Here is a 459,711-nt window from a genome sequence, read left to right as displayed (position 1 = left end):
CCGATCTCGCGAATCTCGCGCAGCGTGTCGTCCAGATCGTCGATCAGGCGCGACACGCTCGCGATCAGGTTCACCCCGACGTCGGTCAACTGCACGTCGCGGGTCGTCCGGTCGATCAGCTTCAGCCCGAGCTCGGCCTCGAGTTCGCGCACGCAACGACTGACCGCAGACTGCGTGAGTCCGATCTCGTCACCCGCGCGACTGAAGCTCCGCAGCCGCGCAACCTCGATGAATACGCGAAGCTGGCGCAGCGTAACGTTCATCTCCTCACCTCATCAATCGTCGATACCGATGCACAATTTTAATGCGCGAAATCGGCTCCGATGTGCGAATCCGGCACCGGCCACACATGTTTCGCTGCGGTGCAATATCCACGGAAACGCACGTGGCACGGGCGAGTTGCACAAGATTGGTGATTGTCCTGATTTGCTGGCGGGTTATTTTGGCGTCTTATACGCCCCTAGCTGACTTAGCCGTTAGCCCGCTGCCAAGCGGCTCTCGAGGGAATCGCCTCCGACATGGCACACATCGTGCTTTACCTGACGCACAGGGCGCAGGTTTAGTCGGACGGAAGGCAGAAACGCCGCTGCCGGTCAACCGGACGCCCCCACCCGGCACTCGACGCTCGAGTGCTTGAAGAGTGCGCGGCGCAGGGCAGCGCACCGGAGTTAGCTTCGCTGAGGTGAGGACATGATGCTGTTCGACGATTTGAGAGATAACGAGTGGGCGCTGGTCGAAGGTCTGTTTTGCTCGGAACCCGCACGCAGTGAACGGCGCGGCCGCCCCCGCGTGGAGGCCCGTTCGGTGGTAAACGCCGTGCTGTGGGTACTGTCGACGGGTGAAGGCTGGTCGAAGCTGCCGGGTCGCTATCCGTCGCCGCCGACCTGCCGCCGTCGCTTCGACGAATGGCAGGCAGACGGTACGCTCGCCGAAATCGTCAAGCGCCTCGGCACGAGCGGCCGTCAGATCTCGCTGCGCGGGCGCATCGGGGCAAGCGCGGCGAAGCCGCCTGCACCGCCGAGCCGCGACCGATTGCGCGGCGCCTTCTGGACCAATCCGGAATCCTGGCGCGCCCCCGTGAAGATGGCGTAACGCATGCTCGATCGGGCGGCTTCGGCCGCCCGACTTCTTTCGGCGCCACGCGCTTTTCGCGGCGCCCGCGTCGTCGATTACCGCTGTCGTGCCGCGATACATCTATTTACTATTATTTACAGCTAGCCTGCACTCCCTCGCTTACCTTAGCGACATATCAACAAGCCGCGCCGATGGCTTGAAGGGAGCCCCGCCATGAAACCAATGTCACTGCTCGTCGCATGCGGCATTGTCATTTCGCTGGCGTCGACCGCCCCCGCTCACGCCGACGATCGCGCGAAGCCACCTCACCGCCAGCAGGATCACCGAAACACCCTTCGCCAGCAACCGCCCGCCACGCCGCTCAATCGACCGACCGTGCCGCGCGGCGATTTGCGCGGCGACATCGCCAGCAACGCACGTGCGCGCATCGGCTCGCAACCGACGGACATGCCGCGTCATCCGTAGTCCACAGGATTTCGTCAAAGAAAATTCCCGAATTCGGGAACTGCTCGACATACGACAAGTCACATCCGTTGCCATGAGCACAGCGTGGCAACAGCAAAAGTATCCGGTACGCCCGTATCCTCGCGATACGGGCTTTTTTTTGAGTGTCGCCGGCGACGGCGCGAGGGTCAGGAGTGCGCCGCTACAGGCGGCTTTCGAGAATCGCCACGGCGCTCGCTTCGCTTAACGCGTAGTCGTCCATACGGCGATCGGTCCAGGAAAGTAATTTTTCGTCGCGCTCGAGTCGCGCGCATTCGGCCCGACCACTATCGGTCAGCACCGCGATGTCGACCGGTGCATGGAAACCCGGCGCGGGGGCAACCGTCTTCTGCCTGACCGTGTCCATCAGCCCCAGTGACCGGAGATACTCGAACACGCCCGGGCGGCGCGCCCACGGTACCTGGCGGTACTGCACTCGTCTCAATGCGTCGAGCACCGCTTCGTTGGAATACGTGGCCATCTCGATTCTTTCTTAAAGTGCAGCGACAATGCGAAGCGGCGCGCCGGGCGGGAGCTCCACCCGCCGATACCGCCACCGATTCTGGGGGCCGACGTTCGGCATCGCGTCAGGGCCGGATCGTCAGCCGTCCATAAAAAGACACCATACCCCAATCAAATTGATTCTGTTCGATTCATTTGTACTTCTCTTCATCGGTTTCATGCTCTTCCGCAAGCGGCGAAGACTCATCGCGATCGCGAGCGTCGCGCTGATCTGGCTGCTCGCGACAGGCTGGCTCACCGCGCCGCTCATCGCATGGACCGAGGCGGGCGTGACGCCGGTCGAGCACCCCGACATGCACGGCCGAACCACACTGATCATCATCGGCATCGGCACACGGCGCAGCGACACCGGCTTGCGGCCGCCGCCCGATGGGGAAGCACGCATCCGCACGACCGCGGCGCTCTACCGCACGTGCCGCGAGCAGGCCACCCGTTGCACCGTGGTGATGTCGGGCGGCGACCCGCAACATCACGGCGAAACCGAGGCGGCCGTCTACGGACGCCGGCTGATCGCGGAAGGCGTCGCTCGCAACGACCTCGTACTCGAGCCGAACAGCCGCACCACCTATGAAAATGCGAAATTCACCGCTTCTATACTACGCTCACAACATGACGACTCGCGCATTCTCGTCGCGTCGTCCTACCAGATGCGCCGCGCATTGCTCGATTTCCGCCGCTTCGGCATCGATCCGCAGCCCATTTATTCCACCCACCGGCGCGCGCAAACGGGCTGGCTGCCCCGCTGGCACAACCTGGAAGACGCGAATCTGGCATTGCACGAGTTGATCGGCATCGCGCAGTTCCACGTCTACCGGTGGCTCGGCTGGTTTTGATGGCGACGCGTGCAAAACGACGGCGTCGCCCCCCCGGATGGCATGCGCATGACGGAGTGCACGAAGTGTTGCGCGACTTCAACGGGGCCTTGCGCTGCACGGCGATCCGGTGCACATTGATCCGTCACTTTTGTTACACTCGACACGCACTCGATTGCAGTCGCCAGACAAAACGGCAACATTCGGGTTCATCACCACTTAGCGGAGGTAAAGCAATGAAGAAGACGTCCCTGGCTATTCTGGTCGCGATGTCGGCGCTGACTGGCGCAGCGTATGCGCAAGAGAGCACGCAAATCCAGACCATCACCGACCCGGCCAAGATCGCCGAGATCGAGCAGCGCGCACAGGCACTGCAACAGCAGCAAGCAGCCGAGGCTGCACAGCCGGCGGCTCAGGAAGAGCACCACGGCAAGAAGGCCGCTCACCACAAGGCAGCGAAGAAGGCTGGCAAGAAGGCCGCCAAGGCCGCTCCGGCAGACGCTGCCAGCCAGTAAGTTCGGCGGCACCGCACAAGCGAAAGGCCGAATCCGGGCAACCGGGTTCGGCTTTTTTGGTTGCGGCGCCTGCGCGCTGTGCTAAAGTCGCGCACCGAAATTTTCCACCCGTGCGCACCCCGGTGCGGAGGACAGCATGAGCAACATTCAACTCGACATCGAGTGGACCGAAGCAGCCACTCGCAAGATCAAGCAACTGATGCCGCGCGGCTCGGAAGACGCCTTCCTCGCGCTGCCGCCGATCGAGTGCCTGCCAATGGAGGGCGACGTGCTGTTCCTCGGCCCGCAAGGCAAGCAGCAACCGTTCATCGTCGCCGAACGCCAGTATCACCACGACGGCGACGCCGACTGGACGATCATCCTGATTCTCGACGTACCCGACACGTCGCACTGACGCGTCGCGGCGGCCGGCAACGTGTCCGGCCGCACCACCCTGCTCACGCGAGCTTCGACAGCACACGGATCCCGGGCCGGTCAATCCAGTCCCAGGCTGCTTCGCGACAAGCCGGAATGTGCGCGGAACGCGCATGCACGGCCAAAGCGACCTGGCCGTCGCGGCGCTCGACGAACACGCGCCAACGCCCCCCACAATTCAGAAAAGATTGCGAATCAGCGAATCCAGCACCCGCCGGATCGCCATGCCTCGCATTTCGGCCGCACCAAAAAAATTGCCCGCGCTTCAGAAGAAGCGCGGGCGAAACCGTCGCCCTACGAGGATAGGCGACGGGGCCATCGAGACCCGCGCGCGGCGCGGGTCGTCATCGGTTACGCCAGCGCTCGCAGCGCTGGCATCTGAAGACGTCGAAACCGTTGTCCGGGCGCTCGCGACACCCGCCCGGTCTCTGACGCCATCCTCCCTGTTCTAACGATTCCCACTTATAAAGCAGTTTGCGTGCCAGGTGCACTTTCGAAAGCATGCCATTGATCCATAAGGATATTTTTCTCGGTCACGACGATGTAACACCCGTTCTGCCGCCGTAACGCGCGAATGTTACGTAACGTCACGATAGAGGGACACGAACGTCCCGCACATGCCAGAATCGGCAGGCGCGCGCGACCATAAAAAAAGCCCGCCGGAAGGCGGGCTTTTTCGAAGAGCGGGAGCGTACCGCGATCAGCGCAGCTGATTCACGAGCAGCCCCATGATCTGCCGGGCCGGACCCGACGTATCGATCGCGCCCGAGTCATCGACGACTGCCACACGCGTCTGGTCGGGCGTCAGCGCCTTCACGTTGACGCGATACTGCTTCGCCTGCTTTTCCTTCTTGCCGTGGAACAGCTGGCTCCAGAAGCCCTGCTCGGCCGAGCTGAGATCCTTCGGATCGACATAACGCACGAAAAACAGACCCTTCGTGCGATCGCGATCGTCAACCGTGAAGTTCGCGCGATCGAGTGCGAGGCCGACATGCAGCCACGACCGGTCGTACGGCTCGCCGAGCGTGACTTCGGACGGCACCGCGGCCGAATCGACGTCGTTCGCTTGCGACGACGTACGCGCGACGTTCTGCGCAGCGATCGCAGCGGCGGCGGCCTTCGATGCGTCGGTATCCGCCTTCTTGTCCTTCGGCACCGTGTTGTCGTTGATGTTCGCGATCGGCGGCTCACCATTCTTCGCGCGCTGATCGTTCTGTGCGAGCACCGCCATCAGCCGCTTCAGGTATTCGGTCTCGAGCGCCGGATCGTTCGGTTTCGCTTCCCACTTGCTCGAATCGTTGTTCGCGCCGGTGATCGCCTCACGCATGCCCTTCTGGCTGATGAACACGTAGGTACCGCCGTTCGGCGCCGAATCGAGGCGCGTGCGGTACTTGTTGCGCTCGGCGGTCACGTACGAATTGCCCATCGCCTTGGAGATCACGCTGCGGATCAGGCCGTCGTTGATCTGCGGATGGGTTTCGTTCCAGTCGGTTTCCATCACGCCCTTGTCGCGCTGGTCGACGACGAGCAGGAAGCCCTGCTCCTGCCAGAAACGGCGAACTTGCGGCCAGATGTCGGCGGGCTTCTTGCTGTCGATCACGAGCCAGCTCTCGGTGCCATCGCGCTGAATATGCATGCCGGTCACGGCGGGCGCGACGGTGTCCGTCGCGGGCGCCGCGTGCTGCACCTGCTGAAGCGCGGACAGGGAAGTCGCGCCGCCCTGTGGCGGCAGCGAACGCTGATCGGCCGTCTCGTCGAGCATGTTGGGCGGCACTGCGAGCGACGCTTCCTTCGATTTCGAATCGCTCTTGTAGTCCACTTTCGTGGGCGACGACGTACCGCAACCGGCAACGAGCGCGCCGGTGGCGAGCACTGCAGCAAACCGCATGGTAAGACGAAGATCAGTCATGTTCGGGGAATCCTCTTCCGCTAAATCACGGCGCTTTCCGTGGATCAACCTTGCATTTTACCGTGGCCGCGCCGGGATGTGCAAAAAAGCGACCGGCAAGAAAAAACCCGCGTCAGCCTGAACTGACGCGGGTTCTTCGTCTGGTCGGGGCGAGAGGATTTGAACCTCTTCGAACCCACCGTGGAATAAGGCTTTCCGGGCAATGTGTCGGCGCGTTTCGCCGTGTAAATTGACACAGTGGCGCTCAGTCTAGCACGGCCCCACCCGGACCTCCCTTGCCTTCTTCTGGCACCTACATCCTGGAATCTGTCTGATGGTGTCCAACATGAAGGAATACGAGTAGCCCATTCATAGCAGCCGCCCCTTGCTTCAGGCCCAGGAGCAGCGCCCCAACGCTGTAGTTTTAGCCATGCTCCCGGTTCCGAAAGTGGAATCCGCGATGCATGGGCGCTCGGATTGCCCTCCGTTCGCTTCGGGCCCATCAGCGGCGGTTAATGCGCCTTACGTAACAGAGCCACTGAAAGTCCCAGATTGCTACGCGGGCGCTCTCGTGCGAACCAGTCAGGGGGACTTCCACTGAGCGATCCAGAAACCGCAACAGGTGCTCGCGGTCCGTATGCGGGACACATGCTCTGCCACGCGAGGCCTTCACCGCCTGTCCAATTTACGGGGCAGCATCAATCATGCCATACTAGCCGAAAAGCAGTTTGCGCAAAACGGTACGATGCATTGATACGTTTACGTGTAACGCTACCAACAAATCTGTCGTGAAACACGGGGAATTCACAAAATATGGCCGCCAACTGGAAAAATCTCGAGGATCATGTACGCGGTATAGCAAGGCTTCGCTGGAACGCCTCATGCAATCCGGAACATCTGAATGGGGTCGATTTCGACGGCGTGGTACGCGTATCCGCCGACGAAATAATTCTTATTGAAATAACAAAAGAACGGACTTTAGAAAAAGTCAGAAATGATCTGAATAAAATAATCCCCACAAAAATAAATTTGGCTACCCAGGGGGTAATTTGTCGCGGATATGTTGTCTTAGACGAGGAGCCGACTTTGAGCATGACTGAGGCTGGTAAAACTGCCCACATAACAGTCTGCTCGTCACAGGAATTTGAGCAGTCGTTCTTTGACTTTCCGGCATATCATGCACTCCGAGTTAACTTCCCATTTGGGAGCGCCGTTGATTCAAAGACAGGCGCAAACGATACCCGAAACTTCGTTCCCATCAGATACGAAGATGCCAATGGCGACGGCTCTCATGCCATTTCCGATTTAGTCACAAAACTTTTGCGCGGCACAAAGATTGCCCTCACTGGAGATTTCGGTACGGGCAAGAGTCGTTGTGTCCGAGAAGTATACAACCAGCTAAGCTCAAAAATTCGTGATGCTGGAGCTTTTCCTATTGCCATAAATCTGCGCGATCATTGGAGTAGCTCCAACGCACTGGAGGTACTCGCAGGCCATCTTGGCAATATTGGCCTCTCCAGTTCGATAGACAATTTCGTCAGACTCCTAAACTCCGGCGCACTTATTCTTCTTCTTGACGGTTTTGACGAAATTGGCGCTCAGAGCCACGACATTCGAGTCGATGATCGCATTGCGCTGCGTCGTCATGCCGTGAGAGGCGTCAGGGACCTTATTCAAAGATCAAAGGCCGGCGTTCTTGTGACAGGTAGATCGCATTTCTTCGATAGTGATGATGAAATGCTGCGATCATTGGGCCTACTCGGAGCAAGGGACGATACCAGCGTCATCAAGGTTCCCGATACATTCACGCACTCCGAGGGCGAGAAATATTTCAAGGATCTGGGAATCGACGCACCGCTTCCAACATGGCTACCTCGAAAGCCATTGGTCTTCCAAGTGCTTGTAGAGCTTGATAAGGATGATGTCACCCGAATCCTTAAAAAAGAACATGGACAATTTGAGTTTTGGGGAGCATTTCTTAACGCAGTTTGCGTACGCGAGTCTAAAGGTGTGGGTGAGTCGATTGGCCCCCAAACCATTCGGTTCATTCTATATGAATTGGCATCAAAGGCTCGTTATTCAGACACATTCCTTGGGCGACTTTCCCCGCGAAATATTGATGAGGCATACGAGCGCGCGGTAGGAACTGCTCCGGACCAAACCGGACGGCAGCTATTGGCGCGCATGTGTACACTTGGACGCATCGAGCCGGAATCTCCAGACCGGCAATTTGTCGATTACGATGTAATTGACATTTTGCGTGCAGAACGACTCATTACCGACGTAATCTCAATGACGCCGGAAAATACCGGAAATCAATGGAAGCAGTCACTAAGATCGCTTGGGATAATTTATGCGGCATCAACATTCAGGAATTTTGACCTTGATACGCTATGCTTCGCTTATCTCAGAAAGTATGGAAACACCGCAAATACCAAGCGACTTGGCGAAATTATTTCAGCGCTCTCACTGTTCGGCGACGAGCGACTCGATTTCAAGTCTTTGCAGCTTTCTGGCTCCGAAATTCCGATTCTCAACCTTAGCTCAAGAAAAATTGCCAACTTATCAATCAAGCAATCGGTGATTGGCCTTATTATGATTCAAGATACGCCGATAGACGAATCAGATGGATTTTATATTGATGACTCTCTTTTTGCCGTTGTCAGAGGCGTGACTACGCAAGCCGGGTTGCCAGCATGGATCAAGAATACAGATGTCATTGAATTCGAACGGCTGTCGAATTCCGCCAGAATAAAGGAAAGCTCTCTGAGCGCTTCGCAGAAACTATTTCTGTCGATAATTCATAAAATCTTCTTTCAATCGGGCGCCGGTCGCGAGGAAGCGAGTCTGCTCAAGGGCGGATACGGGCAAAAATACAGCCCTAAATTGGTTGAGGCGATTCTGAAACTGCTTTTGCGGGAGCAAACCATCGAACGAAATAAGGGAGATGACGGCTGGGTCTATAAGCCCGTTCGCCGTCACACCGAGCGCATGAGTCGAATCAAGGCTGAACTCACCCTTTCTGAAGACCCGCTCTGGGAGTCGGTAAGTTCATTGTCTTTGTAGGATCCTCATTAAGAGCACGGGAGATCGTGGCGCCCCATAGCGAAATGATTCGCAAGGGCTCACACAGATCCCCCGTGCTCCGCGCAATAAGCATAGATTCCGTAACACGGCTTACGTGCGGTATACAGTGCACGGGGGCTCATGTTCGGGGCTGAGATGCCAGGAGTCTCTTGGTTTAGATTGGGGAAGCAGCAGCAGCGACAAACAAAAGAGAAGCCATGCAGCCTAGGCGGCCTAAGCCTATCTCTTAAAGTCTTACAGAGGCGTAGGTGGCCCAGAGACTCAACCTGTGCGGAGTTATTCCGCGCCCTAGGACTTCCCGAAAATAACGGGTGAGACCTCGGCCTCCTGTATACGGTAGACGCGATTACGGCCCCGCCATGCCGCTACTGCTCCGTCCGCGTGGGTTGGTCTAGGCGAGTTCGTGGTAAACCGGTGACAGCCCTGGATTCGTGCGGGAGGTATACGGCGGACAGCGCCCGCCCGCTTGCTTGATCCGGGCAGCATGCGAAGCGAAGGCGAAGCCCGCACGCTCCCAGGCGAAACAAAAAAAAACAGATGCACGCACGTACAAATGCGAGCGCGGTTTGGGCTCTCTACCGTGTGCTGAGTTGATTGGACGGCGGTACAAACGAAAAGAGTCCGTCTGACGGCGAGCCCTGGGGTTGTCTTGTCGGATTTCCTTACGCGGTGTGCAGCCCCACCATCAGGTCAACCCGGACGTCATGGAGCCGATCCAGGGCCTCGGGTGTCACCGGGTGACGCCCGCCCGACATATTGCCGCCGGTTCGTTCAGTACAGCGGCCCCATGAGCCCGCATGACGCCGCGACGGGCCGGGATTCCTTCACGACGCAGGGAGATCGCAGCGGTGTTCGCTGCGCGGCTCAGGCACGACGTTTGCGGGAATGGTCTGGTTCAGCACGATTGGTTTTCTGTGGTTAGGTTGGATCGTTACTGCTGTTCTGCTTTCAGGGCGCGGGAGATCGTGGCGACCCCTACGCCAAAGTGTTCCGCCAGGGCTCGCACGGAGCCCCCTTGTTCCGCGTGATACGCCCGCACCTCGGCATAATCCACAGCCTGCTTGCGGCCCTTGTACTTCCCTTCTGCCTTCGCGACGGCAATCCCGCGTGCCTGCATCTCGCGCCGGTTTAGGTAGTCCGCCTCGCCCTGGGCGGCCATGAATGCCAAGATGGCGTCACGGGTTGCCTTGGCGATAGCGTCGGTTGCCTGCCCGTCGAATACCATCCCGTTGAGTGTGCATTCGACCCGCACGCCCTTAAGCGTCACGACCGGAGCGGGCTTGTCCTTAGCCCTGAGGGCCTCAAATCCCCGTTGCCATTCCGCGATGATCTCGTGCGCCCTCGTGCTGGCCTCGGCTCGATCGCTTGTCCTGAGACTCGCCCGGAACGCATCGGCCTTTGGCTTGCCGGTCTTGGAATTGCGGAAGTGTTGTTGCAGGTCTTTGGGCACGCCGATCCGGAGGCGGAACACGGACGAGCCACGGCGCAAATAGACGCCAGTGGGAAGGGTTGCCAAGTCAGCCATCTCCGCATTGTTGCACGGCGGAATTGACACACCAAACTGACACACCCGGAAAAAGGAAAGGCCTGGAAAGCTACGCCAGATAAGGAAACCCTTTACTGACAAGCCTTCCAGGCCTTGATTCCTGGTCGGGGCGAGAGGATTTGAACCTCCGACCACCTGCACCCCATGCAGGTACGCTACCAGGCTGCGCTACGCCCCGAAAGAAAAAAATTATAACAGACAGTTGGCCAGTTTAGAACGGGTCGCATGCATTTTGTGCATGTTCCCGTGAAATTTTTTGCGACATGATCAAACGGGACAAGACGGCTTCGATACGGGCGGCAACGTGCATCCCGCTCGTCACGCTCCGGCCATGCGATCCGCCGCATGCTTACCGTCGACGCGCGACACAGATGACCGTGAGGCCCGCCACCCGGTTGAACCGGAACATCGGTAGCTCGGCTCGGCAGATCAGCTTGAGCAAACCGTTGACGACCGGATGGTGCCGGCGCAACTGCGACGCCGGTTCGCGCGGTTGTCGACGCGCCCGCTCGCTCAGTCGCAATGCCGCCGCGAGCGGGAACGTGAGGCCGAAATAATACGCGCCGCGCTCGACCTCCAGCCCCGCACGACGCGCGACGTCTTCGAGACCGGCGAGCGTATACCTGCGCTTGTGCTCGAGAAAATCGTCATGCGCGCTCCACAGGAACTGAAACGCGGGAACCGTGATCAGGAACCGGCTGCCCTTCGGCGCCCCCGCCACGTAGCGGGCAAGCAACCCGACATCGTCGTCGACGTGCTCAAGGACATCCATCAGCAACACCAGATCGGCATCGAATCGATCGACGGCACGGCGAAAATGGACGGGCTTGCCGGCCGCCTCCCCGTCGGTATCGTCGGCATAGCTCGTATCGACACACCATGCTTCCGTCGCCTGCGTGCGCTCGAGCAAATGCTTCGAAAAGAAGCCCGAGCCGGCACCGACGTCGAGTATGCGGTTCGCGTCCGACGTGCCCAGAAACCGACGAATCGCGCTCGCCTTCGACGCGTAGTACCAGTGATCGCCTACATCCGCTCCCAGTACGTCGAGCTCCTTCAGATCCATGACGCCTCCCCCGTGTCGGCCACCATGCTTTGTGATCCATCCAGCCACTGATGCCGATCTTACCGCGCCGCCGCCGTCGCACGTGCGGCAAGTTGCGCGATTCGCACGGGCAACCTGTGTCGCGCCTTAATCGAAAAGGACGATGGCCGATTCGTCGCGGATCGCTACCGTGCGCTTGCCCGGCGCGAGATCAACGCGCACGGCACATCGTCCGACTGCATGCCGATCGATATGGCACATCTCCGCTTTGCCGCGCTGCGCGGCACGCCGGCGGCGGTTTCGATCGCAACGGCGGTCGCGACGCCCCGTCACCGTCTCAGACAAAGGCCAGTGAATGACTCAGAAAAACGACATTTCCCGTCGACACTTTCTCCGGCTGGGTGCCGGCACGATCGGCATCATGCTGGGAGACGCGTATCTTCTGTCCGCGTGCGGCGGCGACTCGATCGCGGTCGCCCCCGTCACGACGCCCAGGCTCGCTTCGGCAGCGAACTTTCGCGACACCGGGGGACCGGACGGAACGGGCTATGCCACCGCGAGTGGGTCAGCGATGAAGAAAGGCGTGATCTACCGATCGTCCGCGCTTACGCTGTCCGCGGCCGACCTCGCAACGGTCGATACGCTCGGCATCAGGCACGTGTGCGACCTGCGCACGACCGCGGAGATCCACGCGCAGCCGGATGTGCCATTGGCCGGCGCCACCTGGCAGAACCTCAACGTGCTCGGCGCCGCCAGTATTGGTCCGCTTCCGACCGATGGCGCGACTGCCACGGCCTTCATGCAAAGCATGTATCGGGCGTTCGTGACGTCGGAAACGGCACGGACGAGTTTCCACACGCTATTCGCCGGCTTTGCCGCGTCCGGCGGCAACCTGGTCTTCCACTGCACGGCCGGCAAGGATCGCACCGGCTGGGCGACGGCCATTCTGCACACGATTCTCGGTGTCCCACGGCAGACGATCCTCGCCGACTATCTGCTGACCAACATCTACAGCGCGTCGGAAATCGCCGCCTATGTCGCACAGGCGCGCAAGAGCGGCGGGCAGGATGCGGCCGACATGATGGCCGCGCTGCAGGGCGCGCAAGCCGCCTATATGCAGGCGGCATTCGATCAGGTCGTCGCGTCATACGGCTCGATGGCGTCGTACATCGATAACGGTCTGCAGCTGGACCAGACGACGCAGAATGCAATCCGGCAGAGCATGCTGGTCTGATCGGTCCGCAGGCGGCGATAGCGCTGGTGCGTCCGTCGCCCCCGCCCGCCGTCTGCACCCCGGATCGGACACCGCCTTCATCCGGCATGTAACCCCACGTCAGCCAACGCAGACGCCGGGTTTGCCGATCTGGCGCAACGCACGCCGCCCGCTTCGACCGCAAAACCAAACGACCGTTTTATTTTTCCGCCCCGCCGCCGCGAATCCATTGTCCCGTCGCGCGCCGGCCGGTCCTGCCCGGACGCCCGCTGTTTGGTTACGCCGCTCTAGCACGCTATGCCACACTGCACGGCATCGACGTCCGCGCCGCGCATCGGCCGCGCGCCCTCGCCGAGCACGACAAGACATGGAGACAGACGATGCGGAATGCGGTCCGGCGCGGCCATCGCACGCCTTTGGCATTTTTCGACTGGATGAGCGGCCCGCGACGCGCGGCCGCGTCGGTTTCACTTGGTACCTCTCGTGCGCTCGGCTGCGGCGCGCTTGCGCTCGCGCTGCTCTGCGCCGGCTGCGCGGAACCGGGCGCGCAGCGCGACGGGACCGCGTCGGTCTCGGCGACGAAGATCGAGCGCACCAAGGCCGAACGCCTCGCCCGCGAACAGCAGATCGCCCGCACGGTGCCGTCGCTCGCGTCGCTCAGCCTCACGCAGCCGCGCCCGTTCACGCTGCGCGACTCGGGCCAGAACGGCGCGATGACATTCCTGCGCGATGTCGATTTCCGTATCGTCAACAACCTTGGCTTCTTCATCCATCAACTGTCCGCGACACTCGTGCCGACGCAGGCCGGCGCACCGATCGTGTTTGACGATCCGACGAGTTTCGAGATCGAAGTGCACGAAGGCACGGTCACGCTCGACAACGCGAAGCTAACCGCCCTCTTCAACACGTACATCTTCGGTTACCGCAACGCGCCGCTGCGCAACCTCGCCGTATCGGCAGGCGATGGCGTGATCCATCTGCAGGGCGAGATGCAGCGCGACGGCTGGGTGCCGTTCTCGCTGACCGGCACGCTCACGATTCGCGACGGCAGCCAGCTCGTATTCCACCCGACCGGCGTGCGCGTGTCGGGCATCAACGCGCAGCCGGTGATGCGTGCGGCCAACGTGAAGATGGCTGATCTGTTGAAGATCGAGACCCCGATCGCACGGCTCGCCGGCGACGACCTCGTGATGTCGGTCGACAAGTTGATGCCGCCGCCGCGGCTGAAGATCAGGATCACCGCGCTGCGCGTGACGCCGGCCGGCCTCGACCTGAAGCTCGACGACGGCTCGCACGCCGGCTTCGCGCTGCCCGCGAACGCGCCGCAACAGGCGATGTACATCCGCGGCGGCGACGTGAAGTTCATGCGCTCGATGCCGATGAACGCGGACATCCTGATCAGCCCTGTCGATCCGACGAAGCGTGACCAGAATTTCGTGTTCGACCTGTATCACTATCGCGATCAGGTATCGGCCGGCTATTTCAATTTCGACGAAAGCGGCGCGATGGCGATCCGGATGCCGTCGTACGCGGGCCCCGCGAGCGGCGCTGCGCTCGGCAGCACGGCCGCCCGCCTGAACGACAGCTTCCTCGCCGCGCAGCAGACTGCGCTGCACGACTCGCGCCAGCACTGGGAAGCGTTTGCACTCGCGGCCGGCACGACGCAGCCCGGCATGCAGAAAGTTGCGATGCGGCGCTCGTCGGCCATCCCGTTCAACGAACGGCACGTGTCGAACCGCAATCCGACGATCCATCTGCACAATGTCGACTTCAACCTGTCCGGCGACATCGGCTTCCACGTCGAGGATCTCGACGTCCAGCTCATCGCGAAACGGCCGGGCGAACCGGTCGACCTCGACGATCCGAACCAGTACGACATCCGCATTCTCGGCGGGACGGTCGTCGAATCGTGGAAGGCGATGTCGGCGCTCTTCAACAACTACCTGCTCGACTACTCGCCGCGCTCGCTGAACGACCTGCAGTTGAGCGCGGATGGCCAGGACCTGCGCGTCCAGGGCGGCATCAAGCTCTGGAATCACGTGCCCGGCGTGTGGCTTCCGACCGACATGAAGGGCTCGCTTTCGGTGCTCGACGACCGGCACCTCGCGTTCCGGCCGTCGCAGGTGTCGGTGCTCGGCATCCCGCAGGCGAAGCTGCTGCGCTCGCTCGGCATCGAGCTCGCGTCGCTGACGCCGCTGCAGCGCCGCGGCGCGGAACTGCGCGGCGACACGCTCGTGCTCGACCAGTACACCGTCTTTCCGCCTCCCGTGCTGAACGGCAAGCTCGGCCAGGCCACCGTCGAACGCGACGGATTGCGCCTGACGTTCCGGCGGGTTGCCGACACGCCCGCGCCGAAGCGGCCGCAGATCGACGCACCGAGCTACATGTGGATGGAAGGCGGAGACATGAAGATGTTCAACGTGCTGGAACTGAACGTGCGCGCGCTGATCCGGAACTCGGCCGAGGCAGGCCCGATGCGCTTCGACCTGTACGGCTACCGCAGCCAGGTCGCGCAAGGCTCGGTGCGGATGCTGCCGGACGGCACGCTGGTCGTCGACATGGGCAAGCCAAATCCGCTCGCGTCGCGCTGATCCGGGCGGGCCCGCGTGCATGAAAAAAGCCCGGTGGCGCTTCGCACACCGGGCTTCATTTTGATCCGAGCGTTGTGCTCAGTCGTGCTTCAGTCCGTCGATCACGTCGAGGAGCGCCTGCCGCAGCGCGATCACGTCGACCGTCGCCCCCGGCTTGCCCGATGCACGCGCATCGGCGGCCAGCACGTCGGGCTCGACCGGTGCGCCGGCAGCAGCGCGCTCGCCGCTCGGTGAATCGAGCCGGTTGCGTGCCCCGTTGATCGTGAACCCCTGTTCGTACAGCAACTCACGAATCCGCCGGATCAGCAGCACTTCATGATGCTGGTAATACCGACGATTGCCACGCCGCTTCACCGGCCGAAGCTGAGTGAATTCCTGTTCCCAGTAACGCAGCACATGCGGCTTGACCCCGCACAATTCGCTGACTTCACCGATCGTGAAGTAGCGCTTCGCGGGAATCGGAGGCAAGACGACTTTCTCAACCGTAGTGGTCATCGTCGGTTAACCGTCGGTAAAGGGTGCGCGGCGGCCGCGCGGAGACGTCAGCGCGCGGGTGTTACTCCGCGCCGTTTTCGACCAGCGCCTTCAGCTTCTGGCTCGCGTGGAAGGTTACCACCCGGCGGGCCGCGATCGGAATCGCCTCGCCCGTCTTCGGATTGCGGCCCGGACGCTGCGGCTTGTCGCGCAGCTGGAAGTTGCCGAACCCCGACAGCTTGACGCTTTCGCCGTTTTCGAGCGCGTCGCGGATCACTTCGAAAAACGCCTCGACCATGTCCTTCGCTTCACGCTTGTTCAGGCCGACGCTGTCGAACAGCAGCTCTGCCAGTTCCGCTTTCGTCAGCGTCGGCGTCTCGGTGGACGCCGGCGCCGAAGCGTCGCGGTTCATGGCACTGCGTTGCGCCGTCAGGAGGGCTTCGAATTCACTCGAGGTCATGTCGTTCATATCTGCCATACAGCGCGTTAAACCAAAACTTACGATGGGGAAGAGCCGCCCGCGAGGGGGCGGCCCGTCTCCCTAGCCGCGCAGGCGGGCACCAGCACGAGCCATCCGCTCGACCAGCGTCTGGATCGCCTGATCGACGACCTCGTCCTGTAGCGTGCCAGCCGCGTCCTGCAGCGTCACGCGGAAGGCAAGGCTCTTCTCGTGCGCGGCGAGGCCACCGGAAGTATTTGATTTTGCACGAAATTCGTCGAAGAGTACAACCTTCTGAACGAATCGGCAGGCGTCTTCGGCCAACGCCTTCTTCATTTCGTCGAAAAGCGCCTGAACCTCGACCGCCTGATCGACCACGACCGCGATATCGCGCCGCACCGGCGGGAATTTCGACACGTCGGTCGGTGCCGGCAGCGCACGTGCGATCAGCGCATCCGCATCGATTTCGAACATCACCGGCGCGTGCGGCAGCTCGTACTTCTGCATCAGGCGCGGATGGAGCTCGCCGATCCAGCCGACCGCGCGGCCATCGACCTCGATGCGCGCGCTGCGGCCCGGATGGAGGGCCGGATGCTCGGCCTTCACGAAGCGCGCGGTGGCCGGCGCGAGCAGCGCCTCGAGATCGCCCTTCACGTCGAAGAAATCGACTGCGCGGGTCGCGACACCCCACTGTTCGTCGACCGCCGGGCCGTACGCGAGCGCGCCGACACGCTTCGGCTGCGTGTAGCCTTCGACGGTCAGTTCGCCGGCCTTCACCGACGGATCGGCGAGAAACACGCGGCCCGTCTCGAACACGCGAACGCGATCCGCGCGACGGTTCAGGTTGTGGCGCAGCACCGAAATCAGGCTGCCGAACAGCGTCGTACGCATCACCGACAGCTGGCTCGCGATCGGGTTCAGCAGGCGGATCGGAGTGTCGTTGCCGGCGAAGTCGTGCTCCCACTCCGCATCGACGAAGCTGAAGTTGACCGTTTCGGCATAGTCGCGCGCCGCGAGCGCGTGACGGATATCGTGGATCGAACGTCGCGTCTCGTTGGTCGCGCGCATCTCGCTCGTCGCGACCGGCGGACGGGCCGGGATCTTCTCGAAGCCGTAGATGCGCGCCACTTCCTCGATCAGGTCTTCCTCGATCTCGATGTCGAAGCGGTGCGACGGCGGCGTGACCAGGAATGCGTCGTCGTCACGCTCGAACGGCAGGCGCAGGCGCGTGAAGATGTTCGCGATCTCGTCGGCGTCGATCTTCACGCCGATGATGCGGTTCGCGCGCGACACACGCATCTTCACCGGCGCGCGCTGCGGCAGGTTCACTGCCTGGTCGTCGACCGGGCCGGCCTTGCCGCCGCAGATCTCGAGAATCAGCTGCGTGATGCGCTCGACGTGCTCGACGGTCGTCGCGTAGTCGACGCCGCGCTCGAAGCGATGGGCCGCATCGGTCGAGAAGTTGTACTTGCGCGCGCGGCCACGGATGCTGTCCGGCCACCAGAACGCGGCCTCCAGGTAGATGTTGGTCGTGTCGAGCGTGACGGCCGTGCTGTCGCCGCCCATGATGCCCGCGAGGCTTTCGACCTGACGGTCGTCCGCAATCACACCGACCGTTTCGTCGAGTTCGACCGTGTTGCCGTTCAGCAGCTTCAGCGACTCGCCGCGCTTGCCCCAGCGAACCTCGATGCCACCGTGGATCTTGTCCAGGTCGAACACGTGCGACGGACGGCCGAGCTCGAACATCACATAGTTCGAGATGTCGACAAGCGCCGACACGCTGCGCTGGCCCGAACGCTCGAGGCGCTCGACCATCCATTGCGGCGTCTTCGCATGCGCGTTCACGCCGCGGATCACGCGACCCGAGAATCGGCCGCACAGATCGGGGGCGGTGATGCGCACGGGCAGCGTCTCATCGAGCTCGACGCGCACCGGACGGATGTCGACCGGCGTCAGCGGCGCGCCGGTGATCGCGGCCGTCTCGCGCGCGATGCCGAACACTGACAGGCAGTCGGCCTTGTTCGGCGTCAGCTTGATTTCGAAGATCGTGTCGTCGAGATTGAGCGTGTCGCGGATGTCCTGACCGACCGGCGTGTCTTCCGGCAGGATCAGCAGGCCGCTGTGGTCCTCGGACAACTTCAGCTCACGCGCCGAGCACAGCATCCCCTGGCTCTCCACGCCGCGCAGCTTCGACAGCTTGATCGCGAACGGTTTGCCGCCCTCTTCCGCCGGCGGCAGTTCCGCGCCGACCAGCGCGACCGGCACCTTGATGCCGGGCGCCACGTTCGGTGCGCCGCACACGATATTCAGCGTCGCGCCGGTGCCGGCGTCGACCTGGCAGACATTGAGCTTGTCCGCATCCGGATGCTTGACGACTTCGAGCACGCGGCCGACGACGATCTTCGACGTCGGCGGCGCAGCCTTGCTCAGCGATTCGACTTCGAGCCCCGCCATCGTCAGCGCGTGCGACAGTTCGTCGGTCGTCAGCTGCGGGTCGACAAAGGTTCTCAACCAGGATTCAGGGAATTGCATGGATGTCTACGTTCGAAACAGGTTAGATCGGTGCCCGGCCCCCGTCGGAAACGTCCGGCGGGGCATGCGCGGGCACATGTCGGCGCGGCGCGTGCGTTATGCGAACTGGCGCAGGAAACGCAGGTCGTTCTCGAAGAACAGCCGGAGATCCTGCACGCCGTAGCGCAGCATCGTCAGGCGCTCGAGGCCGCTGCCGAACGCAAAGCCGATGTAGCGCTCGGGATCGAGGCCCATGTTGCGGATCACGGTCGGATGCACCTGCCCCGAGCCCGAGATCTCGAGCCATTTGCCGGCGTTCTTGCCGTGCTCGAACATCATGTCGATCTCGGCCGACGGTTCCGTGAACGGGAAATACGACGGACGGAAGCGCACGAGGATGTCGTCGCGCTCGAAGAATTTCTTCAGGAAGTCGGTATAGACGCCCTTGAGGTCGGCGAAGCTGATGTTTTCGTCGATCCACAGCCCCTCGACCTGATTGAACATAGGCGAGTGGGTCGCATCGCTATCGACGCGATACGTGCGGCCCGGTGCGATCACCTTGATCGGCGGGCGGTTCATGCGCGCATAACGCACCTGCATCGGGCTCGTGTGCGTGCGCAGCAGCAGCTGGCGGCCGTCGGCGTCCTTGCCTTCGACGTAGAAGGTGTCCTGCATCGAACGCGCCGGATGGTTCTCCGGGCTGTTCAACGACGTGAAGTTGTACCAGTCGGTCTCGATTTCGGGACCGTCGGCCACGTCGAAGCCGATCGAGCGGAAAATCTGTTCGACGCGCTCCCACGTGCGCATCACGGGGTGCAGACTACCTGCACCGGCGCCGCGGCCCGGCAGCGTGACGTCGATCGCCTCGGCGGCGAGGCGCTGGTTCAGCAGCGCATCGGCGAGCGCCTGACGACGTGCGGTCAGCGCGGCTTCCACCTGCTGCTTCGCGACGTTGATGCGTGCGCCTTCGGTCTTGCGTGATTCGGGATCGAGCTTGCCGAGGCCCTTGAGCAACTCGGTCAGCGCACCCGACTTGCCGAGAAATCGTGCTTTCTCGTTTTCGAGCGTGGTGATGTCGGCAGCCTGTTCGAAGGACTGCTGCGCGTCGGCGACAATCTGGTCCAGATCCATAGATCCCATCATTTCCAACGTCATTCGGTCTTGGCGAGCGAAATCGCCCATCCAAACAAAAAAGGGGCTCGGAAGAGCCCCGTTTTCGCTGCAGCGGCCGAGACTACCGGAACATCGCTGCAACTAACCACGCAGTGCTAATTTCGCAATTAGGCTGCAACGGCGGCTTTCACCTGCTTGACGATCGCAGCAAAAGCAGCCTTGTCGAACACCGCCATGTCGGCCAGGACCTTACGGTCGAGTTCGATCGACGCCTTCTTCAGGCCGTTGATGAACACGCTGTAGGTCATGTCGTGCTGGCGAACTGCCGCGTTGATACGCGTGATCCACAGTGCGCGGAACACACGCTTCTTGTTGCGGCGATCGCGGTACGCGTACTGACCAGCGCGCATCACCGCCTGCTTGGCGATGCGGTAGACGTTATTGCGACGGCCGCGATAACCCTTGGCCAGGTTGATGATCTTCTTGTGGCGGGCCCGTGCGGTTACCCCACGTTTGACTCGAGGCATGTTTCTCTCCTTGGAGTATCAGTTGAGGGGTTACGCGAACGGCAGCATTGCACGGACGGAGTTCAGATCGGAATCATGAACTGCCGTTGCGCCGCGCAGGTGACGCTTGTTCTTCGTGGTTTTCTTGGTCAGGATGTGACGCTTGAAGGCTTGACCGCGCTTGACGGTACCGCCCGGACGCACCACGAAGCGCTTTGCAGCACTCTTCTTGGTCTTCATCTTAGGCATGACGAACAACTCCAGTTTATTTGATGGCGATGGGTGTGCGGTTGGCTTGCGCCCTTGACCCGCCCTTCGAAACCCAGTCCACTTGTGTACGGCAAACCGCTTGCGCAGTTGCCGTCATTGTTGGCGCGCCGCCCTGACCGGGCGACGCACCGAACCACTCTCGAACCTGCGCGGCATGCGCGCGGGCCCGTTACTTCTTTTTCTTCGGCGAAAGCACCATGATCATCTGGCGCCCTTCCATCTTCGGCATCTGCTCGACCTGGCCGACTTCCTCGAGATCCGTGCGCAGACGCTCAAGCATCCGCATACCGATTTCCTGGTGAGCCATTTCGCGGCCGCGGAAACGCAACGTGATCTTCGTCTTGTCGCCTTCTTCGAGGAAGCGCACGAGATTGCGGAGCTTGACGTTGTAATCCCCGTCATCGGTACCCGGGCGGAACTTGACTTCCTTGACCTGGATGACCTTCTGCTTCAGCTTCGCTTCGTGCTGCTTCTTCGATTCCTGGTACTTGAACTTGCCGTAATCCATCAGACGGCAAACCGGGGGAACCGCTTGCGGCGCGATTTCCACCAGGTCAACATCCAGTTCTTCCGATTTACGGAAAGCATCAGCGAGTTTTACGATACCGAGCGGTTCGTTCTCGATCCCGACCAGACGCACTTCCGGCGCAGTGATTTCACCGTTGATGCGATGCGACGACTTATCAGTAGCGATGTTACGTTTCCTCTAAAAATTAAAAAAACGAGCCGCGCTGCCAGGGCGGTTACTTGAACGAGCGCAGGTCTTCCTGCAGACGCTCAACGAAGGCTTCGACCGGCATTACGCCAAGATCGACGCCGCCACGGGCACGCACGGCTACCGTTTGCGCATCACGCTCCTTATCCCCCACGACGAGGAGATAAGGCACCTTTTCCAGCGTGTGCTCGCGTATTTTATAGCTAATCTTCTCATTGCGCAAATCGGCCGTCACTCTAACCCCTTGTTTTTGCAACGATTGGGCCAGAGACTGCGCATATTCTGCCTGACTTTCGGCAATATTGAGCACAACTGCCTGGAACGGCGCGAGCCAGGCCGGCATCGCACCAGCGTGGTGCTCGATCAAAATGCCGAGGAAACGCTCCATCGAACCGACGATCGCACGGTGCAGCATCACCGGACGGCGGCGGCTGCTGTCATCCGCGACATACTCGGCGCCGAGGCGCTCCGGCAGCACCATGTCGAGCTGCAGCGTGCCGCACTGCCACGAGCGGCCGAGCGCATCCTTGATGTGGTACTCGATCTTCGGGCCGTAGAAAGCGCCTTCACCCGGCAGTTCTTCCCACGTGAGGCCGCAGGCCGTCAGCGCGTCGCGCAGGCCCTGCTCGGCACGATCCCACGTCTCGTCCGTGCCCGCACGCTGGTCCGGGCGCAGCGACAGCTTGATGTCGATGTGATCGAAACCGAAGTCCTTGTACACGCTCATTGCCAGCGTGTTGAACGCGATCGATTCCGAGATGAACTGGTCTTCCGTACAGAAGATGTGCGCATCGTCCTGCACGAAGCCGCGCACGCGCATCAGGCCATGCAGCGCGCCCGATGCCTCGTTGCGATGGCACGAACCGAATTCCGCGTAACGCAGCGGCAGATCGCGGTACGAGCGCAGACCGTGCTTGAACACCTGGACGTGACCCGGGCAGTTCATCGGCTTGATCGCGTAGTCGCGCTTCTCCGACTCCGTCGTGAACATGTTCTCGCGGTAGTTCTGCCAGTGGCCCGACGCTTCCCACAGCGAGCGGTCCATGATCATCGGCGTCTTGATCTCGAGGTAGCCGGCTTCGTTCACGCGGCGGCGCATGTACTGCTCGACCTGCTGCCACAGCGCCCAGCCCTTCGGATGCCAGAACACCATGCCCGGCGACTCTTCCTGCATGTGGAACAGGTCGAGCTGCTTGCCGAGCTTGCGGTGGTCGCGCTTTTCCGCTTCCTCGAGCATGTGCAGGTATTGATCCTGGTCTTCCTTCTTCGTCCAGGCCGTGCCGTAGATGCGCTGCAGCTGCTCGTTCTTCGAGTCGCCGCGCCAGTACGCGCCCGCGACCTTCATCAGCTTGAAGACCTTCAGCTTGCCGGTCGACGGCACGTGCGGACCACGGCAGAGGTCCGTGAAGCCGCCGTGCGAGTACAGCTTGATTTCGTCGCTTTGCGGAATCGATTCGATGATCTCGGCCTTGTACTTCTCGCCGAGGCTGCGGAAATAACCGGCCGCCTCGTCGCGCGACACGACGCGGCGCGTCACCGGCTCATCCTTCTTCGCGAGCTCCTGCATGCGCTTTTCGATCTTTTCCAGATCTTCGGGCGTAAACGGGCGGTTATACGAGAAGTCGTAGTAGAAGCCGTTGTCGATCACCGGGCCGATCGTCACCTGCGCATCCGGATACAGGTCCTTCACCGCGTAGGCAAGCAAATGCGCGGTCGAGTGACGGATGATGTCGAGACCGTCGGCATCCTTGTCCGTGACGATTGCGAGCGATGCATCGCGATCGATGACCGTGGACGTATCGACCAGCTCGCCGTCGAGCTTGCCACCAAGCGCAGCCTTCGCAAGGCCGGGACCGATCGAGGCCGCAACCTCGGCAACTGTCACCGGATGCTCGTATTGTCGAACTGAGCCGTCAGGCAAGCGTATCGAAACCATAGCAATCTCCGTGATGCCGACAGTGGGCGGCAAACCAAGCACGCGATATCAAAGTCACGCGCGAAAATTTCGCGACAAAAAAAATGCGGCCCCGCTTTCGAGGGGCCGCATTCGATACTTCACTCAAACTGAAAGGGCGAAAACGTTCCTCGACTAGCGTCGCTCCGAAAAGGTTTCGGTCAACGTTCGCGGTGTCATAACCGTATTCGCCTTGTTCGCGTTGAGTTATTTACTGCATCGAACACCCGAAAACCGGGCATTCTCAATTCGTTGGTAGGCTCGATTGGACTCGAACCAACGACCCCCACCATGTCAAGGTGGTGCTCTAACCAGCTGAGCTACGAGCCTAAAGAAGCTAAGATTATATGGGGCTATCGTTCACTTGGCAAGTGCTTTTATGCGGTCGCAGCAAAATGATCGCGCTTCAACCCCATTTACGAGGGCATCACGTCTTGCGCCCCGCCCGCACCACGCCCGGCACTTCGCCGAGCAGCGTGCACGCACGCTGCACCTGCGCGGAATTCGACACCTCGACCGTGAACTGCATGAATGCCGCATTCCGGCGGCTCTGCGTCTTCACGCCCACCACGTTCATCTTCTCGCGCGCGAATACTTCGGAGATATCGCGCAGCAAGCCTTGCCGGTCGCTCGCCTCGATCATCAGGTCGACCGGATAGACGGACACGCCACGGCCGCCCAGCACGTCGGCCGACCAAGTTGTCTGCAGCACGCGCTCCGGCGCCCGTTCGGCCATCCGCCGGAACGTCGGGCAGTCACTGCGGTGAATCGACATCCCCTTGCCGCGCGTCACGAAACCGCTGATCGGGTCGGGCGGCGCCGGACGGCAGCAGCGCGCAAGCTGGGTCAGCAGCGCATCGACGCCAACCACCAGCACGCCGGTCGACGCGCCGTGCGCGACACTCGCCCCGCTGCTGCGCTTCTCGAAATCGGCGGGCGCCTCGGGTGCATGCTCGGGCGGCGGCGCATCGGACAGCGCATGCTCGACGTTGCGCAGGCTGAATTCTTCCTTGCCGACGACCGAGAACAGTTCCTCGGGCGACTTGAAGCCGAGCTTCGCGGCGAGGTTGTCGAGATTGACCGACGTCTTGCCCTCGCGCTGCAGCGTCTTTTCGACGAGCGCGCGACCATGCGCGATGTTCTCTTCCTGCTCGATCGAGTTGAACCACGCGCGCACCTTCTGCCGCGCACGCGGACTCTTCAGGTAGCCGAGCTGCAGGTTCAGCCAGTCGCGTGACGGCCCGCCCTCCTTCACCGCGACGATCTCGACCGTCTGCCCGTTCGCGAGCGACGTATTCAGCGGGACCATCACGCCGTCGACGCGCGCGCCGCGGCAACGGTGGCCGAGTTCGCTGTGCAGGTGGTACGCGAAGTCGACCGGCGTCGCGCCCTGCGGCAGCGCGATCACGCGCGCCTGCGGCGTCAGCACGTAGATGTGGTCGTCGTCGAGCGACGTCTCGCGCAACTGCGCCCACGCCTGGTCGCCCGACACTTCGGTACCATCCTCGACGTCGTCCTTCCACGCGAGCAGCTGGCGCAGCCACGCGATCTTCTCGTCGTACTTGTCGCTCGCCGAAAACTGGCCGCCGTAGCCGCGCGCTCCCGCTTCCTTGTAGCGCCAGTGCGCGGCGACGCCGTACTCGGCGAAACGGTGCATTTCCTGCGTGCGGATCTGCACTTCGAACGCGCGGCCGTCGTCGCCGATCACGACCGTATGCAGCGACTTGTAGCCGTTCGGCTTCGGACGCGAGATGTAATCGTCGAATTCCTTCGGCACCGGCTGCCACAGGTGATGCACGATGCCGAGCACCGCGTAGCAATCCTTGATGTCCGGCACGATCACGCGGAACGCGCGCACGTCGTACAGCTCGGAGAAGTCGAGCTCCTTGCCGCGCATCTTGCGCCAGATGCTGTAGATGTGCTTCGGCCGCCCGCTCACATCGGCCGGGATGTGCGCTTCCGCCAGTTCGTGCTGCAGCCGCTCGATCGCCTGCGCGACGTACGCCTCGCGTTCGATGCGCTTTTCGTCGAGCAGCTTGGCGATGCGCTTGTAGGTGACCGGATCCTCGAAGCGGAACGCGAGGTCCTCGAGCTCCCACTTCAGTTGCCAGATACCGAGACGGTTCGCGAGCGGCGCATAGATCTCGAGCGTCTCGCGCGCGACGTCGGGAGGCGGATCGATCTTCGCCGCCGCGTAGTAACGCAGCGACTGCAACCGCGACGCCAGCCGGATCAGCACCACGCGGATGTCCTGCGCAAACGCGAGCAGCATCTTGCGCAACGCCTCGATCTGCGTGCGCCGCTCTTGCGCGGCGTCGCGCCCGGCATCGGGCATCATGCTCTGCGCGGCGCGCAGGCTGACGGTGCCGAGCCGCAGCAGCTTGCGCACGTCGGATACGAGCCGGGCGACCTCTTCGCCGAACCGTTCGGTCAGCTCCCGCTCGGGATCATTCAGGTGCGGTGTGAGCACGAACAGCGCGGCCGCCTGCATTGCGTGCGGGTCGACGTTCAGCGTGCGCATGATCGACGCCGTGCCCGCCGAGTGATCGGCGAGCAGTTCGCCCGAAGACAGGCGCGCGTCACCGGCACGCTCGCGCACGAACGCGAGCACGTCGTCGAACGACGGCGCTGTGACGGAAGAAGCGGAAACGGACTCGGTCATCGCACGGCCTGGCGTATCGCGGTCATCGGAATACTTTGCTTCGCTCAGCTCCGTTGCGCGGCGACGACGACGATCTCGACGAGCAGCGCCGGATCCGCGAGCTTCGCCTCGACGGTCGCGCGCGGCGGCGTATTGCCCTGCGCGACCCACGCGTCCCACTCGGCGTTCATGCCTTCGAAGTTCGCCAGATCCGAAATGTAGATCTGCACCGACAGCAGATGAGCCTTGTCGCTGTTCGCTTCGGCGAGCAGCCGGTCGATGTGGCCGAGCACTTCGCGCGTCTGGCCCTTGATGTCCTGGGTGGTGTCTTCGGCGATCTGGCCGGCCAGATACACGGTACCGTTGTGGATCGCGGTTTCGGAGAGACGCGCTCCGACGTGGTGACGAATGACTGCCATGGAATGTTCCGGTCGTGTGAGTGGGTGAGAATCGGCGACGACGCGGCCCGCGTGCCGCCGAACCGCATATTATGACGCGTTTATGCGCCACCTTCGACGAAAAACCGGCGGGCGAGCGCAATCTGGTCGACGCCGATGAACGCCGGTGCATGGCCCGCGCCCCGGATCTCGGCCTGCGTCACGTGCCGGCCGCGACGCACCATCTCCGCCACCGTGTCGCGCGACAGCAGGTCGGAACGCTCGCCGCGCACGACGAGCAGCGACGCATCGGTGGTCTCGATCGCGCGCCACAGCGCGGCCTCGCCGAGCGCGGCCAGCTCGGGCGTCGTCGCCTTGAACGGTTCGGCGATGCGCGGATCGTAGCGCATCGTCCAGCCCCCGTCGGGCAGCTCGCGCAGCAACGGCCCATTGATCTCGCGCCATTCGTCGTCGGTCAACGCACCGAACGGCAGCGACAGCGACGTCAGATAGTCGATGCCCTCCTGTTCGGTCGCGAAGCACGGCTGCACGCCGAGGTATTCGCCGATGCGCGTCAGCGAATCGGGCTCGATGCGCGGGCCGACGTCGTTGACGATCATCCGGCGCAGCGGCGAACCGGGCAGCCCCGCGAGCGCCATGCCGATCAGCCCGCCCATCGACGTGCCGAACCAGTCGACCGACTCGACGTCGAGCCGCGCGATCAGCGTGACCATGTCGGCCACATATTGCGGGATCGCGTAAAGCCGCGGATCGGCAAGCCAGTCGGAACGCCCGCGCCCGACCACGTCGGGGCAGACGACGCGATACGTATCGGACAACGCGGCGGCAAGCCGGTCGAAGTCGCGCCCCGAGCGGGTCAGCCCGTGCACGCAGACCAGCGCACGCGGATTGGCGGGGTCGCCCCATTCGGTATAGGCGACGTGGTGAAGGCCGGCGGCGCTCGCACACTGCACACGTCGCTGACGGGGAACCGGGGGATTCGCAGAAGTTGATGGCATCGTTGGCATCCTGTCGAACGGGGGCGGTGCGGCGGGCAACACTCGCGCCGCCCGATGCGAACGATTGTAAACCGCTTCGCAACGACGGGCCGTCACGCGGCCGCAGTCATCCGACGCATCGTTCGCAACCGCTCACGCACTGCGGCGCCACGTCTCGCGCAACTGGTCGCGCAGGAAATCGACGAAGGTCCGCACGCGCAGCGGCACGTGACGGCCGCCGGGGTATACGGCATGGAGCGGTGCGGCAGGCGCCGCGAACGTCGGCAGCACACGGACGAGCCGACCGGCCTCCAGATCGGCACCGACGTCCCAGATCGACTTCAGCGCAATTCCGGCGCCCTCCAATGCCAACGTGCGAGCCGCACCCCCGTCGTTCGTCAGCAGTGCGGCCGTCACTTCGACCGCCACTGCGCCGTTTGCACCGTCGAACCGCCACTCCGTACGAGGCTGGTCGCCCATCACGATGCATCGATGTGCACGAAGTTCGGCCGGATGAGCCGGCATCCCGTGCACGGCGAGATAGCTCGACGACGCGCATAGCACGCGATGATTCGGCGCCAGTTCGCGCGCGATCATCGTCGAATCGGCAAGGCTGCCGATCCGCACGGCAACGTCGATGTCCTGCGCGAGCAGATCGACGATCGTGTCGGTCAGCATCAGTTGCACGGTCAACTCCGGATGTTGCCGTTGAAACGCCGCGACGAGCGGCGCAATCCGCAGCCGGCCGAGTTCGCCGGGCGCCGTCAGGCGCAGCACGCCGCTGACCGTGCCGCGACGATCGCTCATCAGCGTTTCGGCGCGATCGACCTCGGCCAGGATGCGCAGCACCTGCGCATGGAACTGCGCACCGTCGTCGGTCAGCGTCTGCTGCCGCGTCGTCCGGTGCAGCAGACGCACGCCGAGCTGCGACTCGAGATGCGCGAGCCGCTTGCTGACGACGGACAGCGACAAGTCAAGCTCGCGCGCCGCCGCGGACAGGCTGCCGGCCGACACGATTCTCGCGAAGGTATCGAGCGCCGGGAGATCGTCGATCAGCATCGCGGCACCTGTCCAGCCTCGGCATTTCCTTTTTTCGAATAATCCATTCGCCATTTCCCCGTATTTAAGCTCGAAATGGAAACCTACCATACCTGTAGCGCGTCGCCCCACGACGCCATCCACAGGACACCCGAAACCATGTCGATTCACTTTCCTCCGATCGCACGCCCGATTACCCGCGTCATCGCTGCAGCGGCCTGTGTCGTTGCACTGTTGCCTGCAGCGTCCCGCGCCGCCGACCTTCTCGATCCGCACAGCCTGACCGTCGCGACCGACGTGCCGGCTACGCAGGCACGTGCGCAAATCCTCGCCGCGCGTCGCTACGGCACGTTCTGGAATACCGGTGATGCGACCCTCGCCCGCACGGCGCTCGCGGCCGATTTCGTCGACCGGACATTGCCGGCCGGCCGTGAGCAAGGTGTAGCGGGACCGCTCGCGGCGTCCAGCACGATGCGCGCAGCCATCCCGGACCTGCATTGCGACATCGAACAGATGATCGTGGCGGGCGACCGTGTCGTCGTGCACCTGCACTTTCGCGGACATTTCACCGGCACGTTCAATGGCATGACCGGAAGCGGACAGTCGATCGACTTCATCGCGACCGACATCTACCGGATCGACCATGGCCGGATAGCGGAAAACTGGCACATCGAGGACAACCTGACGCTGATGCGTCAGCTCGGGCTCGTCGGCTGACGGAGGAAACGATGACTGACAGCAATCACGGTTCGACGACGCATCCGGCTCGCCGCACGTTTCTTGCACAAGCGGGTGCCGGGCTGGCAGCCGGCATCGCGATGGCCGCGGGCGCCTCCGGGTCGGCAACGGCCGCCCCGACACCGGGCCCCGCATCGACAGGTACCGGCAGGTTCTGGCAGGGCGACACGCGCCTCGTCATCTCGATCTCGATGCAGTTCGAGGCCGGCGGACAACCGCCCAAGGGCGCGGACAGCCCGTTCCCGTCCGTCGAATTTCCGTCGTCGGTGCCGGTCGATCTGGCCTCGGCCACGTGGTTCGCATATGGCTACCGTGAAGGAATTCCGCGCCTTCTCGACCTGTGGGACCGGCATGGCGTGAAAGTCACGTCGCACATGATCGGAGAGGCCGCACGCCGGCATCCCGAACTGGCACGCGAGATCGTGACGCGCGGCCACGAAGCGGCCGCGCACGGCCCGACCTGGCGATCGCAATTCGCGATGAGCCGCGACGACGAGCGCCGCTTCCTCACCGAAGCTCGCGACATGGTTGAAGCAGTGACGGGACAGCGACCGATCGGCTACAACTGTAACTGGCTGCGGCGCGGACCGAACACGCTGCCGCTGCTGCAGGAACTCGGCTACCTGTATCACATCGACGACGTCAGCCGCGACGAGCCGTTCATCGAAACCGTCGACGGCCGCGATTTCGCGGTCGTTCCGTACACGTTGCGCAACAACGACATCCTGCTGATCGAAGGCCGCAACTATTCCCCGACGATGTTCCTCGAGCAGATCAAACTCGATTTCGACCAGTTGTATGCGGAAGCCGGACAGCGGCGGCGATTGATGTCGATCAGCGCGCACGACCGGATTAGCGGCACGCCGCAGATGGTCCGCGCATGGGACGCATTCCTGCACTACGCTCGATCGCATCCGGGCGTAGCCTTCATGCGCAAGGATGACATTGCCCGCTTTGCCCTGCACAGCCCGTCGACGGTGCGCGAAGCCGAAACGATCTGACCGGATTGCGCCCACCTCTTCACCTCGGAAGGACCACCATGAACGATTCACTCCACGGAAAGAAGGTACTCGTCGTCGGCGGCAGCTCCGGCATCGGTGCCGCCGCCGCGAAAGCATTCGCACAACTTGGCGCTGTCGTCACGATTGCATCGCGCGACCCGACCAGGGTCAATGCAGATGCCACGCTGGGCGCGCCCGTGCGCACCGAAGCACTCGACATCACCGATACGACGGCCGTCGATGCGTTCTGCGCGCGCATCGGGCAGTTCGACCACGTCGTGATTTCGGCCGCGAAGACGGCGACGGGCCCGGTCCGCGCGCTGCCGCTTGCCGACGCGCAAGCCGCGATGGACAGCAAATTCTGGGGCGCATACCGCGTCGCACGCTCGATCGATATCGCGCCCGGCGGTTCATTGACGTTCGTGTCGGGTTACCTGAGCGTACGGCCGAACGCATCGTCGGTACTGCAGGGCGCGATCAACGCGGCGCTCGAGGCGCTCGCCCGCGGCCTTGCACTCGAGCTGGCACCCGTGAGAGTGAATGCCGTGTCACCCGGCCTGATCGCGACGCCGCTGTGGGACAAGCTCGCACCCGATGCGCGCGACGCGATGTACGCGGGCGCCGCGCAGCGCCTTCCGGCACGCCGCGTGGGCCAGCCGGAGGACGTCGCGAATGCGATCGTATATCTGGCGGCAACGCCTTATGCGACCGGCTCGACGGTGCTGATCGACGGCGGCGGTGCCATCGCGTAGCGTATGCGGCCATGACAAAACGCCCCGCGTTCCATAGGGGAACGCGGGGCGTCGAGCGTCGTGCCGGAAAGCCGGCGCTTACACGACCGCGCTCACATCGAGCGGCGCGCCCGTCTTCGCCTGGATCTCGTCGGCGCTCACGCCGTCGGCGAGTTCGAGCACTTTCAGGCCATTCGGCGTTACTTCGATCACGCCGAGATCGGTGATGATCAGGTCGACCACGCCAACACCCGTCAGCGGCAGGTTGCATTCGTCGAGGATCTTGTGCTGATCGCCCTTCGCGACGTGCTCCATCAGCACGACGACGCGCTTCACACCCGCGACGAGGTCCATCGCGCCGCCCATCCCCTTGATCATCTTGCCCGGGATCATCCAGTTCGCGAGGTCGCCCGTCTTGCTGACCTGCATCGCGCCGAGGATCGCGAGGTTGATGTGGCCGCCGCGGATCATCGCGAACGAATCGGCCGACGAGAAGATGGACGAACCCGGCAGCGTCGTGACGGTCTGCTTGCCGGCGTTGATCAGGTCGGCGTCGACTTCGTCCTCGGTCGGCGACGGGCCGATGCCGAGCAGGCCGTTTTCCGACTGCAGCCACACCTCGACGCCCGGCGGCACGTGGTTCGCGACGAGCGTCGGCAGCCCGATGCCGAGGTTCACATAGAAGCCGTCCTGCAGTTCCTTCGCCGCGCGCGCGGCCATCTGGTCACGATTCCAGGCCATGTCAGTCTCCTTTCGCGCGTACGACGCGTTGTTCGATGCGTTTTTCGGGCGTCGCGTTCAGCACGATGCGCTGCACGAAGATCCCCGGCGTATGGACCTGGTCCGGATCCAGCGTGCCGTTCTCGACGATCTCCTCGACTTCCGCCACGGTGATCTTGCCCGCCATCGCGCACATCGGGTTGAAGTTGCGCGCGGTGCGGCGATAGATCAGGTTGCCGGACTTGTCGGCCTTCCACGCCTTCACAAGCGCGACGTCGGCCGTCAGCGACGGCTCGAGCACGTAGTGGCGATCGCCGAACTGGCGTGTTTCCTTGCCTTCCGCGATCACGGTGCCGTAGCCGGTGTTCGTGAAAAACGCCGGGATGCCGGCACCGCCCGCGCGCAGCTTCTCGGCGAGCGTGCCCTGCGGCGTGAATTCGAGCTCGAGTTCGCCGGCCAGGTACTGCCGCTCGAACTCCTTGTTCTCGCCGACGTACGACGAGATCATCTTCTTGATCTGGCGCGTTTCCAGCAGCAGGCCGAGACCGAAGCCGTCGACACCCGCGTTGTTGCTGATGCAGGTGATGCCCTTGACGGCGGAATCGCGCAGCGCCGCGATCAACGCCTCCGGAATCCCGCACAGGCCGAAGCCGCCCACCGCGAAGGTCTGTCCGTCGCGGACGATCCCTTCCAGCGCGGCCGCCGCGCTTGGATAGACTTTGTTCATCTGTATGTCCCTTCCTCTATGGAAACCAGCAAAACCGGTTCACGCGCCCACTGGGCCGCAAGCCCGCCGCATCATTCTATGCATGCACGGCGATACCTGCGTCGAAGCGCGCTGTTTTTATATCGCGACAAGGCGCCGCGAGATGCCTGAAAGGGTACGATGCGGCGCGGATGCGGCACAATACGCAAAAATACATAAGCGTTTGCCTCCGCTTGCCTGCGCCATGCCCGCTCTCGATTACCAGACTGCCTTTCACCTCGCGCCGCTCGGCCTCGTGATGTCGCGCGACCGCGTGATCGAGGACTGCAACGACGCGCTCGCGTCGATCTTCCGCTGTGCGCGGGCCGATCTGATCGGGAAGTCGTACGAGGTGCTCTATCCGTCGCCGGACGAATTCCAGCGCATCGGCGAGCGCATCTCGCGCGTGATGATCGCGAACGGCACCTACGCCGATGACAGAATCATGAAACGAGCCGACGGCGAGCTGTTCTGGTGCCACGTGACGGGGCGCGCACTCGACCGCACCGCACCGCTCGCGGCCGGCGTCTGGACGTTCGAGGACCTGAGCGCGACGCGCCGCGTCGCTGTCGAGCTGACACCGCGCGAGCGCGAGATCGCCGCGCAGCTCGCGACCGGCAAGACCAGCAAGCAGATCGGGCGCGTGCTCGACATCAGTTCGCGCACGGTCGACATCTATCGGGCGCGGTTGATGCGCAAGTACGGCACGAACAATACGCCGGAACTGCTGCAGCGCTTGCTCGGCCAGTAAAACGCACCCGGGAATGGCAATCGGCCGCGTGAAGCGGCCGATTCGGGAAATCAACGGGAAATGGCGACACACCGGCGCCCGAGCGCCGGCTTCGGTGCCGCCGGGTTCAGCCGACCTTCGCCGCGAGCGCTCGCTCGATCGTATCGCGCAACAGTTGCGGCAGCGGCACCGACTTGCCGAGCGCGTAGTCGACCCACACGCATCGCGCGTTGCCGCGCGCATAGACATGCTCCGGATCGTCCGCGCGCGTCAGCTCGAAACCGGTGTCGAAGCTGCTGCGGCCGGGCTTCGCGGCCGACATCCTCGCGATCACGTCACCCGGATAGTGCAGTTGCTTCAGGAACTCCATCGACGCCGTGACGATCACGGGCCCCTGCCCCTCGCCGTTGCCGCCCGCGATGCCGAGTTCCTCGAACCACGAGATCCGGGCCTGCTCCATGTAGCGGAAATAGACCGTGTTGTTCACATGGCCGAATGCATCCATGTCGCCCCAGCGGATCGGCATCGACATTTCAAATACGGGGGAATATTCGCTCATTGCAGTCTTCTTTGTTGCTGAATGTCATCCACTCAGGCGAGGCCGAAGCCATCATCGGCGGAGATAATCGAGCCGTTGATGAACTGCGACTCGTCGGCCGCGAGCAGCAACAACAGCCCGTCGAGATCCTGCGGCTTGCCGACGCGCCGGCGCGGCAGCATCGACTGCAGCTTCTGGCCCTGCTCGGTTTCCCACAGGTAATGATTGATTTCGGTATCGATGTAACCCGGACAGATCGCGTTGACGTTGATTCCGTGGCGACCCCATTCGAGCGCCATCGCACGCGTCATCTGCACGACCGCCGCCTTGCTCATCGCATACAGCCCGATCTGCGGAAACACGCGCAGCCCGGCCACCGAAGCGATGTTGATGATCCGGTAAGGCGGCTTGCCGTTGCCGTTCGCGCGCATGATCATCCGCTTCGCGACTTCCTGCGCGACGAAAAACGCGCCGCGCGTGTTGGTGTCGAACACGAACTCGAAATCGGCGGGCGTCACGTCGACGAGCTTCTGCATCGTCGAGACGCCCGAATTGTTCACGAGGATGTCGATCGTGCCGGCTTCCGTTTCCGCGTGCGCGATGGCCGCCTTGATGCTCTGCACGTCGGTGACGTCAAGCGACACGACGTGCGCGGCACCGCCCGCCGCCTCGATTTCCGCGCGCAGCTCCTTCAGGCGCTCGACGCGGCGGCTCGCGAGCACGACCTTCGCGCCGGCCTGCGACAGCACCTGTGCAAAGCGTTGCCCGAGGCCGCTCGATGCGCCCGTGACCAGTGCGACCTTGCCTTCCAGATTGATCGATCGACCCATTGCACATCCCCTTTCGATGTCGTTTCGCCGCCGCGGGCGCCCTGTCCCACGCAGCATAACCCTAGCACAAAAAATAGAACGATCGTGCTAATCTACGCGCATGCTGTTGCGGCAAGCGTTTCGTTTCGCAGACAATACGCTCCCGAATAAAAGCATTCTAACGGTTAGAGGAACGCCAATGACCCCCGCAAGCCTCATCGAGCAATACGGCCCGCGCGAATCGATGGAATACGACGTCGTGATCGTCGGCGGCGGCCCCGCCGGGCTGTCGGCGGCGATCCGGCTCAAGCAGCTGGCCGCCGAGAAAGGCACCGAGATCGGCGTGTGCGTGCTCGAGAAGGGTTCCGAGATCGGCGCGCACATCCTGTCGGGCGCGGTGATGGACCCGCGCGCGATCACCGAACTGTTCCCCGACTGGAAGGAACAGGGCGCACCGCTCACCGTCGAGGTGACGGAGGACCGCTTCCTGTTCCTGTCCGAAAAGAGCGCGATCACGACGCCGAACTGGGCGCTGCCGGCCAACTTCCAGAACCACGGCAACTACGTGATCTCGCTGGGCAACGTCACGCGCTGGCTCGGCCAACAGGCGGAAGCCCTGGGCGTCGAGATCTTCCCGGGCTTCCCGGCTGCCGAGATTCTCTATCACGACGACGGCTCGGTGAAGGGCGTCGCCACCGGCAACATGGGCGTGGGCAAGGACGGCGAGCCGACCGAGAACTTCCAGCTCGGCATGGAGCTGCACGCGAAGTACACGCTGTTTGCCGAAGGCTGCCGCGGCCACCTCGGCCGCCAGCTGATCTCGAAGTTCAAGCTCGACGCAAACGCCGATCCGCAAGCGTACGGGATCGGCATCAAGGAACTGTGGGAAATCGATCCCGCGAAGCACAAGCCGGGCCTCGTGATCCACACGGCCGGCTGGCCGCTGAAATCGGACACATACGGCGGCTCGTTCCTGTATCACATGGACAACAACCAGGTCGTGGTCGGCTTCGTGGTGGGCCTGGGCTACACGAACCCGTATCTGTCGCCGTTCGAGGAATTCCAGCGCTACAAGACGCACCCGTCGATCCGCGCGTTCCTGGAAGGCGGCAAGCGCGTGTCGTACGGTGCGCGGGCGATCACGGCCGGCGGCCTGCTGTCGCTGCCGAAGACGGTGTTCCCGGGCGGCGCGCTGATTGGCGACGACGCGGGCTTCCTGAACGCATCGCGGATCAAGGGCAGCCACGCGGCGATCAAGACGGGCATGCTGGCGGCGGACGCCGCGTTCGACGCGCTGCAGGCCGGCCGCCAGAGTGACGAGCTCAACGCGTATCCGGACGCCTTCAAGCAGTCGTGGCTGCATACGGAGCTGTACCGCGCGCGCAACTTCAAGCAGTGGATGGCGAAGGGCCTGTACCTGGGCACGCTGATGGTCGGGCTCGAGCAGAAGGTGATGGGCGGCAACGTGCCGTGGACGCTGCACCACAAGCATGCGGATCACGAGATGCTGAAGCCGGCCTCGCAATGCACGCCGATCGAGTATCCGAAGCCGGATGGCAAGCTGACGTTCGACCGGCTGTCGTCGGTGTTCATCTCGAACACGAACCACGAGGAAAACCAGCCGGCGCACCTGACGCTGAAGGATGCGAACGTGCCGGTGAACGTGAACCTGCGGACCTACGCGGGGCCGGAGGGGCGCTTCTGCCCGGCGGCGGTGTACGAGTTCGTGAAGAACGACGACGGCAGCGACCGGCTGGTGATCAACGCGCAGAACTGCGTGCACTGCAAGACGTGCGACATCAAGGACCCGACGCAGAACATCGTGTGGGTCACGCCGGAAGGCGGCGGCGGGCCGAATTATCCGAACATGTAACCTGCCGGAAAACGCCGCCTTGCGCGGCGTTTTTTTTCGTCCGATCGGCATTCGACGCTGCCCTGCCCGCCATCGGTCGCGCGATTCATCCACCGCGCCCCGCACCGGCTGCGCTAGCGCGCCGCTATCCGTCGACGGAAATGCTCAGTACCGGACACGATCTTGTCGAGCACCGCATCGAGCGCCCAGAACCGCTCCCGCACGTCGTAGTCGATCGAGCGGCAGCGAATCGATCCGAACGTGCCGATCCGTTGATGATAGATCTTCGCGAGCGCCGGGTAGCCAAGCGCTTCCGACACCGCCGAGAGCACCAGGAAGGCCGACAATTCTTCGGCAAGCGCCGGATCCGAGTCACCCTGCGTCCGCAGCCACCGATACAGATCGGGATGGAAGTTGGTGAACACGCCGTTGAAACCGGCGGAGCCCGCCTTCATCGCATCCCATGCGATCGCGGCGTTCGCATTCAGGATCTTCATCGGCGAGCCCGCGGCCAGCGCAACGCGTCGCTTCACCGTCTCCAGGTCGCAGCTCACGTCCTTCAACATCACGAAGCGGCCCGTGTCGATGCACGCGCGCAGTTCGTCATCGGACAGCAATCGCCGATAAGGCGCCGGACATTCATACAAGCCAAGCGGCAGATCCGCCGGCAATCGGGCGAGCAGCTTGTGAAGATGATCGAGAAACGCGGCGCTGCCCTTGCGCTGTGGATCGAGGCGGTTGGTCACGAGCACGACGCCCTGCGCACCCGATTCCGCCGCGGCACACAGCTCGGCGACCTGCGCGTCCAGATCTTCGCTGACGTGCCCGGACGCGACGACAGGCACGCGCCCGGCCACCCGCTCGACCACGAAACGCGCAAGCTCCGCCCGTTCTGCAAGACTCAGGAATTGCATCTCGCTCGATTGCGCGACCGCGAACAGCGCATCCGAGCCGTGCGCCAGATACCATTCGATGAGTCGCTCGAGACCCGCGTAGTCGATCGAGCCGGTATCGTCGAACGGCGTCAGCATCACCGGCACGATCCCTTCGATGGTCGTGCTCGCCTGCTGATGTGATTGCATCTGTTTCTCCTTCCTTCAATGAATACAGGGGGTAGCCGGCGGCCTCAGGCCGGAAGCGCGCCAGGCGCCGCACTCGCGGACTGCTCGGGAATCGGCTTGCGCACCAGCAGCAGGTAAGCCATTGCGCCGGCGAATGCGATTGCCGCCGCCGTCAGCAGCGCCGGCACGAACGACCACTTCTGCGCGATCACACCCGTCAGGATCGGCGCGAGCGCACCGCCGATGAAACCACCGAAATTCTGGATCGCGCCGAGCGATGCGACACGGCTCGGCGGTGCGGCCGCCGTCGCGAGCGCCCACGAACATGCCGATGCCGCATTGGCGAGAAAGATCACGACCGAAATGCATGCGAGCGCCACCGTGTTGCTCTGCACGAGCGCGGCCGGAATCGTGAACGCGACCATCCCGAGCATCGCGACGACCACCGCATTGCGCCGGCTCACGACTGGCGAGCGGCTACGGCGCGTCACCAGATCCGACAGCCAGCCGGCAACGAGCGAACCGACGAACCCGCACAGGAACGGCACGGATGCCGCAAACCCGGTGCGAATGAGGCTCATGTGACGCTCCATCGTCAGATATCCCGGCAGCCAGGTCAGGTAGACCCAGTTCAGATACACCGAACCGAAGAATCCGATCAGCATGCCCCAGGTCGTGCCGTGCGAAAACAGACTGCGCCAGTCGGCGAAGGTCAGCTTGGGTGCCGCGACGGCCGTCTGCGCATCGGCATCGAGATACGCTCGTTCCGCCGCGGTCAATTGCGCACGCGCCGGATCGCGATACGACGCAAACCAGACGACGGCGACAACGAGACCGAGTGCCCCCGTGACGACGAATGCCCAGCGCCAGTCGAACGAAGCGACGAGCACCGACAGCAGCAACGGCGCGAGCGCGGTACCGAGCGGCGACGCCGCGTTGAAGATCCCGGTCGGCGTACCGCGTGCACGCAACGGAAACCAGTTGCTCACCACTCGCGCCGCCGACGGGAACTGCGGCGCCTCGCCGATGCCGAGCACGATGCGCGCGACGATGAACCAGCCGAAGGTGGATACGAGGCCGCCCGCTGCCTGCGCGAACGACCAGACGATCAGCCCGATGCCGAGCAGCCGTCGCGGCCCGATGCGATCGACGAGCCCGCCGACCGGAAACTGGCACAGCGCATAGCTCCACGAGAATGCCGACAGCAGCAACCCCATCTGCGAGAGCGACAGCCCGAGATCGCTCCGGATTGCCGAACTCGCGACGGCCAGCGTGCCGCGATCGAGATAGTTGACGATTCCGCTCGCCATCAGCAGCGCAAGCGCGATACGTTGTCCGCGCCGGATACGTGGCGGCGCAGTCGGAACAGCCTGGTCTTCGTTCATTTCGATTGTCTCCATGTCATAGGCGGGTGCCTGCCCGCGCTTTCCGTCGTCGCGGAATCTATACCGCCATGCTCTCCACTTCCTCGCGTGTCGGAATCGACGTCTGCGCCCCGTGGCGCGTGACGCTGATTGCAGCCGCGCGCTGGCCGAACGCGATCGCGTCGTCCATCGACGCACCACTCGTCCGGGCGGCCGCGAATCCGCCGACGAAGGTGTCGCCGGCCGCCGTGGTATCGACGGCGACCACCGCCATTGCCCGATGGCGGCCGTTCCCAGCGCTGCCGCGCCAGCAGACGCCGCGCGCACCCAGCGTGACCAGCACGTTGCCGACGCCTTTCGCGCGCAGCGCCTCGGCGGCGCGCACCGCCGAGGCGTCGTCGCCGACGGCGATGCCGGTCAGCGACTCCGCTTCCGTTTCGTTGACGACGAGGTAGTCGATCTGGGCCAGCAATGCGTCGAACAGCGGCCGTGCAGGCGCCGGATTGAGCAGCACCGGCGTGCGATATGCGATCGCACTGCCGATCGCGCGCGCGACGCTCTCGATCGGCACCTCGAGCTGGCACACCATCAGCGCCGCGCCGGCGATCGCGTCGCGCGCACCGTCGATCAATTCGGCATCGAGGCGCGCGTTTGCACCGGGCACGACCACGATGCTGTTCGCCCCGTGCGCATCGACTGTGATCGTCGCGACGCCGGTTGCCTCCCCGTCGATCCGGTGCAGGTGCGTCACGTCGATACGTTCGGCCGCCAGCGCGTCGTGCACGCGCGCCCCGAACGCGTCGTCGCCAACGCAGCCGATCATCGCGACCGATGCACCCAGACGGGCCGCCGCCACCGCCTGGTTCGCACCCTTGCCGCCGTGAACGGTCTGGAACGTCGTGCCGAGCAGCGTTTCGCCCGGCACGGGCAGCCGTGGCGCATGCGTGACGAGGTCGACGTTGATACTGCCGACGACCGCGATTCGAGGGGGCTTTGCGTGGAGTTTCATTCAATGTAACCGCTTACATTTGCGGCAAACAAAATAGCCGGACCGGCCGTCGTCGACGAAAATTTCACAATGCGGCTGCAATCTGTGTCTGACATAATACGGAGTAGCGTCAAGATAGCGCTTACATTCGCACAGGCACGACCGGGAATGCAAGCGGGACCACGATGAATCGAGGGTAAACGATGGCGTTTTTGACCACGCGCGGCGCCTGCGGGGCAGCCGCGCCCGGGGATGACCAATGAGTACACCCCCATCCAGCGGCGGCGCGGCTCGCGCACGCCGCGGCAGCGGCCGATCGGTGCTCGGGGATGTCGCGAAACTCGCCGGCGTGTCGACCGCGACCGTTTCGCGTGTCTACAACGACCCCGGCAAGGTCTCGGCCGACGTGCAGCAGCGCGTGCGCGACGCGGCACGCGCACTGAACTGGATTCCCAACGCGGCCGGCCGAGCACTCGCATCCACGCGAACCCACATCACGGGTGCGATCATCCCGACGCTCGACGACCAGGTGTTTGCGTCGCAGGTAGCGGGCATGCAGGCGGTCATGGCCGAGCACGGCATCACCCTGTTCCTCGGCTGCTCGAATTACGACCCGGCACAGGCGCTCGCGCAGGTGCGCGCGATGCTGTCGCGTGGCGTCGAAGCCGTGTCGCTGGTCGGCGAAGCCTATCCGGCGGAGGTATTCGAACTGCTCGACCTGCATCGGGTGCCGTATGTCGTCACCTATGCCTACCGCGACGACAGCCCGCACTGCTGCATCGGATTCGACAACCGCGCGGCATTCGCGCGACTGACCACGCACCTGCTCGACCTCGGGCATCGCGATTTTGCGATCATCATGCAGCCTTCGGCGGACAACGATCGTGTGCAGGCCCGCCTGCGCGGCATCCACGACACGCTCGCCGCGCGTGGGCTCGCGGTCCGGCCGATCCACCAGCATGAAGGCCCGGCCACGATCGCGTTCGGGCGTGCGAGCCTGCGCGCGATCGCCGACAGCGGGGCGACGCGCCCGACGGCCGTGATCTGCGGCAACGACGCGCTCGCGCTCGGCGCCCTACTGGAAGCGCAGGCAATCGGCCTCGAGGTGCCGTCGCAATTGTCGATCACCGGCTTCGACGATGTCGCGCTGGCTCGCGAAATCCGGCCTGCGCTGACGACGATGTGGGTCGACACCGATGCGATCGGCCGCAAGGCCGCCCGCGCGTTGCTCGACGCACTCGAGCACGGAGAAGCCGGGCCCGGTTGCGCGATACTGCCGGAGTTGCGGGTGCGCGAATCGGCCGCGCCGCCGAATTCGGCGGCCCAATGAAAACGGGGCGCCCCAGGCGCCCCGTTTCGCATCGAATCGGTCGAGCCGGCGCGTGCCGGCCCCGCTGCTTCAGGTCGCGCTGCCCGCGATCTTCGGCGTCGGCGTCTCGACGTCGCCGCACTGCGCACGATGGCGCAGCGCATGGTCGATCAGCACCAGCGCGAGCATCGACTCGGCGATCGGGGTCGCGCGAATGCCGACGCACGGATCGTGGCGGCCGAAGGTTTCGACCGTCGCCTCTTCGCCGGTCTTCGTGATCGAACGGCGCGGCGTGCGGATGCTGGACGTCGGCTTGATCGCGATCGACACGGTGATGTCCTGCCCCGTCGAGATCCCGCCGAGCACGCCGCCCGCATGGTTCCCGACGAAGCCGGCCGGCGTCAGTTCGTCACCGTGCACCGAGCCGCGCTGCGCGACGCTGTCGAAGCCCGCGCCGATCTCGACGCCCTTCACCGCGTTGATGCTCATCATCGCCTTCGCGATGTCCGCGTCGAGCCGGTCGAATACCGGCTCGCCCCAGCCAACCGGCACGCCCGACGCAACGACGTCGATGCGCGCGCCGATCGAGTCGCCGTCCTTGCGCAACGCGTCCATGTAGGCTTCCAGCTCCGGAACGACCGCCGCGTTCGGCGAGAAGAACGGATTCTCGCGAACGTGCGACCAGTCGACGAACGGCACGTCGATCTCGCCGAGACCGCTCATGTAGCCGCGCACCTCGACGCCGAAACGCTCGCGCAACCACTTCTTCGCAACCGCGCCCGCGCCGACGATCGGCGCGGTCAGGCGCGCGGACGAGCGGCCACCGCCGCGGTAGTCGCGGATGCCATATTTCTGCCAGTAGGTGTAGTCGGCATGGCCGGGGCGGAACGTCTCGACGATGTTGCCGTAGTCCTTGCTGCGCTGGTCGGTGTTGCGGATCAGCAGCGCGATCGGCGTGCCGGTCGTCACGCCTTCGAACACGCCGGACAGGATCTCGACCTCGTCCGCCTCCTGGCGCTGCGTCACGTGCCGCGACGTGCCGGGCTTGCGGCGATCGAGTTCGACCTGGATGTCGGCTTCGGTCAGCCCCATTCCCGGCGGGCAGCCGTCGATCACGCAGCCGATCGCGGGGCCGTGCGATTCGCCGAAGGTCGTGACAGTGAAAAGCGTGCCGAGGGTATTGCCGGACATGATGGAACCGCCCAAAGAGAATTGGACAAACCGATGCGCTGCCGGGACCGCTGGCAGGCCGATCGTTTGCCGGTCGAGAAAAAGAAGTAAACCGCTATTATGCCAGCCGTCCCGTACCCGCGGGCCGCGTGAACCGTTCAGACCACACGGACCTGCCACGCAGTGCGCTGGGCGCAAGGGCCGTCGACCCGCGCCGTTCCGGTCGAACGGGCCGGTTCGCCGCCGTCGGCACGGCCCGGCGGCATCGCGCCGGGCCCGCCCCTGCTCACTTTCGCGCGCCGCGCAACTCGGTCACCGCGGCCTGCAGCGCCTCGGGCGTCGCGACCGGGGCCGGGATCGGCTCGCCGACCGCGAGCGTCAGCCGGCTCATCACGGCGCGCTTGATGGGTCGCGGCATGCGCGCATCGGCATGACGGGAGAAATAGCTGCCCCACAGCCCGCGCAACGCCATCGGAATCACGGGCGCCGGCGTACGGCCCAGGATTTCGGTGATGCCGTGGTGGAACATGTTGATGTCCCCCGTCTTGGTCAGCTTGCCTTCCGGGAAGATGCACACGAGTTCACCATCCTTCAGCGCGGCCTCGCACGCGTCGTACGCGCGTGCGAGCATGTCGGGATCCTCATGGCGCGGCGCGATCGGAATCGCCTTCGCATGCCGGAACACCCAGCTCGCGAAGCGTGTCTTGAATATCCGGTGATCCATCACGAACCGGATCGGCCGCGGGCTCGCCGCCGCCAGCACGAGCGCGTCGACGTAGCTCACGTGGTTGCATACGAGCACGGCCGCGCCCTCTTCCGGGATCCGCTCCGCATGCACGAGGCGAATCCGGTAGAACGTGTGCACCAGCACCCACGCGACGAAGCGCAGCAGGAACTCCGGAACGAGCAGGTAGATGTACGTCGCGACCACGACGTTCAGCAGCGCGGTGACGAGGAACAGGCCCGGGATGTCGACGCCGGCCTTGGTCAGTCCCATCGCCATCAGAGCCGACAGGATCATGAACAGCGCGTTCAGGATGTTGTTCGCGGCGATGATCCGCGCACGATGGGTCGGCGCGCTGCGACTCTGGATCAACGCATACAGCGGCACGCTGTAGAAGCCGCCGAACATCGCGAGCAGGAACAGGTCGGCCAGGATGCGCCAGTGGCGCGCACCGGCCAGGAATTCCCCGACCGACAGCAAATGCCCGGGCGACGGCAGCGAGTGGCTGGCGAAATACAGCTCGATCGCGAACACGCTGATGCCGATCGAGCCGAGCGGCACGAGGCCGATCTCGACGCGCCGCTGCGACAGCCGCTCGCACAGCAGCGAGCCGAGGCCGATCCCGACGGAGAACGTCGCGAGCAGGACCGTGACGACATCGGGGCTCGCGGACAGCACGTCTTTCGCGAAATTGAAGAATGACGTCAGGAACGTCGCGCCGACGAACCACAGCCACGAGATGCCGAGCAGACTCAGAAACACGGTGCGATTCTGTCGCGCGAGCCCGAGGTTGCGCCACGTCTCGCTGAACGGGTTCCAGTTGATCACGAGATCGGGCTGCGGCGCCGGCGTCGGCGGCACGCGCTGCGCGACGAGCCGCCCCGCGATCGCGATGACGACGACGCTGACGGCGAGCACGCGCTCACCGCTGCCTTCGATGCCCGCGGCCGCACCGCCGATGATCGTCCCGATCAGGATCGCGATGAACGTGCCCATCTCGACGAGGCCATTGCCGCCGACCAGTTCGTGGTCGCCGAGATGCTGCGGCAGGTACGAATACTTGACGGGGCCGAACAGCGTCGAGTGCATCCCCATCATGAACGTGCACAGATACAGCAGCGTCGCGCTGTGCGTGACGAAGCCGGCCGCGCCGACCAACATCAGCACGATCTCGAAGGTCTTCACGAAGCGCGTGAGCGTCGCCTTGTCGTATTTGTCGGCGATCTGGCCGGAGGTGGCCGAAAACAGCACGAACGGCAGAATGAAGATCGCGGAAATCAGGAATGCGGCCGTCTTCGCGTCGACGCCCGAGAACCGCGCGGTGTGATAGGTGACGAGCGATGTGAATCCGATCTTGAATACGTTGTCGTTCAGCGCCCCGAGGAACTGGGTCGTGAAGAACGGCGCGAAACGGCGCTGGCGCAACAGGTCGAACTGCGACGCGTGGGCGCGCCGTTCGCCGCGCGACGCGGAAGAGACTTGCGTGTGATCGCTCATGCGGAATACGCGCGCATCGTCTAGGCGAAGCTGCGCGGGCCTTGTATGGTTGTCGAAAAAACGGCGGCGCAGGCTGAACCTGCGCCGCCGTGCGCCGAGTGGCAGCGCCCGCGCGTCATGGCACAGGGCGCGACGTGCTTCACGGCTTCTGCGCTTCGGCTTCCGATTCCGGCCAGTCGCGGATGTACGCCTTCAGCATCCGGTTCTCGAAGCTTTGCGCCTCGACGACCGTCTTCGCGACGTCGTAGAACGAGATGACGCCCATCAGCACCTTCTTGTCGAGCACCGGCATGTAGCGTGCGTGGCGCTCGAGCATCATCCGGCGCACTTCGTTGACATCGGTTTCCGGCGTGCACGTGAGCGGCTCGTCCATCACCTTGCGCACCTGCACGTCGCCGATCGCGCCGCCGTTCACGTGGAGGCGCAGGATGATCTCGCGGAACGTCAGCATCCCGACGAGATCGCCGTACTCCATTACGACGAGCGAACCGATATCGTGTTCGGCCATCGTATCGACCGCTTCGCGCAGCGGCTTATCGGGCGTCACCGTAAACAGCGTGTTGCCCTTCACTTTCAGAATATCGCTGACGCGCATCGTAGTCCCCTCATGCTTGAATGCAAATCCGCTTTCGATCCTATCGGAAAGCCTGTCAAAAGGAAAGCGCGGGCCCGCGCGGCGCGGCCGCCCCCGCTTGCGGACGCGGGCCACCCGCCGCACAATGACTCCATCGACAGCGGCCCGAGGAGACGGCCATGGCGCATACGCATACGGAGCAATTCGCCAGCTTCGCTGATTTCTACCCGTACTATCTGAACGAGCACCAGAACCTCACGTCGCGGCGGCTGCACTTCATCGGCTCGCTCGGCGTGATCGGCTGCGTCGCGATGGCGATCGCGACGGGCCACTGGCCGTGGCTGCCGGCGGCGGTCGTGTGCGGCTACGGATTCGCGTGGGTCGGACACTTCTTCTTCGAGAAGAACCGCCCCGCCACGTTCCGGCACCCGATCTACAGCCTGATGGGCGACTGGGTGATGTTCAAGGACATCTGCACCGGGAAGATCCCGCTGTAACGCCCGCCCGGCGGCGCGTCACGCCGTTTTCGGCGGCCGCGCGTGCGGGTCGGGCGCCGCGCCGGGCACGGACCCCGGCACGGTCTCCGCCGGCTGCACGCCGGCGAGCCGGTGCTCGGCGATAAGCGACGCAAGCGATACGTCGAACCGGTCGTTCGACAGCACCTCCAGCAATGCCGCACCTTCGACGTGGCTGCGGCGTCGCTGCAGCTGGTAGGTCAGTTCCGTGCGGTCGATCACCAGCACGTCGAACAGCTGCGCCAGCGTCAGTTGCTCCGGATTCGCCAGCAGGATGTAGCGCGGCGCGAGTTCGCCGCTGTCCAGCCGCGCGATCCATTCCCGCTCCTCCATCGTCAGCAGCAGCCGCTGCGCGGTTTCCATGTCGCAGCGCAACATGGTCGCGAGCCGCATCGCGGTATAGCCCGCCTTGCCGACCGCGCGCGCCTCGGCCAGTCGCGCGAGCAATTCGAGCGCGTCGAGCAGATCGCTGCCCGGATAGTGGATGCGATGGAACTGGCCGACGCGAATCGCCGGCAGCGCGGACGCCACCATCGCGCCGAGCAGCGCGATGAACCAGCTCAGGTACACCCACAGCAGGAACACCGGCAGCGCCGCGAACGCACCGTAGACGGCCGTATAGGTCGGAATGCGCCGCACGTAATAGCCGAAGCCGCGCTTCGCGAGCTCGAACGCGATGGCCGCGAACAGCCCGCCGATCACCGCGTCGCGCCATGCGACCGTGCAGTTCGGCAGGTACACGTACAGCAACGTGAACGCGAGCACGGTCAGCGGCAGCGACACGAACGCGAGCAGCCATTCGACGATCGACGTCGACGGCCCGGCGCCGGTGAACGCCAGCGACTGCGTGAATAGGTACGACGAGATCGACAGGCTCACGCCGAACAGCAAGGGGCCAAGCGTGATCAGCGCCCAGTACGCGAGCACGCGCTGCGCGAACGGCCGCGGCTTGCGCACCCGCCAGATCAGGTTGAACGCGGACTCGATCGTCATCATCGTCATCACCGACGTGACGACGAGCACGATCAGGCCGGCCGTCGTCAGCCCCTTGGCCTTCGACGCGAACTGGTTCAGGTACTTGAAGATCTGGACGTTGAACTGCGCGGGCATCAGGTGATCCGCGAGGAACCCCTGCAGCGAGATCTGAAACGATGCGAACATCGGGAACGCGGTGAACAGCGCGAACGCGACCGTCACGAGCGGCACGAGTGCCAGCATCGTCGTGAACGTGAGGCTGCCCGCCACTTGCGGGATGCGATCCTCGGCGCTACGCCGGGCCGCGAACTGCGCGAGGCGCTTGAGGGTGTCGAGATCGACGCTCAACTTCGGCAAACGGCTTCTCCTTCTCGATGGCGCGTGCGCGACGGCGCGCCGCCGCCGCGCTGCGCGACGACTTCAGCCCCTATAATAGCCGCTCGATCCAGCAGGGGCCGACTGCACCGGGCATGCGCGCGGCCGCACGCGGCCCCGTCGCCCATGAAAGACATTCTCGTCCTCTATTACAGCCGCCACGGCGCCACGCGCGATCTCGCGCTAGCTATCGCGAACGGCATCGACAGCGTGCCCGGCATGCAGGCCCGCATCCGCACCGTGCCGCCCGTCTCGACTGTCTGCGAAGCCACCGCCCCCGACATCCCCGACGACGGCCCGCCCTATGCGGAACTCCGCGACCTCGAGGAATGCGCGGGCCTCGCGCTCGGCTCGCCGACCCGCTTCGGCAACATGGCCGCCTCGCTCAAGTATTTCCTCGACGGCACGACCCCGCAATGGCTGTCAGGCGCGCTGACCGGCAAGCCGGCCTGCGTGTTCACGTCGACCGGCAGCCTGCACGGCGGCCAGGAATCGACGCTGCTGTCGATGATGCTGCCGCTGCTGCATCACGGGATGATGATCGTCGGGATCCCGTACACGGAAGCCGCGCTCAGCACGACACGCACCGGCGGCACGCCGTACGGCGCATCGCACGTGTCGCAGCACGATCGCAGCGCGCCCGAAGGGCTGTCGGCCGACGAAAAAGCACTCGCGGCCGCGCTCGGCGCGCGGCTCGCCCGCGCGGCGTCGGCCCTGTCCGCCGCCCAGGCGGCCGAAGCCGCATGAATGCGCCCGCCCGCCCCGCCGTCGCCGCCCGGCCGCGCTACGCGCTGGCCGCGGCCGCGTGCCTCGTCGCACTGATCGCGCTGTCGCTCGCGTGGGAACTGTGGCTCGCGCCGCTGCGGCCGGGCGGCTCGGCGCTGATGCTCAAGGCCGTGCCGCTCGCGCTCGCGCTGCCCGGCGTCTGGCGGCGTAACATCTATACGATGCAGTGGGCGAGCATGCTGATCCTCGTCTATTTCGCCGAAGGCATCGTGCGCGGCATGTCCGACCGCGGGTTGTCCGCGACGCTCGGCTGGTGCGAGACCGCGCTCGCCGTCGGCTTCTTCGTGGCAGCGCTTGCATACGTCGCGCCGTTCAAGCGCGCGGCGAAGCGGCAGCGCGCCGCGTCCTGACCCTTACGCGACCGAACGTGATGAATTCTTCCGAAGCCTTCGTTTCCGCCTGCCGCGACGCGATCGGCGCCACCTACGTTCTGACCGATCCGCACGACACCGAGCCGTTCCTGATCGACTGGCGCCGCCGCTACAAAGGCCGCGCGTGCGCGGTGCTGAAACCGGCCGATACGGCCGAAGTCGCCGCGCTCGTCCGGCTCGCGAACACGCATGGCGTCGCGCTCGTGCCGCAGGGCGGCAACACGGGCCTCGCCGGCGGCGCAACGCCTGACGCGAGCGGCGGCCAGGCCGTGCTGAGCCTCGCGCGCCTGAACCGCGTGCGCGCGCTCGATCCGCACAACAACACGATCACGGTCGAAGCCGGCGTGATCCTCGCCGACGTGCAGGCGCGCGCCCGCGAAGGCGGCCGCCTGTTCGCGCTGAGCCTCGCCGCCGAAGGCAGCTGCACGATCGGCGGCAACCTGTCGACCAACGCGGGCGGCACCGCGGTGCTGCGCTATGGCAACGCGCGCGAGCTGTGCCTCGGGCTCGAGATCGTGACGCCGCAGGGTGAGACCTGGGACGGCCTGCGCGGCTTGCGCAAGGACAACACGGGCTACGACCTGCGCGATTTGTTCATCGGTGCGGAGGGCACGCTCGGGATCATCACGGCCGCCGTGATGAAGCTGCATCCGCTGCCGGCCGCGCAGGTCACCGCGCTGGCCGCGCTCGAGTCGCCGCACGCGGCGCTCGACTTCCTCGCGCTCGCGCAGCGCGCGGCCGGCCCGCTGTTGACCGGCTTCGAGCTGATGTCCGACTTCTGCATGCAGCTCGTCGGCAAGCATTATCCGCAACTGCGCTATCCGTTCGACCGCACGCATGCGCAGACGGTGCTGCTCGAACTGTCGGACAACGAAAGCGAAACGCACGCCCGCGCGCTGTTCGAAAAGCTGATGGAAGAGGCGTTCGAGGCCGGGCTCGTGGTTGACGCGGTGGTCGCGGAAAATCTCGCGCAGTCGCGCGCGTTCTGGGATCTGCGCGAACACATCCCGCTCGCGCAGGCCGACGAGGGACTGAACATCAAGCACGACATCGCGGTGCCGATCTCGTCGATCGCGCGCTTCATCGACGAAACTGACGCGGCAATCCAGCAGGCCGCGCCCGGCGCACGGATGGTCACGTTCGGCCACCTCGGCGACGGCAACCTGCACTACAACGTGCAGACGCCCGAAGGCGGCGACCCGAAGGCGTTCCTCGCGGAATTCCAGAAGCCGATCAATCGCATCGTCTACGACAACGTGCACCACCACCACGGCACGATCAGCGCGGAGCACGGGATCGGCCAGTTGAAGATCGACGACGCGCAGCGCTACAAGTCGCCGGTCGAAACGGCACTCATGCGCACGCTGAAGAACGCGCTCGACCCACGCGGGCTGATGAATCCCGGCAAGGTTCTGCGCTGAAGCCCCCAACCCGGAGCGATGTCCATGAGAGTTCGCGTCCTTTCCGACCTGCATCTCGAAAGCAACCAGCCCGACACGATCGCGCATGCCGATGCGGATCTCGTCGTGCTGGCCGGCGATATCCACAATCACGCGGAAGGCCTGCGCTGGGCCGCCGAAACGTTCGACACGGACGTGCCGGTGATCTACGTGCCGGGCAACCACGAGTACTACGACGGGGAATTCGGCGCGCTCGAAACGGCGATGCGCGACGCCGCGCAGGCGATCGACAACGTGCATTACCTGAACAACGGCGTGTACGTCGATCCGGCGCAGCGCTTCCGCGTGCTGGGCACGACGCTGTGGTCCGATTTCTCGCTGTTCGGGGCCGACGAGACGAGCATCGCACGCGCGATCGATGCCGGCATGCGTGTGATGCTCGATTTCAAGGGCTTGATCCAGGTGACGTGGCCGCACGATGCGGCACTGCATGCGACGGTGGCGCCGGAGCGGGATTTCACGCCGGCCGACGCGATCGCGCTGCACCGGCAAGGCCGTGCGTGGCTGGAAGCACGGCTCGCGACGCCGTTCGACGGCCGCACGATCGTCGTCACCCATCATGCGCCGCACCTGCGCTCGCTGGCCGAGCGTTACGCGGAAGACCTCGCATCTGCGGGATTCGTCACGGACATGGCTGAACTCGTGCGGCCGCCCGTGGACCTGTGGATCCACGGCCACACGCATACATCATTCGATTACGTGACCGACAGCGGCACGCGCGTGGTGTGCAACCCGCGCGGCTATATCCACCGGCGCACCGGCGAACTGGAAAATCCCGCGTTTGCGTGGGACAGAGTGGTCGAACTCGGCTGAGCGCCATCGGGCCGCGTGATGCGGCCCTTCCCGATCCGAAAGGCCGCCCGATCAGCGATCGGCGCGGCGCGATCCGTTCGACGACGGGCGCACCCGCACCGGCACCGGCTTCATCCGTGCCTTCATCGCGCGCAGCAGATCGCGCGTCGCCGCGGCGGCAGCAGCCGCACCAAGCAGAACTCCAAGGCCGATCATCAGTTGCGTATCCATTGCGACTCCGGGTATGGGCAGATCCAAATCTCTCTGATTTGAACAGTATCAAACTGTCCGCCGTCCGAGGGTAAAAAAATGTTGCGCGAAGGACAAATCTCGTCAGATCGGGCTCGACCGCGCGCTCATGTCGCAGCCGTGAACTGCGCGAGCGCGGCTTCGTCGGCTTCGAGCGTGGCCGGCAACTCGTCGCGCAAAAAATCGACCCAGGTGCGGATTTTCGCGTCGAGGTACTGGCGCGACGGATACAGCGCGTAAATGTTCATCACGTGCGACCGGTATTCGGGCATCACGCGCACGATGTGTCCGCTGCGCAGCCCGCCGATCGCCGAATAGAGCGGCAACCCGCCGATCCCCATCCCTTCCCGCACGGCCACCGCGAGCGCCTCTGCGACGTTCACGCGGAACGGCGGCGCCGTGATCGGAATCACCTCGTCGCCGCGCGGCCCCGACAGCGACCACTCGTCGAAGTGAAATCCCGGCGCGACCATCCCGAGACAGACGTGATGCTCGAGATCCGCGGGAGTCCGCGGCACGCCGTGCGCGTCGACATAGCCGGGCGACGCGCACACGACGCTGTAGCTCTCGCCGAGCCGCTGCGACACGAGCCCCGAATCGGGCAGGTCGCGGCCGACGACGATCGCGACGTCGTACCCCTCGTCGAGCAGGTCGGGCATCCGCTGCGCGAGCGTCAGTTCGACGTGCACGTCCGGATAGCGCTGCCGATAGCGCGCGATGGCCGGCACCAGGTAGTGCTGCCCGAGGCTCGTGAAGCAATGGACCTTCAGCTTGCCCGACGGGCGCGCGTGCGCGTCGCCCGCTTCGGCCTCGGCCTGGTCGACGTACGCGAGGATCTGCTCGCAGCGCTGCAGGTAGCGCTCGCCTGCCTCGGTCAGCGCGATCCGGCGTGTCGTCCGGTTCAGGAGGCGCGTGCGCAGATGCGCCTCGAGATCCGACACGGCGCGCGACGCGTAGGCAGTAGTCGAATTCATCTGCTGGGCGGCCGCGGTAAAGCTTCCCGCGTCGACCACGCGGACGAATACCCGCATGTTTTGTAGCGTATCCATCCCATTACCCGTTTGAATCCGGATGGATTGTTGCACAGGGTCGAACAAATATTATCTCAGGATTCGTAAAAATGACTTGCATCCTTGTCCATTTATTCAGGAATCACTGAAAAATATAATCGCATCCGACTTATCTATATCCGAAAGGGAGAAAATCGTGCGGTCTCCGGCAACAAAAGGGACGCTGGCACTGGCGGTTCTTGCAGTCTCATTAATAATGGCCGGGTGCGCGAGCATGGGCGACAACAAGCCGCAGTCCGCCCGCATCGAAGCGAACACGCTCGATGCCGGTGCCGCCATCCGCGCGGCGAACCGCGACGCGGGCTGGCCCGCGTCCGACTGGTGGCGCGCGTACCGCGACCCGCAGCTCGACGCGTGGATCGCCGCCGCGCAGGCCGGCAACCCGACCCTCGCGGCCGCCGAGGCCCGCGTTCGCGAAGCGCAGGCGATGGCACGCGTGGCCCGTTCGGCGGAATTGCCGCAGATCAACGGCAACCTGTCGCTGATGCGCCAGCACTGGCCCGATAACGTCTACTACGGCCCGGGGCCGCTCGCCAACACCGACACGTGGAACAACACCGGCACGCTCGGCCTGTCGTACCACCTCGACCTGTGGGGCAAGGACAAGAACGCGACCGAGCGCGCGCTCGACACCGCGCATGCGACCGCAGCCGACGCACGGGCGGCGAAGCTCGAGCTCGAGGTCAACGTCGTACGCGCGTATGTCGGCATGTCGATGAACTACGCGCTGCTCGACCTCGCGCACGAAACGTTCGAACGCCAGCGCTCATTGGCCGATCTCGCGCGCAAGCGCCTGCAGGCGGGCCTCGGCACGCAGCTCGAAGTCAGCCAGGCCGAATCGACGCTGCCCGACTACGAGCGCCAGATCGACAGCTATGAAGAAGCGATCCAGCTCGCGCGCCACCAGCTCGCCGCGCTCGCTGGCAAGGGCCCGGGCGCCGGCGATGCGATCAAGCGGCCGAGCCTGACGCTCGACGCGCCGGCCGGCTTGCCGTCCGCCATGCCGGCCGACCTGCTCGGCCGCCGCCCGGACGTCGTCGCGGCCCGCTGGATGGTCGACGCGCAGGCACGGGGCATCGATGTCGCGAAAGCCGCGTTCTACCCGAACATCGACCTGCTCGCGACGGTCGGCGGCTTCGGCGTGACCGCGCCGTTCGCCGACTTCCTGCGGGCGATGAACGGCGGCTGGACCGCCGGCCCCGCGCTGTCGCTGCCGATCTTCGAAGGCGGCCGCCTGCGCGCGCAACTCGGTGCGGCCGACGCCGGCTACGACCAGGCGGTCGAGCGCTACAACCAGACGGTCGTCGGCGCGCTCAAGGACATCGCCGACCAGGTCGTGCGGATCCGCTCGCTCGATACGCAGAAGAAGGACGCCGCGCGCTCGGTCGCCGCCAACGACCGCAGCTACCAGCTGTCGCGCGAAGGCTTTCGCCGCGGGCTAACCGATTACGTGAACGTGCTGGTCGCGCAACAGCAGCTGCTGCGCGCGCAGGAGACGGCGGCCCGCATTGACGCGGAGCGCCTCGCCGCGCACGCGCAGCTGATGGCCGCGCTCGGCGGCGGCGTCGAGACGGAAACAGACGTTCAGGGCGGCCATCCGCCGCATGACGAATCCGCCGCGAGTGCCGCGTCGGCCGCACGGTAACGCGGAGCAACCGTCATGTCCGCCTCCTCCCCCGCTTCCACGCACGCCGCCGGCCCGCTCACGGCCTGGTCCACCGCGTTCGGCGACTGGGCCCGCAGCGACGGCGCCGCGTGGCTCTATCTGTTCAAGGCACTGCTCGCCGCGTTCATCGCGACCGGCGTGTCGATGCGGCTCGACCTGCCGGCGCCGAAGACGGCGATGACCACGGTGTTCATCGTGATGCAGCCGCAAAGCGGCGCGGTGCTCGCGAAGAGCTTCTACCGGGTCGCCGGCACGATCTTCGGGCTGATCGCGACGCTCACGTTCGTCGGGTTGTTCCCGCAGCAGCCGCAGCTGTTCCTGCTGGCCGTCGCGCTGTGGGTCGCCCTGTGCACGGCCGGCGCCGCGCGCAACCGCAACTTCCGCAGCTACGGCTTCCTGCTCGCCGGTTACACGACCGCGCTGATCGGGCTGCCGGCATCGCAACATCCGGACGGCGCGTTCATGAGCGCGATGACGCGGGTCGCCGAGATCATGGTCGGGATCGTGTCCGCAGGCGTCGTCAGCGCGCTGGTGTTTCCGCAGTACACCGGCGAGCAGATGCGCACGACCGTGCGCAAGCGCTTCAGCAGCTTCGTCGACTACGTCGCGGCGGCGCTGTCGGGCCAGCTCGACCGCGCGCACATCGAAACCATCCATGCGCGCTTCGTCGCGGATGTGGTCGGCTTCGAAGCGGCGCGCAGCATGGCCGTGTTCGAGGATCCGGACACGCGGATGCGCAGCGGCCGCCTCGCGCGGCTGAACAGCGAGTTCATGAGCGTATCGAGCCGCTTCCATGCACTGCACCAGTTGATGAACCGGTTGCGCGCGGCCGGCGCGCAGGCCGCGATCGATGCGATCGAGCCGTACTTCCGCGAAATCGCGCCCCTTCTGACGCGCAATGGCGAACCGGTACGCTCGTCGGCCGACGCCGCGCTCGCGGCTGAACAGCTGCTCGCGTGGCGCGACGCGCTGCCGCGCCGCATCCGCGTGACGCGCGCCGCGCTCGAGACGCAACCGGATTTTCCACTGCTCGACTTCGACACGGCCACCGAGCTGCTGTACCGCTTCATCACGGACCTGCACGAATACGCGGCGACCTATGCGTCGCTGTCGACCCCGACGCACGAGCGCGAACGCTGGATCGAGCGCTATGAACCGCGCACCAACGTGACGGCGATGGTGATCGCGGCGATTCGGACCGCGACCGTGATCCTGGTGCTCGGCTGGTTCTGGATCGAAACCGCGTGGCCGAGCGGCGTGACGATGACGCTGACGGCCGCGGCCACTTGCGCGCTCGCGTCGTCGACGCCGCGCCCGACCGCGATGTCCGCCCAGATGGGCATGGGTACCGCGCTGGCCGTATGCACGGGCTTCCTGCTGACATTCGGCATCTACCCGCACATCGACGGCTTCCCGCTGCTGTGCGCGGCCCTCGCGCCGCTGCTCGCGATCGGCATCTTCATGACGTTGAAGCCGAAGCTCGCGGGCTACGGGATGGGCTACCTGATCTTCTTCAGCTTCCTCGCCGGCCCCGACAACATCACGCACTACGACCCGATGAGCTTCATGAACGACGCGCTCGCGCTGGTGCTGTCGATGCTGGTCTCGGCGATCGCGTTCGCGGTGCTGTTTCCGCCGACCGCGCCGTGGCTCAAGAAGCGGCTGTTCGCCGACCTGCGCCACCAGGTGGTCGCCGCATGCCACGCACGTCTGGCCGGACTGCGCACGCGCTTCGAGAGCGGCGCGCGCGACCTGATGTTCCAGGCGCACACGCTATCGGCCGACCAGCCCGACGTGCAGCGCGACGCGCTGCGCTGGATGTTCGCGGTGCTGGAGACGGGCAATGCGGCGCTCGACCTGCGCACCGAACTGGCGATGCTGCCGTCCGACCCGCGCTATGCGCCGACGACGCCGTGGCGACGCGCGATCGAGACGATGCGCACCGCGCTGTCCGCGCTGTTCCGCAAGCCGAGCGCAGCGCGCTTCGACGCGACGCTCGACGCGGTCAACGCCGCGATCGACGCGACCCGGCAGACGCTCGATGCGTTCACGCCGTCGCGCGAGGAGCGTCATCGGCTGCAGCGCATCCTGAGTCATCTGCATTTCGTACGCACGGCGCTGCTCGATCCGGAATCGCCCCTCGAGCCGCTCAACCGCAATCGCCCCGTGCGTCCCCAACAAGGAGCCTCGTCATGATGCCGCGTGAAATCGCCATTCTCGATGCCTACATGCCCACGGTGGTCCTGATGTTCGTCCTGGGCGCGCTGGCGACCTGGGCCGTCGACCGCCTGCTTGCCTACACGGGCCTCTACCGTCTCGTGTGGCACCCGTCGCTGTTCCGCGCGTGCCTTCTCGTCTGCATTTGCGGCGGACTGAGTCTTGCCGTTTACCGTTGATTCCGAACCATCATGATTCTCAGAAAACTCTTCGGCTTCGTCGCGACCGCCGTCATCCTTCTCGTCGCGATCCTGATCGGGCGCTCGCTGTGGGTGCACTACATGGACGATCCCTGGACGCGCGACGGGCGCGTCCGTGCCGAGATCGTCAACGTCGCGCCGGACGTGTCGGGCGCGATCGTCGAGCTGCCGGTGCATGACAACCAGCTCGTGAAAAAGGGCGACCTGATCATGCAGATCGACCCGTCGCACTATCAGATCGCGGTCGAGCAGGCGCAGGCGGCCGTCGCCGCCCGCCGCGCGGAACTGCAGATGCGCCGCGACGACGCGGCCCGTCGTGCCGACCTCGACGCGCTCGTCGTGTCGAAGGAAAACCGCGAGAACGCGGCGCACAGCGCATCGAGCGCCGACGCGCAGTACCAGCAGGCAATCGCCGCGCTCGATGCCGCGAAGCTCAATCTCGAACGCACGCGCGTGGTCGCGCCGGTCGACGGCTACATCACGAACCTGCAGACGTTCAAGGGCAACTACGCGGTGGCCGGCCAGGCGAAGCTCGCGATCGTCGACAGCCATTCGTTCTGGGTCTACGGCTACTTCGAGGAGACCAAGCTGCCGCGCGTGAAGGTCGGCGCACCGGCCGAGATGCGGCTGATGAGCGGCGGCGTGATGAAGGGCCATGTCGAGAGCATCTCGCGCGGCATCTACGATCGCGACAACCCGCAAAGCCGCGACCTCGTCGCGGACGTGAACCCGACCTTCAACTGGGTGCGCCTCGCGCAGCGCGTGCCGGTGCGCATCCGCATCGACGAAGTGCCGGCCGACGTGGTGTTGTCGGCGGGCACGACCTGCACGGTCATCATCGATCCGGACAAGCAGAAGAAGTCGTGACGGCACTCCGGCCGGGCGCCACCGCACCCGGCCGCGTCATTCCCAGAAGAACCGGTAAGGCAGGAACGGCGACGGGCCGAGCCCGTATTCGCCGAGCATGTTGCGCATTCGCATCGCGAAGCCGACGGCGCCGATCAGGGCCAGCGCAACGATGACGTGCCGGCGCCGGATCCCCGGCACGTGCTGTATCGGCACGAACTGACAGCCCATCGCGAACAGCACGAGCCACTGGAAACGCAGCCCCGCATAGCTGACCCGCGCGAGCGCGAAGCTCGCGATCTCGCAAACGAACAGGAACACGAGCGTGCGCGGCATGCGCGCCAGCAGCACCCAGCCGGCAGCGAGCGTCAGCATCGCAAGGCCGAGCGGTGCGCCGCCCGATGTCTGCGCGGGCGGCGTGAACGCCGCATACAGGCCGACCTTCGCGAGCAGCGCGTCGTGATGCATCGCGAACAGCACGCCGCCGATCGCGACCGCCAGCCCCGCATAGCGCAGCAGGCGCAACCGTCGGATCTGCAGCAGCACGACAAGCAGCGCCGCCGACACGTGCATGCTGGTCGCCGCGGCAGCGAACGCGAGCGACGCGCCGTGCCGCCTGCGCGCCCACGCGTCCGAAGCAAGCTTCGCGACACAGAACGCGACGCCGTAGCGCAAGCCGCTCATCGCCATGTCGTAGAAGAACAGCGGAAAGATCAGCGTGGCGAACACACATGCGTCCTCGGCGCTCCGGCCGAACGCGGCCACGCAGGCGACGACGACCAGCAGCGACAGGATCACCATCGCGATGTGCGGATCGTGCCCGAGCCACTCGAGCGCGCGCACGAGCCAGACGAAGCCCGGTTCGAGCGTGCGCGGCACGACCTTCAGGTTACCGCTCCAGATGCCGGTAATGATGTCGTGGTAGATCGCCGTGTCGGTGCCCGTCCGGCCCCGCAGCACGGCGAACGCGGCGGCCGGCGCGATGCCCGCCGCGAGCCATCGCCACGCGGCCGTGCGCGTGCGCATTCCGATCGCGGCGGACGCGAGCATCCACACGTATCCCGTCAGGTAAATCGTCATCGTCGTTGTTACGACCCGCTCGGCGTGCTGTCGCCCCGGAGTCGGTGCGACCGCGCCGCGCGGATCTGGCCCCCAGCTATGTGGAGGCGCATTGTAAGGGATTGCGTGCGGGCCGACTGCACGGACTGTCACCGATCGACAGCAGCCCGCCAGCCTGCGCGTCGCCCACGGACGGCTCGCGACGGTGTGGGACGAAGCGACGCTCAGGCCGCGATGCGAAAGCGTCCGACCAGCGACTTGAGGGCCTGCGCCTGCTCGTCGAGCGCATTCGCTGCTGCGGCCGCCTGTTCGACGAGCGCCGCGTTCTGCTGCGTGCCCGCATCCATCTGCGTGACGGCGCGGCCGATCTCGTCGATTCCCGCGCTCTGCTCGTCCGACGCCGCGGAGATCTCGCCGATGATGTCGGTCACGCGCTTGACCGCCCGCACCACGTCGTTCATCGTGCGTCCCGCATCGTGCGCGAGCGCCGCGCCGTTCGCGACGCGCTCGACCGACGCGCCGATCAGCGCACGGATCTCCTTCGCCGCGGTCGCCGCGCGCTGCGCGAGCAGCCGCACCTCGCCCGCGACCACCGAAAAACCGCGTCCCTGCTCACCCGCGCGCGCCGCCTCGACCGCGGCGTTCAACGCGAGAATGTTGGTCTGGAACGCGATCCCCTCGATCGTGCCGATGATGTCGCGAATGTTCTTCGCGCTGTCGTCGATCTCGCTCATCGTCGCGACCACGCGCCCGACGACTTCGCCGCCCGCCTCCGCGACGGCCGACGCATTGGCCGCGAGCGTGCTCGCTTGCCGCGCGTTCTCGGCATTCTGCCGCACCGTCGACGTGAGTTCCTCCATGCTGGCCGCAGTGCGCTCCAGCGCGACGGCCTGCTGCTCGGTGCGCCGCGACAGGTCGAGGTTACCGGTCGAGATCTCGCCGGACGCGGCCGCGATCGCCTCGGCGCTGACGGCGATCTCGCCGACGGTCGCCGCGAGCCCGGTCTGCATGTCGGACAGCGCACGCACCATGCTGTCGCGGTCGTGCCGGCCGAGCGGTATATGCCGTGTGAGGTCGCCGCGCGCGATGTCGGCGGCGATCGCCTTCGCCTCCGCGGGCTCGCCGCCGAGCTGCGACGCGAGGCGGCGCACGACCCCTTCGGCAATCGCGATCGCCAGCACGATCAGCGCGGCCGTCATCGCCGCGATCATCGCGAACGACGACGAGAAGATCGTTGCGGACGCATCGAGCGTCGCCTTCGACTTCGCGCCGCGCGTCTTCACCAGCATCGCGACGAGCTTCTCGAGCTTGCCGGTCTCGACCAGCAGCGACACGTCCTGCGTGCCGACTTGCCAGTTCATCTGCGACAGGTCGAGCGGCTGCGCCTGCACGAGCGCGACGAAATCGCGCAGATGGCCGCTCCACGTGCCGACCGCCATCGAGAACGCGCGCAGTCGCGCGGAATCGTCCGCATCGGACGGATCCGCGTATCGCTGCAGCGTCGCGAGCGCCTGGCCGATCGACGCGAGCCCCGCGCCAACCTCGGCGCCCAGGTCGTCGCGCTCCTTCGCGGTGGTCGCGGTCAGCAGCATCTTCTGCGCGCGGCTCGCGCGCAGCACCTCGGCGCGCACCTCCTCCGCCGCCCGGCTCGCGACGTGCCCCTGCTCATAGACCGACGCAATCGACGCGTTCAGCCGGCTGATCTGCCACAACGAAAACACGCCGATCGCGAGCGTGCCGGCCAGCAGGATCGCGAAGGCCGCGCGCAACGTCGCCTTGACCGTCCACGACCGGCGTTCGCGCCGGGCTGAGCGCGCGCGCCATGCGGCGGGCCTGGCGGCTGCGTCGGATGCGGCGGCGGCCGCAACCGGCCGCGGATGCAATGAAGCTGCTTTCATCGATATTTCCCCGTATTGATCATGCCGCCGGAAAGGTCGGTTCCGGCGGCCGGCATTGCCGCGATGGCCCGCCATGCCGCGCGCCCTGTGCTCGCCCGGCTCGTGGCCGGTGCCGCACGTGGCGCACTTGTGATGTCGCTGCGTCGTTCTACGGCCGCCATCGGCGCGCCTTGAGTCCGGGCAAACACCGATCCGGTCCCGCGCGGCCCGATGAAAGGCGGACCCGCCGCAGCGTCGCAGCGTTATACCTGGCCAAAAAACGCGTCATGGCCGAATCGTCACAGCAATGTCCGAATCGCGACAAAACTTGTCCTGACATTCTCGATGCGCCACATTAGACTTCTTTGACGCAACAACGATTCGAACGCGCCGATCCCCATCAGAGCGCGTCCCGCCACCTCAACTCGCTCAGCTCACATGGAAACCAGCCTCGATACGGGCGCCGGCGCAACAGCCGCAGCCCAGCCGTCTGCCCCACCCGCTCCGCGTACCGTTTTCCCCGTGCTCGGCGCGATCAGCTTCTCGCACATGCTCAACGACATGATCCAGTCGTTGATCCTCGCGATCTATCCGATGCTCAAGAGCCAGTTCGCGCTGTCGTTCGCGCAGATCGGCCTGATCACGCTGACCTACCAGATCACCGCGTCGCTGCTGCAGCCGCTTGTCGGCCTGTACACGGACAAGCGGCCGAAACCGTATTCGCTGCCGGTCGGGATGGGCTTCACCCTCGCGGGGCTGCTGCTGATGTCGGCCGCGCAGAACTTCCCGACGCTGCTGGCGGCGGCGGCGCTGGTCGGCTGCGGCTCGTCGGTGTTCCATCCGGAATCGTCGCGCGTCGCGCGGATGGCATCGGGCGGCCAGCACGGGCTCGCGCAGTCGCTGTTCCAGGTCGGCGGCAACGCAGGTTCGGCACTCGGGCCGCTGCTCGCCGCGCTGGTGATCATTCCGCACGGCCAGCACAGCATTGCTTGGTTCTCGGCGGCCGCGCTCGTCGCGATGGTCGTCCTCACGCAGATCGGCCACTGGTACAAGAAGCATCCGTCGATGAAGAAGAAGGCCGCGGCGGCCGGCCATCCGACACTGTCGCAGGGCCGCGTGCTCGCCGCGATCGGCGTGCTGGTGCTGCTGGTCTTCTCGAAGTACTTCTACCTCGCAAGCATCAACAGCTATTTCACGTTCTACCTGATCGACAAGTTCCACCTGTCGGTGCAGGCCGCGCAGATCCACCTGTTCGTGTTCCTCGCGGCAGTCGCGGCCGGCACGCTGATCGGCGGCCCGGTTGGCGACCGGATCGGCCGCAAGTACGTGATCTGGGTGTCGATCCTCGGTGTCGCGCCGTTCACGCTGCTGCTGCCGTACGCGAACCTGTTCTGGACAAGCGTGCTGAGCGTGATCATCGGCGTCGTGCTGGCGTCGGCGTTCGCCGCGATCCTCGTCTATGCGACGGAGCTGATGCCCGGCAAGGTCGGGATGGTCGCGGGCCTGTTCTTTGGCTTCGCGTTCGGCCTGGGCGGCGTGGGTGCCGCCGTGCTCGGCCAGCTCGCGGATGCGACGAGCATCACGTTCGTCTACAAGGTGTGCTCGTTCCTGCCGCTGATCGGCGTGCTGACGGTGTTCCTGCCGAACCTCGAAAGCAGCCGGCGCAAGAAGACGTGACGAACCGGCCGCGGCATGTGTGCCGCGGCCGGCCGAGCGATTCGAAGGGAAAATACGACGGCGGCTTCAGGCCGCCGTCGTCGCATGCAGCGAAAGGAAACGCTTGAGGATGCCGGACGAATAGCTGCTCGCGATCGCCGACAGGAAATGCGAGAACGACTGCGTCGCGTGATCGTCGGCCGTATCGGAGATCGTGCGCACGATGGCGAACGGCACGTCGTGCTCGGCGCACACCTGCGCGATCGCCGCACCTTCCATCTCGACCGCGAGCGCGTCCGGCAGCGCGTCGCGCAGCGCGACGACTTCCCGCTCGCTCGACACGAAGCGGTCGCCGCTGATGATCAGCCCGCCGTGCAACGTCGCACCCGCCAGCCCGAAACGCTCGGCGAACCGCGCGCCCTCCTCGGCGACGAACAGCGTGCACGCGGCCTTCAGACGAGCCGTCAGCGCCGCATCGGTCGCGAACCGCGTGATGCCGAGCAGCGGCACCTCGTAGCGCGGAAACAGCGGCGACGCGTCGAGATCGTGCTGCAGCAGCAGATCGGCGACGACGACGTCGCCGACGCGTACCGTGCGCGACACCCCGCCGGCGACGCCGGTGAATACGATGCCGGACACGGCGAACACATGAATCAGTGCGCTGACCGTCGCGGCGGCCGCAACCTTGCCGACCCGCGCGAGCGTGACGACGCAGGCCGCGCCGTGCACGGTGCCGACGTGATAATCGCGGCGACCGAGCGTGATCGTCTTCATCACGCCTTCGGCACGCATCGCGGCGATCAGGTCGCCGAGTTCCTCGGGCAGCGCTGCCAGAATGCCGAGCGGGCGCGTCGAAACCGTTTCAGTCATGGCGATGCTCATCATTCCACCGCCTGCAGTTTCGCGACCGCCAGCGCGAGCCACTTCTCGCCGTGCCGTTTGAACTTCACCTGCGCCTTCGCATCGGCGCCGTTGCCTTCGAGCGCGGTGACCGTACCCTCGCCGAACTTGGTATGGAATACCTGCTGGCCGATGCGGAAGCCGGTGTCGGCCGCGCGCTGCTTGTTCGCGAACGCCGGCAGCGGCGCGGAGACCGCCGCGTCGACGACTTGCTCGCGACTGCCGCCGCCCGGCCGCGCGAACCAGTCGCGCCCCCAGCCGGCGTTGTCCGAGCGGCCGCCCCAGCGCGAACCCGCCTCGACCTTCGGCGTGAGCCACTTCAGCACGTGCTCCGGCAATTCGTCGAAAAAGCGCGAGCGCACGTTGTATCGCGTCTGGCCGTGCAGCATCCGGCTCTGCGCGAACGACAGGTAGAGCCGCTCCTTCGCGCGCGTGATCGCAACATACATCAGCCGCCGCTCTTCCTCGAGACCATCCGATTCGAGCACGCTGTTCTCGTGCGGGAACAGCCCTTCCTCGAGGCCGGTGATGAACACAGCCGAGAATTCGAGACCCTTCGCCGCGTGCACCGTCATCAGCTGCACCGCGTCCTGGCCGGCCTGCGCCTGGTTGTCGCCGGCCTCCAGCGACGCGTGCGACAGGAAGCCCGCGAGCGGCGTCATCGTGTCGGGGTTCTGCGCGGGGTCGCCGAGCGGCGCCGGATCGAGCACCTCGACTGTCGGATCGTCCACGTCCACGCCAAGCTCCGGCGCCGCGATCGCGCCCGCGCGCAGCGGAATCGAGCGGGCCGGCGCATCGAGCCCGTAGCCTTCCTCGCTCACGAACGCGGTGGCCGCGTTCACGAGTTCCTGCAAGTTCTCGAGGCGGTCCTGGCCTTCACGCTCGCCCTGGTAGAAATCGGCGAGGCCACTCGCGCGCACGACGTATTCGACCGTTTCCGGCAGGCTCATCTGCTGCGTCTCGGCGCGCATCTTCGCGACGAGGTTCGCGAACGCGCCGAGGCTCGTGCCGGCCTTGCCGGTGACGTACGGGATCGCCGCGGCCATCGAGCAGTCGTACAGGCGCGCGGCGTCCGCGAGCTGCTCGATCGAGCGCGCGCCGATCCCGCGCGTCGGGAAATTCACGACGCGCACGAACGCGGTGTCGTCGTTCGGGTTGTCGATCAGGCGCAGGTACGCGAGCGCGTGCTTCACTTCCTGGCGCTCGAAGAAGCGCAGGCCGCCGTACACGCGATACGGGATGCCCGACGTCATCAGCGTGTGCTCGATCGCACGCGATTGCGCATTGCTGCGATACAGGACGGCCACCTCGCTGCGCGACATCCCGGTGTTGATCAGCGAGCGGATCTCCTCGACGATCCAGCCGGCTTCCTGCGCATCGGTGCTCGCCTCGTACACGCGCACGGGCTCGCCATGGCCGGCGTCGGTGCGCAGGTTCTTGCCGAGGCGATGCGAGTTGTTCGAGATCAGCTGGTTCGCCGCGTCGAGGATGTTGCCGTGCGACCGGTAGTTCTGCTCGAGCTTGATCAGGTTGCGCACGCGGAATTCGTCTTCGAAGTCGCGCATGTTGCCGACGTTCGCACCGCGGAACGCGTAGATCGACTGGTCGTCGTCGCCGACCGCGAAGATCGCGTTCTCGCCGCCCGCGAGCATCTTGAGCCACGCGTACTGCAGCTTGTTGGTGTCCTGGAACTCGTCGACGAGAATATGCTTGAAGCGCGCCTGGTAGTGCGCGCGCAGCGGCGCGTTGTACGCGAGCAGCTCGTAGCAGCGCAGCAGCAGCTCGGGGAAGTCGACGACACCCTCGCGCTGGCACTGCTGGTCGTACGCCTGGTAGAGCTCGACGAACTTGCGGTTGAAGTTGTCGGACGCGTCGACCTTGTCGGGACGCAGCCCCTGCTCCTTCGCGTTGTTGATGAAGTACTGGACGTTCTTCGGCGGATATTTTTCGTCGTCGACATTTGCCGCCTTCATCAGCCGCTTGATCGCGGACAACTGGTCGGCCGTGTCGAGGATCTGGAAGGTCTGCGGCAGGCCGGCGTCGCGCCAGTGCGTGCGCAGCATCCGGTTGCACAGCCCGTGGAACGTGCCGATCCACATGCCGCGCGTGTCGATCGGCATCATCGCCGACAGCCGCGCCATCATTTCGCGCGCGGCCTTGTTCGTGAAGGTGACGGCAAGCACGGTGGCCGGCGACGCGTAGCCCTGCTGAATCAGCCACGCGATGCGCGTGATCAGCACGCGGGTCTTGCCGCTGCCCGCCCCCGCGAGGATCAGCGCCGGTTCGTTCGGCAGCGTGACGGCGGCGTATTGTTCAGGGTTCAGATTGGCGAGCAGATCGGGCATGGAGCGGCAGCGGACGTGCGAGAAAAGTGCGGACCCGCCATTATAAGTCGGCCGCGCGATGCCGTTTTCGATCCGTTCCGCCGCATGCCGTTACCCGCGTTGCGGCGCCCCTGCGACCTGCCCGCGCGGGCAAGCAATGGCTGGCCGATGTGCATCCATTTATAATTGTCAGATTCGGCATCCAATTCACGCAATTTTCGGCAGATTTCCACCATGAGCGACAACACGCTTGCGAAGAGTTTCGAGCCCCGCACCATCGAGTCCCAATGGGGGCCGGAGTGGGAAAAGCGCGGCTATGCGGCCCCGGCCTTCGATCCGGCCCGCCCCGATTTCTCGATCCAGTTGCCGCCGCCGAACGTGACGGGCACGCTGCACATGGGCCACGCGTTCAACCAGACGATCATGGACGGCCTCACCCGCTACCACCGGATGCTCGGCGAGAACACACTGTGGCTGCCCGGCACCGACCACGCGGGGATCGCGACCCAGATCGTCGTCGAGCGCCAGCTCGACGCACAGGGCGTGTCGCGACACGACCTCGGCCGTGAGAAGTTCGTCGAGCGCGTGTGGGAATGGAAGGAAAAATCCGGTTCGACGATCACCGGCCAGGTGCGCCGCCTCGGCGCGTCGCCCGACTGGTCGCGCGAATACTTCACGATGGACGACAAGATGTCGGCCGCCGTGCGCGACGTATTCGTCACGCTCTACGAACAGGGCCTGATCTACCGCGGCAAGCGCCTCGTCAACTGGGATCCGGTGCTGCTCACCGCGGTGTCGGATCTCGAGGTCGCGAGCGAAGAGGAAAACGGCCACCTGTGGCACATCCGCTACCCGCTCGTCGACGGTTCGGGCTCGCTGACCGTCGCGACGACGCGTCCCGAGACGATGCTCGGCGACGTCGCGCTGATGGTCCATCCGGAGGACGAGCGCTACGCGCACCTGATCGGCAAGCTCGTCACGCTGCCGCTGACGGGCCGCGAGATCCCGGTGATCGCCGACGACTACGTCGACCGCGAGTTCGGCACGGGTGTCGTGAAGGTCACGCCCGCGCACGACTTCAACGACTACCAGGTCGGCCTGCGCCACAACCTCACGCCGATCGAGATCCTGACGCTCGACGCCAAGATCAACGACAACGGCCCCGAGCAGTATCGCGGCCTCGACCGCTTCGACGCGCGCAAGGCGATCGTCGCCGACCTCGATGCGGAAGGCTTCCTCGACTCCGTGAAGCCGCACAAGCTGATGGTGCCGCGCGGCGACCGCACGGGCGTCGTGATCGAGCCGATGCTGACCGACCAGTGGTTCGTCGCGATGACGAAGCCGGCGCCGGAAGGCACGTTCAACCCGGGCAAGTCGATCACCGAAACGTCGCTCGACGTCGTGCGCAACGGCCAGATCAAGTTCGTGCCGGAAAACTGGACGACCACCTACTACCAGTGGCTCGAGAACATCCAGGACTGGTGCATCTCGCGCCAGCTGTGGTGGGGCCACCAGATTCCCGCATGGTACGGCGAGAACGGCGAGGTGTTCGTCGCACGCAACGAGGAAGACGCGCGCGCGAAGGCCGCCGCGCAGGGCTACACGGGCGCGCTGAAGCGCGACGAAGACGTGCTCGACACGTGGTTCTCGTCGGCGCTCGTGCCGTTCTCGTCGCTCGGCTGGCCGAACGAAACGCCTGAACTGAAGCACTTCCTGCCGTCGTCGGTACTCGTCACGGGCTTCGACATCATCTTCTTCTGGGTCGCCCGGATGGTGATGATGACGACGCACTTCACCGGCAAGGTGCCGTTCCACACGGTCTACGTGCACGGCCTCGTGCGCGACGCGGAAGGCCAGAAGATGTCGAAGAGCAAGGGCAACACGCTCGACCCGATCGACATCGTCGACGGCATCGACCTCGAGACGCTGGTCGCGAAGCGCACGACGGGCCTGATGAACCCGAAACAGGCCGCCACCATCGAGAAGAAGACGCGCAAGGAATTCCCGGACGGCATCGCCGCGTTCGGCACCGACGCGCTGCGCTTCACGATGGCGTCGATGGCGACGCTCGGCCGCAACGTGAATTTCGACCTCGCGCGCTGCGAAGGCTATCGCAACTTCTGCAACAAGCTGTGGAACGCCACGCGCTTCGTGCTGATGAACTGCGAAGGCCACGACTGCGGCGCCGACAAGCCGGAAGTGTGCGGCGCGGGCGACTGCGGCCCCGGCGGCTACCTCGACTTCTCGGCGGCCGACCGCTGGATCGTGTCGCTCCTGCAGCGCACCGAGGCCGACATCGCGAAGGGCTTCGCCGACTACCGCTTCGACAACATCGCCACCAGCATCTACAAGTTCGTGTGGGACGAGTACTGCGACTGGTACCTCGAACTCGCGAAGGTGCAGATCCAGAACGGCACGCCGGAACAGCAGCGCGCGACGCGCCGCACACTGCTGCGCGTGCTGGAAACGGTGCTGCGCCTCGCGCACCCGATCATTCCGTTCATCACCGAAGCGCTCTGGCAGAAGGTCGCGCCGCTCGCCGGCCGTTATCCGCAAGGCAAGGCCGAGGGCGAAGCGTCGCTGATGACGCAGGCGTATCCGATTGCGAACCTGCAGAAGATCGACGAGGCATCGGAGCAATGGGCGGCCGACCTGAAGGCGATCGTCGACGCGTGCCGCAACCTGCGCGGCGAGATGAACCTGTCGCCGGCGACCAAGGTGCCGCTGCTCGCGGCCGGCGATGCCGAGCGCCTGCGCTCGTTCGCGCCGTACGTCCAGGCCCTCGCCCGCCTGTCGGAAGTGCAGATCCTGGCCGACGAAGCGACGCTCGACCAGGCGGCGCACGGCGCGCCGATCGCGATCGTGGGCCCGAACAAGCTGGTGCTGAAGGTGGAAATCGACGTCGCGGCCGAACGCGAGCGCCTGTCGAAGGAAATCGCGCGTCTGACGGGCGAAATCGCGAAGTGCAACGCGAAGCTCGGCAACGAGGCGTTCGTCGCGAAAGCGCCGCCGGCCGTGGTCGAACAGGAGCAGAAGCGCGTCGCAGAATTCCAGAGCACGCTGGAAAAACTGCGCGCTCAGCTCGATCGGTTGCCTGCGTAACAAACAGTAAGGTCGTTTGCGTTCACTATAATCGGAACGTGAACATAGACTGTCTGACAAGTCGATTACAGGAATAAAGGTTCGATCATGTTGAAAGTCACCAAGGCGGTATTCCCCGTTGCCGGTCTCGGCACGCGGTTCCTCCCGGCAACGAAGGCGAGCCCGAAGGAAATGCTGCCCGTCGTCGACAAGCCGCTGATCCAGTACGCCGTCGAGGAAGCGATCGCCGCAGGCATCACCGAGATGATCTTCGTGACCGGGCGCAGCAAGCGCGCGATCGAGGATCACTTCGACAAGTCGTACGAAGTCGAGGCCGAACTCGAGGCGCGCGGCAAGGAGAAACTGCTCGAACTCGTGCGCAGCATCAAGCCGAGCCACGTCGACTGCTTCTACGTGCGCCAGCCGGAAGCGCTCGGCCTCGGCCATGCGGTGCTGTGCGCGGAGAAGCTCGTCGCCGACAACCCGTTCGCGGTGATCCTCGCCGACGACCTGCTCGACGGCAACCCGCCCGTGATGAAGCAGATGGTCGATGTGTTCGACCACTATCACAGCTCGGTGATCGGCGTGGAAGAGATCCCGCCGTCGGAGACGAAGTCGTACGGCATCGTCGACGGCAAGGAATGGGAAGAGTCGATCGTCAAGATGTCGGCGATCGTCGAGAAGCCGGCGCCGGAAGTCGCGCCGTCGAACCTCGGCGTGGTCGGCCGCTACATCCTGAAGCCGCGGATCTTCCAACACCTGCGCGCGCTGAAGCCGGGTGCGGGCGGCGAGTTGCAGCTCACCGACGCGATCCAGGCGCTGCTCGCCGATGAACAGGTGCTGGCGTACAAGTACCAGGGCACGCGCTACGACTGCGGCAGCAAGCTCGGCTACCTGAAGGCGACGGTCGAATTCGCGCTGCGCCACCCGGAAGTCGGCGCAGAGTTCGACGCGTACCTGCGCGCGCGCGGCAACGGGCACCCGGCTGCCTGAACGCGGCACGGGCCGGCCTCGCCTGCGCGGCGGGCCCGCCCTCACCTCACGGCCGGCGCGTCAGCGGATGGCGGCCGACTTCACAGAGACGACGCTTGGCATTGCGCCCGCGTCGTCTTTTTTCGTCTTCACGAGCCAGCCGTCGCCCTGCTCGAACGGCAGCTTCGCGAGCGCGCTCTTCACGAGCGTCGGCGCGGCCCGCTGCGTGCCCGCATCGCGATCGCGCATCGACGCCGACACGCGATAGACGTCGGCGCCCGACTTCGCGTCGACGAAACGCAGCGTCAGCACGTGGCGGTACACCTTGCCGGCGAACGGCAGCGCCAACGGTGCCGGCCCGTCGACGGTCACGCACGCGCTGCTTGCCGCACCGCACTGGTCGGCCGTCGCCGCGACCGACGCCGGCTGCGTCGCGTACGCGATCGACAGCCGGTAGCGCGCGGCCAGGCCGGGCTGCGCGTCGAAGCCGCGGTGCGCGAGTTCGTCGCGCACGAGCGTCTCGATCTGCCGGTATTCGGCGTCGTCCGCCTGCGCGGCCGTGCGAACGAAATCGTAGTCGTGCGCCCCGGATTCGAACGCGGTCGGCTGCCCGAGCGCGCTCACGCCGGTCGTGACGCCGGCGCAACCCGTCAACAGCGCCACCGCCACCGCGGTCGCTGCCCATTCCTTTCTCATGACTTCCCCCAAATGCCTGCCGTCGTGCCCGGCCCTGTCAGGCGGACGGCTCGTCGATCGCGGGCAGCGACACCGTCACCGCGGTGCCGACACCCACTTCGCTGTCGACCGTCACGCTGCCGCCGTGGCGCGTGACGACCGTCTTCACGAATGCCATGCCGAGCCCCGAGCCCGAGATTTCAGGCCGCTCGCCCGCATGGAATCGCTTGAAACGCTCGAACAGATGCCGCTGATCTTCCGGCGCAATGCCGTACCCCTGATCGCGAATCGTACAGAACATCCGCTTCGACGCATGCTCGACCGTCAGCGTACACGTGATCACCGTGTCGGACGGACTGTATTTGACCGCATTGTTCAGCAAGTTGACGAACGCGCGCGTGATCAGCGAGCGGTCGGCACGCGCCCAGCACATGTCGGTGCCGACGTCGGTCTCGATGCGGATGCGCTTCGCCTGCGCCTGCGGCCAGACTTCGTCGCTCGCGTCGATCAGCACGTCGACGAGGCTGGTCGGTTCGAGCTGATATGCCTGCGACTCCGCGCGCGCCAGCTGCACGAACTCGTCGGCGAGTGACAGCGCGCGGTGCGCATACCGCTCGATCCGCGCGAGCAGCCCGCGGATCGCGTCGGTTTCGACGCGATCGCGCTCGATCTCGACGAGCGCGAGGATCGACGACTGCGGCGAGCGCATGTCGTGCGACAGCAGGTGCAGCGCCTCCTCGCGCTGCCGCTCGGCCGCGTGCAGTTCGGTCACGTCGACGAGGCCGGCGATCCAGCCCGTCACGTGGCCCTGCGCATTCGTACACGGGGCGTAGCGTAACAGATGGTCGAGCCCGTCGCGATCGCGCACCTCGATGCCGCGCGCCATCGCTTCGTCTTCGGCCCCGAGCGTCGGGTCGAGCGCGGCCGGCCAGTGTTCGCGGATCGTGACGTCGTGTTCGGCGTTGCCGTCGACGGTCTTCATGAAGGTCAGCTCGCCGAGCGCGGCGCGCAGCGGCCGCCCTTCCGGCAGCGGCAGCGCGAGGCGTTCCCCGTAGCGCTTCGCCGCATGGTTCGCGATCAGCACGGTCCCGGCCAGGTCGGTGACGAAGATCGGCTCCGGCATGCTGTCGAGGCTGTCCCACACGAAGCGCTTCATGTCCTGGACGCGCTGCGCGGCCTGCGCCATCAACGCCATCTGCCGTTCGAGCACGTCGCCGCCGACGCTGCGCGTGCGCGGCGCCTCGGGCAGCAGGTGCGGCTCGTCGGCCAGCCGCTGCAGCTCGCGGCGCAGGTACGACATCGTCATTTCCAGGCGCCGCCAGTTCCAGATCGGGTAGACGGCGATCAGCCCGAAGATCGCCGGCGCGGGCGACAGCCACACGCGCGCCTCGAACAGCAGCGCCAGGCTCGCGACGACGGACAGCGCGGCCAGGCTCAGCGTCAGCAGCAGCGCGCGCCACGGCGACAGCATCAGGAATCCGCCCAGCAGCACGGCGAGCGGCAGCAGCGATGCGGCGAAGAGCCAGATACGAGACGCGGGCAGGATCGCGCTGCCGGTGGCCAGCATGTCGAGCACGTTCGCATGAATGTACACGCCGGCGAGCGGGCCGAAGTCACCCGACACCGGGGTCGCGAAGCGGTCGTAGAGGCCCGATGCGGTCACGCCGACGACGACGATCTTGCCGCGCAGCGCGTCGGGTTTCACGCGCCCTTCGAGCACGTCGTCGAACGACAGCGTCGGATAGGCGGGCGTGTTGCGGCTGAACGGGATCAGGTAGCGGCCCTCGCCGGTCGCGTCGCGGGACAGGTCGTGCGCATTCGCGCCGGGCACACCGCCGACCGGATGCAGCCGGCCGGCCTGGATCGCACGATAGACGGGCACCATCAGTTGCGGCCAGCGCACGCGTCCGTCGCTTTCGAACAGCGCGACGCTGCGCACGATACCGTCGGGGTCGACTTCGAGATTGATGTGGCCAAGCCCCGTCGTGCGTGCCGACAGCTCGGCCACCGGCGGATCGATGGTGCGCGTGCCGTCCGCCTGCTCGGGACTCAGCAAGACAGGCAGGAAGGTCGGCACACGGGTCATTGCGTCCGCGAACGCACGATCTTCCGGCGACGGCTCGGTAAACAGCACGTCGTAGACGACGGCAGCCGGCTGCGCACGCGCCAGCGTGTCGAGCAGCCGCGCGTGCACGCTGCGCGGCCACGGCCAGCGACCGAGTGCGGACACGCTCTGGTTGTCGATGTCGACGACGACGACATCGGGCGACAACGGCAGGCTGCGCAGCATCAGCAGCCGGTCGTAGATGAGCCCGTCGACGCTGGACGAGAATCGGCCGAACGCGCACGCGAGGATCACCGCGATCCCGAGGCAGCCGATCGCGATCCACTCGATCAGGAAGCGGCGGCCGAGGCGCCGCCGCGGGGAAACGGAGTCGGTTTTCATGCGCCGCGGGTCAGCGCGACAACGTGAACGCGCTGACCGGACTCGTCTTCTGATAGAACTTGCCGCCGTCGAACTCCTCGACCGTCACCGCCCAGTAGTAGTCGCCGGGCGGCAGGTGCGAAACCGTGATCCTGCGCGCCTGCAGGCCCATCTGGTCGACGACCGGCGCGCTCAGGTCCTTCGAGCGCGACAGCACGAACCGATAACGCGCATCCTTGCTCGCGCCGTTCGGCGACCAGCGGAACTCATAGCCGTTCGGGCCGGGCGACGCGGTCGCGTCGAGCCCCATCAGGCGCCGCTCGAACGCGTAAATGTGCGGCATGCCTTCGAGGCCGTTGTCGTCAATCGCGGCAATCCGGACGAAGTACGTACCGTTCGGCACCTGGCGGAACACCGCGCGCGACGAGACCGTGCGCGTTTCGCTGAACAGCTCGAGCATGCCCGCGTCGCGCGCGAGCTGCAGGTGATAGGCATGCGCACGCTCGAGCGGCACGATGTCGAAGGTGAGGTCGGACTCGTCCTGCACCTTGTCGGGATGCATGAGCGCGGGCGCCGGCAGCAGTGGCACGGGTGCGCCGACCGCGCCGGACGACGTCGAGACGCTGCCGAAGTTCGCATGCACGAGCGTCGGATCGGCCGACTGCTGCTTGCCCGCGACGCCGACGGTGCCGTCGAGCACCTCGACGCGCGTCGCCGCGTTGCCGGCGGCGTCGTAGTTCACGCGGAACCGCGTGCCGCGCACACCGGCCACGACCGACGGCGAGCGGATCTGGAAGCGGTCGTCGCGCTTCTTCAGATGCGTGACCTCGCTGTCGACCGAGCCGCGCGTGAGTTCGAATTCGCGATCGAGCGTGCCGGTCAGCACGGTGCGGCGCAAGGTCTTCAGGTCGAGCTGACTGTCGGGCGGCAGGCTCATGTGCGTGCCGTCGGCCAGTTCAAGCGTCAGGAAGCCGTTCGCGCCCGTGCGCACGCGGTCGCCCTCGGTGAGCGTCGCATCGCTCACGAGCGGCGCGTAAGCGGCGCCGGACGCGCGCTCGGCCGTGCCCTGCACTGCGACGACGCGCGCGGTCAGCTTTTCCTTGCGCAAGCGCGCGACGGGCAGCTTCAGCACAACGCCCGGCTGCAGGCGCTTCGGCGCGGGCACGCCGTTGATCTGCTGCAGGAGTTGCCAGTCGTCCGGGCCCTGCAGGTAGCGCGCGGCGACGTCGTACAGCGTGTCGCCGGCATGCGTGCGGTAGACGACCGTCTTGCCCACGTCAGCGGGCGGCTGCGCAACGGCCTGCTGTGCCGCGAACGCGAACGCGACCGCGCACGCCGCGTGCAGTGCCGCCGTGCGCTGCGTGATTCGCTGGGTCACTCCGGTTCTCCCTGGCCGACCCGCTCGAGCCGGTAGCCGTAGCCGTAGATCGGCGCGAGGCGATAGCCGTTTTCCGGCCGCAGGCCGAGCTTCGTGCGCAGCATCGAGATGTGCGTGTCCATCGTGCGCGACGGAATGTCGGTCGCCTGCTTCCACACGAGATCGAGAATGTGCGCGCGCGACAGCGGTCGGTCGAGGTGCTGGAACAGCAGCAGCGCGAGCTCGAATTCCTTCTGCGTGAGGCTCACGGCCTTGTCGCCGACGTACGCCTGCTTCAGGTTCACGTCGAAGCGGAACTGGTCGAACTCGCGAACGGTCGCCTCCGCGTTGACCGGATACGCGCGCCGCAGCAGCGAGCCGATGCGCGCGCGCAGGATCGGGCCCGACACGGGCTTGACCACGTAATCGTCGGCGCCGGCGTTGAGGATCTGCGTGATCCCCGCCTCGTCGTCGCGGCTCGTCATGAAGATGATCGGCAGGCTGTGCTCGGCCTGGTTCGCACGCACCCACTTGAGCACTTCCTCGCCGGACATGTCCGGCACATTCCAGTCGAGCACGAGCAGATCGAACGTCTCGCGCTGCAGACGCTTCTTCAGGGCCTTGCCTTCCTTGAACGCATAGCATGTGTGGCCGGCGGCCGTCAGCGTTTGACTGACGAAATCCGTCTGGGCCGGATCGTCATCCAGTACAGCAATTCTCATAGCACCCCGCAAATCGAAATCGATTCGTCCAGTTCAGCTCCCCGCGCTCACCCCGCGCAGCACACGCGCAGCCGCCGACGCCGGCCGGCGAGCCGTCGTTTGCCGAGCGCGCACCCTGCGCGACACGGCACCCCGGCAAAATATCTCGAAAACGGGGCACGGACGAACCGGCGATTTCACCATAGTAGTATGAAATTCGCCAAGAAATTGCGCGAACTACGGTCCTTTATTCGAATAATCCTTCCCGTCGCGCGATCGCGCGCCTAGTCGGGGCCCGCCTTGCCGGCCACCGGCTCGACCAGATCGTCGGTCGACAGGCGCCGCAGCCGCGCGGCTGGGAGATCTTCCGGCTGCCGCAGCAGCCGCTCCAGCTGGCCGCGCACGCGCTCCCACGCCGGCGCCGCGTAGTCGGGCTGGCTCGCCGCCCACGTCTGCGCGATATCGAACACGCGCTCGACCGTTGCGCCGCAATATGTGAAGCCTGCGCCGTCGTCCTGCGCGGCGCCGTGCAGCCTTTCATCGAGCGATTCGGCCAGCCACGGCATCTCAGCCGCCGCCGAATCGGCATACGCTTCCAGCGCGGCACGCGCGTGGCGATCCCGTTCCGGGTCGAGCTCGATCCGGCTCAACCCCGCCGCGCGTGCGGGCGCGATGCATTCCGCTGCGGACGGACTTCGAATGGTCCCTGGTCTGAAGGACATGTCCTCTCCCCGTTTGTACGACGGTAGCGTCAGGCATGGCCCCCGTGCGAGCCTCATGTGACGTACCGTGGCCGGCGCATCCATCCGAGACGGACGACCGGCCGGGTCAGTATACGCAGCCGGCCGTGTGACGAGGTTTAAGAATTGTCAGAGGTGCCAGAGGCGCGGCCAGACCGCAACGAGCGCTGCCCGTGCGGGTGCCGCAAGCGGCGCGTGATGCGGACCGTCAGCGGCGGCGCATCAGGAATACGAACGTCTTGTCCTGGGTCGTCACTTCGACGATCTCGTTGCCCGTCTGCTTCGCGAACGCGGCGAAATCGCGCTGCGAGCCCGGATCGGTCGCGAGCACCTTGAGGATCTGCCCACTCTCCATATCGGCGAGCGCTTTCTTGGCGCGCAGGATCGGCAACGGGCAATTGAGCCCGCGCGCATCCACTTCCTTGTGAATCTGCATCGGTTGTCGACCTTCGAATGACGCGCCACACGGGCGCGGGAGGAAACGGCAATTTTACCGCAGCGCCCCCCTGCCCGCGCGGCCGGGGCCCGGCCATGCGATGCGGCGCGCCCGCCCTCGCGAGCCCTCGCCCGTCAGGCGCCCGTGAAACCGCCCGCGAGCCGCTCGCGCAGGTGCCGCACGAGCGCGCGCACGGCACTCGGCACGACCGGGCTGTACGGCCGGATCGCGAAGATGTGGTCGCCGAACGCGCCCGACGGTCGCCAGCCGTCGAGCAGCGCGACGAGCCGGCCGGCGTCGAGATCGCGCCGCGCGCTGAAATCCGGCAGCAGCGCGATGCCGAGCCCGCCGAGCGCGGCCTCGCGCATCGCCTCGCTGTTGTTCGCCGCAAAGCTGCCGCGCACGGGCACGCTCACGCGCTGGCGCCGGCGGCCGTCCGGCTCGAAGCTCCAGGCCGCCGGTTCGTTGTCGCGCAGGTAGCACAGGCAGCTGTGGTCGACGAGTTCGCTCGGGTGGCGCGGCGTGCCGCGCGCGTCGAGGTAGTCTCGGCTCGCGACGAGCAACGAACGCGTGTCGCACAGCTTCCACGCGACGTGGGTTTGCGGCGCGATCGTCGTATGGCGGATCGCGAGGTCGAAACCCTCCTGCGTCAGCGAATGCAGCCGGTCGGATAGGTCGAGTTCGATATGCACGCCCGGATGCTGCCGCAGAAAATCGGGCAAGTGCGGCACGACCTGCTGGCGCCCCAGCGCGACGGGCACCGTCACGCGCAGCAGCCCGCGCGGTTCGCCGGCCAGGTCCTTCACGCGCGCGAAGTGCTGGCCGATCGATTCGAACGCGTCGCGCGTGCTGTCGACCAGCGTCTGCCCCGCGTCGGTGAGCCGAACGCTGCGCGTCGTGCGCCGCACCAGCGGCACGCCGGCCGCCTTCTCGAGATCGGCGATGCGCTGGCTCATCGCGGCCTTGCTGATGCCGAGCCGCTGCGCGGCGGCCGTGAAACTGCCTGCCGCCGCCAGCACGGTCAGCGAATGGATATGCGGCCAGAGCGCCTGGACATTTTGCTGATTCATTCGCCGATTATTCAGAATTCTGAACAGTGAATCAAGCTGCGCGGCCTTCTCCCGCCCCGCCGCTTTGCCTAGACTAGGTTCCGTCCACCCCCATCCTCTGGAGACACGATGAACCCGGTTCCCGCCTACACGTCCGACGCCGACGTCGGCCACTATGTCGACGGCGCGCCCGTTGCCGGCCGCAGCGGCCGCTTCCAGGACGTCCTCAATCCGGCGCTCGGCCGCGCGGTGCGCCGCGTCGCGCTCGCCGGCGACAACGAGGTGCAGAAAGCCGTCGCGTCCGCTCACGCCGCGTTCCCGGCCTGGGCCGAGACGCCGCCGATCCGCCGCGCACGCGTGCTGCACCGCTTCCTGCAGTTGATGAATGAACACCGCGACGCGCTCGCCGCGATCATCACGGCCGAGCACGGCAAGGTGTTCTCCGACGCGCAGGGCGAAGTCGCGCGCGGCATCGACATCATCGAATTCGCATGCGGCGTGCCGCAGCTTCTGAAGGGCGACTTCACCGATCAGGTCAGCACCGGCATCGATAACTGGACGATGCGCCAGCCGCTCGGCGTTGTCGCCGGGATCACGCCGTTCAACTTCCCCTGCATGGTGCCGTGCTGGATGTTCCCGGTCGCGCTCGCGACGGGCAACACGTTCGTGCTGAAGCCGAGCGAACGCGACCCGTCGGCGGCGCTGTTCATGGCCGACCTGCTGACGCAGGCCGGCCTGCCCGCCGGCGTGTTCAACGTCGTGCAGGGCGACAAGGGCGCGGTCGACGCGCTGCTCGACCATCCGGATGTGCAAGCCGTCAGCTTCGTCGGCTCGACGCCGATCGCGGCCTACGTGCAGCAGCGTGCGGTGCAGTCGGGCAAGCGCGTGCAGGCGCTCGGCGGCGCGAAGAACCACCTCGTCGTGATGCCCGACGCGAACATCGAGCAGGCGGTCGACGCGCTGATCGGCGCCGCGTACGGCTCGGCGGGCGAACGCTGCATGGCGATCAGCGTCGCGGTGCTGGTCGGCGACGTGGCCGACAAGATCGTGCCGGCGGTCGCCGAGCGCGCGCGCAAGCTGGTGATCGGCGACGGGATGTCGCCGGAAGTCGAGATGGGCCCGATCGTCACCGGCGAAGCGCTGAAGCGCATCGAAGGCTATATCGAGCAAGGCGTGAGCGAAGGCGCGCAACTGGTGGTCGACGGGCGCGGGCTGCGCGTGCCGGGCCGCGAGGCAGGCTTCTTCACCGGCGGCACGCTGTTCGATCATGTGACGCCCGACATGCGCATCTACAAGGAAGAAATCTTCGGGCCCGTGCTCGGCTGCGTGCGCGTGAAGGACTTCGGCGAAGCGGTCGACCTGATCAACGCGCACGAGTTCGGCAATGGCGTGTCGTGCTTCACGAGCGACGGCGGCATCGCGCGCGAATTCGCGCGGCGCATCCAGGTCGGCATGGTCGGCATCAACGTGCCGATCCCGGTGCCGATGGCATGGCACGGCTTCGGCGGCTGGAAGAAGAGCCTGTTCGGCGACATGCATGCATACGGCGAGGAAGGTGTGCGCTTCTACACGCGCCAGAAGTCGGTGATGCAGCGCTGGTCATCGAGCATCGGCAAGGGTGCCGAGTTCGCGATGCCGACCGCGAAGTAAGCGCGATGGGTATGCCGCCCGCCGGATGTGCCCGCGGGCGGCAGGCATGCGGAAGGCCGGTGTCAGCCGGCCTTCGTGCCGTGCGCTCCGTCGGCGGTCGGCAGGTACGACAGCTCGAGCCGGTATGCGAGCGCCACGAACAGGCTCTGCGCGAGGCCCATCGTCGCGGTCAGCGCACGGAACCCGAACGTCGCGCTGTCCTGCACCATCAGCGTCACCTCGGCATCCCGCGCCAGCGGGCTCATCCGGCTGTCGGTGATCGCGATCAGGCGCGCGCCGCGCTGCACGGCCTGCTGCGCGACCTGCACCGTCTCTTCCGCGTACGGCATGAACGAGATCACGATCATCACGTCGCCTTCGCGCACCGACCGGATCTGCCCGAGATGCATGCTGCCGAGCGCGCTGAACAGGCCGATGCGCTTGTCGGTGTGCTGCAGCGCGTAGTCGAGATAGACGGCGATCGGAAACGCGCGGCGCGAGCCGGCGATCCAGATTGCCTGCGTGTCGGCGAGCAGGTCGACGGCCTGCGCGAGCGCCTGCGGGTCGAGCGTCTGCCGCAGCTGCTGCATCCCGGCAATGCTGCCCTTGATGAATTCGTCGGCGATCTGCTCGGGCTGCAGGCTCGACGAGCCCGATTCGATGACGTCGCGCAATCGCAGGTTGTACGCGCGGCCCGGCGCGATCTGCTGGGCCAGGCCCTCGCGGAACAATCGCTGCATCTCGGAGAAGCCGGAAAAGCCGAAATGCTTCGCGAACCGCACGACGGCCGAAGGCTGGACCCCGCACGCCTCCGCGAGCGACTGGATGCCTTCCAGGCCAAGCTGATCCCGATTCGTTTCCACGTGACGCGCGATCACCTTCAGGCGATTGCTGAGGCCGTCGTACTCCTGCGTCAGATGCTGCAGGAACTGCTCGACGGTGGCGGGAGGTTTCTCGGATGAACTCATCGGATAGCGCGAAATTGACGGCCCCGATGCGCGCGCGATACCGACGCACGCCGCCCGGGACTCACCTGTACACATGCATGAAGGGCGAATTTAATCACGTTTGCGGCACGGACCGCGCCGCACGCTCGCTCCCACGCGCTCGATCATCACCTGCACACGCTCCACGGCTTGGCTGGAAACGATTTTCCAACGTGCTTGCCCCGGCGTAAAGACTAGGGCGTTCACCGACGCCGACGCCGGCATCGCCCCTCCATCGCTCAACGATAGTCGACCCACACGCCGCCCGCATCGGCGGAGCGCACGCAGTTCTCGACCCATCGCACGCCCTCGACACCCGCGCGGACGTCCGGAAAATGGATGGCCTCCAACGCCTGCCCGTCGCCGCGATCGGCGGCGTCCATCGCGAGCGCGAAGCGCGCGTACAGGTTCGACCACGCTTCGAACAGCCCTTCGGGATGCCCGGCGCCGATGCGATCCTCGCGCAATGCCTGCGGATGCAGATACCCCATCCCGCGATCGAGCACCTGCGCGGGCTGCCCCTGGATTTCGTAGCGCAACTGGTTCGGATGCTCGTCCCACCATTCGACGCTCGCCTTCGACCCGATCACGCGCACCTTCTGTCCGTGCATCGACCCCGCGTTCACCGCGCTCGACCAGACGTAGCCGATCGCGCCGGTGTCGTATTCCATGATCGTGAACGCGTTGTCCTCGAGCGGCGCGCGGCTCTTCACGAAGCTCTGCCTCGAACACATCAGCCGCTTGATCTTCAGTTCCGGCGCCATCACTTCCGAGATGTACAGCGGATGCGTGCCGATGTCGCCGAGCACGTAGCTCGGGCCCGCGAACTTCGGGTCGACGCGCCAGCGTGCAGCCGCGCTCGCGGCCTCGACGCCCTCGCTGTGGAAGCCGTGCGCGAACTGCATCTGCACGATGCGGATCTCGCCGAGATCGCCGCGCGCGATCATCTCGCGCGCCTGCTCGATCATCTGGTGTCCGGAATAACCGTACGCGACGCCGACGATGCGATTCTTCTCGACCGACAGCCGCTGCAGCGCCTCGGCCTCCTCGGTCGTGAAGCACAGCGGCTTCTCGCAGACAACGTGCAGCCCGGCGCTCAGCGCCGCGCGGCAGATCTCGAAGTGCGTGTTGTTCGGCGTCGCGATCGACACCGCGCGGATGCCGTCGGCGCGCTTCGCCTCGGCTTCGAACATCGTCCGGTAGTCGGAATAGCAGCGTTGCGCGTCGACACCGAGCTTCACGCCGAATTGCCGGCCGCGCTCGGCATCGATGTCGAACGCGCCGGCGACCAGCTGGAAACTGCCGTCGCGCAACGCGGCCGATCGGTGGCTGTAGCCGATCTGGCTGCCGAGGCCGCCGCCGACCGTGCCCCAGCGAATCGAATGCCCGAGCAGAATCTGTCCGTCAATCATGATGGTGGTGTTCCTGGTTCGTGTTCATAAGATCATGCAAAACCGGCCGACGCGAGAAACGCGCGGCTCGCGGCGACGTCGCGCAGGCTCGTGCCGGCGTTGCGCGGGTCGCGCTCCTGCTCGATCGTGATGTAACCGGCGTAGCCGATCTCGTCGAGCGCCTGGCGGATCGCGCGGTAGTCGAGCACGCCGGTGCCGATCGGGCACATCACGCCGCGCGCGCACGCGGCGAAGAACGCGATGTGCTCGCCCATCACCGCGTCGTACACCGCCGCGTCGATATCCTTGAAATGCACGTAGTCGACGCGCGCCGCGTGACGGCGCAGCCAGGCTTCCGGCTCCATGCCCGAGTAGTACAGGTGGCCCGTGTCGAGACAGAGGCCGGCCGTGTCGGCCGGAATGTCCGCGACGATCCGGTCGATCTCGTCCGCGAACTCGATGTAGCCGCCCGCGTGCGGATGAATCACCGCGCGCACGCCGAACTCGTCGCGCGCGATCGTCGCGATCTGCCGGATATGGTCGACCATCGTCGACCAGCGCTCGTCCGACAGCCGCGGCGCACGATCGCCGTGGCCAGCCGCGTAGTCGCGTTCCTCGTGGCCCCAGTCCATCACGACCAGGTACGGCGCCGCATGGCGCTGGCCGTCCTGCGTCGGCAGCCTGGGCAGCCGCGTGATCAGCGCGCAGATGTCGCGGGTCTGGCGCAGCAGGTTCGGCAGGTTCTCCGGCGACACGAGATCGTCGAAGATCGTGCCGGCGGTGATGCTCAGGCGTTGCTGCTCGAGCTCGGCGCTCACCACGTCCAGTTCGAGCGGAATGTAGCCGTAGGGCCCCAGCTCGATGCCCGAGTAACCGGCCTGCGCGGCCTCGGCGAGCACCTGCCGCCACGGCGGCAGGTGCGGGTTCTTCACGTCGTCGACACCCCAGCAGCACGGTGCGCAGCCAATCTTCATCGTCATGTCGGTCGGTCCGTTAGACAAGCGGCGGGTGGCCGCGGATCAGCCGCGATAGAACGCGGGACGGTCGGCCATCGCGATCGGTTCGACCGCGCCGCTCTTCTGTGCGCGCACGCACGCATCGGCCGCGACCGCCGCTGCGTAGCCGTCCCACGCGGACGGCCCGGTCAGCGCGCCCTGCCGCACGCCGTCGATGAACGCCTGCAGCTCGACGTCGTACGACGCGATGAAGCGCTCCTTCCAGTCGGTCATGATCTCGACCGACTGCCGTGCCGCATGCTTGAGCCCGACGGCCGGCGGATCGGGCAGCTTTGCGATGCCCTGCTCGCCGACCACCTCGCACTGGATGTCGTAGCCGTACTGGCAGTTCACGAAGATCTCGACGTCGATGCGCACGCCGCTCGCGGTTTCGAGCAGCACGATCTGCGGATCGGCGAGATGCGCTGACGCATGGCGCGTCTTCTTCGGATAGACGACCTGCGCGCTCGTGTAATCCTCGCCGAGCAGCCAGCGCAACACGTCGAGTTCGTGGATCAGCGTGTCGGTGATCGCCATGTCGGTCGTGTAGCGCTCGCCGACCGACTGGTTGCGGTGCGCGCAATGCAGCATCAACGGTGCGCCGATTTCGCCGCTGTCGATCACGCGCTTCAGCGCGCGGTAGCCTTCGTCGTACGGCCGCATGAAGCCGACCTGCACGAGCCGCTTGCCGTGCGCGACTTCGGCTTCGACGATCCGCATGCAGCCGTCGGCCGTGACGGCCAGCGGCTTCTCGCAGAACACCGGCTTGCCGTGCGCGATCGCGTCGAGCACGAACGCTTCGTGCGTCGGCCCCCACGACGTGACGAGCACGGCCTGCACGTCGGCGGCCGCGACGACCTCGTGGCCGTCGCCGTAGATCTCCGCATCGAGCCCGTACTTCGTCACCGCGTCGCGCGCCTGCTGCGGATCGATGTCATTGACGGCCACGACGCGCGCGCCGGACAGCGTGCGGGTCAGTCTGCGGATATGGTCCTGGCCGATCGCGCCGCAGCCGATCACGCCGATTTGCAAGGTCATCTACGAGTCTCCAGTCGTTCATCAGCGGCGCGGCCCGTGCCGCGCCGGTCAACAATCGGTCAGCGCGGTGCGGTCGAAATGGCGATCGACGTAGCGCTGGATGGTGTCGCGCATGTAGCGCGACGATGCTTCCGCGCGGTCCTCCCACGCGAACACGCACGACGACATCACGCCGTCGAAGCCGGCGGTGCCGAGCGCACGGAAAAACACGTCCCAGTCGATCTCGCCCTGCCCGATGTCGAGATGCTGGTGCACACGGATCTGGTTCGAACCGGGCGGGTTCACGATGTAGCGCAGCTGGCTGCTCTTGCGGTGGTCGAACGTATCGGCCACGCGCGCGTGCGCGAGGATCGGCGCGGCCTGCGCGATCATCGCGGCCATGTCGTCGCCGTAGTAGAACGTGTGCGGCGCGATGTACGACAGCTTCAGCGACGGCGAGCCGAGGTTCGTGACGATGTCGATCGCCGGCTGCAGCTGCTCGATCCAGTCCTCCGGATGCGGCTCGACAGACAGCACGATGCGTTCGCGCTCCAGAATCGGCAGCAGTTCGTCCATCGACCGGAACCATGCGGCCTCGCACAGCTCCTTCGGGTTCGCCCCCGGCCGCTCGCCGACCGAGCGCTCGGGCGACGCGCCGCGCCCGAACTCCGACACCATCAGCGCGCACTCCATCTCGACCGCGACCTCGATCGCCTTCTTCCAGCACCGCACGGCCCATTGCCGCTCGTCGTCGAACGGGCTCGCCCAACGGTACATCGGCTGCAGCGACGCGAGGCCGACGCCGCTTGCGCGCATCGCCTGGCGGAACGCGGCCATGCGCTCGCGGGTCGCACGCGGCATCACCCACCAGTCGAGAAAGTCGCTGCGCGGCGACAACTCGATCTGGTCGTAGCCGAGCTCGGCCACCGCGTGCGGCAGCCGGTCGAGCGGCAGGTGGCGAATCATGTAGGGATCCAGCGCAATCTTCATCGGGCTTCCTTCGCGAATGGGGGTGGCTGACGCGAGCGCAGGCGTGCGCTCAGCGGCGCGACTTCTTGTTGCGATACTGGTCGGCGATCACGGCCGCGACGATGATCGCGCCCTTGACCATCTCCTGGTAATACGCGTCGATCCGGATGAACGTGAAGCCCGACGTCATCACGCCGAGGATCAGCACGCCGATCACGGTGCCCGTCACGCGCCCGAGACCGCCCGACAGCGACGTGCCGCCGATCACGACGGCCGCGATTGCGTCGAGCTCGTACATCACGCCCATGCCCGACTGGCCGGAGATCGCACGCGCGGCCGTCACGGTGCCGGCGATCCCGCTCAAGAGGCCCGCGATCGCATAGACGAACACCAGGTGACGCGTGACGTTGATGCCCGACACGACGGCCGCGTGACGGTTCGCGCCGATCGCGTACGTGTACTTGCCGAAGCGCGTGTAGCGCAGCACGACGTGAAAGATCGCGGCCACCACGACGAAGATGATGACCGGGTTCGCCCCCGCGCCGATCGCCGCGAACTGGTCGGTCAGCATCGACACCGGCATCCCGTTGGTGAACCACTTCGCGAAGCCGCGCGCGGCAACCATCGTGCCGAGCGTCGCGATGAACGGCGGGATTCCCGTCAGCGCGATCAGCGAGCCGTTCAGGAGGCCGACCAGCAGGCCGACGCACACGCCGGCCAGCACCGGCCAGATGATCGGCAGGTCGGTCAGGTGCGGGAACACCGCGCGCGGAAAATCGGAGACCTGTGCGAGACTGGCCGACACGACGGCCGCCGCGGCGACGACCGACCCCGACGACAGGTCGATCCCGCTGGTGATGATCACGAGGTTCACGCCGACCGCGATGATGCCGATCACGGCCATCTGCAACACGATGATCTCGAGCCGCTCCGCGTTGAACAGGAAGCTCTGGCCGACGACGAGCCAGCCGATCACCTCGAAGAACAGGCTGATGCCCACCAGCACCAGGAAGATGCTCAGCTCGGGCGGCCACTTCGCGTGCCGCGTCTTGATCGTCATGGACTGCGCGTCCGCGACCGGATTCAGGTTGCCCATTTCAGTTGTCTCCATGCTTGTTGCGGCTCAGCGCGAGGCCAGGTCCATGATGCGGACCTGGTCGGCGTCCTTGCGCTCGACGATGCCGGTCATCCGGCCTTCGTGCATCACCATCACGCGGTCACTCATGCCGAGCACTTCCGGCATTTCCGACGAGATCATCAGAACCGCGACGCCCTTGCCGGCGAGCGCGCTGACGAGCCGGTGGATCTCGGCCTTCGCGCCGACGTCGATCCCGCGCGTCGGCTCGTCGAGGATCAGGATGCGCGGTTGCGTCAGCAACCACCGGCCGATCAGCACCTTCTGCTGGTTGCCGCCCGACAGGTTCTGGATTTCCTCGTGCAGCCCCGGCGTCTTCACGCGCAACATCCGGCTCATTTCCTCGCAGTCGCGCTTCAACTGCGCCTGCCGCACGAAATTGAACTTCACGTAGCGATGGCTGAGCACCGCCGCTTCCATGTTCGCGAGCAGGTCGAGATTCAGGAAGCAGCCGGTGTCCTTGCGGTCCTCGGTGAGGAACGCCATCCCGTGCTTCATCGCCTGCGCGGGCGTGGAAATTCGCACCGGCTTGCCGTCGATCCGGATCTCGCCCGAGGTCGCCGGCACGACGCCGAACAGCGCCTCCGCGACGTTCGAGCGCCCCGAGCCGACGAGGCCCGCCACACCGAGGATCTCGCCCGCGCGCAGCTCGAAGCTGACGTCGCGGAACACGCCGTCGACGCCGAGGTTCTTCACGGCCAGCACGACGTCGCCGATCGGCACCTCCTCCTTCGGGAACATCTGCGTGATCTCGCGGCCGACCATCATCCGGATGATGTCGTCGCGCGTGACGTCGGTCGACGCATGCGTGCCGATGTACTTGCCGTCGCGGAACACCGAGAATTCGTCGGCGATCTCGAACAGCTCGTTCATCTTGTGCGTGATGTAGACGATGCCCTTGCCCTGCTCGCGCAGCTGGCGAATGATCCGGAACAGGTGTGTGACCTCCTTGTCGGTCAGCGCGGAAGTCGGCTCGTCCATGATCAGCACGTCCGAGTCGAACGACACGGCCTTCGCGATCTCGACCATCTGGCGGCTCGCGACCGTCAGCGTGCGCACGTCGGCTTCAGGGTCGATGTCGATCGACAGCCGCTCGAACAGCGCGGCGGTGCGGCGGCGCAGCTCGGCGTGATCGATCAGGCCGAAGCGGTTCTTCGGTTCGCGGCGGATCCAGATGTTCTCCGCGACCGTCATGTACGGCATCAGGTTGAGTTCCTGGTGGATCATCGCGATCCCGCGATCGAGCGCGTCGAGCGGACCGCTCAGCACGACCGGCTCGCCGTTGATCAGGATCTCGCCCTGGTCGGGCGTGTAGACGCCGGCGATGATCTTCATCAGCGTCGACTTGCCGGCGCCGTTCTCGCCCATCAGCGCATGCACGGTGCCGCGGCGCACGCGGAACTGCACGCCGTCGAGCGCGACGACGCCGGGAAACGACTTGCCGACGCCGCGCACCTCCAGCAGGCAATCGTCGACGGGCGCAGCGGACGAACCCGATGCGGCGAACGAGGCGGCCGGCGCGCTTTCGCTGGCCATCGAGCGCGCCATCCTGGCTGTAAACATGGACGTTCCTCGAAATTCACACGCGAACCCGGACGCGCCGGGCCCGCGCAGTTCAGCGGAAAAACCGGTCAGTGCTTCGCGTACTGGTTCATGTTCTCGGGCGTGACGAGCTCGAACGGCACGTTCACGTAGCGGTCGACCGGCTGCTTCTTCGCGAGCTTCAGCGCGGTCGCGACGGCCTGCGCACCCTGCCCGGCCGCGTTCTGGTACACGGACACCTTCAGGTCGCCGCTCTTCATCGCCGCGAGCCCGTCCGGCGTCGCGTCGATGCCCGCGACGACCGTCTTCGGCGTCAGCTTGCGCGCGGCCTTCAGCGCGTTGATCGCGCCGATCGCCATTTCGTCGTTGTTCGACACGATCGCGTCGAACTTCGTCCCGGAGCTCAGCCAGTTCATCGTGATGTCCTGGCCCTGCGTGCGGCTCCACTTGCCTTCGCGCTTGTCGACGATCTTCATGCCGGAACAGTCCTTGCTCGCGATCACGTCCTCGATGTCCTTGGTGCGGGCGCGGGCCGACTCGTTGGACAGCTCGCCCATCAGCACGAGGATGTCGCCCTTGCCGCCGAGCAGCTTGCACACCTGGCGCGCCTGCAGCGTGCCGGACTGTTTCTCGTCGGACGCGACCACCGCGACACCGGCCGGCAACTTCTCGAAATCGACCGGCTTGCGGTTCACGTAGACGAGCGGAATCTTCGCGGCGGTCACCATCTTCGTGATCTTCGGCGTCGCGTCGGTATCGACCGCATTCACGATGATCGCGTCGACCTTCTGCGCGATCATGTTCTGGACCTGGCTCAACTGCTTGCCGACGTCGTTGCCGCCGTCCTCGATCTGTACGGTCGCGCCGTCCTTCTTCGCCGAATCGGCGATGCTGTTGCGCAGGATCGTCAGGAACGTGTCGTCGAACGATGCCATCGTCACGCCGATCTTCTCGGCATGCGCGAGCGGCATGGCCAGGATCGCGGCGGCCGCGGCGGCCATCAGCTTGGTCTTCATGATCACTCTGTCTCCTCATCTCCGGGGGGCGGAAAACGGCGCGTTGCGCGCCGCCGGGCCGAGTCCGATAACGGACTGAAGCATCCGGATGAAACTGTAGATCACTTCCTCGAACATTTGGAAATTTATTTCTACGTGATTTCACCTAGGGAACTGGATTTCCAAAAAGTCTAGACTCCGTTCCGTAGCCCGAGTCGTTGCGGCAGGCGCATTCGCGTCGCGTCGTGACATGCGACGAAGATCCGTCGCTGGATCGGTCCCCAATCCGCCGGCATGGTCGAACGCCGGCCGCGAGCGTGATACGTGATATGAGCCCGTTGAACTTTCCGACTGACCGCCCCGTCGATCTCGCCTGCCTCGGCCGCGTCGCCGTGGACCTTTACGCGCAACAATACGGCAGCCGCCTGGAAGACGCGCGCAGCTTCCAGATGTATCTCGGCGGCTCGTCGGGCAACGTCGCGTTCGGCGTCGCCCGGCTCGGGCTGAAGACCGCGATGATCTCGCGCGTCGGCGACGAGCAGATGGGCCGCTTCGTGCGCGAGACGCTCGAGCGCGAAGGCTGCGACACGAGCCAGCTGCAGACGGATCCGGAACGGCTGACCGCGCTGGTGCTGCTCGGTCTGAAGGATCGCGACACGTTCCCGCTGCTGTTCGTGCGCGAGAACTGCGCGGACATGGCCGTGCGCGCCGACGAGATCCGCGAGGACTTCATCGCCGGTTGCCGCGCGCTCGCGATCACGGGCACCCATCTGTCGACGCCGGGAACCCGCGAGGCATCGCTGACCGCGCTCGGCTACGCGCGCCGCCACGGCGTCGTGCGGATCCTCGACATCGATTACCGGCCGGTGCTGTGGGGGCTGACCGCGCGCGGCGCGGGCGAAAACCGTTACGTGCCGGACGCGCAGGTCACACGGCAGTTGCAGCAGGTGCTCGGCGAATTCGATCTGCTGGTCGGCACCGAGGAAGAATTCCTGATCGCGGGCGGCGTGCCGCACGACCTGATCGCGTCGCTGCAGGCCGTGCGTCGCGCGAGCGGTGCGGCGCTGGTGGTCAAGCGCGGTGCGCTCGGCTGCTGCGTGATCGAGGGCGACATCCCTGCACGCATCGAGGATGCGCCGACCTTCCATGGCGAACGCGTCGAAGTGCTGAACGTCCTCGGCGCGGGCGACGCGTTCCTGTCGGGCCTGCTGTCCGGGCTGCTGCGCGGGCGCGACTGGGCCGAATCGACGCGCATCGCGAATGCGTGCGGCGCGATCGTCGTGTCGCGCCACGCGTGTTCGGCCGCGATGCCGACGCCCGCCGAGCTCGCGCACTGGTTCGGCGGCAGCCGCAATCCGCGGGTGGACGCCGATCGCACGCTCGCGCACCTGCATCGCGTGACGGTGCCGCGCCGCGAATGGGACGACCTGTGCGTGATGGCGTTCGACCATCGCAGCCAGTTCTACGAACTCGCGGTGCAGGCCGGCGCGGACGAGGCGCGGATCAAGACGCTGAAGCGCCTGCTCGTGCGCGCGGCCGAACAGGTCGAGCGCGATCGCCATATCGAAGGTCATGTCGGCGTGCTGATCGATGGCGGCGCGTACGGCAGCGACGCGCTCGCGTCGGCCACCGGCCGCGGCTGGTGGGTCGGCCGCCCGGTCGAACTGCCCGGCTCGCGGCCGCTGTGTTTCGACGACACGCGCTCGGTCGGCTCGTCGCTCACGCACTGGCCGACCGAGCAGGTCGTGAAGTGCCTCGTCCACTACCACCCCGACGACGACGTCGACCTGCGCGTCGCGCAGGAGCAGCGCGTGCTGGAGCTGTGGGAAGCCACGCGCGCGAGCGGCAACGAGTTGCTGCTGGAAATCATTCCGCCGCGCGCGGTCACGCCGGCCGGCACCGAGGACGACGCGGTGCTGCGCACGGTCGCGCGCTTCTACAACCTCGGCGTGATGCCCGAGTGGTGGAAGCTCGCGCCGATGAGCGCCGACGGCTGGGCGCGGCTCGAGACGCTGGTTGCCGAGCGCGACCCGTACTGCCGCGGCGCGGTGATCCTCGGGCTGAACCAGCCGCTGCAGTATCTCGTCGACAGCTTCCGCTCGGCGACCAACCCGATCGTCAAGGGCTTCATGGTCGGCCGTACGCTGTGGGCCGACGCGTCGCTGCACTGGCTCGCCGGCCGGATCGACGACCAGGCGCTGATCGACGAAGTGGCCGGCAATTTCGCGCAGCTGGTCGACGCCTGGCTCGGCCGCCGTGCCGCCGCGCGCACCGCGGCAGCAGCCTGATGCAGATGTCCGTGACGACCACCCGACTCCTCTTGATCGACAGACGATGACCACCACCGTGAGACTGACCGTCAGCCAGGCGCTCGTGCGCTACCTGGCCGCCCTGCGCGCCGAAGTCGTCCAGCCGGACGGCCGCACCGAGATCCTGCCGTACTGCGGCGGCGTCTTCGCGATCTTCGGGCACGGCAACGTGGCCGGGCTCGGCGAAGCGCTGCACGCCGAAAAGGACCGGCTGCCGACGTTCCGCGCGCACAACGAGCAAGGCATGGCGAATGCAGCCGTCGCGTTCGCGAAAGCGAATTTCCGCCAGCGGATGATGGCGGCGACGTCGAGCATCGGCCCCGGCGCGACCAACATGCTGACCTCCGCCGCGCTCGCGCACGTCGGCCGGCTGCCGCTGTTGCTGCTGCCCGGCGACGTGTTCGTGTCGCGCTTGCCCGACCCGGTGCTGCAGCAGATCGAGGATTTCGAACAGGGCGACGTCAGCGCGAACGACTGCTTCCGGCCGGTGACGCGCTACTTCGACCGGATCACGTCGCCGGAACAGTTGCTCGTGGCGCTGCCGCGCGCGATCCAGGTGATGACCGATCCCGCACAGTGCGGACCCGTGTGTCTCGCGCTGCCGCAGGACGTGCAGACCTTCGCGTACGACTGGCCGGAGGATTTCTTCGCGCCACCGGTGATCCGGATGCGCCGGCCGCCCGCGGACTCGCTCGAACTCGCGGATGCGCTGGACGTGCTGAAGGCCGCGAAGAAGCCGCTGATCGTCGCCGGCGGCGGCGTGCTGTACAGCCAGGCATGGGACGCGCTGCGCACGTTCGCCGACACGCATGGCGTGCCGGTCGCCGAATCGCAGGCCGGCAAGGGCAGCCTCGCGTGGGACCACCCACTGAACCTCGGCTCGATCGGCGTGACGGGCTCGCCTGCCGCGAACCGCGCGGCCGCACAGGCCGACGTGGTGTTCGCGGTCGGCACGCGCCTGCAGGACTTCACGACCGGCTCGCACGCGCTGTTCGGCAACGCGACGCTGCTGAGCCTGAACGTGCAGCCGTTCGACGCGGGCAAGAAACGCGGCCGGCAATTGATCGCCGACGCGCGCACCGGCCTCGGCCAGCTGTCGGCCGCGCTCGCGGGCTGGCAGGCGGATGCGGCGTGGACCGCCGCGAACCGCGACCAGGCCGCCGCGTGGAACGCGCGCGTGACCGAGCTGACCACGCGCGTGCCGAAGGACACGCTGCCGTACGACGCGGAAGTGATCGGCGCGGTGCGCGACTCCGCGGCCGACGCGGGGCACGACAGCGCGCGCGACGATCTCGTCGTGTGCGCGGCCGGCACGCTGCCAGCCGAGCTGCACAAGCTGTGGCGCAGCGGCGTGCCGGGCAACTATCACATGGACTACGCGTATTCGTGCATGGGCTACGAGGTCGCGGGCGGCCTCGGCGCGAAGCTCGCGCGGCCCGAGCGCGAAGTGATCGTGATCGTCGGCGACGGCTCGTACATGATGCTCAACGCGGAGCTCGCGACGTCCGTGATGCTCGGCCGCAAGATCATCGTCGTGATCCTCGACAACCGCGGCTACGGCTGCATCGAGCGGCTGCAACTGAACTGCGGCGGCGCGAGCTTCAACAACATGCTCGACGACTGCGTGCCCGAGGGCGGCGAACGCTCGACGATCGACTTCGCGATGCATGCGCGCGCGATGGGCGCCGAAGCCGTGCACGTGCGCGACGTCGGCGAGCTGCGCGGCGAAATGAAGCGTGCGCGCGCGGCGAAGACGAGCCAGGTCATCGTGATCGACACGACGCACGAGCGCACGACCGCGGACGGCGGCGCGTGGTGGGAAGTCGCGGTGCCGCAAGTGTCCGCGCGCGCCGGCGTCGACGATGCGCATCGCGCGTATCTCGACGCGAAGACCCGGCAGCGGCGCTGACACGCTTTCCGTTTCAATCCGCCGCTCCGCGACAACAACATTCGAACCAAGGAAGCAAGTCATGAGCTGGAACGTTCGCATCGGTATCAATCCCCTGTCGTGGATGAACGACGACCTGCCGTCGCTCGGCGGCGAGACGCCGCTCGAGACGGCGCTGAAGGAAGGCGCCGAAATCGGCTATGCGGGCTTCGAGCTCGGCAACAAGTTTCCGAAGACGGGCCCCGAGCTGAAGGCGAAGCTCGCCGAATTCGGGCTCGTATGCGTGTCGGGCTGGTATTCGGGCTTCCTTGCGGAAGTCGAACCGGGCATGAGCGACGCCGATGCGCTCGCCGCCGAAATCGAGCGCTGCCGCGCGCACATGACGAAGCTGCAGTTCAACGACGTGAAGGTCGCGGTGTACGGCGAATGCGCGGGCACGATCCAGGGCCGCATCGACACGCCGGTCGCGAAGCGTCCGCGTTTCGTCGACGATGAAGCCTGGCGACGCTATGCGGCACGCCTCGACGCATTCGGCGCGCACCTGCTCGAGACCTACGGGATCAAGCTCGCCTACCATCACCACATGGGCGCTTACGTCGAATCGCCCGCCGACGTCGACCGGCTGATGGCGCTGACCGATCCGGCGAAGGTGTTCCTGCTGTTCGACACCGGTCACGCGTATTTCGGCGGCGCGGCCGATCCCGTTGCACTACTGAAGAAACACGTGTCGCGCGTCGTGCACGTGCACTGCAAGGACGTGCGGCCGCAGGTCGTCACGCAGGCGCGCAACGGCGGCTGGAGCTTCCTGAACGGCGTGATCAACGGCACCTTCACGGTGCCGGGCGACGGCGCGCTCGATTACGAAGCGACGCTTCGCACGCTGAAGGACGCCGGCTACGAAGGCTGGCTCGTGGTCGAAGCCGAGCAGGACCCGGCCGTCGCGCCGAGCTATCAGTACGCGAAGAAGGGCTACGAATCGCTGCGCGCGATCGTCGACCAGTTGAGCGCGTAAGCCCTGTCACCCCGCTGTCACCCCATTGCGGAGCCCCGTTCCATGACGATTTCTCCCCTGCTGGTCAAAGCATCCGCCGACCGCGAAATCTGCAACGTGACGCCCGAGTCGGCCGGCTGGAAACATGTCGGCTTTCGCGCGCTGCGCCTGAAGGCCGGCGACACCGAAACGCTCGATACCGGCGCGCGCGAACTGTGCGTCGTCGTGCTCACCGGTACGCTGCGCGCGCAAGTCGACGGCGAGACGTACGATGCGCTCGGCAAGCGCGACAGCGTGTTCGAGGAAGTGTCGCCGGACGCGCTGTACGTGCCGGGCGGCAAGACCGTCACGCTGGTCGCGACGCGCGATGCGGAAGTCGCGCTGTGCACCGCGCCTTACGCGAGCGGCGACAAGCGCGTGCAGCGCCTCGACGGCGAACGGATGCGGCGCGCGGTGCGCGGGCACGGCACCAACACGCGCTACGTGTGCGACATCCTGATGGGCGACAATCCGGCCGCCGACCGGCTGCTCGTCGTCGAAGTGATCACGCCCGCGAGCCACTCGAGCAGCTATCCGCCGCACAAGCACGATCGCGACGCGGCGCCGGACGAGACGTCGCTCGAGGAAACCTATTACCACCGGATCGATCCGCCGCAGGGTTTCGCGTTTCAGCGCGTGTACACGGACGACCGCAGCCTCGACGAGGCGTGCGCTGTCGAGAACCACGACGTGGTGCTGGTGCCGCGCGGCTATCACCCGGTGGTCGCGCCGCATGGCTACAACCTGTACTACCTGAACGTGATGGCCGGGCCGAGCCGCGCGTGGGCATTCAAGAACGACCCCGCGCACGAATGGATGCTCGACGCGGCACCCGGGCGCTGACGCATCGATGCGCTGAACGATCGACGGCCGGCGCGCGAGACGCAGGATGAAAACGCGTGCGTGAGCCGCATTTGCGACGACACGGAGTTGCCATGGCGACCACCTTCCCCCGCTTCGCACCCGCGCCCTTCTGCGACACGGCGTCGACGCCGATGCTGTCGCACTTCGATGCCGACGTCGCGCGCCGGCTCGGCGACATCGCCGTCAATCTCGCGGCGCGCCGCGGGCTGCCGATCGCGGTCGGCATCGTCGGTGAAGCCGCGCCGCTGTTCTATTGCGCGCTGGACGGCAGCCGCGCCAACGACAGCGACGCGATCCGCCGACGACAGAACACGGTGTTCCGTTTCGGCGTCAGTTCCTTCGAGGTCGGTGCGCGCTTTCGCCGCGCCGGCTGGTCGTTGCAGTCGCAGGGATTGTCGGACGCCGACTATGCGCTCGATGGCGGCGGCGTGCCGTTGCGGCTTGCCGGCGGCGGCATCGTCGGCGCGATGACCATCGCAGGGCTCGACGACGCACGCGATCACGCACTCGTCATCGAGAGCCTGCGCTGGCATGTCGGCGCGAACGCGCTCGCGATGATCGCGTAGCCGCGCGCGCCGACTCGCGCGATCAGTGCAGCCCGCCGCTCGCGACGAGGCGCTCGCCGGTCAGCCAGCGGGAGTCGTCCGATGCGAGGAACACGGCGACCGACGCGATGTCGTCCGGCTCGCCGAGGCGGCCGAGCGGCGTCTGGCTGCGCACCTGCTTGTCGAGATCCGAGCCGATGATGCCCGCGCTGTGCGTGCCTTCGGTCACGATCATGCCCGGGTTGATCGCGTTCACGCGGATCTTGCGCGGGCCGAGCTCGAGCGCGAGCACGCCGGTGATGGCGTCGACGGCGCCCTTGGTGCCGCTGTACACGGCGCTCGCGGGCGGCGTGATGCTCGTCACGACCGAGCTGATGTTAATGATGCTCGCGCCTTCGCCGAGATGCTTGACGGCGGCCTGCGTCGTCAGCAGCACGCCGAACACGTTCGTGTCGAACTGCCGGCGGTAGTGCTCTTCGGTGATCGCCTCGATCGGCGCGAACTCGTAGACGCCGGAGTTGTTGACCAGCACGTCGAGACGGCCATAGTTTTCGATAGCGGCATCGACGATGCGCTGCGCGTCCGTTGCCTTCGACACGTCGCCGCCCACCGCGACCGCACGGCCGCCCGTTTCGACGATCGCGCTCACGACGGCGTCGGCACCGGCCTTACTGCTCGCGTAGTTCACGACGACCGACGCGCCTTCGGCGGCCAGCGCCTTCGCGATCGCGGCGCCGATTCCCTTGGACCCGCCCGTGACGATCGCTACCTTGCCTGTCAGCTTGCTCATGATTTCATTCCTCAGTCGGAAGACATTCGATGGATGAGGGCCGGTTGCCGCGTGCGCGGCGCGCCGGCCTTGCTGGCAATATTCGCGGTTCGCGCGACGGCGATAAAGCGGCTCGACACGAATTGACTGGCGGGGTTTGCCGAACAATCGGCGCGCTTGCGCTCAACCGGCACTCAGCCACGCACTGACGACGTCGGCGCCGAGCCCGTCGAGCGCGCCGTCGTAGACGATCCGTCCCCGCCCCATCACCGCGACGCGCCGCGCGAGCCGCGGCGCGAGTTGCAGCCGCTGCTCGATCAGCAGGATCGCGACGCCGTCGGCCTGCAGCGCGGCGAGACAGGCGCCCACCTCGTCGACCGCGAGCGGCGCGAGCCCTTCGGCCGGTTCGTCGACGATCAGCACGCTCGGGCGGCCCGCGAGCGCGCGCACCAGCGCGAGCACCTGCTGTTCGCCGCCCGACAGCCGTCCGGCCTTCACGTCCGCCCGCGCGGCCAGCAGCGGAAAGCGCGCAAGCAACCGGTCGAGCGCCGCGCGTTCGGCCGTGCCGTGCACGCCGCGCAGCCCGAGCCGCAGGTTGTCGCGCACGCTCAGTAGCGGAAACACGTCGCAGCTTTCGGCGACGTAAGCGACACCGCGCCGCGCGATCTCGAAGGTGCGCGCGCCCGCGCATTCGGCGCCGGCGACGCGCACCGAACCCGCGGTGCGCACGAGTCCCATCACGGCCTTCGCGAGCGTCGAGCGGCCCGAGCCGTTGCGGCCGAGCAGCGCGAGCGTCTCGCCAGGCGCGAGCGCGAGATCGACACCGTCGAGCACGGGTTGCATCCCGTACCACGCGCGCAGGCCGCGAATGTCGAGCAGCACGCTCATGCGCCCTCGCCAAGATAGGCGGCGCGCACGGCCCGGTCCGCGCGGATCGCGTCGGGCGCGCCGGTTGCGACCACCGCGCCGCGCACGAGCACCGTAATGCGCTCGGCGAAGCCGAACACCGCATCCATGTCGTGCTCGATCATCAACACCGTGCGGCCATGCGTCGTCGCACGGATCAGCGCGATCATCCGCGCCGCCTGGTCGCGGTTCATGCCGGCCGTCGGTTCGTCGAGCAGCAGCGTGCGCGCGCCGCTCGCGAGCGCGATGCCGAGATCGAGCGCGCGCTGTTCCGCATAGCCGAGTTCGCCGGCCGGCGTGTCGCGCCGCGCATCGAGACCGATGTCGCTCAGCACGCGCGCGGCCACGCGATCGACCGACGCGGATTCGCGCAGCCGGTTCCACCAGCGCCGCCGCTCGGCCGGCGCATGCAGCGCCGCGCAGCGCAGGTTGTCGAACACGCTCAATCGTGCGAACACGCTCGTCTGCTGAAAACTGCGGCCGATGCCGAGCCGGCTCGCCACGATCGGCCCGCGCCCGCGCAGCTCGACGCCGTGCAGCAGGACGCGCCCGCGCGTCGGCCGCGTCGCGCCGGCGATCACGCCGAACAGCGTCGACTTGCCTGCGCCGTTCGGCCCGATCAGCGCGTGACGCTCGCCGGCCGGGACGTTCAGCTCGACGCCGTCGAGCACGGTCTGCACACCGAAGCGCTGCACGATCCCGTGCAACTCGATCGCGCTGCCGCTCATCGCCCGTCCCCCCGCTTGCCTTGCCCGTGGTTCTGGAACCGTGCGCGCCAGCCCCACAGCAACGTGCCGATGCCGGCCGCCGAGCATGCGACGGCCCAGCCCGCCGGCGCATCGGCGTCGATGCCCCACGCGCCGAACGCGATGCCCGTGCCGTCGTCCTGCGCGAAGCGCCATGCATAGCCGAGCTCGGCCGCGCAGACGATCGCGACGGCCCAGAACGCACATGCGCTGACGCCACACAGCACGCGCCAGCGCTCGGCGGGAGGTGCGTCGCCGCGCAACGCATGCGCCAGCGTCTGCGCGATGCCCGCGATCCCGCGCGGCGCCGCGACGACGACCGCGACGAACAGGAAGCCGAGATACAGCGCCCATGCGCGCGACACGCCCGCGACGACGACGCTCAGCGCGGTCAGCACCACCGCGCCGGCCGCCGGCCCGAAGAATGTGCCCGTGCCGCCGATCACTGCTGCAATCAGCACGGTCGCCGAACGCGCCATCGACACGCTGTCGGGTGTCGCGATCTCGACGTCGATCAGCGTCAACGTGCCGGCAATGCCCGCGAAGAACGACGCGCAGGTCACCATCGCAAGCCGCACGCGACGCGGCTCGGTGCCGAGCGCGGCAACGCGCGCGGGGTTGTCGCGCACCGCGTTCGCGAGCCGCGCGAGCGGCGTGCGCGTCAGCGCGTGCATCGCCACCGCGGAGACGATGCACCATGCGGCAATCACGGCGTAGGCCTGCATTTGCGCGCCGAAATGCCAGCCGCCCAAAGGCGTGCCGCTCGCGCGGTCGATCGGTACGCCGCCGAGGCCGCCGAACCACGCCGGCACGCTCCACGCCGCAGCCGCGACGCACTCGCCGAGGCCGAGCGTAATCATCGCGAACACGGTGCCCGCGCGGCGTGTCGCGAGCAGTCCGGCGATGAACCCGAAGCCCGCGCCGGCCACGCCGCCGACGAGCGGCAACAGCGGCAGCGGGCCGCCGACATGATTGAACCAATGCGCGGCGGCGAATGCGCCAAGGCCCGCGAAGGCTGCATGACCGAACGACAGCAGCCCGGTCGTACCGAGCTGCAGGTTGTACGACAGCGCGAGCACGACGAGCGCGGCCGTCTGTGCGAGATAGCCAAGCACCGCGCCGTGCGGCCACAGCCACGCGGGCAGCGCGACGCACGCGGCGAACAGCACCCAGCGCAGTGCGCCGGCCCGTGCGCGGCTAGCCATCGACACGCTCGCCGAACAGTCCGCGCGGGCGGGCGACCAGCACCGCGACGAGCAGCAGGTACGGGACCAGCGGTGCGAGCTGCGCGATCGACACGGCAGCGACGCTGTCGGGCAGCGCGACACCCGACCCTTGCGCGAGGTCGCGCAGCGACGTGTCGCTGGCCGCCGCGAAGGTCTGCGCGAAGCCGACCGCAAGCGACGCGACGAACGCGCCGCCGAGCGAGCCGAGCCCGCCGATCACGACGACCGCGAACACCACCGACCCGACGGTCTCGGCCAGCGCCGGTTCGATCACCGCAAGCGGCGCGCCGATCACGCCGGCCAGCGCCGCGAGCGCGGTGCCGGCGCCGAACAGGCCCGTCATCACGCCCGGCACGTCGTAGCCGAGCGCCTCGACGGCCGCGCGGTGCGTGAGCGCGGCGCGCACGACGAGCCCGATGCGCGACGCGCGCAGCAGCGCGCCGAGCGCGACCAGCATCGCCGTGGCAATCGCCATCATGAAGAGCCGGTAGCGCGGCAGCGCGAGGCCGAACACGGCCACGGGCGCACCGTCGAACAGCGGCGGCACCGGCGCCGGCAGCGGCGCGAGGCCCCACAGGAGTTTCGCGCCCTCGCCGATCAGGTACGCGAGCCCGACGGTCAGCAGCAGTTCGCTCGTGTATCCATGCGGCTGTACGCGACGCAGCAGCCAGCGCTCGCAGCCGGCGCCGAGCAACCCGACCGCGAGCGGCGCGAGCGCGAGCGCGGCCCAGAAACCCGCGCGGGCCGCGATGCTGTATCCAATGTATGCGCCGAGCATGTAGAAGCTCGCGTGCGCGAAGTTGAGCACGCCCTGCACGCTGAAGATCAGCGTGAGGCCAGCCGACAGCATGAACAGCAGCAACCCGTAGCTGAGGCCATTGAACGCCTGGAGCGCGAACGCGTGCACGCCGCGCGCCCGTCAGCCGGCGAGCGGTTCGAGCGCCGCGCGCAGCGCGTCGGGCAGCGGCACCGGGCGGCGTGTGCCGCGATCGACGTACACGTGCACGAAATGCCCTTGCGCGGCCGGCGCGGCTTCCCCAGCCGCGAACAATCCGATCTCGTAGCGCACACTCGACGTGCCGAGCTTCGCGACGCGCAGCCCCGCATCGACCGACTGCGGAAACACGAGCGGCGCGAAGTAGTTGCACTGCGTCTCGACCACGAGCCCGATCGTCTGCCCGTGCTCGACGTCGAGCACACCCGCGCGGATCAGGTATTCGTTCACGACGGTGTCGAAGTAGCTGTAGTAGACGACGTTGTTCACGTGCCCGTAGACGTCGTTGTCCATCCAGCGGGTCGTGATCGGCAGGAAGTGGCGATAGGTGTCGCGGGAACGCGGCTGCGGCTTGTCGGACATGGCGATGGCGGTCAGGATGAAGAAGGCGCAGCGGACGGCGCGCGGTGGCCGTTCGCGACGGCGCGCCGGCCAACGGCGGGATGCCGCGTCGCGATCGCGCGCGGCGCGGCGGATGACATTCCGGGAGCGGCGCGGCCCGTCACTGCCCCGCTCGATCGACGAATTCGAAATCGAGGCCGCGCGCGCGCATCCAGTCGGCCAGCGCGTAGCCGGTGCCGGCGCGCCACGGGCGCAGCAACGGCGGCTCGACGAGCCGGTATTCGAGCAGCTCCGGCGACAGCGCGACGGTGCCCGACGCGCGCACGTGGTACGCGATGATCAGCTCGTTCTTGCGCATGAATTCATAGACGCCGACCAGCGTGACCTGCTCGGCCTTCAGCGCGGTTTCCTCGAACACCTCGCGCGCGATGCCGTCCTCGGGCGTCTCGCCGTTCTCGAGGAAACCGGTGATCAGCGCGAACATCCCCTCCGGCCAGGCCGCATTGCGCGCGAGCAGGATCTTGCCGTCGAGCTCGACGATCGCGGCCACCACCGGCAGCGGGTTGTTCCAGTGCACGTAGCCACACTCGTCATCCGGGCAGGCCTGGCGGACGCGCCCGCCCTCGTGTTCGGGATCGGCGCGCTCGGTCAGCGGACGCGCGCAGCGCGGGCAAAAACGGTAGTCGGCGATGGTCATCGATGGGGATCTGGCAGGCACCGACGGCGGCCGGCAAGCCGCCTCGCACGCCCGCTCGGCGCAGGAAAGGCTTCATTCTAGCGAGTTTGCCCGCGTCGCTGACGATCCGGCCCCGATGACGTCAGGGTTGCATGCCCGGTTGCGCACGCCCGCGTGCGGCCGTCGCCGCGAAGCCGGCGGCACCGACGAGCAAGGCACCCGCCGCGACCCACAGCGCCGGCGAGAACGACCCGAAACGCGCGGTCAGCGGCGCCGCGACGAGCGGGCCGAGAATCTGCCCGACCCCGTAGGACGCGGTCGCATAGCCCATCAGCCCGGCCGCGCGTTCGCCGTGCAGCCGCCGCGCCTCGCGCATCGCGAACAGCGTGATGGCGGTGAACGGCAGGCCGAGCAGCGCGCTCCCGATGGAGAAGCCCACCGCGTTCGGCCACACGATCCCCGCCGTGATCCCGAGCGCCTGCGTCGCGCAGCCGGCGGCGAGCAGCAGCCGGTTGTCCCAATGGCCGGGCAGCCGCGCGGCCGCGATCGCGCCGACGATCAGCGCCGCGCCGAACATCGGCCAGAACAGGTCCGGCCACGGCGAGCCGGCCGGCAGCGCGGCGCGCGCGATCACTGGCAGGAACGTCGCGGTGATGATGTAGCCGAAACCCGGCATCCCGTACAGGACGACGAGCCATGCGGCGTCGGCCCGATGGCGCCGCGCGTCGTGCGGTGCCGCGTCCGTCGCCGCATGCAGGACGGGCGCGGCCGACGTGGCGCCTGCCGCCGCCGGCACCGGCGCGCTGCCGAACGTGCGCCAGATCGCGATCGACAACACCGCCGACAACGCCGCGAAGCCGAGCCAGCCGGGCGCCGCGCGATGGCCGGCCAGTGCGCTGCCGATCAGGCCCGTCAGCACGATGCCGACGCCGGGCCCCGCGTAGATCACCCCGCTCCATTCGGGCGCGTGCAGTTCCGCGAGCCGCCGCAGCCCCCATTGCGACACGAACACGAACGTCCATGCGCTGACGACGCCCGCGACGAAGCGCACCACGAGCCACACCGGCAGCACATGGCCGATGCCCATCGCGGCGGTCAGCAGCACGGTGGCGGCAAGCCCGAAGCGCACCATTCGCGCGGGCGCGACGCGCATCGCCGCGCAACTGACCGCGCCGACGAAATAGCCCGCGTAGTTCGCCGACGCGAGCCAGCTGCCGGCTTTCAGGCCGATCGAACCGTCGGCGAGCATCAGCGGCAGCAGCGGCGTGAACGCGAAGCGGCCGATGCCGAGCGCGACGGCAAGCCCGATCATGCAGGCAAGCGCGACCGCGCGGGCGCGACGGTCGGCGTCATCGGAAAGGGGTACGCCGGCGGCGCTCGGAGCATCGGAACGGGACATGGCGGCATGGGCCGCGCGGGTTGCGCAACGGCCGGAACGAGAATCGGATTGCTTGTATCGTAGCTTGACCGAACGTTCTCTAAAAACGAATAATTGAGAATCCAGCAATCTCACGGAGAGAATCATGGACCTGGCGGCGCTGGCGATTTTCCGGGCCGTCGTGCGCGAGAACGGCATCACGCGCGCGGCGGCGAAGCTCAATCGCGTGCAGTCGAACGTGACGACGCGCATCAAGCAGCTCGAGGAGGAACTCGGCGCGGCGCTGTTCGTGCGCGACGGCCGCCGGCTCGTGCTGACGCCGGCCGGGCATACGCTGCTGCCGTACGCGGAGCGGCTGCTCGAGCTTGCCGACGAGGCGCGCGACGCCGTGCGCGAGGACACGCCGCGCGGGCGGCTGCGGCTCGGCACGATGGAAAGCACGGCCGCGAGCCGGCTGCCGACCGTGCTCGCGCGCTATCACCATGCGTGGCCCGACGTGTCGCTGGAGCTCGTGACCGGCACGACCGGCTGGCTGATCGACAAGGTGCGCGACTTCGAGGTCGACGCGGCGCTGTTCGCGCGGCCGCCCGAGCCGGACACGCTGCCCGACACGTTCGAGACGGTGCCCATCTTCCGCGAGGACCTGGTGCTGCTGACGCCGCGCGGCCATCCGCCGGTGCGCACGCCGCGCGACGTGATCCTGCCGACGCTGATCGCGTTCGAGCGCGGCTGCACGTACCGGAAGTATGTCGAGCGATGGTATGCGGCGCACGGGATGAAACCCGCGCGCGTGCTCGAACTGGGTTCGTATCACGCGATCGTCGCGTGCGTCGCGGCCGGTGCGGGCGTCGCGGTCGCGCCGCGCTCGGTGCTCGAGCTTCAGCCCGAGACCGGCAACGTCGCCGCCCACAGGATCGCGGAACTCGAAGCAATCGACACGCTGCTCGCGTGGCGGCACGGTTACGCGTCGGCGGCACTCGCCGCGTTGCGCGATGCGCTCGGCGATGCCGCGCGGCAGTCGGGAGATTCGCCCTCGTTGCCGGCAACGGCATTACCGGCCTGATTCCGCCGCGCCGACGCGCCGGCATGCGCTCATCCTGCGCACCGGCAAAAATAAAACGACCCGACCGGCCACTGCCGATCGGGTCGTTTTCTCGTGCGCTGCGACGAGGTCAGCAAGACCGCATCGCATCAGCCATGCCGATCAAAGACGCTCTTCAACCCAGCCCTTGACGCCTGCCAGCGCGCCCGGCAGGTTCGCCGGTTCCGTGCCGCCTGCCTGCGCCATGTCCGGACGGCCACCGCCCTTGCCGCCCACCTGCTGCGCGACGAAGTTCACGAGCTCGCCGGCCTTGACCTTCTTGCTCGCGTCCGGCGTGACGCCCGCGATCAGGCTGACCTTGCCGCCTTCGACGGCCGCGAGCACGATCGCCGCGCTCTTCAGCTTGTCCTTCAGCTTGTCGACCGTTTCGCGCAGCGTCTTCGCGTCGGCACCGTCGAGCGTCGCCGCGAGCACGTACACACCGCCAATTTCGACGGCCTGCTGCGCGAGTTCATCACCCTGGCTCGATGCGAGCTTCGACTTCAGCGCGCCCAGTTCCTTCTCGAGCGACTTCACCTGGTCCTGCACCTGCGCGATGCGCTGCGTGAGCTCCGACGGCTGTGCCTTCAGCGCCGCCGCCGCCTGGTTCACGCGGGCGTCGAGTTCCTGCACATAGCGCACCGCGTTGTCACCGGTGATCGCCTCGACGCGGCGGATGCCGGCCGCGACGCCGCCTTCGACGACGATCTTGAAGAAGCCGATATCGCCGGTACGGTGCACGTGCGTGCCGCCGCACAGTTCGCGCGAGAAGCCGAGGTCGAGCACGCGCACTTCGTCGCCGTACTTCTCGCCGAACAGCGCCATCGCGCCGCCCTTCACCGCTTCGTCGTACGGCATCACGCGCACGATGCCCGGCGCGTTCGCGAGGATTTCGTTGTTGACGATCTGCTCGACGCGACGGATTTCGTCGTCGGTCATCGGCGCGTTGTGCGCGAAGTCGAAGCGGGTTTTCTCCGCGTCGACGAGCGAACCCTTCTGCTGCACGTGCGCGCCGAGCACTTCACGCAGCGCCTTGTGCATCAGGTGGGTGGCCGAGTGGTTGCGCTGGGTGCGCGCGCGGCGGTGCGCGTCGATTTCCGCGCGCAGCACGTCGCCGATCTTCAGCGTGCCCTGTTCGAGCGTGCCGTGGTGGCCGATCACGTCGGCCTGCACCTTCAGCGTGTCGGCCACCGCGAAGCGCGTCGACGCATTCGCGAGCACGCCCTGGTCGCCGACCTGGCCGCCCGATTCCGCGTAGAACGGCGTGTGGTCGAGCACGACGACCGCATCCTGGCCGTGCTTCACTTCGTTGACGGCAGAACCGTCGACGTACAGCGCGACGACCTTCGCGTCGTCGAACGCGATTTCCTCATAGCCGTGGAAGGTGGTCTTCGCGCCCGAGTATTCGAGGCCCTGCGTGGCCTTGAACTTGCCGGCCGCGCGCGCCTGCTCGCGCTGGCGCGCCATCGCGTCGTCGAACGCCGGCTCGTCGACCGTCATCCCGCGCTCGCGGCACACGTCGGCCGTGAGGTCGAGCGGGAAGCCGTAGGTGTCGTGCAGCTTGAACGCGAGTTCGCCGTCGAGCACCTTGCCGCCCTTCGCCTCGACATCCGCCAGCGCGGCCTCGAGGATCGACATCCCGTGTTCGATCGTCTCGAAGAAGCGCTCTTCTTCCTGACGCAGCACGTCCGTCACGCGCTGTTCGGCTTCCTTCAGTTCCGGATACGCGGCGCCCATCTCGGCGACGAGGTCGGCCACCAGCTTGTGGAAGAACGAGCCCTTGCGGCCGAGCTTGTAGCCGTGGCGGATCGCGCGGCGCACGATGCGGCGCAGCACGTAGCCGCGGCCTTCGTTGCCGGGGATCACGCCGTCGACGATCAGGAACGAGCACGCGCGGATGTGATCGGCGATCACCTTCAGCGAGTTGTTGTTCAGGTCGCTGATCTCGGTCACGCGCGCGGCGGCCTTGATCAGGTTCTGGAACAGGTCGATCTCGTAGTTGCTATGCACGTGCTGCAACACCGCGGCGAGACGCTCGAGGCCCATGCCGGTGTCGACCGACTGCTTCGGCAGGCGCGTCATGTTGCCCTGCGCGTCGCGGTTGAACTGCATGAACACGAGGTTCCAGATCTCGATGTAGCGGTCGCCGTCTTCTTCGGGCGATCCCGGCGGACCACCCCAGACGTCCGGGCCGTGGTCGTAGAAGATTTCCGTGCACGGGCCGCACGGGCCCGTGTCGCCCATCGTCCAGAAGTTGTCCGACGCGTAGCGCGCGCCCTTGTTGTCGCCGATGCGGATGATCCGCTCGGTCGGCACGCCGACTTCCTTCGCCCAGATGTCGTAGGCTTCGTCGTCTTCCTGGTAGACGGTGACCCACAGCTTTTCCTTCGGCAGCTGGTAGACCGTGGTCAGCAGTTCCCACGCGAACTTGATCGCGTCATGCTTGAAGTAGTCGCCGAACGAGAAATTGCCGAGCATCTCGAAGAACGTGTGGTGGCGCGCCGTGTAGCCGACGTTCTCGAGGTCGTTGTGCTTGCCGCCCGCGCGCACGCTGCGCTGCGCCGTGGTGGCGCGCGAGTACGGACGCGGGTCCGTGCCGAGGAACACGTCCTTGAACTGGACCATGCCCGAGTTCGTGAACATCAGCGTGGGGTCGTTACCGGGCACGAGGCTCGACGAGCGGACGATCGTGTGGCCCTTCGATTCGAAGAATTTGAGGAATTTCTCGCGGATTTCGGCAGCTTTCATGGCGTGCGGGGAATGTCTGGCTGAGACGGCTTCAAACGCCGGCCGTCCTCGCGGACGCACGGCGGGCAAATATCGTAATCGAACGATTATACGATACAGACCGGCGCCCCAGACGGCAGCGGCCCGGCGCGGCGGACGACCGGCCTGGGCCACCCGTGCGGCCGATTCGCCTTAAGATGCTCGGCATGCCAATCCGCCTTGCCCCGGCCAGGCGAGCCATGAAAGGAGACGATTCGACGATGGGTGCCTTGAGCCATATCCGCGTGCTTGACCTGACCCGCGTGCTCGCGGGCCCGTGGTGCGCGCAGACGCTCGCCGACTTCGGCGCGGACGTAATCAAGGTCGAGCGCCCCGGCGCCGGCGACGACACGCGCCACTGGGGGCCGCCGTACCTGAAGGACGCGAACGGCGACGATACGGCGGAGGCCGCGTACTATCTGGCGGCGAACCGCAACAAGCGCTCGGTGACGGTCGACATCGCGACGCCGGAAGGCCAGCAGATCGTGCGCGAGCTCGCCGCGCAGAGCGACGTCGTGCTCGAGAACTACAAGGTCGGGCAGTTGAAGAAGTACGGGCTCGATTACGAATCGCTGCGCGCGGTGAAACCCGATCTCGTCTACTGCTCGGTCACGGGCTTTGGCCAGACGGGCCCGTACGCGCACCGCGCGGGCTACGACTTCATCGTCCAGGGAATCGGCGGATTCATGAGCATCACCGGCGAGCGCGACAGCGAGCCGGGCGGCGGCCCGCAGAAGGCCGGCGTCGCGATCGCCGATCTCGCGACGGGCCTCTACTCGACGATCGCGGTACTCGCCGCGCTTGCGCACCGCGACCGGACGGGCGAAGGCCAGTACATCGACATGGCGCTGCTCGACGTGCAGGTCGCGCTGCTCGCGAACATGAACACCAACTTCCTCGCGAGCGGCAAGCCGCCGGTGCGCTGGGGCAACGCGCACCCGAACATCGTGCCGTACCAGACGTTCCAGACGAGCGACGGCTGGATCATCGTCGCGGTCGGCAACGACGGGCAGTTCCGCAAGTTCGTCGAGGCCGGCGGCCGGCCCGAGCTGGCCGACGACGAACGGTTCGCGACCAACCCGTCGCGCGTGCGCCATCGCGATACGCTGGTGCCGATCCTCGCCGAGATGGTGAAGACGCGCGGCAAGGCCGACTGGATCGGCGCGCTCGAAGCGGCCGGCGTGCCGTGCGGGCCGATCAACGAGCTCGACGAGGTGTTCGACAACGAGCAGGTGGTCGCGCGCGGGATGCAGGTGTCGCTGCCGCACCCGTGCGGCGCGGACGTGAAGCTCGTGCGCAATCCGATCCGGATGAGCGCGACGCCGCCCGATGCGCGCACCGCCCCGCCGCTGCTCGGCGCGCAGACGGAAGACGTACTGCGCGACATGCTCGGCTACGACGCGGCGCGCATTGCGGCGCTGAAGGCGAAGCAGGCGATCTGAACCGACCCGGACGGGTGCGCCGCGGCGTCTTCCGAGGCATGCGGCGGCGTGCCCGGGCGCCAGCAGACGCTGACGGATCGATGGACCGGCGGTTAACGGTTAGCAGCTAACCACTAGCGCGCGAGCGCATCGAGCCAGCCTCGCGCGTCGGGCCAGTCGCCGAGTCCGCTGTCCGCGTTGATGTGGCCGCGCGGGCCGAGGTCATGGAAGGCGCTGCCCCACGCATCCGCGCAGCCGCGCGCGAACGCGATCGAGCCGTACGGATCGTCGCTGCTTGCAACCACGCGGGTCGGAAACGGCAGCCGCTCATGCGGCACCGGCCCGAAGCCGTGCGCGTCGGCCGGAAACGCCGGCCCGGCCGGATCGGGCAACGCGACGAGCAACGCACCGCGCACCTTCGCGAGCGCGGCCGGCCGCGCGTAGCGCGTCGCCCACCACGCGGTGGTCAACGTGCCGAGGCTGTGCGCGGCGATCGTCACGGGGCCCGGTGCGGTTTCGACCGCGCGGTCGAGCGCGAGACACCAGGCGTTGCGGAACGCACTGTTCCAGTCGGGCATCGCGACGCGCACGAAACGCGCGTCGGCGCGCTCCCAACGGCTTTGCCAGTGGAGCGGACCGGAGTTGCCGTAGCCCGGCAGCACGAAAACGAGAGAATCGCTCATGGATGGTTCGTCGACGAATGAAGTCGTTATGTAACGTCGACGAAGTGTCGCACACCCGCTCCTCCCTGATGCTGCCTGTCGAATCGCGGAATGGATGTGCGAAGCAGAAACGGGCCGTGACGCTGCGGCAACACCGTCACGACCAGCCGGCGCTCATGCGCGCCGGCTTCGATCAGCGCACGCCGGCGCCGACCAGGCCACCCGCCGCGGCGCCGGCAACCGTGCCGACCGGGCCGCCCGTGATCAGGTAGCCCAGCGCGCCGCCCGCGGCCGCGCCGATACCGGCATTACGCTGCGTATGCGTCATCGCGCATGCGCCGAGCTGCGACAGGGCCGCGACGATTACCGCGGTACGAACGAGAAAAGTGGTCTTCTTCATCATGATTGTTGGTGTCCTCCCGCCAGCAAAAAATACGAATGGCGGCATTGAATCGGTAAAAGCCATCATAGGAAAAGCCGAATGCGCCGGGCAATCCGATTTACGTCGTGTTACAGCCGACACACAATCGAGATATTGCGGTTCCGCGCCGCGAACCGCCCGCCCGGTGGCGCAACCCGCGCGGGACGGACCCCGGTCAGGTAGAATTGCGGGATTACCCCGGCGCGACGCGCCGACACAACCTGACGCCAACCGCATGAGCACCGAACGCAACGACGCCCCCGCGGCTTCCAATTTCATCCGCAACATCATCGACGACGACAACCGCACCGGCAAATGGGGCGGCCGCGTCGAGACGCGCTTTCCGCCCGAGCCGAACGGCTATCTGCACATCGGCCATGCCAAGAGCATCTGCCTGAACTTCAGCGTCGCGCGCGACTACGGCGGCGTGTGCCACCTGCGCTTCGACGACACGAACCCCGAAAAGGAAAGCGTCGAGTACGTCGACTCGATCGTCGACGCGGTCCGCTGGCTCGGCTTCGACTGGCGCAAGGATGCGGTCGATCACCAGTATTTCGCGAGCGACTACTACGACAAGCTGTACGAATTCGCCGAGTTGCTGATCCAGCGCGGCAAGGCATACGTCGACAGCCAGAGCGCCGAGGAAATGCGCGCGAACCGCGGCTCGCTGACCGAAGGAGGCAAGCCGTCGCCGTTCCGCGACCGTTCGCCCGAGGAAAACCTCGACCTGTTCCGCCGCATGAAGGCCGGCGAGTTCAAGGAAGGCGAGCACGTGCTGCGCGCGAAGATCGACATGGCTTCGCCGAACATGAACATGCGCGATCCGGTGATCTACCGGATCCGCTATGCGCACCACTACCGCACCGGCGACGCGTGGTGCGTGTATCCGATGTACGACTACACGCACTGCATCTCGGATGCGCTCGAAGGCATCACGCATTCGCTGTGCACGCTCGAGTTCGAGGATCACCGCCCGCTGTACGACTGGGTGCTGAACGAACTCGCGGAAGCCGGCGTGTTCACGCGCCCGCTGCCGCAGCAAATCGAATTCTCGCGGCTGAACCTCACGTACGCGATCACCAGCAAGCGCAAGCTGCTGCAGCTCGTCACCGAAGGCCACGTCGACGGCTGGGACGACCCGCGGATGCCGACGATCGTCGGCGTGCGACGCCGCGGCTTCACGCCGGAGAGCATCCACTTGTTCTGCGAGCGGATCGGCGTGACGAAGATCGATTCGTGGATCGACATGAGCATCTTCGAAGGCGCGCTGCGCGACGACCTCGACGACAAGGCGGCGCGTACGGTCGCGGTGCTCGATCCGCTGAAGCTCGTGATCGACAACTATCCGGAAGGCCAGGAAGAAGCGTGCACGGCGCCCGTGCATCCGCATCACCCGGAGCGCGGCGTGCGCACGTTCCCGATCTCGCGCGAGCTCTGGATCGAACGCGAGGACTTCGTCGAGAACCCGCCGAAGGGTTATTTCCGCCTGTTCCCGGGTAACAAGGTGCGCCTGCGCTACGGCTACGTGATCGAGTGCACGGGCTTCGACAAGGACGCCGACGGCAACGTGACGGCCGTGCACTGCAACTATTTCCCGGACAGCAAGTCGGGCACCGAAGGCGCGAACACCTACAAGGTCAAGGGCAACATCCACTGGGTCAGCGTGAAGCATGCGCAGGCGGCCGAAGTCCGGATCTACGACCGGCTGTTCAAGGAGCCGCATCCGGACGCGGGCGGTGCGAACTTCCTCGAGGCGCTGAATCCGGATTCGAAGAAGGTCACGCAGGCCTACGTCGAACCGGGCGCCGGCGACGTTGCGCCGGAAACGCGCCTCCAGTTCGAGCGTCACGGCTATTTCGTCGCCGACCGCGTCGATTCGAAACCGGGCAAGCCCGTGTTCAACCGGATCGTCGGGCTGCGCGACAGCTGGGGCAAGCCGGCCTGACGGCCTGCTCCATGCACGGCGCGCGGCTCCGGGCCGGCGCCGCGGAACGATAAAAAAAACCGGCCTTCGGGCCGGTTTTTTATTGCGCGCGCGGGATCGTCGGAATCGACGCGGCAGCGCTCACGCGCCCGCCAGTCGCCGGTGCAGATCCGCGAGCGACAGCGTCGTGCGAAACAACCGCGCGAGGCTGCGGCTCGCATATGCGTCGACGTCGCCGGGCGCGGTCCAGCGATACGCGTCCATCTCGGGAATCGGCGAGCCGTCGCGACGGCTCGGGAACATCGACGTGCACGTGCAGTGCGCGGGATCGATCTCGTCGTCCGCGACCTGCACCGCGAACAGGTGCAGGTCCTTGTCGTGACGATATGCGAAGCGGCCGAGATCGAGCAGCCGCGCCGCCGCGAGTTCGATGCCGGTTTCCTCGCGCAACTCCCGCAGCGCCGCGTCGGCCGGTGACTCGCCGGGCTCGCCCTGCCCCTTCGGGATGTCCCAGTGCGTGGTATCCGTCGCGTGCGCGAGGAACACGCGGCCGGCCCCGTCGAGAATCACGACGCCGCACGATACCGTGCGCCGCGCACCGCTGCGCTTCATTGCTCGCGCGCTCAGCGCTTCTGCAGCTGCCACTTGCCCGCGGCGGTCTTGCAGTAGACGGGCTTGAGCGTCATCGTCTGGCCCTTCGCGGTAATGTCGGTGGCGATTTCGCGGCAGGTCTTGCCGTCGTTCTCGGACGTCGACGGCGTGAGCTTCGCGTCGATCTGCGTGCCGCGGCCGCTGCTCTGCCACGTCGTGGTCTCGCCGTCCTTGCCTTCGTCGCGCACCTGCACGACGGCCTTGGCCAGCGACGCGCGGTCGGTCTTGCTGAAGTAGGTCAGCGGCGTGTCGTTCAGGAAGCCCAGGTTGCTTTGCGCGTGGGCGGGCAGCATCGCGGCTGCGCACGCGGCGCCGGCCAGCACGCGCGTGACGACGGAAAGGGATGCACGCATCGACATGTGTTGTTCTCCTTGGATGTTCGATCGAACGGCGTGGCGCACGGCCGGCGACCCGGCACGCGCCACGCCCGTCAGCCAGCGAGCATAGCATGCGTGCCGCACGGCCCGTGTTCTAGCGCGCGGCCGACGTGGCCGCCGGTTGATATCCGTCGGTCAGCGTGTTCAGGAACGCGATCACGTCCTTGATCTCGGCCGCATTCAGCGCGGGGGCGTCGCCGCGCTTGCGGTCGAACGGCGGCTCGCGGTTGATGTTCGGCCAGTAGCGCTTCGGCAGGTCGTCATACACCTGCACCTTGCCGTGCACGACCGGATAGAACTTCTCGGGATGGATGTCGCGCTCGACATAGAAGCGCATCACGTCCTCGAGCGAGTGGTACACGCCGTTGTGGAAGAACGTCTTGCGCAACGCGACGTTGCGCAGCGACGGTGTGCGGAACAGCCCGCAGAATTCGTCGCGGCCCTTCAGGTCGGTGCGCTCGGGGCCGCACGCGCCGAGATCGTGGAAGCGCGGATCGCGATTGACCGGCAGCGCGCGGTTGCGCGGCACCGCGATCGCGATCAGGCCGAAATCGCTGAACTGCGGCGGCCCCCCTTCGAGCGTGCGCTGGCTCACGTGACAGCTCGCGCAGTTGCCCTTCTTCTCGTCGTTGAACAGCTGCAGCCCGTGCAACTCGGCGGGCGTGAGTTGCGCGTGGCCGGCCAGATACGCGTCGTACTTGCTCGTGTACGGATCGAACAATGCCGGCTGCTGCTGGAATGCGTCGAGCGCACGCAGCACCGCGCCGAACGTCGCCTGGTCGTCGCCGAGGACCCGATCGCCGAATGCCTTGCGGAACGCGTCGGCATAGGGCGCGGCACGCACCGCCTTCGCGACCCGCGCCGGCGAGCTGCTCATCTCGAATGGCGACGTGAGGGGAATACGCGCCTGCGCATCGCGCGTGTCGACGCGACCGTCCCAGGTCAATCCACCGGTCGGGCCTGCATCGATGCTTTCGTCGCCTTCGTCGGGCGAATCGTGGAAGTGCTCGGTGAATGGCGGAATGCCGCGCACGTACTTCAGCGACGGCACCGCGCGAAAGCCCATGCGATGCATGTCGTCGCCGCCGAGCTGCACCGACAGCGCGTTCGGCGGGCCGAACGCATGCTCGGCGCTATGACACGACGCGCATGCGAGCTTGCCGGAGCCGGACAGCGACGGATCGAAGAACAACTGCTTGCCGAGCGCCGTCATCTGCTTCACGCCCTCGAATACCTGCGCGCGTGTCTGCGGCTGGCTGGCCGGCGCGACCGCCGGGGCGGCTTGTGCCGCCGACACGACGGAGACCGCCTGCGCGTTCGCACCGGGCCGCGCATCGCAGCCGGCGAGCGGCGCGAGCCCGCCCATCAGCGCGAGCGTCGCCGCGGCGGGGATCAACGATCGCGCGAACGCGAAGGATTTCAGAAGGCTGTGCATCGTCGTTCTTCTTGTAGCGGTGGGCAATCGGCCGGAGCTTATGTCAGTTCCGTGACCGGTGCATGACGTTCGACCGACAGTCAATTGAAAGCGCCCCTACACCCGGCTGTCAAACGGGTTCCAGATAATGCGCGCAGCCGGTTGGTGCCCCGTGGTTCCTGCGCCGGCCCGACGCCAACCCGGTTCCCACACGCGACAAACGACGAAAGAGAGAGAACATCGCATGAAGAAGCACGCCTGGATTCGCTACACGCCGATCGCCCTCGCGGCCGCGCTCAGCCTGACCGCCTGCGGCGGCGACGATGTCACGCAGCAAGGCCTGTCGGCCGTCAAGAACGTCGTCGTGATCTACGCGGAAAACCGCAGCTTCGACAACCTCTACGGCAACTTCCCGGGCGCGAACGGTCTGCAGAACGCAACGACTGCGAACTCGGTGCAGAAGGACCGCGACGGCTCGACGATGGCGACCCTGCCGAAGATCTGGGGTGGCCTGACCGCAACCGGCATCACGCCTGCGGTCACCGAAGCGATGACGGCGAACCTGCCGAACGCACCGTTCGCGATCGACGATCCCAACGGCTTCAACCAGTCGATGAGCATCGCGACGCGCGACATCGTGCACCGCTTCTACCAGGACCAGATGCAGATCGACGGCGGCAAGAACGACATGTATGCCGCATGGACCGATGCGGGCGGCCTGACGATGGGCCACTACACGCCGGATCCGTCGAAGCTGCCGCTGTGGAAGATCGCGCAGCAATACGTGCTGGCCGACAACTTCTTCATGGGCGCGTTCGGCGGCTCGTTCCTGAACCACCAGTACCTGATCTGCGCATGCGCGCCGTTCTACGCGAACGCCGACAAGAGTCCGGCGGCCGGCAAGATCGCAGTCCTGAACGCCGACGGCAAGTCGCTCGCAGTCGCCTCGAACTCGCCGGCCTCGGCGCTGAGCGGCCCGCCGAAGTTCGTCAACGACGGCGCACTGACGCCGGACTTCTACGTTGTCAACACGATGCAGCCGGCGTACCAGCCGAGCGGTAACAAAGCCGCCACGGGCGGCGACCCGCTGCTCGCCGACCCGGCCAATCCTTCGACGATGCCGCCGCAGACGGCGACCAACATCGGCGACCTGATGACCAACGCAAACGTGTCGTGGGCATGGTATAGCGGCGCATGGGGCCAGGCGCTGCAGGCGAGCCAGAACGGCACGTCGAACGTGATCTACGGCGCCGACCTCTCCACGCCGAACTTCCAGCCGCACCATCAGCCGTTCAACTACTACGCGAACCAGGCACCGGGCACCGCGAGCCGCGCGCAGCACCTGCTCGACGGCGGCGCGAACGGCGCGGACTTCATCAAGGCGATCGACGCGGGCACGCTGCCGCAAGTTACGTTCTACAAGCCGCAGGGCAACCTGAACGAGCACCCGGGGTACACGGACGTCACCTCCGGCGATCAGCACATCGCGGACGTGATCGCGCACCTGCAGGCCAGCCCGCAGTGGAAGAACATGGTCGTGGTCGTCACGTACGACGAAAACGGTGGCTTCTGGGATCACGCCGCGCCGCCGAGCGGCGATCGCTGGGGCCCCGGCACCCGCATTCCGGCGCTGATCGTGTCGCCGTTCGCGAAGAAGGGTTTCGTGGACCATACGCAGTACGACACGGGTTCGATCCTGCGCTTCATCACGCGTCGCTTCTCGCTGCCGCGCCTCGCGGGCCTGCAGCAGCGCGACGACGCGCTGAAGGCGAACGGCGCGCAGCCGATGGGCGACCTGACGAACGCGCTCGCGCTGTCGCCGAACCTGTAACGCCATCGCGGCGAACGGGCCGGCCGCGGTGCCGGCCCGGACGCACGAAGGGCGGCCCCGCGGGGCCGCCCTTTTTTCATGCGCGCGCGTTGCCGCGCGGCCGCGTCACCAGCCGTACTTCAGCTCGATGCCGGCGTAGTCCGCGTTGTGCCCGCCCGCCTGCCGGATCGCGTCGCCGACCTGGAAGTGCACGGCCTCGACCGCGCCGATCAGGTTCGCGGCGATCGTCCAGTCCGCACGCAGCTGCACGTACATCCCCGTCCACAGGCCGCCCTTGCCTGCCGTGCCGGGCACCGCGACGTTCGGCTGCTGATAGACGGCGTCGCCGGTGGTCTCGCGCCACTGGAAGCCGAGCGCACCGAGCAGCGACAGGTTCGGCGACGGCTTCAGCGTCACCGACGGCTTCACGTGGATCAGGTTCGAGTAGCCCGTGTAGCCGGCCAGCGTGAAGTAATAACCGTTCGGAAAGAGCGGGTTGAAGGTGCCGACGCGGCCATCGTGCGGATGCCGGTCACCCGATGCCGCATCGACCTGCAGCGCGATGCGCGGCGACCACGGCGCATCGAGCTTGTAGCCGGCGATCGAGCCGACGGCCCACGCACCGATCGTGTTGTTACCGACCGTCCCCGTCTGCAGCATCGTCTCGAGATCCCAGTCGAAGCGGCCCTGCGTGCCGGTGTAGCGCAAGTCCCATACGTCCCGATGCTCGGGGCCGCTCGCATCGAGGAAACGCGCGTTGCTGCGGTTGTAGCGCGACCAGTAGCCGGACAGATCCCCCGGCCCGACCGACTGCCGCTCGAAGCGCACGCCGCTGAACGTGAGGTCGCGGTTCGACACGTCATCGAACGCGGACATCGTGCGGTTCTGCACGGGCTGCGTCGCATACCCGATGAAGCGCCACTTCTGATATTCGTAGTCGGCCCAGACTGCATCGAACGCCTGCCTCACGTTCGGGCCGTCGCGCGTGGCAATGAAGCGCTGCAAGTCGAACGCCATTTCCTGCCGGCCGACGCGGAACTTGAACGTGCCACCGCCGAGCGCGCCCGTGTAGGTCGCGAACGCCTGTTCGAGATCGAGCGGGTTCCTGTCGACCGGCGAGATCGTGTTCTTGCCGAATGCGCGGTCGTCCTGCAACTGCACGAAGAACTGCCAGTGCTGGCCCAGATGCGCATCGGCATGCACTTCGACGCGCTGGATCAGGTACGTATCCGATTGCGCGGAGCCGATCCCGAACAGCGGCGCGTCGTTGGTCTCCAGCCGCTCGCGCAGGTTCACGCCGAGCGACAGATAGGAGGCCGGATCATTGCCGAGCGGAATGTATTTGAGCCCGTCGAGCGGCGCGCGCGGCACGCACGGATTCGCCAGCACCGACCAGTCTTCCTGCCAGCGGTTGAACAGCACCGTCGGCCGTTTCGCCGTGCATGTCGAAGCGGTTGCGTCACCGGGTGTCGATGTCGACGTGGAGGTCGACGTGGAAGTCGACGTGGATGTCGCCGCCGTTTCCGCGAACGCCGCGTCGGCGCCCGCGAACAGCAGGCCCGCGACGATGGACAAGCGCGCGGCCTGCTCGAAGCGGCGGCCGTGGCGCCTCCCTTGACTCCCCCGCTCCCGCGCGATCATGCGCGCTCCTGCGTGGCCGGTCCGGCCGCTTGCGCCGCACACAGTGCGAGCATCGCAAGCACGCCGACGGGTACGAGCAGCGCCAGGAATCCGACATGGCGGAACCCGAGCGCACCGCCCGCCGCGCCGAGCGCGAACGCGACGATCGCCGGCAGCATCTTGCCGAAGCGCGCCCGCGCCGCCGCGCGCGCGGTGTCTGCGGTGCCGGCCGACAGCAGGTCGACGACATCGAGGATCGCCTGCGTCACGTTGCCCGTCATCACCGTATTCGGCACGCCGCCCGCACGCGGAATCACGCGCGGATGCGCGTTCTGCACCCCCATCGCGAACGTACCGACAATGCCGGCCACGAGTGCCGGCAACGCGTCGGGCTGCGTGACGGGCGTCGCCCACACGCCGGCCGCGCAGAAGCCGAGCAGCAGCACGGCCTGCACCGCGTGCAGCGCGCGCGCACCCTGCCAGGCGGGCCGCCCGGACATCGACCGCGCGATCAGGCTGCTCGCGATCACGCCGCACACGAACGCGGGAAACACGCTGAGCTTCAGCACGACACCCTGGCCGAAGCCCGCGATGCCCGCGCCGATCAGCACGAAGTTGCCGGTCACGTGTGCGGTGAACAGCCCGAATAGCGCGACGAAGCTCAGCGTATCGACGAAGCCGGCCACCGCGGCAAGGAGCGTGTCTTCGTGCTTCATCGCGCGGCGCTCGCATGGATCTCGGCGACATAGCCGCCCGGGAACTGCACGAGTGCAGCGTCGCGCCCATCCGCCGTGAACGGCGGCACGAGCACGGTCGCACCCGCGGCTTCGGCCTTCTTCAGCGTCGCGGCGAGATCGGGCACGTCGTAGCCGGTCATCTCGCGCCCGAACGGGTAAGGCAGATGGCCGTCGGTCACGAGCACGGTCATCTTGCCGAAGCCCGACTCGATGCGGATGCGGCGGTACGTGTCGTTCGGCCGGCCGATCTCGATGCCCGGCGCCTTCAGGTTGTCCGACACCACCTTGCCCTTCGAGAACTTGACGAAGTCGTGCACGAACTTGCGTACGCTTTGCGGCGACACGTAGACGCGGTTCTCGGGGATCGTCTGCAACGCGTCGTAGTTCGGCGCCTGCGTATGCCAGTAGAGCTGCATCTTCACGCCGCCCGCCCACGCAATGACCGCATCGCGGCCGATGGGATCCGGGAACGTGTCGACGATCACGTCGGCGCCATGCTCACGCGCCGACTTCACGGCGACATCCATGTCCGTGACGAGATAGCCGGTGCGCTCCGCGCAGAACGGATACGGGATCGGCGTCTTGAAGCCGAACACCGAGATCGTGCCGACGGGCGTCAACACGAGCTGCGACATCGTCTGGCTCGGTGTCGGCGTGACCTGGAACACGCCCTGCTTCGACTTCTTGCCGCCGAACGTAGCGACCAAGCTGTCGGTGAAGCGGTCGAAATCTTCCGGTGCCACGCACACGTGCGTCGTATCGTACTGCGGACCGACGGCAACCGTGGGCGCGACGGCGGGCGGCACGGGCGGTTTCGCGAACGCGGCAGGCGCGGCGACGAGGCCGCTGGCAACCGCAAGCGCCAGCAACGCGGAACGAAGGATTTTCATGACGGATGTCCTTGTTGTTTCATCAAATGGTGCAGCGGCTCGGGCGATCCCGGTCACCCGAGGCCGTCGCCGGCCGGTTGCCGAGCATCGGCGAGCACGGTCTCGATCACGAGTGCCGCGATCAGCCCAAGATGCTCGAAAAAGCTGTTGAGCGCCGTGAAATGTTCGGCGCCCGAGCGGTTCCAGAAATCGTTCGCCACGACCATCGCGACGAAGCGGCCCGCGGTGATCGCCACTGCGGTCGCAGACGGGTTTGCGCGGTCGAGCGTCGTGAACCTTCCGTCGTGAAGGATCAGATCCCGTTGGGACTCGGTTGCGCTCATCAATATGTCCTCGATGCAATCAGAAACCGAGCCAGTGACGGACCGGTGCGACGACCGCCACGCCGATCAGCATGCCGGCCAGCCCGACCAGCGCGATCAACGGCGGTGCGGGCGAGCGCACCTTGATCACGCTGTATATGACGCCGACCAGCACGCCCGCGCCCAATGAAGCCAGATACGATTCCATACGCCCTTCCCGACTGAATTAGAATGTGCCGCATTGCCGCCCGGGCGCGGTGCGCCGGCTGCACGAACCGTTGCCGCCCCGTCCGCTTCACTTCGCCGCCACGCTCTCCAGCCATGCAACATCTTCCCGATCTCGAAGCCTGGGCCATCTTCGCGCGCGTCGCCGAGACCGGTTCGTTCGCCAAGGCCGCCGACCTGCTCGGCATCTCGCAACCGACCGTGTCGAAAGCGATCGCACGCCTCGAAAAGCGCCTCGGCGCGATGCTGCTGTACCGCACGTCGCGCAAGCTGTCGCTCACACCGACCGGCGAACTGCTGCGCGATCGCGCGATCCGGTTGCTCGCCGACGCCGAGCTGATCGAGGGCGAGGCATCCGCGCACGCGCTCGAACCGCACGGCCTCGTGCGCGTGAACGCGCCGATGTCGTTCGGGCTGCACCACCTGGCGCCGGTGCTGCCCGCGTTTCTCGAACGCTACCCGCGCGTCGACATCGACCTCGTGCTGACCGACCACTTCGTCGACATCGTGTCGGGCGGTTTCGACGTCGCGATCCGGATCGCCGAGCTGAACGATTCCTCGCTGCGGGCGCGTCGTCTCTGCGCGGTGCGCCGGCCGCTCGTCGCATCGCCTGCGTATCTCGACCGGCATGGCCGGCCGACCCATCCGAGCGAACTCGACCAGCACGTGTGCCTGACCTACACGAACATCCCGACGCCCGACTACTGGCGCTTTCGCCACGCCGCGTCGAACGACGAAATCGGCATACCCGTGCGCGGCCGCATCCGCACCAACAACGCCGACGTCATTGGCCCCGCGCTGCTTGCAGGCCACGGTCTCGCGCTGCAGCCGACATTCCTGGTGTGGGATGCGCTGCAAAGCGGCGAGCTCGAGGAAGTCATGCACGACTGGAAAATCGCCGACATCAACGTCAATCTCGTCACGCCACCCGGCATGCTGCGTGCCGCGCGCGTAACGGCACTGCTCGACTTCCTCGTCGAACATCTGTCGCACGCGCCGTGGGCACTGCCGCCCGTCTGAACGGGCGGCCCGCACCCGTTACTTCGCCGGCACGGCCGGGATCGACTCGTGCGGCGTCGCGGTGCGCTGCGCGGCCTTGTGGACCATCGTGTACGCGTAGTCGACGCCCATGCCGTACGCACCCGAATGTTCCTTCGCGATCGCCATCACGGCGTCATACGTCTCGCGGCGTGCCCAGTCGCGCTGCCACTCGAGCGCGACCTGCTGCCAGGTGACGGGCACGACGCCGGCTTGGATCATCCGCTGCATCGCGAAGTCGTGCGCGTCCTTCGACGTGCCGCCCGACGCGTCGGCCACCATATAGATCTCGTAGTCGCCTTCGAGCATCGCGCAGAGCGCGAACGTCGTATTGCAGACTTCCGTCCACAGGCCCGAGACGACCACCTTCTTGCGACCATTCGCGGCCAGCGCATCGCGCACCTTCTGGTCGTCCCACGAGTTCATCGACGTGCGTTCGAGCGTCTTCTGGTTCGGGAACACGTCGAGCAGTTCGGGATAGGTGTAACCCGAGAAGCTGTCGCTTTCGACGGTCGTGATCGTGGTCGGGATGTTGAATGCCTTCGCGGCCTTGGCGAGCCCGACGACGTTGTTCTTCAACGTCTGGCGATCGATCGACTGCACGCCGAATGCCATCTGTGGCTGCTGGTCGATGAAGATCAACTGGCTGTTCTGGGGGGTGAGGACTTCAAGCTTCGGGTTGCGCATGGCGCGAATCATCCTTTGAACAGGAATCGTGGGAGGCTTGCCTCGATCGGAAACCGAGAGGAGCCGGCTGTGCGTTACCCCGGATCTGCGTCTTCCGGTTGCAGGCATTTAATCGGAAAAGCCGCGGCTCGAACATCCAAGAAATGGAATCGATCGAATTCCGAAAGAAGGGGCTCTTCAAGGGCTATCCGCCCTTTTGTTCCACACGTAAACCCGATACGCTTCCAGCACGTTGAAGACGCGCCCTTCGCCCCCCGATCAGCCTATCACGAACGATTTTCATCATGAAACCGTATTTTCTGTCGCTGTTCGCAGGCATCCTCGCCGGCGTCATCTACGGCGCGCTCGGCGTGAATTCGCCGGCGCCGCCGATCATCGCGCTCCTCGGCCTGCTCGGCATGCTGGCCGGCGAGCAGATCCTGCCGCTCGCGCGCCGGATGCTGTCCGGCTACCGGCTGAATACCGCGTGGCGCGATGCGCAATGCAGCCAGCACATGTTCGGCACGCTGCCGGGCGGCGCCGCGAACGACCGCAAACCGTCGTGATGCAAGGCTCATGACCAACGTCGAACTGTTTCATTACCTGCTGCTGTTGATCTGCGGCGCGGGCGCGCTCACGTGGCTCGCGGAGCGGATCTCGATTCCACCGGCCGTCGTGCTGCTGCTCGGCGGCTGCGTGGTGGCCGTCGCCGGCAAGCGCGTGCCCGACATGGACCCGGCGCTGCTGCTTGCGGCCGTGTTGCCGCCGCTGCTGATGTCGAGCGGCTTCTATACGGCATGGAAGGAATTCCGGCACGAGCTCGGATCGATCGCGTCGCTCGCGCTCGGTGCGGTAGCGTTCACGACGGTTGCGGTCGCGCTCGCCGTGCATGCGGTCAATCCGGCGCTGCCGTGGGCCGCGTGTTTCACGCTCGGCGCGATCGTGTCGCCGCCCGACGCCGTCGCCGCGAAGGCGATCCTGCAGCGCCATCCGCTGCCCGCCCGGCTCGTCGCGGTGCTCGAAGGCGAAAGCCTCGTCAACGATGCGTCGGGCCTGCTGCTGTATCAGATGGCCGTGTCGGCCGCGCTCGCCGTCACCATCACGACCGCGAGCGCCACCGGCCTGTTCTTCTCGCTCACGCTGATCGGCATCGCGGTCGGTCTCGCATGCGGTCATGCGATGTGCTGGGTGTTGCAGCGCCTGCGCGAGCCGATGCTCGGCATCGTCGTGACCTTCGCGATGGCGTGGGGCAGCTACGGGATCGCGGAAGCCGTGCACGGCTCGGGGGTGCTGTCGGTCGTGACCTGCGGCCTCGTGCTCGGCGTGCGCCAGCATCGCGTGTTCGACGCCGACATGCGGATCAAGGCGAAGGCGACCTGGGAAGCGATCGTCTTCGTGCTCGACGCGCTCGTGTTCATCCTGATCGGCCTCGCGCTGCACGCGATCCTCGCGCGCGTGAACCACGAAGGCGCGGTGCTGATGGCCGGCCTGCGCGTCGCGCTGCCGGCGACGGCCGCCGCGATCGCCGCGCGCGTCGTGTGGGTGTTCGTCGCGATGTGGCTGCCGGGCCGCCTGCGCACGCCGCGCGCGGGCCACGCGCCGTGGTCGTGGCGCGAAGCCGTCGTGCTCGGCTGGTCCGGCATGCGCGGCGTCGTGAGCCTCGCGGCCGCGATCGCGCTGCCGAACGACTTCCCCGGGCGCGACCTGATCCTGTTCAGCACGTTCCTGCTGATCATCGCGACGCTGGTGGTGCAAGGCGGCACGCTCGCGCCGCTGATCCGCGTGCTGAAGCTGCGCCCGGCCGCGCGGCACACGATGTCCGAGCATGCGGCGCGCGCGTATACGTTCGGGGCGGCGCTCGCCGAACTCGATGCTCGCGAACAGCGCGGCCCGGGCCTCGAACGTGCATCGCTCGACCGGCTGCTGACCGAATACCGCAGCCGCGTCGCGTTCAACGAGCACGCGCACCGCGACGGCGCGCAACCGGCGGACGTACGCGCGCGGATGCTGCGCGTCGAGCTCGAGCTGGTCGGCGTGTCGCGCGACGCGCTGCTCGACCTGCATCGCGACGGCCGGGTCGACGACGCGGTGCTGCACCGCATAGAATCCGAGCTGGATTTCGAGGAACTGCGACTGCAGCGCCTGCTCGAACCGTGACGCCCGGCCATGCCTGGCCGGCCCGTCTCCCCTTTCCCCACATGGAATTGCAATGAGCGAACTGTCCGTCGAAGCGAGCATCGGCTCCGTCGATTACCTGGTCCATTTCACCGACGGCGTGCATCAGTGGCGCGCCGACGAACCCGTGTCGCTCGGCGGCGGCGACACCGCACCGACACCCGTCGCGCTGCTGCTGTCGAGCCTCGGCGCCTGCACCGCGATCACCCTGAAGATGTACGCGCAACGCAAGGGCTGGCCGCTCGCCGAAGTCCACGTGAAACTCGCGCACGAAGCGGGCAGCGCGGGCAGCACGATCATGCGCCGCATCACGCTCGACGGCGACCTGACCGACGAGCAGCGCGAGCGCCTGCTGCAGATCGCGAACGCGTGCCCGGTGCACAAGATCCTCACGCACCCGATCACGATCGATACGGCCATCGCCTGACTCACCGAAACCGGGAGACCCACCATGTCCGCATCGATCAAGACCCTGCTCACGCCGCGCGAGAGCGACATCGGCAACCTCGTCGTGCGGCGCGTGCTGCCCGCGCGCGCCGCGCGCCTCGTCGGTCCGTTCATCTTCTTCGACGAAATGGGGCCGGCCGTGCTGCCGGCCGGCAGCGGGATCGACGTGTTGCCGCATCCGCACATCGGCCTCGCGACCGTCACCTACCTGTTCGACGGCACGCTGATGCATCACGACAGCCTCGGCTTCCGGCAAAAGATCGTGCCCGGCGACGTGAACTGGATGACGGCCGGGCGCGGCATCGTCCACTCGGAGCGCTCGCCCGACGAGGACCGCCCGCATGAACAGCCCGTGCACGGGATCCAGACTTGGGTCGCGCTGCCGGTCGAGCACGAGGACACGGCGCCCGCGTTCGTGCATCACGCGGCCGACACGCTGCCGTCGTTCACGCGCGACGGCGCGAGCGTGCGCGTGATCGCGGGCACTGCATTCGGGCTCACGTCGCCCGTCGCCGTGTTCTCGCCGACGCTGTATGCGTATGCGGAATTCGCCGCGGGCGGGCAACTCGCGCTCGATGCGGAACACGACGAGCGCGGCGTGTATCTCGTCGACGGCGACCTCACGATCGACGGCACGCCGCTCGCAGCCGCGACGATGGCCGTGCTCGAACCCGGCGCGAACGTCGCGCTCGCCAGCGGGAACGGCGCGCGCGTCATGCTGCTCGGCGGTGCGCACCTGCCGGGCGAGCGGTTCATCGAATGGAATTTCGTGTCGAGCGAGCGCGCGAAAATCGAGGCGGCCCGCAACGCGTGGGCCGAGCAGACCTTCGGCAAGGTGCCCGGTGAGGAAAACGAGTGGACGCGCCAGCCGGCGCGCCGCGCGCAGTAGGCCGGCAGCGGTCGGCTCATCGATGCGACGCGGCCGGCTTTCACGCCGGCCGCGTCGCGTTTACCGCTTCAATCCCATCAGCTTCGCCAGCACCGGCCAGCGGTCGAGCGATTCGACGAACGCGCGCCGCGCCTGCTCGTCGACGTAGCGTGCCGGGTCCAGCGCGGGCAAGTGCCGCGCGAGGCCGAGCACGTCGTTCGGTTGCGACAGGCGATCGTCGTCGCCTTCGCCGATATTTACTGTTCGTCGATCCATACGCCGTCCGGGGTCTTGACCGCATAGCCGGCGCTCGTCTGTATCGTCACCGTGCCTTCGTTCTCGCCGACCATCCGCGTGCGCGGCAGGTCGGCAGCATATTGCGCGAGCGTCGCGCCCGGCTTGAACGGGCTGTTCGACACGAGGTTCGACAGCAGCTGCGCGAGCGCGAGAAAGCTCGTCGGCTGATCGATCACGGTCGTCGTGCCGTGATTGCCGGCGAAACCGACGAGCCGCACGCCGACCGGCCCGTGAACGATGCGCGGCGTCGGAATCTCGCGCAGGCCCGCAACCTGGTTCTTGTCGCCGCGCAGCGCGGCGCCGTGCTCGGGCACGAACACGATCACCGCGCGCCGGCCCGATTGCGCGATCAGGTCGGCGAGCCGGTCGAAGTCGTTCATCAGCTTGGTCGCGCGCTGCGGATACGAATCGATGCTGGTCAGCGCGCTACCCGCCACGCGGTTGCCGTCGTGCAGGCTGATCGTGTTGTAGTACAGCGCGACCGGGCCCGGCACCGACGCGCGCTGCGCGTACCAGTTCGCGAGCGTGCCGTAATCGTCCTTGATCGGCGAACCGTCGAACGCATGCATCGCGACCGGGGCGGCGGCGTTCGAGATCATCGGCGCGTCGGGCACGCCGATATTGTCGTGAATGACCTGCAGGAAGTTGTCGAAATGGCCGTCGTGGTTCAGCAGCGACTGCACCGTGTAGCCGGCGGACGCGAGCTGCGAGAACAGATAGCACTGCTGGGGGGCGGCCTTGTAGAGGTCCGCATGCGCTTCCTGCCCGCAGCTTGCGCGCAGCACGCGGATCGCGGCCGGGCCGCTGTAGCTCGCGGCCGTGCTGAAGTTGTTGAACAGGTAGTCGAAGTGACTCAGCATCGGGTGGTTGCGCACCTTCGCGGCGTCGAGGTCGTCCCACGACAGCGAGCAGACATGCAGCACGATCACGTCGAACTGCGCGGCCGAGTCGTTGCCGAGATGACCGAACGCGACCTGGCGCTGAGATTCCTGTGCGCGGAACGTCGCGAGCGCCGCGTTGTGATCCTCGGGCTGGCCGGCGCGCGCGCCCGTCGCATCGGCCTGCTGCGGAAGCGGCGCGACGACGCGCGCCATCAGCCCGTTGCCGGCCTGCCAGAGCGGCATCACGATCAGCGCGGCCAGCACGAAGGTCGCGACACGCACCCAGCGGTTGACGACGAAATAGACGATCAGCACGCCCGCGACCGTCAGCACCAGCACCGGCGGCAACAGGCGCGGCAGCAGCTCCATCCAGTAGTCGAGGCGGAACGTGGCGACCTCGCGCGCGGCTTCGGCGAGGCGTGCGAGCGGCGGCGCATGCATTTCGCGCGCGAGAAGCGGCACCGCGATCGCGATCGCGACGAGCTGTCGCACGATGCGCCACGCGCGCCGCCGGATCGGCGCGCTCGCCGCGAGCGCCAGCGCGAACGCGAGGTTCGCGAGCCACAGCGGCTGCAGGTGGCCGGTCGCGAACAGCGCGAACTTCAGGATGAAATACAGATTCCAGAACGTCATCTAAACCACTCCGTGATGGGCGCCGCGTCAGTCGCGCGCCCGATCGAGCTTCGGCGCCAGCATCGACTGCACGCCGCGCGCCGCGCCCTTCCACATTCGTACGTAACCGTCCAGGCCCACGCGCAGCACTTCCTTCAGCCCGCGCAGCGGCGTGTCCGTGCGCGCGCCCGCGTGCCAGTCGAGCCACGCGTCCGCGCGGCCGAACGTGCACTGCACGAGCTGGCGCTCCTGCTCGAGCGTCAGCGCCTCGAAGCTCACGCCGACATGCGTCGGCGTCACGCGGCTCACGCGCACCGGGAACGGGAACGGCCGGTCGCCACGCGTCACGCACACCGTCAGCGTGTCGCCGACCGCGAGCGGCAGCCCCGGCACCGCTTCGAGGCCGAGGCCGCCGGTCGAGTAGTCGCTGGTGAAACAAGCCCCCGTCGACCCGTCGGCGAGCAGCAGCGTCGCCGGCACACGCATCGCGATCCGGTGCGTGACGCGCACCTGCTTGGTCTCGCGCGCGACGGCCAGCGCGGCGCCGAGCATCGCGAGGTTGTAGACGGTCCAGCCGAGCGTGATCAGGATCGTCGACGCCTCGTCACCCTGGTCGGCCACGAGCCGCCACACGCCGGCCACGATCGCGAGCACGTTCAGCGCGAACAGCACGAGGTACGGCTTCGACGTCGACCAGTCGACGTAGCCTTCGTCGATCTTGCCGCCCTTGTCGGTCACGTTGAACTTGCCGTGCTTCGGGCTGAAGAACGCGACGGTGGTCGGCAGCGCGATGTACCACGCGAGCACGGATTCGTAGACTTCGGCCCAGAACGAGTGGCGATAGCGCCCCTGCATCCGCGAGTTGGCGACGTTCGCGAGCACCAGGTACGGGATCACGTAGCTCGCGAGCGCGATCGACGACGCATTGATGAAGTACAGGTGGAAGAACAGGTATGCGAGCGGGATCGTCAGGAACACGAGCCGCGGGATCCCGTAGAAGAAATGCAGCATCGCATTGCCGTAGCAGATCCGCTGGATGAGGCCGAGCCCGCGCCCGAGGAACGGATTGTCGATGCGGAAGATCTGCGCCATCCCGCGCGCCCAGCGCGTACGCTGCTTCACGTGGCCCGCGAGGCTCTCGGTCGCGAGGCCGGCCGCCTGCACGGTCGGCAAGTATGCCGACGTGTAGCCGCGGCGATGCAGCTTGAGCGCGGTGTGCGCGTCCTCCGTCACGGTCTCGACGGCGACGCCGCCCACCTCCTCCAGCGCGCTGCGCTTGAGCACCGCGCACGATCCGCAGAAGAACGTCGCGTTCCACAGGTCGTTGCCCGACTGCACGAGCCCGTAGAACAGGTTGCCCTCGTTCGGAATCTCGCGGAACGTGCCGAGGTTGCGCTCGAACGGATCGGGCGAGAAGAAATGGTGCGGCGTCTGCACCAGCGCGCACTTCGGATCGCGCAGGAACACGCCCATCGTGGTCTGCAGGAACGAGCGCGTCGGCACGTGATCGCAGTCGAAGATCGCGATGTATTCGCCGTGCGTCTTCGGCAGCGCGCGGTTGATGTTGCCGGCCTTCGCGTGGCGATTGTCGTCGCGCGTCAGGTAGCCGATTCCCGCTTCCCGCGCGAACGCCTCGAACTCGGGGCGGCGGCCGTCGTCGAGCAGGTACACGCGCAGCTTGGCCGTCGGCCAGTCGATGCTCTGCGACGCGAACACGGTCGGCTTCACGACCGACAGCGGCTCATTGTAGGTCGGGATATAGATGTCGACGCTCGGCCAGCTGTCGGGATCGTCGGGCAACGGCACGATCGGCCGATCGAGCGGCCATGCGGTCTGTATGAAGCCGAGCAGCAGGATCATCCACGTGTAGGCTTCGGCACCGTACAACAGATAGCCGGCGAACGCCTCGATTGGGCTGCGGAAATCGAGCGTCTGGGTCGTGCGCCACCATATATAGCGGAGCGTGGCGAGCAGCGCGAGCGACGCGAGCGCGAGGGTCGGCAGATGGCCCGGCAGGCGGCGCAGCGCCAGCGCCAGCACCGCGACGATCGCGAAAAACGCGAACTGCGCGCCGGGCATCAGCGGCGACATCCCGGCCGCGGCCCACATCAGCGCACCGGCAATCAGCAGCAGCGGCGCAAGCCAGCGGTGCCGGCCGACGCCGTGCGCGCGCGCGTCGAGCCAGCCGCCCCAGCGCGCCCACGGCAGGCGCCCGAGGAGCGCGTCGAGGCGGGCGCCGAGCGCGCGCGCCGCGACGTAGACCGGCACGACGAACGTGTCGAACCATGCGAGCGGATCGCGCGCGGGCCGCTCGTCGGCCGCGCGCGGCGCGCGCACGATCGCGCGCCACAGCCATTCGCGCGGGCTCAGCGGCTGCAGCACGCCCCACTCCTGCGCGAGCCGCAGGAAGACAACGCGCGCCCGGCGGCCCACGGGATCGGCCCGGCCGGGCGGCGGCGCATGGAAGAACAGCCGCACGAGCCAGTCGAGCAGTGTGCGCTGGGCCGGCAGCCCGATCCCGCGCGCGCACCAGTCGGTCGCACGCCGGGTCGCGGCGCGCCAGCGCGACACGAACGCGGCCTTCATCGCCGCGCTCCCGTGCGGCCGGCCGCGGCTGCCACGAGCCACGTGTCGACCCAGTTCGCGACGCCGTTCAGGTCGTGCGACGCCTGCGAATACGGCGCGTCGTCGAAGATCCAGGTGCCGCGCGCAAGCGTCTCGGGCACGGCCGCATCGACGTGAATCCGCTGTTCGAGCATCGACGCGGACCCCGCGACCGCGCGCAGCATCGCGAGCGCATCGCGCTGCATGTCGCGCGCCGGGTTCAGCCGGTTCACGACGATCTGCAGGTCGCCGCCGCCGGCCCGCAACGCATCGAGGCGCGCGGCGACCGTCGCGCACGCGGCCGGTTCGGGCGGCACGACGACGAGCGTCAGGTCGGCACGGCGAATCGCCTGCTCGGCCTGCGGCGACGGATAGCGCGCGGTGTCGACCAGCACGACACCGTCGGCCGGCAGCGCGATCTCGTCGAGCGCGCGCGACAGCCAGGCCGGATCGGCCGCGAGCCGCGCATCGCAGGCGGCGGCGCCCGCCGCGTCGACCTGCCCGTACGGCACGAACAGCACGCCATCGGCATTGCGCCACGTATGCGCGTGCCACGGCGCGGCGTCGCCCGCGTCACCGAGCAGGCTGTGCGCGAGCCCGTGCTCGGCCAGCGTATCGAGACCGAGCGTCGCGCCCATCAGGTTCTGCGCGTCGAACTCGACCGCGACGACGGGCCGGCCGCGGCGCGCGAGCAGCACCGCGAGCGCGCCCGCGAGCGTCGTGCGGCCCGCGCCGCCGGTCGTCGACGTGACGGCGATCGTCTTCATGGCGCGGCCTCGTCGGTACGGCCGGCTTCGGGCAACAGACGCCCGCGCAGCGCGACCGGCACGAGTTCGCACGGCACCGCGTCGCGCCGGTGCAGCCCGCGCGGCGCATGAAAGCCGCGGCCGAGGCCCAGGTGCTGCGCGATGATCCACACCGGCACCGCGATCGCGATGCCGACAACGAATCCGATGACGAGTTCGGCGATCATGCGCCCTCCGGCTTGCGCAGCGGCATCGCACTGCGGGTGGCGCCGCGCGTGCGCGCGACGGGAAATTCGGCGGACGGTGCCCGCGCATCGGCGGCCGGTGTTGCGTCGTCGGCGTGCGGCGGCGCATCGGCATGCTCGTCGACCGTCCCGGCCGCTGCGACTTCGGCGTCCGGTTCGGCGGGCGTCGCGACATCCCCGGCGCGTTCGATCGGCGCGCGCGCCGCACCGGCCGGCTTCACCGTCGCGAACAGGTCGCTGTAGTCGGCGATCGGCGCGCGCCGGTTCTCGGTCTTCAGCGCATCGAGCTCGGTGTCGATGCTGCCCTGCCCGAGACACACGACGCGATCGGACAGCGTATCGACCGGCACGTCGAAGATCCGTGCAAGCGCGTCATCGGCATCGGCCGGCTCGCACGCGAACAGGAACACGTACAGGTGTCCGGCATCGGCGGTCACGACATCGCCCGCGCGGCGCGGCCGACAGTGCCGCAGCGCATCGACGTGCGACACGCCGGGCAGCAGCGCGATCTTCGCGAGCGTATGCGGCAACGCGAGCACGGCGCCGCGATCGAGCACCGCGCGAATCCGCAGGCAAAAGGCGCCGACCGGCAGGTAGCCCAGCACCGAATCGCCGAGCGCGGCCGCGAGCGCCGCACGATAGTCGGCCGCGACGGGCCGCGCATAGAGCTGCCCGCGCAGCGCGTTCACGGCCGCGTGCATCCGCGACACCGGCAGGTCGCGCGCGACCACGCGGTTCGCGCCGACGCTCAGCACGAGCATCTCGAACTGCTGGCGCAACACCTCGCCGCGTTCGACGACGGCGATCTTCAATGCGCCGCCGGATTGCCGGCGCAGCGTGTGAACGGCCGCGCACAGCGCCTCGAGCTGCGCGTGCGTGCGGAACGCCAGAACCGCGGTCGCGGCCTGCGCATGCGCACAGGCGGCGACGACCGCCGCGTTGTCGTCGACGATTTCCCAGCCGGCGGGTACGCGACTCGCTTCGTCGAGCGCCGCGCGGCTGACGACGACGCGATCCTCGTCGATCGCGAGCTTCATCCGGCGCGACGGCTCGGCGGCGCCGCCGTCGACGATCGCCGCGAGCCGACCGCTCGGCGCGAAACGCAGCGGCCGCACTTCACCGGCCGCGAGCGTGTCGCCGGCACGCCAGAAATCGACGACCCACAGCAGCTCGCCATGCGTGCGCTGCAGCTGCGAGACGCCCGAGCACACCGCGTGAAAGCCGCTGCGCGGCGCGCGATTCGCATCGCGCACGAGCGGCGGATCGTCGGTATCCGGGTCCGCGCCGGTGCGCACGATCTCGGGATCGACCAGCAGCACCAGCGCGATCCGGTGCGTGCGGCACCAGTCGGCGAGCGCGTGTGCCTCTTCCGCGAGCGCCGCCGGATCGTCCCAGCTGAACCAGCGCTGCGCGCCTTCGATGAAATACAGCGAGCGCGCACGAAAGCCGTAGCGCTTCATCGCGCGCAAGCCGCCGGTGAGCCGTGCGAACGGAGCGGGCGCCGCACGGCGCGGCGCACCCGGTTCGCGCGCGGCATCGCCGCCGGCCGGCTCATGCGCGGGCGGCATCGCCAGCACGTTCAGGTTACGCGGCCAGCCGGCCGGCTGCGCGCCGCCCGCGAAACCGCGCGACGCCATCTGCGCGGCAACGCGCGCCGCGTCGCGCGACAGCACGACCGTCACGTCGCGCGTGCGCGACTGCCGCGCGCTTTCCCACACCAGCGCGTCGCACGCCGGCGTGCCGGCAGCGGCATAGATCGTGTACAGGCCGCCCGCTTCCAGCTGCGTCCACGCATCGGGCAGCCCGTCGATCGCGAGCCGGCTCAGCGGGCCGGTGCGGCCGCCGGGCCGCCCGGTGCGCAGCAGCGCGCGCAGGCGGCCCAGCAGGCCGGCGGCGCCGAGCGCGGGACGGGTTGCATCGATTTCCGTATTCACGCGCTTCCCCTAGTAATCCGAATAAAGCCGCACCGGCGTCGGCGTGACGAGCCAGCTGCGCTCCGCGCGTGCGTCGAATGCATAGCGCAGGTACACGAGCGCCGAACTTGGCGCATAGTCGTGCGACCGATCGACGTGCAGTTGCGCGCCGACGCTCAGGTGCGGATTCACGCGATATTCGACGATGCCGTTCACGCCGTACGAGAACGACACGCCACGTGTCGAACTGCTCGCGTAGACGAGCCCCGCCGCCTCCTGCGCGGCGCGCTGGTTCGCGAGGGTCGGGTAGAACAGCGAATCCTTTTCGTAGCTGTTCGAGATCCCGGCCGTGACGGTCAGGTCCCACGACAGCGCGTCGCGCCGCCCTGCCCACTCGATCGGCACGCCGAGCGACAGGTAGCGCTGCGGGCTGTAGTAACCGCCCTGCCCATACGTGTAGTAACGCAGGTTCTGCGCGTAGTGCCACGCATTGCCGACGAGCCCCGTGCTCACCTTCATCGTCGCGCGTTCGTACACGGGCACCGTGAAGCCCGAGCGCAGCGTCACTTCCGCGTTGCGCTCGACGTTGCGGCCGGACAGCACGCCCGCGCCGAGTTCGGCGAACAGGTTCACGCGCCCGACGTCGACCGACCCGCGCAGGTTCACGCCATCGCGACGCACGCCGCCCCATACCGCCCCGGTCCACGGATCGCGCATCCCCGCATACGACAGCACGCTGCTCGTCTCCGGCCGGCGCGACGCGTTCACGGTGAAGCTCGCCGGCCCCGCGTCGAAGCGATAGCGTACGCCACCGACCAGGTAATGCACCGGGAAGCCGAGCGGCGACGTGCCGAGATCGACGCGCCACGCGTCCGTGAGATAGCCGGCGCCGAGCGCGACGCCCGTCATCGGTTGATGCAGGTCGCCCGGCGGATGCGCGATCAACGCGGCGGCCGACGGATTCGCGGCGAACGGCGCGGGCAGCCCGATCGGCGTGTTGAGCGCCGCGTAGGTCCCGAACGTCTTCAGCGAATACGCGTTCGGGTCGCTCGTATCGAGCGTGCCGGCGTCCAGATGCACGGTGTCGAGTTGCAGGAACGCATGCCCGTCGTAGCGCACCGGCAGCTGCATGTAGATCGGCACCTGCTGCGCGCGGTACGCGGAAATCCCCTCGTCGCCCGACTTGTACGCGGGCAGCCAGCCGATCTCGATCTCGGGATCGCGCCGCTGTGCGAGATCCGTGAACGCGGCCTGCGCGGGCGTGCGGCCGTCGCGGCCCGGGCTCACGCCGCTCGTGCGCTCCTGCGACAGCGACAGCCGGTACAGCGATGCGGCATCGTCGTAGCGACCCTGCGCCTCGGCCACGCGCCCCGCCGCGACCGTCACGTCGGCACGCGCAGGGTACGCGGCCTGCAGCGGGTCGATCACCTGCGCGGCTTCGTCCGCGCGGCGCAGCGCGTTCAGGCGGCGCACGACCGACAGCCGCGTGTCGACGTCGTCGTCCGGCGTGCGCGCAAGCACGGCCTGCACGCGTGCGAGCGCGGCCGCGCGATGGCCGCTGTCCTCGTCGATGCGCGCGAGCGCGAGCTGCGTATCGGCATCGTCCGGCGTGCGCGCGACGACCGGCGCAAGCGCGTCGCGTGCCGCGTCGTAATGGCCCTGCGCGCGTTCGAGGTCGGCCAGTTCAAGTGCGTAGCGCTTGTCCGCGCGTCCCGCCGGACTCGCCTGATCGAGCAGCGTGCGGGCGCGCGCGTAGTCGCGTTGCGCGATCGCGTTGTCCGTCCGCCGCAGAACGAGCCGCAGCGACTGGTCCTCGATCCGCGCGGTCTGTGCCGGCGTCAGCGCCGGCTCGCGGCGCAGCGCGTCGAGCCACGCGGCGAGCGCGTCGTCGCGCCCCGCGCTGCCGAGCAGGTCGCCGTAGCGTAGCCGCACGTCGGGATCGGCCTCGTGCGGATGCGCGGCGATCCAGTCGCGCAGCGGCGCGAGGCCGCGCTCGGGTTCGCCCGCGTCGATCCACTGCGCGCCGATCGCGGCCAGCATGTCGGGATCGTCCGGCGCGCTCGCCTGCGCATGTGCGAGCGACGCGGCGAAGGCCGCACGATCGCCACGACCGAGCGCGCCGCGCGCGCCGGCCAGCGAACTTTCCGCGTCGAGCTTGCGCGCGAGCGCACGCATGCCGTCCGAGCGTTGCGCGTCGTCGACGCCCGCAAGCGCGGCCTGGGCGCCCGCGATGTCGTCGAGCGAGTTGCGATACAGCGCGGTCGCATAGCGCATCTCGGGCGTGTCGCTTTGCGCGAGCCCGTCGTCCATCACCGTGCGGCCGAGCTGCGGCAGCCCCATGTCGCGATACAACCGGGCGAGCGCGAAACGCGTCCACGGCGCATCGGGCGCCGCGCGCACCGCCGCTTCGTAGCGTTGCGCGGCTGGCCCGCGTTCGCCCTTGTCCGCAAGCGCGCGGGCCTCGCTCGCGAGCAGGTCGGCGCGCAAGCCGTCGAGCGCGCGGCGGTCGTCGCGGCCCGTCACGCGGCTCTGCAGCGCGTCGAGCAGCGGGCCGATTCGATCCGCGCGGCCGGTGTTCTCGTACAGCGTCGCCGTGCCGCGCACCGCCGACAGATTCGGCGAACGTGCGGCGAGCAACTCGCGCAGCAACGGCTCCGCGCGCACCCAGTCGCGCTGCGCGAGCAGCGCATCGGCAAGCTGCAGCTTCGCGTCCGGGCTGTCGGGCTGCATCGCGAGCGCGGCGCGCGCCGCGCGCTCGGCATCCTGCGGCCGTCCGGCCGACGCCGCCGCGCGCCCCTGCGCGATCAGCCCCCAGAACTGCGCGGTGCGTGCGAGGCTCTGCCACTTGACGCGCTGGTCGGTCGACAGCGCCGCGGCACGCGTAAACAGCGCGCGCGCTTCGTCGTGCCGGCCTTCGCGCAGACGCAGCAGGCCGAGCCCGCCGACCGCATCGGCGTCGCCCGCACGCGCCTGCGCGGCGCGCGCGAGCAGCGGATCGGCGCCGGCCAGGTCGCCGCGCGCGAGCGCCTGCAAGCCACGCTGTTGCGCGATGTAGCCCGGATCGCGCTCAAGCAGCCGCTGCGCGTCGCGCTGCCGGTCGAGTGCGGCGACGCGATCGCGGAATTCGGTGTCGTCCGGCACGAGCGCGAGATATGCATGCAATGCGTCGAGATAGGCGGGATCGGTGCCGGCGGACTGCAGCACGCGCCGCCACACGGCCATCGCTTCCGTATGATCGGCGTCGCCCCGCTTCGCGAGCGACCACGCGATGCGGTTGGCCTCCGCACGCGTGTCGTCGCGCTGGTTCAGGAGCCGCGCGAGCGCCAGCGCCGCGCTCGAATCCTGTGGGTCCGCCGCGACCGCGCGGCGCAGCGCGGCGATCGCCGGTTCGCGGCCGCCAGGCGCGTTTGCGACGATCTGGTAGTACTCGGCGCCGAGCGCACCGGACGGCGCACCGTTCGGAAACAGCGCGACGATCCGCCGGGCCGCCTCGTCGGCGCGGCCGCTGCGCGCGAGCAGGCGGATCTGCGCCATCTCGCCGCGGCCGCTCGTCGCGACGCGGTATTCGTCGGCCGCGCGGCGCGTGTCGGGCGCCGCGGGCGCGCGCGCCTGCAGGCGTGCCAGCGTGGCCTGCGCACCTTGCGCGTCGCCGAGCCGCAACAGCACGCGCACCTGTTCCGCGAGCAGTTCGGGATCGTCCGGCGCGATCAGGAGCCCCTTGCGCAGTGCGTCCCGCGCGAGGTCGTCGCGATGCTTGGCGCCCCACATGCGGGCGGTCGCGAGCTGAAGCCGCGCATCGGACGAAGCGGACGCAGCGGCCGAAGCCGGCGCCGACGCGGCTTTCGGCGCGACGGGTTTCGTCGCCGCGACGGCAACGGCGGCCGGCACCCCCGCAGAGACCGACGACGCGAGCCACGCAAGCCCCGCGACACGCCGCGCGGTGTACTTCATCGGCCTGCGCATGACGGGCCCTCCCAGCGCGCATCGAGCGACCCGTCCGCGCCGAACCGGTAGCGGCCATCGCGCCATCCGAGGCCGAACAGCGTCAGCACGCTCGTGTAGTAGCCGGGCGCCGACTGGCGCGCGAGCGCGTCGACACGGGCCACCTGGGCATCGGCGAGCGCATGCTGGCCGCGCGCGTCGAGGAACGGCACGGCCGCCGCCGAGAAGCCGCCATTGCCGTCGTTCGGCCCCGCGACGCCGGTTGTCGTGTCGACCTTCTCCGGCGGCGCGCCATGCGCGGCGATGTGATCGGCGAACGGCGCGAAGCGCGCGAGCAGCGGTGCCGCGAGCGGATCGGCGCGATCGAGCATGCCGGCCCACAAATACACGCGAATCGCGTTGTAGGCGCTTTCCGCATGGGTCTGCGGATCGGGCCCGAAGCCGGCACCGGCGCGATACAACGCCCAGTCCGGCGCAAAGCCCTTCGGCGCGGTGTCGAGCAGCACGCGGCCGGTGCTGGCCGCGAGCGCGGACCAGCGGCGATCGTCCGGCAGGCGCGCGGCGAGCCCGCGGATCACCTGCGGCGGCGAATAGCTCGGGTTCACGCGCCATCGCCCGTCGGCCAGCCTGAAGCCGGTCGGCCCGGGCAGCAGCGTGAGGCCGAGGCCCGGCACGCTGGCCGTCTCGTCGTCGAGCACGCGCTTCGCGAGCAGCGCGCCGCGCGCGGTATAGCTGCGCTCGTACCACAGCCGTCCGGCTTCGACGAGCGTGTACGCGATCCACAGGTCGGCATCCGACGCCGCGTTCGCGTCGAGCACGCGCCACGCGCCGTCCGGCGCGCGGCCCCACAGCCACGCCGGCAGACGGGCGCTCAGGTCGCCCTGTGCAAGGTTGTTCTCGGTCCATGCGAGGATCGTGTCGAACGTGTGCCGGTCGTTCGCGACGAGCGCGAAGAACAGTCCATACGCCTGCCCCTCCGATACCGTGCGCGAATCCGCCGAGCCGACGTCGATCACCCGGCCGTCGGCCGACACGAAATCGCGCTTGAACGCGTCCCAGCGCGGCCACGCCGCGCCGCACCGCACGTCGGCCGCGCCGCTTTGCGCGGCCTGCGCGCGCCCGGCGGCGCCGGTCGCCGCGCACGCTGCCGCGACGGCCATCACGAGCGTCGTGCCGACCCGCCGCGCCGGCTGCGTTGCCCGTCGCCTTGCGAATGCCCACGCCATCCGTTACATCCCCCGTCGGCGCGCGGCGATTCTCTGCAGCACGCTGAACACGCCGAGCGCGAGCAGCAGCCCCGCGACGACGCCGACCACGCCGAGCACCACCGGGTGCTGCGCCGCGTGCGTCCAGACGCGCGCGTACCACGGCACGAAGCCGACCACGTAAGGCTCGCCGACGCGCAGGCTGTCGACCTGCCCCGGCCGCACCAGCGCGAGGTCGCCCTGCAGCTGCGACACGAGGCCCGGCTTCTCGAACACGTCGAGCAGGTCGGCAAGACGCGTCTGGTCGGTGGCCGTCAGCGCCACGACGCTGCGGCCATGGCTGCCCGGCAGCTCGAACCCGGCCAGCGCCGCGAGCGAGCCCGTCTGTTCGATATGCGCGCCGCCGTCGGCCATGCCGATGCCGTTGCGCCAGCGCTCCTTCACCGAAAACGCGACACGCGTCGCGCCCGTGCCGGCCTGCTGGTCGATCGACAGCGGCAACGCCGCGCGCCAGTGCGACAGCAGCGGCGACGCGGGCGAGCCGTCGATCACGAGCAGGTCCTTGCGGCCCGCGAGCGCGGCGACGTCGCCGGGCCGCGCGACCTGCACGCGCAGCGCCGGGAAGCCGGTCCACTGCCCCATGTGGCCGAGCATCGTCAGGTAGGCTTCCAGTTCCTGCGGCGACGGCCGGTCCGGCATCACGACCGCCGTCTGCGACAGGTCGGCGAAGCGCGTGAACGGGAAACCGCTGTTCGCGAAGAACGCCAGGTTCGGCAATTGCGCGTAATGGACGAAGTGCGAGAAGTCGATCGTCGAATCCGGATCGATCGCCGCGCGCTGCGGCTCGGTCGCGGTGCTCGAGCAGAGCCCCGTCTTCTGCGAATCGAGCGTGAAGCGGAACTGCAGCTGGTTGCCGCTGCCGACGCGGAACGCCGGGATGTCGACATCGCTCGTCACGCGCCCTTCCGGCACCGACAGCAGCGGCAGTTGCATGCGCCCGCGCGCGTCTTCCGCGTGGGCCGGCCCGAGCCGGTACGACTTCACGAGCTGTTCGTTGATCTCGACGGCGAGCGTCGAGTTGTCCTGCACGGTCGGCGCCGTGTAGCGGTAGCGCAGCGTGATCGGCACGCCCGAGCCGTTCCACGAATGCAGATCGGCCGGCACGCGCAGGTTCAGCCGGATCGCGTCGGGCGACGTGCCGCGCACTTCGAGTTCGCGCGGATCCGACACCAATTCGCGGAACGCGATCGGCCGGTTCACCGGCAGCCAGCGCGGTGCGTCGTACGGCTTGCGCGGCGCGCCGAGATCCACGTGCGCGACCGTCGCCGCCGGGCCGGACAGCGCCGCGCGGCCGAGCACGAGCGCCGCCACCGCGTCGTCGACCTCGGCGGCCGTGCGGCCCGTCACGACCAGCAGCTTGCGGCCCGGCGCGGCCGGGTTGTCGGCGACGGCGAGCAACGGCCCGTTGACCGACGGCAGCGCGAGGCCGGCCGGCAACGTCGCGGCCGTGCCGACCACCACCGCCTGGTCGTCGGCCGGAAGCGTCGCTGCAACCGGGAAGCGCGCCTGCCGGTAGTCGGCCTGCGCGCCGAACCACGACGCGAGCACGCCGGCGCTGCGCAGCGTTGCCGAGTCGGGCGACGCAGGCAGCACGAACGGCAGCCGCAGGAGCCCGTTGTCACGCCGGTCGAAGAACGGCGCGGGCAAGAGCGCGAGATCGTTCGGCAAGCGCACTGGCGACTCGTCGAGGATCAGTTCGCTCGTTGGGCTCACGTCGGCCCACAGCGCCGAGCTCGACGGATCCTCGCAGTGGTCGAGTGTGTAATGCGCGATCAGGCGCAGGCCGATCTGGTTGAAATCGGAGAAGTAGCGCGGATCGATCGGGATGTCCTGCGTGACGGTGCGGCCCGCGCGCGTCGCGTCGAACGGGACGGTCGCGACCACCTCGCCGTTCATCGACACCTTCAGGTGCGACATTGGGAAGACCAGCGACGGCGAATACGCGTAGGTCAGGCGCAGCCGCGCGCCGGTGACCACGCGGTCGAGCCGCACGCCCGCATTGATCGTGCGCGCGTCGTCGGCGCCGCGCAGGTGGACCGGATCGAACGCGCCGAGCGACGCGAACGGCAGGTGCACGGTCGTCGCGGGCAGGCCGGCGGACGCCGCGCTGGCGGCGCTCGGCATGGCCGCGAGAGGCGGCACGGCCGCGCCGCTGGCGAGCACCGGCACGGCCTGACTGCCGGCTGACGCCGAAGCGGCCGCAGCCGGCATGGGCGCGGCCGCCAGCGCGGCCGCATGGAACGCGCCGAACGTGGCGACCGACAGGACGAACAGCGACGCGGCCGGCTTCATGCGCGGCCCCGCATCGTCACGATCGTCCGGTTATCAAGCGCGCCGCAACCGACGCGCGCAAAGCAGCTATGCCCGTGAGTGCACATCCCCACTGCTTCCCCTCAAAGTCTGGCCTGAATGCATTTATCGAAACAACACGGCGAATCATTTCGCTGCCGACTCGTCGGACAGCGCGCACCTGGCACCGGCGCTCGCACATTCATCACACTATCTCAAAATCAAGACAAAACTCGCCCTGATTCGTGCTGACGAAGCGAAAAACAACTCAATCCGGTCGGAAATGCTGCGCGTCGCGATGGAATGGCAAGAGTTACACCGTTGCTGCCGGCCGGACCGACCGGCATACTGCCGGCGCTGCCGAACCGACGGCCCGGCGCCCCGGGAAACCGGCCGGATGCCGGCGGCGGCCCGTTGCGGGCCGCCCGGAACGCGCTGCCGCGTGAGCGGCGCGTATGCTACCGCAAGCTCGGGCCGCGCGCTGTGCTTTCTTCCTGGAAAACTGACTTGGATCAAATCGTCGACACCGCCACTCCGTCCCCCGACACGCTGCTGCGCATCATCGCCGCGCAAACCGAGATCGCGAAACTCGGCCTCGATCTCGGCAGCGTGATGGCTTACGTGACCGAGCAGGTGCCGCAGCTCACCGGCGCGAGCGGCGCGGCGGTCGAATTCGCCGAAGGCGACGACATGGTGTACCGCGCCGCGTCAGGCTCCGCCGCCGGGATGCTCGGGCTGCGGCTGCGCCGCTCGGGCAGCCTGTCCGGCCTGTGCGTGACGCGCGGCGAACTGCTGCACTGCAAGGATTCGGAATCCGACCCCCGCGTCGACCGCGATGCGTGCCGCCGCGTGGGACTGCGCTCGATGCTGGTGATGCCGCTCACCCATGCGGACACGACGGTCGGCGTGCTGAAGGTGATGTCGCCGGACCTCGACGGTTTTTCGGCCGCCGATGCCGGGACGCTGCGGCTCACGGCCGACCTGATCGCCGCCGCGATGTTCCATGCGGCGCGCAACGAGGCCAACGAGTTGTACCTGCGCGCGACGCACGACGCGCTCACCGGCCTGCCGAACCGCGCGCTGTTCTACGACCGCCTGCGCCAGTCGATGCATACGGCGCTGCGCGCGAACGGCCGGCTCGGCATCCTCAACATCGACATGGACGGGCTCAAGCCGATCAACGACGGCTACGGCCACCGCGCGGGCGACGCCGCGCTGCGTGCGATCGCCACGCGGATGCAGCGCGCCGTGCGGCGCTCGGACACGGTCGCGCGCGTGGGCGGCGACGAGTTCGCGGTGATCCTGCCGGACATCGGCAGCCGCGACGACGTCGATGCGCAACGCGCACGGCTCGCCCGGCAGGTCGGCGAGCCGTTCGAATTCGAGGGGCATCCGCTGCGGCTCGGCGTCAGTGTCGGCGTCGCGATACTGCCTGACGACGGCACCGACATGAACGCGCTGATCGAGCACGCGGACCAGGCGATGTACGCGGTGAAGCGCACGCGGACGCAGCGGGCGGCGCACGCATGACCCGCTTGGCCACCGCGAGCCGCGGCCGTCCGGGCCGGTCACGGATGGCTGACCGACCCGCGCCGGGCGAGCGGCCGTGGCCGCGCGCATCTCATGCGAAGAACGCGAAGTCCGGTAGGTCGAGCTCGTCGATGCGGTGCGCGACGCGCGCAGAATGTTCGTGGCCGTGATGCAGCAGCACGATCGCACCACGGCAGCGCGGACCCGTCGCGGGCCCGTGACGATAGAACGGCGCTTCGCCGTCGCGTGTGATGAAGTCTGCCTCGCGGGCCGCGCTTGCGTTCATGCGGTCTCGCTCGTTTCGTTATTCGAATCATGCGGCGGCGCCCTCCGGCGCCGGTCCCACTACCGCCGTCAGCCGCCTGCTTCGGCGATCCCGGCCCGCACCCGCCGCACCACCGTCACGATCGACAGCACGATCAGCACGCGCCACAGCCACGCGGCGAGGCTGCCGACCGGCAGACCGAAGCCGATCCACAGCGCGAACGCGCCGAGCGCGAGCGCGCGGTCGCTCTTGCCGAACGGGCCGTCGTAGCGGCGCGTCGCGCCGGCGAGCGGGCCGATCAGCCCCGCGCATTCGACGATGACCGCCGTCAGCGCGAACAGCCAGACGTCCGCCGCAGCGAACGCGGGAATCGCGAGAAACGGCAGCACGAGCGCGACGTCGGACACGACGTCGCCGAGCTCGTTCAGGTAAGCGCCGAGCGTGCTCTTCTGCCCGTGCTCGCGGGCGAGCATGCCGTCGATCGCGTTGAGCGCCATCCGCACGAACAGCCAGATCGGGATCAGCAGGAACAGCACGCGGGCGAACACGCCAAGCCCCGCGAGCGCGCCGACGACGATCGAGCCGCCGGCCGCGAACAGCGTGACCTGGTTGGCCGTGACGCCGCGTTCGGCAAGCGAATCCGCGAACGGACGCAGACGATTCTGGAATTTCGGTTTGAGTGCGTAGAGGCTCATCGTTTTATTGGTTCTTTGCGTTCGGACACGTTTGCGGCCCGGCCCCGGGCAGCGCACCCGTCGGCGGCGGCTTTCGACAGGTGGGCGTAATCGTCGCCGAGCGGTCCCCACGCGTCAAGCCGCACCCCGCTCCGTGCCATGCCGGGCAATCTGGCGTTTTCGACGGAAACTCGCGATAATCCGCTGGCCCGCGAGCGCAGCAATTCATTCGAACTGTGGCCGGGCGCGCGTGCAACAGCCGATTATCACGCCGTCGAACGGCGAATTCGCCGCGACGCAACACCCGCCGGTGCATCGTCCGATTATCGCGGCCCTGCAACAGGCAGCCACGAATTTGAAAAAACTTAAACAAGGGCCGACCGGCGCGCATCCTGCCGCACCGGCATTCCGGGATTCCGCCCGCCGCGCATGCGCGGCCGCGCGGGCATGCATGCAGGAGGCGCGGCGCCGATGAACATCCTGAACGTCTGGCAGCGCGATTTCCTGCTGTCGATCGTGCGGCTCGTCGCCGGCGCGTATCCGGTCTGGCATCAGGCGCCGCCTTCCCCGACGCAGAAGATCTACTTCTCGAACCATACGAGCCACATCGACACGCTCGCGATCCTCGCCGCGCTGCCGCGCGACGTGCGCGCGGTCGTGCGGCCCGTCGCCGCGCGCGACTACTGGGACAGCAGCAACGTGAAGCGTCACATCGCGCAGAAGCTGCTGAATGTCGTGCTGATCGACCGTCACCGCGAAAGCGGCGGCGACCCGTTGGACCCGGTGCGCGATGCACTACGGCAAGGCCACTCGATCATCATCTTTCCGGAAGGCACGCGCGGCGCCGAAGTCTTGCCGCAGCCGTTCAAGAGCGGCCTGTTCCATCTCGCGACCGAGTTTGCGGAGGTCGCGCTCGCGCCGGTCTATCTCGAGAACCTGCAGCGCATCATGCCGAAGGGCGCGATCTGGCCCGTGCCGCTGATCTGCAAGGTGCACTTCGGTGCGAACGAGGCGCTCGGCGCCGGCGAAGACAAGCCGACCTTCCTCGCCCGCATGCGCGACGCGATCGTCGCGCTCGCGCCGCCGCAGCGGCCGGCCGGCTGAACGCGGCGCCCCTCTCTCCCTTTTCCGGACCTCTCCATGCGAACTCTCTTCTGGGAACTGGTCGCAGGCGTCACCGGCGTGCTGGTGCTCGCGACCGTGATAGGCGCGATCCTCGGCGCGCGCAGCGGCGGCACCAGCGCGACCATCGTCAACCTGAACCAGCGCATCCGCGCGTGGTGGGCGATGATCGCGATCATGGTCATCGCGATCAGCCTCGGCAACAACGTCACGTATCTGGTGTTCGCGCTGCTGTCGTACCTGACGCTGCGCGAATTCATCACGCTCACGCCGACGACCGCAAGCGACCACACGACGCTCTTCATCGCGTTCTTCATCGCGATTCCGGTGCAGTACCTGCTGCTCGGGATCAACTGGTACGGGATGTATTCGATCTTCGTGCCGGTGCACCTGTTCTTCGCGATGTCGCTGGTGTCGGCACTCACGCAGGACACGCGGGAATTCCTGAGCCGCAACGCGAAGATCAACTGGGCGCTGATGGTGTGCGTGTACGGGTTGAGCCATGCGCCGGCCGTGCTGATCCTCGACATCCCTCGCTACGCCGGGCAGAACGCGCTGCTGCTGTTCTTCTTCCTGTTCGTCGTGCAGATCAGCGACGTGCTGCAATACGTCGTCGGCAAGTTGTTCGGACGCCGCAAGATCGCGCCGCAGCTGTCGCCGTCGAAGACGATCGAGGGCTTCATCGGCGGCGGGCTGCTGGCCACGCTATGCGGCGCGTCGCTGTATCGCGTGACGCCGTTCAGCTTCGGCGCGGCGTTCGGGATCTCCCTCGCGATCGTGATCGCGGGCTTCGTCGGCGGGCTGGTGCTGTCGGCCGTGAAACGCTCGCTCGGCACCAAGGACTGGGGCTCGATGATCGCGGGCCATGGCGGGATGCTCGATCGCGTCGATTCGATCTGCTTCGCCGCGCCGGTGTTCTTCCACCTCGTGCGCTACGCGTACGTGTGATGCGCGGGCGGCGCCACGCCGCCCGGTTCCGATTGCTGCACGCTCGATCTCGCGCACGACGTCGTCGACGCCGCGCTGGACGCGGCCGGCTGCCCGCCCGACGCCTACTCTGCGGCCGGATCGACGTGCAGCGATTCCCCGATCGCATAGAAGTTGCCGCCCGCGATGTAGTGCAGGCTGCGCAGCGCCGGATCGGCCGATTCGAAATACCAGTGGCCGTCGCGAAACACCCGCGTGTCGGACCACGCCGCGACCACTTCCCCGATGAACAGGTCGTAGGTCTGCTGGTTGTGCGGCTCGGGAACCAGCCTGCACGCGAGCCAGCCCGAGCAGCCGGCGACGAACGGCAGGTCGTGGCCTTCGACGTCGAACAGCGTGACGCCCGCCTCGCGCAGCTTGTCCGGCCGCTCCGCGAGACTGTGGCTGCCGACCGCATGCGTAAGCTGCAGTTGCCCGGCCGTCGGCACCTGGATGACGAACGTCCCGCTGCGCTCGACGAGCTCGCGCGTCTTCGCCGACTTGTCGAGCACGACCGTCAGCTTCGGCGGCAGGAAGTCGAGCGCGCAGGCCCATGCGGCGGCCATCACGTTGTCGACGCCGTCATGACGGGCCGACACGAGCACGGTCGGGCCATGGTTGAGAAGACGGTAGGCTTTCTTCAGCTCCACCGGAGCGATGTGAATGTCCATGCGGGTTCCCTGGTGAGCGGCACGACGCGTGCCGGCCGAAGGCCGCATTCTCGCACCCGATGCCAATTGCCGCTGACGGTGAGCGCGCCGCATCACGCTCGCGCGATGCGCGCTATAACACACCCCGGCCCGCATCACGCGATTCAATTCATTAAATAATCAATTGATGAATCGACGACGAATGCGTCGCCATCGAAATTCGACCGAAAATCGTGCGGAATTATCACGAATCCGGCAATGCACCAATCGCCCCATCCTGAAATTCAGATCGATTGATGCACAGTTCTCAATAATGTGAATCTCTCAATGGACCTTGCCGCAGCATGTGCATGTCTGCTTTACGTCACATCGAAGAATTTCATTTTTGCCGTTCGTCGGCGGCTCGGTAGTCTCCTGCCCATCCGGTTCAAGCAAGCCAATCGCAAGGAGATGAAATGAAACGCACGACCCTCTCGCTGATTTCGCTCGCATCGTTCGCGGCGATGCCCGCCGCGCATGCGCAGTCGAGCGTCACGCTGTACGGCGTGATCGACACGTCGATCACGTACGTGAATCACGCGCAGGGTAAGGACAATGCATGGATGCTCGGCAACAGCAGCGCGGGCAATCTTGCCGGCAGCCGCTGGGGCGTGAAGGGCACCGAGGATCTCGGCGGCGGGCTGAAGGCGCTATTCCAGCTCGAGAGCGGCTTCGACCCGAGCAGCGGCCGGCAGGGCCAGGGCGGCCGCCTGTTCGGCCGGCAGGCGTTCGTCGGGCTGTCGAGCGACCGCTACGGCACGCTCACGTTCGGCCGCCAGTACGATCCGCTCGTCGACCTCGTGCAGGGCATCACCGCCGACAACTATCTCGGCAGCGTGTTCGCGACGCCGGGCGACGTCGACAACTACGACAACAGCTTCCGCGTCGACAACGCGGTGAAGTACACGTCGGCCGTGTATTCGGGCCTGCAGTTCTCGGCGATGTACTCGTTCGGAGGCATCGCCGGCAGCACCGGCGCCGCGCAGTCGTATTCGGCTGCCGTGTCGTACAACAATGGCCCGTTCAGCGTCGCGGGCGGCTACTTCCACGCGACCAACAGCCCCGCGTCGAACGGGCTGCGCAACGGCTGGACCAGCTCGTCGGACGGCACCTTCGACGGCCCGATCAACACCGGCTATGCGAGCGCGCACTCGATCGGCATCGCCCGCATCGCGGGCCAGTACGTCGCCGGCCCGTTCACGTTCGGCCTCGGCTACAGCAACGCGCAGTACCGCCGCGACGCGAGCTCGGTGTTCAACTCGAACGAGCACTACAACACCGGCCAGGGCTTCGTGAACTACCAGGCGACCAATGCGCTGCTCGTCGGCGTCGGCTACAGCTATACGCGCTCGGGCGGCGATACGTCGGCGACCTATCACCAGGTGTCGGCCGGCGCGGACTACAACCTGTCGAAGCGCACGGACGTGTACCTGACCGCCGCGTACCAGCACGCGAGCGGCCAGACGGGCGACGGCAACGGCGGGGCGATGGCCGCGCAGGCGTCGATCGGTTCGTACGGCTATGCGGGCACCAGCTCGCAGACGATGGTCAACCTGGGCCTGCGTCACCGCTTCTGATCGACGATGGCCGGTTGCGCGGCATCGCGTGGCCGGTCGATCGGTACCGAATCGGGGATCGAGAAATCACCGACACGGCGGCTGCGGCCGCCGTCGTCGCTTCTACGGCCCGCGCAGCGCCGGATGCGCCTCTCGTCTCCGCTTCGCTGCGCCATTCACTGCCGCCTCCGCGGCGCATCTGACGCGTGGCGTCAGTATTGCGACTGCGCGCGCCTGCCGGCATGCGCACGATTGCAGTCTTTTTTACCGATTCCGTCCTGCCGCGCGTCGATACCGGCGCCAACGAAAATGCGCGACACATGCGCCGGCAAATGCAAAGGAAAGTTTGACGCGAGCCATTTGACTGCGCGCTATGGCACACTTCGCGTCTGCGTAATTTCCTTGCACCGGGCGGCCGGATTCCGCCCCATCCTGCCATGCCGCGTCAGACTGCCCGTTCGATCAGCCACGCCACGCCGAAGATCGCCGCGACGATCGCGCTGTCGTGCGCGCTGCACGGATTCGCGCGTGCCGACTGCCTCGACGACGCGGCCACGTTCCAGAAGGTGAGCGTGAGCCTGCTGCGCGGCATCGCGCAGGTCGAATCGGGAATGAACCCGAATGCCGTCAACACCAACACGAACGGCACCGTCGACATCGGGCTGATGCAGATCAACAGCACGTGGCTGCCGACGCTCGCGCGCGAAGGCATCTCGCGGGAAAGCCTGTTCGATGCGTGCACCAACGCGTACGTCGGCGCGTGGATCCTGTCGCAGAACATCCGACAGCTCGGCGCCAACTGGAACGCGATCGGCGCGTACAACTCCGCGTCGCCCGACAAGCGCCTCGCGTATGCCCGCAAGGTCTATGATGCAATCCGGACCATGCCGGATTCGCCGGATACTCCCATGCCCATCCTGCCACCCTCTTTCACGCCGCCGCAGCAGGTGCAGGCGTACAACCCGTTCGCGAGCCTGAGCGTGTCGGCACCGCCGGTCGCGCGTGCCCGCACGCTCGCGCCGGCCGCCCCGCCGCCGCAGCCGCAAGGCGGGCCCGCCGGCCCGGCCGGCACGTACAACTTCGGCTGGACGGTCACGGGTGCCGACCAGGCCAAGCCGACCCAGGTGTTCGACGACGGCGCGCGAATCTACGTGCAGTTCAGCGACATGAAGCACGTGCCGGCGATCTTCACCGAGACGTCGTCGGGCCGCGTGCTGATGTCGTGGGAGCTGCAGTTCCCGTATGCCGTTCTGACGCGTCCCGCGCAAACGTTAATCTTCCAGCTCGGGCCGTTCGAGGCGCGCGCGCAGCGCGGTGCGGCAGGGGCGACTGCGCAGGCAGGGGCTGGGGCGGGAGCGGCAGCGGGAACGCCGCGTTCAGGCGCGACGGCGGCAACGGCTGCCGCGGCACCGACCGTGAAGCACACTGCCAATGCGCTCTGGTATATCGATACGGCGTCGACGTCAGGATCGGCGGCGACCTCGAGTACGGCAAATACCTCGACGGCATCGACCACGTCGCAGACGCCCGCGACGTGGCCCACCGCCGTGACGTCGAACACGCCGCCCCCCGTCGCGACACCTCAGGCGCCGGCCGCGACGAAGCCGGCTGCACGCGTCAGCACCGACGCGCTCTGGTATATCTCGAAGTAACGCACGCACCGCCCAGCCGCATCACCCGCGCCGCACCCAGATCACCTTGCCGTCGCGAATGCCAAGGTCGCGGCGCTCCGGGCGATAGTCCATCGTGCCTGGCAACGACTGGCCGTCGCGCTCGAGCACGCGCCACAGGCAGCCGTCGAGCAGTGCGGCCGCCTCGCCCTCCGTCTTGCCGATCAGCGCATCGTCCGGCGCGGCGTCCGCCTTGCATGCGTTCACGGCGCCCGACGGAGCCGGGTTCGTCACTGCGCCGCCGGCGGTGGCGTTGCGGTGTTTCGTGTTCATGTCCGCACATCCTGCGAAGGTTGCGCTCGCAACGAGTGCCACGAGCATCGCGATCGTTCTCTTCATCGGTATCTCCCTGTCGCGGCCCGGCGATTCACGTGCGGCATGCGTGCAAGGCCGGGTATCGCTTGCGTGATCGGCGCCGCGCGCCGCCGGCCCTATCCTGACGGATGGCGGCCGGCGAATGGCGGCGATGGACGACGCGGTCGAGCCGTTCAGGCGCACCGGCGTCGCAGGCCCGGCGCGACGCCTGACCCGCCCGCATGTTACCGCACGCGGTTCGCGGCGTCGGCCGTTCAGGCGCACCGGCGCGTCATGTCCGGCACGCGCGCGCCGGCCACCCGTTCAAAACCTGTAGGTCGCGCCGGCCATCCCGTAGTAGTTGCTGCGCGACTGGACGATCGGGCTGTCGCCATAGCGCCCGAGCAGGCGCGTCACGCCGCCCGTCGCGAGGACCGACCAGTGCCGCGACAGGCTCCAGTGCCACGCGACCGACATCGTCGCGCTGTCGATCCCGCCGCTCGTCGAATATGGCCGGAAGCGGCTCGCCATCGACTGCGCGTCGGTCACGCCGTAGAACGTCTGTGTGTAGCGTCCGGTCCCGGCATGCACGCTGCCCGTCACGACGATCTCGTGCCGCGCGGTCTTGAACACCGGCACCGCGAGGTCGACATGCCCCGACACGCCGCGCGACGTATGCGTCACCGGGGTGTCGACCGACACGCTCAGCTCCGCCGCATCGAACAGCGTCAGCCCTGCCCGCACACCGACGAGCACCGAGCCGGGAATCCGGCCCATCCCCTTCAGGTAGTCCGAACCGGGCAGGTCGAAGCGGTTCTCGTCCGCGCGGCCCGCGTCATAGCTCACCGCCGCCGACACGAACGCGCCGTGCGGGAGGTCCAGCCGATAGCCGGCGCCCGCGGTGCTGTCGATGAAGAAGCCGTTGCCGAACTTCGCGGAAAACCCCGGCGCGACGACGCCGCGATACTGGTTGCTCCCCTGGTAGCGCGGCGCGAACCCGCCACCGAGCGAAAGCGAATACTGGTTTTCCGCATGGGCGGCGGCGGCAAGGGTCAGGCCGGCAGTCAGGCCGGCAAGCGGCACGCAATAACGGGAGCGGCGAAGGGTTGGGCGCACAATATTGAAATAAGAGTGACGGAGCCCGAAGTCTAGGTGCCGCCGTGCGCCGGGACTGTCCGGAATCTGCGGGGAATCTGTGCTCAATTGTGTTCGATTGTTCGCGATTGTCGCCTTGCTGCCCAGGCCGCCGGAACGCCGGATAGAATTCGCGTGCCGCGCCGCGCGCCCGCCTGCCGGGATGCGGGACGACGCGCGCGCATCGAGGAGACCATGTACGACAATCCGCTCAAATACCGTGTACTGCTGATCGAGGACGACGACCGCCTCGCGCAGCTCGTGCGCGAATACCTCGACAACTACGAATTCGCGGTGACGGTCGTGCGACGCGGCGACCTGGCGGTCGCGGCGGTGCGCGAACACCAGCCCGCGCTCGTGATCCTCGACCTGATGCTGCCGAACCTCGACGGGATGGAAGTGTGCCGGCGCATTCGCGCGTTCACCAACGTCCCGGTGCTGATTCTCACCGCGCGCGCGGACGTCTACGATCAGGTCGCGGGCCTCGAAACCGGCGCCGACGACTACGTGACGAAGCCGATCGAGCCGCGGGTGCTGGTGGCGCGCGCCCGCGCGCTGCTGCGCCGCGCGCAGCCGGCCGCGACGGATAGGCCCGCCGCCGCGCCCGAAGCGCTGGTATTCGGAGAACTGACGATCTCGCCGCCGAACCGCACCGTCACATGGCGCGGCGATCCTGTCGACCTGAAGACGGCCGAGTTCAACCTGCTGCTGATCCTCGCGCGCGCGGCCGGCACCGTGCTGAGCCGCGACGACATCCTGAAGCAGTTGCGTGGGATCGAGTTCGACGGGCTCGACCGCTCGGTCGATTCCGGCATCTCGAAGCTGCGCCGGCGCTTCGAGGATGCGTCGTCGGAGCCGCACAAGATCAAGACGATCTGGGGCCGCGGCTACCTGTTCAGCCCTTCCGCGTGGGACGAATAAATGCTGCGCCCGTTGATCAGGCTGTACTTCATCGTGATCCTGTGCGTCGCCGGATCGATCGCTTTCATCCAGTTCTCGTTCGACCGGATCTTCTATGATCGCGTCGCGCAGGCGCAGCGCGATTCGCTGACGACCTACGCGTTCGTGCTGAACGATTATCTGGAGCGTCATCCGGGCGCGCAGCGCATGCTCGCGCTGCGCGAACTCGCGAAGCACGGCAACGAAGGATTCGGCTTCATGACGATGGCCGACGCCCGCGCGCAGTTGAGCGGCACACCGCTGCGCGATCTCGACGCGGGCCGGATCGCGATCAGCTACGACGCCAAGGATTACTACATGCCGCTCGCGGACGGGTCCGTGCTGCATGCGCGCCCGACCGAGGCGGCCGATCTCGACATCAAGATCTACGCGTACCTGCTGCTCGCGCTCGCCGCGCTGTTGGCCGTGGTGCTGTGGATCTCGTATCACTGGCGCGACCTGCGCAAGCTGCAGGCCGCCGCGCACGCGTTCGGTGCGGGCAAGCTGTCGACGCGCGTGAAGCTGTCCGGGCGATCGAACATCTACGAGCTGTCGCAGCAGTTCAACGACATGGCCGAGCGGATCGAGGCGTCGATCAAGCAGCAGCGCGAAATGATGCATGGCATCTCGCATGAGCTGAAGACGCCGCTCGCGCGCCTCGAATTCGGGCTCGCGCTGCTCGCCGAATCCGACGAGAGCGGGCGGATGCGCGAACGCCGCGACGAACTTCGACGCGACGTGCGCGAACTCGACGGTCTCGTGACCGAGCTGCTGACGATCGGGCGGCTCGAACAAGGCGCAAGCGAGCTCGCGCCGATGGACGTCGTCGTCGATGCGCTGATCGACAGCGTGGCCGGCAACGTCGCGAACGACGTCGCCGACCGCGGCCTCACGCTCGGCGTGTCGACGAGCGGCGCCCCTGCCTCGCACGTGTGCGATCCGAAGCTCGTCGCACGCGCGCTGCTGAACCTGATCCGCAACGGCGCGCGTTATGCGTCGCGCACCGTCCTGCTGTCCGCGACGCACGATGCGTCCGGCGCGCTGGTGCTGAGCGTCGACGACGATGGTCCCGGCATTCCGGTCGCCGAACGCGCGCGCGTGTTCGAACCGTTCCAGCGGCTCGACTCGAGCCGCGACCGGCAGACCGGCGGATTCGGGCTCGGGCTCGCGATCGTGCGACGCGTCGCGCTCGTGCACGGCGGCGACGTGCGGCTCGAGGATTCGCCGCTCGGCGGCGCACGCTTCGTGATTACTCTGCCGCCGCGGGCGTTGCCGGACTTCCTCGGCGACGCACCGGAGAATACGGCACGTGGCCGGGCCGGCCACGCATCGTCCATATCACTGCGTAAATGAATGCAAGCGGGGCGTCGCCGCCCCCTCACCCGCCGCTCCTGAACGCCGGCAGCTGCTGCCCGAGCCGTGCGCCCATCTCCGCGCCGAGCGCCTGCAGCGCGTTGAACGGACGGATCATCACCTCGAATTCGACGATCCGTCCGTCGGCGTCGAAGCGGATCATGTCGATCCCCTTCAGCCGCTTGTCGCCGACCGTCGCACTGAATTCCAGCACGACGCTCGTGCCGTCGTCGTCGGCGAACGCGCGGTGATATTCGAAGTTCTCGAGGATCGTGAGCACCGTGCGCAGCGCGAGCAACAGTGCGGGCGCCGGCCCGTACGGCTTGAACGCCATCGGCGAACGGAACACGGCATCCGGATGGACGATCGTGTCGAGCGCGCTGAAATCCTTGCGCGCGAGCATCGCGTGCCACGCAGCAAGCGAGGCCGCGACGGCAGGCTGCAGATTCGACAGGGATTGCATGGTCAGCGACTCCGGTAGAGTTACACGAAAGAACCTCGATCGAAGGCGACGCCCGGGCGGGCCGCCGCCGCGTGAACCGGCACCGGCGTGATCACGCGTCCGGCAGGATCACGACCTTGCCCTTGACCTGCCGGTTCGCCATGCGCGCAATGGCGTCGGCCGCACCCGCGAGCGGCACGCGCTCGGTGATCGCGGGCCGCACCTTGCCGGCCGCGAACCATTGCGCGAGCTGGCGCATGTTCGCCGCATGCTGCGCCGGGTCGCGCCGCACCGCATCGCCCCAGAACACGCCCAGAATGTCGCGCTCCTTGAGCAGTGCAAGGTTCAGCGCGATCTTCGGAATTTCGCCGGCTGCGAAACCGACCACGAGGAACCGGCCGCGCCACGCGGTCGCGCGCAGCGCGGCCTCGCTGTACGCGCCGCCGACCGGATCGTAGACGACGTCCGCGCCGCGTCCGCCGGTCAGTTCGTCGACGCGGCGCCGCAGGTCCTCGGTCGCATAGTCGATCGTGTCGTCGGCGCCGGCTTCGCGGCATAGCGCCAGTTTGTCCGCGCTCGACGCGGCCGCGATCACGCGCGCGCCCAGCGCCTTCGCGATCTCGATCGCGGCGAGCCCGACACCGCCGCCCGCGCCCAGCACCAGCAGCGTCTCGCCCTGCTGCAGGCGCGCGCGCTGCTGCAGCGCATGCAGCGACGTGCCATACGCCAGCACGAGCGCCGCGCCCTGCTCGAACGTCATCCCCGGCGGCAGCGCCGCGATCTGGTGCACGTCGGCCACGCACTGCGCGGCGAAGCCGCCGTGGCCGGTGAACGCGACCACCTCGTCGCCCGGCCGCCAGGCGCTCACGCCGTCGCCGACCGCGTCGATCACGCCGGCGAATTCGGCGCCGGGCGAGAACGGCAATGCCGGCTTCACCTGATACAGCCCCTGGACGATCAGCGCATCGGGGAAATTGAGCGACGCCGCCTTCACGCGAATCCGCACCTGACCAGCGGCCGGTTCAGGAATCGCGACGTCCTCGATACGCAAGCGGTCGATCGGGCCGAATGCGGTACACAACAGCGCTTTCATGCTCTCCATTCTCCTTGCGCGACATCGCCGCGCATCGATACGGCAGCGGGACGCGCCCGCGCGACCGGCGCGCGGCGCAGGCCAGACGGCCCGCACCGCGGCACCTTCATCCGTGCGGCGCGACGCTCAGAACCACGCGTCGCGCATGTCGAGCGTCGTCGTATCGACGCTCGCCAGCAGGTCGAGCTGCGCATCCACCTTCGGCAGTTCCCAGCGAAAGAAGTATCGCGCGGCGGCTCGCTTGCCGTCGTGAAAATCGTCATCGCGTCCGCGCGCGGCGAGCGTCACGTCGAGCCACAGCCACGCGACAACCAGATGACCGAACGCCTCCAGATAGACGCTCGCATTCGCGAGCCGCACCTGCGGATCGCCGAGCGCGGCCAATGCGCGCGTGACGTCGACGAGCCGTGCCCAGCGCGGCGCCAGCGCATCGGCATGCACGCGCGTATCGCCATCCGCCGCCCGCGCGCGTTCGAGCGTCGTTTCGATACGTGCATCGAGCGTACGCAGCAGCGCGCCGTCGTCCTGACCGACCTTGCGGCCCAGCAGGTCGAGCGCCTGGATGCCGTGCGTGCCTTCATGGATCGGGTTCAGGCGGTTGTCGCGATAGAACCGCTCGACCGGATAGTCGCGCGTATAGCCATATCCGCCGTGCACCTGGATCGCGAGATCGTTGGCCGCGAGACACCACTGCGACGGCCAGCTTTTCGCGATCGGCGTCAGGATGTCGAGCAGGCGCGCGGCCTCGGCGCGCACCGCCGCATCGCCGTGCGCGCGCGCTTCGTCGACGAGCCGCGCGCAGTACAGGATCAGCGCGAGCCCGCCTTCGACGTACGCCTTCTGCGCGAGCAGCATGCGCCGCACGTCCGGGTGCGCGACGATCGGCGTCTGCGGCGCCGCCGCGTCCTTGCCGGCCGGTCCCAGCGGACGCCCCTGCGGCCGGTTGCGCGCATAGTCGAGCGCATGCAGGTAACCGGTGTAGCCGAGCGCCACCGCACCCGCGCCGACACCGATGCGCGCCTCGTTCATCATGTGGAACATGTAAGCGAGGCCGTGATTGGGCTCGCCGACCAGATAGCCGATCGCACCGGCGCGCCCCTGCGGACGATGGCGCGTGCCTTCGCCGAAGTTCAGCAGGCAGTTGGTCGTACCGCGATAGCCCATCTTGTGATTCAGGCCCGCAAGCACCACGTCGTTGTGCTCGCCTTGAGCGGCGCCGTCCTCGGCCGGCAGATACCTGGGGACGATGAACAGCGAGATGCCGCGCGTGCCGGGCAGCAGCCGCCCTTGTTCGTCGGGAATCTTCGCGAGCACGAGGTGAACGATGTTCTCCGCCAGTTCGTGCTCGCCACCCGAAATCCACATCTTGTTGCCGGTGATCCGGTAGCGCGGGCCGAGCGGCGACGCACGCTCGAAGTCGGCACGCGTGACGATGTCCGACAGCGACGAACCGGCCTGCGGCTCGGACAGGCACATCGTGCCGAAGAAGCGCCCTTCCAGCTCGGGACGCGCGAACGCGTCGATCTGCGCGGGGCTGCCGTGCGCGAGCAGCAGGTTCGCGTTCGCGACGGTGAGGAACGGATACGCGGCGGTCGCGATGTTCGCGGCCTGGAAGAACAGGAACGATGCGGCTTCGATGAGTTTCGGCAGCCGCATCCCGCCGAATGCTTCGTCCTGGCCCGCGGCGATCAGGCCGGCGGCGGCGAAGGCCCGCACCGCCGGCTCGACCTCGGGAATCAGCGTCACGCGCTCGCCGTCGAACCGCGGCTCCTCGCGGTCGCCGCGCGCCGCATGCGGCGCGAACAGGTCCACCGCGATCCGCTCGCTGGTGTCGAGCACCGCATCGAACGTCTCGCGGCTGTGCTCCGCATAGCGCGGCAGCGCGGCGAGCGCATTCGCATCGAGCCAGTCGTACAGCAGAAACGCGAGATCGCGTCGCGACATCAGCAGGCTCATCGCGACGCCCTCCATGCGGCCCGCTTGCCCGGCTCGGTCCGCGGGTGCTCGATCGATGCATGCTCCATCACGTCTGTCTCCTGTCGGGCGACGCGCAGGCGCGCCCGTTGGCGCCGGTTGCCGGAACCGGATGATTAGGTCGGTGACTGCAAATGCTGGCGGGAATTTAGCACGGTCGTTCTAAAACGACAATGGCGAGTCACCCCGACGGCGAACCGAGCGATGGCGGCGTGCGAAGGTCGGTCGATGCGGGGCTGTCTCGGCAATTGATCCTTCGAAGCGCAACGCTTTTGCAGCCTTCCAATTGCTTGCCGAATCCGGATTCGGCCTCGGGAAAGACAGGAAAGTGCCCGCTGGTATGCAGTCGTCGCTTGCCGTTCAGCGTTTCGGACGGTGTCCACATAATTCACCTCGATACGATCTTTTCAGCCCGGACGGCGATGAAGGGGCAATCGTTCGAAGATGTCGCCCAAACTGCGATCCAGTTCGGGAACGATACCGACACGACAGCAGTGGTCGCGTGTGGTTTGGCTGGTATCAAATTCGGCATCGAACGAATCCCGCCCCGATGGCTGGCGCAGTTGCGTGGATTCGAGATCGTAGAACCGCTGATTGTTAGGCTTTTGTGAGGCATTGCAATGCACGATCAATCTTTTCTATGCCGACTATCTATTCTCTTGTAACTGTTCCTGTCACAATGACGAAACGTCGCCGGGTGGCGGCAATAAATTGCGAACTATTCAAGAAAGTTGCGGGGTATGAATGGCTGACGAAGTGATGACATTTCCGGGTGGTTCTCGAAAGCGAGTTAATCGGGCGGGAAACAACGTGCGAGACGGTGTGGCTACGTCGGAGGATTTGGATGTCATTGAGGAGTGGCGCGCTGCCCATCGTGGGGTACTGAATACATTTCAGGCTATTTTGAGAACCCGTACCAAGGGTACGAATGTAACCGTAGCGCAGCGGCACAAAAGGAAGAATACTATTTTTGGGAAGTTGGCACGTTTGCCTGATATGCAATTGGGTAGGATGGACGACGTCGCAGGGTGTAGGCTGATATTCAAAAATGCAAATGATCTTCGTAAATTTAGAGTCAAGTTTCATGATGCTAGGTTTAATCATAGGCTAAGGAATGATCCTGAAAAATATAATTACATTTCTCGCCCAAAATCTACTGGTTATAGAGGGATTCATGATATATATGAATATAATGTGAATTCTGAAAGTGGTAGGCATTTGACTGGTCTCTACATCGAGATTCAGTATCGCACTCTTGTGCAGCACGCATGGGCTACTGCTGTGGAGGTCATTGGATTCGTTACAGAGAGTCAGCCAAAATTTCAGCAGGGGGATAAGAGGTATGAGCATGCAATGTGCCTTGCTAGTGAAATTTTGGCGAGGGCGCATGAGGGGATGACGGGGGTGTTTCCCGATAAAACGGATCGCGAAGTGCTCGAAGAGTTTTTGTCGGCGGAGAACGAAATCGGCCTGTTGCAGACGTTGAGGGGATTGAATCAGGCGAGAAGTGAAATTTCGGGGAAGAAGAATGCGATTCTTATTTTCTCTGGTGAGGGAGATTTGGAGGTTCTGAGTTATCGTGATGCCCCAGATGCGCTTCGCGCATTATTTGAATTGGAAAAAAAGATGCCAAATGCGGATATTGTCCTTGTGAGGGCTGATTCGGGTAAGGAGGTTCGCTTGGCCTTTAGGAATTATTTTACTGATGCTAGAGAGTTCATTAAATTGATCGACGCTGCATGTGCGAAGCTGAGTGGGCATACGGTACCAAAACGCCCGCGCAGAGCAATGAAGGCGGCAGTGTAGTCCGACTGGGTGATCACTTTTGCAGGCAACAGGCCCTCACGTTACTGTCTAGCGGATCGGGGGGGACGTGACTTGATGAGCGGGATCTCCAGCCGAATGGGTCGAGGACAACGTGTTGCATTCGACCAGAGTGACCATCTCGTTATGGAGCGCGGCGACGCAGCCAAAATCATGTACGTTCCCGGAGAACCGGGGCACATGCCTTGTCTTTGCTGCTAGTCTAGCTTTTTCGCAAGGTCTTCGGCTCGTAGGTGGGTGTACCGCCGTAGCATCGAGAGCGTCTTGTGTCCGGTGATACTGGCAACTTCCATGATGTTCAGTCCGTGTTCAAAAAAACGGCTTGTCGCTTCGTGCCGGAGATCGTGTAGCCTGACACCGACAAGCCAACGCGGGTCCTCTGGTTGATCGAGTTCGCGACAATCTGCTTCGTACCGGGTGCGTGCCCGCTGTATAGATCGATTGAAAGCCCGCGTGAACGCGTTGGCCGTTATTGAGAAAAGCTGCACATGCCCCGCATCCTTGCGGGCTTGCAGTATGGCTATCGCGACCGTGGACAAGGGAACAGTACGGGGTGAATCTGTCTTTGTTACTGGCAGGTACGCCGTTCGCCGTTCAAGGTCGATGTTTTCCCATCGCAAAGATACAATTTCGCTTCGACGCATACCAGTGGCGACAGCCAGTCGGATGAAGTCCCGGAGATTGTTGGATTCGGTGGCATCAATGATGGCCTGAATTTCATCGGGGTGTATGCGTCACAGTAGCTTGTGGATCGATTTGCGACTGAATCGCAGCAACCACCTTCTCGAAGGCGATGCCCGGTTGTTCAGGTTTTGGGCGGCGTGACTTCTTCATCGTGGTAATCGAATTGCGGTGGCATCGTAGACATTATGCCTTTCGGCCAATCCGCCGACACCTGACGAAATCACGAAGCATGCCCCAACAACGCCGCCAGAATCTCTTCCAACGGCCCTGCGACATCGCGAGCATCGAGACTCACGTAGTGCAGGTGCGGCACGTCCCGAATCCCCAACGCGTCGGCGCATGTCCCTGAATCCGGCGCAGGATCGCAAAAGAGATGCCCTGTCGTACCGCCACGCTGGCTAGCAGTTTCTTCAGATCGTGCAATGTGAAGTCTGGCGCTCCCGCCCGTCTTGCCAGTTCCGTGACGTATCGGCAGATGGCCGTCAGACATGAAGCATCGTTCGCGGCGCAACAGTCGCGCGGAACGGTTTGCAGAAGGTAGAATCCGGTCACACTCTGGTCACACTGAATTGTGACTGGCTCTGCAACCGACCGGGAAACAGACCGAGTGCAACCCGTTGATCTTTTGGGGAATTTCTGGCCCGCCCTACACGATTCGAACGTGTGACCTACGGCTTAGAAGGCCGTTGCTCTATCCAACTGAGCTAAGGGCGGGTCGAGGGGAAAAGACACGGCCACACAAACCGGGCCGCATTTGACGCGAAAGGCTTCGAGCACAACACGGCACAAACCGGACTCAAAGCCCCGAAACGAAACGGGCCCGGCATGAAGCCGAGCCCGAAATTATACCTGATCATCGCGTCATATCATGCGCGACGCGCAACCGGCACCGCAACCGTCAAACCGGCTGCGGATGCAGCATGAACCACCCAAGGCAAAACACTCCGGCAATCACGCAATACACGCCGAACGAAGCCAGCCGCCCGCGCCCTTCGAAATAGCGCATCAAAAACCGCACGCTCAGATAAGCGGCAATCGCCGTCAGCACGCCACCGAGCAACGCGTCCGCGAGCTGGTCGCGTGCATGGAACAGCTTCGGCAGTTCCAGCACGCCCGCCGCAAAAATGATCGGCGTGCCGAGCAGGAACGAAAACTCCGCCGCCTTTTCCGCCGTCAGCCCCGCCGCGTTACCGGCAATCATCGTCAGCCCGCTGCGCGAAAAACCCGGGATCAGCGCGCCGATCTGCGCGAGGCCCACGAAGAACGCCTGCTTGAACGTCATCTTCTCGGGCGGCTGGTGTGCACGGCTGCGCTGGATCCGATCGCCGACCCACAGCAGCACGCCGTTGATGATCAGCGCGATCGCGACGATCCGCAGGTCGTGGAACACGCGCTCGATGCGCTTCTCGAGCAGCAGGCCGACGATCCCGGTCGGGATCGTGCCGATGATCAGCGCCCACATCAGGTGCCCGTCGTCGTTCTTGCGGCCGCCGAGCTGCGCGAAGAAGCCGCTGATCAGCGCGATCCAGCGTGCGCGGAAGTACCACAGCAGTGCGAGCGCGGTGCCGAGGTGCAGCGCGACGAGGAACGGCAGCAACTGCGGTGCGTGCTTGTCGATGTGCATGCCGAACAGCGCGGGCACGAGCAGCGTGTGGCCGAGACTGCTGACGGGGAAGAGTTCGGTGACGCCCTGCAGGACGCTCAGGAATATCAGAAACCAGAGACTCACGCGTCGGTCCTTTTAGTGATGATCAATCGGGTAGAAAAGCGGACGACGCATCGCGCGTCCGAAAAAACGCGCCCCGATTATGCCCAGCCAGGATTACTGCGCCAAGGCATTTGGCCGGTTATTGCGGCAATGCACACAAACGCTTGCAACTTGTAAGCGCTCAGAAAGCAAAAAGCCCGCCATTTGCATGGCGGGCCTTTCGATTCCGGCAGAAATTGCCGTCAGCGGCCGAGCTGATAGAAAAACAATACCGTGCTGCCGGTAAACATGCCGAACAGTGCGATACCCATTGCCATTGCCAGATCCATGGCCCCCTCCACGAAGTGTCATGACCCGGCAACATCACCGGTTTAACCGCATTATCCAGACCGTCGGCAGTCTGAAAAACTCGCGATTTCCCCGAGAAGGGTTTTCCCCGACCGCCTCGCGGCCCGATAATGGAGCGCACCACCGCGCACCCGTCCACCCGTTCATACCGATTCGCCATGCCGATCTTCCAGCAGCACGACATTCATGAACTTCACGCCGGCCCGTCGCTCGTCCGGGTCGCCCCGCAATTCGGCGGCCGCCTGCTGTCGTGGCACGTCGACAACGAGCCGGTCATCTTCTGGCCGGAAGCCGCCGACTGGAGCAACCTCGCGCGCGTGCGCGGCGGCAATCCCCTGCTGTTCCCGTTCCTCGGCCGCCATCGCGTCGACGGCGAACTGGGCCGCTGGCGCGATGCCGCCGGCGTGGTCCGCGACCTGCCGATGCATGGTTTCGCGCGCGACCTCCCGTTCGCGGCACAACCGTCGGCCGACGGCGCCGCGCTATCGATGACGCTCGATGCGAACGACGCGCTGCACGACAGCTACCCGTTCGATTTCCGGTTCGAGACGACCTACCGGCTCGCCGATGCCCACACGCTCGACGTCGCACTCACCACGACCAATCGCGGCGACACGCCACTGCCCTACTACGCGGGCCACCATTTCTACTTCGCACTGCCGCACGGCGAGCGCGCGCAAACCACGCTCGAGCTGCCGCCGACGCGCCGCTGCATGCAGCGCGCCGACGGCTCGATCAGCCCGCTCGAGCCCGGCGAAGCATCGTACAGCCTCGGCGATCCAGACATTCTCGACCGCTTCCACTGCCTCGACGGCGCGCCGTCCGAGCCGGTGCGCATCGTGATGCCGGGCCGCCACCACACGATAGAGATCGCGCTCGACGTCCCGGGCTCGATTCCGTGGTACGCGGTCACGACCTGGACGGAAAAGCCGGAATCGGACTTCTACTGCGTCGAGCCGTGGCTCGGCCTGCCGGACGCGATCCACAACGGCCTCGGGCTGCGCACGCTCGCACCCGGCGCGACCGAAACGGCGGCGCTGCGGATTCGCGTGCTGCCGCTCGCCGGCTGACGTCGGCCGCACCGGCGAATCGGTGCGCGCCGGCGGCGCCCGCGGCCCGAAACTGCGGTGCTCGGGTCGAACCCGTTAAAATCGGACGTTTTGTATCGCCTGCCGCATCGCGCGCGGCGGGGTTTTGCGAGGTTCAATGTTCGGAACAACAACGAAGCGGCTCTTCGCGGCCGCCTGCGCCGCACTGCTCGTCGCGTGCGGCTCCGCACCCGTCGGCCCGGGTTACTACCGCGTCGAGCGCGGCGACACGCTCTACAAGATCGCGCGCGAGAATCGCACGTCGATGGCGAACATCGTGCGCTGGAACCAGATCACGAATCCCGACGCGATCGAGGTCGGCCAGGTGCTGCGCGTCGCGCCGCCGCCCGGCACGACGACCGCATCGACCACCGGCACCGGCAGTGCGGGCCGCAGCCGCCCCGCGCCTTCGGCGCCGGTCGAATCGGCCGTCAAGCCGGCCACCAGCATCGCGCTGATCTGGCCGGCCGCCGGCAACGTGGTGCGCAGCTTCGACGGCTCGAAATCCAAGGGCATCGATATCGCCAACGCCACGGGCACGCCGGTGCTGGCCGCCGCACCGGGCACCGTCGTCTACGCGGGCAACGGATTGCGCGGCTACGGCAACTTGATCATCCTCAAGCACAATGCCGACTACCTGACGGCCTACGCGCACAACCGTGCGCTGCTCGTGAAGGAAGGCCAGTCGGTCACGCAGGGGCAAACGATCGCGGAGATGGGCAACAGCGACAGCGATCGCGTCGCGCTGCACTTCGAGCTGCGCTACGGCGGCCGCTCGATCGATCCGGCACGCTACCTGCCGGCGCGCTGAGCACGCCACCGCCGAAGGAGGACGACACGCGATGCCGGCATGCATCGCATGTCGTCGCGAGGGAGATCGGTAAGGTTGTGTCAGCGCTTGCGCAGACGGCCGGTGAACCGGCCCGACAACGGATCGACGCGGCTGGCAAACGCCACCAGCGCACCGATTCCGAACAGGCTGAACCCCGCAGCTATCAGAAGCAAATCCATGGTCTCATCACTGTTTTGTCATGATCTTATGCGTCATGGCGGAATCGTGCACTGAGCCGCCCCCGTTGGACGAGTCCGCACATTCCCTATCCATCAGGCGCCATTGTGATTTCGGTCGCGTGAAATGCCGATGTAATCTATCGACCAATGCCGACGATCGACGCCAAGGAGACACACGATGCTACCCGCCGCCGACCGCTACGACGACCTGCTCTCCCGCTTCGCGTGGGACGTTCCGGCCCGTTACAACATTGGTGTGGACGTCTGCGACAAGTGGGCCGACGGCAGCGGACGGCTCGCGCTGATTCACGAAACGACGCAAGGCGACGTGTCCCACCTCACGTTCGACGACCTGAGGAATGCTTCTAACCGGCTCGCGAACAGCTTTGCGCGTGCGGGATTGCAACGCGGCGACCGGATCGCCATCTTCCTCGCGCAGGGCCCCGAAACCGCGATCGCCCATCTCGCCGCGTACAAACTCGGCGCGATCGCGGTGCCGCTGTTCACGCTGTTCGGCGCCGACGCGCTCGAATACCGGCTCTCGAACAGCGAAGCCGCCGCGCTCGTCACCGACGCGGCCGGTTACGCGAAGATCGCGCCGCTGCGCGCGCAACTGCCGGCGCTGCGCACGTGCTACTGCATCGGCGACGATGCGCCCGATGCGCCCGGCGTGCTGCGCTTCGACGCCGCACTCGCCGCCGAATCGCCGGATTTCGTGCCGGCGGACACCGCCGCCGACGACCCGGCGGTCATCATCTACACGTCCGGGACGACCGGGAAGCCGAAAGGCGCACTCCATGCGCATCGCGTGCTGCTGGGCCACCTGCCGGGCGTCGAGATGTCGCAGCAATGCTTTCCGCGCGATGCGCGCCTGTTCTGGACACCCGCCGACTGGGCGTGGATCGGCGGGCTCCTCGACGTGCTGCTGCCGTCATGGCACCACGGCGTGCCCGTGCTCGCGCGCCGCTTCGAGAAGTTCGACGGCGAAGCCGCGTTCGCGCTGATGGCGCGGCACGGCGTGACCCATGCGTTCCTGCCGCCGACCGCGTTGAAGCTGATGCGCGCGGTGCTCGCGCCGCGCGAGCGCCATGCGCTGGCGCTGAAATCGGTCGCGAGCGGCGGAGAATCTCTCGGCACCGAACTGACCGCCTGGGGACGCGACGCGCTCGGCGTGACGATCAACGAGTTCTACGGACAGACCGAATGCAACATGGTGCTGTCGTCATGCGCGGCGCTGTTCGACGCGCAGCCCGGTGCGATCGGCAAGGCCGTGCCCGGCCATGCGGTCGCGATCGTCGACGAGCACGGCACGCCGCTCCCGCCCGGCGTCGAGGGGCGCATCGCGGTGCGTTGCCCCGACCCGGTGATGTTCCTCGAATACTGGCGCAATCCCGCCGCGACGCGCGACAAGTTCGCGGGCGACTACCTCCTCACCGGCGACACCGGCACCATCGATGACAACGGCTTCGTGCGATTCGTCGGCCGCGACGACGACGTGATCACGAGCGCCGGCTACCGGATCGGGCCGGGGCCGATTGAAGACTGCCTGCTCACGCACCCGGCGGTGCGGATGGCGGCCGTCGTCGGCGTGCCCGATCCGACGCGCACCGAGATCGTCAAGGCGTTCGTGGTGCTGAACCCCGGCCACGTCGGCAACGACGCGCTCTTGCAGGCACTGCAGGCCCACGTGCGAACGCGCCTGGCCGCGCACGAGTACCCGCGCGCGATCGCGTTCGTCGACAGCCTGCCGATGACGGCAACCGGCAAGATCGTGCGCCGCGCGCTGCGCGACGCATGAACCGGGCGCGTGCCGCCGCGCCGCGTGGCTGGCCGCGCGCCCGGATGGTTTATAGTGGCGCCCACGCAGTCTTTTCAGTACACGACCGATGTCCTCCGACCAACACGAATCCGCCGCGGGCGCGTCGCACAGCCCGCTCTACGCCAAACTCCTCGGCGAAACCGCCAAGATCGACTGGTGCGACCTCGAGCGCTTCTTCGCGCAGGGCAAGCTGCTGTCGGTCGCACGCGATCTCGATCTCGTCAGCGTCGCGGAAGCGATCGCCGGCGACGACGCCGAACAGGTTACGCGCTGGCTGTCGTCCAGTCTCGTCGCGCGCATGCCCGCGGAAACCGCCGCCGACTTCGCGGCGCGCAATCCGGAGCTGTGGGCGGTAGTGGTGTCGCCGTGGGTCTGCGTGCAGGAACGCGCCTGACGCGTTCGCCATGTCCGAATCCGCATTACCGCACGGAGCCGGCACCGGGTCGGCCGCGGTCTCGCACCGGCGCGTCCTCGCGCTCGCCTTCCCGATCGTCCTTGCGAACCTGACCCAGCCGATCCTCGGCGCGGTCGACACGGCCGTCGCCGGCCACCTCGACGGCGCGCAGTATCTCGGCGGCGTCGCGCTCGGCGGGCTGTTCTTCAACTTCGTGTTCTGGGGCTTCGGCTTCCTGCGCATGGGCACGACCGGCCTCGTCGCGCAGGCGCACGGCGCCGGCGACGCCGCCAGCATCCGGCTCAACGTGCTGCGCGCGCTGATCGTCGCGTTCGCGCTCGGCGCCGCCGTGCTCGCGCTGCAGGTGCCGCTGCTGTCATTCGCGCTGACCGCGCTGGGCGGCAGCGACGCCGTCCGCGCGACGGCGCTGGCCTATGGCCACGCACGAATCTGGAGCGCGCCGTTCGCGCTCGCGAACTACGTCGTGCTCGGCTATCTGTTCGGCGTGCAGCGCGTGCGGCTCGCGCTCGTCGCGCAGGTCTTCATCAACGCGGTGAACATCGGCGCCGTGCTGCTGTACGTGTACGGCTTCGGCTGGGGTATCGCCGGGATCGGTGCGGCGACCGCGACCGCGGACGCGTGCGGCTTCGCGCTCGGCGCATGGATGCTATGGCAACTGCGCCCGCGCGGCCTTGCGCCGCTGGCCGCGGGTGCATTGGCGGATCGCGCGGCGCTCAAGCGGCTGATCGCGCTCAATCGCGACATCTTCCTTCGCACGCTGTGCCTGCTCGGCGCGTTCGGCTGGTTCGCGCACCTGGGCGCCAAACAGGGTGACGCGACGCTCGCGGCCAACGCATTGCTGCTGAATTTCCAGACCTTCATGGCGTACGGGCTCGACGGCTTCGCGCATGCGGCAGAGGCGCTCGTCGGCGCCGCAGCCGGCGCGCGCGACCGCGCCGCATTCCGGTGGGCCGTGCGGGTCACGCTGCTGTGGTCCGCGCTCGGCGCGCTGCTGTTCGCGCTCGTCTACTGGGCGGCCGGCGGCTGGATCGTCGCACGGCTGACCGACCAGGCCGGGATCCGCGCGGTCGCGCTGCAATACCTGCCGTGGGCAGCGATCTCGCCGATCGTGTCCGTATGGGGGTTCCTGCTCGACGGCGTGTTCATCGGCGCGACGCAGACGCAATCGCTGATGCGCGCGATGGTCGTGTCGTTCGCGATCTTCATTGCCGCGACGCTGGCGGCTGTCGGCCCGTTCGGCAATCACGGGCTGTGGTTCGCGCTGCTGCTGTTCATGGTGGCGCGCGGCGCGACGCTCGCGCGCTACCTGCCGGCGCTGACGCGGCGAATCGGCGCCGACGCACCCGCAGCCGGCACCTGACGGCCACGCAGGCCGGCCGGTTTCGTTATTGCGCGGGTGCGGGTGCTGACGGCCCAGGCGCACCGAGCATCGACGGTGGCGTCATGTCGGTCGGCACGCCGTGGTAATCGGCCGGATCTTGCGGCGGGTGGCCGCGGCGGGCCTGGCGGGGATCGCCGGAACAGCCGGCGAGAACGGACGCGGCCAGCACGGCCAGCATGAAACGGGTCATCGGTGAGGCTCCGGAAAACGGCGCGCCCATCGCGCGCCAGGACCGCGCCGAGTCTAGCGGAATTCCGGGTTAGGGGTTGTCCCGCGCATGTTCTACCATGTACCCATGGCGCTGTGCCGTTGAAAGGAGGCTGCCATGTCGTCTGAAGAAATCGCCGGCCTGATCGGTCTGTTCATCGGTCTGATGGTGCTCGTCGCCCTGTCCTATTTCGAGTCGCGCGAATACAAGCGCAGCCACGGCGGCGAAGGAATGATCCATCACTGGATGGCCGAACACCACCTGCTCGACTGGCGGCGCAAGCACTAGGCAAGCCCGCCCTGTCGTCCGGGCCGCCGCTTGCGCGGCCTGCTCCGAACGTGCTCCTGCGTGCACGGTGGGCAGTGCGTACCGCCCAAATTAACAGGGCCGGATAGAACAACTTCCTCGGAACGAACAAACGCCGTCGCGCGGCAATCTGCCGTGCGACGGCGTTCGCTTGCGTGCGCGCCTGAGCAGCGCGCCGCGATCAGAATGGCTCAGCCCAGAAAGTGCCGGGCGTAGCGGGCGTTGATGTCCGACAACCGGAACAGCGTCAGGAAGTCCGCGCAGTTGAAGTCGGGATCCCACGCCGGAGCACCGCAAATCTTCGCACCGAGACGCAGGTAGCCCTTGATCAGCGGCGGCGGTGCGACGACGGTGCCCGTCTGCAGTTCGTCGACCGGCAGCGCCGTATGAGGGAACGCGCGGTATTCCGGCGCCGTCAGCGAGTTGGCCGGCAGCGACTGATACAGGTTCGCCGCATAGTGCCCGCCGTCGGCCATCGACACGCTCGCGCAGCCGAGCATCGTCTCGTAGCCGTTCTGCATCATGTACGCGCCGAGACCGCCCCAGAGCGCCATGATGACGGCGCCGCTGCGGTAGTCGCTGTGCACGCACGAGCGGCCGACCTCGACCATCTTGCCGCGCAGGTGCGTAAGGCGCGACAGGTCGAATTCGCCTTCGGCGTAGAGACGGCCGACACGCGCGGCCTGGTGCGGCGGCAGCACACGGTACGTGCCGACCACCTTCAGCGTATCGAGATCGCGCACCAGCAGATGATCGCAATAGGCGTCGAACGGATCGACGTCGAGACCGGATGGACCGCTGACCTGTGCGCCCATCTCTTCGGCGAACACGGTGTAACGCAGGCGCTGGGCCTCGCGCAGTTCGTCTTCCGTGCGTGCCCAGGCGGCCCGCAGACGGAACTCGGATGTGACGGTTTCAGCAGCGCGCGGCAGGTGACGCCGCGACGTGTCGAGGGGAAGCGAGGCAAAGGGGAGCGTAGGCGTCGGCAGTTCTCGCATTAGGCTTTCCTGATCGTAAGGAATAGGACGACATGCCAGCCAATGTAGTAACCGGTCGTTACCGTTCTGTGGCACGACCGTGTCCTTTCAATGACGTGTCGCCGAATTGACTTTAGCAGAAAGCCTGCGAAACCGTATGATCAATGCCTTCGAACCCCGTCAGACAAGGTCTGGCGTCAATACCGCGCGCAGCACGGCCTGACGGCTGCCGTCGCGCGTGCGGCTCGCGAGCCACACGATACCGCCCTTCTTGACGCTCCAACTGTCGCCGTTGCCGGCGATCAGCTGCGCCGCGACGCTGCCGAGCGTCGGCTGGTGCCCGACGATCACGACCGTCGGCGCGATGCCGTCGGGCCACCCGGCGGCCGCCAGCACGTCGTCGACGCTGCAGCCCGGCGCGAGCGCATCGACGGTCCGGTACTGGTCGGTCAGCGCCTCGACGGTCTGCACGGTGCGCGCCGCCGGGCTGGCGAGGATCACGCTGCTCGACTCGAGCCGGCCGCGCAGCCATTTGGCCATGGCCTGCGCTTCCTTGCGCCCGCGGGCCGTCAACTGGCGTGCGAGGTCGCTTGCCGCGTAGTCCTCGGCTTCGGCGTGGCGCCACAGGATCAGGTTCATCATGATGTCTCTCCAGGCTTCGACGAATGATCCGGCCGCACACTCGCAGGCCGGACGATCACGCTTCGAATTGTCGCCAATCGTGAGCGTTTCGTGATGACGTGCGCCTTATGCAAAACGTGATTGACCCAGTTACCCATTAGACGATAGAATCTTTGGCTCGTCGGAGCGTAGCGCAGCCTGGTAGCGCATCTGATTTGGGATCAGAGGGTCGTAGGTTCGAATCCTATCGCTCCGACCAAAGGAATCAAGGGGTTACATGCCAAAAGCGTGTAACCCCTTTTTCTTTATTCGGTTCATATAACCCGATTCAGCCTAGGTCAATCCACATCGATCCATCTCGGCTTCCACCAGTTTCGCATCCCCACTTCCATTCAGCGACGATCCAGCTAAGTTTTCGATGTGATGTCAGTGCTTATGGGGCCGGATACAATAGTCGCCAGCAGAGCGAGAGCGCGTTCCGGGCCCGTGACACCAAGACGGCTGACCGCGCCCTGGAACCAGACAACCCAACACTATCTCAGCCCACACCCCAATGATGCAGCAGTACCTGCGCCTTACCTGCTAATGCTCGGCGGACAAACCTACGCCAAAACCTACGCTCGCCGTTTTGGGGAACCGCCACCGATTGCGGATTCAACCCGTCACACTGGTACACCCAATTCGCTATTAGAAAAATCGGGGGCAAAGCGATGAAAGTGATATACGTGTCCAGGAATGGTCACAACTTTACAAGTGTCAAGAACCGAGCTGGATTCCTAGCAGAAATGGGGTTTGAGCCGATCGTACGGAAGGGTTCCTGCGGGTGCAGCAGGCTCGATTGCCTGTGCCTGATTGATCCGTTTGCGACGGCCGAGCAGCACGATGTCAAACTCGATATAGGCGACAAGCATGACACTTGGCACTATTTGTTCCTCGGCAACGAGAGGTATTCGAGGCGCCCGGCTTATGTCATCCAGTGTGAAACTCGCGACTGGGATCCCGATACGCGGCCCAATGACGACCGGAGCAACAGTCTGAACCCGAACAACCCAGCCTCCAAGGCAGCGACAGATAATCGGACGGATCAATTGAATCCCAATAACCCTGAATACAAAGGGCGTTGACTGGTCGGCATCAACTTTGCGCCTAAGACGCATCCAGCATGCGTCCGCCAGCAAGGGTGTCACCCACCTCATTCGAGGGCCGACCGGGATGCTCGGATGCACGCCTCGCCCGATTCGCACAAATCCACGGTGACTTCGCGATAACCGTAGACGCCGCCGCTGGCCAGCCAGTGATGCTTGATCAGCCCCAACAGTCGATCATCCTCGCGCTTACGGGCGCTGACCAACTGGCGCTGCCAGACGTAATAGCCGCTGCGATGCACGCCAAGCACTCTGCACATTGTGCGCAGACAATGCTCGTTGATATGGGCTCGCATGAACGCGTACCTTGCCGTTATCCCTTTGCAAAGTACGCGGCGGCTTTTTTTAGAATGTCGCGTTCCTCGGTCACGCGTTTAAGCTCGGCCTTCAGGCGCCGTACCTCGGCATTCTGGTCTAGCTCCGCTTTTCGCACGACATCCGGCTTATCGAACTTCGCTTTCTAGGCATACAGACTATGAGTCGTGATGCCCAGTCGCTGCGCCACATCAGCTACCGAATGACCTCACTCGGTGACTTGCTTGACTGCCTCAATCTTGAACTCATCCGTGTACCGCTTGCCGCTCATATCGACCTCCTCGGTTGCCATAAATTATGGCTCGAAGATGTCTACGAAAGGCTGGCCGGTCCAGAGGTCAACGTGAAGCACTTAACGGTAATCAAAAATACGGTAGCATGCCTCGCGCCATGTCATTCAAGGCTTGAAATTAAACGACAACCACATGTTCCAAGATGGCCTTGCCGTGCAATCGGAACACCGTGATCCTTGATATTTGGATCACCCTCTTCGATCACATTCGGATTAACATCTGGGTGAATTGGACACTTTATTTTATCCCCTTTTCTCGCGACCCCTCGCCCATTTATCTTCATAATCCGTGACGCCTCAACAACCTCACCACCGTGATCAGTCGAATCACCCATTCGAATAGCGTTCAGCATACCATCACACCTCGACCTAAAAAACATCACAATTGAGGCAATCAAAAAATATTCACCACACAGCCTCATCTCAATGCAATTATCCAGGACGGCCAGTCAATCCAGAACAATTCTTGGTCGGCGAAATCTTCCCAACGTGCCCCTCATATACTATACACAGTGGCTTCTTTGCACCGGCCTTTAATCTCCTGCCGCCACACGCAGAATCAGCACCTACGATCCCACCCTTATCAACACACACGCTCCCAGATTGCATAAGCTGAATTTCTCTATACAAAATTATTTTCCCACCAACCACCTCATAAACCCTTCTCCACGATCCGTCGGCCTGATCGAAATCATAGAAGTACGCTGCCTTCCCAACATAATCTGCTCCGACGGGCAAATATCCGGCAAATGTCGCCTTACCGCCCTGCAGCGCGTAAACATTCATCTGGACATTGGCTCCCGACCTTCCAGGATTTATCATAACCAGCGTGACATCAGATTCAGCCAGCTGATTTACGATCCATTCTGCCCCGACACAATTGTCTGAGTCGTCCAACTTCTGATCAATCAATACACCTGCCTCCCCGTCGATCTTATCACCCGCAAACACCTTAATTTCAGGCTGACCGACTTCGCAAACAAATGTGAAAGACTCACCACCCGACTTAGCCAAAATAGTAACATCAGATGGACTTGCAGCCCAAACCCCACGCAATCCCGCAAAAAAAAGAATAGCGAAAATCCAAAATTTCGATCTCAAGATAAAATCCCCTTAATTCTTCCCGCCTCCGACAATCTCTGAGGGAAATGAGCATCGGCGGGAAAATCCGCCGCCGAAGAAGCATGATCCCCTCTGATCTTATTTGTCAAATTTATTGCATCGTCTCTATCAGCAATACCAAGCAGCAAATTCTTCGCCCAGAAAAATCCTGCCGTATCAATAGACACATAGGCATCATCTGACACAATATCAGGATTCGAAATAATTGGCGGTCTCAAGGTCGAAATGAGCTGAGCAACAGTTGTTGAATTTTGAATCGGCGTCAAATCCTTATGCTGCGCCGAATGATAGGGAGGAGTAAAACCCCACCAGCGCGCATCGTTCCACCACACCTCCGCGAAGGAAGATTTTTGAAACCACCCTCGATAGACAAAATATTTGGAGTAATTTGCCCTTCCAGTTAGCTGCTTGAAACCTCTACCCCGGAATTTTCCGCCGTCATTCCACTCCACGTTCCCCAGCCATCCGGCATAATTCTTCGCCTTCTCGTACTTTCTAAAATATTCGTATGGATCACCATTGTAGAGCTCGGCCATCCAGCGAAGTTGACCCGACTCGACGGAGGCTTGACCAAAAAAGTGCGACAGTCTGAGCGTTGTGGTCAAGCAATATTTATTCACCGTCTTGTTGATACTTGTTCGATATTTCTGGACTGAACTCGCAGAAGCAGATGGATAAATTTGCTTAAACTCATCCTCACTAAACCACTTACACTTCATGAAGTGTCGAATAAATGCTGTAGGCGGCCAATGCCAGCAATCATCAGCCGCTGGCTTCTCGCCTTGAATTTTCTCCCAAAATGCCAAAGCCTGCACATGCCCTTCAAACAACTTGAAATCATCATCGGAGAGCGGTGCGCTTAACGCCTCATGTTCAGTCTTTAACCAACCATAGAGCTCGTCTAAATTGCTAGCAGACCATTCCGTAGAAAATCGGCACACCACCTGTGCAAGACGTTTTCTGAGAGCTGCGTTCTGCAGTGCGCCTACCATTCCGGCATGATCAATTTGTGTCTCACCAGAAGCATCCAGCAGCCATTTCTTTAACGTTGGCGAGTCACAGAGATTGCTTTTCGTCGAATCGTCTTGAATAAAATTCCAGCCCGCCCATTCTGGAAAATCGGCGTCACTATATGCCTGAACGCCCTGACCAGACAGGTTGATCCATCCCTGACCGACAGGAGTATTCACCTTTCGCCAATGGTTAAAATTCGCATTAGCTTGTTCATTGATACATCGCCCGAAACGTAAAACTTCGAAGATTACGCTGGTTGACGGAGGTGTTCCTTGAGAGTATTTCCCATTCAACTGCTGCGATCGATTATAAAGATCATATTCAGCATCCTGTTCTGGCGGCATATCAGCGCAAACTTCCCAACTGCCATCGGCGGTGCATTGATATGTCGTCAGGGTACATCCCCTGTCATAATGCATCCGCACGGCAAGCGGACTCGTCGTCTGCGAAATTGCGACCTGGGGTGGTGCTCCGTCTACTGAAACGCTACCATCGCTCTTAGCAGGGTGCGGCTCGTTCGAATATAAATTCGCTCCGACTGGAACAAAAAACCAAATATCTCCATAGATCGCGTCGATACGGCCTGCACTCCCCATTGGCCCCGGAGCACGTCCGAGTAACTTCGTCATGTTTTGACTGTCGCAAACAATTTCGAAGTGGATGCGCCCCGGCCGACTATACACAATCCCCGGCAAACCTAGCTTGTCCTTGCGGTGGACTTTTTTTCCTGCCGTCAGTGGTTCCACACTTTGCAGATGCATATACACAGAAAAGAAGGTGACCTTTGATTGCTCGCCGTCCCCGATCTCCGTGTCATGCCGAATGACTACACAACCGTCGTCAGTTCGTACGCCGGCATAGTTCAATTCAGGTTTGTTCTTCGTATCCGTGGCACGAACGAACACAATCGTACCGTCTGCAATCGCTCTAACCGGAAGTAGATGCCCCTGATTGTCGACCGGAGCTTCCAGATGCGCTCCGCCGTGCCATCCGAGATTAAAACTGACGGGAAATGCCCCGTTTCCAGGACCACACTCCAGCATAGGGAACGAATCCCGCGCAGGATCGACGTTCGGATCGTTATCAGGCTGAGCCGAATTCACAAAAGGCGGACTAATAATCATGGCGACTCTGTCAGATAAAATTACAGGGAATGGAGATATGTGTTTGCAACTTCGCCCGAAGAAAACGACGGCATAGGTACCTGTTTTGAATCAGCGGCTTCAACGTCCCAGGATGAGCAGCGCTCCCTGATCTGTCCTACCGTACCGTTCTCGATACCCGACGAAGTGATGCGAATATACGAGCCACCCACATAGAGTCCAATTTCCTGTGCCGCAGCAATTACAACCTTACCTCCCACACTCTTGATTGAGAGGTCCTTCTGCGACGCCATGTCCAATTCGGCCCCCTGTGCCTGAATTTCCACCCTCCCTTTGGCTGCAAACAGTTTCATCCCAGCGTTCTGCACAAACAGACTTATCTTCTCCGCGACACTCGCCACCAGCGACTTTCGACTGGCGATAAATGTACTCTGCCCGCTGACGAAATTGGTTTGCTGATCGCTCGCGATATGCACCGATTGCGGCGTCGATAACGCAATCCCCAATGGACTTGCGAACAACATGACGGGGGTCTTGAACGCGTTCGCGCTGCCCATGCCACCGTCTCCGGTCCTGCCACCTGATTGCGAGCCCTGTACGGTGCCCTGAGTCGCGTTGGTAAATGTCTTCAACGCCTCGCGGCCAGCACCGAGACTTTCCGCTTGGTGTTGCTGGCTCACCTGCGACATAGCCTCAATGGCGCCCTCAGCCCCAGTGAGCTGTTGCTGCGCCTCACTCACATCGAGTTGCTGGCTATTTACCTGTTTCTGATACGTAGTGACGTACAGCCCCTGCGCGGCACGTACGGCACCAGACAAGTCCGTCTTCAAGTCGAAGCCTGAACCAAGAATTGCACCGCGTGTGTTGCCGTTTTGCTCGATCAGATATCCGAGGTGAAGCAAGCTGTTCCCTGTACTGCTGAACAATCTGGCTCGATTCTGTCCTGTCGCATCGTCAAGGACCATCTCGTTATAACCGCTCCCCAAATACTCCTTCGAACGGTAGCCGGACAAGATGCCGTTGCTATGCCATTGCGGCTGAACGCTACCGTTGTAGACACGATGCAGGACTATAGGCCTATCACAATCTCCGCCTATGTAGCCCACTAGGACTTCCTCACCGACTCTCGGAACGTGCACGCTTCCGTAGCCGCCGCCCGTGTCTGACTGCGCGACTCTCACCCAGCACGAGGCATTTGCGTTACCTGAGTTCTGTCGGTCCCAAACGAACATGACCTTTACGCGATTCAGTGCATCCGTGTACACCTCTTCGCCCTGCGGCCCAACGACGATTGCCGTCTCTAACTCCATCGTTGGCTTCTTGTGCTCGAACGGGCTCCTATACGGAACCGTCACGCGCTGCGCCTCGACTTCGACTAGATAAAAACCTGCCGAGCCGTCTTCGTGAGTGACGACCTCTCCCGTTTGTTCGAACTTCGCCTGTGCTAGTTCACTCTGCAAGCTATACGGAAAGTTCGCTTCGTGATTCGATAACGGCAGGTTGTTCTCAATGTACCGACGCACTTTGATCGCAGCGAATTCTCGCTGCCCGGCTTGATCATGATCGTGCTCAGGATGGCCCGTCAGTATGAATCGACGGCCGGCATCGATAGTCCGAACACCTCCGATACCAAGGAATCGCTTTGCCCTCGACTCCCATTCTTCTAGGTGAATCCTCGAAAGATGCTCACCGCGATCCTGGTTCAAATACGTGTAGGCACCGGTATATTCGTAGACTTCAGCCTGCTCAGGTAAATTTCCTTGACCGGCCATCGTCGGCAACGTCGTACCTTTGGGATTGGCCAGCGAGGACGGCGCCTTATAGTCAAACGTGCGCGTCGTGTACACGGTACTCTGCAACGTCCGCGACCCTGCCCATTGCGTAAATGCGCCCGTTTCGTTACTTGTGCCCGACCTCGAGAATCCGACCTGTTTGGGCGAGACCTCATCAAGCGAGTAAATGTCGTCGGTCACGACGAACCTATGCGACTTCCCCTCGTTGTCCTGACGCCAAAAGCCGAACAAGCCTTCTTCTTCCATCAATCGATGGACAAAATTCCAGTCCGTCTCACTCTGACGGCAGTACGAGCGCGAGGGTACCGACAACGCGCGGTACGCATCGGCGTTCGACGGTGCGATGAGCACATAGTCGTCAACGTACCGGAACCACCGGATTTCGCTGACGGTCATCCGCTGATCGAACGGATTCAGGAATAGTTCAGCCAGTGCGCGCGACGCTTGGCCGCCGACAGGAAGCCCGAACGAGCGGCCCGCCGAAAATTTCCCTAGTAGCGCGGTGATCTGGTTGCCAACCCGGCCGTCAGGAAAAAGGTCGTTGATTGAGTTTTGAACTTAATGATGCGAAACATGCTCATAGAAGCTGGAAACGTCGGTCTGAACAACTATCGCATCGTCAGGCAGGCTGCGAGCCTCAGCAACGGTAGCCTCTCGGAACGATCGCCACGAGAAGCTTCTGTCAAACAACTCCTCGGTGCCGTCGCGCCGGAAGCGGTATGAACGCGCGTGAGGGTCACGTTGGTCTTCAAGCGCATTCGCTATTGCAACACCCAGGCCGTTGAAGTAGACGGACCAGAAAGGATCATCCCTTACCACGGGTACCACGCCCTCCTGGAGTCCGACATCGTCAATTTTCTGTCCCAGAAAGCGAAAATTCAGATAATCCATACGGCGCACCGTATTCGACAATCGATTCCAAAATGTTCGAGCCAGCCTCGGAAATTATCTCCGACATATATTTCGATTTTCCCGAGTTTACGTATGCAAGATGTGCGACATGACCAATTACCATGGTCATAAATACAAGTGCATTCAGACCAGCAGGGTTGCCTCTAAATAGGGACTCCTGCATCCACGGATTCTCAGTTTCATCTGCATCAAGGTAGAACGCCAAGCTTTCCGGGGTGATAGGCTTGCCATCCAACCAATCTTTACAAGCAACCAAGGCGCGCTCGCACAATTTAAAACTCTCCGGATGCGATGCCTTGATCGTCTCGTTTGCGCGGTTTGCCATCGCAAGCAGTGAAATAATTCGTTTCTCCCACGGCATAGCCATCAGCTTATTTACGATATCAGTTAGCAATCTTTCCTCCGCGAACCACAATGGTTGTACGTCCGGGCATTGCATTTCCGCCAACTGCAGAAATCCTTACCGTCAAATTTGGATACCGATTACTAAATTGTTGAACCACACCACTCAAATCCGAAGACCCTGTCAATCCGGTAGTGCATTTATTGCAAACGCCGCTCATATTTGAAATCTGCACATCAAGGGTCTTTCCGGCCAAATCAGCACTCTTCAATCCACTCGAATCAATTTGCTGCGCCACTCTATTAAAGAGGTCTTCCTCAGCATAACGCGTAAACAGAGGGTTTTCGTCAAGGGCATCGGCCTAGTGTCGAGTACGGAGAACTACATGACGCTGCTCAATATTCCGGTCGAAGCGCACCCCGTAACACTCACTGCCAGCACCAGCAGTACAACCCGACCTGCGATCGTTCGGGGCATGTCGTTCTCCTTCTCCGTCGGTCAAACCTCCGTATACGATGCCGACTGTGACGCCACCAGTTTCGGCGGAATCGGACATGCGCACGGACAGAGGTCGTCACTCAGCGCCGACTGTCGGCAATCCGGTCCGGTGCTCGAATGACGTGGGCCGTCGCCCTCGATCACGCCGAGTGTCTTGCACACCGGGCACCATACCGGATCGTGTTCATACGCTTGTTCGCGGTCGTGCAGCATGTCTTGTCCGTCACCACCCTGCACGATGCCTCCGACTGTCGTCGCGTCACCCTTCACTATGTCGTAGCGTCGCATGTCGCCTCCGCTCAGACTGCGCCAGGCCGCAGTCGCAGGCTGTTCAGCAGTGTGTCCCACGTTTGCAGCGCACCAGCCTCGTCCACCGGCGAACTTGCCTGGTCGGGCGACAGGTCGGGACTGGGTGCGCCTAAGAGCAATTGAATCGCCGTATGTGGCTTCGCCAACGTACTCGGATCACCTGGCGCGAGCAGATAGAAACGGTACGACGTAATCTCGCCTTCCTTCAACGCGAACAGCACTTCCTCGGCAACCATCCCGGCCACCGTGCGCTTGCCCTGCCGCAGAATGCGATAGCTCCCGCTCGATATCTGATCCATCTTCGCGCGCAGATCAGGCAACGTCTTGGTCAGTGGCGATTTCTGGTCGCCGGTTACCGATTCGCGCATCTGGATCACGAGCAGCGCTGGCCGCCCCGGCATCAACGCGAACGACTGGCTGACCTCCTCGGAGAAGGTCGACGAACCCGTGGCTATGCCGCCGTCAAAGCAGAACCCCGACTCGGTCGGCACCGACCAATTGTCACGTGCCTTGATGCGCCGATAGAGGTCCGTGTAAACAGGTTCAAACTTGTCCAAACCGGTCGAACCAAATGACCCGGTTGTATGGAATAACGTGTTGTTTTCGTAGATATAACCCTCCGTATCGAAAGGTAATTTTACACCTTCCGTATACGCATCCACGTAAGCAAATACCTTTGCATTTGCTCTTGGAGAGATTTCTCTTTCCAGCCATACGTGATTCAATTTGTTATTATTTCCGGGGTCGATTCTTTTTTCCGTCTTTAATTTTTTCTCCAAACCTCCGACTTTTGTCTGATATGTAGCAATAGCAACATTGTGTTGTGTCTCCAGCTTATCCCCCCAAAACCCATATCGTTGATTCGTGAGTTCGCTCGTCGCAGGTCGATTGAACACGAAGCGTCCGACACACCACGGGCGCGGTTTGGACAGCAGAGGATTCGTCATCGTCGGTTCCACAGAAAAACTGATCGAACAGGCGCAGATGCCCACTACAAAAAACAGCAATCGTCCAATACGTGTCAGCATTGCGGCTCCTTTGCATCTTGTGCGATTTGCACGATACTGTAGAGCAACGCCCAGCGAGTCCACGGCTGGTTGTAGCTTTCCTGATGCACGTAGCCCCCTTGGTCAAATACCACTTGTACACCGTGGGCCGCTCCACCATTTACACCGTAAGCAGGAGCTTCGGCCGACCAGACCGGCACGGTACCCTCACCTGGGATGATCCCGTTCTTCTTAGGATCGGGGACTTTGCTGTCAGGCGGTAGCTTAGGCTGTTTCTGAACCTCGAATTCGATGGTGACGTTGCGCGAATCCAAGTGCACGCGTAGCGTGCCGCTGTGCGTATCGTGCAAGATCCGCGCGGCGCTCAGTTCCTCCGCCGTTACCCTGCGGGCACGTTTCCCTTCCAGATCACCGTGCCCCATGCCAACAAATCGGTCAGCTTCTTGCCTTTCTCGATTGTGGGTTTGCCGTGATTGTCGCCCGATTCGGTTGCTCCCTTGGGTTTCAACTCCCCATCCCCGTAAGCCACATACGTATTATCGTAGTAGGCGCACTTTATATTGGTTTGATTCTCAACCACCTTTTTCATTACCTTGCTGAAATTCTCAGATACGGTGGACTTTATTGGGTTAGCGTACGAGTCGTACCTGGATGATTCCTGCCGGGTCGAGCAACGATGTCGACTGCTCCGGCACCAAGCCGTACCATTTCGAATTGGTATAAATCTGCGCATATGCGCTCCCATCTTTCGGAAACTCCATCACCGGTGTGCCATCGAGCCGTGCAAAAATCCACCATGCCTCACCGTTGTGATAATCCGGCATCGGCAGCAACTCGAGCGCCTCCGGTGCATTCGCGGCCGCCGCCACAAATTCGTTCGCATTACGCCCGAGCAGGGCACCATTGATGAAACCGTCTATCGAACCCTCGCTTCCACCGCCGGTACGGAACCGCTTCGCCGCGATCGGCGCCCCGGTCGCCGGCAGCACGTTGTGGAATACTCCCTGCCCCGTGCATGGCAATCGCAATCCGAGCCACCAACCCGCCCATCGAGTGCGTCAGGATAATCGCCTTGCCGCCATGCTTGCCACGAGCCCATCGTGCGGCGCAGGTCATGCAACCGGAGATTGGCGATGCCAGCCATATCGAGGATGATCCTCCATGCCTTCTTCGGTGACACGAGATGTCCCGCCTCGCCAGAACCTGGAAACACGAACGGCGAGTCCCCTCGCTCTTTATCCCGCGCCCGCAGAATAGCCACCACATCAGGAACCAGCGGAACGCTTTGCGGCGTTCCATTTTTTGTATCCGGGATACGCCACTCCGCTCGGTCGGGATCACCTGTTCCCAACGCATCGCAAGAACATTCCTCTGCGCGCGCCAGTCTGCAGGCTGACCAAGATGTAGTCCAGCACCGTGGCATTCGGATATGCCAGCACCTGCTCGAAGAACTTCGGCAGTTCGTCCGGCTGCAGGAAGCGATCCCGGCTGACTTCGCTATGTTTGCGGATACCGTGGCATGGATTGATCTGGTTCCAGATTCCCCATTCGATCGCCTTGCCAAAGATACTGCTGACAAGCGCAAGCACCCGGCTCGCCATCACCTTGTGATCCTTGCTGATCTTGATGAACAGTTGAGCAACTGTCGCCGTCGTGATTTCCGATAGCTGCCGCGACGCGAGGTTGATACCGTCCCCATTACTCGAAAGGTATTCCTCGAATTTCTGCTTGTCTTCCGCTGCCGTCTTTTTGTGCGGAACGCTGCGATTCTCGTAGTACTGGTCAAACAGCTCGCCAAAAGTCATCTCCGCGCGACGGGCACGCTTCAGCTCGGCTGGATTCGTCCCACCGGCGATGTCTGCGATCAGGGTCAGAGCGTGCGTCCTCGCCTTATCAACCGTCAGATCGGGATAGCGCCCAATCTTGATTCGGTCTGACTTACGATTGACTTTCCGATAGAGAATGAACGTCTTGACGCCGCTCGGGCCGATGCCGATCGCGAGACCACTCACCTTCGTGTCGTTGTAATACTTCCAGCCCTTCTCTGGCATCGGCAACGCTTCGATCCAGCGTTGTGGGTCGGAACAGCAAATCGCAATGAGCTTAAGTTCCACATCAAATCAATGATTTATAACTTCCATCGATCGCCAGCGACGTTGAAAAATAGTAGGGACACCCGATTTGGAATCAGAGGGTCGTAGGTTCGAATCCTATCGCTCCGACCACGAGATACACGATAAGGGTTGCAAGCCATCGCGCTTGCAGCCCTTTTTCGTTTGGTCCGCCGCCCGCTTGCGCCACCGGTGCCGTACCGCCCGCAGCCCGCGCACGAAAATTGCGGGAACACGCGATAATGTCCGCGACCAACCCGCAATCGCGCATGAAAAACCACGTTTTCAAGACTGCCCTGCTCGGCGTGCTGCTCGCAATCGGCACCCTCGGCGCGTCCGGCGTCGCATCGGCCAAGTCGCTCGATGATGCGCTCGACTGCCATTCGAACGGCCACAAGTTCGTCGCGCCGCTGCTCGCGGCAGGTGACATCCAGTCGGAGCCGATGCACGTCGAATCGAATTCGGTGAACGCATTCCGCACGAATCATCCGCTGACCGCCTACGGCTTCGGCGTCTATGTCGTGCTCGGCTACCAGGCGAACGATCCGATTTTCCAGCCCGGCGATGGCACGCCGATCGGCAACTGGGCATACGGCGTCGTGGTGCGCGGCACGAAGAACGCGGTCGAGCAGGCCGTGCGCAAGGCCGGCAGCGACGCGACCGTCAAGCAGGCATTCCCGTTCCTGACCGCGATCGTGTGCTCGGACTGAGCGCATCGCAAGGGCAGCCTGGCGGCGCGAGCGCGCCGCCGTCGTGCCGGCGCGTCACGCGCCCGTATAAACCACGCGGTACGGAATACCGACCTTCTCCCACTCGGCCGCTTCCTGGCTGAGGCTGTAGTCGGTCAGCGGGTTCTGCTCGACCCATGCGCCCGGCAGGCGCACTTCATACCCGCCCTTCTTCATCTGCGACACGGAAATGTCCGGCAGCCCGGCATCGGTCCGGCGCCGGCACAGCAGCGCCGCGAGCCGCAGGCAGAACAGCAGCGGCCATTCGACGTCGCGCGCCTGCGACAGCTTGCCGAGCTTGCCCGCATGCCCGAGCACGAGCGCGGCAAGGCGCGCCTGGTCGGTGCGCGAGAAACCCGGCATGTCGGCGTTGCTCGCGATATAGGCGGAATGCTTGTGATACGAGCTGTGCGAGATCGACAGGCCGATCTCGTGCAACGCGGCGGCCCAACCGAGGAACATCCTGCCTTCCTCGCGTTCTTCGTCGTCGGATTCGTCGAGCTCGTCGTAGAACCGCACCGCGAGCGCACCGATGCGCCCGGCCTGCGCGCGATCGACGCCGTAGCGGCGCGTGAAGCCCTCGACGGTCACCGCGCGCATGTCCTCGTGCTGGGTCCGGCCGAGCAGGTCATACAGCACGCCGAGACGCAGCGCGCCGTCGGTGGTATCGACGTAGTCGACCCCCAGCTCCTCGAATACCGCAAGCATGATCGCGAGGCCGCCGGCGAGCACCGGCACGCGATCGGGCTTCAGCGCGATCAGCTTCAGCCGGTTCACGTTCTCGGACTTGATCAGCGCGCGCTTCAGGCGTTCGAGCCCGCCGCGTGAAATGCCGTGCGTGATGCCCGCGTCGTTGAAGCCGTTCGCCTCGACGAGCTCGGCGAGCGCACGCGCCGTGCCGGACGAACCGATCGCCTGGTCCCATCCGGCCTTCTTGTACTCGCTGGAAATGATCTGGATCTCGCGCTTGGCCGCGAGTTCGGCCTGCCGCATCGTGTATTCGTCGACGTTGCCGGCCGGGAAGAACGCGCGGCTATGGCTCACGCAGCCGATGTAGAGGCTCTCCATCACGATCGGCGTGTAATGCGAGCCGATGATGAATTCGGTCGAGCCACCGCCGATGTCGACGACGAGCCGCTTGCCGGCGCTCGCCGGCACCGAATGTGCGGCGCCCGCATAGATCAGACGCGCCTCTTCGCGGCCCGCGATCACTTCGATCGGAAAACCAAGCGCCGCTTCGGCCTCGCCGAGAAATTCGCCCGCATTCTTCGCGACGCGCAGCGTGTTGGTCGCCACCGCGCGCACATGATCGGGATGGAAATCGCGCAGGCGCTCGCCGAACCGCTTGAGCGCCTCCCAGCCACGCTCCTGCGACGCGCGATCGAGCATCTTGTCGCTCGACAGGCCCGCGGCCAGTCGAACGGGCTCGCGCAGCGCATCGACGGGATAGATCTGGCTGCCCGCCGGCGTTTCCTCGACGCGCCCGACGATCAGCCGAAAGCTGTTCGAGCCGAGATCGACGGCAGCCAGCAAGTGGGGGGATGTAACCATCAGAAGGGGGCTCCGTGCGCGTTCGCCCGCGGCAGCCGGCCGGCCACGCTGGGCGATCAATCAAAGGCGACATTTTAAGCGTGGAACGCTTGCCGTTGCCACGCTTCACGGGCATGTACACGGGTAGATTGTATATGGCCGAAACATTTATGAGACAAAATGGTTCAGGCGTAGAATTTCCCGATATAAATACATTATCGTCATCAGCACGTCATCGTACCGTGAGAGTTTCCGAGCGTCCTTTCGAATCATCGCCTGAATCACCCCCTACTCTGCCGATGTCCGTCCGCTATCCGCTTCTCAATCGTGAACTCGGCATCCTCGGTTTCAACGAGCGCGTGCTGGCCCAGGCGGCTGACCCGCAGATTCCGTTGCTCGAGCGACTCCGCTTCATCTGCATCACGAGCAGCAACCTCGACGAATTTTTCGAAGTCCGGATGGCCGGCCTTCAGGAACAGATCCGCGACAACCCGGGCGCACTGACCCCCGACGGCATGTCGCTGCAGCACGCTTACGACCTCGTCGTCGAGCGCGCGCAACGGCTCGTGCACCGCCAGTACACGATGCTGCACGATACCGTGCTGCCCGCGCTCGAACAGGAAGGCATCTACTTCCACGCGAGCGACACGTGGAACGAAGAGCAGCTCGAATGGGCGCGCCGCTACTTCCTCGATGAACTGCTGCCGGTGCTGACGCCGATCGGCCTCGATCCCGCGCACCCGTTCCCGCGCGTGCTGAACAAGAGCCTGAACTTCGTCGTCGAGCTCGAGGGCCGAGACGCGTTCGGCCGCCAGGCGGTGATGGGCATCGTGCAGGCGCCGCGCGCGCTGCCGCGCGTCGTGCGCATGCCGCAGGCGCTGTCGGGCTTCGAGCACGGCTTCGTGCTGCTCAGCTCGTTCATGCAGCGCTTCGTCGGCGAACTGTTCCCGCAACTGGTCGTGAAGAGCTGCAACCAGTTTCGCATCACGCGCAACAGCGAGCTCTTCGTCGACGAGGACGAAATCACCAACCTGCGCGTCGCGCTGCAGGGCGAGCTGCCCGCGCGCCACCTCGGCAACGCGGTACGGCTCGAGGTGTCGGCCGATACGCCGGCGCATATCGTTCGGCGCCTGCTCGAGGAAAGCCTGCTCAGCGAGAAGGACTGCTATCGCGTGGCCGGCTCCGTGAACCTCGTGCGGCTGATGCAGATCCCCGATCTCGTCGATCGCCCCGACCTGAAGTTCGCGCCGTTCGCCGCGTCGATCCCGCCCGCGATCGTCAACGCGCCGACGATGTTCGACGCGATCGACGACGGCGACATCCTGCTGCACCATCCGTACGAAAGTTTCCAGCCGGTGCTCGAACTGCTGCAGCAGGCCGCGAAGGACCCGAGCGTCGTCGCGATCAAGCAGACGATCTACCGCACCGGCACCGATTCGCCGTTGATGGACGCGCTGATGGAAGCCGCGCGCAACGGCAAGGAAGTGACCGTCGTCGTCGAGCTGCTCGCGCGCTTCGACGAGGAAACCAACATCAACTGGGCGTCGCAGCTCGAAGCCGTCGGCGCGCACGTCGTGTACGGCGTGGTCGGCCACAAGTGCCACGCGAAGATGATGCTGATCGTGCGGCGCGTCGTGCAGAACGGCAAGGCGTCGCTGCGCCGCTACGTGCACCTCGGCACCGGCAACTATCACCCGCGCACCGCCCGCCTCTACACCGACTTCGGCCTGATGACGGCCGACCAGAAAATCTGCGAGGACGTCCACCACGTCTTCCAGCAACTGACCGGGATCGGCGGCGAGCTCACGCTGCACGAGCTGTGGCAGTCGCCGTTCTCGCTGCATCCGCGCATCATCGAATCGATCCGCGCGGAGATCGACAATGCGCGCGCCGGCAAGCGCGCGCGCGTGGTCGCGAAGATGAACGCGCTGCTGGAGCCGTCGGTGATCGCCGCGCTGTACGAAGCGTCCCAGGCCGGCGTCAAGGTCGACCTGATCGTGCGCGGCGTGTGCGCGCTGAAGCCCGGCGTGCCGGGGCTGTCGGAAAACATCACGGTGCGCTCGATCGTCGGGCGCTTCCTCGAACACCACCGCATCTACTATTTCCACGCGGGCGGCGCCGAGGAGGTCTATCTGTCGAGCGCCGACTGGATGGACCGCAACCTGTTCCGCCGCGTCGAAGTCGCGTTCCCGATCCGCGAGCGCAAGCTGAAGCGCCGCGTGATCGCCGAAGGGCTGTCGGTCTGCCTCGGCGACAACCAGTCGGCCTGGCAGATGCTCAGCGACGGCCACTACCGCCGGCGCCGTGCGGGCAAGACGCTCCGCAACGCGCAGCTCGGGCTGCTCGCGAAGTTCTGTTCGTAGACACGGGACGGCGCGCGGTTTCGCGTGCCGCGCCACCAAACAAAAAAGCACAGCCCGTGGGCTGTGCTTTTTTGTTTGCGGCGTATTTGCGTTGGGATGCCGACGTCAGGCACCCGACTCGCGTCACGCGCTCATGCTTCGAACGCGGCCGGCCGGATCGCGATGATTCGCGAGGCCGGGAAGCGCGCGGTGAACGTGCTGCCGCGCCCCTCCTCGCTCTGCACGTACAGGTGTGAGTCGTGCCGCTGCAGCACGTGCTTGACGATCGCGAGGCCGAGCCCCGTGCCGCCCGTATCGCGCGAGCGGCTGCGGTCGACGCGGTAGAAGCGCTCGGTCAGCCGCGGCAGGTCGGCGGCCGGGATGCCGAAGCCGCTGTCGGTGACCGAGAACACGCCTTGCGCGCCCTCGCGCCGCCACGACACGAAGATCTTGCCACCGTCCGGCGTATAGCGGATCGCATTGGTCACGAGATTCGCGAACGCACTGAACACTTCGGTCTGCGCGCCCGTGACGCCGAGCGTCTCGTCGATCGTGAACGTAATCTCGTGATGCCCGTTCGACAGCGTCTGCGCATCCTCCTTCAGATGGTCGAACACGGCACGCATGTCGATCGCGTGATCCATCGGCGGCTTGCTTTCGCCCTCGAGCTTCGCGAGCACCAGCAGATCGGTGACGATGTGCCGCATCCGCGACGCCTGCTGCTCCATCATCTCGAGATAGCGCGCGCGATCTTCCTCGTTCAGCGGCAGTTCGCGCATCGTCTCGAGGAAGCCCGACAGCACGGTGAGCGGCGTCTTCAGTTCGTGCGACACGTTCGCGACGAAGTCGCGCCGCATCGCGTCGGTGCGCTCGAGCTCCGTGATGTCCTGCGTGAGCAGCAGCTTGCGGTTCTCGCCGTACGGAAACACCTGCACTTCCAGCACGTTCTGCCGCGAGTCGCCCATCCCGCGCATCACGAGCGTCTCGTCGTAATGCTGCGCGTTCAGGTAGCGCACGAATTCCGGATGACGAACCAGGTTCGTGATGTGCTGGCGCAGGTCGCGCTTCGCATCGAGGCCGAAATGCACCTCGGCGATCGCGTTGCACCACTCGATCTGGTCATGGTCGTCGAGCATCGCGACGCCGTTCGGCGACGCCTGGATCGCCTGGATGAAGCGCGAATGCTGCTGCTCGACCTGCCGCACCTGCGCATGCCACTGCTTCGCGAGCTTGTGCAGCCGGTAGTAGATTTCACCCCAGATGCCCGGCGCGCTCGGCACCTCGCCGTAGACGGGCGCATCGAGCAGACGCCACAGGCGTTGCGTATGGAAGGTACTGAAGAAGCCCTGCGCGACCAGCATCACGACCGCGAACCCGAGGCCCGCGATCGGGCCGGCGAACACGCCGACCAATACGCTGATCAGCACGAGCAGCACGAGCGACACGAGAAAGCGCGCCCAGATGATGTTCATGTTTCAGCGCCCGAAAGAATGAACGGCATGCCGTGGCACACGGCATGTCCGGATACGTTACGCGTGCTTGGCGAGCCGGTAGCCGCTGCCGCGCACGGTCTCGATCATCGCATCGCAACCGGCCGGTTTCAAGGCCGCGCGCAATCGTTTGATATGGACGTCGACGGTACGTTCTTCGACGAACACGTGATCGCCCCAGACCTGATCGAGCAGTTGCGTGCGGCTGTGCACGCGCTCCGGATGCGTCATGAAGAAATGCAGCAGGCGGAATTCGGTCGGGCCGAGATCGAGCTTGATCTCGCTGCCGTCGCCGTGCGCGGCGACCCGATGCGTGGCCGGATCGAGGCGCAGCCCGTTGATCGACACGACGTCCTCGGTCAGCTGCGGCGCGCGACGGCGCAGCACGGCCTTGATCCGCGCCATCAGTTCCTTCGGCGAGAACGGCTTCGTCACGTAGTCGTCCGCGCCGATCTCGAGGCCGAGCACCTTGTCCTGCTCGTCGCCACGCGCGGTCAGCATGATGATCGGGATGTGCTTGGTCCGTTCGTTGTTGCGCAGGTCGCGCGCAAACGCAATGCCGGACTTGCCCGGCAGCATCCAGTCGAGCAGCACGAGGTCGGGCAGCACGTCGCTGATCAGGTTCTGCGCCTGCTCGGCGTTGTACGCGCGAATCGGGCAGTGACCGGCATGCTGGAGATTCACCGAGATCAGTTCGGAAATCGCGGGCTCATCTTCGACGACGAGAATGTTGCTGGGCATCGGCACCTCTGTTCTTCCTTACGGAGTCGATTAACTGTTGGCTTCGCGATCGAGCGTGTCGCGCGGCTGGTGCCGCACGTCGGTGCCCTTCACGATGTAGATGATGAATTCGGCGATGTTCTTCGCGTGGTCGCCGATCCGTTCGATCGCCTTCGCGATGAACAGGTACTCGAGGCCGACCGAGATCGTGCGCGGGTCTTCCTGCATGTACGACACGAGCTTGCGCAAGAACGCGCGGAATTCGAGGTCGATTTCCTTGTCGTCCTTGACGATCTGCGCGGCCGCTACCGTATCGAGGCGCGCGAATGCGTCGAGTGCGCGGCGCAGGATCGTCACGGCCATCTCGCCCGACACCTTGATCTCGGCGATGTTCACCGCACGCGCGGCCGGCTCGTCGATCAGGCGGCGCACGCGTTTCGCGATCTTCTCGGCCTCGTCGCCGGCGCGCTCGAGGTTCGTAATCGTTTTCGAAATCGACATCAGAAGACGCAGATCGCGCGCGGCTGGCTGCCTCCGCGCGATGATGTTGCCGCACTCCTGGTCGATGTCGACTTCCATCGCGTTCAGCGTTTCCTCGGCCGCGATCACCTTCTCGGCCGTCTCGCGGTCGAATTCGTTCAGCGCATGCATCGCACCGACGATCTGCGACTCGACGAGTCCGCCCATTTCCAGCACTTTCGACGACACGGCATTCAGGTCCGCGTCGAACTGGCTCGACAGATGTTTATCCGACATGGTTGTGATTCTCCGTCATCAGCCGAAACGGCCGGTGATGTAGTCTTCCGTTTCCTTGCGCACCGGCTTGATGAAGATCTTTTCGGTTTCGCCGAATTCGATCAGTTCGCCCAGGTACATGTAGGCCGTGTAGTCCGAGCAGCGCGCAGCCTGCTGCATGTTGTGCGTGACGATCACGACCGTGTAGTCGCTCTTCAGCTCCGCGATCAGCTCCTCGATGCGGCCCGTCGAGATCGGGTCGAGCGCCGAGCACGGCTCGTCGAGCAGCAGCACTTCCGGACGGATCGCGATACCGCGCGCGATGCACAGACGCTGCTGCTGGCCGCCGGACAGCCCGTAGCCGCTCTGGTTCAGCTTGTCCTTCACTTCGTTCCACAGCGCGGCCTTCGTCAGCGCCCACTCGACGCGATCGTCCATCTCCGAGCGCGTGAGCTTCTCGAACATCTTCACGCCGAACGCGATGTTGTCGTAGATCGACATCGGGAACGGGGTCGGCTTCTGGAACACCATGCCGATCCGCGCGCGCAGCAGCGAAATGTCGCGCTTGGTGGTCAGCAGGTTCTCGCCGTCCATCAGGATTTCGCCTTCGGCGCGCTGCTCCGGATAGAGCGCGTACATCTTGTTGAACGTGCGCAGGAGCGTCGACTTGCCGCAACCCGACGGACCGATGAACGCCGTCACCTTCCCTTCGGGAATGCGCAGGTTGATGTTCTTCAGCGCGTGGAACTTGTTGTAGAAGAAGTTGAGGTTGTTGACCTCGATCTTCGCGTTCAGCGGCGCCAGCGGACGGCCATGTGCCGCATCTTGCGTGCCGGCGGGCGCAGCGGTGCGCTCGACGGGATTCAGGTGGCTTTCTGCCATATTCATCGGATTGCTCCGCCGTTACTTTTTCGAGAAGATCGAGCGCGCCAGGATGTTGAGTCCGAGCACCCCGAGCGTGATCAGGAACACGCCCGCCCATGCGAGCGACTGCCATTCGGCGAACGGGCTCATCGCGAACTTGTAGATCGTCACGGGCAGGTTCGCCATCGGCTGGCTCATGTCCCACGAGAAGAACTGGTTCGACAGCGCGGTGAACAGCAGCGGCGCCGTTTCGCCGGCGATCCGCGCGATGGCGAGCAGCACGCCCGTGATGATGCCGCCCACCGATGCGCGCAGCGTGATCTTCAGCACCATTCGCCACTTCGGCGTGCCGAGCGCGAAGGCTGCTTCGCGCAGCGCGTTCGGCACGAGCTTCAGCATGTTCTCGGTCGTGCGGATCACGATCGGGATCTGCAGCAGCGCAAGTGCGATCACGCCGGCCCAGCCCGAGAAGCGCCCCGACTTCGCGACGACGATCGCGTACACGAACAGGCCGATGACGATCGACGGCGCCGACAGCAGGATGTCGTTGATGAAGCGGATCGTGCCCGCCAGCAGGTTCTTCTGGCCGTATTCGGCGAGATAGACGCCCGCGAGGATGCCGATCGGCGTGCCGACCAGCGTGCCGAAACCGCACAGCAGCAGGCTGCCGACGATCGCGTTCGCCAGACCGCCGCCTTCCGTGTTCGGTGCCGGCGTCGATTCGGTGAACAGCTGCAGCGACAGGCCGCCGATGCCGAGATGCACCGTGGTGTAGAGAATCCATACAAGCCACAGCAGGCCGAACGCCATTGCAGCGAGCGACGCGGTCAGCGCGATCGCGTTGGTCACCTTGCGCTTGCGCTGCAGGCGGTTGCGCATCGCGTCGAGCGCGGCGCCGTTCGGCCCCGGGAAATTCATGACGGGCTCGCTCATTTCTTGCCCTCTCCTTTCTCGAGACGAAGCAGCAGCAGTTTGGAGATGGACAGCACGATGAACGTGATCACGAACAGGATCAGGCCCAGCTCCATCAGCGCGGACGTATGCAGGCCCGGTTGCGCTTCCGCGAATTCGTTCGCGAGCGCCGACGTGATGCTGTTGCCCGGCGCGAACAGCGACACGCTGTCGAGCAGGTTGGTGTTGCCGATCACGAAGGTCACGGCCATCGTTTCGCCGAGCGCGCGGCCGAGGCCGAGCATCACCCCGCCGATTACGCCGGTCTTCGTGTAGGGCAGCACGACCTTCCACATCACTTCCCACGTCGTGCAGCCGATCCCGTAGGCCGATTCCTTCAGCAGCACGGGCGTGACTTCGAACACGTCGCGCATCACCGATGCGATGTACGGGATGATCATGATCGCGAGGATCACGCCGGCGGCGAGAATGCCGATGCCGATCGGCGGGCCCGCCGTCAGCGGACCGAGCACCCACACGTCCTTGAACAGACGGCCGATCGGCTTCTGGAAGTATTCAGCGAAGATCGGCGCGAACACGAGCAGGCCCCACATGCCGTACACGATCGACGGAATCGCGGCGAGCAGCTCGATCGCGATGCCGAGCGGGCGACGCAGCCACACGGGCGACAATTCGGTAAGGAACAATGCGATGCCGAAGCTGACCGGCACCGCGATGACGAGTGCGATGATCGACGTCACGATCGTGCCGTAGATCGGCACCACTGCACCGTAGATATCCGAGTTCGGATCCCACTCGGTTTGCAACAAGAAGCCGAGGCCGAACTTCTGGATGGTCGGCATCGACGCAATGATCAGGGAAACGATGATCCCACCCAGCAGCAGCAGGGTCACGATCGCGGCGAGCCGTGCGAGGCCGCCGAACAGAACGTCTCCGAGACGACTCGGCGCGCGTTGCTGCGGGACATCGGACCGGGAAGACGTGTAGGAAATATCAGACATGGGCGCCTGTTCTGGATCGCCGGGCGCCGTGACGCCCAGCCTTACCGCACACACTGCCCGGCCGGCACGGCCGGGCAGCGAACCGCTGGATTGCTTACTCTGCGGCGACCGGCTTGCCCGATGCGTCCGTCACCTTCGTCTTCCACTGCTTGCGGATTTCCGTCTCGACCGACGACGGCAGCGAGATGTAGTCGAGGCTGTCGGCTGCCTTCTCGCCGTTCTTGAACGCCCAGCTGAAGAACTTCAGCGTTTCGGCGCCCTGCTCCGGCTTGTCCTGCTTCGCGTGCAGCAGCACGAACGTCGCGCCGACGACCGGCCATGCTTCCTTGCCCGGCTGGTTCGTCAGGATCTGGTAGAACGACTTCGACCAGTTCGCGCCAGCAGCAGCAGCCTTGAACGTTTCGGTCTTCGGCTCGACCACCGTGCCCGTCGAGTTCTTCAGGGCCGTGTAGGTCATGTTGTTCTTCTTCGCGTACGCCCACTCGACGTAGCCGATCGCGCCCGGCAGGCGCTGCACGAAAGCCGCGACGCCGTCGTTGCCCTTGCCGCCCGTGCCCGTCGGCCAGTTGACCGTCGTGCCTTCGCCGATCTTCGACTTCCACTCGTCGTTGACCTTCGACAGGTAGTTCGTCCAGATGAAGCTCGTGCCCGAGCCGTCAGCGCGGCGAACGACCGCGATGTCCGTATCCGGCAGCTTGACCTTCGGGTTCAGCGCGGCGATCGCCGGGTCGTTCCACTTCTTGATCTTGCCGAGGTAGATGTCGCCGAGCACCGGGCCCGACAGCGTCAGTTCGCCGGCCTTCACGCCCGGCACGTTGACGACCGGCACCACGCCGCCGACCACCGTCGGGAACTGGAACAGGCCTTCCTTCGCGAGCTCTTCATCCTTCAGCGGCGCGTCCGAACCGGCAAAATCGACCGTCTTCGCGTTGATCTGCTTGAGGCCGCCCGACGAACCGATACCCTGGTAGTTCACCTTCGCGCCGCCGGACTGCTGGTAGTCGGCAGCCCATTTCGTATAGATCGGCATCGCGAACGTGCTGCCTGCGCCCGTGATGTCGGCAGCTTGCGCGGCGACTGCGAAAAGCGCGCCAGCCAGGCCGGCAATCGCGGTTTGCATCAATTTCATGAGACCTCCAGTGTGTGAGCGGATGACTACGGCACCGCGAAGGTTAGGGGCTCCTCATGACGATAATGTGACAATCGATGAAACTGGTGTGACAGTAACATGACTGGTTGAAAGGGAGTATCGGGCCCTGTGAGGGCGGCCGCGCAAGGGCAGCGCGGCGGGAATGACGGCAAGAATTACCGGTCAGGAAGGGCTGTTCGGTACCCGCTGATGCGAGGCCCGGGGCGAGACATATGCACCGCACGTGGGGGCAGGAAAACCCATTGCCACAGTCAATGCAATTCAGGGTCGGATGTTTTCCTCCGTCAGACGAAATCCGCGCCGAAGCCGCCCTCTATTTAATAGCGCAAACCTTTGCGTCTGACGAATTGCGGCGCCTGAAAGCGCCGCCCGTCGAATCACCAAAGAGGCGGCGCGCACACGGCCTGACCGTCGCGCGCCGTCACCGGTTCGGCTCAGCTCGTCGCCGCGCGCACCGCGTCGGCAATCGCTTCCGCGTGAAGGGTCGCGTCGGCGGCATGCTGTGCCTCGACCATCACACGCAGCACGGGCTCGGTGCCCGACGCGCGGATCAGCACACGGCCGCGGCCGGCGAGCGCGCTTTCGGCTGCGTCGATCGCCGCGCGAATCGATGCGCTGCCCTTCCAGTCGGCACCCGCCTTCATCCGCACGTTGATCAGCTTCTGCGGGAACAGCGTGACGCCGTCCAGCATCTGCGCAAGCGTGCGGCCGCTGCGCTTGAGCGCGGCCAGCACGAGCAGCGCCGACACGATGCCGTCGCCGGTCGAATGGCGGTCGAGCGACAGGATGTGGCCCGAGCCTTCCGCGCCAAGCTGCCAGCCGCGCTCGCGCAGCTGTTCGAGCACGTAGCGGTCGCCGACGGCCGCCCGCACGAACTGCACGCCCTCGCGCTGCAGCGCGACCTCGACCGCGAGGTTCGTCATCAGCGTGCCGACCGCGCCGTCGACCTTGCCGGCGGTCGCAATCCGGTCCTTCACGAGCACGTAGAGCAACTCGTCGCCGTTGTACAGCCGGCCCGTCGAATCGACGACCTGCAGGCGGTCCGCATCGCCGTCGAGCGCGATGCCGAGGTCCGCATGGTTCGCCCGCACGGCACGCACCAGTGCGTCGGGCGCCGTCGCGCCGACACCGTCGTTGATGTTGAAGCCGTTCGGCGCGACGCCGATCGGGATCACGTCCGCGCCGAGTTCGTGGAATACGTGCGGTGCGATCTGGTACGCGGCGCCGTGGGCGCAGTCGATCACGAGCTTCAGCCCGCGCAGGTCGTATGCAGCCGGGAACGTGCTCTTGCAGAACTCGATGTAGCGGCCGGCCGCGTCGTCGAGGCGGCGCGCCTTGCCGAGCCGGTCCGACGACGCGCATTCGAGCGGCTTGTCGAGCCATGCTTCGATCTCGGCCTCGGTGTCGTCGGGCAGCTTGTTGCCATCGGCGGAGAAGAACTTGATCCCGTTGTCCTGATACGGGTTGTGCGATGCGCTGATCACGACACCGGCCGACAGGCGCAGCGCGCGCGTCAGGTATGCGACGCCCGGCGTCGGCATCGGGCCGGCCAGCATCACGTCGACGCCTGCCGCCGAAAAACCGGCCTCGAGCGCGGCCTCGAGCATGTAGCCCGACACGCGCGTGTCCTTGCCGATCAGCACCGTCGGACGTGCCCCCGCCGCGACGTCGGCCGCGCCGGCCAGTACCTTGCCGGCTGCATAGCCGAGACGCAACACGAAATCAGGCGTGATGGGCGCATCGCCCACCGTGCCGCGAATGCCGTCCGTGCCGAAATATCGACGTCCCATGGCTTACCTTCCTCCTTCGTCTTTCTGACTTCTGACTTATCGTTGCCGCGCGGCTTCGCGCACGGCGTTCCAGACCTTCAGCGCATCGACCGTCGCCGCGACGTCGTGCACACGTACGATCGCCGCACCGCGCCAGACCGCGCACAACGCGGCCGCCACGCTCGCCGCGACGCGTTCGATCGGCGGCTTGCCGCCGATCACCGCGCCGAGCATCGACTTGCGCGACATGCCTGCGAGAATCGGATACGCGCGCCCGTCAGGCCGCGCGGGGGCCGTGTCCGGCAACGCGGCCAGCAGCGCGTAGTTGTCATCGACCACGGCCTTGCCGAATCCGAACCCGGGGTCGACGCAGATCCGTTCCGGCGCGACGCCCGCGTCGCGCAGCGCCTGCACGCGTGCGGCGAGAAAGTCGCGCACGTCGGTCACGACGTCGCCGTAGTCGGGCTCGCCGACCTGCATCGTCCGCGGCTCGCCGAGCATGTGCATCGCGCACAGCCCGCCGTTGCCTTCGCGCACGGCGTCGATCGCACCCGGCTGGCGGAACCCCCATATGTCGTTGATCATATCCGCGCCGGCAGCGAGCGCCGCACGCATCACGTCCGGCTTGTAGGTGTCGATCGAAAGCGGCACGTTCAGTGGCCGCAGCGCTTCGACGAGCGGGATCACGCGCGCGAGTTCCTGGTCGAGCGGCACGGGCGGCGCACCGGGACGCGTCGACTCGCCGCCGATGTCGATCAGGTCGACGCCTTCGGCGATCATCCGCTCGGCCTGGCGCAGCGCATCGTCGCGCGCGAGGAAGCGGCCGCCGTCGGAAAACGAATCGGGGGTGGCGTTGAGAATGCCCATCACGAGCGGGCGTTCGAACGTCAGCGAGAAACGGCCGCACTGGAGCGGCGCGGGAATGGAGGGTGGAACTGCGGATTCGGGCACGGGCGGGAGACGTTGATGAATGCAAAACGGGCCGGTGTGAAGCCACACCAGCCCGTGAACGGTGCTACGGCGAAGGTCAGGCGGGCGAAGCAGGCGCCGGCGCGTTGCCGGGCTTCACTTCGGCAGCCGTGCCGCCACCCGAGGAATCGCCGCCGACGGCCGGCGAGCTCTTCGGCGAGCGCGGCGGACGCCCTTCCATGATGTCGTTGATCTGATCGGCGTCGATCGTCTCCCACTCCATCAGCGCGGCCGTCATTGCCTCGACCTTGTCGCGGTTCTCTTCGAGCAGGCGACGCGCAAGCCCGTACTGTTCGTCGAGCACTCGACGGATTTCGCTGTCGACCTTCTGCTGCGTCGCTTCCGAGATCGTGCGGGTGAAGCCGCGGCCAAACGGGCTGCTGTCGTTCTCGTCGTCGACGTAGACCATCGGTCCGAGCGCATCGGTCATGCCGAAACGCGCCACCATCGCACGCGCCGTCTGCGTCGCCTTGTTGAAGTCGTCCGACGCGCCGGTGCTGATCAGGTTCAGGAACAGCTCCTCAGCCACGCGGCCGCCGAACAGGATCGCCAGGCGGTCGAGCAGGTAGTCCTTCGAGTACGTCTCGTTGTCATGCTCCGGCAGCTGCCACGTGACACCCAGCGCGCGACCGCGCGGGATGATCGTGACCTTGTGCACCGGGTCGGCCTTCGGCAGCAGCTTCGCGATCACCGCGTGGCCCGACTCGTGGTAAGCCGTCGCACGCTTCGCTTCTTCGCGAATCACCGCCGACTTGCGCTCCGGACCCATGAAGATCTTGTCCTTCGCGTCCTCGAAATCCTGCATCTCGACGATGCGCTTGCCGCGACGTGCGGCGAACAGCGCCGCTTCGTTCACGAGGTTCGCGAGATCGGCGCCCGAGAAGCCCGGCGTGCCGCGCGCGATGACCGCTGCGTCGACGTCGTTCGCGATCGGCACCTTGCGCAGGTGCACGCGCATGATCTGCTCGCGGCCGCGGATGTCCGGCAGGCCGACATAGACCTGGCGGTCGAAACGGCCCGGACGCAGCAGCGCCTTGTCGAGCACGTCGGAACGGTTGGTCGCGGCGATCACGATCACGCCCGAGTTCGCTTCGAAGCCATCCATCTCGACCAGCATCTGGTTCAGCGTCTGCTCGCGCTCGTCGTTGCCGCCGCCCATGCCGGCGCCGCGATGACGACCGACCGCGTCGATTTCGTCGATGAACACGATGCACGGTGCGTGCTTCTTCGCCTGCTCGAACATGTCGCGCACACGGGCCGCGCCGACGCCGACGAACATTTCGACGAAGTCGGAACCCGAGATACTGAAGAACGGCACCTTCGCTTCACCGGCGATCGCGCGGGCGAGCAGCGTCTTGCCGGTACCCGGGGGGCCAACGAGCAGCACGCCGCGCGGAATGCGACCGCCCAGCTTCTGGAATTTCTGCGGGTCGCGCAGGAAGTCGACGAGCTCGGACACTTCTTCCTTCGCTTCGTCGCAGCCCGCGACGTCGGAGAAGTTCACCGCGTTGTTGTTCTCGTCGATCAGCCGCGCCCGCGATTTCCCGAACGAAAATGCGCCGCCTTTGCCGCCTCCCTGCATCTGTCTCATCATGTAGAACCAGAACACGATGATCAGGATCGTCGGCCCGAGGTAGTACAACGCGGACATCAGCGCGTTCGGTTCGTCATCGGCCTTGCCGCTGACCTGCACGCCGTACTTCATCAGATCGCCGACCATCCAGATGTCGCCGGGCGACACGATCTGGTATTTTTGGCCATCAGCCGGAGTGACGGTGAGGTTGCGCCCCTGCACGATGACGTTCTTGACCTTGCCGTTCTTGGCGTCGTCCATGAACTGCGAATAGGACACACCTTCCTGGACGCGGGGCTTGTCGAACTGCTTGAACACCGTAAACAGCACCAGTGCGATCACCAGCCACACCGCTGCCTTCGAAAACATATTGTTGTTCAAAGCACCACTCCTTCACTCGTAGACGAGCGCCTACATTTTCCTTGCGGCGCTCCTCGGTCATTCTAATCCAGTCCGACCACCCCTGCCATAAGCATTGACAACCGTCGCAATAGCGCTTCGCTTGTCTGGCAAGGGCCGGAGCCCGTTTGCGGCACAGCGCGCCGCGTCACCGCGGATGCTTCAGTTGCCGGCCCAAAATGAACGTTTCGGACGATTTGTCGCGGGACGCCTTCGGCTTGCGCGGCGCGACGATCTTAAACTGCTGTTTGAACTTTTCGACGATCTGGCTGTAGCCACTGCCGTGGAAACACTTCACGAGCAGCGCACCTTCCGGCTTCAGATGATTCTGCGCAAATTCGAGCGCCAGATCGCACAGATGCTCGATGCGCGCCGCGTCCGCCGAGGCCACGCCCGAGAGGTTGGGGGCCATGTCCGAAATAACAAGGTCCACCGAGCGGCCTTCGAGCACTTCCTCCAGCCGGTGAAGAACCTCGTCCTCGCGGAAGTCGCCCTGGAGGAAGTGGACGTCGGCGATCGGTTCCATCGGCAGGATGTCGAGCGCCACGATCGTGCCGTCGATGCCGCCTTCGCGCTCCGCGTCACGCTTCTTGCCCTGCGCGAGCTTGTTGCGGGCATACTGGCTCCAACTGCCCGGCGTCGCGCCGAGATCGACGATCACCTGGCCCGGACGGATCAGCTTGTCCTGCTCGTCGATTTCCTTCAGCTTGTACGCGGCACGCGCGCGATAGCCCTCCCGCTGCGCCATTTTGACGTACGGGTCGTTGATGTGGTCGTGCAGCCAGTGCTGGTTAAAGCGGTTTTTTGCCATTCGAGAGAGAGATTGCTGCTATTTGCTTCGTGAAGCCGTGCTTTTGGCGGATAATACGCGTCTTCTTCGCGCGGCTACGGCCCCTTCCAGGGCCCAAGCCGCGATTTTACGTGGTTTCGGCGCGCGGCTGATGCGGTAACTTCCCGCGATTCGCTTCTGATGCAGCGCGCCCCTATTTAGATTTCGACATTTCCATGCCCGCCCTTTCGCTTTCCCCCGCCGAGCGCTCCGCGCTGCGCTCCCAGGCCCATGCGCTCAAGCCCGTCGTGCTGATCGGCGCCGAAGGGCTGACCGACGCCGTGCTGAAGGAAATCAAGGTACACCTCGCCGCGCACCAGCTGATCAAGATCCGTGTGTTCGGTGACGAGCGCGACGAGCGCGTCGCCATTTACGACGAGATCTGCGACCGCCTGAACGCGGCGCCGATCCAGCACATCGGCAAGCTGCTGGTGATCTGGAAGCCCGAGGCTGCCGTGGCGGCCCCGACCCGCGGCCGTCGCGCCGGCGCGCTGCCGAGCGCAGCCGAAGCCGTCGACGACAAGAAAGGCCGTGCGCCGCGCACCGTCAAGGTCGTCAAGGTGTCGCCGAACGCGAGCCCCGTGCGTCGTCCGAAGCCGACCAAGGTCGTCGTGCGCGGCAACGAGCGCGTGACGGCGGGCGGCAACGTGAAGCGCGCGAAAAAGCGCCAGGCAAGCACGAAGCGGCCGCACCAGGACAAGTAATCCTGCCGCGCGGCACGGGGCAGCCCGTGCCGCCCTGCCGGTGCGACGCTCAGGCCGTTCAGGCGTCTTGCGCCGGCAAACGCCAGATCAGCATCAGCCCCAGCACGCTCTCGACGAGATAGAGCAGGCTCGAGACGCCGTGCAGCATCCCGAAGCGGCTCGCATACGGCGAGTTCGCGATATCGGTGCCCGCCTCCATCGCGGCCACCCGCAGCGCGTTCATGAACGGCTGCAGCGCAAAATACCCGACCAGCACGCACGCGACCATCGCTGCGACGATCCAGCGCACGCGACGGTAATCACCGCTGCCGCGCCGCACCTGCTGGTTCGACAGCGCGAGCAGCAACACACCGCATACGACACCGAGGATCGCCTCGATGCGAAACAACTGGGCGGCGACCGTGCCGGCCGTCATCCGCTCCAGCGTCTTGAACAGCACGGGCGCGACCGCATACCCGATCGTCAGCAGGCTGCCGACCCACACGGCCGACAGCAGACGGAACACGCGATGCGGCATCACGTCGCCCCGCTTCAGATGTAGCTGACCGAGATGATTTCGTATTCGCGCACGCCGCTCGGCGCCTGCACGGCCGCGACGTCGCCTTCGGACTTGCCGATCAGTGCGCGTGCGATCGGCGAGCTGACCGAGATCAGGCCGTGATCGATGTCGGCTTCGTCGTCGCCGACGATCTGGTACTTGACGGTGTCGCCGGACTCGAGATCCTCGAGTTCGACCGTCGATGCGAAAACCACTCGGCCTTCGGCGTCGAGCACGGTGGGATCGATGACCTGCGCGGCCGACAGCTTCGATTCGAGTTCCGCGATACGACCCTCGATGAAGCCCTGCTTTTCCTTCGCGGCATCGTATTCGGCGTTTTCGGACAGGTCGCCCTGTGCGCGGGCCTCCGCGATCGCGTTGATCACGGCCGGCCGCTCGACGGACTTGAGGCGCTGCAATTCATCGCGCAGGAGTTCTGCGCCACGCTTTGTCAACGGAATGGTGCTCATAAACGGCTCAATCGCTAAAAACGGCTTTAAAAAAAATCACCGCGATTAAGCGCATTTCCGGCGAACCGGAAACACCGCTTAATCGCGGCACGTGTTGCTTCGACAGGTAACTGACCGCTTAGTTTAGGCGAGCGTGAAGACCTTGTAAATCATAGACTTCCAGATCCTTCAGGTAGCGCAAGCCTTCGACGGCCGCGCGCGCGCCCGACATCGTCGTGTAGTACGTGACCTTGTGCGCCTGCGCGCTCATGCGGATCGAACGCGAATCGGCGATCGCCTGGCGCGTCTCGTCGACCGTCGTGAACACGAGTGCGATCTCGCCGTTCTTGATCATGTCGACGATGTGCGGACGGCCGTCCTTCACCTTGTTGACGACCTTCACCGGCACGCCGGCCGCTTCGATCGCGGCGGCCGTGCCCTTGGTCGCGACGATCGGGTAGCCGAGGTCGTGCAGCATGCGCGCGACTTCGACCGCCTTCGGCTTGTCGGCGTCCATCACGGTCAGCAGCACCGTGCCCGACTCCGGCAGGCGCGAACCGGCCGCGAGCTGCGACTTGAACAACGCCTCGCCGAACGTCTGGCCGACGCCCATCACTTCGCCGGTCGAACGCATTTCAGGCCCGAGGACCGGATCGACGGTCGGGAACTTCACGAACGGGAACACCGCTTCCTTCACGCTGAAATACGGCGGCTCGACTTCCTTCGTCACGCCCTGCTGCGCGAGCTTCTGGCCGACCATCGCGCGCGCCGCGATCTTCGCGAGCGGCAGGCTGGTCGCCTTCGACACGTACGGCACCGTGCGCGATGCGCGCGGGTTCACTTCGAGCACGTAGATGATGTCCTGCTTCGACCCGTCCGCCTGCGGCACCTGCTGGATCGCAAACTGCACGTTCATCAGGCCGACCACGTTCAGCGCCTTCGCCATCGCACCCGTCTGGCGCTTCAGTTCGGCGACCGTTTCCTTCGACAGCGAGTACGGCGGCAGCGAGCATGCCGAGTCGCCCGAGTGAACGCCCGCCTGCTCGATGTGCTCCATCACGCCGCCGATGAACACGGCTTCGCCGTCGCAGATGCAGTCGACGTCACACTCGATCGCGTCGTTCAGGAAGCGGTCGAGCAGCACCGGCGAATCGTTCGACACCTTCACGGCCTCGCGCATGTAGCGCTCGAGGTCGCGCGGCTCGTGGACGATTTCCATCGCGCGGCCGCCCAGCACGTACGACGGGCGCACGACCAGCGGATAGCCGATTTCCTCGGCAAGCTTGAGCGCTTCGTCTTCGGCGCGTGCGGTGCGGTTCGGCGGCTGGCGCAGGCCGAGGTCCTGCAGCAGCTTCTGGAAGCGTTCGCGGTCTTCGGCCGCATCGATCATGTCCGGCGACGTGCCGACGATCGGCACGCCGTGCGCCTCGAGGTCGAGCGCGAGCTTCAGCGGCGTCTGGCCGCCGTACTGGACGATCACGCCGACCGGCTTTTCCTTGTCGACGATCTCGAGCACGTCTTCCAGCGTCAGCGGCTCGAAGTACAGGCGGTCGGACGTGTCATAGTCGGTCGACACCGTTTCCGGGTTGCAGTTGACCATGATCGTTTCGTAGCCGTCCTCGCGCATCGCGAGCGCCGCGTGCACGCAGCAGTAGTCGAACTCGATGCCCTGGCCGATCCGGTTCGGGCCGCCGCCCAGCACCATGATCTTCTTGTTGGTGGTCGGCTGCGCCTCGCACTCTTCCTCGTAGGTCGAGTACATGTAGGCCGTCTTGGTCGCGAACTCGGCCGCGCAGGTGTCGACGCGCTTGTACACCGGACGCACGTTGAGTTCGATGCGGCGGCGGCGCACGTCTTCCGGCGTCGCGCCGAGCAGCTTCGCGAGGCGGCGGTCGGAGAAGCCGCTCTGCTTCAGGTAGCGCAGCTCGTCGAACGTCAGCGACGCGAGCGTGCGGCCCGCGAGCGCCGTTTCCTTCAGGATGATCTGCTCGATCTGATGGAGGAACCAAGGATCGATCGCGGTTTCCGCGAAGATTTCCTCGGCCGTCATGCCGATGCGGAACGCGTCGCCGACATACCAGATGCGGTCCGGGCCCGGCTCGTGGATCTCGATCGCGATCTCGTCGCGGTTGGTCGACTTCTCGTCGAGACCGTCGACGCCGACTTCGAGGCCGCGCAGCGCCTTCTGGAACGACTCCTGGAACGTGCGGCCGATCGCCATCACTTCGCCGACCGACTTCATCTGCGTGGTCAGGCGCGAATCGGCTTCACGGAACTTCTCGAATGCGAAACGCGGGATCTTCGTGACGACGTAGTCGATCGTCGGCTCGAACGATGCCGGCGTCTGGCCGCCGGTGATTTCGTTCTTCAGCTCGTCGAGCGTGTAGCCGACCGCCAGCTTCGCCGCGACCTTCGCGATCGGGAAGCCGGTCGCCTTCGATGCGAGCGCCGACGAACGCGACACGCGCGGGTTCATCTCGATGACGACCATGCGGCCGTCCTTCGGGTTGATCGAGAACTGCACGTTCGAGCCGCCGGTGTCGACGCCGATCTCGCGCAGCACCGCGAGCGATGCGTTACGCAGGATCTGGTACTCCTTGTCGGTGAGCGTCTGCGCCGGCGCGACCGTGATCGAGTCGCCGGTGTGCACGCCCATCGGGTCGAGGTTTTCGATCGAGCACACGATGATGCAGTTGTCGGCGCGGTCGCGCACGACTTCCATCTCGTACTCCTTCCAGCCGAGCAGCGACTCTTCGATCAGCAGCTCGCGCGTGGGCGACAGGTCGAGACCGCGCTTGCAGATCTCTTCGAACTCTTCGCGGTTGTACGCAATGCCGCCGCCCGAGCCGCCGAGCGTGAACGACGGACGGATCACGACCGGGTAGCCGCTGCCGCCCGTCTCCGCCATGATCTCGGCGTGCACCTTGGTCGCCTCTTCCATCGAGTGCGCGATGCCCGACTTCGCGGAGCCGAGACCGATCTTGGTCATCGCTTCCTTGAATTTCTGGCGGTCTTCCGCCTTGTCGATCGCTTCCGGCGACGCGCCGATCAGTTCGACGCCGAACTTCTCGAGCACGCCGTGGTGGTGCAGGTCGAGCGCGCAGTTCAGCGCGGTCTGGCCGCCCATCGTCGGCAGGATCGCGTCCGGGCGCTCCTTCTCGATGATGCGTGCGACGACTTCCCACGTGATCGGCTCGATGTAGGTCACGTCGGCCGTGTTCGGGTCGGTCATGATCGTCGCCGGGTTGCTGTTGACGAGAATGACCTTGTAGCCCTCCTCACGCAACGCCTTGCAAGCCTGCGCGCCCGAATAGTCGAACTCGCACGCCTGGCCGATGATGATCGGGCCGGCGCCGATGATGAGGATGCTTTTGATGTCTGTGCGTTTTGGCATGGCTTGTGAATTCAGTAAGTAATCTTTGTCGTGGCGTTGTCGCGGATCGGCGGTTGCGCTCAGCTCATGGTGGCGAGCGCGAGCTTCACCGAGAAACCGATGAACAGGCCGCCCACGCTGCTCGCTGCGCCCGCCGCGAGCCTGCGGCGGCGGCGGAAATGCTCGGCGAGCCGCGCGCCCGCGAAGATCAGCGTGCTCAGGTACAGGAAGCTCGCGCATTGCGCGATCGCCCCGAGCACGACGAACGACAGCGCGGGATGCGGGAACGCCGGGTCGACGAACTGGATGAAGAACGAGATGAAGAACAGGATCGCCTTCGGATTCAGGAGGCTCACGATCAGCGCCTTGCGGAATGGCCGCTCGCCGTCGACCGCACGCGGTGCATCGGCCGGCGCATCGGCGCGCGCGCGCAGCTTCTGCCACGCGCTGCGCAGCATCCCCGTGCCGATGTACAGCAGGTACGCGGCACCGCCGTACTTGACGACGGAGAACAGCAGCGGGTTCGCCTTCAGCAGCGACGCGACGCCCGCAGCGGACAGCACCATCAGCACCGTGTCGCCCAGGAACACGCCGCAGGCCGCGCGATAGCCGGCCTTCACGCCGCGCTGGGCCGCAAGCGACAGCACGTACATCGAGTTCGGCCCCGGCAGCAGGATGATGAAGATCACGCCGAACACGTAGGTCCAGATATCCGTGATGCCGAGTGCGTGGCCGAACATGATGCGAATCTCCCGTTCTTCGGTTGCTTCAGTCGCGTCAGGCGTTGCGCTGCTTCGCCGCGTCCATCAGTGCGGTGAAACGGTCGAACAGATACGCGATGTCGTGCGGGCCGGGCGACGCTTCCGGGTGACCCTGGAAGCAGAATGCCGGCTTGTCGGTCAGCTCGAAACCCTGCAGCGTGCCGTCGAACAGCGACACGTGCGTCACGCGCGCGTTGGCCGGCAGCGAATCCGCGTCGACCGCGAAACCGTGGTTCTGCGACGTGATCACCACGCGACCGTCGCCGAGATCCTTCACCGGGTGGTTCGCGCCGTGGTGGCCTGTCTTCATCTTCAGCGTCTTCGCGCCGACCGCGAGGCCCATGATCTGGTGGCCGAGGCAGATGCCGAAGGTCGGCACGCCGCGCTCGATGAACTCCTTGGCTGCCGCGATCGCGTAGTCGCACGGCTCCGGGTCGCCCGGGCCGTTCGACAGGAAGATGCCGTCCGGATTCAGCGCGAGCGCGTCGGCCGCGCTCGCCTCGGCCGGCAGCACCGTCACGTGGCAGCCGCGCTCCGCGAGCATGCGCAGGATGTTGTACTTGACGCCGAAGTCGTACGCGACGACGCGGTACTTCGGCGCTTCCTGCATGCCGTAGCCGCTGCCGAGGCGCCATTCGGTCTGCTTCCACTCGAACGGCTTCGTGGTCGACACGACCTTCGCGAGATCCATGCCCGCGAGGCCGGGGAACGAGCGAGCGAGTTCGATCGCCTTCGCCTCGTCGTTCGAGCCGGCCAGGATGCAACCGTTCTGCGCGCCCTTGTCGCGCAGGATACGGGTCAGCTTGCGGGTATCGATGCCGGCGATCGCGACGACGCCTTCGTCGCGCAGGTAGTCGCCGAGCGTGCGGTCCATGCGGAAATTCGATGCGAGCGTCGGCAGATCACGGATGATCAGGCCGGCGGCATGGACTTTCGTGGCTTCGACATCTTCGGCGTTGACGCCGACGTTGCCGATATGCGGGTAGGTGAGCGTGACGATCTGACGCGCGTAGCTCGGATCAGTCAGGATTTCCTGATAGCCGGTAATCGCGGTGTTGAACACGACTTCACCGATCGTGTGGCCTTCGGCCCCGATCGAATAACCACGAAAGACCGTGCCGTCGGCGAGTGCAAGCAAGGCGGGAGAAAAAGACGGCAACACGGGAGGCTCCTTGGGGAACACCCTGCTGCCGACCTGTTTACCCTGCCGCGCGAGCGCCGCGCTGCATAGGCGCGCGGAGTCGCTAGCTGGACGCGACCTGCTGTGTCGGCACGCGAACCCGGCGCGTGGCGCACGAGGCTTCGCGGCATCGCCCGACAGGCGGCGTGCGGCGGATGAACGGGATAAGTGAGGTAGGCGCTAGGGTGCGAGGTTGATCAGCACAAACTTTCAAATTATAGCCCGAAAATGACCTTATCTTCAATTGATATGGCCGTCCGATCACGCATGCGGCGCGCGCAATGCGGTGGCATCAGGCGCGACATCCCTTGCTGCGGCCCCGTTTCCGCAGCCGCCCTACCCGTCAGCGTACCGCCGGATCAACGTGCTTGCCAGCACTGCGCGCGGGCCACACGTACCAGACCGCGCTCGCAAGCTGCAGCGCGAGCAGCACGCTCCACGCGGTGACGTGGGCGGCAGCCGGGTAATGGCCGTCGACGGCCGGCCAGTGCGACAGCACCGCGCCGATACCGATCTGGAACGCAAAGATCAGCACGAAGATCACGAGCGTCAGTGTCGTATTCGCGCGGCCGATCAGATGCGCCGGGAAGTGACCGGCAAGCACAGCATAGGTCAGGATCCCGACGCCGCCGAACATTCCGTAGGCCGCCCACAGCACGGCCGGCGGCAGCGGCACGCGCGCGACGATCGCGATTTGCGTGGTGACGAACAGCACCATGCCGACGCCGCAAAATGCCTGGACGGACACCCCGCGGCGCTCGAGCACGCGCGCCGCCGCGCCGAAACCGACACAGCCGGCCATCATCGCGAAGCCGAGCACCGACACGAGCCGTGCGGCGTGCTGCGCATCGAACCCCGCGACGTCGCGCAGGTACGGACCGACCCACAGTGACTGCATCGCGTAGAACACGCCCTGCGTGACGATCGAGAATGACGAGATCTTCCAGAATGCGCGGCTGCCCAGGATGTGCCACGTGCCCTTGAACTGGCTAACGAGCCCGCCCTGATGGCGCGGCCGCTCCGCTTCCGGCGCACCGAAGCCGATCGCGGCCGCGACGACGACCGTCAGCACCGCGAGGCCGCCGCAGATCACACGCCAGCTCGTGACGCCGAGCAGCCAGGTCAACGGCGAGCCGACCGCGACGCCGCCCAGGCCGCCGACGGCCATCACGAGACCGTTGACGAGCGGCAGCCGGCCGACCGGAAAATGCTGCGCGAGCGCCTTGAACGCCGCACCTAGACACACCGATACGCCGACGCCGATCAGCAGCCGGCCGACCATCATCGTGCCGAGGTCGTGCGCGACGCCAAACACGGCGGCACCGGCGGCCGCGAACAGCAGCATCCCAGCCGTCACGCGGCGCGGGCCGAAATGGTCGAGCAGCACGCCGGCCGGAATCTGCGCGCCGGCAAAACCGAGGAAATAGAGACTGGTGAGCAGTCCGAGATCGGCGGCCGATAGCCCGAGCTCGTGCGTGACGAACGGCGCGAAGCCTAGATTGACGCCACGGAACACATAGGACACGAAATATCCGACCGCAAACAGCGCGAGCACCCTCACCTGCACCGACGACATCGCTCCTCCTTGTGATCCGATCCCGGCCCCGCGAAGCAGCGACCCCGCTGCCGCGCACAAACGAAAACGCCGTCACCTTGGTGACGGCGTTGCTTCGTGTTTCATCGGATGATAACGCAAACGCACGGTCCGGCCGGACCGCCGCGCCGCGTTCGCGACCGCGTTACTTCTTCTTGCCCTTGCTTGCAGCGGCCTTCGGCGCTGCCTTGGCCGGCGCCGCCTTCGCGGGAGCAGCCTTCGTCGCGCGAGCCGCCGGCTTCGCGGCACCGCGCTTCGCGCCGCGCGACTTGCCGCCGACGGACAGGCTCGCGCGCTCGATATGCGCGCCGGAGGTCGACGTCGCGATCCGTTCCGGACCCGGCTCGGCCGGCACTGCGCGGCCGACCGGCACGTGCAGCACGAGCGCCTGGCCCGGCATCGCGAGATCGCGATGCGTGCGGTTCCATGCCTTCAGCTGGCCGACCGACACGCCGTAGCGGCCGGCGATCGCCGCCATCGACTGCTTGCGGCGCACGCGGATCAGCATCTTGCGCGTGTCGGGTACGTCGGGCTCCATCGCGAGTACGCCGTTTTCCGCAACGTCCGCGCTGATGTCCTCGTCGTCGTCATCGCCGCGCGGCACGACGATCGTCGAGCCCGGCTTCAGGCGCATGCCGGCGGGAATCTTGTTGACCGACATCAGCGTATCGGGGTCGACACCGATCTTCTCGGCGATCGCGGCCGGGCGCGCGCGCTCGCTGACCGTATAGGTGGTCCACGTCGACAACTGGCCGTTGTAAGCCTTCAGGTTCTTCTCGAACGCTGAGGCGTTGTCGAACGGCAGCAGGATCTGCGGCTCGGTCGCGCCGAGGATCACCGGCTTCGAGAACGACGGGTTCAGCGAACGGAACTCGTCGAGCGACAGGTTCGCGAGCTTCGCGGCCACCGCCACATCGATGTCGCGCGACGTCGTGACCGTCACGAAATACGGGTGGTTCGGGATCTCCGGCAGCGTCAGGCCGAACTGCTGCGGATTCGCGATGATGTTCTTCACCGCCTGCAGCTTCGGCACGTAGTTGCGCGTCTCGTTCGGCATCCGCAGGCTCTGGTAGTCGGTCGGCAGGCCGGCCGCCTGGTTGCGTGCAATCGCACGCTGCACGTTGCCCTCGCCCCAGTTGTATGCGGCCAGCGCCAGATACCAGTCGCCGAACATGTCATGCAGGCGCGACAGGTAGTCGAGCGCGGCGCTCGTCGACGCGAGCACGTCGCGGCGCTCGTCCTGCCACATGTTGCGCTTCAGGTTGTACGTGCGGCCCGTGCCCGGCATGAACTGCCACATGCCGGCAGCCTTCGCGACCGACAGCGCCTGCGGATTGAACGCGGATTCGATGAACGGCAGCAGCGCGAGCTCGGTCGGCATATGGCGCGCCTCGAGCTCTTCGACGATGTGATACAGATACTTCTGCGAGCGCTCGGTCATGCGCTGCACGTAATCGGGACGCTGCGTGTACCAGGTCGTCTGCATGTCGACGAGGTCGCTCTGCAGGTCGGGCATCTGGAAGCCGCGACGGATACGGCCCCAGAGATCGGAATCTGCACTGGTCAGGTCGCCGACGGATTGCTTGTCGACGTCGACAGTTTCTTTGGCGGTGGCTGATTTACGGAGGTAGTTGGACGCTGCCTGCGAATCGGCGGCGTTGTTGGCGACAGGAGCCTGGCTCGCACAAGCGGCGAGCAGCAGGACCACCATCGCACTCAATATAAGTCGCATGAAAATCTCGGCTTCCGACGGCTGGAAATTGCTGGCGATACTACGGAAGTGCGTGCTTCACGTCAATAAAAACACCGAAAACTCAGCCAAATCCTACAGTTGGAGCAATTTTTACAGGCTCTGCCTGAGCTTTTTGGAGTCCTCCGGAAATCGTCATCGGAACCGGTTTTTCCACTCGCGCATCAGCGTGAATGCCGCCAGGCGATCCGGCACGGTTTCGTGCAGCTCGGCCTCGAGCGTCGCATGGATGGCCGCGCTGTCCGACCGCATGAACGGGTTGACGGCGCGTTCGTGCGCGATCGTAGTGGGCAGCGTCGGCACGCCGCGCGCGCGCAGCGCCTGCGCTTCGTCGCGCCAGGCGGCGAGCGCCGCATTGCCCGGTTCGCACGCGAGCGCGAAGCGGATGTTCGACAGCGTATATTCGTGTGCGCAATGCACGCGGGTGTCGCCGGGCAGCGCCGCGAGCGCGTCGAGCGACGCCAGCATCTGCGCGGGCGTGCCTTCGAACAGGCGACCGCAGCCGCACGAGAACAGCGTGTCGCCGCAGAACACATGAGGGGTGGCGGCGCCCTGCCCGGCCGCCTGGAAATAGGCGATGTGACCGCGCGTATGCCCCGGCACGTCGAGCACGTCGAACGTGAGCGCCGGTGCGTCGAGCGTCACGCGATCGCCGCCCGCGAGCGGCCGCATGACCACGCCGATCGCCTCGGCCGCCGGGCCGAAGACGACCAGTGGCACATCGTCCGGTTGGCCATCGCGCAGCGCGGCGACACCGCCGACATGGTCGGCGTGATGGTGCGTGAGTAAAATAGCGGTCAACCGCCAGCCGCGTTCGGCAAGAACACGGCGTACGGGCGCGGCTTCACCCGGATCGACGGCGATCGCATCGCGGCCGTCCGAGACGAGCCAGATATAGTTGTCTTCGAATGCCGGAACCGGCACGTATTCCAGCTCGTTCATGGGCGCGCAATCATCGTTATGTCCGATCGTCAAATTATAGACTGGCCCGCCTGGACCGACTCGCCGCCCGGCCGCTATGTGCTGGACTGGGAGCAAGCGCAGCTCGACCGGATCGTGTCCGACGTCTTCGGGTTTCACGCGCTGCAGCTCGGCCTGCCGCAGCTCGATGCGCTGCGCGAGAACCGCATGCCGTATCGCGGCCTCGTGCTCGACCCGGCAAGCGGCGCGAGCGCGCCCTACCAGTATCCGTGGGCGCGCGAGGCGCACGCGCCCGAACACGCGCCGGCCGGTCGCAGCACCACGTGGTGCGACCTGCTCGACCTGCCGTTCGAGTCGCAGAGCGTCGACCTGATCGTGATGCCGCACACGCTTGAATTCACGTCCGACCCTCACCGCCTGCTGCGCGAAGCCGAGCGCGTGCTGATGCCGGAAGGCCAGCTCGTGATCACCGGCTTCAATTCGTTGAGCCTGTGGGGCATGCGGCAATCGTTCGGGCGCATGGCGAACCGTCCGTTCGTGCCGGCCGCGCGCGACCAGATCGCGTTCATCCGGCTCAAGGACTGGATCAAGCTGCTCGGCTTCGATCTCGAGCGCGGCCGCTTCGGCTGCTACCGGCCGCCGCTCGTCACCGACAAATGGCTTGCCCGCTACGGCTTCATGGAAGCCGCCGGCGACCGCTGGTGGCCAATCTTCGGCGCCGTCTACATGGTCACGGCCGTCAAGCGCGTGCGCGGCATGCGCCTCGTCGGCCCGATCAAGATGAAGAAGCCCGTGCTCGCGCCGGGCCTCACGCCGGCGGCCACCCCGACCACCCATCAAGAACACTCATGACCACCGACACCATCGACATCTATACCGACGGCGCCTGCAAGGGCAACCCCGGCCCCGGCGGCTGGGGCGCACTGCTGCGCTACGGCGACCGCGAAAAGGAGCTGTTCGGCGGCGAGCCCGACACGACCAACAACCGCATGGAACTGATGGGCGTGATCGCCGCGCTCGAGGCGCTGAAACGGCCGTGCCGCGTGATCGTGCATACCGACTCGCAATACGTGCAGAAAGGCATCAGCGAGTGGATCCACGGCTGGAAGAAGAAGGGCTGGGTCACTGCGGCGAAAACCCCGGTGAAGAACGCCGACCTGTGGAAGCGCCTCGACGCGCTCGTCGCGCAGCACGAGGTCGAGTGGCGCTGGGTGAAGGGCCATGCGGGCCACCCCGAAAACGAACGCGCGGACGCGCTCGCGAATCGCGGTGTCGAATCGCTCGTGGCCTGAACGCAGGCCACCCAACCCTACTGTCTTTCCCGATTTATCCGACATGCGCCAGATCATTCTCGATACCGAAACCACCGGCCTGAATCCCCGCACGGGCGACCGCCTGATCGAAATCGGCTGCGTCGAGCTGCTGAACCGGCGGCTCACCGGCAACAACCTGCACATCTACGTGAACCCCGAGCGCGACAGCGATCCGGGCGCACTGGCCGTGCACGGCCTCACGACCGAATTCCTGAGCGACAAGCCGAAGTTCGCGGAAGTCGTCGACCAGATCCGCGACTTCGTGAAGGACGCCGAGCTGATCATCCACAACGCGCCGTTCGACCTCGGGTTCCTCGACGCCGAATTCGCCCGGCTCGACCTGCCGCCGTTCAGCGAGCATTGCAGCGGCGTGATCGACACGCTCGTGCAGGCCAAGCAGATGTTTCCCGGCAAGCGCAATTCGCTCGACGCGCTGTGCGACCGGTTCGGCATCAGCAACGCGCACCGTACGCTGCACGGCGCACTGCTCGACTCGGAACTGCTCGCCGAAGTCTATCTCGCGATGACGCGCGGCCAGGACAGCCTCGTGATCGACATGCTCGACGACGCAGGCGCCGACGGTGGCGCCGCGAACGGCCAGCGCGTGTCGCTCGCGTCGCTCGACCTGCCGGTTCTCTCAGCGAGCGACGACGAACTCGCCGCCCACCAGACCCAACTCGACGAACTCGACAAGTCGGTCAAGGGCACCTGCGTGTGGCGCAAGTCCGCCGACGCGGATGCTGGCGAAGCCGCCAAAGCCGCCTGACGCAGCATCTCCCGACCGACGCCTGCAGCCGCGCTCACGCGCGCGGCTGCAGCGCGATGATGGTCATCCCGCCGAGCGCAAGCACCGCGCCAGCCACATCCCAGCGGGACAGCGCGATGCCGTCGACCACCCGCAGCCAGATCAGCGCCACCGCGATATACACGCCGCCGTACGCCGCATAGGTGCGCCCCGCCGCGCTCGGATGCAGCGTCAGCAGCCACGCGAACAACGCGAGCGACAGCGCTGCCGGTACCAGCAGCCACACGGGCCGGCCGCCCTTCAGCACGAGCCAAGGCAGGTAGCAGCCGACGATTTCGGCCAGTGCAGTGACGGCGAACAGCGCCGCAATCCTGATCAGTTCGGTCATCCGTTTCCTCGCAGATTCGCCCCACCCGCCCGGTGGGCCGCGCGCCGCCGATCATACCGGAGGCGACCCGGGCGGAACCGCCGCCAGACGGGGGATTCCGGGCAATTTGCACGATCGTCTGCCATCGTGCTATCATGTCGCCTGTTTCAACATTCAATATCTGTCTATTCGATTTCGAAAGGAGTCCGTCCGCGCGTTGCGGGCCGGTGCTTCGACCGAAATTGCATCCACAGGAAAGCCCGCCCGACAGGCCCGCTTTTCTCGTTTCGTTGCCCCTCCGGGGCGCTTGCCGGGACGCCGGACACCGTCCGCACCGGCATCTGCCGCTTGCATCACGCGGCCCATTCTTCATGAGCGCACAGTCGCGACGGCCCATCGGGCCCGCGTCGAAGCAGTCCCTTCCGGCCCTTTACCGCCTCATGTGCAGTAAGCGCTTAAATGGCCTGCCCCGACGCGCAGCACGCGACATCGCGCTCGCCGGCAAACCGTGTCGGACGGCCCGCCCGTTCCGGCGCAGTCAAAGGAGTGCATGACCTTGACCGCAACACACGTCAGCCCGACCGCTGCTTCTTCCTCCACGTCGTCCGGCGAGGCCCCACTCGCCGCGGACGACATTACCGTCGTCGACCAGAGCCTGCTCAAGCGCGCCGTCAGCGCGATGGCCATCGGCAATGCGATGGAATGGTTCGACTTCGGTGTCTACAGCTATATCGCCGTCACGCTCGGCAAGGTGTTCTTCCCCTCCAGCAGCCCGTCCGCGCAGTTGCTCGCGACCTTCGGCACGTTCGCGGCCGCATTCCTCGTACGTCCGCTCGGCGGCATGGTGTTCGGCCCGCTCGGCGACCGCATCGGCCGCCAGCGCGTGCTCGCCGCCACCATGATCATGATGGCCGTCGGCACCTTCGCGATCGGCCTGATCCCCAGCTACGCGTCGATCGGCATCATGGCGCCTGTACTGCTGCTCGTCGCCCGCCTCGTGCAGGGCTTCTCGACCGGCGGCGAATACGGCGGCGCCGCCACCTTCATCGCCGAATTCTCGACCGACAAGCGCCGCGGCTTCATGGGCAGCTTCCTCGAGTTCGGCACGCTGATCGGCTATGTGATGGGTGCGGGTGTCGTCGCGCTGCTGACCGCATCGCTGTCGCAGGAGGCGCTGCTGTCGTGGGGCTGGCGCGTGCCGTTCCTGATCGCCGGCCCGCTCGGCCTGATCGGCCTCTACATCCGGATGAAGCTCGAGGAAACGCCGGCGTTCAAGCGCCAGGCCGAAGAGCGCGAAGCGCAGGACAAGGCCGTGCCGAAGGCGCGCTTCCGCGAAACGCTGATGCGCAACTGGCGTGCGCTGCTGCTCTGCGTCGGTCTCGTGCTGATCTTCAACGTGACCGACTACATGGTGCTGTCGTACCTGCCGAGCTTCATGTCGTCGACGCTGCACTTCGACGAATCGCACAGCCTCGTGCTGGTGCTGATCGTGATGGTGCTGATGATGCCGCTGACGCTCGCCGCCGGCCGCCTGTCGGACAGGATCGGCCGCAAGCCCGTGATGCTGGCCGGCTGCGTCGGCCTGCTCGTGCTGTCGATCCCGTCGATGATGCTGATCCATACGGGCACCACCGCGTCGGTGTTCGGCGGCCTGCTGATCCTCGGCGTGCTGCTGTCGTGCTTCACCGGTGTGATGCCGTCGGCACTGCCGGCGCTATTCCCGACCGAGATCCGCTACGGCGCGCTCGCGATCGGCTTCAACGTGTCGGTGTCGCTGTTCGGCGGCACGACGCCGCTCGTCACCGCGTGGCTCGTCGACGTGACCCATAACCTGATGATGCCCGCGTACTACATGATGGGCGCCGCCGTGATCGGCATCGTGTCGGTCGTCGCGCTTGCCGAAACCGCGCGCCAGCCGCTCAAGGGCTCGCCGCCGGCCGTCGCGACGCGCCGCGAGGCGCACCAGCTGGTGCGCCAGATGCGCGAAGACGACGATGCGGAGATTTACGGCGTCGTGTCGACTGTACGCGCCTGAGCCTCGCCCAAGAAAAAGCCCCGGCAAAAGCCGGGGCCCGATCGAATCCGATCCGCCCGACCGGCTTGCGCCGGCCGGGCTTTTTTTCATCTGTTGGGTGGCTGCGCGATCATGCGTGCGCTTCGCAGTGGCGGCAGAAGATCAGCGCCCGCGAACGCGACACCGCAGCCTGCGCACCGCGCGCCGCGACGATCAGGCCGACCTGGCCGAGATTGAAATCGCGCTCGACCATCAGCTGCGTCAGCGCGGCAAGCGGCAACACGACGGACGGGTGGTACAGACTCGATTCGATCAGCGCTCTCATCATCGGCTCCATCAGGCAATGCTTATTCGATGGAGTGGATTCTAGGGATCGGCCGCAACCGGATAAACAGCGCGAATGCGAAGTCACTTGTCAGTGACGGAGAACAATCGGCCGGGCCTTTGGCGCACGGGGCCGAGCGGGCGGCGGCGGATGGTTCGGGAGCGCCAGACGGACGGCGCGCGGCGGCGTCTTGCGGACGCTGCGCCGGGCGAAAACGGGCGACCGGACGGCCGATAGCGGCCGGTTCGATCCGTGCCGGAAGCCGGCACGAGTCCCGGCGGGACCGCACGCCGGTCGCGTCGCCCGCCGCCCGCCGCCCTCGCTCCCGTGCCGACGCGACAGCCGCCGGCTTCAGTCGAGCGGCGTCTCGGCAAACGCCGGCAGCGCTTCCGCCCGCGCCGAATGCGCGGCGAGTGCCGGATAACGGGCCGGATCGATCCGTGCGAGCGCCGGGTAATCGGCGGTCATGAATTGCGTGAAGCGCCACGCGACGGCGACGGTCACGTCGGACTGCAGCAGGCGCGCGCCGCCGAGCCAGCCGTTCGCGGCCGCGACGAGCGGCTCGAGCTCGCCATACGCGGCCTCGATCTGGCCCAGCACGCGCTCGAGCCATGGCGCGTGCTGCTTCTCGGCGGGCCGCAGCGCGTGCTCGTACACCACCTGCACGGTCTTCTCCGCCGCTGCCAGCGCGAATCCGACCGGCACGAGCGTGCGCAGCCGCGCGTCGGCGGCGTCGGGCAGCAGGCGCCGCTCGGGCGCGACGCGATGGTCGAGATAGTCGACGATCAGCGACGAATCGATCAGCGTCGCACCGTCGTCGGTCACGAGGGTCGGCGCCTTCACGACCGGGTTGAATGTCTGGAACCGGTCGAACTGACGGAACACCGAGATCGACTCGTGTTCGAACGGCAGGTCGAGCAGCTTCGCCGAAATGGCGGCACGGCGCACGAACGGGGAATCCAGCATGCCGATCAGCTTCATCGCGAACGCTCCGCTTGAGGGAATGGGACCGACGACTGTAGCAGCGCCGTGCGTCGCCGCCTAGGGCCTGTTCGCGTTTCCGACACCCGCTGCGCGGCCAGAGTGACCATAATGCAGATTCACGCCCCCTCCGCCCCAAGGTTCGCCATGTGGTACACCGTCGTCGAGCAGCAGCGGGAATGGATGCGCGCCTGGCGCGCGGCGACGCGCCAGGCGTTCGACGCATGGCCCGCCGCGACGCTGGCGCACGCCGCGTCGTCGTGCTACGACGACCTGTTCGAGCCGCTCCTCGGGCCCGCCGCCGGGCCGCCGCGATTCGAGATCCGGCGCCCGGCGATCGACGAGCGGATCGTCGCGCGCACGCCGTTCTGCCAGTTGCGACGCTTCGCGCGCGACGCCGCGCGGCGCACGGTGCTGCTGTGCGCACCGCTCGCCGGACATGCGGCCGTGATGATGCGGGAGACCGTCGAGGCGCTGCTCGCGGACGGCGACGTCTGCGTGACCGACTGGGTCAATGCGCGCGACGTCCCGCTCGCGGCCGGTCGCTTCGGGCTCGACGAATACGTGGCGACGCTCGACGGCTTCGTCGACGCGCTCGCCCGCGACGAGCGACCGCTGCACGTCGTCGCCGTGTGCCAGGCCACCGTTCCCGCGCTCGGCGCACTTGCGCTGCGCGCCGCTCGCGGCCTCGCACCGCCCGCGAGCATCACGCTGATCGGCGGGCCGCTCGACGCGCGCGTCAACCCGACCACGCTCGGCACGACCGCCGCGTCCCGGTCGCTCGCGTGGTGCCGCCGCCACCTGATCGACATTGTGCCGCCCCGCTTCCCCGGCCGCGGCCGCCACGTGTTTCCGACCTATCTTCAGCAAGGCGAGATCGCGCTGCTGTATCCGCAACGCTTTCTGACGCTGATCGAGGACTACGCGCGCGCGGCGTCGCATTTCGACCTGACGGCGCTGGCGGACGCGCGGCGTGCGCTGCGCGAATACACGGCGCTGCTCGACATGCCGGCCGAATACTTCCTGGATACCGTCGATATCGTGTTTCATCGAATGTGCCTCGCGAACGGCACGTGGGACGTCGGCGGGCAGCGCGTCGAGCCGGCCGCGCTGCGCGGCGTCGCGCTTCTGACGGTCGAAGGCGGATGCGACGCCGTCACGGGCATCGGCCAGACGCATGCAGCGCTGGCCATGTGTCGCGGCCTCAAGGCCGGCGAGCGCCAGCGCCTCGATGTCGACGATTGCGATCATTACGGGTTGTTCACGGGCGCGCGCTGGCACGGCGAAGTCCATCCGGCGCTGCAGCGCGTATTCGTGCAGGCCGAAGCCGCTCGCCCGGGATCGCGCCGGCGCCGTATCAGGCGGACGTGATGTCGTCGTCAGGCGCGCGGGCCGCGTCGAGGAGCGCACGCACCTCGTCGTCCCCGGTCTGGTCGAAACGCGCGTAGAACTGGCTGATTCCGAGGAACGACAGCGGCTGCAACACCGTCACGAACGCGTCGGCCAGATCGTCGAACGCATGCCGGGCACCGCCCGGCGCGACGGGTGCGGCGGCCACGATGCGCGCGGGATGGCGTTCGCGCAGCGCCTGCAGCGCAACGCGCATCGACGCGCCGGTCGCAACGCCATCGTCGACGACGATCGCGATCCGGCCGTCGACCGGCAGCGGCGGCCGGGCGCCACGATACAACGCTTCGCGGCGCTGCAGTTCGGCTGTCTCGCGCGCGATCACGTCGGCCAGTTGCGCATCGGTCACGCCCATCGCGCGGATCGCCGAATGCTGCAGGTGGATCGCTCCGCCGGTCGCGATCGCGCCGATCGCGAATTCCGGATCGGACGGCATGCCGAGCTTGCGCACCACCAGCACGTCGAGCGGCGCGCGCAGCGCCTGCGCGACCGGGAATGCGACCGGCACGCCGCCACGCGGCAGCGCGAGCACGACGACGTCGCGACGCCCCGCATAGTCCTGCAGCGCATGCGCAAGCCGGCGCCCCGCGTCGGCGCGATCGGCAAAACATTCGATCACGATGGCTCCCTGCCCGTTGCGCCGGATGCGCGACGCGCGCACCGGCACCCTGTTCAACGAGCATGGTTCATCGGACGCGCCGATGCAAGCGGGGTCATACCGGCGCGCGCGGCATGCGGATTACGGCGGGAAAAGGATGGGTGGCGTTTGCCCGGGCGGGTCCGCCGTCAGGCGCTCAGAGCCCGCCGGCCTGCCGGTACAGCCGCCAGAACGACTGCGCGTACGACTGCGCGAGCTCCGGTGCGCGCTGGAACACGTTCACCGTTTCCGCGTGCGCGGGCGCGCCGTCGGACAGCGTCGTCAGCGCGACGCTGTCGTCGACGATCACGAAGCGCGGCGCGGGATCGCCGTGCCGCGAATCGATCGCGACGTCGATGCCGGCCGATTTCAGATAACCCGCGCCGCTGTACTTGCCTGCACGCGGCGAACGCACCAGCACGACCCGCACTTCGATCCCGCGCGAACGCGCGTCGCGCAGCGCCGCCGCGACCGCGGGCGGCACGTACGCGTAGCCGGCCAGCAGCACGCGGCGCTGCGCCTGTCCGATCAGGTCGACGGTCGCGTCGGCCGCCGCATTGTCATACGAAAAGTACGTGCCGACCGATGCGGCATCGGACGGAATCGGGCTGGCGTGGGCGGTCGCCGCGCAGCAAAGCACGGCGAGGAGGAAGGCGGCTGGTCTCATGGCGGGCGCCATTGTAGCGACGCCAATTCGCGTGGCAAGCGCCTGCTGCGACGCTGCTGCGCCGGCGCAACACCCGGTGCGCAACCACCACCTGGCGGGCCGGTTCCGGAATCGATCTCGCCGGGATTTCCAGGCGTTTCCGGGCCGCTCGCGCGCCGCCCGTCAGCCGGGCGCGACGCGCGCGAGCCAGTTCGCGATACCGTCGACCGAACGGAAATCCGCGACGCTGCGTGCCGGCAGTGCCGGATAAGCGCCGCCCGCCATCTCGGCCAAGGCTCGGCCCGGGCCAAGTTCGAGAAACGCGGTCGCGCCGGCCTCGACGCACGCGGCCAGGCAGGCCGCCCACTCGACCGGCTCCGCGATCTGCCGCGCGAGCTTGTCCAGCCCCGTGCCGACATCGAGCACCGACGCGCCGTCGATCCCCGAAAACAGCCGCGTACCGGGCAACGGCCGGCGCACGTTCACGCCAGCCAGCGACGCGCGAAACGCGGGCACCGCCGACGCGAGCCAGCGCGTGTGCGACGCGATCCGTACGCACACGGGCGCGACGCGCAGCGCACCGTCGCGTGCCGCGTCGTCGGCCACCGCGGCAACGTCGGCCTGCCGCCCGGCCACCACGAATGCGTCGCCCGGATTGGCGATCGCGATCGCCGCATCGCGACCGTCGCACAGTTGCGTGAGCTGCGCGCGCGTCAGCCCGCGCACGAACGCCATCCGTTCGTCGTCGCCGCTCGCGGCGTCCATCGCGCGCGCGCGCGCGTCGGCCAGATCCAGCGCGTCGTGCGGATCAATCATCCCCGCGACGCTCCACGACGCGACTTCGCCGACGCTGTACCCCGCGACACAGCGCCTGCGCGGCCACACCGCATCGAGCAACGCGGCCGCCGCGAGCGCCTGCACCGTGCAAAGGATCTGCGCGGCGCGGTTCTCGCGCAGCGCGTCCGGTCGGGCATGCCGCACCCAGTCGCGCGGATCGTCGCCAAGGAGCCGGCCCGCATGCTCGAACAGCGTATCAGCCTGTGGCGCGGCGCCGGTCAACTCGAACATGTCCGCCCGCTGCGCGCCTTGCCCCGAACACAGGATCGCCAGCGTCATCACCCCTCCTCGGCCGCTTCGAGTGCGTCGACGAACACGCTCATCGCCAGCAGGTCGGCCGCGCCGCCCGGGCTCAGCCGGCGTGCGACGAACGCGCGGTGTGCGGCCGCTGCGCGCAATCGCCAGTCGCGAGCGCGTATGCCGCCGCGGGCGACGAATGCGCGTGCCGTGGCCCGCGCGAAATCGAGGCCGGCCTGCCCACCCCGGTGCAGCAGATTCGTATCGTCGAGCGCGGCGATCAGCGCGAAGCATGCGTCGACGCGCGCGGCCTCCGGATCGTCCGGCACGCGGCGCTGCGCGCTGCGCAGCGCCGGCAATCCGACGCCGTACACGGTCGCGAACCCGTCGGCCGCCTCGCGACGCGCGCCGCCGACGCCGTAGCGGCGGCTCGCGCGCTCGCCGTGACTGTCGGGCAGCCGCGGGCCGCCGAGGATCTCGGTGCCCCACCGCTGCGCGACGAACGCGCCGAGCGTCATCGTGCGGGCCGCCGTGCCGGGCACCGTGCGGCGGCCGGCGGCCGCGCACAGCAACCCGAGCCCGAAAATCGCGCCGCGATGCGTGTTGACGCCGCCGGTCGCCGCGAGCATCGCGTGTTCCGCGCGCAGCCCGATCTTGCGCAGCACGGCCATATCCGCGTCACGCGCGCCGGCGTCGGCGAGTTCCGCGAAGTACGGCCGCAGCACGGCCGCGCTGCGCGCGAACGTCGCGGCGTCCATGTCCGCATGGCTGCCGGTGTCGACGTGACTGACGAGGCCCGGTTTCGGATATGTCTCGATCTCGAGCACGAGGCTGCGCTCGGCGAGTTCTGCGATGCGCTCGGCCTCGGACGGCGCCACCGCCCGGCGGGCGGCCCATACACTCATCGCGTGCCTCCCGTGAATGCGTCGGCGGACATCAGTTCGACGGTGATCGCCGTCTTGACCGCGACTTCAGGCAGCCGCGCATGCAATTCGCGCCAGTTCGCGCCCGCGCCGTCGTCGCGCAGCAGCTCGCCGTCGATGCGCATCGGCGCGCGCGCGTCGAGTGCCGCCAGGCCGTCGAGCAGCGCGGCGAGCGATGCGGCGTCCGGCAGCGGGAACACGATGTCGAGATCGGAGGACGCGCTCAGATAGCGCTCGCCCGTCAGCGCCTGCCACGCGAGGCTGCCGAACACGCGACCCTGCACGCCGCAGCGCGCGCCAAGCGCATCCAGCTCGCGCAGCGTCGCGTGCCATGCGTCGGGCGCAGCGGCCAGCACGTCGGCCAGCGTGGGCAGCGGGCCGACCGACTCCACCGCGTCGGCGGCGACGTTCAGTGCGATGCGCCGTTTGCCCGCGGAAGGCGGCAGCGGCAAGCCGAGCGGCACGCGCCGCGCATCGGCCTCGTCGGGCGACGCGCGGCGCACGATCGTCGGCCAGCCGCGCGCGGCCCACGCGTGCACGAGCGGATCGGCCGCCAGCGCGGGATCGCGCGCGCATGCCGCGCGCCACCCGGCCGCCGTCAGCGTGACGAGCGTGTGGCGTCGCAGCGGCGTGTCAGCGTGCGGCACGCGCGAGTGCCTCGACGCGCCGCGCGACGTCGGCCGCGACCGGCCGGCCGCGCGCCGCACGACCATCGGTGCGATCGGCCGGCTTGCCGAGCCATTCGCCGACCTGCGCGTCGAGCGCGCGGGCTGGATCGAGCACGGCGTCGACGGCGCCCATCTTCACGAGATTGTCGAGCCCCGGCGCGAACACCGGCGTCGAGCGTGCCATTGCCTTCAGCACGTCGATCGGCAGCTTCGTCACGCGCGACATCGACGGCAGGTCCATCACCTCGGGCTCGGCACCCGGCACCGCGAGCAGCGTGCGTGTCGCGAGCGCGGTCGCGATGAACGCGCCCGCGGCCGTATGACCGTACAGCAGGCCGATCGTCCGGTGCCCGGCAAGCTCCGCATGCATCAGGCATTTCGCGAGATGCGACAGCCCTTCGTTCAGGCCGAGCAGTTCGTCGCGCTTGCTCATCCGCTGGCTGTCGCTGTCGACGAGCACGAGAATCGGCGTGCCGCCGCCACGCTCGATCGTGTCGAGCACGTGCGATGCGAGCGTGATGGCTTCGTCGATGCCGAACGGCAAGCGATCGGCGACGCCGATCACGTCGACGCGCGTGCCGGTCAGTTCAGCGTGGCCCGACAACAGGCCGCCGCTTCGCTTGATCGAATGGCCTTCGGGAAACAGCGAATTCAGAACTTCATCGAGCGTCATGCTGCCTCCCGCCGGGCCACCCCAAGGGAGGCAGGCACCCCCTCGGGGGGCAGCGAACCAAGTGAGCGTGGGGGTCGTGTCATTTCTGCTCCTGCAGTTGATCGGCGAGCTTCGCGAATTCATCGTCGGACATGCCGGGAATCGCTTCCGGCTCGCTCGCGCCGAGCGCGCGCCACACGTCGAGCGCATCCCTGCACGCGCCGAACCGCTCGACGCGCGCTTCGAGCCGCGCCTGCTCCGCACGCAGCATCGCCGCATCGAATGTCGGCGCACGGCCGATCAGGTCGAGCGCGGCCGCGCGAAACGCATCGGGCGTATCGGCCACATAACGATCCGCGGTGCCGATCAGCCGACGGTGCTTGCCGCCCATCGTGCGCCAGATCAGCGCGCGGTCCTTCGCGTCGAATTCCTCGACACCTCGGTTGGTCTCGATCACCTCGGGCCCCGACACGCTGATGCGCCCCTGCTCGGACACCGCGAGCGCCGAGCAGCACGCGGCGAGCAGCCCGCCGCCGCCGTAGCAGCCCGCGCGCCCGCCGATCAGGCCGATCACCGGCACGCCTGCCGCGCGCGCCTCGACGAGCGCACGCATGATCTCGGCGATCGCGAGCTCGCCCGCATTCGCTTCCTGCAGCCGCACGCCGCCGGTGTCGAACAGGATCAGTACCGGCTTGCCGACGTCGCGCGCGGCGCGCAGCAACCCGGTGAGCTTCGCGCCGTGCACTTCGCCGAACGCACCGCCCATGAAGCGGCCCTCCTGCGCGGCGACGAACACCGGCTGGCCGCCGAGCCGGCCGTGGCCGACCACCATCCCGTCGTCGAACTGCTGCGGCAGGTCGAACAGCGGCAAGTGCGGGCTCGTCACACGCTCGCCCGGCCCGAGAAATTCCGTGAAGCTGCCCGCGTCGAGCAGTCCGTCGACGCGCTGGCGCGCCGACGCTTCGTACCAGCTCGCGGCGTTCGCGACGAACGCGGGTGCGTCGTGGATCGCGTCGGTCATCATGCGTCCCCCTCGATCGCGCGCACGGCTTGCGCGAGCCGCAGCGACACCATGTCCGGCCGCGCGCCGCCGTCGTTGATCGACAGCTTCAGGCCGCCCGGCGCGCGCCGTTCGACGAAGTCCGACACCACCGCCTGCCACACCGCGCCGAAACCGACCGCCGCAGTGCGGATGTCGATCTCGCATTCGTTGCCCGGCAGCACGCGCTCGACGAGCACCTCGAGATTGCCGGACGCGACCACGCCAACGAGCGCGGTGGCCAGTTCGCCCCGCGCACGCCCGCGCGCGGTGAAGCGATAGTTCAACTGTTCCATGCCCTCTTCCTCACCAGTTGCGGAACCGGGCCGGCGGCGCATACAGGCCGCCCGACCAGTGCACGAGATCCTTGATCGAGCGCGCGGCGAGCCAGCGGCGGTCGGCGTCGAGCGGATCGATGCCGAGATCTTCCGGGCGGCGGATCACGCCGCGCTCGCGCAGGCGCTCGACCATTCTGCGGTCGCGGCCGCGGCCGACTTCCGTATAGCCGGCCACGCCGCGGATCGCATGCTCGCGTTCGTCCTTGTCGCGGCACATCAGCAGGTTCGCGATCCCTTCCTCGGTGACGATGTGCGTGACGTCGTCGCCGTAGACCATGATCGGTGCGAGGTCGAGCTGCAGCTTGTCGGCGAGCTTCAGCGCATCGAGCTTCTCGACGAACATCGGCACGTTCTTGTCGCCGAAGGTCTCGCCGATCTGCACGACCAGCTTGCGGCCGCGCCTGAGCGCCGCCGGCGTGTCCGGGTCGGCTTCCGCGCCGGCCTTCAGCCACGGCTCGCTCGGGTGGCGGCGGCCGCGCGCGTCGCTGCCCATGTTCGGCGCGCCGCCGAAACCGGCGATCCGCTCGGCGGTGACCGTCGACGAATGGCCGGACAGGTCGATCTGCAGCGTCGAGCCGATGAACATGTCGCACGCGTAAAGGCCGGCGGTCTGGCAGAACGCACGGTTCGAGCGCAGCGAGCCGTCCGGGCCCGTGAACCACACGTCGGAGCGCGCGCGGATGTAGTCGTCCATCCCGACTTCGGAGCCGAAGCAGTGGATCTGCTCGACCCAGCCCGATTCGATCGCGGGAATCAGCGTCGGGTGCGGATTGAGCGCCCAGTGCGTGCAGACCTTGCCTTTGAGCCCGAGCTTCGCGCCGTAGGTCGGCAGCAGCAGCTCGATCGCGGCCGTGTTGAAGCCGATCCCGTGATTCAGGCGCTTGATCCCGTACGGTTCGTAGATGCCCTTGATCGCGAGCATCGCGGTCAGGATCTGTGTCTCGGTGATCGCGGCCGGGTCGCGCGTGAACAGCGGCTCGACGTAGAACGGCCGGCCGGCCTCGACGACGAAATGCACGCGGTCGCCCGGGATGTCGACGCGCGGCACCTTGTCGACGATCCGGTCGACCTGCGCGATCACGATGCCGTCCTTGAACGCGGTGGCCTCGACGACGGTCGGCGTGTCTTCCGTGTTCGGGCCGGTATAGAGATTGCCGTCGGCGTCGGCGCTGACCGCCGCGATGAGCGCGACATGCGGCGTGAGGTCGATGAAGTAGCGCGCGAACAGTTCGAGATACGTGTGCACCGCGCCGAGCGCGATCTTGCCGCCGAACAGCAGCTTCGCGATCCGCTGCGACTGCGGGCCCGAATACGCGAAGTCGAGCCGCTTCGCGATGCCGCGCTCGAACACGTCGAGATGCTCGGGCAGCACGACGCCCGACTGCACCATGTGCAGGTCGTGGATCTTCGCGCTGTCGACGTCGGCGAGCGCCGTCGCGAGCAGGTCGGCCTGCTTCTGGTTGTCGCCTTCGAGGCACACGCGATCGCCAGGCCGCAGCACTGCTTCCAGCAACGCGACGGTGTCGCGCGCATCGACCCGCTTGCCCTGCGCGAAGGCTGCGCCGGCCGCGAGGCGTGCATCGCGCGCCTGCCGCGCGTGATTCCATCCCGTCATGAACAGTTCTCCCGCTTCGATGGTTCAGCGGCATTCTAAGCCTGGCGCCGCCGCCGATTGATGATGTTGACGAATGCGACTCAGAGGACGCCGCGATGGATGCGGCCCGCGCGCGACGGGCCATGTGCGGTCACGCGCCGACCAGCGCGCGCGTCGTGAAGAACAGCACCGACGGCCCGAGCAGGCAGCCGACGCCGGTATGGAACGTCGCGACCAGCGCGCCATACGGCACGAGCCGGCGGTCGGTCGCGGCAAGCCCCGCACTCACGCCGCTCACGGTGCCGGCAAGGCCGCCGAAGATCATCGCGGAGCGCGGCGTCTTCAGGCCCATGAAGCTGGCCGCGACCGGCGTGCCGACCATCACGATGATCGCCTTCACGAGCCCGGTCGCGATGCTGAGCGCGATCACGTCGGAGCTCGCACCGATCGCCGCGCCCGTGACGGGCCCGACGATGTAGGTGACGGCGCCCGCGCCGATCGTCGTCATGCTGACCGCGTCGGTATAGCCGAACGCGCGCGCGATGCACGCGCCGACGATGAACGGCAGCACGGTGCCGAGCAGCAGCGACACGACGCCGACGAGGCCGGCCTTGCGCGCCTCGGCCGGCTGCACTTCGAACGCGGTCGCGACGATCGCGAAATCGCGCAGCATCGCACCGCCCATCAGGCCGATACCGGCGAACAGCTTGACGTCGGCCAGCCCCTTCTCGCCACCGGTGAATGCGCCGCCGACATAGGCGAGCACGAGGCCGATCACGATCGCGATCGCGGAGCCGTGCACGCGGCCGAACGTGAGCTTGCGCGACGCGATCGACGACAGCCACATGATCAGGCCGACCAGCGCGAACGATGCGACGAGCCCGTTGTGGGCGACGGTTTTTTCGAGCATCTGCAACATGGTGGCCTCCGTCACTGTTCTTCGAATTGCGGCACGCCCGCGAAGGCCGTGTCGTCGCGCCCGGTGCGCACGAGTACCGCGATGCAGCATGCGCAGATCGCGACCGCGCCAATGGCGGCCAGCAGCGCGACGGGGCCGCCCTTGAGCGCGGCGACGACGTTCTGGTTCGCGGCCATCGCGACGACCACCGGGATGTACATCGCGCCCCAGAAACCGACGCCGGCCTCGGTCTCCTTCGGCAGCCAGCCACGGCGATGCAGCCACAGGCGCAGGCAGATCAGCAGCAGCATCGCGATGCCGACGCCGCCGACGTTGGTTTTCACGCCGATCGCGGTGCCAAGCAGGTCGCCAAGGAACAGTCCGGCCAGGTGGCAGAACGCCAGCAGCGCGGTTCCGTAGATGATCATGAGTCGTCTCCAGTCTCTTCGTGACGGGCGCCGAACGCGTGCGGGAGTCAGGCCCGCACGCCGATCCCGGGCGGACTGTCTGTCTCCTGCGGCGGTGCGCCGCGGCCCGGCGGCTCGTCGTGCGAGCACGTTCTCGGGGTCGATGGGATGATGCGGTTTCGGGCCGGACGCCGGATGGCTTAGACTGACCGATGCAGCCGGCGGCGCGACACGGGCTACGCGTCCGGCGGCCCCGTTCGCAGAGGCCGCACCGGCGCGTGATCCGATACTAGCGCCGCATAATCCGGCCATTTATGAAGTTGTCGAAACCGATTCAGTGGATTTAGCAATGCGCCCGTTACCGCCTGAGCTGCTGCGCAGCTTCGTTGCCGTCGCCCAGTCCGGCAGTTTCACCGCCGCATCCGAGCGCGTGAGCCTGTCGCAGTCGACCGTCAGCCAGCACATCCGCCGCCTCGAGGAGCTGCTCGACCGGCCGCTGTTCGAGCGCGACACGCGCAACGTGCACCTGTCGCAGCACGGCGACGCGCTGTTCCGCTACGCGGTGCGCATCCTCGAGCTGATGGACGAGGCCGTCACGTCGGTGTGCGGCCCACCGCTGTCGGGCAAGGTGCGGCTCGCAATGTCGGAGGATTTCGCGTCCGCGCACCTGACGGCCGCGCTCGCGAGCTTCGTGCAGCGCAATCCGGACGTCGAGCTTGCGATCTCGACGGGGCTGTCGGGCGACCTGTTCGACGCGCTCGACGAAGGCCGGCACGATCTGGTGTTCGCGAAACGCATCGCCGGCAGCCGGCGCGGCCGCGTGATCCGCAGCGAGCCGCTGTACTGGTGCACCGGCCCCGATTCGCGGATCACCGGCCACGAGGCCGTGCTGCCGCTCGCGATGCATCCGGAGCCGAGCGTATCGCGCCGCCGCGTGCTCGAGTCGCTCGAGGCGGTCGGCCGCCCGTACCGGATCGCCGTCGTGAGCAGCAGCATCGCGGTGCTGCGCGCGGCCGCGAGCGCGGGGCTCGGCGTCAGCGCCTTCGCCGGCTACGTGATTCCGGCCGGGCTCGCGCGGCTCGACGCAGGGCTGCCCGAACTCGGCGAACTCGAATACGTGATCGACCGCCCGGCGGCCGCGTCGCGCTCGACGCTCGCGCTCGAAGCCACGCTGATCACGGCGGCGGCCGAGCTGTAGCGGCACCGCGCGCCCGGCCGCACCCGGGCGCGTCCGTCGCACCTGACAGCGTTGCCCGGAACGCGTCATCGTCCGCGCAGCACCCGCTCGCGACAATGGGCTCCCATCGGAACGCATCGCACCTCGCCGCGCGCCTCCGGTACCCCGTCCCATTGATCGGAGCCCACCATGAAGAACGTCCTGCGATTCGCCGTCGCGACCGCTGCAGCCGCCCTGCTGTCCCCCGCCTTTGCCCAGACCGATGCGTCGGCCCCCACACCGGGGCTGACCCGCGCGGAAGTCATCGACCAGCTCAAGCAGGCCTATCTCGACGGCGAACTGCCGACGAACGACGGCAACTACCCGCCGAACGCTGCGACGCGCGCGCGCAATCGCGAACTCGTGCAGGCCGCGAGCCCCGCCTGGCTGGCCCAGACGCCGCCGGCCCGCCAGGCGATGTCGCAGCAATAGCCGGCGCAGCCGCGCCGGCGCGCCCGGATCAGGGCAGGAAGCTGCGGCGCCGCGCGTCGATCAGCTCGACGAGCAACCGGTCGCGCTCGGCCGCCAGTTCCTGCATCGAATGCTCACCCTGGATCGCGCGCAGTTCATCGTTCAACTTGCGATCGACGGCCGGATCGAACGACGGCGTGCCGAGGTCGTCCCACCAGCTCGTGATCGGCCCCGACAGGTGTTCGAGAAAGTGCGCGATCCCGCCCGCGCCGCCGCCGAGGTGATAGGTCAGGCACTGCCCCATCAGCCCCCAGCGCAAGCCCGGGCCCCAAGCGACGGCCTTGTCCGCATCGGCGACGCTCACGACGCCTTCGCCGACGAGGTGATACACCTCGCGGAACAGCGCGGCCGCGAGGCGGTTCGCGACGTGGCCGGTCATCTCCTTGTTGAGTACGATCGTCTGCTTGCCGAGCGCGTCGTAGAAATCCTTCACGCGCGCGATCACGCTCGAGTCGGTCGCGTCGCCGCCGACCAGCTCGACGAGCGGGATCAGGTGCGGCGGATTGAACGGGTGCGCGATCAGGCAGCGTTCGGGATGCTTCGCGCACGCGGTCTGGATATCGGACATTTTCAGGCCCGACGAGCTCGACGCGATCGGCACGTGCGCGGGCAGCACGTCGTCCATCTGCCGGTACAGCGCACGCTTCAGGTCGAGCCGCTCGGGGCCGTTCTCCTGCACGAAGTCGACACCGTCCAGTGCACGCACGAGATCGGCATCGAACGACAGCCGCGCGGCAAGTTCGGCGGCGCGCTCGCCGAGAAACGCAGCCAGCGCGTCGCGCAGCCGCACGTCGGCCTGCGGCGCCGGGTCGGTCGCGACGACGTCGAAACCCTGCGTCAGATAGAAAGCCGTCCAGCTCGCGCCGATCACGCCGGTGCCGACGATCGCGATACGTTGAATGTCCATGTGCGTCCCGTTTCCGTGGTCAGTTGATGCGCGGGGATTGTCGCATCGATTCGCGGCGTCGCGCTGCGGCGATGCAACGTGCGATTTCCCTCTTGAAATACGTTTCGACGGCCTCTAATTACGCGGTGCCGGGCAGTGCCGGTATCGCGCGCCGCCCCGTTTCAATCCCGCGGAAAACCGCGCGGCACCTTGTCGTCAACGCCCGTCGCGTATTCCGCGCTTCACGTGCAGGAGGACCATCATGAGCGATCTCTATTTCGGCAACGACCTGTTCGACGAATTCGCCCGCGTCCAGCGCCAGATGGCGGGCCTGTTCGGCGGGCTTCCGACCGGCATCCGCGAGGGCCGGCCGAGCGCGTTCCCCGCGCTGAACATCGGCGCCACCGACGACACGATCGAAATCGTCGCGTTCGCGCCCGGCATGGCCGCGGCGGACTTCGACGTATCGATCGACAAGGATCTGCTGACGATCAGCGGCGAGCGCAAGCCCGTGCCGCAGCAAGCCGGCGACGACGTGCGCACGTATGCGCAGGAGCGCTTTCACGGCAAGTTCCGCCGCGTGGTCGAGCTGCCGCAGAACGCCGATCCCGACAACGTCAGCGCCCGCTACCAAAACGGCTGCCTGCTGATTCGCGTCGGGCGTCGCGAAGAATCGAAGCCGCGCGCCATCACCGTCCAGTAACCTCGGCATCACCTTCAGGAGAACGACATGAATACGAGCCAGACCCTGACCGAACGCCAGCCCGGCACCCCGTCCGCTGGCGCTACCGCCGCCGCCGAGGACGCATCGCGTCGGCCCGCGATCGTGCCGGCCGTCGACATCGTCGAAGATTCGCAGTGCGTCACGCTGCGCGCCGACCTGCCCGGCGTGCCGCGGGAAAACCTCGACGTGAAGGTGCACGACAGTACGCTGACGATCGAAGCCGAAGCGCGCATCGACACGCCGGCCGAGTTGCGCGTGCGGCATGCGGAAGTTCGCGCGCCGCGCTTCGTGCGCACGTTCGCGCTGAGTGCGGACCTCGACACGTCGAGGATCGACGCGAACCTGCGCGACGGCGTGCTCACGCTGACGATTCCGCGTCGCGAAGAGGCCCGCCCGCGCCGTATCGACGTGAAAGCCGGAGACGCATGAGCGTCGCGCTCCGGTACTGCCCGAGGCCGTACCAACGATGAACAAGCCCCGCCAGGCAACGCCTGTGCGGGGCTTGTTTCACGACGCGCGGCATGCGGCGGCCGCCGGCGGCTTCAATCGAAATCGAACAGGTCGAACACCGACTTCTTGCGACGCCGGCCGTCGTGCCGGTAACGCTCGTCGTGCGAGCGTCCGTCGCGCCCCCAGCCATCGTCGCGACCGCGCTGCGCGGGCGCATCGGACGGCGCCGGCGCGGCGTCGCGGCGTGCCGGCGCGTCATCGGTTTCGCGGGCGATCAGCTTGTCGAGTTCGCCGCGATCGAGCCACACGCCGCGGCAGGTGGGACAGTAGTCGATCTCGATCGACTGGCGCTCGGCCATCAGCAGGTCGGGCGTCTTGCAGACAGGGCATTTCATCGCGTCTCTCCTTTCCGGGCGAATGTCGTCCGGGTTCCGTGTGACGCGCGCGAGCCGGCCATAGCCGGCGTCACGCGCGGTGGCTCAGTGACCTTGCGTGCGTGCCGCGCGCTTCGCCTTCGCACGCCGCGCCAGCATGTTCATGCCTTCGACGAAGGCCGAGAACGCCATCGCCGCGTAGATGTAACCCTTCGGCACGTGCGAACCGAACCCTTCGGCGATCAGCGTCATGCCGATCACGACCAGGAACGACAGCGCGAGCATCACGATGGTCGGGTTGCGGTCGATGAAGCGTGCGAGCGGCTGCGCGGCGAACAGCATCACGCTCACCGCGACGATCACCGCGACGAACATGATCGGCACGTGTTCGGTCATGCCGATCGCGGTCACGATGCTGTCGATCGAGAACACGATGTCGAGCATCACGATCTGGCCGATCGCGGCCCACATCGTCAGGCCGGCCGCGCCGCCGGCACCGCCCGCGCCTTCACCGTCGTGCGACACGTGGTGATGGATCTCGGTGGTCGCTTTCCACACGAGGAACAGGCCGCCCGACAGCAGGATCATGTCGCGCCACGAGAACGCGTGATCGAACAGGGTGAATACGGGTTCGGTGAGGCTCGCGATCCACGCGACGCTGCCGAGCAACGCGAGGCGCATCACGAGCGCGAGCGCGATACCGAGACGCTGCGTGCGGGCGCGCTGCGCTTCCGGCAGCTTGTTGCTGAGGATCGAGATGAAGATCAGGTTGTCGATGCCGAGCACGACTTCCATCACGACGAGCGTGAGGAGCGCGGCCCAGACGGCGGGGTCGGCGGCAAGCGTCAGCAGGTAGTCCATGAATGGGCCGATACGAAAGTGGAAAGCCAGATGATATGCCGCCACGAACTTCGTAAAAATCAGAGATAATCTGATTTTTGGTTCGGTTTTTCCGAAATTACGATCCGATGCTCAATTTCCGACATCTGTACTATTTCTGGGTCGTCGTGAAGGAAGGCGGCTTCGCGCGCGCGGCCGCGCGGCTCGACATGGCCGTGCAGACGATCAGCGCGCAGGTGCGCGAACTGGAAAAGTCGCTCGGCCACCAGTTGCTGCGCCCCGCCGGGCGCGGCGTCGCGATGACCGACGCCGGCCAGGCCGCGTATGCGCGCGCGGAGGTCATCTTCGAGATGGGCCGGCTGATTCCCGACGAAGTGCGCGCGGCGGCCAGCCAGCCGACTGTGCGGCTCGCGGTCGGGCTCGCCGACGGCATCTCCAAGCTCGCCGCGCACGCGATCCTCGCGCCCGTGCTGGATACGCCCACGCTGCGGCTGCTGTGCCACGAGGGCGAGCACGACGCGCTGCTCGCGGAACTGGCGCTGCATCACCTCGACCTCGTGCTGGCGGGCCAGGGCGCGCCGTCGGGGTCGAACCTGCGCGTGACGAGCGAGCGGCTCGTCGCGTCGCCGGTCGACTGGTACGGACCCGCGGCACTCGTCACGCCGGCTGCGCGGCAGCGCTTTCCGCAGTGCCTCGCCGAGCTGCCGGTGCTGCTGCCGACCGCCCACTCGGCGCTGCGCGCCCGCCTCGACCTGTGGCTGGAACGGGAACGGATCGTGCCGCGCGTGGCCGGGGAATTCGAGGACAGCGCGCTGATGGCCGTGTTCGCGGCGCGCGGCCTCGGCGTGTTTCCGCTCAGCGAACTCGGCGCGAACGACGCGTCGCTGCTGCGCGGGCTGCGCCGGCTCGGCCGGGCGGGCGACGTGACCGAGGAGATCCATGCGATCCGCTCGCGGCGCGGCGAACACCACCCGCTGGCGTCGCGACTGCTCGCCGCCGCGCGGCCGGCGCCGACCGCCTGAAGCGAGCGCGACATCAAACGAAACTATAATGACGCCCCGGCCATACGAGATTGCCACGCGCATCGCACCGGCCCCGCCGCTGCGCCCGCAGCCCCGCGCATCTCGCCGAGCCTTCTGAAAGACGCCATGCACAACCGATTTCGCCTGTTTTCCGTTTCGTGCGCGCTCGCGGCCGCGACCGTGCTGGCGGCGTGCTCGTCGCCGCCCAAGCCGATCTACCAGCAGGAGCAGTTCGACGCAACGAGCAGCCCGTACGCGCACACGTTCCGCTCGAAATCCGACGCGTCCTGCGAGGCCGCGCGGCGCGCGCTGCTGAGCCAGGGCTACGTGGTGTCGTCGTCGCGCAACGATGCGGTCGACGGCAGCAAGAATTTCCAGCCGAGCAACGACATGCACGTCGTGATCGAGTTTCACGTCGTGTGCGCCGACGCGAATGCCGACGGCTCGTCGAGCATCGCGTACGTGAACGCGGTGCAGGACCGCTACACGCTGAAGAAGTCGAATACGTCGGCGAGCGTCGGGCTCAGCGTGTTCGGCTCGCTGTCGCTGCCGATCGGGTCGAGCGACGACGCGCTCGTCAAGACCGCCAGCGAGACGATTCCCGCCGGCGTGTTCTATGAGCGCTTCTTCAATCTCGTCGAGCATTTTCTGAAGATCGATCCGGCCCGCCGCGACCGCGCGACCGTGAAGGCGGCCGAGAAGGAACCCGTCACCCCACTGCCCGAACCCGCGCCGACGCCGCAGGGCGAGCCGATGAAGATGACGACGCCGGTCGTGCCGACGCCGCCCGCCGCGCCGGTGCCGCTGTCGGGGCCGGGCGTCGCGCCGGCTTCGGGCATGTCGGCCGCGCCTGCCTCGCCTGCGGCATCGGCCGTGGTCGCGCCGGCGGCGATGCGGGGTGGCGTGCCGGCCTCGGCTTCGGCACCTGCGTCGGCTTCGGCCGCAGTCCCGGCTTCCTCCTCGGCATCCGCTCCGGCACCCGCGTCGGCTGTGCCTGCTTCGATCTCGGCTTCGGCACCTGCCTCCGTTCGGACGCCCGCGTCTGCCTCGGCACCGCCCGCATCGACGCCTGCCGCTGCCACGCGAACTGCACCAACGTCGGCATCGGCCGCGCCTGCCCCGGCAGCCTCGGCACCTGCCCCCGCGAATGCTGCTCCGGTATCGGCGGACAAGGCGCCCGCGCCCGCTGCCGCCGATCCAGTCGCCTCGTCCGCACCGACCGGTGCCAGCGCGCCGTCCGCGAACTGATCGCGCGACCGTCTCTCCGCGTCGTGCGCCCGTCGCGCGCGGCGCGCCATGTGCGCCCTTCCCCGCCGCGCCACGTGATCGTCGTACACCCGAAGGCCGGTTGCGCATGCGCGCCGTAACGTGACCGGCGATCGAGTGCAACCCGTCGCGCGGACCACATGAATCCCGGGTCCTCGGACGCCCCCGATCATTCCCGCCGCGCGATCACGCCGTCGTTACGTCTTCGCCCGCATCTCCGCCCGGCTGCGCCGCGGCACGCGCGCCACCGCGTTACTGCAACGTCGCGTTCAGCGTCTGCAACTGCTCGGCCGTCGCCGTCACGCCGCCGCACACGATCACCGCGATATCCGACGCACGAGCAAGCACCGGCACCGACTGTTCGAGCGCGGCCAGCGCGGCGCCGCACGCCGGCTCGACGACGATCCGGTGCTCGTCCACGAACCGCAGCGACGCAGCCACCGCCTGCGCATCCGACACGACGACCGGATGGATCGCGTGCCGCTTCGCCCACTCGACCGCCGCGTCGCACGGCCGCTTCGCGCCGAGCGACGTCGCGATGCTCGTGATCGCCGGCAATTCGACCGGATGCCCCTGCGCGACCGAGCGCGCATAGCTGTCCGCGCCCTCCGTCTCGACCGCGACGACCGGCACGTCTTGCCAGCCGTTGCGTGCGAGCCCCTCGAGGACGCCGCACAGCAGCCCGCCCCCACCGACCGCGAGCACGACCGCGTCGGGTTTCGGGCCGGCCGCCGCCATCTCGTCGATCATCGTCGCGTGCCCCTGCCACAGCACGGGGTCGTCGAACGGATGGACGAACGCGTCCTGCGCGCCGACGGCCGACAGCGCGTAAGCGTTCGCCTCGACCCAGCTCGCGCCATGTACGACCACCTCCGCGCCCTCTGCGCGGATCAGCGCCCGCGCGCGGGCCGACGCGGTTTCCGGCACGGCGACGAGCACCGGCACGCCGAGCTCGCGACCGCAATACGCGACCGCGATGCCCGCATTGCCGCCCGACGACGACACGAACCGGCGCGCGCCGGCCGCATGCCGCGCTTCGCACACCGCGCCGATGCCGCGCAATTTGAACGAACCGGACGGCTGCAGCGCGTCGAGCTTCAATCGGATGTGCTTGCCGAGACGGCGCGACGCGATTTGCGAGCGGATATAGGGGGTCTGGATATGAAGCGGCATGGTGCGGGACACGGTCGGGACAAAGGGAACGCACGCGGCCCGTGAACGGGCCCGGCAATTTCGATCATCGTACGGCACTCCCGCCATGCTTTTCCAATACCATCGAATGGCACTTGCTATGCTTGACAGGCATATCCACCGAATCAAGGCCGACAACCGGAGTCGACACCGCATGCGCCAGATCGAACTGCGTCACCTGCGTTACTTCGTGGCCGTCGCGCAGGCCGGCAGCGTGATGGCCGGCGCCCGCGCGGCGGGCATCGTCCAGCCTGCGCTGTCGCGGCAGATTCGCGAGCTCGAGGATGCGATCGGCACGCCGCTGCTGATCCGCCGCGCGACGGGCGTCACGCTGACGGCGGCCGGCGCGAGTTTCCTGCAGGATGCGACGGGCCTGCTCGCGACGTTGCAGGACAGCCGCGAACGCGCGTTGCGCAGCGCGTCCGGCCAGCTCGGCGAGTTGCGCCTCGGCGCGCTGCCGAACTGCCTGCCGCTGCCGGTCGTCGCGAACGTGCTGAAGGCGTTTCGCGACGCGTGTCCGGACGTGAAGCTATCGATCGCGCCGATGCTGTCTGCCGAACAGGCGGCAGCGCTGATGCGCGGCCAGCTCGACGGCGGCATCATGGCGTGGCGCCGAGACGAAGCGCCGCATCTGTCGGGCGTGCGGCTGCTGAGCGACCGCTTCGTGCTCGCGATGCCCGCGCCGCCCGGCGGCCGCTTCCGCGCGCCGCGCACGCTCGCCGACGTCGCACACGAACCGTTCGTCTGGTTCGACGCGCAGCGCTCCGCCGCGCACCACCGCTTCCTGATGGTGCAGTGCGAACAGGCCGGCTTCACGCCGCGCATCGCGCAGGTGGGTAGCGACATCCCGACGCTGATCGGTCTCGTGGCGGCCGGCATGGGCTGCGCATTCGTGCCGGAAAGCGCGTCGCCGACGTGCCCGCGCACGGTCCGGCTCGTCGCGCTCGACGAACTCGCGAGCCGCTTCGACATCGAGTTCGTATTCGACGGTGCGGCGGTTCCGGCGTCACCCGTCGTCGCGCGATTTCTCGAAGCGGTGCGCGACGCGGCCGGCCAGGCGGAATGATCGATCGCCGACATGCGCCATCCGTGCGCGGGCGGTGGATTCCGCCTCGTCGCATGGCCGTGGATTCAGCCGGCTTCGCCGTCATCGCGCACTAAACATCCGCTCGGACCGACGAAAAATCTTTCAGATCGAAGGCGAATGACGCCGTCACGTCGGAATTGTTAAATTGGCACCAAAAGAGGCCGTTAAACGTCAGTTCGAAAGCCTATGCCCCGAAATATACTGCGCCCGCATCCAACCCTCGTGCCAAAGAGAGGATGCTTTTCGCCCCGGTCACGGTCCCCCTGTGACCGGGGCTTTTTTCGACGGCGAGCCGCGCCGACGAATCGCTGAAACCTGCTCCCCACGGGCCGCACGCGTATGCCGACTCGACTCCGGATTATTGATATCGAATCAAGATAATTTCGCCGGAGCGCGGCTTTTTCCGCAAAAGTAATGCAGGCACACTTCACCCTGTCCGCAATGGCCCGGTGCCGTTGCCCAATGCTTGCAGGAGCTCATCGCGTGAACAGCACGACTTCTTCCCCTTCCCGCCCGGGCGGCAGCGCCGCGCTGCCGCTGCTGGCGCTCGCCGCCGGGGCCTTCGGCATCGGCACGACCGAGTTCTCGCCGATGGGCCTCTTGCCCGTGATCGCCGACGGCGTGCACGTGTCGATTCCGCAGGCAGGCATGCTGATCAGCGCGTATGCGATCGGCGTGATGGTCGGCGCGCCGCTGATGACGCTGCTGCTCGCGCGCTGGTCGCATCGCTCGGCGCTGATCGCGCTGATGTCGATCTTCACGATCGGCAACCTGTTGTCGGCCGTCGCGCCGGACTACACGACGCTGCTGCTCGCGCGGCTCGTCACGAGCCTCAACCACGGCGCATTCTTCGGGCTCGGCTCGGTGGTCGCGGCGAGCCTCGTGCCGCGTGAAAAGCAGGCCAGCGCGGTCGCGACGATGTTCATGGGCCTCACGATCGCGAACGTCGGCGGCGTGCCGGCCGCGACCTGGCTCGGCCAGATGATCGGCTGGCGCATGTCGTTCGCGGCAACCGCGGCGCTCGGCCTGATCGCGATCGCCGGCCTGTTGGCCGCGCTGCCGAAGGGCGCAGCCAGCAAGATGCCGAACCTGCGCGCCGAACTGTCCGTGCTCACGCGCCCCGTCGTGCTCGGCGCGCTCGGGACCACGGTGCTCGGCGCCGGCGCGATGTTCACGCTGTACACGTATGTCGCCCCGACGCTCGAACACCTGACCGGCGCGACACCCGGCTTCGTCACCGCGATGCTCGTGCTGATCGGCGTCGGCTTCTCGATCGGCAACATCGCCGGCGGCCGCCTCGCCGATCGCTCGCTCGACGGCACGCTCATCGGCTTCCTCGTACTGCTGATCATGACGATGGCAGCGTTCTCGCTGCTCGCCCGCACGCATGTCGGTGCCGCGGTCACGCTGCTCGTCTGGGGTGTCGCGACGTTCGCGGTGGTCCCGCCGCTGCAGATGCGCGTGATGCGTGCCGCACACGAAGCGCCGGGCCTCGCCTCGGCCGTCAACATCGGCGCGTTCAATCTCGGCAACGCGCTCGGCGCGGCAGCCGGCGGTGCGGCGATTTCGGCCGGCTTCGGCTATGGGGCAGTGCCGCTCGTCGGCGGGCTGATCGCCGCGGCGGGACTCGCGCTGGTCGCATTGCAGATGATCCAGCGCCGCCGCGCGCCGGTCGCCGCGCGTTCGTAAGCACACGGCGATCCGCACGGCGGCGGTAAGCGGCACCGCAATTGGGAAACGCCCGCACCGGCACGAACAGCTCGGCTGCCTGCCGGCACGCGGGCGACGCGATGCGCCAGTCAGTTCAGTGCTGAACCTCGCCGCGTTCGAGCGGCAGGATCAGGCGCTCGGGGATGCTGCGTCGCGATGCACGCGCACCGAAGTAGTACAGCACGGCCGGCACGACGAGGCCGAGGATCCACGAGATGTCGGTGCCGCCGAGCGCGTCGACGAGCGGGCCCGTGTAGATATGCGTCGACATGAACGGCAGCTGCACGAGGATGCCGACCACGTAGATCGTGATCGCCATCACGTTCCAGCGGCCATAGCGGCCGTCCGGATCGGACAGCGCCGGCACATCGTAGCGCGAGCGCGTGAAGCAGTAATAGTCGACCAGGTTGATCGCGCTCCAAGGCGTGAAGAACGCGAGCAGGAACAGGATGAACGCGGTGAATTCCTTCAGGAACGAATGGCGGCCGGCGAGCGCGATCAGCGTCGACACGCAGATCATCCCGAAGATGTACGCGAGACGGCTGCGTGACGACACCGCGCCCTTGCCGCGGAAACCGCTGACGATCGTCGCCATCGACATGAAGCTGCCGTACGCGTTGAGTGCCGTCACCGTCACCTTGCCGAACGCGATGGTGAAATACAGCAACGCAGCCACGGCGCCCGTCGAGCCGAGGCCGACGATATAGGACACCTCATGGTGCGCGAACTGGCTGCCGGCCAGCGCGGCCGCGAACACGCCGAACACCATTGCCGCCTGCGCGCCGATCACCGAGCCGAGGCCAACCGCGAGGAACGTGGCGACCGACGACGTCGAGCGCGGCAGGTAGCGCGAATAATCGGCGACGTACGGGCCGAACGCAATCTGCCACGACGCGGACAGCGACATCGACAGCAGGAAGCTCGCGAGCGAGAAGTGCCGGTTCGCGAGCAGCGCGCCGACGTCGTGGTTCGCGAACAGCTGCGCGAACATGTAGACGAAAGCGACGATGCCGATCACGCTCGCGATCCGGCCAACGAAGTGGATCGCACGATAGCCGAACACCGTCAGCACGACGATCACGGCCGCGAACAGCAGGATGCCGGCCGCGTCGTCGACGTGCAGCAGTTGCGCGACGGCCTGCCCGGCGAGCACCGAGCCGCTGGCGGAAAAACCGATGTACATCAGGCACACGAGCACGATCGGGATCATCGCGCCGTAGACGCCGAACTGCACGCGACTCGAGATCATCTGCGGCAAGCCGAGTTGCGGCCCCTGCGCGCCGTGCAACGCCATCACCGCGCCGCCGACGAACTGGCCGAGCAGCAGCGCGACCAGCGACCAGAACACGTCGCCGCCGAGCACGACCGCCAGCGCCCCCGTGACGATGGCCGTGATCTGCATGTTCGCCGACAGCCACAGCGTGAACTGGCTCAGCAGGCCGCCGTGGCGTTCGGCGTCGGGAATGAAATCGATCGAGCGTACCTCGATCAGACCACCGGCTTTTCCATTGGGATTCGTCGACACGGGAAAATCTCCAGGATACTGAGGATCGCAAATGGTTTGGACGAGACGGGGAACGTGCCGAGCCGCCCCTCCGACTCGTCGGGTGCGGCGCGCCGTGGATCGCCGGGGCACGCGCCACGCAAGGTCCGCACGCGGGCGCGCAGCCGGCACGACCCGCGCCGAGAGTGCCAGCGGATCATCTTGTATATACAACATGGCTGATATCGGTGATTACCCGGTGTCTGGCAGTTTTGCATATCGCCCGGGAAAGCCGAGCACATCCGGCGGCCGGATGCGTCAGTTGAACGCATGAAAAATGCAGGGAAAACGAAACCTCAGGTGCCAGCGGGCGACACCTGATCGGATGCGGCGACCATGTCCCCGGCGGGAAGGAGCGTCAGCATGCGCCGCGCAGCCTCGACGTCGCGCGCATGCAGCCATTCGTCGTAGTCGTCGCGACGCAGGATCACGACGCCCCGCTTCTCGTCGCCGGGCCGATGCATGCGCGCGAACACCGGATGATCGTCGGCATTGACCGTGAGCATCGTCATGCCGATGCACTCATGGCCATCGGCGGTTTCGTAACGCCGCCAGAGGCCGGCGACGCAGCACGGTTGCCAGCCGTCGACACCGATCCGGTGCCATACGTTGCGGCCCGTTTCGTAGCACGGCTCGAAGATCCAGCGCACTGGAATCAGGCAGCGCTGGCCGTTGCGCCAGGCGTTGCCGTAGAGTCGCGACGAACCGATCGTTTCCGCGCGCGCGTTCACCGTATCGAGCTTCTTTCGCTTACGGCCGTTCTCGTCGAGACGCTCGGGCTGCATGAACTTCGGCCAGAAGCCGAACACCGCGCGAACGACCGCGAGGCCGTCACCGTCGGCACGCGCGATGGGTGCCGCGTAATCCGGATAGACGTCGGGCTCCCACGGAGCGCGACGAAACAGGTCGCCGATGCCGATCCTCAGCTCGCTGATACCCGGGTCTTCATCAGGGGCGCGGTAGTGGGTGCACACGGTTGGGCAGACGATGGACGCGATGTCTTCATCGTAGGTCAGCGTGCAGCCACTTGTCCGCCATTGCGTGGTGTGACGAAACAGTCTTACAGCAGTTCGGCCCGCTCGACGGCGTCGTGCGCGAACAGCCGGCGCGGGCCGTCCGTTCGTTCATCCGTGCCGCCGGCAGCGCGTCGTCGCCCGTTCCGGTTCAGGCCAACCGTTCCGATCCGATCACATGCACGCCCGGGCGCGCCTCGAGCGCGGCGTCGAGCAGCGCGCGGGCAATGCGCGGCGCGGGATTCACGCGCCACTTCCGCGGCAGCAGCGGCCCGGCGACGCTCAACGCAAGCACCAGCATCCGTTCGCCGAACCGGAATTCGTCGCGGCTGCCGCCGATCAGGCCCGGTCGCACGCAGGTCAGCGACGCGAACCCGATGCCCGCGAGCGCGCGCTCGACCTCGCCCTTCACGCGGTTGTAGAAGATGCGCGAGCCCGGATCGGCGCCGAGCGCGGAATTCAGCACGTAGGTCGGCGTGCCGGACCGATGCGCGAGATGCGCAACCGCGAGCGGATAGTCGTGATCGACGCGTCGAAATGCGGCCTGCGAGCCCGCGACGCGCATCGTGGTGCCGAGCGTGCAGATCACCGCGTCGGCCTGCCACCAGTCGGCCGCCTCGGGCAGATGATCGAAGTCGACCTCCAGCGCGCGCATCTTCGGATGCGGCGACAACGGCCGGCGCGCGAGCACGACGACCTGGTCCACCCGCGCATCGGCCAGCGCGGCTTCAAGGACGTGACGCCCGACGAGTCCGGTCGCGCCGACGAGCAACAGTTTCATGGCAAGTCATTCCGTGTGAGGCCGGTGAATCGGCGTGGAACCGACACGATGAACGGTCCGCGCGGGAGGGTCAACCGCAACCCGCATCCCGCCCGCTACGAGCGCGTTCCCGCCAGCCACGACACGCTCGGCGCGACGCTGGTCCAGCGCTTGTGCGCCTGCGAGAACGGCGACAAGTCGCTGAACCCCAGTTCCGCCGCGATTTTCCTTGATCGACAACCGCCCTTCGGCGACCAGCGCCTGCGCGTGCGTCTTGCGCACCGCATTCGAGATGTCGCCGAAGCATGCGCCCTCTTCCTGCAGCCGGCGCGTGAGCCTGTGCTCGCTCGTGTTCAGCAGCGTCGCGATGCCCTTCAGCTGCGGCGGACGGTCGAACGGCCGCGCCCGTAACCCGCGCACACAAAAAAGCCCCGCCGTGGCGGGGCTTCGATCGATATGAACAACGACGCGGAGATCACACATGCAACGCATGCCCCAGCGCGCGCAACGCCGCCTCCTGCATCGCTTCGCCGAGCGTCGGATGCGCGTGGATCGTGCCTCCGATGTCTTCGAGCCGCGCGCCCATCTCGAGCGACTGCGAAAACGCCGCGGCCAGTTCCGACACACCGCGCCCGACCGCCTGCCAGCCGACGATCAGATGCGTGTCGCGCCGCGCGACGACGCGCACGAAGCCATCGGTCGCCTGCAGCGTCATCGCGCGGCCGTTCGCCGCGAACGGGAACGACGCGCTGATGCAGTCGACGCCGTCCGCCTTCGCGTCGTCGGGCGACCAGCCGGACGTGACGACCTCGGGATCGGTGAAGCACACGGCCGGGATCGATGCCGGCGTGAACTTGCGGCGGCGTCCGGCGATCAGCTCGGCCACCATCTCGCCCTGCGCCATCGCGCGATGCGCGAGCATCGGCTCGCCGGCGACGTCGCCGATCGCCCATACGTTGCGCATCGACGTCCTGCATTCGTCATCGATGCGCAGCGCGCGGCCATTGCGATCGAGCGGCAGCGATTCGAGCCCGAAGCCGTCGACGCGCGGCCGGCGGCCGACCGCGACCAGCACGCGATCGGCCGGCAGCGTCTTCTCCGCGCCGTCGGGTGCCTGCACGCGCACCGCGCCGTCGCTCGCGAGGCCCAGCACCTTGTGGCCCAGCCAGAGCCCGACGCCGAGCCGCGCGAGCGAATCGGCGACCGGCTTCGCGAGTTCCGCGTCGTATGCGGGCAGCACGCGTTCGGCCACCTCGACGATGCCGACGTCGACGCCGAGCTTGCGATAGACGAATCCGAGTTCGAGCCCGATGTACCCGGCGCCGACGACGATCAGCCGCTTCGGCAACGACGCGGGCGACAGCGCCTGGGTCGACGACACGACGTGGCCGCCGAACGGCATCGACGGCAGCGCGACCGGTTCCGAACCCGACGCGAGCAACAGGTGCTCGCATGCGATCCGCGTCGTGTGGTCGCCGGCCACGACGTCGACCGTCTTGCCGTCGACGACGCGCGCATCGCCGTGCAACACGCGCACGCCGTGCTTCTTCAGCAGCGCGCCGACCCCGCGCGTGAGCCGCTCGACGATGCCGTCCTTCCACGCGACGCTTTTCGCGATGTCGATCTCCGGCGTGCGCACGCGAATCCCGAGCATCCCTTCGCCGGCCTGACCGCACGCCTGCTCGAACGCATCGGCGACATGGATCAGCGCCTTCGACGGAATGCAGCCGATGTTCAGGCACGTGCCGCCGAGCCGTTCGCGCTCGACCAGCACCGTCGGAATGCCGAGCTGCCCCGCGCGAATCGCAGCGACGTAACCGCCCGGCCCGCCGCCGATCACGAGCAACGTGGTGTGTTCGTTCTTCATCGCGCTCACTCCACGAACAGCAGCGCCGGACGCTCGAGCAACCCGCGCACGGCCTGGATGAATTCGGCCGCATCCGCGCCGTCGACGACGCGATGGTCGAACGACGACGACAGGTTCATCATCTTGCGCGCGACGATCGCGCCGTCGCGGATCATCGGTCGCTCGACGATCCGGTTCACGCCGACGATTGCGACCTCGGGATGATTGATGACCGGCGTCGACACGATGCCGCCGAGTGCGCCGAGGCTCGAGATCGTGATCGTCGAGCCGGTCAGTTCGTCGCGCTGCGCGCGGTTCGCGCGCACCGCGTCGGCGAGCCGCGCGATTTCCGCCGAGATCGACCACACGTCGCGCGCTTCCGCATGACGCAGGACCGGCACCGTGAGACCGCCGTCCGTCTGCGTCGCGACGCCCACGTGCACCGCGCCGTAGCGCGTGACCACACCGGCTTCGTCGTCGTAGCGCGCGTTGATCTGCGGGAAGTCGCGCAACGCGATCGCCATCGCGCGAATCAGCAGCGGCAGCAGCGTGAGCCGGCCGCGCGTGTCGCCGTGGCGCCGGTTCAGCTCGGCGCGCAGCGATTCGAGCTCGGTGACGTCGAGCTCCTCGACGTAGCTGAAGTGCGGAATGCGGCGCTTCGCTTCCTGCATCTTGCGCGCGATCGCGCGCCGCAGGCCGATCACCGGCACGTCGGTTTCGTCGTTGCGCTCGTCGTAGCCGCGCGCCTGGGATCCGCGCGGCGCGCCGCCGCCCGTGCGTGCGTACGCATCGAGGTCCGCATGCAGGATCCGCCCGGCTTCGCCGGTGCCGCGCACGTAGCGCAGCTCGATGCCCATGTCCCATGCGCGCTGGCGCACCGCCGGCGACGCGAGCGGCCGTTCGCCGGGCGCGAGCGCCGCGCGCGGCGGCACCGCGTGTTCCGCGTGTTCCGCGCGGCGCGTCTCGGCCGGCACGCGGGCCGCGGCAGGCGGCGGCGCCGTCGGTGACGCATGTGTTTCGGATCCCTCAGCGATGGACGACGTCTCCGCACGCACATCGACCACCGCCGGAGGCCGCGTCACCTCCGCGCCGGCATCGCGCGCCTTCGCGCCCGGCTTCAGGTTGCCGTCGCCTTCGACTTCGAGACGGATCAACTCGCTGCCGACCGCCATCATCTCGCCGATTCGCCCGCCAAGCTCCAGCACCTTGCCGGCCACCGGCGACGGAATCTCCACCGCCGCCTTGTCGGTCATCACATCGGCGAGCGGCTGGTCTTCGGCGATCGTCTGCCCCGGTTGCACGTGCCAGGCCACCAGCTCGACCTCGGCAATCCCTTCGCCGATATCCGGCATCTTGATGACATGAATCCCCATCTCAGGCCTCCATCACGCGTCGCAACGATTCGCCGACCCGGGCCGGGCCGGGGAAATACGCCCATTCCTGCGCGTGCGGATACGGCGTGTCCCAGCCGGTCGTCCGCTCGATCGGCGCTTCCAGATGGTAGAAGCAGTGCTCCTGGACGAGCGACACCAGCTCCGCGCCGTAGCCGCAGGTGCGCGTCGCTTCGTGCACCACCACGCAGCGGCCGGTCTTGCGCACCGACGCGACGATCGTGTCGAGATCGACCGGCCACAGCGTGCGCAGGTCGATCACTTCCGCATCGATGCCGGTCTCCTCGGCGGCGGCCAGCGACACGTGCACGGTCGTGCCGTACGTCAGCACCGTCAAGTCGTTGCCGGGCCGAACGACGGCAGCCGTATCGAGCGGCACCGTGTAATAGCCTTCCGGCACCGCGCTGCCCGGATGCTTGAGCCACGACGTGACGGGACGCTCGTGATGGCCGTCGAACGGCCCGTTGTACAGGCGTTTCGGTTCGAGGAAGATCACCGGATCGTCGTTCTCGATCGAGGCGATCAGGAGTCCTTTCGCGTCGTACGGATTCGACGGCATCACCGTACGCAATCCGCAGACCTGCGTGAACATCGCCTCCGGGCTCTGGCTGTGCGTCTGGCCGCCGTAGATGCCGCCGCCGCACGGCATCCGGATCGTCATCGGCGCCGTGAACTGGCCCGCGGAGCGATAGCGCAGCCGCGCGCCTTCCGACACGATCTGGTCGGACGCCGGATAGAAGTAGTCCGCGAACTGGATCTCGCAGACCGGCCGCAATCCATACGCGCCCATCCCGACCGCGGCGCCGACGATCCCGCCTTCCGAGATCGGCGCATCGAACACGCGCGACTTGCCGTACTTGGCCTGCAGCCCCTCGGTGCAGCGGAACACGCCGCCGAAGTAGCCGACGTCCTGCCCGAACACGACCACGTCGTCGTCTCGGCCGAGCATCACGTCCATCGCGGAGCGCAGCGCCTGGATCATCGTCATCGGCTGCGCCGATGCCGTCGTCGTTTCATGTTGCGCCATGATCAGGCTCCCAGTTCCTGGCGCTGACGGCGCAGATGCGCGGGCAGCTCCTTGTACACGTCGTCGAACATCGAGGCCGGCGACGGAATCCGGTCGTCGGCCAGCGTCCCGAACTTCTCCGCTTCCTTCTGCGCGGCCATCACCTCGGCCTCCAGCTCGGCCGTGAGCGCGTCGTGCGCGCTGTCCGACCAGATGCCCTTCGCGATCAGGTGCTGCTTGAAGCGGGCGATCGGATCGCCGAGCGGAAAATGTGCCCAGTCGTCGCTCGGCCGGTATTTGGTCGGATCGTCCGACGTCGAGTGCGCGCCGGCGCGATAGGTCACCCACTCGATCAGCGTCGGGCCGAGATTGCGGCGCGCGCGTTCGGCCGCCCAGGTCGATGCCGCGTAGATCGCGAGGAAGTCGTTGCCGTCGACGCGCAGCGAAGCGATACCGCAGCCGACGCCGCGCCCGGCGAACGTCGTGCCCTCGCCGCCCGCGATCGCCTGGAACGTCGAGATCGCCCACTGGTTGTTGACGACGTTCAGCACGACCGGCGCGCGATACACGTGCGCGAACGTCAGCGCGGTGTGAAAGTCGGATTCCGCGGTCGCGCCGTCGCCGATCCATGCGGACGAGATCTTCGTGTCGCCCTTGATCGCCGACGCCATCGCCCAGCCGACCGCCTGGATGAACTGCGTCGCCAGATTGCCCGAGATCGAGAAGAAGCCGGCTTCGCGGTCCGAATACATGACCGGAAGCTGGCGCCCCTTCAGCGGATCGCCTTCGTTCGACATCAACTGGCAGATCATCCGTTCGAGCGACACGTCGCGCGCAATCAGGATGCTTTGCTGGCGGTAAGTCGGGAAGCACATGTCGCCATGACGCAGCGCCATCGCATGCGCGGCGCCGATCGCCTCTTCGCCGAGGCTCACCATGTAGAAGGAGATTTTCTTCTGACGCTGCGCGATCATCATGCGCGCGTCGAAGATGCGGGTCTTGAGCATCGCGCGCATCCCCGCGATCAGGCGCGCATCGTCGAGGTCCGGCGCCCACGGGCCGAGGGCTTCGCCGTGGTCGTCGAGCACGCGCACCAGGCTGCGGGCGAGATGGGCGGTATCCGCCGGCGCAACGTCGATCGGCGGGCGGCGAACCGCGCCTGCCGGCGATAGATGCAGATAGGAAAAATCCGTCTTGCAGCCCGGACGCCCGGTGGGCTCCGGCACATGCAGACGCAATGGCTCTGACAGGCTCATCGTGTCGTCTCCACGCTCGATTGTGTCTCACGCTGATGGACGCGCGCGGCCGGTTGCCGGCTCACGCGCGAGCTGGCGCACGGATAAGCGCGCCAACCCTGGAAATTTATGCCTTATGGCGCGAAACGTCGATGGCCAACCCGCTCGTTGCGGGTGAGCAGATTTGCCATGGCGGGGTCGATGGACGATCGATGCTGGCGGCGGCGTGAACGCACGCCGCCCGTGCTGCGCTGCGTCAACGGCCGGTGGAGCGTGCGTATCGAGGCCGGACCGATCGGCACACCGTGGTCATATCGGACGATACGAAGCAAAAGACCCCGCGAAATCCTGGATCCCGGCGGGGTCTCGGTGCGTCGGGGCGCTTGCGCGCCAGCTTGGCCGGCTGGCCGACTGGCCCCGGCGGACGATGAATCACGCGTCGGGGCGCGCGATGTCGAAGCGGCTGCCGGGCGTCACGTGCACGTAGGCCGATGGGCCGCCGGCGCGCAGAATGATGCCCGCGCCGAACGTGTCGAAGATGCCGTCCTTCAGCAGGTCATGACGGATATGCACGGCGATGACCTCGCCGAGCACCAGCGTCGCCGGTGTCTCGACGCCGCGGTGATCGCGCAGCCGGATCACGTCGGTCACCTTGCATTCGAAGTTCACGCCACTTTCCGCCACGCGCGGCACGTCGACGAGGCGCGACGCAATCGCGGTCAGGCCGCCGAGTTCGAATTCGTTGACGCCATACGGCACCGCGGCACAGGTCTGGTTCATCCGCTCGGCAAGGTCGCGCGTCGCGAGGTTCCAGACGAACTCGCCGGTTTCCTGCACGTTGCGCAGGCTGTCCTTCGCGGCGGTGCTCGAAAAGCCGATGATCGGCGGACGATAGTTGAACGCGTTGAAGAAGCTGTACGGCGCGAGGTTCAGCGTGCCGTCGGCGCCTCGGGATGAAATCCAGCCGATCGGGCGCGGACCCACGATCGCGTTCAGCGGGTCGTGCGGCAGCCCGTGGCCTTGCGACGGTTCGTAATAGTGATAGTTCGAATCGGTCATGGCGGATCGTGTTGCGACAGGCAAATGGTGTTGAAAGCGCTCGGCGCAGGTGCGTGTGCCGGTGAAGCACATGCGTGCGGCGCGACGTGTGTTCCAAGTATCACATGGCCTCACGTTCGTCGCAGCGAAGCTGCACCGCGGGCAGCGTTGCAACGCCGATGCGGGCGGCGCGCACAATGAAAAACCCGCGAGTGCATGGCATCTCGCGGGTCTTATCGAGGCCGGACTCCACGCGATCCACCCGTCCGGCACCACTGCAAGAGGAGAACGGCCCGCGATCCTTCACGCTATCGCGTGCGGGCCGATGCGGTGGCTGGCGAACGGTGCCCGCGAACAGCAGCCGTGTCAGAAATGATGCAGTAGCGCGACACGCACGACGTACTGGTTCGGGCTCGACGAGATGTCGGCCGCGCCCGGAACGTACGCGTAGTCGAAGTCGGTCCCGGTGTGTGCGTTCATTGCATGCTGATAGACCCCTTCCACGAATACTGACGTGCGCTTCGACATGTCGTAATTCAACTTCGTGCTCAGCTGATGCCACTTCGGATTGAACGAGCCGACCGTCGAGGCGACACGGGCCTGCGTATAGGTGTAAGCCGCGCCGAGGTATAACGCGGGCGTGAAATGATAGAGCCCGTTGACCTCGAAGTTATCGAATTTCCACGCGTTCCATGTGCCGCCGGCCGGCTGCGTCGTCCCGGTGAAATACGCATTGGACGTCGGATCGTACACATCCACGTGCGAGTATGTGAACCCGACGAGCGCATTCGCAAACGCGTAGTTCACGCCGATGCCGATGTTCTGCTGCGACGACGCATCGAACGTGTTGTCGCCGGTGATCGCGCCGGTCGTATCGCCATTGTGTGCGTTGTTGATCTTCAAATACGACGCGCCGACCGTCAGCCCGCCCTGCTGGTACTGCAGCGCGGCGCCATACAGACGATTGTTCGCAAAGCCGCCCGCCTGATTGCTGAATCCGTACATGGCTTCCGCGGTAATCCCGTGCCACACGGGCGACACGTATTTCACCGAGTTGTTCACCCGGAACGAGTAATCGGTGTTGTCGTTGTCGTAGGGATGCGCAAACAGATAGCCCGTCCAGTTTCCGTTCGCGGTGAGCGGCGAGAAAATGTCGACGCTCGGATCGTACTGGCGGCCGAACGTCACGGTACCGTAACGCTCCGACGCGATGCCGACGAAAGCCTGACGGCCGAATTCCCGGCCGCCCTGGCTCATTTTCCCGTTGTTGACGTCGAAACCGCTCTCGAGCGTGAAGATGGCCTGGTAGCCTCCGCCGAGGTCCTCTGTACCCCTGATGCCCCAGCGGCTGCCGTAATCGTAGCCGCTTTGCAGTTGCACGGTACCGTGGCCGCGTGCGTTGCTCGTGTAGTTGATACCGTCCTCGATCTTGCCGTAGAGCGTCACGCTGCTTTGCGCATGCGCCGCGGTGGCAAGCAACGCGGCGGGCACGATGATCCCCCAACGCTTGTTCATGATGATTTACCCCCCAAGGTCTCTCGTTTGCTGGTCGCAAGGCTTGCGCGCTGCGAATGCGTGCCGCGTCGATGTATCCCGCGATGCGACGGGCGCAGTGTAATGAGCCGTTTTTCTACTGTTAGTGACCGGCAGCGGAAAGGTGCTCTCCGGAACGGAGACTATTTTTCGGCACGGAAACCGGATAGCAAGGCGGTAAAGACCACTTCATCGTGGGCGACGACGTGCGACGCGTAACAGCCCGTACCTATATGCCCGCATACACCCGCATGCCCTCGGACGTGAATGGCACCCGAGCAGGACCTGAAAACAAAAGACCCGCGAGAAACGTGTTTCTCGCGGGTCTTCTGAACTTCGTGGCATCGCATTGAAGCGAATCTGGTGCCGGGGACCGGACTTGAACCGGCAAGCCAATCAAGGCGGCGGATTTTCGTCACACTGCTTCTTTCAAAGCCGGCGGCGTCGAAACGAAGCCGTTCGTGCGCTGGACTATGCCTTCGCCGTCGCGCACGGGCGTGATCGCCGCCCGTGCGCCTTAGGCGCCCCCCGTCTAGTCTCTACACCTTCCTCGCTTGAGCTGTACCGCGAGGCTTGGCTCGGCGTTGCCTCGATGCGCGCATCAGGGGTTTCGCCGAATTTGAAGGGTTCTGCACCAACCGTTTCCGGCCGGGCACTCAATCGTTTAAGTCCGCTATGTTTACCAATTTCATCACCCCGGCAAAAGGGCGGACGCGATTCTACCATTGCTTGCACATGCGTTAGCGGATTCACGCGCATTGCATCGCGATGCAGCATGTCGGCCCACACCGTCCGCGCCCCGATCTATCCGCCGTCATCGACATCGACGCGACATCTTCATCGATTTCGTCCCGCGCCGCAGCATCCGCCGATACAATCGAATCCGCCCCGCTCGCCGGGCGCCAAACGTCAGATGTTTGTATCGTGCTGCTCGCGAAACAGACGTCTCGCGCGTCATCGCGAGGTCACAAACGTTTTCGATAATTTCCCTGCCGAAAACGTTTACATCGCGTAACTTCATGACCCCGACCATCAAGGACGTCGCCACGCTCGCCGGCTTCTCGATCGCCACCGTCTCGCGCGCGATCAACGCGCCGCACACTGTCAGCCCCGCCACGCTGGCGACGATCCGCACCGCCATCGACACGCTGCAGTTCCGCCCGAGCCCGCTCGGCCGGCAGTTGCGCGGCGAGCGTACGCGGCTCGTCGGCGTCGTCGTGCCGACGCTGTCGAACCCGGTCTTCGCCGACTGCCTGCAGGGCATCGACGAACTCGCGACCGCAGCCGGCTTCAAGCTGATCCTGATGACGACCGAATACGATGCGGCGCGCGAGCGCCATGCGATCGAGACGCTGCGCGAGCAGCGCGTCGAGGGGCTGATCCTGACCGTCGCCGATGCGGACACGCATCCGCTGCTCGACATGCTCGACCGCGACGGCCCGCATTACGTGCTGATGCACAACGACACGCAACGCCGCCCGTCGGTGTCGGTCGACAACCGCCGCGCCGCCTATGACGGCGTCCGTCTGCTGACCGCGCGCGGTCATCGCCGCGTGCTGATGCTGGCCGGCTCGCTCGCCGCGTCGGATCGCGCACGCCAGCGCCATCTCGGCTACGCGCAGGCACTCGAGGAAGCCGGCGTCGCGACGCTGCCGCCGGTCGAAGTCGACTTCAACGCGGCCGAGTTGCCCGACGCGGTGCTCGCGCACCTCACCGCGCAGGCCACGCGCCCGACCGCCCTCTTCTGCAGCAACGACCTGCTCGCGATGGTCGTCATGCGCGGCCTGCGCCGCGCGGGCTTCTCGATTCCCGACGACCTGTCGGTGCTCGGCTTCGACGGCATCGCGATCGGCGAGTTGCTCGCGCCGCCGCTCGCGAGCGTCGCGACGCCGAACCAGGACATCGGCCGCCATGCATGGCGGCGTCTCGTCGAATGCATCGGCGGCGCGACGATCGAGCGCACGTCGCTGATCCTGCCGCATACCGTGCGCGACGGCGCGACGGTCGCGCCGCCGGCCGCCGACCTTCAGTTGCACCAGGCCTGAACGCACGCGCCGCGCCATCGCGCACGGCGCGGCGACCTACCCTTACCCTGCCCGGAGACCCACCGTGTCCTTTCGCCTGACCTCGCTGCTGCGCGTGCTCGCGGCACCCCTCGCCTGCGCCGCGCTCGTCGCGTTCGCACCCGCCGCCCACGCCGACGAAACCGCGATCTGCTACAACTGCCCGCCCGAATGGGCAGACTGGGCCGCGCAGATCGCGGCGATCAAGCAGAAGACCGGCATCCGCGTGCCGTTCGACAACAAGAACTCGGGCCAGGCGATCGCGCAGCTGATCGCCGAGCAGAAGAGCCCGGTCGCCGACGTCGTCTATCTCGGCGTGTCGTCGGCGTTCCAGGCGAAGGACAAGGACGTGATCGCACCGTACAAGCCCGCGCACTGGAACGACATCCCCGCGAACCTGAAAGACCCGCAGGGCTACTGGTTCGCGATCCACTCGGGCACGCTCGGCTTCTTCGTGAACAAGGACGCGCTCGACGGCAAGCCGGTTCCGCGCTCGTGGGCCGACCTGCTGAAGCCCGAATACAAGGGGATGGTCGGCTACCTCGATCCGTCGAGCGCGTTCGTCGGCTATGCGGGCGCGGTCGCCGTCAACCAGGCGCTCGGCGGCAGCCTCGACAACTTCAAGCCGGCGCTCGACTGGTTCCGCAAGCTGAAGGCCAACGCGCCTATCGTGCCGAAGCAGACCGCGTATGCGCGCGTGCTGTCCGGCGAGATTCCGATCCTGCTCGACTACGACTTCGACGCGTATCGCGCGAAGTACAAGGATCACGCGAACGTCGAGTTCGTGATTCCGAAGGAAGGCACGATCGCGGTGCCGTACGTGATGAGCCTCGTCAAGGGCGCGCCGCACGATGCGAACGGCAGGAAGGTGCTCGACTTCGTGCTGTCCGACGAAGGCCAGAAGCTGTGGGCCAACGCATACCTGCGTCCGGTGCGCGCGCAGACGCTCGGCGCCGACGTCGCCGCGAAGTTCCTGCCGGCGAGCGAATATGCGCGGGCGAAATCGGTCGACTTCGGCAAGATGGCCGCCGGTCAGCAGGCGTTCGGCCAACAATACCTGCAGGTGATGCAGTAAGCGCCGGACTCAAGCCATGCTCGACCTGACTTTCCCGCTGCGCTGGCGCGTCGCGCTCGTCGCGCCGGCGCTCGCGGTGTTCGCCGCGTTCTGGCTGCTGCCGATGGCGGCACTCGTGCAGGTGTCCGCCGACGGCGCGTTCTTCACGCAGTACGCGACGCTGCTCGGCAACGCGCGTTACATGAAGAGCCTCGGTGAAACGGTTGCGTTGTCGGCCGGCGTCACGCTCGCGACGCTCGCGCTGTCGACGATCTCGGGCCTGCTGCTGGCGCGCCGCGAATTCGCCGGCAAGCGCGTGCTGCTCGCGCTGCTCACCTTTCCGCTCGCGTTCCCGGGCGTCGTGGTCGGCTTCATGGTGATCATGCTCGCCGGCAGGCAAGGGCTGATCGGGATGCTGTCCGCGAAGCTGACCGGCGACAAGTGGGTGTTCGCGTATTCGGTTGCGGGGCTGTTCGTCGGCTACCTGTACTTCTCGATTCCGCGCGTGATCGTCACGGTGATCGCGGCCGCGTCGAAGCTCGACGCGTCGCTCGAGGAAGCCGCGCGCTCGCTCGGCGCGTCGCCGTGGCGCATCTTCGTCGACATCGTGCTGCCGGCGCTCGCGCCGGGCCTGATCGCGGCCGGCGCGATCTGCTTCGCGACCGCGATGGGCGCGTTCGGCACCGCCTTCACGCTCGCCACCGACCTGAACGTGCTGCCGATGACGATCTACACCGAATTCACGCTGAACGCGAACATCGCAACGGCGGCCGGCCTGTCGATCGTGCTCGGCATCGTCACCTGGGCCGTGCTCGCGCTCGCGCGCCGGTTCACCGGCCATACCGCCGCCGCCGCGGCCTGAGGATTTCTTCATGCAATCGCTTTCCGGTTCGTCGGCGCCGTCGCCAGCACCCGCCCCGTCGCATGCGCACGGCGCCGCACGGCGCGCGCCGCGCGTGTCGGGCGCGCGTGCAATCGCCGCGCTGCAATGGGGCGTCACGCTGCTGCTGTGCGCGTTCCTGATCGTGCCCGTCGTGATGTCGGTGCTCGCGGGCCTCACCGTCAACTATTTCCGCGGGCTGTCGAGCGGCCTCACGCTGCGCTGGCTCGAACAGGTGTGGCAGCAATACCAGGGTTCGGTCGCGCTGTCGCTCGGCGTCGCGTTCGCGACACTCGCGATCGTGCTCGTCGTCGGCGTGCCGGCCGGCTATGCGCTCGCACGCAGCAAGAACCGCGTCGCCCGCGTGATCGAGGAAGCGCTCGTGCTGCCGGTCGCGCTGCCGGGCCTCGCCTCGGCGCTCGCGCTGCTGGTCGTGTACGGCGGCTTCACCGCGTTCCGGATGAGCCTGTGGTTCATCGTCGTCGGCCACGTCGTGTTCACGCTGCCGTTCATGGTGCGCGCGGTCGCGGCGGTTGCCGCCGGTGCCGACCTGCGCACGCTCGAGGAAGGCGCGGCGAGCCTCGGCGCGTCGTTCGTCACGCGCTTCGTCACGATCGTGCTGCCGAACCTGCGCCCCGGCATCGTCGCGGGCGCGCTCGCGGTGCTCACGCTGTCGATCGGCGAATTCAACCTGACGTGGATGCTGCATACGCCCGACACGAAGACGTTGCCCGTCGGGCTCGCCGACACCTACGCATCGCTGCGCCTCGAGGTCGGCAGCGCCTACACGATCGTGTTCCTGCTGATGACGCTGCCGCTTCTCGTCGCGATGCAGTGGCTCGGCGTCGATCCGTCCGGCACGCGCGCGCTGAAGCGTCGCCCGCGCTGACCCTGCGTTGACTTTCCCGCTCCCATGAAACTCGATTCCACTCCCATCACCCTGACCCGCTGCGCGAAGACGTTCCGCGGCACGCGCGTGCTCGAACCGCTCGACCTGTCGATCGGCGCGGGCGAGACGCTCGTGCTGCTCGGCCCGTCGGGCTGCGGCAAGACGACGACGTTGCGCCTGATCGCCGGCCTCGACACACCGGACGCCGGCGGCACGATCCTGTTCGGCGGCGACGACGTGACCGCGCTTCCGATCGAGCGCCGCGAGGTCGGCATGGTGTTCCAGAACTACGCGCTGTTCCCGAACCTGACGGTGCGCGGCAACGTCGGCTACGGACTGAAGATCCGCAAGACGGAGCCGCGCGCGCTGCGCGAACGCGTCGACGAATTGCTCGCGATGATGCGGCTCGACGCGCATGCGGACAAACCGGTCGATCAGTTGTCGGGCGGCCAGCGCCAGCGTGTCGCGCTGGCGCGCGCGCTCGCGGTGCGCCCGCGCGTGCTGCTGCTCGACGAGCCGCTGACCGCGCTCGACGCGAAGCTGCGCGACGTGCTGCGCCGCGAGATGAATACGCTGCTGCGTGACCTCGGTGTAACGACCGTCTACGTCACGCACGACCAGGCCGAGGCGATGGAGCTCGGCGACCGGATCGTCGTGATGGGCGCGGGCCGCATCGAGCAGATCGGCACGCCGCGCGACATCTATTACCGGCCGGCGAACCGCACGGTCGCGCAGTTCATCGGCACGCTGAACCGGCTTGCGGGACAATGGCGGGACGGCGCGCTCGTGACGACCGGTGGCTCGATCGTCACGCCGCACGCCGCCGACGAGTGGTTCTTCCGCCCGGAGGATGCGCAGCTCGCCGATCCCGCGCATGCGCCGCTGCGCGGCGCGATCGGCGCGTGCGCGTTCCTTGGCGAGCGCACGCGGCTCACGATCGAGCATGCGGCGCCCGACGCGCTCGTCATCGACGTGCCGGGCCGCATCGAGCTCGCGCGCGGCACGGCGGTCGGCCTCACGATCGCGGCAGAGGGCCTGATCGCACTCGCCGCGTAAGTAATACCGCCCAACGATAACCAGACATTCCGAGGAACGACGATGCTGCTTGCTCAAATCAGCGATCTCCACATCAAGCGTCCGGGCCAGCTCGCGTACCGGCGCGTCGACACCGCCGCCGCGCTCGCACGCTGCATCGAGAAGCTGAACGCGCTGGTGCCGCGTCCCGACGCGGTGCTCGTCACGGGCGACCTGACCGACTTCGGCCACGACGACGAATACCGCCATCTGCGCGACCTGCTCGCGCCGCTCGAGATTCCGTATTACCTGATGGTCGGCAATCACGACGATCGCGCGGGGCTGCGCCGCGCGTTCGCCGATCGCCCCGAATTGCAGGACGGCGAATTCGTGCAGTACGCACTCGACGTCGGCGCCGTGCGCGTGCTCGCGCTCGATTCGCAGGTGCCCGGCGCCAGCCACGGCGACCTGTGCGACGCGCGGCTCGCGTGGCTCGCCGCGCAGCTCGACGCCGCGCGCGACCGGCCGGTGATCGTCGCGCTGCACCATCCGCCGTTCGCATCCGGGATCGGGCACATGGACGCGCTGCGCCTCGCGCCCGCGGCCGCCGCGAAACTCGATGCGCTGCTGCGCGGCCATCCGAACGTGGAACGCGTGCTGTGCGGCCACGTGCACCGGACGATGTTCACCCGCTTTGGCGGCACGCTTGCGTCGGCCGTGCCGGCGCCCGCGCACCAGGTCACGTTCGACCTGCGCGCGGACGCGCCGTCCGCGTTCCGGCTCGAGCCGCCCGCGTTCGCGGTCCACGTGCTTACGCCGGAAGGGGGAATGATGTCCCATCACGTGTACGTGGACGAAGGCGACGGGCCTTATCCGTTCTATGAACCGAGCGGCGAACTGGTCGACTGAAGGCGCGCGTCGCTCGCGATGACGGGCGGCTGCGGGCGGTCGCGGCCCGTTCGGCGGATCGCGACCGATAGCGACCGATAGCGACTGAAAGCGGCCCGTCACGCCCTGGCCGTGCCGCCCGATCGCCTGGCGGCACGGCCGGCAGGATTCACCGTGCTCGGGTATGATCGGCACCCTCGATCGGCGCGCGGCCGACGCCGTGCCGCGCGCCCACGCCGCCCAACTTCGTTCCGTTGCCGCCATGTCCGCCGCCTCCACCGATCGTCCGACCGACGCCGCCTCGCCCCACTATTCGCGCAGCCTGCTGTTGCTGCTCGCGACGATCGCGGGCGTATCGGTCGCGAACATCTATTACAACCAGCCGCTACTCGACAGCTTTCGCTCGGCCTTTCCCGACGGCGCGTCATGGATCGGCGCGGTGCCGACCGCGACGCAGCTCGGCTACGCGGCCGGCATGTTCCTGCTCGCGCCGCTCGGCGACCGTTTCGATCGCCGCGGGCTGATCCTGATGCAGATCGCGGGCCTGTCGATCGCGCTGATCGTGGCCGCGACCGCGCCATCGCTGGCGGTGCTCGCCGGCGCGAGCCTCGCGATCGGCGTGCTCGCGACGATCGCGCAGCAGGCCGTGCCGTTCGCGGCCGAAATCGCGCCGCCGGCCGAGCGCGGGCATGCGGTCGGCACCGTGATGAGCGGCCTGCTGCTCGGCATCCTGCTGGCGCGCACGGCGGCCGGCTTCGTCGCCGAATATTTCGGCTGGCGGGCGGTGTTCGGTGCATCGGTCGCAGCGCTCGTCGCGCTGGCCGCGGTGATCGTGCTGCGACTGCCGCGCAGTTCGCCGACGTCGACGCTGCCGTACGGCAAGCTGCTCGGTTCGATGTGGCACCTCGTGGTCGAACTGCGCGGGCTGCGCGAGGCATCGCTGACCGGCGCCGCGCTGTTCGCCGCGTTCAGCGCGTTCTGGCCGGTGCTCACGCTGCTGCTCGCCGGCGCGCCGTTCCACCTCGGCCCGCAGGCCGCAGGTCTCTTCGGAATCGTCGGCGCGGCGGGTGCGCTGGCCGCGCCATACGCGGGACGTTTCGCGGACAAGCGCGGCCCGCGCGCGATCATCTCGCTCGCGATCGCACTGCTCGCGGCGTCGTTCGTGATTTTCGCGCTGTCGGGGACGAGCCTCGTCGGGCTCGTGATCGGCGTGATCGTGCTGGATGTCGGCGTGCAGGCCGCGCAGATCTCGAACCAGTCGCGCATCTATGCGCTGAAGCCCGAGGCGCGCAGCCGCGTGAACACCGTGTACATGGTGTGCTACTTCATTGGCGGCGCGCTCGGCTCGTCGGCCGGCGTCGCCGCGTGGCACGCGTTCGGCTGGACCGGCATGTGCGCGGCCGGCCTGCTGTTTGCCGCGCTCGCCGGCTGGTCCCACCATCGCGGCGCACGGCACGGCTGAACGCCGCCCCGCGCGCCGGCGTCACGCGTCGGCGCGAGACGCGGCCGGTTCGTCGGCCGGTGGAAGCGTGAATGCCGGGGCGGGATCCATGACCGCGGCCGGGTCCACGACGGCAGCCGGTACCGGCACCGCAAGCGATACCGCGGAAGGCGCGAGGATCGGTGCCGGGTCCGGCATCGCGGCCTGATCCGGTGCGGACGCTGCACCTGCCGCCGATTCGACGGCCACGGTTGCCGCGGCCGATGAAGCGTCGGCCGCCGCGCGCGCCGCTGGCCGGCGCGCGGGATCGAACACGAACGACAGCCCGACGCTGCCGAGAATCGCGACGGTCGCGACCACGGTCGCCGTCGTCACGGGCTCGCCGAGCATCAGCGCGCCGAGCGCGACCGCGACGATCGGGTTCACGTACATGCAGCTGCTCGCGATGATCGGGCTCGTATGGCGAATCAGGTAGCCGTACGCGACGTACGCGGCCATCGTGCAGAACACCATCAGGTAGACGAACGCGAACACCGGACCGACCGCGACCTGCTCGATGCGCTCGCCCATCAGCCACGCGGCGATCGTGGACATCAACCCGCCCAGGCCGATCTGCAGCGATGTCGACAGAAACAGGTCCGACGGCAGCTTGAGCCGCGTCGCGAGATGCGCGCCGCCCGCCCAGAACAGCGCGCCGGCGAGCACGCAGATCGTGCCGAGCGCCGAGTTCGCGGCGGCTGCGCCGCCGGAATTCAGCACGACGATGCCGACCATCCCGAGCGCGACGGCCGCCCACTCGCCCTTCGTCACCGGACGCCCGGCGACCGCCGCGATCACGGTCGCGAAAAGCGGCACGGTCGCGACCATCACCGCGGCCGAGCCGCTGCTGACCGTGCGCATCCCGAGCGCAATGGTGCCGGACGACAGCGCGACCAGCATCGTGCCGACGATCGCCGAGTTGCGGATTTCCAGCAGCGTCGGCCATTCGGGCTTGCGACGCAGCGCGAAGATGAACAGACCGATCCCGCCGAGCAGGTTGCGCAGCCCCGACAGCAGCAGCGGCGGGAACGACTGCAGCGCGAAATGCAGGCCGCTGTAGGTCGAGCCCCAGACGAAATAGATGAATACCAGGGCCAGAGCGACACGGCCGCCGCGGCTTTGCGGCAGGCGGATCCGGATCGGCAGGCGGGCGAGGAAATCGAGGAGGCGGTCGAGCGGCGTCATCGTTCAGCTCGCCCGCACGACGTGTCGCGTGCTCCGCTGAAAGACGCCGGCAATGCCGGCAAACGGCCCCGACGGGACCAGGAAGGCGGAGACGAACGTGCGGAACGACATGGCAGTGCGAACGGCGACGAATAAGGACCGGCAAGCGGCGGCAGAGGGTCGAAAACACGCGCGCAGACGGCTTTGGCCGCGCACGCTCGGCATTATGGCATCAAGGATTCGAAAGCATCATCGGACCCGTCTGAAAGGATATCGACTGACGTTTCGGCGCGACATTTTTCGGCATCCGGACCAACGGGAATCCGGGGCCGGATAGGCGCTGCGCGGACGTCGCGCGGGCCGCACGGCGCTATCGTGCGTTGACGATCGGGAAGAAACGATGACCGACGGATGCGATACGCATGTCCGTGACGCCAGCGAGGGCCAGCCGGCCGAAGCCGCGAAGCAGCTGGGCGTCACTCAGCCGCGCGGGTCCGATCTGCTGCGCGGCAAGATCAAACGGTTCGAGTTCGACGCGCTCGTGAACATGGCGGCGGCGGTCGGCCTGCGCGTCGATCTGCAGGTACGCGAATCCGCGTGACGCACCCGTGAAGCACGGCGGTGCGGGGCCGCGCCCCGCCGCTCACGATCCGCCGAACCAGTTGTACCCCTGATCGACCCAGTAGCCGCCCGGGTAGGTATCGGTCACGAAGATTTCCATGATGTGCTTCGGATTCTTGTAGCCGAGCTTGGTCGGCATCCGCAGCTTCATCGGAAAGCCGAATTCGGGCGGCAGGCGACGGCCGTCGTAGTCGAATGCGAGCAGCGTCTGCGGATGCAGCGCGGTCGGCATGTCGATGCTTTCGTAGTAATCGTCCGCGCATTTGAAGCCGACGTATTTCGCGTGCGTATCGGCGCCGACGCGTGCCAGAAACGCGCCGAACGGCGTGCCGCCCCAGCGGCCGATCGCGCTCCACCCTTCCACGCAGATGTGCCGCGTGATCTGCTCCGCGTGCGGCAGCGCATACAGCTCGTCGAGCGTCCACACGCGCTTGCCCGTCACCCGGCCCGACAGCACGAGCTGGTACGTCGATGCGTCGACGTGCGGCACGTCGTCGATGCCGTAATACGCATTGAACGGGAACGGCCGCGTGATGTCGGCCTCGGTATAGGTCGGCGCGAGCCGCTCGCCGCTGAACAGCCAGGCCTGCACGCGATCGTTCATGCGCGACACCTTCTCGAGGAACGCGTTGACCGATGCGTCGTCCTGCAGCGTGCAGCCGGTCAGCATCGTCAGGCCGCCGAGCGTCAGCACGCGCCGGTTGAAGAGGCGCCGCGACGGCATCTCGAGTTCGCGGCGCACGTCGAGCTCGAGCGACTTGCGGTCGAGCGTCCAGCTCGGCTGACCGCGGTTGTTTCCGGATTCCGACATGATGGGTTCCTTCGCCCGCGGCGTGCGGGTCAGCGACCGCGCAGCATCGCGAGCAGCGAGCGCGGCACCAGCAGCGCCATCGCGACGTGTACGACGAAAAATGCAACGAGCAGCGACATCGCCCAGAAGTGCACGACGCGCGCGTTGTCGTAACCGCCGAACAACTCGCGCAGCAGCGGAAACTGCACGGACTTCCAGATCGTGAGCCCCGACAGCACCAGCACGATCAGATCGACGATCGCGGTCAGGTATGCCGCACGCTGCACCGCGTTGTAGACGCTGAGGTCGTCGTGCGACAACCGGCCGCCCAGCGCCGCGCGCACGTCGCGCCATATCGACGCCGGCGTGACCGGCAGCATCTTGCGCGCGAGGCGGCCCGTCGCGATCGACATCGCGAGGTAGAACAGCCCGTTGCCGACCAGCAGCCACATCGCCGCGAAATGCCATTGGAGCGCGCCGCCCAGCCAGCCGCCGAGCGTGATGCCGTGCGCGAACGTGAACGGCGGATAGATCGGCGACGCATCGTAGATGCGCCAGCCGGACAGTGCCATCAGGATCGCCGCAAGCGCGTTGAGCCAGTGGCTCACGCGCACCCACAGCGGATGAATCTTGCGGGCGGGCGGCGTGGCTGCCGTGCGCCCGGCAGCGGGAACGGTTTGCATGATGAAGACTCCCGAAACGTTGCGGCGGTGCGCGATGCGCGTGCGGCCTCGTGTACCGCATGCGCGGGCCGCGCCCCGCCCGCGTCGGTCAGTTCGACGGTGCCATCTTGTCGCCCGACATCGACTTGCCCATCGCGTCGTGCGACATCGCGTCCTTCTTCATCGCGTGCTTCTTCATGGCGCCTTTCTTCATCGCCCCATCCTTCGCCATCGCGTCGTGGCCCATCGCATCCTTCGACATCGACGAGCCTTCCTTCGACATCGCGTCGTTCTGCGCATACGCACCCGTTGCGGCCATGGCGAAACCGGCGACACACGCTGCGATCAGTACTTTTTTCATGACATCTCTCCGAAACATGGGTTTGAGGAGACGAATAGACGGAGGACGTCGCGGGATATGACAGCCGTTTCGAAAATATTTTTTTTGGGCTGCCAGAAGTGCCGCAATGCTGCGCCGCGCCGTCGTTGTCAGCCGGGCTGCAGGGCCGTGCGGCGGTGTCATGCATCGCGGCTTGCGCGGCTGGCGCGCCGCCCGCAATGCTGCAACTGCACCGCGGCAACCGATCTGCCACCGGTTGAAACCGCCGCGAAGCCAGTGTATCGTGTGCGCTGCTAACGCGGGGGTCCTGCAATGCGTTCGGTCAAACAACCGGCATTGCGGGTGAGAAATACCCTTTGAACCTGATCTGGATAATGCCAGCGCAGGGAAGCGTACGGATTTCGCCGCCATCCTTCTGACGAAATCCGCCGCCTCACCAAGCCTCGTCTCCTGCTTAGCTCGAGCCCCACATTCGTCAAGGGCTCCGGGCAAGCGCCGTGGCGCCTGTCCGGCGCTCACACAGGAGATTGCATGAACGCCAATCCGAAGTTTCTGTCCGCGGACGCCCATGTCGACGCCGCTGCCGTCGCCCCGCTGCCCAATTCGCGAAAGGTTTATGTAACCGGCTCGCAGCCCGACATCCGCGTGCCGATGCGTGAAATCACGCAGGCCGACACCCCGACCGGCTTCGGCGGCGAAAAGAACCCGCCGATCTACGTGTACGACACGTCGGGCCCCTACACCGATCCGGACGCGAAGATCGACATCCGCGCCGGCCTGCCGGCACTGCGCCAGCGCTGGATCGAAGCGCGCGGCGACACCGAGGTGCTCGACGGCCTGTCGAGCCGGTACGGCCTCGAGCGCGCGGCCGACCCGGCCACCGCCGATCTGCGTTTCCCGGGCCTGCACCGCAACCCGCGCCGCGCGCAAGGCGGCAAGAACGTCACGCAGATGCACTACGCGCGCCAGGGCATCATCACGCCGGAAATGGAATACATCGCGATCCGCGAGAACCAGCGCCGCGCCGAGTACATCGAGAGCCTGAAGTCGAGCGGCCCGAACGGCGCGAAGCTCGCCGCGATGATGGGCCGCCAGCACCCGGGCCAGGCGTTCGGCGCCGCGGCCTTCGGCGCGAACGCGCTCGCCGAGATCACCCCCGAGTTCGTGCGTGACGAAGTCGCGCGCGGCCGCGCGATCATCCCCGCGAACATCAACCACCCGGAATCCGAGCCGATGATCATCGGCCGCAACTTCCTCGTGAAGATCAACGCGAACATCGGCAACTCGGCCGTCACGTCGTCGATCGGCGAGGAAGTCGACAAGATGACGTGGGCGATCCGCTGGGGCGGCGACACGGTGATGGACCTGTCGACCGGCAAGCACATCCACGAAACGCGCGAGTGGATCATCCGCAACAGCCCGGTGCCGATCGGCACGGTGCCGATCTACCAGGCGCTCGAAAAGGTCAACGGCAAGGCGGAGGACCTGACCTGGGAAATCTTCCGCGACACGCTGATCGAACAGGCCGAGCAAGGTGTCGACTACTTCACGATCCACGCGGGCGTGCGCCTGCAGTACGTGCCGCTCACCGCGAACCGGATGACGGGCATCGTGTCGCGCGGCGGCTCGATCATGGCGAAGTGGTGCCTCGCGCATCACAAGGAAAGCTTCCTGTACGAACACTTCGAAGAGATCTGCGAGATCATGAAGGCGTACGACGTGAGCTTCTCCCTCGGCGACGGCCTGCGTCCCGGCTCGATCTACGACGCGAACGACGAAGCGCAGCTCGGCGAACTGAAGACGCTCGGCGAGCTCACGCAGATCGCGTGGAAGCACGACGTGCAGGTGATGATCGAAGGCCCCGGCCACGTGCCGATGCAGTTGATCAAGGAGAACATGGATCTCCAGCTCGACTGGTGCAAGGAAGCACCGTTCTATACGCTCGGGCCGCTGACCACCGACATCGCACCGGGCTACGACCACATCACGTCGGGCATCGGCGCCGCGATGATCGGCTGGTTCGGCACCGCGATGCTGTGCTACGTGACGCCGAAGGAGCACCTCGGGCTGCCGAACAAGGACGACGTGAAGGAAGGGATCATCACGTACAAGCTCGCCGCGCACGCGGCCGACCTGGCCAAGGGTCACCCCGGCGCGCAGGTGCGCGACAACGCGCTGTCGAAGGCGCGTTTCGAGTTCCGCTGGGAAGACCAGTTCAACATCGGCCTCGACCCGGACAAGGCGCGCGAATTCCACGACGAGACGCTGCCGAAGGATTCGGCGAAGGTCGCGCACTTCTGCTCGATGTGCGGCCCGCACTTCTGCTCGATGAAGATCACGCAGGACGTGCGCGAGTTCGCGGCGCAGCAGGGCGTGTCGGAAACCGAGGCGCTGAAGAAGGGGATGGAAGTCAAGGCGGTCGAGTTCGTGAAGACCGGCGCCGAGATCTATCACCGTCAGTAAGTCGGCAAGCGAACGCGGCGGTCCGCACGGACCGCTTCGCTTCGTGAAGCACGGCAGAAAGCCCGCTTTCGAGCGGGCTTTTTTGCGCGCACGCATCCCGCGCGCACGCATCCCGTGTACCCGCCGGCGCACGGGAAACAATTGATTACGAAACCGCTCGAGCCTTAACAAGTCCTTACAACCGCCGCGCGGAACGACGCGTAGATTGATTGCATGCGCGGCCGTCAGGCGGTCGCGCGACCTCCGTTCACTACCACAAGGACAACGATCATGAACCATTCGATTCGGCGTTTTGGGGTATGCGCGCTGCTCGTCGCGACGGTGGCCAGCCTCTCGGCCTGTGATTCGATGACACGACGCCAGCGCGATACCGCGATTGGTGCGGGTGTCGGCGGCGTCGCCGGCGCGGCGATCGGCGGCAACGCGCTGTCGACGCTGGGCGGCGCGGCAGCCGGCGGCATCATCGGCAACCAGGTCGGCAAATAAGCCGGCCGGCTTATCCGGCTGCCGCGCGGCGCGCGGCAAGCTCCGGCCTGACGGCGTTTCCGCACGGCGGAAACGCCGTTTTTCACATGCGGCGCCGCAACACGCCGCAGCGGCCCGGAAATGATCCGTTACCGTTTAGCGCATCTTGTCATCCCCGGGCGGCCTAAGCTTTAAGCATCTGCCGATTGCCGGCTCCGCCGGAGAGACATCATGAACAGGACCCTCGTCGCCGCGGCGCTCGCGTGCACGACGCTCGCCGGCTGTTACTACCCTTACGGCTACTATCCGTCCGGCTATTACACGGCGGCGCCGGTGCAGCCCGCGCCCGTCTATGTCGATCCGGGCCCCGCGTACTACTATCCGGCCCCCGCCTATGCCCCGGCCTGGGGTGGCTACTGGGGCCCCGCGGTGTCGCTCAATTTCGGCTTCGGTGGACGCGGCGGCTGGCGCCATCATTGAACGGCCGCCCAGGCCGGCCGTCCGGCCGGTTCGCGTCGGGGGCGAGCGGATTTCCCGGTTCTTGCCGGTTCTTGCCGTTTCATCCGATCGTGAAACGATGGCACGGGAGCGCGGTGTAAGATTCTCCGCATCCCGTCCCCTCGCCCGCCACGCTCGATGTCACCCAAGAACGCCTTTCTGCTGACCGTCCTCGCTGCCCTGTGGGGCGCGTCGTTCCTGTTCATCCGGATCGGCGTCGCCGACTTCGGTGTCGCGCCGCTGATGGCGCTGCGCGTTGGAATCGGCGCGCTGTTTCTCGCAGGCTTCGCGCTGACTCGCTTCAAGCCCGCCGAGCTCGGCGCGCAGCTACGCCGTCGCGCGTGGCCATTGTTCGTCGTTGGCGCGCTGAACTCGGGCATCCCGTTCTGCCTGTTCGCGTTCGCCGAACTGACGCTGTCGGCCGGCGTGACGTCGGTGATCAACGCGACGACACCGCTGTGGGGCGCGCTCGTCGCCTATGTTTGGCTGAAGGACAAGCTGTCGCTGCCGCGCGCGCTCGGCCTCGTGATCGGCTTTGCCGGCGTCCTCACGCTCGTGTGGGATCAGATCGCGAACGCGCACGGCAGCACCGGCGCCAACGCGACCGCGCTCGCCGCCGCCGCCGCGCTCGGCGCGACGCTGCTGTACGGCATCGCGGCCAACTACACGAAACGCACGCTCAGCGGCGTCGATCCGCTCGTCAACGCGACCGGCAGCATGATCGGCTCGACCGTGCTGCTGCTGCCGTTCGCGATCGCGACCTGGCCCGCGGCAGCCGTCGGCGCGCATGCATGGGGCGCCGTGCTCGCGCTCGGCATCGCCTGCACGGGGATCGCGTATTTCATCTTCTTCTACCTGATCGCGCATGTCGGCCCGGCCCGCGCGATTACGGTGACGTTCGTGATCCCGGTGTTCGGCCTGCTATGGGGCGCGCTGTTCCTCGGCGAACACGTATCGGTCGTGATGATCGAAGGCTGCGCGATCGTGCTCGTCGGCACCGCGCTTGCCACCGGCGTGATCAAGCGGATTCCCGGGCTCCGCCCACGCGGCGGCGAAGCGGCCTGAGCGGCGGGCAGGGCCGGCACCCCGCCGGTGCGGGCTCCCCGCGACGCGCCGGCCGCCGATGCTCCAGCGCCGCGCGTCGGCCGGTGCGCGACGGCGCATCTCGAGTTTCGCCTGATGCCGATGCAGCCGCCCGGCTTTGCCGCTCTCCCGCATTCTTCGCACGCGATGCACGCGGCACACGCGACGCTGTCGCCGCATACGCGACCGGTGGCCCTTGCGTGTCGCGCTCCCGGGCGGAATGCCCCGTCCAGCCGTCGGTGTAGCGTTTGCGTCTGGAGTTACCCTGATACGCGCGCCGCGCCATTCCCGTTACACTCGGATCACTCATCCGCAGAAGGCGGTTACGATGCACCACGTTCTCTCGCGTCCACCTGTGCGTGCGACGGTTTCTGCGTGGCGCGCACGATACCGCCCCCCGATCGCCCCAGGGCATCGTTGACATGAAGCCCTCCCGCGACCTCTCGCTCGATTCCCTGCTCGAACGCCTCACGCCGACGCCCAGCGGCTGGATCGCCACGTATCGCGAGACGACGCTGCGCAGTGTGTTTCAACCCGTGCTGTCGATCACGCACAAGCGCGTGGTCGGCTATGAAGCGCTGCTGCGCGTCGTGGACGAGAACGGCACGCTGGTTTCGCCGGTCGCGCTGTTCGACAGGACGCGTGCCGCTGCCGACGCGTTGCTGCTCGACCGGCTCGCTCGCTGCCTGCATACGGCGAACTTCGTTGCGCAAGGCATCGGCGACGGCTGGCTGTTCCTGAACGTGACGCCGCGCGTGCTCGATTCGGGCCTCGTGCAACGCGAATTCGTCGAGGCGCTGTGCCGTCATTTCGCGCTGCCGCCGAACCGCATCGTGCTGGAAGTCGTCGAGCAACCGGCGCGCGATGAAGCCGCGCTCGCCCGCACGATCGACATGATCCAGCATCGGGACTTCCTGATCGCGATCGACGATTTCGGCACCGGGTTCTCGAATTTCGACCGCGTGTGGCGCGCACGGCCCGATATCGTCAAGCTCGATCGATCGCTCGTCGAACGCGCGAACGCGTCGGCCGACGATCGCCGCATCATGCATCACCTGGTATCGATGCTCCATCAGGCCGGCGCGATGGTGCTCGCCGAGGGTGTCGAAAGCGACGACGCGCTGCAGACGCTGATGGAAGCCGATATCGATTTCGTCCAGGGCTTCCAGTTCGGCCAGCCCGATGCGTCGATCGCGCACGCGAGCGCCGCGGCGCCCGCGATGCTCGACGCCGCGTGGCAACGCTTTATCGCCCGTCGGCATACGCCAGCGATCGCCGAGCAGCCGGGCTTCGACGCGATCGAGCGGCTCGTGCTCGCCGGCGCGGCCGCATTTTCCGCGAGCGGCAGCCTGCAGGACGCCGCGCAGCGCGTATTCGTGGTGCCGGCCGCGCGCCGGGTGTTCGTCACGGACGAGATCGGCGAACAGTTCCTGCCGTCGATCGGCGCGCGTCCCGAGGACGGCCAGACGAGCGGCACGCGGCTCTCGCCGCTGTTCCCGGAGACGCACAGCAACTGGTCGCGGCGACCGTACTTCCAGCGCGCGATCGCGGCGCCAGGGCGCGTCGCGCTAATGGGTCCGCACTTCTCGCTGACCGAAGGCCGCGATTGCTACACCGCAGCCGTCGCGATTCGCGCGCAAAACCGTCTCGTCGTGTTCTGCGTCGACTTCGTGCTCGACAGTGCGGGCACCGTGATGCGGTAGCGCATATTGCCGCACGACGCCGCCCGCCATGCCGGCCGGTCGGCCTTTTCTTTCGTCAGTCGATCACCTTCCCTCTTCCGGACTTCACCACGCTGCGGCGCGACTTGTGTTCGAGCCGCCGCTCCTTCGATGCGCGTGTCGGCCGTGTCGCGACCCGCGCACGCGGCGTGTACGCGACGCTGCCGATCAACGCATCGAGCCGCGCGAGTGCTGCGTCGCGGTTTTTCTCCTGGGTGCGGTATTCCTGTGACTTGATCACGACGATGCCGTCGCGCGTGATGCGCTGGTCGGACAGCGCGAGAAGCCGTTCCTTGATGACGGGCGGCAGCGACGACGCGCGGATGTCGAAACGCAAGTGAATCGCGCTCGACACCTTGTTGACGTTCTGGCCGCCGGCACCCTGCGCGCGCACGGCAGTCCATTCGACTTCGGCCGGATCGAGCGTATAGCGGATCATCATCGCGACGTCTCCTTGCGGCGCCGCGCGAGCGCCTCGTCGACGCGGGCCGCAAGGCCCGAATCGCGTTGCGTACGTGTCGCGACTGCCTGCGCCAGCACGCGCCGCGGGCCGATCACCTGCACGCGCGTGCGCGCACGCGTGACGGCGGTGTAGACGAGTTCGCGCGTGAGCACACGGCTGAACGACGCCGGCAGCACGAGCGCGGCCTCGTCGAATTCGGAGCCCTGCGACTTGTGGACGGTCAGCGCAAACGCCGTCTCATGCGGCGGCAGCGCCGCGGGCGACACGGCGCGCGCGGTGCCGTCCGCGCGGCGGAACCATACGCGCAGCACGCCGTGCGCGTCCGGCAACGCGATGCCAATGTCGCCGTTGAACAGTCCGAGCGCATAGTCATTGCGCGTCACCATGATCGGCCGGCCGGTGAACCAGTGTGCGCCGACCGCGAGCGGCACGCGCACGGCATGCCGCACGTGCGTGGCCACCAGTGCATTGACGTGCTCGGCGCCGCGTGAGCCGGTGCGCGTCGCGCACAGGATCCGGAAGCGGTTGAGCGCATCGAACAACGGCAACGGATCGGGCTGCGGCCCGGACAACGCGGTGCGCAACGCATCGATGTACGCACCGAACCGGCGCGCGAGCCGCTCGACCGTCGACGCCGCAAGCGTCTCGCCCGCGTCGTCGTGAAACGACGCGGCAGCGGCATCGTCAGCCGGCAACGCGTCGAGCGCGCCCTGCACGTCGCCGCGGCGGATCGCGAGCGACAGGCGGCCGATTGGCGAATCGAGACCGAAGCGGTAATTGCGTTCGAGCCACACGACGCAGTCTGCGAGCGGTGCGGGTGACGGGGCGGCGATGTCATCGGCTCGCGTTGCAGCGGTCGACACCCGCGTTGCCGCCCCTCCCGCATCGGCCGGATCGATCGGCGCGAGCTCGACCGCGTCGAGCCACGCGAGTTCGTCGGCTTCGATCCATGCAGGATCGGTGGCTACGGAGGTGCCTTCGAGGTCAGCGGGTGCAGGTGACGACGAAGCCGCCGGGGAAACCACTTCGTCCTGCGGGTCGTCGTCGAACAACGACGCCTGGCGCGTATCCACGTTGCGCCGCGCCGGTGGCTTGCGCGCCGCGTTCGCCGACAATGGCGCAGACGCCGGGGGTTGAGCCGCAACAGCAACCACCCCCGCCGCCTCGCCGTCCGGCACCGGCAAGGCCGCGACGAAAGCCGCTTCGTCGATCCCGAGCGCATCCGCGATGCGCGTGCGCGCAGCGGCGGTGAACGTCGGCCGTGCGCTGAGTTCGGCGAACACGGCGCCGGCCTCGACCGCGGCAAGCTGATCCTTGTCGCCGAGCAGCACGAGCCGGGCGCCCGGCGCGAGCGCATCGAGCAGATGCGCGGCGAGCGCGACGTCGATCATCGACGCCTCGTCGACCACGATCAGGTCGTACGGCAACGGATTGTCGCGATGATGGCGGAAGCCAGCCGCCCCGCCGCCGCCGAGCAGGCGATGCAGCGTGTACGACGTGTCGGGCAGGCGCGCGGCAAGTTCCGGCGGCAGGTCGCCCGCCCGCGCGTGCAGCGCTTCCTGCATCCGCTGCGCAGCCTTGCCGGTGGGTGCCGCCAGCGCGATGCGCAATCCCGGCTGCGCGTCGAGCAGACAAGCCAGCACGCCGACGACGGTCGTCGTCTTGCCGGTGCCGGGGCCGCCGCTGACGATCGTCACGCGTCCTGTCAGCGCAACGATCGCCGCGACGCGCTGCCAGTCCACTTCGCCCGTCGCGGGCCCGAAGTAACGAACGAGACTGTCGCGCAACCGGTCGGGCGACAGCACGTCGCCCGGTGCGGCGACGCCGGCCTGCGCGACGAGCGCATCGGCGAGCCGACGTTCGTAGTCGAAATAACGCGACAGATACAGATGGTCGTGCCGGTCGACGATCAGCGGCCGCTCGTCGCCGCGCGCGAGCGTGCCGAAGGCCACCACGCCGCTCGCGGCAAGCGCTGCGCGCACGTCGTCGACCGGTTCCTCGTAGCGCTGCGCGAGCGCGCCGAGCGACACGCATACGTGGCCGCCCGCGGTCGCCCGGCTCGTCGCAAACGCGGCACGCGCCGCCCAGCGCGCAGCCGCGGCCGGCGCACCCGCGCGGCGCGACAGGTCGCCGATGCGCCGCGCGAATCCTTCCGCGAGCGCGATGCCGAAATCAGCCGGCTCGGGCAGGCGCGCAACGAGGCCGCCGGTGAATTCGAGCGTATCGTCGGACACGTTCATGCGCGGCTCCCTTCCATCATCCGGTCGAGCGCGTCGACGAGTTCGCGCGCCGGCCGCCGCACATGCACGCCGGCCGGTTCGCCGGCACTGCGCCAGTCCGGCCGCACGCCACGCACGAACAGGTACAGATAGCCCGCGATATGCGTGTCGTAGTCATAGTCGGGCAGCCGCCCGCGCAAATAGCGATGCAGCGCAACCGTATAGAGCAGCGCCTGCAGGTGATAGGCATGATTGGCCATCGCGACGTCGAGCGCACGCGGGCCATAAGCGTCCGGCGTATTGCCGAGATGGTTCGACTTCCAGTCGACGATCCAGAAGCGGCCTTCGTGTTCGACGATCATGTCGATGAAACCCTTGATGAAACCGGCGAGCACACCCGCGTCCAGCGCAACGTCCGGATAGCCGTGCGCGACCAGCAGCCGACGCAGCGCGCCCAGCTCGAGCGACGGCGCCGGGAACAGGAAACCCATTTCGTCGAGCCGCTTGGCGGGATCGAGATCCGCGAGCCGCATGCCCGGCACGAGCTCCGTGCGAACGACATCGTCGACGAGCCGCGCCATCATCGCGGGCAGGCGCGTCGCGAGTTCGGGCTCGGCCTCGACTGGCCGGTCGTGCAGCGCGCCGAGCGCCGCCTGGTGCCACGAATCGGGCTCGGTGAACCGGCTGAGTTCGAACAGGCGGTGCAGACACTCGCCCGCTGCCGCGCCGCGCGGAAACATGAGGATATCGTCGTCCGGCGGCTCGACCTCGACCGCGACGGTGTCGGCCACGGCAAGCGCGCCGTCCGGCGCGACGGCGGCAAGCGCATCGTGATCGGGCCGCAGATCGTCGTCCGGCACGACCGCGACGCCCACCTCCTCGCGCGCCATCGACGCGGTCAGCGAACTGAAGCTCGCCATCCGCCACGCGTCGCGCAGCACGCGCGTCGCATGGCGTGCGGCGAGCGTCTGCGATGCATCGTGGCCGGCAGCCAGCCGCTCACGGCGCGCCGGCACCGGCAACGGTGCAACGCTCACGGGCCCGCCCGCGAGCGCTTGCCACGCGGCGTCGAGCGCCGCTTCGTCGGGCGGCTCGTCGAGCCACGCGTCGAACGACTGGCCGGCCCCGGCCACGAGCCAGTTCAGCACGCTGCGCCGCGCCTCGCGGGTCGAGCGCGACGACAGATAAGGCCCGGCGACGAGATAGCACCGATAGACCGCGCGCGTGAGCGCCACGTAGACGAGCCGCGCGCGTTCCGCCGCCTGTTCGCGCAACGCCTGGCGCGCGGCATGCTCGGCTGCTTCGTCGTCGCACCCGTAATGCAGCACGGCGTCGCCCGCATCGTCGTGATACTCGCGCGCGTCGGGTAGCGCCGACGCGGGCGGCTCGCGCAGCCCCCCGTCGTTCAGGAACGGACAGAACACGACCGCATATTCGAGGCCCTTCGACTTATGCACGGTCACGATCTGCACGAGGTTGCGATCGGATTCGAGACGCAGTTGCGCTTCCTCGCCGCCGCCGTCGAGCCGTTGCGCGGCGAGCCAGCGCAGCGTCGGCGCGATGCCCGGCTGCGCGGACGCACGCGCCTGCGTCAATTCGGCCAGGTGGTTGATGTCGGTCACGCGGCGTTCGCCGTCGGCGCCGGCCATCAGCCGCTCGGCGACCCGCAGCTCGCGCGTGAACGTGCGCCACATCACCGCGAAGCCGCGTTCGCGCCACAACAGCCGATAGCGCGAGAAGCGCTCGACCCAGCTCATCGCGTCCGCACCGTCGGCCGCTGCGCGCGACACATCGCCGTCGCCCTGCTCCATCCGCCACAGCGCCCCCGCATCGAGGCCGAACCAGTCGGCGGCCAGCGCCGCACGCAAGCGCCGCAGGTCGCCCGGCGCATCGATCGCTGCAAGCACGCGCTCGAGCTGCTCCGCATCGCCGGTCGAAAACACGGACGCCTGCGCGAGTTCGACGCTGCCGATGCCCCACGTGGCGAGCACGCGTTTCACGAGGCTGCCCTGCCGGTGCGTCTGCACCAGCACCGCGACGTCGCCCGGCGACAGCGGCGTATCGCCGAGCCGCACATGTCCTTCGCGCGCGCCGCGCATCAGCCGTGCGATCTCGGCCGCGCACGCCTGGGCGGCCTGTGCCTGCGCGTCGCGCTTGAGCAGCGTGCCGTCGCCGCCCGGCAGCGCCCAGATCCGGAAATCGCCGGATGGGCCAGGATCGGTTCCGTCGACGAACGGTGTGCGCACGCGCGTGCCGGCGCGCACCGCGTAATAGTCGAGCCCGTCGAGCACGAACGCACGCGGGTTCGACATGAAGAAGCGGTTGCACGCATCGACGATCGCCGGTGTCGAGCGCTGGTTGACCGCGAGCGTGTAGCACGCGCTCGCGCCTGCCCGCGCGGCGAGATACGTATGCAGATCCGCCGCGCGGAAGCTGTAAATGGCCTGCTTCGGATCGCCGACGAGAAAGAGCGGCCCGCCCGGTGCGAAGATCCTGTTGAAGATCGCGAACTGCAGCGGGTCCGTATCCTGGAATTCGTCGATCAGCGCGGCCGGATAGCGCGCGCGCAGCGTCTCGGCGAGCCACGGATGCACGTGCAACGCGTGATACAGGTTCGCCAGCAGATCGTCGAACGACACGACGCGGCGCGTACGCTTGCGTTCGGCCAGCTCGCCCGGCGCTGTGTCGAGCCAGTCGGCGACCAGCGCGAGCCAGCGCGCGCGTTGCGCGGCCTCGGCGGCGGCCACCGCCGCTTCGAGCGCGTCGGCCACGTCGAAGAACGGGTGTTCGGGGGTCGCGCCGCCCTTTTTCGTCGCCTTCGCGAGCGCGGTGCGGGTGAGCTTGAGCGCCGCCTTCGGTATCGCGGCAGCCGCGTTGCCTTGCGCGAAATGCGCGGACCACGCGCCGAGCGCATCGGCAACCGCGTCGAGCTTGTGCGAACGCTGATTGAGCACGGGCTGCGCGGTGCGCAGCAATGCGTCGATCGCATCCCGCTCGTCGGCCCACATCCGCGCGGCCTCCGCGAAGCATTCGACGGCAGCGGCCTCCGCCGATGCGTCCGGTTCGACGACGCCGTCCCAGCGCAGCGCGGCGAGCGGCTTCTTCAGCCGCCGCGCGAGCTGGGCGTCGAGCGCGGCCGGGCCCGCGCCCGAATCGACGAGCCACGTCGCGAAGCCGGGCCAGCGCGCGGCCATCGGCTCGACGCGCGTGCGCCAGAAGTCCGCCGCGAGCTCGAAGCGCAGCGCCGCATCGTCGGCCTGCATCTCGAACGCGAACGGCATCGCGGCCGCGAACGGTGCCTCCTGCAGCGCACGCTGGCAGAACGCGTGGATCGTGTGGATCGCCGCCTGGTCGAATGAGCGCAGCGCTCGCCGGATCCGCTTCGCGGCGGTCTCGGGGTCGAGCGCGCCGGCTTCGCCGAGCGTCGTCTCGAGCAGGCGCGCGACGAACGGATCGCCGCCGTCGTCATCGGTATCGAGCGCATGCGCGAGTTGCGCCAGCCGCCCGCGGATCCGCTCGTGCAGTTCGGCCGTCGCCGCCTTCGTGAAGGTCACGACGAGGATTTCGTCCGCGCCGAGATCCTTCTCCAGCAGCAGGCGCACGTAAAGCGCGCAAATGTTCCACGTCTTGCCGGTACCGGCCGACGCCTCGATCTGGTTGACGCCGTCGAGCGGACACGCGAACACGTCGAGTTCGAGCGCCGCCTGCGGCTGGGATGCGGCGCTCATGCGACCTCCTTCAGATGTTCCAGCATCGGCTCGAACACGAGCCGGGCGAGCGTGCCGAACGGCTCGTCGAGCGACGGATGTGCGCCGCGCCACGCGATCGCGATCGCCGGATCGTCGGCTTCGCTCACCACGCGCTCGTTGATCCAGACGCTCGCGGCCTTCGCCTCGCCGTCGGAAATGCGCGCCCACGCACTGCGCGGGAAGAACCGCAGCGGCATGCGCCGCCCCGCGCGAAACAGCGCGGCGAGCGGCGCGAGGCGCTCGAGCGGTGCCGCGACCGGCGTGAGTTCGAACGCGCCGCCGCTGCCGAACCACAGCGTGCGGCGCGGGCCGTCGGGCTCCACCGCGCAGTAGACGAGGTGCGCGAGCCACGCGGACAGGTAGTCGCGCGCGCTCGGCCGTGCATAGCGATAGATGATCTGGCCCGCCGGCGTCAGCCGGTTCAGCGTGCCGTGCAACTCGAGCGGCGCGCTCACCGCATCGCCCGACAGCATCGCGTCATCGGCACCGAACAGCGCCTGTTCGGTGTCGGGCCATGCAGGCGCGATCGCGAGCGTGAATGGCCGCCGTTCCATGCCGTCGGCCAGCGCACGCCGCACGTTCGACGCAAGCTGCGTCATCGAGCCGAGCGCCTGGTCGCGCCAGACGGCGCCTGTCGCGCCGCCCGGCAGCTCCGGGCTGGCGTCCGCGATGCGCAGCGCGTGATCGTGCACGCCGCCTTCATCCGATTCGATCAAAAGCGGCAGCAGGCGCTCGGCGAGCGCGTCGCTGCCCGCGAAGTCGAGTGCGAACGGCTCCGTATCGAGCAGTTCGGCCTGCGCGTCGGCCAGCACGATGCCGAGCCGCGCGCGCAGCAGCGCGCGGGCCGGATGCCGCCAGAACCGCTCGAATTCGCTGAACGCGACGGGTTCGACCGGCTCGGCCGGCAGCGGTTGCGCGAAGAACGGCTGCTCTTGCGTGGCATCGCGTGCGGCTTCGGCTGCCAGCAGTGCCGCGAGCGTCGCGCGCTCGGCGTCGTACGAAGCCAGTTCGCTGCCGGGCCGGAAATATTCGGCCGCGAACGGTTGCAGCGGATGTTCGACGATGAACGCGCGCCGCGCGGCATCGACGGCGTCCGGCGGGGCGTCCGCGCCGGCCGTGACGAGCGCGAGATGGTCGAGCAATTCGTCGACGAGCGCCGCGGGCGGCAACGGCGCGTTGTCGCGAATGCTGCGCCCCGTATAGGCAATCAGCAGCCGGTCGCGCGCGGCGAGCAGCAGGTCGAGGAACAGGTTGCGTTCGTCGTCGCGGCGCTGCCGGTCGCCGAGCTTCGGCAACACGGCCATCAGGTCGAACTCGTCCGCGCGAGCGAGGCTCGGCAGCACGCCGTCGTCCATGCCGAGCAGGCACACGACGCGGTATGGCAGCCCGCGCAGGCTCGTCAGCGACGAGAACGTGACGCCGCCCCACGGCACCCCGCCGCGCGCCGGATCGTCAAGCGCGGCTGCCAGCCCCGCGCGTACGACGGCCGCGGGCAAGGCTTCGTCGGGCGCGCCTTCCGTCATCGCGGCGAGCATCGCGTCGAGCGCGTCGCGCACGCCCGACAGCGCATCGGCATATGCGGCACCGGAGTCGAAGAACCGCGCGAGCGTGTCGGCGAACAGTTCGCTCCAGGCGCGCGGCGTGTGCGCGTCGGCGAGCCGTCGCGAGAAGCCGTCGAGATCGTCCGTGAAGCGCGCGAGCCGGCCGAGCAGTTCGGCCTCGCTGCCGGTCGCCGCCTCGATCGGCAGCCACGCGCCGACCGGTGCCGCGCCTTCGGGCATCGCATAGCCGAGGAAGAGCCGCGCGAGCGCATCGGAAAACGTATGGCGCGGCGCAGGCACCGCCGCATCGTCGCTCACCGTCGGCGACAGCCCGCGCCGCGCGCCTGCGGCCGCGAGCCAGGTCTGAACCGTCTCGAGCGCGGTTGCGTCGATGCCGTAACGGGCCGCCACCGCGTCGACGCGCAGCCATTCGACCAACTCAGGCGCGCCGACCTGCCGCTCCGGCAACGCGAGCCATTCCAGCAGCACGCGCGCGACCGGGTTCGCCTGCGACGGCGGCAGGCCGGTGATCCGGTAAGGCACGCGCGCGCCGCCGGCGCCCGCCGTTCCGAACACGGCATCGATCAGTGGCCCGGCCGCCGCGAGATCGGCGACCGCCACGAGCACATCGGACGGCTGCAGTGTCGCGTCCGCATCGAACCACGCGAGCAGGCGGTCATGCAGCACCTCGAGCTGGCGCGCGAGGCTGTGGCACACGTGCACCTCGATCCCGCGCTCGGCCGGCGCTTCGCCGAGCTCGGCCTCCGGTTGCAGGTCGAGGATGGCGTTCTGCACGCGCGCGAGCCAGGTCGGCGCGGGATTCCCGACGAAACGCGACGCATCGCCTGACGCGGCGCTTTCAGTCAGTTCGTGCAGCATGTGCAGCTGCGCCTGCGTCTGCCGGCCCCACTCCGCGAGCAGGGGATGGCCGACTTCCTGATAGTCGAGCCGGCCGGCCGCATCGAGCGCTTCGGCATGCGCGGCGGTGACGATGTCGAACCAGAATTCGCGGCACGGATTGAGCGCATAGACGCGCACGTCGATCCAGCGCGACAGCTCGCGCAGCAACGCGACGTGCAGCGGCGGCATCGTCGGCAGCGCGAACACGCTGACCGATTCCGGCCAGTCGGCACGCGCGACGGTCTCGAGATCGAGGTTGCGCGCCTCCACGAGGAAGCGATGCGCGGGTGGCGTGCCGCTGTCGCTCAGCTCCGCGAGCAGCGCACGCCACAGCGCCGCCTGCCAGTGCTCGTCGTCCCGTGCGGCATCGCTGATTCCGCGCGGCGCGGCGTCGCCCGCGAGCACCGACTCGCCGGCCTGCCATGCGGCCAGCCATTCGGGCCGATAGGTCAGGTAATGATCGAGCACGGCCGCGACGCGCTGTGCGAGCTCGTAGCGCATCGCGTCGTCGGACGCCGACAGATACGCAGCCAGCCGCGGCGACGCGAGCCACGGCGCGCTGCCCGCGCCCTGTGCGAACAGCCGGTAGCAGCGCCACACGAGGCGATCGGGTGCGAACGGCGAGCGCGCGGGCACCGTCAGCACGCGGCCGATCTGCGCCCACAGCCACTGCGCGAGATACGTGAACTCGACGTTCGCGCACACGCCGTGGCGCGCGGCGATGTCGAGTTCCAGACGGCGGCGAAGCGCCGCGCTCGGTACGATGACCTGTTGCGGCGCCCACGGGCCGTTGCGGGCCGGGAACGCGGCCAGGTCGTCGAGCAGCGCGTCGGCCAGCGTTTCGTGACGGTTCGAATAGAAGAGATGGAGCATGAAGCGGGTGTCGGAGTCTCGCGCCGGCCAGGCCGTGCGAACGGGAGCACCAAGGATAGCAAAAGGGCCGTCGCGGCGAACCTCGTCCGAAAGGCCAGGTTTTGCGGACAGCGAAATACGATAGACTCGTCGCCAGTCATTACGACGCCCCGGGGCGTCTTCGTCTGTCATTCAGCCCATCGATGCGCTATTCGGTCGAAATCAGAAAGTTTTTCTACAGCCAGTACTTTTTCGGCGGCCTGCGGATCGCGGTCGGCGTATCGCTGCCGGCCGTGCTGTGCCTGATCGTGTTTCACAACCGGGAGCTCGGCTTCACGATCTCGACCGGTGCGCTCGGCGCGTGCGTCGTCGACATGCCGGGCCCGCTGAAGTACAAGCACAACGAAATGCTCGCGTGCAGCGTGATCGGCTTCCTGGCCGCGCTCGCGACCGGCCTCGCCACGCCGAACATCTTCGCGCTGTGGCTGACGATCGTGCCGCTCACGTTCGTGCTGTCGCTGATCGTCGTCTACGGCAACCGCTGGCCGCAGATCAGCTTCGCGACGCTGTTCATGATGGTGATGACGCTCGAGGAGAATTTCACGCCGCTGCAAGCGTTCGTCAATGCCGGCTGGATTCTCGCCGGCGGCCTCTGGTACACGTACTGGGCGACGCTCGTGTCGCAATGGCAGGCGCGCCGGATCGAACAGCAGGCGCTCGCCGAAAGCCTGTTCGCATGCGCCGACTACCTGCTCGCCCGTGCGCAATTCTACGATCTCGATGCCGATCTCGACGAGTGCTATCGCAATCTCGTCGCGAAGCAGATCACCGCGGTCGAAACCCAGGAAACCGCGCGCGACATCGTGCTGCGCAACCTGCCGAAGCTGCGCCGCGGCAAGCTCGACCCCGGCCGCACGATGATGTACAACCTGTTCATCAACAGCGTCGACCTGCACGAGCTGTTCGTCGGCGCGCACACCGACTACCCGCTCGTGCGCAACACGTTCGGCGGCTCCGACCTGATCATTTTCTATCGCGACCTGATCCACAAGGCGGCCCGCGACCTCGAGGAAATCGGCCTCGCGGTGCTCGAGAATCGCGCGCCGCATTCTCGGATCAACGTGAAGGCCGAACTGCGCGCGATCGAGTACGAGATCGAGCTGATGCGCAAGAAGAACTTCCCGGCCACCAACGCGGAAGCCTACGCAGCCGTGCTCGCGACCTTCCGCCGCATCTGGAGCGCGACGCGCCTGATCGACCGGATGCGCCGCAACCTGTCGGGCCATGCCGATCCGCAGCAGACCGAACTGAAGATCGACAAGGCGCTCACGCGCTTCCTGCAGCGGCGCCGGATGTCGCCGCTCCTGATCTTCTCGAACCTGAACATGCGCTCGCCGAGCTTTCGCCACGCGCTGCGCGTGACGATCGCGGTCGCGGTCGGCTTCTGGCTCGGCCGGCTGCTGCCGCTCACGAATGCCTACTGGATCGTGATGACGACCATCATCATCCTGAAGCCCGGCTACTCGCTCACCAAGCAGCGCAACGCGCAGCGTATCGTCGGCACGCTGATCGGCTGCGCGGCGAGCATCGCGCTGATCTACACGGTCAAGGAACCGCACCTGCTGATCGCAATCATGTTCGGGTCGATGGTGATGAGCTACAGCCTGCTGCTGTTCAACTACGCGGCGAGCGTCGTGTTCACATCGTCTTACGTGCTGCTGATGTTCCACCTGCTCGCGCCGGGCAGCATGCGGATCATCGGCGAGCGCGCGATCGACACGGTGGTCGGCTGCATGATCGCAATCGCGGCGAGCCGCCTGTTCCCGTACTGGGAATACCGGCTGATGGGCAAGCTCGTCACCGACATGCTGACCTCGACACGCAGGTATTTCGAAGCAGTGTGGCGCGCCGGGCGCGGCGTGTCGCCGCCGCCCGTGCCGGCCGCCGACGGCGCGGCGGTCGTGCCGGTCGTCGCGGCGGCAATCGAGACGCCGGCCGCCGCCCTCGACGACGACTACCGCTACCGCCTCGCGCGCAAGGACGTGCACATCGCGTTCGCGAACCTCGGCCAGGCGTTCCAGCGGATGATGATCGAGCCGAAGGCGCACCAGCGCTTCGTGCCGGAGCTGAACGACCTGCTCGTGCAGACCCACGTGCTCGGTGCGCAGATCACCGCCGCCGCGCCACTGATCCGGAGCGCGTGTGCGGCCGACGAGAACATCGTCCACGACGATGCGTTGCGCCGCGGCCTGTCCGCCGTGCTCGAGAACCTCGAGAAGGCAGAAGCCGGCGAACCGCCGCCGGCCGACCAGCTCGACGCGACGAAGCAGATCACCCGCGACCTCGACGCGATGGTCGTGTCCGCGGAAAAATCCGACGCGGTCGGCGCCGAGCTCACGCACGACCTGAAGGTGCTCGCGCACCAGTGCAAGCAGATGCTCGCGTCGTCGCTGCTGATCCGCAAGGACGCGAGCGTCATCCGCCTGCCCGCATGACGCCATGACGTCGTTCCGCCACCGGCCGCCCGCACACACAAGCGGGCCGGCCGGCAGCGCTCCCCGCGCCCGCAACACCCTTCCCGAAGCATGACCCGCACGCCCCTTACGGCCCACGCGCCCGCTGCGCGATGGCCCCACCTTCGATTGCGCCGGTTGCGCCAGTCAGGGAATACCCGATTCCGGTCGCATGGTCAGGCTTGTTATCATTCGGGCACGCCTAAGTTGTATATACAACTTGAATCAACCGGGCCGGCCCCGTTCGCCCGGTCTGTCGCATAACGATATCGGAGACTCAATGAAGAACTTGCAGCGCCATCTGAGCGCGCGGCACATCCGCTTTCTCGCGCTGGGCTCGGCGATCGGCACCGGCCTGTTCTACGGCTCGGCGTCCGCGATCCAGCTCGCGGGCCCGGCGGTGATCCTGGCCTACATCCTGGGCGGCGCGGCTGTCTACATGGTGATGCGCGCGCTCGGCGAGATGGCCGTGCGCGAGCCCGTCGCCGGCTCGTTCGGCCACTATGCGACCGAAAACCTCGGCCCATTCGCGGGCTTCGTCACCGGCTGGACCTACACGCTTGAAATGGTGATCGTCGCCATCGCCGACATCACCGCGTTCGGCATCTACATGGGCTTCTGGTTTCCGGATGTCCCTCAATGGATCTGGGTGCTCGGCGTCGTCGCGGTCATCTGCGGGCTGAACCTGTGCCATGTGAAGGTGTTCGGCGAGCTCGAATTCTGGCTGTCGCTCATCAAGGTCGGCGCGATCGTCGCGATGATCGGCGGCGGCGTTGCGATCCTGCTGACCGGCATGCGTTTCGGCCATTCGGCCGACGTGCCGACGTTCGCGAACCTGTGGAACCACGGCGGCTTCTTCCCGAACGGGATCGGCGGGTTGATCGCGTCGCTGTCGGTCGTGATCTTCGCGTACGGCGGCATCGAGGTGATCGGGATGAGCGCCGGTGAGGCCAAGGATCCGGAGCGCGTGATTCCGCGCGCCATCAACGCGGTGCCCGCGCGCATCCTGTTGTTCTACGTGCTGACGATGGTCGTGCTGATGTCGATCAGCCCGTGGACCGGCGTCGGCAGCGACGGCAGCCCGTTCGTGCAGATCTTCTCGGCGCTCGGCGTGAAGTCGGCCGCGACCATTCTCAACCTCGTGGTGATCAGCGCGGCGATCTCGGCGATCAACAGCGACATCTTCGGCGCGGGCCGGATGATGTTCGGGATGGCGCGGCAGGGCCAGGCGCCGCGCGTGCTGATGGCGACGTCGCGGCACGGCGTGCCATGGGTCACGGTGCTCGTGATGGCCGGCGCGCTGCTGATCGGCGTGGTGCTCAACTACCTGATGCCGAAGGACGTGTTCCTGGTGGTGGCGGCGATCGCGACGTTCGCGACCGTGTGGGTGTGGCTGATGATCCTGCTGTCGCAGGTCGCGATGCGCCGTCGCCTGTCGAGCGCGGAAGTCGCGGCGCTGAAGTTCAAGGTGCCGCTGTGGCCCGTCGCACCCGCGCTGACGATCGCGTTCATGGCTTTCGTGATCGTGATGCTCGGCTGGTTCGAAGATACGCGCGTCGCGCTCTACGTCGGCGCGGCATGGCTCGTGCTGCTCGCGGCCGTGTTCTACGCACGAATCCGCCCGAAATTTGCGCCTGCGTCACGTTGACGCACGGCTGACCCTTCCACGCGGCGCGCCGGCCTCGGCGCCCGCGCCCGTCCCGGTGCGATGCCTCGCGCCGCGCACCGCGTCCACGCTTCCTGCCGTTCCTGCGCATCGCTGGCGGCCCGACCGGGCCGCCCAGCGATCATGCGCATCCGCGCCGGCGTCAGTGCGACGCGGCGCTCGCGGCCTCGGCCGGATGGGCCTCGTCGTACGCGTGCTTCTGTGAGATCGCGTTATACAGGATCGTCCCGATCACGAGCAGCACGGCCACGACGATCAGGATGCTCACGTTGCGGACAGGGTTCTTCTTGCGCTGATCGTTCATGATCGGTACGGCTCCGTCGATTTCGTTGAAGCGGGCATTCTACGCGCTTGCGCCCGCGCTGCGACGCCCCGGTAGCGCCCCCTCCTTCCACCTTCCTCCCTGCTTTCCACCACCTTTTATTTGATAATCATTCCCATTCCGATCTAGAATCCGAAATCTTTCGTTTTGTAATGTTTCGGGTTGCTCGGGCGGCAGGCACGCCCCGGAACGCTTCTTCGTCCGCCTGCCTCATCGGAGTCTTCATGTCGAATCCGCGCACCCGCCTGCTGCCGCTCGTCGGCGCCCTCGCCCTTGCCGCCGCCGCATTCGCGCCCCTCGCCCACGCGGCCGAGGAAGTGAGCCTGTACACCACCCGCGAACCGAAGCTGATCCAGCCGCTCATCGACGCGTTCACGAAACAGAGCGGCGTCAAGGTCAACACGGTGTTCGTGAAGGACGGCCTGCTCGAGCGCGTGAAGGCGGAAGGCGCGCAGTCGCCGGCCGACGTGCTGATGACGGTCGACATCGGCAACCTGCTCGACCTTGTCGACGGCGGGCTCGCGCAGCCGGTGCGCTCGAAGGTGCTCGACGATGCGATCCCCGCGAACCTGCGCGGCGCGCAGGGTGACTGGTACGCGCTGTCGCTGCGCGATCGCGTGCTGTACGTGGAGAAGGACCTGAAGGTCGACGCGTTCCGCTACGAGGATCTCGCCGATCCGAAATGGAAGGGCAAGGTCTGCATCCGCTCGGGGCAGCATCCGTACAACACGGCACTCGTCGCGGCGATGATCGCGCACGACGGCGAAGCCGCGACCGAAAAGTGGCTGCGAGGCGTGAAGGCGAACCTTGCCCGCAAGGCGACGGGCGGCGACCGCGACGTCGCGCGCGACATTCTCGGCGGCATCTGCGACGTCGGCCTGGCCAACGCGTACTACGTCGGTCACATGAAGAACGCGGAGCCGGGCACCGATGCGCGCAAGTGGGGCGACGCGATCAAGGTCGTGCGGCCGACGTTCGCGAACGCGAAGAGCGGTGGCACGCACGTGAACATCAGCGGCGCGACGGTTGCGAAGCACGCGCCGCACAAGGCCAACGCGGTGAAGCTGCTCGAGTACCTCGTGTCGCCGGAAGCGCAGGCGCTGTATGCGCAGGCGAACTATGAATATCCGGTGCGCGCGAACGTGAAGCTCGATCCGGTGATCGCGAGCTTCGGCACGCTGAAGGTCGACCCGCTTGCGCTGACCGACATCGCGAAGCACCGCAAGGCGGCCAGCCAGCTCGTCGACAAGGTCGGCTTTGACAACTGACGCACCGTTCGCCCGCACGCGCCGCCGGCCGCTCCGTTCGCGCGCGGGCGGCCTCTGGCTGGGCGCGGCCGTCGCGATCGCGGCGGCGGTCGCGGCGCCGCTCGCGGTGCTGGTCGCCGCCGCGTTCGGCGCCGATCTCGCACACTGGAAGCATCTCGCCGAGTTCGTGCTGCCGCAGGCGCTCGTCAACACGCTGCTGTTGCTCGCGGGCGTCGGCGCGATCGTCACGGTGGTCGGCACCGGCTGCGCGTGGCTCGTCACCGCGTACGATTTTCCCGGCCGCCGGATGCTGACCTGGGCGCTGCTGCTGCCGCTCGCGGTGCCCACCTATATCGTCGCATTCGCCTATCTCGACCTGCTCCACCCGATCGGCCCCGTGCAGGGCGCGATCCGCTGGCTGCTCGGCTTCGACAGCCCGCGCCAGTTCCGTCTGCCCGACCTGCGCTCGCTGCCCGGTGCGATCTTCGTGCTCGGCTTCGTGCTGTATCCGTACGTGTACCTGAGCACGCGCGCAATGTTCGTCACGCAGTCCGCGAGTCTTCTCGAAGCCGCGCGCACGCTCGGCGCGGGACGCATCGCGACGTTCTGGCGCGTCGTCGTGCCGCTCGCCCGGCCCGCGATCGCCGTCGGCGTGAGCCTTGCGCTGCTCGAAACGCTGAACGACATCGGCGCATCGGAATTCCTCGGTGTGCAGACGCTGACCGTGTCGGTCTACACGACGTGGATCACGCGCTCCGATCTCGCCGGCGCCGCGCAGATCGCGCTCGCGATGCTCGCGATCGTCGTCGGCATGATCGTGCTCGAACGTTACGGGCGCCGTCGCCAGCGCTACGCGCACGGCCGACGCATGCGTCCGGTCGCACCGCGCAAGCTGACGGGCGCGGCCGCGTGGAGCGCCGCCGCGCTCGGCTGGCTGCCGGTGCTGCTCGGCTTCGGCGCGCCGGCCGCATACCTCGCGGTCGAGACCGGCAAGCGGCTGCATCTCGTCGGCGGCGTATCCGCTCAATTGATGACCGGGCTCGCGAACACGCTGACGATCGCCGCCGCCGCAACCGTCGCGACACTCGCATGCGGGCTCGTCGTCTCGTGGGCGGCGCGCGCGCAGCGCGACAGCGCGCGTGCGGGCCCCGCCCGCGTGTGCGCGCGCATCGCGAGCCTCGGCTACGCGGTGCCGGGCACCGTGCTCGCGATCGGCCTGCTGATCCCGTTTGCGGCGGCCGACCGGCTGCTCGGCGCGGCGCTCGGCCGTGACGGGCTACTGCTGATGGGGTCGGCGGCCGCGCTCGTGATCGCCTACACCGTCCGCTTTCTCGCGATCTCGGCCGGCAGCATCGAAGCCGGCCTTGCGCGCATTCCGCCGTCGCTCGAACACGCCGCGCGCTCGCTCGGCGAGACGGCCGGCGGCACGCTGCGCCGCGTGCACCTGCCGCTGCTGCGGCCCGCGCTCACGACGAGCGCACTGCTCGTCTTCGTCGACGCGATGAAAGAGCTGCCGGCGACACTGCTGCTGCGCCCGCTGAATTTCGACACGCTCGCGACCTGGCTGTACGCGGAGGCCGCGCGCGGAACCTATGAGGAAGGCGCGGTCGCCGCGCTCGCAATCGTGCTCGCCGGGCTCGTGCCCGTGATCCTGCTCGCGCGCACCCGTCACAAGATCGGAGCCTGACACCGTGAATCTGCTCGAACTCGACGACCTCTGCGTCGCCTATGACACGCCGCACGGCCGCCGCGCGGTGGTCGACGGGCTGAGCCTCGCGCTGCCGCGCGGCGATATCGGCTGCCTGCTCGGCGCATCGGGCTGCGGCAAGACCACCGTGCTGCGCGCGATCGCGGGCTTCGAGCCCGTACGCATGGGACGCATCGTGCTGGACGGCACGCCCGTCGCGGCGCCGTCGCTCGACGTGCCGCCCGAGCAGCGGCGCATCGGGATGATGTTCCAGGACTATGCGCTGTTCCCGCACCTGAGTGCGGCCGACAACGTCGCGTTCGGCCTGCGGCGCATGCCGAAGGCCGAGCGGCGCGCGCGCGTCGCGGACATGCTCGAGCTGGTCGGGCTCGCCGCTTCCGGTAGCGCGTATCCGCACGAACTGTCGGGCGGCCAGCAGCAGCGCGTCGCCCTCGCCCGTGCGCTCGCGCCGTCACCGGAGCTGCTGCTGCTCGACGAGCCATTCTCGAATCTGGACGTCGATACACGCGAGCGGCTCGCGTTCGAGCTGCGCGACATCCTGAAGCGCACGGGTCACACCGCGATCCTCGTCACGCACAATCAGGCGGAAGCGTTCGCGATCGCCGACCGGATCGGCGTGATGAAGGATGGCCAGCTCGCGCAATGGGACACGCCGTACGCGCTGCACCACCATCCGGCCAGTCCGTTCGTCGCGGAGTTCGTGCGCCGCGACGCGCTGGCGGACGAACGCGCACGCGCGCTGTCGCGCGGCCGCTGACCGGGTGACAACGGTGCGTATTGGCGGCGCACACGCGTAACATCCATGCGCACCGACGCGCTCCGTTGCCGTCCCGCGCGCTATGCCGGCTCGGACAGATCGCGCACCGGCAGCGCGGTCGAATACTTGATCTGCTCCATCGCGAACGACGAGCTCACGTCGAACAGCGGCACCGCGCGGATCAGTTGCTTGTATACGCGATCGTAATCGTCGATGCCGGCCACCACGACCCGCAGCAGATAGTCGGTCTCGCCGCTCATCCGATAGACCTCGACGACTTCCGGCATGTCGCGCACGGCCTGCGTGAAGCGCTGCGCCCACTCCTCGGTGTGCTGGTTCGTGCGGATCGCGACGAACACGGTCGTGCCGACACCGAGCTTGCGCGGATCGCACAGCGCGACCTGCGCACGGATCGCGCCGGTTTCCTTGAGCCGCTGCACGCGCTTCCAGCACGGCGTCTGCGACAGGTTCACGCGCTGCGCGAGCTCCGCGATCGGCAAGGTGGCATCTGCCTGCAACAGCTCAAGCAGTTTGCGATCGATGGCATCCATTTACCCAGTCCCTCGTAGATAGAAATTTTTTCTATGCATCCTGCATGACGGGGAACAATATGGAAACCGCTGCGCGGCGTCGACCGGGATAAATACCAATCAGGCCGGGAAGAATCCGCATCACGCACGATCCCGTGCGCAGCGGCCCATCGATCATCGGCACACCAGACGAAACAGGCGATTCCACCCGTCGAGGTGGAATCGCCTGAAGTCGCTGCGCCTGCGCTGCCTGGCCAGCCGCTCACGACGAATACGGCACCTGCGCGCCGCCTCGCCGTGAGATCGCTCAATACGCGACCGTCGCGATCTCGCGCACGAAGCCGTTTTGCTCGAGCGCGTCGACGAACGCGACCGCATAGTCTTCGGCCGAGATCCTGCTGTTGCCCTCTGCGTCCACGATCAGCTTGCCCACGCCCGTGCGGAACGTGCCGGTGCGCTCGCCCGGCGCGATCAGGGCCGCAGGCGCGAAGAACGTCCAGTCGAGATCGCCGACCGTTTCAAGATAATCGAGCGCATCGCGGTGCGCGAGCGCGACCGCCTTGTACGCCTCCGGGAAACCTTCGGTGTCGACCAGCTGCTTGCCCGGCGCAACTTCGAGCGAACCGGCGCCCCCCACTACCACGAGCCGCTTCAGGCCCGCCTGGCGCGTGCTTTCCACCAGCGCCTTCGCCGCGGCGACGATCTTCGCGGGATCGTCCTGCTTCGGGCTGTACGCGCTCGCGACGACGTCGTGGCCCGGCAGCGCGGCCGCGATGCTGGCCGCATCGAACAGGTCGGCAGCCTTCGCCGTGATGCCGTCGCCGGCCGCGCCCGGGTGGCGCGACAGCGCGGTCACGCGATGGCCACGGCGCACGGCTTCCGCCGCGATGCGCGAGCCGATCATCCCGGTGGCGCCGAACAGTGCGATGTTCAAGGTACGTTGCGTCATGTCGATTCTCCAGAAATAAAAAGTAACTGCAGTGATTACATATCAGACCGAAAAAAAACGGAGCAACACTCCGTCGTGCCGGCCGCCGCGCATGCGCGTCACCCGGCCTCCTGCCCGGCATCATCCATTGCCCGCGATCACCCGCCGGCGCTTCCCGCCGGCCGGCTGCGCTGCTCCGATTCGAGCACGTCGGCCGTGACGTCCGCGAGCGTGCGTGTGGCAAGCGATGCTTCCATCGCGCGCTGCGCGTCGCCGATATAGTCGATCAGCACGCCCTGGATGTGCCGCCCGACGAGACACGCGGGATTCGGCGCCTCGCGATGCAGCGCGAACAGCTGCGCATCGTCGACCGCGCGATACACGTCGAGCAACGTGATCTCGCCGGGCTCGCGCGCCAGCAGCGCGCCGCCGCCCGCGCCGAGCTGCGACGTGGTCAGCCCCGCGGCCGCCAGCATCGACAGCAGACGGCGAATCAGCGCCGGATTCGTGTTCACGCTACCCGCGATGATGTCGGACGACAGCGGCGCACCTTCCTGCATCGACAGCAACGCAAGCACATGAACGGCAAACGCGAACCGGCTGCTGGTATTCATTCCTCACTCTCTCGGTGACGCCGGCTCGAACGGCAGCCGGCGACGATGTGTAACCATGATAATTACATATTGAAGATTCCGCAAGGGCCCTTCACTCGCCGCTGGCCGGCTTCGCACCCGAGGCGTTCTGCTGGCTCCACTGCTGGAGCTTCTTGCCGGCCTCCGCCATCTTCGCGCCCGCTTCCGATGCCGCGTGTGCGACGACGGCGGAAGCGGCCGCATCGATCTGCGCCTGCGCGGCGGACGCAAGGCCGCTCGCCGACAGCGGCGGCACGGCCGAGGCCGCGCTCGCAATGCCGGCCTTCGCGGCATTGATCTGCTGGTTGACGGTGCTCGCCACCTGGTCGAGCGCCTTGGCCGCGTTGTTGGCGGCATCGGCGGCCGCGCTGGCGGCCGTATCGGGTTGCGTGGCCGGCGTGCCGGACTTCTCGCAGCCTGCGAGCAACAGCACCGCACCGACGGCCGCGGCCGCCAGCACGGACCCGGGCACGCAACGCGCCGGCCAAGTCTTCATCTTCATCAGCGATCTCCGGCCGTGCGCAGCACGGCCTGAATGGTTGGACCAGCGTCGATGATACCGCCTGTGGAACAGGGCCAATGACGACTCGTGATTAAAAATGCCTTTCAATTTCGGATTTGTCTGATTCAATTGCAGGCGTGCCGAGACTAAAGTGGGCAGGCTTCAATCCGCTCCGTCTGCTTCCCGTTTCTTCATGGCTTTCCTCATCGACTGGTTCATCGCGCTGGCCGCCGCGCTCGCCACCACCTTGTTCCTGTGCCTTCGTTCACCGTCCGCGCCGCGCCTGCGTGCAGCCGGGCGCCCGCGCCGCGTGGCGTGCGCTCGCCTGCTCGTTCAGGCTGTGATCGGTTTCTGGACGGCTGCGCTGATCGTCGCGCAGGGCATCCTTGGCCCCGACGGCGACGGCCAGTCGCACGCTGGCTTCGCGGCGCTCGCATTTGCCGCACTCGGGCTCACCACCGTCGCCGCCTACTGGTGCGCCTGCGCATTGCGGCTGCGGCGCTCACGCGTGCTGTTCGCCCGCCGCTGACGCGCCAGACCGGTGCATCGCGGCGCACCACGCCACGCATCGCGCGCACCATTTGAGCTCTCATCGCACCACGCGCGTGCACCCACTGCGGCTCCGGGCCCACACGCGGCCTGCCCCGCTACCGTGCACGCATCGCCCGCGTGCCGCATCGCACGGCCTTCCGCACCACTTGTACGCACGCGTTCACCAAGTTGGCTCGATATTTGCATTCCTTGCCCGTTTTTTGCGCAAGGAAGCCACGGCATGGATGGTCTGAAATCCGGCGTCGATACACTGTTCCTCTTGATCGGTGCCGTCATGGTGCTCGCGATGCACGCGGGCTTCGCATTTCTCGAGCTCGGCACGGTCCGCAAGAAGAACCAGGTCAACGCGCTCGTGAAGATCCTGGTCGACTTCTCGGTGTCGACGCTCGCGTATTTCTTCATCGGCTATACGATCGCGTACGGCGTCGAGTTCTTCGACGATATCGGCACGCTGTCGCAGCACAGCGGCTACGCGCTCGTGCGCTTCTTCTTCCTGCTGACGTTCGCGGCGGCCATTCCCGCGATCGTGTCCGGCGGCATCGCCGAACGCGCGAAATTCAATCCTCAGCTCGTCGCGACGCTGATCATCGTCGGCTTCATCTATCCGTTCTTCGAAGGGATCGCATGGAATGAACGCTTCGGCGTGCAGGGCTGGCTCACGCATGCCTTCGGCGCGCCGTTCCACGATTTCGCGGGCTCGGTCGTCGTGCATGCGTTCGGCGGCTGGGTCGCGCTGCCGGCCGTGCTGCTGCTCGGCGCACGCCACGGCCGCTATGCGAAGGACGGCCGGATCGCCGCGCACCCGCCGTCGAACATTCCGTTTCTCGCACTCGGCGCGTGGGTGCTCGCGGTCGGCTGGTTCGGCTTCAACGTGATGAGCGCGCAGACGCTCGACAAGATCAGCGGCCTGGTCGCCGTGAACTCGCTGATGGCGATGGTCGGCGGCACGCTCGCCGCGTGGATGGCCGGCCGCAACGATCCGGGCTTCACGTACAACGGCCCGCTCGCGGGCCTCGTCGCGGTCTGCGCGGGCTCCGACGTGATGCACCCGATCGGTGCGCTCGTCACCGGCGCGGCAGCCGGCGCACTGTTCGTCGCGATGTTCACCTGCGTGCAGAACAAGTGGCGCATCGACGACGTGCTCGGCGTGTGGCCGCTGCACGGAATGTGCGGCGCGCTCGGCGGCATCGCGGCCGGTGTGTTCGGGCAACCCGCGTTCGGCGGCCTCGGCGGCGTGTCGTTCGTGTCGCAACTCATCGGCACGCTCGGCGGCATCGCGATCGCCACCGCGGGCGGCACGCTCGTGTACGGCGCGCTGAAGGCGACCGTCGGGCTGCGCCTCGAGCGCGAAGCCGAATTCGACGGCGCCGACCTGTCGATCCATCGCATCTCGGCGACGCCCGAGCGCGACTGAGCGCGAATACGCGTCCGATCGGCGTCCGGCAGCCCGCCTGACGGACGCCCAACGCATCATTACGTTTTCAATTCAAAAAACTTTCATCGAGCGCCCCTAAACTTCGGTCCAGTTTTCAACTTGCCTTCGCAATGCTTGCTGATCGCCTGCTTCGCGAAAGGCGATTCTTCCAACATTCGAAACTGGACTCCACATGCCCGCGTTGCCCAATGCTTCCCGTCGTCAGGCCCTGAAGATCCTCGCCGGCGCACCCATGCTGCCCCTCTCCGGCCTCGCGCTGCCGGCCCTGCTGACAGGTTGCGGCGGCGACGACAATCCGGCGGCGACGCCGGCCGCCGCCGCGTACACGTCGGCGGCGTTCTCGGCGATGGCCGCGCCCACGCTCGACAACGCGGCCGCGATGGCCACGACGACGGTCGGTTCGACGCTGTCGGTGTCCTTCTCGGACGGCTCGTCGCGCAACTTCAAGCTCGCGTACCGGCCGTTCTTCGTGACGGGCGACATGGTGCCGGACGGCAAGGGCGGCACGACGCTCGCGGGCGGCTACTACGACATCAACAACCAGCCGATCATCGATCGCTCGGTGGCCGGCAAGGAGCGCCAGTTCTATTCCGACTGCCCGGACGGCAGCTCGCTGCTGACGCTGAAAAATGCGAACGTGCCCGGCGTGAAGGGCAACACGGTGTTCGCGGTCGTGCAGTTCGAATACACGACGCGCGACCAGGCGAGCGCGTCGCAGTACGGCCAGTTGCCGTCGCCGATCGCCGTGCTCACGCTCGACCAGGATCCGTCCACCGGCGCGCTGAAGGTCGTGAAGTACCACAACGTCGACACGTCGAAGGCGCACGGCCTGTGGATCACCTGCGGCGCGAGCCTGTCGCCGTGGGGCACGCACCTGTCGAGCGAGGAATACGAGCCGGACGCGACGAAGGCCGCGACCGACGCGCAGTTCAAGGCGTTCAGCAAGAACACGTTCGGTGACGAGACGAAGGCGAACCCCTACCACTACGGCCACCTGCCCGAGATCACCGTGAATCCGGACGGCACCGGCACCGTGAAGAAGCACTACTGCCTCGGCCGCATCTCGCACGAGCTGATCCAGGTGATGCCGGACCAGCGCACCGTGATGATGGGCGACGACGCCACCAACGGCGGCCTGTTCATGTTCGTCGCCGACAAGGCGGCCGACCTGTCGGCCGGCACGCTGTACGTCGCGAAGTGGACGCAGACGTCATCGGCCGGCGCCGGCACCGCGACGCTCACGTGGATCAGGATCGGCCATGCGACCAGCAGCGAGATCGAAACGCTCGCGAACACGCTGAAGGCGTCGGACATCATGGACCTGGTGACCACCGACCCGAACGATGCGAGCTACACGAAGATCCATTTCGGCGGCAAGTTCAACTGGATCCGCGTGAAACCGGGCATGGAAAAAGCAGCCGCGTTCCTCGAGACGCACCGCTACGCGGCGCTGCTCGGCGGCAGCATGGCGTTCACGAAGCTCGAAGGCACGACCGTGAACGCGAAGGACAAGATCGTCTACACGGCGATGTCGCGGATCGAGACGTCGATGGTCCAGGGCAACGCGGTGTCGCGCGACGTCGCGGTCGACAAGAAGATCGCCTCGGGCGCGGTCTACGCGCTGAACCTGAAGGCCGGCCAGCGCGACACGACGGGCGGCGCGATCGACAGCGAGTGGGTGCCGGTCGACATGGGCGCGCCGGCCGCGCTCGTCGGCGAGGACCTCGCTGCGGCCGATGCGCTCGGCAACCTGGCGAACCCGGACAAGATCGCGAACCCCGACAACCTGAAGTTCTCCGAGAAGCTGCGCACGCTCTTCATCGGCGAAGACTCGGGCATGCACGTCAACAACTTCCTGTGGGCGTACAACGTCGACACGAAGTCGCTCGCGCGCGTGCTGTCGTGCCCGGCCGGCGCGGAATCGACGGGCCTGCACGCGGTCGACGAGATCAACGGCTGGACCTACATCATGAGCAACTTCCAGCACGCGGGCGACTGGGAGTCGCCGCTGCACGACAAGGTCAAGCCGACGCTCGATCCGCTCGTGCGCGCGAACTTCAAGGACCGCTTCGGCGCCAGCGTCGGCTACCTGACGGCCGAGCCGACCAGCATCAAGCTCGCGAAGGCCTGACCGCTTCGCACGAGGGGGTCAGCGCCCTTGGCAGGCCGCCCCTCACCGGGCGTCCCTGACCGGGCGTCCCTAACCGGGCGTCCCTTTCTTCATCACCGTTCATTCGTCGGTGCTCCACGCCGGTTTACGCGCGATGCCCATTGCAGGCATCGCGCTTTTTTTTGCGCGCGCCACGCGCACGCGAGTGCGCACGAGCCCGGTCGAACGGGCGATTTCAGCGATCGGGGGATAATACGGACCTGACGCGTCCGGCGGACGGGCAAAAAAAAGCGCCACGGAGACCGTGGCGCTAAAAAAGTTCTAGCCATTCCGAGGGCCGTGCTAGAACCTGAGAGACTGCGCGAAACACCGTTGCCGGTTAAACTCCTGAAACGATGTTTCGAAAACGTGAGACATTCTTTCCGTTTCCGCCCGACAAGTCAAGCGGTATTTGCACCGGTTTGTTCACTTTCCGGCAATGCTCATTTGAGCGCTTTCCTAATAAACCAAGGGTGAACCCGTAAAATCTCATTCGATGAACGATTCACCCATGGAACATGCATCTTTTGACAATCATCCTACAATACCAACAAAATTGAAATCGAGTTTCGGAAATAGAGAGAATCCCTCGTGTCGACACCTGTAACGCCTCCCGCGCCCCGAGACCGCGAATCGTCGCCGGACGAGATCACCGCGCTCGCGCGCGGCCTCGCCGTGCTGCGGCGCATCGCGGCCGCCGACGCCCCGGTCAGCAACCGCGAGCTCACCGAATTGACGGGCATCCCGAAGCCGACCGTGTCACGCATCACGGCGACGCTCGTCAGCGCCGGCTTCCTGTTCCAGTTGCCCGACAGCGAGCGCTTCGTGCTGACCGCGTCGGTCCTGGAGCTGAGCCACGGCTTCCTGCGCAACTTCGACATCCGCGCCCGCTCGCGGCCGTTCATGATCGAACTCGCCGAGCGCACGTCGCTGTCGGTGCACCTCGCGGTGCGCGACCGGCTCGACATGGTCGCGATCGACGTGATCCGGCCGCGCTCGGCCGTGCTCGTCACGCGCCTCGAGATCGGCTCGCGGATGGACATCGCACGCACCGCGGTCGGCCGCGCGTATCTCGCGGCACTGGAGGACGACGAGCGGCGCGCGCTGCTCGACGCGCTGCGCGCGACGGCCGGCGATGACTGGCCGCACGTATCGGCGCGCCTGACCCCCGGTCTCGAGGACGCAATGCGCGCGGGCCATGCGATCGCGATCGGCGAATGGCGTGAAGGGCTGAACGCGGTCGCGGCCGGTTTCGTCGGCCCGTCGGGCCAGCGCTATTCGGTGAACTGCGGCGGCGCATCCAGTCAGTGCCCGCCCGAATGGCTGCAGGAACACGTGGTGCCCGCGTTGCACGAATGCATCGCGAAAATCACCCGCGAGATCGGCGGCTCGCCAGCCCGGCGCAGCGCCGTGTAATCGGTCCGTCATCGTCCTGTCGCCTTATGTAACGACCGTAACCCGTTGAAAGATAGACGACTGGACTGTAACGGGGACGGGACGTAGCATCATGCCCATCGTCGCGCCGCATCCGCGGCGCGCACCGCTCTTTTCTTTTTCCCGCGCGGACCGGAAGGGCCCGGACCGAGCCGGCCCTCCGGCACCGCATGCCCACGCGCCGCCCCAGGCCCGTCTCCCGGCCCGCCGCGCCGTCTTCCTGACAGAACACGATGGACAACCAACAAAAGCCCACGCCCCCTTCGAAGGATCCCGCCTCCCCCGCCGCGCGCCGCCCGCGCCGCACGCTGGTGATCGGGACGCTCGCGGTCGTCGTCATCGGCGGCTTGCTGTGGTGGCACCCGTGGAGCCGTACGCAGGCGGACGCGTCGGCGGCAGGCAACGCGGCCTCCGGCGCGAGCGCCGGCGGCAGTAACGGCCATCGCGGCCGCGGCGGCCCCGCCGCCATGGCGAACGTTCCGCAGCCCGTATCGGTCGCGACCGCGACGCAGGGCGAGATGCCGATCGTGCTGTCCGCGCTCGGCACCGTGACGCCGCTCGCGAGCGTGACTGTCAAGACGCAGCTGTCGGGTTATCTGCAGTCGGTCGCGTTCCGGGAAGGCCAGATCGTCAAGAAAGGCGACCTGCTCGCGCAGATCGACCCGCGCCCCTACCAGGTCGCGCTCGAGAATGCCGAAGGCACGCACGCGCGCGACTCGGCGCTGCTCGCGACGGCCCGCATCGACCTGAAGCGCTACCAGACGCTGCTGTCACAGGACTCGATCGCGTCGCAGACGGTCGACACCCAGGCCTCACTCGTCAAGCAATACGAAGGAACGGTGAAGACCGACCAGGCAGCGATCGACTCCGCGAAACTGAACCTCACGTACGCGCGCATCACGGCGCCCGTGTCGGGCCGCGTCGGCCTGCGCCAGGTCGACCCCGGCAACTACGTGACTGCGGGCGACACGAACGGGATCGTCGTGATCACGCAACTGCAGCCGATGAGCGTGATCTTCACGACCTCGGAGGACAACCTGCCGCAGATCGTCAAGCAGGTGAACGCGGGCCAGAAGCTGTCGGTCACCGCTTACAATCGCAACAACACCGTGCCGCTCGAGACGGGTTCGCTCGAAACGCTCGACAACCAGATCGACACGAGCACCGGCACGGTCAAGCTGCGCGCGACCTTCGACAACAAGGAAGGCCTGCTGTTTCCGAATCAGTTCGTGAACACGCGGCTGCTGGTCGACGTGATGCGCAATGCGACGATCGTGCCGACGGCCGCCGTGCTGACGGGCTCGATCGGCCAGTTCGTGTACATCGTGAAACCCGACAACACGGTGACGGTGCGCAAGGTCAAGGTCGGCCCGGTCGACGGCGAGCGCACCAGCATCGTCAGCGGCGTCGCGATCGGCGAGCGCGTGGTCACCGACGGCTCCGACCGGCTGCGCGAGGGCGCGAAGATCACGATCCCGGCCGACAAGCCGAAAGGCGCGTCGGGCGCGCATGGCGCCGGCGCGGCGTCCGGCGCATCGGGTGCGGCCGCCCACCGCGGCGGACACAAGCACGACCCGTCGCAGGCTGCGGCCCCCGCGGCCCAGTAACGCGCGGGCCGCTCGATGAATCCGTCCCGCCTCTTCATTCTCCGGCCTGTCGGCACCGCCCTCCTGATGGCGGCGATCATGCTGGCCGGCCTCGTCGCGCTGCGCTTCCTGCCGCTCGCCGCGCTGCCCGAAGTCGACTACCCGACGATCCAGGTCCAGACCTTCTATCCGGGCGCGAGCCCGGAGGTCATGACGTCGTCGGTCACCGCGCCGCTGGAGCGGCAGTTCGGCCAGATGCCGTCGCTGAACCAGATGTCGTCGCAAAGCTCGGCCGGCGCATCGGTGATCACGCTGCAGTTCTCGCTCGACCTGCCGCTCGACATCGCCGAACAGGAAGTGCAGGCCGCGATCAACGCGGCCGGCAACCTGCTGCCGTCCGATCTGCCCGCCCCCCCGATCTACGCGAAGGTCAACCCGGCCGACGCGCCGGTGCTGACGCTGGCCATCACGTCGAAGACCTTGCCGCTCACGCAGGTGCAGGACCTGACCGACACGCGCCTCGCGATGAAGATCTCGCAGATCGCGGGTGTCGGCCTCGTCAGCCTGTCGGGCGGCAACCGGCCGGCCGTGCGGATCCAGGCGAACCCGACCGCGCTCGCGCAGTACGGGATGAACCTCGACGACCTGCGCACGACGATCTCGAACCTGAACGTGAACACGCCGAAAGGCAACTTCGACGGCCCGACGCGCGCGTACACGATCAACGCGAACGACCAGCTCACCAGCGCCGATCAATACAACGACGCGGTCGTCGCCTACAAGAGCGGCCGTCCGGTGATGCTGACCGACGTCGCGAAGGTCGTCGCCGGCTCGGAGAACACCAAGCTCGGCGCGTGGGTGAACTCGGAGCCCGCGATCATCCTGAACGTGCAGCGCCAGCCGGGCGCGAACGTGATCGCGACCGTCGACGCGATCAAGGCACAGCTGCCGAAGCTGCAGGAGACGCTGCCCGCCGCGCTCGACGTGCAGATCGTCACCGACCGCACGACGATGATCCGCGCCGCCGTGCGCGACGTGCAGTTCGAGCTGCTGCTCGCGGTCGGGCTCGTCGTACTGGTGATGTACCTGTTCCTCGCGAACGTCTACGCGACGATCATCCCGAGCCTGTCGGTGCCACTGTCGCTGATCGGCACGCTCGCGGTGATGTACATGGCCGGCTTCTCGCTGAACAACCTGTCGCTGATGGCGCTCACCATCGCGACCGGCTTCGTCGTCGACGACGCGATCGTGATGATCGAGAACATCGCCCGCTACGTCGAGGAAGGCGATTCGGGGCTCGAGGCCGCGCTGAAGGGCTCGCGGCAGATCGGTTTCACGATCATCTCGTTGACGGTGTCGCTGATCGCGGTGCTGATCCCGCTGCTGTTCATGGGCGACGTGGTCGGCCGGCTGTTTCACGAGTTCGCGATCACACTCGCAGTGACGATCGTGATCTCGGCGATCGTGTCGCTCACGCTCGTGCCGATGATGTGCGCGAAGCTGCTGCGCCATTCGCCGCCGCCCGAAAGCCACCGCTTCGAGGCGCGCGTGCACCGCGCGATCGACTGGGTGATCGCGCGCTACGCGGTCGCGCTCGAATGGGTGCTGAACCGCCAGCGCTCGACGCTCGTCGTCGCGCTGCTGACGCTCGGGCTCACCGCCCTGCTCTACGTGTACGTGCCGAAAGGCTTCTTCCCCGCGCAGGATACCGGCGTGATCCAGGCGATCACGCAGGCGCCGCAGTCGATCTCGTACGGCGCGATGGCCGAACGCCAGCAGGCGCTCGCGGCCGAGATCCTGAAGGATCCGAACGTCGAAAGCCTCACGTCGTTCATCGGCGTCGACGGCAGCAACATCACGCTGAACAGCGGCCGGATGCTGATCAACCTGAAGGCGCGCGACGATCGCGCCGAGTCGGCCGCGCAGATCATCCGCAACCTGCAGCAGCGCGTCGCGAACGTGACCGGCATCACGCTCTTCATGCAGTCGGTGCAGGACCTGACGATCGACTCGACCGTGAGCCCGACGCAGTACCAGTTCATGCTGACGAGCCCGAATCCGGACGAGTTCGCGACCTGGGTGCCGAAGCTCGTCACGCGGCTGCAGAAGGAGCCGTCGCTCGCCGACGTCGCGACCGACCTGCAGAGCAACGGCCAGTCGGTCTACATCGAGATCGACCGCGCGAGCGCCGCGCGCTTCGGCATCACGCCGGCGACCGTCGACAACGCACTGTACGACGCGTTCGGCCAGCGTATCGTGTCGACCATCTTCACGCAGTCGAACCAGTACCGCGTGATTCTCGAGTCGGAGCCGAAGGAGCAGCATTACGCCGAATCGCTGAACGACATCTACCTGCCGTCAGCGGGCGGCGGCCAGGTGCCGCTGTCGTCGATCGCGTCGTTCCATGAACGGCCGTCGCCGCTGCTCGTCGCGCACCTGTCTCAGTTCCCGTCGACGACGGTCTCGTTCAACCTCGCACCGGGCGCGTCGCTCGGCGAAGCCGTGAAGGCGATCGACGCCGCGGAGAAGGACATCGGCCTGCCCGGCTCGTTCCAGACGCGCTTCCAGGGCGCGGCGCTCGCGTTCCAGGCGTCGCTGTCGAACCAGCTGTTCCTGATCCTCGCCGCGGTCGTCACGATGTACATCGTGCTCGGCGTGCTATACGAGAGCTACATCCACCCGATCACGATCCTGTCGACGCTGCCGTCGGCCGGCGTCGGCGCGCTGCTCGCGCTGATGATCACCGGGCACGACCTCGACATCATCGGGATCATCGGGATCGTGCTGCTGATCGGCATCGTGAAGAAGAACGCGATCATGATGATCGACTTCGCGCTCGAGGCCGAGCGCGTCGAAGGCAAACCGCCGCGTGAGGCGATCTACCAGGCGTGCCTGCTGCGCTTCCGGCCGATCCTGATGACGACGCTCGCCGCGCTGCTCGGCGCGGTGCCGCTGATCGTCGGCGCCGGCGCGGGCTCCGAGCTGCGCCAGCCGCTCGGGATCGCGATCGCGGGCGGCCTGATCGTGTCGCAGGTGCTGACACTGTTCACGACGCCGGTGATCTACCTCGGCTTCGACAGCCTCGCACGGCGCGTGCGCGGCTGGTTCGAACGGCACGGCCCCGGCCGCGACACCGGCAAGCACACGGGCGCATAAGCGATGAACCTGTCGCGTCCCTTCATCACCCGCCCGGTCGCGACGACGCTGCTCGCGCTCGGCGTCGCGCTCGCGGGCCTGTTCGCATTCATCAAGCTGCCGGTGTCGCCGCTGCCGCAGGTCGACTTCCCGACCATCTCGGTGCAGGCGTCGCTGCCCGGCGCGAGTCCCGAGACGGTCGCGACCAGCGTGACGAGCCCGCTCGAGCGGCACCTCGGCTCGATCGCCGACGTCAGCGAAATGACGTCGACCAGCACCGTCGGCAACGCACGGATCATCCTGCAGTTCGGGCTGAACCGGGACATCGACGGCGCCGCGCGCGACGTGCAGGCCGCGATCAACGCGGCGCGCGCCGACCTGCCCGCATCACTGAAAAGCAACCCGACGTACCGCAAGGTCAACCCGGCCGATTCGCCGATCATGGTCGTGTCGCTGACATCGGAAACGTCGTCGCCCGCGAAGCTGTACGACGCCGCGTCGACGGTGCTGCAGCAGTCGCTGTCGCAGATCGACGGGGTCGGCCAGGTGTCGGTGAGCGGCTCCGCGAACCCGGCCGTGCGTGTCGAGCTCGAACCTCACGCGCTGTTCCACTACGGAATCGGCCTCGAGGACGTGCGGGCCGCGCTCGCATCCGCGAACGCGAACAGCCCGAAGGGTGCGATCGAATTCGGCCCGAAGCACTATCAGCTCTATACGAACGACCAGGCCTCGCAGGCGTCGCAGTACAGCGACCTGGTCGTCGCCTACCGCAACGGCGCGGCCGTGCGGCTGTCCGACCTGTCCGAGGTCGTCGACGGCGTCGAGGACCTCCGCAACCTTGGCCTGTCGAACGGCAAGCGCGCGGTGCTCGTGATCCTCTACCGCTCGCCCGGCGCGAATATCATCGAGACGATCGACCGCGTGCGCGCGGCGCTGCCGCAGCTCACCGCGTCGCTGCCGGCCGACATCACGGTGACGCCGGTGCTCGACCGTTCGACGACAATCCGCGCGTCGCTGAAGGACACCGAACGCACGCTGCTGATCGCGGTGAGCCTCGTCGTGATGGTCGTATTCCTGTTCCTGCGCAACTGGCGCGCGACGCTGATTCCGAGCGTCGCGGTGCCGATCTCGATCATCGGCACGTTCGGCGCGATGTACCTGCTCGGCTTCTCGATCGACAACCTGTCGCTGATGGCGCTGATCGTCGCGACCGGCTTCGTCGTCGACGATGCGATCGTCGTGCTCGAGAACATCACGCGTCACATCGAGAACGGCAAGCCGCGGCTGCAGGCTGCGTTCGACGGCGCGCGCGAGGTCGGCTTCACCGTGCTGTCGATGAGCATTTCGCTCGTCGCGGTGTTCCTGCCGATCCTGCTGATGGGCGGCATCGTCGGGCGCCTGTTCCGCGAATTCGCGTTGACGCTGTCGCTCGCGATTGGCGTGTCGCTCGCCGTTTCGCTGACCGTCACGCCGATGATGTGCGCGCGGCTGCTGCGCGAGTCGCACGAGGTGCAGGAGGAAGGCCGCCTCGGCCGGTTCCTCGAGCGCTTCTTCACGCGGATGCAGCGCGGCTACGAGCGCACGCTGTCGTGGGCGCTGCGCCGTCCGCTGCTGGTCCTGCTGATCCTGTTCGCGACGATCGGCCTGAACGTCTACCTGTACATCGTCGTGCCGAAGGGCTTCTTTCCGCAGCAGGATACCGGGCTGATGATCGGCGGCATCCAGGCCGACCAGTCGACGTCGTTCCAGGCGATGAAGCTGAAGTTCTCCGAGATGATGCGGATCGTGCAGGCGAACCCGAACGTGAAGAGCGTCGCGGGCTTCACCGGCGGCACGCAGACCAACTCGGGCTTCATGTTCGTCACGCTGAAGGACCGCACCGAGCGCAAGCTGTCGGCCGACCAGGTGATCCAGCAGCTGCGCAAGCCGCTCGCGGACGTCGCTGGTGCGCGCACGTTCCTGCAGGCCGCGCAGGACATCCGCGTCGGCGGCCGGCAGAGCAATGCGCAGTACCAGTTCACGCTGCTCGGCGATTCGAGCGCCGAGCTGTACAAGTGGGGGCCGCTGCTGACCGAGGCGCTGCAGAAGCGCGCCGAGCTGACCGACGTGAACTCCGACCAGCAGCAAGGCGGCCTCGAAGCGATGGTGACGATCGACCGCGCAACTGCCGCGCGGCTCGGCATCAAGCCCGCACAGATCGACAACACGCTGTACGACGCGTTCGGCCAACGCCAGGTCTCGACGATCTACAACCCGCTGAACCAGTACCACGTCGTGATGGAAGTCGCGCCGAAATACTGGCAGAGCCCGGAGATGCTGAACCAGGTGTGGATCAGCACGTCGGGAGGCAGCGCGAACGGCTCGCAGACGACCAACGCCGCGGCCGGCACCTTCGTCGCGACCTCGGCCGGCACGTCGAGCGCCGGGACGGCCGCCACCAGCGCCGCGGCGATCGCGTCCGATTCCGCGCGCAACCAGGCGCTGAACTCGATCGCGTCGAGCGGCAAGTCGAGCGCGTCGTCGGGCGCGGCGGTGTCGACGTCGAAGTCGACGATGATTCCGCTTTCCGCGATCGCGACCTTCGGCCCGAGCACGACGCCGCTGTCGGTCAACCACCAGGGGCTGTTCGTCGCGACGACGATCTCGTTCAACCTGCCGCCGGGCGTGTCGCTGTCTCAGGCGACCCAGGTGATCTACCAGACGATGGCGCAGATCGGCGTGCCGCCGACGATCGTCGGCAGCTTCCAGGGCACCGCGCAGGCGTTCCAGCAGTCGCTGAACAACCAGCCGATCCTGATTCTCGCGGCACTCCTGGCCGTCTACATCGTGCTCGGGATCCTGTACGAGAGCTACATCCACCCGATCACGATCCTGTCGACACTGCCGTCGGCCGGCGTGGGCGCCCTGCTCGCGCTGCTGCTGTTCAAGACCGAGTTCAGCATCATCGCGCTGATCGGCGTGATCCTGCTGATCGGTATCGTGAAGAAGAACGCGATCATGATGGTCGACTTCGCGATCGACCAGACGCGCAACGGCAACAAGTCGTCGTTCGATGCGATCCACGAGGCGTGCCTGCTGCGCTTCCGGCCGATCATGATGACGACGATGGCGGCGCTCCTCGGCGCGCTGCCGCTCGCGTTCGGCCACGGCGACGGCGCCGAGCTGCGCGCGCCGCTCGGGATCGCGATCGCCGGCGGCCTGATCATGTCGCAGGTGCTGACGCTCTATACGACGCCGGTGGTCTACCTGTACATGGATCGGTTCCGCGTGTGGGGCGAGAAGCGCCGCAACCGGCGCGGCAATTCGGGCGGACCGGCGGTGGCGGGCGAGTAAGCGGGTAACGGCACGAGCGACGGGCTTGCACACCGGCCGCAATCGGCTATCGTGTGTCCATGCCCATCCTCGCGCCCCGTTCCGGGGACCCGTCATGAACGTCCAGCTGAACCATACGATCGTCTGGTGCCGCGACAAGCACGCGTCGAGCCGCTTTCTCACCGAGCTTCTGGAACTGCCGGCGCCGACGCCATTCGGCGCGATGCTGGTCGTCCAGCTCGACAACGGTGTGTCGCTCGATTTCTACGAGAAGGCGGGAGACATCACGGCGCAGCACTATGCATTTCTGACCGACGAAGCCGGCTTCGATCGCGTGTATGCGCGCATTCGCGAGCGAGGGCTGCCGCACTGGGCCGATCCGGCCAAGCGGCAGCCCGATGACATCTACCGCCATAACGGCGGCCGCGGCGTGTATTTCGACGATCCTGACGGTCACTTCCTCGAAGTGATGACCCAGCCGTATGTGCTGAACGGATAACGGAACGCATCGGCCGGCGTTGCGCCGGCCGACGTGACGGCACGAGCGACGGGCACCCGGCGCCCGACCGAGGGTGGGGGTAGCGCCGTCGCGTCGGACAGCGGCCCCCGCCCTGCCACCGTTACTCGGCGGCAGCCGCCGTCTTGCGCGGACGACGCGCGCGGGTCGCCGTCTTGCGAGCCGGCTTCTTCGGCTTGGTGCCGGTGGCTGCTTCACCAGCTCCTTCACCAACCGCTTCCCCGGCCGGCTCGGCCGCCGGTACGGCCGGTGCTGCGTCGTGCGACGGCTGCGCGGCGGGTGCCCCCGCGACGTAGCCGCCAGCCGTCGGCGCCGCATGCTGCGCCGCAACATGGCGGTCGTCGCCATGCTCCGGGTCGCGATGTGCCGCTTCGGCGTGCTTGCCGTCCGCGCGTGCGTCGCCACCGTGCTTCGCGGCGGCGCCCTTCTTCGCACCGGCCTTCTTCGCCGTGCTCTTGCGCGCGCGCTTGCGGCCATCCTTCGCGTCACCGTGCGTCTCGACCGCTTCGGTCATTTCGGCTGCTTCGGCCGGCACGCTCGCCGCCTCGCTCGTCACGTCGACGATAGCCTCCTCCACGTCGACCTGCTCGCGTTCAGGCGAGGCCGCTTCCGCGCGCTGCCCGCGACGTCGCGACCCGCGCTCGGCCGGTGCCGGCTCCGCGTGGCGTCCGCCGTGACCGTGGTGCGCGCCGCCCGTATCGCGGTGCGCCATCACCGGTTCGGCCACGGCCGGCTGACGCGGCCGCGACACGAACGCACCCGACTTGTCGTCGCGGCCCACTTCGAGCAGGCCGCGTGCCTGCGCTTCGTCGAGCAGGTTGCCAAACGCGCGGAAACCGTAATACGACTCGTTGAAGTCCGGCTTGCGGCGCTTGATCGCGCTCTTGAGCACCGACGCCCAGATCTTGCCGACGTCGTCGCGCTCCGATGCCAGCGCATCGAAGGTCTCGACCGCAAGCGCGATCGCCTCGCTGCGGCGCGCTTCCAGCTCCGGCTTGCGCGACGGCTCGTCGGGCCGCTTCGCGCCGCCGTTGCCCGTGCGCTGCTGTTCGCGCTTCGCCAGCGCGCGCTGCTGCTCGCGCACCAGGTCGTCGTAGAAAATGAATTCGTCGCAGTTCGCGACCAGCAGGTCCGACGTCGACTTCTTCACGCCGACCCCGATCACCTTCTTCGCGTTCTCGCGCAGCTTCGACACGAGCGGCGAGAAATCCGAGTCGCCGCTGATGATCACGAACGTGTCGACATGCGACTTCGTGTAGCAGAGGTCGAGCGCGTCCACGACGAGCCGGATGTCGGCCGAATTCTTGCCCGACTGGCGCACGTGCGGAATCTCGATCAGTTCGAAGCTCGCCTCGTGCATCGACGCCTTGAAGCCCTTGTAGCGCTCCCAGTCGCAATACGCCTTCTTCACGACGATGCTGCCTTTCAGCAGCAGCCGCTCCAGCACGGGCTTGATGTCGAATTTCTCGTACTTCGCGTCGCGCACGCCGAGCGCGACGTTCTCGAAGTCGCAGAACACGGCCATGCTGACGTTGTCCAGGGGTAATGCCATGTGTACTCCAACCGGTTGGTCGCCGCGTTGTATTGCGTAGCGGCGAAGAATGCATCGCGCACATGATAGCCGGTCGGCGGGTCGATTCCGCCATCCATGCGCGCGACCGCGCGGATAACGGGTTGCAGCGCCGGCCGTTACGGAGTGGTGCAGCCCCAATTACCCGCGCGCCGCCGCCCCAAATCGACATACACTTGAGTATCGGTCGTCCGTCCCTATCTGGGAGGATGACGCATCGCGCAAGGAGCGGTTTCATGACGACGAAGGTATTGCTGATTGGCGCGACCGGCCGCACGGGTCGGGCCTGCGCGGATCTGCTGCTCGAGCAGCCGGAATTCGAGGTGACTGCGCTGGTGCGCCGGCATGGCTATGCGCTGCCGGGCGCGAAGGTCGTCGAGGCCGATCTGACGGGCGATTTCTCGCACGCGTTCCAGGGCATCTCGCACGTGATCTACGCGGCCGGCTCGGCGGAATCGGAAGGCGCCGCCGAAGAGGAGCAGATCGACCGCGACGCGGTCGCCCGCACGGCCGAGCATGCGCTCGCCTACAACGTGCAGAAGCTGGTCGTGATCAGTTCGCTGAGCGCCTACTGGCCGGAGCGCAGCGGCGACGCGCTGCGCCACTACTCGCAGATGAAGCGCGAAGGCGACGAGCGCGTGATCGCGTCGGGCATCGATTACGTGATCCTGCGCCCCGGCCCGCTCGCGGACGGGCCAGGCGTCGGCAAGATCGCGCTGACCGAGGAACCGCTCGACTCGGCGCCGCCGGTGTCGCGCCAGGATGTCGCATGGGCCGCGATCGAGGCGATCAAGCTCGGCATTTCACGCAAGGTCGTCGGTTTCGTCGGCGGCAGCGTGCCGATCGAACAGGCGTTGCGCGCGTAACACACGCCCGGGCCGCCACGGGGCGGCGCATTTCGTCGTGCCGGCGGCCCGCGATGCGGGCCGCTTGACTGCGCGCCTGCTGCCTCCGGCTTACTGCTTCGGATGCGCGTCGGCCCACGCCTTCACCGCGCCGAGCGTGTTCTCGACGTGCTTGTCGGGCGACAGGCTCGTGTATTCGTACAGCACCTTCCGCTCCGGTGAAATCACGTAGGACACGCGGTTCGCACGATCGAGCGCGGGCAGCTTCGCGTCGTATTCGCGGATGATCTTCGCGTCCGGATCGGCCGCGACCGGGAACTTGCTGCGGCACTCGCTCACCGAAAACTTCGTCAGCGTGTCGATGTTGTCCGCGGATACGCCGATTACCGTCGCGCCGTAAGCCTTGTAACGATCGACCGCGTCCGCGAACGCATGTGCCTCGATGGTGCAACCCTTCGTGAACGCCGCCGGGTAGAAGTACAGCACGACCGGCCCGTGCTTCAGCGCATCGGCCAGCGAGTACGCGTAGGTCTTGCCGCCCAGCGACGCCTGCGTCGTGAAGTCGGGCGCCGTGTCGCCGGGCTTCAGTTGCGCCTGCGCAACCAGCGCATGGCCGGCCACCATCAGCGCCGCCGCGGCGCCCACCAACAGTTTTCGCTTCATCTGCGTCCTCATTTCTTATAAAGTCAGCCTCGATGTAGGCCATACTGGCGTTCGCCTGTCGAACGCCAGTGTGCATGACCCGGTCCGGCGGCAACGCCAGCCGCGGCCGACCGGTTAAAGATTCCGCCTGGTCTGCCGTTATTCCTTCCGGACAGCCGGTTCCAGCCCTTCACGTCAGCGAGATACATGGAAGCCAACAGGAAACAGACGCCACGCAAGGGCTCCTGGCGCAACGCCTTGCATACGCTGCGCCGCTTCGCCTGGTCGGGCGGCGCGCTGATGCCTGCACGCGCCGGCACGCCGCGCCGCGACGACACCGTGCGCAACTGGCTGGAACAGACGGTCGGCACGGTGGATTTCCTCGCCCATGTCGACCGCGAGCTGCGCTTTCTGTACGTGTCCGACGCAAGCCTGCGCTTCATCGGTTATCACCGCGACTACCTGCACACGCTGACGCTGCGCGACCTGATCGCGGAACAGGATACCGCGGCGCTCGAAGGTCTGCTTGCGCGCGCCGCGCGTTCCGGCCAGGTCGAAAAGGCGACGATGTGCATCGTCAAGTCGCTCACCTACCCGCTCGACGTTGAGATCCGCGCGTTCAAGAGCCGCCACCACGGCGTCGATGGCTTCGCGATCGCGGCGTTCGACGTGTCGGCCTGGCGTGCGCTCGAGGCGCGCCTGACGTACGAAATGCACCACGACCCGATGACGGGGCTCGACAATCTGTCCGCGCTCGTGCCCGCGCTGATGCGCGCGCAGCAGGCCGCCGACGAAAGCGGCACCTGCGCGGCGCTGCTGCTGCTCGACCTCGACGACTACCAGCGCATCAACCGCGCGCTCGGCTACGACGCCGGCGACACGCTGCTGCGCGACACCGCGCAGCGGCTGCAGGCGCTCGTCGCGCCCGGCGAGCAGCTCGCGCGCGTCGCGAGCGACAAGTTCGCGATCGTGTTCACCGCGCCGGACCGCGCGCGGGCAAGCGATGCCGCCGACGCGCTCGCGCGCCGGCTGCAGGCCGCGGTGCGTGAGCCTTACGCCTACCAGGGGCAGACCGTCCACCTGTCCGCGAGCATCGGCATCGCGCTGTACCCGGACGAACGCGCCGCACACCATCGCGCGCAGCATCACAGCCCGCTGCTGCGCCGCGCCGACCATGCGCTCGCGCAGGCAAAGGCGTCCGGCGGCAATGCGCTCGCGTTCCATGAGCCGGTCGACGATCCGGCCGACGCGGAACGACTGAAGCTCGAGGCCGACCTGTACGACGGCGTGCGCAACGGCGAGTTCTCGCTGCACTTCCAGCCGATCACGCGCAGCCAGTCGGGTGCGGTGGACGGCGTCGAGGCGCTGATCCGCTGGCGTCATCCCGTGCACGGCCTCGTGCCGCCGGCAACCTTCATTCCGCTCGCCGAATCGATCGGCCTCATCAACTATCTCGGCAACTGGGTGCTCAAGGCCGCGTGCATGCAGCTCGTCGCCTGGGATCGCCAGGGGCTCGCGCTGCAGTATGTGGCGGTCAACGTGTCGCCGCAGCAGTTCCGCGACCCGCGCTTCACGCAAAGCGTGCGCGAGGCGATCGCGTTGACGGGCATCGACCCGCGCCGCATCGTGCTGGAAATCACCGAAAGCCTGCTGATGCACGATCCCGTCCAGGCGAAGGGGCTGCTCGAGGAGCTGACCGCGCTCGGCATCCGCTTCGCGATCGACGATTTCGGTACCGGCTATTCGAGCCTTGCGTACCTGCAGCGCTTCCCGCTCGCGAAGCTGAAGATCGACCGCAGCTTCGTCGAAAACCTGCTGACGTCGCGCAACGACCGCGCGATCGTGTCGGCGGTGGTCGGCCTCGCGCAAACGCTCGATCTCGAGCTCGTCGCGGAAGGCGTCGAGACCGAGGCGCAGCGCGAGCTGCTGACCGAGATGGGCTGCAACCACATCCAGGGCTGGCTCGTCTGTCAGGCGCTGCCGTCCGAGGAGCTCGCGCGGCGCTTCGAGGCGCAGCAGTTGCGCCTGCACGCCGCCTGACGCGCGCGGCGAACCGGATACATCCGTATGTCAATCACCGCACACCTGCCCCGCACGGCGCTGCTCGACAAGCTGTGGGCCCGGATGAACGAACGGGGCGACTTCCCGCTGCTGTCGGAGTCGCTACGCGCGACGATGGCCGCGATGAAGAACGACGATCTCGACTTCACCGCGCTCGTGAGCGTCGTGCTGTCGGATTTCGCGCTCACGCAGAAAGTCCTGCGGCTCGCCAATTCCGCGATGTACATGGCGTTCGGCGGCAACATCACGACCGTCACGCGGGCGCTGATGGTGCTCGGCATGGACACCGTCGGCCATCTCGTCGTCGGGCTCAAGCTCGTCGACCATTTCCACCAAAGCACGCCGCGCCGCATCGACGCGAAGCTCGAGCTGAACCGCGCACTGCTGTCCGGTTGCGTCGCCCGCAAGCTGACCGAGCATGCCGAGTTGCGCGGCGGGGAGGAAGCCGTCGTCTGCACGCTGATGCGTCAGGTCGGCAAGCTGCTGGTGGTGTGCTATCTCGACAGCGAGTGGGACCGGATCCGGCGCCGCGCCGCCGAGCTGAACGGCGACGAAGCGGCCGCGTGTGTCGACGTCTTGGGCGTCGGCTTCGACGAGATCGGTCTCGAGGCCGCCGCGAGCTGGCGACTGCCCGACGTGATCCGCGCCGGCATGGCCGACGGCGACGGCGGTAGCGCACACGCCGCCGGCCTCGACGAGGACGACATCGACGAAGACCGCCAGCGGCCCCGCGACGCCTGCGCCGACGACAGCCCCGAGCGCGTGCGCTGGCTGCGCGCGGTGAGCCGCTGCTCGACCGACGTCGCCGGTGCGCTCGCGATGCCCGCGGGCCCGCAGCGCGATGCGCATATCGCGGCGCTCGCGCAGCACTACGCGCAGGAGTTGGACATCGACGCCGACGCGCTGGTGGAAATCGCCGACCGGCTCGCAAGCGAGGAAGCGAGCGACACCGTGATGCGCGAGATCGTCGAGCTGCGCGCGAACGCCGACGCGATCGCGCGGGCGCAGCCCGATCCCGAGGCATGCCTCGAGGCCGGCCTCGCCGACCTGCGCGCGCTGCCGTCCGAACACGTGCTGACGCCGGTGCTCGCACTCGCGTCGGAAAGCCTGCTCGCGGGCCTCGCGTTCACGCGCACCGTGATGTTCGTGCGCCGTGAAGACGGCGCGTTCGCCGCGCGGCTCGGCTTCGGCCAGGACGTCGACGCGGCGCTCGACCGGCTGTGCTTCGACGAGCGCTTCGAGCCGGATGTGTTCCATCTCGCGATCACGAACTCGGTCGGCATCTTCATCGAGCAGGCGCAGGACCCGAAGATGGTGAAGCGCCTGCCCGCGTGGTATCTCAATGCGCTTCCCGGCACGCGCGCGTTCGTGCTGCTGCCGGTACGCGTCGGCACGAAGACCGTCGGCCTGCTGTACGGCGACTGGGCCGGTGCGCAGCCGGCGCGCAAGATCACGCAGCAGGAGATGAGCGTGCTGAACGAGCTCGCGCGGGAACTGGGGCGGTTCTTCCCCGCGTAACGCAAGTGGTGCCCCAAAAGCAAACCGGCCGCGAAAGCGGCCGGCTGCATCGTGCGACGGATCGAAACGCTTACTTGAGCGTGACCGGCACGCTGAAGTACTTCTTCGCGAGGTTGTCGATCGTGCCGTCGGCCTTCAGTTCCTTCAGCGCCTGATCGAGCGCCGTCTTCAACGCCGCGTCGTTCTTGCGCAGACCGAAACCGACGCCCGAGCCGAGGATCTCCGCATCGCTGACCGTGCCGCCGGCGAAGCCGAAGCCCTGGCCTTGCGGCTTCGACAGGAAGCCCTTCGAGCCCGCCTCCGAATCCTGGAACGTCGCGTCGAGACGGCCGGACTTCAGGTCCGCGTAGGCCAGGTCCTGCGTCTGGTACGGCACGACGTCGACGCCGGCCGGCGCCCACTTCTTCTTCGCGTACGCTTCCTGGATCGTGCCCTGCAGCACGCCGACGCGCTTGCCCTTCAGCGCTTGCGGGGTCGGCAGCAGGCCGCTGCCCTGCTTCGCGATCAGCTGGTTCGGGATCGTGTAGATCGGATCGGTGAACGCGATCGCGTGCTTGCGCTGGTCGGTGATCGTCATGTCCGAGTTGATCGCGTCGAACTTGCGCGCCTGCAGCGCGGGGATCAGGCCGTCGAAGTCGTTCTCGACCCACACGCACTTCGTCTTCAGCTTCGCGCACACCGCGTTGCCGATGTCGATGTCGAAGCCGGTCAGCTTGCCGTCGGGCGTCTTGTATTCGAACGGCGCGTACGAGGCCTCGACGCCGAACCGGATCTCCTTCGGATCCGCAGCCATCGCGCTGCCTGCCGCCACGGCCGATGCCGCCACTACCGCGTGCGCGGCCACTTTACGCCAATCCAACTTCATCAGGTGTTCTCCTCGATACTCGAATGTTCCGGAACTACGGGCGCATGCATCATTGCAGGGTCGGATGACAACCACAATGCCGATGCCGCGCCTTGATGCGGCGCAACAGCCGCAAGGCCGCGATTGTACCAATCCGCGAGGCCCGATACGGCAAAGCGGCCGCCGGCACACGATGCTGCACTGCATGCGCGATGACGACCGGATGCGCCGTCGAACTTGCAAGACGATGTCGCAAATACGCAAGGCGCGACGCGCGGGCCGTCTGCACGGCATGCGGGCGTCGACGCACTTCGGGGATGCTGCCGGACGATGCGCGGGCGACGGATCGCCGTAGCCGCGCACCGCCGGTCTTCCGTCAGACGAGTGCGGCGAGCGTCTCGCGCGTGGTGTCGACGACGAGCAGGCCCGCGCGCAAACCCGGCTTCACGGTCGGATTCGGAAACACGATGCGCTCCTCGTCGTGCTGCACCGTGTAGCGGTAGTCGCCGTCCTGCGCGAGCACGGTGCCGCGCGCGAACGCGGTGAAGTTCGCGACGTCGGCCGCGACGAACAGCTCGAGCGCGTCACTCTGCTTCGTGATCTGGTCGATCACCGTGAACACGCGCGGCAACGGCGGAGGGTCGACGTCGCGCGGCGCGCCCGAGACGAGGTTGCGCACCGCATGATCGGCCGACGCGAAGCGCGACAGATCGTTCTGGCCGAACGGCCGCACCTTGCCGAGTTCGAGCGTGCACGCGTGCGCGCCGCAATGCTCGGCCGTGTAATGCGAATACGTATTGCCCTTCGCGCTATGCAGCAGCACGGCCGCGATGCGCGCATCGCCGAGCCATTCGACCATCGCGCGGGTCGGCGGCGTGCCCGTGTGCGGCAGCAGCGCGAACTGCTCGAACACCGATGCGCGGATCGCCGTGTGCATGTCGATGTGCCAGCGCGCACCGCCCGCCGGCGCGGCCGCGAAGAACGCGGCAGCCGCCGCTTCGAGTTGCACCGCGCGCGGCGCCTCGCGGCTCGCGGGCACTTGCGCGTGACGGCCGCTGAACAGGCGGTTCAGGTCGTCGTCGAGATAGCGTTCGCCCGCGCGCATCGCCGGCACGTTGCCAAGCACGACGAGCAATCGGCACGCGAGCGGCAGCGTGCCTGCCGCGAGATCGCGCACGAGCATCGACAGCAGCTCGATCGGCGCAGTCTCGTCGCCATGCACGCCGGCCGACACGAGCACGCTCGACGCGTCGCCGGCCCCATCGGCCGAAGCCGGCGCGAGTTGGAGCAGCCCGTCGCCGAGCCACTGCCAGCGCACCGCACCGTCCGCGCACGTGCCGTCCTTCACGGGCGGCGCGTCGCCCGCGAGCGTGAACGCGAGAAAATCGTCGAGCAGCGCAGCGCCCGGCATGCCGGACTCAGCGCTGGAAGTCATACAGCGATCCGACGCGCAGGATCTGCGTGAGTTCGTCGAGCGCCGTGCGCGATTCGTCGAGCAGCGTCGGATCGGCGAGGTCTTCCGGTGCGAGACGGTCGCGATAGTGCTTTTCGATCCACGCGTCGAGCGACGAGAACAGCGTGTCGTTGATCCACACGTTCGACGTGACGGCCGCGCGCTCGGCCTCGTTCAGCACGACGCGCAGGCGCAGGCACGCGGGGCCGCCGCCGTTCTTCATGCTTTCGCGCAGGTCGAACACCAGCACGTCCCGGATCGGCCCGTTGCCGGCCGCGAGCTGGTCCAGATAGGCGGCAACGTTCGCGTTCTCGCGGCACTCCTGCGGCACGACGAGCACCTGCGAGCCGTCCGCGCGCGACAGCAGCTGGCTATTGAACAGATACGACGTGACAGCGTCGTTCACGCTCACGGCCGCATCGGGTACCTCGATCACGTTCAGCCGTGCGCCGCGTGCGTCGAGCGCGGCGGTCAGCGTGTCGTAGATCGCCTGCTTGTTGACGAACGCGCGCTCGTGCGTGAACAGCGTGTCGCGGTTGCCGACCGAGATCACGTCGTTGTGGAACACGCCTGCATCGATCACGTCCGGATCCTGCTGCGCATAGACCGTCGCCGTCTCGGCGAGACCGTGGCGATGCGCGACCGCGCGGCTCGCCTCGAAGGTCTGGCGCGCCGGGAAGCGCTTCGGCTCCGGGCCGCGGCGATATTCCGCGCGGCCGTACACGAAGAACTCGACGCCCGGCTGGCCGTATTCCGCGCAAAAGCGCGTATGGTTCGCGGCCCCCTCGTCGCCGAGTGCCGGCGTGCCCGTCAGCGCCTCGTGCACCGCGAAGTGCGCGGGATCGGCGAACAGCGTCGACAGCGTGCGGCGCGTCGCTTCGTGCTCGATCGCGCGATGCAGCTTGCTGCACAGGTTGGCCGGCGTGAAGTGCACGCGGCCGTCGCTCGTGTCGGCCGACGGGCTGACGGTCGCCGCGTTCGCGGTCCACATTGCCGACGCCGAGCTCGCCGCGGCGAGCAATTCGGGCGCCTGCTTCGCGGCCTTCGCGATCACGTCCGCGTCCTTGCCGGAGAAGCCGAGCTCGCGCAACAGGCGCAGCGACGGGCGCTCCTGCGGCGGCAGCACGCCTTGTGCGAAGCCGAGATCCGCGAGCTGCTTCATCTTGCGCAGCCCCTGCTTCGCGGCGGCCTTCGGGTTCGCGGCCGACTTCTCGTTGTTGAGCGACGCCACGTTACCGAACGACAGCCCGGCGTAGTTGTGGGTCGGGCCGACGAGTCCGTCGAAATTGGCTTCTTGTGCGTTCATCGTCGTTCCCTCGATCAGAAATGCAGGCCCGGCGACAAGCTCGCGGGCAAGGTCAGTTCGGTGCTTTCCACCGACGCCATCGGATACGCGCAATAGTCGGCCGCGTAGTACGCGCTCGGCCGATGATTGCCCGAGCGGCCCGTGCCGCCGAACGGTGCGGCGGACGATGCACCGTTGGTCGGGCGGTTCCAGTTGACGATCCCCGCCCGGATCGTGCGGCGAAAGTGGTCCCATGCCGTCGCGTCGTCGGCCAGCAAGCCGGCGGACAGGCCGAACGCCGTGTCGTTCGCGCGCTCGATCGCTTCGTCGAACGTCGCGTAGCGGACGATCTGCGCGAGCGGGCCGAAATGCTCTTCGTCGGGCAGGTTCGCCACGCCGGTCACGTCGATGATCGACGCGTTCACGAAACCCAGGCGCGGATCGCGCTGCGTCATCGCGATGATCGGCTTCGCGCCCTGCTCGATCAGACGCGACTGCGCGTCGACGAGCTTCGCGGCCGCGCGTGCCGAGATCACCGCGCCCATGAACGGCTGCGGATCGGCGTCGAACACGTCGGCCGTGATCTTCGACGTGACGTCGGCGAAACGTGCGAGGAAGCGGTCGCCGAACGCGCCTTGCGGCACGAAGATGCGGCGTGCGCACGTGCAGCGCTGGCCGGCCGACAGGAACGCCGACTGGATCGTGTGATGCACGGCCGCGTCGATGTCCTCGACTTCGCCGATCACGAGTGGGTTGTTGCCGCCCATCTCGAGCGCGAGCACGATTTCCGGACGGCCGCCGAACTGCTTGTGCAGCAGCGTGCCGGTGTCCGAGCTGCCGGTGAAGAACAGCCCGTCGATCTGCCGATGATTCGCGAGCGCGATGCCCGTGTCCTTCTCGCCCTGCACGAGGTTCAGCACGCCGGCCGGCAGCCCGGCTTCCTGCCACACCTCGACCGTCGCGCGCGCGACGCCCGGCGCGAGCTCCGACGGCTTGAACACGACCGTGTTGCCCGCGATCAGCGCCGGCACGATATGGCCGTTCGGCAAGTGGCCGGGGAAGTTGTACGGGCCGAACACCGCGACGACGCCGTGCGGACGATGGCGCAGCACCGCGACGCCGTCGGCCATGTCCTGGCGCTTCTCGCCGGTGCGTTCCTGGTACGCCTGGATCGAGATGCCGACCTTCGCGGCCATCGCCGCGACTTCGGTGCGCGCTTCCCACAGCGGCTTGCCCGTCTCGCGGCCGATCGCGGTGGCGATCGCTTCCTTGCGCTCGGTGAGCAGCGCCGCGAAGCGCTTGGCGATCGCGCAGCGCGATTCGAAGTCGAGTGCCGACCAGCCGGCGAATGCGCGACGCGCGCTCGCGACCGCGCGGTCGACGTCGGCCGCCGATGCGCTGTCGCCCTGCCATGCGATCGCGTCGGTGCCCGGGTTGCGCGAAGCGAAGACGGGGCCCGAGCCTGCGACCCAGGCGCCGTCGATGAAGAGTTCCGTCATGATTCGTTTATCCCTGTTTGACTTTGAGCGGCAGCACGCGGACCGGATCGCCGGCCTTCACGTCGAGCGCGGCGGCATCGTCGGCCGACAGCACGAACGAGCCATTCGCGACCACGCCCGGCGCGACGCCGACGCGGAAATCGCCGAGCGACGTATTCGACACGAGCGACTTCGGCGGATGGCCGCCCCACGCATCCTCTCGCGCATCCGGCTCGCCGATCGCGACCGGCACGACGACGCTTTCGCGCACCGTGCGCAGGTCGTTGACGTGGCATTCGAGCACCGGGCCCGCGTCGAAGATGTCGACGTGATTCTGGTAGCGCAGCCCTTCCGCTTCGAGCATCTTGCGGGCCGGCAGCGTGTCGCGGTGCGTGAGGCCGACCGCGTCCTGCGCGTCCTGCGGCAGCAGGTCGACGTACACCGGATAGCGCGGCATCAGTTCCGCGAGGAACGACTTGCGGCCGTGCGAACTGAGATAGTCGGCCGCGTTGAAATCGATCTGGTAGAAGTGCGAACCGACCGCGCGCCAGAACGGCGACGTGCCGTCCTCGTCGAAGTGGCCGCGCAGCTCCGCGCAGATGCGTTCCGGAAAGCGGTCGCGGAACTGCGCGATGAACATGAAGCGCGAGCGCGACAGCAGGCCGCCGACACCGCCCGTGCGATAGCGCGGGCTCAGGAACAGCGAGCACACTTCCGCGTAGCCAGTCAGGTCGTGCGAGATGTTCAGCGCGTGCATCCGCGTCCACACGCCGAGCTCCTGGCTCGCATGCACGACCGTGCTCACGCGATAGTTGTAGAACGGCTGTTCGAGGCCGACCTGCGACTCGATCCCGCACACGCCCGCGATGTCGCCCGTCTTCGAATCTTCCATCACGAAGAAGTAGCCGGCTTCGCCCGGCGCGGCCTCGCCGTCGAGCGTGCGACGCGTACGTTCGATGCGCGCGGCGAGCGCGTCGCGGTCGGGCTTGAACGTGGTCAGGCCCGGCCCGGTTTCCTTCGCGAGCGACACGAGCGCGTCGACGTCGCCCGTTTGTACGACCCGAACGACGATCATGCTGCGTCTCCCTTCATCTCTTCATCGTCGCGGCGATGCAGCGGCACGCAGCGCACGACATCACCATCCTTCACATCGAGCGCCGCGCGCACGTCGCCGGCCAGCGGCGCGTCGGCCGTGTCGCCCGGCAGGTCGGCCAGCACGCAGCGGAACGATTCGCCGCTGCCCGTCGACACCATGTACGCGACATCGCCCTGCTGACGCGCCGCTTCGCGCACGGTGCGCTCCGCGCCGTGCTTCACGCATGCGGTGCGGTCGACCTGCGCGGTCAGCACCGGGCCCGCGTCGAAGATGTCGACGAAGCGGTCCGGCTCGAAACCTTCCTCGAGATGGATGTCGTAGGCGAGCAGTGCCGTTTCGTTCGGCTCGCCGAGCACGCGCTGCGCCGCTTCCGGCAGCAGCGGCACGTAGAGCGGATACGCCGGCATCACTTCCGCGATGAACGTGCGGCTGCGGCCGCCCGACGCGATGTCGACGTCGGTGAAGTTGCGGCCGAAGAACTTGCGGCCCACCGCTTCCCAGAACGGCGATGCACCCGTGTCGTCGCTCACGCCGAGCAGCAGCGTGAACACTTCCGGCGTGAAGCGGCGGCGGTTGGCGGCGATGTACATCATCCGCGCACGCGAGATCAGGTGGGCGGCCGCGTCGCCGCGCAGCGACGGATCGACGTAGAAGCCCGCCAGCCGGCTCTTGCCGGTCAGCTCATGCGACATCGTGAGCGCGTGGATCTTGCGGTTCACGTGCAACTCGCGCGACGCGTGGATCAGTGCGTCGTTGCGGAACGCGTAGAACGGTTCCGAGTAGCCGGCCGCGGCCACGATGCTCGCCGTGCCGAGCAGCTTGCCCGTCGACGAATCCTCGAGCACGAAGAGATAGAACTCTTCGCCGGCGAAATCGACGTCCGCGCGAAACGAATCCTCGGAGAGCGCCACGCGCGCTTCGAGCGCCGCGCGGTCGTGCGGCAGCGAGTGCAGGACCGGCTGCGCGGTGCGCGCCATGTGCGCGAGCGCATCGAGATCCGTGAGTTTGCCGGGGCGAACAAATAGCATCGTCGTTCCTGTCTGCGATGGGTGCGCCGATCAGCGCGCGGTGGCTTCCTGGGCCGCGAGCACCTGCTCGACTGCCTTCTCGAAGCGCTTCACGCCTTCGTCGAGCAGGTCGAACGGGATCACGAGCGACGGGACGAAGCGCAGCACGTTCGGGCCTGCGATCAGCATGATCAGGCCGTTCTCGGCCGCGGCGGCGACGAAGTCCTTCGCGCGGCCGTCGAATGCGGCGGTGAGTTCCGCGCCGACCAGCAGGCCCTTGCCGCGGATGTCCTTGAAGATGCCAAAGCGTGCGTTGATGCGTTCCAGCGCGCCCTTCAGCCGGACGCTGCGTTCGCGCACGCCTTCGAGCAGTGCAGGGTCGCCGATCAGTTCGACGACCTTGTCCGCGATCGCCGACGCGAGCGGGTTGCCGCCGTACGTCGTGCCGTGCACGCCGACCTTGAAGTGTGCGGCCAGTTCGTTCGTCGTCAGCATCGCGCCGATCGGGAAGCCGTTGCCGAGCGCTTTCGCGGTCGTGAGGATGTCCGGCGTGACGCCCGTGTCCATGTACGCGTAGAACTGGCCCGTGCGGCCGACGCCCGTTTGCACTTCGTCGAAGATCAGCAGTGCGTCGTTCGCGTCGCATGCTTCGCGCAGTGCCTTCAGGAAGGCCGGATCGGCCGGGATCACCCCGCCTTCGCCCTGCACCGGCTCGACGATCACCGCGCAGGTTTGCGGGCCGATCGCGGCCTTCGCGGCTTCGATGTCGTTGAACGGCAGGTGCTTGATGCCGGCCGGCACCGGGCCGAAGCCTTCCGAGTATTTCGGCTGGCCGCCGACGCTGACCGTGAAGAACGTGCGGCCGTGGAACGACTGGACGAACGACACGATTTCGTATTTGTCGGCGCCATGGCGGTCGAATGCGACGCGGCGTGCGAGTTTCAGCGCGGCTTCGTTCGCTTCCGCGCCCGAGTTCGCGAAGAACGCGCGGTCGGCGAAGGTCAGCGATTCGAGGCGCTTGGCGAGGCGCAGCACCGGCTCGTTCGTGTAGCCGTTGCCGATGTGCCAGAGCTTGCGGCCTTGTTCGTCCAGGACCTTCAGCAGTTCCGGGTGGCCGTGGCCCAGCGACGTCACTGCGATGCCGCAGGCGAAGTCCACATACTCGCGGCCGGCCGTGTCCCACACGCGCGAGCCCTCTGCACGGTCCGGCACGAACGGCGCGGGGGAGAATACCGGCACCATCACTTCATCGAATGTCTGGCGGGTCACGGTCGAGGTCGTCATGGTCGTTCCTTTCGGTTTCGTAAGAGGGTTCAACAGGATCAAGTTTAGGTAAGGGTGACGCAAGCGTCTTGCGGATTTGCGACGGGTTCTATCGGAAGCGCTTTTCTTCGGTCTATTTTGCCCTTCCCGGCGGGGGGTTCGGGGGTGGCGGTATTTTCGGGCTTCTCGGGTGGTGCGCCCGCGTTCTTCGTGAAGCACCTGTGATCGTGTCGGTCTAATAGCGTCGCCCCTGCGCGGGGCGGCGGTTACTTTTCTTTGTCTTGCCAAAGAAAAGTAACCAAAAGAAAGGCGCTCGGATAACGCATGACTTCCCGGTGCCGTGGCCCACGAAGTGGCCCTCGCCTAAGTGTCGGCGCCAGTCAGGAAACCGGAGTGGTTCGAGCAATGGTTCTGACACCTCTCGCCACACAACAAAGCGGTATACCGCCCGCTAGCTCCATCCTCGCTTCGCTCGGCTGCAAGGTACTTCAAGCCGCGCGGTTTGCGTTTATGTGCTTCCACTCGCGAAGCATTGCCGGGGCCGGCACGCTCGCCGTTTGTACGGTCGGGCCGGTCGTCTGCCATCAATGCTGGGCCAGCGGCGCTATGCTGGCGCGCGTTTCCGCATGTGCGTTGAGTGCGTCCCTTTTTCTGAAGTAAGGGATGCGGATCGCATGCGTCCCGGATTCTGGGCGTGGATTATTTCGATAGTGCTGCCTGAGGGAATGTGCCTTGCAGCCGAGCGAAGCGAGGATGGAGCTAGCGGGCGGTATACCGCTCCGTCGGGTGGTGCGACGAGTCAGAACCATTGCTCGAACCACTCCGGTTTCCTGACTGGCGCCGACACTTAGGCGAGGGCCACTTCGTGGGCCACGGCACCGGGAGGTCATGCGTTTTCACAGCGCCTTTCTTTTGGTTACTTTTCTTTGGCAAGACAAAGAAAAGTAACCGCCGCCCCGCGCAGGGGCGACGCTAATAGACCGACACGATCACAGGTGCTTCACGCCAACCGGCGAGCAACCCACGAGAATCAATCCTTCGCCCCGCGCTCGACCAACGCCCCCCCGCGAGGCTCACTCCCGGTTTGCTTTTCGAGCCAGGCTCGCCGGTCCTCGCGTGGCGTCACGCCGAACCGCTCCCGATAGGCATTGGAAAAATGCGCAGCAGAAGAAAACCCACAAGCGAGACTGACCTGCACGACCGATTTGCTCGTGCGCTGCAACTGCGTCCTTGCCTTGAGCAACCGGAGATTGAGGTAATACTTGGAGGGCATCGCCCCGAGATACTGCCGAAAGAGCCTTTCGAGCTGCCGCCGCGACACGCCCACGAGCCCGGCGATCTCGTCGGTCGTCAGGGGATCCTCGATATTGGCTTCCATCAAAAGCAACGCATCGTTCAGCCGAGGATGCCGCTCGCCCGGCGCAGTCACGAAAGGAATCCGCTGCCGCTCCTCGCCGCTGCGCAGCGTGCCGGCCCCGAGCGCATCGGCAATCCGCTCACCGAGATCGGGCCCATGTTCCCGGCCAATCATGGCCAGCATGAAATCCACGGTAGCCTGCCCACCCGCGCAGGTCGCGCGGTCCCGATCGATCTCGAAGATCTGCTGCGTGACGATCGACCGCTCGAACTGCTCGGCGAACTGCTGATACGTCTCCCAGTTCACGCTCACGCGATATCCGGAAAGCTGTCCGGCCATCGCAAGCCACCACACGCCGTGATGAATGCCGGTCACGACCGGCGTCCGCTGCCCGACCCGCGCGAGACTCGCGAGAAACAACCGGTAGTCGGCAAACTGCTGAAACCGCTCCGACACGACGATCAGCCAGTCGCACGCGATCGCATCGTTGAACGCCGCATCGGCATGCCACTGCGCCCCGCCGACGAGCGGCACCGGCCGCCCGTCCCACGAACACACCTGCCAGCGATACAGCAAGCGCCCGTCGATCTCGTTCGCGAGATGCAACGCATCGACGATCGGACCCACGCCCGACATCGACACGGGCGGCAATGCAACGATCACCACCTGCGTCGTGCGGGTGGCGCCTGCGGGACGAGACACCGGTACCACGTATGAAACCCGCCCTTCGCGTTACTTGAGACTGCCCGACAGGAACTGCTTCAGACGCTCGCTCTGCGGACGCACCAGCACCTCCTTCGGATCACCCTCTTCCTCGGTCCGCCCCTGATGCAGGAACATCACGTGGTTCGACACGTTGCGCGCGAAACCCATCTCGTGCGTGACGACGATCATCGTGCGGCCTTCCTCGGCCAGCTTCTGCATCACCTTCAGCACTTCGCCGACCAGTTCCGGGTCGAGCGCCGAGGTCGGCTCGTCGAACAGCATCACGTCGGGATGCATCGCCAGCGCACGCGCGATCGCGACACGCTGCTGCTGGCCGCCCGAAAGATGCGACGGATACTGCTTCTCGACGCGCGGCGCGAGGCCGACCTTCTCCAGGTACTCGCGCGCACGCTCCTCGGCTTCCTTCTTCGAAATGCCGAGCACGTGCACCGGCGCTTCCATCACGTTCTCGAGCACGTTCATGTGCGCCCACAGATTGAAGTGCTGGAACACCATCGCGAGCTTCGTGCGGATGCGCTGCAATTGCTTGTGATCGGCAACCTCGAGCGCGCCGGCGCGGTCGGTCTTCGTGCGCACCGCCTCGCCGTCGACGACGATCTGCCCCGCATTCGGCCGTTCGAGAAAATTGATGCAGCGCAGGAACGTGCTCTTGCCCGAACCGCTCGCACCGATGATGCTGATGACGTCGCCCGCCTTCGCGTTCAACGACACGCCCTTGAGCACCTCGTTGTCGCCGTAGCGCTTGTGAATGTCGACCGCTGCAAGCTTGACGGAAGCGGACGCGCTCGTTTGAGTGATCTCGGCCAACTGGCTCTCCTCGAAGTGAAATCAATGACGGCCGGCCGCGAGATACGCGAGCCAGTGGCGCTCCGCCCGGCGAAATGCCGCGACGAGTGCGAACGATACCGCAAGATAGATCAGCGCGGCGATTCCGAACGACTGGAACGCCATGTAGGTCGCGGAATTGGCGTCGCGCGCGACCTTCAGGATGTCGGGCACGGTCGCCGTGAACGCGACGGTGGTCGCGTGCAGCATCAGGATCACCTCGTTGCTGTACAGCGGCAGCGCGCGGCGCAGCGCCGACGGCAGGATCACCCGGCGGTACATCGTGAACGGCGACATCCCGTAAGCACGCGCTGCCTCGACCTCGCCGTGCGGAATCGCGCGAATCGCGCCGGCGAAGATCTCGGTCGTGTACGCGCAGGTGTTCAGCGCGAACGCGAGGATCGCGCAATTGAAGCCGCTGCGGAAAAACGCGTCGAGCAGCGAGTGCGACCGCACGAACTCGAGGCTGTACATGCCCGTGTACATCAGCAGCAGTTGCACGTAGAGCGGCGTGCCGCGGAACACGTACGTGTAGAACCGCACCGGCATCGAAAGCCACTTCTTCTTCGATACGCGCGCGACCGCGAGCGGCACTGCGCATACGAAGCCGAGCGAAATCGACGCGACGAGCAGCCACAACGTCACCGCAAGGCCGGAGAGGCGCTGGCCGTCCCAGTAAAGGAACGCCTGGCCGAATTCCTGGAGGATCTCGATCATAGTTCTGCGTGCCGCACGCCCATGGAATAACGCTTCTCGAGCTGGATCAGCACGAGGTTGGAAACGGTCGTGATCGCGAGGTAGATCAGCGCCGCGACGAGGATGAAGAAGAACATGTTGAACGTGCTCTTGCCGGCGTCCTGCGCGGCCTTCACGACGTCCGCGAGACCGATGATCGACACCAGCGCGGTCGCCTTCACAAGCACCTGCCAGTTGTTGCCGATGCCCGGCAGCGCGAAACGCATCATCTGCGGAAACATGATCCGCACGAACACGCGCATGCCGCTCATCCCGTACGCCGCGCCGGCCTCGAGCTGGCCGCGCGGCACCGACAGGAACGCACCGCGGAACGTCTCGGTGAAGTACGCGCCGTAGATGAAGCCGAGCGTCAGCACGCCGGCGACGAACGGGTCGATGTCGATCTGGTCCCAGCCGACGAGGTCGGTGAACTGGTTCAGCCAGATCTGGATGCTGTAGAACAGCAGCAGCATCAGGACGAGATCGGGCACCGAGCGGATGAGCGTCGTATAACCGGTCGCGATCGCTCGCAGCACCCGGTTGTGCGACAGCTTCGCCACCACGCCGATCAGCCCCAGCGCCACCGCGGCGGCGAGCGACAGCACCGACAGTTCGATGGTCTGCACGGTGCCGGCCCAGAGAACAGGACCAAAGCCGTAAAGGAACACGCGCGTCTCCAGTGTTGATATGAACACCGGCGCGCATACCTTTCCGCGCCGGGCTGACGCGGATAGTCGCAAGCGAAATTGATTGCCTCAAATCACCGTGCACGCGATTGCTGCGCCGCAGCAATTCGTCCCACCATTTGCGGGCACGGCCTACGCTACTGTTTCAAAAGGGAAAAAGCCGCTTCCTGACAGTCGGATGACACGCAGGGAAGCGGACTTTTTGCAATTTTCCGGTCGCTTTTTCGATATAGCGCCGCAGCCGGTCTCACCGCCCCTTCAGGATGTCGGAGCGCGAAGTCGTATAGACAAGCCCGTCCGGGCCGAAATGAACGTTAAAGAATGCGTCGGTGTTCACGCCGTCCTCGAGCCAGCGCCAGCTCCACACCGTCTCGGGCTTCAGCGGGTATTGCGCGATGTCGCCCGGCTTGCCGAGCAGGCGCCGCACCTCGTCCTCGGTCATCCCGGGACGCACCTTCGCGAAATTCTCGGCGGTCAGCACCTGCGTCGCGCCCGTGTAGTGCCCGCTCGCGTCGAGGTCGACGAACCAGGTCTGGTTGCCCATCGGGCCGCGCGGATATTCGAGGCGCTTCGAGCCGTCGGTGAAGGCGCGCTCGGTCTCGGGCTTGCCCATCGTGGCGCGCACGTCGGCTTCGGTCGATACGCCGGCCTTCAGCCCCTTGAGCAGCAGCGGTGCCGGCTTGATCGCGTTGAAAAAGTCCCTGATGCGTTGCACGTCGAAATTGCCTTGCTTGTCGTCGCAGCCGGTCAGCGCCAGCGCGGCGGCCAGCATCGTCACGGGAAGAAGCCGGAAACGGAAAATCATCAGAAGAAATGCGCGTCGAGAAAACACGCGGCAAGGATAACCGCGCGACGCCAAAAGCGCGAGACGGGCGCGCGGCCCGTCTCGTGTTCAATGCATCGTTTCGGTTTCCACCTCGGCCTCGCGGCTCGCCTGCGCCGCGCGCCCCCCGGCCGGCGCGGCCTTGATCCGGCGGCGCGTGCGCACCAGTTCGGCCAGCTGCCACGAACCGAGCGCCAGGCAGCCGAACAGCACCTCGCGGCCGCGCTTGACCAGCGCGAGCGACAGCGCCGTCTCGCGATCGACGCCGAACATCTGCGCGAGCAGCACGACGGTCGCCTCCTGCACGCCGAGACCGCCCGGCACCATGAACGCCGCATGCCGCACGGCCTGCGTCATCGCCTCGATGGCGATCGCGCCACCGATCGACACCGGATGGCCGAGCAGCGCGAGCGCCCAGTAAATTTCGAGCGCGCCAAGCACATAGCCGGACAGCTGCCAGAAGAACGCGCTGAACAGCAGGCCCGTGCGCGACATCAGCCCATCGATGTCGGCATCGAGCCGCTTGCCGTCGACGCCCTGCAGCAACCGGTGCGAATCGCCGAGCAGACGCCCCGCGAATCGCTCGATCGCGTGGAAGATTCCGCCGCGCCGCATCAGCACGACGCCGAGCACCGGCAGCGGCAGCGTCAGCAGCAGCGCGAGGCCAATCGTGCCGCCGCCCATGTCGTGCGTCGTCGCGAGCAGCAGCACGAGGCCGAGCGCGGCAAACGCATACTGGACGACGATCGTCACCAGCACCTCGACGATCACCGACGCGGTCACGCGGCTCGCATCGGGCACCTGCCAGCGCGCCATCCGGATCCCGACCAGCTCGCCGCCGATCCCGACCACCGGCAGCAGCCGGTTCACGGCTTCGCGCACGGTCGCGACCCACCACAGGAACGACAGCGGCGCGCGCCGGTCGAGCAACTGGTGCCACGCATACGCGTCGAGCAGCAGCGGCAGCGCATGGAACGGCACGAGCCACAGCAGCGCGAAACCGGCGCGCTCGAGCATCTGGGTCACGTCGCCGATGCCTTCGTGCAACCCGAGCGCGAGGAGGATGCCGATGGCGATCGGCCAGCCGAGCCATTTGATCCACTTGGTCATGACGGCTGCGCTCCCGGTGCGCGCGACGATTGCGCGCCGCGCCGCACCGCGGGCTGGCCGAATACGTCGGCAAAACCGCCGGTCGCGACGCCCGCAGCCTTCAGCGCGGCCGCGACGCGCGGAGACAGCAGCGCGTCCAGTTCGTCGACCGGACGGTAATCGGCCATCGTCGGCGTGATCGGGCCATCGCCCGCTTCCGCCGGATGACAGTAGATCTCGCCGACTCCGGGCGGCAGCTTGGCCAGCGCGTCGAGCAGCACGGCCTCGTCCATCGCGCCCGTATGCTCGATCCCGACCACATAGTCGTTATGTGCGAGCCCCGCGCGGTCGAGCCGCGCGCGCACCAGCGCGATCCACGGCTTGAGCAGCGCGGGCGCGCTCGTTTCGTACGGCAGCCGCACCGCGCGCAGCCCGTAGTCGCGGCCGATCTCGATGATCATCGACAGCACGGTCGGATGCAGGTGGAAATGCTTGTGCGCGTTCACGTGGTCGAGCGGCAGGCCGCTCGCCGCAAAAACTTCGAACTGCGCGCGGATCTCGCGGCGCAGCTGCGCACGTACGTGCGGCAGGAAGAAGAAGCGGCAGCCGTCCTTCGCCATCGCGTCGCCGAACCGCCCGTCGGGGCCGACGAGCGCGGGGATCTCATGCGCGGGCAGCGTGGCCGGCCCATCCGCGAGGACCAGATGCAGGCCGACCGCGAGCGACGGCAGGCGCCGCGCGCGTTCGATCGCATCCTGCGCCGCGGGCGCACCGACCATCAGGCTCGCGGCGTTCAGCACGCCGTCGCGATGCGCGCGCTCGACCGCCGCGTTGACGCGCGGGTGCAGCCCGAAGTCGTCCGCGGTGAAGATCAGCGCCCGCGCCGCCCGCTGCGTCGTCACGAATCAGGCCTCGTGCGCGCGCAGGAAGCGGAAGAACTCGACGCCTTCGCGCAGCCGGCGCTTCATCATGTCCCAGCTCGTCAGCATTTCGCGGACGATCTCCCAGATCTTCGACGGACGGAAGTAGAACTGGCGATAGAACTGCTCGAGGTGGTGATAGATCTCGTCGCGCGACAGGTGCGCATAGCCGATCGCCGCCAGCTGCACGCCTTCCTTGCTCACCAGGTTGATGGTCTTGTTCTCTTCCATCCAGCCGTTTTCCACGGCCTGCTTGTAGAGCGTCGTGCCCGGATACGGCGCGGCGAGCGACACCTGGATCGTATGCGGATTGATTTCCTTCGCGTACTCGATCGTCTTCTTGATGGTTTCCTGCGTCTCGCCCGGCAGGCCGAGAATGAAGGTGCCGTGGATCTTGATGCCGAGCTTCTTGCAGTCCGCGCTGAAGCGGCGCGCGAAATCGGTGCGCACGCCCTTCTTGATGTTCACGAGGATCTGGTCGTCGCCGGATTCGAAGCCGACCAGCAGCAGGCGCAGGCCGTTTTCCTTCATGACCTTCAGCGTCTTGTACGGCACGTTCGCCTTCGCGTTGCACGACCACGTCATGCCGAGCTTGCCCAGGCCGATAGCGATGGCTTCGGCGCGCGGCAGGTCGTCGGTGAAGGTGTCGTCGTCGAACATCAGTTCCTTCACTTCCGGCATGTTGTCGCGGATCCACTTCGCTTCGGCGAGCACGTTCTCGACCGAGCGCGTGCGGTAGCGATGGCCGCTGACCGTCTGCGGCCACAGGCAGAACGTGCAGCGCGACTTGCAGCCGCGGCCCGTATAGATCGACACGTACGGGTAGTTCAGGTAGCCGATGAAGTAGTTGTCGATCTTCAGGTCGCGCTTGTAGACGGGCGCGACGAACGGCAGTTCGTCCATGTTCTCGAGGATCGGACGCGCTTCGTTGTGCTCGATCGAGCCGTCCTTCGCGCGCCAGCTCAAGCCCTTGATCTCGGGGAACGGCTTGCCTTCGGCGATTTCCTTGCAGGTGTAGTCGAATTCCTCGCGGCACACGAAGTCGATCGCCTCGCTCGCCGTGAGCGAATTGTGCGGATCGACCATCACCTTCGCGCCCACCATGCCGACCAGCATCGACGGCTTCATCTTCTTCAGATCCTGCGCGAACATCGCGTCGGTCGGGAAGGACGGCGTGCTCGTGTGGATGATCACGAGATCGTAGTCGTTGGCGATCTTCAGCGTCTCTTCGACCGACAGGCCGTCGGCCGGCGCGTCGACGACGCGGCTGCCCGGCACGAGCGCCGCCGGCTGCGCAAGCCACGTCGGGTACCAGAAGGAACGGATTTCGCGCTTCGCCTGGTAGCGCGAACCGGCTCCGCCGTCGAAGCCGTCATACGAAGGGGCCTGCAAGAACAGCGTTTTCATGAATGCTCCGGTAGCCTGCATAGTTCGATTCGTTTTCAACGATTCAGTCAATCAACCGCGGGCCGCCCTGCCGGCGCCCGCCTCTCTGTCATGTCGCGTCGCACGGGCGTTGCCGCGCGGCGCGTCTCGGCCTTCGGGCCGGATTCGATCGGGACCGCACGCATGGCCGGCTCCCTCGGGAAACGCACCTCAGCGGCCGTCCCCGCCTTCCACTGCCGCCGTCGCGCGTTCGCCGCCGACGACCGTCATCCTCGCGCCACGCCACACGACGTGCGTGCCGAACGCGGCCGCGAGCCATTCGAGCGCGAGCAGCGTGTCGCGCACCGCGACGAGCGGGAGATCGCGCCAGAAGGCGCACCAGCCGTCCTCGCCGCGCGCGTGCAGCACGAGCCGCCCGAACGCACCGACGACGGCCGCGCCACCCGCCAGCGTCCCGGCGACGGTGCCGTCGAGGCGCAGTGCCAGTGCCGCGCCGATCGCGAGCCACGGCGCGGTAAACGTGATGAACAGGAACGCGAAGCCGGCCGGATTCAGCGAACGGATCGTGCGCAGCCAGCGCGTCTCGCGGTGCCAGAGCGGCCCGAACGACGGCTCGATCACGTCGGTCGCGACCTCGACCTCGGACAGCACGGTGCGCCGCCCGAGGCGACGCGGCAGCTCGGCAAGCCAGAAATCGTCGGCCAGTTCGTCCTTCAACGCGATGAAGCCGCCGATCCGGGCGAGCGTGTCGCGCGTCAGCGCGAGCGTCGCGCCGAAGCCGAAGCGGCTCGAGCGGCCGAGGTGCGTGATCCGTACCGACGGCGCGAACCAGGCATCGACGAACTGCGCGCCGATCCGCGTCCAGAACCCGCCGACGCTGCGCGCATGATACAGGCACGTGACGACCCCGACCGACGCATCGGCGAGCGGCGCCGTCACGCGCTCCAGATAATCCGGCTTCACCGCGATGTCGCTGTCCGCGATCACGATGCGGCCGTACTTCGCCCGCTCGGCCAGATTGATCAGGTTGCTGACCTTCAGGTTCTTGCCGTGCACGCGCGCGTCAATCACGAGCGTGATGTCGCATTCCGGATAATCGGCGCGCAGCCGCTCCACCACGGCGATGGCCGGATCAGCCGCCGAAGCGACCCCGAACAGCACTTCATGGCGCGGGTGGCGCTGCTCGCAGAACGTCGCGAGGTTCTCGTACAGGTGCGGCTCCGCGCCGCACAGCGGTTTGAGCACGCTGACTGGCTCGAAGCCGTCGCGCGCGGCGGTGCGCGGCGTGCGCGGCTGCGGCGCGAACGCGGCGACGAGCGCGTAGCCAGCGGCGGCCAGCGTGAACACGGTCAGGAGCCAGTCCAGCAGCGTGACGGCCGGCGTCATGCGCGATGCCCTCCGGCAACGCGCGCGCCCTGCCGATCGATCGAACCGGGTTGAACGTGATTGGATATTCCGACAGCAACGAACGCGGGCACGACCCGACTCCTTGTTCCAGCAGCGTCTGTGTAATGGGGAGGCACGGCCCAGTCCCCGAAGGCGGCCATGCCCGGCTTCGCGTGGCACATCCTCGCGCGATGCCCGGACGGGATGCGGGAAGATTCGAATGGCTACCATCGGCACAACATGGGCAAGCGCCGGATTTTATCAGCCCGAGCCGACGTGCGCTCGGACGCCTCGCGTAACGGACTGGTGCGATTTCGGCAAAGCTGTGCGGCCGGGGAACCATTCTGGTGCCACCCCGTTCACGTTAGCGTAAGCGCTTTGCAGGCATATTGCAGTCTTGAAAATCAAACGTTTCGTGGAAATTTGTACGTCGATGCGAAGACACGCGCAATCGCGGTAAAGATCGGTAATTATTTGGTGATTGGGTCCATTTTTGCAACAATCACCAGACCTTACCTTGCACCCCTGAAAGGCGCATGGGTATCCGCGCGTCGCCAGCGCGTTCCGGAACCCTTTGGCAAAATCGTCGCCATCTGTTGCGCATGCGCATCACCGCGCCCCTCCCTTTCGAAGGCCACCCGATGATTCCGTTTTCCGTACTCGATCTCGCTCCCATTCCCGCCGGCGCAGACGCTGCCCAGGCGTTCCGCAACACCGTCGATCTCGCACAGCACGCGGAGCGCCTCGGTTATCGGCGCTACTGGCTCGCCGAACATCACAACATGCCGGGAATCGCGAGCGCGGCGACCGCCGTCGTGATCGGTCACGTGGCGGGCGCGACGAAGACGATCCGTGTCGGCTCGGGCGGGATCATGCTGCCGAACCACGCGCCGCTCGTGATCGCCGAGCAGTTCGGCACGCTCGCGTCGCTGTATCCGGGGCGCATCGACCTCGGGCTCGGCCGCGCGCCCGGCACCGACCAGACCACGTCGCGCGCGCTGCGCCGCGACCTGATCGGCAGCGCCGACTCGTTTCCGGACGACGTCGCCGAGCTGCAGCGCTACTTCGCGGAGCCGGTGCCCGGCCAGCGCGTGCGCGCGGTGCCCGGCGCGGGGCTGGACGTGCCCGTGTGGCTGCTGGGTTCGAGCCTCTTCAGCGCGCAGCTCGCCGCGATGCTCGGGCTGCCGTTCGCGTTCGCGTCGCACTTCGCGCCGGACTATCTGATGCGTGCGCTCGAGCTGTATCGCGCGCAGTACCGGCCGTCGGCCGCGTGGCCGAAGCCGCATGCGATGGTCGGGGTCAACGTGTTCGCGGCCGATACCGACGACGAGGCCCGGCGCCTCTTCACGTCGCTGCAGCAGCAGTTCATCAACCTGCGCCGCGGCACGCCGGGCAAGCTGCCGCCGCCCGTCGACGCGCTCGAGGCGAGCGAGTTCGAACTCGCGAACGTCGCGCACGCGCTGTCGTTCGCGGCCGTCGGCTCGCGCGACACGGTGCGCGACAAGCTGCGCGACCGGATCGCGCAGACGGGCGCGGACGAGGTCATCATCACCGCGCAGATCTACGATCACGCCGCACGGGTGCGCTCGTTCGAACTGGCGGCACAGATCCGCGACGAACTCGCGAACGAAACCTGCTGACCGGGCGGGTGCGCCCGCGCACGCGTCATTGCGGCGGGTGCACCGCCTCCATCCCTTCGAGCAGCGCCTTGTGGAACGCGTCCGGGTCCTGGATCTGCGGCGCATGCCCGAGCGTCGGGAATTCGACGAGCTGCGCGCCGGGAATCGCCGCCTGCGTGCGTTTCGCGAGTTCCGGGTAACGACCGAGCTTCGCGTGCACGTCGGGCGGCGCCACGTCCTTGCCGATCGCGGTCGTGTCCTTGTCGCCGATCAGCAGCAGCGTCGGCACGCGAATCGCGCCGAGTTCGTAGACCACCGGCTGCGTGAGGATCATGTCGTAGATCAGCGCGGAGTTCCACGCGACCGCGTCGCGGCCCGGGCCGCGATACATGCCGGCGAGCATCTGCACCCAGCGCTCGTAGGACGGTGCCCACTTGCCCGCGTAGTAGGTCGCCTGCTCGTAGCGGCGGATGCCGTCCGCCGTCGTCTTCTGCTCGCGTGCATACCAGTAGTCGACCGACAGCGGCGGCACGCCGAGCGCCTTCCAGTCCTCGAGGCCGATCGGGTTCACCAGCACGAGCTGCTCGGTCGCCTTCGGGTACGTCAGCGCGTAGCGCATCGCGAGCATACCGCCCGTCGAATGTCCGACGATCGTCGCCGACTTCACGCCGATCGACTCGAGCAGCGCATGCGTGTTGCGCGCGAGCTGCTGGAAGCTGAACTGGTAGCGCTCGGGCTTCGACGATTTGCAGAAGCCGATCTGGTCCGGCGCGATCACGCGATAGCCGGCGCGGCTCAGCACGCCGATCGTGTCCTCCCACGTCGCCGCGCAGAAGTTCTTCCCGTGCAGCAGCACGACGGTGCGGCCGTTCGGGTGCGCCGGCCGCACGTCCATGTACATCATCTCGAGGGTTTCGCGCTGGGACACGAACGCGTAGCGGTGCACCGGCTCCGGATAGGCGAAGCCTTCCAGGCGGGGGCCGTACGCGGGCCCGTCGTTACCGGCAGGCGCCGGGACGGCGGCCGCGGCTGGCGTCGCGCATGCGGCAGCGACACCCGCGCCGAGCACGGCGGCACGCGCGAGGGACAACATCTTGCAAATCGAGGGCATGGCGATCACGGTAATGGGAAATGCACGCGGGCAACCAGGCGGCCCCGCGCACCGCGATTCTACGCGGTCGGGCTGACGACGGCGCGCAACACTCGATGACTGCGCGGCTTCCGCGCACGCGACGATCTCGGGTATCGTGTGACGTGACCCTGAAACGCCTGCAGGCGAACGCTCATGAAAAACGTCCTCAGCATTCAGTCGCACGTCATCTACGGACACGCCGGCAACAGCGCGGCCGTGTTCCCGATGCAGCGCCTCGGCGTCAACGTCTGGCCGCTCAACACCGTCCAGCTGTCGAATCACATGCAGTACGGCCACTGGGCCGGCAGCGCGATCGATGCCGCGAAGATGGAGCAGCTCGTCGACGGCGTCGCCGCGATCGGCGCGCTCAAGCGCTGCGACGCGGTGCTGTCCGGCTTCGTCGGCTCGCCCGCGCAGGCGCGCGCGACGGTCGAAATCGTGCGCACGGTGAAGGCGATGAACCCGAACGCGTGGTACTTCTGCGATCCGGCGCTGGGCCAGACGGGCGGCATCCGCCCCGAACCCGGCGTCGAGGAATTCATCGTCCAGGAGATGCCAGCGCTCGCGGACGGCATGTCGCCGAACCACACCGAGCTGCAGAAGCTCGCCGGGCGGCGCATCGAGACCGTCGCCGAAGCCGTCGATGCCTGCCGCGCGCTGATCCGCCGCGGCCCGAAGATCATCCTCGTCAAGCACCTGCACGACCGCAACAGCCCGGCCGACCGCTTCAACATGCTCGCCGTCACCGAGACCGAGGCGTGGATCGGCCAGCGCCCGCTGTATGCGTTTCCGCGCCATCCGGTCGGCGTCGGCGACCTCACCAGCGCCATCTTCGTCGCACGCCGGCTGCGCGGCGACTCGGTGCGCGCCGCGTTCGAGCACACGCTCGCGGCCGTGCACGCGGTCGTGAAGGCGACCTACGACGCGCGCCGCTACGAGCTCGAACTCGTCGCCGCGCAGGATGAAATCGCCCGCCCGAGCGAATGGTTCGGCGCGTGGGTGACGGACGCCTGACGCCGCCGCATCCGCGTCGCCGGCGCGCGCCCTCTGCTGCCCCGCTGTCCCGCTGTCCCGCTGTCCCGCTGTCCCGCCTTCCTGCTGTCCGCGTCCCCGTTTCCCTTGCACCACGACCGCCGGCCGTTGTCCGTTCAACGCCGCGCCTGCAAACGTTTCCGGACTTCACATGAATGACACCGAATACTCGCTATGCTCGCGGCGGCACGACCGGTGCAGCCGCATCCTGCGCCGCAGACGCGCCCGTTATTTCCCGCATGTCCCGCCAACCGGCTCCCTCTTTAACGCACGATAACGACCATGACCCGATCGAACCGTCGTGACTTCCTGCGCGTCGCCGCCGGCACCGCCGGCGCCGCCGCGCTGAACCTGTTCCCGCCCGTGATCCGCGATGCGCTCGCCATTCCCGCGAACCGCCGTACCGGCACGATCCGCGACATCGAACACATCGTGATTCTGATGCAGGAGAATCGCTCGTTCGACCATTACTTCGGCACGATGCGCGGCGTCCGCGGCTTCGGCGACCCGCGCCCGCTGCGCCTCGCGAACGGCAAATCGGTGTTTCACCAGCCCGTCGGCCCGGCCGAGCTGCTGCCGTTCCACCCGGGCGCCGACAAGCTCGGTTTGCAGTTCCTGCAGGACCTGCCGCACGGCTGGCAGGACATGCACGCCGCGTGGAACAAGGGCCGCTACGACCAGTGGGTGCCGAACAAGGGCACCACGACGATGGCGTACCTGAAGCGCGACGACATTCCGTTCCACTACCAGCTCGCCGACGCGTTCACGATCTGCGACGCGTACCACTGCGCGATCCCGAGCTCGACCGACCCGAACCGCTACTACATGTGGACCGGCTACGTCGGCAATGACGGCACGGGCGGTGGCCCGGTGCTCGGCAACGAGGAAAAGGGCTACGGCTGGACGACCTATCCGGAAGTGCTCGAGCAGGCCGGTGTGTCGTGGAAGATCTACCAGGACATCGGCACGGGGCTCGACGCGAACGGCTCGTGGGGCTGGACGCAGAACCCGTACATCGGCAACTACGGCGACAACGCGCTGCTCTACTTCAACCAGTACCGCAGCGCGCTGCCCGGCACGCCGCTGTACGACAAGGCGCGCACCGGCACCAACATCAGCGCCGGCGGCACGCTGTTCGACGTGCTGCAGCAGGACGTTAAGAACGGCACGCTGCCGCAGGTGTCGTGGATCTGCGCGCCGGAAGCGTACTCGGAGCACCCGAACTGGCCGGCGAACTACGGCGCGTGGTACATCGAGCAGGTGCTGAAGGCGCTCGTGTCGAATCCGGACGTGTGGAGCAAGACCGCGCTCTTTATCACCTACGACGAGAACGACGGCTTCTTCGATCACGTGCAGCCGCCGTTCGCGCCGCAGTCGCGCGACAACGGGCTGTCAACGGTCGCGACGACCAACGAGGTGTTCGCCGGCGATGCGTCGCACATGGCCGGCCCGTACGGGCTCGGGCCGCGCGTGCCGATGCTGGTGGTATCGCCGTGGACCAAGGGCGGCTGGGTCTGTTCGCAGACCTTCGATCACACGTCGCTGCTGCAATTCATCGAAGCGCGCTTCGGCGCGCAGTACGCGGTCACCGCGGCGAACGTGTCGCCGTGGCGCCGTACGGTGTGCGGCAACCTGACGTCCGCGTTCGACTTCGCAACGCCCGACGCAAGCTGGCCACAGCTCCCGGACACGAGCGGCTACGCGCCGCCCGACCGCAACCGTCACCCCGACTACATCCCGGTGCCGCCGGTCGTCCAGCATCTGCCGAAGCAGGAGGCCGGCCTGCGTCCGGCGCGCGCGCTGCCGTACGAACTGTTCGTGCACGGACGGATCGACAACGCGAGCGGCCAGTTCCGGCTGACCTTCGCGAACACCGGCGCGGCGGGCGCGGCGTTCCAGGTTCAGGCACGCAACCGCGTCGACGGCCCGTGGACCTACACGGTCGATGCCGGCAAGCGGCTCTCCGACACGTGGAGCCCGGCGCCGTCGCTCGGCCTGTACGACCTCGACGTGTACGGCCCGAACGGCTTCTATTGCCACTTCCGCAGCCCCGCCGCATCGGCGGTCGGCCCCGCGAGCGTCAACCCCGAGGTGATCTACGGCTACGACGTCGCGAACGGCAACATCACGCTGCGCCTGATGAACCGCGGCCACAAGACCGTGCGGCTCAAGGTGACGAACGCATACGGCCACGGCCATGCACGTGAGTTCGACCTCAAGCCGGGTACGCACGTCGACGACTACTGGGACCTGCGCGGCAGCAACGGCTGGTACGACCTGACCGTCAGCGACGGCAAGCCGCTCAGATTCCAGCGCCGCTTCGCGGGCCACGTCGAGACCGGCCGCCCGAGCACCAGCGACCCGCTGATCCGCACGACCGCGGCGCACGACGACGCCGAAGCCGCATCGGACGCGCTGTCCGACTGACGGCTCGCATGACGCGGCGCGGCCCCGGCGGGCCGCGCCGTGTCTGCCCCCCACCGCCGCCCGCCTTCCGACCCGTTGCGCTCGCGACGGGAAACTCCCGATACCGGCCGCCCACGCTCGCGTAGAAGCTATGCGCAAATCCGCACCGAATGCGCAGCAAATTGCCAAGACCCGCGCATATCGGCGACCTATATATCGAAGCGATCGGGGCTCCTCGCAGAGCCTGACGGGAGATTCTTCCGGGAAGCATCAGCATGCCAACCTCCCCGCCCGATTCCGAGAAGCGGTCGAACCGCCCACCCGTCGCACGCGCCCGGCCCGCCGGCTGCGTGCGGTACCCACCCGCTGGTGTAAGAACAAGAGGAACGAACATGAAATTCCGTCATTCCCTGTTGTCGGTATCGGTCGTATCCGCGGTAGCTCTCCTCTCGCAACAGGCTGCTCAGGCGGCCGACTCAACCGACGTGAAGGTCGGCTTCGCCGCGCCGCTCACCGGCGTGAACGCCGGTTACGGCAAGGATCTCCAGAACGGCGTGCAGCTCGCGCTCGACGATGCGGCCGCGCAGAAGATCCAGATCGCCGGCAAGCCCGCGCACTTCAACCTCGTCGTGCAGGACGACCAGGCCGACCCGCGCATCGGCGTGCAGGCCGCCCAGGCGCTCGTCGACCAGAACGTGTCGGTGGTGGTCGGCCACTTCAACTCGGGCACGACGATTCCGGCGTCGGTGGTCTACGACAAGGCCGGCATCCCGGTGATCGACCCGGCCGCGACCAACCCGACGCTCACGTCGCGCGGGCTCGCGAACATGTTCATGGTGATCGCGACCGACGGCCAGAACGCCGGCAACGCGGGCAAGTACGCCGTGGACGTGACCAAGGCGAAGCGCATCGCGATCATCGACGACCGCACCGCGTTCGGCCAGGGCGAGGCCGACGAGTTCGAGAAGGCCGTGAAGGCGGCCGGCGGCAACATCATCGGCCGCGAGTTCACCAGCAACCAGGCGGTCGACTTCCGCGCGCAGATCACGAGCCTGAAGGGCAAGAATCCCGACCTGATCTTCTTCGGCGGTCTCGACTCGCTCGCCGCGAACTTCATCAAGCAGATGCGCCAGCTCGGGCTGAACGCGCAGTTCGTCGGCGGCGGCGGCGTGAAGGACAACGAGTTCATCAAGATCGCCGGCCCGGCCGCGGAAGGCGCGATGGCGTGGGAATACGGACGGCCGCTCGACGAGCTGCCGCAGGGCAAGGATTTCGAGCAGCGGTTCAAGAAGCGCTTCGGGGTCGACGTGCTGTCGTATGCGCAGTTCGGCTACGACGCGGCGTGGGCGGCGATCAAGGCGATGCAGGCAGTCAACTCGACCGATCCGAAGGTCTATCGCCCGGCGTTGAAGAAAGTCGATTTCGAAGGTGTCACCGGCCGCATCTCGTTCGCGAGCGACGGCTCGCTGAAGAGCGGGATGTCGACGCTGTATCAGGTGAAGAGCGGTACGTGGAAGACCATCGTGACGAAGGGAGGCTGATCGAGCAGGATCAGCTGCCTGGATAGCCAGGCGGCCTGGGGGCGGGCCACGGCGGAAACGCCGCCCCGCCTTCTCTCGCACGATGCGCGTGCCGACGGATGCATCGCCAGCAATAAAACGATCGGCGCACTCGCGTCGATCTTGTACGATGACTGATGTTTAGACGGTATTCGACGTGACCCGCGGCATTGTGCGGGGCGTCTCGTCAGCTGGCCTGCGTGTCGCGTTCCGCCTCGGCCGCCTCGTGCGCACGGCGCAGCCGCTCGCGGCTGTTGGTCAGGTGCGTGCGCATTGCGGCACGCGCGGCCTCCGGGTCGTGACGCGCGATCGCCTCGTAAATGTCTTCATGCTCGTGATTGAGCCGGCCGACATAGCGCTCGAGGTCGTCACCGGCGAAGCGCGCCGAATTCACGCGCGTGCGCGGAATGATCGACGCGCCGAGCTGCGTCATGATGTCGACGAAGTAGCGGTTGCCGGTGGACTGCGCGATCTGCAGGTGGAACTGGAAATCGAGCTGCGCCGTGTCGCGACCACCGCCCGCCCCCGACGCGATTGCGTCGAGCGCCCGCCGCAGCGCGGCGAGGTCGGTATCGCTCGCGCGCTGCGCGGCGAGGCTCGCGCATTCGCTTTCGAGGCTGATGCGCAGCTCGAGCACGGCTAGTACGTCGCGCAGCGTCGTGATGGTCGCGGGATCGATGCCGAGTGCCTGACGGCGCGTCGGTTCGAGCACAAAGCTGCCGATGCCGTGGCGCGTCTCGACGAGGCCGCTCGCCTGCATCCGCGAGATCGCTTCGCGCACGACCGTGCGGCTGACGCCCTGCGCCGCCATGACTTCGGTTTCGGTCGGCAGCTTGTCGCCGGGACGCAGCGTGCCGTTTTCGATCTGCGCGGTCAGCGCGTCGACGACATCTTGTGCGAGGCTGCGTGCGCGACGGCGCGGCGCTGTGGGAAGCGTGGGCACGGACATGAGGCCGGTTCCTTTTTGAATGATCGTAATGTGAGCCGAGGGTTTACGCGGGGTTTGAGCGAACGCCGATGATTCATTATACTGCGTCACAAGTCATCCGACGACTGATGATCGCGATACGGATCTCCTGTTGACCAAGGCTGGTGTACAAGCACCTGCCGGGTCCCGTGGTTCGCGATCGGCCAGCATGCGCGCTTGTGCGCGGCTGCCGGCGCCCGGTTTCACGGTCGACACCGAAGCGCGCATCCGCGCTTGGCTCCGGTCCGCCGGGACACCGGCATCAAGCGGGTCGCCCTCACCCTTTCGGGTTGCTGTCGACATGCGGGGCTTGCGCGCCGCGCACGTCGGTTGTCGAATGATCGCACCTCCCGCCGCGCGCGGCAAAGCTTTTGCCGCACGGCATTGCCCACTCTTTCGCCATCGCCGCCATGAACGCCGTCACTGCCTCGCCTTCCCACGACACGCCGCGCATCGTCGACCTGCAAGCCATCCCGGTCGCCGGCCACGACAGCATGCTGCTCAACCTGAGCGGTGCGCACGGCCCGTTCTTCACCCGCAACCTCCTGATCCTGAAGGACAGCGCGGGCCGCACCGGCGTCGGCGAGGTGCCGGGCGGCGAAAGCATCCGCCGCACGCTCGAGGATGCGCGCGCGCTCGTCGTCGGTCAGCCGGTCGGCAACTACCATGCGGTGCTCAACGACGTGCGGCGCACCTTTGCCGACCGCGACGCGAGCGGCCGCGGCCTGCAGACCTTCGACCTGCGCACCACGATCCACGCGGTCACCGCGCTCGAAGCCGCGCTGCTCGACCTGCTCGGCCAGCATCTCGGCGTGCCCGTGGCCGCCCTGCTCGGCGAGGGACAGCAGCGCGAGCGCGTCGAGATGCTCGGCTACCTGTTCTACGTCGGCGACCGGACGCAAACCGCGCTGCCCTATCGCGACGGCCGCGGCGCGACCGACGACTGGACGCGCGTGCGCGACGAGGCCGCGCTGACACCCGAGGCGGTCGTGCGCCTCGCCGAAGCCGCGCATGCGCGCTACGGGTTCAACGACTTCAAGCTGAAGGGCGGCGTGTTCGAAGGCGCGCGCGAGATCGAAGCCGTGACGGCGCTCGCCGAGCGCTTCCCCGACGCGCGCGTGACGCTCGATCCGAACGGCGCGTGGTCGCTCGACGAGGCCGTGCAGCTGTGCCGCGACCTGCATCACGTGCTCGCCTATGCGGAAGATCCGTGCGGTGCGGAAAACGGCTACTCGGGCCGCGAGGTGATGGCCGAATTCCGCCGCTCGACCGGGCTGCCGACGGCGACCAACATGATCGCGACCGACTGGCGGCAGATGGGCCATGCGGTGCAGTTGCAGGCGGTCGACATCCCGCTCGCCGACCCGCACTTCTGGACGATGCAGGGCTCGGTGCGCGTCGCGCAGATGTGCCGCGACTGGGGCCTCACGTGGGGCTCGCATTCGAACAACCACTTCGACGTGTCGCTCGCGATGTTCACGCACGTCGCGGCCGCCGCGCCCGGTCGAGTCACCGCGATCGACACGCACTGGATCTGGCAGGACGGCGAACGGCTGACGCGCGAGCCGCTGAAGATCGAGAACGGGCTCGTGGAAGTGCCGAAGCGTCCGGGTCTCGGCATCGACATCGACATGGATGCGGTCGCGGTCGCGCACGAGTTGTACAAGCAGCACGGGCTCGGCGCGCGCGACGATGCAGCCGCGATGCAGTATCTGATTCCGGGCTGGACGTTCAACAACAAGCGCCCCTGCCTCGTGCGCTGAGCGCAGGACGAGCCGGGCGGCTGGTCCGCCCGGCCGGAAGGCCTAACCGGCCGCCCCGATCCCCCGCGCCATTCCCGACGCGGCAAACACGATGACCATCACGAGCACGGCCTGCCAATGGCCGATGCGCACATAGGTCCGTGCGCGGCCCAGATCGGGCATCTGCTGTTGCCGCGCGGCGATGCGCCAGCGGATCAGCCCGAGCATCGGCGCGATCTCGAGCAGCAGGATCAGCACGAGCGCGGTCATCTTGAGGTGGAAGAGCGGCGCGTGAAGGTAATACGCGGCGCCCTTCTCGAAGCCGCCGAACGCGCGCGCGAGCCCCGTCGCGATCAGCACCAGCGCGGACAATCCCCAGGCCGCGTCGGCCTTGAACACGCCGGGCAGGTCGGCGGCCTGCGCCGACGCGATGACCCGGCGCAGCGCGCGGTTGCGCCCCGCGATCGCGGCGAACGCGACGCCGAACGCCATCAGGTGAACGGCTGCCAGCAACCAGCGAACGATCATTGCGCCTCCTTGTCGCCCGCGCGCCGCGCAGGCCTTGTCAGACGATCTGCTTGAGCGCGGCGTCAAGCGCGAGCACCGCAACGCGGTCACCCTCGGTCGCGAGCGGCGCGCGCATCACGATCTGCCGGTTATGGCCGACGGCCGCCGGAGAATCCCACAGCAGTTCCACCTTCGGCCGCCGAAACAGGCTGCCGCGACGCGGCGGCACGACGGCCGCCTGCGCACCCTGCTCGGCCGCGGCGGACGCGCCCCGGCCGGGCCAGCGCACCGACAGTTCGCGCGCGTCGTACTGGCCGACCTTACGGCTCTCCATCCAGACGATCGCGGTACGCGTGAGCGTATCGAGCGAGATCGCGTAGCGGCCGACCGCGAAGCGTCGCGCGGCCACGTTGGTGCGCCACAGCGGCCGCGGGCGACACATCCACACGATCGCCGCATACAGCGCCGGCGCGGCAATGAGCCAACCGTTGGTCGCCGTCACCGCGTGCAGCGCACGGCGCCAGCCGGCCGCCCACGCGAACGCGCCGATCGACCACACGGCAAACAGGAAACCGATCAGCGCGAAGACCCGCAGCGCCTGGCGCAGCCACTGCGGCAGCGGATGGAACGGCCGCTCGGCGCGCGCGACGGCGCCCGGCAGCGCGAGCAGCAGGAAAATCAGCACGAGATAGACGAACGCCCACGGCGACGACACCATCGCCGACAGCGACGCGCGATAGCCCATCTGCGACATCGAGAACAGCCAGCGCGCGAGCAGCACGAGACCGATCGCGCGCAACGCGAAGATCACGCCGGCGCCGGGGGCCGGCGCTGCGCGCGTGGTTTTCGATCTCGCCAAGACTGCTCTCCTCTCGATGTTCGTGCGGGGCCGGATTTCGCGGCACGGCCATTATAGGGACATTACCGTCTGGACAGACGACCGGATGGCGTGCCGGGCCGCTTCCGGGACCGTTCGCGGCGCCGGGCGCGGCGAGAATACAACAGATCGGCGCCGCAGATGTGACAACGCCCCGCCGGGGACCCGGACGGGGCGTCAATGACGGCCTCAGCCGCAGTGCGGCCGACGCGCCGGCATCAGCCTGCGTTGACTTCGCGCAGCACCGTGCGGTGCTTCTGGCGCAGCAGTTCCTCGTAGCCCTTCACGTAGTTCTGCGCCATCACCTTCGACGAGAAACGTGCTTCGAACGCGGCGCGCACCTTCTCGCGCGGCAACGTATCGAGACGCTTGAGCGCCGCGACGGCCGACAGTTCGTCTTCGACGACGAAGCCCGACACGCCGTTTTCGATCACTTCCGGCACCGAACCGCGCTTGAATGCGATCACCGGCGTGCCGCAGGCCATCGCCTCGATCATCACCAGGCCGAACGGCTCCGGCCAGTCGATCGGGAACAGCAGCGCGTGCGCGTTGCCAAGGAATTCGGTCTTTTCCGATTCGCTGATTTCGCCGATGTACTCGACGTGCGGCAGCGCGAACAGCGGCTTGATCTTCTCTTCGTAGTACGCGCGGTCGGCCTTGTCGAGCTTCGCGGCGATCTTGATCGGCAGGCCGGCCTGCTCGGCGATGCGAATCGCGGTGTCGACGCGCTTCTCCGGCGAGATGCGGCCGAGGAATGCGAGGTAGCTCGGCTTCACGTTCGGGATCGGCGTCAGCAGGTTTTCCGGCAGGCCGTGGTACACGGTCGACAGCCAGTTCGCCTGCGGCAGCGGGATGCGCTGGTTGTCGGAGATCGACACGACCGGCACGTCGCTGAACGCGTTGAAGATCGGCTGCAGTTCCGGCAGGTCGAGACGGCCGTGCATCGTCGTCAGATGCGGGACCGGCTGGCGCGAGAACAGCGAGAACGGGTAGTAGTCGATGTGGCAGTGCAGGACGTCGAACTCTTCCGCACGGCGGCGCACCTGCTCGAGGAGCAGCATGTGCGGGGCCATCACGTCGCGGATCGTCGGGTCGAGGCGCAGCGCCTGCGGCCAGCACGCTTCGAGCTTCGCCGACGTTTGCGAATCGCCGCTCGCGAACAGCGTGACGTCATGCCCCATCTCGACAAGCGCTTCGGTGAGGTAGGACACCACTCGCTCGGTACCACCGTACAGTTTCGGGGGCACCGCTTCGTGCAACGGAGCGATTTGGGCGATTCGCATGCGTAACTCCTAAAAAATCGGCTAAAAACCAGGTATGGGTCGGCAACCTGCCGGCGGTCCGGGCTGGATGCATTTCGTCCGAAAATCGGACGAATCAGCCTGCCGGGGGCGTCGAACCCGCGCTGCTCAAGGAGCGTCGGCGACGCGACAGGCATAGAACGTTTGAAACGAAGACCCGTTGACAGGGGTTCGTAAAAACCTGGAATCGAACCCGGAGCCGATTATCTAGGGTTAATCCTGATACGGCGCACAACATTTCAAACACTTTACTTTGTTACAAAGGTGCAACACTTTGCAACCCGCGGACTTGGGCGTCCGTTCTAGAGTGGAAGGCCCTTTTGGCGTTCCGAGTCGTCCCCTCGCTGCCGGCATCGCGATTCCGGCGCATGCGGCAGGACGGATGCCGAATTTTATCTCAAAATTGGTCGCGCGCCCCTGACCAAGGCAAGATTCGCGCAGCGCAATGCACGGCCTTGTTTACAATGCCGGATTATTCAGTCCGGGCGACCGTGGGCTGCGATCCACCGATCCGCTCAATCACCGAATCACCGCACGCATATTTTGGAATCTCTCACCCCTGCCCAGCGCAACGCCCACAACGCGAAGCTGTCGAGCTACGCGCATCGGCCGATCGCGTTTCTGTTCCGCTACATCCGCCTGCATCCCGTCGCGCACCTGATCGTGCTCTGCAGCGTGCTGGCCGCCGTCGGCTGCGCGCTCGGCTCGCAATACGCGATCAAACACCTGATCGACGTGCTCGCGACCGGGCGTCATCATCCTGGCCCGCTGTGGAGTGCGTTCGCGCTGCTCGTCGGGCTGATCGCGGCCGACAACCTGCTGTGGCGCGTCGGCGGCTGGGTCGCCGCGCACACGTTCGTCGCGGTCACCGGCGACCTGCGGCGCGACCTGTTCCAGTACCTGATCGGCCATTCGCCGACGTACTACTCGGAAAAGCAGCCGGGCACGCTCGCGAGCCGCATCACCGCCACGTCGAACGCCGTCTATACGTCTGAGAACACGATGGCGTGGAATGTGCTGCCGCCGTGCATCGCGGTGATGGGCGCGATCCTGATGATCATCGTGGTGAACCCGCTGATGGCCGCCGGCCTGCTCGGCTGTTCGGCCGTGCTCTCGGTCGTGTTGTTCAAGCTTGCCGGGCGCGGTTCCGCGCGCCATCACGCGTTCGCGTCGAAGGCCGCGGCGGTCGACGGCGAGCTCGTCGACGTGATCGGCAACATGGGCCTCGTGCGCGCGTTCGGGATGACGCTGCGCGAACAGAAGCGCTTCGGCGCGACGGTGAAGGCCGAGATGGACGCGCGCCAGCAAAGCCTGCTCTATCTCGAGAAGCTGCGCCTGCTGCACGCGGTGATCACCGCGATGCTGTCCGCCGGCCTGCTCGGCTGGGCGCTGTGGCTGTGGGACCAAGGCCGCGCGACCTCCGGCGACATCGTACTCGTCAGCTCGCTCGGCTTCACGATCCTGCACGGCACGCGCGATCTGGCGGTCGCGCTCGTCGACGTCACGCAGCATGTGGCGCGCCTGTCCGAAGCCGTGAAGACGCTGCTCGAGCCGCACGGGATGCCGGACCGCTCCGACGCGCAACCGCTGTCGGCCAAGGGTGGGCGCGTCGATTTCGAACGCGTGACGTTCGCGTATCCGCATCGCCGCGCGATCCTCGACCACTTCGACCTCCATATCGAACCGGGCCAGCGCGTCGGCCTCATCGGCAAGTCGGGCGCCGGCAAGTCGACCGTGCTCGCGCTGCTGCAGCGCTTCTACGACACGCAGGACGGCGCCGTGAAGGTCGACGGGCAGGACGTGAAGGCGATCACGCAGGACAGCCTGCGGCACGCGATCGCGCTCGTGCCGCAAGACATCTCGCTGCTGCACCGGACCATCTACGACAATATCGCATACGGCCGCCCCGATGCGACCCGCGAGGAAGTGCTCGCCGCCGCGCGCGACGCCCGCTGCTCGGAGTTCATCGAGGCGATGCCGGAAGGCTATGACACGATCGTCGGCGACCGCGGCGTGAAGCTGTCGGGCGGCCAGCGCCAGCGCATCGCGATCGCGCGTGCGATCCTGAAGGATGCGCCGATCCTGCTGCTCGACGAAGCGACGTCCGCACTCGACAGCGCATCCGAGGAAGCGATCCAGAGCGCGCTCGACCGCCTGATGGTCGGCCGCACGGTGATCGCGATCGCGCACCGGCTGTCGACGCTGCGCAACTTCGACCGGATCATCGTGATGAGCAACGGCAAGGTGATCGACGACGGCAGCCCCGACGTGCTGCGCAACCGTCCGGGCCTGTACCGCGACCTGCTCGCGAAGCAGCACGGCCGCCATCACGCGCCCGACGGCACCGCACCGACCGGCGAACGCGTGGCCTGACGCCGCGCAGCGCAGCCGACAAAAAAAGCCGCCGTGCTTCGCGCACGGCGGCTTTTTTTCACGGCATCGCGCGGCCTCCGCCGTGCAGCGCGCGGGTTACACGCGCTGCAGGTCGCGCAGGAAGTTGTCGCGCCACACCGACACGTTGTTCTCGCGCAGCTGCGCGATCATGTCCGCATAGCGCGCGCGCCGCTCGGCGAGCGGCATCGTCAGCGCCTGCGACAGTGCATCGGCCATCCCGTCGATGTCGATCGGATTGACGATCAGCGCGCCCGTCAGCTCGCGCGCGGCGCCCGCGAAACGCGACAGCACGAGCACGCCCGGATCGTCCGGATTCTGCGCGGACACGTATTCCTTCGCGACGAGGTTCATGCCGTCGCGCAACGGCGTCACGAAGCCCACGCGCGCGAGGCGATACAGCGCGGCCAGCACCTGTCGGTCGTACTGGCGGTGAATGTAGAGGATCGGCGCCCAGTCGAGCTCCGCGTAGCGGCCGTTGATGCGCCCCGACTCCGCTTCGAGCTGCAGGCGAATGTCCTGGTACGCGCGCAGGTCGGCGCGCGTCGACGGCGCGATCTGCAGGAACGACACGCGGTTGCGGATCGACGCCTGGTGCTCCAGCAGCTTCTCGAACGCGCGGAACCGCTCGACGAGCCCCTTCGAATAATCCAGCCGGTCGACGCTCATGATCAGCTGGCGCCCGCGCAGCGACATGGCCATGCGCGCGGCCTTGCCGTTCTCGCCGGCCTGCGCGAGCGACGCGATCTCGTCCGGATACACGCCGATCGGATAGGCCGCCGCACGCAGCGTTTTGCCGAACGCGCTGACGCGCACCGTGCGCCCTTCGCGCGCCACTTCGCCGCCGGCCTCGAACTCGATGTAGTCGCAGAACGCGCGCAGGTCCGGCTCGGTCTGAAAGCCGAGCAGGTCGAACGCGCACAGCGACTCGACGAGTTCGCGATGCGGCGGCACGTTGACGAGCACCTGTGCGGCCGGAAACGGAATGTGCAGGAAAAAGCCGATGCAGTTCTTCACGCCGGCCGCACGAAGCGCACGCGCGAACGGGATCAGGTGATAGTCGTGCACCCAGATCACGTCGTCGTCCTGCAGCAGCGGCACGAGCTGCTGTGCGAGCCAGACGTTCACGCGGCTGTAGCCTTCGAACTCGTGGCGGTCGTACTGGATCAAGTCGGCGCGGTAATGAAACGCGGGCCACAGCGTCGCGTTCGAGAAACCTCGGTAGTACTGGTCGTAATCGCGACGTGACAGCCCGACGGTCGCGAACGTCACGGGGCCGCGCTCCTCGACCCGGATCTGCGGCGCACCAGACGCGACCACCTCGCCGCTCCAGCCGAACCACATGCCGCCCGTCTCCTTCAGCGCGTCGTACACGCCGATCGCGAGGCCGCCCGCCGCCGGCTCGCCTTCCGAAATCGGGGCGACGCGGTTCGAAACGATGATGAGTCGACTCATGCGCCCTGCTGCTCCGCGCCAAGCCAGCGGGCGATCTGCTCGTGCAGCGCGTCGACCGAGTCGAGCCGCGTGCGGGCCGACGTCTCGCCCGCGCCGACCTTGATCGACAGGCCGCCGCGCGCGTTGACCACCGCGAAGCCCTTCTCGTCGGTCAGGTCGTCGCCCGCGAACAGCGGCATGCGGCCCGCGAACGGCGGCTCGTCGAGAAACGCGGCCAGCGCGCGACCCTTGTCGACGCCCTTCGGCTTGATCTCGAATACCATCTTGCCGGGTTGCAGCACGTACGCATCCGCATATTCGGCGACGAGGCGCTCGGCCGCCTCGCGCGCGGCCGGCTCGCGCTCGGGTGCGTTGCGGTAATGCAGCGCGACGGCCGCACCCTTGATTTCGAGCAGCATGCCCGGATGACGGTCGACGACGGCCGCGAGCTCGCGCTCGATGCGCAGCAGCCGTTCGTCGTTGAAGCCGATACGCTGCGTGTCGCCGTTCGCATCGCGACGCTCGGCGCCGTGCAGGCCTGCGATCGGCAGGTCCGGCATGTTCAGGAACGTGTCGAGATTGTCGATGCCGCGACCCGACACGACGGCGACCGCACCGTGCGTGCGACGCCGCAGTTCATCGAGCAGCGTCAGCAGCGACGGTGGCACGTGAATGCTGTCGGGCGTCGGCGCCAGCTCGACGAGCGTGCCGTCGAAGTCGAAAAAGAACGCGGTATCGGTCAGGGACAGGGAAGCCGGAACGGATTGCATCGATTCGATGGTCTGAGGAGCGGCCTGCAAACGCGGGCCGCCGCTGCGAGAATGGAATTGTGCGCATCTTACCGCGCCTGCGTAGCGAGATGGGCGAAACCGGTGGCGGGCGAGCCTCGCGCAGCCATCCGCGTCAACTGCGACATATTGCCCCGCTCGCCCATGCCGTACGGGTTTCGAAAGGACGCAGGCGCAGGAATTGCGCTACAGTCTGCAACCGCCGGCCGCGCGACGCATGGCGCCGCGCCGGCCGACGACCGTTCCGTCCGATCGAGCCCCAGGATGTCGTCTGCCCGTCCCGCGCCGCACCGGCGCCTCTTCAGTCTGACCCGCTTCGTCCGCACGGTCGCGGCGCTGACCGCCGCCGTCGCGCTCGCCGCATGCACGCACGACGAGCCGAACTGGCACCTGACCAACGTCACGGGCCACCTGCCCGACCTGTCGTTCACGCTCACCGGCGGCGACGGCCAGGCAGTCGACGCGAACGCGTTTCGCGGCCGCGTCGCGCTCGTCTACTTCGGCTATACGCACTGTCCGGACGTCTGCCCCGAAACGATGGCACGGCTGATGGAAGTGCTCGCGAAGCTCGGCCCGCGGGCGAACGACGTGCGCATCCTGTTCGTCTCGGTCGACCCCGCGCGCGACACGCCGCAGACGATGCAGGCGTACGTCGCCGCGTTCGACGCCGCGCACGCGCGCGGCCTGACCGGCACCGACAGCCAGATCGAATCGCTCGCGAAACGCTATCGCGTCGCGTACCAGATGGAAAAACGCGATCCGTCCGGCGGCTACGAGGTTACGCACAGCTCGGCCGTCTACATCTTCGACGCGAACGGTCGCGCGCGCCTGCTCGCGACCGACCGCGATTCACCCGACGCCATCGCCGCCGATGTGCGCCGGATCATCGACACCGCCTCCACCACCTGAACTCCGACATGAAGACGCCCCTCAAGACGTTCGCCCTCCTCGCCGCGCTGTGCACCGGCGCGCACGCGTATGCCGCCGGCGCGATCATCGCGCAGAACGCATGGGTGCGCTGGCTGCCGAACAAGCTGCCCGCGGGCGGCTACGTGACGCTCGTCAACACGGGCGACAAACCGGTCGATCTCGTCGACGTCGACAGCCCCGACTACGGGATGGCGATGCTGCACCAGACCGTGTCGAACGGCTCGACGCAGAAGATGGAAATGGTCGACAAGCTGACGATCCCCGCGCGCGGCAAGGTCGACATCGCGCCGGGCGGCTATCACTTCATGCTCGAGGAACCCAGGCACACGATCAAGCCGGGCGACACCGTGCGCCTGCGCCTGAAGTTCTCCGATGGCGAGACGGTCGACACGCCGTTCGCCGTGAAGTCGCCGGCCCAGGCGAAGTGATGCGCGCGCGATGAACGTCCTGTACTGGCTCGATCCGTGGGAACCGTCGCCGACCGTGGTCATCGCGGTGCTGACGGCCGCCGTGCTGTTCGCGCGCGGCGTGAAGAAGGCGAAGGTGTCGCCGCTGCGGCAGTTCTCGTTCTGGCTCGGGCTGACGGCGCTCTACATCGCGCTCCATACCCGGCTCGACTACTTCTTCGAGCACGAATTCTTCATGCACCGTGCGCAGCACCTCGTGCTGCATCACCTCGGGCCGTTCTTCATCGCGCTGGCCTACCCGGGTGCGGCGATCCGCGCGGGCATACCGTTTCGCTGGCGGCAGCGCTTCGTGCGCCCCGCGCTCGCGTGGGCGCCCATGCGCGCGACGCTCGACGTGGTGTTCCATCCGGTCGTCGCGGTCGTGCTGTTCGTCGGGCTGATCTATTTCTGGCTGCTATCGCCGATCCACTTCATCGCGATGCTCGACTGGCGCCTGTATCGCGTGATGAACTGGAGCATGGTAATCGACGGGCTGCTGTTCTGGTGGCTCGTCGTCGATCCGCGTCCCGCGCCGCCCGCGCGGCTGTCACCGGGCCGCCGGATCCTGATCGTCGTTGCGGCGATCCCGCCGCAGATCGCGCTCGGTGCGCTGATCTTCTTCACGCCGCACGAGTTGTATCCGATCTACTCGATCTGCGGACGCGCATTCACGTGGCTCAGCCCGCTGCGCGACCAGCAGATCGGCGGCCTGCTGCTGTGGATCCCGGGTTCGATGATGAGCGTGATCGGCGCGCTGATCGCGCTGCGGCACTGGCTGCGACTGTCGGCGCGCGGCCGCCTGGTCGACGAACGGGCGGCCGCCCGGCACGCGCAAAACTCGTCGGTGACTCGCGCCGCCCACTGACGGCGCGGCGCGTCAGCCGCGCACGCTGGTCATCCACACGTGCGGGATGCCGTCCTCGTCGTGCACGTCCGAGCTCGGCGTGAAACCGAATGCCCCATAGAAGCGCTGCAGATGGGCTTGCGCATGCAGGCTCACCTGCGCATCCGGCCACTGCGCGCGGATGAACTCGAGCGCGCGCGACAGCAACGCGTTGCCGAGGCCCGCGCCGCGAAACGGCGCGGTCGTCAGCACGCGGCCGATGCGCACGTCAGTGTGCTGCGCATCCGGCAGCAGCACGCGCAGATAGCCGGCGAGGCGGCCCGCCGGGTCGTACGCGGCCAGGTGCCATGCGGCCTGATCCGCACCGTCGATGTCGCGATACACGCAGTTCTGCTCGACAACGAACACGGCGCTGCGCGCGTCGAGGATCGAATAGAGTTCACGCGCCGTCAGCGCGTCGAAGGATTTCCAGTGCCAGTCGAGATCGTCGGCGCGCACGGAGGCGGCAGGTGCGGAAGCGTTCATGGTCGGTCCTGAATCAAGCGCGCCGGCCGGCGCGCAGCAACCGATGATTATGCCTCGAAGCGCACGCGGCACGCGTGCAGCCGCGCCGCGCATGAAAAAAAGCCCCGCATTGCGCGGGGCCTGTCCGTCACACCGGCATCTGGCCGAAGCGGCCGCTGTTGAAATCGTCGATCGCGGTCCGGATTTCCTCTTGCGAGTTCATCACGAACGGCCCGTAACCGACGACCGGCTCATCGATCGGCTCGCCGCTCAGAATCAGCAGCTTGGCATCGCCGTTCGCTTCGATCTCGACGTCGCGGCCGTCGCGGCTCAGTTGCACGAACTGCGCTTCGCGGGCGACCGTCTCGCCGTTCACCAGCAATGTCCCGCTCAGCACGACCACCGCGAGCGTCCGCCCTTCGGCGATCGGGAACCGAGCACGGCCGCCTGCTGCAAGCCGCACGTCCCACACATCGATCGGCGTGTGCGTGCGGGCCGGGCCGCGCCGCCCGTCGAACTCGCCCGCGATGATCCGCGCGCGACCTGCGCCGTCCGGCAATTCGACCACCGGGATGTCCGCGTTCAGAAGCGTCTGATAACCGGGCGCACCCATCTTGTCGGCGGCGGGCAGGTTCACCCACAGCTGCACCATCTCGAGCGGGCCGCCACGCTTCGTGAACGCTTCCGAGTGAAATTCCTCGTGCAGGATCCCGCTCGCCGCCGTCATCCACTGCACGTCGCCCGGGCCGATCACGCCGCCCGCGCCGGTCGAGTCGCGGTGTGCGACTTCGCCGTCATAGACGATCGTCACCGTTTCGAACCCGCGGTGCGGATGCTGCCCCACCCCGCGCGGCGCCGAAGCCGGCTCGAAGTTCGCAGGACCGGCGTAGTCGAGCAGCAGGAACGGGCTCAGATGTGCGCCGTGAGACTGATAGCTGAACATCGAACGCACCGGGAAACCGTCGCCGACCCAATGACCGCGCGGCGCACTGTACACACCCTGGATCTTCTTCATTTGCCTTCTCCGAATTGCGGCGAAACACGTGTTTCGCATCCTGAGAAGGAATATAGAGGTGGAACGATCGATGCGGTAGACTGCCAAAATCGCACTCAGCGTTCTATTTCATGAACGATAACGAACGGGATCTGAACGATCTCTATTACTTCGTGCAGGTGGTCGAGCACGGCGGCTTCGCGCCGGCCGGACGCGCGCTGAACATGCCGAAATCGAAGCTGAGCCGCCGCATCGCGCTGCTTGAAGCGCGGCTCGGCATGCGGCTGATCCAGCGCTCGACACGCCGCTTCACTGTCACCGACGTCGGCCAGACCTATTACGCGCATTGTCGCGCGATGCTCGTCGAAGCGGACGCCGCCGACGAGGCGATCGCGCTGCTGCACGAGGAGCCGCGCGGCATCGTGCGGGTCAGTTGCCCGGTCGTGCTGCTCGATTCGCTGGTCGGCGCGATGATCGCCGCGTTCATGGTCACGTGCCCGCGCGTCGAGATTCATCTCGAAGCGACCAACCGGCGCGTCGACGTCGTCGGCGAAGGGATCGACGTCGCGATTCGCGTGCGCCCGCCGCCGCTCGAGGACAGCGATCTCGCATTGCGCGTGCTGGCCGAGCGCGGGCAGTGTCTCGTCGCGAGCCCCGCGTTGCTGCGCGAGCGCGGCGTGCCGGCCGTCCCCGCAGACCTGACCCGCTCGCCGAGCCTCGATCACGGCGTGCCGCAGGCCGCGCACGTATGGCGGCTGCGCGGCCCCGACGGCGCGCAGGCGGAAATCCATCACCAGCCGCGGCTCGTGACGGGCGGCATGCTCGCACTGCGTGCGGCGGCCGTCGCCGGCGTCGGCATCGTGCAGTTGCCGACGATGATGGTGCGCGACGAAGTCGCGCGCGGCGAACTGGCGACCGTGCTGCCGGACTGGGCACCGCGGCGCGAAATCGTGCACGCGGTGTTCGCGTCGCGGCGCGGGCTGCTGCCCGCGGTGCGCGCGCTGCTCGATTTCCTGGCCGAACGGTTCGCCGAGCTCGAACCTGATTGAACGACGGCGCTGCGCGTTCACCAGGGCGCCCGCGAACCACGCGCTGCAAACGAGCCGCGCGTGCCGTAGACTGCGGGACGCGCATCGCGCTTTTCACAATCCCGCTGCCCACAACCCTTTTCGCATTTCAGCCATGTTCACGCTGTCCACCGCCCCTCACGCCTCCAAGGCCGAACTCTATGCGACGCTCGTCGAGCAGGCACGCGCGCTCGTCGAAACGGAACGCGACCTGACCGCGAACGCCGCGAACTTCTCCGCGCTCGTCTATCACTCGCTCGACCGCCTGAACTGGGCCGGCTTCTATTTCTTCGACGGGACGGAACTCGTGGTCGGCCCGTTCCAGGGCAAGCCCGCGTGCGTGCGGATCGCGCTCGGCAAAGGTGTGTGCGGCACGGCCGCGCAGACCCGCGAGACGCAGGTCGTGCGCGACGTGCACGAATTCCCCGGCCATATCGCCTGCGATGCCGCGTCGGAATCGGAAATCGTCGTGCCGCTGGTGGCCGCCGACGGCACGCTGATCGGCGTGTGGGACGTCGACAGCCCCGTTGCCGCACGTTTCGATGACGAGGACCGCAACGGAATGGAAGCGCTGTGCCGCGTATTCGTCGAGCACGCATGGCAGAAGGCGCGCGGTTGAGCCGCGTGGCGCTGCGGGTCGCGGCGGTGGAGACGATCCTCTGCTGATCGCGCCGCGCGACTCCAAATGAAAAGGGCCCCATGACGGGGCCTTTTTCATTGCGCCGCTGCGTGCGGCACGCCGCGCGTCAGGCCGCGTGCGTGCCGGACAGCGCCGCGAACGCCGGCGGCTTCACATCGTCCGACAGGATCTCGAAGCCCTGCTCCGTCACGACGACCATGTGCTCCCATTGGGCGGATAGCGAATGGTCCTTGGTGACGACCGTCCAGCCGTCGGCCAGCACGCGCGTATCGCGCTTGCCCGCATTCAGCATCGGCTCGATCGTGAAGATCATCCCTGGCCGCAGCGGCACGCCGGTGCCCGGGCGGCCGTAGTGCAGCACCTGAGGCTCGTCGTGATACACGTCGCCGATCCCGTGCCCGCAATACTCGCGGACCACGCTGAACCCTTCTCGATGTGCGACCTGCTGGATCGCGTAGCCGACGTCGCCGAGCGTCGCGCCCGGACGAACCGCGCGGATGCCCGCATGCATCGCCTCGTAGGTCGTCGCGACGAGGCGCCGCGCCAGTTCGCCCGGCTCGCCGACGAAGTACATGCGGCTCGTGTCGCCGAACCAGCCGTCCTTGATCACCGCGATGTCGAGATTCACGATGTCGCCGTCGCGCATCGGCCGCGACGACGGAATGCCGTGACAGACCACGTGATTGACCGACGTGCACAGGGTTTTCGGATACCCGTGGTAGCCAATGTTCGCCGGGATCGCGCGGAGTTCGTCAACGATGTATTCGCGGCAGCGCGCATCCAGCTCGTCGGTGGTGACGCCCGGCTTCACGTGCTCGGTGATCATCGTCAGCACCTGGGACGCGAGCTTCGCAGCCTCGCGCGACCTGGCGATTTCCGCGGCACCGCGGATCGGGATTTCGCGTCTCGCCATCACGCCACCTGCTCGATGCCGTGGGCGACCGACTCTGTCGGCCCGGCATCGCCGCCGCGCGCTTCGGTCTCGATCAGCATCCGGCAGATATCGCCGTAGGACAGTGACGGATTGAGCTCCGCCAGCATCCCGACGCGCAGCCAGTGCTCCGCCTGTGCATTGATCGAACGGCTCAGCGCGGTGCTGGTCGAGCGCAGCCGTTCGTGCATGTGCTCGGATATCTTGATGATTCCCATATGTCTCTAATTAAACGAAATATAGCTGTTTCGTATATTACGCTCGCCCGGGTCGTCCGGCAAGCACGCGACCGACAGCGAATCGTCATCCCGCGACGGCAGGAATTCCGTTGACATCAAATTCCAGCTTGCTGGACAATAAATCCATCATGCAAGAATCAACCGCTGCCCCCGCTGACGACACCGGCATCAACGAACGCATTGCCCGGCGCGTGCGCGACCTGCGCACGCTGCGAGGCTACACGCTGGATGCGCTCGCCGCGCGTTCCGGCGTCAGCCGTTCGATGATTTCGCTCATCGAGCGTGCGTCGGCGAGCCCGACGGCCGTCGTGCTCGACAAGCTCGCGGCCGGTCTGGGCGTGTCGCTGGCCGGGCTGTTCGCCGGCGATCGCGACGCCGCACCCGCGCAGCCGCTGGTGCGGCGCGCACAGCAGGCGGAATGGCGCGATCCGGCATCCGGGTACGTGCGGCGCAATCTGTCGCCGCCCGGATGGCCGTCGCCGATCCAGCTCGTCGAGGTCGATTTCCCGCCCGGCGCGCGCGTCGCGTACGACTCCGGCGGGCGCGAAAGCGCGCTGCATCAACAGGTGTGGGTCGTCCGCGGGTGCATCGACGTCACATTCGGCGATCAGCTTCACAAACTACACGAAGGCGACTGTCTGGCCATGCGCGTCGATCAGCCGCTGGTTTTCAGCAACCCGTCGTCGCACGTCGCGCGCTATGTCGTCGCGATCTGCGATGCCCCCGCCGCCATCGGCGCGCGGAATGTGTCATCCGTTCAAGGCCGACAGGCGCAGGAGCCCGTATGAATTCCCCGACACCGCGCGACGACGTGCGCCTGATCGATTGCAACGAGGCCGAGCATGCCGAGGCCATTCTCGAGATCCTGAACGATGCGATCTTGCACTCCACCGCGCTGTACGACTACCAGCCTCGCCCACCGGAAGCGATGGTCACCTGGTTCGCGACGAAGCGCGCCGGCGGGTTTCCGGTCGTCGGCGCGGTCGACGAATCGGGCACACTGGTCGGCTTCGCGAGCTGGGGCACGTTCCGCGCGTTCCCGGCGTTCAAGTACACGGTCGAGCACAGCGTCTACGTCCACCGCGACCATCGCGGCCGCGGGCTCGGCGAATTGCTGCTGCGCGAGTTGATCCGGCGTGCGCGCGAAGCTGACGTGCATTTGCTGGTCGGCTGCATCGACGCCACCAACAGCGGCAGCGTCGCGCTGCATACGCGGCTCGGCTTCGCGCACTCGGGCACGATCACCGAAGCGGGCTTCAAGTTCGGCCGCTGGCTCGATGCGGCGTTCTATCAGCTGAGGCTCGACACGCCGGCACGGCCGGTCGACGGCTGACCGGCATCGCCGAACGTTCGGCATGCTCATGATGACGCGGCCGGTATGGACGACCCGCAGCACGCCCATCGCTTCGCCCGCGACAACGCGCGATCGCCCCCCCTCCCCACCGGAGCGCGTTGTCGCCCCTCCTCCGGGCCTTCCCAGGCCGAGGCCTCGCCCCTTTGCCCCGTGACCGCACGTGTGACGTTCGCCGCATTCTTCTGCGAGAACGGTAGCGATACGGTATTCCCCAGCGGCCGCAGCACGGCCGCGTACCGATCCATCACCCGGAGAATGCCGTATGAAAACGCCCCCTGTCCTGTCGCACCTTGCCGGATCGCGACGCGATGCCGGCCTCGCGCGCCGCGCGGCCCGACGCGTTGCGTGGTCGCTTGCCGCCCTCCCGCTTTTCTGCGGACAAGCTTTCGCGGCCGCCGCGTGTCCGACGCCGTTCGCGTTGAGCGGCAACACCGATCTGCTGTGGAAGGAAGTCACCAACAACCAGTGGCGCAACATGCTGCCGCGCGGCTGGACCGACAACGGTTTTCATTTCTACAGCCGGGTGCGCAGCCGCGGGCCGGAGAACGGCATCAACACGCCGTCGGACCTCGAATCGGAAATCCGCAAACAGGTGTCGGACGAACCCGCCGCCGGCGGCAACCCGAATCGGCGGACGATCACGCTGCCGATACTGAACAGCAAGGGCCAGCATCTGCTCGCGATTTACGACTACGACGGCAAGAGCACGTCGAAGTGCGAGTTGGTGACGCTGACATATCCGGCGGAATAGATGAGCGAATGAGGCGCGGAAAAAAGAAAAGCCCCGCCGAAGCGGGGCTTTTTCTTTTCTTACCTGGAGGCGCGAGCCGGAGTCGAACCGGCCTAAACGGCTTTGCAGGCCGCTGCATAACCGCTTTGCTATCGCGCCAAAAGCGGACTGTCCGGATGCCGTGGCGGCAAGCGACAGATTCTTTATTCGAGGACCATCAGTCCATCAAATAAAAAGGGAAGCGTGGCTTCCCCATTACTTGGAGCGGGAGACGAGTCTCGAACTCGCGACCTCAACCTTGGCAAGGTTGCGCTCTACCAACTGAGCTACTCCCGCATTGTCCTGCACCTGCAGCGCTTTGCCATTCAACACGCTGCCAGAAAAATCTGGAGCGGGAGACGAGTCTCGAACTCGCGACCTCAACCTTGGCAAGGTTGCGCTCTACCAACTGAGCTACTCCCGCATGTGTCCTGCATCTGCAGCGCTTTGCCGTACAACACGCTGCCAGAAAAAAACTGGAGCGGGAGACGAGTCTCGAACTCGCGACCTCAACCTTGGCAAGGTTGCGCTCTACCAACTGAGCTACTCCCGCGTATTGCTACGCTACTGCTTCCCCGTCACACGCTTACTTCGTCGTGCAGCGGAGAAGCGAGATTATGTCGAAGGCACATTCGTGTGTCAAGGGCTTTTCCAGCCCTTTTTCCAAAAACCTGCGCAACCGACCATGCGGGGCCAATCACGCGCCGCCTCGCTCGCGAATCTGCGGCCACGCAAGCTTCATGTAGTACAGCATCGACCAGATCGTCAGCACCGCGGCGAGATACATCAGCCACTCGCCCCACACGCGCGTATCGATCGTCGCGATACCGAGCGGCAGCGGGCCGTAGTACAGCAGCATCGGGATCGCGACCATCTGGCACGCGGTCTTGAACTTGCCGAGCTGGTTGACCGCGACGCTCTTCGACGCGCCGATCTGTGCCATCCATTCGCGTAGCGCCGAGATCGCGATCTCGCGGCCGACGATCACGAGCGCGATCGCCGCATCGACCCGCGAAATCTGCACGAGGATCAGCAGCGCGGCGGTCACCATCAGCTTGTCAGCAACCGGATCGAGGAACGCGCCGAACGACGACGTCTGGTTCCACTTGCGGGCGAGAAACCCGTCGAACCAGTCGGTCAGCGCGGCGAGAATGAAGATCGCCGCCGCCGCGAGGTTGCGGTGCGCGCCGCCCATCACCGTGTCCGGCAGATAGAACACGCCGACGACGAGCGGGATCAGCACGATCCGTACCCACGTCAGGAAAATCGGGAAATTGAACGGCATGGCAGGCGGGTCAGTAAAGGATTTGCAATTGTGCCGTGTCGACCGGCCTGCCACAAGAACGCGAGATCGCGCGCAGGAGCCGCCGGCCGCACGGCCGCTTCAGTGAAGCTGCTTGTAGATCTGCTCGGCGAGTGCGTGCGAGATACCGTCGACGCTCGCCAGTTCCTCGACGCTCGCGGCGACCACGCCGCGCAGCCCGCCGAACCGCGCGAGCAGTCGCTGCCGGCGTTTCGCGCCGATCCCTTCGAGCTCCTCGAGCCGCGAGGTCTGGCGCGCCTTCGCCCGCTTCGCGCGCATTCCGGTGATCGCAAAACGATGCGCCTCGTCGCGGATCTGCGCGACGAGCATCAGCGCGGCACTCTCCTTGCCGAGTTCGAGCGGCGCGCGACCGTCCGCGAACACGAGCGTCTCGAGGCCGACCTTGCGCCCTTCGCCCTTCGCGACGCCCACCAGCATTGACGTGTCGAGCCCGAGTTCGGTGAACACCTGTCGCGCGATCTCGACCTGCCCCTTGCCGCCATCGATCAGCACGATATTCGGCAGCAGGCTCGATGCCTCGGCCTTGCGCGTCGATTCGCCGTCGATGCCGGCTGCGTCGTCGGCGGCCGCCGCCTGCGCGGCCTGCTCGACCATCTTCTCGTAACGGCGCGTCAGCACCTGCCGCATGGCCGCGTAATCGTCGCCCGGCGTGATCCCGGTGATGTTGTAGCGACGGTACTCGCCCGATTGCATCTTGTGATGGTGATATACGACGCACGACGCCTGCGTCGCCTCGCCCATCGTGTGGCTGATGTCGAAACATTCGATCCGCAGCGTGGCAAGATCGTCGCATTCGAAGCTGAGCGTCTCCGCGAGCGCGCGCGTGCGGGCCTGCTGCGAGCCCTGCTCGGACAGCAACCGTGCGAGCGCAATCTGCGCGTTCTGCTCGGCCATCGACAGCCACGCGCGCCGCTGCCCCTGCGGCTGCCGCACCAGCGAGACCTTGTGACCGGCCTGCTCGGACAGCAAGTCGAGCAGGTCGCGGCTCGCGGGCGCGTGGCTTACGACCAGCACGGGCGGCACGCGATTGCCGAGATAGTGCTGCGCGATGAACGCATCGAGCACCTCGGCCTCCACCGACGCCCCCGCGTCGCGCGCTACGGCAGCGTCTTCCTCGGGTGTCTCGGGCAATGCCGCGACGGTTTCGTCGGCTGCGTCCGCCGCCTCGGCTTCGTCGCCGAGCCCGCCTTCGGCAAGCGTCAGCGCGCTTTCGACGTGCGTCGGGAAATACGCCTTGTCGCCGAGATGCCGGCCGCCGCGCACCATCGCCAGGTTCACGCACACGCGCCCGCCCTGCGCGACGACCGCCAGGATGTCGACGTCGCTGTCGCTGCCGACCTCGATCGCCTGCTGGTGCAGCACCGTCGCGAGCGAGCTCATCTGGTTGCGCACGGCGGCCGCCTGCTCGAACTTCAGCTCGGCCGCGAACGCATGCATCTTCTGCTCGAGCTCCTTCATCACTTCCGACTGCCGACCGAGCAGAAACCGCGCGGCATTCGACACGTCGATCGCGTAGTCGTCCTCGGAAATCGCGCCGACGCACGGCGCCGTGCAGCGCCCGATCTGATGGAGCAGGCATGGCCGCGTGCGGTTGTTGAAGACCGAATCCTCGCAGGTGCGCAGCTGGAACACGCGCTGCAGGATCTGGATGCTCTCGCGCACGGCCCATGCGCTCGGGAACGGCCCGAAGTACTGGTTCTGCTTGTCGACCGAGCCGCGGTAGTAAGCCATGCGCGGAAAGCGGTGCGCGGTGAGCTTCAGGTACGGATACGACTTGTCGTCGCGAAACAGGATGTTGTAGCGCGGCGTGAGCGCCTTGATCAGATTGTTCTCGAGCAGCAGCGCTTCGGCCTCCGAGCGCGTGACGGTCGTCTCGATGCGTGCGATGCGCGTGACCATCATCGCGATGCGCGGCGACAGCTGCGTCTTCGTGAAATAGCTGGATACGCGCTTCTTCAGGTCGCGCGCCTTGCCTACGTAAAGTACGGCGCCCGCCGTGTCGTAGTAGCGGTAGACGCCCGGCATGTGCGGCAACTGCGCGAGGATCTTCTTGGGTTCGAACGGGATGTCGGCGGCTTCTGGGGATGTCATGCGTGATCCGGGTGCCTTGTGGCGCGGAACGGGTCCATTAGAATCGCCAGTTTAGAGCATTCACCGGTCCGCTTCGATGCCCCGCACCACCCCCGCCTCCCATGCGCCGCTCGCACCCGACGAACCGATCGCGTGCGACCTCTTCTGCACCGTGATCGACAACTTCGGCGACATCGGCGTGTGCTGGCGCCTCGCGCGCCAGCTCGCACACGAGCACGGCTGGCAGGTGCGCCTGTTCGTCGACGATCTGCGCACCTTCGCGCGTCTGCTGCCGGGGGTCGATCCCGATGCCGGACGGCAGACGCTCGACGCCATCGTGATCGAACACTGGCATGCGGAAGCCGGCGACGCGCTGGAGATCGCCGACGTCGTGATCGAGGCGTTCGCGTGCGAGCTGCCCGGCGCGTATCTCGCGGCGATGGCGCGCCGCGCTCGCCGCCCCGTGTGGATCAATCTCGAATACCTGAGCGCCGAGGACTGGGTCGCCGATTTCCATCTGCGGCCGTCGCCCCATCCGCGGTACCCGCTGCTGAAGACGTTCTTCTTCCCGGGACTATCGGCCGGCACGGGCGGCGTGCTGAAGGAACGCGACCTCGACGCGCGCCGCACGGCCTTCGAAGCCGACACGGCAGCGCGCGCCGCCTGGTGGCGGCAGGCGATCGGCGACGCGCCGCCGGCGCCGGGTACGACCGTCGTCAGCCTCTTCGCCTATGAAAATCCGGCCGTCGATGCGCTGCTCGCGCAGTGGCGCGACGGCCCGTCGCCCGTCATCGCGCTCGTGCCTGCCGGCCGCGTATCGCCGGCCGTCGCGCGTTTCTTCGGGGTCGAATCGTTCGGCGCCGGCGCGCGCGCGGCCGCCGGCAACCTGACCGCTTACGGGCTCGCGTTCGTCCCGCAGGCGGACTATGACCCGCTGCTGTGGGTGTCCGACATCAACTTCGTGCGCGGCGAGGACTCGTTCGTTCGCGCGCAATGGGCGCGCAAACCGTTCGTGTGGCACATCTACCCGCAGGCCGACGACGCGCACCTGCCGAAGCTCGACGCCGCGCTCGCGCACCTGTCGGCCGGCCTCGCCGACGCGCCGCGCGCCGCGCTCGAGCGCTTCTGGCACGCATGGAACGGCGGCGACACGCCCGATTGGGCCGATTTGCTGCAACACCGTGCCGCGCTGGACGCCAACGCGGCATGCTGGGCCGACGCGCTGGCGGGCGTCGGCGATCTCGCCGGAAAGCTGGCGGAATACGCAAAATCTCAGTTAAAATAAGCGGTTATCCGACGGCTGACCACGCAAGCGCTCGCGTTTTGGGGCTCTTGGCACCCACCGGAACGCCCCCGCTTGCGCCGTCAGCCGTTGTGCAACGCTCAGGCACCTATTTATTTGATTGGATCAGGACAGTTTTTTATGAAGACCGCACAGGAACTCCGCGTAGGCAACGTCGTGCAGATCGGCAGCGACGCATGGGTCATCGCAAAGACGGAATACAACAAGTCGGGCCGTAACGCCGCCGTCGTCAAGATGAAGATGAAGAACCTGCTGACGAACGCAGGCCAGGAATCGGTCTACAAGGCTGACGACAAGTTCGACGTCGTCGTGCTCGACCGCAAGGAAGTGACGTACTCGTACTTCGCCGATCCGATGTACGTGTTCATGGACGCCGACTACAACCAGTACGAAGTCGAAGCGGAAATGATGGGCGAAGCGCTGAACTACCTCGAAGACGGCATGGCTTGCGAAGTCGTGTTCTACAACGAGAAGGCGATCTCGGTCGAACTGCCGACGATCCTGGTTCGCGAGATCACCTACACGGAACCGGCCGTCAAGGGCGACACGTCGTCGGGCAAGGTGCTGAAGAACGCCAAGCTCGCGACGGGCTTCGAACTGCAAGTGCCGCTGTTCTGCAGTACCGGCGACAAGATCGAAATCGATACGCGCACGAACGAATATCGCAGCCGCGCGTAATCGCTCGCGATTTCCGGATCGAACAAAGCGCCCTTCGGGGCGCTTTTTGTTTGCCTGCCGCCAACAGCACCGGTGCGTCGGCACCATCGATAATACAAAATCCAGCACTAAAGGTATTCAATTTGTATCATCGGTAACTGTTTTATAGCGACAAAGAAATAATGTACGTCAGGCGTTCAGCGGGGCATAAAATCAGTTTTTAATCTGACATGCGGCTGCGGCCGGCTCGACAGCCGACAGCCCGCCTCTCTTGACTCGACTCGCGTCCACCATGCCACACGCCCTGATTGTCGAAGACGATCCCAACAGTCTGTCCGGCCTGACCGCCCTGCTCGCCGCGGACGGCTTCTCGGTCGACACGGCCACGTCGCTCGCCGAGGCACGCACGGCGCTCGGCCGCTCGATTCCCGATGTCGTCCTGGTCGACCTGAACCTGCCGGACGGCAGCGGATTTGACCTGCTCCAGCATCTGCCGCAGCAGCAGCCGAACGGTTCGCTGCCGGTGATCGTGCTGACGGGCAACGCGACGGTCGAGAGCGCGATCGAAGGCCTGCGTCACGGCATCTGGGACTACTTGCTGAAGCCGATCAACATTCCGCGCCTGCGCAGCCTGCTGGCCCGGATTCCGCGCCCCTACGAACTGATCGACGAAGTGCGGACGCTGCGCGCGTCGCTGCGCCACCTGGGCCGTTTCGGCGCGCTGGTGGGCCGCAGCGAGGCGATGCAGCACGTGTACGACATGATCGAGCACAACGCCGGCACCGAAACGGCCGTGCTGTTCACCGGCGAAGCCGGCACGGGCAAGAAGCTGACCGCGCGCACGCTGCACGAACTGAGCCGGCGCCGCAAGGGGCCGTTCGTGTCGTTCGACTGCCGCACGATCGCGCATGCCGGGCGTCACGGAGCGTCGCTCGACAGCGTGCTGTTCGGCCATGAACGCGGCGCGTTCGACGGCGCCGAGCGGCGCGAATCGGGCCTGTTCGAACAGGCCGGCGGCGGCACGCTGTTCCTCGACGAGATCACCGCACTGCCGCTCGTGCTGCAGGAAGCGCTGCTGCATGCGCTCGACTCGCAGAACTTCATGCGGATCGGCGGCACGAGCTCGATCGCGAGCGACTTCCGGCTGATCGCGGCCACGCGCCGCCCGGCCCGCGAGGCGGTCGCGAACGGCACGCTGCGCGAGGATCTGTGGCTGCGTCTCGATGCGGCGTCGATCACGATGCCGCCGCTGCGCGAGCGCGAGGGTGATGCGCTCGCCATCGCGGACGCGCTTATCGACGAACTCAACCGCGAAGCGAGCGCCACCGGTCGCAGCACGACCGACAAGCGCGCGGCACCGGGCTTCGTGCGCGAATGCCTGTCCTACGAATGGCCCGGCAACGTGCGCGAATTGCAGGAGCGCGTGCGTTTCGCCTATGACGCGTCCGGCGATTTCATCGAAACGCTGCGCGCGGGCGAAGCGAGCTTCGCGGCTGGCGCCGCGCTGAACGGCAGCAGCGTGCAGATCAAGGTCGGCACCCCGCTGTCCGACGTCGAGGACCTGCTGATCCGCGCGACGCTCGACGCGGTCGGCGGCACGCGCCATCGGGCGGCGACGCTGCTCGGCATCAGCCCCAAGACGCTGTACAACAAGCTGCAGCGGATGAAGGTCAACTGACCGCGCCGCAGTTGTTCGGGGCGCGGGCGGGAGTTGACGGTTAGTTGCGTAAGGCCATGTCGCCTTGCGCCTCGCCCCGCCTCGATGGAAAAGCAAAAAGCCGCGCTTCTGCGCGGCTTTTTGCTTTCGACAACGGGAAAGACGACATCACGCCGCCCTTCTCCGCTTACGCCAGCGCGCTGCTCAGCAGCGCCTGCGCCTGCAGATACTCGGGTTGCGCGATCAGCTTGTCCCACTTGAGCGGCTTGCCGCGCGCCCGCATCCGCTTGATGCGCCGCACCGACTCGGCCGACGCCTGGGCCTTCAGCCCGTTCAGCACGACCTCGGCCGCGTCCGGCTGGTTGCAGACGAGCACCATGTCGCAGCCGGCGGCGAGCGCTGCGTCAGCCGCCTGCGTGAGCGTGCCGCCTTCGCGTGCCGCCTCCATCGACAGGTCGTCGCTGAAGATCGCGCCCGTGAAGCCGAGCTGCCCGCGCAGGATGTCCTGCAGCCACACGCGCGAGAAGCCCGCGGGTCGCTTGTCGACCTGCGTGTAGATCACGTGCGCGGGGATGACCGCGGAGAGTGACAGGCCGAGCCAGTCGTACGGGGCGATGTCCTGCTTGAGGATCGCGTCGAGCGGCCGGTCGTCGGTCGGCAGTGCGACGTGCGAATCGGCTTCCGCGAAGCCGTGCCCCGGGAAATGCTTGCCGCAGTTCGCCATGCCCGCGAGCGACAAACCGTGGTTCAGGCTCTTCGCGAGCAGCGTGACGACACGCGGGTCGCGATGGAATGCGCGATCGCCGATCACCTTCGAGTGCCCGTAGTCGAGATCGAGCACCGGCGTAAAGCTCATGTCGATCCCGCAGGCACGCAGTTCGGCGGCCAGGATGTAGCCGACGGCGGTCGCGACCTTCGTCGCGAGCAGCACGTCGCGGTCCCACAGTTCGCCGAGGCGACGCATCGCGGGCAGCACCGTGAAGCCGTCGGTGCGGAACCGCTGCACGCGGCCGCCTTCGTGATCGACGGCGATCAGGATGTCTTCGCGCACCGCGCGGATCGAGTCGGTCAGCGCCGTCAGTTGCGCACGATTCTGGAAGTGCCGCGCAAACAGGATCACGCCGCCGGTATTCGGATGCGCGAGGCGCCGCGCATCGTCGCGCGACAGGGTCGTGCCGACGACGTCGAGCATGACCGGGCCGGGAGTCGTTTTCATCGAATCGGAATTCCGTCAGGAGGGGGTTCGGGAAACAGGTGCAGGTGCAGTGCCAGGCGCGGCGTCCGTTTCGGCGACCACGAACGACACCGCGTAGTCGCGTTCGTCGCTGACCGTCACGCGCGCCGTGATGCCACGCGCGGCAAGCCAGTCGGCCAGCTCGCCCGAAGCGACTACGTACGGCTCGCCGCTGCGCTGGTTGAGCGTCTGCAGCGCGCGCCACGTCATCGGCCAGTGCATGCCGAGCCCGATCGCCTTCGAGAACGCCTCCTTCGCGGAAAAGCGCGTCGCGAGAAACGCGATGCCGCGCGCCTCCGAGCGCGCACGGCGAGCCTGGAACACGCGCAGCTCGTCGGGGCCCAGCACCTTCTCGGCGAACCGGCCGCCCGTGCGCTCGAGCACGGCCGCGATGCGGCTCACCTGGACGATGTCGGTGCCGATGCCGTAGATCGCCATCTCAACGCCCGCCGTGATGTGCGGACGATGCCGGGCGGCGAGCGAAGCGCGCGCGCACGCAACGCATCGTCAGCGCGCGCCGCCGTGCAGCGCGGCGACCCGTGCGGCGACCATGATCGCCTTCATCTCGCGCACCGCGTTGTCCCAGCCTGCGAAGATCGCGTGCGCGACGATCGCGTGGCCGATGTTCAGTTCGACGATGCCGTCGATCGCGGCGATCTGCTGCACGTTCGTGTAATGCAGGCCGTGGCCGGCGTTGACCTTGAGACCCAGTTGCGCGCCGGCCTGCACGCCGGCGACGATGCGCTCGTATTCGCGCTGCTGCTCGGCCTCGTCGTGCGCATCGGCGTAGCGGCCGGTATGCAGCTCGACCACCGGCGCGCCGGCTTCGTGCGCGGCACGGATCTGCGTCTCGTCCGGATCGATGAACAGCGACACGCGCACGCGGGCGTCGGCGAGCTGCCTGCATGCCGCACGCACGGCCTCGAAGCGGCCGGCAACGTCGAGACCGCCTTCGGTCGTCAGTTCCTCGCGCTTCTCCGGCACGAGGCACGCGTCGTGCGGACGCACTTCGCATGCGATGTCGAGCATCTCGGCCGTCACCGCGCATTCGAGGTTCATCCGCGTCTTCAGCAGAGGGCGCAGCTTGCGCACGTCGGCGTCGACGATGTGGCGGCGGTCCTCGCGCAGATGCAGCGTGATCGCGTCCGCACCGGCCTCTTCGGCGGCGAGCGCCGCGCGGATCGGATCGGGATAGGACGTGCCGCGCGCGTTGCGCAGCGTCGCGACGTGGTCGATGTTCACGCCGAGGTCGATGGCGGTGGGCGTTGTCAGGAAGAAACTCATAGGTTTTGCAGGTCGATCAGGATCTGACGCGTGGCAAGCGGCGTACCGCCGAGATAGGTGTTCAGCAGGAAGCGCATCAGCGTCTTGCTTTGCGCGACCGTCTGGGCTCGATGGTAATCGTCCTGCTCCATGTCGAGCAACGTCTGTCCGGTAATCACCGGCCAGTGCGACGGTACGTCGTCGTCCGCATTGCGCACGCCGCGCTCGGGATCGAACACGTAGCGGCGATCCGGCTCGACCGCACGGCGCGCGACCGTGCGGTTCAGCGCCATCGCATAGCCGGTCTCGCGCAGCAGCACGCGCTCGAACGAGCGCAGCACCTGCACCGCAGGCTCGCCGTGCGCAAGGCGCGTGAGGGTCAGCACGTAGTGATTGAAGAGCGGCGGCTGCGGATCCTCGCGCGCGCAGAATTTCACGAGCAGCTCGTTCGCGTAGAAGCCGCACAGCAGCCCGTCGCCGCCAAGCGGGAGCATCCCGCCGACCCACTCGGCACCCGTCAGCGTGCGTACTTCGGATTTGCCCGACCAGGACAGCAGCAGCGGCTGGAACGTCTGCAGCACGCCGCGCAGCGCGGAGTGCGGGCGCTTCGCGCCCTTCGCGACGAGCGCGAGGCGGCCGTGATCGCGCGTAAGCACGTCGATGATCAGGCTCGTTTCCCGATACGGATAGCTGTGCAGCACGAACGCCGGCTGCTCGGCGACGCGGAAATCGGACGTGCGAGACGTCGCGCGTCGCGCCTTGCGACGCGGCGGTTCGGGCGGTGCCGGCAACGGCGCGTCGTTCGCGCCGGCGGTCACCGCGTCTTCGGTCGACGTCAGCGCGTCATTCGTACCCATAGGCGCGCAGCCCCGCCTCGTTGTCGGCCCACCCGCTCTTCACCTTCACGAAGGTCTCGAGATACACGGGGCCGTCGAACAGCTTCTCCATGTCCATCCGCGCCTCGGTGCTGATCTGCTTGAGCTTCTCGCCCTTCTTGCCGATCACCATCGCCTTGTGCGAATCGCGCTCGACGAGGATCGTCGCGAAGATACGCTTCAGGCGCCCTTCCTCCTCGAACTTGTCGATCAGCACGGTGCTCGTGTAGGGCAGTTCGTCGCCGGTCCAGCGGAACACCTTCTCGCGCAGGATTTCGGCCGCAAGGAAGCGCGAGCTGCGGTCGGTCAGTTCGTCCTCGCCGTAGATCGGCTCGCCTTCCGGCAGGTACGGCTTGATGGTGTCCAGCAGGCGCTTGATGTCTTCCGGCCGCTGTGCCGACAGCGGCACGAGTTCGGTGAATTCGCGCAGCCCGCTCATCTGTTGCATGAACGGGAACAGCGTCGCCTTGTCGGACACACGATCGATCTTGTTCGCGATCAGCAGCGTCGGCATGCCGGGCGGGATCAGGTCGAGCACCTTCTGGTCGTCGGGCCCGAAGCGGCCGGCCTCGATCACGAACAGGATCACGTCGACCGACGTGAGCGTCGACGTGACCGCGCGGTTCAGCGAGCGGTTCAGCGCGGTGCTGTGACGGGTCTGAAAGCCCGGCGTGTCGACGAACACGAATTGCGCGTCGTCGAACGTGTTGATGCCGGTGATGCGATGGCGGGTCGTTTGCGCCTTGCGCGACGTGATGCTGATCTTCTGGCCGACGAGTGCGTTCATCAACGTCGACTTGCCGACGTTCGGGCGGCCCACGATCGCGATCATGCCGCAACGGAAACCGGTAGGAGCGGGAGTGTTCATATCGTTTGAGAGACAGGTTCGGAAACGGCCGCGCGGCGCGCGGCACGATCGAGGGGCAATTCAGTGGTCGGCATCGGCCACGCGCGCCTGCGCGGCAGCGAGGCTTGCGCCACCCTGCGGCGTCTCGGTGCCGGGCGCCGCGGCGTCGCGGGCGCGCGACGTTGCACGCGAAGCGGCGTCTGAACCGGCAGCGGGCTTGTCGGTGGACGCGGCCGGATCGGCCGCCTGGCCCGCCTGCTTGTCGGCTGCACGGGGTGCGGCTTCCGCGTGCTTGTCCGTCGCGCGCGAGCCGGCTTCGTTGCGATCCGACGGCTTCTCAGACGCCTTGTCGGCCGGCTTGTCGGCCATCGGCTTCGGGGGCCGGTCGGCCTTGTCCGTGGCCGTTTCCACATGCGCCGCGCGAATCGCGGCCATCGGCGCCTGCGTCGGCCGCTCGGTCGTGTGTGCGCCGGCGTCGGTCGCTGCCGACCCGGCAGCAGGCGCCTTCGCGTCGCGCGTCGTCGCACGCTCCTTTCGTTCCGGCGAACGCAGGTCGAGTGCTTCCTGCACGCCCTTCACGCCCGGCACGATTTCAGGCTCGACGTGCTTCGACCCGCGTGCGTTCTTCGAACGCTTCGGCTTCGCGGCCAGCATCGGCGCGGCCGCCAGCACCTCGTCGAGCGCCTTCTTCGCGGCAGCCTGCTCGGCCGCCCGCCGGCTCGCGCCGGAGCCTGACACCTTCACGTCGAGCTTCGGCACCGTGCACTCGACCTCGAACTGCTGATTGTGCGCCGCACCATGAGTCGCGACGACCGTATAGGTCGGTAGCGCGATCTTGTGCCCCTGCAGGTACTCCTGCAGCAGCGTCTTCGCATCCTTGCCGAGCGTGCGCGGATCGATGTGGTCGAGAATCGGGATATAGAGGCGCTTGATGACCCCTTGGGCGGCTTCGAAGCCGCCATCGAGGAATACCGCCCCGATGATGGCTTCGAACGCGTCCGCGAGGATCGACGGGCGACGGAAGCCGCCGCTGCGCAATTCGCCCTCGCCCAGCCGCAGCCCTTCCGAAATATTCAGGGCCTGAGCGATTTCGTAGAGCGACTGCTGCTTGACGAGGTTGGCGCGCACGCGCGACAGATCGCCTTCGTCCAGCTTGCTGAAACGCTGGAACAAAAGGGCGGCCACCGCGCAATTCAGAACGGAATCGCCGAGAAACTCGAGCCGTTCATTGTGCGTGGCACTGTGACTGCGATGGGTCAAAGCCTGGCGCAATAATTCCGCATTGCGAAATTCGTAGCGCAGCCGGCTTTCCAACTGGGATAGGGGCATGTGCAGGAGTATAACGCGGGCGCCGGTCGGGCCGAAACGGCACGGCCGGACGCGAAAAGGCGTGACGAGGCGGTGTTACCGCCGGTTCTTAAACTAGTTCGGCAATACGCGACGCGGCCCGTGCGTCGCGTATTGCGTGCGAGTCGAACGCGATCAGTTGAAGGAACCGATGCGCTTCAGGTCGCCGAAGTTCATCCAGATGAAGAACGCGCGGCCGACGATGTTGTTGTCCGGCACGAAACCCCAGTAGCGGCTGTCGGCGCTGTTGTCGCGGTTGTCGCCCATCATGAAGTAGTGGCCCGGCGGCACCTTGCAGATCACGCCGCGGCTGTTGTACGTGCAGTTGTCGCGATACGGATAATCGTAAGCGCCCATCACGAACGGCGGCACGGCCGGGTTGTTGAGGATCGCGTTCTTCTTGTTGCCGATCGTTTCCTCGAACTGCTTTGCGTAGTTCTGGCGCTCGTCGTCGAAGAAATCCGGCAGCGGCGTTTCGGGCACCGGCTGGCCGTTGATCGTCAGTTGCTTGTCCTGGTAAGCGACCGTGTCGCCCGGCAGGCCGATCACGCGCTTGATGTAGTCGACCGACTCGTCCTTCGGATAACGGAACACGACGACGTCGCCGCGCGACAGCGGGCTGCCCTGCGTGATCTTCGTGTTCGTGATCGGCATGCGCAGGCCGTATTCGAACTTGTTGACGAGGATGAAGTCGCCGACCAGCAGCGTCGGCACCATCGAGCCCGACGGGATCTTGAACGGCTCGACGACGAACGAACGCACGACGAATACGGCCAGGATCACCGGGAAGAAGCTCGCGGTGTACTCGAGCCACCACGGCTGACGCAGCTTTTCGTCGCGCAGCTTCGAACGCGTCTGCCCCGCGTTTTCGTCCGCGAAACGCTTGTCGATGCGCGACTGCTGGCGATCGAACTCCTCGATCGCCGCATCGGCCGCCTTGCGTCGCCGCGGCAGGAACACCAGTTTGTCCAACACCCACGCTACGCCCGTCACGACGACGAGCACAAAAAGAATCAACGCAAAATTCATAAAAGGATCAGTCCTGTTATTTGTCTTCGACGCGCAAGATCGCGAGGAACGCTTCCTGCGGGATCTCGACCGAACCCACCTGCTTCATGCGTTTCTTACCTTCTTTCTGCTTCTCGAGCAGTTTCTTCTTTCGCGTGATGTCGCCGCCGTAGCACTTCGCGAGCACGTTCTTGCGGAGTGCCTTGATGTTCTCGCGCGCGACGATGTGCGCACCGATCGCGGCCTGGATCGCCACGTCGTACATCTGGCGCGGAATGATCTCGCGCATCTTCGCGGCCACTTCACGGCCGCGATACTGCGACTGCGAGCGGTGCACGATGATCGACAGCGCATCGACCTTGTCGCCGTTGATCAGCATGTCGACCTTCACGACGTCCGACGTGCGGTATTCCTTGAACTCGTAATCCATCGACGCATAACCGCGCGACACCGACTTCAGCCGATCGAAGAAGTCGAGCACGATTTCGGCCATCGGGATTTCGTACGTGAGCTGCACCTGGCGGCCGTGATACTGCATGTTGATCTGCGAGCCGCGCTTCTGCTCGCACAACGTGATCACGGACCCGACGTAGTCCTGCGGCATGTACAGGTTCACGGTGACGATCGGCTCGCGAACTTCGGCGATGCGGCCGGGCTCCGGCATCTTTGCCGGGTTCTCGACCATGATCGTCGAGCCGTCGCTCTGCACGACCTCGTAGACGACCGTCGGCGCGGTCGTGATGAGATCCATGTCGAATTCGCGCTCGAGCCGCTCCTGCACGATTTCCATGTGCAGCAGCCCGAGGAAGCCGCAGCGGAAACCGAAGCCGAGCGCCTGCGACACTTCCGGCTCGTACTGCAGCGATGCGTCGTTGAGCTTCAGCTTCTCGAGCGACTCGCGCAGCGCGTCGTACTGGTTCGCCTCGACCGGATAGAGGCCCGCGAACACCTGCGGCTTCACTTCCTTGAAACCCGGCAGCGGCTCGGTGGCGGCCTTGGTCACGTGAGTGACGGTATCACCGACCTTCGCGGCCGTCAGTTCCTTGATGCCGGCGATGATGAAGCCCACCTGCCCGGCCGACAGCGATTCGAGATTGCGCGACTTCGGCGTGAATACCCCGACGTGCTCGACCGGATACTGCGCGCCGGTCGCCATCATCTTGATCTTGTCCTTCGGGCGCAGCGTGCCGTTGACGATGCGCACGAGCATCACGACGCCGACGTAGTTGTCGAACCACGAATCGATGATCAGCGCCTGCAGCGGCGCGGCCGGATCGCCCTTCGGCGGCGGCACCTTCGCGATCAGCGCTTCGAGCACGTCCTCGACGCCGAGCCCCGTCTTCGCGCTGCAGCGCGTCGCGTCGGTCGCGTCGATGCCGATCACGTCCTCGATCTCCTCGATCGCGTTCTCGGGGTTCGCCGCCGGCAGGTCGATCTTGTTCAGCACCGGCACGACCTCGACGCCGAGCTCGATCGCCGTGTAGCAGTTCGCGACCGTCTGCGCCTCGACGCCCTGGCTCGCGTCGACCACGAGCAGCGCACCTTCGCACGCGGACAGCGAACGGCTGACCTCGTACGAGAAGTCGACGTGCCCCGGCGTATCGATCAGGTTGAGGTTGTAGACCTTGCCGTCGCGGGCGCGATAGGACAGTGCCGCCGTCTGCGCCTTGATCGTGATGCCGCGTTCGCGCTCGATATCCATCGAATCGAGCACCTGCGCTTCCATTTCACGGTCGGCGAGGCCGCCGCATACCTGGATGATGCGATCCGCGAGCGTCGACTTGCCATGGTCGATGTGCGCGATGATCGAGAAATTGCGAATATGATCCATTCAGTGCCGATCAAGCGAAAAAGGCGCGCTCGACGACTGCGGAGCACGCCTTGTAAGTCGGTGAAAAAACGGCTTATTTTAGCCGAAAAGGCCTTTGCCGGGCGGTAATTTGGGACGTCTGGTCGAGGACGCCCGGTCAGGGCACCCTGCCGGAGGCCTTGGCGGGTAGACTCGCACCGAAACTCCGCGCAGGGCGCGGCCGGCGGCGGGGCCAGATTCAGCGCCGCGCCGTTAGCGCGCCGCGCACCCTCGCCTCGTCGAACCGGTGGCGGCACACCTCCGTGCCGTCCAGCAACAGCACCGGCACGTCCTCGTCGTAACGGGCGACGAGCGCCGGATCGGCGTCGATGTCGACGTAGTCGACGGCAACGCCGAACTCGGCCGCCACGGGCGCCAGCGCATCGCGCATGTCGTCGCACAGATGGCACCAGCCGCGGCCGTAGAGCGTGAACATCGGCGCGTTACTTCTGGATCGGGCGCGGGCGCACCGGCACGAACTGCGTGTTGTCGCCGCGCCGCACGAGCACCGCGACCGCCTTCTGCGGATCCAACTGCGCGGTCACGTCGGCGAACTGCTTCGCGCTCGTGATGTCGGTGTCGCCGACGCGCAGCACGATGTCGCCGCGCTGCAAGCCCGCACGGGCCGCCGGACCGTCGACGCCGTCGATCTGCACGCCATTCTTCAGCTTCAGCGACTTCAGCTGGTCAGCCGAAAGGTCGCTGACCGTCAAGCCGAGTGAATTGGCCTGGCGCGGCTTCTGCGGCACATTCTTGCGCTGCTCGGCCTTCGCCGTCGTCTCCGCCGGCGTCTCGGCGATCGTGATCGGCACATCACGCGCCTGACCCTTGCGCCACACGCTGACGGTCGCCTTGGTGCCCGGCTTCGTGTCGCCGACCATGCGCGGCAGATCCGACGCCGCATCGACCGGCCGGCCGTTGAACTTCAGGATGATGTCACCCGGCTGAATGCCCGCCTTGTCGGCCGGACCGCCCGGCTCGACGCTGCTGACGAGCGCGCCTTCCGCCTTCGGCAGCCCGATCGAGTCGGCCACGTCCTTCGTCACTTCGCCGATCGCCACCGCGATGCGACCGCGCGTGACCTTGCCGGTCGCCTTCAGCTGGTCTGCCACGCGCATCGCCTCGTCGATCGGGATCGCGAACGAAATGCCCATGAAACCGCCGGTGCGGCTGTAGATCTGCGAGTTGATGCCGATCACCTCGCCCTGCATGTTGATCAGCGGGCCGCCCGAGTTGCCGGGGTTCACCGCGACGTCGGTCTGGATGAACGGCAGGTAATCGCCCGTGTTGCGGCTCTTCGAACTCACGATGCCGGCCGTCACGGTGTTGTCGAGGCCGAACGGCGAGCCGATCGCGACGACCCACTCGCCGACGCGCACCTTGTTCGAATCGCCGATCGCGACGACCGGCAGATTCGACGCCTGGATCTTGACGACCGCGACGTCCGTGCGGTCGTCGACGCCGACCAGTTTCGCCTTGAATTCGCGCTTGTCGGTCAACGTCACGTAGATGGTGTCAGCGTCGTCGACGACGTGCGCGTTGGTCATCACATAGCCGTCCGCCGACACGATGAAGCCCGAACCGACGCCACGGTTCTGCTCGGTGTCGGGCGGATTGTCTGGCGCCGGCGCGTTTTTCGGGTTGCCATTGCCGTTGCCGCCACCGGGCGCCTGCGGCAGCGGAATGCCGAAGAAGCGCCGGAAGAATTCCGACATGTCGCCGTTGTCGAAGCCCGGCGGGAGCACGCCGCGCGGCCCGGGCGTCGGCACGTTCGCGGTGGTCCGGATGTTCACGACAGCCGGCCCGACCTTCTCGACCAGATCGGCGAAGTCGGGAAGGCTGGCTGCAGGAGGCGTGACAGCGGCAGCGGTATGCGAGGCAAGCGGCAGGCAGGCAAACAGCACCGCCGCCGCGAACACTTTGCGCAGCGTGAGTTTCGTCATGTCGAAAGCCGTAGCGTTACTTGGAAGCCTTGTATTCTATGGCAGACGCGAACTGCTGCAACGTGGCCGGCGGCACTTCGCCGAGCACGGTGATCCAGTAGTCGCCGCGACGCTTCACGAGCACGTGGGTCGCGCCGGTGCTGCCCGCACCTTCCTTGCGCGTGTTCTTTTCGGCCGGCTCGATGAAGACGGAGATCGTCGCGAGGCCGTCGGTGAAGACGGCCTGATCGACCGGAATCGGCGGATCACCGGCGTCGCGCGCGGCCATCGGGCGGCGCACCTCGCGAATCTTCCGGAATCCGGCGATGGTCGGTGCGATCTGCCAGCCCTGCGCTTCCATGTCGACCGTCGCGACCGGCGGGCGGACGACCGTCCAGCCGCTCAGGTTGCGCATGCCGGCCGCAATCGCGGATTTGTCGCCGGCCGTGCCGCCTGTCTGCACTTGCGAAAATGCGACCTGCTCGAGCACGTGATCGCTCGCATCGAGCGTCTGCGAACGCAGCAGCAGCCCGGTGCGGGTGTCGGCCCACAGCTTGTACGTGAACCGGTACGCATCCTTCGGTACGAGTTCGACCACTTGCGCATCGACTCCGGCCACACGGTCCTTGCCGAGCAGCTTCGCGTCATAAACGGACATCACGTGCTCGCCGCCCGCGCCGAGCAATGCAGGGAACGAATCGCGCGTCTGGCGGCGCTCGACCACGCACAACTTGCGCTCGGGAACGAACGTGTACAACTCGTCGTTGTGCCGCAGAACCTTGCGCGGCTTGCCGTCGAGCGATTCGATCCGCTCGAACTCGCCGTCGCGGGACGCCACGTGCGCGATACGCGACGACTGGACATAGCCGCCGCGCTGGTAGACGAACGTACCCTCGTAGCTCTGCTGCTGCGCCGCCTGCTGGATGCGATCGAGCCAATCCGCCGCACCCTTGCGGGTCGCGACGGGATCGTCCGGTTGCTGGGCGCTGGCTGTGAGGGATTGGACGGACAACAGGGCGGCTGCGCAAAGCAGGAGGGCCGGCAGCCGCTTCCATCCGGAGATGGCGTGATTCAACTGCAATGTCCGCATCGGGTTTATTGGCCTGGCGTGGTGGTCACGGCAGCGCGGATCAGCGGCATCGAGCCCGTGACGACGGGCTGCTGCGCGAATTGCTGGTGCGCTTCAAGGTATTGGTCGAGACTTGCGTCGCGGATGATGTTGACGTCCTGCAGACCCGGCTGCGCCGATGCCTGCGCAACCGTCACGCGCTGCAGGTTGCCGTTCTGCGGTGCGCCTGTCGATGCGACCTGGACGGCGCCCGGCGCGCCGGCCGTCTGCATCTGCGGGACGACGATCCACGTCAGCGTGGCGGCCGCGGCGGCCACCGCGAACGCGGGCACGACTCGCCGGCGCAGCGACAGCAGTTTGCGCGCGACCGGCGCGGCGGCCGGCGCGAGCAGGTGCGGCTCGCTTTCGAGCGCGGCCGACATGCGCGCGGTGAACGCGACGCTCAGCGCGGGCGACAGCGCGAGCTCGTCCGAGCGCAGCGCATCGCCGATCAGGTGGTAATGGGCCCACGCAGCGCGATCCGCGCGGTCGAGCTCAGCCAGAAACTGCCCGTGATCCGGGCCGTCGAACAGTTCACCGTCGACCAGAGCGGAAAGGCGCTCGCCGCGCGAGCACGCTTGCGACTGCGTATTGACCGACCCCATGATGCTCCCCATCTTGCACACACCCCGTCGTGACTTCACGACTCTATCCGTAACTAGACCCCGACCCGCTTCGTTGCGCCCGTCGCGCTTACCAGCGCTTGCCTTCGGGCGTATCGAGCAGCGGACGCAATTTCGCAGCAATTGCCTCGCGCGCCCGGAAGATCCGCGACCGGACCGTCCCAATCGGACAATCCATCATTTCCGCGATCTCTTCGTAGCTCAGGCCCTCGATCTCGCGCAGCGTGATCGCCTGGCGCAGTTCTTCGGGCAGGACGGCCATTGCAGCGTTGACCGTCTCGGCAATCTGCTTGCTCATCAACATCGACTCAGGCGTGTTGATATCCCTTAGTTGGTCTGCGTCGGAGAAAGTTTCCGCTTCCTCGGCATCGGCCTCGGTGGAGGTCGGTGCCCGGCGGCCCTGCGTCGCAAGGTAGTTCTTCGCCGTATTGACGGCAATCCGGTACAACCACGTGTAGAACGCCGACTCGCCGCGAAATTGCGGCAGCGCACGATACGCCTTGATGAACGCGTCCTGGGCCACATCCTCGACCTCGGCGGGATCCCGCACGAGGCGCGAGATCAACCGAATGATCTTGCGGTGGTATTTGGAGACCAGGAGTTCGAACGCTGCCTTGTCGCCTTTCTGTACGCGCTCGACCAGAGCCTGATCGATTTCTTTTTCACTCACCTGACAAATCCGTTAACTAGGGATGCAACGCGGAGCGTTATTGTAGCGTTCCGGCGCCGGGCGCTGGTTACGGTCGGTAACTGCGCCACCGTCATGCCCGCCCCGCCGTGCCCGCGGTACGCGCCAGCACGGACAGCGCGCTGAACGACGCGGCATCGAGCGCATCCGCCGGGATCAGCAGCGGCCGGGCGCGCCGGGCGCCCTGCCCGACCGACAGCACGAGCAGCAGGCTGCTCCAGTGTGCATGGCCGGTCACGCGGCCCCGGGCCAGCAAGCGCCCGGTGCGGCCAAACGCCGCAATCTCCCCGAATGCATCGATCCGCAGTTCGGCCGGCAGCCGACGGGCACAGGCCCGCGCGGCACACACGGCAAGCAGCGCAGCCGTCGCCGCGGACACGCACGCGCCGGCAGCAGCACCGGCCCGCGGCGCCCAGAACAGGTACGCGGACGCGGCAGCCGCCGCGACGAACACGGCCAGCACGACATACGACACGGCCGAGGCCCGCAACGCAAAGCGCTGCGGACGCCCGGCCGGAGCATCGAATGGACTCGTCAAGCGATTCGGCGTCAGACGCGCTTGAACACCAGCGTGCCGTTGGTACCGCCGAAGCCGAAGTTGTTCTTCACGGCAACGTCGATCTTCATGTCACGCGCGGTGTTCGCGCAGTAATCGAGATCGCACTCGGGGTCCTGGTTGAAGATGTTGATGGTCGGCGGCGACACGTTGTTGTGCAGCGCCAGCACCGTGAACACCGACTCGAGACCGCCCGCGCCACCCAGCAGGTGGCCCGTCATCGACTTCGTCGAGTTCACGACGAGCTTGTACGCATGCTCGCCGAAGGCTGCCTTCACCGCGTCGGACTCGTTCTTGTCGCCGAGCGGCGTCGACGTGCCGTGCGCGTTCAGGTACTGCACCTCGTCCGCGTTCACGCCGGCGTCGCGCAGTGCCGCAACCATGCAGCGGCGCGGACCGTCCATGTTCGGCGCGGTCATGTGGTACGCATCGCCCGTCATGCCGAAGCCCGAGACTTCCGCATAGATCTTCGCGCCGCGCGCCTTCGCCGCCTCGTATTCCTCGAGCACCATGACGCCTGCACCCTCGCCGAGCACGAAGCCGTCGCGGTCCTTGTCCCACGGACGGGACGCGGTGGCCGGATCGTCGTTACGGGTCGACAGCGCACGCGCGGCCGCGAAGCCGCCGATGCCGAGCGGCGACACCGTCGATTCGGCGCCGCCCGCGACCATCACGTCGGCATCGCCGGCCTGGATCAGGCGCGCCGCGAGGCCGATGCTGTGCAGACCGGTCGTGCAGGCCGTCACGACCGCGAGGTTCGGGCCCTTCAGGCCGAACATGATGCTCAGGTGACCCGAGATCATGTTGATGATCGAACCCGGCACGAAGAACGGCGAGATCCGGCGCGCGCCGCGATCGACGTAGGTCTGGTGCGTGTCTTCGATCATCGGCAGGCCGCCGATGCCGGAGCCGACCAGCACGCCGATGCGTTCCGCATTGGCTTCGTTCACTTCGAGGCCGCTGTCCCGGATTGCCTGGACGCCGGCTGCGATGCCGTAATGGATGAACGTATCCATGTTGCGGGCTTCCTTCGCCGGAATGTACTCCTCGGCGCTGAAACCCTTCACCTCACCCGCGAAATGCACGGCAAGGTTCGACGGATCGAACTTCGTGACGGTGGCGATGCCGGACCTGCCGGCGACGAGATTGGCCCAGCCGTCGGCAACATTATTGCCAACAGGCGAAATCAGCCCCAGGCCTGTAACGACAACACGACGGCGGCTCACGGTAACCTCTTTTCCATTGGATGACAAAAACAAAAGCCACAGTGGCCACAGGAACCAGCCCTGCGAGCCCTGTGGCTGTTAGTCCGTCCGGCGCGGTTGCCGGCAGGATGGCGCGTCAAACGCGAAGATCGCGGCGACGTGGCAGACAAGCGCGAAAGGCGCTTACGCCTTGACGTTTGCGCGAGCGTAGTCGATCGCTTGCTGAACGGTCGTGATCTTCTCTGCTTCTTCGTCCGGGATTTCCATGCCGAACTCGTCTTCGAGCGCCATCACCAGTTCGACCGTGTCGAGCGAGTCCGCGCCCAGGTCGTTCACGAACGATGCTTCGTTCTTGATCTCGGCTTCTGCGACGCCCAGTTGCTCAGCGACGATCTTCTTGACACGTTGTTCGATGTTATCCATTACCCCTCCGAGGGAAAGTTCAGATTTACAAGTGCGCGCATTTTATCAGGTTTGCTGACGCCAAAACGCGCGTTGGCTTGATGGTCGATCAAGCGCCTATCCGCCTGAAAAACGGGATACGGCGCGGATGGTAAACGAAAACCGTTACGACATGTACATGCCGCCGTTCACGTGCAGCGTCGTGCCGGTGATGTAACCGGCCTGCGGCGATGCGAGGAACGCGACGGCATGGGCAATGTCTTCCGGGCTGCCGAGGCGGCCGAGCGGAATCTGAGTCTTGAGCGCGGTCTGCTGTTCTTCCGGCAGCGTCTTCGTCATGTCGGTGTCGATGAAGCCCGGCGCGACGCAGTTCACCGTGATGCCGCGGCTGCCGATCTCGCGCGCGAGCGCACGGGTCATGCCCGCGACGCCGGCCTTCGCGGCAGCATAGTTGACCTGCCCCGGGTTGCCGGCCGAACCGACCACCGACGTGATGTTGATGATACGGCCGCCGCGGGCCTTCATCATCGGGCGCAGCACTGCACGCGACAGGCGGAACACCGACTTCAGGTTGGTGTCGATCACCGCGTCCCAGTCCTCGTCCTTCATCCGCATCGCGAGCTGGTCCTGCGTGATCCCGGCGTTGTTGACGAGCACGTGGAGCGCGCCGAATTCCTTCACGGTCGCGTCGATCAGCGCTTCGGCCGCCGCCGCGTCGTTGACGTTCAGCACCGCGCCGCGGCCCGTCACGCCCGCTTCCGCGAACCCTGCGGTAATCGCGGCGGCGCCCGATTCGCTCGTCGCCGTGCCGATCACCGTCGCGCCCAGGCGCGCGAGTTCGAGCGCGATCGCCCGGCCGATGCCGCGAGACGCGCCGGTCACGATCGCAACCTGTTTATCGAGAGTCTTTTCCATGAATCGAATATCCGTCTCTTGAGGAAAGGCGCCGCGTCAGGCGGTCGCCAGCTTCAGTGCTTCGTCGAGCGAAGCCGGATCGAACACCGATGCGCCGACCAGGTTGCCGTCGATGCGCTTCGTCAGGCCCGACAGCACCTTACCCGGACCGCATTCGATCACGTGCGTGACGCCCGTGCCCGCGATGTGCTGCACGCATTCGACCCAGCGCACCGGGCCTGCGGCCTGGCGCACCAGCGCGTCCTTGATCGCGGCCGGATCGCTGGTCACCGCGACGTCGATATTGTTGACGACCGGAATCTGCGGCGCCTTCACGTCGACGTTCGCGAGATAGTCGCGCAACTGGTCCGACGCCGGCTTGAGCAGCGACGAATGGAACGGCGCCGACACGGGCAGCGGCAACGCGCGCTTCGCGCCCTTCGCCTTCGCGATCTCGCAGGCTTTCTCGACGGCCGCCTTCGCGCCCGCGATCACGACCTGCGCCGGAGCGTTGAAGTTCACGGCTTCGACGACGCCCGCTTGCGCGGCTTCGACACACACCGCGCGCACCGTGTCGTCATCGAGACCCAGGATCGCGGCCATGCCGCCCTCGCCGACCGGCACGGCCGTCTGCATCGCCTGCGCCCGGAAGCGCACGAGCGGCACCGCGTCCTTGAACGCGATCGCGCCCGCGGCGACGAGCGCCGTGTATTCGCCGAGGCTGTGGCCCGCGACGATCGACGGGGCCGGGCCGCCGGCCTGCTGCCATGCGCGGTAGCACGCGTAGGCGGCCGTCAGCATCACGGGCTGCGTGTTGGTGGTCAGATTCAGTTCTTCGGCCGGACCTTCGGCGATCAGCTTGCCGAGATCCTGATTGAGTGCATCGGATGCTTCCTGAAGCGTCTCGCGCACGACGGCCAGATCGGCGAATGCGTTGAGCATGCCGACCGACTGCGAGCCCTGCCCCGGAAAAACGAATGCAAATTTCATATCGTCCCCAATTGAATCGATTCGGACGGCGCGCGCGAACGGCGCGCCGGTTCAGGATCCGCGCGCAGCCATTGCGCGCCGCGGATCAGTAGCGGAAGACGGATGCGCCCCACGTGAAGCCACCGCCGACGCCTTCGATCAGCACGTGCTGACCGCGCTGGATGCGGCCGTCGCGCACCGCGGTGTCGAGCGCCAGCGGGATCGACGCAGCCGACGTGTTGCCGTGCTGGTCGACCGTCACGACCATGCGCTCCTGCGGCAGGCCGAGCTTGCGGCAGGTGCTGGTCATGATGCGGATGTTGGCCTGGTGCGGAATCAGCCAGTCGATCTGCTCCGGCGCGAGATTCGCCTTGGCGAGCGCCTCGATCGCGACCTTTTCGAGCACGTTGACCGCGAGCTTGAACACGGCCTGCCCGTCCATGTACAGGAACGCGCTGCCGTCGATCACGCCGCGATTGACGTTGCCCGGTGTGCAGAGGATGTTCGAATAACTGCCGTCTGCGTGCAGCGCGCTGCCGAGCACGCCCGGCTCTTCCGATGCGGACAGGATCACCGCGCCCGCGCCGTCGCCGAACAGCACGCAGGTCGTCCGGTCCTTGAAATCGAGAATGCGCGAGAACGTCTCCGCGCCGACGATGAGCGCCGTGCGGTGCTGGCCACTGCGGATGAAGCTGTCGGCCGTCGCCATCGCATAGGCGAAGCCGGAGCACACGGCCTGCACATCGAATGCCGCGCCGCCGTTCTTGATGCCGAGCTTGTTCTGCAGCAGGCACGCCGTGCTGGGAAACACGAAATCGGGGGTCGAAGTCGCGACGATGATCAGGTCGATCGACTGCGGATCGATACCGGCCATTTCGATCGCACGACGCGACGCCTCGAGCGCGAGGTCGCTCGTCGTGACGTCCGGTGCGGCGAAGTGACGCGCATGGATGCCCGTGCGCGCAACGATCCACTCATCGCTCGTCTCGATGCCTTCCTTCGCGAGTCGATCGGCAAGCTGCTGGTTCGTGACGCGGTCGGGCGGCAGATAGCTGCCCGTGCCGAGCACGCGGGAATAGAGAGTCGATTGGGCCATTTATGCTTTAGAGGATTGCGCAGCGGAAGGTTCGGCGTGATGGCCTGCGGCCGGGCTCGTCTGGCCCGCGCCGCCCGCGTCGTGTTCGCCGTCGCCGAGCGACACCGAATTGTCCGCCATCGCGCGCGCGAGGCGCTCCAGCACGCCGTTTTTGACGGCATCATACCCGCGTTTGATCGCCCAGTCAAACGCATAGGCATCGGCCGAACCGTGGCTTTTGATCACGAGGCTCTTCAGCCCCAGCAGCGCCGCGCCGTTGTACTGGCGGTGATCGACGCGCTTCTTGAAACGCATCAGCACCGGCAGCGCAAGCAGCGCCATCAGCTTCGACATCAGCGAACGGCCGAACTCCTCGCGGATGATGTCGGAGAGCATCTGCGCGAGCCCTTCGGACGTCTTCAGCGCGACGTTGCCGACGAAGCCGTCGCAGACGATCACGTCGACCGTGCCTTTATAGATGTCGTTGCCTTCGACGTTGCCGCGGAAATTCAGCGTGCTGGCGCGCAGCAGTTCCCCTGCGCGCTTGATCGTCTCGTTGCCCTTGATGACCTCTTCGCCGATGTTCAGCAGGCCGATCGTCGGACGCTCCTTGCCTTCGAGCGCGGCAACGAGCGCATGCCCCATCTCCGCGAACTGCAGCAGGTGCTGCGGCTCGCAGTCGACGTTCGCGCCGAGGTCCAGCATCATCGTGTAGCCGGTCGGGTTCGGCAGCGCGAACGCGATCGCGGGCCGCTCGATGCCGGGCAGCGTCTTGAGCACGTAACGGGAAACGGCCATCAGCGCACCGGTATTGCCGGCGGAGATACAGGCCTGGGCCGCGCCGTCCTTGACGTGGTTGAGCGCGACACGCATCGAAGAATCCTTCTTCTTGCGCAGCGCCACTTCGACAGGGTCGTCCATCGCCACGACTTCGGTGGCGGGCACGATGGTCAGCGCGGGATCGTCGAGGGCTTTCAGCTTTTTCAGCTGAGCGCGGATCGCGCTTTCGATGCCGACGAGCATCAGGTGCGCATCGGGATGCGCGCGGACGAACTTGACTGCCGCGGGAACGGTCACGGACGGGCCGTGGTCGCCTCCCATGCAATCGATTGTGAGCTTTACGGTCATGGAATGCGACGAATTTCAGGCACAAAAAAGCGGCAGTTGAATGCCGCCTTTTTGTTGAGCCAGGAAAGTGTCAAGCGAACCAGTTGTCACGCGAACGGCGAACGTAGCGCGCAACGCGTGACTTGACGCTTAGTCGTTCTTCGTCTTGACGACTTTCTTGCCGCGATAGTAGCCGTTCGGGCTGACGTGGTGACGCAGATGCACTTCACCCGTGCTCGGCTCGACTGCCAGCGGCGCTGCCGTCAGGAAATCGTGCGAACGATGCATGCCGCGCTTCGACGGCGACTTCTTGTTTTGCTGGACTGCCATGACTAACTCCTAAATAATTTTCCGGATTCTAACACAGCCCGATCCGGCGCTTAACTACCCTGGCCCAAAGCCCTTACGCCTTCCCGCGCCACAACTGCTTAGTGTTTCTTGCCGCCGTCCCCGTCCTTCTTCAGCGCTTCCAGCGCCGCGAACGGATTTGGCCGTTTGCCTTCGTCCCCGTCTTCGGCGGACTCGTCGTCCGCGTCTTCCGAAGGACCGCTCGCACCCGACACGAGGCTTTCGTGAACTGCCGGGCAAACCTCGTGCTTGGGCACGAGCGGCAACGAAAGCAGCAACTCCTCTTCGATCAAGTCGACGAGATCGAACTGGCGTGAGCCCACGATCACATCGGCTTCATCGTCGTCGAGCGGAAATTCTTCAGCTTCTTCTTCGGTCGCAACGACCCGGTACGTCATGTCGACGTCGAACGTCTGGTCGTACGGGGTCATGCAGCGCTGGCACGTGAGCCACGCATGGCCATGCACCGCGAGGCGCAGATACGGCTGCTGCCCATCGGCGCCGTCGTCCTGCAACTCTTTCTGGGTGAACCCTTCGGCCTGCCACGTGAAGACCGTGTCGCGATCGGACGCGTCCGCCGGCACTTCGTTCAGCATGCGCGGCAGCTGCGACAGGCGCACGGCACCCGCTGCTTGCCGCCCGCTGCGGGCCAATTCGAACAGGTCGACCGCGTGCGGATCAAGCAACGCCGCAGGTTTGCCAGAAGAAGTGTTCATGTTGCGCTCCTGCCTACAGGCTGACTTGCGGGATCCGGCTTGCTGGCGCCGCATATTTGGCGCCGCACACGTGCGCGATCTACGCCGCGTACGATTACGTACTTTACGTCCGAAGACCCGGCAGGCGCCACCACAGCGAAAGCCTGCCGATGAAAAGCGGGAAAGCATACCTGTTTTACCTTTTTCGGTCAATCACTTATGCTTGCGCCCTCGCAACACCGCGCCACACCTGACGACTCATCGACCCAACCGACCATGCCGGATACCGTTTGCCGCCCGCCGCGGCTGATTCTCGCCTCCAGTTCCCGCTACCGCCGCGCGCTCCTCGAGCGCCTCGGCATGCCGTTCGACGTCATGTCGCCCGACCTCGACGAAACCCCGCTCGCAGGAGAAACGCCGGCCGAGACCGCACTGCGCCTCGCCGGCGCGAAGGCGCGCGCGGTCGCCGCGACGATCGACGCGCCGGACGGCGTGCTCGTGATCGGGTCGGACCAGGTCGCGACGTTCGACGGCCGCCAGATCGGCAAGCCCGGCACGCACGAGCGCGCGCTCGCGCAGCTCCTGTCGATGCAGGGCCGCGACGTCGAATTCCACAGTGCGCTCAGCCTGTACGACAGCCGCACGGGTGAAACCTGGAGCGAGGACGTCGTCACGCACGTGCGCTTCCGCTCGCTGCCCGAAGCCGAACTCGACGCTTACCTGCGCGCGGAAACGCCGTACGACGTCGCCGGCAGCGCGAAGTCAGAAGGGCTCGGCATCGCGCTGCTGGATGCCATCGACTCCGACGACCCCACGGCTCTCGTCGGCCTGCCATTGATCGCACTCACGCGGATGCTGCGCGCCGCGGGCTATCCATTGTTCGCTACCCAGGGAGACCGCGCATGACGGCCGGCACGCTCTATCTCGTCCCGAACACCCTCGGCGAAGGCGACGCATCGATGCTCGCCGCCGTGCTGCCCGCGGCCGTGCAGGCGCGCGCCGGCACGCTCGGCTACTACATCGGCGAAAACGCGAAAACGACCCGCGCGTTCCTGAAGAAGATCGGCACGACGCGGCCGATCCAGGAGATCGAGATTCGGGAACTGAACGTCAATACGCCGGCCGGCGAGATCGACCGGCTGCTCGCACCGGTACTGGCGGGCGCGGACGCCGGGCTCGTATCCGAGGCCGGCTGCCCCGCCGTTGCCGATCCCGGCGCGCTGCTGGTCCGCCGTGCGCACGAGCGCGGCGTGAAGGTCGTGCCGCTCGTCGGGCCGAGTTCGATATTGCTAGCGCTGATGGCATCGGGCCTGAACGGCCAGAGTTTCGCGTTCAACGGCTATCTGCCGGTCGATGCGGCCGCGCGCGCGAAACGCCTGCGTGAACTCGAGCAGTTGTCGCGCAAGGCGCGCCAGACGCAGATCTTCATCGAGACGCCGTACCGGAACCATGCGATGCTCGATACGCTCGTCGCGACCTGCGCGCCATCGACGCAGATCTGCGTCGCGGCCGACTTGACCCTCGAAACCGAGACGATCGCCAGCCGTTCGGTGGCCGACTGGAAAAAGGCGCCGGCGCCGAACCTGCACAAGCGCCCTGCCATCTTCCTGCTGCTCGCGAACTGAGATCGGCACCGGCAACAGCCTCGCGGCACGGGGCGCCCCGCCCCAATCGGCGCGGCGCCGGCCGGCTGCCGCTCAGCGCAGGCTGAACGACGTGCCGCCCGCGGTCAGCGCCTTCATCGCTGCACCGCCGACCGCCGCGCCGAACTTGCGCGCAACGCGATTCGTCAGGCTTTCCTTCACCGTGTAGTCGACGAGATCCGGCGCCTTCAGCACGTCGCGCGCGACCGTGTCGGTCGTGCCGTAGCCGTCGGCGAGCCCGAGTTCGACGCTCTTCTCGCCGGTCCAGAACAGGCCCGAGAACATGTCGGGCGTTTCGTGCAGCCGCTTGCCGCGGCCATCCTTCACGGCCTTGATGAACTGCGCATGGACCTGGTCGAGCAGCGCCTGCGCATGGGCATCCATCTTCGGCGTGTCGGGCGAGAACGGGTCGTAGAAGCCCTTGTTTTCACCCGCCGTGTGCAGGCGGCGATCGACACCCAGCTTGCCCATCAGGCCCGTGAAGCCGAACCCGTCCATCAGCACCCCGATCGAGCCGACGATACTCGCCTTGTCGACGAAGATCTTGTCGGCGGCGGACGCAATGTAATAGCCACCCGATGCGCACATGTCGGTCACGACGACGTACAACGGCTTGTCCGGATACTTCGTGCGGAGCCGGCGGATCTCGTCATAGACCATTCCTGCCTGCACCGGGCTGCCGCCCGGGCTGTTGATCCGCAGCACGACGCCGGCCGTGCCGCTGTCGTCGAAAGCGGCATCCAGCGCCGTATTGATGTCGTCGGCATTCGCGTTGGTGCCCGCCGCGATCTCGCCGTCGATCGTCACGAGCGCCGTGTGGCGCCCGCTCGACGAGAACTTCGAGTCGCTCGAGAAATCGATCAGCGCGAACGCGAGCAGCACGAATACGCCGAGAAACGCAAAGCGGAAGAAGATCTTCCAGCGCCGCGCCGCGCGCTGTTCCTTGACGGCCGCGAGCGCGATCCGCTCGAGCGCCGCACGCTCCCAGTTCGGTTCGCGGCTGTCGGGACGGGAGGAGGAATCAGGGATGTTCGGTTGGTCGGCCATGCAGTAATGTCTTCAGTCGGTCGTGGCGGAAGGGGGCGGAGCGGCGGGGCCCAGGTCGGCATCCGGCACCCAGAATACCGCACGCCCGTCCGGCGTGTCGCGCTCGTCGACTTCGACCGGCCGCAGGCGACCGCCGCGGCATGGGCCGCCGACACACTTGCCGGTATCCGGCGCATAGATCGCGCCGTGCGTCGCACACATCAGGTACAGGCCCGACGACTCGAAGAACTGCCCTTCGGCCCAGTCGAGTTCCATCGGCACGTGCGCGCAGCGGTTCAGGTAGCCGTACGCACGACCTTCGTAGCGCACGAAGAACACGACCGCCTGCTCACCGCGCAGCGATGCGTCGACGCGCACGCCGGCACCGCCGTCGGCCAGCGCGTCCGATGCGCATACGCGCACGACTTCCGGCGCCGTGCTCATGCGTGCTCCCGCAGCCACGCCGCCAGCGCGCCGACGTCCGGCGCGACGAAGCGCGGCGTCAGCGCGGCCAGCGCATCGGCCGTGTGCGCACCGTACGAAACACCGATGCCGGCGGCCCCGGCACTGGCGGCCATCTGCAGGTCGTGCGTGGTGTCGCCGATCATCACGGTACGTGCAAGATCCTGCCCCAATTCGCGCGACAGTTCGTGCAGCATCGCCGGGTGCGGCTTCGAGAACGTTTCGTCCGCGCAGCGCGTCGCATCGAACAGGCTCGTCAGCTTTGACTGGTCGAGCACGCGGTTCAGCCCGACGCGGCCCTTGCCGGTCGCGACCGCGAGCAGGTAACCCATGTCGCGCAATTCCGCGAGCAGTTCGCGCACGCCGGCGAACAGCTCGATGCGCTGATCGTCCAGCAAGTAGTGATGGCGATAACGTTCGGCCAGCCGCGGATAGTCCGACGGATCGAGGGTCGGCGCAGTAATCTGAAGCGCATCGCGCAGGCCGAGGCCGATCACATAGCGGGACGCCTCGTCCGACGGCGTGGGCAGGCCGAGATCGCGGCACGCGGCCTGGATGCTGTGCGCGATGTGCGCAGTCGAATCCATCAGCGTGCCGTCCCAGTCGAAGACGATCAGGTCAAATTGCTGTCGGGCCATGCGAGTCAGGCGGTATCGCGCAGAGCGCTGAGTTGATCGAGGAAGCGCCGGCATTCGTCCGGCAGCGGCGCGTCGAACTGCAGCGCCTCGCCGGTCAGCGGATGCGTGAGCTTCAGGCGGTGCGCGTGCAGGAACATCCGCTTGAGCGACGGCTGCGCATTCGCGCGCGCCAGCGCCTTGTTCAGTGCGAAGTCGCCATACTTGGCGTCGCCGGCGATCGGCAGGCCGAGATGCGCGAGGTGCACACGAATCTGATGGGTCCGCCCCGTTTTGAGTTCCGCTTCGACCAGCGCATAGTCCGGCCAGCGCTCGATCAGGTTGAACACCGTGTGCGACGGCAGGCCGTCGTCCTGCACGCGCACCCGCCGCTCCCCTTCCGGGGTCGAATACTTGAACAGCGGCGCCTTCACCGCACGGCGGCGGCCCCAGTCGGCCTGCCATTCTCCATGTCCGCACGCGAAGTAACGCTTGTCCATCCGGTTCTCGCGAATCTGCTCGTGCAGGCCGACGAGCGCCGAGCGCTTCTTCGCAAGCATCAGGATCCCGGACGTCTCGCGGTCGAGCCGATGCACGAGTTCGAGGAACTTCGCGCGCGGACGCGCCTGACGCATCTGCTCGATCACGCCGAACGCGACGCCGCTGCCGCCGTGCACGGCCACGCCGGCCGGCTTGTTGATGACGAGCATGGCGTCATCTTCGTACAGCACCTCGAATTGCGCGGGCGGCACGATCGGCGTGTCGGCGCGCGCGAGGTCCGCCGCCGCCACGCGCACGGGCGGTACGCGCACGATGTCGCCGAGAGCGAGCCGGTACTGCGCATCGATCCGGCCCTTGTTCACGCGCACTTCGCCGCTGCGCAGGATCCGGTAAATATGGCTTTTCGGCACGCCTTTACAGACGCGCAACAGGAAGTTGTCGATCCGCTGACCGGCCGAGTTTTCGTCGATCTCGATCATCGATACCTGGCCGCTTGCGACTGAATTCTGGGATATTTTGCCTAACTCATTCATACTGAATATAATTTTGCCCAGCCTGACGTTGAGGGTGGCCTGACCGGCCGGCCCCGACCGAGTCGGGCAAGGTGCAAGCGGAAACCATTATTTTACTTGCGCCGGGGGTCTGCTGCTCGCCCCTAATCAAAGAGATGCAGCAAGTTGCACGCACGGCGCCGCCCGTCGGCAAGGATCGCGCCCACAGGCGGATTCGGTCGGCAAGGCGCCGCGGTAACGGAAAGTTGGTTGAAAAGAATTTGATCGGCAGCCCGACGGCGCGAAGTGCGTCCGCAGGCTGCCGGTTGCGAAAATTACGGCGTTGCGCCCGATTTGGCCCCGCGAAGCGTGCGGGGCTTGGCGACGTCAAACCAGGGAAGTACACCCCAAGCGGGAAAGTCGGGCTGGATTCGATACTCCCCGCTGCGGCCCAAGCCGCAGCATCTGCCGCCCGTCGGCGCGCGCGACGCATTGCGCGCGCCCGTGGCAATGCGCGGACTCAGGCTTAGCGCGCTTTTTTGCAGCGTGCGGTGTGTGAACGCCGTGCTTTGAAGCCGTATTCGCAGGTGCCCTACGGCCGCCGGCCCCGTCTTTCGGGCCCAAGCGCCTCTTCAGGCAATTCTCCCCGCCATCGTTCCCGCTCCAGCGTGCTTGTGACAACACAACAAGGTGCGGCCTGCCGTCGTTCCCGCCCTCGCGACTGACAACCGCGAGGCGCCGGCTGCGGAGCCGCCTGGAGTCGTACATGAAACGCATGCTGTTCAATGCGACGCAGCAGGAGGAGCTGCGCGTCGCCATCGTTGATGGGCAAAAGCTCATCGACATCGACATCGAGACAGCCGGGCGCGAACAGCGCAAAGGCAATATCTACAAAGGTGTCGTCACCCGCATCGAGCCGTCGCTCGAAGCCTGCTTCGTCAACTACGGCGAAGATCGCCACGGCTTCCTGCCGTTCAAGGAAGTCGCCCGCCAGTACTTCAAGGAAGGCATCGACATGCGCTCCGCGCGCATCCAGGATGCCCTGCGCGAAGGCCAGGAGCTGATCGTCCAGGTCGAGAAGGAAGAGCGCGGCAACAAGGGCGCCGCCCTCACGACCTTCATCTCGCTCGCCGGCCGCTACCTCGTGCTGATGCCGAACAATCCGCGCGGCGGCGGTGTATCGCGCCGGATCGAGGGCGACGAGCGCCAGGAACTGCGCGAAACGATGTCGCAACTGCAGATTCCGGACGGCATGAGCATGATCGCCCGTACCGCGGGTATCGGCCGCAGCGCCGAGGAACTGCAGTGGGACCTGAACTACCTGCTGCAACTGTGGCGCGCGATCGAGGCCGCGTCGCAAAGCGGCAACTCCGGCCAGCCGATGCTGATCTACCTGGAATCGAGCCTCGTGATCCGCGCGATCCGGGACTATTTCCAGCCCGATATCGGCGAAATCCTGATCGACACGACCGAGATCTACGATCAGGCCCGTGCGTTCATGGACATCGTGATGCCGGACAACGTGTCGAAGGTGAAGCGCTACCACGACGACGTGCCGCTGTTCTCCCGCTTCCAGATCGAGCACCAGATCGAAACGGCCTACTCGCGCACGGTGCCGCTGCCGTCGGGCGGCGCGATCGTGATCGACCACACCGAAGCGCTCGTCGCGATCGACGTGAACTCGGCGCGCGCGACCAAGGGTGCGGACATCGAGGAAACGGCGACCCGCACGAACCTCGAAGCGGCCGACGAAGTGGCCCGCCAGCTCCGCCTGCGCGACCTCGGCGGCCTGATCGTGATCGACTTCATCGACATGGAGTCGGCGAAGAGCCAGCGCGAGGTCGAGCAGCGCCTGAAAGACGCGCTCAAGCATGACCGTGCACGCGTGCAGATGGGCAAGATCTCTCGCTTCGGCCTGATGGAACTGTCGCGTCAGCGCCTGCGTCCGGCCCTGTCGGAAGGCAGCCACGTGACGTGCCCGCGCTGTAACGGCACCGGCCACATCCGCGATACCGAATCGTCCGCGCTGCAGGTCCTGCGGATCATTCAGGAAGAAGCGATGAAGGAAAACACCGCGGCGATCCACTGCCAGGTGCCGGTCGAGGTGACCGCCTTCCTGCTCAACGAAAAGCGTCAGGAAATCAACAAGATCGAGTCGCGCTTCAAGGTCGGCATCGTGCTGATCCCGAACAAGCACCTCGATACGCCGCACTACAAGCTCGAGCGCCTGCGCCATGACGACGCGCGCCTCGACGATCCGCGTGCGTCCTGGAAGATGGCAGAGGAAGCCGCCCGCGAACTGGAGTCGGAAACCGGCTACAGCAAGCGTGCGGCCGACGTGAAGCCGAAGCAGGAAGCGGCGGTCAAGGGCATCACGCCCGAGCGTCCGGCACCGAGCCCGGCACCGCAGCGTCCGGTCGAGCCGGCGGTTGCTGCGCCCGCACCAGTCGCCGCGGCGAGCGGCGGTTTCATCGGCTGGCTGAAGGGTCTGTTCGGCATGTCGCCGGCTCCGGCGCCCGCGCCGGTCGCACCGGCACCGGCCAAGGAACAGGCAACCCGTCCGGCCCGCGAGCGGACCGAGAAGACCGAGCAGCGCGGCGGCGATCGCAACCGCAACCGCCGTGGCGGCGCCCAGCAGGCTCAGGGTGGTCGCGACCAGGCAGCGGCAGGCCGTGGCCAGTCGCAACGCCTGGAACGCGAAGGCAAGGAAGGTCGCGAGCCGCGCGAACCGCGCGAGGGTCGCGAACCGCGTGAAGGCCGCGAACCGCGCGAAAGCCGCGAGCCGCGTGAAGGCCGCGAGGGTCGAGAAAGTCGCGAGGGTCGTGGCCCGCGCGAAGGCCGCGAGCCGCGTGAGAGCCGTGAGCCGCGTGAACCGCGCGAGAACCGCGAACCGCGCGAGCGCACCGAGCAGCCGGAAGCCGTCGAGGCAGCCGGCCGCGGCGAGCGCCAAGAGCGCGGCGAACGTCGCGAGCGCGGAGAGCGCCGCAAGCCGATGCAACACGCGGCGACGCTCGAAACCGTCACCCGTGGCGAGAACCATCCGGAAGCGGAAGCCGACCAGGCCGCAGCAGTCGCCCTGCCGGGCGCCGATGTCGCAGCCGACGCGGAAGCCAGCGCACGTGACGGCGAGGAACGTCGCCGTCGCCGCCGCGGTCGCCGTGGCGGTCGTCGCGAACGCGAGGACGAAGGCGCAGTCGTCGACCACGCCGAGCAAGGCGCGGACGGCGAAGTCGCCATGCAGGCCGTGACGACGGAACCCTCGAGCGCGGACGAGCCGGCTCATACGGCCGCACTGGTCGCACCGGTCGCAGTCGAGCCGCAACCGGCACCGGTTCGTGTCGAAGCAACGCCGGTCGCACCGCTCGAGCCCGCCGTCGTCGCACCGGCAGCCGAATCGGCACCGGTCGCGCCGGCCGCTGCTCCGGAAGCCGGCCCGGCTCCGGTCGCGGTTTCGCCGATCGATGCGTTCGAAGTGCCGGCCGCGCCCGCTGCCGTCGAAGCGCCGCAGTCCGCGCCCGTCGAGCAGGCCGCACCGGCACCGGTCGTCGCAGCCGAAGCGGTTCCGGCCGTTGTCGAACCGGCTCACGTCGAACCGGCCCGCGTCGAACCGGCCCGCGTCGAAACTGCACCGGTCGAAACCGTTGCCGCACCAGCTCCTGCACCCGTGCAACCGGCCGCTGCGCCAGCTTCGGCCAGCCTCGATGCCGTGCTGGAACAAGCCGGTCTCGTGTGGGTGAGCACCGACGCCGACAAGTTCCGCGCTGCTCAGGAAGCCGCGTCGCGCCTGCCGCGCGCGGTCCGCGTTCCGCGCGAGCGCAAGGCGCTGCCGCCGGTCGACCCGACCCCGATGCAGCAGGTCGAAACGTCGCAACATTAAGCGGCGCATCGCCCGACCAGGAAAAGCCCGCCCCCGGCGGGCTTTTCCATTTCCGCGCCGAGGGTTTCCGCCCACCGGCCCGGCCAGCCGCTTGCGGCTAGAATAGAAGCTTGGCTCGCACTTCTTTCGACATGTCCCGACGCATCATTCCTCTCGCAGACGTCAGCGGGATGCCGGATATCTCCGGCGTCGCGCATACCCCTGACGGCGCCTTGGCCGACACGTTCGCCAGGCCGCTGCGCGACCTGCGCATCTCGGTGACGGACCGCTGCAACTTCCGTTGCGTGTACTGCATGCCGCGCGACGTGTTCGACAAGAACTACCCGTTCCTGCCGCACAGCGCGCTGCTCACGCACGAGGAGATCGAACGCGTGGCGCGGCTGTTCGTCGCACACGGCGTCGAAAAGATCCGGATCACCGGCGGCGAACCACTGCTGCGCAAGAACCTCGAATTCCTGATCGAGCGCCTCGCGCGCCTGACGACCCATGACGGCCGCCCGCTCGACCTGACGCTGACCACCAATGGCTCGCTGCTCGCGCGCAAGGCGCGCGCGCTGAAGGATGCCGGCCTCACGCGCGTGACGGTCAGCCTCGACGCGCTCGACGATACGTTGTTCAAGCGCATGAACGACGCCGACTTCGCGAGCGCCGACGTGCTCGACGGCATCTTCGCCGCGCAGGCCGCGGGCCTCGCGCCGGTCAAGGTCAACATGGTCGTGAAGCGCGGCACCAACGACAGCGAGATCCTGCCGATGGCCGAGCGCTTCCGCGGCACCGGCGTGATCCTGCGTTTCATCGAATACATGGACGTCGGCACGTCGAACGGCTGGAACATGACCGAAGTGCTGCCGTCCGCGGACGTCGTCGCACGGATCGCCGAACAGTTCCCGCTCGTGCCGCTCGAGCCGCACACGGCGGCGGAAACCGCGCAGCGCTGGGGCTATGCGGACGGCAGCGGCGAAATCGGCGTGATCTCGAGCGTCACACAGGCATTCTGCGGCGACTGCACGCGCGCGCGGTTGTCGACCGAAGGCAAGCTGTACCTGTGCCTGTTCGCGTCGACTGGCCATGACCTGCGTGCCCTGGTGCGCGGTGGCGCCAGCGACGCCGAGATCGCGACCGCGATCGCCCGGATCTGGCAGGCCCGCACCGACCGCTATTCGCAGCTGCGCGGCAGCGCGGCCACCGACGCGGCACCCCACGGTGCCGGCAAGCGCGTAGAAATGTCGTACATCGGCGGCTGACGCGCGCCCGCCGCCCCGATTTCCCGCGATGTCCGCTTCCACCTCGCCTTCCATCACCGGCCTGCTGCTCGCGGGCGGGCGCGCGACGCGCATGGACGGCGCCGACAAGGGCCTGCAACTGCTCGACGGCACGCCGCTTGCGCTGCACGTGCTGCGCCGGCTCTCGCCGCAGGTCGACGAGACGCTGATCAGCGCAAATCGCAACACCGATCGCTACGCCGAGCTCGGTGCGCCGTTCGACGCGCGCATCGTGCCGGACGAAACACCCGATTTCCCCGGCCCGCTGGCGGGTCTGCTGGCCGGCATGCGGGCGGCGCGCGCACCGCTCGTCGCGTGCTCGCCGTGCGACACACCCTATCTGCCGACCGACCTCGTCGCACGACTGCACGCGGCGCTCGATGCGCAGCAAGCCGACATCGCGATGGCGGTGACCGTCGACGCGCAACAGGCACGTTCGCCGCAGCCGACCTTCGCGCTGCTGCGAACGTCGCTCGCCGACGATCTCGCGGCCGGACTCGCGGCCGGCGAGCGCAAGGTGCGTGCGTGGTACGCACGCCACAAGACGGTCGAAGTCGAGTTTTGCGACGAGCGTGCGTTTTACAATGCCAACTCCTGGCAGGAACTTGCCGCGCTTGCCCGCCGCTGACGGCACCGGCATCCGTTCCCGCCCGCCGCATGCGCCTTCGCGCTCCGGCGCCCTCCGCGCGCCACCGGCCACGAACCCGATACGCCTTGCGGCGCAGTCACACTGATGATCACGCAATCCTCGCCCGCCTCCCGAACCGCACCCGATTCCGCTGCCCCGTTGTCGCTCGCCGATGCGCAGGCGCTCGCGTGCCGGTTCGCGGTGCCGGTCGACGCGTGCGACACGGTGCCGCTGCATGACGCCCTTGACCGCGTGCTCGCGGCCGACGTCAATGCGCCGTTCGACATCCCCGCGTACGACAACTCGGCAATGGACGGCTATGCATTCGACTGCGGCGCACACACGCCTGCATCGGCCCCCGACATCGCACTGACGGTCGCCGGCACGGCGTTCGCCGGCCATCCGTTCGATGGAGCCGTGGCGCCCGGTACGTGCATCCGCATCATGACCGGCGCGCCGATGCCGGCCGGATGCGACACGGTCATTCCGCAGGAACGCGTGCGCGTCGACGGCGACGTCATCCGCTTCGCCGCGCACGACGTCACGCGCGGAGCAAACTGCCGCCGGGCCGGCGAGGACCTCGCGCGCGGCGCCTGCGCGCTTGCCGCTGGCCGCATCCTGCGCCCGTCCGATCTCGGCCTGCTCGCATCGTTCGGGTTGCGCGAAGTCACGGTGCGCCGCCGCGTGCGCGTCGCCGTGTTCTCGACCGGCGACGAACTGCGCGAACCCGGCGAGCCGCTCGGCCGCGGCACGCTGTACGACAGCAATCGCGGGATGCTGGTCGCGATGCTCGAAAGGCTGCACATCGACGCGCTCGACCTCGGGATCGTCCGCGACGATCCGGCTGCCCTCGAGCGCGCGCTGCGCGATGCCGCCGCCGCACAGGCGGACGCGGTGATCACGTCAGGCGGCGTGTCGGTCGGCGAAGCCGATTTCACGCGCGACGTGATGGCACGGCTTGGCGACGTGACCTTCGCTAGCCTCGCGCTGCGGCCCGGCCGGCCGCTCGCGTGCGGCACGCTCGCACCTGCGGGCGACGGCGCCGGCCACGTGCTGTTCTTCGGGCAGCCCGGCAATCCGGTCGCCTCCGCCGTGACGTTCTATGCGATCGTGCGCCCCGCGCTGCTGACGCTGGCCGGCGCGCATGCGCCACCGCCGGCACTGTATACGGCACGCAGCACGCAGGCGCTGAAAAAGCGCCCGGGCCGTACCGAATACCTGCGCGCCATCGCGACGCGCGACGCCGACGGCCAGTGGCTTGTCGCGCCGGCCGGTTCGCAAAGTTCCGCATCGCTGAGCGGCCTCGCGGCCGCCAACTGTTTCATCGTCCTGGGCCACGATTGCGCAGCAGTCGACGCGGGCGCCCCGGTCGACATCCTGCCGCTCGACGGCTTGATCTGAATTCCAATCGGTATATCTCTACGGGGCAATCCGCACATGAAAAAACAAATCTCGTCGATCGCCGCGGGGCAGACCGCTAAGGCGCTGATCCTCGTCTACCTGACGTTCAGCGTGCCGATCGTGCTGCTCGGCATCCTGGTCGCGTACATCCGCTACGGGATGGTCGAACTGAGCACGATCCTGAGCGCGCTGCTGCTGAACGCGATCCTCGGTTTCGTGCTGCTGTGGATCGCCTGCCACGCGTACAACTGGGTCGCGTCGCGCTTCGGCGGCATCGAGATCGTGCTGTCCGATCCGCCGGAGGAAGCGTGAGCGGCACGCCGCTGATCCGCACGGCCGAGGCGCGCGACGTCGGCGCGATCCTCGCGCTGATGCGCGAGCTGGCCGAGTTCGAGAAGCTCACGCACCTGTTCGTCGCGAGCGACGCCGACCTGGCCGACGCGCTGTTCGGCGAGCGCCCCGCCGCCGAAGCGCTGGTGGCCGAGCGCGATGGCGCGATCGTCGCGTATGCGCTGTTCTTTCACAACTATTCGACGTTCCTCGGCCGTCGCGGCCTCTATCTCGAGGATCTGTACGTGCAGCCGTCGCAGCGCGGCACGGGCCTCGGCACCGCGATGCTGCAGCACCTCGCAGCACTCGCAGTCGAGCGCCGCTGTGCTCGTTTCGAATGGTCGGTGCTCGACTGGAACCAGCCGGCGATCGACTTCTACCAGAAGATGGGCGCGACCGTGCTGCCCGAGTGGCGCATCGTGCGCGTCACCGGGGATGCACTGAACACGCTCGCCGCACGTTGAACGTGGGCCGGCCACGCTGGTCGATGCTGCAAAAGAAAACGGGCGCCGTAGCGCCCGTTTTTCGTTCCAGCCGGCTTCGGCTGTACGCGTGATGCGTCATGCATCGTCCGCATCGGCTCCATCGGCGCCTTCCGTGCCGAGCAGCCCGGCGGCCGCCTCACCTGGCAACGCCTCGACCTGCTTCAGCTTGCGGTTCATCACGCGGGTGCGCTGCTCGGCGGACTCGATCGAGCGCGTGACCGTTTCAAGCTGCGCCTTCGTGCGCGCGAGCACATCGCCGAACTTGCCGAATTCGGTCTTCACTGCACCGAGCACCTGCCACACTTCGCTCGAGCGCTGCTCGATCGCGAGCGTGCGGAAGCCCATCTGCAGACTGTTCAGCAGCGCAGTCAGCGTCGTCGGCCCGGCCACCGTCACGCGATAGTCGCGCTGCAGCAGGTCGGTCAGCCCCGGGCGGCGCAGGATCTCCGCATAGAGCCCCTCGGTCGGCAGGAACAGCAGCGCGAAATCGGTCGTATGCGGCGGTGCGACGTACTTCTCGGCGATCGTGCGCGCTTCCAACCGCACGCGCGCCTCGAGCGCACGGGCCGCGTCCTCGACCGCCGCCGAATCGGCACGCTCCTGCGCGTCGATCAGCCGCTCGTAGTCCTCGCGCGGGAATTTCGCGTCGATCGGCAGCCACACCGGCGGCGCGTCGCGCGTGCCAGCGTCGCGCCCCGGCAGCCGGATCGCGAACTCGACGCGTTCGCTGCTCTTCGGCACCGTCGCGACGTTCTTCGCGTACTGGTCGGGCGTGAGCATCTGCTCGAGCAAGGCCTCGAGCTGCACCTCGCCCCAGGTGCCACGCGTCTTCACGTTGGTCAGCACCTTCTTCAGGTCCCCAACGCCAGCCGCGAGGGTCTGCATCTCGCCGAGCCCGCGGTGTACCTGCTCGAGCCGGTCCGACACGAGCTTGAACGATTCGCCGAGCCGCTGTTCGAGCGTCGCATGCAGCTTCTCGTCGACGGTGCGGCGCATCTCCTCGAGCTTCGCCGCATTGTTCGTCTCGATTTCCTTCAGCCGCTGTTCGAGCGTCGCACGCACTTCGCCGATCCGGCGATCGTTGGCCTCGGTCAGTTGCGTGAGCTGCCGGTTCAGCGTGTCACCGAACAGCCGCAGCGCGACCGTCTGCTCTTCACGCGCCTGCTGCGCCTGGCGCTGCACGCTCTCGCGCATCGCGTCGAATTGCTGCGCGTTGCCCGCGACGAGCTTGCCCAGCTGTTGCGCGAAGCCCTCGATCTGATTGTTCTGCACGGTCGCGATGCTCGTGAGCTGCGTCGCGAGCGTCTGCTGAAGCTGCGAGAAACTGCCAGCAAGCTCGGTGCGCGAGCCTCGTGCGTTCTCGACGATCTCGCCACGCAGCTCGCGCTCGAGCCGCTCGACCGCGAGCGCCTGCGCGTGCGCGGCGTCCTCGATCTGGTCACCCAGCACGGCCGCATCGTCGTGGCGGCCGCCACCGCGCACGATCGCGACGATCGCCACCGCGAGCGCGACGGCCAGCACGACGACCGCCGCCAGCAACAACATCGTCGTCATGCGCGCGGCTTCCCGATTACGTCAGGGTTGATCGCGTTCGGCGGCTGCCCCGCGCGCGGCCCTTCGCCCAGCGCGGCGATCAGGTTGTCGGCCGCGAGGTTCGCCATCGCACGGCGCGTCTTCTCGGTCGCGCTCGCGATGTGCGGCGTCAGCACGACGTTCGGTACCTCGAGCAGCGCTGGATGGACGCTCGGTTCGCCTTCATAGACGTCGAGGCCGGCCGCGGCGATCGTCCCGGCGCGCAGCGCGACGGCCAGCGCTGCGTCGTCGACGATGCCGCCGCGCGCGATGTTGGTCAGCGTCGCGGTGGGCTTCATCTTCGCGAGCTCGGCCGCGCCGATCGTGTGATGGTTCTCCTTCGTGTACGGCAGCACGAGAACGACGTGATCGGCGCGCGCCAGCAACGCATCCTTCGACACGTATTCGGCGTTCAGCTCGGCCTCGATCTCGGGCGCAACCCGCGACCGGTTGTGATAGATCACCTGCATCCCGAAGCCGCGCGCGCGCCGTGCGAGTGCCTGACCGATGCGCCCCATCCCGATGACGCCGAGTGTCGAGCCGTAAATGTCGCTGCCGAGGAAACCGTCGTACGCCCACTTCTTCCAGTGTCCGGCGCGCAACCAGTGCTCGGATTCGGCGATCCGCCGCGCGGCGGCCATCATCAGCGCCCAGCCGAAATCCGCGGTGGATTCGTTCAGCACGTCGGGCGTATTGGTGCCGAGCACGTTCGCAGCGTTGAACGCGGCCATGTCGAAATTGTTGTAGCCGACCGCCATGTTCGACACGACGCGCAGGCGCGGCGCTGCCGCGAGCGCGGCCGCGCCGACCGGGTCGCCCGCCGTCAGCGCGCCGTCCTTGTCCGCGAGGCGCGCGGCGAGCGCGTCGGGGGCGAGCGCATCGCCATTGTTCCAGTCGACTTCGAAATACTGCTCGAGCCGTTCGATCACGTCCGGAAAGATCGGACGTGCGACCAGGATCTTCTGCATCGCCATCTCCGCATGCCGCGGCCGGCACGCGGCACATCGTGCGCCGCCGGAGCCGTCCGCGCTTGGTTGAAAATCGTCAGCCTACGCCGGGAAGAAGATCCACGACGTCAGCAGGAATACGGGTACCAGGATCACGAGCGCCCAGCCGAGATATGCGAAGAAGCTCGGCATCCTCACGCCGCGCGATTCCGCGATCGCTTTCACCATGAAGTTCGGCGCATTGCCGATGTAGCTGTTCGCTCCCATGAACACCGCCCCCGCGGAAATCGCGGCGAGCGTCGTCGCGCCGGTCGTCATCAGCGCTTGCGCATCGCCGCCCGCGAGGTTGAAGAACACGAGATAGGTCGGTGCGTTGTCGAGGAACGACGACAGCAGGCCGGTCGCCCAGAAATACATCGCGTCGATCGGCTTGCCGTCGGGCCCCGTGACGAGATGAACGATCTGTGCGAACGCACCGTCCGCACCCGCGCGCAGGATCACGATCACCGGCGCGATCGTCACGAAGATCCCCGCGAACAGCTTCGCGACCTCCTCGATCGGCGCCCAGTTGAACGCGTTGCCTTCGCGCGCCGAGCGCGGCGTCAGCGCGAGCGACGCGAGCGCCACGACGACCAGCGCGACATCGCGCACGAGATTCTGCAGTGCGACGTGCGTGCCCCACACGTCGAACGAGATGCCCGGCTTCCAGATGCCGCTCATCAGCACGAGGCCGATCACGGCCGCGAGCAGCACGAAGTTGACCTTGCCGTCGATCGACAGCGCGCCGCCGTCGGGCGTCGGGTCGAGTGCGGCCGGCCGCTCCTCACCGGCCTTCCGGTAGAAGTACGTATCGAGCACGAAGAAAAGCGTCAGCAGCACCGCGCAGATGAACAGCATCGGCAGCGCGAGATGCGTGGTCGTCCAGAAGAAGCTCACGCCATTCAGGAAGCCGAGGAACAGCGGCGGATCGCCGAGCGGCGACAGCGAGCCGCCCGCGTTCGCGACGAGGAAGATGAAGAAGATCACGACGTGTACGACGTGCTTGCGGTTATCGTTCGCGCGCAGCAGCGGCCGGATCAGCAGCATCGCCGCGCCCGTCGTGCCCATCACGCTCGCGAGCAGCGTGCCGAGCGCGAGGATCGCGGTGTTCAGCTTCGGCGTGCCGTGCAGGTTGCCGTTGACGCAAATGCCGCCCGCGACCGTATAGAGCGCCGTCAACAGCACGATGAACGGGATGTACTCCTCGAGCAGCGCGTGCACGAGCGTACCGAACGCCGTGCTCGCACCGAACGCGACGGCGAACGGGACCAGGAACACGATCGCCCACGCTGCGGCGATCTTGCCGAAGTGGTGATGCCAGAACACCGGCGCGACGAGCGGGAACACCGCGATGGACAGCAGGATCCCGGCGAACGGGATGCCCCAGAGTGCGGACAGCGTGGCACCGTCGAGCGTGGCGGCCGATGCAAGCGCGGGAACGGCGCCAAGCGCGGCTCCGGACGCCATGCCCGCCCAGGCGGCATGTCGTTTCATGCAGAACTTCCTTGTGCGAGTGAGTCGAGTGAGGATGGATCAGGTGCGTGCGTCATGCGCCGCGTACGACGATCACGTGAACGCGGTACGGGCCGTGCGCGCCCAGCACGATGGTCTGCTCGATATCGCCCGTGCGCGACGGGCCCGATACGAAATTGACCGCGCGCGGCAATTCGCCGCGCTCCGCGCGAATCAGCGCGAATGCGTCTTCATGGCCCGCGACGATCCGCGACGCCGGCACGATCGCGATGTGCGTCTCCGGCAGCAGCGCGGCCGATGCATAGGTGTCGGGGCCGGACAGCAACACCAGCGAACCCGTTTCGGCGGTTGCGCAGAAGCAGCCGGTGAGGCCGACGAGATCGCCGTCGCGCGGTTTGCGGCATTCGACCGACAGGCCGGCGCCGGCCCAGTCGAGCTCGGCCAGCGTGCGCCATGCGACGGCCTGCATCGGCAGGCCGTGAGCGGAGAGATAGCGGGCGGCGGCGGACGGCGCGTCGGCCAGTGTCGCGACTTCGTCGACCGTCGTCGAGAGGCGAGCCGCTTCATCGCCGAATGCGGCGACGAGGTCGGCCGGCATCGGCGGGCGCGGCCCCTCGGGATGGCGGGCGAGGTAGTCGGCGACGCCGTCGCGCTCCGCTGCATCGGGTTCGGGCGCGCGTCGTTGCGACGCGCGAATGCGTGCGAGGATCTGGCGACGCGCAGCGGAAGTGTCCATGAACGGTCCTCGTGACGTTGGCGTGCGATACCGTCGGATTATACCGGCCGCCCTCGCCGCGACGCACCTGGCCGCATGGCCGACGCTTACTGCGATGCGTCCTCGTCGACCGGCTGCGCGATGCCGAACACCTGGCGCAGGTACGCGAGATACGCCTTGTCGTCGCACATGCTCTTGCCCGGCGAATCCGACAGCTTCGCGACCGGCTGTCCGTTGCAGCGGACCATCTTGATCACGATCTGCAGCGGCACGTAGCCGAGATCGTTCGTGAGGTTGGTGCCGACGCCGAACGCGAGCTTGCAGCGGTTGCGGAATCGTTCGTACAGCTGCATGACCTTCGGGATGTCGAGCGCGTCGGAGAACACGAGCACCTTGGTACGCGGGTCGCAGCGGTTCGCCTCGTAGTGGCGCAGCATGCGCTCGCCCCACTCGAACGGATCGCCCGAATCGTGGCGCGCGCCGTCGAACAGCTTGCAGAAGTACATGTCGAAGTCGTTCAGGAACGCATCCATCCCGTAGACGTCCGACAGCGCGATCCCGAGGTCGCCGCGATACTCCTTCGCCCACATCTCGAAACCATAGGTCTGTGAATCGCGCAGCCGCGGGCCGAGCGCCTGGCAGGCCTGCAGGTATTCGTGGGCCATCGTGCCGAGCGGCGTCAGGCCGTGCTTCATCGCGTAGAACACGTTGCTGGTGCCCGCGAACTGCGGCCCGAGCCCGTCGCGCAGCGTCAGCGCGACCTCCTCGTGCCACACCTTCGAGAAGCGCCGGCGCGTGCCATAGTCGGCGATCTTGCAGTCGGCGAACTCAGGCTTCGCGCCGAGCAGCTTGATCTTCTCGCGCAGCCGTTCGCGGCCTTCGCGATAGTCGGGCTCGCGCTGCGTGTTGCGGAAATAGACCTCGTTGACGATCGCGAGCGCCGGAATCTCGAACAGGATCGTGTGCAGCCACGGCCCCTCGATCACGATGTCGATCTCGCCGTTGCCCTTCGGAGAAGGCGTGATCGAGATGTATTTCTCGTTCAGATGGAACAGCGCGAGGAAGTCGACGAAGTCGCTCTTGATGAAGCGCATGCGCCGCAGGTAGTCGAGTTCGTCGTCGGTGAAGCGCAGCGAACACAGGCCGCGCACCTCGTCGCGGATCTCGTCGATGTACGGGACGAGATCGACGCCGGGCGTGCGACACCGGAACCGGTACTCGACGTGTGCGGCAGGAAAGTGATGCAGGACGACCTGCATCATCGTGAACTTGTAGAGATCCGTGTCGAGCAGCGAAGTGATGATCATGATTGCGGTACCGCCAATATCGAGACACGGCCCCGGCGCACCGCGCGCCGCCCGGTCTGCCGGCCATGTTACCCGAATGCGGGCCCGACCATCGTGAAACCGCCTCCCCCTTGCCCACCGCGTCGTGCGGCCGGCCGCACGCACCGCGCCCACGGTCGGCCCCATAAACTAATCACGAAACGATATAAGCCGGAAAGCCGACCACGCCATGCGGGTTTTGCGCTTCAGTTACAATGCCGCTTTTGGCGCAAACGCCACCCCATATATACCGCGAAGCAGGAGCGTTTTAATGACTCACGTTGTGACCGAAGGCTGCATCAAGTGCAAATACACGGATTGCGTGGATGTGTGCCCGGTGGATTGCTTCCGTGAAGGTCCCAACTTTCTCGCCATCGATCCGGACGAGTGCATCGACTGCGCCGTGTGCGTCGCCGAGTGCCCGACCAATGCGATCTATGCCGAAGAAGACGTTCCGGGCGACCAGCAGCAGTTCACCGAGCTGAACGCCGAACTGGCGAAGAACTGGCCGTCCATCACGAAGACGAAGCCGGCACCGGCCGACGCGGACGAGTGGAAGGACGTGCAGGACAAGCTGCACCTGCTCGAACGCTGATCGCGCAGCGGCGCCGCAAATTTTTTTGCACTCCGCCGCTCAAAAGAGTTGACAGGTTAGCGAACGCTCCATAAAATCTCGTTTCTCTGCTGTTGTTGTTTGTTCCCCGATAGCTCAGTCGGTAGAGCGCCGGACTGTTAATCCGTAGGTCCCTGGTTCGAGCCCAGGTCGGGGAGCCAAAAACGCAAGAGCCCGTTGAAAGTGGACGGGTTTTTTGTTGGCCACCAAACAAGCACGCAGATGTACCGATTTATTCCCCGATAGCTCAGTCGGTAGAGCGCCGGACTGTTAATCCGTAGGTCCCTGGTTCGAGCCCAGGTCGGGGAGCCAGACAGCAAAAGGCCCGTCATTCGACGGGCCTTTTGTTTTTCCGGCGCCCGTCGGTCACCGCCGCGCATGCTAGAGTCTCTCTCCCGCATTCGCATCCGGTTCCGTCGATGAAGCATCGCCTCCTTTCCGCCGCGCCGTTCGCCCTTCTGCTCTCCGCCTTTGCCGCCGCGCCGCTCGCGCACGCGGAGGAAGTCGGCAGCGTCAACACCCATTTCCGCGTGACGGGCTCTGACCGCGTGGTCGTCGAAGCGTACGACGATCCGCTCGTGACGGGCGTCACCTGCTACGTGTCACGGGCGCGCACCGGCGGGATCAAGGGCACGCTCGGCGTCGCCGAGGATCCGAGCGAAGCGTCGATCGCGTGCCGGCAGGTCGGCCCGCTCAGCTTCAAGGAGCCGCTCAAGCAGCAGACCGACGTGTTCAGCGAGCGGATGTCGTTCATCTTCAAGACGCTGCACGTCGTGCGCGTGGTCGACAAGAAGCGCAACACGCTCGTCTACCTGACCTACAGCGACCGCATCGTCAGCGGCAGCCCGAAGAACGCCGTGACCGCGGTGCCGATGCCGGCCGGCACGACGATTCCGGTCAAGTAAGCCCGCGCCGGCCGGGCGCTCGAGCGATACACTGTCGATTCGACCGCCCCCGCGCCCGACCATGTCCGCCACCCGCCTTCTTCCGGACTCCGCACGTTACTGGCGCACGCCGCTGCTGCCGGGCGCGGATCTGCTCACGGCTACCTATCGCGACCATACGTTCGCGCCGCACTGGCATGACGCATACACGATCCCCGTGATCCTCGAGGGAGCGGAGCGCTACACCTGTCGCGGCAGCGGCCATGTCGCCGAAACGGGCACCGTGCCCGTGATCAATCCCGGCGAAGTGCACACGGGCTCGCGCGCGACCGACGAAGGCTGGTGCTATCGCGTGAGCTACGTGCCGGTCGACTACATTCGCGCGCTCGCGAGCGCGATCGCGGGGCGCCCGCAGGACGCGCCATGGTTCCCGTCCGACGTGATCCGCGACGCCGATCTCGCGGCACGGCTCGCGCTGGCCCACCGGATGATGGAGGCCGGCAGCGAATGCATGCCGGCGTTCCATCCGCACGAGCGGCCGGCCGCCGACGCTCCGGCCGCCGCGGCAGCGCGCGTCTACGATCCGCTCGCCGCCGAAACGGCGATGCTCGATGCATTGTCGACACTGATCGCGCGCCATGCCGACGCGCGGCTGCAGCCGGCAGTCCTTGCGGCCGACGAGCCGCGCGTCGACGCGATGCGCGAGAGGCTCGCCGCCGATCTCTCCTGCACTGTCACGCTCGACGACGTCGCGCAGGCTGCCGGCCTGTCGCCGTTCCACGCAGCGCGCCTGTTCACCCGAACGATCGGGATGCCGCCGCATGCATGGCGCAACCAGCTGCGGCTGCAGCGCGCACTGGCGCCGTTGCGCGCGGGCGTGTCGATCGCCGACGTCGCCGCGGCCAGCGGCTTCGTCGACCAGAGTCACTTCTCGCGACATTTCAAACGAATGTTCGGCGTGCCGCCCGGACGCTGGCAAGCGCGCTGACGCGCACTCCCCACCCTGCATTCGACGATACGCGGCAACCGGCACGCAGGTTGCGCCGCCGGCACCGCGGGCGCAAGAACGTACAAGCCGCCACGGGCAGCGCTCCGCTATCCTGCATTGCATGGAGACGCACTCCTTGAATCCCGCACCCACACACTCGCCCCCGCCCCGCCGCCCGCTCAACGAATGGCTCGACGGCGCACGCGACACGATCCCGATGATGATCGGCGCGGCGCCGTTCGGCGTGATCTTCGGCACGCTGGTCGGTGGCGGCCCGCTCGCCGCATGGCACGGCGCGCTGATGTCGCTCGCGGTGTTCGCGGGCTCCGCGCAATTCATCGCGCTCGGCCTGATCGCCGGCAGCGCAAGCTTCGTCGTCGTGCTCGCGACGACGCTGATCGTGAACCTGCGTCATCTGCTGTACAGCGCGACGCTCGCGCCGTACGTCGCGCACCTGCCGCTGCGCTGGCGCGCGACGCTCGGTGCGCTGATGACCGACGAAGTGTTCGCAGTCGCCTACGCGCACTACCGGCACTTCCCGCCCGGTGCAATCGGCCCCCACTACTTCTTCGGCTCGGGCCTCGCGATGTACCTGAACTGGCAGGTCTGGACGCTCGCGGGCATCGGCTTCGGCGCGGCCTTCCCGGGCCTCCAGTCGCTCGGCCTCGATTTCGCGATGGCGGCGACATTCATCGCGATCGTCGTTCCGCAACTCGGCACGCTGCGCTATTTCGCGGCCGCCGCGACGGCCGGCACGCTCGCGTACTTCTGGCAGGGCTGGCCGTACAAGCTCGGGCTGCTGGGCGCGGTCGCCGCCGGCGTCGTGGTCGGCGTCGCGCTGACGCTGCGGCACGAGCGTTCGCGCACCGCTTCACGCACGGAGACCGCATCGTGAGCTACGCGCTGCTGATCCTCGGGATGGCCGTGATCACCTATGCGATCCGGACGACACTGTTTCTGTTCGGCGAGCGGCTGACCTTCCCACCGCTCGTGCGGACCGCGCTCGGCTTCGTGCCCGTCACTGTGCTGACCGCGATCATCGTGCCGATGACCGTCTCGCCGCACGGCGGCACGGCCGAACTGACCTGGCGCAATCCGCAGCTCGTCGGCGCGCTCGCCGCCGTGGCCGTGTCGGCGACGACACGCCGGCCGCTCGTGACGATCGCGGTCGGGCTCGCGGTGTTCTTCCTCTGGCAAGGGATCGTGATGCCGCACTGGCTGCCGGCCTGAGCGAACGTCGCCGGCCGTGCTCAAGTTTTCGCCCGGCGCGCCGATATCGGGTATGAAGACCCGCCATCGGCCTCGGCGCGAACCGGTCCGTCGACGCTGCGCCCGCACCGGTGCGCGGTGTCGGCCGCCGGCCCGCGCGGGCCGCCATCGAGACGATTCATGGGCCAGATCACCCTTTCCCTCAAAGACGACACGCTTGCGTCCCTGCGCAAGGACTACGACGCATTCGTGCGCGTGTCGCTGAAACTCGACCCGCAGTTCGCGACGCCGTCGTTCGAGGATTTCCTGCGCGCCAAGCTGCTCGACAACATGGTGCCGCTGACCGAGCATGCCGTGCAGCGGATGCTCGAGGGCGGCCAGTACGCGTGGGCGAAGCGCACGCTCGACAAGGAATTTCCGGACGTCGTCGCGATCCTGATGCGGCAGGCCGGCGAATTCGGCTTCGGCTTCGCGTCGCGCTCCGAATGGACCCCCGACGAGCTGGCAAAGGCGTGCCGCGACTGGGCCAAGGCGATCGTTGCCGAAGCGCAGGGCGACGCGTCGCTCGTCGATCCGCTCGCCGCGCAGATCAAGGGCGCTGTGCACGACATCCAGACGCTCGAGGAAACGATGCAGACGCCCGCATGGCGGCTTGCGGAATCGCTGCGCCAGCGCGTCTACGAGGCGAAGCTCGCGTGCGAGATGAGCGTCGGCAGCGCCGCGCGCGACAAGCTCGGGGAACTGCGCGGCCTGCTGCGGCTCGGGCTCGCGCACGGTTCGTTCCAGAAACAGGAAGCGCAGCAGATCATGGAATACCTGCGGCTGCTGAAGCCCGACATCTTCGTCGACGAGCCGTACGACGTATTCGCGCGGCTTGCCGCGTGGCTGCGCAGCGTATTCACGCCGTCCGCCGCACGGCCGGCGCACGGACCGGGGCCGGAACAGCACCGGCCATGACGGCCCGCGTCCACGCATGAAGAACGGCCCGGTTCGCGCGAAGCGAACCGGGCCGTCGATCGATCGCCGTCACGACGCGCCGTCCGGGGCGAACGTCGTGCGACGTCGAGGGGCCGCTTACTGCGCGGCGCCCGAGGCCGATGCACCGCCCTGCACGCCGGCCGACGCGCCGCCTTCGACCGCCTCGTCGCCCACCTTCGACTTCGCCGAGCCGGCATGATGCTTGGCCGACTTCGCCGCGTGCTTCGCGTGCTTCTTGGCCGAGTGGACCGACGACGCCGCCGTGTCCTTCGCGCTGTCGGCTGCCGCACCGACCGCGTCGGTCGCGCCGCCGACCGCATTGCCCGACGCGTTCGCGCCGGCACCACCCTGCATGCCCGCACCAGCGCCTGCCCCTGCTGCCGGCGCCTGCGCCTGCACGCCGGCACCTGCGGTGCCCTGTGCCGCGACGCCCGTCTGCGCGAATGCGGCCGAAGTGGCGAACGCCGTCAGCGCGGCACCGATCAGCATCGTACGAATCTTGGACATGAGAATCCTCCTCAAGAAGTTGTGGGCGCGGACCGCCTCGATGCGATCCGTCGCGTCCCCTGCCGCAACACGCAGCAGGTACGACGAAAGACCCGCAGGCCGCACGTCCGGTTCTCCAATCTCTCAGACTGTTACCCACCGTTTCATTTGCTGACGAATCGCTCACAGTCCTTAACAACTGCTGCGCGCGGGCCTGCACGACCGTCCGCACTCGCGCGCCGGCCCTCGGTGCCGTATGATGCGGGGCAATTCCTCCCGCGCATCGCGCGCATCCTTCGTCATGCCCAATCTGGATTTCACGCTGACCGGCGAATACGTCGAGCTGCACAACCTTCTCAAGATCACCGGCCTCGCGGACAGCGGCGGCACGGCGAAGATGTTCGTCGCGTCCGGCGCGGTGAAAGTCGACGGCGTGGTCGAACTGCGCAAGACCTGCAAGATCCGCGCGGGTCAGGTCGTGCTGTTCGGCGACACGCGGATCGCGGTTCACGACGCGTAGCGGTTCCCCCTGACCGTGACATGGCCATCGGCGCGCGCGTTCGACACCGTTCGAATAAAGCCGTAAGCTAGCCGTCTCTCAAAATAAATACAGACAGCGCGGGCCCGCACCCGCGCGAGCGCTCATTCCATGTCGCATTCCGGTCTTACGCGGACGGCCGCCGCGCCGCCGTCCCTGTCCAGTCATGCCGCCGATACCGCGCGCCTCGCCGCGCCGCTTGCGATCGCGCAGCTCTCGCAGATGGCGATGAGCGTCACCGACACGGTACTGCTCGGCTCGCTCGGCCCCGATTCGCTCGCGGCGGGCGGCCTCGGCGCGAACTTCTTCTTCGTCATCGTGACCGTGCTGCAGGGCGTGCTCTCGTCCGTCAGCGTGAGCGTCGCGCATGCGCGCGGCGCGCAGGCGGAACACCGCGTGCCGCACATCTACTGGACCGGCTTCATGCTGTCCGTGCTGCTCGCGATTCCGGCGATCGTCGCGCTGTCGCTGTCCGAACCGATCCTGCTGATGTTCCACGAGCCGCCGACGCTCGCGCATCACGTCGGCGAGTACACCGGCATCCTGCGGTTCGCGGCGCTCGGCAGCCTGATCGGCGTCGGACTGATGCGCGCATTCCTGCCGGCGATCGGCGCCGCACGACGCCTGCTGTGGGTTTCGATCGGCGGCGTCGGCATCAACGGCGTGCTGAACTACGGGCTGATCCACGGCGCATTCGGCTTGCCGCGGCTCGGCTTCCTCGGCTCGGCGGTCGCGACGACCATCACCATCTGGCTCACCGCGCTCGCGCTGATCTGGCTGCTGCACGGCCGCCAGCGGTTCCGCCATTTCGTGACCGCCGCCCGTCCGAAACTGCCCTTGATGGGCGAGCTGATCGGCATCGGCTGGCCGGTGGCGATCACGTACGGGGTCGAATCGACGCTCTTTCTCGCCACGGGTCTCACCATCGGCGTGCTCGGCGCGACGTCGCTTGCCGCGCATCAGATCGCGCTGAACGTCGCGTCGGTCGCGTTCATGGTGCCGCTCGCGATCGGCCAGGCCGCCAACGTGCGGGTCGGCTACTGGGTCGGCGCCGGCCAGCCGGTCGCCGCGCGACATGCGGGTTTCGTCGCGCTCGGCCTCGGCGTCGCGTTCATGTCGCTGTCGGGGCTCGTGCTGATCGTCGCGCCGCATGCGATCGTCGGCCTGTATCTGCAACTCGACGACCCGGCCAACGCGGCGACCGTGTCGCTGGCCGCATCGCTCCTCGGCATCGCCGCGGTGTTCCAGATCGTCGACGGCATGCAGACCGTCGGGTCGGGCGCACTGCGCGGACTGCGGGACACGCGCATCCCGATGCTCGCGGCGACCTTCGGCTACTGGGGCATCGGTTTCCCGACCGGTTACTGGCTGGCATTCCATGCCGGCCTCGGCGCTCGCGGCCTGTGGTGGGGGCTCGCGGCCGGCCTCGCGAGCGTCGCCGTGCTGATGGCCTGGCGCTTTCACCGGAAGACCTCGTCGCTCGTCGCGCCGACGCGTTGAGCTCGGCACGACGCAAAATCGCAGCCGGCGCTATGCTTGTCGGTTGAAGACCCAGGACGCCGCGCCAGCGGCGCGATTGCCTCACGATACGCCAGACGCCGCACGACCCGCGGCTTTTCCCTTCCCCAAGAGGAGTGCATCATGAACGAAGCAGTTCGGATGGAACGCGACACGTTCGGCGAGATCGCCGTGCCGGCCAACCGGCTCTGGGGCGCGCAGACGGAACGCTCGCTGCAGAATTTCCGGATCTCGACGGAGAAGCAGTCGCCCGAGCTGATCCACGCGCTCGCGATCGTCAAGCGTGCCGCGGCCGCCGTGAACCAGTCGCTCGGCGTGCTGGCCGACGAAAAGGCGCGCGCGATCATCGACGCGGCCGACGAGATCATCGCTGGCAAGCATCCGCGCGAATTCCCGCTCGCGGTCTGGCAGACGGGCTCCGGCACGCAGACCAACATGAACCTCAACGAGGTGATCGCGAACCGGGCGAGCGAGCTGCTCGGCGGCGAGCGCGGCGAAGCACGCAAGGTCCACCCGAACGACGACGTGAACCGCGGCCAGTCGTCGAACGACGTGTTCCCGACCGCGATGCATATCGCGGCCGCCTACGCGATTGTCAACCACCTGCTGCCCGCGCTGCGCACGCTGCGCGCGACGCTCGACGCGAAGTCGAAGGCTTTCGCCGACATCGTGAAGATCGGCCGCACGCACCTGCAGGACGCGACGCCGCTCACGCTCGGGCAGGAGTTTTCCGGCTACGTCGCGCAGCTCGACCAGGGCGTCCGGCACGTCGAATCCGCGCTGCCGCACCTGTACGAACTCGCCCTCGGCGGCACCGCCGTCGGCACCGGGCTGAACGCGCATCCGGAGTTCGCGGTGCGCGTGGCCGACGAGATCGGCCGGCTGACGAAGCTGCCGTTCGTCACCGCGCCGAGCAAGTTCGAGGTAATGGCAGCCGCCGACGCGCTGGTGTTCGCGCACGGCGCGCTGAAGACGGTCGCGGCCGGCCTGATGAAGATCGCCAACGACGTCCGCTGGCTTGCGAGCGGGCCGCGCTGCGGGCTCGGCGAACTGTCGATTCCGGAAAACGAACCGGGCAGCTCGATCATGCCGGGCAAGGTGAACCCGACGCAGTCGGAAGCCGTGACGATGCTGTGCTGTCAGGTGTTCGGCAACGACGTCGCGGTCAACGTCGGCGGCGCCAGCGGCAATTTCGAGCTGAACGTGTTCCGGCCGATGATCGCGCACAACGTGCTGCAGTCGGTGCGGCTGCTCGCCGACGGCGCGCAGAGCTTCAACGACCACTGCGCGGTGGGCATCGAGCCGAATCGCGCGCGCATCGACCTGCTGCTGAACGAATCGCTGATGCTCGTGACGGCGCTCAATCCGCACATCGGCTACGACAAGGCCGCGCAGATCGCGAAGAAGGCGCACAAGGAAGGCACGACGCTGAAAGCCGCCGCGCTCGCGCTCGGCTACCTGACCGAGGCGGAATTCGACGCGTGGGTGCGCCCCGAAGAGATGATCGGATCGCGGTAATCGCGGGGAGGCGACGCGATGACGGGCGCGGCACGCATGCGCGGCGCCCGTTGTCGTCAGACGGTGCCCTTCGCCACTTCCTCGGGCTTCATCTCGACGATCTTGTCGAGCGCGGCGCGCACGTCGGCCGCATATTTTGCGAGCACCTTCTGTTCGTCGGTCTCGGGCACGAACGGCGGCACCGGCACGGGGTTGCCGTTCTCATCGACCGCGACGAACACGACGAGGCAATCGGTCGTCTGGCGCAGTACGCCGCCCTTCGGATCGCCGGCGTGCACGGACACATGGATGTGCATGCTGGTGCGCCCCGTCGCGACGACGCGCGCCTTCAGTTCGACCAGGTTGCCAACGAGGATCGGCCGCTGGAAGCGGATGTTGCCGACGCTGACCGTCACGCAATAGCGGCTCGACCAGACCGCCGCACACGCATACGCGACCTCGTCGATCCACTTCATCAGCGCGCCGCCATGCACCTTGCCGCCAAAGTTCACGGACGAGGGCTCGGCGAGGAAGCGGAATACGGTTTCGGTGCGGTCGAGGGCGGCCGGTACGGGGGACGGTTGGGACATCGTGGTAGCTCCAGGCGGCGGGGGCACTGCAATCGGCGCATTATACGTTGCACTGCGGCAACACGTCGCGGTGCCCGCCGTGCCGCAGCGACGGCACGCCCGCCCGCGCACTGACCCGGGATCGGCACCGCAAGCTGGCGCCCGTCAGCGGCGCACCGTGATGCCCTGGTCGATCGTCCCGTACATCTCGAGGCTGCCGCCCCGCGCGCCGGCGGCACCCGCACCGCCCTGGGCACAGGCCGCGCAGAGGAACGCGGCCGCCAACAGGCAGAAAATCGTCTTCATCGTTGCATCGTGTCGCATCCGGCGGCCCACTGCCGCCGCGTCGGGTCATTCTACGCGCGCGACCGGCAACCGCGGGCGCACACCGCCCCGCCGCATCTGACATTTCATCCGAACGCGAAACATCGAATGCGCGCAGCGCCTACACTGCAGGCATTCCGCCTGACAAGACACGACGATGACCGATCAAGACGACCACCACTTTCCAGGCCTGAGCCGGATCGGCGCACTGATCGCCGATCCCGGGCGCGCCGCGATGCTGTGGGTGCTGATGGACGGCAGCGCGCGGCCGGCCGGCGAACTGACGATGATCGCGGGGCTGTCGCCTTCCGCGGCGAGCGCCCACCTTGCGCGTCTGACCGAAGGTGGCCTGCTCGCGCTCGACGTGCGTGGCCGGCACCGCTACTACCGGCTCGCGTCGGTCGACATCGCGGCGTCGCTCGAGGCACTCGCGAACGTGGCCCGCGCGGCCGCGCCGAACCGTCCGGTGCCGCCGCCGTCGCGCACGGTGCCGGCCGAACTGCGCTACGCGCGCACCTGCTACGACCACATGGCCGGCGAGCTCGCGGTCCGCATCTTCGACGGGCTCACGGCACGCGGCTGGCTGCAGGCGGACGGCGATGCGATCGAAGCCACCGAACTCGGCACGCAGGCGCTCGGGCGCTGGGGCATCGACGTCGCACAGCAGCGCACGCGCCGCCGCCGTTTCGCATGCCGCTGCCTCGACTGGAGCGAGCGCCGCCCGCATCTCGGCGGCGCGCTGGGCGCGGCACTGCTCGACAGCTTCTGCGCGCACGGCTGGATCGAGCGCACCGTGCGGCCGCGCGTGCTGCGCGTCACCGTACCCGGACAGCAGATTTTCGACGACTGGCTTACGTCCGCTTGACGTGCGCATTGCGACCGGATGACAACGGCGCGCGATGGACAGGTTTTGTTACATCGCGTGCCATACGACTTACAAAACACTGAGCACTGAAACAGGCCGAGCGGATATTGTGAACTCGACGGCACGAATCGACGCGCCGCGATAACGACGAAGACGCTCATCATGGCCTCCCTGTTCACGCTCAAGCGAACCGCCCACTGCACGCTGCTCGCTGTCGCCACGCTGGCGACCCTGCCGTCCGCATTCGCGCAAGCGACACAGGCCGCGGCGTATGCGGCCGCCGCCCGACAACCGGGTGGCGATCCGCCGAGCCGCGTCGCCCGGCTCAACTACATGTCGGGTGCCGTGACGACGGAGCCCGCCGGCACCGATACCTGGTCGTACGCCGCCGTGAACCGGCCGCTGACGACCGGCGACCAGCTGTGGAACGATGCCGGCGCGCGCTCCGAACTGCACATCGGCTCGACCGCGGTGCGTCTCGGCGAATCGACGAACCTGTCGGTCCTGAACCTCGACGACAACACGACGCAGCTGAAAGTCGGGCTCGGCACCGTGTCGACCCACGTACGCGATCTGCCGCCCGGCGGAACCTACGAAATCGATACGCCCAATCTCGCGCTCGGCATCACGGGCCCCGGCGACTATCGCGTCGATGTCGCGCCGAACGGTGCGACCACGACGGTCACCGTCCGCAGCGGCAGCGCGACCGTCTACGGCAGCAACGGGCAGTATCCGCTATCGCCCGGGCAGCAGGTCGTGTTCACCGGCACCGACCTGCAGGTCGCACAGCAATCGGCCGCACCGGCCCCCGATGCGCTCGACCAGTGGGCCGCCAGCCGCGATGCGGCCGAGCAGCGCTCGGTGTCGGCCCGCTACGTATCGCGCGACGTTCCCGGCTATCAGGACCTCGACGCGAACGGTACGTGGCGCGAAACCCCGAATTACGGCGAGGTCTGGGTGCCGAACGACACGCCGGCCGACTGGGCGCCGTATCACGACGGTCACTGGATCTGGCAAGCGCCGTGGGGCTGGACGTGGGTCGACGATGCACCGTGGGGCTTCGCGCCCTATCACTACGGCCGCTGGGCCTATGTCGACGATAGCTGGGCATGGGTGCCCGGCCCGATGGTCGTCAGCCAGCCGCCCGTCTACGCGCCGGCGCTCGTCGCGTTCGTGGGTGGAGGCGGCGGTCCCGACTGGAGCGTCGCCCTGACGGTCGGCGGCGTCGCCGCGGCCGGCTGCGCGTGGTTCGCACTCGGCCCGGGCGAAGCCTGGCATCCCGGCTGGGGTGGCTGGAGCCCGCATTACTACGATCGCGTGAACCGGAACATCGTGGTCAACAACGTGACGGTCAACAAGACCGTGAACGTGACGAACATCACCAACATCACGAACATCAACAAGACGTACGTGAACTTCCGCGCGCCGCACGCGATCACGGCCGTGCCGGCGTCCGCGTTCGTGCACGGTCAGCCAGTCGCGCACTTCTCGCAGCGCGTCGATCCGCAGCAATGGCGCAACGCGCACGTGATGCCGGGCACCCCCGGCATTGCGCCGGTACGCCAGAGCTTTACCGGCGGATTGCGCACGGCCAGCTACCGCCCGCCGGCAACGATCGGACAGCACACGTTCGTCGCGACGCGCAATCCGGCGGTACCGGCCGCATATCGGGACCAGGCGGCCGCGCATCTCGCCCGGCAAGGCGGGCGCGTGCCGGGCGCGGGCGCGCCCGTCGCGAAGACGAACGTGCCGGCCGACTATACGGCTCGCCCGGTCCGCGTTCCGGGCAACCCGAAGGCCGGTGCATGGGCGATGCGCAACGTTCAGCTCGTGAACCCGCACGGTCCTGTCGTGCAACCGGCGCACGCGCCGCGCGACGGGCAGCCAGCCCCGGCACAGGCACTGGCCGCACGGCCGGGTGCGCCGATGCCTGTCGTGCCGAATGGCGCGCGGCCGACGAACGGCGAAGGCCCCAATGCGCCGCGCTTCACGAACGGTGCCACGCCGCAGGCACCGGGCAATCCGGCTGCGCATCAGGCAATGGGCCCTGGAAATGGCGTCCCGCACCCGCCGACCTCCGTCAACACGCCGACCGGGCACGACAACACGCATGCTGCCGCGGCGCCCGCGCCCGCGTGGATGCAACCGCATACGCCGATGGAGCGTCAGCGCCCGACGCCGCCGACGGCTCTCCACGCAGCGGGACAGAATGCACTGCCGCCCGTGCGCGGCGCGGCACCGGCCCAGCATCCGGAAGCCGCGCCCAGTACGCAACTCGGCGGGCGGCAGGAAACGCCGCGCGCGTTGCCGCAACCACGGCTCGATACGACCGCGCAGATTCCGCAGCCGCGTCCGCGTCCTGACTTCGCGGCACCGGCGCAGCATGCGCAGCCGCGGCCCGAGCGGGCCGCCCCGACACCGCAACCGCGCCCCGAATTCGCGCAACCGGCACCAAGGCACGAAGTCGCGCCGCCGCGCGTGAACGAGTACCGCCCGCCCGCGCCGACCGTACACGAAATGCCGCGACCGCAGCCGCAGGCTCCGCGCATGGAGCCGCGGCCGTCGATGCCCGCGCCGCACATGGAACCACGGCCGCAACCGGCGCCGCACGTCGAGGCGCCGCACCCGAGCAACCCGCCGCCCGGCGGCCACGACGAGCGGCACCGCCAGTAACCGCGCCCGATGAAACGGAAAGGCCCGACCGGCGAATGCCGGTCGGGCCTTCTTCATTCCGTCTGGCGCGGATCGCGTAACCCGCACCGCCGCGCCGTCGACCGCCGGGGCTCAGACCGCCATCGGCGCGGTCAGCGGCTCATGATGCCGATAGCCGACGAGCGAGAAGTCGGACGGCTCGATCTGCTCGAGCCACTCGGGCGCATAAACACCCGTCTTCGCGTAGTCCGGCACGCGCTCGGCAATCTCGAGCCGCGGGCTGTCGTACGGTTCGCGCGTGAGCTGCTGCTGCAGCATGTCGAGCTGGTTCTCGTAGATATGCGCGTCACCGATGAAGTACGTGAACCAGCGCGGCGTATAACCCGTCAGCCGACCGACGAGCGACAGCAGCGCAGCCCCTTCCGTCAGGTTGAACGGCGTGCCGAGCCCGACGTCGTTGCTGCGGATGTACAGACACAGCGAAATCTCGCGCTTCGTGACGTTCGGCAGGAACTGGTACAGCAGATGGCACGCGGGCAGCGCGATCTGGTCGAGTACGGCCGGATTCCACGCGTGAAACAGAATGCGGCGATCGGCCGGGTTCTCCATGATCGTGTCGAGACACTGGCGCAACTGGTCGATCGCCTTGTACAGCAGCACCTTCGGCGCGCCGTCCTCGTCGAAGCGCGTGACGATCCGGAAACCGCGGCGCGTCGCGTCGGCGACCTGCGCGTCGGCGCCCGCGTCGAGCACCTTGTAGCCGGGCCACTGGCGCCATTGCACGCCGTACACGTCGCCCAGGTCGTCGACGCCCTGGCGGTACGGGTTCGCGAGCCACTGCGCATTGTCGTTCGCGTTCGCGTCCCACACTTTGCAGCCGAGCGCGCGGAAATCGGCCGCGCTGCGCGATGCCCGCAGGAAACCGACCAGTTCGCCGATCGCGGACTTGAACGCGAGCTTCTTGGTCGTCACGGCCGGGAAACCTTGCTGCAGGTCGAACCGCAGCATCGCACCGGGCATGCTGATGGTGCGGATGCCCGTGCGGTTCTCCTGCCAGGTGCCGGTGTCGAGGATGGTGCGAACGAGGTCGAGGTACTGTTTCATGCGGGTTCCTTCGGCCGCGAGGGCGGCCGTCACCCGCCAATTTTAGCAAGCGTGACGCGGAACCTCCGGCAACGGCGCCGAAAACCCTCCCAGCGGGTCGCTGCGATCGCGCATGCCATGCGCGCACATCAGCCGGTACAGCGTGACACGCGACACGCCGAGTTCGCGCGCCGCATCGGCGAAACGGCCGCGGTGGCGCAGCAGCGCCTGCTCGATCGCCTGCCGTTCGGCCGCTTCCCGCGCCTCGGTCAGCGAGACGGGCGCCAGGATCGCGAATTCGTTGAGTTCGAGATCGGCCGCGGTAATCATCCGGCCCTCCGACATCACGATCGCGCGGCGCACGCGATTGATCAGCTCGCGCACGTTGCCGGGCCACGAATAGCCGTACAGCGCGGCGATCGCATCCGGCGAGAAGCCACGCAGGCGGCGATGCGCATCACCCTTGAAACGCTCGAGCATGTGGCGCGCCAGCAACTCGATATCCTTGCCGCGCGCGCGCAGCGGCGGCTCCTCGATCTTCAGCACGCACAGCCGATGGAACAGGTCCTCGCGGAACAGCCCGTCGCGCAGCGCCGCTTCCATGTTCACGTGCGTCGCGCAGATCACGCGCACGTCGACCGGCACCGACACATGCGCGCCGAGCCGCTCGATCTTGCCTTCCTGCAGGAATCGCAGCAGGCTCGCCTGGCTCTCGAGCGGCAGGTCGCCGATCTCGTCGAGAAACAGCGTGCCGCCGTTCGCGGCCTCGACACGGCCGATCTTGCGCTGGTTCGCGCCCGTAAAAGCGCCGCGCTCATAGCCGAACAGCTCGGCTTGCAGCAGCGTCGACGGAATCGCACCGCAATTGATCGCGACGAACGGCGCCTGCGCGCGCGCCGAGCGCTCGTGGATCGCAACGGCCGTCAGTTCCTTGCCGGTACCCGATTCGCCGGAGATGAACACCGGTGCATCGGTCGTGGCGACGCGCCGGATCGTCCTGAAGAGTCCCAGCATCGCGTCGCAGGTGCCGACCATCTCGCCTTCGGCGCGCCCGGCGCCGACGGGCGCCGCCACCGGGTCGGTCAGTGCGACCATGCCGTGCGCATGGCCGATGGTCTCGACGATGCGCGACGCCTCGTACGGCATCGTCACGTAGTCGAAGCAATAGTCGCGAATGAGATGCCGCAGCGACGCGTCCTGCAACTGCCCACGCCGGGTCGCCGCGATCCAGCCGATGTGCTGGATGCTCAGACACGTTTCGAGTTCGCGCAGATCCGCCGGCCGAAAGCCCGGCGAGAAATCGAGCAGGCCGGCGGTTGCCACGCCGTGCTGCACGACACGCCGCACGTCGCGTGCGCTTTCCGCAAGATCGACGCGCCACCCGCATTCGTCGAAATGCCCGCGCAACGCGTCGTTCGGCTCGCGCGAGAAATAGATCACATGCCGCTGCTCGGCTCCCATATGCCCACCCCGTTCATCAACCGTCTAACGATTGCAGCACACGCCAAGTCGCGTGCTAAAGGATCGAACCGGGTCAGCCGAAGCGGCTCGATTCGCCATGCCGATGCGCGGCGACGACCAGCCACGCATGATGGCGCTTGTCTCGCGTCCAGTTATTTTGGGTCACGACGGCTTAGTTATAGGCGCTGAATACGACAAACCGATTGCAGCGCAAATGGGCGAGCGGCCGAATCGCTCAATGGTCGACGTTTATCAATCATCTGCACATAAGCACACGCGCAGTGACGCGTACCTGCATCGACACACGCCCAGATTTTCATCCTTGAAGCGTATCGAATGAATCCGCAGTACTCCCAAGCCCCTTCGTTTCACGCCTGAAACATTTCCCGGCGTTTTCGATTGCGATTCACGATGCTCCCCCGCGAATCGCAGACGCGACAATGCTCTTCGCCCGATGGCATGTATTTCGCTGAATGTGCAACGGATCGGAGAAGGCAGCCATGCGAACACTTTTTTCACGGTCTTGTGTGCAGATCACGATTGCATTTGCGCTCGCGTGTCCGTTCATGCCGGCCCGCGCGGAAGAAAGCGCGCGGCCCGAACGCGCGATGCTGCTTGCCGATAACGCGCCGCACACGCAACAGGACAACCGCATCGGTATCGTGCCGGTCGCCGCACCCCAACCGCGTTCGTCGAGCAAGACATGGGTGACGCTGTGGGACGAGCTCGCTCCGCCTACTCCGCTGCCGGTACCGATTCCTGTTCCGCTTCCCGGCAACGCACAGCATGCGATGGAGGGAAACGCCGGAAACCGCGTGCATCAATAATCTGCTCACGACGCCACATGCCGCTCAATTGATGAGGATTACAGACGAGCGAGATGAGTCAGGTCAGTCCACACAGCGCCGATATCTCGACGCGAACCGTTTTTTGTGTCCGTCCCCCGGCGGGCACTCTTTTTATTCAGGACATTACGGCGCAAAGGCCGCACCTCGTCGCCACCGTCGGCGAGGTGCGGCGGACCGGAATCTGCCAAGGCGCCCGCGCATCCGCATCGATGCGGTCGCACGCCGCCATTCCGGTAGAATCGGCGCCATTCCGGTTCTCCTCTTCTCCGACCTTCATGACGACGTTGACCCTGATCGTCGCGCGCGCCCGCAACGGCATCATCGGCCGCGACAACCAGTTGCCCTGGAAACTTCCCGAGGACCTCGCGTTCTTCAAGCGCACGACGATGGGTGCGCCGATCGTGATGGGCCGCAAGACCCACGAGTCGATCGGCCGGCCGCTGCCGGGCCGCCGCAATATCGTCGTCACGCGCGACGCAGCGCGCCGCTTCGACGGCTGCGACACCGTCACGTCGCTCGCCGATGCGCTCGCGCTCGCCGCGCGCGACGGGGTGGCCGAAGCATTCCTGATCGGCGGCGCACAGCTCTATGCGGAAGGCCTGGAACTCGCCGACAAGCTGGTCGTCACCGAGATCGACGCGGACTTCGACGGCGATGCGTCGTTCCCGGCGCCCGATCCCGCGCACTGGCAAGAAGTGTCGCGCGATCCGCACCAGGCCGCCGCGCCGAACACGTTCGGCTATGCGTTCGTCGTCTACGCGCGCAAGCGCGACTGACACGCGGCACACGACAAAAAGCCCGACCGGCGCACTCACGCCAGTCGGGCTTTTTCGTTTCGTGGCGGCCGACGCCGCGCCGCTTACTGCCCGGCGATCGTCATCTGCTCGATCAGCACCGAGCCCGTTTCCTTCGTACCGCGCACGATCGAATCCGCGCCGATCGCGACGATATGCCGGAACATCTCCTGCAACGTGCTCGCGACGGTGATTTCCTCGACCGGATATTGGATCACGCCGTTCTCGACCCAGAAGCCGGCCGCGCCGCGCGAATAGTCGCCGGTCACGTAGTTCACGCCCTGCCCCATCAGCTCCGTCAACAGCAGGCCCGTACCGAGCTTCTTCAGCATCGCGTCGAAATCATCGCCCGGCTGCGTGTTCGAACTGCGCAGCGCGAGGTTGTGCGAACCGCCCGCGTTGCCGGTCGTCTGCGTGCCGAGCTTGCGCGCCGAATAGGTCGACAGGAAGTAGCCTTCGACGACACCGTCGCTGACGACGCTGCGCGCACGCGTGCGCACGCCTTCCTCGTCGAACGGCGCGCTGCCCATTGCACGCGGCACGTGCGGATCCTCGACGACCTGCACGTGCGGTGCGAACACCGGCTTGCCGAGGCTGTCGACGAGGAACGACGTCTTGCGGTACAGCGCGCCGCCGCTGACGGCCTGCACGAATGCGCCGAGCAAACCGGCCGCGAGCGGCGCCTCGAACAGCACGGGCACCTTGCGGGTGTCGAGACGGCGCGCGCCCATCCGCGCCAGCGCACGCTCGGCCGCATAGCGCCCGACGGCTTCCGGCGCAGCGAGGTCGACCGCGCTGCGCTTCGACGAATACCAGTCGTCCCGCTGCATGTGGCGGCCGGTGCCCGCGATCGGCGCACACGCGATGTAGTGTCGCGAGTACGGGTAGCCGGCAAGGAAGCCGCGCGACGTCGCGAGCACGAACTGCGAATGCTGCGCCGACACGCTCGCGCCTTCCGAGTTGCGGATCTGCGGACTGACCGCGAACGCGGCGTCCTCCGCGCGGCGCGCGAGCTCGACGGCCTCGTCGGCCGACAGCGCCCACGGGTGGTAGAGATCGAGGTCGCGCGGGTCGGTTTCGAGCAGCTCGGCCTCGGCAAGGCCGGCCGCGTCGTCCTCGGCCGTGAAGCGCGCGATGTTGTACGCGGCGGCGACGGTATCCTTGATCGCGGCCGGCGAGAAGTCCGACGTGCTCGCGTTGCCGCGCTTCTTGCCGATGAACACCGTCACGCCGACCATCTTGTCGCGGTTGTGTTCGATCGTCTCGACCTCGCCGCGGCGCACCGACACCGACAGGCCGTCGCCTTCGGAGATTTCGGTCGCGGCGTCCGTCGCGCCGAGCGCCTTCGCATGGCGAAGGATGTCCGAGGCAATTTCTTTGAGCTGGTCCTGCGTGTGCGGGAAATAGCGCGCTTGTACGTCGAGATTGGCTGCCATCGTCGTGATATCCGGTGGCGGGCGAGCCGCCCGCATGTTCAAAATGTTGCGTATCCCGCGATCATAGCAAGGTCCGGGGCCGCATACCGACAAGCTTGGGGTGTTCGCGCCGCGATACAATGCCGCCCATGACACGCAAAACCCGAATCCAGCCGATCGAGCATGCCGACGACGACGTCGGCAACGGCTACGATCGCCCCAGCAAATCCCAGTTGAAACGCGAGATGCACGCGCTGCAGGAGCTCGGCCAGGCCTTGGTCGACCTGCCGAAGGACGCGCTCAAGCGCATGCCGATGCCCGAGGACCTCGCCGACGCCGTGCGCGAGGCACGTCGGATCACCGACCACGAAGGCAAGCGCCGCCAGCTCCAGTACGTTGGCCGCGTGATGCGCTCGCTGACCGAGGATGAAACGGCCGCGCTGCGCACCGCGCTGGACGCCCAGCGAGGCGTGAACAAGGCCGCGACCGCTCGCCTGCACTGGATCGAGCGCACGCGCGAACAGCTGCTCGCCAACGACGACGCGCTGACCGAATTCCTCCGCCAGCACCCCGAAGCCGACATCCAGGAAGGCCGCACGCTGATCCGCAACGCGCGCAAGGAAGCGCAGCAAGGCAAGCCGCCGCGCTATTTCCGCGAGCTGTTCCAGTGGATCAAGACCGCGAGCGGTACGCCCGACGGGGATGACGAAGCGGCCGACGACGCCGGAGACGACCATGACGACGACGAAGCGTAACCACCCGGACGAGCTCGTGGTCGGCCTCGTGTCGATCAGCGACCGCGCGAGCACGGGTGTTTATGAGGACAAGGGCATTCCGGCGCTGCAGGAATGGCTCGCCGGCGCATTGCGCTCGCCGTGGCGCGCCGAAACCCGGCTGATCCAGGACGACGCGCCGACGATCTCCGCCACGCTGGCAGAACTCGTCGACGTGGCAGGCTGCGATCTGGTGCTGACGACCGGCGGCACCGGCCCGGCGCGGCGCGACGTGACGCCGGAAGCCACGCTGGCCGTTGCGACGAAGGAAATGCCGGGATTCGGCGAACAGATGCGGCAGATCAGCCTGAATTTCGTGCCGACCGCGATTCTGTCGCGACAGGTCGCGGTGATCCGCGAGACGGCCGACCACGCGGCCCTGATCATCAACCTGCCCGGCCAGCCGAAGTCGATCCGGGAAACGCTCGAAGGGCTGCGCGACGCCGACGGCAAGTCGACCGTGCCCGGTATCTTCGCGGCCGTGCCCTACTGCATCGATCTGATCGGCGGCCCGTACATCGAGACCGACGCCGCAGTGGTCGCGGCGTTCCGGCCGAAGAGCGCTCAACGCGCGCCGCGCTGAGCGCGTGCCGGCCCGCTCAGGCGGCCGGTGCGGACTCGCCTGCCGGCGCCGACGCGGCCGGAATCAGGAAATGCTCGCGGTAGTACTTCAGTTCGTCGATCGACTCGTGGATGTCCGCGAGTGCCGTGTGCATCGCGCGCTTCTGGAAGCCCTTGTAGATCGCGGGCTGCCAGCGGCGGCACAGCTCTTTCAGCGTGCTGACGTCGAGATTGCGGTAGTGGAAGAATTTCTCGAATTCCGGCATCCAGCGCGCCATGAAACGGCGATCCTGGCAGATCGAATTGCCGCACATCGGCGACTTGCCGGGCGATACGTACTGCGCGAGGAACGCCTGCAGCTGCGCGGCGGCGTCCGCCTCGGTCACGGTCGACGCGCGCACGCGGTCGATCAGGCCAGAGCGGCCGTGCGTCGACTTGTTCCAGTCGTCCATCTTCGCGAGCGTTTCGTCGCTCTGGTGGATCGCGAACACGGGCCCTTCCACGGCGATGTCGAGCGTGGAATTGGTCACGACGACCGCGATTTCGATGATGCGGTCGTTATCCGGGTCGAGGCCCGTCATCTCCATGTCGAGCCAGACGAGGTTCAACTCGTTGCGCACGAGCGCGGGCTGGCTGGCGGAAGCGGCGGTATCGGTCATGAGTCATCCTGGAAAATGGCGGACGGCGCGCGGCGCCGCCCGGGCGGCCGGCATCGCGTGAGCGGGCCCGGTCCGCAAGAACATATAATTCTCGCATAGAACCCTTTGGCGCCTTCGATGTCACCCTCTTCGTTCACCCTGCTGTTCGCGCTCGCCGTGCTCGCGATGGTCGTCACCAAGCTGTGGCTCGCGTCGCGGCAGATCCGCTTCGTCGCCGCACACCGTAACGGCGTGCCCGCGCAGTTCAGCGCCACTATTCCGCTGACCGCCCACCAACGCGCGGCCGACTACACGGTCGAGCGCACCCGGCTGGCGATGTTTGAAATCGTCGTCAGCGCGGCCGTGCTGGTCGGCCTCACGCTGCTCGGCGGCGTCGGTGCCCTCGACACGCTGCTGACGGGCTGGTTCGGCCGCGGCTACGGGCAGCAGGTCGCGCTCGTCGCCGCCGTGCTCGCAACCATGAGCGTGATCGACGTGCCGTTCGAGTATTACCGCCAGTTCGGGATCGAACAGCGGTTCGGCTTCAACCGCATGACCAAGCGCCTGTTCTTCACTGACATGCTGAAGAACACGCTGCTCGGCGCCGTGCTCGGCCTGCCGCTGCTGTTCGTCGTGCTGTGGCTGATGAACCAGGCCGGCAGCCTGTGGTGGCTGTGGACCTGGATCGTCTGGGTTGCATTCCAGATGCTCGTGCTGCTGATCTACCCGACCTTCATCGCGCCGATCTTCAACAAGTTCGAACCGCTGAAGGACGAAGCGCTGCGCACGCGCATCGAGTCGCTGATGAAACGGTGCGGCTTCGCGGCGAAGGGCCTGTTCGTGATGGACGGCAGCCGCCGTTCCGCGCACGGCAACGCCTATTTCACGGGCTTCGGCGCATCGAAGCGGATCGTGTTCTTCGACACGCTGCTCGCGCGGCTGTCCGGCCAGGAGATCGAGGCCGTGCTCGCGCACGAACTCGGCCACTTCAAGCGCCGCCACGTAATGAAGCGGATGCTCGTGTCGTTCGTGCTGAGCCTCGTGCTGCTCGCGCTGCTCGGCTGGCTCGCGCAGCGCACGTGGTTCTACACGGGGCTTGGCGTCACGCCTTCGCTCGACACGAGCAACGCGGGCGCCGCGCTCGTGCTGTTCTTCCTCGCGATCCCCGTGTTCCTGTTCTTCGCGACGCCGTTCAGCAGCCTCACGTCGCGCAAGCATGAATTCGAGGCCGACGCGTTCGCGGCCAGCCAGACCGACGCGCAGGATCTCATCAGCGCGCTCGTGAAGCTTTACGAGGACAACGCGTCGACCCTCACGCCGGACCCGGTCTACACGGCCTTCTACTACTCGCATCCGCCGGCGTCGCAGCGGATCGACCGCCTGATGCAGCACGCATGAGCCGGCCGACCTCCCGCAAGCCGGCTGCGCGCGCATCAGGCGCGTCGCGTGTCGAAGGCCGCGTGATCGCGGCGCACGGCCGCCACTACATCGTCGCGCCCGACGACGGCGGCCCGATGCTGCAGTGCTTCCCCCGCGGCAAGAAAAGCGAGATCGCGGTCGGCGACCGCGTCGTGTACGAACAGGCGTCGGCGGACCAGGGCGTGATCGTCGAGATCGGCGAGCGGCGCAACCTGCTGTACCGTTCCGACCAGTTCAAGTCGAAGCTGTTCGCGGCCAACCTCGACCAGCTGCTGATCGTGCTCGCAACCGAGCCCTATTTCAGCGAAGACCTCCTCGGCCGCGCGCTGATCGCGGCCGAAGCGAACGAATTGAAGCCGCTCGTCGTGCTGAACAAGATCGACGTCGAGGCCGCGCTGCCGGTCGCCCGCGAGCGCCTCGCGCCCTACCGCGCGCTCGGCTACGACGTGCTCGAACTGTCGGTGAAGGGCTCGCCCGACGATGCGCGCGCGCAACTGATGCCGCATCTGGCCGGGCATTCGACGATCCTGCTCGGCCAGTCCGGGATGGGCAAGTCGACGCTCGTGAACCTGCTCGTGCCCGATGCCGAAGCCGCGACCCGCGAAATCTCGGCCGCGCTCAACAGCGGCCGCCATACGACGACGTTCACGCGCCTCTACCCGCTCGAAGGCGGCGGCGCACTGATCGATTCGCCGGGCTTCCAGGAATTCGGCCTCTACCACCTGACGGAAGGCCGCCTCGAGCGCGCGTTCCCGGAATTCCGCCCGCTGCTCGCGGACTGCCGTTTCTATAATTGTCATCATCTGCACGAGCCGGGCTGCGCGATTCTCGAAGCAGTCTCCGACCGCCGCATTTCACCGTCGCGGCATGCGCTTTACGCGCAGCTCGTGCACGAGGCAAGCCAGATCGTCCGCTGACCGCACGGCGGACAGAAGGCGGCCGGGGCCGGCCCGGCCTTCACCGACAGGAGCCGCGATGCGTTTCAAGGCCCCCGATCTCGCCACCGCGCAGCATTGGGCGAATGTGCTGCAGGTGGCCGGCATCGGCTGCGAATTGCACAACTGCTACGCGACCGGCGCGCTCGGCGGCTTGCCCGCCGACGCTTGCGCCCCCGAGCTGTGGCTCGACGACGAGCGCGACGATGCACTCGCCCGGCGGCTCCTCGATGCGGCGTCGCACGGCCCGTCGGCCGGCGCCGTTCCGTGGCGCTGCCGCCAATGCGGCGAGGCGCTGGAGGCCCAGTTCACCGCATGCTGGCAATGCGGCGCCGTACGCGATCCACTCGACGACTGAGCGGACTGACCGGACGCACAGCAAAAAGGCCGGCATGAAGCCGGCCTTTTCGTTTCATCGCGCATGTTCGCTGCCGCGTCAAGACACCCAGACGGCCAGCGTCAGCATCAACAGCAGGATCATCCACAGGATCACGGCGCGCCAAACCAGGCCGACCGCGGACTGCAGCGTGCGCGGCGTGCAATCATCACCGACCGTCAACGGGCCGCTGTCACCAACCGCCAACGCGTCGAGACTCGACGGTTCCGCGAGCGGCCCCGCGAGGCGCGCGCCGAGCGCGCCGCTGCCGGCCGCGAGCAGCACGCCGTCGTTCGGGTCGGGCCACTGGCGCGTGTGATTGCGCCATGCGTAGATCGCATCCTCGAAGTTGCCGACGATCGCGAAGCCGAGCGCGGTCAGTCGCGACGGAATCCAGTCGATCACGAAGAACGCGCGCTGCGCGAACGTCGAGAACGCGGCCGTGCGATCGTCGCCCGGCGTCGACCAGCTGCGCGCAAGATATTCGGAGATGCGGTACAGCACGGCTCCGGCCGGACCGATCGGCAGCACGTACCAGAAGAACACGCCGAACACGTGGCGATGCGACGCAACGACCGCATGAATCAGCGTATGGCGGACGATTTCACCGACCGGCATGTCGACCGTATCGAGGCCCGTCCACTCGTGCAGGATTTCACGCGCCCGCGGCACGTCGTCGTTGTTGAGCGCGAGATGGATATCGGTGAAGTAGTGGCTGAACTGGCGGAAGCCGAGCGTGAAATACACGACGACGACGTTCCAGATGAACGCGAGCACGAAGCTCACCTTGAACAGCAGGAAGTAGATCAGCGCGACGACCAGAACCCACGGCAGCACGACTGCGATCCATGCGAGCAGGCCATGCTTTTGCTTGCCGGCGTCGAGGCCATGGGCGACGGTTTCCGCATGAAACTGGAACAGCGCGAACACCGGATTGCTCGGTGACAACGCGCGGACCTGTTCGATGATGAGGGCGAGAAGAACCGAAAAGAAAGTCATGCGTGGTGCCGTCTTCGGAGTTATGTCATTTTTTGCATAACGATAGCACAGCGTAAGGGGCGCATGGCTGCCGACGCGACGGGCCGTCAGCCGGCCGCGTGCGCAGGTTCGGGTGGGATGCTATCCAGCTGCCAAGAAGCGGTACAGATTGCGCAACATGCCGGCAGTTGCGCCCCAGATGAAGTAATACCCGGCCGATTCGCCGTTCGGATACGGCATCGCAAAAAAACGACGCTCGCCGCCTTCCCAGCGGAACACGCGCACCTGGTGGTTCGACGGACTCATCAGGAACGCGAGCGGCACCTCGAAAATCTCGGCAACTTCGAACGTGTCGGCCTGCACGGTGAACGGGGGATGCACGAGACCCACGACGGGCGTCACGCAGAAGCCGGTCCCCGTCAGGTAGTCGGGCAGCGCACCGAGAATCTCCACCGGTTCGGCGGCCAGGCCGATTTCTTCCTTCGCCTCGCGCAACGCGGTCGCCGTCGCATCGCGATCGAACGGCTCGCGGCGACCACCGGGAAAGCTGATCTGCCCGGCATGGTCGTTCAGGTGATCGGCGCGCTGGGTCAGCAGCACGGTGAGACCGCTCTCGCGAACGACGAGCGGGATAAGAACGGCAGCGCTGCGCGGATCGACGCCCTCCTGCAGCCGTACCTCTCCGGGCTCGACGCTCCATTCGAGCGTGCGCGCGAAACGCTCGCGCAGCCCGGGCGGCGTCATCAAGCGGGATTCGATGGACGGCAGGCCGGCGCCGGTGCCTTCGACCGGCAGCACTTCGGGATCAATGATGGGGCGGCGATTCAATCGGGGTCTCGAGTTCGTGACGTATCGAGCATATTGTCGCGCCAGAATGAAAAAAGCACCCGGGTGGGTGCTTTTTCCTTACAGCTCTTACTCTTGGGAAGCTGCTGCGGCGCGATCCTTCGACACCAGCTTTTCCTTGATTCGAGCCGACTTGCCCGAACGCTCGCGCAGGTAGTACAGCTTCGCACGACGCACATCACCGCGACGCTTCACGACGATGCTCGCCAGCAGCGGCGAGTAGGTCTGGAACGTACGCTCGACGCCTTCGCCCGACGAGATCTTGCGGACGATGAAGTTCGAGTTCAGACCACGGTTGCGAATCGCGATCACGACGCCTTCGTACGCCTGAACGCGCTTGCGGTTACCTTCAACCACGTTCACGTTCACGATCACCGTGTCGCCCGGGGCGAATTCGGGGATCGTCTTGCCGGCGAGCGCGCGCTCGATCTCTTCCTGCTCAAGTTTTGCAATCAGATTCATCACTGACTCCTAAAGCCATCTTGTCGGCGTTTGCACCCGCCTGCTTCCAGGCTTGGCCCCGATAGAGGATGGATTCACATCAGGCGCCGCGCACGCATGCACGGCACCGCCATTTCCCGCCCGCGACGCCGCCTCAGGAGGCGTTCTTCGCTTCGCGTGCGAGGTTCGCAAGCCAGGCCTCGTCGGCACGGCTCAACAACTTCTCGCGGCGCGCCCGGACGATCAGGTCCGGCCGCTTCCGCAACGTATTTCTCAATGCTTCCTGGCGCCGCCACCGCTCGATCTCGGCATGATGGCCACCGAGCAGCACGTCCGGCACGCGCATCCCCTCGTACTCCTCGGGGCGCGTGTAATGCGGACAATCAAGCAGCCCGTCGACGAAGCTGTCCTGCACGGCCGACTGCGCATCGTTCAGCACGCCGGGCAGCAGGCGCACAACGGCATCCATCATCGCCATCGCCGGCAGTTCGCCGCCGGACAGAACGAAATCGCCGAGGCTGATTTCCTCGTCAACGCAACGGTCGAGCAGACGCTGATCGATCGCCTCGTAGCGGCCACACAGCACGATGACACCCGGCTCCTGTGCCATTCGCACCGCACGTTCGTGCGTGAACGGCGCACCTTGCGGTGACATCATCACCACACGCGTGCTCGCGACGCCCTGCTCCGCCTGCGCTGCTTTCGCCGCACCGATCGCAGCCTCGAGCGGCCTGGCCAGCATCACCATGCCCGGACCGCCGCCGTACGGGCGATCGTCGACCGTGCGGTAGTTGTCCGTCGTGAAATCACGCGGATTCCAGGTGCGCAGCCCGAAGCGCCCCTGCTTCACGGCACGGCTGGTGATACCCCAGTCGGTCAGCGCGCGGAACATTTCGGGAAAGAGCGTGACGACGTCAAACTGCACCGCGCTCTCCGTAACCTGGTTCATTAGTAATCGGCTTCCCAGTCGACGACGATGCGACGTGCCGCCTGATCCACCGTTTTGACGTAGACGCCGACGAACGGAATCAGCCGTTCGCCGGTGGTCGGCCGACCATCCTTGCCGACTGCCGGATACTCGACGCGCATGATCGAATGCACGCCGTTGTCGATCATCCCGCTCACCGTCCCGAGCGCCACCGATTGCTCGTTGACGACCTCGAGGCCGATCAGGTCGACCCAATAGAATTCGTCCGCGGCCAATACCGGGAAATCTTCCCGGCGCACGAACACGCGAAAGCCGCGCAAAGCCAGCGCGGCATCGCGGTCGCTGACACCCGCGGTATGCGCGACGACAGTGTCGCCGTGCGTCTTCGACTGCAGGATGCGAGCGGACAACCGCTCCCCACCCCGTTCCAGCCACCAGCAGCGCGCGTTGAGCAACGCATCGCCGCCACGACCGGCGTCGGCATGCGTCGCCACCTTGACCCAGCCTTTCAGGCCGTAGGCGTCGACTACCGCCCCGACCTCGACAGCATCGTCGGGCCAGGCTTGCACCGCCTCGAGACTGCCCGACTCGGCAGCCTCACCGGCGCTCGCGACAGTGTCGCGCTCGACCGGCTTGCGGACGAATGCGCCAAACGACGCTCGCCCGCGCTTTGCGTTACCGGAATCGTGACCGGACATCAATGCTCCTTGCAGCCGGCACGACCGGCACACCGCGCCATGTTAGGCAGCCGGTTGCGCCTTTTGCGCTTCCTTCACGAGACGCTGAACGGTCGGCGACAGTTGCGCGCCAACGCCTTGCCAGTACGTCAGACGGTCCTGAGCGATACGCAGCGATTCGCCCTTCGTAGCGACCGGGTTGTAGAAGCCGACGCGCTCGATGAAGCGGCCGTCACGACGGTTGCGCGAATCGGTAGCGACGATGTTGTAGAACGGGCGCTTCTTCGAGCCGCCGCGAGCCAGACGGATGATAACCATATGAAATCCTTCGGGGAAACCGGGTTCGAAACTACTGAAACGTGCGATTATAGCCGGAAACCAAAGCCACAACAAACACTTACGCGCAAAAATTCCACGGACTCCCTGCGCGCCAGGCATACAATCGTCGTGTCCACGACGCTCACCGCCGCCATGCCGCTATTTTGCGTCACCCAGGCGCGCCGCGCGCAGCACCGCCTCGCGGGCTTGCTGACCGGCCTCGTCACCTGTCTTGCAGCCACCGCGGCTTGCGCCGCAACGCCGGTGGACAAACTCGTCGTGCCATCCGGCTTCCATGTCGACGTGCTGACCGACGCCGTGCCGACCGCCCGCGAAATGGCATGGTCGCCCCGCGGAATCCTGTATGTCGGGTCGCAGGAAGGTCGCGTGCATGCATTTGTGATGCAGGAGGGCCGGATCACGGCCCGATACGTGATCGCATCGGGGCTCGACATGCCCGTCGGCGTCGCGTATCGCGACGGCGCGCTCTATATCTCCGCCGTGTCGCGCATTCTGCGCCTCGACCACATCGACGACCGGCTCGCCAGTCCTCCGGCGCCGGCGGTCGTGACGGACGCGCTGCCGACCGATCATCATCACGGCTGGAAATTCATCGCATTCGGCCCCGACGGCAAGCTCTACGTGCCAACCGGCGCACCGTGCAACGTGTGCCTCGCCGATCGCGGCCGATACGCGATCATCGCACGCATGAACGCGGACGGCAGCGGCCGAGAAGTGTTTGCCCGCGGCGTGCGCAATACCGTCGGCTTTGCCTGGCACCCCGATTCGCGCGAGCTGTGGTTCACCGACAACGGGCGCGACTTGATGGGCGACGACGTGCCCGACGACAAACTGAACCGTGCGCCGCGCGCAGGCCTCGATTTCGGCTTTCCGTACTGCCACGGCGGCGACACGCCTGACCCTGAATTCGGGAGCGCCGACGTGTGCCACCGCTACGTGCCGCCCGTGCTGAAACTTGGCGCGCACGTCGCGGCACTCGGCATGCGCTTCTATACGGGGCCGATGTTTCCGGCGTCCTATCGCAACAACATCTTCATTGCCGAGCACGGTTCGTGGAATCGCAGCACGAAGGTCGGCTATCGCGTGATGCGCGCGGTCGTGTCGGCCGACGGCAGCCACGCAAGCCAGACACCGTTCATCACCGGCTGGCTGCGAGCGGACGGCACCGTGTGGGGGCGCCCGGCCGACGTACTGCCGCTGCCCGACGGCTCGCTGCTCGTCAGCGACGACTACGCAGGCACCATCTATCGCGTCACCTATGCGGCACCTTGACGCAGGCAAGGGGTGACCCGGCCGGACCGGGCATCGTAGAATGCCTGCCGGGCCACGCGCCCCGCGCCGGCCTGCCGGCCGCCCATGCCAACGATAATCCGCCGCCATCCATGTCCAGCAGCACCGCATCGTCGTCCCGCCGCTTTCGCTCCAAGACGCTCACCGCCGCCCTCGCGTTCCTCCTCGGCTCGCTCGGTGCGCACCGCTTCTACCTGTACGGCTTTCGCGACGTGTACGGCTGGGCGCACCTGCTCGCGACGATCGTCGGGATCCCGGGTTTCCTGCTGCTCGCCGCGACCCAGCGCAGTGCCAACCTCGGCTGGTGGCTCGCCGTGCCGGGTGCGATCTCGCTTCTGGCTGCGTTCCTCGCCGCGCTCGTCTACGGCCTGCGCCCCGACGAGAAATGGGACGCGCAATTCAATGCCGATACCGGCAAGCACAGCCAGTCAGGCTGGACGGTGATCTTCATCGTGATCTTCTCGCTGCTGATCGGTGCGTTCCTGCTGATGACCGCGCTCGCGCTGTCCTTCCAGACATACTTCGAATCGCAAGTCGAAGCGGCGAAGCAAATCTCGCAATAAGCACCGACGCGTGTCGGTCAGCTCAGAACAGCCTCAGCTGCACGTCGTCACGCGACGTCGCGCCGGTTGCGCCCGCCATCGGGCGCTGCGCTGCCGCCCCGGTCGCCGGCGCACCGCGAAACTGCGACAGATCCAGAATGCCGTTCGCGCGCTCGTTCAACCCGAGCCGCTTCACGGCCTGACGGAACCGCTGCCGCAACAGGTCTGCCCAGATTCCCTCGCCCTTCATCCGCTTCGCGAAATCCGAGTCGTAGTCCTTCCCGCCGCGCATGTCGCGCACGCGGTTCATCACGCGCTCCGCGCGATCGGGGAAATGCGCGGAGAGCCAGTTCTTGAACAGCGGCGCGACCTCCCACGGCAGCCGCAGGATGATGTAACTCGCGTGCGTTGCGCCGGCTTCCGCACAGGCTTCCAGCACACGCTCCATGTCCGGCTCGGTGACGAACGGGATCATCGGTGCAATGCTGACGCCCACCGGCACGCCCGCGTCGCGCAGCGCGCGGATCGTGCGCAGCCGGCGCGCCGGCGTCGCCGCACGCGGCTCGAGCGTACGCGCGAGATCGGCATCGAGCGTCGTGATCGTGACCGCGGCCATCACCTGCCCGCGCTCGGCCATCGGGGCCAGCAGATCCAGATCGCGCTCGATCAGTGACGATTTCGTGATCGCGGCGAACGGCAGCCCGTGATCGTGCATCACCTGGATCACGCTGCGCGTGATGCGCAGATCGCGCTCGACGGGCTGGTATGCATCGGTGTTGACGCCAAGCGCGATAGGCTCCGGCACGTAGCGCTTGCGCGAAATCTCGCGCTCGAGCAATTCGGCAGCGTTGACCTTCGCATAGATGCGGCTCTCGAAATCGAGCCCCGGCGACAGACCGAGATAACTATGGGTCGGCCGCGCAAAGCAGTAAATGCAGCCATGCTCGCAGCCCCGATACGGATTGAGCGACACGCTGAACGGTATGTCCGGCGACTGGTTGTGCGTGAGGATGCTCTTCGCGCGCTCCTCGAACACCTGCGTGCGCAGCGGAGCCGGCAGATCGGTGTCGACCGATTCGTGGGTCCAGCCGTCGTCGACCGCTTCACGCAGCGCCGTTTCGTATCGCCCCTGGAGGTTGTCGACCGCACCACGCCCCTTGCGGGGCGCCGGCGGCGCTATCGGAAATTCGTTGTCGGACCGACCGTCCATGCACTCACCCATTCCCCTGCACCCAATACTGTACATTTATACAGTATTGGGTGCAGCATGCCAAGGGAGAGATAGAGGGACGGACCGTAGGCCATAGCCAGGGTCATTCGCCGACCGAGATCGTCAGCGTCTCCTTGATTTCTTCCATCACGACATAGCTCTTCGACTGCACCGCGCCAGGCAGCTGCAGCAGGATGTCGCCCAGCAGCTTGCGATAGTCGGCCATTTCACCGATCCGCGCCTTGATCAGGTAGTCGAAGTCGCCGGACACGAGATGACATTCGAGCACCTCGTCGATCTTCATCACTTCGCGCCGGAACTGCTCGAACATGTTGCCGCCCTTGTGGCCGAGCGTGATCTCGACGAACACCAGCAACGCGGCACCCAGTTGTCCCGGATCGACGCGTGCGTGATAGCCGGTGATGACGCCGTCGCGCTCCATGCGCCGCACGCGTTCGATGCACGGCGTGACGGTCAGCCCGACCTGCTCCGCGAGGTCCTTCATCGCCATCCGGCCGTCGTCCTGGAGCAGTTTGAGGATGCGCCGGTCGAGCTTGTCGAGCGAGCGTACTGGCTGGCGTTGCGTTCTCATTTGTTTATGCTGAAAACCTGAAAAATACGATAACAAAACCTACACATTCGACAATACCATAGCGCAAAAAACTAGATCAGCTAGAGGTTACACGGAGACGCAGGTGCGCCCGGCCTCGACCTGATCCTTCCATCTGGAGCAGCTATGCGAGTCGTCATTCTGGGCAGCGGTGTGGTGGGCGTGGCAAGCGCGTATTACCTCGCGCGCGCCGGTCATGAAGTCACGGTGATCGACCGGGAAGCCGGTCCGGCGCTCGAGACGAGCTTCGCGAACGCAGGTCAGATCTCGCCCGGCTATGCCGCGCCGTGGGCCGCGCCTGGCGTGCCGCTGAAGGCCGTCAAGTGGATGTTCGAGAAGCACGCGCCGCTCGCGATTCGCCTCGACGGCACGCGCTTCCAGCTCCAGTGGATGTGGCAGATGCTGCGCAACTGCACGGCCGAGCGCTATGCAGTCAACAAGGGGCGCATGGTCCGCCTCGCCGAATACAGCCGCGATTGCCTGCAGGCGCTGCGCGCCGACACGGGTATCCAGTACGAAGGCCGCACGGGCGGCACGCTGCAACTGTTCCGCACGCAGCAGCAACTCGACGGCGCGGCGAAGGATATGGCGGTGCTGCAGGAAGCCAACGTGCCGTTCGAACTGCTGTCGCCGGCCGAGCTCAAGAATGCCGAACCGGCGCTCGCCGCCGTGTCGCACAAGCTGACGGGCGGCCTGCGCCTGCCGGGTGATGAAACCGGCGACTGCCAGCTGTTCACGACGCGCCTCGCGGCGCTCGCAGAATCGCTCGGCGTGAAGTTCCGCTACAACACGCCGATCGACGCGCTCGCGATCGCGGGCGGCAAGATCGCCGGCGTGCAGTGCGGCAGCGAGACGGTGCGCGCGGATGCATACGTCGTCGCGCTCGGGTCGTACTCCACCGACTTCATCTCCAACCTGATGAAGATCCCCGTCTATCCGCTGAAGGGCTATTCGATCACCGCGCCGATCGTCGACGAGACGGCCGCGCCCGTGTCGACGGTGCTGGACGAAACCTACAAGATCGCGATCACGCGTTTCGACCAGCGCATCCGCGTCGGCGGCATGGCGGAGATCGTCGGCTTCGACAAGAACCTGCGTGCCGCGCGTCGCGAGACGCTCGAAATGTGCGTGAACGACTTGTTCCCGGGCGGCGGCGACACGTCGAAGGCAACGTTCTGGACAGGCCTGCGCCCGATGACGCCGGACGGCACGCCGATCGTCGGCCGCACGCCGGTCTCGAACCTGTTTCTGAACACCGGCCACGGCACGCTCGGCTGGACGATGTCGTGCGGGTCGGGCCAACTGCTCGCCGACCTGATCTCGGGCAAGAAGCCGGCAATCCAGGCCGACGACCTGTCGGTGCATCGCTACCTGAAGGACGTAGCCGGCCAGACGCGCCCGGCATACGCATAAGTCGGAACGGCCCGCCGCGACGCAGGCCGGTCCGCATCAACCAAGAAGGCGCCCCGAGGGCGCCTTTTTCGTTACAGCGAATGCGTTGCGGGCTCGGAACAGAGCCTCCGTCGACTCGCGCACGGTCGTTGCCATTCGCGCCGACGATCAACGCTTCTGGCCCACCTGTCCGCACGACGACATGTTCGGCGCGGCATTGAGCGAGCACGGCTCGCTGCCCGACAGAACACCCCGCCCGCTTCTGTCGTCGCACAAAAAAAGGGGCGCGTATCGCGCCCCCTCGTCCTGCGTACTTGCCGCCGATGCGTCAAGTCACACCGTGTCAGCCCAGTTCGTTCACGAGTTCCGGCACGAGCGCGAACAGGTCGCCGACGAGGCCGTAATCGGCCACGCTGAAGATCGGCGCTTCCGGATCCTTGTTGATCGCGACGATCACCTTCGAATCCTTCATGCCGGCCAGGTGCTGGATCGCACCCGAGATGCCCACCGCGATGTACAGCTGCGGCGCAACGATCTTGCCGGTCTGGCCGACCTGATAGTCGTTCGGCACGTAGCCTGCATCGACTGCCGCGCGCGATGCGCCAAGCGCTGCCGACAGCTTGTCGGCCAGAGGCTCCAGCACCTTCGTGTAGTTTTCACCGCTACCCAGACCGCGGCCGCCCGACACGATGATGCTCGCCGACGTCAGCTCCGGACGGTCCAGCTTCGTCACCTCACGGCTCACGAACTGCGACTTGCCTGCATCTGCCGCCGCTTCGATCTTCTCGACCGACGCGCTGCCGCCTTCCGCCGCCACCGGATCGAAACCCGTTGCACGCACCGTGATCACCTTGATCGGATCGCTCGACTGCACCGTCGCGATCGCGTTGCCTGCGTAGATCGGGCGCTCGAACGTATCGGCCGAATCGACCGCCGTGATGTCCGAAATCTGCGCGACGTCCAGCTTCGCGGCAATGCGCGGCGCGATGTTCTTGCCGTAGGCGGTTGCCGGCGCGAGGATGTGCGAGTAGTCCTTCGCGATGTTCAGCGCGGTCGCTTCGACGTTTTCCGCCAGGCCCGCTTCGAGCTGCGGCGCGTCGGCCAGCAACACCTTCGACACGCCTGCGATCTTGGCTGCGGCATCGGCCGCGCCCTGCGCGTTGTGCCCCGCGACCAGCACGTGAATGTCACCGCCGATCTTCGCGGCCGCCGCCACCGTGTTCAGCGTCGCGGCCTTGATCGACGCGTTGTCATGTTCTGCAATCACCAGAATCGTCATTTCTTTCCGCTCCCTCTTACAGCACCTTGGCTTCGGTCTTCAGCTTCTCGACCAGCGTCTTCACGTCCGGCACCTTCACGCCGGCCGCGCGCTTCGGCGGCTCGGCCACCTTCAGCGTCTTCAGACGCGGCGTGACGTCCACGCCCAGGTCTTCCGGCTTCACCGTTTCCAGCGGCTTCTTCTTCGCCTTCATGATGTTCGGCAGCGTCACGTAGCGCGGCTCGTTCAGGCGCAGGTCGGTCGTGACGACCGCCGGCAGCGTGAGCGACAGCGTTTCCGCGCCGCCGTCGACTTCGCGTGCGACCGTTGCCTTGCCGTCGGCGATCGTCACCTTCGACGCGAACGTCGCTTGCGGCAGGCCTGCCAGCGCAGCCAGCATCTGGCCCGTCTGGTTCGAATCGTCGTCGATCGCCTGCTTGCCGAGGATCACGAGTTGCGGCTGTTCCTTGTCGACCAGCGCCTTCAGGATCTTCGCCACCGCCAGCGGCTCGACGCTGTCGTTCGACTCGACGAGGATCGCGCGATCCGCGCCGATCGCCAGCGCCGTACGCAGCGTTTCCTGCGCTTGCGTCACACCGACCGACACCGCGATCACTTCGGTCGCCACACCCGCTTCCTTCAGGCGCACCGCTTCTTCCACCGCGATTTCGTCGAACGGGTTCATCGACATCTTCACGTTCGCAATGTCGACGCCCGTGTTGTCCGACTTCACGCGGACCTTCACGTTGTAATCGACCACTCTTTTCACTGGCACCAGGATTTTCATGCACACGCTCCAAAGTTACGAATACGACCAGAGGCCATTCTATAGCGAGGCCTCATGACTGCGCGGCCAAGCGGACCAATCCATCGCGGCTATCGAGGATAACGCTCCTCTTCGGCGCGCCGGCAATAGCGAACGGTCGTTCTATTTTAAAAGAGAAAAAACCCGGACGCAAAGCCCGGGTTTTCGATCATCAACTCTAATCGTCACCGGGCGCGCCCAGCACCACGTGTTACCAGGCGGCGATGACCGCGCCGCCGAACTTCTGTTCGATGAACTGCTTCACTTCCGCGGAATGGTAGGCCGCTACCAGCTTCGCGACCCACGGCTTGCTCCGGTCGGCGTCGCGAATCGCGAGAACGTTCGCGTAAGGGCCGTTCGGGCCCTCGATCGCGATCGCGTCCTGTTTCGGCTTCAACCCGGCTTCCATCGCGTAGTTGGTGTTGATCGCCGCGGCGTCGACGTCGCCGAGCGAACGCGGAATCTGCGCCGCATCGAGTTCGACGATCTTCAGCTTGCGCGGATTGTCGACGATGTCGAGCGGCGTCGCCTTCAACCCGGCGTCCGCACGCAGCTTCAGCAGCCCCTGCTTCTGCAGCAACAGCAGCGCGCGGCCGCCATTGGTCGGATCATTCGGCACCGCGATGCGCGCGCCGGGTTTCAGCTCGGCCAGCGACTTCACCCGCTTCGAATAGATGCCCATCGGGAATGTGACGGTATCCGCGACCTTGATCAGCTTGTAGCCGCGATCCTTCACCTGCGCCTGCAGATAAGGATCGTGCTGGTAGCTGTTTGCGTCGAGATCGCCCGACGCGAGCGCCGCGTTAGGCTGCACGTAATCCGAGAACTCGACGATGCGGATGTCGAGGCCGCTCTTGGCCGCGACCTTCTTCACCACGTCCATGATCTGCGCGTGCGGACCGCCCGTCACGCCCACCTTGATGGTTTCGGCCTGCGCGTGCGCGCTCGCGAACAGCGCGGCCGCGCCGAGTGCGGCCGCGAACTTCAACATGAAGCGTCGTTGCATCGTCTCCCCCTACCAATGAATGTCGTTTTACTTGTGGCTCAGCCGGCGCACGAGCCAGTCGCCGAACGATTGCACGATCTGCACGAACACGATCAGGATCGCGACGACCGTCCACATGACTTCCGGCAGATAGCGCTGGTAGCCGTAGCGGATCCCGAGATCGCCGAGCCCGCCGCCGCCGATCGCACCGGCCATCGCTGAATAACCGACGAGCGACACGAACGTGATCGTCAGGCCCGCGACGATGCCAGGCAGCGATTCGGGCAGCAGCACCTTGAACACGATCTGCGACGTCGTCGCGCCCATCGACTGCGCGGCCTCGATCAGCCCGCGGTCGACTTCGCGCAGCGCGGTCTCGACCAGTCGCGCGACGAACGGCGCGGCCGCGAGCGTCAGCGGCACGACCGCCGCAGCCGTGCCGATCGACGACCCCGTGACGAGCCGCGTGAACGGAATGACCGCAACCAACAGGATGATGAACGGCGTCGAGCGCACCGCGTTCACGATGCCGCCGAGCACACGATTCACGCCGAGGTTCTGCAGCACGCCCTGGCGGTCGGTCAGGTAGAGCAGCACGCCGAGCGGCATCCCGACTAGCGCGCCGACCGCTCCCGAGATGCCGACCATGATCAGCGTCTCCCAGAACGACTGCACGAACATATCGAACATCTCACTCAACATACGAAAGCTCCTCTACCACCACACCTTGCTCGCGCAGGAACGCGAGCGCCTGCCCGACCTTGCCCGGTTCGCCGCCCGCGAGCACCGCGAGCGACCCGAACGCCTGCCCCTGGATCTCGTCGATCTGGCCGTGCAGGATGTTGAAATCCAGTTCGTACCGGCGAATCGTCTCCGACAGGATCGGCTGGTCGACACCCGAGCCGGTGAACGCGAGCCGCAGCAAATGCCCACTGCCCGTCTTCAGCCGCTCGGCCACGCGTGCCTTCAGCGCGGGCGGCAGTTCCTGCGCGATCACGTCGCCGATCAGCGCGCGCGTCACTTCGTGATGCGGCTGCAGGAACACGTCGATCACGCGGCCTTCCTCGACCACGCGACCCGCGTCGAGCACCGCCACGCGATCACACACTTGCTTGATCACTTCCATCTGGTGCGTGATCAGCACGATCGTCAGGCCAAGTTCGCGGTTGATGCGCTTCAGCAGGTCGAGGATCGCGCGCGTGGTCTCGGGATCGAGCGCCGACGTCGCTTCGTCCGACAGCAGCACCTTCGGCTTGCTCGCGAGCGCGCGGGCGATGCCGACGCGCTGCTTCTGGCCGCCGCTGATCTGCGCAGGGTAGCGGTCCTTCTGCGCGGACAGCCCGACGAGGTCGAGCAGCGGCAGCACGGCGGCCTCGATGTCGGCACGGCTCGCGCCAGCAAGCTCGAGCGGCAACGCGACGTTGTCGAAGACCGTGCGGGACGACAGCAGGTTGAAGTGCTGGAAGATCATGCCGATTTCGCGGCGCGCTTCGCGCAGCGCGCCGGCCGACAGCAGCGTGAGATCGAGCCCGCCGACGACGACGTTGCCTTCGGTCGGCCGCGTGAGCAGGTTGATGGTGCGCACGAGCGTGCTCTTGCCGGCGCCGCTTCGGCCGATGATGCCGAACACCTCGCCCTGCGGGATCGTCAGATTGACGTTGTGCAATGCGTCGACCCAGCCGGTCGGCCCGGGGAAACGCTGCGACAGATTGCGTAATTCGATCATGTAAACAAAACGGCGGCCGACTGGCGAAGCCCGCCAGTCGGCCGCCGATGCATCTGGAATAGCCGGCGATTTTACCGCAAACGCCTCATTCCACTTAATAATCGATTTCGATCTTTTCATAACCAGACGAAATTAGAGGAGCACTGCTGGTCCGCCGTGTGAGTGCCGCGACTATGATCCGGAACACCGATGCCAACCAAACAGGGGACCCGCCAGATGACCGCCACCACCACGCAGGTCGCCGCACCCGCCGCCATCGCAGCACGGGACACGGCAGCGCCGCCCGCCCCGCGGACGGGCCGGCTCCGTACCGCGGACGGGCTCGAACTGGCGTCGTATCGCTGGCCGGCTGGCGACGGCACGGAGCCGCCGCGCGCGACGATTGCTCTCGTGCATGGCCTCGCCGAGCATGCGGGCCGCTACGCGGCGCTCGCGTCCAGATTGAACGCGGCCGGCATCGACGTGCTGGCGATCGATCTGCGCGGGCACGGCCAGTCGCCCGGTAAACGCGCGTGGGTCGAGCGTTTCGACGACTACCTGAACGATGCGGATGCCCTCGTCGCCGAAGCCGCCCGCGACGATACGCCGCTCTTCCTGATGGGGCACAGCATGGGCGGCGCCGTCGCGGCGCTGTATGCAATCGAACGCGCGCCGATTCGCGGCCACGCGCTGGCGGGCCTCGTGCTGTCGAGCCCGGCGCTCGCGCCGGGACGCGACGTGCCGCGCTGGATGCTCGCGATGAGCCGCTTCATCAGCCGCGTGTGGCCGAGCTTCCCCGCGATCAGGATCGACGCGGCGCTGCTGTCGCGCGATCCGGCCGTCGTCGCGGCCAATCGTGCCGACCCGCTCGTGCACCACGGCGCGGTGCCGGCGCGCACCGGCGCCGAGATCCTCGACGCGATGGCGCGCATCGAGCGCGGTCGCGGCGCGCTGCGCGTGCCGGTGCTCGTCTATCACGGCACCGAGGACAAGCTGACCGAGCCCGACGGAAGCCGCGCGTTCGGCGCACGCGTCGGCTCGCCCGATCGCACGCTGACGCTATACGAAGGCGGGTTCCACGAAACGATGAACGATCTCGAGCGCGACCGCGTGATCGATGCGCTGATCGAGTGGATTCACGCGCACGTGCAGGCGCGCTGAGCGCGCCCCGCCCCGCTCCCGGTCAGATGCCGGCCAGCACGCGCAGGTGCGCCACGACGCTGCGGCCGAGCGCGGACAGGTTGTAGCCGCCCTCGAGACAGCTCACGATGCGGCCCTGCGCATGCCGGCGCGCGACGTCGACGATCTGCGCGGTCAGCCATTCGAAATCGGCCTCGACGAGACCGAGGCTGCCGATGTCGTCCTCTCGATGCGCGTCGAAACCGGCCGACACGAACAGCATCTGCGGCTTGAATGCGTCGAGACGCGGCAGCCAGAACATGTCGACCGCTTCGCGGATCGCCATCCCGTTGCTGCGCGCAGGCATCGGCAGGTTGACCATGTTCGGCGCCTGGTGATCGACGCCCGAGAACGGGTATAGCGGATGCTGGAAGAAGCTGCACATCAGCACCCGCTCGTCGTTCGCGAACGCGGCTTCGGTGCCGTTGCCGTGGTGCACGTCGAAATCGACGATCGCGACGCGCTCGAGGCCGTGGACGTCTAGCGCATGCCGCGCGCCGATCGCGACGTTGTTGAAAAAGCAGAAACCCATCGCGCGCGCGGGCTCCGCGTGATGGCCGGGCGGCCGCACGCTGCAGAACGCATTCGCGTAGCGGCCTTCGATCACGGCGTCGGTCGCCGCGATCGCCGCGCCGGCCGCACGCAGCGCGGCGCGCCACGTGTCGCGGTTCATCAGCGTGTCGGGATCGATCTCGACGTAGCCGTCGACGGGCGTCATGCTGCGGATGTAGTCGATGTGGGCCTGCGTATGCACGCGGCCCAGCGCCACCTCGCTCGCGAACGGCGCGGTTTCGTGCACGATCAGGTCGTCGATGCGGCTCGCGATCAGTTGATCCTGGATCGCCGACAGGCGGGCCGGGCATTCCGGATGCCATTCCCCCATCTCGTGCAGCATGCAGTCGGGGTGCGTATAGAAGGCGGTTGCCATAATCTGTCATCCGCGACGCGGGGTGCGCCGCAGGTCTCCATCAATAATGTCCATCGTCTGCCGCGAATTCGCCGCTAACTTACCACAACGGTACGCTGCTTCGCCCCGGCACGCAGGATGCGTCGGGTATACTGCGCCGAACCCCATCGCCCTGTCCGCCCGCTTCGACATGAATTCCAGCAAGCCTGCCGCCCTCCTCTCCGCACTGTTCAGCGCTCGCGTTCCGCTCGTTGCTGCTGCCGTCGCCGCTACCGTGGCGGCCGCGCCCGCCGTCGCGCAGACGCAGCCCGCGAAGTCTCCCGGCACGCGCGTCGCGCAGGCGCAACCGCAGCAACCGGCGCCGCAAGGCCAGACCTTCGAAGAGGAAATCGTTCCGCAGCGTTACGCGAACAACGCGAAGGTCGATGCGTTCATCGACGAGATGGTGAGCCGCAACGGCTTCGATTCCACAAGCCTGCATGCGCTGTTCTCGCGCATCAGCTACTCGGCCACCGCCGTGAAGCTCGTAAAGCCGGCTCCGACGCCTTCGGTAAAGAACTGGCGCGTCTATCGTTCGCGTTTCATCGAACCGATCCGCATCAACGCGGGCGTGAAATTCTGGAAGGCGAACCAGGCGACGCTGCAGCGCGCGTCCGAGGAATTCGGCGTGCCGCCCGAAGTGATCGTCGGCATCATCGGCGTCGAAACGATCTACGGCCGCTACATGGGCAACTTCCGCGTGCTCGATGCGCTGACGACGCTCACGTTCGACTACCCGGACACGCCGAATCGCGACAGTCGCCAGGCAACGTTCCGCAAGAATCTCGAGGACTTCCTCGTCTGGACCCGCGACAACCAGCTCGACCCGACTACCGTGCTCGGCTCGTACACGGGCGCGATCGGCATCCCGCAGTTCCTGCCGAGCAGCATCCGCGAGTATGCGGTCGACTACGACGGCGGCGGCCACGTCGATCTGCGCAGCAGTCCTGCCGATGCGATCGGCAGCGTCGCGAACTACCTGAAGCAGCACGGCTGGGAAACCGATCGCCCGGTAGTCTGGCGAATCACGCCCGACACGGGCAGCCTCGGCATTGCCCAGGCGGCCGCGGACGGTCAGCCCGAACCGCACTGGGCACTGTCGCAACTTCTGCGCGCCGGCATGACGCTCAACGAGCCGATGGTCAACATCACCACCGAAGCTGGCACGCCGGTCACCGTGGTCGATCTGCCGTCGCCGGGAAGCGCGACCGAATACATGCTCGGCCTCAAGAACTTCTACGTGCTGACGCGCTACAACCGCAGCTTCTTCTACGCACTCGCCGTGTACCAGCTCGGCGAAGCCGTGAAGGCGCAGATGGAAGCGAACGGCGCGCTGCAGCTGCCTGCGGCGGACACGGAAGCGCCGGCGCAGTAAGCACGGTCCGCGCAAAGAAAAAGCGCCGCTCATGCGGCGCTTTTTTATCGCGTGACGCTGCTGATGCCGTTCAGGCTCAGGCAGGAAATACGCCGGTCGACAGGTAGCGGTCGCCGCGATCGCAGACGATGAACACGATCGTCGCGTTCTCGACCTGACGCGCGATACGCATCGCGACTTCGCATGCGCCACCCGACGAGATGCCGGCAAAGATGCCTTCGACGGCCGCGAGCCGACGCGCCATCGTTTCGGACGCGGCCTGACTCACGCTCTCGACGCGATCGACGCGGCTGCGATCGAAGATCGTCGGCATATAGGCTTCCGGCCACTTGCGAATGCCCGGAATACGCGACCCTTCTTCCGGCTGCGCGCCGACGATCTCGATCGCCGCATTCTGTTCCTTCAGAAAGCGCGACGTGCCCATGATCGTGCCCGTCGTGCCCATCGCCGACACGAAGTGCGTGACGCGCCCCTCGGTGTCGCGCCAGATCTCCGGGCCAGTTCCTTCGTAGTGCGCGATCGGATTGTCGGGGTTCCCGAACTGATCGAGAATCACCCCCTTGCCTTCGCGCTGCATCTGCTCCGCGAGGTCGCGCGCCAGTTCCATCCCGCCCTTTACGGGCGTCAGGATGATTTCGGCGCCGTAAGCGGCCATGCTCTGGCGACGCTCGATCGACAGATCTTCCGGCATGATCAGCACCATCTTGTAGCCACGGATCGCCGCTGCCATCGCGAGCGCGATGCCCGTGTTGCCGCTCGTCGCCTCGATCAGCGTATCGCCCGGCTTGATGCGACCGCGCGCCTCGGCCTTGCTGACCATCGATAGCGCCGGGCGATCCTTCACGGAGCCGGCCGGATTGTTCCCTTCCAGCTTCGCGAGCACCACGTTGTTGCGTGCGCGAATCTCGTCGTCCGGCAGGCGGACCAGTTGCACGAGCGGCGTGTTGCCGATCGTGTCTTCGATAGTTTTGTAAGCCATGGAGATACCGTGAGTGCGAGGCCGATCAATCGATTGATTGTAAACCAGCACCGGGGCTCGCGCCGGCAACCCCATTGTGACGATGGAATAGATGTGCCGCACGATTGACGAGTGTGCATTTGCAGCATGCACGCAAAAAACCCGCGGCATGCCGCGGGAAGCCGTCGCAACGACGGCGGCTGAAGGAGCCCTTTGTCTCGCGTGCGTTACTTCTGCGCGGTGCGGGCAGGTGCCGCAGCCGGCGTCGCCGCCGCGGGCTTGCCCGCGGCCGGTGCCGCAGCACCTGGGCCGGCCGTACCGATCGTCAACCCTTCCCGCTGAAGGCGCTCGACCGTATGGCCGCCCATGCCTTTCACGCGCGATGCGAGATCGTCTGCATTCCTGAAAGCCCCCCGTGCACCGCGCTCGTCGAGAATCGCCTTCGCTCGCGCGGGACCGATACCCTTGATGCCGACGAGTGCATCTTCGTTCGCGGTGTTGACGTCGACGGCCGCCCAGGCCGACGCGATCGCGCCGAACATGGCGGCGGCGGCAAACCATTTCCTGATCATGTACTGGATCTCCGATGAAAACGGTCGGCGGCTGCCGACCGTGAGACACAGTCTAGCGATGCGACGCGCAGGCTTAAACCTGGCCGGATAGCCAACGCACGTAGCGATCGACACCTTCCTGCACCGTCAGGAACGGCGCATCGTAGCCGGCAGCACGCAGTTTCGTCTGGTCGGCCTGCGTGAAGCACTGGTACTTGCCGCGCAGCGCATCCGGGAACGGCACGTATTCGATCAGCCCTTGCTCGACCTGCTGCGCGAGCGTCAGCGGCGGCAGGTTGTCGAGCGCGCGCAGCGTGTTCACGACCGTCGATGCGATGTCGTTGAACGGTTGTGCCCGGCCGGTGCCGAGGTTGAAGATGCCCGATTTCTCCGGATGATCGAAGAAGAACAGGTTCACCTTCGCGACGTCCTCGACCGACACGAAGTCGCGCGTCTGCTCGCCCGGCGCATAACCGTTGTACTCGCCGAACAGCTTGACCTTGCCTTCCGCGCGGAACTGGTTGAAGTTGTGGAACGCGACCGACGCCATGCGGCCCTTGTGTGTCTCGCGCGGACCGTACACGTTGAAGTAGCGGAACCCGGCGATCTGGCTCTTCGCGCTCGGCAGCACGCGGCGGATCACCTGGTCGAACAGGAACTTCGAATAGCCGTAGACGTTCAACGGCGCCTCGACTTCGCGCTCCTCGACGAAACGCGTCGAGCCGCCGTAGATCGCGGCCGACGACGCGTACAGGAACTGCGCGCCCTGCGCGAGGCACGCATCGAGCACCGCGCGACTGTAGCGGAAGTTGTTGTCCATCATGTAGCGGCCGTCGGTTTCCATCGTGTCCGAACAGGCGCCTTCATGGAACACCGCGCGTACCTTGCCGAAATCGCCGCGCGCGAAGCGCTCGACGAATTCCGTCTTGTCGAGATAGTCGTCGATCTCGCAATCGACGAGATTGCGGAACTTGTCCGCGCGCGTCAGATTGTCGACCGCGATGATGCGCGACTCGCCGCGCTCGTTGAGCGCCTTGACGATGTTCGCGCCGATAAAACCGGCTGCGCCGGTGACGATGATGGTCATGGTCGTTCTGCCTGAAAAACTGCAAGAAATACGTGCGGCCCGCTCGGCGCGCCGCCGAATGCGCTCAGTGAAACAGCTCGTCGTAGGCTACCGTGGCCGTACCCAGCTTGCCGACCACGATGCCTGCCGCACGGTTCGCGAGCACGACGGCATCGACGAGCGGCACGCCGGCACCGAGCATCGTCGCGACCGTCGCGATCACGGTATCGCCTGCGCCGGACACGTCATACACCTCGCGCGCGAGCGCCGGTGCGTGCAGTTCGCCCGCTGCGGAAAAAAGCGTCATCCCCTCTTCCGAACGTGTGAGCAGCAACGCGTCGAGATCGAGCTCCGCACGCAGCTTCGCGACACGCGCGCGCAGGTCGTCTTCCGATTGCCACTGGCCGATGACCTCGCGCAACTCGGCACGGTTCGGCGTGATCAGCGATGCGCCGCGATAGCGCGCCCAGTCGCCGCCCTTTGGATCGACGAGCACTGGCTTGCCGGCCGCGCGCGCCTTCTCGATCATCGTGGTCACGTGCGTCAGACCGCCTTTCGCGTAATCCGACATCAGCACGACGTCGTGCTGCGGCAGCAGCGCATCGAAACGCGCGAGCCCGGCGAGCAGCACCTCGTGCGTCGGCATCGCCTCGAAGTCGACGCGCAGCAGCTGCTGCTGGCGCGCGAGCACGCGCAGCTTGATCGTCGTCGGCAGTGACGCATCGCGTTCGAGATGGGGCGTCACACCGCTGCTGTCGAGCAATTCGACGATGCGCTCGCCCGGCTCGTCGCAGCCAACCACGCACAGGAGCCCGGCCTGACCGCCGAGCGTCACCGCGTTGCGCGCGACGTTGGCCGCACCGCCAAGCCGCTCTTCCTGGCGCTGCACGTGCACGACAGGAACCGGAGCTTCCGGAGAAATGCGCTCGACGTTGCCGAACCAGTAGCGGTCGAGCATCACGTCACCGACCACGAGCACGCGCGAACGCGCGAGCTGCGCGCGCGGTACCGGCACCACTTCGCGAAGGGTAGTCATCGTGCGTTCATCCACGGGGAGAGGACTGGGGGTCGACATGCGGACGCCCGATCGCATGGTAGTCGATGCCCAGTTCGGCCATCGCGTCCGGCTCGTACAGATTGCGTCCGTCGAAGATCACCGGCGCCTTCAGTTCGGCCTTCAGGCGAGTGAAATCCGGGCTCCTGAATTCCTTCCATTCGGTGACGATCACGAGCGCATCCGCGGCGGTCACGGCCGCGTCCTGGGTATCGACGAAGTGCAGGCGTGCAAGCGCGTCGGGAGCCTCACCGAGATCGAGCGCGAACACACGGCGCGCCTCGTCGATCGCGACCGGATCGTACGCGCGCACGGTCGCGCCACGCCCGAGCAGCGCGGCGATCAGCCGACGGCTCGGCGCCTCGCGCATGTCGTCCGTGTTCGGCTTGAACGCGAGGCCCCAGACCGCGAATTCGCGACCGTTCAGGTCTGCGCCGAAGCGCTGCTCGATCTTGCCGATCAGCACGTCCTTCTGTGCGGAGTTGGCCGCTTCGACGGCCTCCAGGATGCGCAGCGGCTGACCGTTTTCGCTCGCGGTGCGAATCAACGCCTGCACGTCCTTCGGGAAGCACGAGCCGCCGTAACCAACGCCCGCGTACAGGAAGTGATAGCCGATGCGCGGATCGGAACCGATCCCGCGGCGCACGGCTTCGATGTCGGCACCGACCTTGTCGGCGAGATTCGACATCTCGTTCATGAACGAAATGCGCGTCGCGAGCATCGCATTCGCCGCATATTTCGCGAATTCCGCCGAACGCACGTCCATGTAGATCGTGCGCTCGTGATTGCGGTTGAACGGCGCGTACAGCTTCTTCATCTTCTCGCGCGCCACCGTGCCCGTCTCGTCGTCGTCGACACCGATGATGATTCGGTCAGGGCGCATGAAGTCCTCGACTGCCGCGCCTTCCTTCAGGAATTCCGGATTCGACACGACCGAGAAACGGTGCGCGACGCTGCCCGCAAGGCCGCGCGCGCCGAGGGCCTCGTCGACCACCGCGCGCACGCGCTGCGCGGTGCCGACCGGCACCGTCGACTTGTCGACGATCACCTTGAAACCGGTCATGTACCGGCCGATGTTGCGCGCGGCCTCGAGCACGTATTGCAGGTCGGCCGAACCGTCCTCGTCGGGCGGTGTGCCGACCGCGATGAACTGGATCTCACCGTGGGCAACGCTCGCCTCGATGTCGGTCGAGAAGCGCAGACGTCCTGCCGCGCGGTTGCGCGCGATGATGTCCAGCAGGCCCGGTTCGTGAATCGGCATCCCGCCGTTGTTCAGGATCTCGATCTTGCGCGGATCGACATCCAGACAGAAGACGTCGTGGCCGATCTCGGCGAGGCAGGAGCCCGTGACGAGACCGACATAGCCAGTGCCGATGATGGTGATTTTCATAGATGTTCCGGTACGTCCCGGTAAATGACAAACTTGGCCGCCGGACCGGGCCCGGCGACAACCGCAGCGCTTGCGCGTCGAACGCCGGGATCAGCCCGGCATCGCAGGTTCGACGCGGCGCGGCGCATAGGTTTCCCAGCCGCTGCATCCGGGGCACTGCCAGTAGAAGAGCCGTGCCCGGAAACCGCAATTCTGGCACGTATAGCGTGGCAGATTCTTGGTGCGCTGCTTGATCAGCGCACGCATCATTTCGAGTTCCTTACGGCGCGGCTCGTCGGCGGCCGCGATCTGCGCATCGAGCAGGTGCAGCATGCCCGACAGGTTCGGCGACTTCTCCATCTGCGTACGCGCGAGTGTGTGCGCCGCTTCCTGGCCGCGCAACCCGGCGATATGCTGATAAGCAATATCGAGCAGGTCGTTCGACGTGTAACGATCGACGTAGCCCATCAGCAGCTCGGCACCCTCGACCGGCTTGCCGAGCGCGACGTAGGCCTTCATCAGCTTGTCGGCGACGAGCGGCAGATACGCCGGATTCTGCGCTTCGACACGCTTCCAGTGCTCGATCGCGGCCGCGTGATCGCCCGCCGCCTGCGCGGCGTCGCCGGACAGGATCGTCGCGCGGACGTTCTGCGGGTTCGCTGCAAGCGCGAGCTTCAATTGATCGGCCGCAGCCGCCGCGTTCTTGCGTTGCAGCGCCTCCTGCGCGAGTTCGCAATGGAACTGCGCGATTTCGGTGCCGAGCGGCTTGTCGCTCATCGATTCGATGCGTTTCGCGGTATCGATCGACTTATTCCAGTCCTTCTCGATCTCGTAGATCGTCAGCAGCGCCCGCTGCGCGCCCAGCGCGTAATCGCCATCGGCGAGCCGATGGAAGGTCTCCTCCGCACGATCGAGCAGGCCGGCCTTCAGGAAATCCTGGCCGAGCTCGTACAGCGCGTGGTCGCGCTCGTTCACCGGCAGGTCCGTGCGGCTCAGCAGGTTCTGATGCACGCGGATCGCACGGTCCGTTTCGCCACGGCGGCGAAAGAGGTTGCCGAGCGCGAAGTGCAACTCGACCGTCTCGGGGTCGAGCTTCGCGACCTCGATGAACGCGTCGATCGCCTTGTCCGGTTGTTCGTTCAACAGAAAGTTCAGGCCGCGGAAATACGATCGCGGCAGGTTGGCGCTCTCCGACAGGAGGTTCTTCAGGTCATAGCGTGACGCCGCCCAGCCGAGCGCGAACGCCACCGGAATCGCGAGCAACCACCAGAAATCCAGATCCATGCGAAATATCGAAGCAGAGACGAAAACCGCGCCAGAGTCGCGCGGCGTCCGTGTTAAATGACGGGCGGCATCGGCGGCTGGTCGACGACGGCCGGGGTTTCGCGCGCCGTACGCAGATCGCGCTTCAGGCGCCCGTTCTCGAGGCGCATGCGGAAGATCGCCGGCAGCGCGGACAGCAGGCCGGCCAGCAGCCCCACGACGAAGAACGCGAGGCCGATCAGGATCAGCGGCGCTTGCCATGCGTAGCCGGCAACGAAATTCAGCGTCGCGGTTTGCGTATTGGCCAGCGCGAGCACCAGCAACAGCACGAACACCAATACCCGGATCAGCCAGACGATAAACTTCATGTAGCCCTCTCTTTGTTGAGGTTTGCCGTGGCGCGCGACTCCCCTTCGCGGCGCCGAATCGACCCGTATTGTAAAGGAAGCGTTTCCGCGTCACCGCACATCCTGCGGGTACGCGTTGTCACGCGGCCGCCGGAAATGAAAAAAGCGCCCGCAAGGGGCGCTTTTTTCTTCAGCCTTCGCCGGACGGATTCCGGGCAAGCCGCACGACGCTCAACGCTCGTCGTCCGGATCATCAGCTTTCAGCGGCTCGCCGGCGCGGCCGTCGACGCGTTCACGCAATTCCTTGCCGGGCTTGAAGTGAGGCACGAACTTCTCGGGCACCTGCACTTTCTCCCCCGACTTCGGGTTGCGCCCAACGCGCGCCGGGCGACGGTTGAGGCCGAAGCTGCCGAAACCCCGAATTTCGATGCGATGCCCTTTCGACAAAGCGTCGGACATTGCATCGAGCATCGTTTTCACCGCGAAATCCGCATCCTTGAGGACAAGTTGCGGAAATCGCAGTGCCAGCTGCGCGACCAACTCGGATTTGGTCATACTTCAGCAGACCTCGTGAGGCTTACTGGTTCTGGCCGTCGAGCTTCGCCTTCAGCAGCGCGCCGAGGTTGGTCGTACCGGTCGCAGCAGCGCTGGTGTCCGACTGCAGGCCGCGGATCGCTTCCTGTTGTTCAGCCGAATCCTTCGCCTTGATCGACAGGTTGATGCCACGCGACTTGCGGTCGATGTTGATCACCATCGCGTTGACCTTGTCGCCTTCCTTCAGCACGTTGCGTGCGTCTTCGACGCGATCCTGCGAGATTTCCGACGCGCGCAGGTAGCCTTCGATGTCGCCCGTCAGCGTGACGACCGCACCCTTCGCATCGACCGACTTCACCACGCCGTCGACGATCGAACCCTTGTCGTTCATTGCAACGTAGTTGCTGAACGGGTCGCCTTCGAGCTGCTTGATGCCGAGCGAAATACGCTCCTTCTCGACGTCGATACCGAGCACGATCGCTTCGACTTCGTCGCCCTTCTTGTACTTGCGAACGGCTTCTTCGCCGGCTTCGCTCCACGACAGGTCCGACAGGTGGACCAGGCCGTCGATGCCGCCCGGCAGACCGATGAACACGCCGAAGTCGGTGATCGACTTGATTGCGCCCGTGATCTTGTCGCCCTTCTTGAAGTTGCGGCTGAAGTCATCCCACGGATTCGGCTTGCACTGCTTCATGCCGAGGCTGATACGACGACGGTCTTCGTCGATCTCGAGGACCATGACTTCGACTTCGTCGCCCAGCTGGACAACCTTCGACGGAGCAACGTTCTTGTTGGTCCAGTCCATTTCCGAGACGTGGACGAGGCCTTCGATGCCCGATTCCACTTCGACGAATGCGCCGTAGTCGGTGATGTTCGTGACCTTGCCGAACAGGCGCGTGCCCGACGGGTAACGGCGCGAGATGCCTTCCCACGGATCGTCGCCCAGTTGCTTGATGCCCAGCGAGACGCGGTTCTTCTCTTGATCGAACTTGAGGATCTTCGCGGTGACTTCCTGGCCAACCGACAGGACTTCGCTCGGGTGACGCACACGACGCCATGCGATGTCGGTGATGTGCAGCAGGCCGTCGATGCCGCCGAGGTCGACGAACGCGCCGTAGTCGGTGATGTTCTTGACCACGCCGTTGACGATCGCGCCTTCCTTCAGCGTCTCGAGCAGCTTTGCGCGCTCTTCGCCTTGCGTTGCTTCGATCACTGCACGACGCGACAGCACGACGTTGTTACGCTTGCGATCGAGCTTGATCACGCGGAACTCGAGCGTCTTGCCTTCGTACGGGGTCGTGTCCTTGACCGGACGCGTGTCGACCAGCGAACCCGGCAGGAACGCGCGGATGCCGTTGACCATCACGGTCATGCCGCCCTTCACCTTGCCGGTGATCGTGCCGGTGACGAGTTCGTTGTTGTCGAGAGCCTTTTCCAGCGACAGCCACGATGCAAGGCGCTTCGCCTTGTCGCGCGACAGGATCGTGTCGCCGTAGCCGTTTTCGAGTGCGTCGATCGCGACGGACACGAAATCGCCCGACTGCACCTCAACCTCGCCCTGATCGTTCAGGAATTCCTCGATCGGAATGTAAGCCTCGGACTTCAGGCCTGCATTGACGACCACGAAGTTGTGGTCGACGCGCACGACTTCGGCGGAAATCACTTCGCCGGCGCGCATGTCTTGGCGGGTCAGCGACTCTTCGAACAGAGCCGCGAAAGATTCAGTATTCGGGTTGGAGGTTTGCAGGTCGGACATAAAAATCTGATTGTGCATGGATCGCTGTGCCACGCCGGCCGGAATGGCAGGCTGAAAGGGCCAGATCGAAGCCACACGGGGTTAAGGGTTCGAAACACGCTCCGCGCTTCTCGCGCAAAGCACCTACTGCTGCCCGCCTTCTCAGGCGGGCTGACCGAGCGTTCGGTACCACTGCAGCACCTGGTCGACTGCTTCATCAACCGAAAGCGCCGACGTATCGAGCAGCTTGGCATCTGCCGCAGGCTTCAGCGGCGCGGCTGCGCGATTGCTGTCGCGCGCGTCACGTTCACGAAGATCCCGGAGCAAGTTATCAATATTAGCAGAAAAACCTTTTTGCATCAATTGCTTATGCCGCCTGGTCGCGCGAGCCTCGGCACTGGCCGTCAGGAACACCTTCAGCACGGCGTCCGGGAAGATCACAGTGCCCATGTCGCGGCCGTCGGCAACGAGGCCCGGCGTCTTGCGGAACGCGCGCTGGCGCGCGACGAGCGCGGTACGCACCGGCCCGTGCACGGCAATGGCCGACGCGCGGTTGCCGACCGCTTCGGCGCGGATGTCGTTCGACACGTCGACGCCGTCGAGCTGCGCGCAGCCCTCGCGGAACGTGATGTGAAGATCGTCGATCAGCTTCACGAGCGCGTCGACATCCTCCGCCGCGATGCCGTAGCGCACGCTCGCGAGCGCGGCGAGCCGGTACAGCGCGCCGCTGTCGAGCAGGTGAAAGCCGAGATGCGCGGCGACGAGCGCCGCGACGGTCCCCTTGCCGGAAGCGGTCGGACCGTCGATCGTGATGACGGGGGTCGGGTGAAAGGGTCGGGTCGATTTCATCGGAACTGTCGGGTCAGGCTTTGGCGAGCGCGGCAAAGCGGTCGAAATAGTCGGGGAACGTCTTGCCGACGCACTTCGGATCGTTGATCCGCACGGGCACGCCGCCCAGGCTGACGAGCGAGAAGCACATCGCCATCCGGTGATCGTCGTACGTGTCGATCGCTGCATTCGGCGTGAGCCGTTGCGGCGGCGTAACGACCAGATAGTCCGGGCCTTCCTCGACGATCGCGCCGACCTTGCGCAGTTCGGTCGCCATCGCGGCGATGCGGTCGGTTTCCTTCACGCGCCAGCTCGCGATGTTGCGCAGCGTGCTCGTGCCGCTCGCGAACAGCGCCGCGACCGCGATGGTCATCGCCGCGTCGGGAATCAGGTTGAAGTCCATGTCGATCGGCTCGAGCTTGCCATGGTCATGGCCGATGCCGCGCACTTCGATCCAGTCGTCGCCCATCGATACGTTCGCGCCCATCTGCATCAGCGCGTTCGCGAAGCCGACGTCGCCCTGGATGCTCGCGCGCCCCACGCCCTCGACGCGCAGCGGGCCGCCGCCGAGCGCGCCGGCCGCGAGGAAGTACGAGGCCGACGATGCATCGCCCTCGACCATGATGCGCCCCGGCGAACGGTAGCGGACGCCGGCCGGCACGACGAAGCGCTGCCAGCCGTCGCGCTCGACGGTCACGCCGAAGCGCGCCATCAGCCGGATCGTGATGTCGATGTACGGCTTCGAGATCAATTCGCCGTCGACTTCGACGACGATCCTGCCGTCCTTCGCCTTCACGAGCGGCAGCGTCATCAGCAGCGCGGTGAGGAACTGGCTCGACACGTCGCCGCGCACGCGGATCGGCGCGTCGACCGTGATCGCGGCAGGCTTGATCCGCAGCGGCGGAAAGCCTTCGTTTTGCTCGTAGTCGATCTGCGCGCCGATCTGCCGCAGGCCGTCGACGAGGTCGCCGATCGGCCGCTCGTGCATGCGCGGCACGCCGTGCACACGATAGTCGCCGCCGTTGACTGCGAGCGCCGCCGTCAACGGTCGCACCGCGGTGCCCGCGTTGCCGAGGAACAGATCGGCGGTCTTCGCGGTGAACGCGCCGCGCGTGCCGGTGACGACACAGGTGTCGCCCTCGCGCGCGAGCTTCACACCAAGCTTGCCGAGCGCGTCGAGCATCACGCGCGTGTCGTCGGAATCCAGCAGGTTGGTGATCGTCGTATCGCCTTCAGCAAGGGCCGCGAGCAGCAGCACGCGGTTCGAGATGCTTTTCGAGCCGGGCAGGCGCACGGTACCCGACGCGCTGGAATATGGGCCGAGATCGAGATAGTCCATGGGAATCGTCCTGTTTCCTGTTATTTCTTGACCGGTTCGGCAGCGGGCTGCGCGCCACGTTCCTGCCAGGCCTTGCGTGCAGCGCGCGAGCGAGTGAACACGGCTTCGAGCGCCGCGCCATCGCCGGCGTCGATCGCCGCACGCAGCCGGGCGAGCACGCGCATATAGCCGTCGAGCTCATCGAGCAGCGCCGCGCGGTTCGCGACACACACGTCGCGCCACATTTCCGGGCTCGACGCCGCGATCCGCGTGAAGTCGCGGAAGCCGCCCGCCGCGTACGAGAATTTCAGTTCGGCATCCGCCTCGCCGAGAATTTGCTCTACGAGCGCGAACGACAACACGTGCGGCAGATGACTGATCGACGCGAACACGCGATCGTGCTGCGCCGTACTCATGGTGCGCACGTCGGCGCCGGTCGCCCGCCACATCGCGTCGATCCGCGCGACCGCTTCCGGCGCGTTCTCCGGCAACGGACACAGCACGACATTGCGACCGACGTACAGATCCGGCAGCGCGGCCTCGACGCCGCTCGATTCGCGCCCGGCGATCGGATGGCCCGGCACGAATTGCGCGATCCGCGCACCGAGCGCATCGCGTGCCGCCGTAACGACGTCGGACTTGGTACTGCCAGCGTCGGTGACGATCGTCGCAGCGTCAAGCCACGGCGCGATGCGCGCGAGCAACGGGCCCGTTTGCGCGACGGGCGCAGCCAGCAATACGAGATCGGCGCCGGCAAGCGCGTCGCGCAGTTGCGCATCGTCGTCGAGCGCCACCGCGCGATCGATCACGCCGAGCGCGAGCGCGCGATCGACCGTTGCACGCGAACGACCGACGCCGACGACTTCGCCCGCGCCACCCGGTGTGCGCTCGCGCAGCGCGCGCGCCAGCGATCCGCCGATCAGGCCGACGCCGAAGATGACAAGTTTGTTGAATGCAAAGCCTGACACGACAAGAGCCAAGTGACGCGCGCGGAACGACGCCCCGCGCACGGAAGTCCAGATTCCGGGCAACGGGCCCGCACCCGGCGCGACCTGCACCGGATACCGCCCGAACCCGCCTTGGGCAGCGCCGCCCGGCCTGCCCCGCCCGCTTCGCCGCGCCGCCTGCTCAGTGCAGGCGACGGGCCGCTGCGCGTCAGCGCGCGCGCGGATACGAACCGAGTATCTTCAGGAACGCGGCCTTCTGGCCGAGCTCCGCGAGCGCGGCGGCCACGGCTGGCTCGTCCCGGTGCCCTTCGATGTCGATGTAGAAGTAATACTCCCACGTGCCGACCCGCGCCGGGCGCGACTCGAAGCGCGTCATCGACACACCGTGCCGCGCGAGCGGTTCGAGCAGCTTGAACACCGCGCCCGGCTCGTTCTTCACCGACACGATCAGCGACGTCTGGTCGTGACCGCTCTGCCCGGCCGGCTGCTTGCCGACGATCACGAAGCGCGTGCGATTGTGCGGATCGTCCTGAATCAGCGAGAACGCGATCTGCAGGCCGTAGTGCGCGGCTGCGCGGTCGCCTGCGATCGCCGCGACGCCCGGATCCGCCGCCGCCAGACGCGCGGCCTCCGCATTGCTCGACACCGCTTGCCGCTCGAGCTGGGGCGCGTTCGCGGCAAGCCACTGCTGGCATTGCGCGAGCGCCTGCGCATGCGCGCAGACGCGCGTCACGCCGTCGAGCGTGCCGCTCTGCGTGAGCAGGTTGTGATGGATCGGCAGCGCGAGTTCACCGCTGATCAGCAACTGCGTCTGCAGCAGCAGGTCGAGCGTGCGCGACACCGCACCTTCGGTCGAGTTCTCGACCGGCGCGATGCCGAATGCGGACGCGCCTGCCTCGACCGAGCGGAATACCTCATCGATCGACGGACACGGCAGCCCTTCGATCGACTGGCCGAAGTACTCGAACATCGCCTGTTCGCTGTACGTGCCGACCGGCCCGAGGAACGCGACGTGGATCGTCTGTTCGAGCGCGCGGCTCGCGGCCATGATCTCGCGCCAGATGGCGCTAATGTGCTCGCTCGCGAGCGGTCCCGCGCTCATGTCCTGCAGGCGCGCGATCACCTGCAGCTCGCGCTCCGGCCGGAACACCGGCGCGTTGAAATGCTTCTTGACCTCGCCCACCTCGAGCGCCACCGCGGCGCGCTGGTTGATGAGCGCGATCAGCTGCGCGTCGATCGCGTCGATGCGGTCGCGCAGCGGTTTCAGGCGGGAATTCAGTTCGTCGTCCATGCGTAGTTGCCGTGCTGTTTGAACAGCGCGCGCTCAGGCGCCGCGCTGTTCGAAGTCCTTCATGTACTCGACGAGCGCTTTCACGCCCTCGAGCGGCACCGCGTTGTAGATCGACGCCCGCATGCCGCCGACGGACTTGTGGCCCTTCAGCTGCAGCAGCCCGCGCGCCTTTGCGCCGGCAAGGAAGTCTTCGTTGCGCGTTTCGTCGGCCAGGAAAAAGGGCACGTTCATACGCGACCGCACCGCCGGCTCGACCTTGTTCAGATAGAAACTGCTCGCATCGATCGTGTCGTAGAGCAGCTTCGCCTTCTCGATATTGCGCGCCTCGATCGCCTCGAGGCCGCCCTGCCGCTTCAGCCACTGGAACACGAGGCCCGCGATGTAGATCGCATAAGTAGGCGGCGTGTTGTACAGCGAGTTGTTCGCGGCGACGGTCTTCCATTCGAATGCGGACGGACAGATCGACAGCGCGCGATCGAGCAGATCCTCTCGCACGATCACGACGGTCACGCCGGCCATCCCGATGTTCTTCTGCGCGCCGCCGAACAACACGCCGTACTTCGCGACGTCCATCGGACGCGACAGAATGTGTGACGACACGTCCGCGACGAGCGGCACGTCGCCGAGGTCGGGAATCTCGAACGTCTCGACGCCGTCGATCGTCTCGTTCGTGCACAGATGCACGTAGGCCGGATCGTCCGACAGCTGCCATTCGGCGCGGGCGGGCGCGCGCGTGAAACCGTCGGCCGTCTTGCCGGATGCGGCCAGATGCGGCGTGCCGTATTTCTTCGCTTCGTTGAACGACTTCTGCGACCACGAACCCGTCACGACGAAGTCGGCGGTCTTGCGCGAACCAAGCAGGTTCATCGGCACGATCGCGTTCTCGGCAATGCCGCCGCCCTGCAGGAACAGGATCCGGTGGCTGGCCGGCACATCGAGCAGCTCGCGCAGGTCGGTCAGCGCTGCCTCGTGGATCGACATGAATTCCTTGCCGCGATGGCTCATCTCCATCACGCTCATGCCGCTGCCGTGCCAGTCGAGCATTTCGTCGGCGGCCTGCCGCAGCACTTCCTCGGGGAGCGCCGCAGGACCGGCGGAGAAATTAAAGACGCGCATCGTGAAAACCTCGGGAGGGACGCGACCGGCTTGCCGCCGGCAGAAAGAACCGCGCCAGAAAAGGAATGGCCGCTTGCGCTCGCGCGCAAACGGCCATTATCGCACTGTCATCAGGCTCCCGCCAAACCCGGCCGAACGGCCGGGCGGCGTGCCCGGACGGCTTACTTGCCCGGCTTGACTGCCGCGACTTCCTTGTCAGCCTGCGTACGCGTTGCCTGGATCGCTTGCGGCATGTACTTCTGCATCAGGCCGTTGACCACGTCGCGACCGACCTGATCCTGAACCTGGATGAACTTGCGGCCCGTCGGGCTCTTGTAGAACGTCGTCAGATCCTTGATCTCCGACGTGCTGTAGTACTTCGCGTAAGCGTCGTACTGAGCCGACATCGCGTCGTTCTGGAACTGCTGCGTGCCGAACACCTTGCCCGCGCCGTCAACCAGCTTCGGCACCGCGTTCTTCTGCAGCGTCGGCACGGCGGCTTGCTTTTGCTTGTCGTTCAGCGTCTTGTTTTCCGACAGCGCGTCCGACAGGATCGCCGGCACGAGTTGCTTTGCCTGCATCTCGGCGCTGTTGCCGATTGCCGACACGAGCTTCGGCGCGTCGATCGCGTCGAGCAGATCCTTGATCGCCGCCTTCTTGTCGGCGTCGATCGGCGCAGCTGCCGCGGTCGCAGCCGGTGCGGAATTCGACAGCGCTTGCGCCATCGCGAACGTCGGCACCAGTGCAGCCAGCAGAACCAGTTGCTTGAATTGCTTTTGCATCATCACTCCCTTTTGGAAATATGAATGGTTGCTCGCCGGCCGCGGCGCTTCACGCCCGCGGCGGCCAGAGTCTCATCCGTTCTTCAGGCTTCGCCGTCCGACGCCTCGTCGGCCTCGCCATCGCCCTCTTCGGCCTCCGCGATCTGCTGCAGGCCAGAAAGCTTGGTACCCTCATCGAGACTGATGAGTGTAACACCTTGCGTGGCACGCCCCATCTCGCGAATCTCGGATACGCGGGTGCGAATCAACACGCCGGCCGTCGTAATCAGCATGATCTGATCTTCGGCGTCGACGAGCGTCGCGGCCACGACCTTGCCGTTGCGCTCGGACGTCTGGATCGCGATCATACCCTTCGTACCGCGGCCGTGGCGCGTGTACTCGGTGATCGGCGTGCGCTTGCCGTAGCCGTTCTCGGTCGCGGTGAGCACGGTCTGCTCCTCGCTGCCCGCGACCAGCATCGCGATGACCTGCTGCCCGTCCTCGAGCTGCATGCCGCGCACACCGCGCGCCTCGCGACCCATCGGACGCACGTCGTTCTCGTCGAAGCGAACGGCCTTGCCGGCGTCGGAGAACAGCATCACGTCGTGCGCACCGTCGGTGATCGACGCACCGATCAGGAAGTCGCCGTCGTCGAGGCCGACCGCGATGATGCCCTTCTTCATCGGGCGGCTGAATGCTTCGAGCGGCGTCTTCTTCACGGTGCCGAGCGACGTTGCCATGAAGATGAACTTGTCGGCCGAGAACTCCTTGACCGGCAGCACGACGTTGATCTTCTCGCCTTCCTGCAGCGGGAACATGTTGACGATCGGACGGCCGCGCGAGTTGCGCGAGCCCTGCGGCACTTCATAGACCTTGACCCAGTACACGCGACCGCGGTTCGAGAAGCACAGGATGTAGTCGTGGGTGTTCGCGATGAACAGCGTCTCGATCCAGTCGTCTTCCTTCATCTGCGTCGCCTGCTTGCCGCGGCCGCCGCGCTTCTGCGCGCGATACTCGGACAGCGGCTGCGACTTCACGTAGCCCGCGTGCGACATCGTGACGACCATGTCCTGCGGCGTGATCAGGTCTTCGGTATTCAGTTCGGTCGCGTTCAACTCGATCTTCGAGCGGCGTGCGTCGCCGAATTCGGCCTTCACCGCCGTCAGCTCCTCGCCGATCATCGTCGTGATCCGCTCGGGGCGCGCGAGGATGTCCAGCAGGTCGGCGATCTGCGCCATCACTTCGCGGTACTCACCGATGATCTTGTCCTGCTCGAGACCGGTCAGGCGCTGCAGACGCATCTGCAGGATTTCCTGCGCCTGCGTGTCGGACAGACGGTACAGCCCGTCGGCCTGCATCCCGAACGCCGGGTTCAGGCCTTCCGGACGGTACGCGGAGCGGCCGCCCGCCGACGCGTTCTCGGCCTCGGCGCGCGTCAGCATATCGCGCACGAGCGACGAATCCCACGGCTTCGCCATCAACTCCTGCTTCGCGATCGGCGGCGTCGGCGCTGCCTTGATGATCGCGATGAACTCGTCGATGTTCGCGAGCGCGACCGCGAGACCTTCGAGCACGTGGCCGCGTTCGCGCGCCTTGCGCAGTTCGTAGATCGTGCGGCGCGTCAGCACTTCGCGTCGATGCGACAGGAAGCACTGCAGGATTTCCTTCAGGTTCAGCAGCTTCGGCTGGCCGTCGACGAGCGCGACCATGTTCATGCCGAACGTGTCCTGCAGCTGCGTCGCCTTGTACAGGTTGTTCAGCACCACTTCGGGCACTTCGCCGCGCTTCAGCTCGATCACGACGCGCATGCCGCTCTTGTCGGACTCGTCGCGGATGTCGGAGATGCCCTCGAGCTTCTTCTCGTTGACGAGCTCGGCGATACGCTCGAGCAGCGAGCGCTTGTTCACCTGGTACGGCAGCTCGTCGACGATGATCGCCATCCGCTGACCGCGGTCGATCTCCTCGAAGTGCGTGGCCGCGCGCATCACGACGCGGCCGCGCCCGGTGCGATACCCGTCGCGCACGCCGGCGACACCGTAGATGATGCCGGCCGTCGGGAAGTCCGGCGCCGGGATGATCTCGATCAGTTCGTCGATCGTCGCTTCCGGGTTGTTCAGCAGGTGCTGGCACGCGTCGACGACTTCGTTCAGGTTGTGCGGCGGGATATTGGTCGCCATGCCGACCGCGATACCCGACGAGCCGTTGATCAGCAGGTTCGGGATGCGCGACGGCAGGACCGACGGCTGCATCTCGTTGCCGTCGTAGTTCGGCTCGAAGTCGACCGTTTCCTTGTCGATGTCGGCGAGCAACTCGTGACCGATCTTCGCCATGCGAATTTCGGTGTAACGCATCGCCGCGGCATTGTCACCGTCGATCGAGCCGAAGTTGCCCTGTCCGTCGATCAGCATGTAGCGCAGCGAGAAGTCCTGCGCCATCCGCACGATCGTGTCGTACACCGCGGTATCGCCGTGAGGGTGATACTTACCGATCACGTCACCGACGATACGCGCCGATTTCTTGTACGCGCGGTTCCAGTCGTTGTTCAGTTCGTGCATCGCGAACAGTACGCGCCGGTGCACGGGCTTCAGGCCATCGCGGACATCCGGAAGGGCACGTCCGACGATCACGCTCATCGCGTAATCGAGATACGAACGGCGCATTTCCTCCTCTAGGGAGGTGGGCAGGGTCTCTTTGGCGAATTGATCCATGTATCCGTATCGTTTCGGAGCGAAGACGGCGAACGCCTTTCGCGTGGGCGCTGCATGCGCAACGCAACGCGAGATTCTAACATGCACGCATCAGCCGCCAATTCGCCACCCCCTCTATATGTAAACAGCAAAAATCACGGCCCATGGCAAAGGCATCCCGGACCGGCCATGATTGCGCCCCATTCAGGAACCCCAGGGCGCTCGGACCCTTGTCACGCATGCGCGTAAACCCTTGCGGCCCTTCATGCAATTTCGCGGACACACTCTTGACAATCTCTGAAAGTTACGGCAAGCAGGTGTTGCGCATGCACCACAAAGTTGAAGCGATCTTGGGGTGGGGAGGATTTTTTTTCGTAGGAAGGGAACGATATGGCAAAATGCCAACGCACTGAAAGTTAGACGCTGCTCGAAGTCTACACAGAGCGGTGCCGCGTTTTTTGTGCCGCACCAATGTTATACTTCGAGCAATGTATGACTTGTCACCGTCAACAGGCTCGCAGTAAACCTGCGGTAATCTCAATTTCGAGAGGAGAAATATGAATAAACTTTCAAAGCTCGCGTTCATTGCAGCTACCGCAGTTATGGCTGCATCCGCTTCGGCACAGTCGGTGCCGGCGTCGCGTCAAGCCGTCAACGACAACTGGGTGAACGGCACGGGCGAATGGGTGTGGATGAACGGCACGAACGAGCTCTGCTGGCGTGACGCGTTCTGGACGCCGGCCACCGCCAACGCGAAGTGCGATGGCGCACTGGTCGCCCAGGCACCGCAGCCGCCGGTCGCTCCGGTTGCTCCGGCCATCACGAGCCAGAAGATCACGTACCAAGCCGACGCACTGTTCGACTTCGACAAGGCAACGCTCAAGCCGCTGGGCAAGCAAAAGCTGGACGAACTGGCTTCGAAGATCCAGGGCATGAACACGGAAGTGGTCGTCGCTACGGGCTACACGGACCGCATCGGTTCGGACAAGTACAACGACCGTCTGTCGCTGCGCCGCGCGCAAGCTGTCAAGTCGTACCTGGTCAGCAAGGGTGTCCCGGCCAACAAGATCTACACGGAAGGCAAGGGCAAGCGCAACCCGGTCACGACCGGCTGCAACCAGAAGAACCGCAAGCAACTGATCGCCTGCCTCGCACCGGACCGCCGCGTGGAAGTCGAAGTGGTCGGTACGCAAGAAGTCCAGAAGACGACCGTTCCGGCGCAGTAAGCCGCGGTTTTCGACTGCTTCAAAGCCCCGCTCCGGCGGGGCTTTTTCTTTGACGCCCGCCCAGGCGCTCGCTGGCCTCGTTGTGCGCCCCCTTATATACTCGGGGCTGACGTACCGACGCACCGCCCTCCTTCCGTAGCCCGTTTGCCGACATGACCAACGCCGATCCGCACGAACTCCAGAAATTCAGCGACCTCGCCCATCGGTGGTGGGACCCGAATGCCGAATTCAAGCCCTTGCACGACCTGAATCCGGTCCGGCTCGGCTGGATCGATTCGCATGCGCACCTCGCCGGCAAGCGCGCACTCGATATCGGCTGCGGCGGCGGCATCCTGTCCGAATCAATGGCCGGGCTCGGCGCCCAGGTGAAAGGCATCGACCTGTCGACCGAAGCGCTCGGCGTCGCCGACCTGCACAGCCTCGAAAGCGGCATCACGGTCGACTACGAGGCGATCGCCGCCGAAGCGATCGCCGAACGCGAGCCGGGCACTTACGACGTTGTCACCTGCATGGAGATGCTCGAGCACGTGCCTTCGCCGGCCGGCGTCGTCGCCGCGTGCGCGACGCTCGTGAAGCCGGGCGGCTGGGTGTTCTTCTCCACGCTGAACCGCAACCTGAAGTCCTACCTGTTCGCGGTAATCGGCGCTGAGTACATCGCGCAGATGCTGCCGAAGGGCACCCACGACTACGCGCGCTTCATCCGCCCGTCGGAACTGGCGAGCTTCGTGCGCGGGACCGATCTGCACATCGTGGAGATCAAGGGTATTACCTATCACCCGATCGGCAAGCGCTTCGCGCTGTCGAATGACACCGACATCAACTATCTCGTCGCGTGCCGCCGAGGCGCGTGACCCTCCGACCGGCATGACGATTCCCCTTTCGACCGAGCGGCCCGCATTCGACGCGCCGCGCCTGCTGCACTGCGATGCCGTGCTGTTCGACCTCGACGGCACGCTCGCCGACACGGCGCCCGATCTCGCCGCTGCAGTCCACAAGATGCAGCGCGTGCGCGGCCTGCCCGAAACGTCGCTCGACGTGCTGCGGCCGCTGGCATCGGCCGGTGCGCGGGGCCTGCTCGGCGGCGCATTCGGAATCGATCCGCATTCGCCCGGCTACGATGCGATGCGCGACGAGTTCCTGACCAATTACGCGACCGACATCTGCGTGCACACAGTGCTGTTCCCCGGCATCGGCGACGTGCTCGACGAACTCGATGGACGCGGCGTGCGCTGGGGCATCGTCACGAACAAGGCGATGCGTCTCACCGCGCCGCTCGCCGACCTGCTCGGCCTCGCGCCGCGCGCGGCCTGCATCGTCGGGGGCGACACAACGCCGCACTCGAAACCGCATCCGGCCCCGCTGTTGCATGCGGCGGAACAAATGACGCTCGCGCCGGAGCGCATCGTCTACGTCGGCGACGATCTTCGCGACATCCAGGCTGGCAGCGCGGCGGGGATGGCGACGGTCGCGGCCGCGTACGGCTACTGCGGTGAGGGCGTCGCGCCGGCTGATTGGCAGGCGCAGCATCTCGTCGGCACGACGCAGGAACTGCGCGAACTGCTGCGCCATGTTGGGCTATAATGGTGAATCTTATCCGCGGGGGCGACCTGGTTTCGACAGGGGTTGTGAAGCGGCTAGGGCATGTCGAGGACCCGTCACCTCGTTAATCAATGGGAAAATCGTAACTGCAAACGACGATACGTTCGCACTGGCAGCCTAACGGCCGCCGTCCTCTGCCTAGTTCACTGACGGGCTAGTGTCGCAAGACCGGTAGCAATACCGCCAGAGGTCATTTACGTCAGTTAAGCCCTGTCGGCGTCGCGACGCCAGGGTCGAAAATCTAGCGAATCGCCGTAGTGCAGCGTGTTCGTCCGCGTCGCTGCGGTTAAATCAAATGACTGAACTAAACATGTAGAACTAGTCGTGGAGCGCTTCTGGACGCGGGTTCGATTCCCGCCGCCTCCACCAAATTTCGCGCTTGACGCACGAACCCCGCACGACGCGAGTCTGCGGGGTTTTTTGTTGCCGGGGAAGCCGAACGTCCCGTGCCTTCCGAAAAAGCGCCCAGCCCCGGACGGGCCGGGCGGAATGCCGCCAGCATTCCGACGGCAGGAGGTGACGGATGTTCGGCGTCGCCCGCACGGTGATCGACCGCGGCGGACGGCACCCTGCCCGGCACGCGACGCGTCATCGCACGCGCAGCACGGCCTCACCGGGCGATGAGCAGCTTAGCTGCCGCGATACAGCGACTTCATTTCTTCTGCACTGGCCGGACGCACGCCGATCGCACGCGAACCCGCTGCCGATGCGCCTTGCACCTGCGCGCCATAACCGCTGGCGTCGGCGCCTTGCGCCTGGGCGAGCGCGCTGCGCTGTTGCTCTGCGACACGCGCCGTGGCGGCCTGGATCGCTTCCGGATAATGCGGATCTTCGCCGCGGGCGGTGTTGTAACCGGCCTGCTGGAGCTGAACCAGTTCGGCACGAACCTGTGCGCGGGTGAGTGCCGAGCCGGACTGCGCGAACGACACGACCGGGGCAACGAGAGCAGCAGCAACGACAACGGCTTGAACGAGCGACTTCATGATGACCTACCTCCAGATTTGTCTGATTTCGCGGTGAACACCCGTTCATCGCTGACAAACCGAAGTTTATGTAGGCGCGTGCTTAAGAATAAGGCAGGTTTCAGGAAGACATCCTTCCCGAAACAAGGGTTAACCCTAGGATGGTACGGATCTGGTCCAGCCCCCGCACGATCACACTATGCGAGGCCGAGCCACAAAGCATAAGCCCCGCCGGGCAGCACACCCTGCGGGGCTCGAAAGGAACCGCGCGGCAACGGCGCGGGTTGGACAAACGATCGCGGCGTCGACAACCCGGCGCGTCAGCGCCTGCTTATTGTGTGTCCATCGGACACTTCAGGTTGCAGCCGTTCGGGTCCCCCAAATCGCCCTTGCGGCGCAATGCCGACTTCTTGCCGTTCTGGTATTTCTGCGACGGCGCCGACGCCGCGAACGGCATCTGCGGATGCTCGTTCAGGCGGAACTGGTCGCTCAGGATCCCGCCGGGCAGGCCGGGTGAATTCTGCGCGAGCGCCAACGGCGAAACGGCAACAAGAAGCCCTGCGGTCAACGCTGCCGCGGAGAAAGGAACGGATAGTTTCATGGCGGGATGACGCCTGAACGGCGTGCTTGTTGGAACGTTGATCAAGCGGCAAGCGTAGCGCAAATCCCTCGCTGCTGCAGCGCGGTTCGCGCGCGTCCCCGTTACCGTACATTGCCGTCCGGCATACCGCTCCCGACGATACCGGCGAATCCGTCCGCGATGCCGGTCAGCGTCCCGCACGCGGCCGGATCGTAGCCGTCGAGATGCGCGACGCGGTCGACGAAGCGCGCATCGCGCAGCAAGGCGAGCACGCCGGCGAGCGGTCGCGAGTCGAGCTGCGCGCGTTCGCACGCAAAGTAATAGTCCTCGTCGACGATCGGGATGAAATCGAGCCCGAAGTGATGGGCGGCCGGCTCGACGCCGAAGCCGAGATCCGCCATCCCGCTCGCGACGAACGCGGCGATCGCCGAGTGCGTGAGTTCGGCCGACGCATAGCCGTCGATACGCTCGGGATCGATGCCGATCGCGCGCAATGCAAGATCGAGCAGCATGCGCGTGCCCGACCCCGGCTGCCGGTTGACGAAGCGGATGTCGTTGCGGGCGAGATCGGCGAGCCCGCTGACCTGCTTCGGGTTGCCGCGCGGCACGAACAGCCCCTGCTGGCGACGCGTCAGATGAATCAGCACGTGACGGGTGTCGTCGAGCCACGGCCGGTAGATCTGCGCGCACTGTTCGCGGAACGCGCCGCGTGGCAGATGAAAACCGGCCAGCTCGCATTCACCGCGCGCGAGCGCCTGCACGGCTTCGACGCTCTCGCGATACTTGATGTCGACGGCTGCCTGCGAATCGACAAGCGCGGAGACGAGCGTCGCAACCGCGTAGCCGTGCGATGCATGGATGCGCACGGCGCCGTCGCGCTGCGCGAGGCGCCGGTTCAGGTCGCTCGCCACCTCGGCTGCCAGCGCGCGCAGGTTCCCGTCGAGACGGTTGCGCGCGAGCCGCTGCGCGTCGACGACCGCCTGCCCCAGCTCCGACAGCGTCGATCCCTTGCCGCGTGCCGTCTCGATCAACTCGCCGCCGACGCACGCCTCAAGCGCCCGCAGCATGCCCCACGCGTGCCGATACGACAGACCTTTCGCCTGCGCGGCCTGCGCGATGCTGCCCGTATCGGCCACGAGCTCCAGCAACGGGGCGACGTCCGACAGGCTCGCCGTCCGGCCCTCCGTGTCGCGTACGGTCAGATACGCGTCGCATTCGATTCGAATCAATTATGTACTCCGATTTCCTATTGCGACTGCGAAATCTTCCGCTTATCGTTGCTTAAAATCAATCAGGACGAAGTCCCGATGTGCACTATATGAATTGACGGCACATATGAGACTTTGGAGGAGCATAACCGATGTCCCCGAATTCCCCTGCGCCCGACGCGCTCGTCGAGCGCCACGCGCGTGCCGGCCGCTCGCTCGTCGCGATCCTGCATGCGATCCAGGACGATGCAGGCTACGTGCCGGCAGGCTGCGTCGCGCCGCTCGCGAAGGCGCTGAATCTGTCGCGCGCCGAAGTGCACGGCGTGCTCACCTACTATCACCACTTCCGCACCGCGCCGCCCGCGCGCGTGACGATCCAGATGTGCCGCGCCGAGGCGTGCCGCAGCATGGGCTGCGAAGCGCTGGCCGCACACGCGGAAGCGCGCACGGGTTGTCGATTCGACGCGGCGCACGGCGATGGCGCCGACGCGCACGCGCGGGACGACATCGCGCTCGAATCGGTCTACTGCCTCGGGCTGTGCGCGCAATCGCCGTCGATGACGGTCAACGGCGTGTTGCACGCAAAGGTCACGCCGGAGAAGTTCGACGCCCTGCTCGCCGACGCGACCGCGCACACTTCGGAGGCAGCATGACGACCCGCATCTACGTTCCGCGCGATTCGTCCGCGCTGGCGCTCGGCGCCGACGCGCTCGCCGCCGCGATCGTTGCGGAAGCCGAGCGGCGCGGCGTCGCGATCGAACTGATCCGCAACGGCTCGCGTGGGCTGCTGTGGCTCGAGCCGCTCGTCGAGGTCGGCACGGCCGCCGGTCGCGTCGGCTACGCGAACCTGTCAGCCGCAGACGTGCCCGCCCTGTTCGACGCGAACTGGCTCGACGGCGGCGCGCATCCGAGCGGCGTCGGCGTAGTCGACGCCCTGCCCTATCTCGCGCGCCAGCAGCGCCTCACGTTCGCGCGCATCGGCCTGACCGATCCACTGTCGATCGACGATTACGTGAAGCACGACGGCCTCGCCGGCCTGAAGAACGCGCTCGCGCTCGACGGCGGCGCCGCGTGCGAGTTGCTGATCGAATCGGGGCTGCGCGGCCGCGGCGGCGCAGCCTTCCCGGCCGGCATCAAGTGGCGCACAGTCCGGCAGGCCAGCGCGACGCAAAAATACATCGTCTGCAACGCGGACGAAGGCGATTCGGGCACGTTCTCCGATCGCCTGATCATGGAAAGCGATCCGTACTGCCTGATCGAAGGGATGATCATCGCGGGCATCGCGACGGGCGCGACGCTCGGCTACATCTACGTGCGCAGTGAATACCCGCACGCGATCGCGGCACTGGAAACCGCGATCGAGCGCGCCCGTGAAGCCGGCTGGCTCGGCGAACGCGTGCTCGGCTCCGCGCATGCATTCGACCTGCACGTCGCGAAGGGTGCGGGCTCCTACGTGTGCGGCGAGGAAACGGCGCTGCTCGAATCGCTCGAAGGCAAGCGCGGCGTCGTGCGCGCGAAGCCGCCGCTGCCCGCGCTCGCCGGCCTGTTCGGCCAGCCGACCGTGATCAACAACGTGATCACGCTCGCGACCGCGCCGGTGATCTTCGCGCGCGGCGCCGCGTTCTATCGCGACTACGGGATGGGTCGCTCGCGCGGCACGCTGCCGTTCCAACTCGCGGGCAACATCCGCTACGGCGGGCTCGTGGAGCTCGCGTTCGGCGTCACGCTGCGCGAGCTGCTGTTCGACTACGGCGGCGGCACGGCAAGCGGCCGGCCCGCACGCGCCGCCCAGGTCGGCGGCCCGCTCGGCACCTATCTGCCCGATCACCAGTGGGACGTGCCACTCGACTACGAGGCGTACACGGCAATCGGCGCGGTCGTTGGCCACGGCGGCATCGTGCTGCACGACGACACGTCGAATCTCGCGGAGCTCGCCGAATACGCGATGAAGTTCTGCGCGATCGAATCGTGCGGCAAGTGCACGCCGTGCCGGATCGGATCGACGCGCGGCGTCGAGACGATCGCACGCATTCGCCAGGGCGATAAGTCGGAGCGACAGGTCACGCTGCTGCGCGACCTGTGCGACACGATGCTCGCCGGCTCGCTGTGCGCGATGGGCGGGATGACGCCTTACCCGGTGCTGTCCGCGCTCGACCATTTCCCCGAAGATTTCGGGCTCGCCGCCGGCAAGCAAGCCGCGTCGGGTCCGGTCAAGGCTGCGGCCTGACCCAGAAGGAGCCCTGAATGTCCCTCGACAC

413 protein-coding genes, 10 tRNA genes, 1 other RNA gene, 8 pseudogenes and 1 riboswitch (2 of these 433 running past the window's edge) are annotated in these 459,711 nt (G+C 66.6%); of the genes and pseudogenes, 161 read left to right on the top strand and 271 right to left on the bottom strand.

Features of this window, described 5'->3' with window-relative positions; translation table 11 throughout:
- A protein-coding gene (locus LGM71_RS04470; protein ID WP_059608567.1) for a LysR family transcriptional regulator crosses the window boundary here: on the bottom strand, positions 1-263 show its 5' portion. It extends 640 nt beyond the left edge of the window; the window shows 263 of its 903 coding nt (coding positions 1-263); it begins with the start codon at positions 261-263; the stop codon falls past the left edge of the window.
- A 430-nt stretch (positions 264-693) separates the two neighbouring features.
- Here LGM71_RS04470 and LGM71_RS04465 point away from each other — a divergent pair.
- Both LGM71_RS04465 and LGM71_RS04460 read left to right on the top strand, forming a co-directional pair.
- A pseudogene (locus LGM71_RS04465) lies at positions 694-1,089 on the top strand (transposase); the annotation flags it as partial.
- Between the two features lie 198 nt (positions 1,090-1,287).
- On the top strand, positions 1,288-1,539 hold the full coding sequence (locus tag LGM71_RS04460; RefSeq protein ID WP_124625657.1) for a hypothetical protein: 252 nt from the start codon (positions 1,288-1,290) through the stop codon (positions 1,537-1,539).
- A 181-nt stretch (positions 1,540-1,720) separates the two neighbouring features.
- On the opposite strand, the gene LGM71_RS04455 is transcribed toward LGM71_RS04460, so the two are convergent.
- Complete coding sequence (locus LGM71_RS04455; RefSeq protein ID WP_059510817.1) at positions 1,721-2,038, bottom strand: hypothetical protein; 318 nt, start codon at positions 2,036-2,038, stop codon at positions 1,721-1,723.
- 157 nt (positions 2,039-2,195) lie between these two features.
- Between LGM71_RS04455 and LGM71_RS04450 the strand changes: the two genes are divergently transcribed.
- The 3 genes from LGM71_RS04450 (at position 2,196) to LGM71_RS04440 (ending at position 3,800) form a co-directional block, all read left to right on the top strand.
- Complete coding sequence (locus LGM71_RS04450) at positions 2,196-2,912, top strand: YdcF family protein (protein WP_226114246.1); 717 nt, start codon at positions 2,196-2,198, stop codon at positions 2,910-2,912.
- Positions 2,913-3,127: 215 nt separating this feature from the next.
- On the top strand, positions 3,128-3,406 hold the full coding sequence (locus LGM71_RS04445; RefSeq protein ID WP_059608570.1) for a hypothetical protein: 279 nt from the start codon (positions 3,128-3,130) through the stop codon (positions 3,404-3,406).
- A 136-nt stretch (positions 3,407-3,542) separates the two neighbouring features.
- Positions 3,543-3,800, top strand: a complete 258-nt coding sequence (locus tag LGM71_RS04440; protein WP_059608571.1) for a hypothetical protein — start codon at positions 3,543-3,545, stop codon at positions 3,798-3,800.
- A 720-nt stretch (positions 3,801-4,520) separates the two neighbouring features.
- Here the strand turns inward: LGM71_RS04440 and bamC are convergent.
- On the bottom strand, positions 4,521-5,729 hold the full coding sequence (bamC, locus tag LGM71_RS04435) for an outer membrane protein assembly factor BamC (protein ID WP_124625656.1): 1,209 nt from the start codon (positions 5,727-5,729) through the stop codon (positions 4,521-4,523).
- A 792-nt stretch (positions 5,730-6,521) separates the two neighbouring features.
- On the opposite strand from bamC, the gene LGM71_RS04430 reads away from it, so the two are divergent.
- On the top strand, positions 6,522-8,774 hold the full coding sequence (locus LGM71_RS04430; protein WP_226114099.1) for a hypothetical protein: 2,253 nt from the start codon (positions 6,522-6,524) through the stop codon (positions 8,772-8,774).
- A gap of 952 nt (positions 8,775-9,726) precedes the next feature.
- On the opposite strand, the gene LGM71_RS04425 is transcribed toward LGM71_RS04430, so the two are convergent.
- The 3 genes from LGM71_RS04425 to LGM71_RS04415 all read right to left on the bottom strand — a co-directional run bounded on the left by LGM71_RS04425 (position 9,727) and on the right by LGM71_RS04415 (position 11,404).
- Entirely contained in the window at positions 9,727-10,311 is a 585-nt protein-coding gene (locus tag LGM71_RS04425; protein ID WP_226114098.1) for a DUF6538 domain-containing protein, read from the bottom strand.
- A 131-nt stretch (positions 10,312-10,442) separates the two neighbouring features.
- Positions 10,443-10,519, bottom strand: a tRNA-Pro gene (locus LGM71_RS04420).
- A 171-nt stretch (positions 10,520-10,690) separates the two neighbouring features.
- The gene (locus tag LGM71_RS04415; protein ID WP_059608573.1) at positions 10,691-11,404 is read right to left on the bottom strand and encodes a class I SAM-dependent methyltransferase; all 714 of its coding nucleotides are present in this window, start codon (positions 11,402-11,404) and stop codon (positions 10,691-10,693) included.
- A 334-nt stretch (positions 11,405-11,738) separates the two neighbouring features.
- Between LGM71_RS04415 and LGM71_RS04410 the strand changes: the two genes are divergently transcribed.
- Both LGM71_RS04410 and LGM71_RS04405 read left to right on the top strand, forming a co-directional pair.
- On the top strand, positions 11,739-12,617 hold the full coding sequence (locus LGM71_RS04410) for a tyrosine-protein phosphatase (protein ID WP_226114097.1): 879 nt from the start codon (positions 11,739-11,741) through the stop codon (positions 12,615-12,617).
- A 359-nt stretch (positions 12,618-12,976) separates the two neighbouring features.
- Positions 12,977-15,187, top strand: a complete 2,211-nt coding sequence (locus LGM71_RS04405; protein WP_226114096.1) for a hypothetical protein — start codon at positions 12,977-12,979, stop codon at positions 15,185-15,187.
- A 78-nt stretch (positions 15,188-15,265) separates the two neighbouring features.
- On the opposite strand, the gene LGM71_RS04400 is transcribed toward LGM71_RS04405, so the two are convergent.
- The 13 genes from LGM71_RS04400 to LGM71_RS04340 all read right to left on the bottom strand — a co-directional run bounded on the left by LGM71_RS04400 (position 15,266) and on the right by LGM71_RS04340 (position 28,244).
- Positions 15,266-15,682 (bottom strand): MerR family transcriptional regulator, encoded by a 417-nt coding sequence (locus LGM71_RS04400; protein WP_226114095.1) that lies wholly within the window; start codon positions 15,680-15,682, stop codon positions 15,266-15,268.
- Between the two features lie 61 nt (positions 15,683-15,743).
- Positions 15,744-16,130 (bottom strand): integration host factor subunit alpha, encoded by a 387-nt coding sequence (locus tag LGM71_RS04395; RefSeq protein ID WP_006486093.1) that lies wholly within the window; start codon positions 16,128-16,130, stop codon positions 15,744-15,746.
- 72 nt (positions 16,131-16,202) lie between these two features.
- Positions 16,203-18,632, bottom strand: coding sequence for a phenylalanine--tRNA ligase subunit beta (gene pheT, locus LGM71_RS04390; RefSeq protein ID WP_059608579.1), 2,430 nt, complete (start codon positions 18,630-18,632; stop codon positions 16,203-16,205).
- A gap of 96 nt (positions 18,633-18,728) precedes the next feature.
- Positions 18,729-19,742 carry a phenylalanine--tRNA ligase subunit alpha gene (gene pheS, locus LGM71_RS04385; RefSeq protein WP_059608580.1) on the bottom strand — a complete coding sequence of 338 codons (1,014 nt, stop codon included), beginning with the start codon at positions 19,740-19,742 and terminating at the stop codon, positions 18,729-18,731.
- Between the two features lie 149 nt (positions 19,743-19,891).
- Positions 19,892-20,251 (bottom strand): 50S ribosomal protein L20, encoded by a 360-nt coding sequence (gene rplT / locus LGM71_RS04380; RefSeq protein ID WP_004192938.1) that lies wholly within the window; start codon positions 20,249-20,251, stop codon positions 19,892-19,894.
- A gap of 30 nt (positions 20,252-20,281) precedes the next feature.
- Positions 20,282-20,479 carry a 50S ribosomal protein L35 gene (gene rpmI, locus LGM71_RS04375; protein WP_004191477.1) on the bottom strand — a complete coding sequence of 66 codons (198 nt, stop codon included), beginning with the start codon at positions 20,477-20,479 and terminating at the stop codon, positions 20,282-20,284.
- Between the two features lie 190 nt (positions 20,480-20,669).
- Positions 20,670-21,194, bottom strand: coding sequence for a translation initiation factor IF-3 (infC, locus tag LGM71_RS04370; RefSeq protein ID WP_071734130.1), 525 nt, complete (start codon positions 21,192-21,194; stop codon positions 20,670-20,672).
- 49 nt (positions 21,195-21,243) lie between these two features.
- Positions 21,244-23,151: a threonine--tRNA ligase gene (gene thrS / locus LGM71_RS04365; protein WP_059608581.1), complete on the bottom strand. Its 1,908-nt coding sequence runs from the start codon at positions 23,149-23,151 to the stop codon at positions 21,244-21,246.
- Positions 23,152-23,422: 271 nt separating this feature from the next.
- Positions 23,423-23,499: transfer RNA gene (locus LGM71_RS04360), tRNA-Val, on the bottom strand.
- Positions 23,500-23,596: 97 nt separating this feature from the next.
- On the bottom strand, positions 23,597-25,831 hold the full coding sequence (locus LGM71_RS04355; RefSeq protein WP_226114094.1) for a RelA/SpoT family protein: 2,235 nt from the start codon (positions 25,829-25,831) through the stop codon (positions 23,597-23,599).
- 44 nt (positions 25,832-25,875) lie between these two features.
- Positions 25,876-26,229: a RidA family protein gene (locus tag LGM71_RS04350; RefSeq protein WP_014897238.1), complete on the bottom strand. Its 354-nt coding sequence runs from the start codon at positions 26,227-26,229 to the stop codon at positions 25,876-25,878.
- Between the two features lie 80 nt (positions 26,230-26,309).
- Complete coding sequence (locus tag LGM71_RS04345; protein ID WP_226114093.1) at positions 26,310-27,206, bottom strand: alpha/beta fold hydrolase; 897 nt, start codon at positions 27,204-27,206, stop codon at positions 26,310-26,312.
- A gap of 132 nt (positions 27,207-27,338) precedes the next feature.
- Positions 27,339-28,244, bottom strand: coding sequence for a LysR family transcriptional regulator (locus LGM71_RS04340; protein ID WP_124625977.1), 906 nt, complete (start codon positions 28,242-28,244; stop codon positions 27,339-27,341).
- 138 nt (positions 28,245-28,382) lie between these two features.
- Between LGM71_RS04340 and LGM71_RS04335 the strand changes: the two genes are divergently transcribed.
- From LGM71_RS04335 to LGM71_RS04325, 3 genes are read left to right on the top strand one after another with little or no spacing between them, the layout of a single operon-like run.
- Positions 28,383-28,940, top strand: coding sequence for an ester cyclase (locus tag LGM71_RS04335; RefSeq protein ID WP_226114092.1), 558 nt, complete (start codon positions 28,383-28,385; stop codon positions 28,938-28,940).
- Positions 28,941-28,951: 11 nt separating this feature from the next.
- Complete coding sequence (locus LGM71_RS04330; RefSeq protein WP_226114091.1) at positions 28,952-29,962, top strand: polysaccharide deacetylase family protein; 1,011 nt, start codon at positions 28,952-28,954, stop codon at positions 29,960-29,962.
- Positions 29,963-30,000: 38 nt separating this feature from the next.
- Positions 30,001-30,714, top strand: coding sequence for an SDR family oxidoreductase (locus LGM71_RS04325; RefSeq protein WP_226114090.1), 714 nt, complete (start codon positions 30,001-30,003; stop codon positions 30,712-30,714).
- A gap of 78 nt (positions 30,715-30,792) precedes the next feature.
- Here the strand turns inward: LGM71_RS04325 and LGM71_RS04320 are convergent, their stop codons facing one another.
- Together LGM71_RS04320 and LGM71_RS04315 are read right to left on the bottom strand one after the other, a co-directional pair.
- Positions 30,793-31,434 carry a CoA transferase subunit B gene (locus LGM71_RS04320; RefSeq protein WP_226114089.1) on the bottom strand — a complete coding sequence of 214 codons (642 nt, stop codon included), beginning with the start codon at positions 31,432-31,434 and terminating at the stop codon, positions 30,793-30,795.
- A 1-nt stretch (position 31,435) separates the two neighbouring features.
- The gene (locus tag LGM71_RS04315) at positions 31,436-32,140 is read right to left on the bottom strand and encodes a CoA transferase subunit A (RefSeq protein ID WP_012363722.1); all 705 of its coding nucleotides are present in this window, start codon (positions 32,138-32,140) and stop codon (positions 31,436-31,438) included.
- 223 nt (positions 32,141-32,363) lie between these two features.
- Between LGM71_RS04315 and LGM71_RS04310 the strand changes: the two genes are divergently transcribed.
- On the top strand, positions 32,364-32,909 hold the full coding sequence (locus LGM71_RS04310) for a LuxR C-terminal-related transcriptional regulator (protein WP_059447349.1): 546 nt from the start codon (positions 32,364-32,366) through the stop codon (positions 32,907-32,909).
- A 106-nt stretch (positions 32,910-33,015) separates the two neighbouring features.
- On the opposite strand, the gene LGM71_RS04305 is transcribed toward LGM71_RS04310, so the two are convergent.
- A complete protein-coding gene (locus tag LGM71_RS04305; protein ID WP_059608589.1) occupies positions 33,016-33,447 on the bottom strand; it encodes an acyl-CoA thioesterase in 432 nt (143 codons plus the stop codon).
- Between the two features lie 32 nt (positions 33,448-33,479).
- Positions 33,480-34,256 (bottom strand): SDR family oxidoreductase, encoded by a 777-nt coding sequence (locus tag LGM71_RS04300; protein WP_059608590.1) that lies wholly within the window; start codon positions 34,254-34,256, stop codon positions 33,480-33,482.
- Positions 34,257-34,434: 178 nt separating this feature from the next.
- Between LGM71_RS04300 and LGM71_RS04295 the strand changes: the two genes are divergently transcribed.
- On the top strand, positions 34,435-36,108 hold the full coding sequence (locus LGM71_RS04295; RefSeq protein WP_175817208.1) for an electron transfer flavoprotein-ubiquinone oxidoreductase: 1,674 nt from the start codon (positions 34,435-34,437) through the stop codon (positions 36,106-36,108).
- Between the two features lie 113 nt (positions 36,109-36,221).
- On the opposite strand, the gene LGM71_RS04290 is transcribed toward LGM71_RS04295, so the two are convergent.
- Genes LGM71_RS04290 through rbsK form a run of 3 tightly spaced genes read right to left on the bottom strand, consistent with a single transcriptional unit; the run spans position 36,222 to position 39,521 of the window.
- Positions 36,222-37,169: a dihydrodipicolinate synthase family protein gene (locus LGM71_RS04290; RefSeq protein ID WP_174910831.1), complete on the bottom strand. Its 948-nt coding sequence runs from the start codon at positions 37,167-37,169 to the stop codon at positions 36,222-36,224.
- Positions 37,170-37,213: 44 nt separating this feature from the next.
- A complete protein-coding gene (locus LGM71_RS04285; protein WP_059606588.1) occupies positions 37,214-38,533 on the bottom strand; it encodes an MFS transporter in 1,320 nt (439 codons plus the stop codon).
- Between the two features lie 58 nt (positions 38,534-38,591).
- Positions 38,592-39,521, bottom strand: a complete 930-nt coding sequence (gene rbsK / locus LGM71_RS04280; RefSeq protein ID WP_226114088.1) for a ribokinase — start codon at positions 39,519-39,521, stop codon at positions 38,592-38,594.
- A gap of 238 nt (positions 39,522-39,759) precedes the next feature.
- Here rbsK and LGM71_RS04275 point away from each other — a divergent pair, with 238 nt between their 5' ends.
- Positions 39,760-40,830: a LacI family DNA-binding transcriptional regulator gene (locus LGM71_RS04275; protein ID WP_124626485.1), complete on the top strand. Its 1,071-nt coding sequence runs from the start codon at positions 39,760-39,762 to the stop codon at positions 40,828-40,830.
- A gap of 69 nt (positions 40,831-40,899) precedes the next feature.
- On the opposite strand, the gene aroC is transcribed toward LGM71_RS04275, so the two are convergent.
- The 3 genes from aroC to LGM71_RS04260 all read right to left on the bottom strand — a co-directional run bounded on the left by aroC (position 40,900) and on the right by LGM71_RS04260 (position 44,795).
- Positions 40,900-42,000, bottom strand: a complete 1,101-nt coding sequence (gene aroC / locus LGM71_RS04270; RefSeq protein WP_059606582.1) for a chorismate synthase — start codon at positions 41,998-42,000, stop codon at positions 40,900-40,902.
- Positions 42,001-42,265: 265 nt separating this feature from the next.
- Positions 42,266-44,200: an MFS transporter gene (locus tag LGM71_RS04265; protein WP_226114087.1), complete on the bottom strand. Its 1,935-nt coding sequence runs from the start codon at positions 44,198-44,200 to the stop codon at positions 42,266-42,268.
- A 139-nt stretch (positions 44,201-44,339) separates the two neighbouring features.
- Positions 44,340-44,795 carry a CBS domain-containing protein gene (locus LGM71_RS04260; RefSeq protein WP_044846066.1) on the bottom strand — a complete coding sequence of 152 codons (456 nt, stop codon included), beginning with the start codon at positions 44,793-44,795 and terminating at the stop codon, positions 44,340-44,342.
- A gap of 158 nt (positions 44,796-44,953) precedes the next feature.
- Here LGM71_RS04260 and LGM71_RS04255 point away from each other — a divergent pair, with 158 nt between their 5' ends.
- Positions 44,954-45,271 carry an Mpo1-like protein gene (locus tag LGM71_RS04255; protein WP_044846067.1) on the top strand — a complete coding sequence of 106 codons (318 nt, stop codon included), beginning with the start codon at positions 44,954-44,956 and terminating at the stop codon, positions 45,269-45,271.
- 18 nt (positions 45,272-45,289) lie between these two features.
- On the opposite strand, the gene LGM71_RS04250 is transcribed toward LGM71_RS04255, so the two are convergent.
- Entirely contained in the window at positions 45,290-46,621 is a 1,332-nt protein-coding gene (locus LGM71_RS04250) for a YihY family inner membrane protein (RefSeq protein WP_124626491.1), read from the bottom strand.
- A 144-nt stretch (positions 46,622-46,765) separates the two neighbouring features.
- On the opposite strand from LGM71_RS04250, the gene wrbA reads away from it, so the two are divergent.
- From wrbA to LGM71_RS04230, 4 genes are read left to right on the top strand one after another with little or no spacing between them, the layout of a single operon-like run.
- On the top strand, positions 46,766-47,386 hold the full coding sequence (gene wrbA / locus LGM71_RS04245; RefSeq protein ID WP_059606576.1) for an NAD(P)H:quinone oxidoreductase: 621 nt from the start codon (positions 46,766-46,768) through the stop codon (positions 47,384-47,386).
- Complete coding sequence (locus LGM71_RS04240; protein WP_059545112.1) at positions 47,383-47,775, top strand: DUF2069 domain-containing protein; 393 nt, start codon at positions 47,383-47,385, stop codon at positions 47,773-47,775. Before wrbA ends, LGM71_RS04240 begins: the two co-directional genes overlap by 4 nt.
- A 20-nt stretch (positions 47,776-47,795) precedes the next feature.
- Positions 47,796-49,217, top strand: coding sequence for an FAD-binding oxidoreductase (locus tag LGM71_RS04235; RefSeq protein WP_226114245.1), 1,422 nt, complete (start codon positions 47,796-47,798; stop codon positions 49,215-49,217).
- Between the two features lie 24 nt (positions 49,218-49,241).
- On the top strand, positions 49,242-50,069 hold the full coding sequence (locus tag LGM71_RS04230) for a metallophosphoesterase (protein WP_226114086.1): 828 nt from the start codon (positions 49,242-49,244) through the stop codon (positions 50,067-50,069).
- Positions 50,070-50,120: 51 nt separating this feature from the next.
- Here the strand turns inward: LGM71_RS04230 and LGM71_RS04225 are convergent, their stop codons facing one another.
- Both LGM71_RS04225 and LGM71_RS04220 read right to left on the bottom strand, forming a co-directional pair.
- Positions 50,121-50,279, bottom strand: coding sequence for a hypothetical protein (locus LGM71_RS04225; protein WP_170296438.1), 159 nt, complete (start codon positions 50,277-50,279; stop codon positions 50,121-50,123).
- Positions 50,280-50,404: 125 nt separating this feature from the next.
- Complete coding sequence (locus LGM71_RS04220) at positions 50,405-51,346, bottom strand: LysR family transcriptional regulator (RefSeq protein WP_059606568.1); 942 nt, start codon at positions 51,344-51,346, stop codon at positions 50,405-50,407.
- Between the two features lie 157 nt (positions 51,347-51,503).
- Between LGM71_RS04220 and LGM71_RS04215 the strand changes: the two genes are divergently transcribed.
- From LGM71_RS04215 to LGM71_RS04200, 4 genes are read left to right on the top strand one after another with little or no spacing between them, the layout of a single operon-like run.
- A complete protein-coding gene (locus tag LGM71_RS04215; RefSeq protein WP_226114085.1) occupies positions 51,504-53,012 on the top strand; it encodes an efflux transporter outer membrane subunit in 1,509 nt (502 codons plus the stop codon).
- Between the two features lie 15 nt (positions 53,013-53,027).
- Positions 53,028-55,229: an FUSC family protein gene (locus LGM71_RS04210; protein WP_226114084.1), complete on the top strand. Its 2,202-nt coding sequence runs from the start codon at positions 53,028-53,030 to the stop codon at positions 55,227-55,229.
- Positions 55,226-55,429, top strand: coding sequence for a DUF1656 domain-containing protein (locus tag LGM71_RS04205; protein WP_011351756.1), 204 nt, complete (start codon positions 55,226-55,228; stop codon positions 55,427-55,429). The genes LGM71_RS04210 and LGM71_RS04205 overlap by 4 nt, the downstream gene beginning before the upstream one ends.
- Positions 55,430-55,441: 12 nt before the next feature.
- Positions 55,442-56,317, top strand: a complete 876-nt coding sequence (locus LGM71_RS04200; RefSeq protein ID WP_047900486.1) for an HlyD family secretion protein — start codon at positions 55,442-55,444, stop codon at positions 56,315-56,317.
- 36 nt (positions 56,318-56,353) lie between these two features.
- Here the strand turns inward: LGM71_RS04200 and LGM71_RS04195 are convergent, their stop codons facing one another.
- The gene (locus LGM71_RS04195; RefSeq protein ID WP_226114083.1) at positions 56,354-57,376 is read right to left on the bottom strand and encodes an EpsG family protein; all 1,023 of its coding nucleotides are present in this window, start codon (positions 57,374-57,376) and stop codon (positions 56,354-56,356) included.
- 203 nt (positions 57,377-57,579) lie between these two features.
- A complete protein-coding gene (locus LGM71_RS04190; protein WP_226114082.1) occupies positions 57,580-59,253 on the bottom strand; it encodes a methyl-accepting chemotaxis protein in 1,674 nt (557 codons plus the stop codon).
- 417 nt (positions 59,254-59,670) lie between these two features.
- Here LGM71_RS04190 and LGM71_RS04185 point away from each other — a divergent pair, with 417 nt between their 5' ends.
- Positions 59,671-60,909: an MFS transporter gene (locus tag LGM71_RS04185; protein ID WP_226114081.1), complete on the top strand. Its 1,239-nt coding sequence runs from the start codon at positions 59,671-59,673 to the stop codon at positions 60,907-60,909.
- Between the two features lie 66 nt (positions 60,910-60,975).
- Here the strand turns inward: LGM71_RS04185 and LGM71_RS04180 are convergent, their stop codons facing one another.
- Complete coding sequence (locus LGM71_RS04180) at positions 60,976-61,773, bottom strand: 5'-methylthioadenosine/adenosylhomocysteine nucleosidase (RefSeq protein WP_226114080.1); 798 nt, start codon at positions 61,771-61,773, stop codon at positions 60,976-60,978.
- Positions 61,770-64,133, bottom strand: coding sequence for a UvrD-helicase domain-containing protein (locus LGM71_RS04175; RefSeq protein ID WP_226114079.1), 2,364 nt, complete (start codon positions 64,131-64,133; stop codon positions 61,770-61,772). Before LGM71_RS04175 ends, LGM71_RS04180 begins: the two co-directional genes overlap by 4 nt.
- A gap of 213 nt (positions 64,134-64,346) precedes the next feature.
- Between LGM71_RS04175 and LGM71_RS04170 the strand changes: the two genes are divergently transcribed.
- Positions 64,347-67,214 (top strand): valine--tRNA ligase, encoded by a 2,868-nt coding sequence (locus LGM71_RS04170; RefSeq protein WP_124626506.1) that lies wholly within the window; start codon positions 64,347-64,349, stop codon positions 67,212-67,214.
- An 87-nt stretch (positions 67,215-67,301) separates the two neighbouring features.
- Positions 67,302-68,186: a UTP--glucose-1-phosphate uridylyltransferase GalU gene (gene galU / locus LGM71_RS04165; RefSeq protein ID WP_059606556.1), complete on the top strand. Its 885-nt coding sequence runs from the start codon at positions 67,302-67,304 to the stop codon at positions 68,184-68,186.
- A 60-nt stretch (positions 68,187-68,246) separates the two neighbouring features.
- Here galU and LGM71_RS04160 read toward each other — a convergent pair whose 3' ends face one another.
- The 7 genes from LGM71_RS04160 to LGM71_RS04130 all read right to left on the bottom strand — a co-directional run bounded on the left by LGM71_RS04160 (position 68,247) and on the right by LGM71_RS04130 (position 75,569).
- Entirely contained in the window at positions 68,247-68,861 is a 615-nt protein-coding gene (locus LGM71_RS04160) for a DUF4136 domain-containing protein (protein WP_226114078.1), read from the bottom strand.
- A 37-nt stretch (positions 68,862-68,898) separates the two neighbouring features.
- Positions 68,899-71,286, bottom strand: a complete 2,388-nt coding sequence (locus tag LGM71_RS04155; protein ID WP_226114077.1) for a CHASE2 domain-containing protein — start codon at positions 71,284-71,286, stop codon at positions 68,899-68,901.
- A 10-nt stretch (positions 71,287-71,296) separates the two neighbouring features.
- Complete coding sequence (locus LGM71_RS04150) at positions 71,297-72,643, bottom strand: FecR domain-containing protein (RefSeq protein WP_226114076.1); 1,347 nt, start codon at positions 72,641-72,643, stop codon at positions 71,297-71,299.
- Positions 72,640-73,344 carry a response regulator transcription factor gene (locus LGM71_RS04145; protein WP_166725289.1) on the bottom strand — a complete coding sequence of 235 codons (705 nt, stop codon included), beginning with the start codon at positions 73,342-73,344 and terminating at the stop codon, positions 72,640-72,642. The genes LGM71_RS04150 and LGM71_RS04145 overlap by 4 nt, the downstream gene beginning before the upstream one ends.
- Positions 73,345-73,607: 263 nt before the next feature.
- Complete coding sequence (locus LGM71_RS04140; protein ID WP_226114075.1) at positions 73,608-74,045, bottom strand: peptidase; 438 nt, start codon at positions 74,043-74,045, stop codon at positions 73,608-73,610.
- A gap of 226 nt (positions 74,046-74,271) precedes the next feature.
- On the bottom strand, positions 74,272-74,499 hold the full coding sequence (locus tag LGM71_RS04135; protein ID WP_006753156.1) for a sulfurtransferase TusA family protein: 228 nt from the start codon (positions 74,497-74,499) through the stop codon (positions 74,272-74,274).
- A gap of 134 nt (positions 74,500-74,633) precedes the next feature.
- Positions 74,634-75,569: a LysR family transcriptional regulator gene (locus LGM71_RS04130; RefSeq protein WP_059606543.1), complete on the bottom strand. Its 936-nt coding sequence runs from the start codon at positions 75,567-75,569 to the stop codon at positions 74,634-74,636.
- A gap of 108 nt (positions 75,570-75,677) precedes the next feature.
- Here LGM71_RS04130 and LGM71_RS04125 point away from each other — a divergent pair, with 108 nt between their 5' ends.
- Positions 75,678-77,198, top strand: a complete 1,521-nt coding sequence (locus LGM71_RS04125; protein ID WP_226114074.1) for a CoA-acylating methylmalonate-semialdehyde dehydrogenase — start codon at positions 75,678-75,680, stop codon at positions 77,196-77,198.
- 62 nt (positions 77,199-77,260) lie between these two features.
- Here LGM71_RS04125 and LGM71_RS04120 read toward each other — a convergent pair whose 3' ends face one another.
- The 8 genes from LGM71_RS04120 to LGM71_RS04085 all read right to left on the bottom strand — a co-directional run bounded on the left by LGM71_RS04120 (position 77,261) and on the right by LGM71_RS04085 (position 86,228).
- Positions 77,261-78,145, bottom strand: coding sequence for a MurR/RpiR family transcriptional regulator (locus tag LGM71_RS04120; protein ID WP_124626518.1), 885 nt, complete (start codon positions 78,143-78,145; stop codon positions 77,261-77,263).
- 257 nt (positions 78,146-78,402) lie between these two features.
- Positions 78,403-79,575, bottom strand: a complete 1,173-nt coding sequence (locus LGM71_RS04115) for a Gfo/Idh/MocA family protein (protein ID WP_226114073.1) — start codon at positions 79,573-79,575, stop codon at positions 78,403-78,405.
- Positions 79,576-79,607: 32 nt separating this feature from the next.
- The gene (locus LGM71_RS04110) at positions 79,608-80,534 is read right to left on the bottom strand and encodes a TIM barrel protein (RefSeq protein ID WP_124903708.1); all 927 of its coding nucleotides are present in this window, start codon (positions 80,532-80,534) and stop codon (positions 79,608-79,610) included.
- Positions 80,535-80,573: 39 nt separating this feature from the next.
- Positions 80,574-81,587 (bottom strand): Gfo/Idh/MocA family oxidoreductase, encoded by a 1,014-nt coding sequence (locus LGM71_RS04105; protein ID WP_124903706.1) that lies wholly within the window; start codon positions 81,585-81,587, stop codon positions 80,574-80,576.
- 48 nt (positions 81,588-81,635) lie between these two features.
- A complete protein-coding gene (locus LGM71_RS04100; RefSeq protein WP_226114072.1) occupies positions 81,636-82,556 on the bottom strand; it encodes a sugar phosphate isomerase/epimerase family protein in 921 nt (306 codons plus the stop codon).
- Between the two features lie 49 nt (positions 82,557-82,605).
- Positions 82,606-83,631, bottom strand: a complete 1,026-nt coding sequence (locus LGM71_RS04095; protein WP_014722872.1) for an ABC transporter permease — start codon at positions 83,629-83,631, stop codon at positions 82,606-82,608.
- Between the two features lie 27 nt (positions 83,632-83,658).
- Entirely contained in the window at positions 83,659-85,233 is a 1,575-nt protein-coding gene (locus LGM71_RS04090; protein WP_175817630.1) for a sugar ABC transporter ATP-binding protein, read from the bottom strand.
- Positions 85,234-85,301: 68 nt separating this feature from the next.
- Complete coding sequence (locus LGM71_RS04085) at positions 85,302-86,228, bottom strand: sugar ABC transporter substrate-binding protein (RefSeq protein WP_124903702.1); 927 nt, start codon at positions 86,226-86,228, stop codon at positions 85,302-85,304.
- Positions 86,229-86,536: 308 nt separating this feature from the next.
- Between LGM71_RS04085 and LGM71_RS04080 the strand changes: the two genes are divergently transcribed.
- The 5 genes from LGM71_RS04080 (at position 86,537) to LGM71_RS04060 (ending at position 92,864) form a co-directional block, all read left to right on the top strand.
- Positions 86,537-88,495 carry a bifunctional 5-dehydro-2-deoxygluconokinase/5-dehydro-2-deoxyphosphogluconate aldolase gene (locus tag LGM71_RS04080; RefSeq protein WP_059606522.1) on the top strand — a complete coding sequence of 653 codons (1,959 nt, stop codon included), beginning with the start codon at positions 86,537-86,539 and terminating at the stop codon, positions 88,493-88,495.
- Between the two features lie 46 nt (positions 88,496-88,541).
- A complete protein-coding gene (gene iolD / locus LGM71_RS04075; protein ID WP_226114071.1) occupies positions 88,542-90,425 on the top strand; it encodes a 3D-(3,5/4)-trihydroxycyclohexane-1,2-dione acylhydrolase (decyclizing) in 1,884 nt (627 codons plus the stop codon).
- Between the two features lie 61 nt (positions 90,426-90,486).
- The gene (iolE, locus tag LGM71_RS04070; RefSeq protein WP_151050273.1) at positions 90,487-91,416 is read left to right on the top strand and encodes a myo-inosose-2 dehydratase; all 930 of its coding nucleotides are present in this window, start codon (positions 90,487-90,489) and stop codon (positions 91,414-91,416) included.
- A 42-nt stretch (positions 91,417-91,458) separates the two neighbouring features.
- A complete protein-coding gene (gene iolB / locus LGM71_RS04065; protein WP_124626534.1) occupies positions 91,459-92,277 on the top strand; it encodes a 5-deoxy-glucuronate isomerase in 819 nt (272 codons plus the stop codon).
- A 92-nt stretch (positions 92,278-92,369) separates the two neighbouring features.
- On the top strand, positions 92,370-92,864 hold the full coding sequence (locus tag LGM71_RS04060) for a heme-degrading domain-containing protein (RefSeq protein WP_124903696.1): 495 nt from the start codon (positions 92,370-92,372) through the stop codon (positions 92,862-92,864).
- Between the two features lie 22 nt (positions 92,865-92,886).
- Here LGM71_RS04060 and LGM71_RS04055 read toward each other — a convergent pair whose 3' ends face one another.
- The 8 genes from LGM71_RS04055 to LGM71_RS04020 form a co-directional block, all read right to left on the bottom strand.
- Entirely contained in the window at positions 92,887-93,633 is a 747-nt protein-coding gene (locus LGM71_RS04055) for a glucose 1-dehydrogenase (RefSeq protein WP_059606512.1), read from the bottom strand.
- A 162-nt stretch (positions 93,634-93,795) separates the two neighbouring features.
- Positions 93,796-94,500 (bottom strand): ABC transporter ATP-binding protein, encoded by a 705-nt coding sequence (locus LGM71_RS04050; RefSeq protein WP_226114070.1) that lies wholly within the window; start codon positions 94,498-94,500, stop codon positions 93,796-93,798.
- Positions 94,497-95,246 (bottom strand): ABC transporter ATP-binding protein, encoded by a 750-nt coding sequence (locus LGM71_RS04045; RefSeq protein ID WP_226114069.1) that lies wholly within the window; start codon positions 95,244-95,246, stop codon positions 94,497-94,499. The genes LGM71_RS04050 and LGM71_RS04045 overlap by 4 nt, the downstream gene beginning before the upstream one ends.
- A complete protein-coding gene (locus LGM71_RS04040; RefSeq protein ID WP_226114068.1) occupies positions 95,243-96,469 on the bottom strand; it encodes a branched-chain amino acid ABC transporter permease in 1,227 nt (408 codons plus the stop codon). Before LGM71_RS04040 ends, LGM71_RS04045 begins: the two co-directional genes overlap by 4 nt.
- Positions 96,462-97,397, bottom strand: coding sequence for a branched-chain amino acid ABC transporter permease (locus LGM71_RS04035; RefSeq protein ID WP_226114067.1), 936 nt, complete (start codon positions 97,395-97,397; stop codon positions 96,462-96,464). The genes LGM71_RS04040 and LGM71_RS04035 overlap by 8 nt, the downstream gene beginning before the upstream one ends.
- A gap of 12 nt (positions 97,398-97,409) precedes the next feature.
- Positions 97,410-97,847, bottom strand: coding sequence for an acyl-CoA thioesterase (locus LGM71_RS04030; protein WP_226114066.1), 438 nt, complete (start codon positions 97,845-97,847; stop codon positions 97,410-97,412).
- 139 nt (positions 97,848-97,986) lie between these two features.
- Positions 97,987-98,523, bottom strand: a complete 537-nt coding sequence (locus LGM71_RS04025) for an NUDIX domain-containing protein (protein ID WP_059606500.1) — start codon at positions 98,521-98,523, stop codon at positions 97,987-97,989.
- A gap of 121 nt (positions 98,524-98,644) precedes the next feature.
- Positions 98,645-99,901: a YbfB/YjiJ family MFS transporter gene (locus tag LGM71_RS04020; RefSeq protein WP_226114065.1), complete on the bottom strand. Its 1,257-nt coding sequence runs from the start codon at positions 99,899-99,901 to the stop codon at positions 98,645-98,647.
- Between the two features lie 124 nt (positions 99,902-100,025).
- On the opposite strand from LGM71_RS04020, the gene LGM71_RS04015 reads away from it, so the two are divergent.
- A complete protein-coding gene (locus tag LGM71_RS04015) occupies positions 100,026-100,943 on the top strand; it encodes a LysR family transcriptional regulator (protein ID WP_124903686.1) in 918 nt (305 codons plus the stop codon).
- 141 nt (positions 100,944-101,084) lie between these two features.
- Here the strand turns inward: LGM71_RS04015 and alaS are convergent, their stop codons facing one another.
- Complete coding sequence (alaS, locus tag LGM71_RS04010; protein ID WP_226114064.1) at positions 101,085-103,709, bottom strand: alanine--tRNA ligase; 2,625 nt, start codon at positions 103,707-103,709, stop codon at positions 101,085-101,087.
- A 239-nt stretch (positions 103,710-103,948) separates the two neighbouring features.
- Here alaS and LGM71_RS04005 point away from each other — a divergent pair, with 239 nt between their 5' ends.
- Complete coding sequence (locus LGM71_RS04005) at positions 103,949-105,169, top strand: CaiB/BaiF CoA transferase family protein (RefSeq protein ID WP_059606492.1); 1,221 nt, start codon at positions 103,949-103,951, stop codon at positions 105,167-105,169.
- Positions 105,170-105,282: 113 nt separating this feature from the next.
- Here the strand turns inward: LGM71_RS04005 and LGM71_RS04000 are convergent, their stop codons facing one another.
- Positions 105,283-105,831 (bottom strand): RBBP9/YdeN family alpha/beta hydrolase, encoded by a 549-nt coding sequence (locus LGM71_RS04000; protein ID WP_226114063.1) that lies wholly within the window; start codon positions 105,829-105,831, stop codon positions 105,283-105,285.
- A 172-nt stretch (positions 105,832-106,003) separates the two neighbouring features.
- Entirely contained in the window at positions 106,004-106,213 is a 210-nt protein-coding gene (locus LGM71_RS03995; protein ID WP_006497729.1) for an ornithine acetyltransferase, read from the bottom strand.
- Between the two features lie 253 nt (positions 106,214-106,466).
- Here LGM71_RS03995 and LGM71_RS03990 point away from each other — a divergent pair, with 253 nt between their 5' ends.
- Complete coding sequence (locus LGM71_RS03990) at positions 106,467-108,176, top strand: glutamine--tRNA ligase/YqeY domain fusion protein (protein WP_059606487.1); 1,710 nt, start codon at positions 106,467-106,469, stop codon at positions 108,174-108,176.
- Positions 108,177-108,296: 120 nt separating this feature from the next.
- On the opposite strand, the gene LGM71_RS03985 is transcribed toward LGM71_RS03990, so the two are convergent.
- The 3 genes from LGM71_RS03985 to LGM71_RS03975 all read right to left on the bottom strand — a co-directional run bounded on the left by LGM71_RS03985 (position 108,297) and on the right by LGM71_RS03975 (position 110,618).
- Positions 108,297-108,767: an NUDIX hydrolase gene (locus LGM71_RS03985; protein WP_059681706.1), complete on the bottom strand. Its 471-nt coding sequence runs from the start codon at positions 108,765-108,767 to the stop codon at positions 108,297-108,299.
- Between the two features lie 11 nt (positions 108,768-108,778).
- Positions 108,779-109,165, bottom strand: a complete 387-nt coding sequence (locus LGM71_RS03980) for a hypothetical protein (protein ID WP_059606483.1) — start codon at positions 109,163-109,165, stop codon at positions 108,779-108,781.
- Positions 109,166-109,277: 112 nt separating this feature from the next.
- On the bottom strand, positions 109,278-110,618 hold the full coding sequence (locus LGM71_RS03975) for a cytochrome-c peroxidase (RefSeq protein ID WP_226114062.1): 1,341 nt from the start codon (positions 110,616-110,618) through the stop codon (positions 109,278-109,280).
- Between the two features lie 223 nt (positions 110,619-110,841).
- On the opposite strand from LGM71_RS03975, the gene LGM71_RS03970 reads away from it, so the two are divergent.
- A complete protein-coding gene (locus LGM71_RS03970; RefSeq protein ID WP_226114061.1) occupies positions 110,842-112,428 on the top strand; it encodes an acid phosphatase in 1,587 nt (528 codons plus the stop codon).
- 105 nt (positions 112,429-112,533) lie between these two features.
- On the opposite strand, the gene LGM71_RS03965 is transcribed toward LGM71_RS03970, so the two are convergent.
- The 5 genes and pseudogenes from LGM71_RS03965 to LGM71_RS03945 form a co-directional block, all read right to left on the bottom strand.
- On the bottom strand, positions 112,534-114,048 hold the full coding sequence (locus tag LGM71_RS03965; protein ID WP_226114060.1) for an alginate export family protein: 1,515 nt from the start codon (positions 114,046-114,048) through the stop codon (positions 112,534-112,536).
- A complete protein-coding gene (locus LGM71_RS03960; protein WP_124626571.1) occupies positions 114,045-114,743 on the bottom strand; it encodes a YoaK family protein in 699 nt (232 codons plus the stop codon). The genes LGM71_RS03965 and LGM71_RS03960 overlap by 4 nt, the downstream gene beginning before the upstream one ends.
- Positions 114,740-115,654 (bottom strand): glyoxalase, encoded by a 915-nt coding sequence (locus LGM71_RS03955; RefSeq protein ID WP_226114059.1) that lies wholly within the window; start codon positions 115,652-115,654, stop codon positions 114,740-114,742. Before LGM71_RS03955 ends, LGM71_RS03960 begins: the two co-directional genes overlap by 4 nt.
- Positions 115,655-115,707: 53 nt before the next feature.
- Positions 115,708-115,866 (bottom strand): annotated as a pseudogene (locus tag LGM71_RS03950) (DoxX family protein); the annotation flags it as partial.
- A 130-nt stretch (positions 115,867-115,996) separates the two neighbouring features.
- Entirely contained in the window at positions 115,997-116,164 is a 168-nt protein-coding gene (locus LGM71_RS03945; RefSeq protein WP_151051847.1) for a DUF1427 family protein, read from the bottom strand.
- Between the two features lie 113 nt (positions 116,165-116,277).
- Here LGM71_RS03945 and LGM71_RS03940 point away from each other — a divergent pair, with 113 nt between their 5' ends.
- A complete protein-coding gene (locus tag LGM71_RS03940; protein WP_226114058.1) occupies positions 116,278-117,201 on the top strand; it encodes a LysR family transcriptional regulator in 924 nt (307 codons plus the stop codon).
- Between the two features lie 18 nt (positions 117,202-117,219).
- On the opposite strand, the gene LGM71_RS03935 is transcribed toward LGM71_RS03940, so the two are convergent.
- Positions 117,220-117,906 carry a hydrolase gene (locus tag LGM71_RS03935; protein ID WP_059606600.1) on the bottom strand — a complete coding sequence of 229 codons (687 nt, stop codon included), beginning with the start codon at positions 117,904-117,906 and terminating at the stop codon, positions 117,220-117,222.
- A gap of 284 nt (positions 117,907-118,190) precedes the next feature.
- On the opposite strand from LGM71_RS03935, the gene LGM71_RS03930 reads away from it, so the two are divergent.
- The 4 genes from LGM71_RS03930 to LGM71_RS03915 are packed head-to-tail and all read left to right on the top strand — an operon-like array spanning position 118,191 to position 121,396.
- Positions 118,191-118,451 (top strand): DUF1427 family protein, encoded by a 261-nt coding sequence (locus tag LGM71_RS03930; protein WP_059523312.1) that lies wholly within the window; start codon positions 118,191-118,193, stop codon positions 118,449-118,451.
- Between the two features lie 10 nt (positions 118,452-118,461).
- The gene (locus LGM71_RS03925; protein ID WP_226114057.1) at positions 118,462-120,042 is read left to right on the top strand and encodes a Na+/H+ antiporter; all 1,581 of its coding nucleotides are present in this window, start codon (positions 118,462-118,464) and stop codon (positions 120,040-120,042) included.
- Between the two features lie 52 nt (positions 120,043-120,094).
- Positions 120,095-120,487, top strand: a complete 393-nt coding sequence (locus LGM71_RS03920; RefSeq protein WP_124626580.1) for an OsmC family protein — start codon at positions 120,095-120,097, stop codon at positions 120,485-120,487.
- Positions 120,488-120,511: 24 nt separating this feature from the next.
- Positions 120,512-121,396 (top strand): pirin family protein, encoded by an 885-nt coding sequence (locus LGM71_RS03915; protein ID WP_059606463.1) that lies wholly within the window; start codon positions 120,512-120,514, stop codon positions 121,394-121,396.
- A gap of 60 nt (positions 121,397-121,456) precedes the next feature.
- Here LGM71_RS03915 and LGM71_RS03910 read toward each other — a convergent pair whose 3' ends face one another.
- From LGM71_RS03910 to bcsB, 9 genes are read right to left on the bottom strand one after another with little or no spacing between them, the layout of a single operon-like run.
- The gene (locus tag LGM71_RS03910) at positions 121,457-121,651 is read right to left on the bottom strand and encodes a hypothetical protein (RefSeq protein ID WP_059691215.1); all 195 of its coding nucleotides are present in this window, start codon (positions 121,649-121,651) and stop codon (positions 121,457-121,459) included.
- The gene (gene bcsG, locus LGM71_RS03905) at positions 121,633-123,186 is read right to left on the bottom strand and encodes a cellulose biosynthesis protein BcsG (protein WP_124903670.1); all 1,554 of its coding nucleotides are present in this window, start codon (positions 123,184-123,186) and stop codon (positions 121,633-121,635) included. Before bcsG ends, LGM71_RS03910 begins: the two co-directional genes overlap by 19 nt.
- Positions 123,187-123,213: 27 nt before the next feature.
- A complete protein-coding gene (bcsA, locus tag LGM71_RS03900) occupies positions 123,214-125,751 on the bottom strand; it encodes a UDP-forming cellulose synthase catalytic subunit (protein WP_226114056.1) in 2,538 nt (845 codons plus the stop codon).
- Complete coding sequence (gene bcsQ, locus LGM71_RS03895) at positions 125,748-126,536, bottom strand: cellulose biosynthesis protein BcsQ (RefSeq protein WP_124903668.1); 789 nt, start codon at positions 126,534-126,536, stop codon at positions 125,748-125,750. The genes bcsA and bcsQ overlap by 4 nt, the downstream gene beginning before the upstream one ends.
- On the bottom strand, positions 126,533-126,742 hold the full coding sequence (locus tag LGM71_RS03890) for a hypothetical protein (RefSeq protein WP_059606456.1): 210 nt from the start codon (positions 126,740-126,742) through the stop codon (positions 126,533-126,535). Before LGM71_RS03890 ends, bcsQ begins: the two co-directional genes overlap by 4 nt.
- A complete protein-coding gene (gene bcsE, locus LGM71_RS03885; RefSeq protein ID WP_226114055.1) occupies positions 126,739-128,694 on the bottom strand; it encodes a cellulose biosynthesis protein BcsE in 1,956 nt (651 codons plus the stop codon). Before bcsE ends, LGM71_RS03890 begins: the two co-directional genes overlap by 4 nt.
- A gap of 9 nt (positions 128,695-128,703) precedes the next feature.
- Complete coding sequence (locus tag LGM71_RS03880) at positions 128,704-132,636, bottom strand: cellulose synthase subunit BcsC-related outer membrane protein (RefSeq protein WP_226114054.1); 3,933 nt, start codon at positions 132,634-132,636, stop codon at positions 128,704-128,706.
- Positions 132,621-133,841 carry a cellulose synthase complex periplasmic endoglucanase BcsZ gene (bcsZ, locus tag LGM71_RS03875; protein ID WP_226114053.1) on the bottom strand — a complete coding sequence of 407 codons (1,221 nt, stop codon included), beginning with the start codon at positions 133,839-133,841 and terminating at the stop codon, positions 132,621-132,623. Before bcsZ ends, LGM71_RS03880 begins: the two co-directional genes overlap by 16 nt.
- Before the next feature lie 3 nt (positions 133,842-133,844).
- The gene (gene bcsB, locus LGM71_RS03870; RefSeq protein ID WP_175817612.1) at positions 133,845-136,172 is read right to left on the bottom strand and encodes a cellulose biosynthesis cyclic di-GMP-binding regulatory protein BcsB; all 2,328 of its coding nucleotides are present in this window, start codon (positions 136,170-136,172) and stop codon (positions 133,845-133,847) included.
- A 504-nt stretch (positions 136,173-136,676) separates the two neighbouring features.
- Here bcsB and LGM71_RS03865 point away from each other — a divergent pair.
- Positions 136,677-137,699 carry a sensor domain-containing diguanylate cyclase gene (locus LGM71_RS03865; protein WP_124903660.1) on the top strand — a complete coding sequence of 341 codons (1,023 nt, stop codon included), beginning with the start codon at positions 136,677-136,679 and terminating at the stop codon, positions 137,697-137,699.
- A 94-nt stretch (positions 137,700-137,793) separates the two neighbouring features.
- Here the strand turns inward: LGM71_RS03865 and LGM71_RS03860 are convergent.
- Both LGM71_RS03860 and LGM71_RS03855 read right to left on the bottom strand, forming a co-directional pair.
- A pseudogene (locus LGM71_RS03860) lies at positions 137,794-137,985 on the bottom strand (hypothetical protein); the annotation flags it as partial.
- A gap of 68 nt (positions 137,986-138,053) precedes the next feature.
- Positions 138,054-138,659, bottom strand: coding sequence for a CDP-alcohol phosphatidyltransferase family protein (locus tag LGM71_RS03855; protein WP_226114052.1), 606 nt, complete (start codon positions 138,657-138,659; stop codon positions 138,054-138,056).
- Between the two features lie 138 nt (positions 138,660-138,797).
- Between LGM71_RS03855 and LGM71_RS03850 the strand changes: the two genes are divergently transcribed.
- The 3 genes from LGM71_RS03850 (at position 138,798) to LGM71_RS03840 (ending at position 140,708) form a co-directional block, all read left to right on the top strand.
- A complete protein-coding gene (locus LGM71_RS03850; RefSeq protein ID WP_226114051.1) occupies positions 138,798-139,007 on the top strand; it encodes a hypothetical protein in 210 nt (69 codons plus the stop codon).
- A 102-nt stretch (positions 139,008-139,109) separates the two neighbouring features.
- Positions 139,110-139,742, top strand: a complete 633-nt coding sequence (locus LGM71_RS03845; RefSeq protein WP_151052043.1) for a lysophospholipid acyltransferase family protein — start codon at positions 139,110-139,112, stop codon at positions 139,740-139,742.
- A 36-nt stretch (positions 139,743-139,778) separates the two neighbouring features.
- Complete coding sequence (locus LGM71_RS03840) at positions 139,779-140,708, top strand: phosphatidate cytidylyltransferase (RefSeq protein ID WP_124626602.1); 930 nt, start codon at positions 139,779-139,781, stop codon at positions 140,706-140,708.
- A gap of 104 nt (positions 140,709-140,812) precedes the next feature.
- On the opposite strand, the gene LGM71_RS03835 is transcribed toward LGM71_RS03840, so the two are convergent.
- On the bottom strand, positions 140,813-141,397 hold the full coding sequence (locus LGM71_RS03835) for a flavin reductase family protein (RefSeq protein WP_226114050.1): 585 nt from the start codon (positions 141,395-141,397) through the stop codon (positions 140,813-140,815).
- 434 nt (positions 141,398-141,831) lie between these two features.
- On the opposite strand from LGM71_RS03835, the gene LGM71_RS03830 reads away from it, so the two are divergent.
- Both LGM71_RS03830 and LGM71_RS03825 read left to right on the top strand, forming a co-directional pair.
- A complete protein-coding gene (locus tag LGM71_RS03830) occupies positions 141,832-142,992 on the top strand; it encodes a porin (RefSeq protein WP_226114049.1) in 1,161 nt (386 codons plus the stop codon).
- A 416-nt stretch (positions 142,993-143,408) separates the two neighbouring features.
- A complete protein-coding gene (locus LGM71_RS03825; RefSeq protein WP_124626606.1) occupies positions 143,409-144,623 on the top strand; it encodes a transglycosylase SLT domain-containing protein in 1,215 nt (404 codons plus the stop codon).
- A gap of 21 nt (positions 144,624-144,644) precedes the next feature.
- Here LGM71_RS03825 and LGM71_RS03820 read toward each other — a convergent pair whose 3' ends face one another.
- Together LGM71_RS03820 and LGM71_RS03815 are read right to left on the bottom strand one after the other, a co-directional pair.
- Positions 144,645-144,980 (bottom strand): hypothetical protein, encoded by a 336-nt coding sequence (locus LGM71_RS03820; protein WP_124626607.1) that lies wholly within the window; start codon positions 144,978-144,980, stop codon positions 144,645-144,647.
- A 279-nt stretch (positions 144,981-145,259) separates the two neighbouring features.
- Complete coding sequence (locus LGM71_RS03815; protein ID WP_226114048.1) at positions 145,260-146,018, bottom strand: MipA/OmpV family protein; 759 nt, start codon at positions 146,016-146,018, stop codon at positions 145,260-145,262.
- Between the two features lie 246 nt (positions 146,019-146,264).
- Here LGM71_RS03815 and LGM71_RS03810 point away from each other — a divergent pair, with 246 nt between their 5' ends.
- Complete coding sequence (locus LGM71_RS03810) at positions 146,265-146,990, top strand: response regulator (RefSeq protein ID WP_059606429.1); 726 nt, start codon at positions 146,265-146,267, stop codon at positions 146,988-146,990.
- Positions 146,991-148,361: an ATP-binding protein gene (locus LGM71_RS03805; RefSeq protein ID WP_226114047.1), complete on the top strand. Its 1,371-nt coding sequence runs from the start codon at positions 146,991-146,993 to the stop codon at positions 148,359-148,361.
- Positions 148,362-148,386: 25 nt separating this feature from the next.
- On the opposite strand, the gene LGM71_RS03800 is transcribed toward LGM71_RS03805, so the two are convergent.
- The 3 genes from LGM71_RS03800 to LGM71_RS03790 all read right to left on the bottom strand — a co-directional run bounded on the left by LGM71_RS03800 (position 148,387) and on the right by LGM71_RS03790 (position 151,852).
- Entirely contained in the window at positions 148,387-148,824 is a 438-nt protein-coding gene (locus LGM71_RS03800; protein WP_059606426.1) for a nuclear transport factor 2 family protein, read from the bottom strand.
- A 91-nt stretch (positions 148,825-148,915) separates the two neighbouring features.
- Positions 148,916-149,896: an NADPH:quinone oxidoreductase family protein gene (locus tag LGM71_RS03795; protein ID WP_059606595.1), complete on the bottom strand. Its 981-nt coding sequence runs from the start codon at positions 149,894-149,896 to the stop codon at positions 148,916-148,918.
- A gap of 126 nt (positions 149,897-150,022) precedes the next feature.
- Positions 150,023-151,852 carry an acyl-CoA dehydrogenase gene (locus LGM71_RS03790; RefSeq protein ID WP_226114046.1) on the bottom strand — a complete coding sequence of 610 codons (1,830 nt, stop codon included), beginning with the start codon at positions 151,850-151,852 and terminating at the stop codon, positions 150,023-150,025.
- 371 nt (positions 151,853-152,223) lie between these two features.
- Between LGM71_RS03790 and LGM71_RS03785 the strand changes: the two genes are divergently transcribed.
- Positions 152,224-152,481, top strand: a complete 258-nt coding sequence (locus tag LGM71_RS03785) for an ADP-ribosylglycohydrolase family protein (protein WP_226114045.1) — start codon at positions 152,224-152,226, stop codon at positions 152,479-152,481.
- A gap of 133 nt (positions 152,482-152,614) precedes the next feature.
- Entirely contained in the window at positions 152,615-153,676 is a 1,062-nt protein-coding gene (locus LGM71_RS03780) for a RelA/SpoT domain-containing protein (protein ID WP_226114044.1), read from the top strand.
- Between the two features lie 215 nt (positions 153,677-153,891).
- Here LGM71_RS03780 and LGM71_RS03775 read toward each other — a convergent pair.
- The 3 genes and pseudogenes from LGM71_RS03775 to LGM71_RS03765 form a co-directional block, all read right to left on the bottom strand.
- A pseudogene (locus LGM71_RS03775) lies at positions 153,892-154,428 on the bottom strand (site-specific integrase); the annotation flags it as partial.
- 587 nt (positions 154,429-155,015) lie between these two features.
- Positions 155,016-155,092 (bottom strand) — tRNA-Arg (locus LGM71_RS03770).
- A gap of 184 nt (positions 155,093-155,276) precedes the next feature.
- Positions 155,277-156,107, bottom strand: a complete 831-nt coding sequence (locus tag LGM71_RS03765; protein ID WP_059606402.1) for an undecaprenyl-diphosphate phosphatase — start codon at positions 156,105-156,107, stop codon at positions 155,277-155,279.
- A 485-nt stretch (positions 156,108-156,592) separates the two neighbouring features.
- Here LGM71_RS03765 and LGM71_RS03760 point away from each other — a divergent pair, with 485 nt between their 5' ends.
- The 5 genes from LGM71_RS03760 (at position 156,593) to LGM71_RS03740 (ending at position 162,127) form a co-directional block, all read left to right on the top strand.
- Entirely contained in the window at positions 156,593-157,504 is a 912-nt protein-coding gene (locus LGM71_RS03760) for an aldose epimerase (RefSeq protein ID WP_226114043.1), read from the top strand.
- A gap of 136 nt (positions 157,505-157,640) precedes the next feature.
- Entirely contained in the window at positions 157,641-158,333 is a 693-nt protein-coding gene (locus LGM71_RS03755) for a peptidoglycan DD-metalloendopeptidase family protein (protein WP_059606395.1), read from the top strand.
- 378 nt (positions 158,334-158,711) lie between these two features.
- The gene (locus LGM71_RS03750; protein WP_226114042.1) at positions 158,712-160,331 is read left to right on the top strand and encodes an acyl-CoA synthetase; all 1,620 of its coding nucleotides are present in this window, start codon (positions 158,712-158,714) and stop codon (positions 160,329-160,331) included.
- Between the two features lie 88 nt (positions 160,332-160,419).
- Entirely contained in the window at positions 160,420-160,746 is a 327-nt protein-coding gene (locus tag LGM71_RS03745; RefSeq protein ID WP_226114041.1) for a DUF2288 domain-containing protein, read from the top strand.
- Positions 160,747-160,756: 10 nt separating this feature from the next.
- Positions 160,757-162,127, top strand: coding sequence for an MATE family efflux transporter (locus LGM71_RS03740; RefSeq protein ID WP_226114040.1), 1,371 nt, complete (start codon positions 160,757-160,759; stop codon positions 162,125-162,127).
- Positions 162,128-162,152: 25 nt separating this feature from the next.
- Here LGM71_RS03740 and LGM71_RS03735 read toward each other — a convergent pair whose 3' ends face one another.
- A complete protein-coding gene (locus LGM71_RS03735; RefSeq protein WP_226114039.1) occupies positions 162,153-162,338 on the bottom strand; it encodes a hypothetical protein in 186 nt (61 codons plus the stop codon).
- A 135-nt stretch (positions 162,339-162,473) separates the two neighbouring features.
- On the opposite strand from LGM71_RS03735, the gene LGM71_RS03730 reads away from it, so the two are divergent.
- Entirely contained in the window at positions 162,474-162,644 is a 171-nt protein-coding gene (locus LGM71_RS03730) for a hypothetical protein (RefSeq protein ID WP_162840567.1), read from the top strand.
- A gap of 209 nt (positions 162,645-162,853) precedes the next feature.
- Here LGM71_RS03730 and LGM71_RS03725 read toward each other — a convergent pair whose 3' ends face one another.
- Both LGM71_RS03725 and sixA read right to left on the bottom strand, forming a co-directional pair.
- Positions 162,854-163,660, bottom strand: coding sequence for a GNAT family N-acetyltransferase (locus LGM71_RS03725; protein ID WP_059606381.1), 807 nt, complete (start codon positions 163,658-163,660; stop codon positions 162,854-162,856).
- A gap of 159 nt (positions 163,661-163,819) precedes the next feature.
- On the bottom strand, positions 163,820-164,281 hold the full coding sequence (sixA, locus tag LGM71_RS03720) for a phosphohistidine phosphatase SixA (protein ID WP_226114038.1): 462 nt from the start codon (positions 164,279-164,281) through the stop codon (positions 163,820-163,822).
- 161 nt (positions 164,282-164,442) lie between these two features.
- Here sixA and LGM71_RS03715 point away from each other — a divergent pair.
- A tRNA-Pro gene (locus tag LGM71_RS03715) sits at positions 164,443-164,519 on the top strand.
- Between the two features lie 957 nt (positions 164,520-165,476).
- Here the strand turns inward: LGM71_RS03715 and LGM71_RS03710 are convergent.
- The 11 genes and pseudogenes from LGM71_RS03710 to LGM71_RS03660 form a co-directional block, all read right to left on the bottom strand.
- Positions 165,477-165,991 (bottom strand): annotated as a pseudogene (locus LGM71_RS03710) (transposase); the annotation flags it as partial.
- Between the two features lie 122 nt (positions 165,992-166,113).
- On the bottom strand, positions 166,114-166,365 hold the full coding sequence (locus tag LGM71_RS03705; protein WP_175983412.1) for a PAAR domain-containing protein: 252 nt from the start codon (positions 166,363-166,365) through the stop codon (positions 166,114-166,116).
- A gap of 79 nt (positions 166,366-166,444) precedes the next feature.
- Positions 166,445-167,113, bottom strand: a complete 669-nt coding sequence (locus tag LGM71_RS03700) for a hypothetical protein (protein ID WP_226114037.1) — start codon at positions 167,111-167,113, stop codon at positions 166,445-166,447.
- Positions 167,110-169,272 (bottom strand): M23 family metallopeptidase, encoded by a 2,163-nt coding sequence (locus LGM71_RS03695; RefSeq protein WP_226114036.1) that lies wholly within the window; start codon positions 169,270-169,272, stop codon positions 167,110-167,112. Before LGM71_RS03695 ends, LGM71_RS03700 begins: the two co-directional genes overlap by 4 nt.
- Before the next feature lie 20 nt (positions 169,273-169,292).
- Positions 169,293-171,350: pseudogene (locus tag LGM71_RS03690) on the bottom strand (type VI secretion system Vgr family protein); the annotation flags it as partial.
- 252 nt (positions 171,351-171,602) lie between these two features.
- Entirely contained in the window at positions 171,603-171,935 is a 333-nt protein-coding gene (locus LGM71_RS03685; RefSeq protein WP_226114034.1) for a hypothetical protein, read from the bottom strand.
- Positions 171,895-172,395, bottom strand: a complete 501-nt coding sequence (locus LGM71_RS03680) for an Imm6 family immunity protein (protein WP_226114244.1) — start codon at positions 172,393-172,395, stop codon at positions 171,895-171,897. The genes LGM71_RS03685 and LGM71_RS03680 overlap by 41 nt, the downstream gene beginning before the upstream one ends.
- A gap of 402 nt (positions 172,396-172,797) precedes the next feature.
- The gene (locus tag LGM71_RS03675; protein WP_226114033.1) at positions 172,798-173,085 is read right to left on the bottom strand and encodes a PAAR domain-containing protein; all 288 of its coding nucleotides are present in this window, start codon (positions 173,083-173,085) and stop codon (positions 172,798-172,800) included.
- Positions 173,086-173,096: 11 nt separating this feature from the next.
- Positions 173,097-174,134, bottom strand: coding sequence for a T6SS immunity protein Tli4 family protein (locus LGM71_RS03670; RefSeq protein WP_319000367.1), 1,038 nt, complete (start codon positions 174,132-174,134; stop codon positions 173,097-173,099).
- A pseudogene (locus LGM71_RS03665) lies at positions 174,128-175,196 on the bottom strand (alpha/beta hydrolase); the annotation flags it as partial. The gene LGM71_RS03670 and the pseudogene LGM71_RS03665, both read right to left, overlap by 7 nt.
- Positions 175,197-175,450: 254 nt before the next feature.
- Entirely contained in the window at positions 175,451-176,227 is a 777-nt protein-coding gene (locus LGM71_RS03660) for an integrase arm-type DNA-binding domain-containing protein (RefSeq protein ID WP_226114032.1), read from the bottom strand.
- A gap of 266 nt (positions 176,228-176,493) precedes the next feature.
- Here LGM71_RS03660 and LGM71_RS03655 point away from each other — a divergent pair, with 266 nt between their 5' ends.
- Complete coding sequence (locus LGM71_RS03655) at positions 176,494-176,934, top strand: hypothetical protein (protein WP_124626652.1); 441 nt, start codon at positions 176,494-176,496, stop codon at positions 176,932-176,934.
- Between the two features lie 54 nt (positions 176,935-176,988).
- Here the strand turns inward: LGM71_RS03655 and ppx are convergent, their stop codons facing one another.
- Positions 176,989-178,503, bottom strand: coding sequence for an exopolyphosphatase (ppx, locus tag LGM71_RS03650; protein WP_059603629.1), 1,515 nt, complete (start codon positions 178,501-178,503; stop codon positions 176,989-176,991).
- A gap of 278 nt (positions 178,504-178,781) precedes the next feature.
- Between ppx and ppk1 the strand changes: the two genes are divergently transcribed.
- Positions 178,782-180,845, top strand: coding sequence for a polyphosphate kinase 1 (gene ppk1 / locus LGM71_RS03645; RefSeq protein ID WP_226114031.1), 2,064 nt, complete (start codon positions 178,782-178,784; stop codon positions 180,843-180,845).
- A gap of 131 nt (positions 180,846-180,976) precedes the next feature.
- On the opposite strand, the gene phoR is transcribed toward ppk1, so the two are convergent.
- The 11 genes from phoR to LGM71_RS03590 form a co-directional block, all read right to left on the bottom strand.
- Complete coding sequence (phoR, locus tag LGM71_RS03640; protein ID WP_059603622.1) at positions 180,977-182,296, bottom strand: phosphate regulon sensor histidine kinase PhoR; 1,320 nt, start codon at positions 182,294-182,296, stop codon at positions 180,977-180,979.
- A 57-nt stretch (positions 182,297-182,353) separates the two neighbouring features.
- Complete coding sequence (gene phoB / locus LGM71_RS03635; RefSeq protein WP_006750313.1) at positions 182,354-183,055, bottom strand: phosphate regulon transcriptional regulator PhoB; 702 nt, start codon at positions 183,053-183,055, stop codon at positions 182,354-182,356.
- Between the two features lie 30 nt (positions 183,056-183,085).
- A complete protein-coding gene (gene phoU / locus LGM71_RS03630) occupies positions 183,086-183,790 on the bottom strand; it encodes a phosphate signaling complex protein PhoU (protein WP_226114030.1) in 705 nt (234 codons plus the stop codon).
- Between the two features lie 18 nt (positions 183,791-183,808).
- The gene (gene pstB / locus LGM71_RS03625; protein ID WP_059523444.1) at positions 183,809-184,657 is read right to left on the bottom strand and encodes a phosphate ABC transporter ATP-binding protein PstB; all 849 of its coding nucleotides are present in this window, start codon (positions 184,655-184,657) and stop codon (positions 183,809-183,811) included.
- A 15-nt stretch (positions 184,658-184,672) separates the two neighbouring features.
- On the bottom strand, positions 184,673-185,566 hold the full coding sequence (gene pstA, locus LGM71_RS03620) for a phosphate ABC transporter permease PstA (protein ID WP_059603615.1): 894 nt from the start codon (positions 185,564-185,566) through the stop codon (positions 184,673-184,675).
- A complete protein-coding gene (pstC, locus tag LGM71_RS03615) occupies positions 185,563-186,546 on the bottom strand; it encodes a phosphate ABC transporter permease PstC (RefSeq protein ID WP_226114029.1) in 984 nt (327 codons plus the stop codon). Before pstC ends, pstA begins: the two co-directional genes overlap by 4 nt.
- A 94-nt stretch (positions 186,547-186,640) precedes the next feature.
- Positions 186,641-187,675 (bottom strand): phosphate ABC transporter substrate-binding protein PstS, encoded by a 1,035-nt coding sequence (gene pstS / locus LGM71_RS03610; RefSeq protein WP_124626659.1) that lies wholly within the window; start codon positions 187,673-187,675, stop codon positions 186,641-186,643.
- 455 nt (positions 187,676-188,130) lie between these two features.
- Complete coding sequence (gene glmM, locus LGM71_RS03605) at positions 188,131-189,486, bottom strand: phosphoglucosamine mutase (protein WP_059683179.1); 1,356 nt, start codon at positions 189,484-189,486, stop codon at positions 188,131-188,133.
- A 36-nt stretch (positions 189,487-189,522) separates the two neighbouring features.
- On the bottom strand, positions 189,523-190,464 hold the full coding sequence (gene folP, locus LGM71_RS03600; RefSeq protein WP_226114028.1) for a dihydropteroate synthase: 942 nt from the start codon (positions 190,462-190,464) through the stop codon (positions 189,523-189,525).
- Between the two features lie 28 nt (positions 190,465-190,492).
- Positions 190,493-192,388, bottom strand: coding sequence for an ATP-dependent zinc metalloprotease FtsH (ftsH, locus tag LGM71_RS03595; RefSeq protein WP_059603600.1), 1,896 nt, complete (start codon positions 192,386-192,388; stop codon positions 190,493-190,495).
- A gap of 166 nt (positions 192,389-192,554) precedes the next feature.
- Positions 192,555-193,217 (bottom strand): RlmE family RNA methyltransferase, encoded by a 663-nt coding sequence (locus LGM71_RS03590; protein ID WP_059523464.1) that lies wholly within the window; start codon positions 193,215-193,217, stop codon positions 192,555-192,557.
- A gap of 194 nt (positions 193,218-193,411) precedes the next feature.
- Here LGM71_RS03590 and LGM71_RS03585 point away from each other — a divergent pair, with 194 nt between their 5' ends.
- Positions 193,412-193,939, top strand: a complete 528-nt coding sequence (locus LGM71_RS03585; protein WP_124626665.1) for a YhbY family RNA-binding protein — start codon at positions 193,412-193,414, stop codon at positions 193,937-193,939.
- Between the two features lie 58 nt (positions 193,940-193,997).
- Here the strand turns inward: LGM71_RS03585 and LGM71_RS03580 are convergent, their stop codons facing one another.
- From LGM71_RS03580 to gloB, 8 genes are all read right to left on the bottom strand, one after another.
- Positions 193,998-194,456, bottom strand: a complete 459-nt coding sequence (locus LGM71_RS03580) for a DUF4149 domain-containing protein (protein ID WP_226114242.1) — start codon at positions 194,454-194,456, stop codon at positions 193,998-194,000.
- Between the two features lie 14 nt (positions 194,457-194,470).
- Entirely contained in the window at positions 194,471-194,947 is a 477-nt protein-coding gene (greA, locus tag LGM71_RS03575; RefSeq protein ID WP_057927897.1) for a transcription elongation factor GreA, read from the bottom strand.
- A 118-nt stretch (positions 194,948-195,065) separates the two neighbouring features.
- Complete coding sequence (carB, locus tag LGM71_RS03570) at positions 195,066-198,320, bottom strand: carbamoyl-phosphate synthase large subunit (protein ID WP_226114027.1); 3,255 nt, start codon at positions 198,318-198,320, stop codon at positions 195,066-195,068.
- Positions 198,321-198,379: 59 nt separating this feature from the next.
- The gene (leuE, locus tag LGM71_RS03565; RefSeq protein WP_175815826.1) at positions 198,380-199,039 is read right to left on the bottom strand and encodes a leucine efflux protein LeuE; all 660 of its coding nucleotides are present in this window, start codon (positions 199,037-199,039) and stop codon (positions 198,380-198,382) included.
- Between the two features lie 37 nt (positions 199,040-199,076).
- Complete coding sequence (gene carA / locus LGM71_RS03560) at positions 199,077-200,222, bottom strand: glutamine-hydrolyzing carbamoyl-phosphate synthase small subunit (protein ID WP_059523474.1); 1,146 nt, start codon at positions 200,220-200,222, stop codon at positions 199,077-199,079.
- 361 nt (positions 200,223-200,583) lie between these two features.
- On the bottom strand, positions 200,584-201,816 hold the full coding sequence (locus LGM71_RS03555) for an MFS transporter (RefSeq protein WP_226114026.1): 1,233 nt from the start codon (positions 201,814-201,816) through the stop codon (positions 200,584-200,586).
- A 163-nt stretch (positions 201,817-201,979) separates the two neighbouring features.
- Complete coding sequence (locus LGM71_RS03550; protein WP_226114025.1) at positions 201,980-203,566, bottom strand: transglycosylase SLT domain-containing protein; 1,587 nt, start codon at positions 203,564-203,566, stop codon at positions 201,980-201,982.
- A gap of 153 nt (positions 203,567-203,719) precedes the next feature.
- Complete coding sequence (gene gloB, locus LGM71_RS03545) at positions 203,720-204,526, bottom strand: hydroxyacylglutathione hydrolase (protein WP_059603580.1); 807 nt, start codon at positions 204,524-204,526, stop codon at positions 203,720-203,722.
- 18 nt (positions 204,527-204,544) lie between these two features.
- Between gloB and LGM71_RS03540 the strand changes: the two genes are divergently transcribed.
- The 3 genes from LGM71_RS03540 to dnaQ are packed head-to-tail and all read left to right on the top strand — an operon-like array spanning position 204,545 to position 206,584.
- Entirely contained in the window at positions 204,545-205,357 is an 813-nt protein-coding gene (locus LGM71_RS03540; RefSeq protein WP_174907083.1) for a class I SAM-dependent methyltransferase, read from the top strand.
- Complete coding sequence (rnhA, locus tag LGM71_RS03535) at positions 205,354-205,797, top strand: ribonuclease HI (RefSeq protein ID WP_059523484.1); 444 nt, start codon at positions 205,354-205,356, stop codon at positions 205,795-205,797. The genes LGM71_RS03540 and rnhA overlap by 4 nt, the downstream gene beginning before the upstream one ends.
- Positions 205,798-205,840: 43 nt before the next feature.
- Positions 205,841-206,584 carry a DNA polymerase III subunit epsilon gene (gene dnaQ / locus LGM71_RS03530; RefSeq protein WP_174907082.1) on the top strand — a complete coding sequence of 248 codons (744 nt, stop codon included), beginning with the start codon at positions 205,841-205,843 and terminating at the stop codon, positions 206,582-206,584.
- 34 nt (positions 206,585-206,618) lie between these two features.
- Here the strand turns inward: dnaQ and LGM71_RS03525 are convergent, their stop codons facing one another.
- A complete protein-coding gene (locus tag LGM71_RS03525) occupies positions 206,619-206,951 on the bottom strand; it encodes a YnfA family protein (protein WP_059603571.1) in 333 nt (110 codons plus the stop codon).
- Between the two features lie 529 nt (positions 206,952-207,480).
- Between LGM71_RS03525 and proP the strand changes: the two genes are divergently transcribed.
- Positions 207,481-208,965, top strand: a complete 1,485-nt coding sequence (proP, locus tag LGM71_RS03520; protein ID WP_226114024.1) for a glycine betaine/L-proline transporter ProP — start codon at positions 207,481-207,483, stop codon at positions 208,963-208,965.
- 109 nt (positions 208,966-209,074) lie between these two features.
- On the opposite strand, the gene LGM71_RS03515 is transcribed toward proP, so the two are convergent.
- Both LGM71_RS03515 and LGM71_RS03510 read right to left on the bottom strand, forming a co-directional pair.
- Positions 209,075-209,272: a hypothetical protein gene (locus LGM71_RS03515; protein ID WP_044844954.1), complete on the bottom strand. Its 198-nt coding sequence runs from the start codon at positions 209,270-209,272 to the stop codon at positions 209,075-209,077.
- Between the two features lie 348 nt (positions 209,273-209,620).
- On the bottom strand, positions 209,621-210,250 hold the full coding sequence (locus LGM71_RS03510; protein ID WP_226114023.1) for a glutathione S-transferase: 630 nt from the start codon (positions 210,248-210,250) through the stop codon (positions 209,621-209,623).
- Between the two features lie 147 nt (positions 210,251-210,397).
- On the opposite strand from LGM71_RS03510, the gene phaZ reads away from it, so the two are divergent.
- Positions 210,398-211,621, top strand: coding sequence for a polyhydroxyalkanoate depolymerase (phaZ, locus tag LGM71_RS03505; protein WP_226114022.1), 1,224 nt, complete (start codon positions 210,398-210,400; stop codon positions 211,619-211,621).
- On the opposite strand, the gene LGM71_RS03500 is transcribed toward phaZ, so the two are convergent.
- From LGM71_RS03500 to madL, 11 genes are all read right to left on the bottom strand, one after another.
- A complete protein-coding gene (locus LGM71_RS03500; RefSeq protein WP_124626713.1) occupies positions 211,608-212,276 on the bottom strand; it encodes a phosphoribosyltransferase in 669 nt (222 codons plus the stop codon). The two genes, phaZ and LGM71_RS03500, sit on opposite strands and share 14 nt — an antisense overlap.
- A 175-nt stretch (positions 212,277-212,451) precedes the next feature.
- Positions 212,452-212,973, bottom strand: coding sequence for a phospholipase D-like domain-containing protein (locus LGM71_RS03495; protein WP_124626683.1), 522 nt, complete (start codon positions 212,971-212,973; stop codon positions 212,452-212,454).
- Between the two features lie 150 nt (positions 212,974-213,123).
- Positions 213,124-214,056 (bottom strand): malonate decarboxylase subunit epsilon, encoded by a 933-nt coding sequence (gene mdcH / locus LGM71_RS03490; protein ID WP_226114021.1) that lies wholly within the window; start codon positions 214,054-214,056, stop codon positions 213,124-213,126.
- The gene (gene mdcB, locus LGM71_RS03485) at positions 214,056-214,919 is read right to left on the bottom strand and encodes a triphosphoribosyl-dephospho-CoA synthase MdcB (RefSeq protein WP_226114020.1); all 864 of its coding nucleotides are present in this window, start codon (positions 214,917-214,919) and stop codon (positions 214,056-214,058) included. The genes mdcH and mdcB overlap by 1 nt, the downstream gene beginning before the upstream one ends.
- Complete coding sequence (gene mdcG / locus LGM71_RS03480; RefSeq protein ID WP_226114019.1) at positions 214,916-215,584, bottom strand: malonate decarboxylase holo-[acyl-carrier-protein] synthase; 669 nt, start codon at positions 215,582-215,584, stop codon at positions 214,916-214,918. The genes mdcB and mdcG overlap by 4 nt, the downstream gene beginning before the upstream one ends.
- On the bottom strand, positions 215,571-216,278 hold the full coding sequence (gene mdcE, locus LGM71_RS03475; RefSeq protein WP_226114018.1) for a biotin-independent malonate decarboxylase subunit gamma: 708 nt from the start codon (positions 216,276-216,278) through the stop codon (positions 215,571-215,573). The genes mdcG and mdcE overlap by 14 nt, the downstream gene beginning before the upstream one ends.
- Positions 216,279-216,357: 79 nt before the next feature.
- Positions 216,358-217,281 (bottom strand): biotin-independent malonate decarboxylase subunit beta, encoded by a 924-nt coding sequence (locus LGM71_RS03470; RefSeq protein WP_226114017.1) that lies wholly within the window; start codon positions 217,279-217,281, stop codon positions 216,358-216,360.
- Entirely contained in the window at positions 217,278-217,592 is a 315-nt protein-coding gene (gene mdcC, locus LGM71_RS03465; RefSeq protein WP_059603544.1) for a malonate decarboxylase acyl carrier protein, read from the bottom strand. Before mdcC ends, LGM71_RS03470 begins: the two co-directional genes overlap by 4 nt.
- Positions 217,593-217,602: 10 nt before the next feature.
- Complete coding sequence (gene mdcA, locus LGM71_RS03460; protein ID WP_059603540.1) at positions 217,603-219,249, bottom strand: malonate decarboxylase subunit alpha; 1,647 nt, start codon at positions 219,247-219,249, stop codon at positions 217,603-217,605.
- Between the two features lie 130 nt (positions 219,250-219,379).
- Positions 219,380-220,147, bottom strand: coding sequence for a malonate transporter subunit MadM (madM, locus tag LGM71_RS03455; RefSeq protein WP_124626695.1), 768 nt, complete (start codon positions 220,145-220,147; stop codon positions 219,380-219,382).
- Positions 220,148-220,158: 11 nt separating this feature from the next.
- A complete protein-coding gene (gene madL / locus LGM71_RS03450) occupies positions 220,159-220,554 on the bottom strand; it encodes a malonate transporter subunit MadL (RefSeq protein ID WP_124626698.1) in 396 nt (131 codons plus the stop codon).
- A gap of 328 nt (positions 220,555-220,882) precedes the next feature.
- Here madL and LGM71_RS03445 point away from each other — a divergent pair, with 328 nt between their 5' ends.
- Complete coding sequence (locus LGM71_RS03445; RefSeq protein WP_114176641.1) at positions 220,883-221,731, top strand: LysR substrate-binding domain-containing protein; 849 nt, start codon at positions 220,883-220,885, stop codon at positions 221,729-221,731.
- 168 nt (positions 221,732-221,899) lie between these two features.
- The gene (locus LGM71_RS03440; protein ID WP_124626700.1) at positions 221,900-222,181 is read left to right on the top strand and encodes a DUF4148 domain-containing protein; all 282 of its coding nucleotides are present in this window, start codon (positions 221,900-221,902) and stop codon (positions 222,179-222,181) included.
- Positions 222,182-222,209: 28 nt separating this feature from the next.
- Here LGM71_RS03440 and LGM71_RS03435 read toward each other — a convergent pair whose 3' ends face one another.
- On the bottom strand, positions 222,210-223,127 hold the full coding sequence (locus LGM71_RS03435) for a 3-hydroxyacyl-CoA dehydrogenase NAD-binding domain-containing protein (protein WP_226114016.1): 918 nt from the start codon (positions 223,125-223,127) through the stop codon (positions 222,210-222,212).
- A 241-nt stretch (positions 223,128-223,368) separates the two neighbouring features.
- On the opposite strand from LGM71_RS03435, the gene LGM71_RS03430 reads away from it, so the two are divergent.
- Positions 223,369-223,809 (top strand): Hsp20/alpha crystallin family protein, encoded by a 441-nt coding sequence (locus LGM71_RS03430; protein WP_151051766.1) that lies wholly within the window; start codon positions 223,369-223,371, stop codon positions 223,807-223,809.
- A 27-nt stretch (positions 223,810-223,836) separates the two neighbouring features.
- On the top strand, positions 223,837-224,259 hold the full coding sequence (locus tag LGM71_RS03425; RefSeq protein WP_059603522.1) for an Hsp20/alpha crystallin family protein: 423 nt from the start codon (positions 223,837-223,839) through the stop codon (positions 224,257-224,259).
- Positions 224,260-224,372: 113 nt separating this feature from the next.
- On the opposite strand, the gene LGM71_RS03420 is transcribed toward LGM71_RS03425, so the two are convergent.
- Positions 224,373-224,675, bottom strand: a complete 303-nt coding sequence (locus LGM71_RS03420) for a zf-TFIIB domain-containing protein (RefSeq protein WP_124626705.1) — start codon at positions 224,673-224,675, stop codon at positions 224,373-224,375.
- A gap of 84 nt (positions 224,676-224,759) precedes the next feature.
- The gene (locus tag LGM71_RS03415; protein ID WP_059603516.1) at positions 224,760-225,515 is read right to left on the bottom strand and encodes a TerC family protein; all 756 of its coding nucleotides are present in this window, start codon (positions 225,513-225,515) and stop codon (positions 224,760-224,762) included.
- 107 nt (positions 225,516-225,622) lie between these two features.
- On the opposite strand from LGM71_RS03415, the gene LGM71_RS03410 reads away from it, so the two are divergent.
- On the top strand, positions 225,623-226,516 hold the full coding sequence (locus LGM71_RS03410; protein ID WP_059603513.1) for a LysR family transcriptional regulator: 894 nt from the start codon (positions 225,623-225,625) through the stop codon (positions 226,514-226,516).
- Positions 226,517-226,642: 126 nt separating this feature from the next.
- The gene (locus LGM71_RS03405; protein WP_226114015.1) at positions 226,643-227,764 is read left to right on the top strand and encodes a DUF2242 domain-containing protein; all 1,122 of its coding nucleotides are present in this window, start codon (positions 226,643-226,645) and stop codon (positions 227,762-227,764) included.
- A 270-nt stretch (positions 227,765-228,034) separates the two neighbouring features.
- On the opposite strand, the gene LGM71_RS03400 is transcribed toward LGM71_RS03405, so the two are convergent.
- Positions 228,035-228,955 carry a pyridoxal-phosphate dependent enzyme gene (locus LGM71_RS03400; RefSeq protein WP_226114014.1) on the bottom strand — a complete coding sequence of 307 codons (921 nt, stop codon included), beginning with the start codon at positions 228,953-228,955 and terminating at the stop codon, positions 228,035-228,037.
- A 172-nt stretch (positions 228,956-229,127) separates the two neighbouring features.
- On the opposite strand from LGM71_RS03400, the gene LGM71_RS03395 reads away from it, so the two are divergent.
- Positions 229,128-230,039, top strand: a complete 912-nt coding sequence (locus LGM71_RS03395) for a LysR family transcriptional regulator (RefSeq protein ID WP_059603504.1) — start codon at positions 229,128-229,130, stop codon at positions 230,037-230,039.
- Positions 230,040-230,543: 504 nt separating this feature from the next.
- Positions 230,544-231,749, top strand: a complete 1,206-nt coding sequence (locus LGM71_RS03390; RefSeq protein ID WP_226114013.1) for an MFS transporter — start codon at positions 230,544-230,546, stop codon at positions 231,747-231,749.
- 115 nt (positions 231,750-231,864) lie between these two features.
- Here the strand turns inward: LGM71_RS03390 and LGM71_RS03385 are convergent, their stop codons facing one another.
- The 3 genes from LGM71_RS03385 to LGM71_RS03375 all read right to left on the bottom strand — a co-directional run bounded on the left by LGM71_RS03385 (position 231,865) and on the right by LGM71_RS03375 (position 235,107).
- The gene (locus LGM71_RS03385; RefSeq protein WP_226114012.1) at positions 231,865-233,295 is read right to left on the bottom strand and encodes a purine-cytosine permease family protein; all 1,431 of its coding nucleotides are present in this window, start codon (positions 233,293-233,295) and stop codon (positions 231,865-231,867) included.
- A gap of 314 nt (positions 233,296-233,609) precedes the next feature.
- On the bottom strand, positions 233,610-234,287 hold the full coding sequence (locus LGM71_RS03380) for an SOS response-associated peptidase family protein (RefSeq protein WP_059603497.1): 678 nt from the start codon (positions 234,285-234,287) through the stop codon (positions 233,610-233,612).
- Positions 234,288-234,477: 190 nt separating this feature from the next.
- Positions 234,478-235,107 carry an NAD(P)H-binding protein gene (locus LGM71_RS03375; protein WP_059603495.1) on the bottom strand — a complete coding sequence of 210 codons (630 nt, stop codon included), beginning with the start codon at positions 235,105-235,107 and terminating at the stop codon, positions 234,478-234,480.
- A gap of 48 nt (positions 235,108-235,155) precedes the next feature.
- Between LGM71_RS03375 and LGM71_RS03370 the strand changes: the two genes are divergently transcribed.
- A complete protein-coding gene (locus tag LGM71_RS03370) occupies positions 235,156-235,497 on the top strand; it encodes a hypothetical protein (RefSeq protein WP_226114011.1) in 342 nt (113 codons plus the stop codon).
- A 64-nt stretch (positions 235,498-235,561) separates the two neighbouring features.
- Here LGM71_RS03370 and lpdA read toward each other — a convergent pair whose 3' ends face one another.
- From lpdA to LGM71_RS03340, 6 genes are all read right to left on the bottom strand, one after another.
- A complete protein-coding gene (gene lpdA, locus LGM71_RS03365; protein WP_226114010.1) occupies positions 235,562-236,953 on the bottom strand; it encodes a dihydrolipoyl dehydrogenase in 1,392 nt (463 codons plus the stop codon).
- Positions 236,954-236,958: 5 nt separating this feature from the next.
- Complete coding sequence (locus LGM71_RS03360) at positions 236,959-238,305, bottom strand: dihydrolipoamide acetyltransferase family protein (protein ID WP_226114009.1); 1,347 nt, start codon at positions 238,303-238,305, stop codon at positions 236,959-236,961.
- 1 nt (position 238,306) lies between these two features.
- Positions 238,307-239,350: an alpha-ketoacid dehydrogenase subunit beta gene (locus LGM71_RS03355; RefSeq protein ID WP_226114008.1), complete on the bottom strand. Its 1,044-nt coding sequence runs from the start codon at positions 239,348-239,350 to the stop codon at positions 238,307-238,309.
- Positions 239,351-239,352: 2 nt separating this feature from the next.
- A complete protein-coding gene (locus LGM71_RS03350; protein WP_059603482.1) occupies positions 239,353-240,585 on the bottom strand; it encodes a 3-methyl-2-oxobutanoate dehydrogenase (2-methylpropanoyl-transferring) subunit alpha in 1,233 nt (410 codons plus the stop codon).
- A gap of 411 nt (positions 240,586-240,996) precedes the next feature.
- Positions 240,997-241,623, bottom strand: coding sequence for a flavin reductase family protein (locus LGM71_RS03345; RefSeq protein ID WP_059603478.1), 627 nt, complete (start codon positions 241,621-241,623; stop codon positions 240,997-240,999).
- A 345-nt stretch (positions 241,624-241,968) separates the two neighbouring features.
- Positions 241,969-243,117: a porin gene (locus tag LGM71_RS03340; RefSeq protein WP_124902055.1), complete on the bottom strand. Its 1,149-nt coding sequence runs from the start codon at positions 243,115-243,117 to the stop codon at positions 241,969-241,971.
- Between the two features lie 1,037 nt (positions 243,118-244,154).
- Between LGM71_RS03340 and LGM71_RS03335 the strand changes: the two genes are divergently transcribed.
- The 7 genes from LGM71_RS03335 to LGM71_RS03305 all read left to right on the top strand — a co-directional run bounded on the left by LGM71_RS03335 (position 244,155) and on the right by LGM71_RS03305 (position 251,385).
- Complete coding sequence (locus LGM71_RS03335) at positions 244,155-245,180, top strand: substrate-binding domain-containing protein (protein ID WP_226114007.1); 1,026 nt, start codon at positions 244,155-244,157, stop codon at positions 245,178-245,180.
- 64 nt (positions 245,181-245,244) lie between these two features.
- Positions 245,245-246,273 carry an ABC transporter substrate-binding protein gene (locus LGM71_RS03330; RefSeq protein ID WP_151050416.1) on the top strand — a complete coding sequence of 343 codons (1,029 nt, stop codon included), beginning with the start codon at positions 245,245-245,247 and terminating at the stop codon, positions 246,271-246,273.
- A 16-nt stretch (positions 246,274-246,289) separates the two neighbouring features.
- Complete coding sequence (locus LGM71_RS03325; protein ID WP_059603465.1) at positions 246,290-247,114, top strand: ABC transporter permease; 825 nt, start codon at positions 246,290-246,292, stop codon at positions 247,112-247,114.
- A gap of 10 nt (positions 247,115-247,124) precedes the next feature.
- Positions 247,125-248,021, top strand: coding sequence for an ABC transporter permease (locus LGM71_RS03320; RefSeq protein ID WP_151050414.1), 897 nt, complete (start codon positions 247,125-247,127; stop codon positions 248,019-248,021).
- Between the two features lie 24 nt (positions 248,022-248,045).
- Complete coding sequence (locus LGM71_RS03315) at positions 248,046-249,077, top strand: ABC transporter ATP-binding protein (protein WP_226114006.1); 1,032 nt, start codon at positions 248,046-248,048, stop codon at positions 249,075-249,077.
- Between the two features lie 42 nt (positions 249,078-249,119).
- Positions 249,120-249,944: a phosphodiesterase gene (locus LGM71_RS03310; RefSeq protein ID WP_226114005.1), complete on the top strand. Its 825-nt coding sequence runs from the start codon at positions 249,120-249,122 to the stop codon at positions 249,942-249,944.
- A gap of 241 nt (positions 249,945-250,185) precedes the next feature.
- Positions 250,186-251,385 carry an MFS transporter gene (locus LGM71_RS03305; RefSeq protein WP_059603642.1) on the top strand — a complete coding sequence of 400 codons (1,200 nt, stop codon included), beginning with the start codon at positions 250,186-250,188 and terminating at the stop codon, positions 251,383-251,385.
- 21 nt (positions 251,386-251,406) lie between these two features.
- On the opposite strand, the gene LGM71_RS03300 is transcribed toward LGM71_RS03305, so the two are convergent.
- Positions 251,407-252,588: an EamA family transporter gene (locus LGM71_RS03300; RefSeq protein ID WP_059603453.1), complete on the bottom strand. Its 1,182-nt coding sequence runs from the start codon at positions 252,586-252,588 to the stop codon at positions 251,407-251,409.
- A 415-nt stretch (positions 252,589-253,003) separates the two neighbouring features.
- On the opposite strand from LGM71_RS03300, the pseudogene LGM71_RS03295 reads away from it, so the two are divergent.
- A pseudogene (locus tag LGM71_RS03295) lies at positions 253,004-253,168 on the top strand (helix-turn-helix domain-containing protein); the annotation flags it as partial.
- 42 nt (positions 253,169-253,210) lie between these two features.
- On the opposite strand, the gene LGM71_RS03290 reads toward LGM71_RS03295, so the two are convergent.
- From LGM71_RS03290 to LGM71_RS03280, 3 genes are all read right to left on the bottom strand, one after another.
- The gene (locus tag LGM71_RS03290; protein WP_059603447.1) at positions 253,211-253,999 is read right to left on the bottom strand and encodes a molybdopterin-dependent oxidoreductase; all 789 of its coding nucleotides are present in this window, start codon (positions 253,997-253,999) and stop codon (positions 253,211-253,213) included.
- A gap of 29 nt (positions 254,000-254,028) precedes the next feature.
- A complete protein-coding gene (locus LGM71_RS03285) occupies positions 254,029-254,661 on the bottom strand; it encodes a cytochrome b/b6 domain-containing protein (RefSeq protein ID WP_226114003.1) in 633 nt (210 codons plus the stop codon).
- Positions 254,662-254,749: 88 nt separating this feature from the next.
- Entirely contained in the window at positions 254,750-255,001 is a 252-nt protein-coding gene (locus tag LGM71_RS03280) for a pentapeptide MXKDX repeat protein (protein WP_059603444.1), read from the bottom strand.
- Positions 255,002-255,270: 269 nt separating this feature from the next.
- Positions 255,271-255,387, top strand: a riboswitch (TPP riboswitch).
- A gap of 124 nt (positions 255,388-255,511) precedes the next feature.
- Between LGM71_RS03280 and thiC the strand changes: the two genes are divergently transcribed.
- The 5 genes from thiC to LGM71_RS03255 all read left to right on the top strand — a co-directional run bounded on the left by thiC (position 255,512) and on the right by LGM71_RS03255 (position 261,192).
- Positions 255,512-257,443: a phosphomethylpyrimidine synthase ThiC gene (gene thiC, locus LGM71_RS03275; RefSeq protein WP_226114002.1), complete on the top strand. Its 1,932-nt coding sequence runs from the start codon at positions 255,512-255,514 to the stop codon at positions 257,441-257,443.
- A gap of 270 nt (positions 257,444-257,713) precedes the next feature.
- The gene (locus tag LGM71_RS03270; protein WP_059449419.1) at positions 257,714-257,929 is read left to right on the top strand and encodes a glycine zipper 2TM domain-containing protein; all 216 of its coding nucleotides are present in this window, start codon (positions 257,714-257,716) and stop codon (positions 257,927-257,929) included.
- Between the two features lie 210 nt (positions 257,930-258,139).
- Positions 258,140-258,388, top strand: a complete 249-nt coding sequence (locus LGM71_RS03265) for a hypothetical protein (protein ID WP_059603438.1) — start codon at positions 258,140-258,142, stop codon at positions 258,386-258,388.
- Positions 258,389-258,544: 156 nt separating this feature from the next.
- Positions 258,545-259,471, top strand: a complete 927-nt coding sequence (locus LGM71_RS03260) for a DMT family transporter (protein ID WP_124623206.1) — start codon at positions 258,545-258,547, stop codon at positions 259,469-259,471.
- Between the two features lie 440 nt (positions 259,472-259,911).
- Positions 259,912-261,192 (top strand): EAL domain-containing protein, encoded by a 1,281-nt coding sequence (locus LGM71_RS03255; RefSeq protein ID WP_059603432.1) that lies wholly within the window; start codon positions 259,912-259,914, stop codon positions 261,190-261,192.
- A 55-nt stretch (positions 261,193-261,247) separates the two neighbouring features.
- On the opposite strand, the gene arfB is transcribed toward LGM71_RS03255, so the two are convergent.
- The 4 genes from arfB to recC are packed head-to-tail and all read right to left on the bottom strand — an operon-like array spanning position 261,248 to position 270,955.
- On the bottom strand, positions 261,248-261,652 hold the full coding sequence (gene arfB, locus LGM71_RS03250) for an alternative ribosome rescue aminoacyl-tRNA hydrolase ArfB (protein WP_059603429.1): 405 nt from the start codon (positions 261,650-261,652) through the stop codon (positions 261,248-261,250).
- The gene (locus tag LGM71_RS03245; protein WP_226114001.1) at positions 261,649-263,913 is read right to left on the bottom strand and encodes an AAA family ATPase; all 2,265 of its coding nucleotides are present in this window, start codon (positions 263,911-263,913) and stop codon (positions 261,649-261,651) included. Before LGM71_RS03245 ends, arfB begins: the two co-directional genes overlap by 4 nt.
- Positions 263,910-267,620: an exodeoxyribonuclease V subunit beta gene (recB, locus tag LGM71_RS03240; protein ID WP_226114000.1), complete on the bottom strand. Its 3,711-nt coding sequence runs from the start codon at positions 267,618-267,620 to the stop codon at positions 263,910-263,912. Before recB ends, LGM71_RS03245 begins: the two co-directional genes overlap by 4 nt.
- Positions 267,617-270,955: an exodeoxyribonuclease V subunit gamma gene (gene recC / locus LGM71_RS03235; protein WP_226113999.1), complete on the bottom strand. Its 3,339-nt coding sequence runs from the start codon at positions 270,953-270,955 to the stop codon at positions 267,617-267,619. The genes recB and recC overlap by 4 nt, the downstream gene beginning before the upstream one ends.
- Before the next feature lie 182 nt (positions 270,956-271,137).
- Here recC and LGM71_RS03230 point away from each other — a divergent pair, with 182 nt between their 5' ends.
- Together LGM71_RS03230 and LGM71_RS03225 are read left to right on the top strand one after the other, a co-directional pair.
- The gene (locus LGM71_RS03230) at positions 271,138-273,429 is read left to right on the top strand and encodes an FUSC family protein (protein WP_226113998.1); all 2,292 of its coding nucleotides are present in this window, start codon (positions 271,138-271,140) and stop codon (positions 273,427-273,429) included.
- Positions 273,430-273,727: 298 nt separating this feature from the next.
- The gene (locus tag LGM71_RS03225; RefSeq protein ID WP_226113997.1) at positions 273,728-275,095 is read left to right on the top strand and encodes an amino acid permease; all 1,368 of its coding nucleotides are present in this window, start codon (positions 273,728-273,730) and stop codon (positions 275,093-275,095) included.
- A gap of 160 nt (positions 275,096-275,255) precedes the next feature.
- On the opposite strand, the gene LGM71_RS03220 is transcribed toward LGM71_RS03225, so the two are convergent.
- The gene (locus LGM71_RS03220; protein WP_006476417.1) at positions 275,256-275,417 is read right to left on the bottom strand and encodes a hypothetical protein; all 162 of its coding nucleotides are present in this window, start codon (positions 275,415-275,417) and stop codon (positions 275,256-275,258) included.
- Between the two features lie 242 nt (positions 275,418-275,659).
- Here LGM71_RS03220 and LGM71_RS03215 point away from each other — a divergent pair, with 242 nt between their 5' ends.
- From LGM71_RS03215 to LGM71_RS03205, 3 genes are read left to right on the top strand one after another with little or no spacing between them, the layout of a single operon-like run.
- A complete protein-coding gene (locus LGM71_RS03215) occupies positions 275,660-276,703 on the top strand; it encodes a Fe(3+) ABC transporter substrate-binding protein (RefSeq protein WP_226113996.1) in 1,044 nt (347 codons plus the stop codon).
- Positions 276,693-278,369 carry an ABC transporter permease gene (locus tag LGM71_RS03210; RefSeq protein ID WP_226113995.1) on the top strand — a complete coding sequence of 559 codons (1,677 nt, stop codon included), beginning with the start codon at positions 276,693-276,695 and terminating at the stop codon, positions 278,367-278,369. Before LGM71_RS03215 ends, LGM71_RS03210 begins: the two co-directional genes overlap by 11 nt.
- Positions 278,370-278,373: 4 nt before the next feature.
- Positions 278,374-279,147, top strand: coding sequence for an ABC transporter ATP-binding protein (locus LGM71_RS03205; protein WP_226113994.1), 774 nt, complete (start codon positions 278,374-278,376; stop codon positions 279,145-279,147).
- A gap of 80 nt (positions 279,148-279,227) precedes the next feature.
- Here the strand turns inward: LGM71_RS03205 and LGM71_RS03200 are convergent, their stop codons facing one another.
- The 4 genes from LGM71_RS03200 to LGM71_RS03185 all read right to left on the bottom strand — a co-directional run bounded on the left by LGM71_RS03200 (position 279,228) and on the right by LGM71_RS03185 (position 281,739).
- A complete protein-coding gene (locus LGM71_RS03200; protein WP_006754321.1) occupies positions 279,228-279,698 on the bottom strand; it encodes an Lrp/AsnC family transcriptional regulator in 471 nt (156 codons plus the stop codon).
- A 286-nt stretch (positions 279,699-279,984) separates the two neighbouring features.
- Entirely contained in the window at positions 279,985-280,626 is a 642-nt protein-coding gene (locus LGM71_RS03195; RefSeq protein ID WP_174907048.1) for an NAD(P)-dependent oxidoreductase, read from the bottom strand.
- Between the two features lie 137 nt (positions 280,627-280,763).
- Entirely contained in the window at positions 280,764-281,219 is a 456-nt protein-coding gene (locus LGM71_RS03190; RefSeq protein ID WP_059603397.1) for an Rrf2 family transcriptional regulator, read from the bottom strand.
- Positions 281,220-281,310: 91 nt separating this feature from the next.
- Positions 281,311-281,739, bottom strand: coding sequence for a hypothetical protein (locus tag LGM71_RS03185; protein ID WP_124902075.1), 429 nt, complete (start codon positions 281,737-281,739; stop codon positions 281,311-281,313).
- 193 nt (positions 281,740-281,932) lie between these two features.
- Between LGM71_RS03185 and LGM71_RS03180 the strand changes: the two genes are divergently transcribed.
- From LGM71_RS03180 to LGM71_RS03145, 8 genes are all read left to right on the top strand, one after another.
- Complete coding sequence (locus LGM71_RS03180; protein ID WP_124623224.1) at positions 281,933-282,268, top strand: hypothetical protein; 336 nt, start codon at positions 281,933-281,935, stop codon at positions 282,266-282,268.
- Positions 282,269-282,511: 243 nt separating this feature from the next.
- Positions 282,512-283,705: an ammonium transporter gene (locus LGM71_RS03175; RefSeq protein WP_059815895.1), complete on the top strand. Its 1,194-nt coding sequence runs from the start codon at positions 282,512-282,514 to the stop codon at positions 283,703-283,705.
- 193 nt (positions 283,706-283,898) lie between these two features.
- Positions 283,899-285,857, top strand: coding sequence for a PhoX family protein (locus tag LGM71_RS03170; protein ID WP_174907044.1), 1,959 nt, complete (start codon positions 283,899-283,901; stop codon positions 285,855-285,857).
- A 609-nt stretch (positions 285,858-286,466) separates the two neighbouring features.
- Positions 286,467-287,291: an IclR family transcriptional regulator gene (locus tag LGM71_RS03165; RefSeq protein WP_226113993.1), complete on the top strand. Its 825-nt coding sequence runs from the start codon at positions 286,467-286,469 to the stop codon at positions 287,289-287,291.
- Positions 287,292-287,542: 251 nt separating this feature from the next.
- Positions 287,543-288,916: an MdtA/MuxA family multidrug efflux RND transporter periplasmic adaptor subunit gene (locus tag LGM71_RS03160; protein ID WP_226113992.1), complete on the top strand. Its 1,374-nt coding sequence runs from the start codon at positions 287,543-287,545 to the stop codon at positions 288,914-288,916.
- Between the two features lie 15 nt (positions 288,917-288,931).
- The gene (locus LGM71_RS03155; protein WP_226113990.1) at positions 288,932-292,051 is read left to right on the top strand and encodes an MdtB/MuxB family multidrug efflux RND transporter permease subunit; all 3,120 of its coding nucleotides are present in this window, start codon (positions 288,932-288,934) and stop codon (positions 292,049-292,051) included.
- A 3-nt stretch (positions 292,052-292,054) separates the two neighbouring features.
- Entirely contained in the window at positions 292,055-295,363 is a 3,309-nt protein-coding gene (locus LGM71_RS03150; RefSeq protein WP_174907043.1) for an efflux RND transporter permease subunit, read from the top strand.
- A 94-nt stretch (positions 295,364-295,457) separates the two neighbouring features.
- Complete coding sequence (locus LGM71_RS03145) at positions 295,458-295,841, top strand: VOC family protein (protein WP_413226848.1); 384 nt, start codon at positions 295,458-295,460, stop codon at positions 295,839-295,841.
- A 121-nt stretch (positions 295,842-295,962) separates the two neighbouring features.
- On the opposite strand, the gene LGM71_RS03140 is transcribed toward LGM71_RS03145, so the two are convergent.
- Complete coding sequence (locus LGM71_RS03140) at positions 295,963-297,411, bottom strand: NYN domain-containing protein (RefSeq protein WP_226113986.1); 1,449 nt, start codon at positions 297,409-297,411, stop codon at positions 295,963-295,965.
- 254 nt (positions 297,412-297,665) lie between these two features.
- Here LGM71_RS03140 and LGM71_RS03135 point away from each other — a divergent pair, with 254 nt between their 5' ends.
- The gene (locus LGM71_RS03135; RefSeq protein WP_124623243.1) at positions 297,666-298,295 is read left to right on the top strand and encodes an NAD(P)H-binding protein; all 630 of its coding nucleotides are present in this window, start codon (positions 297,666-297,668) and stop codon (positions 298,293-298,295) included.
- A 90-nt stretch (positions 298,296-298,385) separates the two neighbouring features.
- On the opposite strand, the gene LGM71_RS03130 is transcribed toward LGM71_RS03135, so the two are convergent.
- Positions 298,386-298,937 (bottom strand): peroxiredoxin, encoded by a 552-nt coding sequence (locus LGM71_RS03130; RefSeq protein ID WP_059603363.1) that lies wholly within the window; start codon positions 298,935-298,937, stop codon positions 298,386-298,388.
- A 279-nt stretch (positions 298,938-299,216) separates the two neighbouring features.
- Between LGM71_RS03130 and cdpA the strand changes: the two genes are divergently transcribed.
- Together cdpA and LGM71_RS03120 are read left to right on the top strand one after the other, a co-directional pair.
- Complete coding sequence (gene cdpA, locus LGM71_RS03125; RefSeq protein ID WP_218928994.1) at positions 299,217-300,956, top strand: cyclic di-GMP phosphodiesterase CdpA; 1,740 nt, start codon at positions 299,217-299,219, stop codon at positions 300,954-300,956.
- 27 nt (positions 300,957-300,983) lie between these two features.
- Complete coding sequence (locus tag LGM71_RS03120; RefSeq protein WP_226113984.1) at positions 300,984-302,495, top strand: HDOD domain-containing protein; 1,512 nt, start codon at positions 300,984-300,986, stop codon at positions 302,493-302,495.
- Positions 302,496-302,565: 70 nt separating this feature from the next.
- On the opposite strand, the gene LGM71_RS03115 is transcribed toward LGM71_RS03120, so the two are convergent.
- The 16 genes from LGM71_RS03115 to hpnI form a co-directional block, all read right to left on the bottom strand.
- A complete protein-coding gene (locus tag LGM71_RS03115) occupies positions 302,566-303,360 on the bottom strand; it encodes an ABC transporter substrate-binding protein (RefSeq protein WP_151048761.1) in 795 nt (264 codons plus the stop codon).
- A gap of 355 nt (positions 303,361-303,715) precedes the next feature.
- Entirely contained in the window at positions 303,716-304,750 is a 1,035-nt protein-coding gene (gene astE / locus LGM71_RS03110; protein ID WP_226114241.1) for a succinylglutamate desuccinylase, read from the bottom strand.
- Positions 304,751-304,757: 7 nt separating this feature from the next.
- Complete coding sequence (gene astB / locus LGM71_RS03105) at positions 304,758-306,098, bottom strand: N-succinylarginine dihydrolase (RefSeq protein ID WP_226113982.1); 1,341 nt, start codon at positions 306,096-306,098, stop codon at positions 304,758-304,760.
- Between the two features lie 14 nt (positions 306,099-306,112).
- Entirely contained in the window at positions 306,113-307,576 is a 1,464-nt protein-coding gene (astD, locus tag LGM71_RS03100; protein ID WP_151048763.1) for a succinylglutamate-semialdehyde dehydrogenase, read from the bottom strand.
- 7 nt (positions 307,577-307,583) lie between these two features.
- Entirely contained in the window at positions 307,584-308,630 is a 1,047-nt protein-coding gene (astA, locus tag LGM71_RS03095; protein ID WP_124623255.1) for an arginine N-succinyltransferase, read from the bottom strand.
- Entirely contained in the window at positions 308,627-309,679 is a 1,053-nt protein-coding gene (gene aruF, locus LGM71_RS03090) for an arginine/ornithine succinyltransferase subunit alpha (protein WP_124623257.1), read from the bottom strand. Before aruF ends, astA begins: the two co-directional genes overlap by 4 nt.
- A 30-nt stretch (positions 309,680-309,709) precedes the next feature.
- Positions 309,710-310,942, bottom strand: a complete 1,233-nt coding sequence (locus LGM71_RS03085) for an aspartate aminotransferase family protein (RefSeq protein WP_059683013.1) — start codon at positions 310,940-310,942, stop codon at positions 309,710-309,712.
- A 1,009-nt stretch (positions 310,943-311,951) separates the two neighbouring features.
- A complete protein-coding gene (locus tag LGM71_RS03080) occupies positions 311,952-312,989 on the bottom strand; it encodes a GlxA family transcriptional regulator (RefSeq protein ID WP_059599151.1) in 1,038 nt (345 codons plus the stop codon).
- Positions 312,990-313,010: 21 nt separating this feature from the next.
- Positions 313,011-313,811: an ABC transporter ATP-binding protein gene (locus tag LGM71_RS03075; protein ID WP_124611256.1), complete on the bottom strand. Its 801-nt coding sequence runs from the start codon at positions 313,809-313,811 to the stop codon at positions 313,011-313,013.
- Between the two features lie 21 nt (positions 313,812-313,832).
- Positions 313,833-314,546, bottom strand: coding sequence for an ABC transporter permease (locus LGM71_RS03070; RefSeq protein ID WP_059447650.1), 714 nt, complete (start codon positions 314,544-314,546; stop codon positions 313,833-313,835).
- On the bottom strand, positions 314,543-315,232 hold the full coding sequence (locus tag LGM71_RS03065) for an ABC transporter permease (protein WP_226113980.1): 690 nt from the start codon (positions 315,230-315,232) through the stop codon (positions 314,543-314,545). The genes LGM71_RS03070 and LGM71_RS03065 overlap by 4 nt, the downstream gene beginning before the upstream one ends.
- A gap of 265 nt (positions 315,233-315,497) precedes the next feature.
- Positions 315,498-316,055, bottom strand: coding sequence for a hypothetical protein (locus LGM71_RS03060; protein ID WP_059599148.1), 558 nt, complete (start codon positions 316,053-316,055; stop codon positions 315,498-315,500).
- An 87-nt stretch (positions 316,056-316,142) separates the two neighbouring features.
- Positions 316,143-317,183 (bottom strand): lysylphosphatidylglycerol synthase domain-containing protein, encoded by a 1,041-nt coding sequence (locus tag LGM71_RS03055; RefSeq protein WP_174907034.1) that lies wholly within the window; start codon positions 317,181-317,183, stop codon positions 316,143-316,145.
- Complete coding sequence (gene hpnK, locus LGM71_RS03050) at positions 317,180-318,064, bottom strand: hopanoid biosynthesis-associated protein HpnK (protein WP_059599146.1); 885 nt, start codon at positions 318,062-318,064, stop codon at positions 317,180-317,182. The genes LGM71_RS03055 and hpnK overlap by 4 nt, the downstream gene beginning before the upstream one ends.
- Positions 318,065-318,067: 3 nt before the next feature.
- Positions 318,068-319,510 (bottom strand): hopanoid biosynthesis associated radical SAM protein HpnJ, encoded by a 1,443-nt coding sequence (hpnJ, locus tag LGM71_RS03045; protein WP_306426965.1) that lies wholly within the window; start codon positions 319,508-319,510, stop codon positions 318,068-318,070.
- 168 nt (positions 319,511-319,678) lie between these two features.
- Positions 319,679-320,854: a bacteriohopanetetrol glucosamine biosynthesis glycosyltransferase HpnI gene (gene hpnI, locus LGM71_RS03040; RefSeq protein ID WP_059599145.1), complete on the bottom strand. Its 1,176-nt coding sequence runs from the start codon at positions 320,852-320,854 to the stop codon at positions 319,679-319,681.
- Positions 320,855-321,495: 641 nt separating this feature from the next.
- Between hpnI and LGM71_RS03035 the strand changes: the two genes are divergently transcribed.
- Positions 321,496-322,494 carry an LLM class flavin-dependent oxidoreductase gene (locus LGM71_RS03035; RefSeq protein ID WP_151048771.1) on the top strand — a complete coding sequence of 333 codons (999 nt, stop codon included), beginning with the start codon at positions 321,496-321,498 and terminating at the stop codon, positions 322,492-322,494.
- A gap of 25 nt (positions 322,495-322,519) precedes the next feature.
- Here LGM71_RS03035 and LGM71_RS03030 read toward each other — a convergent pair whose 3' ends face one another.
- On the bottom strand, positions 322,520-323,584 hold the full coding sequence (locus LGM71_RS03030) for an alpha/beta fold hydrolase (protein WP_226113978.1): 1,065 nt from the start codon (positions 323,582-323,584) through the stop codon (positions 322,520-322,522).
- Between the two features lie 174 nt (positions 323,585-323,758).
- Here LGM71_RS03030 and pdxY point away from each other — a divergent pair, with 174 nt between their 5' ends.
- The 3 genes from pdxY to LGM71_RS03015 all read left to right on the top strand — a co-directional run bounded on the left by pdxY (position 323,759) and on the right by LGM71_RS03015 (position 328,584).
- Complete coding sequence (gene pdxY / locus LGM71_RS03025) at positions 323,759-324,619, top strand: pyridoxal kinase PdxY (protein WP_059523664.1); 861 nt, start codon at positions 323,759-323,761, stop codon at positions 324,617-324,619.
- 300 nt (positions 324,620-324,919) lie between these two features.
- Positions 324,920-327,064, top strand: a complete 2,145-nt coding sequence (locus tag LGM71_RS03020; RefSeq protein WP_226113971.1) for a phosphocholine-specific phospholipase C — start codon at positions 324,920-324,922, stop codon at positions 327,062-327,064.
- A gap of 371 nt (positions 327,065-327,435) precedes the next feature.
- The gene (locus LGM71_RS03015) at positions 327,436-328,584 is read left to right on the top strand and encodes a branched-chain amino acid ABC transporter substrate-binding protein (RefSeq protein ID WP_124902092.1); all 1,149 of its coding nucleotides are present in this window, start codon (positions 327,436-327,438) and stop codon (positions 328,582-328,584) included.
- A 205-nt stretch (positions 328,585-328,789) separates the two neighbouring features.
- On the opposite strand, the gene LGM71_RS03010 is transcribed toward LGM71_RS03015, so the two are convergent.
- Positions 328,790-329,551 (bottom strand): FadR/GntR family transcriptional regulator, encoded by a 762-nt coding sequence (locus LGM71_RS03010; RefSeq protein WP_226113970.1) that lies wholly within the window; start codon positions 329,549-329,551, stop codon positions 328,790-328,792.
- A gap of 428 nt (positions 329,552-329,979) precedes the next feature.
- Between LGM71_RS03010 and gudD the strand changes: the two genes are divergently transcribed.
- Positions 329,980-331,332: a glucarate dehydratase gene (gene gudD, locus LGM71_RS03005; protein ID WP_226113969.1), complete on the top strand. Its 1,353-nt coding sequence runs from the start codon at positions 329,980-329,982 to the stop codon at positions 331,330-331,332.
- 42 nt (positions 331,333-331,374) lie between these two features.
- On the opposite strand, the gene LGM71_RS03000 is transcribed toward gudD, so the two are convergent.
- The 3 genes from LGM71_RS03000 to LGM71_RS02990 form a co-directional block, all read right to left on the bottom strand.
- Positions 331,375-331,839, bottom strand: coding sequence for a DUF2214 family protein (locus tag LGM71_RS03000; RefSeq protein ID WP_226113968.1), 465 nt, complete (start codon positions 331,837-331,839; stop codon positions 331,375-331,377).
- A 37-nt stretch (positions 331,840-331,876) separates the two neighbouring features.
- Positions 331,877-332,677 carry a hypothetical protein gene (locus LGM71_RS02995; RefSeq protein ID WP_059599137.1) on the bottom strand — a complete coding sequence of 267 codons (801 nt, stop codon included), beginning with the start codon at positions 332,675-332,677 and terminating at the stop codon, positions 331,877-331,879.
- A gap of 236 nt (positions 332,678-332,913) precedes the next feature.
- Positions 332,914-333,978 carry a glycosyltransferase family 4 protein gene (locus LGM71_RS02990; RefSeq protein WP_059599136.1) on the bottom strand — a complete coding sequence of 355 codons (1,065 nt, stop codon included), beginning with the start codon at positions 333,976-333,978 and terminating at the stop codon, positions 332,914-332,916.
- Between the two features lie 561 nt (positions 333,979-334,539).
- On the opposite strand from LGM71_RS02990, the gene LGM71_RS02985 reads away from it, so the two are divergent.
- A complete protein-coding gene (locus tag LGM71_RS02985; RefSeq protein WP_124902096.1) occupies positions 334,540-336,369 on the top strand; it encodes an ABC transporter ATP-binding protein in 1,830 nt (609 codons plus the stop codon).
- Positions 336,370-336,465: 96 nt separating this feature from the next.
- Here the strand turns inward: LGM71_RS02985 and otsA are convergent, their stop codons facing one another.
- Both otsA and otsB read right to left on the bottom strand, forming a co-directional pair.
- Positions 336,466-337,842: an alpha,alpha-trehalose-phosphate synthase (UDP-forming) gene (otsA, locus tag LGM71_RS02980; RefSeq protein WP_226113967.1), complete on the bottom strand. Its 1,377-nt coding sequence runs from the start codon at positions 337,840-337,842 to the stop codon at positions 336,466-336,468.
- Complete coding sequence (gene otsB, locus LGM71_RS02975) at positions 337,839-338,591, bottom strand: trehalose-phosphatase (protein ID WP_124902098.1); 753 nt, start codon at positions 338,589-338,591, stop codon at positions 337,839-337,841. The genes otsA and otsB overlap by 4 nt, the downstream gene beginning before the upstream one ends.
- A 282-nt stretch (positions 338,592-338,873) precedes the next feature.
- Here otsB and LGM71_RS02970 point away from each other — a divergent pair, with 282 nt between their 5' ends.
- From LGM71_RS02970 to LGM71_RS02960, 3 genes are read left to right on the top strand one after another with little or no spacing between them, the layout of a single operon-like run.
- Positions 338,874-339,518, top strand: coding sequence for an SCO family protein (locus tag LGM71_RS02970; RefSeq protein WP_226113965.1), 645 nt, complete (start codon positions 338,874-338,876; stop codon positions 339,516-339,518).
- Between the two features lie 8 nt (positions 339,519-339,526).
- Positions 339,527-339,967: a copper chaperone PCu(A)C gene (locus LGM71_RS02965; RefSeq protein WP_124623294.1), complete on the top strand. Its 441-nt coding sequence runs from the start codon at positions 339,527-339,529 to the stop codon at positions 339,965-339,967.
- Positions 339,968-339,977: 10 nt separating this feature from the next.
- The gene (locus tag LGM71_RS02960; RefSeq protein WP_226113963.1) at positions 339,978-340,850 is read left to right on the top strand and encodes a cytochrome c oxidase assembly protein; all 873 of its coding nucleotides are present in this window, start codon (positions 339,978-339,980) and stop codon (positions 340,848-340,850) included.
- A gap of 12 nt (positions 340,851-340,862) precedes the next feature.
- On the opposite strand, the gene LGM71_RS02955 is transcribed toward LGM71_RS02960, so the two are convergent.
- Positions 340,863-341,354: a GNAT family N-acetyltransferase gene (locus LGM71_RS02955; RefSeq protein ID WP_226113961.1), complete on the bottom strand. Its 492-nt coding sequence runs from the start codon at positions 341,352-341,354 to the stop codon at positions 340,863-340,865.
- A gap of 127 nt (positions 341,355-341,481) precedes the next feature.
- Complete coding sequence (locus tag LGM71_RS02950; protein ID WP_124902100.1) at positions 341,482-342,348, bottom strand: pirin family protein; 867 nt, start codon at positions 342,346-342,348, stop codon at positions 341,482-341,484.
- 110 nt (positions 342,349-342,458) lie between these two features.
- Here LGM71_RS02950 and LGM71_RS02945 point away from each other — a divergent pair, with 110 nt between their 5' ends.
- Together LGM71_RS02945 and LGM71_RS02940 are read left to right on the top strand one after the other, a co-directional pair.
- Positions 342,459-343,376, top strand: a complete 918-nt coding sequence (locus LGM71_RS02945) for a LysR family transcriptional regulator (RefSeq protein ID WP_226113959.1) — start codon at positions 342,459-342,461, stop codon at positions 343,374-343,376.
- Between the two features lie 133 nt (positions 343,377-343,509).
- Complete coding sequence (locus LGM71_RS02940; protein ID WP_124623302.1) at positions 343,510-344,013, top strand: GAF domain-containing protein; 504 nt, start codon at positions 343,510-343,512, stop codon at positions 344,011-344,013.
- 127 nt (positions 344,014-344,140) lie between these two features.
- On the opposite strand, the gene map is transcribed toward LGM71_RS02940, so the two are convergent.
- Both map and LGM71_RS02930 read right to left on the bottom strand, forming a co-directional pair.
- Positions 344,141-344,947 carry a type I methionyl aminopeptidase gene (gene map / locus LGM71_RS02935; RefSeq protein WP_124623304.1) on the bottom strand — a complete coding sequence of 269 codons (807 nt, stop codon included), beginning with the start codon at positions 344,945-344,947 and terminating at the stop codon, positions 344,141-344,143.
- Positions 344,947-345,183 carry a ParD-like family protein gene (locus LGM71_RS02930; RefSeq protein ID WP_059523699.1) on the bottom strand — a complete coding sequence of 79 codons (237 nt, stop codon included), beginning with the start codon at positions 345,181-345,183 and terminating at the stop codon, positions 344,947-344,949. The genes map and LGM71_RS02930 overlap by 1 nt, the downstream gene beginning before the upstream one ends.
- Before the next feature lie 149 nt (positions 345,184-345,332).
- Here LGM71_RS02930 and LGM71_RS02925 point away from each other — a divergent pair, with 149 nt between their 5' ends.
- The 3 genes from LGM71_RS02925 to LGM71_RS02915 all read left to right on the top strand — a co-directional run bounded on the left by LGM71_RS02925 (position 345,333) and on the right by LGM71_RS02915 (position 347,309).
- Positions 345,333-345,992 carry a helix-turn-helix domain-containing protein gene (locus LGM71_RS02925; RefSeq protein ID WP_226113957.1) on the top strand — a complete coding sequence of 220 codons (660 nt, stop codon included), beginning with the start codon at positions 345,333-345,335 and terminating at the stop codon, positions 345,990-345,992.
- Positions 345,989-346,537 carry a GNAT family N-acetyltransferase gene (locus tag LGM71_RS02920; protein WP_226113956.1) on the top strand — a complete coding sequence of 183 codons (549 nt, stop codon included), beginning with the start codon at positions 345,989-345,991 and terminating at the stop codon, positions 346,535-346,537. Before LGM71_RS02925 ends, LGM71_RS02920 begins: the two co-directional genes overlap by 4 nt.
- A 283-nt stretch (positions 346,538-346,820) precedes the next feature.
- Positions 346,821-347,309 (top strand): hypothetical protein, encoded by a 489-nt coding sequence (locus LGM71_RS02915; protein ID WP_226113954.1) that lies wholly within the window; start codon positions 346,821-346,823, stop codon positions 347,307-347,309.
- A gap of 64 nt (positions 347,310-347,373) precedes the next feature.
- Here LGM71_RS02915 and LGM71_RS02910 read toward each other — a convergent pair.
- From LGM71_RS02910 to uvrC, 6 genes are all read right to left on the bottom strand, one after another.
- A tRNA-Cys gene (locus LGM71_RS02910) sits at positions 347,374-347,447 on the bottom strand.
- 101 nt (positions 347,448-347,548) lie between these two features.
- A tRNA-Gly gene (locus LGM71_RS02905) sits at positions 347,549-347,624 on the bottom strand.
- Positions 347,625-347,675: 51 nt separating this feature from the next.
- A tRNA-Gly gene (locus LGM71_RS02900) sits at positions 347,676-347,751 on the bottom strand.
- Positions 347,752-347,804: 53 nt separating this feature from the next.
- Positions 347,805-347,880, bottom strand: a tRNA-Gly gene (locus LGM71_RS02895).
- 144 nt (positions 347,881-348,024) lie between these two features.
- Complete coding sequence (gene pgsA, locus LGM71_RS02890; protein WP_006757520.1) at positions 348,025-348,612, bottom strand: CDP-diacylglycerol--glycerol-3-phosphate 3-phosphatidyltransferase; 588 nt, start codon at positions 348,610-348,612, stop codon at positions 348,025-348,027.
- Positions 348,613-348,711: 99 nt separating this feature from the next.
- Entirely contained in the window at positions 348,712-350,742 is a 2,031-nt protein-coding gene (gene uvrC / locus LGM71_RS02885) for an excinuclease ABC subunit UvrC (RefSeq protein WP_226113952.1), read from the bottom strand.
- Between the two features lie 76 nt (positions 350,743-350,818).
- Here uvrC and earP point away from each other — a divergent pair, with 76 nt between their 5' ends.
- From earP to LGM71_RS02870, 3 genes are all read left to right on the top strand, one after another.
- Positions 350,819-352,006, top strand: a complete 1,188-nt coding sequence (gene earP / locus LGM71_RS02880) for an elongation factor P maturation arginine rhamnosyltransferase EarP (RefSeq protein ID WP_226113950.1) — start codon at positions 350,819-350,821, stop codon at positions 352,004-352,006.
- Between the two features lie 138 nt (positions 352,007-352,144).
- Complete coding sequence (gene efp / locus LGM71_RS02875; RefSeq protein ID WP_059607070.1) at positions 352,145-352,702, top strand: elongation factor P; 558 nt, start codon at positions 352,145-352,147, stop codon at positions 352,700-352,702.
- A gap of 271 nt (positions 352,703-352,973) precedes the next feature.
- The gene (locus tag LGM71_RS02870; RefSeq protein WP_124623316.1) at positions 352,974-354,359 is read left to right on the top strand and encodes a sigma-54-dependent transcriptional regulator; all 1,386 of its coding nucleotides are present in this window, start codon (positions 352,974-352,976) and stop codon (positions 354,357-354,359) included.
- 166 nt (positions 354,360-354,525) lie between these two features.
- On the opposite strand, the gene nagZ is transcribed toward LGM71_RS02870, so the two are convergent.
- From nagZ to LGM71_RS02760, 22 genes are all read right to left on the bottom strand, one after another.
- Positions 354,526-355,554: a beta-N-acetylhexosaminidase gene (gene nagZ, locus LGM71_RS02865; RefSeq protein ID WP_226113948.1), complete on the bottom strand. Its 1,029-nt coding sequence runs from the start codon at positions 355,552-355,554 to the stop codon at positions 354,526-354,528.
- 15 nt (positions 355,555-355,569) lie between these two features.
- The gene (gene acpS, locus LGM71_RS02860; RefSeq protein ID WP_124902108.1) at positions 355,570-356,010 is read right to left on the bottom strand and encodes a holo-ACP synthase; all 441 of its coding nucleotides are present in this window, start codon (positions 356,008-356,010) and stop codon (positions 355,570-355,572) included.
- 69 nt (positions 356,011-356,079) lie between these two features.
- Complete coding sequence (gene pdxJ, locus LGM71_RS02855) at positions 356,080-356,856, bottom strand: pyridoxine 5'-phosphate synthase (RefSeq protein ID WP_226113946.1); 777 nt, start codon at positions 356,854-356,856, stop codon at positions 356,080-356,082.
- Positions 356,853-357,692 carry a DNA repair protein RecO gene (gene recO, locus LGM71_RS02850; RefSeq protein WP_014897645.1) on the bottom strand — a complete coding sequence of 280 codons (840 nt, stop codon included), beginning with the start codon at positions 357,690-357,692 and terminating at the stop codon, positions 356,853-356,855. The genes pdxJ and recO overlap by 4 nt, the downstream gene beginning before the upstream one ends.
- Complete coding sequence (gene era, locus LGM71_RS02845; protein WP_059607060.1) at positions 357,679-358,578, bottom strand: GTPase Era; 900 nt, start codon at positions 358,576-358,578, stop codon at positions 357,679-357,681. Before era ends, recO begins: the two co-directional genes overlap by 14 nt.
- 60 nt (positions 358,579-358,638) lie before the next feature.
- Positions 358,639-359,886 carry a ribonuclease III gene (gene rnc, locus LGM71_RS02840; RefSeq protein ID WP_151048374.1) on the bottom strand — a complete coding sequence of 416 codons (1,248 nt, stop codon included), beginning with the start codon at positions 359,884-359,886 and terminating at the stop codon, positions 358,639-358,641.
- Positions 359,887-360,039: 153 nt separating this feature from the next.
- Positions 360,040-360,933 carry a signal peptidase I gene (gene lepB, locus LGM71_RS02835; protein WP_059678698.1) on the bottom strand — a complete coding sequence of 298 codons (894 nt, stop codon included), beginning with the start codon at positions 360,931-360,933 and terminating at the stop codon, positions 360,040-360,042.
- Between the two features lie 16 nt (positions 360,934-360,949).
- Positions 360,950-362,743, bottom strand: a complete 1,794-nt coding sequence (gene lepA, locus LGM71_RS02830; RefSeq protein WP_059607053.1) for a translation elongation factor 4 — start codon at positions 362,741-362,743, stop codon at positions 360,950-360,952.
- A gap of 217 nt (positions 362,744-362,960) precedes the next feature.
- Entirely contained in the window at positions 362,961-363,197 is a 237-nt protein-coding gene (locus tag LGM71_RS02825) for a glutaredoxin family protein (RefSeq protein WP_174906976.1), read from the bottom strand.
- A 7-nt stretch (positions 363,198-363,204) separates the two neighbouring features.
- The gene (locus LGM71_RS02820; protein ID WP_226113944.1) at positions 363,205-364,704 is read right to left on the bottom strand and encodes a DegQ family serine endoprotease; all 1,500 of its coding nucleotides are present in this window, start codon (positions 364,702-364,704) and stop codon (positions 363,205-363,207) included.
- A gap of 16 nt (positions 364,705-364,720) precedes the next feature.
- Positions 364,721-365,773: a MucB/RseB C-terminal domain-containing protein gene (locus LGM71_RS02815; protein WP_059607047.1), complete on the bottom strand. Its 1,053-nt coding sequence runs from the start codon at positions 365,771-365,773 to the stop codon at positions 364,721-364,723.
- 5 nt (positions 365,774-365,778) lie between these two features.
- Positions 365,779-366,396, bottom strand: a complete 618-nt coding sequence (locus LGM71_RS02810) for a sigma-E factor negative regulatory protein (protein WP_059523722.1) — start codon at positions 366,394-366,396, stop codon at positions 365,779-365,781.
- Positions 366,397-366,484: 88 nt separating this feature from the next.
- Positions 366,485-367,084 carry an RNA polymerase sigma factor RpoE gene (gene rpoE / locus LGM71_RS02805; protein WP_006752490.1) on the bottom strand — a complete coding sequence of 200 codons (600 nt, stop codon included), beginning with the start codon at positions 367,082-367,084 and terminating at the stop codon, positions 366,485-366,487.
- 91 nt (positions 367,085-367,175) lie between these two features.
- Positions 367,176-367,640, bottom strand: a complete 465-nt coding sequence (locus tag LGM71_RS02800; RefSeq protein ID WP_124623327.1) for a protein YgfX — start codon at positions 367,638-367,640, stop codon at positions 367,176-367,178.
- A gap of 11 nt (positions 367,641-367,651) precedes the next feature.
- The gene (gene fabF, locus LGM71_RS02795) at positions 367,652-368,884 is read right to left on the bottom strand and encodes a beta-ketoacyl-ACP synthase II (protein ID WP_059607043.1); all 1,233 of its coding nucleotides are present in this window, start codon (positions 368,882-368,884) and stop codon (positions 367,652-367,654) included.
- Positions 368,885-369,046: 162 nt separating this feature from the next.
- A complete protein-coding gene (acpP, locus tag LGM71_RS02790) occupies positions 369,047-369,286 on the bottom strand; it encodes an acyl carrier protein (protein WP_004197638.1) in 240 nt (79 codons plus the stop codon).
- A 144-nt stretch (positions 369,287-369,430) separates the two neighbouring features.
- Positions 369,431-370,180 carry a 3-oxoacyl-ACP reductase FabG gene (gene fabG / locus LGM71_RS02785; protein WP_059607041.1) on the bottom strand — a complete coding sequence of 250 codons (750 nt, stop codon included), beginning with the start codon at positions 370,178-370,180 and terminating at the stop codon, positions 369,431-369,433.
- A 36-nt stretch (positions 370,181-370,216) separates the two neighbouring features.
- Entirely contained in the window at positions 370,217-371,149 is a 933-nt protein-coding gene (fabD, locus tag LGM71_RS02780; RefSeq protein ID WP_124623331.1) for an ACP S-malonyltransferase, read from the bottom strand.
- Positions 371,150-371,234: 85 nt separating this feature from the next.
- Positions 371,235-372,224: a beta-ketoacyl-ACP synthase III gene (locus tag LGM71_RS02775; RefSeq protein WP_059607037.1), complete on the bottom strand. Its 990-nt coding sequence runs from the start codon at positions 372,222-372,224 to the stop codon at positions 371,235-371,237.
- On the bottom strand, positions 372,225-373,331 hold the full coding sequence (gene plsX, locus LGM71_RS02770) for a phosphate acyltransferase PlsX (protein ID WP_226113942.1): 1,107 nt from the start codon (positions 373,329-373,331) through the stop codon (positions 372,225-372,227). It abuts the gene before it with no gap.
- A gap of 129 nt (positions 373,332-373,460) precedes the next feature.
- Positions 373,461-373,640: a 50S ribosomal protein L32 gene (gene rpmF / locus LGM71_RS02765; RefSeq protein ID WP_006051932.1), complete on the bottom strand. Its 180-nt coding sequence runs from the start codon at positions 373,638-373,640 to the stop codon at positions 373,461-373,463.
- Positions 373,641-373,738: 98 nt separating this feature from the next.
- Positions 373,739-374,374 (bottom strand): YceD family protein, encoded by a 636-nt coding sequence (locus LGM71_RS02760; RefSeq protein ID WP_226114240.1) that lies wholly within the window; start codon positions 374,372-374,374, stop codon positions 373,739-373,741.
- A 255-nt stretch (positions 374,375-374,629) separates the two neighbouring features.
- On the opposite strand from LGM71_RS02760, the gene LGM71_RS02755 reads away from it, so the two are divergent.
- Together LGM71_RS02755 and LGM71_RS02750 are read left to right on the top strand one after the other, a co-directional pair.
- Positions 374,630-375,259 (top strand): Maf-like protein, encoded by a 630-nt coding sequence (locus LGM71_RS02755; RefSeq protein WP_226113940.1) that lies wholly within the window; start codon positions 374,630-374,632, stop codon positions 375,257-375,259.
- Complete coding sequence (locus LGM71_RS02750) at positions 375,256-375,978, top strand: SAM-dependent methyltransferase (RefSeq protein WP_059447957.1); 723 nt, start codon at positions 375,256-375,258, stop codon at positions 375,976-375,978. Before LGM71_RS02755 ends, LGM71_RS02750 begins: the two co-directional genes overlap by 4 nt.
- Before the next feature lie 72 nt (positions 375,979-376,050).
- Here the strand turns inward: LGM71_RS02750 and LGM71_RS02745 are convergent, their stop codons facing one another.
- The 4 genes from LGM71_RS02745 to LGM71_RS02730 are packed head-to-tail and all read right to left on the bottom strand — an operon-like array spanning position 376,051 to position 379,132.
- Positions 376,051-377,043, bottom strand: a complete 993-nt coding sequence (locus tag LGM71_RS02745; protein ID WP_124623335.1) for a S49 family peptidase — start codon at positions 377,041-377,043, stop codon at positions 376,051-376,053.
- Between the two features lie 12 nt (positions 377,044-377,055).
- Entirely contained in the window at positions 377,056-377,466 is a 411-nt protein-coding gene (locus LGM71_RS02740; protein WP_059607024.1) for a Rieske (2Fe-2S) protein, read from the bottom strand.
- Positions 377,463-378,122, bottom strand: coding sequence for an HAD-IA family hydrolase (locus tag LGM71_RS02735; RefSeq protein WP_059607022.1), 660 nt, complete (start codon positions 378,120-378,122; stop codon positions 377,463-377,465). The genes LGM71_RS02740 and LGM71_RS02735 overlap by 4 nt, the downstream gene beginning before the upstream one ends.
- A 5-nt stretch (positions 378,123-378,127) precedes the next feature.
- Entirely contained in the window at positions 378,128-379,132 is a 1,005-nt protein-coding gene (locus LGM71_RS02730; protein ID WP_059607020.1) for an RluA family pseudouridine synthase, read from the bottom strand.
- Positions 379,133-379,856: 724 nt separating this feature from the next.
- On the opposite strand from LGM71_RS02730, the gene LGM71_RS02725 reads away from it, so the two are divergent.
- The 6 genes from LGM71_RS02725 (at position 379,857) to LGM71_RS02700 (ending at position 387,052) form a co-directional block, all read left to right on the top strand.
- Positions 379,857-382,967, top strand: coding sequence for an Rne/Rng family ribonuclease (locus tag LGM71_RS02725; RefSeq protein WP_226113938.1), 3,111 nt, complete (start codon positions 379,857-379,859; stop codon positions 382,965-382,967).
- 131 nt (positions 382,968-383,098) lie between these two features.
- Positions 383,099-384,211, top strand: coding sequence for a GTP 3',8-cyclase MoaA (gene moaA / locus LGM71_RS02720; RefSeq protein WP_151048371.1), 1,113 nt, complete (start codon positions 383,099-383,101; stop codon positions 384,209-384,211).
- Between the two features lie 28 nt (positions 384,212-384,239).
- Positions 384,240-384,857, top strand: a complete 618-nt coding sequence (mobA, locus tag LGM71_RS02715; RefSeq protein WP_226113936.1) for a molybdenum cofactor guanylyltransferase MobA — start codon at positions 384,240-384,242, stop codon at positions 384,855-384,857.
- Between the two features lie 105 nt (positions 384,858-384,962).
- Entirely contained in the window at positions 384,963-386,258 is a 1,296-nt protein-coding gene (gene glp, locus LGM71_RS02710) for a gephyrin-like molybdotransferase Glp (protein ID WP_226113935.1), read from the top strand.
- Positions 386,259-386,294: 36 nt separating this feature from the next.
- A complete protein-coding gene (locus tag LGM71_RS02705; protein ID WP_006476519.1) occupies positions 386,295-386,570 on the top strand; it encodes a hypothetical protein in 276 nt (91 codons plus the stop codon).
- Complete coding sequence (locus LGM71_RS02700) at positions 386,567-387,052, top strand: GNAT family N-acetyltransferase (protein WP_226113933.1); 486 nt, start codon at positions 386,567-386,569, stop codon at positions 387,050-387,052. Before LGM71_RS02705 ends, LGM71_RS02700 begins: the two co-directional genes overlap by 4 nt.
- A gap of 96 nt (positions 387,053-387,148) precedes the next feature.
- On the opposite strand, the gene LGM71_RS02695 is transcribed toward LGM71_RS02700, so the two are convergent.
- The 5 genes from LGM71_RS02695 to pncB form a co-directional block, all read right to left on the bottom strand.
- The gene (locus LGM71_RS02695; RefSeq protein ID WP_151048367.1) at positions 387,149-388,627 is read right to left on the bottom strand and encodes a DNA recombination protein RmuC; all 1,479 of its coding nucleotides are present in this window, start codon (positions 388,625-388,627) and stop codon (positions 387,149-387,151) included.
- On the bottom strand, positions 388,624-389,613 hold the full coding sequence (locus tag LGM71_RS02690; protein ID WP_226113931.1) for a 2-hydroxyacid dehydrogenase: 990 nt from the start codon (positions 389,611-389,613) through the stop codon (positions 388,624-388,626). The genes LGM71_RS02695 and LGM71_RS02690 overlap by 4 nt, the downstream gene beginning before the upstream one ends.
- Before the next feature lie 81 nt (positions 389,614-389,694).
- Positions 389,695-391,125: a sodium:proton antiporter gene (locus LGM71_RS02685; protein WP_059607007.1), complete on the bottom strand. Its 1,431-nt coding sequence runs from the start codon at positions 391,123-391,125 to the stop codon at positions 389,695-389,697.
- A 52-nt stretch (positions 391,126-391,177) separates the two neighbouring features.
- Positions 391,178-391,840, bottom strand: coding sequence for a LutC/YkgG family protein (locus tag LGM71_RS02680; protein WP_059607005.1), 663 nt, complete (start codon positions 391,838-391,840; stop codon positions 391,178-391,180).
- An 86-nt stretch (positions 391,841-391,926) separates the two neighbouring features.
- The gene (gene pncB, locus LGM71_RS02675; RefSeq protein WP_059607002.1) at positions 391,927-393,126 is read right to left on the bottom strand and encodes a nicotinate phosphoribosyltransferase; all 1,200 of its coding nucleotides are present in this window, start codon (positions 393,124-393,126) and stop codon (positions 391,927-391,929) included.
- A gap of 289 nt (positions 393,127-393,415) precedes the next feature.
- On the opposite strand from pncB, the gene fdxA reads away from it, so the two are divergent.
- The 8 genes from fdxA (at position 393,416) to LGM71_RS02635 (ending at position 397,795) form a co-directional block, all read left to right on the top strand.
- On the top strand, positions 393,416-393,739 hold the full coding sequence (gene fdxA / locus LGM71_RS02670) for a ferredoxin FdxA (protein ID WP_011544919.1): 324 nt from the start codon (positions 393,416-393,418) through the stop codon (positions 393,737-393,739).
- 103 nt (positions 393,740-393,842) lie between these two features.
- Positions 393,843-393,918: transfer RNA gene (locus LGM71_RS02665), tRNA-Asn, on the top strand.
- A 75-nt stretch (positions 393,919-393,993) separates the two neighbouring features.
- Positions 393,994-394,069, top strand: a tRNA-Asn gene (locus tag LGM71_RS02660).
- 107 nt (positions 394,070-394,176) lie between these two features.
- Positions 394,177-394,662 (top strand): CreA family protein, encoded by a 486-nt coding sequence (locus LGM71_RS02655; protein ID WP_059607001.1) that lies wholly within the window; start codon positions 394,177-394,179, stop codon positions 394,660-394,662.
- A 61-nt stretch (positions 394,663-394,723) separates the two neighbouring features.
- On the top strand, positions 394,724-395,629 hold the full coding sequence (locus LGM71_RS02650; RefSeq protein ID WP_226113929.1) for an AraC family transcriptional regulator: 906 nt from the start codon (positions 394,724-394,726) through the stop codon (positions 395,627-395,629).
- A gap of 121 nt (positions 395,630-395,750) precedes the next feature.
- Positions 395,751-396,524, top strand: coding sequence for an AzlC family ABC transporter permease (locus tag LGM71_RS02645; RefSeq protein ID WP_226113927.1), 774 nt, complete (start codon positions 395,751-395,753; stop codon positions 396,522-396,524).
- The gene (locus LGM71_RS02640) at positions 396,521-396,859 is read left to right on the top strand and encodes an AzlD domain-containing protein (RefSeq protein WP_124902123.1); all 339 of its coding nucleotides are present in this window, start codon (positions 396,521-396,523) and stop codon (positions 396,857-396,859) included. Before LGM71_RS02645 ends, LGM71_RS02640 begins: the two co-directional genes overlap by 4 nt.
- Before the next feature lie 159 nt (positions 396,860-397,018).
- Entirely contained in the window at positions 397,019-397,795 is a 777-nt protein-coding gene (locus LGM71_RS02635) for a DUF4088 family protein (protein ID WP_124623355.1), read from the top strand.
- A 117-nt stretch (positions 397,796-397,912) separates the two neighbouring features.
- Here LGM71_RS02635 and LGM71_RS02630 read toward each other — a convergent pair whose 3' ends face one another.
- The gene (locus tag LGM71_RS02630; RefSeq protein ID WP_226113925.1) at positions 397,913-398,323 is read right to left on the bottom strand and encodes a hypothetical protein; all 411 of its coding nucleotides are present in this window, start codon (positions 398,321-398,323) and stop codon (positions 397,913-397,915) included.
- Positions 398,324-398,603: 280 nt separating this feature from the next.
- Here LGM71_RS02630 and LGM71_RS02625 point away from each other — a divergent pair, with 280 nt between their 5' ends.
- The 3 genes from LGM71_RS02625 to fumC all read left to right on the top strand — a co-directional run bounded on the left by LGM71_RS02625 (position 398,604) and on the right by fumC (position 401,876).
- Entirely contained in the window at positions 398,604-398,822 is a 219-nt protein-coding gene (locus LGM71_RS02625) for an RNA-binding S4 domain-containing protein (protein ID WP_006753074.1), read from the top strand.
- A gap of 129 nt (positions 398,823-398,951) precedes the next feature.
- The gene (gene norM / locus LGM71_RS02620) at positions 398,952-400,340 is read left to right on the top strand and encodes a multidrug efflux MATE transporter NorM (RefSeq protein ID WP_124623358.1); all 1,389 of its coding nucleotides are present in this window, start codon (positions 398,952-398,954) and stop codon (positions 400,338-400,340) included.
- 141 nt (positions 400,341-400,481) lie between these two features.
- The gene (gene fumC / locus LGM71_RS02615; RefSeq protein WP_151047001.1) at positions 400,482-401,876 is read left to right on the top strand and encodes a class II fumarate hydratase; all 1,395 of its coding nucleotides are present in this window, start codon (positions 400,482-400,484) and stop codon (positions 401,874-401,876) included.
- 56 nt (positions 401,877-401,932) lie between these two features.
- Here fumC and LGM71_RS02610 read toward each other — a convergent pair whose 3' ends face one another.
- Both LGM71_RS02610 and LGM71_RS02605 read right to left on the bottom strand, forming a co-directional pair.
- On the bottom strand, positions 401,933-402,445 hold the full coding sequence (locus LGM71_RS02610; protein WP_014897688.1) for an acyl-CoA thioesterase: 513 nt from the start codon (positions 402,443-402,445) through the stop codon (positions 401,933-401,935).
- A 144-nt stretch (positions 402,446-402,589) separates the two neighbouring features.
- Positions 402,590-402,730, bottom strand: a complete 141-nt coding sequence (locus LGM71_RS02605; RefSeq protein ID WP_174906966.1) for a hypothetical protein — start codon at positions 402,728-402,730, stop codon at positions 402,590-402,592.
- 175 nt (positions 402,731-402,905) lie between these two features.
- Here LGM71_RS02605 and LGM71_RS02600 point away from each other — a divergent pair, with 175 nt between their 5' ends.
- Together LGM71_RS02600 and LGM71_RS02595 are read left to right on the top strand one after the other, a co-directional pair.
- Positions 402,906-403,613: an ArsR/SmtB family transcription factor gene (locus LGM71_RS02600; RefSeq protein WP_124623362.1), complete on the top strand. Its 708-nt coding sequence runs from the start codon at positions 402,906-402,908 to the stop codon at positions 403,611-403,613.
- A gap of 162 nt (positions 403,614-403,775) precedes the next feature.
- Complete coding sequence (locus LGM71_RS02595) at positions 403,776-406,286, top strand: DUF6600 domain-containing protein (protein WP_226113923.1); 2,511 nt, start codon at positions 403,776-403,778, stop codon at positions 406,284-406,286.
- Positions 406,287-406,397: 111 nt separating this feature from the next.
- Here LGM71_RS02595 and LGM71_RS02590 read toward each other — a convergent pair whose 3' ends face one another.
- Both LGM71_RS02590 and LGM71_RS02585 read right to left on the bottom strand, forming a co-directional pair.
- Positions 406,398-407,369, bottom strand: coding sequence for a thymidylate synthase (locus tag LGM71_RS02590; RefSeq protein ID WP_059607103.1), 972 nt, complete (start codon positions 407,367-407,369; stop codon positions 406,398-406,400).
- Between the two features lie 42 nt (positions 407,370-407,411).
- Positions 407,412-408,809, bottom strand: a complete 1,398-nt coding sequence (locus LGM71_RS02585; RefSeq protein WP_059606981.1) for a sigma-54 dependent transcriptional regulator — start codon at positions 408,807-408,809, stop codon at positions 407,412-407,414.
- Positions 408,810-409,417: 608 nt separating this feature from the next.
- Here LGM71_RS02585 and LGM71_RS02580 point away from each other — a divergent pair.
- Both LGM71_RS02580 and LGM71_RS02575 read left to right on the top strand, forming a co-directional pair.
- Positions 409,418-409,636 carry a hypothetical protein gene (locus LGM71_RS02580; RefSeq protein WP_226113921.1) on the top strand — a complete coding sequence of 73 codons (219 nt, stop codon included), beginning with the start codon at positions 409,418-409,420 and terminating at the stop codon, positions 409,634-409,636.
- 296 nt (positions 409,637-409,932) lie between these two features.
- Complete coding sequence (locus tag LGM71_RS02575; RefSeq protein WP_124902128.1) at positions 409,933-410,433, top strand: dihydrofolate reductase; 501 nt, start codon at positions 409,933-409,935, stop codon at positions 410,431-410,433.
- Between the two features lie 83 nt (positions 410,434-410,516).
- Here LGM71_RS02575 and pmbA read toward each other — a convergent pair whose 3' ends face one another.
- Positions 410,517-411,887 (bottom strand): metalloprotease PmbA, encoded by a 1,371-nt coding sequence (pmbA, locus tag LGM71_RS02570; RefSeq protein WP_226113919.1) that lies wholly within the window; start codon positions 411,885-411,887, stop codon positions 410,517-410,519.
- Between the two features lie 128 nt (positions 411,888-412,015).
- On the opposite strand from pmbA, the gene yjgA reads away from it, so the two are divergent.
- Positions 412,016-412,621, top strand: coding sequence for a ribosome biogenesis factor YjgA (yjgA, locus tag LGM71_RS02565; protein ID WP_311768945.1), 606 nt, complete (start codon positions 412,016-412,018; stop codon positions 412,619-412,621).
- On the top strand, positions 412,602-413,222 hold the full coding sequence (mog, locus tag LGM71_RS02560) for a molybdopterin adenylyltransferase (protein WP_082728832.1): 621 nt from the start codon (positions 412,602-412,604) through the stop codon (positions 413,220-413,222). Before yjgA ends, mog begins: the two co-directional genes overlap by 20 nt.
- Before the next feature lie 16 nt (positions 413,223-413,238).
- On the opposite strand, the gene orn is transcribed toward mog, so the two are convergent.
- Entirely contained in the window at positions 413,239-413,859 is a 621-nt protein-coding gene (gene orn, locus LGM71_RS02555) for an oligoribonuclease (protein WP_059678659.1), read from the bottom strand.
- Positions 413,860-413,976: 117 nt separating this feature from the next.
- On the opposite strand from orn, the gene LGM71_RS02550 reads away from it, so the two are divergent.
- From LGM71_RS02550 to LGM71_RS02540, 3 genes are read left to right on the top strand one after another with little or no spacing between them, the layout of a single operon-like run.
- Entirely contained in the window at positions 413,977-415,236 is a 1,260-nt protein-coding gene (locus tag LGM71_RS02550; RefSeq protein ID WP_226113917.1) for a M48 family metallopeptidase, read from the top strand.
- Positions 415,233-416,174 (top strand): ribosome small subunit-dependent GTPase A, encoded by a 942-nt coding sequence (gene rsgA / locus LGM71_RS02545; RefSeq protein WP_226113915.1) that lies wholly within the window; start codon positions 415,233-415,235, stop codon positions 416,172-416,174. The genes LGM71_RS02550 and rsgA overlap by 4 nt, the downstream gene beginning before the upstream one ends.
- Positions 416,175-416,232: 58 nt before the next feature.
- On the top strand, positions 416,233-416,550 hold the full coding sequence (locus LGM71_RS02540; protein ID WP_059678656.1) for a putative signal transducing protein: 318 nt from the start codon (positions 416,233-416,235) through the stop codon (positions 416,548-416,550).
- A gap of 78 nt (positions 416,551-416,628) precedes the next feature.
- Here the strand turns inward: LGM71_RS02540 and LGM71_RS02535 are convergent, their stop codons facing one another.
- The 6 genes from LGM71_RS02535 to rpsP all read right to left on the bottom strand — a co-directional run bounded on the left by LGM71_RS02535 (position 416,629) and on the right by rpsP (position 420,756).
- Complete coding sequence (locus tag LGM71_RS02535; RefSeq protein ID WP_059599374.1) at positions 416,629-417,567, bottom strand: CobD/CbiB family protein; 939 nt, start codon at positions 417,565-417,567, stop codon at positions 416,629-416,631.
- 120 nt (positions 417,568-417,687) lie between these two features.
- Complete coding sequence (locus LGM71_RS02530) at positions 417,688-418,374, bottom strand: CoA pyrophosphatase (RefSeq protein ID WP_124623381.1); 687 nt, start codon at positions 418,372-418,374, stop codon at positions 417,688-417,690.
- A gap of 87 nt (positions 418,375-418,461) precedes the next feature.
- Positions 418,462-418,854 (bottom strand): 50S ribosomal protein L19, encoded by a 393-nt coding sequence (gene rplS, locus LGM71_RS02525; RefSeq protein ID WP_006753174.1) that lies wholly within the window; start codon positions 418,852-418,854, stop codon positions 418,462-418,464.
- Positions 418,855-418,987: 133 nt separating this feature from the next.
- Positions 418,988-419,782 (bottom strand): tRNA (guanosine(37)-N1)-methyltransferase TrmD, encoded by a 795-nt coding sequence (trmD, locus tag LGM71_RS02520; RefSeq protein ID WP_059599372.1) that lies wholly within the window; start codon positions 419,780-419,782, stop codon positions 418,988-418,990.
- Entirely contained in the window at positions 419,782-420,459 is a 678-nt protein-coding gene (gene rimM / locus LGM71_RS02515; RefSeq protein WP_124902131.1) for a ribosome maturation factor RimM, read from the bottom strand. The genes trmD and rimM overlap by 1 nt, the downstream gene beginning before the upstream one ends.
- A gap of 42 nt (positions 420,460-420,501) precedes the next feature.
- Positions 420,502-420,756, bottom strand: a complete 255-nt coding sequence (rpsP, locus tag LGM71_RS02510; RefSeq protein WP_006476550.1) for a 30S ribosomal protein S16 — start codon at positions 420,754-420,756, stop codon at positions 420,502-420,504.
- A gap of 153 nt (positions 420,757-420,909) precedes the next feature.
- On the opposite strand from rpsP, the gene LGM71_RS02505 reads away from it, so the two are divergent.
- Together LGM71_RS02505 and LGM71_RS02500 are read left to right on the top strand one after the other, a co-directional pair.
- Positions 420,910-422,049 (top strand): PQQ-dependent sugar dehydrogenase, encoded by a 1,140-nt coding sequence (locus tag LGM71_RS02505; protein WP_226114239.1) that lies wholly within the window; start codon positions 420,910-420,912, stop codon positions 422,047-422,049.
- A gap of 110 nt (positions 422,050-422,159) precedes the next feature.
- Positions 422,160-422,630, top strand: coding sequence for an NINE protein (locus LGM71_RS02500; protein ID WP_059599369.1), 471 nt, complete (start codon positions 422,160-422,162; stop codon positions 422,628-422,630).
- A 22-nt stretch (positions 422,631-422,652) separates the two neighbouring features.
- Here LGM71_RS02500 and LGM71_RS02495 read toward each other — a convergent pair whose 3' ends face one another.
- Positions 422,653-423,831 (bottom strand): PA0069 family radical SAM protein, encoded by a 1,179-nt coding sequence (locus LGM71_RS02495; RefSeq protein ID WP_226113913.1) that lies wholly within the window; start codon positions 423,829-423,831, stop codon positions 422,653-422,655.
- Positions 423,832-423,922: 91 nt separating this feature from the next.
- On the bottom strand, positions 423,923-424,411 hold the full coding sequence (locus LGM71_RS02490) for an Lrp/AsnC ligand binding domain-containing protein (protein WP_006762687.1): 489 nt from the start codon (positions 424,409-424,411) through the stop codon (positions 423,923-423,925).
- Positions 424,412-424,555: 144 nt separating this feature from the next.
- On the opposite strand from LGM71_RS02490, the gene LGM71_RS02485 reads away from it, so the two are divergent.
- Positions 424,556-425,842: a D-amino acid dehydrogenase gene (locus LGM71_RS02485; RefSeq protein ID WP_059599367.1), complete on the top strand. Its 1,287-nt coding sequence runs from the start codon at positions 424,556-424,558 to the stop codon at positions 425,840-425,842.
- A gap of 322 nt (positions 425,843-426,164) precedes the next feature.
- Here LGM71_RS02485 and LGM71_RS02480 read toward each other — a convergent pair whose 3' ends face one another.
- From LGM71_RS02480 to LGM71_RS02460, 5 genes are all read right to left on the bottom strand, one after another.
- On the bottom strand, positions 426,165-427,100 hold the full coding sequence (locus LGM71_RS02480; RefSeq protein WP_059590178.1) for an electron transfer flavoprotein subunit alpha/FixB family protein: 936 nt from the start codon (positions 427,098-427,100) through the stop codon (positions 426,165-426,167).
- A 16-nt stretch (positions 427,101-427,116) separates the two neighbouring features.
- Entirely contained in the window at positions 427,117-427,866 is a 750-nt protein-coding gene (locus LGM71_RS02475; RefSeq protein ID WP_226113910.1) for an electron transfer flavoprotein subunit beta/FixA family protein, read from the bottom strand.
- Between the two features lie 229 nt (positions 427,867-428,095).
- Positions 428,096-428,890: a MetQ/NlpA family ABC transporter substrate-binding protein gene (locus tag LGM71_RS02470; protein WP_124623395.1), complete on the bottom strand. Its 795-nt coding sequence runs from the start codon at positions 428,888-428,890 to the stop codon at positions 428,096-428,098.
- Between the two features lie 27 nt (positions 428,891-428,917).
- Positions 428,918-429,571 (bottom strand): methionine ABC transporter permease, encoded by a 654-nt coding sequence (locus LGM71_RS02465; RefSeq protein WP_059529977.1) that lies wholly within the window; start codon positions 429,569-429,571, stop codon positions 428,918-428,920.
- Positions 429,561-430,595, bottom strand: coding sequence for a methionine ABC transporter ATP-binding protein (locus LGM71_RS02460; RefSeq protein ID WP_124623398.1), 1,035 nt, complete (start codon positions 430,593-430,595; stop codon positions 429,561-429,563). Before LGM71_RS02460 ends, LGM71_RS02465 begins: the two co-directional genes overlap by 11 nt.
- A 216-nt stretch (positions 430,596-430,811) precedes the next feature.
- Between LGM71_RS02460 and LGM71_RS02455 the strand changes: the two genes are divergently transcribed.
- Entirely contained in the window at positions 430,812-431,735 is a 924-nt protein-coding gene (locus LGM71_RS02455) for an alpha/beta hydrolase (protein ID WP_226114238.1), read from the top strand.
- Positions 431,736-431,757: 22 nt separating this feature from the next.
- Here the strand turns inward: LGM71_RS02455 and LGM71_RS02450 are convergent, their stop codons facing one another.
- Complete coding sequence (locus tag LGM71_RS02450) at positions 431,758-432,681, bottom strand: histone deacetylase family protein (protein WP_226113908.1); 924 nt, start codon at positions 432,679-432,681, stop codon at positions 431,758-431,760.
- Positions 432,682-432,724: 43 nt separating this feature from the next.
- Here LGM71_RS02450 and mltB point away from each other — a divergent pair, with 43 nt between their 5' ends.
- Positions 432,725-434,074, top strand: a complete 1,350-nt coding sequence (mltB, locus tag LGM71_RS02445) for a lytic murein transglycosylase B (RefSeq protein ID WP_226114237.1) — start codon at positions 432,725-432,727, stop codon at positions 434,072-434,074.
- 76 nt (positions 434,075-434,150) lie between these two features.
- Here mltB and cysM read toward each other — a convergent pair whose 3' ends face one another.
- The 16 genes from cysM to gyrA form a co-directional block, all read right to left on the bottom strand.
- Positions 434,151-435,053, bottom strand: coding sequence for a cysteine synthase CysM (gene cysM, locus LGM71_RS02440; protein ID WP_059599013.1), 903 nt, complete (start codon positions 435,051-435,053; stop codon positions 434,151-434,153).
- 206 nt (positions 435,054-435,259) lie between these two features.
- Positions 435,260-435,604 carry a ComEA family DNA-binding protein gene (locus tag LGM71_RS02435; RefSeq protein WP_059599012.1) on the bottom strand — a complete coding sequence of 115 codons (345 nt, stop codon included), beginning with the start codon at positions 435,602-435,604 and terminating at the stop codon, positions 435,260-435,262.
- Between the two features lie 73 nt (positions 435,605-435,677).
- Positions 435,678-436,670 carry an ADP-glyceromanno-heptose 6-epimerase gene (gene rfaD / locus LGM71_RS02430; RefSeq protein WP_059507155.1) on the bottom strand — a complete coding sequence of 331 codons (993 nt, stop codon included), beginning with the start codon at positions 436,668-436,670 and terminating at the stop codon, positions 435,678-435,680.
- Between the two features lie 64 nt (positions 436,671-436,734).
- Positions 436,735-437,685, bottom strand: coding sequence for a D-glycero-beta-D-manno-heptose-7-phosphate kinase (gene rfaE1, locus LGM71_RS02425; protein ID WP_170296363.1), 951 nt, complete (start codon positions 437,683-437,685; stop codon positions 436,735-436,737).
- Positions 437,686-437,692: 7 nt separating this feature from the next.
- On the bottom strand, positions 437,693-439,093 hold the full coding sequence (locus tag LGM71_RS02420; protein WP_124623408.1) for a UDP-glucose dehydrogenase family protein: 1,401 nt from the start codon (positions 439,091-439,093) through the stop codon (positions 437,693-437,695).
- A gap of 90 nt (positions 439,094-439,183) precedes the next feature.
- Entirely contained in the window at positions 439,184-440,356 is a 1,173-nt protein-coding gene (gene lapB, locus LGM71_RS02415; protein WP_124623411.1) for a lipopolysaccharide assembly protein LapB, read from the bottom strand.
- Between the two features lie 53 nt (positions 440,357-440,409).
- Positions 440,410-440,703, bottom strand: a complete 294-nt coding sequence (locus LGM71_RS02410; protein ID WP_059530004.1) for a lipopolysaccharide assembly protein LapA domain-containing protein — start codon at positions 440,701-440,703, stop codon at positions 440,410-440,412.
- 210 nt (positions 440,704-440,913) lie between these two features.
- On the bottom strand, positions 440,914-441,237 hold the full coding sequence (locus LGM71_RS02405; protein WP_006750752.1) for an integration host factor subunit beta: 324 nt from the start codon (positions 441,235-441,237) through the stop codon (positions 440,914-440,916).
- Positions 441,238-441,259: 22 nt separating this feature from the next.
- A complete protein-coding gene (gene rpsA / locus LGM71_RS02400; protein ID WP_059599019.1) occupies positions 441,260-442,972 on the bottom strand; it encodes a 30S ribosomal protein S1 in 1,713 nt (570 codons plus the stop codon).
- A gap of 141 nt (positions 442,973-443,113) precedes the next feature.
- Complete coding sequence (gene cmk, locus LGM71_RS02395) at positions 443,114-443,800, bottom strand: (d)CMP kinase (protein ID WP_059599008.1); 687 nt, start codon at positions 443,798-443,800, stop codon at positions 443,114-443,116.
- 13 nt (positions 443,801-443,813) lie between these two features.
- Positions 443,814-445,118: a 3-phosphoshikimate 1-carboxyvinyltransferase gene (gene aroA, locus LGM71_RS02390; RefSeq protein ID WP_059530011.1), complete on the bottom strand. Its 1,305-nt coding sequence runs from the start codon at positions 445,116-445,118 to the stop codon at positions 443,814-443,816.
- Positions 445,119-445,138: 20 nt separating this feature from the next.
- Positions 445,139-446,065: a prephenate dehydrogenase/arogenate dehydrogenase family protein gene (locus tag LGM71_RS02385; RefSeq protein ID WP_226113906.1), complete on the bottom strand. Its 927-nt coding sequence runs from the start codon at positions 446,063-446,065 to the stop codon at positions 445,139-445,141.
- 187 nt (positions 446,066-446,252) lie between these two features.
- On the bottom strand, positions 446,253-447,335 hold the full coding sequence (pheA, locus tag LGM71_RS02380) for a prephenate dehydratase (RefSeq protein ID WP_226113904.1): 1,083 nt from the start codon (positions 447,333-447,335) through the stop codon (positions 446,253-446,255).
- Positions 447,336-447,368: 33 nt separating this feature from the next.
- Positions 447,369-448,451: a 3-phosphoserine/phosphohydroxythreonine transaminase gene (gene serC, locus LGM71_RS02375; RefSeq protein ID WP_059530019.1), complete on the bottom strand. Its 1,083-nt coding sequence runs from the start codon at positions 448,449-448,451 to the stop codon at positions 447,369-447,371.
- A 161-nt stretch (positions 448,452-448,612) separates the two neighbouring features.
- Positions 448,613-449,212, bottom strand: coding sequence for a DUF2059 domain-containing protein (locus LGM71_RS02370; RefSeq protein WP_011883810.1), 600 nt, complete (start codon positions 449,210-449,212; stop codon positions 448,613-448,615).
- An 83-nt stretch (positions 449,213-449,295) separates the two neighbouring features.
- Entirely contained in the window at positions 449,296-451,899 is a 2,604-nt protein-coding gene (gene gyrA / locus LGM71_RS02365; protein WP_059599005.1) for a DNA gyrase subunit A, read from the bottom strand.
- Between the two features lie 536 nt (positions 451,900-452,435).
- Here gyrA and ompA point away from each other — a divergent pair.
- From ompA to ssrA, 4 genes are all read left to right on the top strand, one after another.
- Positions 452,436-453,104, top strand: coding sequence for an outer membrane protein OmpA (gene ompA / locus LGM71_RS02360; RefSeq protein ID WP_006400736.1), 669 nt, complete (start codon positions 452,436-452,438; stop codon positions 453,102-453,104).
- A 152-nt stretch (positions 453,105-453,256) separates the two neighbouring features.
- Complete coding sequence (gene ubiG, locus LGM71_RS02355; protein ID WP_044844843.1) at positions 453,257-453,955, top strand: bifunctional 2-polyprenyl-6-hydroxyphenol methylase/3-demethylubiquinol 3-O-methyltransferase UbiG; 699 nt, start codon at positions 453,257-453,259, stop codon at positions 453,953-453,955.
- Between the two features lie 13 nt (positions 453,956-453,968).
- Positions 453,969-454,685, top strand: coding sequence for an HAD-IA family hydrolase (locus LGM71_RS02350; RefSeq protein ID WP_124904413.1), 717 nt, complete (start codon positions 453,969-453,971; stop codon positions 454,683-454,685).
- A 17-nt stretch (positions 454,686-454,702) separates the two neighbouring features.
- Positions 454,703-455,072: a transfer-messenger RNA gene (ssrA, locus tag LGM71_RS02345) on the top strand.
- A 260-nt stretch (positions 455,073-455,332) separates the two neighbouring features.
- Here ssrA and LGM71_RS02340 read toward each other — a convergent pair.
- From LGM71_RS02340 to LGM71_RS02330, 3 genes are all read right to left on the bottom strand, one after another.
- Complete coding sequence (locus LGM71_RS02340; protein WP_059599002.1) at positions 455,333-455,686, bottom strand: DUF4148 domain-containing protein; 354 nt, start codon at positions 455,684-455,686, stop codon at positions 455,333-455,335.
- Between the two features lie 310 nt (positions 455,687-455,996).
- Positions 455,997-456,266 (bottom strand): hypothetical protein, encoded by a 270-nt coding sequence (locus LGM71_RS02335; protein WP_124623574.1) that lies wholly within the window; start codon positions 456,264-456,266, stop codon positions 455,997-455,999.
- Between the two features lie 101 nt (positions 456,267-456,367).
- On the bottom strand, positions 456,368-457,474 hold the full coding sequence (locus LGM71_RS02330; RefSeq protein ID WP_226113902.1) for a substrate-binding domain-containing protein: 1,107 nt from the start codon (positions 457,472-457,474) through the stop codon (positions 456,368-456,370).
- Between the two features lie 131 nt (positions 457,475-457,605).
- Between LGM71_RS02330 and LGM71_RS02325 the strand changes: the two genes are divergently transcribed.
- The 3 genes in view from LGM71_RS02325 to fdhF are tightly spaced (at most 17 nt apart) and all read left to right on the top strand, a layout consistent with a single transcriptional unit that may run on beyond the window.
- The gene (locus LGM71_RS02325) at positions 457,606-458,106 is read left to right on the top strand and encodes an NAD(P)H-dependent oxidoreductase subunit E (RefSeq protein ID WP_226113893.1); all 501 of its coding nucleotides are present in this window, start codon (positions 457,606-457,608) and stop codon (positions 458,104-458,106) included.
- The gene (locus LGM71_RS02320) at positions 458,103-459,680 is read left to right on the top strand and encodes a formate dehydrogenase beta subunit (protein WP_226113886.1); all 1,578 of its coding nucleotides are present in this window, start codon (positions 458,103-458,105) and stop codon (positions 459,678-459,680) included. Before LGM71_RS02325 ends, LGM71_RS02320 begins: the two co-directional genes overlap by 4 nt.
- A 17-nt stretch (positions 459,681-459,697) precedes the next feature.
- A protein-coding gene (gene fdhF, locus LGM71_RS02315; protein ID WP_226113884.1) for a formate dehydrogenase subunit alpha crosses the window boundary here: on the top strand, positions 459,698-459,711 show its 5' end (the start). It continues 2,938 nt past the right edge of the window; 14 of the gene's 2,952 nt are visible here — the first part of the coding sequence; its start codon is at positions 459,698-459,700; the stop codon falls past the right edge of the window.

This window comes from Burkholderia sp. AU33545, from assembly GCF_020419685.1.
In the GTDB taxonomy this organism is placed as follows: Bacteria; Pseudomonadota; Gammaproteobacteria; order Burkholderiales; family Burkholderiaceae; genus Burkholderia; species Burkholderia diffusa.
The sequence above is the reverse complement of the archived record's forward strand: the minus strand, read 5'-3'. Positions and strand labels throughout refer to the sequence as shown.

Coding starts and splice junctions, on each gene's coding strand:
- LGM71_RS04460 (WP_124625657.1), top strand. CDS start 1,288: ATGAAACCAATGTCACTGCTCGTCGCATGCGGCATTGTCATTTCGCTG.
- LGM71_RS04455 (WP_059510817.1), bottom strand. CDS start 2,038: ATGGCCACGTATTCCAACGAAGCGGTGCTCGACGCATTGAGACGAGTG.
- LGM71_RS04445 (WP_059608570.1), top strand. CDS start 3,128: ATGAAGAAGACGTCCCTGGCTATTCTGGTCGCGATGTCGGCGCTGACT.
- LGM71_RS04440 (WP_059608571.1), top strand. CDS start 3,543: ATGAGCAACATTCAACTCGACATCGAGTGGACCGAAGCAGCCACTCGC.
- bamC (WP_124625656.1), bottom strand. CDS start 5,729: ATGACTGATCTTCGTCTTACCATGCGGTTTGCTGCAGTGCTCGCCACC.
- LGM71_RS04430 (WP_226114099.1), top strand. CDS start 6,522: ATGGCCGCCAACTGGAAAAATCTCGAGGATCATGTACGCGGTATAGCA.
- LGM71_RS04415 (WP_059608573.1), bottom strand. CDS start 11,404: ATGGATCTGAAGGAGCTCGACGTACTGGGAGCGGATGTAGGCGATCAC.
- LGM71_RS04410 (WP_226114097.1), top strand. CDS start 11,739: ATGACTCAGAAAAACGACATTTCCCGTCGACACTTTCTCCGGCTGGGT.
- LGM71_RS04405 (WP_226114096.1), top strand. CDS start 12,977: ATGCGGAATGCGGTCCGGCGCGGCCATCGCACGCCTTTGGCATTTTTC.
- LGM71_RS04400 (WP_226114095.1), bottom strand. CDS start 15,682: ATGACCACTACGGTTGAGAAAGTCGTCTTGCCTCCGATTCCCGCGAAG.
- LGM71_RS04395 (WP_006486093.1), bottom strand. CDS start 16,130: ATGAACGACATGACCTCGAGTGAATTCGAAGCCCTCCTGACGGCGCAA.
- pheT (WP_059608579.1), bottom strand. CDS start 18,632: ATGCAATTCCCTGAATCCTGGTTGAGAACCTTTGTCGACCCGCAGCTG.
- pheS (WP_059608580.1), bottom strand. CDS start 19,742: ATGGATCTGGACCAGATTGTCGCCGACGCGCAGCAGTCCTTCGAACAG.
- rplT (WP_004192938.1), bottom strand. CDS start 20,251: ATGCCTCGAGTCAAACGTGGGGTAACCGCACGGGCCCGCCACAAGAAG.
- rpmI (WP_004191477.1), bottom strand. CDS start 20,479: ATGCCTAAGATGAAGACCAAGAAGAGTGCTGCAAAGCGCTTCGTGGTG.
- thrS (WP_059608581.1), bottom strand. CDS start 23,151: ATGGTTTCGATACGCTTGCCTGACGGCTCAGTTCGACAATACGAGCAT.
- LGM71_RS04355 (WP_226114094.1), bottom strand. CDS start 25,831: ATGACCGAGTCCGTTTCCGCTTCTTCCGTCACAGCGCCGTCGTTCGAC.
- LGM71_RS04350 (WP_014897238.1), bottom strand. CDS start 26,229: ATGGCAGTCATTCGTCACCACGTCGGAGCGCGTCTCTCCGAAACCGCG.
- LGM71_RS04345 (WP_226114093.1), bottom strand. CDS start 27,206: ATGCCATCAACTTCTGCGAATCCCCCGGTTCCCCGTCAGCGACGTGTG.
- LGM71_RS04340 (WP_124625977.1), bottom strand. CDS start 28,244: ATGCTGATCGACGATCTCCCGGCGCTCGATACCTTCGCGAGAATCGTG.
- LGM71_RS04335 (WP_226114092.1), top strand. CDS start 28,383: ATGTCGATTCACTTTCCTCCGATCGCACGCCCGATTACCCGCGTCATC.
- LGM71_RS04330 (WP_226114091.1), top strand. CDS start 28,952: ATGACTGACAGCAATCACGGTTCGACGACGCATCCGGCTCGCCGCACG.
- LGM71_RS04325 (WP_226114090.1), top strand. CDS start 30,001: ATGAACGATTCACTCCACGGAAAGAAGGTACTCGTCGTCGGCGGCAGC.
- LGM71_RS04320 (WP_226114089.1), bottom strand. CDS start 31,434: ATGGCCTGGAATCGTGACCAGATGGCCGCGCGCGCGGCGAAGGAACTG.
- LGM71_RS04315 (WP_012363722.1), bottom strand. CDS start 32,140: ATGAACAAAGTCTATCCAAGCGCGGCGGCCGCGCTGGAAGGGATCGTC.
- LGM71_RS04310 (WP_059447349.1), top strand. CDS start 32,364: ATGCCCGCTCTCGATTACCAGACTGCCTTTCACCTCGCGCCGCTCGGC.
- LGM71_RS04305 (WP_059608589.1), bottom strand. CDS start 33,447: ATGAGCGAATATTCCCCCGTATTTGAAATGTCGATGCCGATCCGCTGG.
- LGM71_RS04300 (WP_059608590.1), bottom strand. CDS start 34,256: ATGGGTCGATCGATCAATCTGGAAGGCAAGGTCGCACTGGTCACGGGC.
- LGM71_RS04295 (WP_175817208.1), top strand. CDS start 34,435: ATGACCCCCGCAAGCCTCATCGAGCAATACGGCCCGCGCGAATCGATG.
- LGM71_RS04290 (WP_174910831.1), bottom strand. CDS start 37,169: ATGCAATCACATCAGCAGGCGAGCACGACCATCGAAGGGATCGTGCCG.
- LGM71_RS04285 (WP_059606588.1), bottom strand. CDS start 38,533: ATGAACGAAGACCAGGCTGTTCCGACTGCGCCGCCACGTATCCGGCGC.
- rbsK (WP_226114088.1), bottom strand. CDS start 39,521: ATGAAACTCCACGCAAAGCCCCCTCGAATCGCGGTCGTCGGCAGTATC.
- LGM71_RS04275 (WP_124626485.1), top strand. CDS start 39,760: ATGAGTACACCCCCATCCAGCGGCGGCGCGGCTCGCGCACGCCGCGGC.
- aroC (WP_059606582.1), bottom strand. CDS start 42,000: ATGTCCGGCAATACCCTCGGCACGCTTTTCACTGTCACGACCTTCGGC.
- LGM71_RS04265 (WP_226114087.1), bottom strand. CDS start 44,200: ATGAGCGATCACACGCAAGTCTCTTCCGCGTCGCGCGGCGAACGGCGC.
- LGM71_RS04260 (WP_044846066.1), bottom strand. CDS start 44,795: ATGCGCGTCAGCGATATTCTGAAAGTGAAGGGCAACACGCTGTTTACG.
- LGM71_RS04255 (WP_044846067.1), top strand. CDS start 44,954: ATGGCGCATACGCATACGGAGCAATTCGCCAGCTTCGCTGATTTCTAC.
- wrbA (WP_059606576.1), top strand. CDS start 46,766: ATGAAAGACATTCTCGTCCTCTATTACAGCCGCCACGGCGCCACGCGC.
- LGM71_RS04240 (WP_059545112.1), top strand. CDS start 47,383: ATGAATGCGCCCGCCCGCCCCGCCGTCGCCGCCCGGCCGCGCTACGCG.
- LGM71_RS04235 (WP_226114245.1), top strand. CDS start 47,796: ATGAATTCTTCCGAAGCCTTCGTTTCCGCCTGCCGCGACGCGATCGGC.
- LGM71_RS04230 (WP_226114086.1), top strand. CDS start 49,242: ATGAGAGTTCGCGTCCTTTCCGACCTGCATCTCGAAAGCAACCAGCCC.
- LGM71_RS04225 (WP_170296438.1), bottom strand. CDS start 50,279: ATGGATACGCAACTGATGATCGGCCTTGGAGTTCTGCTTGGTGCGGCT.
- LGM71_RS04220 (WP_059606568.1), bottom strand. CDS start 51,346: ATGGATACGCTACAAAACATGCGGGTATTCGTCCGCGTGGTCGACGCG.
- LGM71_RS04210 (WP_226114084.1), top strand. CDS start 53,028: ATGTCCGCCTCCTCCCCCGCTTCCACGCACGCCGCCGGCCCGCTCACG.
- LGM71_RS04205 (WP_011351756.1), top strand. CDS start 55,226: ATGATGCCGCGTGAAATCGCCATTCTCGATGCCTACATGCCCACGGTG.
- LGM71_RS04200 (WP_047900486.1), top strand. CDS start 55,442: ATGATTCTCAGAAAACTCTTCGGCTTCGTCGCGACCGCCGTCATCCTT.
- LGM71_RS04195 (WP_226114083.1), bottom strand. CDS start 57,376: ATGACGATTTACCTGACGGGATACGTGTGGATGCTCGCGTCCGCCGCG.
- LGM71_RS04190 (WP_226114082.1), bottom strand. CDS start 59,253: ATGAAAGCAGCTTCATTGCATCCGCGGCCGGTTGCGGCCGCCGCCGCA.
- LGM71_RS04185 (WP_226114081.1), top strand. CDS start 59,671: ATGGAAACCAGCCTCGATACGGGCGCCGGCGCAACAGCCGCAGCCCAG.
- LGM71_RS04180 (WP_226114080.1), bottom strand. CDS start 61,773: ATGATGAGCATCGCCATGACTGAAACGGTTTCGACGCGCCCGCTCGGC.
- LGM71_RS04175 (WP_226114079.1), bottom strand. CDS start 64,133: ATGCCCGATCTGCTCGCCAATCTGAACCCTGAACAATACGCCGCCGTC.
- LGM71_RS04170 (WP_124626506.1), top strand. CDS start 64,347: ATGAGCGACAACACGCTTGCGAAGAGTTTCGAGCCCCGCACCATCGAG.
- galU (WP_059606556.1), top strand. CDS start 67,302: ATGTTGAAAGTCACCAAGGCGGTATTCCCCGTTGCCGGTCTCGGCACG.
- LGM71_RS04160 (WP_226114078.1), bottom strand. CDS start 68,861: ATGAGAAAGGAATGGGCAGCGACCGCGGTGGCGGTGGCGCTGTTGACG.
- LGM71_RS04155 (WP_226114077.1), bottom strand. CDS start 71,286: ATGAAAACCGACTCCGTTTCCCCGCGGCGGCGCCTCGGCCGCCGCTTC.
- LGM71_RS04145 (WP_166725289.1), bottom strand. CDS start 73,344: ATGAGAATTGCTGTACTGGATGACGATCCGGCCCAGACGGATTTCGTC.
- LGM71_RS04140 (WP_226114075.1), bottom strand. CDS start 74,045: ATGTCCTTCAGACCAGGGACCATTCGAAGTCCGTCCGCAGCGGAATGC.
- LGM71_RS04135 (WP_006753156.1), bottom strand. CDS start 74,499: ATGCAGATTCACAAGGAAGTGGATGCGCGCGGGCTCAATTGCCCGTTG.
- LGM71_RS04130 (WP_059606543.1), bottom strand. CDS start 75,569: ATGAATCAGCAAAATGTCCAGGCGCTCTGGCCGCATATCCATTCGCTG.
- LGM71_RS04125 (WP_226114074.1), top strand. CDS start 75,678: ATGAACCCGGTTCCCGCCTACACGTCCGACGCCGACGTCGGCCACTAT.
- LGM71_RS04120 (WP_124626518.1), bottom strand. CDS start 78,145: ATGAGTTCATCCGAGAAACCTCCCGCCACCGTCGAGCAGTTCCTGCAG.
- LGM71_RS04115 (WP_226114073.1), bottom strand. CDS start 79,575: ATGATTGACGGACAGATTCTGCTCGGGCATTCGATTCGCTGGGGCACG.
- LGM71_RS04110 (WP_124903708.1), bottom strand. CDS start 80,534: ATGACGATGAAGATTGGCTGCGCACCGTGCTGCTGGGGTGTCGACGAC.
- LGM71_RS04105 (WP_124903706.1), bottom strand. CDS start 81,587: ATGACCTTGCAAATCGGCGTGATCGGCTGCGGCGCGATCGGCCAGGAC.
- LGM71_RS04100 (WP_226114072.1), bottom strand. CDS start 82,556: ATGAAGATTGCGCTGGATCCCTACATGATTCGCCACCTGCCGCTCGAC.
- LGM71_RS04095 (WP_014722872.1), bottom strand. CDS start 83,631: ATGGGCAACCTGAATCCGGTCGCGGACGCGCAGTCCATGACGATCAAG.
- LGM71_RS04090 (WP_175817630.1), bottom strand. CDS start 85,233: ATGTTTACAGCCAGGATGGCGCGCTCGATGGCCAGCGAAAGCGCGCCG.
- LGM71_RS04085 (WP_124903702.1), bottom strand. CDS start 86,228: ATGAAGACCAAGCTGATGGCCGCCGCGGCCGCCGCGATCCTGGCCATG.
- LGM71_RS04080 (WP_059606522.1), top strand. CDS start 86,537: ATGAGCCCGTTGAACTTTCCGACTGACCGCCCCGTCGATCTCGCCTGC.
- iolD (WP_226114071.1), top strand. CDS start 88,542: ATGACCACCACCGTGAGACTGACCGTCAGCCAGGCGCTCGTGCGCTAC.
- iolE (WP_151050273.1), top strand. CDS start 90,487: ATGAGCTGGAACGTTCGCATCGGTATCAATCCCCTGTCGTGGATGAAC.
- iolB (WP_124626534.1), top strand. CDS start 91,459: ATGACGATTTCTCCCCTGCTGGTCAAAGCATCCGCCGACCGCGAAATC.
- LGM71_RS04060 (WP_124903696.1), top strand. CDS start 92,370: ATGGCGACCACCTTCCCCCGCTTCGCACCCGCGCCCTTCTGCGACACG.
- LGM71_RS04055 (WP_059606512.1), bottom strand. CDS start 93,633: ATGAGCAAGCTGACAGGCAAGGTAGCGATCGTCACGGGCGGGTCCAAG.
- LGM71_RS04050 (WP_226114070.1), bottom strand. CDS start 94,500: ATGAGCGTGCTGCTCGACATTCGCGGCCTGCGCGCGTGGTACGGGATG.
- LGM71_RS04045 (WP_226114069.1), bottom strand. CDS start 95,246: ATGAGCGGCAGCGCGATCGAGTTGCACGGGATCGTGCAGCGCTTCGGT.
- LGM71_RS04040 (WP_226114068.1), bottom strand. CDS start 96,469: ATGGCTAGCCGCGCACGGGCCGGCGCACTGCGCTGGGTGCTGTTCGCC.
- LGM71_RS04030 (WP_226114066.1), bottom strand. CDS start 97,847: ATGTCCGACAAGCCGCAGCCGCGTTCCCGCGACACCTATCGCCACTTC.
- LGM71_RS04025 (WP_059606500.1), bottom strand. CDS start 98,523: ATGACCATCGCCGACTACCGTTTTTGCCCGCGCTGCGCGCGTCCGCTG.
- LGM71_RS04020 (WP_226114065.1), bottom strand. CDS start 99,901: ATGTCCCGTTCCGATGCTCCGAGCGCCGCCGGCGTACCCCTTTCCGAT.
- LGM71_RS04015 (WP_124903686.1), top strand. CDS start 100,026: ATGGACCTGGCGGCGCTGGCGATTTTCCGGGCCGTCGTGCGCGAGAAC.
- alaS (WP_226114064.1), bottom strand. CDS start 103,709: ATGAAAGCTGCCGAAATCCGCGAGAAATTCCTCAAATTCTTCGAATCG.
- LGM71_RS04005 (WP_059606492.1), top strand. CDS start 103,949: ATGGGTGCCTTGAGCCATATCCGCGTGCTTGACCTGACCCGCGTGCTC.
- LGM71_RS04000 (WP_226114063.1), bottom strand. CDS start 105,831: ATGAGCGATTCTCTCGTTTTCGTGCTGCCGGGCTACGGCAACTCCGGT.
- LGM71_RS03995 (WP_006497729.1), bottom strand. CDS start 106,213: ATGATGAAGAAGACCACTTTTCTCGTTCGTACCGCGGTAATCGTCGCG.
- LGM71_RS03990 (WP_059606487.1), top strand. CDS start 106,467: ATGAGCACCGAACGCAACGACGCCCCCGCGGCTTCCAATTTCATCCGC.
- LGM71_RS03985 (WP_059681706.1), bottom strand. CDS start 108,767: ATGAAGCGCAGCGGTGCGCGGCGCACGGTATCGTGCGGCGTCGTGATT.
- LGM71_RS03980 (WP_059606483.1), bottom strand. CDS start 109,165: ATGTCGATGCGTGCATCCCTTTCCGTCGTCACGCGCGTGCTGGCCGGC.
- LGM71_RS03975 (WP_226114062.1), bottom strand. CDS start 110,618: ATGCACAGCCTTCTGAAATCCTTCGCGTTCGCGCGATCGTTGATCCCC.
- LGM71_RS03970 (WP_226114061.1), top strand. CDS start 110,842: ATGAAGAAGCACGCCTGGATTCGCTACACGCCGATCGCCCTCGCGGCC.
- LGM71_RS03965 (WP_226114060.1), bottom strand. CDS start 114,048: ATGATCGCGCGGGAGCGGGGGAGTCAAGGGAGGCGCCACGGCCGCCGC.
- LGM71_RS03960 (WP_124626571.1), bottom strand. CDS start 114,743: ATGAAGCACGAAGACACGCTCCTTGCCGCGGTGGCCGGCTTCGTCGAT.
- LGM71_RS03955 (WP_226114059.1), bottom strand. CDS start 115,654: ATGAAAATCCTTCGTTCCGCGTTGCTGGCGCTTGCGGTTGCCAGCGGC.
- LGM71_RS03945 (WP_151051847.1), bottom strand. CDS start 116,164: ATGGAATCGTATCTGGCTTCATTGGGCGCGGGCGTGCTGGTCGGCGTC.
- LGM71_RS03940 (WP_226114058.1), top strand. CDS start 116,278: ATGCAACATCTTCCCGATCTCGAAGCCTGGGCCATCTTCGCGCGCGTC.
- LGM71_RS03935 (WP_059606600.1), bottom strand. CDS start 117,906: ATGCGCAACCCGAAGCTTGAAGTCCTCACCCCCCAGAACAGCCAGTTG.
- LGM71_RS03930 (WP_059523312.1), top strand. CDS start 118,191: ATGAAACCGTATTTTCTGTCGCTGTTCGCAGGCATCCTCGCCGGCGTC.
- LGM71_RS03925 (WP_226114057.1), top strand. CDS start 118,462: ATGACCAACGTCGAACTGTTTCATTACCTGCTGCTGTTGATCTGCGGC.
- LGM71_RS03920 (WP_124626580.1), top strand. CDS start 120,095: ATGAGCGAACTGTCCGTCGAAGCGAGCATCGGCTCCGTCGATTACCTG.
- LGM71_RS03915 (WP_059606463.1), top strand. CDS start 120,512: ATGTCCGCATCGATCAAGACCCTGCTCACGCCGCGCGAGAGCGACATC.
- LGM71_RS03910 (WP_059691215.1), bottom strand. CDS start 121,651: ATGGATCGACGAACAGTAAATATCGGCGAAGGCGACGACGATCGCCTG.
- bcsG (WP_124903670.1), bottom strand. CDS start 123,186: ATGACGTTCTGGAATCTGTATTTCATCCTGAAGTTCGCGCTGTTCGCG.
- bcsA (WP_226114056.1), bottom strand. CDS start 125,751: ATGAAGGCCGCGTTCGTGTCGCGCTGGCGCGCCGCGACCCGGCGTGCG.
- bcsQ (WP_124903668.1), bottom strand. CDS start 126,536: ATGAAGACGATCGCCGTCACGTCGACGACCGGCGGCGCGGGCCGCACG.
- LGM71_RS03890 (WP_059606456.1), bottom strand. CDS start 126,742: ATGATCGCCGAACTCGTCATCGGATTCGTTGTCGGCATCGCGATCGCG.
- LGM71_RS03880 (WP_226114054.1), bottom strand. CDS start 132,636: ATGCGCAGGCCGATGAAGTACACCGCGCGGCGTGTCGCGGGGCTTGCG.
- bcsZ (WP_226114053.1), bottom strand. CDS start 133,841: ATGGCGTGGGCATTCGCAAGGCGACGGGCAACGCAGCCGGCGCGGCGG.
- bcsB (WP_175817612.1), bottom strand. CDS start 136,172: ATGAAGCCGGCCGCGTCGCTGTTCGTCCTGTCGGTCGCCACGTTCGGC.
- LGM71_RS03855 (WP_226114052.1), bottom strand. CDS start 138,659: ATGAGCCTCTACGCACTCAAACCGAAATTCCAGAATCGTCTGCGTCCG.
- LGM71_RS03850 (WP_226114051.1), top strand. CDS start 138,798: ATGCCGGGCAATCTGGCGTTTTCGACGGAAACTCGCGATAATCCGCTG.
- LGM71_RS03845 (WP_151052043.1), top strand. CDS start 139,110: ATGAACATCCTGAACGTCTGGCAGCGCGATTTCCTGCTGTCGATCGTG.
- LGM71_RS03840 (WP_124626602.1), top strand. CDS start 139,779: ATGCGAACTCTCTTCTGGGAACTGGTCGCAGGCGTCACCGGCGTGCTG.
- LGM71_RS03835 (WP_226114050.1), bottom strand. CDS start 141,397: ATGGACATTCACATCGCTCCGGTGGAGCTGAAGAAAGCCTACCGTCTT.
- LGM71_RS03830 (WP_226114049.1), top strand. CDS start 141,832: ATGAAACGCACGACCCTCTCGCTGATTTCGCTCGCATCGTTCGCGGCG.
- LGM71_RS03825 (WP_124626606.1), top strand. CDS start 143,409: ATGCCGCGTCAGACTGCCCGTTCGATCAGCCACGCCACGCCGAAGATC.
- LGM71_RS03820 (WP_124626607.1), bottom strand. CDS start 144,980: ATGAAGAGAACGATCGCGATGCTCGTGGCACTCGTTGCGAGCGCAACC.
- LGM71_RS03810 (WP_059606429.1), top strand. CDS start 146,265: ATGTACGACAATCCGCTCAAATACCGTGTACTGCTGATCGAGGACGAC.
- LGM71_RS03805 (WP_226114047.1), top strand. CDS start 146,991: ATGCTGCGCCCGTTGATCAGGCTGTACTTCATCGTGATCCTGTGCGTC.
- LGM71_RS03800 (WP_059606426.1), bottom strand. CDS start 148,824: ATGCAATCCCTGTCGAATCTGCAGCCTGCCGTCGCGGCCTCGCTTGCT.
- LGM71_RS03795 (WP_059606595.1), bottom strand. CDS start 149,896: ATGAAAGCGCTGTTGTGTACCGCATTCGGCCCGATCGACCGCTTGCGT.
- LGM71_RS03790 (WP_226114046.1), bottom strand. CDS start 151,852: ATGAGCCTGCTGATGTCGCGACGCGATCTCGCGTTTCTGCTGTACGAC.
- LGM71_RS03780 (WP_226114044.1), top strand. CDS start 152,615: ATGGCTGACGAAGTGATGACATTTCCGGGTGGTTCTCGAAAGCGAGTT.
- LGM71_RS03760 (WP_226114043.1), top strand. CDS start 156,593: ATGCCGATCTTCCAGCAGCACGACATTCATGAACTTCACGCCGGCCCG.
- LGM71_RS03755 (WP_059606395.1), top strand. CDS start 157,641: ATGTTCGGAACAACAACGAAGCGGCTCTTCGCGGCCGCCTGCGCCGCA.
- LGM71_RS03750 (WP_226114042.1), top strand. CDS start 158,712: ATGCTACCCGCCGCCGACCGCTACGACGACCTGCTCTCCCGCTTCGCG.
- LGM71_RS03745 (WP_226114041.1), top strand. CDS start 160,420: ATGTCCTCCGACCAACACGAATCCGCCGCGGGCGCGTCGCACAGCCCG.
- LGM71_RS03740 (WP_226114040.1), top strand. CDS start 160,757: ATGTCCGAATCCGCATTACCGCACGGAGCCGGCACCGGGTCGGCCGCG.
- LGM71_RS03735 (WP_226114039.1), bottom strand. CDS start 162,338: ATGACCCGTTTCATGCTGGCCGTGCTGGCCGCGTCCGTTCTCGCCGGC.
- LGM71_RS03730 (WP_162840567.1), top strand. CDS start 162,474: ATGTCGTCTGAAGAAATCGCCGGCCTGATCGGTCTGTTCATCGGTCTG.
- LGM71_RS03725 (WP_059606381.1), bottom strand. CDS start 163,660: ATGCGAGAACTGCCGACGCCTACGCTCCCCTTTGCCTCGCTTCCCCTC.
- sixA (WP_226114038.1), bottom strand. CDS start 164,281: ATGATGAACCTGATCCTGTGGCGCCACGCCGAAGCCGAGGACTACGCG.
- LGM71_RS03705 (WP_175983412.1), bottom strand. CDS start 166,365: ATGCTGAACGCTATTCGAATGGGTGATTCGACTGATCACGGTGGTGAG.
- LGM71_RS03695 (WP_226114036.1), bottom strand. CDS start 169,272: ATGATTATTAGTCCGCCTTTTGTGAATTCGGCTCAGCCTGATAACGAT.
- LGM71_RS03685 (WP_226114034.1), bottom strand. CDS start 171,935: ATGGATTATCTGAATTTTCGCTTTCTGGGACAGAAAATTGACGATGTC.
- LGM71_RS03680 (WP_226114244.1), bottom strand. CDS start 172,395: ATGCAATGCCCGGACGTACAACCATTGTGGTTCGCGGAGGAAAGATTG.
- LGM71_RS03675 (WP_226114033.1), bottom strand. CDS start 173,085: ATGCGACGCTACGACATAGTGAAGGGTGACGCGACGACAGTCGGAGGC.
- LGM71_RS03670 (WP_319000367.1), bottom strand. CDS start 174,134: ATGCTGACACGTATTGGACGATTGCTGTTTTTTGTAGTGGGCATCTGC.
- LGM71_RS03655 (WP_124626652.1), top strand. CDS start 176,494: ATGAAAAACCACGTTTTCAAGACTGCCCTGCTCGGCGTGCTGCTCGCA.
- ppx (WP_059603629.1), bottom strand. CDS start 178,503: ATGGTTACATCCCCCCACTTGCTGGCTGCCGTCGATCTCGGCTCGAAC.
- ppk1 (WP_226114031.1), top strand. CDS start 178,782: ATGTCCGTCCGCTATCCGCTTCTCAATCGTGAACTCGGCATCCTCGGT.
- phoR (WP_059603622.1), bottom strand. CDS start 182,296: ATGAACATCATCTGGGCGCGCTTTCTCGTGTCGCTCGTGCTGCTCGTG.
- phoB (WP_006750313.1), bottom strand. CDS start 183,055: ATGCCCAGCAACATTCTCGTCGTCGAAGATGAGCCCGCGATTTCCGAA.
- phoU (WP_226114030.1), bottom strand. CDS start 183,790: ATGTCGGATAAACATCTGTCGAGCCAGTTCGACGCGGACCTGAATGCC.
- pstB (WP_059523444.1), bottom strand. CDS start 184,657: ATGAATATGGCAGAAAGCCACCTGAATCCCGTCGAGCGCACCGCTGCG.
- pstA (WP_059603615.1), bottom strand. CDS start 185,566: ATGAGCGAGCCCGTCATGAATTTCCCGGGGCCGAACGGCGCCGCGCTC.
- pstC (WP_226114029.1), bottom strand. CDS start 186,546: ATGTCTGATATTTCCTACACGTCTTCCCGGTCCGATGTCCCGCAGCAA.
- pstS (WP_124626659.1), bottom strand. CDS start 187,675: ATGAAATTGATGCAAACCGCGATTGCCGGCCTGGCTGGCGCGCTTTTC.
- glmM (WP_059683179.1), bottom strand. CDS start 189,486: ATGGGACGTCGATATTTCGGCACGGACGGCATTCGCGGCACGGTGGGC.
- LGM71_RS03590 (WP_059523464.1), bottom strand. CDS start 193,217: ATGGCAAAAAACCGCTTTAACCAGCACTGGCTGCACGACCACATCAAC.
- LGM71_RS03585 (WP_124626665.1), top strand. CDS start 193,412: ATGCCCGCCCTTTCGCTTTCCCCCGCCGAGCGCTCCGCGCTGCGCTCC.
- LGM71_RS03580 (WP_226114242.1), bottom strand. CDS start 194,456: ATGCCGCATCGCGTGTTCCGTCTGCTGTCGGCCGTGTGGGTCGGCAGC.
- greA (WP_057927897.1), bottom strand. CDS start 194,947: ATGAGCACCATTCCGTTGACAAAGCGTGGCGCAGAACTCCTGCGCGAT.
- carB (WP_226114027.1), bottom strand. CDS start 198,320: ATGCCAAAACGCACAGACATCAAAAGCATCCTCATCATCGGCGCCGGC.
- leuE (WP_175815826.1), bottom strand. CDS start 199,039: ATGTTCGGCCACGCACTCGGCATCACGGATATCTGGACCTACGTGTTC.
- LGM71_RS03555 (WP_226114026.1), bottom strand. CDS start 201,816: ATGTCGTCGGTGCAGGTGAGGGTGCTCGCGCTGTTTGCGGTCGGATAT.
- LGM71_RS03550 (WP_226114025.1), bottom strand. CDS start 203,566: ATGCGACTTATATTGAGTGCGATGGTGGTCCTGCTGCTCGCCGCTTGT.
- gloB (WP_059603580.1), bottom strand. CDS start 204,526: ATGAACGAGCTGGAATACGTGCCGGTTCCGGCATTCGAAGACAACTAT.
- LGM71_RS03540 (WP_174907083.1), top strand. CDS start 204,545: ATGTCCGATCGTCAAATTATAGACTGGCCCGCCTGGACCGACTCGCCG.
- rnhA (WP_059523484.1), top strand. CDS start 205,354: ATGACCACCGACACCATCGACATCTATACCGACGGCGCCTGCAAGGGC.
- dnaQ (WP_174907082.1), top strand. CDS start 205,841: ATGCGCCAGATCATTCTCGATACCGAAACCACCGGCCTGAATCCCCGC.
- LGM71_RS03525 (WP_059603571.1), bottom strand. CDS start 206,951: ATGACCGAACTGATCAGGATTGCGGCGCTGTTCGCCGTCACTGCACTG.
- proP (WP_226114024.1), top strand. CDS start 207,481: ATGACCTTGACCGCAACACACGTCAGCCCGACCGCTGCTTCTTCCTCC.
- LGM71_RS03515 (WP_044844954.1), bottom strand. CDS start 209,272: ATGATGAGAGCGCTGATCGAATCGAGTCTGTACCACCCGTCCGTCGTG.
- LGM71_RS03510 (WP_226114023.1), bottom strand. CDS start 210,250: ATGAAGCTGATCGGCATGCTGGATTCCCCGTTCGTGCGCCGTGCCGCC.
- phaZ (WP_226114022.1), top strand. CDS start 210,398: ATGTGGTACACCGTCGTCGAGCAGCAGCGGGAATGGATGCGCGCCTGG.
- LGM71_RS03495 (WP_124626683.1), bottom strand. CDS start 212,973: ATGGCGCCCGCCATGAGACCAGCCGCCTTCCTCCTCGCCGTGCTTTGC.
- mdcH (WP_226114021.1), bottom strand. CDS start 214,056: ATGACGCTGGCGATCCTGTGTTCGGGGCAAGGCGCGCAGCGGGCGGAC.
- mdcB (WP_226114020.1), bottom strand. CDS start 214,919: ATGAGTGTATGGGCCGCCCGCCGGGCGGTGGCGCCGTCCGAGGCCGAG.
- mdcE (WP_226114018.1), bottom strand. CDS start 216,278: ATGACGCTCGATGAAGTTCTGAATTCGCTGTTTCCCGAAGGCCATTCG.
- LGM71_RS03470 (WP_226114017.1), bottom strand. CDS start 217,281: ATGATGACCGACGCGATCCACGACGCACCCGCGTTCGTCGCGAACGCC.
- mdcC (WP_059603544.1), bottom strand. CDS start 217,592: ATGGAACAGTTGAACTATCGCTTCACCGCGCGCGGGCGTGCGCGGGGC.
- mdcA (WP_059603540.1), bottom strand. CDS start 219,249: ATGACGGGATGGAATCACGCGCGGCAGGCGCGCGATGCACGCCTCGCG.
- madM (WP_124626695.1), bottom strand. CDS start 220,147: ATGTTGCAGATGCTCGAAAAAACCGTCGCCCACAACGGGCTCGTCGCA.
- madL (WP_124626698.1), bottom strand. CDS start 220,554: ATGATCATCTACGGAACCGCGCTGCTGGCGTTCTGCCACCTGGCCGGA.
- LGM71_RS03445 (WP_114176641.1), top strand. CDS start 220,883: ATGCGCCCGTTACCGCCTGAGCTGCTGCGCAGCTTCGTTGCCGTCGCC.
- LGM71_RS03440 (WP_124626700.1), top strand. CDS start 221,900: ATGAAGAACGTCCTGCGATTCGCCGTCGCGACCGCTGCAGCCGCCCTG.
- LGM71_RS03435 (WP_226114016.1), bottom strand. CDS start 223,127: ATGGACATTCAACGTATCGCGATCGTCGGCACCGGCGTGATCGGCGCG.
- LGM71_RS03430 (WP_151051766.1), top strand. CDS start 223,369: ATGAGCGATCTCTATTTCGGCAACGACCTGTTCGACGAATTCGCCCGC.
- LGM71_RS03425 (WP_059603522.1), top strand. CDS start 223,837: ATGAATACGAGCCAGACCCTGACCGAACGCCAGCCCGGCACCCCGTCC.
- LGM71_RS03420 (WP_124626705.1), bottom strand. CDS start 224,675: ATGAAATGCCCTGTCTGCAAGACGCCCGACCTGCTGATGGCCGAGCGC.
- LGM71_RS03415 (WP_059603516.1), bottom strand. CDS start 225,515: ATGGACTACCTGCTGACGCTTGCCGCCGACCCCGCCGTCTGGGCCGCG.
- LGM71_RS03410 (WP_059603513.1), top strand. CDS start 225,623: ATGCTCAATTTCCGACATCTGTACTATTTCTGGGTCGTCGTGAAGGAA.
- LGM71_RS03405 (WP_226114015.1), top strand. CDS start 226,643: ATGCACAACCGATTTCGCCTGTTTTCCGTTTCGTGCGCGCTCGCGGCC.
- LGM71_RS03400 (WP_226114014.1), bottom strand. CDS start 228,955: ATGCCGCTTCATATCCAGACCCCCTATATCCGCTCGCAAATCGCGTCG.
- LGM71_RS03395 (WP_059603504.1), top strand. CDS start 229,128: ATGCGCCAGATCGAACTGCGTCACCTGCGTTACTTCGTGGCCGTCGCG.
- LGM71_RS03375 (WP_059603495.1), bottom strand. CDS start 235,107: ATGAAACTGTTGCTCGTCGGCGCGACCGGACTCGTCGGGCGTCACGTC.
- LGM71_RS03370 (WP_226114011.1), top strand. CDS start 235,156: ATGAACGGTCCGCGCGGGAGGGTCAACCGCAACCCGCATCCCGCCCGC.
- lpdA (WP_226114010.1), bottom strand. CDS start 236,953: ATGAAGAACGAACACACCACGTTGCTCGTGATCGGCGGCGGGCCGGGC.
- LGM71_RS03360 (WP_226114009.1), bottom strand. CDS start 238,305: ATGGGGATTCATGTCATCAAGATGCCGGATATCGGCGAAGGGATTGCC.
- LGM71_RS03355 (WP_226114008.1), bottom strand. CDS start 239,350: ATGGCGCAACATGAAACGACGACGGCATCGGCGCAGCCGATGACGATG.
- LGM71_RS03350 (WP_059603482.1), bottom strand. CDS start 240,585: ATGAGCCTGTCAGAGCCATTGCGTCTGCATGTGCCGGAGCCCACCGGG.
- LGM71_RS03345 (WP_059603478.1), bottom strand. CDS start 241,623: ATGACCGATTCGAACTATCACTATTACGAACCGTCGCAAGGCCACGGG.
- LGM71_RS03340 (WP_124902055.1), bottom strand. CDS start 243,117: ATGAACAAGCGTTGGGGGATCATCGTGCCCGCCGCGTTGCTTGCCACC.
- LGM71_RS03335 (WP_226114007.1), top strand. CDS start 244,155: ATGACCCCGACCATCAAGGACGTCGCCACGCTCGCCGGCTTCTCGATC.
- LGM71_RS03325 (WP_059603465.1), top strand. CDS start 246,290: ATGCTCGACCTGACTTTCCCGCTGCGCTGGCGCGTCGCGCTCGTCGCG.
- LGM71_RS03320 (WP_151050414.1), top strand. CDS start 247,125: ATGCAATCGCTTTCCGGTTCGTCGGCGCCGTCGCCAGCACCCGCCCCG.
- LGM71_RS03315 (WP_226114006.1), top strand. CDS start 248,046: ATGAAACTCGATTCCACTCCCATCACCCTGACCCGCTGCGCGAAGACG.
- LGM71_RS03310 (WP_226114005.1), top strand. CDS start 249,120: ATGCTGCTTGCTCAAATCAGCGATCTCCACATCAAGCGTCCGGGCCAG.
- LGM71_RS03305 (WP_059603642.1), top strand. CDS start 250,186: ATGTCCGCCGCCTCCACCGATCGTCCGACCGACGCCGCCTCGCCCCAC.
- LGM71_RS03300 (WP_059603453.1), bottom strand. CDS start 252,588: ATGACGCCGCTCGACCGCCTCCTCGATTTCCTCGCCCGCCTGCCGATC.
- LGM71_RS03290 (WP_059603447.1), bottom strand. CDS start 253,999: ATGTCGGAATCCGGAAACAACCGCGGTCAGCCGAGCTGGACGCTCGAC.
- LGM71_RS03285 (WP_226114003.1), bottom strand. CDS start 254,661: ATGCAAACCGTTCCCGCTGCCGGGCGCACGGCAGCCACGCCGCCCGCC.
- LGM71_RS03280 (WP_059603444.1), bottom strand. CDS start 255,001: ATGAAAAAAGTACTGATCGCAGCGTGTGTCGCCGGTTTCGCCATGGCC.
- thiC (WP_226114002.1), top strand. CDS start 255,512: ATGAACGCCAATCCGAAGTTTCTGTCCGCGGACGCCCATGTCGACGCC.
- LGM71_RS03270 (WP_059449419.1), top strand. CDS start 257,714: ATGAACCATTCGATTCGGCGTTTTGGGGTATGCGCGCTGCTCGTCGCG.
- LGM71_RS03265 (WP_059603438.1), top strand. CDS start 258,140: ATGAACAGGACCCTCGTCGCCGCGGCGCTCGCGTGCACGACGCTCGCC.
- LGM71_RS03260 (WP_124623206.1), top strand. CDS start 258,545: ATGTCACCCAAGAACGCCTTTCTGCTGACCGTCCTCGCTGCCCTGTGG.
- LGM71_RS03255 (WP_059603432.1), top strand. CDS start 259,912: ATGAAGCCCTCCCGCGACCTCTCGCTCGATTCCCTGCTCGAACGCCTC.
- arfB (WP_059603429.1), bottom strand. CDS start 261,652: ATGATGATCCGCTATACGCTCGATCCGGCCGAAGTCGAATGGACTGCC.
- LGM71_RS03245 (WP_226114001.1), bottom strand. CDS start 263,913: ATGAACGTGTCCGACGATACGCTCGAATTCACCGGCGGCCTCGTTGCG.
- recB (WP_226114000.1), bottom strand. CDS start 267,620: ATGAGCGCCGCATCCCAGCCGCAGGCGGCGCTCGAACTCGACGTGTTC.
- recC (WP_226113999.1), bottom strand. CDS start 270,955: ATGCTCCATCTCTTCTATTCGAACCGTCACGAAACGCTGGCCGACGCG.
- LGM71_RS03230 (WP_226113998.1), top strand. CDS start 271,138: ATGCGCTATTCGGTCGAAATCAGAAAGTTTTTCTACAGCCAGTACTTT.
- LGM71_RS03225 (WP_226113997.1), top strand. CDS start 273,728: ATGAAGAACTTGCAGCGCCATCTGAGCGCGCGGCACATCCGCTTTCTC.
- LGM71_RS03220 (WP_006476417.1), bottom strand. CDS start 275,417: ATGAACGATCAGCGCAAGAAGAACCCTGTCCGCAACGTGAGCATCCTG.
- LGM71_RS03215 (WP_226113996.1), top strand. CDS start 275,660: ATGTCGAATCCGCGCACCCGCCTGCTGCCGCTCGTCGGCGCCCTCGCC.
- LGM71_RS03200 (WP_006754321.1), bottom strand. CDS start 279,698: ATGGATGCCATCGATCGCAAACTGCTTGAGCTGTTGCAGGCAGATGCC.
- LGM71_RS03195 (WP_174907048.1), bottom strand. CDS start 280,626: ATGACGCAACGTACCTTGAACATCGCACTGTTCGGCGCCACCGGGATG.
- LGM71_RS03190 (WP_059603397.1), bottom strand. CDS start 281,219: ATGAATACCAGCAGCCGGTTCGCGTTTGCCGTTCATGTGCTTGCGTTG.
- LGM71_RS03185 (WP_124902075.1), bottom strand. CDS start 281,739: ATGAAGATGAAGACTTGGCCGGCGCGTTGCGTGCCCGGGTCCGTGCTG.
- LGM71_RS03180 (WP_124623224.1), top strand. CDS start 281,933: ATGGCTTTCCTCATCGACTGGTTCATCGCGCTGGCCGCCGCGCTCGCC.
- LGM71_RS03175 (WP_059815895.1), top strand. CDS start 282,512: ATGGATGGTCTGAAATCCGGCGTCGATACACTGTTCCTCTTGATCGGT.
- LGM71_RS03170 (WP_174907044.1), top strand. CDS start 283,899: ATGCCCGCGTTGCCCAATGCTTCCCGTCGTCAGGCCCTGAAGATCCTC.
- LGM71_RS03160 (WP_226113992.1), top strand. CDS start 287,543: ATGGACAACCAACAAAAGCCCACGCCCCCTTCGAAGGATCCCGCCTCC.
- LGM71_RS03155 (WP_226113990.1), top strand. CDS start 288,932: ATGAATCCGTCCCGCCTCTTCATTCTCCGGCCTGTCGGCACCGCCCTC.
- LGM71_RS03150 (WP_174907043.1), top strand. CDS start 292,055: ATGAACCTGTCGCGTCCCTTCATCACCCGCCCGGTCGCGACGACGCTG.
- LGM71_RS03145 (WP_413226848.1), top strand. CDS start 295,458: ATGAACGTCCAGCTGAACCATACGATCGTCTGGTGCCGCGACAAGCAC.
- LGM71_RS03140 (WP_226113986.1), bottom strand. CDS start 297,411: ATGGCATTACCCCTGGACAACGTCAGCATGGCCGTGTTCTGCGACTTC.
- LGM71_RS03135 (WP_124623243.1), top strand. CDS start 297,666: ATGACGACGAAGGTATTGCTGATTGGCGCGACCGGCCGCACGGGTCGG.
- LGM71_RS03130 (WP_059603363.1), bottom strand. CDS start 298,937: ATGAAGCGAAAACTGTTGGTGGGCGCCGCGGCGGCGCTGATGGTGGCC.
- cdpA (WP_218928994.1), top strand. CDS start 299,217: ATGCCTGCACGCGCCGGCACGCCGCGCCGCGACGACACCGTGCGCAAC.
- LGM71_RS03120 (WP_226113984.1), top strand. CDS start 300,984: ATGTCAATCACCGCACACCTGCCCCGCACGGCGCTGCTCGACAAGCTG.
- LGM71_RS03115 (WP_151048761.1), bottom strand. CDS start 303,360: ATGAAGTTGGATTGGCGTAAAGTGGCCGCGCACGCGGTAGTGGCGGCA.
- astE (WP_226114241.1), bottom strand. CDS start 304,750: ATGCCGGGCGCTGCGCTGCTCGACGATTTTCTCGCGTTCACGCTCGCG.
- astB (WP_226113982.1), bottom strand. CDS start 306,098: ATGAACGCACAAGAAGCCAATTTCGACGGACTCGTCGGCCCGACCCAC.
- astD (WP_151048763.1), bottom strand. CDS start 307,576: ATGACGGAACTCTTCATCGACGGCGCCTGGGTCGCAGGCTCGGGCCCC.
- astA (WP_124623255.1), bottom strand. CDS start 308,630: ATGATCGTCGTTCGGGTCGTACAAACGGGCGACGTCGACGCGCTCGTG.
- aruF (WP_124623257.1), bottom strand. CDS start 309,679: ATGCTATTTGTTCGCCCCGGCAAACTCACGGATCTCGATGCGCTCGCG.
- LGM71_RS03085 (WP_059683013.1), bottom strand. CDS start 310,942: ATGACGACCTCGACCGTGACCCGCCAGACATTCGATGAAGTGATGGTG.
- LGM71_RS03070 (WP_059447650.1), bottom strand. CDS start 314,546: ATGATCGAGATCCTCCAGGAATTCGGCCAGGCGTTCCTTTACTGGGAC.
- LGM71_RS03060 (WP_059599148.1), bottom strand. CDS start 316,055: ATGATTTTCCGTTTCCGGCTTCTTCCCGTGACGATGCTGGCCGCCGCG.
- LGM71_RS03055 (WP_174907034.1), bottom strand. CDS start 317,183: ATGACCAAGTGGATCAAATGGCTCGGCTGGCCGATCGCCATCGGCATC.
- hpnJ (WP_306426965.1), bottom strand. CDS start 319,510: ATGCAGGCTACCGGAGCATTCATGAAAACGCTGTTCTTGCAGGCCCCT.
- hpnI (WP_059599145.1), bottom strand. CDS start 320,854: ATGACGCCGGCCGTCACGCTGCTGGACTGGCTCCTGACCGTGTTCACG.
- LGM71_RS03035 (WP_151048771.1), top strand. CDS start 321,496: ATGATTCCGTTTTCCGTACTCGATCTCGCTCCCATTCCCGCCGGCGCA.
- LGM71_RS03030 (WP_226113978.1), bottom strand. CDS start 323,584: ATGCCCTCGATTTGCAAGATGTTGTCCCTCGCGCGTGCCGCCGTGCTC.
- pdxY (WP_059523664.1), top strand. CDS start 323,759: ATGAAAAACGTCCTCAGCATTCAGTCGCACGTCATCTACGGACACGCC.
- LGM71_RS03020 (WP_226113971.1), top strand. CDS start 324,920: ATGACCCGATCGAACCGTCGTGACTTCCTGCGCGTCGCCGCCGGCACC.
- LGM71_RS03015 (WP_124902092.1), top strand. CDS start 327,436: ATGAAATTCCGTCATTCCCTGTTGTCGGTATCGGTCGTATCCGCGGTA.
- LGM71_RS03010 (WP_226113970.1), bottom strand. CDS start 329,551: ATGTCCGTGCCCACGCTTCCCACAGCGCCGCGCCGTCGCGCACGCAGC.
- gudD (WP_226113969.1), top strand. CDS start 329,980: ATGAACGCCGTCACTGCCTCGCCTTCCCACGACACGCCGCGCATCGTC.
- LGM71_RS03000 (WP_226113968.1), bottom strand. CDS start 331,839: ATGATCGTTCGCTGGTTGCTGGCAGCCGTTCACCTGATGGCGTTCGGC.
- LGM71_RS02990 (WP_059599136.1), bottom strand. CDS start 333,978: ATGCGAATCGCCCAAATCGCTCCGTTGCACGAAGCGGTGCCCCCGAAA.
- otsA (WP_226113967.1), bottom strand. CDS start 337,842: ATGAGTCGACTCATCATCGTTTCGAACCGCGTCGCCCCGATTTCGGAA.
- otsB (WP_124902098.1), bottom strand. CDS start 338,591: ATGCAATCCGTTCCGGCTTCCCTGTCCCTGACCGATACCGCGTTCTTT.
- LGM71_RS02970 (WP_226113965.1), top strand. CDS start 338,874: ATGTCGTCTGCCCGTCCCGCGCCGCACCGGCGCCTCTTCAGTCTGACC.
- LGM71_RS02965 (WP_124623294.1), top strand. CDS start 339,527: ATGAAGACGCCCCTCAAGACGTTCGCCCTCCTCGCCGCGCTGTGCACC.
- LGM71_RS02960 (WP_226113963.1), top strand. CDS start 339,978: ATGAACGTCCTGTACTGGCTCGATCCGTGGGAACCGTCGCCGACCGTG.
- LGM71_RS02955 (WP_226113961.1), bottom strand. CDS start 341,354: ATGAACGCTTCCGCACCTGCCGCCTCCGTGCGCGCCGACGATCTCGAC.
- LGM71_RS02950 (WP_124902100.1), bottom strand. CDS start 342,348: ATGAAGAAGATCCAGGGTGTGTACAGTGCGCCGCGCGGTCATTGGGTC.
- LGM71_RS02945 (WP_226113959.1), top strand. CDS start 342,459: ATGAACGATAACGAACGGGATCTGAACGATCTCTATTACTTCGTGCAG.
- LGM71_RS02940 (WP_124623302.1), top strand. CDS start 343,510: ATGTTCACGCTGTCCACCGCCCCTCACGCCTCCAAGGCCGAACTCTAT.
- map (WP_124623304.1), bottom strand. CDS start 344,947: ATGGCGAGACGCGAAATCCCGATCCGCGGTGCCGCGGAAATCGCCAGG.
- LGM71_RS02930 (WP_059523699.1), bottom strand. CDS start 345,183: ATGGGAATCATCAAGATATCCGAGCACATGCACGAACGGCTGCGCTCG.
- LGM71_RS02925 (WP_226113957.1), top strand. CDS start 345,333: ATGCAAGAATCAACCGCTGCCCCCGCTGACGACACCGGCATCAACGAA.
- LGM71_RS02920 (WP_226113956.1), top strand. CDS start 345,989: ATGAATTCCCCGACACCGCGCGACGACGTGCGCCTGATCGATTGCAAC.
- LGM71_RS02915 (WP_226113954.1), top strand. CDS start 346,821: ATGAAAACGCCCCCTGTCCTGTCGCACCTTGCCGGATCGCGACGCGAT.
- pgsA (WP_006757520.1), bottom strand. CDS start 348,612: ATGCCGTTCAATTTCCCGATTTTCCTGACGTGGGTACGGATCGTGCTG.
- uvrC (WP_226113952.1), bottom strand. CDS start 350,742: ATGACATCCCCAGAAGCCGCCGACATCCCGTTCGAACCCAAGAAGATC.
- earP (WP_226113950.1), top strand. CDS start 350,819: ATGCCCCGCACCACCCCCGCCTCCCATGCGCCGCTCGCACCCGACGAA.
- efp (WP_059607070.1), top strand. CDS start 352,145: ATGAAGACCGCACAGGAACTCCGCGTAGGCAACGTCGTGCAGATCGGC.
- LGM71_RS02870 (WP_124623316.1), top strand. CDS start 352,974: ATGCCACACGCCCTGATTGTCGAAGACGATCCCAACAGTCTGTCCGGC.
- nagZ (WP_226113948.1), bottom strand. CDS start 355,554: ATGAAAACGACTCCCGGCCCGGTCATGCTCGACGTCGTCGGCACGACC.
- acpS (WP_124902108.1), bottom strand. CDS start 356,010: ATGGCGATCTACGGCATCGGCACCGACATCGTCCAGGTGAGCCGCATC.
- pdxJ (WP_226113946.1), bottom strand. CDS start 356,856: ATGAGTTTCTTCCTGACAACGCCCACCGCCATCGACCTCGGCGTGAAC.
- recO (WP_014897645.1), bottom strand. CDS start 357,692: ATGGGTACGAATGACGCGCTGACGTCGACCGAAGACGCGGTGACCGCC.
- era (WP_059607060.1), bottom strand. CDS start 358,578: ATGAACACTCCCGCTCCTACCGGTTTCCGTTGCGGCATGATCGCGATC.
- rnc (WP_151048374.1), bottom strand. CDS start 359,886: ATGCCCCTATCCCAGTTGGAAAGCCGGCTGCGCTACGAATTTCGCAAT.
- lepB (WP_059678698.1), bottom strand. CDS start 360,933: ATGAATTTTGCGTTGATTCTTTTTGTGCTCGTCGTCGTGACGGGCGTA.
- lepA (WP_059607053.1), bottom strand. CDS start 362,743: ATGGATCATATTCGCAATTTCTCGATCATCGCGCACATCGACCATGGC.
- LGM71_RS02825 (WP_174906976.1), bottom strand. CDS start 363,197: ATGTTCACGCTCTACGGCCGCGGCTGGTGCCATCTGTGCGACGACATG.
- LGM71_RS02820 (WP_226113944.1), bottom strand. CDS start 364,704: ATGACGAAACTCACGCTGCGCAAAGTGTTCGCGGCGGCGGTGCTGTTT.
- LGM71_RS02815 (WP_059607047.1), bottom strand. CDS start 365,773: ATGCGGACATTGCAGTTGAATCACGCCATCTCCGGATGGAAGCGGCTG.
- LGM71_RS02810 (WP_059523722.1), bottom strand. CDS start 366,396: ATGGGGTCGGTCAATACGCAGTCGCAAGCGTGCTCGCGCGGCGAGCGC.
- acpP (WP_004197638.1), bottom strand. CDS start 369,286: ATGGATAACATCGAACAACGTGTCAAGAAGATCGTCGCTGAGCAACTG.
- fabG (WP_059607041.1), bottom strand. CDS start 370,180: ATGGAAAAGACTCTCGATAAACAGGTTGCGATCGTGACCGGCGCGTCT.
- fabD (WP_124623331.1), bottom strand. CDS start 371,149: ATGAAATTTGCATTCGTTTTTCCGGGGCAGGGCTCGCAGTCGGTCGGC.
- LGM71_RS02775 (WP_059607037.1), bottom strand. CDS start 372,224: ATGGCCCAATCGACTCTCTATTCCCGCGTGCTCGGCACGGGCAGCTAT.
- plsX (WP_226113942.1), bottom strand. CDS start 373,331: ATGACCGTAAAGCTCACAATCGATTGCATGGGAGGCGACCACGGCCCG.
- rpmF (WP_006051932.1), bottom strand. CDS start 373,640: ATGGCAGTCCAGCAAAACAAGAAGTCGCCGTCGAAGCGCGGCATGCAT.
- LGM71_RS02760 (WP_226114240.1), bottom strand. CDS start 374,374: ATGAACACTTCTTCTGGCAAACCTGCGGCGTTGCTTGATCCGCACGCG.
- LGM71_RS02755 (WP_226113940.1), top strand. CDS start 374,630: ATGCCGGATACCGTTTGCCGCCCGCCGCGGCTGATTCTCGCCTCCAGT.
- LGM71_RS02750 (WP_059447957.1), top strand. CDS start 375,256: ATGACGGCCGGCACGCTCTATCTCGTCCCGAACACCCTCGGCGAAGGC.
- LGM71_RS02745 (WP_124623335.1), bottom strand. CDS start 377,043: ATGGCCGACCAACCGAACATCCCTGATTCCTCCTCCCGTCCCGACAGC.
- LGM71_RS02740 (WP_059607024.1), bottom strand. CDS start 377,466: ATGAGCACGGCGCCGGAAGTCGTGCGCGTATGCGCATCGGACGCGCTG.
- LGM71_RS02735 (WP_059607022.1), bottom strand. CDS start 378,122: ATGGCCCGACAGCAATTTGACCTGATCGTCTTCGACTGGGACGGCACG.
- LGM71_RS02730 (WP_059607020.1), bottom strand. CDS start 379,132: ATGAATGAGTTAGGCAAAATATCCCAGAATTCAGTCGCAAGCGGCCAG.
- LGM71_RS02725 (WP_226113938.1), top strand. CDS start 379,857: ATGAAACGCATGCTGTTCAATGCGACGCAGCAGGAGGAGCTGCGCGTC.
- moaA (WP_151048371.1), top strand. CDS start 383,099: ATGTCCCGACGCATCATTCCTCTCGCAGACGTCAGCGGGATGCCGGAT.
- mobA (WP_226113936.1), top strand. CDS start 384,240: ATGTCCGCTTCCACCTCGCCTTCCATCACCGGCCTGCTGCTCGCGGGC.
- glp (WP_226113935.1), top strand. CDS start 384,963: ATGATCACGCAATCCTCGCCCGCCTCCCGAACCGCACCCGATTCCGCT.
- LGM71_RS02705 (WP_006476519.1), top strand. CDS start 386,295: ATGAAAAAACAAATCTCGTCGATCGCCGCGGGGCAGACCGCTAAGGCG.
- LGM71_RS02695 (WP_151048367.1), bottom strand. CDS start 388,627: ATGACGACGATGTTGTTGCTGGCGGCGGTCGTCGTGCTGGCCGTCGCG.
- LGM71_RS02690 (WP_226113931.1), bottom strand. CDS start 389,613: ATGCAGAAGATCCTGGTCGCACGTCCGATCTTTCCGGACGTGATCGAA.
- LGM71_RS02685 (WP_059607007.1), bottom strand. CDS start 391,125: ATGAAACGACATGCCGCCTGGGCGGGCATGGCGTCCGGAGCCGCGCTT.
- LGM71_RS02680 (WP_059607005.1), bottom strand. CDS start 391,840: ATGGACACTTCCGCTGCGCGTCGCCAGATCCTCGCACGCATTCGCGCG.
- pncB (WP_059607002.1), bottom strand. CDS start 393,126: ATGATCATCACTTCGCTGCTCGACACGGATCTCTACAAGTTCACGATG.
- fdxA (WP_011544919.1), top strand. CDS start 393,416: ATGACTCACGTTGTGACCGAAGGCTGCATCAAGTGCAAATACACGGAT.
- LGM71_RS02655 (WP_059607001.1), top strand. CDS start 394,177: ATGAAGCATCGCCTCCTTTCCGCCGCGCCGTTCGCCCTTCTGCTCTCC.
- LGM71_RS02650 (WP_226113929.1), top strand. CDS start 394,724: ATGTCCGCCACCCGCCTTCTTCCGGACTCCGCACGTTACTGGCGCACG.
- LGM71_RS02645 (WP_226113927.1), top strand. CDS start 395,751: ATGGAGACGCACTCCTTGAATCCCGCACCCACACACTCGCCCCCGCCC.
- LGM71_RS02635 (WP_124623355.1), top strand. CDS start 397,019: ATGGGCCAGATCACCCTTTCCCTCAAAGACGACACGCTTGCGTCCCTG.
- LGM71_RS02630 (WP_226113925.1), bottom strand. CDS start 398,323: ATGTCCAAGATTCGTACGATGCTGATCGGTGCCGCGCTGACGGCGTTC.
- LGM71_RS02625 (WP_006753074.1), top strand. CDS start 398,604: ATGCCCAATCTGGATTTCACGCTGACCGGCGAATACGTCGAGCTGCAC.
- norM (WP_124623358.1), top strand. CDS start 398,952: ATGTCGCATTCCGGTCTTACGCGGACGGCCGCCGCGCCGCCGTCCCTG.
- fumC (WP_151047001.1), top strand. CDS start 400,482: ATGAACGAAGCAGTTCGGATGGAACGCGACACGTTCGGCGAGATCGCC.
- LGM71_RS02610 (WP_014897688.1), bottom strand. CDS start 402,445: ATGTCCCAACCGTCCCCCGTACCGGCCGCCCTCGACCGCACCGAAACC.
- LGM71_RS02605 (WP_174906966.1), bottom strand. CDS start 402,730: ATGAAGACGATTTTCTGCCTGTTGGCGGCCGCGTTCCTCTGCGCGGCC.
- LGM71_RS02600 (WP_124623362.1), top strand. CDS start 402,906: ATGACCGATCAAGACGACCACCACTTTCCAGGCCTGAGCCGGATCGGC.
- LGM71_RS02595 (WP_226113923.1), top strand. CDS start 403,776: ATGGCCTCCCTGTTCACGCTCAAGCGAACCGCCCACTGCACGCTGCTC.
- LGM71_RS02590 (WP_059607103.1), bottom strand. CDS start 407,369: ATGAAACAGTACCTCGACCTCGTTCGCACCATCCTCGACACCGGCACC.
- LGM71_RS02585 (WP_059606981.1), bottom strand. CDS start 408,809: ATGGGAGCCGAGCAGCGGCATGTGATCTATTTCTCGCGCGAGCCGAAC.
- LGM71_RS02580 (WP_226113921.1), top strand. CDS start 409,418: ATGCTGCTTGCCGATAACGCGCCGCACACGCAACAGGACAACCGCATC.
- LGM71_RS02575 (WP_124902128.1), top strand. CDS start 409,933: ATGACGACGTTGACCCTGATCGTCGCGCGCGCCCGCAACGGCATCATC.
- pmbA (WP_226113919.1), bottom strand. CDS start 411,887: ATGGCAGCCAATCTCGACGTACAAGCGCGCTATTTCCCGCACACGCAG.
- yjgA (WP_311768945.1), top strand. CDS start 412,016: ATGACACGCAAAACCCGAATCCAGCCGATCGAGCATGCCGACGACGAC.
- mog (WP_082728832.1), top strand. CDS start 412,602: ATGACGACGACGAAGCGTAACCACCCGGACGAGCTCGTGGTCGGCCTC.
- orn (WP_059678659.1), bottom strand. CDS start 413,859: ATGACCGATACCGCCGCTTCCGCCAGCCAGCCCGCGCTCGTGCGCAAC.
- LGM71_RS02550 (WP_226113917.1), top strand. CDS start 413,977: ATGTCACCCTCTTCGTTCACCCTGCTGTTCGCGCTCGCCGTGCTCGCG.
- rsgA (WP_226113915.1), top strand. CDS start 415,233: ATGAGCCGGCCGACCTCCCGCAAGCCGGCTGCGCGCGCATCAGGCGCG.
- LGM71_RS02540 (WP_059678656.1), top strand. CDS start 416,233: ATGCGTTTCAAGGCCCCCGATCTCGCCACCGCGCAGCATTGGGCGAAT.
- LGM71_RS02535 (WP_059599374.1), bottom strand. CDS start 417,567: ATGACTTTCTTTTCGGTTCTTCTCGCCCTCATCATCGAACAGGTCCGC.
- rplS (WP_006753174.1), bottom strand. CDS start 418,854: ATGAATCTGATTGCAAAACTTGAGCAGGAAGAGATCGAGCGCGCGCTC.
- trmD (WP_059599372.1), bottom strand. CDS start 419,782: ATGAACCAGGTTACGGAGAGCGCGGTGCAGTTTGACGTCGTCACGCTC.
- rimM (WP_124902131.1), bottom strand. CDS start 420,459: ATGTCCGGTCACGATTCCGGTAACGCAAAGCGCGGGCGAGCGTCGTTT.
- rpsP (WP_006476550.1), bottom strand. CDS start 420,756: ATGGTTATCATCCGTCTGGCTCGCGGCGGCTCGAAGAAGCGCCCGTTC.
- LGM71_RS02505 (WP_226114239.1), top strand. CDS start 420,910: ATGCCGCTATTTTGCGTCACCCAGGCGCGCCGCGCGCAGCACCGCCTC.
- LGM71_RS02500 (WP_059599369.1), top strand. CDS start 422,160: ATGTCCAGCAGCACCGCATCGTCGTCCCGCCGCTTTCGCTCCAAGACG.
- LGM71_RS02495 (WP_226113913.1), bottom strand. CDS start 423,831: ATGGGTGAGTGCATGGACGGTCGGTCCGACAACGAATTTCCGATAGCG.
- LGM71_RS02490 (WP_006762687.1), bottom strand. CDS start 424,411: ATGAGAACGCAACGCCAGCCAGTACGCTCGCTCGACAAGCTCGACCGG.
- LGM71_RS02485 (WP_059599367.1), top strand. CDS start 424,556: ATGCGAGTCGTCATTCTGGGCAGCGGTGTGGTGGGCGTGGCAAGCGCG.
- LGM71_RS02480 (WP_059590178.1), bottom strand. CDS start 427,100: ATGACGATTCTGGTGATTGCAGAACATGACAACGCGTCGATCAAGGCC.
- LGM71_RS02475 (WP_226113910.1), bottom strand. CDS start 427,866: ATGAAAATCCTGGTGCCAGTGAAAAGAGTGGTCGATTACAACGTGAAG.
- LGM71_RS02470 (WP_124623395.1), bottom strand. CDS start 428,890: ATGCAACGACGCTTCATGTTGAAGTTCGCGGCCGCACTCGGCGCGGCC.
- LGM71_RS02465 (WP_059529977.1), bottom strand. CDS start 429,571: ATGTTGAGTGAGATGTTCGATATGTTCGTGCAGTCGTTCTGGGAGACG.
- LGM71_RS02460 (WP_124623398.1), bottom strand. CDS start 430,595: ATGATCGAATTACGCAATCTGTCGCAGCGTTTCCCCGGGCCGACCGGC.
- LGM71_RS02455 (WP_226114238.1), top strand. CDS start 430,812: ATGACCGCCACCACCACGCAGGTCGCCGCACCCGCCGCCATCGCAGCA.
- LGM71_RS02450 (WP_226113908.1), bottom strand. CDS start 432,681: ATGGCAACCGCCTTCTATACGCACCCCGACTGCATGCTGCACGAGATG.
- cysM (WP_059599013.1), bottom strand. CDS start 435,053: ATGGCTTACAAAACTATCGAAGACACGATCGGCAACACGCCGCTCGTG.
- LGM71_RS02435 (WP_059599012.1), bottom strand. CDS start 435,604: ATGATCAGGAAATGGTTTGCCGCCGCCGCCATGTTCGGCGCGATCGCG.
- rfaD (WP_059507155.1), bottom strand. CDS start 436,670: ATGACCATCATCGTCACCGGCGCAGCCGGTTTTATCGGCGCGAACATC.
- rfaE1 (WP_170296363.1), bottom strand. CDS start 437,685: ATGACTACCCTTCGCGAAGTGGTGCCGGTACCGCGCGCGCAGCTCGCG.
- LGM71_RS02420 (WP_124623408.1), bottom strand. CDS start 439,093: ATGAAAATCACCATCATCGGCACTGGCTATGTCGGTCTCGTCACGGGC.
- lapB (WP_124623411.1), bottom strand. CDS start 440,356: ATGGATCTGGATTTCTGGTGGTTGCTCGCGATTCCGGTGGCGTTCGCG.
- LGM71_RS02410 (WP_059530004.1), bottom strand. CDS start 440,703: ATGAAGTTTATCGTCTGGCTGATCCGGGTATTGGTGTTCGTGCTGTTG.
- LGM71_RS02405 (WP_006750752.1), bottom strand. CDS start 441,237: ATGACCAAATCCGAGTTGGTCGCGCAGCTGGCACTGCGATTTCCGCAA.
- rpsA (WP_059599019.1), bottom strand. CDS start 442,972: ATGTCCGACCTGCAAACCTCCAACCCGAATACTGAATCTTTCGCGGCT.
- cmk (WP_059599008.1), bottom strand. CDS start 443,800: ATGAAATCGACCCGACCCTTTCACCCGACCCCCGTCATCACGATCGAC.
- aroA (WP_059530011.1), bottom strand. CDS start 445,118: ATGGACTATCTCGATCTCGGCCCATATTCCAGCGCGTCGGGTACCGTG.
- pheA (WP_226113904.1), bottom strand. CDS start 447,335: ATGGACGACGAACTGAATTCCCGCCTGAAACCGCTGCGCGACCGCATC.
- serC (WP_059530019.1), bottom strand. CDS start 448,451: ATGCGCGTCTTTAATTTCTCCGCCGGTCCTGCGGCGCTCCCCGAGGAA.
- LGM71_RS02370 (WP_011883810.1), bottom strand. CDS start 449,212: ATGCAAAAGCAATTCAAGCAACTGGTTCTGCTGGCTGCACTGGTGCCG.
- gyrA (WP_059599005.1), bottom strand. CDS start 451,899: ATGGATCAATTCGCCAAAGAGACCCTGCCCACCTCCCTAGAGGAGGAA.
- ompA (WP_006400736.1), top strand. CDS start 452,436: ATGAATAAACTTTCAAAGCTCGCGTTCATTGCAGCTACCGCAGTTATG.
- ubiG (WP_044844843.1), top strand. CDS start 453,257: ATGACCAACGCCGATCCGCACGAACTCCAGAAATTCAGCGACCTCGCC.
- LGM71_RS02350 (WP_124904413.1), top strand. CDS start 453,969: ATGACGATTCCCCTTTCGACCGAGCGGCCCGCATTCGACGCGCCGCGC.
- LGM71_RS02340 (WP_059599002.1), bottom strand. CDS start 455,686: ATGAAGTCGCTCGTTCAAGCCGTTGTCGTTGCTGCTGCTCTCGTTGCC.
- LGM71_RS02335 (WP_124623574.1), bottom strand. CDS start 456,266: ATGAAACTATCCGTTCCTTTCTCCGCGGCAGCGTTGACCGCAGGGCTT.
- LGM71_RS02325 (WP_226113893.1), top strand. CDS start 457,606: ATGTCCCCGAATTCCCCTGCGCCCGACGCGCTCGTCGAGCGCCACGCG.
- LGM71_RS02320 (WP_226113886.1), top strand. CDS start 458,103: ATGACGACCCGCATCTACGTTCCGCGCGATTCGTCCGCGCTGGCGCTC.